The 461,373-nt window shown below is 66.2% G+C and carries 393 protein-coding genes, 5 tRNA genes, 11 pseudogenes, 3 riboswitches and 1 other annotated feature (1 of these 413 only partly in view); of the genes and pseudogenes, 192 read left to right on the plus strand and 217 right to left on the minus strand.

What is annotated here, in order from left to right:
• Positions 1 to 335: 335 nt before the first annotated feature.
• The 5 genes and pseudogenes from ASE79_RS08130 to ASE79_RS22045 form a co-directional block, all read right to left on the minus strand.
• Positions 336 to 782, minus strand: a complete 447-nt coding sequence (locus tag ASE79_RS08130) for a ferritin-like domain-containing protein (RefSeq protein WP_056414512.1) — start codon at positions 780 to 782, stop codon at positions 336 to 338.
• Positions 783 to 1,064: 282 nt separating this feature from the next.
• Positions 1,065 to 2,636 carry an alkaline phosphatase D family protein gene (locus tag ASE79_RS08135; RefSeq protein ID WP_082445181.1) on the minus strand — a complete coding sequence of 524 codons (1,572 nt, stop codon included), beginning with the start codon at positions 2,634 to 2,636 and terminating at the stop codon, positions 1,065 to 1,067.
• Positions 2,637 to 2,646: 10 nt separating this feature from the next.
• Positions 2,647 to 3,435: an acid phosphatase gene (locus ASE79_RS08140; protein ID WP_056414518.1), complete on the minus strand. Its 789-nt coding sequence runs from the start codon at positions 3,433 to 3,435 to the stop codon at positions 2,647 to 2,649.
• 84 nt (positions 3,436 to 3,519) lie between these two features.
• Complete coding sequence (locus ASE79_RS08145) at positions 3,520 to 4,161, minus strand: DUF1826 domain-containing protein (RefSeq protein ID WP_056414521.1); 642 nt, start codon at positions 4,159 to 4,161, stop codon at positions 3,520 to 3,522.
• Between the two features lie 102 nt (positions 4,162 to 4,263).
• Positions 4,264 to 4,446: pseudogene (locus ASE79_RS22045) on the minus strand (GTP-binding protein); the annotation flags it as partial.
• An 86-nt stretch (positions 4,447 to 4,532) separates the two neighbouring features.
• On the opposite strand from ASE79_RS22045, the gene ASE79_RS08150 reads away from it, so the two are divergent.
• Positions 4,533 to 4,901, plus strand: coding sequence for a MerC domain-containing protein (locus ASE79_RS08150; RefSeq protein WP_056414523.1), 369 nt, complete (start codon positions 4,533 to 4,535; stop codon positions 4,899 to 4,901).
• Between the two features lie 535 nt (positions 4,902 to 5,436).
• Here the strand turns inward: ASE79_RS08150 and ASE79_RS08155 are convergent.
• Both ASE79_RS08155 and ASE79_RS08160 read right to left on the minus strand, forming a co-directional pair.
• On the minus strand, positions 5,437 to 7,320 hold the full coding sequence (locus tag ASE79_RS08155) for a putative bifunctional diguanylate cyclase/phosphodiesterase (RefSeq protein ID WP_082445185.1): 1,884 nt from the start codon (positions 7,318 to 7,320) through the stop codon (positions 5,437 to 5,439).
• Positions 7,320 to 8,591, minus strand: a complete 1,272-nt coding sequence (locus tag ASE79_RS08160; protein ID WP_156359605.1) for an FIST signal transduction protein — start codon at positions 8,589 to 8,591, stop codon at positions 7,320 to 7,322. Before ASE79_RS08160 ends, ASE79_RS08155 begins: the two co-directional genes overlap by 1 nt.
• 146 nt (positions 8,592 to 8,737) lie before the next feature.
• Here ASE79_RS08160 and ASE79_RS20330 point away from each other — a divergent pair.
• The 6 genes and pseudogenes from ASE79_RS20330 to ASE79_RS08190 all read left to right on the plus strand — a co-directional run.
• A pseudogene (locus ASE79_RS20330) lies at positions 8,738 to 8,928 on the plus strand (hypothetical protein); the annotation flags it as partial.
• A 352-nt stretch (positions 8,929 to 9,280) separates the two neighbouring features.
• The gene (locus ASE79_RS08170) at positions 9,281 to 10,096 is read left to right on the plus strand and encodes a universal stress protein (RefSeq protein ID WP_235516814.1); all 816 of its coding nucleotides are present in this window, start codon (positions 9,281 to 9,283) and stop codon (positions 10,094 to 10,096) included.
• Between the two features lie 83 nt (positions 10,097 to 10,179).
• Positions 10,180 to 10,830, plus strand: coding sequence for a LysE family translocator (locus tag ASE79_RS08175; protein WP_056414535.1), 651 nt, complete (start codon positions 10,180 to 10,182; stop codon positions 10,828 to 10,830).
• A gap of 122 nt (positions 10,831 to 10,952) precedes the next feature.
• On the plus strand, positions 10,953 to 11,618 hold the full coding sequence (locus ASE79_RS08180; protein ID WP_056414539.1) for an NAD(P)H-dependent oxidoreductase: 666 nt from the start codon (positions 10,953 to 10,955) through the stop codon (positions 11,616 to 11,618).
• 395 nt (positions 11,619 to 12,013) lie between these two features.
• Positions 12,014 to 12,826, plus strand: coding sequence for a universal stress protein (locus tag ASE79_RS08185; RefSeq protein ID WP_056414542.1), 813 nt, complete (start codon positions 12,014 to 12,016; stop codon positions 12,824 to 12,826).
• Between the two features lie 60 nt (positions 12,827 to 12,886).
• Entirely contained in the window at positions 12,887 to 13,330 is a 444-nt protein-coding gene (locus ASE79_RS08190) for a potassium channel family protein (RefSeq protein WP_056415739.1), read from the plus strand.
• A 143-nt stretch (positions 13,331 to 13,473) separates the two neighbouring features.
• Here ASE79_RS08190 and ASE79_RS20335 read toward each other — a convergent pair.
• Positions 13,474 to 13,620 (minus strand): annotated as a pseudogene (locus tag ASE79_RS20335) (transposase); the annotation flags it as partial.
• A 485-nt stretch (positions 13,621 to 14,105) separates the two neighbouring features.
• On the opposite strand from ASE79_RS20335, the pseudogene ASE79_RS21640 reads away from it, so the two are divergent.
• Positions 14,106 to 14,249 (plus strand): annotated as a pseudogene (locus ASE79_RS21640) (integrase); the annotation flags it as partial.
• Here the strand turns inward: ASE79_RS21640 and ASE79_RS21645 are convergent.
• Both ASE79_RS21645 and ASE79_RS22050 read right to left on the minus strand, forming a co-directional pair.
• Positions 14,196 to 14,351 carry a hypothetical protein gene (locus tag ASE79_RS21645; protein WP_235516815.1) on the minus strand — a complete coding sequence of 52 codons (156 nt, stop codon included), beginning with the start codon at positions 14,349 to 14,351 and terminating at the stop codon, positions 14,196 to 14,198. The pseudogene ASE79_RS21640 and the gene ASE79_RS21645 sit on opposite strands and share 54 nt — an antisense overlap.
• Positions 14,352 to 14,398: 47 nt before the next feature.
• A pseudogene (locus ASE79_RS22050) lies at positions 14,399 to 14,656 on the minus strand (PAS domain S-box protein); the annotation flags it as partial.
• Positions 14,657 to 14,947: 291 nt separating this feature from the next.
• Here ASE79_RS22050 and ASE79_RS20350 point away from each other — a divergent pair.
• The 3 genes from ASE79_RS20350 (at position 14,948) to ASE79_RS21260 (ending at position 16,821) form a co-directional block, all read left to right on the plus strand.
• Positions 14,948 to 15,672, plus strand: a protein-coding gene (locus tag ASE79_RS20350) for an IS5 family transposase (RefSeq protein WP_235516863.1) whose coding sequence is annotated in 2 segments (ribosomal slippage) — positions 14,948 to 15,232 and positions 15,235 to 15,672 — 723 coding nt in all. Because the reading frame shifts where the segments join, the coding sequence is not laid out codon by codon here.
• Between the two features lie 237 nt (positions 15,673 to 15,909).
• Positions 15,910 to 16,284, plus strand: a complete 375-nt coding sequence (locus tag ASE79_RS21255; protein ID WP_162237024.1) for a hypothetical protein — start codon at positions 15,910 to 15,912, stop codon at positions 16,282 to 16,284.
• A 186-nt stretch (positions 16,285 to 16,470) separates the two neighbouring features.
• A complete protein-coding gene (locus ASE79_RS21260; protein ID WP_162237025.1) occupies positions 16,471 to 16,821 on the plus strand; it encodes a hypothetical protein in 351 nt (116 codons plus the stop codon).
• A 390-nt stretch (positions 16,822 to 17,211) separates the two neighbouring features.
• Here ASE79_RS21260 and ASE79_RS21650 read toward each other — a convergent pair whose 3' ends face one another.
• From ASE79_RS21650 to ASE79_RS08215, 3 genes and pseudogenes are all read right to left on the minus strand, one after another.
• Positions 17,212 to 17,382: a hypothetical protein gene (locus ASE79_RS21650; protein WP_235516816.1), complete on the minus strand. Its 171-nt coding sequence runs from the start codon at positions 17,380 to 17,382 to the stop codon at positions 17,212 to 17,214.
• Positions 17,383 to 17,391: 9 nt separating this feature from the next.
• Positions 17,392 to 17,598 (minus strand): annotated as a pseudogene (locus tag ASE79_RS21655) (NADPH-dependent FMN reductase); the annotation flags it as partial.
• A 118-nt stretch (positions 17,599 to 17,716) separates the two neighbouring features.
• Complete coding sequence (locus tag ASE79_RS08215) at positions 17,717 to 18,544, minus strand: alpha/beta fold hydrolase (protein WP_056414550.1); 828 nt, start codon at positions 18,542 to 18,544, stop codon at positions 17,717 to 17,719.
• Positions 18,545 to 19,040: 496 nt separating this feature from the next.
• Here ASE79_RS08215 and ASE79_RS20355 point away from each other — a divergent pair.
• Together ASE79_RS20355 and ASE79_RS21875 are read left to right on the plus strand one after the other, a co-directional pair.
• A pseudogene (locus tag ASE79_RS20355) lies at positions 19,041 to 19,925 on the plus strand (metallophosphoesterase family protein).
• Positions 19,910 to 20,257, plus strand: coding sequence for a helix-turn-helix transcriptional regulator (locus tag ASE79_RS21875; protein WP_267904503.1), 348 nt, complete (start codon positions 19,910 to 19,912; stop codon positions 20,255 to 20,257). The pseudogene ASE79_RS20355 and the gene ASE79_RS21875 overlap by 16 nt, the downstream one beginning before the upstream one ends.
• A gap of 164 nt (positions 20,258 to 20,421) precedes the next feature.
• Here ASE79_RS21875 and ASE79_RS08225 read toward each other — a convergent pair whose 3' ends face one another.
• A complete protein-coding gene (locus ASE79_RS08225) occupies positions 20,422 to 21,981 on the minus strand; it encodes a serine hydrolase domain-containing protein (protein ID WP_056414557.1) in 1,560 nt (519 codons plus the stop codon).
• Positions 21,982 to 22,528: 547 nt separating this feature from the next.
• Here ASE79_RS08225 and ASE79_RS08230 point away from each other — a divergent pair.
• From ASE79_RS08230 to ASE79_RS08245, 4 genes and pseudogenes are all read left to right on the plus strand, one after another.
• A complete protein-coding gene (locus tag ASE79_RS08230) occupies positions 22,529 to 23,650 on the plus strand; it encodes a catalase family protein (protein WP_056415742.1) in 1,122 nt (373 codons plus the stop codon).
• Position 23,651: 1 nt separating this feature from the next.
• The gene (locus ASE79_RS08235; RefSeq protein WP_056414559.1) at positions 23,652 to 24,221 is read left to right on the plus strand and encodes a type 1 glutamine amidotransferase domain-containing protein; all 570 of its coding nucleotides are present in this window, start codon (positions 23,652 to 23,654) and stop codon (positions 24,219 to 24,221) included.
• The gene (locus ASE79_RS08240) at positions 24,221 to 24,982 is read left to right on the plus strand and encodes an SDR family NAD(P)-dependent oxidoreductase (RefSeq protein ID WP_056414562.1); all 762 of its coding nucleotides are present in this window, start codon (positions 24,221 to 24,223) and stop codon (positions 24,980 to 24,982) included. The genes ASE79_RS08235 and ASE79_RS08240 overlap by 1 nt, the downstream gene beginning before the upstream one ends.
• A gap of 98 nt (positions 24,983 to 25,080) precedes the next feature.
• Positions 25,081 to 25,803 (plus strand): annotated as a pseudogene (locus ASE79_RS08245) (SDR family NAD(P)-dependent oxidoreductase).
• A gap of 104 nt (positions 25,804 to 25,907) precedes the next feature.
• On the opposite strand, the gene ASE79_RS08250 reads toward ASE79_RS08245, so the two are convergent.
• The 6 genes from ASE79_RS08250 to ASE79_RS08280 form a co-directional block, all read right to left on the minus strand.
• Positions 25,908 to 27,998 carry an alpha/beta fold hydrolase gene (locus ASE79_RS08250; protein ID WP_056414563.1) on the minus strand — a complete coding sequence of 697 codons (2,091 nt, stop codon included), beginning with the start codon at positions 27,996 to 27,998 and terminating at the stop codon, positions 25,908 to 25,910.
• Positions 27,999 to 28,207: 209 nt separating this feature from the next.
• Complete coding sequence (locus ASE79_RS08255; RefSeq protein ID WP_056414566.1) at positions 28,208 to 28,768, minus strand: DUF1993 domain-containing protein; 561 nt, start codon at positions 28,766 to 28,768, stop codon at positions 28,208 to 28,210.
• A gap of 81 nt (positions 28,769 to 28,849) precedes the next feature.
• On the minus strand, positions 28,850 to 29,044 hold the full coding sequence (locus ASE79_RS22055; protein ID WP_056414569.1) for an aldo/keto reductase: 195 nt from the start codon (positions 29,042 to 29,044) through the stop codon (positions 28,850 to 28,852).
• A 62-nt stretch (positions 29,045 to 29,106) separates the two neighbouring features.
• On the minus strand, positions 29,107 to 30,657 hold the full coding sequence (locus tag ASE79_RS08265) for a L,D-transpeptidase family protein (protein WP_235516818.1): 1,551 nt from the start codon (positions 30,655 to 30,657) through the stop codon (positions 29,107 to 29,109).
• A 1,295-nt stretch (positions 30,658 to 31,952) separates the two neighbouring features.
• A tRNA-Glu gene (locus ASE79_RS08275) sits at positions 31,953 to 32,027 on the minus strand.
• Between the two features lie 83 nt (positions 32,028 to 32,110).
• On the minus strand, positions 32,111 to 33,484 hold the full coding sequence (locus ASE79_RS08280) for a class II 3-deoxy-7-phosphoheptulonate synthase (protein ID WP_056414574.1): 1,374 nt from the start codon (positions 33,482 to 33,484) through the stop codon (positions 32,111 to 32,113).
• A 214-nt stretch (positions 33,485 to 33,698) separates the two neighbouring features.
• Between ASE79_RS08280 and ASE79_RS08285 the strand changes: the two genes are divergently transcribed.
• Positions 33,699 to 33,884: a hypothetical protein gene (locus ASE79_RS08285; RefSeq protein ID WP_056414578.1), complete on the plus strand. Its 186-nt coding sequence runs from the start codon at positions 33,699 to 33,701 to the stop codon at positions 33,882 to 33,884.
• Here the strand turns inward: ASE79_RS08285 and ASE79_RS08290 are convergent.
• From ASE79_RS08290 to ASE79_RS08300, 3 genes are all read right to left on the minus strand, one after another.
• Positions 33,878 to 34,816: a D-2-hydroxyacid dehydrogenase gene (locus ASE79_RS08290; protein WP_056414581.1), complete on the minus strand. Its 939-nt coding sequence runs from the start codon at positions 34,814 to 34,816 to the stop codon at positions 33,878 to 33,880. The genes ASE79_RS08285 and ASE79_RS08290 overlap by 7 nt on opposite strands.
• A gap of 94 nt (positions 34,817 to 34,910) precedes the next feature.
• On the minus strand, positions 34,911 to 38,501 hold the full coding sequence (locus ASE79_RS08295) for an ABC transporter permease/M1 family aminopeptidase (protein ID WP_056414584.1): 3,591 nt from the start codon (positions 38,499 to 38,501) through the stop codon (positions 34,911 to 34,913).
• Positions 38,501 to 39,409, minus strand: coding sequence for an ABC transporter ATP-binding protein (locus ASE79_RS08300; protein ID WP_056414587.1), 909 nt, complete (start codon positions 39,407 to 39,409; stop codon positions 38,501 to 38,503). Before ASE79_RS08300 ends, ASE79_RS08295 begins: the two co-directional genes overlap by 1 nt.
• Before the next feature lie 297 nt (positions 39,410 to 39,706).
• On the opposite strand from ASE79_RS08300, the gene ASE79_RS08305 reads away from it, so the two are divergent.
• Complete coding sequence (locus ASE79_RS08305) at positions 39,707 to 41,920, plus strand: ATP-binding protein (protein WP_082445188.1); 2,214 nt, start codon at positions 39,707 to 39,709, stop codon at positions 41,918 to 41,920.
• On the opposite strand, the gene ASE79_RS08310 is transcribed toward ASE79_RS08305, so the two are convergent.
• The 3 genes from ASE79_RS08310 to ASE79_RS08320 all read right to left on the minus strand — a co-directional run bounded on the left by ASE79_RS08310 (position 41,917) and on the right by ASE79_RS08320 (position 48,137).
• Positions 41,917 to 43,257: an ABC1 kinase family protein gene (locus ASE79_RS08310; RefSeq protein WP_056415749.1), complete on the minus strand. Its 1,341-nt coding sequence runs from the start codon at positions 43,255 to 43,257 to the stop codon at positions 41,917 to 41,919. The genes ASE79_RS08305 and ASE79_RS08310 overlap by 4 nt on opposite strands.
• Positions 43,258 to 43,339: 82 nt before the next feature.
• Positions 43,340 to 46,459 (minus strand): PAS domain-containing protein, encoded by a 3,120-nt coding sequence (locus tag ASE79_RS08315; RefSeq protein WP_082445189.1) that lies wholly within the window; start codon positions 46,457 to 46,459, stop codon positions 43,340 to 43,342.
• A 124-nt stretch (positions 46,460 to 46,583) separates the two neighbouring features.
• The gene (locus tag ASE79_RS08320; RefSeq protein ID WP_056414592.1) at positions 46,584 to 48,137 is read right to left on the minus strand and encodes an aldehyde dehydrogenase (NADP(+)); all 1,554 of its coding nucleotides are present in this window, start codon (positions 48,135 to 48,137) and stop codon (positions 46,584 to 46,586) included.
• A 173-nt stretch (positions 48,138 to 48,310) separates the two neighbouring features.
• Between ASE79_RS08320 and ASE79_RS08325 the strand changes: the two genes are divergently transcribed.
• On the plus strand, positions 48,311 to 49,111 hold the full coding sequence (locus ASE79_RS08325; protein WP_056414594.1) for a transglutaminase-like domain-containing protein: 801 nt from the start codon (positions 48,311 to 48,313) through the stop codon (positions 49,109 to 49,111).
• 25 nt (positions 49,112 to 49,136) lie between these two features.
• Here the strand turns inward: ASE79_RS08325 and ASE79_RS08330 are convergent, their stop codons facing one another.
• The 3 genes from ASE79_RS08330 to ASE79_RS08340 all read right to left on the minus strand — a co-directional run bounded on the left by ASE79_RS08330 (position 49,137) and on the right by ASE79_RS08340 (position 50,594).
• On the minus strand, positions 49,137 to 49,358 hold the full coding sequence (locus ASE79_RS08330; RefSeq protein WP_130325346.1) for a hypothetical protein: 222 nt from the start codon (positions 49,356 to 49,358) through the stop codon (positions 49,137 to 49,139).
• A 98-nt stretch (positions 49,359 to 49,456) separates the two neighbouring features.
• Positions 49,457 to 49,939: a peptide-methionine (S)-S-oxide reductase gene (locus ASE79_RS08335; RefSeq protein WP_200910343.1), complete on the minus strand. Its 483-nt coding sequence runs from the start codon at positions 49,937 to 49,939 to the stop codon at positions 49,457 to 49,459.
• A gap of 91 nt (positions 49,940 to 50,030) precedes the next feature.
• Positions 50,031 to 50,594 carry a GNAT family N-acetyltransferase gene (locus ASE79_RS08340; protein ID WP_235516819.1) on the minus strand — a complete coding sequence of 188 codons (564 nt, stop codon included), beginning with the start codon at positions 50,592 to 50,594 and terminating at the stop codon, positions 50,031 to 50,033.
• 171 nt (positions 50,595 to 50,765) lie between these two features.
• Between ASE79_RS08340 and ASE79_RS08345 the strand changes: the two genes are divergently transcribed.
• Positions 50,766 to 51,524, plus strand: coding sequence for a FadR/GntR family transcriptional regulator (locus ASE79_RS08345; RefSeq protein WP_056414604.1), 759 nt, complete (start codon positions 50,766 to 50,768; stop codon positions 51,522 to 51,524).
• A gap of 9 nt (positions 51,525 to 51,533) precedes the next feature.
• On the opposite strand, the gene ASE79_RS08350 is transcribed toward ASE79_RS08345, so the two are convergent.
• The 5 genes from ASE79_RS08350 to ASE79_RS08370 all read right to left on the minus strand — a co-directional run bounded on the left by ASE79_RS08350 (position 51,534) and on the right by ASE79_RS08370 (position 59,028).
• Positions 51,534 to 53,087, minus strand: a complete 1,554-nt coding sequence (locus ASE79_RS08350) for an alpha-L-fucosidase (RefSeq protein WP_082445236.1) — start codon at positions 53,085 to 53,087, stop codon at positions 51,534 to 51,536.
• A gap of 80 nt (positions 53,088 to 53,167) precedes the next feature.
• On the minus strand, positions 53,168 to 53,968 hold the full coding sequence (locus ASE79_RS08355) for an SGNH/GDSL hydrolase family protein (RefSeq protein WP_056414610.1): 801 nt from the start codon (positions 53,966 to 53,968) through the stop codon (positions 53,168 to 53,170).
• Entirely contained in the window at positions 53,965 to 56,364 is a 2,400-nt protein-coding gene (locus ASE79_RS08360; RefSeq protein ID WP_082445190.1) for a TIM-barrel domain-containing protein, read from the minus strand. The genes ASE79_RS08355 and ASE79_RS08360 overlap by 4 nt, the downstream gene beginning before the upstream one ends.
• Positions 56,365 to 56,578: 214 nt before the next feature.
• Complete coding sequence (locus ASE79_RS08365) at positions 56,579 to 57,415, minus strand: beta-galactosidase (protein WP_235516820.1); 837 nt, start codon at positions 57,413 to 57,415, stop codon at positions 56,579 to 56,581.
• A gap of 56 nt (positions 57,416 to 57,471) precedes the next feature.
• Positions 57,472 to 59,028: an alpha-L-fucosidase gene (locus tag ASE79_RS08370; RefSeq protein ID WP_235516821.1), complete on the minus strand. Its 1,557-nt coding sequence runs from the start codon at positions 59,026 to 59,028 to the stop codon at positions 57,472 to 57,474.
• 393 nt (positions 59,029 to 59,421) lie between these two features.
• Here ASE79_RS08370 and ASE79_RS08375 point away from each other — a divergent pair, with 393 nt between their 5' ends.
• From ASE79_RS08375 to mqo, 4 genes are all read left to right on the plus strand, one after another.
• Complete coding sequence (locus ASE79_RS08375; RefSeq protein WP_056414616.1) at positions 59,422 to 62,244, plus strand: TonB-dependent receptor; 2,823 nt, start codon at positions 59,422 to 59,424, stop codon at positions 62,242 to 62,244.
• Between the two features lie 123 nt (positions 62,245 to 62,367).
• A complete protein-coding gene (galA, locus tag ASE79_RS08380) occupies positions 62,368 to 65,295 on the plus strand; it encodes a beta-galactosidase GalA (RefSeq protein ID WP_156359608.1) in 2,928 nt (975 codons plus the stop codon).
• 86 nt (positions 65,296 to 65,381) lie between these two features.
• Positions 65,382 to 67,019 (plus strand): DUF5597 domain-containing protein, encoded by a 1,638-nt coding sequence (locus ASE79_RS08385; RefSeq protein ID WP_056414619.1) that lies wholly within the window; start codon positions 65,382 to 65,384, stop codon positions 67,017 to 67,019.
• A gap of 376 nt (positions 67,020 to 67,395) precedes the next feature.
• Positions 67,396 to 69,123: a malate dehydrogenase (quinone) gene (mqo, locus tag ASE79_RS08390; RefSeq protein WP_082445237.1), complete on the plus strand. Its 1,728-nt coding sequence runs from the start codon at positions 67,396 to 67,398 to the stop codon at positions 69,121 to 69,123.
• Positions 69,124 to 69,261: 138 nt separating this feature from the next.
• Here the strand turns inward: mqo and ASE79_RS08395 are convergent, their stop codons facing one another.
• From ASE79_RS08395 to ASE79_RS08415, 6 genes are all read right to left on the minus strand, one after another.
• The gene (locus tag ASE79_RS08395) at positions 69,262 to 70,140 is read right to left on the minus strand and encodes a hypothetical protein (protein WP_056414621.1); all 879 of its coding nucleotides are present in this window, start codon (positions 70,138 to 70,140) and stop codon (positions 69,262 to 69,264) included.
• A gap of 37 nt (positions 70,141 to 70,177) precedes the next feature.
• On the minus strand, positions 70,178 to 70,402 hold the full coding sequence (locus tag ASE79_RS21415) for a hypothetical protein (RefSeq protein ID WP_056414623.1): 225 nt from the start codon (positions 70,400 to 70,402) through the stop codon (positions 70,178 to 70,180).
• A complete protein-coding gene (locus ASE79_RS08405) occupies positions 70,399 to 71,871 on the minus strand; it encodes a PAS domain S-box protein (protein ID WP_056414628.1) in 1,473 nt (490 codons plus the stop codon). Before ASE79_RS08405 ends, ASE79_RS21415 begins: the two co-directional genes overlap by 4 nt.
• A 52-nt stretch (positions 71,872 to 71,923) precedes the next feature.
• Positions 71,924 to 72,289, minus strand: a complete 366-nt coding sequence (locus ASE79_RS08410; protein ID WP_056414630.1) for a CsbD family protein — start codon at positions 72,287 to 72,289, stop codon at positions 71,924 to 71,926.
• A gap of 164 nt (positions 72,290 to 72,453) precedes the next feature.
• Positions 72,454 to 72,624 carry a hypothetical protein gene (locus tag ASE79_RS20920; protein ID WP_156359610.1) on the minus strand — a complete coding sequence of 57 codons (171 nt, stop codon included), beginning with the start codon at positions 72,622 to 72,624 and terminating at the stop codon, positions 72,454 to 72,456.
• A gap of 129 nt (positions 72,625 to 72,753) precedes the next feature.
• A tRNA-Arg gene (locus ASE79_RS08415) sits at positions 72,754 to 72,830 on the minus strand.
• 60 nt (positions 72,831 to 72,890) lie between these two features.
• Between ASE79_RS08415 and ASE79_RS08420 the strand changes: the two genes are divergently transcribed.
• Positions 72,891 to 73,646, plus strand: a complete 756-nt coding sequence (locus tag ASE79_RS08420) for a queuosine precursor transporter (RefSeq protein ID WP_082445193.1) — start codon at positions 72,891 to 72,893, stop codon at positions 73,644 to 73,646.
• A 90-nt stretch (positions 73,647 to 73,736) separates the two neighbouring features.
• Here ASE79_RS08420 and purQ read toward each other — a convergent pair whose 3' ends face one another.
• Genes purQ through purC form a run of 3 tightly spaced genes read right to left on the minus strand, consistent with a single transcriptional unit; the run spans position 73,737 to position 75,429 of the window.
• Positions 73,737 to 74,405, minus strand: a complete 669-nt coding sequence (gene purQ / locus ASE79_RS08425) for a phosphoribosylformylglycinamidine synthase subunit PurQ (RefSeq protein WP_056414633.1) — start codon at positions 74,403 to 74,405, stop codon at positions 73,737 to 73,739.
• A gap of 13 nt (positions 74,406 to 74,418) precedes the next feature.
• Entirely contained in the window at positions 74,419 to 74,649 is a 231-nt protein-coding gene (gene purS, locus ASE79_RS08430) for a phosphoribosylformylglycinamidine synthase subunit PurS (RefSeq protein ID WP_031439802.1), read from the minus strand.
• Positions 74,650 to 75,429, minus strand: coding sequence for a phosphoribosylaminoimidazolesuccinocarboxamide synthase (purC, locus tag ASE79_RS08435; RefSeq protein WP_055876188.1), 780 nt, complete (start codon positions 75,427 to 75,429; stop codon positions 74,650 to 74,652).
• A 244-nt stretch (positions 75,430 to 75,673) separates the two neighbouring features.
• On the opposite strand from purC, the gene ASE79_RS08440 reads away from it, so the two are divergent.
• The 9 genes from ASE79_RS08440 to ASE79_RS08480 all read left to right on the plus strand — a co-directional run bounded on the left by ASE79_RS08440 (position 75,674) and on the right by ASE79_RS08480 (position 89,276).
• The gene (locus ASE79_RS08440; RefSeq protein WP_056414635.1) at positions 75,674 to 77,080 is read left to right on the plus strand and encodes an L-serine ammonia-lyase; all 1,407 of its coding nucleotides are present in this window, start codon (positions 75,674 to 75,676) and stop codon (positions 77,078 to 77,080) included.
• 11 nt (positions 77,081 to 77,091) lie between these two features.
• The gene (locus tag ASE79_RS08445; RefSeq protein ID WP_056415763.1) at positions 77,092 to 79,113 is read left to right on the plus strand and encodes a M3 family metallopeptidase; all 2,022 of its coding nucleotides are present in this window, start codon (positions 77,092 to 77,094) and stop codon (positions 79,111 to 79,113) included.
• Positions 79,113 to 80,174, plus strand: a complete 1,062-nt coding sequence (locus ASE79_RS08450) for a PLP-dependent cysteine synthase family protein (protein ID WP_056414638.1) — start codon at positions 79,113 to 79,115, stop codon at positions 80,172 to 80,174. Before ASE79_RS08445 ends, ASE79_RS08450 begins: the two co-directional genes overlap by 1 nt.
• A 7-nt stretch (positions 80,175 to 80,181) precedes the next feature.
• Positions 80,182 to 83,724, plus strand: a complete 3,543-nt coding sequence (locus tag ASE79_RS08455; RefSeq protein ID WP_056414640.1) for a hydantoinase B/oxoprolinase family protein — start codon at positions 80,182 to 80,184, stop codon at positions 83,722 to 83,724.
• Positions 83,721 to 84,704, plus strand: coding sequence for a DUF2891 domain-containing protein (locus ASE79_RS08460; RefSeq protein WP_056414642.1), 984 nt, complete (start codon positions 83,721 to 83,723; stop codon positions 84,702 to 84,704). Before ASE79_RS08455 ends, ASE79_RS08460 begins: the two co-directional genes overlap by 4 nt.
• Before the next feature lie 283 nt (positions 84,705 to 84,987).
• On the plus strand, positions 84,988 to 85,443 hold the full coding sequence (locus tag ASE79_RS08465; protein WP_200910344.1) for a DUF4126 family protein: 456 nt from the start codon (positions 84,988 to 84,990) through the stop codon (positions 85,441 to 85,443).
• The gene (locus tag ASE79_RS08470) at positions 85,440 to 86,822 is read left to right on the plus strand and encodes an FAD-containing oxidoreductase (RefSeq protein WP_056414645.1); all 1,383 of its coding nucleotides are present in this window, start codon (positions 85,440 to 85,442) and stop codon (positions 86,820 to 86,822) included. Before ASE79_RS08465 ends, ASE79_RS08470 begins: the two co-directional genes overlap by 4 nt.
• A complete protein-coding gene (locus tag ASE79_RS08475) occupies positions 86,819 to 88,477 on the plus strand; it encodes an FAD-dependent oxidoreductase (protein WP_056414649.1) in 1,659 nt (552 codons plus the stop codon). Before ASE79_RS08470 ends, ASE79_RS08475 begins: the two co-directional genes overlap by 4 nt.
• Positions 88,478 to 88,625: 148 nt before the next feature.
• Entirely contained in the window at positions 88,626 to 89,276 is a 651-nt protein-coding gene (locus ASE79_RS08480; protein ID WP_235516864.1) for a peptidylprolyl isomerase, read from the plus strand.
• Between the two features lie 24 nt (positions 89,277 to 89,300).
• Here ASE79_RS08480 and ASE79_RS08485 read toward each other — a convergent pair whose 3' ends face one another.
• Complete coding sequence (locus ASE79_RS08485) at positions 89,301 to 90,917, minus strand: NAD(P)/FAD-dependent oxidoreductase (protein ID WP_056414655.1); 1,617 nt, start codon at positions 90,915 to 90,917, stop codon at positions 89,301 to 89,303.
• Positions 90,918 to 90,971: 54 nt separating this feature from the next.
• Between ASE79_RS08485 and cobO the strand changes: the two genes are divergently transcribed.
• The 5 genes from cobO to cobS all read left to right on the plus strand — a co-directional run bounded on the left by cobO (position 90,972) and on the right by cobS (position 94,827).
• Positions 90,972 to 91,577, plus strand: coding sequence for a cob(I)yrinic acid a,c-diamide adenosyltransferase (cobO, locus tag ASE79_RS08490; protein ID WP_056414657.1), 606 nt, complete (start codon positions 90,972 to 90,974; stop codon positions 91,575 to 91,577).
• A 179-nt stretch (positions 91,578 to 91,756) separates the two neighbouring features.
• A riboswitch (cobalamin riboswitch) is annotated at positions 91,757 to 91,951 on the plus strand.
• 176 nt (positions 91,952 to 92,127) lie between these two features.
• Positions 92,128 to 92,535: a DUF1636 domain-containing protein gene (locus ASE79_RS08495; protein ID WP_056414660.1), complete on the plus strand. Its 408-nt coding sequence runs from the start codon at positions 92,128 to 92,130 to the stop codon at positions 92,533 to 92,535.
• Positions 92,532 to 93,545 (plus strand): nicotinate-nucleotide--dimethylbenzimidazole phosphoribosyltransferase, encoded by a 1,014-nt coding sequence (gene cobT, locus ASE79_RS08500; protein WP_056414663.1) that lies wholly within the window; start codon positions 92,532 to 92,534, stop codon positions 93,543 to 93,545. Before ASE79_RS08495 ends, cobT begins: the two co-directional genes overlap by 4 nt.
• Positions 93,542 to 94,111 (plus strand): histidine phosphatase family protein, encoded by a 570-nt coding sequence (locus ASE79_RS08505; RefSeq protein ID WP_056414666.1) that lies wholly within the window; start codon positions 93,542 to 93,544, stop codon positions 94,109 to 94,111. The genes cobT and ASE79_RS08505 overlap by 4 nt, the downstream gene beginning before the upstream one ends.
• Positions 94,108 to 94,827 carry an adenosylcobinamide-GDP ribazoletransferase gene (gene cobS, locus ASE79_RS08510; protein ID WP_056414669.1) on the plus strand — a complete coding sequence of 240 codons (720 nt, stop codon included), beginning with the start codon at positions 94,108 to 94,110 and terminating at the stop codon, positions 94,825 to 94,827. Before ASE79_RS08505 ends, cobS begins: the two co-directional genes overlap by 4 nt.
• Here the strand turns inward: cobS and ASE79_RS08515 are convergent.
• The 3 genes from ASE79_RS08515 to ASE79_RS08525 are packed head-to-tail and all read right to left on the minus strand — an operon-like array spanning position 94,792 to position 98,151.
• Entirely contained in the window at positions 94,792 to 96,261 is a 1,470-nt protein-coding gene (locus ASE79_RS08515; RefSeq protein WP_056414672.1) for a cobyric acid synthase, read from the minus strand. The two genes, cobS and ASE79_RS08515, sit on opposite strands and share 36 nt — an antisense overlap.
• Entirely contained in the window at positions 96,249 to 97,184 is a 936-nt protein-coding gene (gene cbiB / locus ASE79_RS08520; RefSeq protein ID WP_056414675.1) for an adenosylcobinamide-phosphate synthase CbiB, read from the minus strand. Before cbiB ends, ASE79_RS08515 begins: the two co-directional genes overlap by 13 nt.
• Positions 97,177 to 98,151: an aminotransferase class I/II-fold pyridoxal phosphate-dependent enzyme gene (locus tag ASE79_RS08525; protein WP_056414678.1), complete on the minus strand. Its 975-nt coding sequence runs from the start codon at positions 98,149 to 98,151 to the stop codon at positions 97,177 to 97,179. The genes cbiB and ASE79_RS08525 overlap by 8 nt, the downstream gene beginning before the upstream one ends.
• A 72-nt stretch (positions 98,152 to 98,223) precedes the next feature.
• Here ASE79_RS08525 and cobU point away from each other — a divergent pair, with 72 nt between their 5' ends.
• The 3 genes from cobU (at position 98,224) to ASE79_RS08535 (ending at position 100,131) form a co-directional block, all read left to right on the plus strand.
• Positions 98,224 to 98,781, plus strand: coding sequence for a bifunctional adenosylcobinamide kinase/adenosylcobinamide-phosphate guanylyltransferase (cobU, locus tag ASE79_RS08530; protein WP_056414681.1), 558 nt, complete (start codon positions 98,224 to 98,226; stop codon positions 98,779 to 98,781).
• 136 nt (positions 98,782 to 98,917) lie between these two features.
• Positions 98,918 to 99,103, plus strand: a complete 186-nt coding sequence (locus ASE79_RS20925) for a hypothetical protein (protein ID WP_156359611.1) — start codon at positions 98,918 to 98,920, stop codon at positions 99,101 to 99,103.
• Positions 99,104 to 99,480: 377 nt separating this feature from the next.
• The gene (locus tag ASE79_RS08535; RefSeq protein WP_235516822.1) at positions 99,481 to 100,131 is read left to right on the plus strand and encodes a Crp/Fnr family transcriptional regulator; all 651 of its coding nucleotides are present in this window, start codon (positions 99,481 to 99,483) and stop codon (positions 100,129 to 100,131) included.
• Positions 100,132 to 100,135: 4 nt separating this feature from the next.
• Here ASE79_RS08535 and ASE79_RS08540 read toward each other — a convergent pair whose 3' ends face one another.
• Positions 100,136 to 100,354, minus strand: coding sequence for a hypothetical protein (locus ASE79_RS08540; RefSeq protein WP_056414686.1), 219 nt, complete (start codon positions 100,352 to 100,354; stop codon positions 100,136 to 100,138).
• 281 nt (positions 100,355 to 100,635) lie between these two features.
• Here ASE79_RS08540 and ASE79_RS08545 point away from each other — a divergent pair, with 281 nt between their 5' ends.
• Complete coding sequence (locus ASE79_RS08545) at positions 100,636 to 101,709, plus strand: hypothetical protein (protein WP_056414690.1); 1,074 nt, start codon at positions 100,636 to 100,638, stop codon at positions 101,707 to 101,709.
• Positions 101,710 to 101,984: 275 nt separating this feature from the next.
• On the plus strand, positions 101,985 to 102,857 hold the full coding sequence (locus tag ASE79_RS08550; RefSeq protein ID WP_156359613.1) for a hypothetical protein: 873 nt from the start codon (positions 101,985 to 101,987) through the stop codon (positions 102,855 to 102,857).
• 404 nt (positions 102,858 to 103,261) lie between these two features.
• On the opposite strand, the gene ASE79_RS08555 is transcribed toward ASE79_RS08550, so the two are convergent.
• Positions 103,262 to 103,744 (minus strand): DUF4142 domain-containing protein, encoded by a 483-nt coding sequence (locus ASE79_RS08555; RefSeq protein WP_056415769.1) that lies wholly within the window; start codon positions 103,742 to 103,744, stop codon positions 103,262 to 103,264.
• 1,361 nt (positions 103,745 to 105,105) lie between these two features.
• Here ASE79_RS08555 and ASE79_RS08560 point away from each other — a divergent pair.
• Positions 105,106 to 105,999 (plus strand): flagellin, encoded by an 894-nt coding sequence (locus ASE79_RS08560; protein ID WP_056414696.1) that lies wholly within the window; start codon positions 105,106 to 105,108, stop codon positions 105,997 to 105,999.
• Positions 106,000 to 106,967: 968 nt separating this feature from the next.
• Here ASE79_RS08560 and ASE79_RS20930 read toward each other — a convergent pair.
• Both ASE79_RS20930 and ASE79_RS08565 read right to left on the minus strand, forming a co-directional pair.
• Complete coding sequence (locus tag ASE79_RS20930) at positions 106,968 to 107,129, minus strand: hypothetical protein (RefSeq protein WP_156359614.1); 162 nt, start codon at positions 107,127 to 107,129, stop codon at positions 106,968 to 106,970.
• A 120-nt stretch (positions 107,130 to 107,249) separates the two neighbouring features.
• Complete coding sequence (locus ASE79_RS08565; protein ID WP_162237026.1) at positions 107,250 to 107,609, minus strand: HIRAN domain-containing protein; 360 nt, start codon at positions 107,607 to 107,609, stop codon at positions 107,250 to 107,252.
• Positions 107,610 to 107,852: 243 nt separating this feature from the next.
• Between ASE79_RS08565 and ASE79_RS08570 the strand changes: the two genes are divergently transcribed.
• Together ASE79_RS08570 and ASE79_RS20935 are read left to right on the plus strand one after the other, a co-directional pair.
• The gene (locus tag ASE79_RS08570) at positions 107,853 to 108,278 is read left to right on the plus strand and encodes a hypothetical protein (RefSeq protein WP_156359615.1); all 426 of its coding nucleotides are present in this window, start codon (positions 107,853 to 107,855) and stop codon (positions 108,276 to 108,278) included.
• 111 nt (positions 108,279 to 108,389) lie between these two features.
• Positions 108,390 to 108,560, plus strand: a complete 171-nt coding sequence (locus tag ASE79_RS20935) for a hypothetical protein (RefSeq protein WP_156359616.1) — start codon at positions 108,390 to 108,392, stop codon at positions 108,558 to 108,560.
• A 587-nt stretch (positions 108,561 to 109,147) separates the two neighbouring features.
• Here the strand turns inward: ASE79_RS20935 and ASE79_RS22060 are convergent.
• Complete coding sequence (locus ASE79_RS22060) at positions 109,148 to 110,005, minus strand: HNH endonuclease (RefSeq protein ID WP_056414707.1); 858 nt, start codon at positions 110,003 to 110,005, stop codon at positions 109,148 to 109,150.
• On the opposite strand from ASE79_RS22060, the gene ASE79_RS21660 reads away from it, so the two are divergent.
• Positions 109,982 to 110,878, plus strand: a complete 897-nt coding sequence (locus ASE79_RS21660; protein ID WP_235516878.1) for a hypothetical protein — start codon at positions 109,982 to 109,984, stop codon at positions 110,876 to 110,878. The two genes, ASE79_RS22060 and ASE79_RS21660, sit on opposite strands and share 24 nt — an antisense overlap.
• A 73-nt stretch (positions 110,879 to 110,951) precedes the next feature.
• On the opposite strand, the pseudogene ASE79_RS21935 reads toward ASE79_RS21660, so the two are convergent.
• A pseudogene (locus ASE79_RS21935) lies at positions 110,952 to 111,188 on the minus strand (HIRAN domain-containing protein); the annotation flags it as partial.
• A gap of 279 nt (positions 111,189 to 111,467) precedes the next feature.
• Between ASE79_RS21935 and ASE79_RS20940 the strand changes: the two are divergent.
• The 3 genes from ASE79_RS20940 to ASE79_RS08590 all read left to right on the plus strand — a co-directional run bounded on the left by ASE79_RS20940 (position 111,468) and on the right by ASE79_RS08590 (position 112,119).
• Positions 111,468 to 111,617 (plus strand): hypothetical protein, encoded by a 150-nt coding sequence (locus tag ASE79_RS20940; RefSeq protein ID WP_156359617.1) that lies wholly within the window; start codon positions 111,468 to 111,470, stop codon positions 111,615 to 111,617.
• Positions 111,617 to 111,811 (plus strand): hypothetical protein, encoded by a 195-nt coding sequence (locus ASE79_RS08585; protein WP_056414711.1) that lies wholly within the window; start codon positions 111,617 to 111,619, stop codon positions 111,809 to 111,811. The genes ASE79_RS20940 and ASE79_RS08585 overlap by 1 nt, the downstream gene beginning before the upstream one ends.
• Positions 111,812 to 111,882: 71 nt before the next feature.
• A complete protein-coding gene (locus ASE79_RS08590; RefSeq protein WP_056414715.1) occupies positions 111,883 to 112,119 on the plus strand; it encodes a helix-turn-helix domain-containing protein in 237 nt (78 codons plus the stop codon).
• Here ASE79_RS08590 and ASE79_RS08595 read toward each other — a convergent pair.
• The 26 genes from ASE79_RS08595 to ASE79_RS08720 all read right to left on the minus strand — a co-directional run bounded on the left by ASE79_RS08595 (position 112,116) and on the right by ASE79_RS08720 (position 138,040).
• Positions 112,116 to 112,727: a hypothetical protein gene (locus tag ASE79_RS08595; RefSeq protein ID WP_082445194.1), complete on the minus strand. Its 612-nt coding sequence runs from the start codon at positions 112,725 to 112,727 to the stop codon at positions 112,116 to 112,118. The two genes, ASE79_RS08590 and ASE79_RS08595, sit on opposite strands and share 4 nt — an antisense overlap.
• A 419-nt stretch (positions 112,728 to 113,146) precedes the next feature.
• Positions 113,147 to 113,443 (minus strand): hypothetical protein, encoded by a 297-nt coding sequence (locus ASE79_RS08600; RefSeq protein WP_156359618.1) that lies wholly within the window; start codon positions 113,441 to 113,443, stop codon positions 113,147 to 113,149.
• Between the two features lie 113 nt (positions 113,444 to 113,556).
• Entirely contained in the window at positions 113,557 to 114,096 is a 540-nt protein-coding gene (locus ASE79_RS08605; protein WP_056414720.1) for a hypothetical protein, read from the minus strand.
• 90 nt (positions 114,097 to 114,186) lie between these two features.
• Positions 114,187 to 114,414 carry a hypothetical protein gene (locus ASE79_RS08610; RefSeq protein ID WP_056414722.1) on the minus strand — a complete coding sequence of 76 codons (228 nt, stop codon included), beginning with the start codon at positions 114,412 to 114,414 and terminating at the stop codon, positions 114,187 to 114,189.
• Complete coding sequence (locus ASE79_RS08615; RefSeq protein WP_056414725.1) at positions 114,411 to 118,646, minus strand: right-handed parallel beta-helix repeat-containing protein; 4,236 nt, start codon at positions 118,644 to 118,646, stop codon at positions 114,411 to 114,413. The genes ASE79_RS08610 and ASE79_RS08615 overlap by 4 nt, the downstream gene beginning before the upstream one ends.
• Before the next feature lie 16 nt (positions 118,647 to 118,662).
• Positions 118,663 to 120,678 (minus strand): hypothetical protein, encoded by a 2,016-nt coding sequence (locus ASE79_RS08620; protein WP_156359619.1) that lies wholly within the window; start codon positions 120,676 to 120,678, stop codon positions 118,663 to 118,665.
• Entirely contained in the window at positions 120,675 to 121,103 is a 429-nt protein-coding gene (locus ASE79_RS08625) for a DUF6950 family protein (protein ID WP_056414729.1), read from the minus strand. Before ASE79_RS08625 ends, ASE79_RS08620 begins: the two co-directional genes overlap by 4 nt.
• Positions 121,100 to 121,684, minus strand: a complete 585-nt coding sequence (locus ASE79_RS08630) for a hypothetical protein (protein WP_235516823.1) — start codon at positions 121,682 to 121,684, stop codon at positions 121,100 to 121,102. Before ASE79_RS08630 ends, ASE79_RS08625 begins: the two co-directional genes overlap by 4 nt.
• Before the next feature lie 20 nt (positions 121,685 to 121,704).
• A complete protein-coding gene (locus ASE79_RS08635; protein WP_056414736.1) occupies positions 121,705 to 122,307 on the minus strand; it encodes a hypothetical protein in 603 nt (200 codons plus the stop codon).
• Positions 122,307 to 126,368, minus strand: a complete 4,062-nt coding sequence (locus ASE79_RS08640) for a phage tail length tape measure family protein (RefSeq protein WP_056414739.1) — start codon at positions 126,366 to 126,368, stop codon at positions 122,307 to 122,309. The genes ASE79_RS08635 and ASE79_RS08640 overlap by 1 nt, the downstream gene beginning before the upstream one ends.
• A complete protein-coding gene (locus ASE79_RS08645) occupies positions 126,355 to 126,549 on the minus strand; it encodes a hypothetical protein (protein ID WP_056414742.1) in 195 nt (64 codons plus the stop codon). The genes ASE79_RS08640 and ASE79_RS08645 overlap by 14 nt, the downstream gene beginning before the upstream one ends.
• Positions 126,550 to 126,575: 26 nt before the next feature.
• A complete protein-coding gene (locus tag ASE79_RS08650; RefSeq protein WP_056414745.1) occupies positions 126,576 to 127,169 on the minus strand; it encodes a hypothetical protein in 594 nt (197 codons plus the stop codon).
• A complete protein-coding gene (locus tag ASE79_RS08655; protein ID WP_056414748.1) occupies positions 127,169 to 127,600 on the minus strand; it encodes a hypothetical protein in 432 nt (143 codons plus the stop codon). Before ASE79_RS08655 ends, ASE79_RS08650 begins: the two co-directional genes overlap by 1 nt.
• A gap of 22 nt (positions 127,601 to 127,622) precedes the next feature.
• Positions 127,623 to 128,564: a phage tail tube protein gene (locus tag ASE79_RS08660; RefSeq protein WP_056414751.1), complete on the minus strand. Its 942-nt coding sequence runs from the start codon at positions 128,562 to 128,564 to the stop codon at positions 127,623 to 127,625.
• Between the two features lie 29 nt (positions 128,565 to 128,593).
• The gene (locus tag ASE79_RS08665) at positions 128,594 to 129,034 is read right to left on the minus strand and encodes a hypothetical protein (RefSeq protein WP_056414754.1); all 441 of its coding nucleotides are present in this window, start codon (positions 129,032 to 129,034) and stop codon (positions 128,594 to 128,596) included.
• Positions 129,035 to 129,037: 3 nt separating this feature from the next.
• Positions 129,038 to 129,745, minus strand: a complete 708-nt coding sequence (locus tag ASE79_RS08670; protein ID WP_056414757.1) for a DUF6441 family protein — start codon at positions 129,743 to 129,745, stop codon at positions 129,038 to 129,040.
• Between the two features lie 6 nt (positions 129,746 to 129,751).
• Complete coding sequence (locus ASE79_RS08675) at positions 129,752 to 130,054, minus strand: head-tail joining protein (RefSeq protein ID WP_156359621.1); 303 nt, start codon at positions 130,052 to 130,054, stop codon at positions 129,752 to 129,754.
• A 4-nt stretch (positions 130,055 to 130,058) separates the two neighbouring features.
• Positions 130,059 to 130,286: a hypothetical protein gene (locus ASE79_RS08680; RefSeq protein WP_056414762.1), complete on the minus strand. Its 228-nt coding sequence runs from the start codon at positions 130,284 to 130,286 to the stop codon at positions 130,059 to 130,061.
• A gap of 78 nt (positions 130,287 to 130,364) precedes the next feature.
• Positions 130,365 to 131,402, minus strand: a complete 1,038-nt coding sequence (locus ASE79_RS08685) for a major capsid protein (protein ID WP_056414767.1) — start codon at positions 131,400 to 131,402, stop codon at positions 130,365 to 130,367.
• 70 nt (positions 131,403 to 131,472) lie between these two features.
• Positions 131,473 to 131,835, minus strand: a complete 363-nt coding sequence (locus tag ASE79_RS08690; RefSeq protein ID WP_056414771.1) for a head decoration protein — start codon at positions 131,833 to 131,835, stop codon at positions 131,473 to 131,475.
• 56 nt (positions 131,836 to 131,891) lie between these two features.
• A complete protein-coding gene (locus tag ASE79_RS08695) occupies positions 131,892 to 132,383 on the minus strand; it encodes a hypothetical protein (RefSeq protein ID WP_162237027.1) in 492 nt (163 codons plus the stop codon).
• Between the two features lie 109 nt (positions 132,384 to 132,492).
• Complete coding sequence (locus tag ASE79_RS08700; protein WP_056414778.1) at positions 132,493 to 133,359, minus strand: S49 family peptidase; 867 nt, start codon at positions 133,357 to 133,359, stop codon at positions 132,493 to 132,495.
• Positions 133,352 to 135,088 carry a phage portal protein gene (locus tag ASE79_RS08705; protein ID WP_162237028.1) on the minus strand — a complete coding sequence of 579 codons (1,737 nt, stop codon included), beginning with the start codon at positions 135,086 to 135,088 and terminating at the stop codon, positions 133,352 to 133,354. Before ASE79_RS08705 ends, ASE79_RS08700 begins: the two co-directional genes overlap by 8 nt.
• Positions 135,051 to 135,296, minus strand: a complete 246-nt coding sequence (locus ASE79_RS08710; RefSeq protein ID WP_056414785.1) for a DUF6148 family protein — start codon at positions 135,294 to 135,296, stop codon at positions 135,051 to 135,053. The genes ASE79_RS08705 and ASE79_RS08710 overlap by 38 nt, the downstream gene beginning before the upstream one ends.
• 10 nt (positions 135,297 to 135,306) lie before the next feature.
• Positions 135,307 to 137,469, minus strand: coding sequence for a terminase gpA endonuclease subunit (locus ASE79_RS08715; RefSeq protein ID WP_082445195.1), 2,163 nt, complete (start codon positions 137,467 to 137,469; stop codon positions 135,307 to 135,309).
• Positions 137,438 to 138,040 carry a hypothetical protein gene (locus ASE79_RS08720; protein WP_156359623.1) on the minus strand — a complete coding sequence of 201 codons (603 nt, stop codon included), beginning with the start codon at positions 138,038 to 138,040 and terminating at the stop codon, positions 137,438 to 137,440. Before ASE79_RS08720 ends, ASE79_RS08715 begins: the two co-directional genes overlap by 32 nt.
• Positions 138,041 to 138,581: 541 nt before the next feature.
• Here ASE79_RS08720 and ASE79_RS08725 point away from each other — a divergent pair.
• Positions 138,582 to 139,181, plus strand: coding sequence for a hypothetical protein (locus tag ASE79_RS08725; RefSeq protein WP_056414794.1), 600 nt, complete (start codon positions 138,582 to 138,584; stop codon positions 139,179 to 139,181).
• Positions 139,182 to 139,227: 46 nt separating this feature from the next.
• On the opposite strand, the gene ASE79_RS08730 is transcribed toward ASE79_RS08725, so the two are convergent.
• Entirely contained in the window at positions 139,228 to 139,800 is a 573-nt protein-coding gene (locus ASE79_RS08730) for a hypothetical protein (protein WP_056414797.1), read from the minus strand.
• Between the two features lie 103 nt (positions 139,801 to 139,903).
• Between ASE79_RS08730 and ASE79_RS08735 the strand changes: the two genes are divergently transcribed.
• A complete protein-coding gene (locus tag ASE79_RS08735) occupies positions 139,904 to 140,245 on the plus strand; it encodes a hypothetical protein (protein ID WP_056414800.1) in 342 nt (113 codons plus the stop codon).
• Positions 140,246 to 140,283: 38 nt separating this feature from the next.
• Here the strand turns inward: ASE79_RS08735 and ASE79_RS08740 are convergent, their stop codons facing one another.
• Positions 140,284 to 140,898 carry a hypothetical protein gene (locus tag ASE79_RS08740; RefSeq protein WP_056414803.1) on the minus strand — a complete coding sequence of 205 codons (615 nt, stop codon included), beginning with the start codon at positions 140,896 to 140,898 and terminating at the stop codon, positions 140,284 to 140,286.
• Between the two features lie 457 nt (positions 140,899 to 141,355).
• Positions 141,356 to 141,541, minus strand: a pseudogene (locus tag ASE79_RS22065) (helix-turn-helix domain-containing protein); the annotation flags it as partial.
• Between the two features lie 38 nt (positions 141,542 to 141,579).
• Here ASE79_RS22065 and ASE79_RS08745 point away from each other — a divergent pair.
• Positions 141,580 to 142,377: a hypothetical protein gene (locus ASE79_RS08745; RefSeq protein ID WP_056414806.1), complete on the plus strand. Its 798-nt coding sequence runs from the start codon at positions 141,580 to 141,582 to the stop codon at positions 142,375 to 142,377.
• Here ASE79_RS08745 and ASE79_RS08750 read toward each other — a convergent pair.
• From ASE79_RS08750 to ASE79_RS21270, 5 genes are all read right to left on the minus strand, one after another.
• Positions 142,374 to 142,784, minus strand: a complete 411-nt coding sequence (locus tag ASE79_RS08750; protein WP_056414808.1) for a hypothetical protein — start codon at positions 142,782 to 142,784, stop codon at positions 142,374 to 142,376. The two genes, ASE79_RS08745 and ASE79_RS08750, sit on opposite strands and share 4 nt — an antisense overlap.
• Before the next feature lie 148 nt (positions 142,785 to 142,932).
• Positions 142,933 to 143,409: a hypothetical protein gene (locus tag ASE79_RS08755; RefSeq protein WP_056414811.1), complete on the minus strand. Its 477-nt coding sequence runs from the start codon at positions 143,407 to 143,409 to the stop codon at positions 142,933 to 142,935.
• Positions 143,409 to 143,684: a hypothetical protein gene (locus tag ASE79_RS21265; protein WP_162237029.1), complete on the minus strand. Its 276-nt coding sequence runs from the start codon at positions 143,682 to 143,684 to the stop codon at positions 143,409 to 143,411. The genes ASE79_RS08755 and ASE79_RS21265 overlap by 1 nt, the downstream gene beginning before the upstream one ends.
• Positions 143,685 to 143,788: 104 nt before the next feature.
• A complete protein-coding gene (locus ASE79_RS08760; protein ID WP_056414814.1) occupies positions 143,789 to 144,016 on the minus strand; it encodes a hypothetical protein in 228 nt (75 codons plus the stop codon).
• Complete coding sequence (locus ASE79_RS21270) at positions 144,017 to 144,253, minus strand: hypothetical protein (protein ID WP_056414817.1); 237 nt, start codon at positions 144,251 to 144,253, stop codon at positions 144,017 to 144,019. It abuts the gene before it with no gap.
• Between the two features lie 97 nt (positions 144,254 to 144,350).
• Here ASE79_RS21270 and ASE79_RS08770 point away from each other — a divergent pair, with 97 nt between their 5' ends.
• Complete coding sequence (locus ASE79_RS08770; protein ID WP_056414820.1) at positions 144,351 to 145,088, plus strand: S24 family peptidase; 738 nt, start codon at positions 144,351 to 144,353, stop codon at positions 145,086 to 145,088.
• On the opposite strand, the gene ASE79_RS21420 is transcribed toward ASE79_RS08770, so the two are convergent.
• Positions 145,089 to 145,892 (minus strand): SHOCT domain-containing protein, encoded by an 804-nt coding sequence (locus ASE79_RS21420; protein ID WP_082445198.1) that lies wholly within the window; start codon positions 145,890 to 145,892, stop codon positions 145,089 to 145,091.
• A 500-nt stretch (positions 145,893 to 146,392) separates the two neighbouring features.
• On the opposite strand from ASE79_RS21420, the gene ASE79_RS21275 reads away from it, so the two are divergent.
• The 11 genes from ASE79_RS21275 to ASE79_RS08825 all read left to right on the plus strand — a co-directional run bounded on the left by ASE79_RS21275 (position 146,393) and on the right by ASE79_RS08825 (position 151,026).
• Positions 146,393 to 146,620, plus strand: coding sequence for a DUF1364 domain-containing protein (locus tag ASE79_RS21275; RefSeq protein WP_162237030.1), 228 nt, complete (start codon positions 146,393 to 146,395; stop codon positions 146,618 to 146,620).
• Positions 146,617 to 147,072 (plus strand): hypothetical protein, encoded by a 456-nt coding sequence (locus ASE79_RS08785; protein WP_056414826.1) that lies wholly within the window; start codon positions 146,617 to 146,619, stop codon positions 147,070 to 147,072. Before ASE79_RS21275 ends, ASE79_RS08785 begins: the two co-directional genes overlap by 4 nt.
• A 20-nt stretch (positions 147,073 to 147,092) precedes the next feature.
• Positions 147,093 to 147,503, plus strand: a complete 411-nt coding sequence (locus ASE79_RS08790; RefSeq protein ID WP_056414829.1) for a hypothetical protein — start codon at positions 147,093 to 147,095, stop codon at positions 147,501 to 147,503.
• Between the two features lie 115 nt (positions 147,504 to 147,618).
• On the plus strand, positions 147,619 to 147,873 hold the full coding sequence (locus tag ASE79_RS08795) for a hypothetical protein (protein WP_056414832.1): 255 nt from the start codon (positions 147,619 to 147,621) through the stop codon (positions 147,871 to 147,873).
• Positions 147,867 to 148,319 (plus strand): hypothetical protein, encoded by a 453-nt coding sequence (locus ASE79_RS08800; RefSeq protein ID WP_235516824.1) that lies wholly within the window; start codon positions 147,867 to 147,869, stop codon positions 148,317 to 148,319. The genes ASE79_RS08795 and ASE79_RS08800 overlap by 7 nt, the downstream gene beginning before the upstream one ends.
• The gene (locus ASE79_RS08805) at positions 148,319 to 148,510 is read left to right on the plus strand and encodes a hypothetical protein (RefSeq protein ID WP_056414838.1); all 192 of its coding nucleotides are present in this window, start codon (positions 148,319 to 148,321) and stop codon (positions 148,508 to 148,510) included. The genes ASE79_RS08800 and ASE79_RS08805 overlap by 1 nt, the downstream gene beginning before the upstream one ends.
• On the plus strand, positions 148,503 to 149,333 hold the full coding sequence (locus tag ASE79_RS08810; protein ID WP_156359626.1) for a MazG-like family protein: 831 nt from the start codon (positions 148,503 to 148,505) through the stop codon (positions 149,331 to 149,333). Before ASE79_RS08805 ends, ASE79_RS08810 begins: the two co-directional genes overlap by 8 nt.
• On the plus strand, positions 149,330 to 149,518 hold the full coding sequence (locus ASE79_RS08815; RefSeq protein ID WP_056414844.1) for a hypothetical protein: 189 nt from the start codon (positions 149,330 to 149,332) through the stop codon (positions 149,516 to 149,518). The genes ASE79_RS08810 and ASE79_RS08815 overlap by 4 nt, the downstream gene beginning before the upstream one ends.
• Entirely contained in the window at positions 149,515 to 149,799 is a 285-nt protein-coding gene (locus ASE79_RS20950) for a hypothetical protein (protein WP_156359627.1), read from the plus strand. Before ASE79_RS08815 ends, ASE79_RS20950 begins: the two co-directional genes overlap by 4 nt.
• Complete coding sequence (locus ASE79_RS08820) at positions 149,796 to 150,032, plus strand: hypothetical protein (RefSeq protein WP_156359628.1); 237 nt, start codon at positions 149,796 to 149,798, stop codon at positions 150,030 to 150,032. The genes ASE79_RS20950 and ASE79_RS08820 overlap by 4 nt, the downstream gene beginning before the upstream one ends.
• Positions 150,022 to 151,026: a site-specific integrase gene (locus ASE79_RS08825; protein ID WP_056414851.1), complete on the plus strand. Its 1,005-nt coding sequence runs from the start codon at positions 150,022 to 150,024 to the stop codon at positions 151,024 to 151,026. Before ASE79_RS08820 ends, ASE79_RS08825 begins: the two co-directional genes overlap by 11 nt.
• Positions 151,027 to 151,544: 518 nt before the next feature.
• Here ASE79_RS08825 and ASE79_RS21880 read toward each other — a convergent pair.
• The 7 genes from ASE79_RS21880 to ASE79_RS08855 form a co-directional block, all read right to left on the minus strand.
• Positions 151,545 to 151,673, minus strand: a complete 129-nt coding sequence (locus ASE79_RS21880) for a hypothetical protein (RefSeq protein WP_268796157.1) — start codon at positions 151,671 to 151,673, stop codon at positions 151,545 to 151,547.
• Positions 151,674 to 151,827: 154 nt separating this feature from the next.
• Positions 151,828 to 152,082: a hypothetical protein gene (locus ASE79_RS08830; RefSeq protein WP_056414854.1), complete on the minus strand. Its 255-nt coding sequence runs from the start codon at positions 152,080 to 152,082 to the stop codon at positions 151,828 to 151,830.
• Positions 152,083 to 152,242: 160 nt separating this feature from the next.
• Positions 152,243 to 153,490, minus strand: coding sequence for an N-succinylarginine dihydrolase (locus ASE79_RS08835; RefSeq protein WP_056414855.1), 1,248 nt, complete (start codon positions 153,488 to 153,490; stop codon positions 152,243 to 152,245).
• A gap of 2 nt (positions 153,491 to 153,492) precedes the next feature.
• Entirely contained in the window at positions 153,493 to 154,515 is a 1,023-nt protein-coding gene (locus tag ASE79_RS08840; protein ID WP_056414858.1) for an arginine N-succinyltransferase, read from the minus strand.
• On the minus strand, positions 154,512 to 155,717 hold the full coding sequence (locus tag ASE79_RS08845; protein WP_056414861.1) for a hydrolase: 1,206 nt from the start codon (positions 155,715 to 155,717) through the stop codon (positions 154,512 to 154,514). The genes ASE79_RS08840 and ASE79_RS08845 overlap by 4 nt, the downstream gene beginning before the upstream one ends.
• 40 nt (positions 155,718 to 155,757) lie before the next feature.
• Entirely contained in the window at positions 155,758 to 156,672 is a 915-nt protein-coding gene (locus ASE79_RS08850) for a DUF481 domain-containing protein (protein ID WP_056414864.1), read from the minus strand.
• A gap of 39 nt (positions 156,673 to 156,711) precedes the next feature.
• On the minus strand, positions 156,712 to 157,206 hold the full coding sequence (locus ASE79_RS08855; RefSeq protein WP_056414867.1) for an RNA pyrophosphohydrolase: 495 nt from the start codon (positions 157,204 to 157,206) through the stop codon (positions 156,712 to 156,714).
• A 58-nt stretch (positions 157,207 to 157,264) separates the two neighbouring features.
• Here ASE79_RS08855 and ASE79_RS08860 point away from each other — a divergent pair, with 58 nt between their 5' ends.
• The 3 genes from ASE79_RS08860 to ASE79_RS08870 all read left to right on the plus strand — a co-directional run bounded on the left by ASE79_RS08860 (position 157,265) and on the right by ASE79_RS08870 (position 161,004).
• Positions 157,265 to 158,206, plus strand: a complete 942-nt coding sequence (locus ASE79_RS08860; protein ID WP_056414870.1) for a histone deacetylase — start codon at positions 157,265 to 157,267, stop codon at positions 158,204 to 158,206.
• A complete protein-coding gene (locus ASE79_RS08865) occupies positions 158,203 to 159,564 on the plus strand; it encodes a cryptochrome/photolyase family protein (protein ID WP_056414873.1) in 1,362 nt (453 codons plus the stop codon). Before ASE79_RS08860 ends, ASE79_RS08865 begins: the two co-directional genes overlap by 4 nt.
• 195 nt (positions 159,565 to 159,759) lie before the next feature.
• Positions 159,760 to 161,004, plus strand: a complete 1,245-nt coding sequence (locus tag ASE79_RS08870; protein WP_056414876.1) for an SAM-dependent methyltransferase — start codon at positions 159,760 to 159,762, stop codon at positions 161,002 to 161,004.
• 123 nt (positions 161,005 to 161,127) lie between these two features.
• Here the strand turns inward: ASE79_RS08870 and ASE79_RS08875 are convergent, their stop codons facing one another.
• Entirely contained in the window at positions 161,128 to 161,838 is a 711-nt protein-coding gene (locus ASE79_RS08875; protein WP_056414877.1) for an SDR family NAD(P)-dependent oxidoreductase, read from the minus strand.
• A 16-nt stretch (positions 161,839 to 161,854) separates the two neighbouring features.
• On the minus strand, positions 161,855 to 163,312 hold the full coding sequence (gene purF / locus ASE79_RS08880) for an amidophosphoribosyltransferase (protein ID WP_055876120.1): 1,458 nt from the start codon (positions 163,310 to 163,312) through the stop codon (positions 161,855 to 161,857).
• A gap of 133 nt (positions 163,313 to 163,445) precedes the next feature.
• On the opposite strand from purF, the gene hisI reads away from it, so the two are divergent.
• Genes hisI through ASE79_RS08900 form a run of 4 tightly spaced genes read left to right on the plus strand, consistent with a single transcriptional unit; the run spans position 163,446 to position 166,581 of the window.
• Positions 163,446 to 163,808, plus strand: a complete 363-nt coding sequence (gene hisI, locus ASE79_RS08885) for a phosphoribosyl-AMP cyclohydrolase (protein ID WP_056414880.1) — start codon at positions 163,446 to 163,448, stop codon at positions 163,806 to 163,808.
• On the plus strand, positions 163,805 to 164,290 hold the full coding sequence (locus tag ASE79_RS08890; protein WP_056414883.1) for a hypothetical protein: 486 nt from the start codon (positions 163,805 to 163,807) through the stop codon (positions 164,288 to 164,290). Before hisI ends, ASE79_RS08890 begins: the two co-directional genes overlap by 4 nt.
• Positions 164,291 to 164,322: 32 nt before the next feature.
• Complete coding sequence (locus ASE79_RS08895) at positions 164,323 to 164,775, plus strand: MerR family transcriptional regulator (protein WP_056414887.1); 453 nt, start codon at positions 164,323 to 164,325, stop codon at positions 164,773 to 164,775.
• A gap of 3 nt (positions 164,776 to 164,778) precedes the next feature.
• Entirely contained in the window at positions 164,779 to 166,581 is a 1,803-nt protein-coding gene (locus ASE79_RS08900; RefSeq protein ID WP_056414890.1) for an acyl-CoA dehydrogenase C-terminal domain-containing protein, read from the plus strand.
• A 77-nt stretch (positions 166,582 to 166,658) separates the two neighbouring features.
• Here ASE79_RS08900 and ASE79_RS08905 read toward each other — a convergent pair whose 3' ends face one another.
• From ASE79_RS08905 to ASE79_RS08915, 3 genes are read right to left on the minus strand one after another with little or no spacing between them, the layout of a single operon-like run.
• Positions 166,659 to 167,975: a cell wall hydrolase gene (locus ASE79_RS08905; RefSeq protein WP_056414892.1), complete on the minus strand. Its 1,317-nt coding sequence runs from the start codon at positions 167,973 to 167,975 to the stop codon at positions 166,659 to 166,661.
• Positions 167,972 to 168,892, minus strand: a complete 921-nt coding sequence (gene cysK, locus ASE79_RS08910; protein ID WP_056414896.1) for a cysteine synthase A — start codon at positions 168,890 to 168,892, stop codon at positions 167,972 to 167,974. Before cysK ends, ASE79_RS08905 begins: the two co-directional genes overlap by 4 nt.
• Positions 168,889 to 170,241, minus strand: a complete 1,353-nt coding sequence (locus ASE79_RS08915; RefSeq protein ID WP_056414898.1) for an MFS transporter — start codon at positions 170,239 to 170,241, stop codon at positions 168,889 to 168,891. Before ASE79_RS08915 ends, cysK begins: the two co-directional genes overlap by 4 nt.
• Before the next feature lie 267 nt (positions 170,242 to 170,508).
• Between ASE79_RS08915 and pdhA the strand changes: the two genes are divergently transcribed.
• Both pdhA and ASE79_RS08925 read left to right on the plus strand, forming a co-directional pair.
• Positions 170,509 to 171,561: a pyruvate dehydrogenase (acetyl-transferring) E1 component subunit alpha gene (gene pdhA, locus ASE79_RS08920; RefSeq protein ID WP_056414900.1), complete on the plus strand. Its 1,053-nt coding sequence runs from the start codon at positions 170,509 to 170,511 to the stop codon at positions 171,559 to 171,561.
• On the plus strand, positions 171,561 to 172,991 hold the full coding sequence (locus ASE79_RS08925; RefSeq protein ID WP_056414903.1) for a pyruvate dehydrogenase complex E1 component subunit beta: 1,431 nt from the start codon (positions 171,561 to 171,563) through the stop codon (positions 172,989 to 172,991). Before pdhA ends, ASE79_RS08925 begins: the two co-directional genes overlap by 1 nt.
• Before the next feature lie 37 nt (positions 172,992 to 173,028).
• Here the strand turns inward: ASE79_RS08925 and ASE79_RS08930 are convergent, their stop codons facing one another.
• The 3 genes from ASE79_RS08930 to ASE79_RS08940 form a co-directional block, all read right to left on the minus strand.
• Positions 173,029 to 173,676 (minus strand): TadE/TadG family type IV pilus assembly protein, encoded by a 648-nt coding sequence (locus ASE79_RS08930; protein ID WP_156359655.1) that lies wholly within the window; start codon positions 173,674 to 173,676, stop codon positions 173,029 to 173,031.
• A gap of 101 nt (positions 173,677 to 173,777) precedes the next feature.
• On the minus strand, positions 173,778 to 174,386 hold the full coding sequence (locus tag ASE79_RS08935) for a TadE/TadG family type IV pilus assembly protein (RefSeq protein WP_056414911.1): 609 nt from the start codon (positions 174,384 to 174,386) through the stop codon (positions 173,778 to 173,780).
• Positions 174,383 to 176,389 carry a TadE/TadG family type IV pilus assembly protein gene (locus tag ASE79_RS08940; RefSeq protein WP_082445199.1) on the minus strand — a complete coding sequence of 669 codons (2,007 nt, stop codon included), beginning with the start codon at positions 176,387 to 176,389 and terminating at the stop codon, positions 174,383 to 174,385. The genes ASE79_RS08935 and ASE79_RS08940 overlap by 4 nt, the downstream gene beginning before the upstream one ends.
• A 154-nt stretch (positions 176,390 to 176,543) precedes the next feature.
• Between ASE79_RS08940 and ASE79_RS08945 the strand changes: the two genes are divergently transcribed.
• Together ASE79_RS08945 and ASE79_RS08950 are read left to right on the plus strand one after the other, a co-directional pair.
• Entirely contained in the window at positions 176,544 to 177,197 is a 654-nt protein-coding gene (locus tag ASE79_RS08945) for a squalene/phytoene synthase family protein (protein WP_056414917.1), read from the plus strand.
• 78 nt (positions 177,198 to 177,275) lie between these two features.
• Positions 177,276 to 177,746: an EF-hand domain-containing protein gene (locus ASE79_RS08950; protein WP_056414920.1), complete on the plus strand. Its 471-nt coding sequence runs from the start codon at positions 177,276 to 177,278 to the stop codon at positions 177,744 to 177,746.
• On the opposite strand, the gene trmFO is transcribed toward ASE79_RS08950, so the two are convergent.
• Positions 177,682 to 179,049 carry a methylenetetrahydrofolate--tRNA-(uracil(54)-C(5))-methyltransferase (FADH(2)-oxidizing) TrmFO gene (trmFO, locus tag ASE79_RS08955; protein WP_056414922.1) on the minus strand — a complete coding sequence of 456 codons (1,368 nt, stop codon included), beginning with the start codon at positions 179,047 to 179,049 and terminating at the stop codon, positions 177,682 to 177,684. The two genes, ASE79_RS08950 and trmFO, sit on opposite strands and share 65 nt — an antisense overlap.
• A 118-nt stretch (positions 179,050 to 179,167) precedes the next feature.
• Between trmFO and ASE79_RS08960 the strand changes: the two genes are divergently transcribed.
• From ASE79_RS08960 to ASE79_RS08980, 5 genes are all read left to right on the plus strand, one after another.
• On the plus strand, positions 179,168 to 179,599 hold the full coding sequence (locus tag ASE79_RS08960) for a DUF488 family protein (protein ID WP_056415771.1): 432 nt from the start codon (positions 179,168 to 179,170) through the stop codon (positions 179,597 to 179,599).
• A 295-nt stretch (positions 179,600 to 179,894) separates the two neighbouring features.
• Positions 179,895 to 179,950, plus strand: a sequence feature (sul1 is cis-regulatory element that is thought to sense ions involved in sulfur or methionine metabolism; They are found in Alphaproteobacteria).
• A 68-nt stretch (positions 179,951 to 180,018) separates the two neighbouring features.
• On the plus strand, positions 180,019 to 181,497 hold the full coding sequence (locus ASE79_RS08965; RefSeq protein WP_056414925.1) for a SulP family inorganic anion transporter: 1,479 nt from the start codon (positions 180,019 to 180,021) through the stop codon (positions 181,495 to 181,497).
• Positions 181,498 to 181,567: 70 nt separating this feature from the next.
• Entirely contained in the window at positions 181,568 to 182,494 is a 927-nt protein-coding gene (cysD, locus tag ASE79_RS08970) for a sulfate adenylyltransferase subunit CysD (RefSeq protein ID WP_056414927.1), read from the plus strand.
• Positions 182,494 to 184,407, plus strand: a complete 1,914-nt coding sequence (cysN, locus tag ASE79_RS08975) for a sulfate adenylyltransferase subunit CysN (protein WP_056414931.1) — start codon at positions 182,494 to 182,496, stop codon at positions 184,405 to 184,407. Before cysD ends, cysN begins: the two co-directional genes overlap by 1 nt.
• Positions 184,408 to 184,412: 5 nt before the next feature.
• Positions 184,413 to 185,138, plus strand: a complete 726-nt coding sequence (locus ASE79_RS08980; protein WP_056415774.1) for a 3'(2'),5'-bisphosphate nucleotidase CysQ — start codon at positions 184,413 to 184,415, stop codon at positions 185,136 to 185,138.
• Between the two features lie 137 nt (positions 185,139 to 185,275).
• On the opposite strand, the gene ASE79_RS08985 is transcribed toward ASE79_RS08980, so the two are convergent.
• The 9 genes from ASE79_RS08985 to ASE79_RS09025 all read right to left on the minus strand — a co-directional run bounded on the left by ASE79_RS08985 (position 185,276) and on the right by ASE79_RS09025 (position 192,439).
• A complete protein-coding gene (locus ASE79_RS08985; protein WP_056414933.1) occupies positions 185,276 to 185,611 on the minus strand; it encodes a hypothetical protein in 336 nt (111 codons plus the stop codon).
• Between the two features lie 11 nt (positions 185,612 to 185,622).
• Positions 185,623 to 187,077 carry a L,D-transpeptidase family protein gene (locus ASE79_RS08990; protein ID WP_056415776.1) on the minus strand — a complete coding sequence of 485 codons (1,455 nt, stop codon included), beginning with the start codon at positions 187,075 to 187,077 and terminating at the stop codon, positions 185,623 to 185,625.
• Positions 187,078 to 187,221: 144 nt separating this feature from the next.
• Positions 187,222 to 188,037 carry a TrmH family RNA methyltransferase gene (locus ASE79_RS08995; protein ID WP_056414935.1) on the minus strand — a complete coding sequence of 272 codons (816 nt, stop codon included), beginning with the start codon at positions 188,035 to 188,037 and terminating at the stop codon, positions 187,222 to 187,224.
• 95 nt (positions 188,038 to 188,132) lie between these two features.
• Positions 188,133 to 188,408 carry an HPr family phosphocarrier protein gene (locus ASE79_RS09000; RefSeq protein ID WP_056414938.1) on the minus strand — a complete coding sequence of 92 codons (276 nt, stop codon included), beginning with the start codon at positions 188,406 to 188,408 and terminating at the stop codon, positions 188,133 to 188,135.
• Entirely contained in the window at positions 188,405 to 188,812 is a 408-nt protein-coding gene (locus ASE79_RS09005) for a PTS sugar transporter subunit IIA (protein WP_056414941.1), read from the minus strand. The genes ASE79_RS09000 and ASE79_RS09005 overlap by 4 nt, the downstream gene beginning before the upstream one ends.
• A gap of 15 nt (positions 188,813 to 188,827) precedes the next feature.
• The gene (gene rapZ, locus ASE79_RS09010; RefSeq protein WP_056414943.1) at positions 188,828 to 189,742 is read right to left on the minus strand and encodes an RNase adapter RapZ; all 915 of its coding nucleotides are present in this window, start codon (positions 189,740 to 189,742) and stop codon (positions 188,828 to 188,830) included.
• Positions 189,739 to 190,170, minus strand: coding sequence for an HPr kinase/phosphorylase (locus tag ASE79_RS09015; protein ID WP_056414946.1), 432 nt, complete (start codon positions 190,168 to 190,170; stop codon positions 189,739 to 189,741). Before ASE79_RS09015 ends, rapZ begins: the two co-directional genes overlap by 4 nt.
• Positions 190,171 to 190,179: 9 nt before the next feature.
• The gene (locus tag ASE79_RS09020) at positions 190,180 to 191,763 is read right to left on the minus strand and encodes a sensor histidine kinase (RefSeq protein WP_056414949.1); all 1,584 of its coding nucleotides are present in this window, start codon (positions 191,761 to 191,763) and stop codon (positions 190,180 to 190,182) included.
• The gene (locus tag ASE79_RS09025) at positions 191,732 to 192,439 is read right to left on the minus strand and encodes a response regulator transcription factor (protein WP_056414953.1); all 708 of its coding nucleotides are present in this window, start codon (positions 192,437 to 192,439) and stop codon (positions 191,732 to 191,734) included. The genes ASE79_RS09020 and ASE79_RS09025 overlap by 32 nt, the downstream gene beginning before the upstream one ends.
• Before the next feature lie 192 nt (positions 192,440 to 192,631).
• On the opposite strand from ASE79_RS09025, the gene ASE79_RS09030 reads away from it, so the two are divergent.
• Complete coding sequence (locus tag ASE79_RS09030; RefSeq protein WP_235516827.1) at positions 192,632 to 194,257, plus strand: phosphoenolpyruvate carboxykinase; 1,626 nt, start codon at positions 192,632 to 192,634, stop codon at positions 194,255 to 194,257.
• Positions 194,258 to 194,389: 132 nt separating this feature from the next.
• Here the strand turns inward: ASE79_RS09030 and ASE79_RS09035 are convergent, their stop codons facing one another.
• Both ASE79_RS09035 and ASE79_RS09040 read right to left on the minus strand, forming a co-directional pair.
• Positions 194,390 to 194,827: an NfeD family protein gene (locus tag ASE79_RS09035; RefSeq protein WP_056414959.1), complete on the minus strand. Its 438-nt coding sequence runs from the start codon at positions 194,825 to 194,827 to the stop codon at positions 194,390 to 194,392.
• Positions 194,827 to 195,816: an SPFH domain-containing protein gene (locus ASE79_RS09040; protein ID WP_056414961.1), complete on the minus strand. Its 990-nt coding sequence runs from the start codon at positions 195,814 to 195,816 to the stop codon at positions 194,827 to 194,829. The genes ASE79_RS09035 and ASE79_RS09040 overlap by 1 nt, the downstream gene beginning before the upstream one ends.
• 119 nt (positions 195,817 to 195,935) lie before the next feature.
• On the opposite strand from ASE79_RS09040, the gene guaB reads away from it, so the two are divergent.
• The 3 genes from guaB (at position 195,936) to ASE79_RS09055 (ending at position 199,423) form a co-directional block, all read left to right on the plus strand.
• Positions 195,936 to 197,396: an IMP dehydrogenase gene (gene guaB, locus ASE79_RS09045; RefSeq protein WP_056414963.1), complete on the plus strand. Its 1,461-nt coding sequence runs from the start codon at positions 195,936 to 195,938 to the stop codon at positions 197,394 to 197,396.
• A 306-nt stretch (positions 197,397 to 197,702) separates the two neighbouring features.
• Positions 197,703 to 198,890, plus strand: a complete 1,188-nt coding sequence (locus tag ASE79_RS09050; protein WP_056414965.1) for an RsmB/NOP family class I SAM-dependent RNA methyltransferase — start codon at positions 197,703 to 197,705, stop codon at positions 198,888 to 198,890.
• Between the two features lie 32 nt (positions 198,891 to 198,922).
• On the plus strand, positions 198,923 to 199,423 hold the full coding sequence (locus ASE79_RS09055; RefSeq protein ID WP_200910345.1) for a tetratricopeptide repeat protein: 501 nt from the start codon (positions 198,923 to 198,925) through the stop codon (positions 199,421 to 199,423).
• A 160-nt stretch (positions 199,424 to 199,583) separates the two neighbouring features.
• On the opposite strand, the gene rsmA is transcribed toward ASE79_RS09055, so the two are convergent.
• The 4 genes from rsmA to ASE79_RS09075 all read right to left on the minus strand — a co-directional run bounded on the left by rsmA (position 199,584) and on the right by ASE79_RS09075 (position 205,267).
• Positions 199,584 to 200,414, minus strand: coding sequence for a 16S rRNA (adenine(1518)-N(6)/adenine(1519)-N(6))-dimethyltransferase RsmA (gene rsmA / locus ASE79_RS09060; RefSeq protein ID WP_056415778.1), 831 nt, complete (start codon positions 200,412 to 200,414; stop codon positions 199,584 to 199,586).
• Between the two features lie 10 nt (positions 200,415 to 200,424).
• Positions 200,425 to 201,432, minus strand: a complete 1,008-nt coding sequence (gene pdxA / locus ASE79_RS09065) for a 4-hydroxythreonine-4-phosphate dehydrogenase PdxA (RefSeq protein ID WP_082445202.1) — start codon at positions 201,430 to 201,432, stop codon at positions 200,425 to 200,427.
• A gap of 7 nt (positions 201,433 to 201,439) precedes the next feature.
• Complete coding sequence (locus ASE79_RS09070; protein ID WP_056414971.1) at positions 201,440 to 202,858, minus strand: peptidylprolyl isomerase; 1,419 nt, start codon at positions 202,856 to 202,858, stop codon at positions 201,440 to 201,442.
• 96 nt (positions 202,859 to 202,954) lie between these two features.
• Complete coding sequence (locus ASE79_RS09075) at positions 202,955 to 205,267, minus strand: LPS-assembly protein LptD (RefSeq protein WP_234422646.1); 2,313 nt, start codon at positions 205,265 to 205,267, stop codon at positions 202,955 to 202,957.
• A 141-nt stretch (positions 205,268 to 205,408) separates the two neighbouring features.
• Between ASE79_RS09075 and ASE79_RS09080 the strand changes: the two genes are divergently transcribed.
• The 4 genes from ASE79_RS09080 to ASE79_RS09095 all read left to right on the plus strand — a co-directional run bounded on the left by ASE79_RS09080 (position 205,409) and on the right by ASE79_RS09095 (position 208,468).
• Positions 205,409 to 206,884, plus strand: a complete 1,476-nt coding sequence (locus tag ASE79_RS09080; RefSeq protein ID WP_056414975.1) for a leucyl aminopeptidase — start codon at positions 205,409 to 205,411, stop codon at positions 206,882 to 206,884.
• Positions 206,885 to 207,017: 133 nt separating this feature from the next.
• Positions 207,018 to 207,455: a DNA polymerase III subunit chi gene (locus ASE79_RS09085; RefSeq protein WP_056414978.1), complete on the plus strand. Its 438-nt coding sequence runs from the start codon at positions 207,018 to 207,020 to the stop codon at positions 207,453 to 207,455.
• A gap of 72 nt (positions 207,456 to 207,527) precedes the next feature.
• The gene (gene ndk, locus ASE79_RS09090) at positions 207,528 to 207,950 is read left to right on the plus strand and encodes a nucleoside-diphosphate kinase (protein ID WP_056058698.1); all 423 of its coding nucleotides are present in this window, start codon (positions 207,528 to 207,530) and stop codon (positions 207,948 to 207,950) included.
• Positions 207,950 to 208,468: a GNAT family N-acetyltransferase gene (locus ASE79_RS09095; protein WP_056414981.1), complete on the plus strand. Its 519-nt coding sequence runs from the start codon at positions 207,950 to 207,952 to the stop codon at positions 208,466 to 208,468. Before ndk ends, ASE79_RS09095 begins: the two co-directional genes overlap by 1 nt.
• A gap of 75 nt (positions 208,469 to 208,543) precedes the next feature.
• Here the strand turns inward: ASE79_RS09095 and ASE79_RS09100 are convergent, their stop codons facing one another.
• The 4 genes from ASE79_RS09100 to purM are packed head-to-tail and all read right to left on the minus strand — an operon-like array spanning position 208,544 to position 211,188.
• The gene (locus ASE79_RS09100; RefSeq protein WP_056414985.1) at positions 208,544 to 209,149 is read right to left on the minus strand and encodes a hypothetical protein; all 606 of its coding nucleotides are present in this window, start codon (positions 209,147 to 209,149) and stop codon (positions 208,544 to 208,546) included.
• Positions 209,146 to 209,511, minus strand: coding sequence for an MmcQ/YjbR family DNA-binding protein (locus ASE79_RS09105; RefSeq protein WP_056414988.1), 366 nt, complete (start codon positions 209,509 to 209,511; stop codon positions 209,146 to 209,148). The genes ASE79_RS09100 and ASE79_RS09105 overlap by 4 nt, the downstream gene beginning before the upstream one ends.
• Positions 209,508 to 210,080 carry a phosphoribosylglycinamide formyltransferase gene (gene purN / locus ASE79_RS09110; protein ID WP_056414991.1) on the minus strand — a complete coding sequence of 191 codons (573 nt, stop codon included), beginning with the start codon at positions 210,078 to 210,080 and terminating at the stop codon, positions 209,508 to 209,510. Before purN ends, ASE79_RS09105 begins: the two co-directional genes overlap by 4 nt.
• Entirely contained in the window at positions 210,073 to 211,188 is a 1,116-nt protein-coding gene (purM, locus tag ASE79_RS09115; RefSeq protein ID WP_056414993.1) for a phosphoribosylformylglycinamidine cyclo-ligase, read from the minus strand. Before purM ends, purN begins: the two co-directional genes overlap by 8 nt.
• 64 nt (positions 211,189 to 211,252) lie before the next feature.
• Here purM and ASE79_RS09120 point away from each other — a divergent pair, with 64 nt between their 5' ends.
• Genes ASE79_RS09120 through ASE79_RS09135 form a run of 4 tightly spaced genes read left to right on the plus strand, consistent with a single transcriptional unit; the run spans position 211,253 to position 216,843 of the window.
• Positions 211,253 to 212,497, plus strand: coding sequence for a hypothetical protein (locus ASE79_RS09120; RefSeq protein WP_056415786.1), 1,245 nt, complete (start codon positions 211,253 to 211,255; stop codon positions 212,495 to 212,497).
• A gap of 11 nt (positions 212,498 to 212,508) precedes the next feature.
• On the plus strand, positions 212,509 to 213,153 hold the full coding sequence (locus tag ASE79_RS09125; protein WP_056415790.1) for an HdaA/DnaA family protein: 645 nt from the start codon (positions 212,509 to 212,511) through the stop codon (positions 213,151 to 213,153).
• Positions 213,154 to 213,169: 16 nt separating this feature from the next.
• A complete protein-coding gene (locus ASE79_RS09130) occupies positions 213,170 to 215,335 on the plus strand; it encodes an RNA degradosome polyphosphate kinase (RefSeq protein ID WP_056414996.1) in 2,166 nt (721 codons plus the stop codon).
• Positions 215,332 to 216,843: a Ppx/GppA family phosphatase gene (locus tag ASE79_RS09135; protein WP_056414999.1), complete on the plus strand. Its 1,512-nt coding sequence runs from the start codon at positions 215,332 to 215,334 to the stop codon at positions 216,841 to 216,843. Before ASE79_RS09130 ends, ASE79_RS09135 begins: the two co-directional genes overlap by 4 nt.
• Positions 216,844 to 216,897: 54 nt before the next feature.
• On the opposite strand, the gene ASE79_RS09140 is transcribed toward ASE79_RS09135, so the two are convergent.
• Both ASE79_RS09140 and rnd read right to left on the minus strand, forming a co-directional pair.
• Positions 216,898 to 217,194, minus strand: coding sequence for an I78 family peptidase inhibitor (locus tag ASE79_RS09140; protein WP_056415003.1), 297 nt, complete (start codon positions 217,192 to 217,194; stop codon positions 216,898 to 216,900).
• Positions 217,191 to 218,366 carry a ribonuclease D gene (rnd, locus tag ASE79_RS09145; protein ID WP_056415007.1) on the minus strand — a complete coding sequence of 392 codons (1,176 nt, stop codon included), beginning with the start codon at positions 218,364 to 218,366 and terminating at the stop codon, positions 217,191 to 217,193. Before rnd ends, ASE79_RS09140 begins: the two co-directional genes overlap by 4 nt.
• Positions 218,367 to 218,457: 91 nt before the next feature.
• On the opposite strand from rnd, the gene aspS reads away from it, so the two are divergent.
• Entirely contained in the window at positions 218,458 to 220,281 is a 1,824-nt protein-coding gene (gene aspS / locus ASE79_RS09150) for an aspartate--tRNA ligase (protein ID WP_199860893.1), read from the plus strand.
• Between the two features lie 26 nt (positions 220,282 to 220,307).
• A complete protein-coding gene (locus ASE79_RS09155; protein WP_056415010.1) occupies positions 220,308 to 221,084 on the plus strand; it encodes a polyphosphate kinase 2 family protein in 777 nt (258 codons plus the stop codon).
• A gap of 4 nt (positions 221,085 to 221,088) precedes the next feature.
• Here the strand turns inward: ASE79_RS09155 and ASE79_RS09160 are convergent, their stop codons facing one another.
• Complete coding sequence (locus ASE79_RS09160) at positions 221,089 to 221,730, minus strand: carbonic anhydrase (RefSeq protein ID WP_234422885.1); 642 nt, start codon at positions 221,728 to 221,730, stop codon at positions 221,089 to 221,091.
• 179 nt (positions 221,731 to 221,909) lie between these two features.
• Between ASE79_RS09160 and lipA the strand changes: the two genes are divergently transcribed.
• The gene (gene lipA / locus ASE79_RS09165; RefSeq protein WP_056415016.1) at positions 221,910 to 222,836 is read left to right on the plus strand and encodes a lipoyl synthase; all 927 of its coding nucleotides are present in this window, start codon (positions 221,910 to 221,912) and stop codon (positions 222,834 to 222,836) included.
• Complete coding sequence (locus ASE79_RS09170; RefSeq protein WP_056415018.1) at positions 222,836 to 223,309, plus strand: type II toxin-antitoxin system RatA family toxin; 474 nt, start codon at positions 222,836 to 222,838, stop codon at positions 223,307 to 223,309. Before lipA ends, ASE79_RS09170 begins: the two co-directional genes overlap by 1 nt.
• Here the strand turns inward: ASE79_RS09170 and ASE79_RS09175 are convergent.
• From ASE79_RS09175 to ASE79_RS09185, 3 genes are read right to left on the minus strand one after another with little or no spacing between them, the layout of a single operon-like run.
• Positions 223,255 to 223,770 carry a CinA family protein gene (locus ASE79_RS09175; RefSeq protein WP_056415021.1) on the minus strand — a complete coding sequence of 172 codons (516 nt, stop codon included), beginning with the start codon at positions 223,768 to 223,770 and terminating at the stop codon, positions 223,255 to 223,257. The two genes, ASE79_RS09170 and ASE79_RS09175, sit on opposite strands and share 55 nt — an antisense overlap.
• Positions 223,770 to 224,294, minus strand: a complete 525-nt coding sequence (locus ASE79_RS09180) for a hypothetical protein (RefSeq protein ID WP_056415024.1) — start codon at positions 224,292 to 224,294, stop codon at positions 223,770 to 223,772. Before ASE79_RS09180 ends, ASE79_RS09175 begins: the two co-directional genes overlap by 1 nt.
• A complete protein-coding gene (locus tag ASE79_RS09185; RefSeq protein WP_056415027.1) occupies positions 224,291 to 225,454 on the minus strand; it encodes a bifunctional 2-C-methyl-D-erythritol 4-phosphate cytidylyltransferase/2-C-methyl-D-erythritol 2,4-cyclodiphosphate synthase in 1,164 nt (387 codons plus the stop codon). Before ASE79_RS09185 ends, ASE79_RS09180 begins: the two co-directional genes overlap by 4 nt.
• Positions 225,455 to 225,545: 91 nt before the next feature.
• Here ASE79_RS09185 and dusB point away from each other — a divergent pair, with 91 nt between their 5' ends.
• From dusB to hflX, 7 genes are all read left to right on the plus strand, one after another.
• Complete coding sequence (gene dusB / locus ASE79_RS09190) at positions 225,546 to 226,544, plus strand: tRNA dihydrouridine synthase DusB (protein WP_056415030.1); 999 nt, start codon at positions 225,546 to 225,548, stop codon at positions 226,542 to 226,544.
• Positions 226,531 to 227,595, plus strand: coding sequence for a two-component system sensor histidine kinase NtrB (locus ASE79_RS09195; RefSeq protein WP_235516828.1), 1,065 nt, complete (start codon positions 226,531 to 226,533; stop codon positions 227,593 to 227,595). The genes dusB and ASE79_RS09195 overlap by 14 nt, the downstream gene beginning before the upstream one ends.
• Positions 227,592 to 229,046 (plus strand): nitrogen regulation protein NR(I), encoded by a 1,455-nt coding sequence (ntrC, locus tag ASE79_RS09200; protein ID WP_056415036.1) that lies wholly within the window; start codon positions 227,592 to 227,594, stop codon positions 229,044 to 229,046. Before ASE79_RS09195 ends, ntrC begins: the two co-directional genes overlap by 4 nt.
• A gap of 52 nt (positions 229,047 to 229,098) precedes the next feature.
• Entirely contained in the window at positions 229,099 to 231,369 is a 2,271-nt protein-coding gene (locus tag ASE79_RS09205; protein ID WP_156359629.1) for an ATP-binding protein, read from the plus strand.
• A gap of 4 nt (positions 231,370 to 231,373) precedes the next feature.
• The gene (locus ASE79_RS09210; protein WP_056415042.1) at positions 231,374 to 232,750 is read left to right on the plus strand and encodes a sigma-54-dependent transcriptional regulator; all 1,377 of its coding nucleotides are present in this window, start codon (positions 231,374 to 231,376) and stop codon (positions 232,748 to 232,750) included.
• Positions 232,751 to 232,838: 88 nt separating this feature from the next.
• Complete coding sequence (gene hfq, locus ASE79_RS09215; protein WP_082445203.1) at positions 232,839 to 233,405, plus strand: RNA chaperone Hfq; 567 nt, start codon at positions 232,839 to 232,841, stop codon at positions 233,403 to 233,405.
• Positions 233,402 to 234,694: a GTPase HflX gene (hflX, locus tag ASE79_RS09220; RefSeq protein WP_056415048.1), complete on the plus strand. Its 1,293-nt coding sequence runs from the start codon at positions 233,402 to 233,404 to the stop codon at positions 234,692 to 234,694. Before hfq ends, hflX begins: the two co-directional genes overlap by 4 nt.
• On the opposite strand, the gene mazG is transcribed toward hflX, so the two are convergent.
• On the minus strand, positions 234,675 to 235,409 hold the full coding sequence (gene mazG, locus ASE79_RS09225; RefSeq protein WP_056415052.1) for a nucleoside triphosphate pyrophosphohydrolase: 735 nt from the start codon (positions 235,407 to 235,409) through the stop codon (positions 234,675 to 234,677). The two genes, hflX and mazG, sit on opposite strands and share 20 nt — an antisense overlap.
• 256 nt (positions 235,410 to 235,665) lie before the next feature.
• Here mazG and ASE79_RS09230 point away from each other — a divergent pair, with 256 nt between their 5' ends.
• From ASE79_RS09230 to ASE79_RS09240, 3 genes are read left to right on the plus strand one after another with little or no spacing between them, the layout of a single operon-like run.
• Positions 235,666 to 236,343, plus strand: a complete 678-nt coding sequence (locus ASE79_RS09230; RefSeq protein WP_056415054.1) for an ABC transporter ATP-binding protein — start codon at positions 235,666 to 235,668, stop codon at positions 236,341 to 236,343.
• Complete coding sequence (locus ASE79_RS09235) at positions 236,340 to 238,835, plus strand: FtsX-like permease family protein (RefSeq protein ID WP_056415056.1); 2,496 nt, start codon at positions 236,340 to 236,342, stop codon at positions 238,833 to 238,835. Before ASE79_RS09230 ends, ASE79_RS09235 begins: the two co-directional genes overlap by 4 nt.
• Positions 238,835 to 239,932, plus strand: coding sequence for a lipocalin-like domain-containing protein (locus ASE79_RS09240; RefSeq protein WP_082445204.1), 1,098 nt, complete (start codon positions 238,835 to 238,837; stop codon positions 239,930 to 239,932). Before ASE79_RS09235 ends, ASE79_RS09240 begins: the two co-directional genes overlap by 1 nt.
• Here ASE79_RS09240 and ASE79_RS09245 read toward each other — a convergent pair.
• Positions 239,908 to 241,113 (minus strand): MFS transporter, encoded by a 1,206-nt coding sequence (locus tag ASE79_RS09245; protein ID WP_056415059.1) that lies wholly within the window; start codon positions 241,111 to 241,113, stop codon positions 239,908 to 239,910. The genes ASE79_RS09240 and ASE79_RS09245 overlap by 25 nt on opposite strands.
• 82 nt (positions 241,114 to 241,195) lie before the next feature.
• Between ASE79_RS09245 and ASE79_RS09250 the strand changes: the two genes are divergently transcribed.
• On the plus strand, positions 241,196 to 242,866 hold the full coding sequence (locus ASE79_RS09250) for a formate--tetrahydrofolate ligase (protein ID WP_056415062.1): 1,671 nt from the start codon (positions 241,196 to 241,198) through the stop codon (positions 242,864 to 242,866).
• Between the two features lie 115 nt (positions 242,867 to 242,981).
• Here ASE79_RS09250 and ASE79_RS09255 read toward each other — a convergent pair whose 3' ends face one another.
• The 3 genes from ASE79_RS09255 to thiS all read right to left on the minus strand — a co-directional run bounded on the left by ASE79_RS09255 (position 242,982) and on the right by thiS (position 245,175).
• Positions 242,982 to 243,635 carry an HAD-IA family hydrolase gene (locus tag ASE79_RS09255; RefSeq protein WP_056415064.1) on the minus strand — a complete coding sequence of 218 codons (654 nt, stop codon included), beginning with the start codon at positions 243,633 to 243,635 and terminating at the stop codon, positions 242,982 to 242,984.
• Between the two features lie 242 nt (positions 243,636 to 243,877).
• Positions 243,878 to 244,060 carry a CsbD family protein gene (locus ASE79_RS09260; RefSeq protein ID WP_055875955.1) on the minus strand — a complete coding sequence of 61 codons (183 nt, stop codon included), beginning with the start codon at positions 244,058 to 244,060 and terminating at the stop codon, positions 243,878 to 243,880.
• Between the two features lie 122 nt (positions 244,061 to 244,182).
• Positions 244,183 to 245,175, minus strand: a complete 993-nt coding sequence (gene thiS, locus ASE79_RS09265) for a sulfur carrier protein ThiS (RefSeq protein WP_056415067.1) — start codon at positions 245,173 to 245,175, stop codon at positions 244,183 to 244,185.
• A gap of 121 nt (positions 245,176 to 245,296) precedes the next feature.
• Here thiS and aroQ point away from each other — a divergent pair, with 121 nt between their 5' ends.
• The 12 genes from aroQ to ASE79_RS09325 all read left to right on the plus strand — a co-directional run bounded on the left by aroQ (position 245,297) and on the right by ASE79_RS09325 (position 257,773).
• Positions 245,297 to 245,731 carry a type II 3-dehydroquinate dehydratase gene (gene aroQ, locus ASE79_RS09270; RefSeq protein WP_056415071.1) on the plus strand — a complete coding sequence of 145 codons (435 nt, stop codon included), beginning with the start codon at positions 245,297 to 245,299 and terminating at the stop codon, positions 245,729 to 245,731.
• A 14-nt stretch (positions 245,732 to 245,745) separates the two neighbouring features.
• Positions 245,746 to 246,234 (plus strand): acetyl-CoA carboxylase biotin carboxyl carrier protein, encoded by a 489-nt coding sequence (gene accB / locus ASE79_RS09275; protein WP_056415076.1) that lies wholly within the window; start codon positions 245,746 to 245,748, stop codon positions 246,232 to 246,234.
• The gene (gene accC / locus ASE79_RS09280) at positions 246,234 to 247,586 is read left to right on the plus strand and encodes an acetyl-CoA carboxylase biotin carboxylase subunit (RefSeq protein ID WP_056415079.1); all 1,353 of its coding nucleotides are present in this window, start codon (positions 246,234 to 246,236) and stop codon (positions 247,584 to 247,586) included. Before accB ends, accC begins: the two co-directional genes overlap by 1 nt.
• A gap of 139 nt (positions 247,587 to 247,725) precedes the next feature.
• A complete protein-coding gene (locus ASE79_RS09285) occupies positions 247,726 to 248,061 on the plus strand; it encodes an arsenate reductase family protein (RefSeq protein ID WP_056415801.1) in 336 nt (111 codons plus the stop codon).
• A 184-nt stretch (positions 248,062 to 248,245) separates the two neighbouring features.
• Complete coding sequence (locus ASE79_RS09290) at positions 248,246 to 248,584, plus strand: P-II family nitrogen regulator (protein ID WP_056415082.1); 339 nt, start codon at positions 248,246 to 248,248, stop codon at positions 248,582 to 248,584.
• 143 nt (positions 248,585 to 248,727) lie between these two features.
• Positions 248,728 to 250,140: a type I glutamate--ammonia ligase gene (gene glnA, locus ASE79_RS09295; protein ID WP_056415084.1), complete on the plus strand. Its 1,413-nt coding sequence runs from the start codon at positions 248,728 to 248,730 to the stop codon at positions 250,138 to 250,140.
• Positions 250,141 to 250,440: 300 nt separating this feature from the next.
• Positions 250,441 to 252,036 (plus strand): isocitrate lyase, encoded by a 1,596-nt coding sequence (locus tag ASE79_RS09300; RefSeq protein ID WP_056415087.1) that lies wholly within the window; start codon positions 250,441 to 250,443, stop codon positions 252,034 to 252,036.
• 194 nt (positions 252,037 to 252,230) lie between these two features.
• On the plus strand, positions 252,231 to 253,190 hold the full coding sequence (gene coxB / locus ASE79_RS09305) for a cytochrome c oxidase subunit II (RefSeq protein ID WP_416354507.1): 960 nt from the start codon (positions 252,231 to 252,233) through the stop codon (positions 253,188 to 253,190).
• Positions 253,187 to 255,733, plus strand: coding sequence for a cytochrome c oxidase subunit I (gene ctaD, locus ASE79_RS09310; RefSeq protein WP_056415092.1), 2,547 nt, complete (start codon positions 253,187 to 253,189; stop codon positions 255,731 to 255,733). Before coxB ends, ctaD begins: the two co-directional genes overlap by 4 nt.
• Entirely contained in the window at positions 255,730 to 256,131 is a 402-nt protein-coding gene (locus ASE79_RS09315) for a hypothetical protein (RefSeq protein WP_056415095.1), read from the plus strand. The genes ctaD and ASE79_RS09315 overlap by 4 nt, the downstream gene beginning before the upstream one ends.
• Positions 256,128 to 256,748 (plus strand): cytochrome c oxidase assembly protein, encoded by a 621-nt coding sequence (locus ASE79_RS09320; protein ID WP_056415098.1) that lies wholly within the window; start codon positions 256,128 to 256,130, stop codon positions 256,746 to 256,748. Before ASE79_RS09315 ends, ASE79_RS09320 begins: the two co-directional genes overlap by 4 nt.
• Entirely contained in the window at positions 256,745 to 257,773 is a 1,029-nt protein-coding gene (locus ASE79_RS09325; RefSeq protein WP_056415101.1) for a c-type cytochrome, read from the plus strand. Before ASE79_RS09320 ends, ASE79_RS09325 begins: the two co-directional genes overlap by 4 nt.
• A 4-nt stretch (positions 257,774 to 257,777) precedes the next feature.
• Here ASE79_RS09325 and treY read toward each other — a convergent pair whose 3' ends face one another.
• Genes treY through glgX form a run of 4 tightly spaced genes read right to left on the minus strand, consistent with a single transcriptional unit; the run spans position 257,778 to position 265,979 of the window.
• A complete protein-coding gene (gene treY, locus ASE79_RS09330; RefSeq protein ID WP_056415104.1) occupies positions 257,778 to 260,204 on the minus strand; it encodes a malto-oligosyltrehalose synthase in 2,427 nt (808 codons plus the stop codon).
• Positions 260,201 to 262,174 (minus strand): 4-alpha-glucanotransferase, encoded by a 1,974-nt coding sequence (gene malQ / locus ASE79_RS09335; protein WP_056415106.1) that lies wholly within the window; start codon positions 262,172 to 262,174, stop codon positions 260,201 to 260,203. The genes treY and malQ overlap by 4 nt, the downstream gene beginning before the upstream one ends.
• Positions 262,171 to 263,880 carry a malto-oligosyltrehalose trehalohydrolase gene (gene treZ / locus ASE79_RS09340; RefSeq protein WP_156359630.1) on the minus strand — a complete coding sequence of 570 codons (1,710 nt, stop codon included), beginning with the start codon at positions 263,878 to 263,880 and terminating at the stop codon, positions 262,171 to 262,173. The genes malQ and treZ overlap by 4 nt, the downstream gene beginning before the upstream one ends.
• Positions 263,877 to 265,979, minus strand: a complete 2,103-nt coding sequence (glgX, locus tag ASE79_RS09345; RefSeq protein WP_235516829.1) for a glycogen debranching protein GlgX — start codon at positions 265,977 to 265,979, stop codon at positions 263,877 to 263,879. Before glgX ends, treZ begins: the two co-directional genes overlap by 4 nt.
• Positions 265,980 to 266,154: 175 nt before the next feature.
• On the opposite strand from glgX, the gene ASE79_RS09350 reads away from it, so the two are divergent.
• On the plus strand, positions 266,155 to 267,258 hold the full coding sequence (locus ASE79_RS09350; protein ID WP_056415119.1) for an NADH:flavin oxidoreductase/NADH oxidase: 1,104 nt from the start codon (positions 266,155 to 266,157) through the stop codon (positions 267,256 to 267,258).
• 113 nt (positions 267,259 to 267,371) lie between these two features.
• Here the strand turns inward: ASE79_RS09350 and ASE79_RS09355 are convergent, their stop codons facing one another.
• From ASE79_RS09355 to ASE79_RS09365, 3 genes are read right to left on the minus strand one after another with little or no spacing between them, the layout of a single operon-like run.
• The gene (locus ASE79_RS09355) at positions 267,372 to 268,175 is read right to left on the minus strand and encodes an SDR family NAD(P)-dependent oxidoreductase (protein WP_056415121.1); all 804 of its coding nucleotides are present in this window, start codon (positions 268,173 to 268,175) and stop codon (positions 267,372 to 267,374) included.
• A gap of 28 nt (positions 268,176 to 268,203) precedes the next feature.
• Complete coding sequence (locus ASE79_RS09360) at positions 268,204 to 270,027, minus strand: glycoside hydrolase family 15 protein (RefSeq protein ID WP_056415124.1); 1,824 nt, start codon at positions 270,025 to 270,027, stop codon at positions 268,204 to 268,206.
• Positions 270,020 to 270,811, minus strand: a complete 792-nt coding sequence (locus ASE79_RS09365) for a glucose 1-dehydrogenase (protein ID WP_056415126.1) — start codon at positions 270,809 to 270,811, stop codon at positions 270,020 to 270,022. The genes ASE79_RS09360 and ASE79_RS09365 overlap by 8 nt, the downstream gene beginning before the upstream one ends.
• Positions 270,812 to 270,991: 180 nt before the next feature.
• Between ASE79_RS09365 and ASE79_RS20955 the strand changes: the two genes are divergently transcribed.
• Entirely contained in the window at positions 270,992 to 271,144 is a 153-nt protein-coding gene (locus ASE79_RS20955) for a hypothetical protein (protein WP_156359631.1), read from the plus strand.
• A gap of 22 nt (positions 271,145 to 271,166) precedes the next feature.
• Here the strand turns inward: ASE79_RS20955 and ASE79_RS09370 are convergent, their stop codons facing one another.
• The gene (locus ASE79_RS09370; protein WP_056415130.1) at positions 271,167 to 271,433 is read right to left on the minus strand and encodes a hypothetical protein; all 267 of its coding nucleotides are present in this window, start codon (positions 271,431 to 271,433) and stop codon (positions 271,167 to 271,169) included.
• Positions 271,434 to 271,539: 106 nt separating this feature from the next.
• On the opposite strand from ASE79_RS09370, the gene ASE79_RS09375 reads away from it, so the two are divergent.
• A tRNA-Ser gene (locus ASE79_RS09375) sits at positions 271,540 to 271,629 on the plus strand.
• 2 nt (positions 271,630 to 271,631) lie between these two features.
• On the opposite strand, the gene ASE79_RS09380 is transcribed toward ASE79_RS09375, so the two are convergent.
• A complete protein-coding gene (locus ASE79_RS09380; protein WP_056415807.1) occupies positions 271,632 to 272,276 on the minus strand; it encodes a glutathione S-transferase in 645 nt (214 codons plus the stop codon).
• A 138-nt stretch (positions 272,277 to 272,414) separates the two neighbouring features.
• Here ASE79_RS09380 and ASE79_RS21675 point away from each other — a divergent pair, with 138 nt between their 5' ends.
• Positions 272,415 to 272,618 carry a DUF5818 domain-containing protein gene (locus tag ASE79_RS21675; protein ID WP_056415133.1) on the plus strand — a complete coding sequence of 68 codons (204 nt, stop codon included), beginning with the start codon at positions 272,415 to 272,417 and terminating at the stop codon, positions 272,616 to 272,618.
• A gap of 139 nt (positions 272,619 to 272,757) precedes the next feature.
• Positions 272,758 to 273,273 (plus strand): MucR family transcriptional regulator, encoded by a 516-nt coding sequence (locus tag ASE79_RS09390; RefSeq protein ID WP_082445205.1) that lies wholly within the window; start codon positions 272,758 to 272,760, stop codon positions 273,271 to 273,273.
• Between the two features lie 52 nt (positions 273,274 to 273,325).
• Here the strand turns inward: ASE79_RS09390 and poxB are convergent, their stop codons facing one another.
• Entirely contained in the window at positions 273,326 to 275,065 is a 1,740-nt protein-coding gene (gene poxB, locus ASE79_RS09395; protein WP_056415137.1) for a ubiquinone-dependent pyruvate dehydrogenase, read from the minus strand.
• 326 nt (positions 275,066 to 275,391) lie between these two features.
• On the opposite strand from poxB, the gene ASE79_RS09400 reads away from it, so the two are divergent.
• The gene (locus tag ASE79_RS09400; protein WP_200910346.1) at positions 275,392 to 277,776 is read left to right on the plus strand and encodes a TonB-dependent receptor; all 2,385 of its coding nucleotides are present in this window, start codon (positions 275,392 to 275,394) and stop codon (positions 277,774 to 277,776) included.
• 20 nt (positions 277,777 to 277,796) lie between these two features.
• On the opposite strand, the gene ASE79_RS09405 is transcribed toward ASE79_RS09400, so the two are convergent.
• The 6 genes from ASE79_RS09405 to ASE79_RS09430 form a co-directional block, all read right to left on the minus strand.
• The gene (locus ASE79_RS09405; protein ID WP_056415139.1) at positions 277,797 to 278,561 is read right to left on the minus strand and encodes an MBL fold metallo-hydrolase; all 765 of its coding nucleotides are present in this window, start codon (positions 278,559 to 278,561) and stop codon (positions 277,797 to 277,799) included.
• Positions 278,558 to 279,349 carry a TatD family hydrolase gene (locus ASE79_RS09410; RefSeq protein WP_056415142.1) on the minus strand — a complete coding sequence of 264 codons (792 nt, stop codon included), beginning with the start codon at positions 279,347 to 279,349 and terminating at the stop codon, positions 278,558 to 278,560. Before ASE79_RS09410 ends, ASE79_RS09405 begins: the two co-directional genes overlap by 4 nt.
• Positions 279,349 to 280,896 carry a methionine--tRNA ligase gene (gene metG / locus ASE79_RS09415; protein ID WP_056415144.1) on the minus strand — a complete coding sequence of 516 codons (1,548 nt, stop codon included), beginning with the start codon at positions 280,894 to 280,896 and terminating at the stop codon, positions 279,349 to 279,351. Before metG ends, ASE79_RS09410 begins: the two co-directional genes overlap by 1 nt.
• 49 nt (positions 280,897 to 280,945) lie before the next feature.
• Entirely contained in the window at positions 280,946 to 281,923 is a 978-nt protein-coding gene (locus tag ASE79_RS09420) for an AAA family ATPase (protein ID WP_056415146.1), read from the minus strand.
• Positions 281,924 to 281,951: 28 nt separating this feature from the next.
• Positions 281,952 to 283,115, minus strand: a complete 1,164-nt coding sequence (locus ASE79_RS09425; protein ID WP_056415151.1) for a D-alanyl-D-alanine carboxypeptidase family protein — start codon at positions 283,113 to 283,115, stop codon at positions 281,952 to 281,954.
• Positions 283,116 to 283,221: 106 nt separating this feature from the next.
• Positions 283,222 to 284,268, minus strand: a complete 1,047-nt coding sequence (locus ASE79_RS09430) for a lytic murein transglycosylase (protein WP_056415154.1) — start codon at positions 284,266 to 284,268, stop codon at positions 283,222 to 283,224.
• Positions 284,269 to 284,456: 188 nt separating this feature from the next.
• Here ASE79_RS09430 and ASE79_RS09435 point away from each other — a divergent pair.
• Positions 284,457 to 284,533 (plus strand) — tRNA-Pro (locus ASE79_RS09435).
• 600 nt (positions 284,534 to 285,133) lie between these two features.
• Here ASE79_RS09435 and ASE79_RS09440 read toward each other — a convergent pair.
• The 13 genes from ASE79_RS09440 to ASE79_RS09500 all read right to left on the minus strand — a co-directional run bounded on the left by ASE79_RS09440 (position 285,134) and on the right by ASE79_RS09500 (position 299,726).
• The gene (locus ASE79_RS09440; RefSeq protein ID WP_235516830.1) at positions 285,134 to 286,954 is read right to left on the minus strand and encodes a hypothetical protein; all 1,821 of its coding nucleotides are present in this window, start codon (positions 286,952 to 286,954) and stop codon (positions 285,134 to 285,136) included.
• A complete protein-coding gene (locus ASE79_RS09445) occupies positions 286,954 to 288,042 on the minus strand; it encodes a protein-glutamate methylesterase/protein-glutamine glutaminase (protein ID WP_056415157.1) in 1,089 nt (362 codons plus the stop codon). Before ASE79_RS09445 ends, ASE79_RS09440 begins: the two co-directional genes overlap by 1 nt.
• A 3-nt stretch (positions 288,043 to 288,045) precedes the next feature.
• Positions 288,046 to 288,855 carry a CheR family methyltransferase gene (locus tag ASE79_RS09450; RefSeq protein ID WP_056415819.1) on the minus strand — a complete coding sequence of 270 codons (810 nt, stop codon included), beginning with the start codon at positions 288,853 to 288,855 and terminating at the stop codon, positions 288,046 to 288,048.
• A gap of 126 nt (positions 288,856 to 288,981) precedes the next feature.
• Positions 288,982 to 289,467 (minus strand): chemotaxis protein CheW, encoded by a 486-nt coding sequence (locus tag ASE79_RS09455; protein WP_056415160.1) that lies wholly within the window; start codon positions 289,465 to 289,467, stop codon positions 288,982 to 288,984.
• Positions 289,464 to 291,275, minus strand: a complete 1,812-nt coding sequence (locus tag ASE79_RS09460) for a methyl-accepting chemotaxis protein (RefSeq protein ID WP_056415163.1) — start codon at positions 291,273 to 291,275, stop codon at positions 289,464 to 289,466. The genes ASE79_RS09455 and ASE79_RS09460 overlap by 4 nt, the downstream gene beginning before the upstream one ends.
• Positions 291,276 to 291,330: 55 nt before the next feature.
• Positions 291,331 to 293,019 carry a methyl-accepting chemotaxis protein gene (locus tag ASE79_RS09465; RefSeq protein WP_056415166.1) on the minus strand — a complete coding sequence of 563 codons (1,689 nt, stop codon included), beginning with the start codon at positions 293,017 to 293,019 and terminating at the stop codon, positions 291,331 to 291,333.
• A 54-nt stretch (positions 293,020 to 293,073) separates the two neighbouring features.
• Positions 293,074 to 293,580: a chemotaxis protein CheW gene (locus ASE79_RS09470; protein ID WP_056415169.1), complete on the minus strand. Its 507-nt coding sequence runs from the start codon at positions 293,578 to 293,580 to the stop codon at positions 293,074 to 293,076.
• A gap of 4 nt (positions 293,581 to 293,584) precedes the next feature.
• On the minus strand, positions 293,585 to 295,597 hold the full coding sequence (locus ASE79_RS09475; protein ID WP_056415171.1) for a chemotaxis protein CheA: 2,013 nt from the start codon (positions 295,595 to 295,597) through the stop codon (positions 293,585 to 293,587).
• The gene (locus ASE79_RS09480) at positions 295,594 to 295,962 is read right to left on the minus strand and encodes a response regulator (protein WP_056415174.1); all 369 of its coding nucleotides are present in this window, start codon (positions 295,960 to 295,962) and stop codon (positions 295,594 to 295,596) included. The genes ASE79_RS09475 and ASE79_RS09480 overlap by 4 nt, the downstream gene beginning before the upstream one ends.
• Positions 295,959 to 296,270 carry an STAS domain-containing protein gene (locus ASE79_RS09485; protein ID WP_082445206.1) on the minus strand — a complete coding sequence of 104 codons (312 nt, stop codon included), beginning with the start codon at positions 296,268 to 296,270 and terminating at the stop codon, positions 295,959 to 295,961. Before ASE79_RS09485 ends, ASE79_RS09480 begins: the two co-directional genes overlap by 4 nt.
• A 249-nt stretch (positions 296,271 to 296,519) precedes the next feature.
• On the minus strand, positions 296,520 to 298,085 hold the full coding sequence (locus tag ASE79_RS09490; protein ID WP_235516832.1) for an alkaline phosphatase D family protein: 1,566 nt from the start codon (positions 298,083 to 298,085) through the stop codon (positions 296,520 to 296,522).
• Positions 298,086 to 298,215: 130 nt separating this feature from the next.
• The gene (locus ASE79_RS09495) at positions 298,216 to 299,190 is read right to left on the minus strand and encodes a FecR family protein (protein ID WP_056415177.1); all 975 of its coding nucleotides are present in this window, start codon (positions 299,188 to 299,190) and stop codon (positions 298,216 to 298,218) included.
• Positions 299,187 to 299,726 (minus strand): RNA polymerase sigma factor, encoded by a 540-nt coding sequence (locus ASE79_RS09500; protein ID WP_056415180.1) that lies wholly within the window; start codon positions 299,724 to 299,726, stop codon positions 299,187 to 299,189. The genes ASE79_RS09495 and ASE79_RS09500 overlap by 4 nt, the downstream gene beginning before the upstream one ends.
• Positions 299,727 to 299,984: 258 nt before the next feature.
• Here ASE79_RS09500 and ASE79_RS09505 point away from each other — a divergent pair, with 258 nt between their 5' ends.
• Positions 299,985 to 302,987: a TonB-dependent receptor gene (locus ASE79_RS09505; RefSeq protein ID WP_082445207.1), complete on the plus strand. Its 3,003-nt coding sequence runs from the start codon at positions 299,985 to 299,987 to the stop codon at positions 302,985 to 302,987.
• 125 nt (positions 302,988 to 303,112) lie between these two features.
• On the opposite strand, the gene ASE79_RS09510 is transcribed toward ASE79_RS09505, so the two are convergent.
• The 9 genes from ASE79_RS09510 to ASE79_RS09550 form a co-directional block, all read right to left on the minus strand.
• The gene (locus ASE79_RS09510; RefSeq protein ID WP_056415186.1) at positions 303,113 to 304,120 is read right to left on the minus strand and encodes a zinc-dependent alcohol dehydrogenase family protein; all 1,008 of its coding nucleotides are present in this window, start codon (positions 304,118 to 304,120) and stop codon (positions 303,113 to 303,115) included.
• A 58-nt stretch (positions 304,121 to 304,178) separates the two neighbouring features.
• A complete protein-coding gene (locus ASE79_RS09515) occupies positions 304,179 to 306,080 on the minus strand; it encodes a S9 family peptidase (protein WP_056415827.1) in 1,902 nt (633 codons plus the stop codon).
• Positions 306,080 to 308,203, minus strand: coding sequence for a M3 family metallopeptidase (locus tag ASE79_RS09520; RefSeq protein WP_082445208.1), 2,124 nt, complete (start codon positions 308,201 to 308,203; stop codon positions 306,080 to 306,082). The genes ASE79_RS09515 and ASE79_RS09520 overlap by 1 nt, the downstream gene beginning before the upstream one ends.
• 101 nt (positions 308,204 to 308,304) lie before the next feature.
• Entirely contained in the window at positions 308,305 to 309,387 is a 1,083-nt protein-coding gene (locus ASE79_RS09525; protein ID WP_235516833.1) for a metallophosphoesterase, read from the minus strand.
• Positions 309,388 to 309,524: 137 nt separating this feature from the next.
• Positions 309,525 to 310,418, minus strand: coding sequence for a glycosidase (locus tag ASE79_RS09530; protein WP_056415830.1), 894 nt, complete (start codon positions 310,416 to 310,418; stop codon positions 309,525 to 309,527).
• Between the two features lie 4 nt (positions 310,419 to 310,422).
• Positions 310,423 to 311,190 carry an SDR family NAD(P)-dependent oxidoreductase gene (locus tag ASE79_RS09535; RefSeq protein ID WP_056415192.1) on the minus strand — a complete coding sequence of 256 codons (768 nt, stop codon included), beginning with the start codon at positions 311,188 to 311,190 and terminating at the stop codon, positions 310,423 to 310,425.
• 236 nt (positions 311,191 to 311,426) lie between these two features.
• Entirely contained in the window at positions 311,427 to 312,659 is a 1,233-nt protein-coding gene (locus ASE79_RS09540; RefSeq protein ID WP_235516834.1) for an ROK family transcriptional regulator, read from the minus strand.
• A gap of 263 nt (positions 312,660 to 312,922) precedes the next feature.
• Complete coding sequence (locus ASE79_RS09545; protein WP_056415197.1) at positions 312,923 to 314,749, minus strand: DUF885 domain-containing protein; 1,827 nt, start codon at positions 314,747 to 314,749, stop codon at positions 312,923 to 312,925.
• A 76-nt stretch (positions 314,750 to 314,825) separates the two neighbouring features.
• Entirely contained in the window at positions 314,826 to 315,632 is an 807-nt protein-coding gene (locus ASE79_RS09550; RefSeq protein WP_056415199.1) for a class I SAM-dependent methyltransferase, read from the minus strand.
• A gap of 166 nt (positions 315,633 to 315,798) precedes the next feature.
• Here ASE79_RS09550 and ASE79_RS09555 point away from each other — a divergent pair, with 166 nt between their 5' ends.
• Both ASE79_RS09555 and ASE79_RS09560 read left to right on the plus strand, forming a co-directional pair.
• The gene (locus ASE79_RS09555; RefSeq protein WP_056415835.1) at positions 315,799 to 316,059 is read left to right on the plus strand and encodes a DksA/TraR family C4-type zinc finger protein; all 261 of its coding nucleotides are present in this window, start codon (positions 315,799 to 315,801) and stop codon (positions 316,057 to 316,059) included.
• A 55-nt stretch (positions 316,060 to 316,114) separates the two neighbouring features.
• Complete coding sequence (locus ASE79_RS09560; RefSeq protein WP_156359633.1) at positions 316,115 to 316,975, plus strand: exonuclease domain-containing protein; 861 nt, start codon at positions 316,115 to 316,117, stop codon at positions 316,973 to 316,975.
• Here ASE79_RS09560 and ASE79_RS09565 read toward each other — a convergent pair.
• Both ASE79_RS09565 and putA read right to left on the minus strand, forming a co-directional pair.
• Positions 316,972 to 318,585 carry a M28 family peptidase gene (locus tag ASE79_RS09565; RefSeq protein WP_056415202.1) on the minus strand — a complete coding sequence of 538 codons (1,614 nt, stop codon included), beginning with the start codon at positions 318,583 to 318,585 and terminating at the stop codon, positions 316,972 to 316,974. The two genes, ASE79_RS09560 and ASE79_RS09565, sit on opposite strands and share 4 nt — an antisense overlap.
• A 63-nt stretch (positions 318,586 to 318,648) precedes the next feature.
• Positions 318,649 to 322,260, minus strand: coding sequence for a trifunctional transcriptional regulator/proline dehydrogenase/L-glutamate gamma-semialdehyde dehydrogenase (gene putA / locus ASE79_RS09570; protein ID WP_056415205.1), 3,612 nt, complete (start codon positions 322,258 to 322,260; stop codon positions 318,649 to 318,651).
• A 116-nt stretch (positions 322,261 to 322,376) separates the two neighbouring features.
• Here putA and ASE79_RS09575 point away from each other — a divergent pair, with 116 nt between their 5' ends.
• A complete protein-coding gene (locus tag ASE79_RS09575; protein WP_056415208.1) occupies positions 322,377 to 322,850 on the plus strand; it encodes an Lrp/AsnC family transcriptional regulator in 474 nt (157 codons plus the stop codon).
• A 12-nt stretch (positions 322,851 to 322,862) separates the two neighbouring features.
• Here the strand turns inward: ASE79_RS09575 and ASE79_RS09580 are convergent, their stop codons facing one another.
• The 4 genes from ASE79_RS09580 to ASE79_RS21680 form a co-directional block, all read right to left on the minus strand.
• Positions 322,863 to 323,663: a formate/nitrite transporter family protein gene (locus ASE79_RS09580; protein ID WP_056415211.1), complete on the minus strand. Its 801-nt coding sequence runs from the start codon at positions 323,661 to 323,663 to the stop codon at positions 322,863 to 322,865.
• Positions 323,660 to 326,032, minus strand: coding sequence for an FdhF/YdeP family oxidoreductase (locus ASE79_RS09585; RefSeq protein ID WP_056415212.1), 2,373 nt, complete (start codon positions 326,030 to 326,032; stop codon positions 323,660 to 323,662). Before ASE79_RS09585 ends, ASE79_RS09580 begins: the two co-directional genes overlap by 4 nt.
• Positions 326,033 to 326,166: 134 nt before the next feature.
• Positions 326,167 to 327,210: a rod shape-determining protein gene (locus ASE79_RS09590; protein WP_156359634.1), complete on the minus strand. Its 1,044-nt coding sequence runs from the start codon at positions 327,208 to 327,210 to the stop codon at positions 326,167 to 326,169.
• 176 nt (positions 327,211 to 327,386) lie between these two features.
• Positions 327,387 to 327,860 (minus strand): hypothetical protein, encoded by a 474-nt coding sequence (locus ASE79_RS21680; protein ID WP_056415218.1) that lies wholly within the window; start codon positions 327,858 to 327,860, stop codon positions 327,387 to 327,389.
• Positions 327,861 to 327,878: 18 nt separating this feature from the next.
• Between ASE79_RS21680 and ASE79_RS09600 the strand changes: the two genes are divergently transcribed.
• Positions 327,879 to 328,958 (plus strand): non-ribosomal peptide synthetase, encoded by a 1,080-nt coding sequence (locus ASE79_RS09600; protein WP_056415221.1) that lies wholly within the window; start codon positions 327,879 to 327,881, stop codon positions 328,956 to 328,958.
• 47 nt (positions 328,959 to 329,005) lie between these two features.
• Positions 329,006 to 330,043, plus strand: a complete 1,038-nt coding sequence (locus ASE79_RS09605) for a glycosyltransferase family 2 protein (protein ID WP_082445242.1) — start codon at positions 329,006 to 329,008, stop codon at positions 330,041 to 330,043.
• 31 nt (positions 330,044 to 330,074) lie between these two features.
• On the opposite strand, the gene ASE79_RS09610 is transcribed toward ASE79_RS09605, so the two are convergent.
• Positions 330,075 to 331,460: an exopolysaccharide biosynthesis polyprenyl glycosylphosphotransferase gene (locus ASE79_RS09610; protein ID WP_056415224.1), complete on the minus strand. Its 1,386-nt coding sequence runs from the start codon at positions 331,458 to 331,460 to the stop codon at positions 330,075 to 330,077.
• A 263-nt stretch (positions 331,461 to 331,723) separates the two neighbouring features.
• On the opposite strand from ASE79_RS09610, the gene ASE79_RS20370 reads away from it, so the two are divergent.
• Together ASE79_RS20370 and ASE79_RS20375 are read left to right on the plus strand one after the other, a co-directional pair.
• Positions 331,724 to 331,942, plus strand: a complete 219-nt coding sequence (locus ASE79_RS20370) for a response regulator transcription factor (RefSeq protein ID WP_082445211.1) — start codon at positions 331,724 to 331,726, stop codon at positions 331,940 to 331,942.
• A gap of 244 nt (positions 331,943 to 332,186) precedes the next feature.
• The gene (locus ASE79_RS20375; RefSeq protein ID WP_082445212.1) at positions 332,187 to 332,444 is read left to right on the plus strand and encodes a response regulator transcription factor; all 258 of its coding nucleotides are present in this window, start codon (positions 332,187 to 332,189) and stop codon (positions 332,442 to 332,444) included.
• A gap of 268 nt (positions 332,445 to 332,712) precedes the next feature.
• On the opposite strand, the gene ASE79_RS09615 is transcribed toward ASE79_RS20375, so the two are convergent.
• Positions 332,713 to 333,597, minus strand: a complete 885-nt coding sequence (locus tag ASE79_RS09615; RefSeq protein ID WP_200910347.1) for a hypothetical protein — start codon at positions 333,595 to 333,597, stop codon at positions 332,713 to 332,715.
• A 27-nt stretch (positions 333,598 to 333,624) separates the two neighbouring features.
• Between ASE79_RS09615 and ASE79_RS21280 the strand changes: the two genes are divergently transcribed.
• The 3 genes from ASE79_RS21280 (at position 333,625) to ASE79_RS09625 (ending at position 338,240) form a co-directional block, all read left to right on the plus strand.
• Entirely contained in the window at positions 333,625 to 333,795 is a 171-nt protein-coding gene (locus ASE79_RS21280; RefSeq protein ID WP_162237032.1) for a hypothetical protein, read from the plus strand.
• A gap of 99 nt (positions 333,796 to 333,894) precedes the next feature.
• Positions 333,895 to 336,423 (plus strand): glycoside hydrolase family 3 protein, encoded by a 2,529-nt coding sequence (locus ASE79_RS09620; RefSeq protein ID WP_056415230.1) that lies wholly within the window; start codon positions 333,895 to 333,897, stop codon positions 336,421 to 336,423.
• Positions 336,411 to 338,240, plus strand: coding sequence for a glycoside hydrolase family 9 protein (locus ASE79_RS09625; protein ID WP_235516835.1), 1,830 nt, complete (start codon positions 336,411 to 336,413; stop codon positions 338,238 to 338,240). The genes ASE79_RS09620 and ASE79_RS09625 overlap by 13 nt, the downstream gene beginning before the upstream one ends.
• Here ASE79_RS09625 and ASE79_RS09630 read toward each other — a convergent pair.
• Both ASE79_RS09630 and ASE79_RS09635 read right to left on the minus strand, forming a co-directional pair.
• Positions 338,237 to 339,253 (minus strand): cupin-like domain-containing protein, encoded by a 1,017-nt coding sequence (locus tag ASE79_RS09630; protein ID WP_056415233.1) that lies wholly within the window; start codon positions 339,251 to 339,253, stop codon positions 338,237 to 338,239. The genes ASE79_RS09625 and ASE79_RS09630 overlap by 4 nt on opposite strands.
• A 39-nt stretch (positions 339,254 to 339,292) precedes the next feature.
• On the minus strand, positions 339,293 to 342,676 hold the full coding sequence (locus ASE79_RS09635) for a TonB-dependent receptor (RefSeq protein ID WP_056415236.1): 3,384 nt from the start codon (positions 342,674 to 342,676) through the stop codon (positions 339,293 to 339,295).
• A gap of 262 nt (positions 342,677 to 342,938) precedes the next feature.
• Between ASE79_RS09635 and ASE79_RS09640 the strand changes: the two genes are divergently transcribed.
• The 14 genes and pseudogenes from ASE79_RS09640 (at position 342,939) to ASE79_RS09705 (ending at position 362,877) form a co-directional block, all read left to right on the plus strand.
• Positions 342,939 to 344,459 (plus strand): tryptophan halogenase family protein, encoded by a 1,521-nt coding sequence (locus ASE79_RS09640; RefSeq protein WP_056415239.1) that lies wholly within the window; start codon positions 342,939 to 342,941, stop codon positions 344,457 to 344,459.
• On the plus strand, positions 344,456 to 345,928 hold the full coding sequence (locus tag ASE79_RS09645; protein ID WP_056415241.1) for a tryptophan 7-halogenase: 1,473 nt from the start codon (positions 344,456 to 344,458) through the stop codon (positions 345,926 to 345,928). The genes ASE79_RS09640 and ASE79_RS09645 overlap by 4 nt, the downstream gene beginning before the upstream one ends.
• Entirely contained in the window at positions 345,925 to 347,451 is a 1,527-nt protein-coding gene (locus tag ASE79_RS09650) for a tryptophan halogenase family protein (RefSeq protein WP_056415244.1), read from the plus strand. Before ASE79_RS09645 ends, ASE79_RS09650 begins: the two co-directional genes overlap by 4 nt.
• A gap of 85 nt (positions 347,452 to 347,536) precedes the next feature.
• Positions 347,537 to 350,479 (plus strand): glycoside hydrolase family 2 protein, encoded by a 2,943-nt coding sequence (locus ASE79_RS09655; protein ID WP_082445214.1) that lies wholly within the window; start codon positions 347,537 to 347,539, stop codon positions 350,477 to 350,479.
• 4 nt (positions 350,480 to 350,483) lie between these two features.
• Positions 350,484 to 352,451 (plus strand): glycoside hydrolase family 97 protein, encoded by a 1,968-nt coding sequence (locus ASE79_RS09660; RefSeq protein ID WP_056415247.1) that lies wholly within the window; start codon positions 350,484 to 350,486, stop codon positions 352,449 to 352,451.
• A 10-nt stretch (positions 352,452 to 352,461) separates the two neighbouring features.
• The gene (locus ASE79_RS09665; RefSeq protein WP_235516836.1) at positions 352,462 to 353,235 is read left to right on the plus strand and encodes a GDSL-type esterase/lipase family protein; all 774 of its coding nucleotides are present in this window, start codon (positions 352,462 to 352,464) and stop codon (positions 353,233 to 353,235) included.
• Entirely contained in the window at positions 353,232 to 354,692 is a 1,461-nt protein-coding gene (locus tag ASE79_RS09670) for a carboxylesterase/lipase family protein (RefSeq protein WP_056415252.1), read from the plus strand. Before ASE79_RS09665 ends, ASE79_RS09670 begins: the two co-directional genes overlap by 4 nt.
• A gap of 312 nt (positions 354,693 to 355,004) precedes the next feature.
• A complete protein-coding gene (locus ASE79_RS09675; protein WP_156359637.1) occupies positions 355,005 to 356,942 on the plus strand; it encodes an energy transducer TonB in 1,938 nt (645 codons plus the stop codon).
• Positions 356,943 to 357,215: 273 nt separating this feature from the next.
• Positions 357,216 to 357,847: pseudogene (locus tag ASE79_RS09680) on the plus strand (tyrosine-type recombinase/integrase).
• Between the two features lie 420 nt (positions 357,848 to 358,267).
• Positions 358,268 to 359,080 carry a hypothetical protein gene (locus tag ASE79_RS09685; protein WP_056415261.1) on the plus strand — a complete coding sequence of 271 codons (813 nt, stop codon included), beginning with the start codon at positions 358,268 to 358,270 and terminating at the stop codon, positions 359,078 to 359,080.
• A 146-nt stretch (positions 359,081 to 359,226) separates the two neighbouring features.
• On the plus strand, positions 359,227 to 360,429 hold the full coding sequence (locus ASE79_RS09690; RefSeq protein ID WP_200910348.1) for a glycoside hydrolase 5 family protein: 1,203 nt from the start codon (positions 359,227 to 359,229) through the stop codon (positions 360,427 to 360,429).
• A complete protein-coding gene (locus tag ASE79_RS09695) occupies positions 360,429 to 361,436 on the plus strand; it encodes a glycosyl hydrolase (protein ID WP_235516837.1) in 1,008 nt (335 codons plus the stop codon). Before ASE79_RS09690 ends, ASE79_RS09695 begins: the two co-directional genes overlap by 1 nt.
• Before the next feature lie 44 nt (positions 361,437 to 361,480).
• A complete protein-coding gene (locus tag ASE79_RS09700; RefSeq protein WP_235516838.1) occupies positions 361,481 to 362,527 on the plus strand; it encodes an SGNH/GDSL hydrolase family protein in 1,047 nt (348 codons plus the stop codon).
• A gap of 134 nt (positions 362,528 to 362,661) precedes the next feature.
• A complete protein-coding gene (locus ASE79_RS09705) occupies positions 362,662 to 362,877 on the plus strand; it encodes a hypothetical protein (protein ID WP_056415265.1) in 216 nt (71 codons plus the stop codon).
• A gap of 246 nt (positions 362,878 to 363,123) precedes the next feature.
• On the opposite strand, the gene ASE79_RS09710 is transcribed toward ASE79_RS09705, so the two are convergent.
• Positions 363,124 to 364,791 carry an MFS transporter gene (locus tag ASE79_RS09710; RefSeq protein ID WP_056415270.1) on the minus strand — a complete coding sequence of 556 codons (1,668 nt, stop codon included), beginning with the start codon at positions 364,789 to 364,791 and terminating at the stop codon, positions 363,124 to 363,126.
• Between the two features lie 224 nt (positions 364,792 to 365,015).
• Positions 365,016 to 366,464, minus strand: a complete 1,449-nt coding sequence (locus ASE79_RS09715) for a DcaP family trimeric outer membrane transporter (RefSeq protein WP_235516839.1) — start codon at positions 366,462 to 366,464, stop codon at positions 365,016 to 365,018.
• A gap of 155 nt (positions 366,465 to 366,619) precedes the next feature.
• On the opposite strand from ASE79_RS09715, the gene acs reads away from it, so the two are divergent.
• Entirely contained in the window at positions 366,620 to 368,575 is a 1,956-nt protein-coding gene (acs, locus tag ASE79_RS09720; protein ID WP_056415857.1) for an acetate--CoA ligase, read from the plus strand.
• Positions 368,572 to 369,195, plus strand: a complete 624-nt coding sequence (locus ASE79_RS09725; protein WP_056415273.1) for a response regulator — start codon at positions 368,572 to 368,574, stop codon at positions 369,193 to 369,195. Before acs ends, ASE79_RS09725 begins: the two co-directional genes overlap by 4 nt.
• A gap of 150 nt (positions 369,196 to 369,345) precedes the next feature.
• On the opposite strand, the gene ASE79_RS09730 is transcribed toward ASE79_RS09725, so the two are convergent.
• Positions 369,346 to 372,663, minus strand: a complete 3,318-nt coding sequence (locus ASE79_RS09730; RefSeq protein WP_056415276.1) for a PAS-domain containing protein — start codon at positions 372,661 to 372,663, stop codon at positions 369,346 to 369,348.
• Between the two features lie 198 nt (positions 372,664 to 372,861).
• Complete coding sequence (locus ASE79_RS09735) at positions 372,862 to 374,928, minus strand: catalase (RefSeq protein WP_056415278.1); 2,067 nt, start codon at positions 374,926 to 374,928, stop codon at positions 372,862 to 372,864.
• A gap of 153 nt (positions 374,929 to 375,081) precedes the next feature.
• Here ASE79_RS09735 and ASE79_RS09740 point away from each other — a divergent pair, with 153 nt between their 5' ends.
• The 10 genes from ASE79_RS09740 to cobJ all read left to right on the plus strand — a co-directional run bounded on the left by ASE79_RS09740 (position 375,082) and on the right by cobJ (position 388,286).
• Positions 375,082 to 375,522 carry a hypothetical protein gene (locus tag ASE79_RS09740; RefSeq protein ID WP_162237033.1) on the plus strand — a complete coding sequence of 147 codons (441 nt, stop codon included), beginning with the start codon at positions 375,082 to 375,084 and terminating at the stop codon, positions 375,520 to 375,522.
• Between the two features lie 87 nt (positions 375,523 to 375,609).
• A complete protein-coding gene (locus ASE79_RS09745) occupies positions 375,610 to 377,643 on the plus strand; it encodes a TonB-dependent receptor (RefSeq protein WP_056415281.1) in 2,034 nt (677 codons plus the stop codon).
• A complete protein-coding gene (locus ASE79_RS09750) occupies positions 377,643 to 378,788 on the plus strand; it encodes a PepSY-associated TM helix domain-containing protein (RefSeq protein WP_056415284.1) in 1,146 nt (381 codons plus the stop codon). Before ASE79_RS09745 ends, ASE79_RS09750 begins: the two co-directional genes overlap by 1 nt.
• A 30-nt stretch (positions 378,789 to 378,818) precedes the next feature.
• A riboswitch (cobalamin riboswitch) is annotated at positions 378,819 to 379,038 on the plus strand.
• A 250-nt stretch (positions 379,039 to 379,288) separates the two neighbouring features.
• Positions 379,289 to 380,278 (plus strand): HoxN/HupN/NixA family nickel/cobalt transporter, encoded by a 990-nt coding sequence (locus ASE79_RS09755; RefSeq protein WP_082445243.1) that lies wholly within the window; start codon positions 379,289 to 379,291, stop codon positions 380,276 to 380,278.
• 157 nt (positions 380,279 to 380,435) lie between these two features.
• Positions 380,436 to 380,653: riboswitch (cobalamin riboswitch) on the plus strand.
• Positions 380,654 to 380,756: 103 nt separating this feature from the next.
• Positions 380,757 to 381,806: a cobalamin biosynthesis protein CobW gene (gene cobW, locus ASE79_RS09760; protein WP_056415288.1), complete on the plus strand. Its 1,050-nt coding sequence runs from the start codon at positions 380,757 to 380,759 to the stop codon at positions 381,804 to 381,806.
• A 9-nt stretch (positions 381,807 to 381,815) separates the two neighbouring features.
• The gene (cobN, locus tag ASE79_RS09765; protein ID WP_056415291.1) at positions 381,816 to 385,046 is read left to right on the plus strand and encodes a cobaltochelatase subunit CobN; all 3,231 of its coding nucleotides are present in this window, start codon (positions 381,816 to 381,818) and stop codon (positions 385,044 to 385,046) included.
• Complete coding sequence (locus tag ASE79_RS09770) at positions 385,043 to 386,176, plus strand: cobalamin biosynthesis protein CobG (protein ID WP_056415295.1); 1,134 nt, start codon at positions 385,043 to 385,045, stop codon at positions 386,174 to 386,176. The genes cobN and ASE79_RS09770 overlap by 4 nt, the downstream gene beginning before the upstream one ends.
• The gene (locus tag ASE79_RS09775; protein WP_056415297.1) at positions 386,177 to 386,806 is read left to right on the plus strand and encodes a precorrin-8X methylmutase; all 630 of its coding nucleotides are present in this window, start codon (positions 386,177 to 386,179) and stop codon (positions 386,804 to 386,806) included.
• Complete coding sequence (gene cobI, locus ASE79_RS09780) at positions 386,803 to 387,540, plus strand: precorrin-2 C(20)-methyltransferase (protein ID WP_056415300.1); 738 nt, start codon at positions 386,803 to 386,805, stop codon at positions 387,538 to 387,540. Before ASE79_RS09775 ends, cobI begins: the two co-directional genes overlap by 4 nt.
• Entirely contained in the window at positions 387,537 to 388,286 is a 750-nt protein-coding gene (gene cobJ / locus ASE79_RS09785) for a precorrin-3B C(17)-methyltransferase (RefSeq protein ID WP_056415304.1), read from the plus strand. The genes cobI and cobJ overlap by 4 nt, the downstream gene beginning before the upstream one ends.
• Here cobJ and ASE79_RS09790 read toward each other — a convergent pair.
• Positions 388,262 to 389,011 carry a cobalt-precorrin-6A reductase gene (locus ASE79_RS09790; RefSeq protein WP_056415866.1) on the minus strand — a complete coding sequence of 250 codons (750 nt, stop codon included), beginning with the start codon at positions 389,009 to 389,011 and terminating at the stop codon, positions 388,262 to 388,264. The two genes, cobJ and ASE79_RS09790, sit on opposite strands and share 25 nt — an antisense overlap.
• Here ASE79_RS09790 and ASE79_RS09795 point away from each other — a divergent pair.
• From ASE79_RS09795 to bluB, 7 genes are read left to right on the plus strand one after another with little or no spacing between them, the layout of a single operon-like run.
• A complete protein-coding gene (locus ASE79_RS09795; RefSeq protein WP_056415307.1) occupies positions 389,001 to 390,209 on the plus strand; it encodes a bifunctional cobalt-precorrin-7 (C(5))-methyltransferase/cobalt-precorrin-6B (C(15))-methyltransferase in 1,209 nt (402 codons plus the stop codon). The two genes, ASE79_RS09790 and ASE79_RS09795, sit on opposite strands and share 11 nt — an antisense overlap.
• A complete protein-coding gene (locus tag ASE79_RS09800) occupies positions 390,191 to 390,571 on the plus strand; it encodes a cobalamin biosynthesis protein (protein WP_235516840.1) in 381 nt (126 codons plus the stop codon). Before ASE79_RS09795 ends, ASE79_RS09800 begins: the two co-directional genes overlap by 19 nt.
• On the plus strand, positions 390,568 to 391,353 hold the full coding sequence (cobM, locus tag ASE79_RS09805; protein WP_056415313.1) for a precorrin-4 C(11)-methyltransferase: 786 nt from the start codon (positions 390,568 to 390,570) through the stop codon (positions 391,351 to 391,353). The genes ASE79_RS09800 and cobM overlap by 4 nt, the downstream gene beginning before the upstream one ends.
• On the plus strand, positions 391,350 to 392,657 hold the full coding sequence (locus ASE79_RS09810; protein ID WP_056415316.1) for a cobyrinate a,c-diamide synthase: 1,308 nt from the start codon (positions 391,350 to 391,352) through the stop codon (positions 392,655 to 392,657). Before cobM ends, ASE79_RS09810 begins: the two co-directional genes overlap by 4 nt.
• Positions 392,654 to 393,373, plus strand: a complete 720-nt coding sequence (gene cobA, locus ASE79_RS09815; protein WP_056415319.1) for a uroporphyrinogen-III C-methyltransferase — start codon at positions 392,654 to 392,656, stop codon at positions 393,371 to 393,373. Before ASE79_RS09810 ends, cobA begins: the two co-directional genes overlap by 4 nt.
• Positions 393,370 to 394,131 carry a precorrin-6A synthase (deacetylating) gene (cobF, locus tag ASE79_RS09820; RefSeq protein ID WP_056415321.1) on the plus strand — a complete coding sequence of 254 codons (762 nt, stop codon included), beginning with the start codon at positions 393,370 to 393,372 and terminating at the stop codon, positions 394,129 to 394,131. Before cobA ends, cobF begins: the two co-directional genes overlap by 4 nt.
• Entirely contained in the window at positions 394,128 to 394,778 is a 651-nt protein-coding gene (gene bluB / locus ASE79_RS09825) for a 5,6-dimethylbenzimidazole synthase (protein WP_056415324.1), read from the plus strand. Before cobF ends, bluB begins: the two co-directional genes overlap by 4 nt.
• 2 nt (positions 394,779 to 394,780) lie before the next feature.
• Here bluB and ASE79_RS09830 read toward each other — a convergent pair whose 3' ends face one another.
• Positions 394,781 to 397,063, minus strand: a complete 2,283-nt coding sequence (locus tag ASE79_RS09830) for a TonB-dependent receptor (RefSeq protein WP_235516841.1) — start codon at positions 397,061 to 397,063, stop codon at positions 394,781 to 394,783.
• A 166-nt stretch (positions 397,064 to 397,229) separates the two neighbouring features.
• Entirely contained in the window at positions 397,230 to 398,360 is a 1,131-nt protein-coding gene (locus ASE79_RS09835; RefSeq protein WP_056415326.1) for a nucleoside hydrolase, read from the minus strand.
• Between the two features lie 167 nt (positions 398,361 to 398,527).
• Here ASE79_RS09835 and htpG point away from each other — a divergent pair, with 167 nt between their 5' ends.
• Positions 398,528 to 400,450 carry a molecular chaperone HtpG gene (gene htpG, locus ASE79_RS09840; protein WP_056415329.1) on the plus strand — a complete coding sequence of 641 codons (1,923 nt, stop codon included), beginning with the start codon at positions 398,528 to 398,530 and terminating at the stop codon, positions 400,448 to 400,450.
• Between the two features lie 47 nt (positions 400,451 to 400,497).
• Here htpG and ASE79_RS09845 read toward each other — a convergent pair whose 3' ends face one another.
• From ASE79_RS09845 to ASE79_RS09865, 5 genes are all read right to left on the minus strand, one after another.
• Positions 400,498 to 401,097 carry an ATP-binding cassette domain-containing protein gene (locus ASE79_RS09845; protein ID WP_056415873.1) on the minus strand — a complete coding sequence of 200 codons (600 nt, stop codon included), beginning with the start codon at positions 401,095 to 401,097 and terminating at the stop codon, positions 400,498 to 400,500.
• Positions 401,087 to 401,776: a molybdate ABC transporter permease subunit gene (modB, locus tag ASE79_RS09850; RefSeq protein ID WP_056415332.1), complete on the minus strand. Its 690-nt coding sequence runs from the start codon at positions 401,774 to 401,776 to the stop codon at positions 401,087 to 401,089. The genes ASE79_RS09845 and modB overlap by 11 nt, the downstream gene beginning before the upstream one ends.
• Entirely contained in the window at positions 401,777 to 402,535 is a 759-nt protein-coding gene (gene modA / locus ASE79_RS09855; RefSeq protein WP_056415335.1) for a molybdate ABC transporter substrate-binding protein, read from the minus strand.
• A gap of 79 nt (positions 402,536 to 402,614) precedes the next feature.
• Positions 402,615 to 405,983: a polysaccharide deacetylase family protein gene (locus ASE79_RS09860; RefSeq protein ID WP_056415338.1), complete on the minus strand. Its 3,369-nt coding sequence runs from the start codon at positions 405,981 to 405,983 to the stop codon at positions 402,615 to 402,617.
• A 158-nt stretch (positions 405,984 to 406,141) separates the two neighbouring features.
• Positions 406,142 to 408,448, minus strand: coding sequence for a TonB-dependent receptor (locus ASE79_RS09865; protein WP_082445244.1), 2,307 nt, complete (start codon positions 408,446 to 408,448; stop codon positions 406,142 to 406,144).
• 294 nt (positions 408,449 to 408,742) lie between these two features.
• Between ASE79_RS09865 and ASE79_RS09870 the strand changes: the two genes are divergently transcribed.
• A complete protein-coding gene (locus tag ASE79_RS09870) occupies positions 408,743 to 408,973 on the plus strand; it encodes a hypothetical protein (protein WP_056415341.1) in 231 nt (76 codons plus the stop codon).
• 155 nt (positions 408,974 to 409,128) lie between these two features.
• On the opposite strand, the gene lepA is transcribed toward ASE79_RS09870, so the two are convergent.
• Positions 409,129 to 410,949, minus strand: coding sequence for a translation elongation factor 4 (lepA, locus tag ASE79_RS09875; RefSeq protein ID WP_055877500.1), 1,821 nt, complete (start codon positions 410,947 to 410,949; stop codon positions 409,129 to 409,131).
• A 108-nt stretch (positions 410,950 to 411,057) separates the two neighbouring features.
• Here lepA and ASE79_RS09880 point away from each other — a divergent pair.
• Positions 411,058 to 411,134 (plus strand) — tRNA-Pro (locus ASE79_RS09880).
• 123 nt (positions 411,135 to 411,257) lie between these two features.
• Here the strand turns inward: ASE79_RS09880 and ASE79_RS09885 are convergent.
• Positions 411,258 to 412,937, minus strand: coding sequence for an alkaline phosphatase D family protein (locus ASE79_RS09885; protein WP_056415343.1), 1,680 nt, complete (start codon positions 412,935 to 412,937; stop codon positions 411,258 to 411,260).
• Positions 412,938 to 413,107: 170 nt separating this feature from the next.
• Between ASE79_RS09885 and ASE79_RS09890 the strand changes: the two genes are divergently transcribed.
• Together ASE79_RS09890 and ASE79_RS09895 are read left to right on the plus strand one after the other, a co-directional pair.
• Complete coding sequence (locus ASE79_RS09890) at positions 413,108 to 415,492, plus strand: TonB-dependent receptor (protein ID WP_056415349.1); 2,385 nt, start codon at positions 413,108 to 413,110, stop codon at positions 415,490 to 415,492.
• A 50-nt stretch (positions 415,493 to 415,542) separates the two neighbouring features.
• Positions 415,543 to 418,014 (plus strand): PhoX family protein, encoded by a 2,472-nt coding sequence (locus ASE79_RS09895; protein WP_056415354.1) that lies wholly within the window; start codon positions 415,543 to 415,545, stop codon positions 418,012 to 418,014.
• A gap of 347 nt (positions 418,015 to 418,361) precedes the next feature.
• Here ASE79_RS09895 and ASE79_RS09900 read toward each other — a convergent pair whose 3' ends face one another.
• Together ASE79_RS09900 and ASE79_RS09905 are read right to left on the minus strand one after the other, a co-directional pair.
• Positions 418,362 to 418,754, minus strand: a complete 393-nt coding sequence (locus tag ASE79_RS09900; protein ID WP_056415358.1) for a MerR family transcriptional regulator — start codon at positions 418,752 to 418,754, stop codon at positions 418,362 to 418,364.
• On the minus strand, positions 418,751 to 420,433 hold the full coding sequence (locus tag ASE79_RS09905) for a long-chain-fatty-acid--CoA ligase (protein WP_056415361.1): 1,683 nt from the start codon (positions 420,431 to 420,433) through the stop codon (positions 418,751 to 418,753). The genes ASE79_RS09900 and ASE79_RS09905 overlap by 4 nt, the downstream gene beginning before the upstream one ends.
• A 131-nt stretch (positions 420,434 to 420,564) precedes the next feature.
• On the opposite strand from ASE79_RS09905, the gene ASE79_RS09910 reads away from it, so the two are divergent.
• The 5 genes from ASE79_RS09910 (at position 420,565) to ASE79_RS09930 (ending at position 426,711) form a co-directional block, all read left to right on the plus strand.
• Complete coding sequence (locus ASE79_RS09910) at positions 420,565 to 421,701, plus strand: thiolase family protein (protein ID WP_056415364.1); 1,137 nt, start codon at positions 420,565 to 420,567, stop codon at positions 421,699 to 421,701.
• Positions 421,701 to 424,019: a 3-hydroxyacyl-CoA dehydrogenase/enoyl-CoA hydratase family protein gene (locus ASE79_RS09915; RefSeq protein WP_056415878.1), complete on the plus strand. Its 2,319-nt coding sequence runs from the start codon at positions 421,701 to 421,703 to the stop codon at positions 424,017 to 424,019. Before ASE79_RS09910 ends, ASE79_RS09915 begins: the two co-directional genes overlap by 1 nt.
• A 288-nt stretch (positions 424,020 to 424,307) precedes the next feature.
• Positions 424,308 to 424,718 carry a DUF2147 domain-containing protein gene (locus ASE79_RS09920; RefSeq protein ID WP_056415369.1) on the plus strand — a complete coding sequence of 137 codons (411 nt, stop codon included), beginning with the start codon at positions 424,308 to 424,310 and terminating at the stop codon, positions 424,716 to 424,718.
• Between the two features lie 53 nt (positions 424,719 to 424,771).
• Positions 424,772 to 426,076 (plus strand): OmpP1/FadL family transporter, encoded by a 1,305-nt coding sequence (locus tag ASE79_RS09925; protein ID WP_056415370.1) that lies wholly within the window; start codon positions 424,772 to 424,774, stop codon positions 426,074 to 426,076.
• A 137-nt stretch (positions 426,077 to 426,213) separates the two neighbouring features.
• Complete coding sequence (locus ASE79_RS09930; RefSeq protein ID WP_056415371.1) at positions 426,214 to 426,711, plus strand: DUF2141 domain-containing protein; 498 nt, start codon at positions 426,214 to 426,216, stop codon at positions 426,709 to 426,711.
• 3 nt (positions 426,712 to 426,714) lie between these two features.
• Here ASE79_RS09930 and ASE79_RS09935 read toward each other — a convergent pair whose 3' ends face one another.
• From ASE79_RS09935 to ASE79_RS09950, 4 genes are read right to left on the minus strand one after another with little or no spacing between them, the layout of a single operon-like run.
• Positions 426,715 to 429,138, minus strand: coding sequence for a TonB-dependent receptor domain-containing protein (locus ASE79_RS09935; RefSeq protein WP_056415372.1), 2,424 nt, complete (start codon positions 429,136 to 429,138; stop codon positions 426,715 to 426,717).
• Positions 429,098 to 430,072 carry a FecR family protein gene (locus ASE79_RS09940; RefSeq protein WP_056415378.1) on the minus strand — a complete coding sequence of 325 codons (975 nt, stop codon included), beginning with the start codon at positions 430,070 to 430,072 and terminating at the stop codon, positions 429,098 to 429,100. The genes ASE79_RS09935 and ASE79_RS09940 overlap by 41 nt, the downstream gene beginning before the upstream one ends.
• Positions 430,062 to 430,619: an RNA polymerase sigma factor gene (locus ASE79_RS09945; protein WP_056415380.1), complete on the minus strand. Its 558-nt coding sequence runs from the start codon at positions 430,617 to 430,619 to the stop codon at positions 430,062 to 430,064. The genes ASE79_RS09940 and ASE79_RS09945 overlap by 11 nt, the downstream gene beginning before the upstream one ends.
• On the minus strand, positions 430,616 to 431,917 hold the full coding sequence (locus ASE79_RS09950) for a lipopolysaccharide biosynthesis protein (protein ID WP_156359641.1): 1,302 nt from the start codon (positions 431,915 to 431,917) through the stop codon (positions 430,616 to 430,618). The genes ASE79_RS09945 and ASE79_RS09950 overlap by 4 nt, the downstream gene beginning before the upstream one ends.
• Positions 431,918 to 432,073: 156 nt before the next feature.
• Between ASE79_RS09950 and ASE79_RS09955 the strand changes: the two genes are divergently transcribed.
• Together ASE79_RS09955 and ASE79_RS09960 are read left to right on the plus strand one after the other, a co-directional pair.
• The gene (locus ASE79_RS09955) at positions 432,074 to 433,297 is read left to right on the plus strand and encodes a hypothetical protein (protein WP_056415385.1); all 1,224 of its coding nucleotides are present in this window, start codon (positions 432,074 to 432,076) and stop codon (positions 433,295 to 433,297) included.
• Between the two features lie 67 nt (positions 433,298 to 433,364).
• Complete coding sequence (locus tag ASE79_RS09960; protein ID WP_056415386.1) at positions 433,365 to 434,291, plus strand: hypothetical protein; 927 nt, start codon at positions 433,365 to 433,367, stop codon at positions 434,289 to 434,291.
• Here ASE79_RS09960 and ASE79_RS09965 read toward each other — a convergent pair.
• Positions 434,242 to 435,345 (minus strand): glycosyltransferase family 4 protein, encoded by a 1,104-nt coding sequence (locus ASE79_RS09965; RefSeq protein ID WP_235516842.1) that lies wholly within the window; start codon positions 435,343 to 435,345, stop codon positions 434,242 to 434,244. The genes ASE79_RS09960 and ASE79_RS09965 overlap by 50 nt on opposite strands.
• Positions 435,342 to 436,424: a glycosyltransferase gene (locus tag ASE79_RS09970; protein WP_056415388.1), complete on the minus strand. Its 1,083-nt coding sequence runs from the start codon at positions 436,422 to 436,424 to the stop codon at positions 435,342 to 435,344. The genes ASE79_RS09965 and ASE79_RS09970 overlap by 4 nt, the downstream gene beginning before the upstream one ends.
• 196 nt (positions 436,425 to 436,620) lie before the next feature.
• On the opposite strand from ASE79_RS09970, the gene ASE79_RS09975 reads away from it, so the two are divergent.
• From ASE79_RS09975 to ASE79_RS09995, 5 genes are all read left to right on the plus strand, one after another.
• Positions 436,621 to 440,646, plus strand: a complete 4,026-nt coding sequence (locus ASE79_RS09975) for a Pls/PosA family non-ribosomal peptide synthetase (protein ID WP_056415392.1) — start codon at positions 436,621 to 436,623, stop codon at positions 440,644 to 440,646.
• Complete coding sequence (locus ASE79_RS09980) at positions 440,643 to 441,239, plus strand: 4'-phosphopantetheinyl transferase family protein (protein WP_056415395.1); 597 nt, start codon at positions 440,643 to 440,645, stop codon at positions 441,237 to 441,239. The genes ASE79_RS09975 and ASE79_RS09980 overlap by 4 nt, the downstream gene beginning before the upstream one ends.
• A gap of 6 nt (positions 441,240 to 441,245) precedes the next feature.
• Entirely contained in the window at positions 441,246 to 441,779 is a 534-nt protein-coding gene (locus ASE79_RS09985) for a GNAT family N-acetyltransferase (RefSeq protein ID WP_082445247.1), read from the plus strand.
• The gene (locus ASE79_RS09990) at positions 441,776 to 443,257 is read left to right on the plus strand and encodes a deoxyribodipyrimidine photo-lyase (protein ID WP_056415401.1); all 1,482 of its coding nucleotides are present in this window, start codon (positions 441,776 to 441,778) and stop codon (positions 443,255 to 443,257) included. The genes ASE79_RS09985 and ASE79_RS09990 overlap by 4 nt, the downstream gene beginning before the upstream one ends.
• 150 nt (positions 443,258 to 443,407) lie before the next feature.
• Positions 443,408 to 444,289, plus strand: a complete 882-nt coding sequence (locus tag ASE79_RS09995; protein WP_056415404.1) for a polysaccharide deacetylase family protein — start codon at positions 443,408 to 443,410, stop codon at positions 444,287 to 444,289.
• A 12-nt stretch (positions 444,290 to 444,301) separates the two neighbouring features.
• On the opposite strand, the gene ASE79_RS10000 is transcribed toward ASE79_RS09995, so the two are convergent.
• Together ASE79_RS10000 and ASE79_RS10005 are read right to left on the minus strand one after the other, a co-directional pair.
• Positions 444,302 to 446,113 carry a DUF885 domain-containing protein gene (locus tag ASE79_RS10000; protein WP_056415407.1) on the minus strand — a complete coding sequence of 604 codons (1,812 nt, stop codon included), beginning with the start codon at positions 446,111 to 446,113 and terminating at the stop codon, positions 444,302 to 444,304.
• A 123-nt stretch (positions 446,114 to 446,236) separates the two neighbouring features.
• Positions 446,237 to 446,506: a GlsB/YeaQ/YmgE family stress response membrane protein gene (locus ASE79_RS10005; RefSeq protein ID WP_056415410.1), complete on the minus strand. Its 270-nt coding sequence runs from the start codon at positions 446,504 to 446,506 to the stop codon at positions 446,237 to 446,239.
• Positions 446,507 to 446,679: 173 nt separating this feature from the next.
• On the opposite strand from ASE79_RS10005, the gene ASE79_RS10010 reads away from it, so the two are divergent.
• Entirely contained in the window at positions 446,680 to 448,152 is a 1,473-nt protein-coding gene (locus ASE79_RS10010) for a helix-turn-helix transcriptional regulator (RefSeq protein ID WP_056415413.1), read from the plus strand.
• A gap of 20 nt (positions 448,153 to 448,172) precedes the next feature.
• On the opposite strand, the gene ASE79_RS10015 is transcribed toward ASE79_RS10010, so the two are convergent.
• Together ASE79_RS10015 and ASE79_RS10020 are read right to left on the minus strand one after the other, a co-directional pair.
• A complete protein-coding gene (locus tag ASE79_RS10015; RefSeq protein ID WP_056415416.1) occupies positions 448,173 to 449,441 on the minus strand; it encodes an aminotransferase class V-fold PLP-dependent enzyme in 1,269 nt (422 codons plus the stop codon).
• On the minus strand, positions 449,441 to 451,813 hold the full coding sequence (locus tag ASE79_RS10020) for a TonB-dependent receptor plug domain-containing protein (RefSeq protein ID WP_056415420.1): 2,373 nt from the start codon (positions 451,811 to 451,813) through the stop codon (positions 449,441 to 449,443). Before ASE79_RS10020 ends, ASE79_RS10015 begins: the two co-directional genes overlap by 1 nt.
• A gap of 179 nt (positions 451,814 to 451,992) precedes the next feature.
• Here ASE79_RS10020 and ASE79_RS10025 point away from each other — a divergent pair, with 179 nt between their 5' ends.
• Positions 451,993 to 453,015, plus strand: coding sequence for a YncE family protein (locus ASE79_RS10025; protein ID WP_056415422.1), 1,023 nt, complete (start codon positions 451,993 to 451,995; stop codon positions 453,013 to 453,015).
• Positions 453,016 to 453,050: 35 nt separating this feature from the next.
• Here the strand turns inward: ASE79_RS10025 and ASE79_RS10030 are convergent, their stop codons facing one another.
• The 9 genes in view from ASE79_RS10030 to ASE79_RS10070 are tightly spaced (at most 38 nt apart) and all read right to left on the minus strand, a layout consistent with a single transcriptional unit that may run on beyond the window.
• The gene (locus tag ASE79_RS10030; RefSeq protein ID WP_056415425.1) at positions 453,051 to 454,727 is read right to left on the minus strand and encodes a GMC family oxidoreductase; all 1,677 of its coding nucleotides are present in this window, start codon (positions 454,725 to 454,727) and stop codon (positions 453,051 to 453,053) included.
• Positions 454,728 to 454,765: 38 nt separating this feature from the next.
• On the minus strand, positions 454,766 to 455,599 hold the full coding sequence (locus ASE79_RS10035; RefSeq protein ID WP_056415428.1) for a sugar phosphate isomerase/epimerase family protein: 834 nt from the start codon (positions 455,597 to 455,599) through the stop codon (positions 454,766 to 454,768).
• Positions 455,596 to 456,177: a gluconate 2-dehydrogenase subunit 3 family protein gene (locus tag ASE79_RS10040; RefSeq protein ID WP_056415431.1), complete on the minus strand. Its 582-nt coding sequence runs from the start codon at positions 456,175 to 456,177 to the stop codon at positions 455,596 to 455,598. Before ASE79_RS10040 ends, ASE79_RS10035 begins: the two co-directional genes overlap by 4 nt.
• On the minus strand, positions 456,174 to 457,004 hold the full coding sequence (locus ASE79_RS10045; protein WP_082445218.1) for a 3-keto-disaccharide hydrolase: 831 nt from the start codon (positions 457,002 to 457,004) through the stop codon (positions 456,174 to 456,176). Before ASE79_RS10045 ends, ASE79_RS10040 begins: the two co-directional genes overlap by 4 nt.
• A gap of 11 nt (positions 457,005 to 457,015) precedes the next feature.
• Complete coding sequence (locus tag ASE79_RS10050; RefSeq protein WP_056415438.1) at positions 457,016 to 457,927, minus strand: hydroxypyruvate isomerase family protein; 912 nt, start codon at positions 457,925 to 457,927, stop codon at positions 457,016 to 457,018.
• A 13-nt stretch (positions 457,928 to 457,940) separates the two neighbouring features.
• Positions 457,941 to 458,327, minus strand: coding sequence for a c-type cytochrome (locus ASE79_RS10055; RefSeq protein ID WP_082445219.1), 387 nt, complete (start codon positions 458,325 to 458,327; stop codon positions 457,941 to 457,943).
• Positions 458,324 to 459,445, minus strand: a complete 1,122-nt coding sequence (locus ASE79_RS10060) for a Gfo/Idh/MocA family protein (protein WP_056415887.1) — start codon at positions 459,443 to 459,445, stop codon at positions 458,324 to 458,326. The genes ASE79_RS10055 and ASE79_RS10060 overlap by 4 nt, the downstream gene beginning before the upstream one ends.
• 17 nt (positions 459,446 to 459,462) lie before the next feature.
• The gene (locus ASE79_RS10065) at positions 459,463 to 460,527 is read right to left on the minus strand and encodes a sugar phosphate isomerase/epimerase family protein (RefSeq protein ID WP_056415441.1); all 1,065 of its coding nucleotides are present in this window, start codon (positions 460,525 to 460,527) and stop codon (positions 459,463 to 459,465) included.
• Positions 460,524 to 461,373 carry the 3' portion of an MFS transporter gene (locus ASE79_RS10070; protein ID WP_235516843.1) on the minus strand. It continues 359 nt past the right edge of the window, so only the last 850 of its 1,209 coding nucleotides appear in the window; the start codon falls outside the window, past its right edge; its stop codon occupies positions 460,524 to 460,526. Before ASE79_RS10070 ends, ASE79_RS10065 begins: the two co-directional genes overlap by 4 nt.

Consider the following 461,373-nt stretch of genomic DNA (forward strand, 5'->3'; position numbering starts at 1 on the left):
AATGGTGGATAGCAGCCTGGCCGCTTTCGTGCATCGATCGGCGCAGGCGGACGTTTTTCAGACGCGCCCCAAGACTACCTGAGCGCTAGCGGCGGAATTAGGCCTGAGTGTTTTCTGAACGACCTGCAACTTAGATAGCTTAAGCAACGTCTTTTTATGCCGAAGCCGAACTTCGCAGTTTGCAAGGGTGTATTGTAACTGAACGGAGCCCCGAACGAACGTCCGCTTTCGACGTGCTAGCACTCGGTAACGAGGTCTGGGTGCGGATCGGTACGTAGACAGTGTCGCAGAGGAAGCGAGCAGGGCGGTGGACGCGTTCCACCGCCCTGTGATCATTATCCAACGCTGTGCTTCAGCGCGCTCATCTTGTCGTGACCTTCTCGGACCGACGCAAAGGCAGTATTGATAGCTTCGCGTGTTGTAGGCGCAAGGTCGCCGTCTTCCATTGCGTCCTCGAATTTTGCCTTGATATGGTCCTCGCCGCGCTCGACCTCCTGGATGATCGCCTTGTCGTCCTTGCCGGTGATTGCCTGCTTCAGGTCCATGAACGTGCGGTGCGCGGCAGCTAGCATGCTAGAGTCGAGTTCCGGTTCACCGCCGAGCGCGCGGACCTGGTTCTGCAGGTCGGTTGCGACCTTTGCCCGATCCCGGGCGAAGTCTGCGAACATGGTCGCATATTGGGTGCTTTCTGCATCCTTGGCGGCGTCCTCGTAGCCCTTCATGCTGTCGAGTGTGGTCTTGATAAGGCCGTTCAGTACGGAAGTGTCGTTGTTATCGCTCATGAAAGCCTCCGGTTTGGGAGCTTGCACAACGATCCCTTGGCCAAAAAGACTCACGGCAAATATTGGGATGATGCGAGTTGCGGTGTGTCGATCACCGAGAAGATTTAGCAGGCGCTGGGGAGGGAGGAGATGCGCGAGGATGGGTTCGGTTTGCCATGCCCAGGCACCTATCGCCGCGGCGGTTTGCCGTTCAAAGTGCACACTCAGGGTATCCGATGCTTATACGCGCCGCTTGCCCGCAGCGGCCCAGATCGAGGTATCGAATACCCTGTTAAGGTGACGTCAGGTTACCGTCACGGCGGCACGGCCATGCTCGACGATCGCCGTACCGGACGTCTTGATCATGCCATCGGGGCGGGTGACGGTATCGACGGTGCGGAACTCGGTCTTCCACTGGTCCGCATCCACATCACACAGCAGGTAACCGCGCCGGTCGTTGGTCCAGGCGAGGAACGGGTTGCGCGCGCGGAGGCGGTCTTCGCCGACCCGCCGGTCCGCGCCATCGCCGCCCGAGGTGATCGACGTGCCGACGAACTCGACCGCGACGGCATCCCCCTGGCCGCCTTGTGTGCGCAGGACGCCCGCATAATTCTGATGCTCGTCGCCGGTCAGCACGACCATGTTGCCGAGGCCTTGGACCATCTTCAGCACGCGCTCGCGTGGCGCATCGTAGCCGCCCCAGCTATCCATGTTGCGGATCGGCGCAAGTTCGTCACCCGTCCGCCGGTCGAGCGGCATCATCATCACCTGTTGCGCCAGTGCGTTCCAGCGCGCGCTCTTCTGCTTCAGCGCCGTGGACAGCCATGCCTCCTGGTTTCGTCCCATTACTTGTGCGGCAGGATCGGCCCACCCCGCACAGCGAGGCTTGAAGCCGTCGTCGCAGGGCTGGTCGGTCCGGAACTGCCGGGTGTCTAGCAAATGCAGGTCGAGCAAAGTGCCGATCGTCGCGCGCCGATAGATCTGCATACCCGCTGGTCCTGGAAACGCCGAGCGGCGCAGCGGCATATGCTCGTAATAGGCCTGGAACGCCGCCGCCCGGCGTAGCGCAAACACCTCGGGCGGATCCTTCTCCTGGTCGATCTCGCCGACCCAGTTGTTCTCGACCTCGTGATCGTCGAAGGTCACGAACCACGCTGCCGCGGCGTGTGCTGCCTGAAGATCCGGGTCGCTCTTGTACTGGGCGTAGCGGCGGCGATAATCGGCGAGGTCGAACAGCTTCTGCCCGGCATGCTCGCGGACGAAGCGGCGTGGCTTGCCGTCATAGCCGACCGGCATCGGCGCGCTCCGGCCTTCGTAGATATAGTCGCCATAATGGAAGACGAAGGCGGGATCGTCCGCCGCGAGGTGGCGATAGGCGGTGTAGAGCCCGTCCTCGTAATTCTGGCAGCCGGCGACCGCGAAGCGCAGCCGCTCGAGCGATGCGCCCGCAACGGGTAGCGTGCGCGCACATCCCGCGGTCGAGCGTTCGCTGCCGACCGTGAAACGGTACCAATAGGGGCGGTCTGGCAACAGCCCGGCGACCTCGACATGGACCGAATGCGCGAGTTCGGGACGCGCGAGCGCCTTGCCGCCGGCTACCGGCGTCGCAAAGCGCGGATCGGTCGCGACCTGCCACTCGACCTCGACCGGCTGCATCGGCATGCCGCCATGCTCGGCCAGCGGGTCGGGAGCGAGCCGGGTCCAGATCACGAACCCGTCCGCGGCCGGATCCCCCGCCGCGATGCCGAGGCGAAACGGGTAGGCGGCGAAGAGTTGCTGCGCGCGCAGGATCGCGGGTGCGCCAACCAGCGCCGCGGCGGCACCGATCATGGTGCGGCGATTGAGGATTAGGCCTGAGCCGGTCGTATTGGTCATCACTGTCTCGTCAGTAGAGGGGCTGGGCGACGAGTGCCGCCTCGCGTGTGCAGAGTGCCGTGTCGAGCGTCGCCGCGCTTGCGGTCTGCCGGAGCGTCGCGATTTCCTGCTTGGCCGCGGCGAGATCGGCCGTGAACGCCGGGTCCCCCTGCAGCGCGGTCAGCGTCGACGACGCCGACAGCCGCCCCGCCTCTACCGCGCTGGCATTGTGGACGCCGCACACGATCCGGCTTTCGCCATACGCCCGACCGCGCGCGAGCAGCGGCGTTGCGCGATCGGGCGCGATCTGTGCCAGCAAAGTCGCCATCGTCCAGCCCGCGGTCGTATGGCCCGACGGATAATCATAGCTGTCCGCGACCTCCGCCGCGGGCTGGCAGATCGGCCCCCGGTCGACCAGGAACGGTCGCTGCCGCTTGTAGACTGTCTTGGCGATCCCGGTCTGGCGTGCCGTGTCGACCATCGCACGCCGAAGTAGTGCGGCGGTCCGTGGCGCGTTTTCAGGCGTCATTGCGATCCCCATGGCGCAACTGAAATTACGGAACAGATCGGCGGGTGCCAGCTTCACGTCGTTGGTCGCCATCGCCCAGCGCGGACTCCCCTGTAAAGCGCGCGTCGCCGTGAAGATCGCGCGGTCGGCGAACCCGCGCGGGTCGGTCGGCTTCGGCGCGCGCGGCAGGACGGCCAGCACGTCGAGCGCACCCGGCTTGAGATACCCCGCCGGCCCGAGCGCCTGCTGCGCACCGGCAACGGCGCCAAGGCTCGCCAGCGTGACGGCGATGAGAAGCGGCAAGCGAGTCATGAAGTCTGGATCCTGATGGCTTGGATCATGGGAAGAGCGAGACGGCGCTCGCCGATCGCGTGACGACGATGCGCCGCGAATATGTCAGCCACGTTGCATCGCCTGCTCCCACAGCGCGGCGGTTTCCGCCGGGGGTGGACTATCGATCACCAGCAGCAACCGCGCCTCGCCGGTACCCGCGATCGGCGGCGAGCGGTGGACGATCGCCTGCTCGCCGGCGAGGATGCGCCCCTTGAACAGGCCGACCGCGCCGGGCGTGAGCGATCGCGGCCTCTCGACTGGCGATCCACCGGCGCGGTCGATCGACCGCTCGATCCACTGCGTGCCCGATCCGCAATAGGTGCTGATCAGCCGAACGGGCACGTAATCCGCATGCCAGCGTTTGCAGGCGTCGCCGATCACCCGCTCGAGCCGGATCACGACGTGCGACAGCGCCATGATCGCCGCAAAGGACGCTGTGAGCGCAGCGACATCCGCGGCGATATCGGCATGCCAGGCGGCCGGGGGCTGCCGCGCGAGCGCATCGGTCAGCGCGGCGTGCGCGTGATCGACCGATATCGTCATCTGGATGGTGGCGAAGCCGTCCAGCGATCCGACCGGCACGAGGGCGGGTCGCTCCCAGATCGCAAGATTTACATGCGGGTCGAGGATCGCCGCGAGAGCATCGACGGTCTGCGTGCGATGGACGTGGGAGCGGGGCGGGGCAAGGATCGACGCACCGTTCATCACGCCGTCTCCCGCACGCCCCAGGCGGGGAACGGATGGGGCAGATGCTCCCACAACCGGGGCGTAAACGCGGTCGCCGGCACGAGGCAGGCATCCAGGCGGCGCGGTATCACCGCTCCGTACCAGGTTGGCGTTGATGTTCACCTCGGACATGTCGTTGACGATCACCGCCACGCGCCGGTCTTCGTAGTCGGCGAGGATGTGATTGAGGGGCGTCGTCTTCCCGGCCCCCAGGAACCCTGAAAGGACCGTGACGGGTAACAGCGGCGTCTCATCTCGTAGCATCGACCAACCTCATATTGTATGATACAATGTATCATTACGTTGATAAAATTGGTTGTGGCAAGATGAGAACGACAGGGGCGTGCGGAATGGATTGGCTCGACCGAGCAGCCATGGCGGGCTCGGCAGCCTGCATGGTCCACTGCCTCGCGTTGCCGCTCCTCCTGGCGGCTGTGCCGGCGGCGGCCGCGATCATCGTCATACCCGAAAGCTTTCATCGTTGGGTGCTGCTGTTGGCGGTGCCGCTCGCGGCGATCGCGCTACTCGGCGGACGTGCCCGTCACGCGGCTTTGTGGCCACTGTGCCTTGGAGCCGCCGGACTGAGCCTGCTGATGATAGGTGCCTTCGCCCTGTCGGAAGGCGGCATCGAGCGCGCGGTCACGGTAACTGGCGGCATATTGGTGGCGCTTGCACACGCTGCCAACCTGCGTTTGCGGCATGGCTGCGGGGCCCCATGATGTTCTCTGCGCGAAATACTCAGGTGGAGATGAAAGAGTACGGATACGGCCCGAAGCTTAGAAAAGGCGCAGCGAAGCATGATGTCGACGCCCGGCGCTTCGTCCCCGCCTCTACAGAGGTGCTGCACGGTAGGCCCATCTGCGCTGATGCTGACGCCGCACACCGCGAGCAACATCAAAGCCGCGCCCACCCTTCTCGAACGCGCTGGGCGGCTGCGGTACCTGCTTGGCGATAAAGGCTACGATGCTCACAGTATTCGCCGTTAGACTCGTAAAGTAGGCGCTATCCCGGTGATCCCCCGGAGGGCGCAAACCGAAGCGAACAGTTCGCACCACAACCAGCGGTACCGCGGTCGCCATCTCGTCGAAAACGCTTATCGTTGCCGGAAAGACTTCCGCCGTGTCGCCACCCGGTACGACAAGCTCGCCGCTGACTTCCTGTCAGCTGCCGCGCTAGCTACAGCTATCGTCTTCTGGCTGTGAATGAGTCTGAGCCCTGGCGCTGGACCACGCTGCAACATCGCAGCACATACGTTCACGCAGCCCTTCTCCTGATCGAAATTTGCTTGGGCGGGTCCGTATTAAATTCGGATATGATCTTCATAGTCTCCGACATTGTGACCGGCTCACTGAACAGATACCCCTGGACACTCCGACACTGCTCATGTTGGAGAACGTCCAGCTGCTTGTGAGTCTCGACGCCCTCAGCAGTAGATTGGATACCTAGATTCTCGCACAGCCCGACGACGGCTCGCACGATAGCCAAGCTCTCTGCATCAGCGCCGAGTTCGCGTACGAAGGATTGGTCAATCTTTATTCGATCAAACGGAAAGATTCTTATATGGCTCAAAGATGAGTATCCAGTTCCAAAATCGTCGAGTGAAACTCTAATGCCGAGTTTTCTTATCTCGCTTAACTGGGAGATGATACCGGATGAGCGATCAAAAATTGCGCTTTCGGTAATCTCAAGTTCCAGGCGGCTTCCAGGAAATCCGATCTTTTCGAGGACGTCCTTGACGATAGTTGGAAGATTTCCCGATTTGAACTGCACCGGGGAAAGGTTGACAGAAACCGTTACGCACGCCGGCCAGGCCATCGCATCCTTGCACGCAACTTCCAGAATTTGCGCGCCAAGCTCCTCGATCAGCCCATTTTCTTCGCACATAGGGATGAACTCCGTAGGCGAGATCATGCCTCGGCCGCTATGCCGCCATCGCGCCAGAGCCTCGAACCCTGAGACAGTTCCAGCCTCAAGGTCTATTTGAGGCTGGTAGAATACCTCGAACTGCTTGAAAAGGACGGCATTCGACAAGTCCACCTCAAGCTGCCGCCGAGCTGTAACCGCGGCGTGCATGGCCGGGTCGTAAAGTCTGGCCGTGTTTTTACCATCCGCCTTTGCTTGATAAAGCGCGATATCGGCATTTCGAAGTATCTGATCTGCATCCATCTCCGAAGCGTCTATGATGTCGACTCCTACGCTGGCCCCGACGTGTATCTTGTAACCCTCTATAGTAAAGGGTCTATTCAGCAGATTAATGACTCTTCGCGCAAAGCGTTGCGGACTCGACCGTGATCGAATGTGCTGCATGACGATTGCGAATTCATCGCCACCGAGGCGTGCTACGACGTCCATCTCCCTAACTATGGATAGTAGGCGTCGGCTTACCTCTACGAGGAGCAGGTCACCAATGGCGTGTCCGAGCGTGTCATTCACCGCCTTGAAGCCGTCAAGGTCAAGAAAAAGGATGGCGCACTTCTGCTGTCGCCGCCTGTTCCTATATATCTCGAGGAGTCGTTCGCGCAGAAGGACTCGATTGGGAAGGTCGGTGAGGTGATCGTGCCGTGCCAAATGGGCAATCTTGTCGGATGCTTGGTGGGCACCCGTAATATCGACGATCGTGTCTAGGAAGCCGCCATCAGCGACGCTGGTGCGCGTCAATTCCACCCAGCGTCCATCGGGCCATTGTTGCTCGATCGGGGTCCGATCCAGCCGGTCCAGGCAGATATGCTCTCTTATGATAAGCCTCTTGTCGAGATCGTTCGCGCGAGACAGTGCATTGCAGCGGCCTAGGATCTCTGGAAGCTCAAGGCCGATCGGTGAAGTCTCGCCATCGATGCCATAGATCTCCAGGAAGCGGGAGTTGCAAACGACTAATCGCCCCTGCTCGTCGAACAGGGAGAGGCCATGATACATATTGTCCATCGCAGCCCTGAACCGCATGTTCTGCAGCGCAAGCTCGGACAGTGTGACATTGAGTTCATCTGCCATTACACGATTGGCATGGTCTGCACGTTTTCGATCGATGTCCTTTTCTTGGTAGGCTGTTGAAACGAGCGACAGGAGTGTCGGTACGTCGATGGATTCGTCGTCACATTTCGCTTTTAACAACTGACGATTTAACAGTGGGTGGTAAGACATTACGCGACCTCGGAGATCATCGTCAACGTGATCGTCTGGTTATGGAGGCCGGAAGGCCCGGTCTTGCTGTTCGCTAAAATCTCACCGTATGAATAGAAACCGACTATCGGGAAAGATCCACCGATAGACGAGTAAACCACGTCAATTTCCTCTTCTGTTTGTTGTCCCATGAGCAGGCGGCGTCCGACACAACTGACGATTAGGCATAGGCCGTCATAACTGCTTTGGTTTTCCATTTGTGATTTGGCGCAATCCGCTGCCTCGGCAGCACTGTCGATCAGGCGCTCGAACGAGCCGCGCATCAGGCGGGCTTTCCAGCCCTGGGGAATGTCGCCCGCGAACTTCATCGAGCGACGCGCATGATCGACGCTTAGGACAGTACGAACGACTTCATCGTCTGGGGAGGCAGGGTCCCAGATTTTAAGAGGATAGAGCAGGGCAGAGGCTGGCAGAGCGGCGGCTTCGTTGCCGAGGTAGGTTTCGTAGAGGTCGAGTGCCGGCTTGCCGTCCAGTTCGTAAAGGATGGAATCGTCCGATCGCGTAATTATGCGCACGGGCCCAAACTCATCCCATCCGCCGGCGGCTTCATGCGTCATGCGCAGCGACGGTCCGTACAATCCCACTGCTGCAATAAGCCCCGATTCTGCAAGATCGCCGACCGTTACCAACGTATCGGCGAATTGTGCGCCATCCCCGGCCAGCCCCCCGCTGATTTTGACATGCTCTGGCAGGGTATTCTTCAGGCCGTTGACAAGCGCGCTGCCGTTGACGGCAAGTCCATCCGATAGAACAAGCACGCCTACGAGCTGTTCGCCACCTAGCTCGAGGCCAATCGCTTGGCCGGCTCGATAGGAGTCCGACATGTCGGCAATGCGTTCGGTGGCGACCCGTGCCCAGGATGTCTCGAATCCAATCGCGACAGCGACGGTGTTGGTGTCCGATAGGGAGCGGCCTTCGACGGTTGTTCCGGTGCTGCAGCCAAATAGAATCGCTTCTGGAAAACTCGTTCTCAGCAAGCGCGTGATTTCACCTGATCGAAGGGACTGCGTGGGTCCGAACGTCATGACAAGTTGCGCCGGGCTGGTGCGTGACCTCGAAACCGAGGCAGATTCCGCTATGTCCGACAGATTGACGCGTTCGACCCACAAAGGACATTCTCCAACTTCATAGCGCTCGTCGCCAATAATGAAGCGCCCAATTTCGTTATAGGCGAAGCGGCTCGCCCGGGGCGGGATCGCCGCCGATCTCCGGACCGACGGGTCGCTTCTCACCCGGGGAATCGCTGCCCGTGGGCAAAGCCCGGCCCTTGGTCTATCCGAGCTAACTCATCACGTGCGACAGCGGGCTTGCGCGCGTTCTCACGACCGGGCCCCGTACCGAGGTGGGCCGAATCGGACAGTCGCCGGCGACGCTGGAGCATATCGGCGTGGCGAAGGGCAAGCGCGGGACCGATGTCGCGCGCGAAGCCGCCGCGATCATGCTGATCGACGATGATTTCGGCGCGATCGTCGATCCGTGCGGCTGGGACGGCGGATCTACGACAATCTCCGCAAGGCCATGGCGTTCATCTTCGCGGTGCACGTGCCGATCGCCGGGCTCGCGCTGCTCGAAACGTGCAAGCCGCTGGTCCGCAAGGCAATCGCGCGCAGGGGGGGGGGGATTCCCCCAGCCGAATACTCGCCCTCCATCCCGTGACGCTTGCCGACCAGGCCCAAAGCCGGCCGCCGGTCCCGGCTCGCCGCGCTGCGCGACAAACCCTGTCGCAGTAGGACGCTAGCCTGCGTCCTCTGGGATGGCCTCCTCGTGCTGGTAGCGACGTATCGCCCGCACCGGCTGGCCGTTGGCCGGCTGCGTCATCATCTTTCACGATCGACGGCATCAATTTCGGGGGACCTACGGGAAACTACGGAAGGCCAGCGGCGCATTTGGCTGTCATTGCTCGTTCCAAGGAGAAGCGATCATGCTCAAGAGCGTTCTGGCCGTCGTCGACAATGGCGATGCCGCGGCCCCATTCCTCCGGGCTGTCGCCGGATTTGCGGAAGCGAGAGGCGCCCATCTGGAGGTCGCCGTTCTTACCCCAGCACCGATGACGTCTCCGGCTCTGGCCCCCTTTGGCGCGGTGTACGTGCCCGAGGTCGTCCTGATGGGCGACGATGCCGCCAACGTCGCGCAGGTAAAGGACGCATTGAAGGACTGCGATAGCCCCAGGGATGTCTTTGGCTTTCACGACGATGTGGCATGGCTCGCCGGGGATCTGCGTCGGAGCCGGCAGGTGGCGGATATCATCGTCATGGGCGCGCTCGAGACATGGGCGACACCATGGCTGCGACGGCGCGTCGCGCAGACGCTGATCCGGGCGAGCGGTACGCCGCTACTGATCCTGCCCTACGACGCCGACATCACCTGGGTTCATCGGGCGATACTCGGCTGGACGCCGTCGCCCGAAGCCACGCGCGCCCTGCACACCCTGATACAACTGGCGGAGCCGGGCGCTGCCATCGACATCGTGACGGTCGGCGACACGCTCCATCAATGCGGGCGCGAGAAGGATGCTCATGCCGAGGTGAAACGACATCTCTCCCGGCACGGCTTCGCGGCGGAGGGGCACTGGATCGTCAACGCGGTGAAACCCCCCGCCGAAACGCTGACGCTCTATGCAAAGGAGCAGAAAGCCGATCTTCTCGTGATCGGCGGGTTTGCGCATTCGCGAGTCCGCGACATCGTGCTGGGGGGGGGACCCGCGACTTCGTCGAGGCCAGCACGGTGCCCATCCTGATCGTGGGCTAGGCGAACACTCTTGCCTCGCCAAGGCCCAAGCGTCGGGGACGAACACGTGCGATGCGCAGTGGACGGTAGATCATGAATGACATGTCGCTGACGCTAGGCCCGATAGCGCTCCCGACGCTGCTGCGATTCACCGCCACGGCGCTGCTGATCGAACTGACGCCTGGACCGAATATGGGCTATCTCGCCATCGTCGCCGCCCAGCGGGGACGATCCGCGGGACTGACCGTGATCGCCGGCGTCACGCTTGGCTTAACGCTCTACCTCGCGGCAACCGTTGCCGGAGTCGCGCAGGGCTTCCTCGACAACAGGTATGTCTACGAGACGCTGCGCTGGTCCGGCGTCGTCTACATGGTCTGGCTGGCAAAGGATGCGTGGCATCCAGAACCGATGACGAATGCGCATGAGTTGCCGTTGCAAAGAACGCGGCTTTTCGCGCGCGGGCTGCTTGCCAACCTGCTCAACGTGAAGGCCGCGATTCTCTATGCGGTCCTTTTGCCGGCGTTCCTCGACGGCAAACGTGGCAGCTTGCCGCTTCAGGCGTTGACCCTGGGATCGGTGCACCTCGTCATTGCCACCACGGTCCATTGCAGCATCGTGATGCTTGCCGCGCGGTCGCGGATCTTGGTTACGAACCACACGTCGGAATGGCTCGGCCGGACCTATGCTGTTGCGCTCCTGGCCGTGGCAGGCTGGCTTGCATGGAGCACGCGCGTGTCTGCCTGATCGCCAAGGCTGTCCCGTACTTCTGTGCGGGTCCTCAGTATAACTACGCATATCTCGCGCCTGCATCCCGGTCGATGATGCGGCCGGCTCACTCATGATGGGGCGTGACGATGACTCCGACCATGAACACCAATATTTCCAAAACGCAGACCGCGCGTTCGACGCACTTGGTCATCTGCGCCAATCCGTCGCCCGCGAGTTTCGATACCGCGATCGTCGATGCCTATTCGGCGGAAGTCCGCGACCACGGTCACAAGGCGGTCGTTCGCAACCTTTATGCGCTGGGATTCGATCCGGTGCTCAAGGAAGACGAGCGCCCCGGCCAGTCCCAATGGGCGCCGCGCGCCGATGTCGCTGAGGAACTGGATCATGTCCGCGACGCCGACGTCATCGTTCTCGTATACCCGATCTGGTACGGCATGCCGCCGGCGATCCTGAAAGGGTATATCGATCGCGTCCTCGGCGCGAATTACTCGTTTCGTGCCGTCCACGATCAGCGCGGGCAAACAGCGCTGGCAGGCAAGCCGCTCCTGTCGTTCAGCACGTCCGGTCTGCCGCTCGACTGGCTGAGCGAGCGCGGGCAAGTGCTGTCCTTGCGTGAAATCCTCGATGTCTATCTGTGGCGCGGCTTCGGCATGAAGCAAAGCGAGCACGTCATGATCGAGTCGGTCGTGCCAAACATGAGTACGGCGTACGCAACCACACAACTCGATCGCGTCCGCCATACCGCTGCGCGCACATGCGCGATGTTGGAGAATACCCTTCTTGTGGAGGTGTATGAATCATGATCGTCGATCCACCGCCGGGAGGGCGGCCCCCCGCCGATCCGAACCCGGCCGAGCGGGCCTATTTAAGACGGCGCGCCTGGGATGAAATTGGACGGGCCGGAGCGGCCGAGGATTCGGTCGCACGCTTGCCCCATGCGGCGATGGCAAGGGCGTATTGCGCGAAGTGCCGCGCCATTGCCGATCCAAGGGAGTGTGCGGACTGCACCTTGCGGCCGCTATGCCAGACGCTTGCTGCGTCGTGTCGGGCGGGAGCGCTGTTCGGCCAGGCATCCTACAACGCGATCGCACCAGAACCGTCAGTGCCGGCGCCGACCCGGATACCTGGGAAACCGTGCCTATCGACCCTGGTTCGCGCCTCGTAACCGTTCCCGGCAACCCACGAAAGGAGACGATTGATGAAGAGCATTCTTCTGCTGATCCACGACGATGAGGGCCAGGAGGCGCGCTATCAGGCCGCGCTTGATGTCGCCCGTACGGTGGAAGGCCATCTTGCATGCCTCGATCTGACGATCGTTCCCGAATATATCGGTGATTATTCTGTGCCAATGACAGCGGGGGGATTGCTCCTTGCCGAAGAGAACGCGATCGAGGCGGCGCATGCCAGTCGCATGCGTACCAGGATCGAGCGCGAGGATGTACCGTTCGACTGGACCAGCACGACCGGATTCCTGTCGCAGACGCTGGAAGCGCGCTCCGCGCTGATCGACCTCATCGTCGTCAGCACCGATGATGCCGACGCGTTTTTCCCGCACATGACGCACGTCATCGGCGATCTGCTCGTCCATACCGGCAAGCCGGTCCTGGCCGTGCCACCCGCGTGTCGCGGCATCACTGTCCATGGACGCGCGCTGGTGGCGTGGGACGGCTCGCAGGATGCCGAGGCCGCGCTGTGTTCGGCGCTGCCGCTGCTTCAGGTCGCCAAGTCGGTCACTCTGTTCCATGTCGACAACGGCGCGACGGCGACCGGCGTGGGAGAGGCCGCGCGCTATCTGGCGCGGCACGGAATCACGAGCACGATCAAGAACGAACCGGTCGGCTTCGAGCGCGTGGGCGAGGCACTGCTGCGTGAGGTGGCGATGGCGCGTCACGACTTCGTCGTCATGGGCGGCTTCGGTCACGCCCGGACGATCGAGGCGATCTTTGGCGGTTCGACACGGACCATGCTCAGGGAATGCGACGTGCCGATGCTGCTTGTCCACCGGCGCTAGCCCGGTGGCTACGGGATTCCACGGATGGCGCGAACGATGCCGTTCGTGGACGCTCCGGTCATGCACCTGATCGTCCAACTCTTTGCCGCGACCGCTCTGGTTGCCGTGACGTGCGCGATGCACCTTTTCGGCATCGGTGGTCTGATGCTTTTACTGCGGCGACATCGCAAGGGCGCCGGTGAGGCCGAACTGATACGCCAAGCCCTCACGATCGGTGCGGCTGCGACGGGCCTATTACTGCTCCATGCCAAGGAAATCTGGCTGTATGCCGGTTTCTATATTGTCGTGCACGCCCTGCCCGGGCTGGAGACAGCACTGTATTTCTCCACCGCATCCTACACAACGGTGGGCTATGGCGATGTTGTGCTGGGTCCCGGCTGGCGGGTCGTCGGCGCGATAGAGAGCGCGAACGGCATCATCCTGTTGGGCTGGTCTACGGCCTTCTTCGTTGCCATCGTCGGACGCATCCGCTGGCTTGAGGCCGAAATAGAGGCTGCCCGATGATAGGCGTTGTTACCGCACCCTCGCCAGCACCACGAGCTGATATCGTGATGTTCGTCGCAAGTGTTACTGATCGGGGGCTTGTGCTGGGTTGGACGGTGTCATTTCCTACTGGAAGTCCAAGCCCTAGGGTCAGGACTCGTTGATCACAGCCAGAAGATGACGGTGGCAGCGACGGCAACCGCAGAGAAGAAGGCTGTCGGGCAACGGTCGTAGCGGGTTGCCACGCGGCGCCAATCCTTGAGGCGGCCGAACAAGATCTCGATGCGGCTGCGGCGCCGATAGCGCCGCTTCCAGTTCGAATCCTTCGAGGAGAATCAACACCACTCCATCCTGAACTATCCGCGCAGTCTCCGGCGCCCTCAGGTTATACGTTCGCTCGATGTGCCCGAGGTATTGGAACAAGATAGTGTTGCGGGTTAGCTCCTATCGTCTTGATCACGGCACATGTCTGTTTTCTGCTGTTCAAGCCAACCTCCCGGCAGGATCATGTAGCTACGCCTGAGCGTCTAGCCATCTGACATCTGTGGACCCTACGCTTTAAGAGAAGGGCTCCCTGGTGATGACCCACTTCCGGCCGCACAGAGACCGCCAGGCGCCGCCCGAAACCGACAACTCGTTCAGCATCATTGACGGCTGATCAACCACATTTTGAAACCGGCGGTTTACTGCGCATGCGTATACTCGATTGACCGATTAGGGCCGATGGAGATGATCGATGGGTCACTCGTCAATGGACCCCGCCTTTCACGAACATTGGGCTTGAAACGAAGGCCGGCTGATCGGTGCTAAGCGAGCGCTGAAAAAGCAACAGGTCTGGGCAATTCGCTGCTGGCTCGACCAAAAGAGGCGACTGCGCGACCGAGCGCTATTCGACTTCGCGATCGACAGCAAGCTCCGCAGCTGTGATGTGGTCAGGGTGCACCAAGCGAAGCTCCAACCGCTGCTGCGTGGTGAGATCGCGAATAAAGCCGGTGAAGATGCGCTCGGCAGCGCGTTCCGCCTCGCCAACCGACAGTTCCATCGGGGAGCCGGTCCCATCTGTGCGTTGGCAAACAAGACGCGGCCGATGCCGATAATCGGGCGCTCGCTAGTCGTCAGATACCGCTCGACATAGCTATCATGCCGGCTTCGGTGATCCGCGGATGTGAGCAGTCTTACGTTGCGGCTGACTACCTCATGTTCCGAATAGCCGAATACCCGCTCCACTGCCGCACTGGACGAGTGAATTATGCACCCTTCGGCGATTATGATCTCGCGTCCGGCACCGTGGTTAAGGCCGAACGTATAGGCGCCGCGCGGTCCATGACCATGCACTCGGGGGCGCACCTCGTGGTCACATCGACGATCGACAGAGCATGTCCGCGCACCTCCCCCGTTGCGACCTTGATCGGGGCAATGGTGCCATCTTCCATGAACTCGGCCCCGTCTCCTCGGCAGCGCCAATCTTCGAGACGACGGGTCACAGTATCATGCGGCTTAAAGAACAGATGCTAACCTGCCCAAAACTTGGCCATCTTGCATCTAGGGTCAGGACCCATTGATGTGATGGCCGCGATCTGATTCAGGTTGCGTAAGGAGACTGGCATGAGCGACCTGTTTTGGTTGACGTAAGAGCAGATAGAACGGCTGCGACCGTTCTTTCCGAGAAGCCACGGCAAGCCGCGCGTCGATGACCGACGGGTGTTGAGCGGCATCGTATTCGTCAACCGGAACGGGCTGCGCTGGCGAGACGCGCCGAGCGCCTACGGCCCGCACGAGACGCTCTACAACCGATGGAAACGCTGGGGTGAAGCAGGCGTGTTCGCGCGGATGATGGAGGGGCTGGCTGCGATTGGCGCCGACCCGACAACGGTCATGATAGACGCCACCTACCTGAAGGCGCACCGCACGGCGTCCAGCCTGCGGGTAAAAAAGGGGATCTCGGTCGCCTGATCGGTCGCACCAAGGGCGGCATGAACATCAAGCTCCATGCCGTTGCTGACGCGAACGGGCTCCCCTTGAGCTTCTTCATGATCGCAGGGCAGGTCGGCGATTACACTGGTGCCGCAGCGTTGCTGGACGATTTGCCCAAGGCGCAGTGGCTACTCGGCGACCGCGGCTACGACGCCGACTGGTTCAGAGACGCCTTGCAGGCCAAGGGCATCCAACCTTGCATCCCAGGTCGACGATCGCGCAACGAGCCGGTCAGATACGACAAGCGGCGCTATCGGCGCCGCAGCCGCATCGAGATCATGTTCGGCCGCCTCAAGGATTGGCGCCGCGTGGCAACCCGCTACGACCGTTGCCCAACAGCCTTCTTCTCTGCGGTTGCCCTCGCTGCCACCGTCATCTTCTGGCTGTGATCAACGAGTTTTGACCCTAATCCTGATGCCCCGGCAGCCTTATGACGTTTCCATGAATCAAACGCTTCTAGTCGGGCGTACCGTCGTCACGCCCCCCTTTCCTCACATGGCGACGTTCGCGATCGGCAAAGCGGAGCCTAAAAGGCCGCCTTTCCGCTGTCGCCCAATGACAGACGTTTGAAGGGAAATATGCTGCTTCCTATTGCGGACGATCATTCATTCGGTATCGTCGCTAAGATGACCCGTAAAGCAGACATCGCGGCTCGGATCGTGGTGATCTGCTATACGCTCGTCATCGTCGCAATGGCATGGTTTACGTTTGCGTTCTGTGGATTTGGACTTGGAGGTGACGTGGGCGGGTCGATCGTGTTCGCGCTGATCGCGCTATTTCCGATCCCCGTCTGCATTCTCTGCTTCCGAAGAGAAGAGGTTAGTAGCCCGACCGCTTTCCTCTCCATTCCGGACATTCCGATTACGCCCAATTGCGGACGTTCAAAGCTCCGAAGAAACCTGATGGCGCGCGACGGTCCGCATCAAATTTCCCATGTTCTCGTGGCTGGTCAGTCGGTCGGAGATCACGAGTGCGCAACCATCGCTGATCATGATGAATAGCCGTGAACCGACCTTCCTGACTGCACCGATCGTGTTCCATTTATAGGTGGTCCGCACATTGGCGGTCTCTGCGACAAGCCCTTCCGCACTACTCTCTAGATAGATGTCTTTGCCCCCTTTACGGGAACGGAGCGCTGGCGCGATGACGAATATGATAAGTATGAACAGCATGCCAAAACCAGCGGTTTGTGGCTCGTCAACGACCGAGCCACCGATGATTATGAGCAATCCCATCAGCAGGAACAGCGCAGCTTTCAATCGAGTGGCTTTGCTTCCAGTGACAAACGATATGACGACCGAAGCAGCGATCAGATCGCCGCGCGTCAGTTCGTAAGGCCCAATCCTATTGAAGCTCATGCCGGCGATGCCCCCTATTGCACGATCAAGTATGGCCGCATTTGCGGTTTAATGTCCAACGGCAGAATGTCCGCTTTCTACCAAGATCAGACATTCGAGACCGATCCGGCGCGAACGTCCGATAACGCCCATAACCGGCCGTTCAGGCCCGAATTTTTCTTTCCCGAAACCGGCCGTTGACGGCGGAGAAGCTACGGTTACCATCCGCGACAATGAGAGCAGCATCATTCGCAGCGTTGATGATTTGCTCAGGGTGTTCGAACGCCTGCCAGAACACCGTCGTCTCGCGAAGCCCTTCGCCTGATGGCACGCGTGTCGCGTTGCTATTCCAGCGGGACTGCGGAGCAACCACGGGCTTCTCCACCCAAATTTCGATATTGGACGCGAACGATAAGCCATCGGGAGGGGGCAACGCCTTCGTTGCAGATGACGATCACGGCGCCGCTAGGGTGGGTGACTGGGAAGGGTCATGGGCTGAAATGAAGTGGCTATCGCCGGAACGCCTACGTATCCGATACGCCACAAAGTCTAGGGTATTCAAACAGAAGGGGCGTGTCTCCGGAGTGAGTATCAGCTATCAGATCGTCGGCAGCTAATGCCCATCTCGGACAGGATACCGTGCCGCACGAGGCCGGCGCGCGCACCGGCGAAGCGTTCCGCCGAATAGCTGACGATCGCCGCCGGCCCCCAATACCATTCCTCCAGGAAATGGTCGGTAAAATTTTTTAGCCCGGGCTGCACGCCCGAGTTCTATTCGCCGGTCACGAAGACGAAGGCATCGGCCGTCCTGATCTTTTCGGCGAGTGCCTCCAGTCTCAGCGGCGCCTCGCCGCTCGGATGGTTCTTATACATGCGGTTGACCATGGGAAGGTCGACCGCCTTGGCGTCGATGAGCTCGGCCGATGCACCGCGCACGGCGAAGGCGCGGACGAGCCACTCGCCGAGGCGAATGCTCTGCCGATCGGAACGATAGAAGCCCTAGAAGATCAGAACCCGCCCGTGCATCGCGGCAACTTCTTGTGAGGCGTTTCGTGCAAAGGCACGGAGCGCCCCAGCGCCCCGTGCCCTGCATGGATCAGCCTTCGATGAAGGCGAGCAGATCGGCGTTGATCCGATCGGCATTGGTAACCGGCATGCCGTGAGGAAAGCCGGGGTAGGAGATGAGCTTGGCGCCCTTCACGATCCCGGCTGACATCTTGCCAGTGGTGGCGAACGGAACCACTTGGTCGTCCTCGCCGTGCAGGACCAGCGTCGGCACGTCGATCGCCTCGAGGTCGTCGGTAAAATCGGTCTCGGAAAAGGCCTTGATGCCGAGCGTATGGGCGAGCGCAGAGCCCATCATGCCCTGGCGCCACCAGTTGAGCCGCACCGCGTCCTTTACCTCTGCGCCGTCGCGGTTGTAGCCGAAGAAGGGCAACGTGAAGTCGTAGTAGAATTGCGAACGGTTCGTGGCAGTCTGCTCACGCACCATGTCGAATACGTCCATCGGGACGCCGTCCGGGTTGGCCTCGGTCTTGACCATGATGGGTGCGACCGCACTGACCAGCACGGCCTTTTTGACCCGACCAGGCTTGGCGCGCGCGACATAACGGGCGACCTCGCCACCACCGGTCGAGTGGCCGACATGAACGGCATCGCGCAGATCAAGCGCGTCAGTCAGCGCGATGACATCGGCGACATAGGTGTCCATGTCGTGACCGCCCGCCAATTGCGTCGAACGGCCATGGCCGCGGCGATCATGCGCGATGACGCGATAGCCTTTCTGGACGAAGAACATCATTTGCGCGTCCCAGTCATCCGAGCTGAGCGGCCAGCCGTGGTGGAACATGACGGCGAGCGCGTCGGTGTTGCCCCAGTCCTTGTAGAAGATTTCGGTCTCGTCGGCGGTGGTGATGAACGGCATGCGAGGTCTCCTCGGGCTCGGTTGGGTACGCGGCACGCTACAGGAAAATTCACATGGGGCGGCGGATAGGTAAGGAGGTAGAATAGCAAATATCGCCGTTAGAATGGCGGCACTTAAGACCAGAACATAGTCCCCGATCAGGATTAACGAACGGCGTAAGTCGGCAAGCCAGACAGATATCGCAAACGGCCGTAAATGATTCGATGAGGTGTAACGGAGGAACGTTCGCCCGAGATCCGACGCACTGGTGGTAAATTCGAATCTATGAACTCAGTCATCTGTTTGATAGGGTAATTTCCAGATCTCACTTCTAATAGGAGTTTCGGGATAGGACAATCGCGAACAGACTTCATGGAGCAGACAAACCTGCAGGTTATCGGTGCCGCCCGGGGCGGCGCTTTTCTGCTGATGGTTTCTGGTTGGGAGGCTGACCTCGGGTTTGTAGGTGTCAAAGAGCGGGGGTTCCGATTGCAAGGCTGCTTGTTACAGGTCCGCAATGAAGATTGCGGTAATTTCTGACATTCACGGGAATGTCGCTGCTCTTGATGCAGTTCTCGCCGACGTCGCCCCCCGGCAAGTGGACCAGATTGTGAACCTCGGGGACATCTGCCCAGGAGGGCTATTCCCGCGTGAAACAGTTGATCGACTGATGCCTCTGTGAATGCCGACGATACGGGGCAATCACGAACGTCAGATATCGGATCAGCCTCGCGAGCGTATGGGGTTGTCCGATCGCCATGCCTCCGACCACCCGAGCGCTGAGCAGCTTGCCTGGCTAGCAGCATTGCCCACTACCATGCGGCCGTCCAAAGATGTGCTGCTCGTTCATGGCACGCCAGACAACGACCTGGCCTACTTTCTCGAGACCGTGACGGAGGAGGGGCTTCGTGAGGCCACTCGCGAGGAAGTCGAGCACCGGGCGGGAACTATCGATGCGGCTTTGATCCTCTGCGGCCATACGCATCTCCAACGGGTGATGACGCTTGACGACGGGCGCATGATCATAAACCCTGGAAGCGTTGGTCTTCCGGCATATGACGGTGATCGACCCCACGCCCACCGAGTTGAAAGCGGATCGCCGCATGCACGTTACGCAGTCTTGTCCAACGAAGTTGGTGGCTGGGCGGTAGAGCTTCTGTTCGTCGTTTATGACTGGGAACAAGCCGTCCGAGACGCCGAGGCTCATGCCCGTACCGATTGGTCCAGAGCTTTGCGGACTGGTCGGGTCGAGCATGGGAGTATTGCTCTATCGAAGCGAAACGCTTTTTGGGAAGCAGTGTCCATTCTAAAAATGCGAACCGATTTGAGAAATGTGACGTGCCGTCGCGCAGGGAAGAATTCTTGGGGCATGAGCCCCGCCTCAACATGGATGAAAAACTGAACGTGCGGCAAGGAATCACCCTGCGAATATCCGCTTCTGGGCACGCCACCGTGCCATGGTTGGTCGCCGTTCCTGTCGTTTGGACGAGACCGCCGCTCGCCTATGTCCGCAAGTGGCGTCTTACTCTTGCCCGCGCAGCGCTGATGCGCGGCGATGCGGCCGTGGCCAGCATAGCGAACAGGGTCGGCTACACCTCACAGAGCGCGTTCGGGCACGCGTTCCGGCGCGCCTTTGGGACTTCTCCGAAAGCAAATTTTCGATCGGAAGACCAGCAGCTGTCCAGGCAAGGCAATCGAGCACCCGGCATACCGGTGCCTACCAATTCTCGATGATCAGCTGCTAGGTGGTTGCCCGAGATTCGCTGTGAAGTCTCGATGCAGAAGTGCCTCAAATTGGGAAGTCGAAAGCGGTCAGCGAATGGCCGAGATTGGGTTTATGTGCCGGCCTATTGTTCGCACATGCAGCTTGGCTATCTGCGAGCCCGGACGACGGTCAGTTAGCGAGACGTGGTGTTTGAGGACACCAATTCCAAAAAAACGATCAGCGCGGCATATTCCGCCCGGAGCGCGGCGGCGCGGGTCTTCATTACCGCCGAAGCTTCAAGCCTTGCGCCGTACAGGATTTCGACGAGAAGGCGGCGCGTCTGGTCGAGCAGCGACGTGCCGAGTTCGGCGTTGGTCAGCAGGACAATGCCGATACCGGCGTCGGGCAGAACGATCCAGTCGGTCTTGTAACCCGGCATGGCCCCGCCATGGTACACCATGGCGACGCCCCACCGGCGAGAGGTCTGCAGGCCCATGCCGTAGGTTGCTGCTTCTCCAATCTCCATGCCTAGGTTGCGCCGCGCGAGCAGCGCTTCTCGGCTGACCAGCCGCCCGCCCGACGGCAACACGCCCTCGCGAAGCTCATTGAGCGCGTAGCGCGCCAGATCATGGGCGCTCGACCATGCGCCGCCGGCGGGCCGGGCGAAATAGATGCTGTCGCTCTTGTCGATCGTGCCTAGCGCAACCGTGCCGTCCATGCCGATGTCGCGCGGATCGGCATGGTTACCCGCGACTGCAACTGCCTTCGAGAAGGTCGTGTCCTTCATGCCGAGAGGATCTAAAATTTCAATCTGCATCGCGCGATCATACACGTGGCCGATGTCCATGCGGGGATAGTCCACATGACCCGCGATATACCCCGCTGCCGAGGCAAGCGGGTTGCTGTACTGGAACATCTCGCCAAACTTGGTGGTCGGTTTCATCCCCGCGAGCAGCGAGAGAACCTTGTTGGCGGGTGTATCGAGGCCGCCGGTCATGATCCATTCCATGTCCTGGCGCGGCATGCCGGTGCAGGCGCAGATCAAATGGCGAATCTGGACCTCGCGCTGGACGGAGGCATCGCCAAGCCGGAACGCCGGATCGGCCTCGACGACTGGTTCGTCCCAACCGAGCTTACCGCGATCGACCAGCTTGGCGAGCAGGAGCGTCGTCATACCCTTGGTGTTCGACGCAATCATGAATCGCGTGTGTGCGTCGACTGGATCGGCCTTGCCGATGGTTTTCACGCCGATGCCGCCTTCCTCGACGACGCCGCCCCGATCGATGAAGGCGTATCCGATGCCGGGAACGCCATAAGCGGCCATCGCGTCGCGCCAGAACGCCTTGAGCTGCTCGCGCCGTGCGGCATCGACGGGGAGGGCCGTGTTTCCGACAAAGTCTTCGGGTTTCAGTCCTGCAGGACGGAGCGACTCGCCTATCTTGCGGATCGCACCGGCGCGCTTTTCAAAGGTCGCTTCGGAACCCCTGGCGAGTACTACCGTCCAACCGTCACCGTGGCGCATCGCGCGCGCAAAAAGGACGAGCTTCTCGTTGGGCGAGGTTTCATAGTCGACCGTCCAGGCCTCGTTCCAACCCTCGGTTGCCGCTGCCTTGGTGACGAGCCGGATCCTGCGTGCAAGGCCAGGATCGAAGCGCTTCCACGCGGCCGCGACAACCTCTTTCGGGTCGCCGGAAGCACCGCCATCGACGATCGCAACGAAGGTGTCCCCCTCGGGTGCTTTTAACGTCAGCATCTGGGGAGCTGGGGTCTGCGTCCATCCGTCCGGGGGTACAAGACTCGCGGAGGCGGTAGTAACGACAGGCTGCGATGTCTGGGCTGTCGACGACGTAGCAATGCCGAGTGCAGCGCACATCAACACCCACCGGTTCATGATCAGGTCCCTATCACGTTCCGCGACAGACTAGCGATACGGATTTGGTATTCAATGGTCAGGACTGAACAATTTGCTGCTACCATACGCCGAACTTGCCAGTTCGGGAGCAGGATGCTGGAAATGCTCAAGCGTTCACTGCCGCTGAAAGGTGATCTTCGCGGTCCAGGCTGCGAACGAGAGTTCCGCCTCAACTTTCGCCATTTCAGAAGGGTTGCTAATCGAACGCACATCGATGGATGGCTGTCGGAACCGGGCGAGGATCCAAGGCCTCCGCAGCCGGCTGAACAAGTGCCCGATGCACGAGCCGCAGTCGCTTCTGCGCTCGACGGATCGGGTCTGCACGGAACCGTACCGAAACGTCGCAGGGCATTCGGGTGTTTACCTCCTGATCCAACAGGAGCTTCCCGTGGCCTATCTACTCTATCGCGACGACATCGAGACAGCCGAGGCTGGCGAACAGGAGAGTATCGACGGCATCATCAAGGGGATGACGCAGGAGAGCCAGACCGTCGAAAAGCGCGACGGCCATGCGGTGCGCGCCAGTCACGCAAAGAGCACCGCCTGCGTCGTCGGCACGATGGTCGTCGCTGCCGATCTGCCGCCGGAGCTGGCGCAGGGGCTGTTCGCCAATCCGGGGACGTACGACGTCGCGGTCCGCTTTGCGCAGGGGCCGGGCGAGAAGCTTGGCGATCGGGTCTCGACGCATCGTGGCATGGCGATCAAGGTCTTTGGGGTCGATGGCGCCAAGCTGGCCGGTCACGATGCGCCGACGCAGGACTTCGTGTTCGCGAGCGGCACGACGTTCCCGGCCGGTACCGCCGGGGGATTTCTCGCGCAGGCGAAGAAGATCGGCATGACCGTGCCGATGCCCGAAGGCGTGAAGAGCGTGGCCGCGTCGATCGCGCGCAACATCAACAAGGCGCTCAACGCTGTCGGTGTCGAACCGAGCCCGACGCTGGATTTTTACGGCCATCCGTTCAGCCACCCGCTTGTCGAGACCTATTTCAGCCAATGCCCGATCCGATACGGCGATCATGTCGCGAAACTCGGCGCGTTCCCGGTGGCCGCCAAGCAGCGCGCGCTGAGCGAGTGGCAGCTCGATCCGCATCAGGATGAGGATGGCTTTCGTCATGCGGCGATCGAGTATTTCGACGGCAATGACGCGGTGTTCGAACTGCGCGCGCAGCTATGGGCCGATGCCGAAACGCAGCCGATCGAGGATACGTCGGTCGACTGGCCGACGCGGGTCAGCGAATACCGCACGATAGCGACGATCCGTCTGCCGCGGCAGGCGGCCTATGGTTCGGATCGCGTGCGTTATTTCGACGAGGTCATGACGTTCCGGCCGGCACACGCGCTGGAGGCGCATCGCCCGCTGGGCGGCGTGATGCGCGCGCGCATGCAGGTGTACCGCGCGCTCAGCGATTTCCGACACCGCGAGAACGGCACCGCCGCCGCCAACACAGCGGCCATCACCGATATCCCGGCCTGGCGCCGCCACACCAATTCCGATTGTCGAAAGGACTGACATGACGCTTCAAGGCAAGAAAATCGCGATCCTGATCGCACCCCGCGGCACCGAGGAACCCGAGTTCGCACAGCCAAAGGCGGCGGTCGAGCAGGCCGGCGGGGACGTGACGGTCATCAGCCTCGAAACGGGCGACGCGGAGACGTTCAATAACGATCTCGATCCGGGCAAGACGTTCGCGGTCGACAAGGCGATCGGCGGCGTGTCGGCCGCCGAGTTTGACGGCCTGATCATCCCAGGCGGGTGCGTCGGTGCCGACACGCTGCGGTCGTCGGACAAGGTCGTGGCGTTCGTCCGCGACTTCTTCGCCGCCGGCAAGCCCGTCGCCGCGATCTGCCATGCGCCGTGGACGTTGATTGAGGCCGATCAGGTGCGCGGCCGTACGCTCACTTCGTTCCCGACGCTGGCCACCGACATTCGCAACGCGGGCGGGACGTGGGTCGATCAGGAGGTGGTCGTCGATCAGGGCCTTGTCACCAGCCGTACCCCCGATGACCTGCCGGCGTTCTGCGCGAAGCTCGTCGAGGAGTTCGGAGAGGGCAAGCATGTCGCGCAGGCGGAGAACGCATGATGGCGCGGTTCTCCGACAAGGTCGTCGTGATCACCGGTGCCGCCTCGGGTGTCGGTGAAGGCGCTGCGCGCCGCTTCGCCGAGGAAGGCGCGACGCTGGTGTTGGGCGACATCGACACCGGCGCGCTCGACAAGTTGGCGGGCGAACTGGGCGGCATCGTCGAGACGCGGGAAACCGATGTCACCGACCGTGCGGCCTGCGAGGCGCTGGTCGAGGCGGCGATCGACCGGTTCGGTCGGATCGACGTGCTCGTCAACGACGCCGGTGTCGATCATCTGGGGAAGCTGGACGAAGGCGACTTCTCCGAATTCACCAAGGTGATCGAGACGGACTTGTACGGCGTCGTCCATATGAGCCGCGCGGCGATCGCGCACCTGCGCGCGTCGAAGGGCTGCATCATCAACGTGTCGTCGGTGTCGGGGCTGGGCGGCGACTGGAACCACAGCTTCTACTGCGCAGCCAAGGGCGCGGTGAGCAACTTCACCCGGGCGCTTGCGATGGACGAGGCCAAGAACGGCGTGCGCGTCAACGCCGTCAATCCGTCGCTGACCTATACGGCGTTGACCGCGGGGATGAAGGAACAGCCCGACCTGATAGCCAAGTTCGAGGAGCGTATTCCGATCGGGCGTGGCGCCGAGTCCGCCGACATCGCCGGCGCGATCGCGTTCCTGGCCAGCGACGACGCGCGCTTCGTGACGGGCGTCAACCTGCCCGTCGATGGCGGGCTGACCGCGTCCAACGGCCAGCCACCGCTGTCCTGACATAACGGGAGCGCGTGAATGCGCTCCCGGTCTATTTTTTGGAGTCCTTTCGGCAATGACCAATCCTATTACCCTCTGCCAGCAGATCGGCGCTGTCGATGTCTGACGCTTCGAACGTCGCGCCCAAGGTCGCTATCATCACCGGTGCGTCGCAAGGCCTGGGTGAGGGGATTGCCGACGCGTATCGCGCTCGCGGTTGGCGCATCGTCGGCGTGTCGCGATCGATTGCAGCGTCGCAATCGGACGACTGGATCACCGTCGCTGGCGACGTCGCCGATCCCGAAACCGCGAAGCGCGCGGTCATGGCCGCGCGCGACCGGTTCGGGCGTGTCGATACGCTCGTGAACAATGCCGGCCTATTCATTGGCGAGCACTTCACCGATTACACGGCCTAGCAGTACCGCCAGATCACGCAGACCAATCTCGATGGCTTCTTTCACATGACGCAGGCAGCACTGCCGCTGATGGTCGCACAGGGCAGTGGTCATATCGTACAGATCGTCACCACGCTCGCCGAGCATGCCAATGCCGAATTCCCCTCGGTGCTGGCTTCCATGACGAAGGGTGGGCTCGCCGCGGCGACACGCAGCCTGGCAATCGAATATGCCGCCCGCGGCGTGCGCGCCAATGCGGTGTCGCCGGGCATCACCGAAACGCCGATGCATCCCCCCGAGACGCGCGCCGGCCTCGGACGGTTTCACCCGCTCGGACGGATGGGCACGGTCGCGGATGTCGTCGGCGGGGTGCTGTATCTCGAGGACGCCACGTTCGTGACCGGCGAAATACTTCATGTCGACGGTGGGCAGGTGGCCGGACACTGAAGGGGTGAGGTACGCACCCGCTTTTCCTCTCCGATGGGCTTGGGACGGCATGCGCTCGGTGCCGAAGCGCTGACCGTTGCCGCCGTCCCTGACCGCCCTTGGTGCTACTGCAAGATACGTTCGGCGCAGTTGCGGACGAACGCGGCGCTCGCCTGCGGATGCCCGACCGGGAGCATATGGCCTCCGTCGGTCATCTCCAGCGTCGCGCCTGGAATTGCGGCGACTGCCCGCTCGCCGTCGATCGCAGGAGCTAACACTCGGTCGTCGCGGCCGTATAGCAGTGCGACCGGAATCGACAGCTCGGCATAGCGTCTGACGATTGCGTTCAGGTCGATCTCGGCGCTGGCCAGTTCGACCAGTGCGGCGTTGACCGAAACCGGACGACCGCCGAGCCCACCGCCGCCGCGCGTAGCGAAATCGGCCGGGACTGCATCGGGCGCGAAGATCTTGCCCCAGCGCATGCCATACGCCGCACGGCTGATCGGTGTGCCCAGCAGATTGGCGAAGATCGCGCGTGCGCCGGGGTTGCTTTCGATCGCGTTTGCCACCGAGGCAGGTATCGATCCAGGCGGCTGCGTCATCGGCGCCAGCAGCGCCAGGCCGGCGACTGCACCGGGGTGGTGCGTCGCCACGCCGAGGGCGACCGCACCGCCCAATGAATGACCGACGAGCAGCGGCGGACGATCGAGCGCGAGCTTGTCGATAAGGCTTGCAATAATCGCCGACTGGCCAAGGATACCGGACTGTTCGCCGGTAGGTACCGAATAGCCCGAGCCGGGTCGGTCGACCAGGATGACGCGATACGTGTCGGCCAGCGCATCGGCGACGCCGTAGGAGAAGTTGCGCAGTTGCGCGCCCAGCCCGTGGATCAGGACGATGGGCGGCCCGGCACCGCGATCGACATAGTGGATCCGCGCGCCCGCGACGTCGATGAAACGGCCGTCCGCGGGCACGTCCTGCTCGGTCCGCCTGGTCGTCGCACGCGTGTAAACCGCAGCTGCTGCCAGCGTCGCAGCGATGATCCCGGCCGAGCGAAGTACGATCGAGCGTTTCGGGGCGTCATCGGAAACCGATCTGGAAGCGAAAAAGCGACGCATGTCGGCGAGCAGCAGATCGGGCTGCTCCAGCGCGGCGAAATGGCCGCCTGCGGGCATCTCGGTCCACTGGACGATGTCATAGGTCTTCTCCGCCTGCGAGCGCGGCGGCGGCGGGAAGACCGGGTCGGGGAATGCCGCGATCCCGGTCGGTACGGCGATACGCGTTCCCGCGGGAAAGTTGCCCGATCCCTCCAGCACGCGGCCACGGTACATCCAGGTCGACGTCACGAACGAACCCTCGACCAGATACAGCATGATGTTGGTCAGGAGCAGATCCTCGTCGAACGCTTGCCACAGGTCGGGGCGGCCTTGCGCATCGCGAGGCACGTCGGCCCATGCGCCGAACTTCTCCAGAATCCACGCCGCGACGCCGACCGGGCTGTCCGACATCGCGACGCCGAGCGTCTGCGGGCGCGTGCCCTGTTCCTGCGAATAGCCGGTTTCTTCCTTGGCGAGCTCGGCGCGCTTCGCAGCCCAGGCGACCTCGTCGGGCTTTTTCGGCGCCACATCCTTGGCCTGGAGCAGCACCATGTTCAGATGGAGTCCGGCGATCGCATCGGGATGCGCGTGCGCCATCCAGCCGCCGATCGCTGCACCCCAGTCACCGCCCTGCACGAGATAGCGTCGCGTGCCGAACAGCTCGACCATCAGGCCGTGCATGAGCTCTGCGGTCTGCTTCGGTCCGATCGGGGACACGGGGCGGCCCGAAAACGCGTAGCCGGGCAACGACGGAACGACGACGTCGTGACCGTCGGCGACGAGCGGCGCGATCAGCGCCTCGAACTCGAGGAACGACCCCGGCCAGCCGTGCAGCAGCAGCAGCGGGGGGCGTGATCCATCGCCGCGCACATGGATGAAATGGAGGCGCTGTCCCTGCACTTCGGCCGCGAATTGCGGCAGTAGGTTCAACCGACGCTCCTGCGCGCGCCAGTCGTAGCGCGTCAGCCAATAGTCGACGAGCAGCTTGAGATCGGCGAGGCCGACGCCTGACCGCCAGTCCTCCGCGTCCGGCATAATGCTCCAGTCGAACGCCTCAACCTTGGCATGGATGACGGCAAGTCGGTCTTCGGGTATCGCGATGAGGAAGGGTTCTGCCATGTGTACATCCTGCCGAAGGGACTAGATCTTACGTCCCCGATTGAACTCATAACGTCGAACGCGCGAAGGTCGCCGAAAGGGGCTTCGAAGCGAGATGAACGAACGGCTGCTTTTGGGACGCGCGTACGGCGGTTCGAACGTCCGGAAGTGGATCTTCCTGATGCCCGACCCATCGCGCGCCGAGGCGATCGTGCCCCCTGATGCGCGCGTCAGGACAGCGCGTTCTGCCGAAGGCAGGCGAAGATGTGCGACGCATAGTCTGCCTTTCCCAGCTCGATCCCCTGTGCTCGGATGATCGAGTATGCGGTCACCACGTGGAAATAGAACTGCGGCAGCGCCCAGTCACGCGCATATTGCTCCGCCGTTAGGTCGAGGATCATTCCGTTTGGCAGCGCGTGGGCGATCGGTGCGGCAGGGTCGATCGTGATGCCCGCGGCTGCGGCGGCCTCGACCACTGCGATCGTCTCGACGATCCGGGCTTGGGCATCCGCGAGCGTACCGGGCCGCTCGCCAGCGTTTCGACCCTCGTCGAGCAGGGTCTCCGGCGCGGGCGGAAACGCCTGATCGAGCAACCGGAACACGCCTTCCTGCGCCTGTCGGCACGCAAACCGGACTTGTGTCGCCAAGGGGAACATGTCCGGCGCGAGCCGCGCCGCCAGCAGCGTGTCCACGCTCCCGTCTGGCCGCTGCGTCTCTGCCTTGGAGAGCCACTGCGACAACGCTCCCAGCATCTGGACGTAGGTGGGGACGACAAAATCTGAGAGCGTCATGAAGCTTCGCTTTTCTAGCGGGTCGGCAGGTCGATCCCGCTCCCGGTCTACACAGGCCAGCCACGCGGAGCCAAGCGTTCGTCAGCCAATGCCGTCGAGCGCGGCCATCTCCCGGTCGGGAAGCGCCAGCGCCGCCACGGCGAGATTTTCGCGAAGGTGCGCCACGGACGGCGTGCCGGGGATCGGCAGGATGTCAGGCGACCGCCGCAGCAGACACGCCGGGGCCACCTGCATCGGCGTCGCGTTGCGCGAAATTATCGATCGCCATCGGTTCATCGTGGCCGGTCGGTCGACTGTCCCACGATGGGTTCGTTCGTGGGGAAGGGATGGGGTTGTGACTAAGGGCCGATGTCGATCGCCTGCGCTTCCGCCCGGCGCGCCGACGACTTGGCAAAACCGAGTTGCTCGGCGATCGGATCGTTCCATCCGTATGGGTCGGTGCGGAAGGCGATCGCTCCGTCGGCACCGACATAGACATTGTGATAGAGCAGCCGGACCGGAATACGACGCGGCAACGGCACGAAGGTCATCTCGCCCGTCGCCTGCGCAGCCTGCCACGCGTCCGCGACGCCCTCGTCCTCGGCGAGCATCTGCGCGAAACCGAGCGCGTCCTCGACGCGGACGCAGCCATGGCTGAGATGGCGCTGGCTGCGCTCGAACAGCGCCGGCGCCGAGGTGTCGTGCAGGTAGATCGCTTGGTTGTTGGCCATGTCGAACTTGACGAGGCCGAGCGCATTGTCGGGCCCCGGTTGCTGGACGATCCAGCCGTCACGCAGCACCATGTTGTGCGCCTGCAGATATGCGTCGTCGACGTTCGCCATTTCGCCGTTCTGGATCGATTTCGGCACGGTCCAGGTCGGGTTGGCGACCAGCCTGAAGATCGGCGATGCGAGCGCCGGGGTCTCGTGCCCGGGTTCTCCGACGACGACCTTTCGCTCGTCCACCACCGTGCCGTCGCGGTAGTACCGCAACTGTGACGCTGCGGTGTTGACGTCGATCCGCGTGGCAGGTGGCGTGCGTTCGAGCCAGCGCCGGCGTTCGAGCGCAACGCCCAACGCCCGGGCGCGATCGCCGGCGCCCAGGTTGAGCACCCTCAGCGTCTCGGGACCGACGACGCCGTCGGCGGCAATCCCGTAATCGGTTTGCAATCGTTTCAGCGCGTCCGCCAGCGCCTGCGTGTAGAGCGCCGACGTGGGGGAAGGCGTGAGCAGCGACGGCTCGGCCGCTGAACCGTAAGGCGCCATGTAGCCGCTCTGCGTCAACTGATCGGCAATGGCCGCCACCCGCGGGTCTCGAGTGCCGACACGGATCACGCCACCGGCGATCGGCTGGGTCGGCCCGGCTGCAGCTGCGGCCTGGCTAAAGCGGAGATAAGCGTCGGACAAAGACCGGTACTCGGCGTCCTGCGGTGCCAGCGACTCCAGCCACTCGGTGAGTTTACCGGTCGCAAGGGCAACGCCGAGACCGTCTGTAACGTCGGTTTTCGGGCGGGGCAGGGTATAGACTTCGTGCAACGAGGCAGGATCGATGCGTCCTCCTGCCAAAGCTTCGGCATAGGAGACGGCGGCGCGCGACCGCGCTACGTCGGCGACGGCGGGGCTTGCATCCGTTGCGTCCGCGCCGGCGAAGGCCAGATGGTCGAGACCGTGCCGGCCGCGGTCGGCGAGCGCGGACTCGAATGCAGCGATGCTCTGCTTGGACCACAAAGCCCGCCATTTCGACTTGGCGTACAACGTCCGAAGCTTGGGGTCCGTCACGTCGCCCTTGTCGATCGCCATCGCGATGGGGTCCGGACGGGCTACGGCATCGATCGGAAAGACCTGAGCGTGCGCCGCTCCGTGGGTCAGCAGGATCAGGAGCGGGACCGTGGATTGGTACAATGTCTTCAAGCGCATGCCGGTCTAACGAGCCAGTCGGCAATGTGGACCAGGACGACGGTCGGTCGTTGCAGAAATCTGCCGTTCGGCGTGCTGTCGCCGGCCTAAAGTCGATCGCCGTCGCGCGCCGCGTCGTCGTTTACCTGACGGTGTGCAATCGCGCTGAATATAGCGAGTGTACACATCGCCAGGCTTTCGAAGGTCGGCCCAATTCTCCCCGTCAACGCGGCTCCGTCGTCAACGGTTTAAGCGGGCGAAGTTGGGAACTACAGGCCGACCCCCAGTGTCGGACTATGGGTCCCGCTGGGCCCAACCGACCGGGCCATCAACGCCCAATTACCGACGTTCGCGGCTGGATGGTCCAACGGAAACTAAGGTAGCAGGTAGGCGTAAGCCACGAAGAACGAGATCGTCATAGTGACAAGCAGGATGCCTATCCCGAGCCAGCCATTGAGAGGGGGCTTCTTGGACTTGCTGGCTTCGCGAGATGATTTTGTCATGCCGCGACTATAGGCTCGAGCGGTTTCCGGCGAAACCCAAACCGGCTTTCAAGGCCTGGTCCATGCTATCGGGAAAGCTTCACCTACTCGTCGGCGCTACGCGTTTCGTCCACGATGTCCAGAAGCGCCTTGACGACCTCGTTGTCAGAGGAGTGCGTTGTACCCAGTTCGAATGTCCGTAGCCTAGCGGCATGACCGGTGAGGCGGGGACGCCACAGCGGTTCGTCGGGATGCTACCTTAGTCTCATCCAGTTCGTGCCGGTCCGCTTGACGTCGCCCCCCGTAGGAGTCGGCCATCAACCTCTCGAAACGCGCCTTGTCCCCGCAAAGCCGATGCCGGTCGGTGTTGGACGGCGGACCCATGATCGCGGGCGGGAACGGGTCATCCACGCCGATCGACGTGCGCGAGCCCGCTGCAGCATCGAATTCCATGAAGAATACGGTGAGCCACGGCGGAGCGGAGAGGCCGGTTCCCGCCGCCAGGGCGTCGCACCGGCGGCGCACCAAGGCGCTGGGCGTTGGGACCAATGTCTCTTCCGCGCACCGGTGGCGTGCCATCGGCGAGTTCAGCTCGAATTTGGCATTCTCGCGCGCAAAGCCGATCTTGGCCTAGACGGTGTCCTTTGTCCACAACAAGACCTTCGCCACAGCCTTGCCCTTGAGGGCCGCCCGGCGCGCTCGTTTCCAGTAGACTTGGCATGCTCGGTGATCGCAGAAAGGGCACGCCATGCGGGTCCGCTTCGATCCATCTGTCCCGATGTCGAGCAAAAGGGGCGTAACCCGCACATTTCCGAGTTTAGTCGAGAATGGTGACCCCTACGAGAATCGAACTCGTGCTTACGCCGTGAGAGGGCGTCGTCCTAACCGCTAGACGAAGGGGCCGTTAGCAGATGCGGGCGTCTACGGAACGTGGCGGCGGTCGTCAACCCGGTTGCCGCATATTCCTTCGACGCCCGTCATTTTTCTCAGGCGGCGACCTTCTTGCGCTCGGCCATTTCCTCGTTGAGCATCTCGGCCAGCAGGAAGGCGAGCTCGAGGCTCTGGCTGGCGTTGAGGCGCGGGTCGCAGTGCGTGTGGTAACGATCGGCCAAGCTCTGCTCGGTCACGTCGACCGCGCCGCCGGTGCACTCCGTCACGTTCTGCCCGGTCATTTCGGCATGGATGCCGCCGGCGTGCGTGCCTTCCGCGCGGTGAACCGCGAAGAAGCCGCGCACCTCGGCGAGGATCCGGTCGAAGGGCCGCGTCTTGTAGCCGTTGGCGGCCTTGACGACGTTGCCGTGCATCGGATCGCAGCTCCAGACCACCGGATGGCCCTCGCGCGTCACGGCGCGGACCAGGCGGGGCAAATTCGCCTCGATCTTGTCATAGCCATAGCGCGTGATCAGCGTCATGCGGCCGGGGATGCGCGCAGGGTTGAGCGTGTCGAGCATCCGCAGCAACGCGTCGGGCTCGAGGCTCGGGCCGCACTTGATGCCGATCGGGTTGCCGATGCCGCGTAAATACTCGACATGCGCCGAGCCTTCGAAGCGCGTGCGATCGCCGATCCACAGGAAATGCGCGCTGGTGTCGTACCAGTCGCCGGTCAGCGAATCCTGCCGGGTCAGCGCCTGCTCATACTGGAGCAGCAACGCCTCGTGGCTGGTGTAGAAATGCGTCTGCGCGAGCTGCGGCACGGTCTCGGGATCGATACCGCACGCGGCCATGAACTCGAGTGCCTCGCCGATCCGGTCCGCGGTCTCGGCATATTTCTTCGACCAGGGGCTGCGGCCCATGAAGTCGTGAGTCCAGCGATGAACCTGGTGCAGGTTCGCATAGCCACCCTGCGCGAACGCGCGCAGCAGGTTGAGCGTGGCGGCCGACTGCGAGTAGGCGCGGATCATGCGCTGCGGATCTGGCGCACGCGAGGCGGCGGTGAACGCGATGTCGTTGACGTTGTCGCCACGGTACGACGGCAGCTCGACGCCGCCGATCGTCTCGGTATCGGTCGAGCGCGGCTTGGCGAACTGGCCCGCCATGCGACCGAGCTTCACGACCGGCAGCTTCGACGCATAGGTGAGCACGACCGCCATCTGCAGGATGACGCGGAACGTGTCGCGGATGTTGTTCGCGCTATGCTCGGCAAAGCTCTCGGCGCAGTCGCCGCCCTGGAGCAGGAATGCCTTGCCTGCTGCGACCTCGGCGAGGCTCGCGGTCAGGTTGCGCGCTTCGCCGGCGAAGACGAGCGGTGGAAAGCTGGCAAGCTGGTCGGTCGCTGCGGTCAGCGAGGCGGCGTCGGTATAGGTCGGGAGCTGTCGTGCTTCGTGTCGTGTCCAGCTGTCAGGGGCCCAGTTCGCGGCCATATCATGTCGTCCGATTGGTGAATTGTGCGGCTATCCATGCTCGGAAATGCGTTTTCGCGCAATGAAGTAAAGCTTGCAGGGTGCAAGTCATTGATGGCGTGGGGGGTGCTCGGCCAGCGCATCTAACCGAAGAAACCGAACCGACCGCCGATTTCTGCCCCGTCCGGTAACGATTGTTATGGCATACAGACTGCCTCTTTGCCATGAGCCGACGATGGATATTCCCTTGCGTCTGATCATTGCATTTTCAATTATCGCTGCCGGTGTCGTAATCGCCATACCCGTTCTGATCGTGTTCACGCGGCGCCGCCGGGCCGACCGGCTGCGGCGCCGTGGCGTCAAGAGCTACAACCGCACGGCCGGTACCGCGCCGGCCGCCGCGCCGTCGAACCGTCAATAGCCTTCACGCAGGTCCGCCACGTTCTTCATCGGCGCACCCGCGAGGAACGCGTCGAGATTCTCGAGGAACAGCGCAGCGCCGCGTTCGAACATCGTCGTTTGGCTTCGGCCCGACATGTGCATCGTCACGATCGCATTGGGCGCGGTCCACAGCGGGTGACTGGCGGGCAGGGGTTCGGGATGCGTGGGGTCGAGGAACGCGCCGGCGATCGATCGGTCCGCCAGCGCCGCGCATAACGCGTCGTCGTCGATCATGTCCCCGCGCGCGATATTGATCAGCCAGGCCGATGGCTTCATCCGCGCGAGTTCGGAGGATCCGATCATCGCCGCCGTCGCGCCGGTCGACGGCGCGGCAAGGATCACCCAGTCGAACGTGCCGAGCCAGTCGCGCCACGCGTCCGCGGGGATCGTGCCGTCGCGACCGGTCCGCGTCACCCCCGTGACGTCGACGCCGAACGCCGCAAGCCGATCCCCGATCATCCGGCCGATCGTGCCATAGCCGATGACCAGCGCCTTCGTCCCGTCGAGTTCGATCTTGCCGGGGGCATCCTTCAGCCACGCCTGCCGGTCATAGGCGCGCAGCACCGTATCGAACCGCTTGGCGGCGACCAGCACGCCCATCACCGCATATTCCGCCACCGTGATTGCGTTGATCCCCGCGCCATTGGTCAGCGTGACGCCCTTGGCGCTCAGCAAGTCGAGCGGAAATGCGTCGAGCCCTGCATAGATAGTCGAGACCCAGGCCAGTCGCGGGCCCGCCGCGCGGAGCGCCTCGGCGACGAGCTCGGTCGGCTGCATGTCGACCCAGGCGATGTCCGCATCGGCGATCATCGCCTTGGCATCGGCGGGCGTCGCGAACCACGCGGTTTCGAGCGTATCGGGCAGATGCGGTTCAAGGAGCGGGCGGGCGGCAAGTGGCAGGACGGCTTTCATCCGCCCAGCATCGCGACCGCGCGGGGACTGTCAAGCGCAACGCCTTCGCCCCGTACGCCCACAACCCGCCACACACCGCCGCCGATCGCCGGCGTCATTGGCCGCTGACCGCAACGACATTGTCGTCGCCGTTCCTGTCGACATACAGGTTATACGGATCGATGCCGGCAAAGGCGGGCTTCCGGCGAGAGACGATCCGGATCGTCTGTTCGCCCGACCGGATCGCCCGCCGATCCTTCGAAATGACGTCCTTCGCGGCAAAGCTGCCGAGCCCTGGCCGCTGGTCGAACAGGCCGACGTCGATCGTATCGGCGAGCGCGGCCTTCGTCTCGGCCCCCGCGCCGTTAGCATAGGCCTTCGCGGCCTGGATCGTCACCACGGTCTCGTAGCTGCCATCCGGGCGCCTGTCCGTCACGGCGGCGATCGCCTTGAGATCATAGACGGTGATCCGGTCGAGCAGGTCGACGACCAGCTGCCGTTCCGCTGGCGTGCGTGCCAGCGACAGGAAGCCGTCGACCAGATCGAGCGAGCGCGGATAGGGTTTGCCCTTGAACCGATAGCGCGCGAGCAGCCCGCGCAGCATCGCGTTGACGCGCGCCTCGCCCAGCCGATCCTGGAGCAGGTACATCACCAGCGACCCCTTGCGATAATGGATATAGCCCTGGCTCTCCACACGATCGAGCGGGACTTCCTCGACGACCTCGCCGCCGCGCGATCGCAAATAGCTGTCGAGTTCGTACTTCAGGAAACGGCGGATCTTGTCGTCGCCATATTGGTGCTTCATCACCATCAGCGCCGAATATTGCGCCATCGTCTCGATCAGCATCGATCCGCCCTGCATGTCGGCAGAGACGAGCTGATGCCCCCAATATTGATGGCCCAGTTCGTGCGCGGTGACGTAGCTGAGATAGTCGATCTTGGCGGTGTCGCGGTTGTCGGCGATGAACCCGATGCGTTCGGAATAGGGGATCGTGCCCGCGAACGCCTGCGCGTAGCTCGCATAGCCGGGATATTCGAGGATCCGGGCATAATCGAATTGATAGGGCCCGAAATTGGCGCGGTAATAGCGCAGCGACCGCTGCATGGCGTCGAGCATCCGATCGACGTTGAACGCGTGCTGCGGGTCGTAGAACACGCGTAGCGCGGTGCCGTCGACGCGCCGGCCTTTCTGCGCATAAGACGCGGACTGCACCGAGAAGAAGGCGAGGATCGGTGCGGTCGAGACGTACCGGGCGGTACGGCGACCACCCGCGACGCTGTCCGACACCAGCCGGCCGGGCGCTACCGGGACCTGGCTCGCAACCGTCGAGACGGTGATGTCCGAGCGGACCCATGGCGTATTGAACAGCAGGTTGCGGTCCTGCGCGGTGCGGTCTTCGAGCTTGGCGGGGCGCAGCTCAGGCACCAGACCGTATTTGCGCCGCTTGGAACGGTCCTGCAGCAGGCCGTCCTTGCTCATCCCGATCTGCGGCGAGAACTCGCGATTCTCCAGGAAGGTGCCGTTGCCGACGACGCGCGTGTCGTCGCCATTGGCGACGAGGCCGCGCTGCCAGCGGGTGGCGTGGAACGTCAGCGTGCCGCGTGCCCCAGGCGGCAGCGGGGTCGCGAACCGGTAGATGCGGTATTGAAGGTCGGCGTCTTTCATCACCAGCGTGGCACCGGGAATGGCGACCGCGCCCAGCCGGGTCTTGTCGTCGGGCAGGCGCACGTGGAGATCGCGCACCGGCGCGCCGGTATCGTTGACGAACGCATACACGCCGTCCGCCTCGAGCCGACGCTGATCGGGATAGAGCGCGACGGCGAGCCGGATGTTGGTGACCGAAGGCTGCTTCACGCCGACATACCGCAGATACTTCTTCTCATAGGCGGCCAGGCGGGCCTCACCGTCCTGCTTGGTGCGATAGACGTTGAGGATGTCCATCTGGTGATACAGGAAACCGCCGGTCGCGACGGCCACCAGCAGCGCTGCCGCGAACACCAGGCCGGGCGCACCGAGAAGGCGGCCGGGCACCTGCGCAACGCGTACGCGCAGCCGCGTCTCGGTGCCGCGCCGCCAGAGCAGATGCGCCAGCACGCACAGCCCCAGCGCGATCGCACCCCAATAGAGCCGCAACCACCAGCCCCGCGCGCCACCGATCTGCGCGCCGTTCATGTCAGACAGCGTCACCGTCCCGGCGCTGCCATATTGGTAGAGCGGGTGTTCGAAGCCGATAGAGGTCAGCGTGATCGTGCTGACGAGGTAGACGACCATGATCGCCCAACCGACATATTTGTTCGGGCTCAGCGCCTGGACGAAGACCGCCAGCACCGCGAGGATCACCGCATCGACGGTCATCGGCAGCACCCACCACAGTGCATAATGCCCGAGCGCAAGATCGGTCTGGCCGCGCGCGAGCTGCACCGCGCACGCCGTGACCACCGCCACCACCGAGGTCGCGAACAGGACGCCGGTGATCGCAAGTACCTTCGGCGCGAGATACGCCCAGTTGGGCAGCGGGGTCGCATCGACGATCTCGTGCATCCCGCGCTCGCGATCGCGCCAGACGAGTTCGCCCGCATAATAGATCGCGATGATCACCGGAATGATCCCGAACGCGCCCTCCAGCGTGCCGATCAGCGCGAAGGTCAGCGGGCGGATCGCAGTGCCGTACATCTCGTTGGTGGCGAGCAGGCCGGCGAGCGTGTTGAAGACGCCGATCAGCATCAGCACGAGGAACGCCGGGCTACGGAACACCAGCGTCATCTCGAACCGGCAACGTTCGCGAAGCCGTGTCCAGGCGGCCGCGGCGGGGCGGGCGGCGGGCAGGCGGTCGACCAGCACCGGCGCGGTGGCCGCGAGCTTCTCGGTAGTCCGGCGTTGCTTGCGCAGCGCGCGTTTCGAGACCCGGCGCTCCGCGAACGAGAAGCGCGCATAGGCGATGCCGATCGCGACGAAGCCGATCGCGATCGCGAACAGCCGGTTCCAGACGAGGACGCCTGCGAAGCGCGGCAGTCCGGCATTGGCCTCGCTCGCGGTGAAGTAACGAGTCGTGGTGCCGAACGCGCCGAGCCCGAACGGCTCGAAATAGCTGCCGACCGCGCGCCATTCGGGCTTCGCCCGCAGCGCCATGTTCATCGTTAGATAGAGCGCGAGGAAGACGATGACGCCGAGATAGCTGTACATCATCGACCGCGTCATCGTAGCCACCGCGAAGAAGATCGCCGAGGTCATGAACACGCTCGGCATCGCCAGCAGGAAATAGGCATAGGCATAGTCGCCAAGCCGGTTCGGCCCGAGCTTCTCGGCATCGACCCACGGCATCAGCGATCCCAGCCAGATCGCCAGCGGGATGGCGGCGAAGGCGAGCGCGGCCGCCCCGAACGCGCCGAGGAACCGCGCGGTCAGGTAATCGAACTTGCTGACCCGGGTCGAGCGCACCATCGGCCCGAACCCGCTATCGTCGTCGCGGACGATCACGTTGGCGACGAACGCGGTCGTCACGAACATGAAGAACAGCGACATGATCAGATGGACCTGCGCGATCGCGACCGGCGCGTTCTTGTGGATGTTCGCGCCGCTGCCGATCTGGATCTGCTCGATCGTCATCGATCCGAAGCTGAGCAGGAAGAACAGGATCGCGACGGTCCAGAAGACCGGGTTGCGCAACTGATAGCGCAGCTCGAAGCGAGCGATCTGACCGAACATCAGGCGGCTGCGAACTGGCTGGCTGTCGCTGCCGGTACGCGTCGCGACCGCGACAGCGTCGAGAAATACACGTCCTCCAGCCCGCCATGCGCGGCGGTGAAGCCGTCGCCGGGGTCCTCGGGCGACAGGATGTGGATGATCGTCCGGCCCGCGAATAGCCGCGTCGAGATCACCTCATAGTGGAGCTTTGCCGCGTCGAGTTCGTCGCGGCCAATCGTCTTGGCCCACACATGGCCGCGGGTCCGCTGGATCAGGTCGAGCGGCGCGCCCTCGAGCTGGATCCGTCCCGCCGCCAGCACCGCCATCCGCGGGCACAGATCGGCGACGTCCTCGACGATATGCGTCGACAGGATCACCACGACGTTTTCGCCGATCTCGGCCAGCAGGTTGAGGAAGCGGTTGCGCTCCTCGGGATCCAGCCCGGCCGTCGGCTCGTCGACAATGATCAGCCCGGGGTTGCCGATCAGCGCCTGCGCGATCCCGAACCGCTGGCGCATGCCGCCTGAAAAGCCGGCGATCGCCTTTTTGCGGACGGTCCACAGGTTGGTCTGGTTGAGCAAGGTCTCGACCGTCTCCTTGCGTTCGCGCGCGGAGGCGATGCCCTTCAACACCGCCATATGATCGAGCATGTCGTAGGCGGAGACGCGCGGATACACGCCGAAATCCTGCGGGAGATAGCCGAGCGTCTCGCGCAGCGCCTCCGGGTTGGCGATCACGTCGATGTCGCCGAACCGGATCGTGCCCGAGGTCGGGGTCTGCAGTGTCGCCACCGTCCGCATCAGCGTCGACTTGCCCGCGCCATTGGGCCCGAGCAGCCCGAACATGCCGGTAGGGATGCTCAGCGTCACGTCGTCCAGCGCTCGCGTGCCATTGGCATAGACGTGCGTGACATTCACCAGATCGAGCATGCAGGAACCCCCGTTCGTTTCGAAGCTGCAACGTACCGAGTGTATTGCCGATGTAAAGCACGCAGTTCAGTGCCCGCTGGATCCCAGTCTGCCGCCCGCGAGGCGCAGAATGGCCGAAACGTCAGCATGACAGGGTCGACTACGTATCTTGTTGAAATGCCACGGGCTTGTAATGTGCCGATCGTATCGCGTTGGTGCGGCGTTCGTTCGCGACTATGATGCAGCCAGTCGCGCGCCTCGGCCTTGGGCGAGGTCGGGTCTTCTGGTTATCGCGACGATATAGGAAAAGGTAGGACGGTGGCGGGGGCGTTTGCATTCTTGGGGAGCGGCGGCGGCCTTGCGGCACTGATCGGCGCAACCGACTGGTCCTCGACCGCACTTGGTCCGGTCGAGGCGTGGCCGCACCCGCTCAAGACCGCGACCGCGATCATCCTGCGCGCGCCGGTGCCGATGGCGCTGCTCTGGGGCACCGATGGCGTGATGCTCTACAACGACGCGTTCGCGGCGGTGATCGGCGCGCGGCATCCCGGCTCGCTCGGCGCGAAGGTCGCGGATGCGTGGCCCGAGGCCCGCGCGTTCAACGAGCATGTCCTGCGGGTGTGTCTTGCAGGCGAGACGCTGTCGTTTGCGCGGCAGGACATGACGGAGTATTTCCCGAAACGGGACGAGCCAGTCTTTCTCGACCTGAACTATTCGCCGGTGCTCGACGAGCGCGGCGTCGCGGGCGGCGTGCTGGCGGTCATCGTCGAGACGACCGACGCGGTCCTCGCCGAGCGCGGCCTGAGAGGCGAAACGCACACGCTCGAGACGCTCAACCTCACGGGCGCGGCACTGGCCGCGGAGCTCGAGCTCGAACCGTTGATCCAGATGGTGACCGACGCGGGCGTAAAGCTGACCGGTGCGCAGTTCGGTGCATATTTCCACAATTTGATGGATGAGACAGGCGAGAAGCTCCATCTGTTCACGCTGACGGGTGCAGAGCGCGCGGCGTTCGAGAAGCTCGGCCGGCCGCGCGCGACCGCGGTGTTCGGCCCGACCTTCCGTAACGAGGGCGTGATCCGCTCCGACGACATCCTCGCCGACCCGCGCTACGGGCGCAGCGCGCCGCATTACGGCATGCCGAAGGGCCATCTCCCGGTCCGCAGCTATCTGTCGGTACCGGTGACGTCGCGGTCGGGCACGGTGCTGGGTGGGTTGCTGTTCGGCCATTCGGACGTCGCCCGGTTCACCGAACGGCATGAGCGGTTGCTGGTCGGAGTCGCGGCGCAGGCGGCGATCGCGATCGACAATGCGCGGCTGTTCAAGGCGGTCCAGGACGTCAACGACACGCTCGAACAGCGCGTCGCCGAGCGCACGCTCGAGCTGACCGAGGCGCATGACGCGCTGCGCCAGGCGCAGAAGATGGAGACGCTAGGCCAGCTCACCGGCGGCATCGCGCATGACTTCAACAACCTGCTGACGGTGATCCGCGGCTCGACGGATCTGCTCAAGCGACCGGGGCTGAGCGAGGATCGGCGAACGCGCTACATCACCGCGATCGCGGATACCGCAGACCGCGCGACGAAGCTGACGAACCAGTTGCTGGCGTTTGCCCGGCGGTCGTCGCTGACGCCGACCGTGCTCGATGCGCGGACGATCGTGCGCGGGATGACCGACATGATCGTGACGCTGTCGGGGGCGTTTATCGATGTGTCGATGCGGCTGCCCGACGAGGCGTGCCTGGTGAACGCCGATGCCAGCCAGCTCGAGACCGCGATCGTCAACTTGGCGGTCAATGCGCGCGATGCGATGCGCCAGCGGGGAAGCCTGACGATCGACGTCGACACCGCGCAGCGGATCCCGGCGGTACGCGGTCACGCGGCGCGGACCGGCGATTTCGTCAGGATCGCGATCCGCGATACCGGCACCGGGATCGATCCTGCGCATATCGAGCATATCTTCGAACCGTTCTTCACGTCGAAGGCGGTCGGCCACGGTACCGGGCTGGGGCTGTCGCAGGTGTTCGGCTTCGTCAAGCAATCGGGTGGCGAGGTGATCGTCGACAGCGTCCCCGGCGAGGGCGCGGTGTTCGCGCTGTATCTGCCGCGCGAACGCGATGCCGGCGCGATGACGCTCGATCCGGTGCTGGCCGCCTGTCCCGACCAGGGGCCGCTGCATATCCTGGTGGTCGAGGACAATCCCGATGTCGGCGCGTTCGCGATCTCCGCGCTCGCTGATCTGGGGCACGCGATCGTGTTCGCGCGCGATGCCGAGGAGGCGCTCGATCTGCTCGAGGCGCACGCGGTGGGCTTCGACGTGGTCTTTTCGGACGTGATGATGCCGGGCATGACCGGGATCGAGCTCGGGCGCGAAATCCGCCGGCGCTATCCCGGGACCGCGATCCTGCTGACCAGCGGCTATAGCGAGGTCATCTCGCGCGAAGGAGCGCACGGGTTCGACCTGTTGCGGAAACCCTATTCGATGGGCGAACTCGCCGCCGCGCTCCGCACCGCAACCGCGACTTCCAGCTAGGCCGGCTCCGCGCAATAGGCGGCGACCATCGACCGGATGTCGACACGGGCCTTCAGCCGCGCGGCCAGCAGCGCGGTGCCGCTGATCTTGCGCTGGACGAACAGCGTGTCGATCGGCGGAAGGTGCCACGTCTCGCGGTCGCGCGCGATCTCGGTGCCCTGTTCGCGCAGCACGCCGACGAACGCACGATCGCCGAAATCGAACGGGCCAGGCTTGGCGAGTTCCCCCAGGATCACATCGATCATCCGGTCGACCAGCGCCCGATGCCGCTCGACCGCCGCCTCGCCGAGGAAGCCGGCGGCGACCGCAGCCTCGCGCACCGCATCGCGGTCCCCCGCGAGCGCCGCGGCAAGCAGGCGGCGATAGCCTTCGCCGGTTTCGGCGGGGAGGGGGCGGGCCGCGCCGAAATCGAGCAGGACGAGGCGTTGCGTGTCGGGCTGCCAGCGGTAATTGGCGAAGTTCGGGTCGGTCTGCATCAGCTGCCATTCAAACAACTCGCGCAAAACCAGCGACACGAGATCGTGCATGACGCGGTCGCGCGACTCTTGCGGCGCGGTTTCGAGCGATTCGACGGGAACGCCGGTGACGAAGCTCATCGCGAGGACGCGCGGTGTCGTCAGCTCGGACACGAACGAAGGCACGACGAACGCACTCTCGCCCTCCAGCAATGCGCCATAGCGTTCAAGCATCGTCGCTTCGCGCAGATAGTCCGCCTCCTCGTGCAGCTGGCGCTTCGCCTCGCCCAGCAACGGCGCGATATCGAGCGACTTGGGCATCAACCCGGACACGCGCAGCAACGTCGCGACATTGTCGACATCGGCGTCGATGCTGTCCTTCACGCCGGGATACTGGACCTTGATCGCCAGCTCGGCGCCGTCGGGAAGGCGTGCACGGTGGACCTGTCCGATCGAGGCGGCGGCAACCGGATGCGCCTGGAAATGCGCGAACCGGCGGCGCCAGTCCTTGCCCCATTCGGCGGCGAGCACGCGATCGAGCTGCTGCGGCGGCATGTGGTGCGCATTGTTGCGCAGCTTGGCGAGGATCGTCGCGAGCTCGGGCGGGAGCATGTCGCCCGCGTCCATCGAGATCATCTGGCCCAGCTTCATTGCCGCGCCGCGCAGGTGCGAGAGCTGGTCGGCGACGCGGGTGGCGTTGGCGGGGGTCAGCAGCAGGTCGCCCATGCTCGGCCGTTCACCGCTGGCGAGCCGCCGCGCACCCTCAGCGACGACACCGCCCGCAACCCCGCCCGCAAGCCGCCCGAAGACGCCCAGTCGCGCGAGGCGCCCACTGGGGATGGCACGCCCTGCACTGGCCTTGGCACCGCGGTCTTCGGTCACGTCGCATCCTTCATCGGCCGCGAAGCGCAACCCTGATGCGGGATATGGGGCGCTGTCTCAGGCGATCAATCAGCGCCAATCGTCAATCTACTTGGGTGACCCGGTTTGCGGTGTCCGCAACGAGCGGATCCGCGAGCATGGTCTCGCCCAGCGACGCCAGCACCGCTGCCGCCAGCGCGTCGAGGCCATAAGGCTTTTCGAGCATGATCGCATCGGTCTCGTCCGCGACCGAAGCCGTATCGCCCGTGGCGAAGACGATGCCGACCCCCGGGCGAAGCGCGCGCGCCGTCCGTGCAAAGTCCGGACCGGACACGCCCGGCAGGTTCACGTCGGTCACCAGCGCGTCGATGGGGACCGTCTGCAGCGCGGTCATCGCGTCCTCGGCACTCGCCGCGTCGACCACGACGAACCCGCTGCCCTGGAGCATCTCGGCGGTGTTGGCACGGATCATCGCGTCGTCCTCGACCAGCAACACCGTGCGGCGGGCAGGGGTGTCGAGCCGGCGGTCGGCGTCGATCCGGGCGTCGCGCGCTGCCTTGGCGGCGGGATTGCCCGAACGCTGGCGGTTGGCGAGCACCTGGCGGAACTTCCGCGCCAATGCTTCGCGCGTGTACGGCTTCGACAACAGGTCGAGCCCGGCATCGAGCTTGCCGCCATGCACGATAGAGTTCTCGGTATAGCCGGAGGTGAACAGCACCGCGAGGTCGGGCAGGCGTTCCTTGGCCTTGCGCGCGAGCTCGGGGCTTTTCAGCGTGCCGGGCATCACGACGTCGGTAAACAGCAGGTCGATCGGCACGCCGCTTTCGATGACGTTGAGCGCGCTCGCGGCGTCGACTGCCTTGAGCACGCTGTAGCCGAGATCGGTGAGCAGTTCGACGACCGTGCTGCGCACCTCGTCATCATCCTCGACCACCAGCACGGTCTCGGTCCCGCCGGAGATCGGGCTGGCATCCGCGACGACCTCGACGTCCTCGGTCTCCATCGCGCGCGGCAGGTACAGCTTGATCGTCGTGCCTTCGCCGACCTCGGAATAGATCTTCACATGCCCGCCGGACTGTTTGACGAAGCCATAGACCATCGACAGGCCCAGTCCCGAGCCCTTGCCCTCGCTCTTGGTCGAGAAGAACGGTTCGAAGACCTTCTCGATGATCTCGGGGCTCATGCCGGTGCCGGTGTCGGACACCGCCAGCATCACATATTGGCCGGGCTCGACCTCGTCATGCGTACGTGCATAGGTGTCGTCGAGATGCGCGTTGCCGAGCTCGATCGTCAGCTTGCCCTGGCCGTCCATCGCGTCGCGCGCGTTGATCGCCAGGTTGAGCAGCGCGTTCTCGATCTGCGCGGGGTCGATGAAGGTGTTCCACAGCCCGCCGCCGACCATCGTCTCGATCTCGACGCCTTCGCCGATCGCGCGACGCAGCATGTCGTCCATCCCGCGGACGAACCGCGTGACGTTGACGACCTTCGGCTCGAGCGCCTGGCGGCGCCCGAAGGCGAGCAGCTGGGCGGCGAGCTTCGATCCGCGGGTGACGCCTGCCATCGCGTTGGCGACCCAGCGTTCGGCGCGCTCGTTACCCGCGAGGTTCTTGCCGAGGAGCTGCAGATTGCCCGACACGACCTGGAGCAGGTTGTTGAAATCATGCGCCACGCCGCCGGTCAGCTTGCCGACCGTCTCCATCTTCTGCGACTGGGCGAGCTTGGCCTCCGCCTGGCGACGCTCGTCGATCTCGCGGATGACCCGCGCCTCGAGCGTCTCGTTGAGCTGGCGCAGCTGGTCCTCGGCGCGTTCGCGGTGGCGGACCTGGCGCGCGAGCGCCTCGGCCTGGTCGCGCAGCGCGGCTTCGGCGGCGCGCTGGTGCGTGATGTCGGTGTGGACGCCGACCCACTCGATCACCTCGCCCGCCGCGTCGAGCATCGGCAGCCCGCGCACCGCGAACGTGCGCCACGTGCCGCAATGGCGGCGGACGCGGTGTTCGAACACGAACATCGACTTGGCGAGCACCGCGCTGGTCCACGCCTTGATCGTCGCCGCGACGTCGTCGGGGTGGATCGCGTCGGCCCAGCCGAAATTCTGATACGCGTCGATCGACTGCCCCGTGAGCGCCGCCCAGCCGGGCTGCTCGCCGATCATCCGGCCGTCGGGACTGTTGGTCCAGAGCACGCCGTGGACCGCGTCCATCGCGGTGCGGAACCGGCCGTTGCTGATGCCGAGCTCGGCCTCGCGCTGGGCCCGGTCCTCGACATCGATGCCGAGCACGTAGAGGCCCGGGATCGATCCATCGGCGGCGACATGCGGCACATAGCGGAACTCGGCGCGCCGCGGGCGGCCGTCGCGGTGCGGGAACACGGTCTGCGCGACGAAGCTCTCGCCCGCCAAAGCCCGATCGAACGATGCGCGGCGATCCTCGTAGACGGCCTCGCCAAGCACATCGCGGACGGGCTTGCCGATCATCGCGTCGGCCGCAACGCCCAGCCAGTTCTCATATTGCGCGTTGGCGAGCCGGTAGACATGGTCGGAATCGATGTACGAGATGAGCATCGGCACCGCGTCGGTGACCCGACGCAGTTCGGCCGAGCTGGCGGCAAGGCGGTGCTCGGCCTCGACCCGGCCGCTATTGTCGACCATCGTGCACAGCACCCCGCCGACGCTCCCGCCCGCACAGTAGATGGGGGTGTAGAACAGGTCGAGCGTGAGCGTCTCGGGGCCGTCAGGCCGCTGGAACAGGATCGGCTGGTCGCGATAGGCCACGGTCTCGCCGCGCTGGCTCGCGTCGAGGACGGCGCGGTTCCAGTCCCACACTTCGGGGAATGCGGTCGCGACCGGACTGCCCAGCGCGGCGGGGTGACGGTCGCCGGCCACCGCGCGATAGCTGTCATTGTACAGCATGACGTGATCGGGGCCCCACATCACGACCTTGGCCACCGGCGAATTGATGATGTTGGCGAGCGTGACGCGGAGCTCGGCGGGCCATGTCTCGATCGCGCCGAGCGAGGTCGCGCTCCAGTCGCGCTGGCGGACCAGCATGCCGCATTCGCCGCCGCCGATCAGCGCCTCGACGGGCGTGCGCGGCGCACGCATCTGGTCGAGCGCGGTGCGGATGATCGCGGTCACATCGCCATGGCCCTGCGCGGCGAGATCGTCGATCTGGCGGCCAAGATCGGCTGGCAGGGAAATGATGCGCGACGAGGCGGGTGTTGTCATGTTCGACTAGTGGGTTTGCCGCGCACGCGTGTCAATGAATACGAACGGTGGAATACGAACGGTGGAATACGAACGGTGGCGGGAGGCGGTCACTCGACCGCTCCCGCCACCGCGCGCCGCGCGATCACCCCTCGGTGCGCGGCAGGCCGAGCGGGTTGCCGTGCTTGACCGCCTTGGGCAGCAGCGCGTCGGGCAGGTCCTGGTAGCAGACCGGGCGCAGGAACCGCTCGATCGCCGCGGTTCCGACCGAGGTCGTGCGCGGATCCGAGGTGGCGGGGAAGGGGCCGCCATGCACCATCGCCGGTGCGACCTCGACACCCGTCGGCCAGCCGTTCGCGAGAATGCGGCCCGCCTTGCGCTCGAGTACCGGCAGCAGCGCCGCCGCGTCGGCATGGTCGCCCTCGTCGATCTGCAGCGTGATCGTCAGCTGGCCCTCGATCGTCTCGAGCACGCGGCGAACCTCGGCGAGGTCGGCGCAGCGGATGATGATCGACGCCGCGCCGAAGACTTCGTGCGACAGCGCCGGGTCGGCGACGAACGCCTTGCCGGTCGTCGAGAACAGCGCCGCACGGCCGCGGTTCGCGCCCTCGGCGTCGGTGCCACGCGCGAGCGTCTCGACCGAGTCATGGCCGGCGAGCGCTGCGACGCCCTGCTCGTAGCTGGCATGGATGCCGGGGGTTAGCATAACCTGCGGTGCGGCCTCGCCCAGCGCAGCGGCCGCCGCTTCGACGAAGGTGTCGAGGTCGGGGCCGTCGACCGCAACGACGATGCCGGGGTTGGTGCAGAACTGCCCCGATCCCATCGTCAGCGATCCGACATACGCCTTGCCGAGCGCTTCGCCACGCGCAGCCAGCGCGGCGGGGAACAGGATGACCGGGTTGATGCTGCTCATCTCGGCATAGACCGGGATCGGCTCGGACCGTGCCGCGGCGAGCGCGACCAGCGCCAGGCCACCGCTGCGCGATCCGGTGAAGCCGACCGCCTTGATCCGCGGATCGTTGACGAGCGCGGCACCGAGTTCGTTGGCGGGGCCCTGGACGAGCGAGAAGACGCCTTCGGGCAGGCCGCACTTCGCGACGGCGGCCTGGATCGCCTTGCCGACCATCACCGACGTGCCGGGATGGGCGGGGTGGCCCTTGACGACAACCGGGCAGCCGGCGGCCAGTGCGGAGGCGGTGTCGCCGCCTGCGACCGAGAAAGCGAGCGGGAAGTTCGACGCACCGAACACCGCGACCGGACCGACCGCGATTCGACGCTGGCGCAGGTCGGAGCGCGGCGCAGGCTTGCGATCGGGCTGCGCGTGATCGATCACGACCGACGCCCATGTCCCCTGGCGCAGATGCTTGGCGAACAGGCGGAGCTGGCCGGTGGTACGACCGCGCTCACCCTCAAGCCGTGGCTGCGGCAGGCCGCTCTCCTGCATCGCCCGCGCGACGAGCGGCGCGTGGATCGCCTCGATCTCGTCGGCGATCGTCTCGAGGAACACCGCGCGCGCCTCGGGGTCGGTCTCGCGGAAGGTGTCGAACGCGGCGTCGGCGAGCGAGCATGCGTCGGCGATGTCGTCCTGGCTCGATACCGCGAAGGCGGGCTCGATCTTCGCGTCGGTCGACGGGTCGATCGCCAGGAAGGTGACGTCGCTGCTTACGGCGCGTGCGCCGATCGGGAAGGTGCCGTCCATGTCAGTTCTCCAGGTCAAACGATGCAGGCCGTATCGTCGCGACTGCGTCGGCCAGCGTTGCGCATGCACTATTGGTGGGAGCGGTAACACGCAAGCGCAAGGTCGGGATGTTTCGCTTGCAGCGGCCTCCCCGAAGGCGTTGCGGAAGATCGCGGCGCTCCCATCTTGGCGGGATGCACGATGATCTCATCCACCTTGGCCTAATCGACGACGCCGACGTCGTTCTCGACGAGGCGGCACTCGCCTTGGCGCTGCCCGATCACCCTCGCGCCAGTCGCGAGGCGTTCCAGGGCGTCTTCCAGGCGATCGCCGACCGGCTGGAAGCGGCCGGCAGCGAGGGTCTCGACGCGCGGTCGCAGGCCGAATTGCTCGCGATCGTCATCGGCGACGAGTTCGGCTTCGTCGGCGACTCCGCGACCTATGACGATCCCGCCAACACCGACATGATCCGCGTCATCGAGCGTCGCCGCGGCCTGCCCGTCAGCCTGTCGATCCTGTATGTCGCGGCGGCGCGGCGGCTGGGCTGGACGGCGAACATCCTCGACGTGCCGGGGCATGTGCTCGTGCTGGTCGGCGAAGAGGCGGTTCCGGTGATGATCGACCCGTTTCGCGGCGGTGAGCCGGTCGATCGCGACCAGCTCGTCGCGCTGCTCCACGCGGTGGATCCTGGTCGGGTCGCGGCGGCAAACCATGTCGCGACGATGCCGAACCGCGCGATCCTTCTGCGCCTGCTGATGAATGCGGCGACACGTGCCGAAGCGGCCGGGGACGGCCGACGCGCGCTCATTCTCTATCACCGCATGACGCTCGTCGCACCCGACTCGGGCCATGCCTGGTGGGAACGCGCGCGTCTCGAACTGACCAGCGGCGAGATCGGCGCGGCGCGCGGGAGCCTCAGCGCGATGCTGGAGATTACGCGCGAGCCCGAGCTTCGCGCGAAGGTCTCCGGCATATTGGCGTCGTTGCACGCGTAAGCCGGGGACGGCCCCGGCCTGACCTTCAGCCGGGAATACCCCAGTTCGCCTCCTCGCCGGCGGCCTTGGCGGTGCGCACCAGATGCTCGACATAATTCTGGAAGACCGGCACCGTGAAGGTGACGAGCGTCGGTTCGCCGTTGGGTTCCTTGAAGGTCAGCACGACGAACCGGCCGCCTTCCTCGTCGAGGACGAGGCCGGCTTCCATTGCGCCCGGCCCGCTGGGGGTGATGATCGTTGCGGTCATTGTTCGTCTCTTGCGTTGCCGGTGTGTCGTGGCGGCTATGCCGTACATCGGCGATCGGCGTCTACGGCCTCGCGCTTGAGCCCCGGACGGCATGACAGTCAGGGCAGCGCGAGGTCGGCGAAGTGCTGCCGGATATATGCCAGCTTGGGGTCGATATAGCGGCGGCAGAACGGCCGGCTGGGATCGGTCTGGTAGTAATTGCGGTAGCGTTCCTCGGACCCGCGGAACCCGACGAACGCGAGCACCGCGGTCCGGGCTGGCTCGCCCGTGTCGCTGGCGAACTGCGCGATCGTGCGCGCGGCTTCGTCGTGCTGCTGATCGTCGAAGACGTACACCGCGCTGCGATACCGCCCTTCCGGCGAGTAGGTACCGCTCGCCGAATGCGTCCGGAGGTGGACCTCCGCCAAAATGCCGAGCTGTATGATCGCGGGATCGAAGGTCACGATCACACCTTCCGCCCACGCGTCCCAGGGCGGCTCGGACTGGAGGAACCCCTGATCCACCTGAACGACGCCGCGCAACGCCTGGAAGACCCCTTCGGTGCACCAGTGGCAGCCGCCGCCAAAGCCGATCTTCTCCACTGTCACCTCTCCGCGCGGGTCCCGTCGCGTCGGGTCGTAGTGACGCCACCGCAGGGCGCAACCGTCGATGAAGCAGCGGTCAGCGGGGCCGTTACGTCGACAGCGTCATCCGCAGGATCATCGACGACGGATCGCCGGGGCATGGCGCGGCGATCCAGCCGCGTTCGCGTTCCAGTTCGATCGCCTGGTGGTTGTCGCGGCTCTCGATCGATTCGAGCGTCGTGATCCCCCTGGCACGCGCGAACGCGGCGACATGGTCGAGCATGCTCCAGCTGATGCCGCGACGCTTGAAATCGCTGCGGATCGCCAGCGCGACTTCGGCGCGCGCGAGGCTTTCATCCGCCGCCAGCATCGCGGTCGCGACGATCGCGTTGGTCGTTGGATCGAAGGCGAGGAAATTCTCGGTGCGCTGGTGATCGACCGTGACGAGCGCGCGGAGCTGGTTATGGCCGACTGTGTGAATCGCGCTGAGGAAGCGAAACCGCAGATCCTCGACGTCGACATGCTCGAAGAACGCCCCGAGCGCAGGCTCGTCGGCGGGGCAGGCGGGGCGAACATGGAAGACATAGCCCGTCCGCGTCGCGATATCCGCGCTCCACGACACGACCGGGAGTGTTGCTCCGGCGTCTGCGCGCTCGCTGACGAGTTCGACCATTGTGATGTCCTTTGCGATTGGCCACCGCGATCGGCGACGCACGCCGTACCTAGCCGCAAGGCGACCGCCGCCGCAGCGTCGGGAAACACGTAGCGTCCCCCGCGCCTGCTTCGCCCCTACGATATGGAAAGGACCACTTGTCGCCACCCCGATTTTGGGCGACCAAGCCGCATGATCGAACCCAAGCCTACCAAGGTCCGCACGGCTTTGGGCCGCAACCTCACCTACGGAATGCTCGATACGGTGGGCCGTGCGATCGTCACCGGCCATTATGACGGAAAACGCTTTCCGACAGAGGCTGAACTGGCGACCGAGCACGGCGTCAGCCGGTCGGTGACGCGCGAGGCCGTCAAGATGCTGACCGCGAAGGGCCTGCTGTCCGCGCGTCCACGGCAGGGCACGATCATCCAGCCGAACACCGCGTGGAACCTGTTCGACACCGACGTGCTGCGCTGGCTGCTCGAACGCCAGTTCACGCTGCCGCTCTTGCGCAGCTTCAACGAGCTTCGCCTCGCGGTCGAGCCGATGGCGGCGCAGCTTGCAGCGATGCACGCGACGTCGGCGGGCGTCGCGATGATCGCGGCAGGCTATGCGCGGATGGAGGCGGCCGAGCGCGGCGATGACGATGCGCTCGATGCCGATATTGCGTTCCACGTCGCGATCCTGCGCGCGTGCGACAATCCTTTCTTCGCGCAGTTCGAGGATCTCGTGTCGACTGCTTTGCGCACCTCGATCCGCTTCACCAACCGCTTCAAGGGCCGCAGCGCCAGCCTGCCCGCGCACAAGGCCGTGCTCGAGGCGATCGCCGCGCGCGACGCAGGCTCCGCCAGCGCGACGATCCGGTCGATCATCGAGGACGTCATGATCCTCATCCGCCAGGCCGAGAGCGAAGGCGCGGTGGTCGATCGCGGGGCAGCCGTGCTCGGCTGACGCGAACGCTTATACCAGCCCGCGCCCTTCGATTTTGAGGACGGGGACGAACCCGCCGCCAGGGTTCGCGGGCATCGTCAGGTGCAACCCGCGCGCATCCCGGCGGTGCGCGATCGTCGCACCGCCGAGCAATGTCACGCGCTCGACGGCGCCCTCGGCAAAGCGGTGGCGCCCCAGCGCCTCGATCGTGACCTCGCCCCGCGGCCAGCCAAGAAACAGCGCGTAGAGCGCCCCCTTGTTGGTGGTGAACCTCACGTCGCGCGGCGTGAACACCCCCGACGATTGCTCGTTCTGCATGCCCGCCTGAAGCTTGGTCGGGCCCTCGCCATAGATCCGCCACGGCCGCGAGCCGAAGATCGCCGCGTCGTTGACCGCGATCCAGCGGCTCATGCCATCGAGGATCTTCTCCTCCTCGCCGTCGATCGAGCCGTCGCCCGGTTGCGGGATCGACAGGAGCAAATTGCCGTTCTTCGACACGACGTCGGCGAGCCGCTGGATCACCTGTTCGGCAGTCTTGTAGCTTTTGTCGGTCAGGCGCGCGACATTGTAGAACCAGTCGCCGATGCACGTGTCGGTCTGCCACGGCTCGTCCCACAGATGGTCGGTGAAGCCGCGCTCGACGTCCTGCACCAGCCCGAAGCGCGCATAGGGCTTCAGTTGCTTGGCAGTCAGCACGACATCGATCGTGCCGTGCCACGCGATCGAGCGGTTGTAATAGTCCGCCGCCGCCTGCAGCCCGATCGGACCGAACGGCAGTTCGTAGTCGTCGAAATAGCAGAAGTCGGGCTTGTATGTGTCGATCAGGTCGGTCTGGCGGAGCAGCCATTTGGCGGCATAGCCCGGATCGTTCGGTGGCGGCGTTTCGATCCACTGGCCGTCGTTCGCCTCATGCCAGGCGGCCATCGCCGCGATCGTGTCGATCCCGTTCGGCAGAACCGCGTGCGCGCCGGTATAGAGCTGTTGGGGGTCGAGCCCGTCCCACCATTTTCCGCGGCCGTCGGCGGCGCGCAGCGTGAAGGCGTCATAGCGTTGCCCCTTCAGCGGCCCGGTCGGGTCATAGCCGTAAGCGGTTTGGTACCAGTGCCAACTATGCGCGGCATGGTTCGACACGCCGAACTTCAGCCCGGCCCGCCGCGCCGCCTTCGCCCATGTTCCCACGACGTCGCGCTTCGGCCCGACGCGCAGTGAGTTCCACGCGTGATAGCGACTGTCGTAGCAGTCGAGATTGTCGTGATGGTTGGCGAGCGAGACGAAATATTTCGCGCCCGCCTTGGCATAGCGCGCGATCAGCGCATCGGGATCCCAGCGTTCTGCGGTCCAGCGGTTCATCACCTCCATCATCCCCGACCGGGTCGGATGGCCATAGGTCTTGAGGTGGTGGTCGTACGCGGGGTGCCCCTGCAGATACATCAGGCGGCCGTACCAGTCGCCCTGCTCGGGCACCGATTGCGGCCCCCAATGCGACCACAGCCCGAGCTTCGCATCGCGAAACCAGTCGGGGTAGCGATAGTGATCGACCAGCGACTGCCAGGTCGGTTGCACCGGACCACGCGCCAACCCCATTGGGCTCTGCGCCAGCGCGTGCGTCGCGGGACCGAGTGCTGCTATCCCTGCTAGCACCGACCGGCGGCTGAGATCGACGCTCACTTGGCCCCGGATACCCGGCGGATCGCGGCAAGCGCAAGCGGTCGCATCACCGCATAGCCGGCGGGCGTCGGGTGGACGCCGTCACTCGCCAGGCCCGGCTTCATCGCGCCCTCGGGCGTGGCGAGCGCGGTGTAATAGTCGACATAGGTGAAGCCGTTCTTCGCCGCATAGCTTTTCAACCAGCCGTTCAGCGCGCGGATCTGCGGCACCGGCTGCTTGTCCTTGCTCCACGGGAAGGCGGCGGCTGGCGGGATCGAGGCGATGATCACCTTGATACCGTTTGCGCGCGCGAGGTCGGCCATGCTGGCGATGTTGCCCTGGACGATCTCCATCGTCGAGGCGCCGGTGTTGCCCGCAATGTCGTTGGTGCCCGCCATGATCTGCACCGCGCGCGGCTTGAGCGCGATCACGTCCTCGCGGAACCGCACCAGCATCTGCGGCGTGGTCTGGCCGCTGATCCCGCGATCGACGACGCCGTCGGTGAACAGCGCGGCATCTGCGCCGATCCAGTTGTCGGTGATCGAATCCCCCATGAAGATCACGCGGACGGGCGTGCGCGACGCCTTTAGCTGGTCGTTCTGCGCGCGGTACCGGCACAGCTGACCATAGTCGCGCATCATCATGTGCCGCTTCCACGCCTCCCACCCTGCGCCGTCGGTCGGCGCGGGGTGCGCGGGGCAGGGGTCCGCGACGATCCCGACCGGATCGCCGGCATAGGGATCGCCGGGCAACACGGTCTGCGCCGTCGCGGGCACCGCGGAGAGCGACAGTGCGACGATGAACAGCCCGCGCCTCACTTGGCACCCACGATCTGGACCAGCGATGCGGCATTCTGCCCGGTCGGCAGCTTGCCCGACGCGGTCAGCTTTGCGGTCTTGTCGTCCCAGCGCAGCATGGCCTTGCGACCACCCTTGGTCTGGTACGCGTTGGTCACGCCGTCATCGTCGTACAGCGCGAAGCTGGCATCGGCGCCGGGATAGACGCGGATGCTCTCCAGCGCCTGCGCCGTCGCGGTGCTCAGCACCTGGACGCCCATCGGGATGATCGACCCGGCGCGCACGAACAGCGGGATCTTGTCGATCGGCGCGTTCGCGGTGACGGTCTGGCCGCCGGTGAACCGCTGGTTGGTCCAGTAGTCATACCAGTCGGCACCCGCGGGCAGATAGACCTGGCGGCTGGTCCTGCCCTGTTCGGTGACGGGCGCGACCAGGAAGGCGGGGCCGAACATATATTCGTCGCCCATGTCGGCGACCGCGGGATCGTTCGGGAAATCCATGAACAGCGCGCGCATCATCGGCGCGTTGCTCTCGTAGGTCTGGCGCCCGAGCGAATAGATGTAGGGCATCAGCGTGTAGCGGAGCTTGAGGAAGTTCGCGAGGATCGGCTCGGCGGCTGCGCCATATTCCCAGATCGCGGTGGCAGGGCGCTGGCCGTGGATCCGCAACGTCGGCGTGAACACGCTATAGGCGAACCAGCGCGTGAACAGCTCGGGGTAATCCGCATAGTCGGGTGCCATCGCCTTTGCGCCTGCCGGATCGACCAGCACGGGACGGGTCGCCTTCGGCCCGCTCGGCCATTGCCAGCCGCCGATGTCGCTGCCCCAATAGGCCATGCCGCTCGCGGTGAAGCCCAGCCCGGCGGGCACCTGGCGATGCAGCGCCTCCCAGGTCGACTTGATGTCCGACGACCAGAACAGTCCGCCATTGCGCTGTGCGCCAAGATAGGCGGCGCGCGACAGGATCAGGTTGCGCATCGTGGGGCGGTCCTTCGCCGACCCCTCCGCCACGCCCGTCGTGTGGAGCAGCGGGAAGACGTTGTGATAGCGGTCGCCCGAGCCGATCGAATAGAAGCTGCCGTCGGGCACCAGGTCGGGCTCGGTCTCGTCGAGCCAGAACCAGTCGAAGCCCTGGCTGGCGATGTTGTCGCGGATCCGCTCCCAGAACCAGTGGCGTGCATCGGGATTGGTGCTGTCGATCAACGCGCCGGCGCGGTCGGAGCGGATCGGCAGCCCGTCGACGACGTTGCCGTCCTTGTCCTTCAGGAACCAGCCCTTCGTCGACAGCAGGTCGAAATAGCGCGATTCCTTCTCGAAGCGCGGCCAGACGCTGATGATCGAATGCATCCCCATCGACTTGAGCGTGTCGTTCATGCCCTTGGGATCAGGGAAATAGGTACGGTCGATGTCGAGCTGACCCATGCGCGACCAGTAGAACCAGTCGAGCACCATGATGTCGAGCGGCAGGCCGCGGCTGCGATAGCCGTCGGCGATGCCGAGCAGTTCCTTCTGCGTCTCGTACCGCGCCTTGCTCTGGATAAGCCCGAATGCGGCTTTTGGCGGCAGCGGCGTCGTCCCGGTCAGCGTGGCATAGCCGGCATAGATCTCGTCGGTGGTGGCGCCCGTGATGACGAAGAACGACACCCGCTCGCCGACTTCCGACTGCCAGTGCGTCGAACTGTGCAAACCGGGGGAGACGATCGTCGCGGACGGATTGTCCCAGACGATGCCATAGCCCTTGTTGGTGACCATGAACGGTACGCAGACCGTCTCGCCCGCGGGCGCATCGTAATTGTGGCGGCAGTCGATCGTGCGGCCGCGCAGATCGAGCTTGCCCTCCTGATTCTGGCCCAGCCCGTAATAATGCTCGTCGGCGGGTGAGGCGAAGCTTGCGCCGACCCGGAACGTCTTCTCGCCGTTGACGGTGTGCGGGGCCATTTCCCAGCCGGTCATCTGCGTCAGCATCGTGCCGTCGGGCTTGCGGATCGTTACCGAGACCGGCGGCAGCGACGGCGCGAAATAGCGCTCCATCTGCGACGGCGCCTTGGGCCACGGCTTCGCATCGACCGACAGCGACAGCGCGGCGGAGGCGAACACGTCGGCGCTATTTGTGGTCTGATGCGTCCAGCCAGCAGCGTTGGGCTTGGCGTTGGGACCATCGCCGGGGGGCGCGTCGACCTGACCGCGATCGGTCGCGATCGTCACGCGGACGATGTTGGGCGCATAGGCCTCGACCGAGACCAGGCTGCCGTTGCGATCGACCGTCGCGATCGGCGCGGCGTTCGCGGCCGTCCCCAGCGTCGCGAGCGAGGCCCCGATCGCGAGGCGTGCCACCAGTCGCGACGACCATCCCACGCGCGTCGTGTGGAGAGATGGCTCGGACGATGGCGTGAGCGCACGCGCTGGGGAAATGTACATCGAAATCCTCTCCATGGGCCTGTGCCCTTTGGGTAGCGCTATCATAGCACGAATGAAATTTTGTCGGATAATTGCAGAAACGGGATGCAGATCAACCAGATTTCTCGCCGATGGCCGGATGCCTGCGATCAGGAGTTCCGACTCTGACCGGCCAGCCATCGAAGATCCCGGACGACGGGGGCTGCGTGTGCCGGGCAGGGGCGGTCGACCGGCCTTACCGCAGGAGCGCCACCCCGTAGGGCGCTAGATCGAGCGAGCCGGTGTACGTCTTGCCCGTCAGCGTATCGTGCTTCTGGCCGGCGAGCGCGACGCGCACGGGCGCGTTGCTGGTGTTGACGTACAATGTGCGCCCCTCGACGACCCGGGCGACCACGCCCGGCGGCGTGACGGGGCCGCGCTCGATCCCGAGTTCGGCATAAAGCGACCGGACCAGCGGATCGAGAAAGGCGGGCTGCGCGGCAGTGGCGAGATAGATCGCCCGACCCTTGCCGAAGCGGTTGACGGTGATCGCAGGGCTTGGCCGGGGGGTGTTGGTAAACATCGCCAACGGTTTGGCCGTGCTGGGTTCGAGCACTTCGTAATAGGGATCGCTGCCGGTTTGCTCCTTGCCCTCGAACGTCACCTTCAGCGGCTGTTCGGCACGGTAGAACTCGTTCGTCCGCACGCCGAACACATCGGTCAGTCGGCCGGGCAGCGGCGTCTCGAACCACTTGCCCGTCTCGTCCACCTTGGCGGAATAGCCGGTCATGATGACCGTACCGCCGTTAGAGACATAGCGCCGCACCGCGTCCGCGGTTTCCTTGTCGATCATGTACGCGCTGGGCAGGATCACGAGCTTGTAGCGATCGATCGGGTCGTGGCCGATGTCGATCACGGCGGTATCGATGTTGTCGACGAACAGCGGTTCGAGCGCGGCCTTGGCCTGGTCGGGATAGCTGGTCTTGAAATATTCCTGCATCGTGTTGGGCCCGGGCGGGGGCGAGGTCAGCCAGTTGGTCTGGAACGAATAGGCGATCGCGACCTCGGGCTTGCGGTAACGGGGGAAGGGCAAACCGCAGGCCGCGGATAATCGGATGTGTCAAAAAGCCTCTCCAAGCCTATACTATTTCAGGCGAACGCGATCGCGAACGCGCTTGCGTGACGCGTCGGCAGGACCGCCGGCAGATCGATGACCAGCGCCTGTCCGGTCTGACGAAACGCGATCCCGCCGGGCCGGCCGAGCAAGCGGACCGAACGGACGCGGCGGCGTTCGTGCGGATTGGGCTGGGCCAGCGACGTGATCACCGTCTGCCCCTGCGGCGTGCCGAGCGTGATCGCATACAGCGTGTCGCCCTTGGTCGTGAACCGGATGTCGCGCGGCGTGTAGCTGGTCTTTTCCGCAAACGCGCCCGCGGCGGCGGTGGTGGGCCCCTCGCCATAGATGGTCCAGGGGCGGGTACCGTGGATCGCCTCGCCGTTGGCGGCCATCCATGGCGCGAGATCGCTCAGCAACCGGTCGGACTCCGCCGGCAGGCTGCCATCGGCGTGCATTACGACGTTCAGCAACAGGTTGCCGTTCTTGCTGACCACATCGGCCAGCATCGCGACCACCTCGTCGGTGGTCTTGTACGTGCCGTTCCGGTCGAAGAACCAGTCTCCGTTCGAGGTGTCGGTCTGCCAGGGATGCGGATTGATCCCCTTGAGCACCCCGCGCTCGACGTCCTGCACCGCCCAGTCCGTGCTGAACGCGCCCGAGCCCGTATCCTTGCAGTTGTAGACCGCCTCCAGCGTGCCGTTGCGCGCCATGCTGCTGTTGTAGAAATGCGCGAGGAGCGAGCGGCCGACCGCGCCGAACGGCAGGCCGCCGTCCGAATAGAGCAGGTCGGGCTGGTAACTGTCGATCAGGTCGCGAATCCGGTCGAACCACAGCGCGTGATAGTCCGGGTTGGTCGTGTACCAGCTGGCCGGCGTGTTGAGGAACGGCTCGTCGCGGTTGCTGTGGTAGAGATCGGCATAGCGCAGATCGGCGCCGTCATATGCGACTCCCAGCTTGGGCCAGAACTGATCGTAGAGATGGTTGGGATACCACCAGGAATAGCTCGCGCCGAGATGTTCGGACACGCCGAAGCGAAGCCCGCGGCGGACCGCCGCCGCCTTCCACGCGCCGACGATGTCGCGCTTCGGCCCCATCGCGACGGCGTTCCAGCGCTGATGCTTCGACTGCCAAAGGTCGAAATTATCGTGATGGACGCCCATCGACACGAGGTAGCGTGCGCCCGCGGCGGCATAGCGCGCGGCGAGCGCATCAGGATCGAAGTTTTCCGCGCGCCATAGCGGGATGATGTCCTTGTACCCCGATGTCGACGGGTGGCCGTAGGTCTTGACGTGATGATCGTAATGCGGGTGGCCGGGCACGTACATGAAGCGCGCATACCAGTCGCCCTGGCCCGGAACCGCCTGCGGTCCCCAATGCGCCCAGATCCCGAACTTGGCGTCGCGAAACCAGTCCGGCGCGCGGTAGCCGGCAAGCGACTGCGCGGTGGACTCGAACCGACCCGGCATGATCGCCGGGGTCGGGCGCGCCGACGCGCGTCCCGGAGGCGACGCGACGGCACGCGAGACGCCACCCAGGCCGACTGCGGCCGCGAGCGGTGCGCCTAACACCTCGCGTTTGCTGAACGTCACCAAGATCCTCTCCCCAGATGCGTTGGACCGCTCGGTAGGAGCGTTGCGTGCAAACGACCCGATGTCGGACGGATTGTCAATTAAGTCTTACAATTAGACTTTTTATGTCTGACTTGGCGCCGCGCGGCCGGATCGGGCGAATGCTGCCTGCGAGCGGCTCGAGCCTGGCAACTATCGGAAACACCAGCGCCGACATACCCGTCAGGCGCTGCCGCAGTGTGCTATTTATGCCATAACCTTTGACATTTGTCGGCGTAATTCGAATTAGCATATAAATGATCTAATTCCTTCGCTAGGGGCGGCGGACGATCCGGCAGCGGCGCCGCCGCGCACGGTATCCAAAAGTGAACTGCAGGCGGTCCGCAAGGATCAGACCCGCTGGAGGAGAGTGTGATGAAGCGTTCAAAGATTCGCATTGGCAGCATCCAGGGCCTCAGCACGACCGTGTCGCTGCTGGCGCTGATGATGGTAGGCTCGGTAGCCCAGGCGCAGACCGCGGCGCCGCAGGAGGAAACCCCCGCCACCACCGCCCCCGCGACCTCAAACGCGCAGCAGGCCAGTGGCACCGTCGCACCGAGCGCCGATCCGGGCCAGGTCGCCGATGTCGCACCCGCTGCCGACGCAGCCGCACCCGGCGATATCGTCGTCACCGGCGTCCGCGCGAGCCTTCAGTCCGCGCAGAACATCAAGCGCAATTCGGTGCAGATCGTCGACTCGATCGTCGCCGAGGACATCGGCAAGCTGCCCGACCGCAACATCGCCGAGGCTCTGCAGCGGATCTCGGGCATCCAGATCCAGCGGAACTTCGGCGAAGGCAGTTCGGTCGCGATCCGCGGGCTGACGCAGGTCCGGACCGAATTGAACGGGCGCGACATCTTCACCGCCAACAATTCGAGCAACGCGCTGAGCCTGGAGGACGTACCCTCCGAGCTGCTCGCCGGCATCGACGTCTACAAGAACCCGTCGGCCGACCTGATCGAGGGGCAGCTCAGCGGCACGATCAACTTCCGCACGCGCAAGCCGTTCGACTTTGACGGCTTCAAGATTTCGGGCGCGGCGACGAACACCTATTACGACCTCGTCGAGAAGAGCAAGCCATCGGCGTCGTTGCTGGTCAGCGATCGCTGGGACACCGGCATCGGCGAGATCGGCATCCTCGCAAGCGCTTCGTATCAGAAGACCAGTTTCCGTCAGGACACGATCTCGACCGAGCCGTTCTATACGCTAGACCCGAGCAACGCCAACGACGCCGCGACGTTGGCGTCGCTCGGGCGGACCGGCCAGACCACCACGCTGCCGCACGGCACCGGCATCGGCGAAGTGTTCGGCGACCGTCGTCGTCTCGGCATCGACGTGTCGCTCCAGTGGCGGCCAACCGACACGCTGGAATTCACCGGCGAGGTGTTCCGCAACGACTATAAGCTGCGATCCTATGGCTACAGCTATTTCGCGTACACGAGCGGCGCGTCGATCACGCCGCAGCCGGGGGCGGTGTTCACCTATGCGCCGAACGGCGATTTCCAGAGCGGGACGTTCACCGACGTTCCGATCGGCAACAACACCTCGATCGGATCGCGCCATTCGGTCACGACCGATTACTCGCTCAACGGCAAATGGAAGCCGACCGCGAACCTGACGATCACCGGCGATCTCCAATATGTCGATTCCAAGACCGACAACCTGAATTCTATCGTCGGCTTGAGCGGCGTCGCCACCACGCTGACCCAGGATATCTCGGGTGAAGTGCCCGCGTTCCAGATCACGTCCGCCAACGGCCTGGCGAACCCGGCGACGTACAGCAAGGGCTTCTACCTCGATAACCTCAACAACTCGAAGGGCACCGACAAGGTCGGCCGCCTCGACGGCGAATATCGGTTCGACGGGGGGATCCTCAGCTCGATCAAGGCCGGGTTCCGGTTTGCCGATCGTCGCAACCGGACCAGCGATACCGGCTATCGCTATACCGGGCTGACAGGGGCAGCGACCAACCTGCGCTATGTCGATCTCAGCGGCTTCTTCCGCGGGCAGGCGGATCTGTTCGGCGACATCCAGGCGTTCTCGCTGCCGACGGTCCTCAGCTACGACGACACGCGCCAGTCGCTCGGCATCACCTCGACGCCCGGCTATGTGCCGAGCGGCACCAACACGCAGGCGCAGAAGACCTATACCGGCTATGCCGCGGCCTTCTTCAAGGCGGACGACCTGCCGGTGCCGATCGACGGCAACCTCGGCGTGCGCGTGGTCCAGAGCAAGGTCGCGGTATCGGGCTTCTATCAGCAGGTGGACCTGATCACCGCGCCCGACGGGACGCAGTCGACCGCGGCGCCCACCTTTACCGAGGTGAACGAGGCGAACACCTACACGTCGGTGCTGCCGAGCCTCAACGTGCGCGGCCGCCTGACCGACCGGCTCCAGCTGCGGTTCGCCGCGTCGAAGAACATCTCGCGGCCGGACTTCAATCAGCTCAACCCGAGCCTCACGATCACCGAGCCGGGCACCGCGCAGATCGACCAGCAGCATGTCACGTCGACCGGCAATCCGTATCTGAAGCCGATGAAGTCGACCAATTTCGACGCCTCGCTCGAATGGTATTTCGCCAAGAGCGGATCGCTGACGGTCGCCGGATTCTACAAGGATATCTCCAATTATATCCAGACGGTCATCACGCCGCGTAACGTGACCTTCACCGACGGCGTGACCGCGACCTACGACGTCACCACCTACAACAACGCCAGCAAGGCGAAGGTGAAGGGCGCGGAAGTCGCGTATCAGCAGTTCTTCGATTTCCTCCCCGGTGCGCTGAGTGGGCTGGGGGTCCAGGCAAACTTCACCTATGTCGACTCGCAGGCGCCAAGCCCGGCGAGCGACGGTCCCGTGACGCAATTGTCGCTGGAGGGGCTCTCCAAGTACAACTACAATTTGATCGGCATCTACGAGCGCGGCCTGATCTCGGCCCGCGTGGCGTATAACTGGCGCAGCGAGTTCCTGGTGACGACCTCGGCAAACGGCACAGGCAACCTGCCGCAGTTCCAGAAGGCGTCGGGGCAGCTCGATGCGTCGATCACCGCGAACATCACGCCGCATCTCTCGCTGACGCTGAACGGGACCAATCTCACCAACACGGTGCGGTCGACCTATTACGGCATCACCAGCCGCCCACGCGATCTGATCATGAGCGATCGTCAGATCAGTGGGGTTGCTCGCATCACCTTCTGATCCGACACAAGCAGCTGCGGGCCGGATCTTCGGCTCTAGCCCGCCGCGGGACGACAGCGGCACCGGTTTGTCATAGTCGAGGACAGAACAGGACGCGCAAAGCGCGCTTCGGGAGGGGGGACGATGACGCAGGACCAGCGCAGGACTCGGATCAGCCGCAGGCGGTTTCTCGCAAATGGCGCCGCGCTCGGCGCAGCGCTCTCGCCGGCACAGGTCGCGCGGGCAGCGGTATCGGGCCCCGAGGGAGCTGCCGCGGGAATGCTGCCGATGCCCGCGATGCGCGATGCCTTGCCGCCACGTCCTTCGATCGAGGATCCCGGCCGGTCGTTGATGGACAGCGGCTGGCGCTTCCATCTCGGCGACATACCGATGCCCGAGATCCGCGGGCATGGCTGGTCGTACAACAGCGCGAAGGCCGGGCAGGCGCAGGGCGCGGCGGCGATGCAGTACGACGATTCGGATTGGCCAGAGGTCGAATTGCCGCACGACTGGGCCATGGCGATGCCGATCGAGGAAACCGCGAACGTCTCGCAGGGCTATCGCCGCCGCGGTTTCGGGTGGTACCGGCGCGCATTGCGGCTCGATCCCCAAGACCGCGGGCGGTATCTCGAAATCCAGTTCGGCGGAATCGCCACGAACGCGACGATCTGGTTCAACGGCTCGGTCGTCGCGCATAACTGGAGCGGCTACACCTCGGTCTATGTCGATATCACCGATCTCGCGCGGTACGGCGACGATCTGAACACGATCGTCGTGCGCGTCGACGCGCAGTCGATGGAAGGCTGGTGGTACGAGGGCGCAGGCCTGTACCGCCATGTCTGGCTGGTAAAGCGCGATGCCACCTATATCGCGACCGACGGGATCCATGCCGATCCGCGCCGCGGCCCAGGCGGCGCGTGGACGGTCCCGGTGACCGCGACGCTCGGCAATATCGGCAAGCGGTCCGCCGCCGTCACGATCGAGGCGACGTTGATCGATCCCGATGGCCGGATGGTCGCGACGCACACCGCCGCCGGGACGGTGCCGTCGCTGGAGCCGATGGATGTGGCGCTCACGCTCCCGGTCGCGACCCCCGGACTATGGTCGGTCGACAGACCGACGCTCTACACGCTGCGGACGAGGCTGATCCGCGCAGGCCGGACGGTCGACGAGCGGACGCTCAGGATCGGTTTCCGGACGGTGCGGTTCGATGCAGCCACCGGATTCCATCTCAATGACCAGCCGCTCAAGATCAAGGGGACGTGCAACCACCAGGACCATGCCGGGGTGGGCGTCGCGGTACCCGACGCGTTGTGGGAATGGCGGCTCCGGCGGCTGAAGGATCTGGGCTGCAACGCGATCCGGTTCTCGCACAACGCGATCGCGACCGAGGTGCTCGACGCATGCGATCGCATGGGCTTTCTGGTGATGAGCGAGAACCGCAACTTCAACACCAGCCCCGACTATATCGCGCAACTGCAATGGCTGGTGCGGCGCGACCGCAACCGGCCGAGCGTGATCCTGTGGTCGGTCTTCAACGAAGAGCCGATGCAGGGAACGCCGGCGGGCTATGAGATGGTCCGGCGCATGTCGCGGGTGGTCAAGGCGCTCGACGAGAGTCGGCCGGTGACGGCGGCGATGAACAGCGGGATGTTCGCGCCCGTCAACGTCAGCCAGGCGGTCGATCTGGTCGGCTTCAACTATCAACGCGACCAATATGACCGCTTCCACGCGGCCAATCCGACGCTGCCGATGATCAGTTCGGAGGATACGTCGAGCTTCATGACCCGCGGTGCGTGGCAGACCGACCGCGCCGCACACGTCATGGCGTCCTATGACGAGGAGCCCGCCGACTGGGGCAGCACGCACCGCGCCAGCTGGAAGTCGATCGCCGAGCGGCCCTTCGTCGGCGGCAGCTTCGTGTGGACCGGGTTCGACTATCACGGCGAGCCGTCGCCGTTCGAATGGCCGTCGGTGAGCAGCTATTTTGGGATCATGGATCTGTGCGGCTTCCCGAAGATGGCCTATTATCTTCACCGCGCACAATGGATCGACGACACCCCGCTGCTCGACCTGATGCCGCACTGGAACTGGCCGGGGCGCGAGGGGCAACCCGTCAAGGTGATCGCACTGACCAATGTCGACACGGTGCGGCTCCTGCTGAACGGGACGGTAATCGGCGAACAGGCGGTCGATCGCTACACGATGCCGCACTGGCAGGTTCCCTATGCGCCCGGGCGGCTCGAGGCGATCGGCTATCGCGGTGGCCGCGAAGTGGCGCGCAGCGCGGTCGAGACGACCGGCCCGGCGGTCGCGCTGCGGATCACGCCCGATCGCCGCGCGATGGCCGCCGATGGCGAGGACGTCCAGCCGTTCACGATCGACGCGATCGACGCGCAAGGACGCCATGTCCCCACCGCCAACCTCCCGGTCGCGTTCGCCGCGACCGGGGGCACGATCATCGGGCTCGGCAACGGCGATCCGACCAGCCACGAAGCCGAGCAGGGCGACAGGCGTGATCTGTTCAACGGCCTGGCGCAGGTCATCGTTCGTGCCGGGCGCGACGCGCGCCCACTGTCGCTGACGGTAACGTCGGCCGGTCTGCGCAGGGCGACGACAACGGTTCGCCTGCTCGCAACGCCGCCCCGGCCGAGCGTGCCGAGCACCGCGGCGACGCTCATGCTGCAGGATTGGCGGCAATCGCCGGCGTTCGCGGCCAAGCCGTCGCCCGACATCGTGCTCGCGGACAATGACATGAACAGCTGGCTGTTCGTCCGGGCGGGCGAGATCCAGCCGGCGCAGGGTGCCGGACCGTGGAGCGTGCTGCGCGCCAAGGTCACGCCGCGTCGGCCGGTGCGTGAACGTGGCGGGAAACTTGTCCTTCAAGGTGTCGTCGGTCGGGGCGAGGTCTGGATCGACGGCAAGCGCGTGGGGACGAAGGCCGGGTTCGCACCGGGGACCGTCGTCGTGCCGATGCCTGCGGGCGAAGGTGAGCGCGTCGTATCGGTTCTGCTCGAAGGCAACGGCACGCAAGCGTCGGGGCTGGGGGGCATCGTATTCGTAGAGGAATGACGCGTCGCGCAAGCATTTCGAGGTCGATCGACAGGGGATTTCCGGTCGGCGCCGCGTCGACAGAAAAGGATTCAGTGATGGTTCGTATGAAGAAAATGGTCGCGGGTCTGGCCCTGTCCGTGTCGCTGATCGCCGGGATTGCATCGGCACAGACGACGACCGAGGTTCCGCGGATCGTCTCCAAGGGCGGCCGGCATGCGCTGATGGTCGATGGTTCGCCGTTTTTGATGCTTGGGGCGCAGGTGAACAACAGCAGCAACTATCCGTCCGCATTGGCGCAGGTTTGGCCGGTGCTGGACCGGATCCATGCGAATACGGTCGAGATTCCGATCGCGTGGCAGCAGGTCGAGCCGGTCGAGGGGCGGTTCGACTTGACGTTCCTCCAGACGCTGCTCGAGCAGGCGCGGGTGCATGACAAGCGGGTCGTGCTGCTGTGGTTCGGGACGTGGAAGAACACCGCGCCGAGCTATACCCCTGACTGGTTCAAGGCCGACAATCGCCGCTTCCCGCGGATGAAGCTGAAGGACGGCACCGACCATTACGTCCATTCGCCGATGTTCCGCGCGACGCTGGAGGCGGACAAGCGCGCGTTCGTCGAGGTCATGAAATACCTCAAGGCGCATGATCCGCAGAACACGGTGATCATGGTGCAGCCCGAGAACGAGGTCGGCAGCTATCGCTCGCCGCGCGACTATGGCGCGCAGGCCGAGGCGGTGTTTGCCAAGCCCGTGCCCGCCGAGCTTGCCCGCGCGCTGAAGAAGCCGGGCGGAAGCTGGACGCAGATGTTCGGGAAGCAGGCCGATCGTGCGTTCAATACGTGGCACACTGCGCGCTTCGTCGACGAGATCGCCGCGGCCGGCAAGGCGATCAAGCCCCTGCCGATGTACGTCAACGCATCGCTCGCGGGGCCGTCGAACGTGCCCGATCCAACCGGGGTCGCAAGCGGCGGGCCGCAGCAGGACGTGCTCGATATCTGGAAGGCGGCCGCGCCCGCGCTCGATTTCCAGGCACCCGACATCTACGACCGCGATGCGGGCCATGTCGCGCTGTACCTGGATGCGTATGCGCGGCCCGACAACGCGCTGATGGTGCCCGAGATCGGCAACGCGAAGGAGTTTGCGCGGTTCTTCTACGCAGCGATCGGGCGCGGCGCGATCGGCTATGCGCCGTTCGGCATGGATGACACGGGATATTTCAACTACCCGCTCGGGGCGAAGGCGCTGGACGACGAGACGCTTGATTCGATCGGGCTGAAATATGCGGCGCTGTCGACGATGGCGCGCGACTGGGCGAAGATCGCGTACGAGCATCCGACCTGGGGCGCGGTCAAGCCGGACGACGTCGCGGGGCAGGGGGCGCCCGCCCAGTCGACCACGATGGGCAACTGGACGATCGCCACGAGCTATGGCGAATGGCAGTTCGGGCAGAAGGACTGGACGTGGATCAAGTCCGAGCCGCCCGTCTGGGCGAAGGAGCCGGTCGGCGGCGTCGCGGTCGCGCATCTATCGCCGAACGAATTCCTGCTGGTCGGCGATCATGTCCGGCTGACCTTCGGGACGGCGAAGGATGGCCCGAAGAACGGCTCGGTCTTCCGCGTCGAGGAGGGGCGGATGGCCGACGGACGCTGGGTGATGAGCCGCGTCTGGAATGGCGACCAGACCGATTACGGGATCACGCTGGTCAAGCCGACCGTCCTGAAGGTGACCATGGGCACGTATAAATAACGGCGTCAAATAGCGGCGCAGCCGGGCGATCGGGGGGCGACCTTTACTCGGGCGGGGCGGTCGCCAACCGCCCCCGGATGACCTGCGACGATCGCCGTCGCGGGGCGCAAACTTGCGCGACGCGGTCAGGGATGCCATATCCGGCACGGATAGTCGCCGCTTATCCAAGACATGGCGACACCCAAAAATCCCGAACGACGGATTAGGCGAGGACTCGGAGCAGCAATCGTGCTCGGCCGACAGCATCCTGGTGTCGGGTCCGTTCGCCTGCGCTCCTGACGATAATCCGGTGATGGATCATCGCCTTTCCGCCGCTCGCCGGCGGACTGTTTGCGAGGCCAGACCGCAACGAGAAGGTAGGACGGTGGCGCGCGACATGAACGACAGTAAGATTGGTGCCGAGACGGGCATGACCTCCACGGCCGCGGCAAAGGCCGGTGGCGTGACCCGGCGGAACCTGCTCGGCTCCGCGATCGGCGCAGGCGTGGTGGGTGGCGCATCGATGCTGCCGATGGCGCAGGCCGATGCCGCGACGACCGAGCGCAACGTCGACGTGCTGCTGGTCGGCGGCGGGATCATGAGCGCGACGCTCGCGGTGCTGCTGCACCAGCTCGAGCCGAGCTGGACGATCGAACTGGTCGAGCGGCTCGACAAGGTCGCCGAGGAAAGCTCGAACGGCTGGAACAACGCCGGCACCGGTCATTCGGCGCTGTGCGAACTCAACTATACGCCGGTGAACAGCGCCGACGGGCTGGTCGAGATCAAGAAGGCGATCGAGATCAACGAGCAGTTCCAGGTCACGCGCCAGTTCCTGAGCCATCAGGTCAAGGCGGGGATGCTCGCCAACCCGCGGTCGTTCATCAATTCGACGCCGCATATGAACCTGGTCTGGGGGGACGAAAACGTCGCGTTCCTGCGCAAGCGTCATGCCGCGTTGCAGGCGAGCCCGTTGTTCTCGGGCATGGAATTCTCGACCGACCCGGCGCAGATCACGCAGTGGGTTCCGCTGATGATGCAGGGCCGCGACCCGAAGATGAAGCTTGCCGCGACGCGCTCGCCGCTGGGCACCGACTGCAACTGGGGTGAAGTCACCCGCCAGTATATCGCGACGATGGCCAAGCAGCCCGGTTTCAAACTGACGACGGGGCACGAGGTGCGGTCGCTGGAGCGGAGCCCCGACAAGCGCTGGCGGGTCACCGCGCGCGACATGAAGAGCGACGAGAAGCAGATCATCAACGCGCGCTTCGTGTTCGCCGGCGCAGGCGGCGGCGCGTTGCCGATCCTGCAGAAGTCGGGGATCCCCGAAGCCGATGATTATGCGGGCTTCCCGGTCGGCGGTTCGTTCCTGGTCACCGACAAGCCCTCGGTCGCCACGGCGCATCTCGCCAAGGTTTACGGCAAGGCGGCGGTCGGATCGCCGCCGATGTCGGTGCCGCATCTCGACACGCGCTATCTGGACGGCAAGCAGGCGCTGCTGTTCGGGCCGTTCGCGACCTTCTCGACCAAGTTCCTGAAGGAAGGCTCGTATTTCGATCTGCCGGCGTCGGTGACGCTCGACAATTTCCGGCCGATGATCGCGGTCGGCTGGGACGATTTCGATCTGGTCGAATATCTGGCCGGGCAGCTGATCATGTCCGACGCGGACCGGATGACGGCGCTGCGCGAGTATTTCCCGGGTGCCAAGGATGGCGACTGGCGGTTGTGGCAGGCTGGCCAGCGCGTGCAGATCATCAAGCGCGATCCGAAGAAGGGTGGCGTGCTGAAGCTGGGGACCGAGATCGTCGCGTCGAAGGACGGCTCGATCGCCGCGCTGCTCGGCGCGTCGCCGGGCGCATCGACCGCGCCGTCGATCATGCTCGACCTGCTGAAGAAGGTGTTCGCCAACCATCTGGCGACGCCGGCGTGGCAGGCGAAGATCCGCGAGATCGTGCCGAGCTATGGCACGTTGCTCAACGACAATCCGGAGGCGATCGCGCAGACCTGGGCATCGACCGCCGAGACGTTGCAACTGACGGTGCCGTCGCCTGCGGTGCAGGTGTCGACGCAGCCGAAGCCGGCGGCGACGCGGGTCAAGGTGGATCGCAGCCCCGACCTGGCGCTGTAGGCCGCGTCGAACTTCCGCCGTGCGGTAACGGTACGGTGCAAGGCCTGGATGTCGACGTAAAAAAGGGCGCTGCCGGTCGAACCGGCAGCGCCCTTTTTCGTGACGGTCGCGGCTGTCGGACAGCCGCGACGCGTTGTCTTAGACGCGGCGGCGCGTTGCTGCGCTTGCGCCGAAGGCTGCGGCGGCGGCGCCGATGATCAGTGCGATCACGAGCGTGAACGACGTACCGGCAGCGGCACCAGCGGCCTTGTCGGTGGCGGTCTTCGCGGTCGCCACGGCGTTGTTCTTCGTCTGGACGAAGCGGGCCTTGGCGCGCGTCACCTGGGCCTGCGCCTCCGGACGGCTGATCTGGCGCTGTGCGGCGACGATGTCGACGATGCGGCTCTCAGCCTGTGCGCCGTCCTGGCCGCCCTTGGCGAGCGCGGGCAGTTCCTGGGCGATTTCCTTCTGCGCCTGCTCGGGCGTCATCTGCGCCGGATTGGACGGTGCGGTCGCCAGATACTGGGCAGCCTCGTCGCGCACGTCCGTCACGTCGACACCAGCGACGTCGGCAACCTTGGGGGCTGCGGCACCGATGCCGGTCCCTGCGGCGGATGCGACCGAACCAACGGTACGGAAGGCGCCGCCGATGATGCCGCCGACCGCCGAGGTCAGAAGATAGAGCGTCAGGATCAGCGTCACGCCCCACACGACGAGCCCGTGGACGAGACCATCGAAGCGGTCATGCACGCCCGCCACGCGGGCAGCGGCATAGCCGCCGGCGCCGAGTGCGATGACCGTGGTGATCAGCCAGTAGATGCCTGCGCCGATACCGAAGCCAGTTGCGCCGGGCGTGGTACCCTCGACCGGGTCGACGAGGCTGAGGCCGATGCCGGTGCCCAGGATGCCGAGCACGAGCTGGACAGCGATCGCGATCACGACGCCGGCAAAGATCGCGCCCCACGAGACGCGAGTGACGGTCTTTGCAAAGCGCGCGTCGTCGGCCGGCACGTAGCCGGGGGTTACGTTGGTGGTCATAGTTCCTCCTGTTGGTACGGTAGGTAGTCGAACGGCGTCAGTCTGCGCCGTCCTTGCGCCCGACATCGTCCGCGGCCGGACCCGGTTCCGGGGCGCGTGCGGGGTCGGAATTCGTGTTGGCGGCGGCGGCGGAGTCGCGCGCGCCGGCCTTGCTCTCGCTTGCGCCACGCTGCTCGACGAGCACGTCGCCGATCAGCTTGCCGATCGCTTCCTGCACGGAGCCCTTCGCTTCGCGAGCGCGGCCGTCGGTCTTGCGGGTCATGCGGCGATCTCCCTGTTCGGCGTGCCGATAACGACCGAGTCGCCATCGAAGCCGCGCGCGCGCGCCCAGGCCGCAGCGGCGTTGCGACGATTGACGCCGATCTTCGAATAGATCCGAGCGACATGGTTGCGCACCGTGTTGGCGGATACGTCGAGCGTCCGCGCGATCGACTTGTCGTCGAGACCACGGCAGATCAGCGCGAGCACCTCGCGTTCGCGTTGGGTGAGTTCGCCGAGTCCGACGCCGGTCGGTTCGGACTGCGGCGTGCGGATCCGCGCGAGCTTTTCCATGATCGACCGGCTGAGCCAGCTCGTGTCCTGCATCACCGCCTCGATCGCGTTGACGAGTTCGCGCTCGGACGTCTTGCGCGTCGTGATGTCGCGCATCGCCCAAAGGACGCAGGCATCGTTGCCGAGAGTGATCGGTTCGGTCGACACGATGCAGTCGAGCACGCCCCCGTCCTTCAGCCTGATCCTGACCTCGCGGTCGCGGATCGGGTGGCCGGCCTCGATCTCGCCCTCGAGATCGTGACGCAGGGCAGCGGTCTCCCACAGGTCGATGTCGCCCAGTGGCCGGTCGGTGATTTCCGCCGCGGCATAGCCGGTGAGATCGGTGAACGCCTCGTTGACGTCGCACAGCCGGTGGCCGTCGAGCGTGCCGATCGCGAGTGCGACGGGCGCCAGCGAGAAGGTGCGCATGAAGCGTTCCTCGCTATGTCGCAGCGCAGTCTCGGCCTTGCGACGCGGTTCGAGGTCGGCAAAGGTGAACAACATGCACGGCTGCTCGCCCATGTCGATCGGCTGGCCAGCAAGGATGACGAGCTTGGTCGTGCCGTCGGGCAGCGCAAGCTCGGCCTCCATTTGCGGGATCGTCTTACCCTCGGCGAGGCGATCCTTGGCGAGCTTGCGCTGTTCCGCGTGGTCGAGCACGTCGATATCGTACAGAGTTCGTGCAAGGACCGCGTCGCGATCGTGGCCGGTCATGTCGACGAAGCCCTGGTTGACCTTCACGAAGCGCAAGTCGCACAGGCGGCAGATGACGGCGGGCGCGGGGTTGGCGTTGAACGACTGTTCAAACCGATCCTCCGCCTCGAACTGCGCGGAGACGTCCTGGATGATCATCACCAGGCATTCGGGCTCGTCCTTGTCGTCGGTGAGGACGAGGCTGCGGACCTGGTGGACCCAGCGCGGCTGGTCCTCGCCCTTGACCGCGACCTCGACGACGACCTCGGAGAAGGCCTCGCCGGTCATGACTCGCTCGATCGGATAATCGGCGGAGTCGAGCCGGTGGTTGTTGCGGTATCGCAACTGGAACCGGTCGCGATACTCGTCGACCGTCTCGCCGAGATCCTCGATCAAATCGACGCCGTGCATCCCCAGGGCGGCCTTGTTCGCCCACAGGATGCTCTGATCGGGGTCGATCAGGATGACGCCTTCATCGAGCCCGGCGATGATCTGACGCAGGTGCATCAGATCAGCCGAGTCCCGTAGCGACTTGAGGGCGGTCCGCGTCGCCAAGGGATTAGTCGCGCGACCCGTGGACGAGCCAGGCCAGGCCGTAGCCGATCGCGGCGGCACCGAGTGCCCAGAGCAGGGGGGCATCCTTGGCGGAGTCCTGCGCGGTCTTCGCGCCGCGGCGTGCCGCATCGGCGGTGCGCTCGGCAACGTCACGTGCGTCCTGGCTGACCTTGTCGGCGAGTTCGGGGGCGCCGTCGACGAGATCCTCGACCGCCGACTTGGCGCGACCATAGAGGTTCTGCGCGCCGCCTGCGACCTGATCGACGACGCCATCGACCTGCCAGTCGCGGCTGCCGACGACATCGCCCGCGCCCTTTTCGATCTTGCCGCCGACGTAGCGTGCGCCGCCCTGGAATTCGTCCTTGTTCATGGTCGTTACCTTCGCTGGAGTTCTCGCATCGGAGAGCGGTTGAGGGTTGGTGGACCCGTCAGAACGCCCGCATGCCTATGTCCGATCTGGACGCATAAACCCCATCAAGGCTGCTAGGTTCCTGGTATTTAAAACGAAATTCCTGAGCGGAATGTACCAGAACGCTACTGTGCGCGCGTATGGTACATTCTGGCGAAGCGCAGATGCAGCGTCCTGGTGCTCGAATCGATGGCCACCTCGGCGCGATCCTCGTGCCAGCGTGCGCGGGTCGCGAAATAGCGCTTGTCCTCGTCCCGCTCGGAAGCCTGTGGCCAGGCCGTTTCTGCGTTCGTCATGCATCGCCCTCTGGTTAATGGCGCTGTGCATAAGACGGACGCGGGGGGCGCGCGTGATCGAGAAAGACCAGCTGGCGCGGTAGAATCTGCAGCGGCGGGGTGGGGCGAGCAGCGGCGGGGTGCGGCGATTGGCGCGCCCGGAGGGGTTCGAACCCCCGACCGAGGAGGTAGAAGCTCCTTGCTCTATCCAGCTGAGCTACGGGCGCGCGCTGCGGCGAGGACTAGCGCGGATTGTGCGGGCTTGGAACCTCGATCATAACGCGCGGATGAAAATCGGAACGGATCAGCGGCAGGGGCTCGAACCGGTCACCGCGAGTGCGGTGCGCGCAGAGCAGTTTCGCTATTTCGACTTCGTGATGGCGGCGTTCGTCACGATCCTGTTGCTGTCGAACGTGATCGGCGCGGGCAAGCGCGCGGTGATCGACCTGCCGTTCATCGGCGTCTGGCCGTTCGGTGCGGGGATCCTGTTCTTTCCGGTCAGCTATGTGATCGGCGACATCCTGACCGAGGTATATGGCTATGCACGCGCGCGGCGCTGCATCTGGGCGGGGTTCGGCGCGATGCTGTTCATGGTGTTCATGTCCGCGGTCGTCGTCGCGTTGCCGCCCGACCAGGGCTGGACGGGGCAGGCGGCATACGAGTCCGTGTTCGGGCAGGTGCCGCGGATCGTGCTCGCGTCGATCTGCGCGTTCTGGGTTGGGGAGTTCGCCAACAGCTTCGTGCTGGCGCGGATGAAGGTCTGGACCAAGGGCCGCATGCTGTGGACGCGAACGATCGGCAGCACGGTGGTGGGGCAGGCGTTCGACAGCCTGATCTTCTATCCGCTCGCCTTTTACGGCGCGCCCGACTGGCCGGTCGAGGCGATGCTGATGGTGATGGTCAGCCAGTTCCTGCTGAAGGTGTCGTGGGAGGTGCTGCTGACGCCGCTGACCTATCTCGTCGTGGGGTGGCTCAAGCGCGCCGAGGGCGTCGACGTGTATGACGAGGGGACGGACTTCTCTCCGTTCCGGACGCGGGTTTGAGCCCCCGTCATCCCAGCGTAGGCTGGGATCCAGAGCCAAAGACGAGCGCGGTCTTGGCTCTGGATCCTGGATCGAGCCCAGGATGACGGTTTAGGCGCTGACGGCTTCCATCAGGCCTTCGAACAGGCGGCGACCATCCGTGCCGCCGTGCGCGGCTTCGATGCGGCGTTCGGGATGCGGCATCATGCCGAGTACGTTGCCCTTGTCGTTGAGCAGGCCGGCGATGTTGCGCGCGGAACCGTTGACGCTCTCGGCATAGCGGAACGCGACGCGGCCTTCGCCTTCGAGGCGGTCGAGCGTCTCGGTGTCGGCGAAGTAATTGCCGTCGTGATGCGCGACCGGGAAGGATACGCGCTCGCCGGCCTTGTAGCCCGAGGTAAAGGTCGAGCTCGACGTCTCGACTGTCAGCGCGACGTCGCGGCAGACGAAGTTGAGACCCTCGTTGCGCATCAGCGCGCCGGGGAGAAGCCCCGCTTCGGTCAGGACCTGGAACCCGTTGCAGATGCCGAGCACGGGCAGGCCCTTGCCCGCCTGCTCGACGACCGCGCGCATGATCGGCGAGCGTGCGGCGATCGCGCCCGAGCGCAGGTAATCGCCATAGGAGAAGCCACCGGGCACCGCGACCAGCCCAACATCCGCGGGCAGATCCGCGTCGCCGTGCCAGACCATGCGCGGCTTGACGCCGGTCACCGCCTCCAGCGCGACGGCGATGTCGCGGTCGCAGTTGGAGCCGGGGAACACGATGACCGCAGTCTTCATGACAATACCACCTTCATGCCTTTTCGACCCGGTAATTCTCGATCACCGTGTTGGCGAGGAGCTTGCGGCACATGCCGTCGATCGTCGCGTCGTCGGTATCGTCGGCGACCTCCAGCTCGATCAGCTTGCCCTGGCGGACGTCCTGCACGCCGTCGAAGCCGAGGCTGCCGAGTGCATGATGGATCGCCCGGCCCTGCGGATCGAGCACGCCGGGCTTGAGTGTCACGAAAACCTTCAGTTTCATTTACTTGCCCCGGTTCTTGCGATGCTTTTCGAGGTCGAGGACCGAATTGTCGCCACCTTCGGGCAGCAGGCCAAGACGGCGTGCAACCTCCTGATAGGCCTCGACTTCGCCGCCGAGATCGCGACGGAAGCGGTCCTTGTCCATCTTCTCGTTGGTTTCCATGTCCCACAGACGGCAGCCATCTGGGCTGATCTCGTCGGCGAGGATGATGCGGCCAAAGTCGTTGTCGAAGATGCGGCCGAATTCGAGCTTGAAGTCGACGAGGCGGATGCCGACGCCGGCGAACAGCCCGCACAGGAAATCGTTCACGCGGATCGCGAGGTCGGCGATGTCGTGCATCTCCTCCTGGCTCGCCCAGCCGAACGCGGCGATGTGTTCGTCGGAGATCATCGGATCGCCGAGCGCATCGTCCTTGTAGTAATATTCGATGATCGTGCGGGGCAGCTTGGTGCCCTCCTCGATCCCGAGGCGCGTCGAGATCGAGCCCGCGGCGACGTTGCGCACGACGACTTCGATCGGGACGATCTCGACCTGGCGGATCAGCTGCTCGCGCATGTTGAGCCGGCGGATGAAGTGCGTCGGCACGCCGATATGATCGAGCAGCGTGAAGATGTGCTCGGAAATCCGGTTGTTGAGCACGCCCTTGCCGTTGATCGTGCCCTTCTTCTGGGCATTGAACGCGGTCGCGTCATCCTTGAAATACTGGATCAGCGTGCCGGGCTCGGGACCCTCGTAGAGGATCTTGGCCTTGCCTTCGTAGATCTGGCGGCGGCGAGCCATGCGCGGTCCCCTGAAAATCAAGCGGTGAAAATCGAGCGGCCCCAGCCTACGCGACATGCGTCGCGAAGCCGAGGCCGGAATAGGCCGCGCCTATAGGCGAAGGGTGCGGGGGGTGCAATCGGATCGGTGCGGTCCGTGAAACGCGCGCGCTACCCCGCGTGGTGCAGCGCCGGACAGGGCCGCACGTCGATGCGGTCGACGTCCGTGCTTTCCACCGTCCGGTCAAGGCGATAGGGGCCGGTGCATGGAGCCACTCATCCGCGATCGCCAAGACGAGCAGACCCGCGCACGCCCGGATTGCCACCAGGCGATCTCGATCCTCGATCTCTTCACGATCGGGATCGGGCCGTCGAGTTCGCATACGGTCGGGCCGATGCGCGCGGCGTGGCTGTTCGCCGACCTGGTCGCGGACGAGAAGCCCGTCGCGGTGCGAGTCGACCTGTATGGGTCGCTGGCGCTGACCGGGCGGGGGCATGCGACCGACAGCGCGGTGATGCTGGGGCTCAGCGGCGCGCAGCCCGAGACGATCGACCCCGACCTGATCCCGGTCCGCCTCGCCGCGATCCGCTCGAGCGGGCGGCTGATGCTCGCCGAGCGGGTCGAGATCGGCTTTGAGGAAAGCCAGCATCTGCTGTTTCACGCGCAGACGTTTCTGCCGGGACATCCCAACGCGGTGACCTTCACCGCGACGTTCGGCGACGGGCGCAGCGTCGAGCGGACCTATTTCTCGATCGGCGGCGGCGCGATCGTCGAGGCGGGGTCGGGGCCGGTCAAGGCTAACATCCTGTTGCCGCGGCCCTTCTCGTCGGGTGCCGAACTGCTCGCGACGGGTGACGCCACGGGGATGACGATCGCCGAGATCGTCCGCGAGAACGAGATCGCGTGGCGGCCGGACAGCGAGACCGATGCGTTCCTCGATGCGGTGCGGAGCGCGATGTTCGCGTCGATCGATCGCGGGTGTCGGCAGGGGGGCATATTGCCCGGCGGCCTCAAGGTGCCGCGCCGCGCGCGCGCGCTGTTCGAGGGGTTGCAGGCGCGCGACACCGCGGCGGATCCGTCCGCGGTGTTCGAATGGGTGAGCCTGTACGCGCTGGCGGTGAACGAGGAGAATGCCGCAGGCGGCCGCGTCGTGACCGCGCCGACCAATGGCGCGGCGGGCGTGCTGCCCGCGGTGCTGCGCTTCTATGAGACGTTCACCAAGGACCCGACGCCTAAGGGCGCGCATGATTTCCTGCTGACTGCCGCGGCGATCGGCTTCCTCTACAAGAAGCGCGCGTCGATCTCGGCGGCCGAGATGGGCTGCCAGGGCGAGGTCGGCGTCGCGTGCTCGATGGCGGCGGGCGCGCTGGTCGCGGCGCTCGGCGGCACCAATGCGCAGATCGAGAACGCCGCCGAGATCGGCATGGAGCATAATCTCGGCCTCACCTGCGATCCGATCGGCGGGCTGGTCCAAATCCCGTGCATCGAGCGCAACACGATGGGGGCTATCAAGGCGATCAACGCGGCGTATCTGGCGCTGCGGGGGGACGGTCGCCATATCGTCAGCCTCGATGCGGTGATCGAGACGATGCGCCAGACCGGTGAGGACATGCGCTCGCAATATAAGGAGACGTCGCTTGGTGGCCTGGCCGTCAACGTCGTCGAATGCTGAAGGAAATTCCGATGAACCCGCTTCTCGATACGCTGTCGCTGCCCCGCTTCGCCGACCTCGCCCCCGACCAGATCGCCCCCGCGCTCGACGAGGCGATCGCGCGGCACGAGGCGATGGTCGAGGCGCTGACGACTGCGCGGCCGACCGATTTCGCGGGCGCGTGGCTGCCTTATGAGCGCGCGAATACCGAGATCGGAGCGATCTGGTCGGCGGTGTCGCATCTGCACGGCGTGGCGGACACGCCCGAACTGCGCGCGGCCTATTCGGAGGGGCAGAAGCGGCTCGTCGAGAACGACATGAAGGTCGGGCAGAACCGTGACCTGTACGAGGTGTTCGTCGCGCTCAGCGTCTCGCCCGCGTTCGCGGACTTGCCCGATGCCGACCGGGTCGCGGTCGAGCATGCGATCCGCGATTTCACGCTGTCGGGCGTCGCGCTCGAGCCCGAGGCGCGTGACCGGTTCAGCGCGATTTCGGTCGAGCTGTCGGGCCTGTCGAACGAGTTCGGCAGCGCGGTGCTCGACGCGACCGACGCCTGGTCCGAACTGGTGACCGACGAGGCGGATCTTGCCGGGATCTCGGGCGCGGACAAGGCGATGTTCGCGGATGCCGCCAAGGCGAAGGGGCAGGCGGGCTGGCTCGTCACGCTGCAACAGCCGAGCGTCAACGCGGTACTCACCTTCGCCGAGGATCGCGAGCTGCGCGCGCGGATGTACCGTGCGTTCGCGACGCGTGCGTCGGACCAGGGGCCGAACGCGGGCGAATTCGATAACAGCGCCCGGATCGCGCGCATCCTCGAACTGCGGCATGAGGGTGCCAAGCTGCTCGGGTTCGCGGACCCGGTCGCGTGGTCGCTCGAAACAAAGATGGCCCCCAACGGCGCCGAGGTGATCGCGTTCCTGCGTGATCTCGCGCGGCGCGCGAAGCCCGCGGCGGAGCGCGATCTTGCCGAACTCAAGATGTTCGCTGCCGAGCAGCTCGGCATCGCCGATTTCGAGCCTTGGGATGCGGGGTTCGTGTCGAACCGGCTGCGGCAGGATCGCTATGCGGTTGATGCGCAGGTGGTGAAGGCGTATTTCCCCGTCGAACGCGTGATGGAGGGCTGGCAGACGCTGATGGAGCGGCTGTTCGGGATCAAGTTGGTCGAGCGCGACGACGTGTCGCTGTACCATGACGATGCGCGGTTCTTCGACGTGGTGGACGAGAGCGGGGCGGTGTTCGCCGGGCTGTATCTCGATCTCCACGCGCGGACCGGCAAGCGTGGTGGCGCGTGGATGGCGCAGGCGCGGCCGCGGTTGCAGGACGGCAACACGATCGCGGTGCCGGTCGCGTATCTCGTCTGCAACTTCGCGCCGGATGGTGGCGAGACGCCGTCTTTGCTGAGCCATAACGACGTCACGACGCTGCTCCACGAGACCGGCCACTGCATCCATTTGCTCTTCACCAAGGTGAACCGGCCGAGCATCGCGGGCACCAACGGCTTCGAATGGGATGCGATCGAGCTGCCGAGCCAGCTGATGGAGGATTTCGCCTGGGACAAGGATGTGCTGACCGGCATGTCGGGGCATTACAAGACGGGCGAGACGCTCCCCGCCGACCTGTTCGAGCGGATGGTGAAGGCGCGGCATTTCCAGGCGGGGATGTTCATCCTGCGCCAGGTCGAATTCGCGCTGTTCGACCTGTTGCTGCATCTGGGCACGATGGGCAGCGATCCGATCGAGGTGATCGAGGCGGTGCGCGACGAGGTCGCGGTGATCCGCCCGCCCGCCTGGCACCGCTTCCCGCATGCGTTCAGCCATATCTTCGCCGGCGGCTACGCCTCGGGCTATTACAGCTATCTCTATGCGGAATTGCTGGCGGCCGATGGCTTCGAGGCGTTCGCGGAAGCCGGACTCGTCGATCGCAAGACCGGAGACCGGTTCCGCGAGGAGGTGCTCGCGCGCGGCGCGACGCGGCCCGCGGCGGACAGCTTCCGCGCGTTCCGCGGGCGCGACCCCGAGCCGACCGCGATGCTGATCCGCCACGGGCTCCAGTAATGCCCAAGCGCGTCGACCGACGCTGGTTGTCGGACGCGGTGCGGCGGATCGAGGCGGACTATAACCGGTCCGCCGACACGCATCTGATCCGCGTCGACCTGCCGCGCTATCCCGGCATCGTGCTGTATCTGAAGGACGAGAGTTCGCACCCGACCGGCAGCCTCAAGCACCGGCTCGCGCGGTCGCTGTTCCTGTACGCGCTGTGCAACGAATGGATCGGTCCCGAGACGACGGTGATCGAATCGTCCTCGGGGTCGACCGCGGTGTCGGAGGCGTATTTCGCCAGGATGCTGGGGCTGCGCTTCATTGCTGTCGTGCCCGCGACGACCGCGGCGCCGAAGCTCGACGCGATCCGCTTCCACGGCGGCGAGATCCACATGGTCGACGATCCGCGCACCGTCTACGCGGTCTCGCACCGCCTCGCCGGGGAGACCGGCGGGCATTATCTCGACCAGTTCACCTATGCCGAGCGCGCGACCGACTGGCGCGGCAACAACAACATCGCCGAGAGCATCTTCGCGCAGATGGGCGAGGAGGAGCATCCGTGCCCGTCCTGGATCGTGTGCGGCGCCGGCACCGGGGGCACGTCGGCGACGATCGGGCGCTTCATCCGCTATTGCCGGCACGACACGAAATTGTGCGTCGCCGACCCGGTGCATTCGGTGTTCCACAAGCATTTCGCAGATCGCTCGGTCACCGCGCTGCCCGAAGGGTGCGCGTCGCGGATCGAGGGGATCGGCCGGCCGCGCGTCGAGCCGAGCTTCGTACCGTCGGTGATCGACCGGATGATCGCGGTCGAGGATGCCGACAGCATCGGCGCGATGCGCGCGCTGTCGGACCGGCTCGGGCGGCGGGTCGGTGGTTCGACCGGCACCAACCTGTGGGCCTGTGCGCAGCTGATCGCGGAAATGGCCGCGGCGGGCGAGACGGGGAGCATCGTCACGTTGCTGTGCGACGGCGGCGACCGTTATGGCTGCACCTATTACGACGATGCGTGGCTCGACGACCGCCAGGTGGCGTGGACCGATGCCGCCGCACGGATGACCGCTTTTCTGGGCTGATTGACCGATGACCGCATGGCAGTTCTGGATCGATCGCGGCGGCACGTTCACCGACGTCGTCGCGCGGCAACCCGATGGGCGGATTGTCACCGCCAAGCTGTTGTCGGAGGATCCCGAACGCTACGCCGACGCAGCGGTGGAGGCGATCCGGCGGCTGACGGACGGGGCGGACGTGCCCCTCGAACTGCGGATCGGGACGACCGTCGCGACCAACGCGCTGCTCGAGCGCAAGGGCGAGCCGACCGCCCTCGCGATCACGCGCGGCTTCGGCGACGCGCTGGTGATCGGGCACCAGGAACGGTCCGATATCTTCGCGCGCGACGTGAACCGCCCGCCGCCGCTGTTCGCGCACGTCGTCGAGATCGAAGAGCGGGTCGGCGCGGAGGGGGATTTGCTCCGTCCGCTCGACGTCGATGCGGCCCGGGCAGGGTTGCAGGCGGCATTCGATAGCGGGCTTCGTGCCGTCGCAATTGTTCTTGTGCACGGCTATCGCTTCACCGCGCACGAGGAGGCGCTGGCGGACACCGCCGCCGAGATCGGCTTCACGCAAATTTCGGTCAGCCACCGGGTCGCGCCTTTGATCAAGCTGATCGGGCGCGGCGATACGACCGTCGTCGACGCGTATCTGTCGCCGGTCGTCGATCGCTATGTCGCGGGGTTGAGCGCGGCGCTGGGGCAGGGCGCGCTGTTCATGCAGTCGTCGGGCGGGTTGGTCGATGGCGCGGGCTTTCGCGGGAAGGACGCGATCCTGTCGGGGCCCGCGGGCGGCATCGTCGGCATGGCCGCGACCGCGCGCGAGGCCGGGTTCGAACACGTCATCGGCTTCGACATGGGCGGCACCTCGACCGACGTGTCGCACTATGCCGGCACCTATGAGCGCGATACCGAGACGCTGATCGCCGGCGCCCGCATCCGCGCGCCGATGCTGCGGATCCACACGGTGGCGGCAGGCGGCGGATCGATCTGCCGGTTCGACGGGGAACGGCTGATCGTCGGCCCGGAGAGCGCGGGCGCGGTGCCGGGGCCTGCCTGCTACCGCCGCGGCGGGCCGCTGACCGTCACCGACTGCAACGTGATGCTCGGCAAAGTGCGCCCCGAATTCTTCCCCGCGCTGTTCGGACCGACTGGCGATGCGCCGCTCGATGCCGAGGCGGTCGCCGCGCGGTTTGCGGAATTGCCGCTTGATCCGCAGGCGGCGGCGGAAGGGTTCGTCGCGGTCGCGGTCGCCAACATGGCGAATGCGATCCGGACGATCTCGGTCGCGCGTGGGCATGACGTGACGCGCTACACGCTGGCCTGCTTCGGCGGGGCCGGGGGGCAGCATGCCTGCCTGGTCGCCGATGCGCTGGCGATGGACCGGGTGATGATCCACCCGCTGGCCGGCGTGCTGTCGGCGTATGGCATGGGGCTCGCCGATCGCCGTGTGCTCCGCGAGGCGACGTCGGGCGCGGCGTTTGCGGACTATGCCGCGATCACGCAGGCGTTGGACGTGTTGGCGGAGGCTGCCCGCGACGCGCTCGTGGCGCAGGGCGTTGCGGCGGACACCGTGCGGATCGAACGACGCGTCCATCTGCGCCGAGGCCAGACCGATCACACGATCGAGCTTGATCTCGACCAATCGGTAGCGATGATCGCCGCGTTCGATGCCGCGCACATCGCGCAGTTCGGGTTCGCGAGCGACGCGCCGCTGATCGCCGACCGGATCGTCGCCGAAGCGATCGCCGAGAGCCCACCGATCGACGCCGCGCTGGTCACATTCCCGGACGCACCCGCGGCCCCCCTCGCGACCCCGCCCGTCTACATGGCAGGCGCGTGGCACGACACGCCGGTCTTGGCGCGCGAAGGCCTCCCCGTCGGGCACGGCGTCGACGGCCCCGCGCTGATCCTCGACAGCGTCTCGACCACGATCGTGGAGCCCGGCTGGCGCGCGCGCGTCGACACGGTTGGCAACCTGATCCTCGACCGGATCGCACCGCGCGTCGGCGCGAGCATCGGCACCGAGTCCGATCCGGTGCGGCTGGCGATCTTCGCGGGGTTGTTCATGAGCATCGCCGAGGAGATGGGCGCAGCGCTCCAGCGCTCCGCGGCCTCGGTCAACATCCGCGAGCGGCTCGACTTCAGCTGCGCGCTGTTCGACGCGCAGGGCAACCTCGTCGCCAACGCGCCGCACATCCCGGTCCATCTGGGCTCGATGGGCGAGAGCATCCGCACGATCATCGACGCGCGCGGCGGCGGCGCAGACGGTCGCGGCATCCGTCGCGGTGACGCCTATGCGCTCAACGCGCCGTATCGCGGTGGCACGCACCTTCCCGACATTACCGTCATCATGCCGGTGTTCGCGGACGACGGCGACGCGCCCGCGTTCTTCGTGGCGGCGCGCGGCCATCACGCAGACGTCGGCGGCATAACCCCCGGATCGATGCCGCCCGAAAGCCGCTCGGTCGAGGAGGAGGGCGTGCTGCTCGACGACGTGCTGGTGGTCGACGAAGGGCGCTTCCTCGAAAGCGAACTGCGCGCCGTGTTCGCGTCCGGCGCGTATCCGGCCCGTAACATCGACCAGAACATCGCCGACCTGTCCGCGCAGCTCGCCGCCTGCACCCGCGGCGCGACGGGGCTGACTCGGCTTGCCGACGAATACGGCACCGACGTCGTTGCGGCGTATATGGAGCACGTCCAGGCCAATGCCGACGCCGCCGTTCGCCGCCTGATCGCGACGCTCGACGATGGCGCTTTCGCCTATGAAATGGATGACGGCGCGGTCGTTCGTGTGGCTGTCCGTATCGATCGCGCGGCCGCGACGCTGGAGGTCGACTTCGCCGGCACCAGCGAGCAGCGCCCGACCAATTTCAACGCGCCCGTCTCGATCGTCCGCGCGGCGGTGCTCTACGTCGTGCGTGCACTGATCGACGAGGCCGTGCCGCTTAACGACGGCTGCCTGCGCGGGGTTACGATCCGCGTCCCCGAGGGCTCGATGCTCAACCCGCGCTATCCGGCCGCGGTCGTCGCCGGGAATGTCGAGACGAGCCAGGTCGTCACCGACGCGCTCTTTGGCGCACTCGGCGCGATGGCGGCGAGCCAGGGGACGATGAACAACTTCACCTTCGGCAACGACACGCACCAATATTACGAGACGATCGCCGGCGGTGCGGGCGCGGGCCCCGGCTTCGAGGGCGCGGCGGTGATCCAGACGCACATGACCAACAGCCGGCTGACCGATCCCGAGATTTTCGAGACGCGGTTTCCCGTGCTGCTCGAGGAATTCTCGATCCGGCGGGGTTCGGGCGGGGCGGGCGCGCATCGTGGCGGCGACGGCGGCACGCGCCGCGTGCGGTTTCTCGGAGACATGACCGCGTGCATCCTCGCCAACCGCCGCCGCGTGGCCCCGTTCGGGATGGCGGGCGGCGACAGCGGCGGGCTGGGCTCGGCGAGCGTCGAGCGGGCGGATGGCAGCGTGGAGCCGCTCGGCTCGACCGCGCGCGTCGACATGCACGTGGGCGACGTGTTCGTGATCGAGACGCCCGGCGGCGGTGGGTTTGGGAGAGTCGAATGACGCACGCACTGGACCAGGCGACCGCTGGGCGGTTCGCCGCGCTGACGTTGGGGCATCTGACGCGCGAGTGGCCGTACAAGCTCGACCAGACGCTGGGCGGGCCGGGTGATCTTGCGCTGCCCAAGACGCTGCATCCGATCTTTCACGGCAGCTATGACTGGCATAGCTGCGTGCATGGCTGGTGGCAGGTGATGCGGCTGGCCCGGCTGTTTCCCGCGATGCCCGAGGCGGCTGCGGTCGAGGCGTTGGCGGACCGGATGCTGGTGGCGGAGCGCGCGGCGGGCGAACTCGCCTATCTGGCGCGGCCGACGACGGGGAGCTTCGAGCGGCCTTATGGGTGGGGCTGGCTGCTGGCGCTGCATGACGAACTGGCGTTGCGGCCCGATCGCGGCTGGGCGGCGGCGATCGAGCCGCTCGCGCGCGCATTCGCGGCGCGGTTCGCGGACTATCTGCCCAAGCTCGTCTATCCGGTCCGGAGCGGCAAGCATGACTGTACCGCGTTCGCGCTGGTCCATGCGTTGCGCTGGGCGCGGACGCACGACACCGCGCTGGCGACGCTGATCGAGGCGCGCGCGCGCGACTGGTTTGGGACCGATCGCGATTGCCGGCCATGGGAGCCGAGCGGCGAGGATTTCCTGTCGGCGACCTTGTGCGAGGCGGTGCTGATGCGCGTCGTGCTGGGGGCATCGTTCGAGGGGTGGCTGGGCGACTTCCTGCCGGACCCGTTCGGGGCGGCGACGACGTGCCTGCAAGCGCCCGCGCTCGTCAGCGATCGGTCGGACGGCCGGCTTGCGCATCTCGACGGGGTGAACCTGTCGCGCGCCTGGGGGTGGCGATCGATTGCCGAGGCTTTGCCCGACCCGACGCGGGCGCGCGGCATCGCCGACGCGCACCTCGCCGAGGCGCTGCCGCATCTTGCCGATGATTATATGGGCGAACACTGGCTGGCGACGTTCGCCCTCCTCGCGTTGGACGCCTGACATCGTCGTGATCGGCGGTACGTGATTCGGTCAGCGTCGCGATAAGTCATTACGTGCCCGAAATGGATCGATCATCTGTGCGGACGTTGCCGGCTGTTCCGCGGTAGTGGCTACCGGGCTGAAAATCAGGTTTGTCCTGCCGTCGCAACCACTTCGGTAAGCGGGTCTCCTGCCTCTCCCTTCGGCACGGTCGGGGACGACGCTGATGCTGGACCGGATCGCCGATTGACCGGCTGGAGCGGGCGTGAAAGCGTCCGTTGGTGCGAAATTGCAGGAGACGCCCGTGCTGGTTCTCGCTCTGATCATCGGCTTCGTCGCCGGATTGCGGGCGATGATGGCCCCGGCGGCGATCGCCTGGGCCGCATCGACCGGCCTGCTACAGTTGCAGGGGTCGGGGCTGGCCGTTCTCGGGGCGCGCTTCACGCCTTGGGTGTTCACGATCCTGGCGGCCGGCGAACTCGTCGGCGACCAGCTGCCCTCGACGCCGAGCCGTATGACCCCCGCACCGTTCATCGCGCGGATCGTCACGGGTGGCGTGTCGGGCGCGGCGATCGGCTATGCGACGGGCGCGCCGATCCTCGGGCTGGTGCTGGGTGTGATCGGTGCGGTCCTCGGGACGGTGGGCGGTGCGCGACTGAGAGCCTTGCTCACGGCGACGTTCGGCCGCGATCGGCCTGCCGCGCTGGTCGAGGATGCGCTGGCGATCGGGCTCAGCGTGATCGTGGTCGCATCGCTATGACACGGCGGTTCGATGCGATCATCGTCGGCGCCGGGCAGGCGGGGCCACCGCTCGCCGGGCGCCTGACCGCGGCGGGGATGACGGTCGCGCTGATCGAGCGCAAGTTGGTCGGCGGGACCTGCGTCAATACGGGGTGCATGCCGACCAAGACGCTCGTCGCCAGCGCCTATGCCGCGCACCTCGCCCGGCGCGCGGCGGAGTTCGGCGTGCGGACCGGGGATGTCGGGATCGACATGCCGGCGGTGGCGGCACGCGCGCGCAAGGTCGTGACCGACGCGCGTGAGGGAAACGAGGCATGGCTGGCAGGCATGGCCGGGCTGACGATGCTGCGCGGCCATGCGCGCTTCACGGGGCCGACGACGATCGCGGTCGATAACGAGATCCTGACCGCGCCGCGCATCTTCCTCAACGTCGGCGGGCGCGCGAGCGTGCCCGACATGCCGGGCGTCGGCGACGTGCCGCATCTCGACAATACCGACATGGTGGCGCTCGAGGCGGTGCCCGCGCATCTCGTCGTGGTCGGCGGAAGCTATGTGGGGCTCGAGTTCGCGCAGATGTATCGCCGGTTCGGCGCGGCGGTGACGGTCGTCGAACGCGGCGAACGGCTGATCGCGCACGAGGACGCGGACGTGTCGGACGCGGTGCGCGACATCCTTGAAGACGAGGGCATCGCGATACGGACGGGGGCGAACTGCATCGCCTTCGCGCGGCACGAGGACGGCGTCGCGGTGTCGGTCGATTGCGATGCGGGCGAGCCGGTGGTGGTCGGCAGCCATGTGCTGCTCGCGGTCGGTCGGCGGCCGAATACGGACGATCTCGGACTGGAACATGCGGGGATCGCGACCGATGCGAAGGGCTATGTGATCGTCGACGATCTGTTGCAGACCAACGTCCCGGGGATCTGGGCGCTTGGCGATTGCAACGGGCGCGGCGCGTTCACGCATACCGCGTATAACGACTTTGAGATCGTCGCGGCGAACCTGCTCGATGGCGACGACCGGACGCTGAGCCAGCGGCTGGTCGGCTATGCGCTGTATACCGATCCACCGCTGGGCCGGATCGGGATGACGCAGACGCAGGCCGAGGCGTCCGGGCGACCGATCCTGGTCTCGTCGAGGCCGATGACGCGGGTCGGTCGGGCGGTGGAAAAGGGCGAGACCAAGGGGTTAATCAAGATCGTCGCGGATGCCGAGACGCAGCGGATCCTGGGTGCGGCGATCCTCGGCGTGGGGGGCGACGAGGCGATCCACGGGATCCTCGACATGATGAACGCCGACCAGAGCGTGGCGGCGCTGCGCTGGGCGGTGCCGATCCACCCGACGGTTTCCGAACTGATCCCGACCGTCTTGCTCGGGCTCGAGCCGGTGGTGCGGACATGAGCCCCGCCGGATCGCGCGACCACCAGATGTTCCCGGTCCTCGACCCCGATCAGCGCGAGACCGCAAAACGGTTCGCGAGCGGCCCGGCACGGACGTTTGCGCCTGGCGAGCCGGTCTATGCGATCGGCGAGCAGGGCGCGCCCGCGTGGCTGGTGCTGGCGGGGTCGATCAAGGTCAGACGCCGCGATGGCCTGAACCATGACGCGCCGATCACCGCGCACGGGGTCGGCCAGTTCACCGGGGAGGTGAACCAGCTCGCGGGTCGGCCATCGATCGCGGCGGGCAGGGCGGGGCCCGACGGGTGCACCGCGTTGCCGTTCGACCCTGCGCATCTGCGGGCGCTGATGGTGGGATCGGCCGATGTCGGCGAAATCGTCATGCGCGCGCTGATCCTGCGCCGCGTGGGGCTGATCGAGGATGGCGGCGCCGGGACGGTGATCGTCGGCGTGCCGGGCAGCCCCGATATCGTCCGGTTGCAGGGGTTCCTGACCCGGTCGGGCTATCCCAATATCGTTCTCGACGGCGCGTCGGACGACGAGGGTCGGGCGCTGATCGAGCGGATCGGTGTGCTGCGCAGCGACCTGCCGGTCGTGGTCTGTCCGAATGGGACGATCCTGAAACGGCCCTCCGATGTCGAGGTCGCGGCCTGTCTCGGCATCACGCCCGACCTTGATCCGGCGGTGGTGTACGACGTCGCGATCGTGGGTGCGGGGCCGGCGGGACTGGCGGCGGCGGTGTATGCGGCATCGGAAGGGCTGTCGGCGATCGTGCTCGACGAACGCGCGATCGGCGGCCAGGCGGGCGCATCGGCGCGGATCGAGAATTACCTGGGCTTCCCGACCGGGATATCGGGGCAGGCGCTGGCGGGGCGCGCGTTCAACCAGGCGCTGAAGTTCGGGGCGGAGATCGCGGTGCCGCTGGAAGTGGCGCGGTTGGTCTGCGACGAAGAGGTCGTCGACGACGAGCCGCTCGTGCTTGCGCTGCCGGGGGATCGACAGGTGCGATCGCGGACCGTGATCGTCGCCTCGGGCGCGCGCTATCGTCGGCCCGATATTCCCGATCTCGAGCGGTTCGAAGGGGCGGGCGTTTCCTATTGGGCATCGCCGATCGAAGCGCGGCTGTGCGAGGGCGAGGAGGTCGCGCTGGTCGGCGGCGGCAATTCGGCGGGACAGGCGGTGGCGTTCCTGGCGCCGCGCGTGAGGCATCTGCACCTCGTCGTCCGGCGCGACCTTGCCGCGACGATGTCCAGATACCTGATCGACCGGATTGCCGCGCTGCCCAACGTGACGCTGCATGTCGGGGTTGAAATCGTCGGGCTGGAAGGTGACCGCGCGACCGGACTGACCGCGGCGATATTCCGCAACCACCGCGACGGGGGCACGCTGCGCCGCGCGATCCGGCACCTGTTCCTGTTCATCGGCGCCGATCCCAATGCGGGCTGGCTGCACGGCTGTGTCGAGACCGACGAGAAGGGGTTCATCGTCACCGGCAAGGCGGCGCTGACGCTGCAAACGAGCCGCGCGCGCGTCTTCGCGATCGGCGATGTGCGGGCGGGCTCGACCAAGCGCGTCGCCGCGGCGGTGGGCGAGGGTGCCGCGGTGGTCGCGCAAATCCATGTCGCGCTCGCCGACGCGGCCGAACGCTCGGCGTCCTGAATAGGATAGCGGGAAGCAGCGTTCGGGCGACCCAAACTCGCGCATACCGACCGCCTGCGCGATCACGCTCGCTTGCGTCGCCGTACCCCGACCGCTAGCCGAGCCCGATCGGTAAAAGCGTGAGTATTCGACGATGCGGCATGTGATGATGGGGCTGTTGGCCGTTACGATGCTCGCCACGGCGGGGTCGGCGCAGCGGGCCAACCGCGCAGGGCCGGGCCTGGTTCGAGTCCGCTTCGTCACGTCGGAGGGCCCGATCGTGCTGGCGCTCGATGCACGCCGCGCGCCCAAGACGACCGAGAACTTCCTCGAATATGTCGATGACGGACGGTTCGACGGGACCGACTTCTATCGTGCGAGCCGGCAGAAATCGGCGCCGAAGCTCGGGTTCGTCCAGGGCGGCATTCGCACCGACGCGCGGCGGATCCTGCCGCCGTTTCCGCTTGAGACGACTGCGAAGACCGGGATCAAGCATCTCGACGGGACGATATCGATGGCGCGCGGCATGACGCCGGCGTCGGCGGGCGGTAATTTCTTCATTACCGTGGGCCCCGCGCCGGCGATGGACGCGCGGCCGGGCTATCCCGGCTATGCGGCCTTCGGGCACGTCGTGGCGGGTATGGACGTGATCAAGCGTATCCTCGCCAAGCCGACCGGTGGCGGGATGGATGCGTTCAAGGATCAGATGATCCTCAAGCGCGTGGCGCTGGTCAGCGCGCGGCGGCTCGACGGCGTGGCCAAGCCGACCGGACTGCCGCGCGCCTGGCTGATCAAGACGGGTCCCGATCGGAGGAAGTGAAGTCCGAGGGCCTGCTCGAGGCGATCAGGCGGTCAGGCTGAGCGCGACGGCCTCCGCGACCTTGATTCCGTCGACCGCGGCCGAGAGGATGCCGCCTGCATAGCCGGCACCTTCGCCCGCCGGGAACAGCCCGGCGGTGTTGAGGCTGACGAAATCGTCGCCGCGCGTGATCCGGACGGGTGACGAGGTGCGCGTCTCGACTCCCGTCAGCACCGCGTCGGGATGATCATAGCCGGGGATCTCGCGGCCGAACGCGGGCAACGCCTCGCGCAACGCGGTGATCGCGAAGTCGGGCAGGCATTCCGACAGATCGGTCATGTGGACGCCTGGCTTGTACGACGGGATCACCGCGCCGAGCGCGGTCGAGGCGCGGCCTGCGAGCAGATCGCCGATGCGTTGCGCGGGCGCCTTGTAGTTCGAGCCGCCCGCGACATAGGCGCGCGATTCCCAGTGGCGCTGCAGTGCGATCCCGGCAAGCGGGTGACCGGGATAGTCGCGCGCGGGATCGATGCCGATCACGATGCCGGAGTTCGCATTGCGTTCGTTGCGCGAATATTGGCTCATGCCGTTGGTGGCGACGCGGCCCTCCTCGGAGGTCGCGGCGACGACGGTGCCGCCCGGGCACATGCAGAAGCTGTAGACGGTGCGGTCGTTCTTGCAGTGATGCGACAGGCTGTACGCCGCCGCGCCGAGATCGGGATGGCCGGCGCAGGGGCCGAAGCGGGCTTCGTCGATCCACGATTGCGGATGCTCGATGCGGACGCCGATCGAGAACGGCTTGGCCTCGACATGGACGCCCGTGGCGTGGAGCATCTCGAACGTGTCGCGCGCGCTGTGGCCGACCGCGAAGACGACATGGTTGGCTTCGAGATAGTCGCCGGTGCTGAGATGAAGTCCGCGGAGCTGGCGGGTGCCGACCTCTTCGACGACATCGAGGCCGTCGACGCGGGTCGAGAAACGATATTCGCCGCCGAGCGCCTCGATCGTCTCGCGCATGCTCTCGACCATCGTGACGAGGCGGAACGTGCCGATATGCGGGTGCGCTTCGGTCAGGATTTCGGGCGGCGCGCCGGCCTTGACGAACTCGGTCAGGACCTTGCGGCCGAGATGGCGCGGGTCCTTGATCTGGCTCCAGAGCTTGCCGTCGGAGAAGGTGCCCGCGCCGCCTTCGCCGAACTGGACGTTGGATTCGGGGTTGAGCACGCTCTTGCGCCAGAGGCCCCAGGTGTCCTTGGTGCGCTCGCGGACGAGCTTGCCACGGTCGAGGATGATCGGGCGGAACCCCATTTGCGCGAGGATCAGGCCTGCGAAGAGACCGCAGGGGCCTGCGCCGACGACGACCGGGCGCGCGCCGGCATAGCTCGGGCCGCTTTTGGTGACGAAGCGATAGCCGGTGTCGGGGGTGCGCTGGACGTGGCGATCCTTGCGGAAGCGGGTGAGGACGGTGTCCTCGTTCTTCAGCGTGACGTCGACCGAATAGACGAGCTGGATGTCCATCTTGTCGCGCGCATCGTGCGCCCGCCTGGCGATCGTGTAGCGGATCAGGTCGCGCGGCGTCACGCGCAGGCGATCGCGGATCGCGGCGGGGAGCGCCTCGTCGGCGTGGTTGAGCGGGAGCTTGAGGTCGGTGATACGGAGCATGAGGCAGGCTCTAGCGCCGCGCGGCGCGATCCGCCATCGGGAGCGCGAGAGGACATGATCATGCGGACCGATGACGAGCAGAATGCCAAGAGCGCAAAACGCAAGGAGGTCCATGACCGGATCGTCGCGACCAAGTCGATCGAGAAGGGGCTGATCATCGTCCACACCGGCAAGGGCAAGGGCAAGTCGACCGCCGCGTTCGGCATGGCGGTGCGGATGATCGGGCATGGCCGGAAAGTCGGCGTCGTCCAGTTCGTCAAGGGCGCGATGGCGACCGGCGAGAAGGCGGTCTTCGACGCGTTCCCCGCGCTGTGCGAGTTCAAGCCGATGGGCGAGGGGTTCACCTGGGACACGCAGGACCGTGCGCGCGACATCGCGGTCGCACGCGCGGCGTGGGACGAGGTCAAGCGGATGATCGCCGATCCGTCCTATGCGATGGTGGTCGCCGACGAACTCAACATCGTCCTGCGCTACGACTATCTGCCGGTCGACGAGGTTCTCGCGGCGTTGGCGGCGAAGCCTGAGATGACGCATGTCGTTATCACCGGGCGGAACGCGCCCGAGGCGTTGATCGAGGTCGCGGACCTGGTGACCGACATGACTCAGGTGAAGCATCCGTTCCGATCAGGCGTGAAGGCGCAGCTGGGCGTGGAGTTCTAGGGGGGCGCGTCATACCCCGCGCCCGGCCGTCATCCTGACGAAAGTCAGGACCCAGGGTAACGAGCGCTACCCTTCTTGGCTCTGGGTCCTGACTTTCGTCAGGATGACGGGAGGGGTGGGGCTGCTGGCGCGGGTCCGACGGATGCTGCGCTGTCTTGCGTCACCCTTGTCGCGCGCGTATCGCTCGACCCGCGACAGGTTCCCCCGACGTTCGCGCCGAGGGGGATGAAAATGGGAACGGGAAACACCCGGCTGCCCCTGCAACTGTACGCGGCGAGCCACCGTGCCTCATGCCATTGGGATCATCCCGAGAAGGCGGCGCGGACGGCGTTGACCCGCGAGCCAGGAGACCTGCCCGTCGCGGTCGTCTTTCGTCCGGCCAGGGTGCGCCGAACGGACGGGTAACACCCCGAGCGACGACATCGCTTCGCGTCGCGCGGAGGCCGGAGGCGTGCGCCCTCGGCCCTCGCGCGGGGCGGGATCGACTGTCCGAAGGGGTAACCATGCCTGCATTTTATCGTTTTTCGTATCCGCACGCCCGAGCCTCCGCATGTTGAAGCAGGTCGAAGACGGCGTCGCGGTCGTCGCGTGCACCACCTGCCGCCACTCCGCCGACGCCCGCGACGACGCCGACGGCCAGCGCGGCGGGGCACGGCTCGCCAGCGCGCTGAAGGCGTTGCAGGCGAGCGATCCCGCTTATGCCGACGTCGCGGTGCAGGAGATGCCGTGTCTGTTCGCGTGCCAGGATTTCTGCACGATCCATCTGCGCGCGCCCGCCAAGGTCGGTTATGTGCTCGGCCGGTTCGAGCCCAACGAGGACGCCGCGCGCGCGATCCTCGATTACGCGAAGCTCTATGGCGAGAGCGCGTTCGGGCAGGTGCCGTTCAAGCAATGGCCGCAGGGCGTGAAGGGGCATTTCATCACGCGCACCCCGCCCGCCGGGTTCGTCGTCGAATGACGGCGTTCGCGACGCCTGCCGCATTTCTGGCGGCCTTGCGCGGGTTGCCGCAGCCCGACGCCGCGGCGCGATCCGCAGCGGTCGCGCGGCAAGCCGAGTTGACCAAGCCACCGGGGTCGCTCGGGCGGCTGGAGGACATCGCGGTGTTCATGGCGGGCTGGCAGGGCAACCCGCTGCCCCGGCTCGATCGCGGCTGTGCGGTCGTGTTCGCGGGCAATCACGGCATCGTCGCGCGCGGCGTGAGCGCGTTTCCTGCCTCGGTCACCGCCCAGATGGTCGCCAATTTCGAGGCCGGCGGCGCGGCGATAAACGCGTTGTCGCGTGCTGCAGGGCTCGACCTCAAGATCGTTTCGCTCGATCTCGACCGGCCGACCGCGGATTTCACGCAGGCACCGGCGATGACGGAGGACGAATGCCTCGCCGCGATTAACGCGGGTGCGGCGGCGGTCGTGGATGCGCCGAACCTGATCGTGCTGGGCGAGATGGGGATCGGCAATACGACGAGCGCGGCGGCGTTGTGTTTGGCGAGCTTCGGCGGGTCGGCACGCGACTGGGTTGGGCCGGGCACCGGGGTCGATAGCGACGGCATCGCGCGCAAGATCGCGGTCGTCGAGGCCGGGTTCGCGCTGCACCGCGACTCGCTGATCACGCCGTTCGATATCCTGCGGCGGCTTGGCGGACGCGAATTGGCGGCGATCGCGGGCGCGGTGGTTGGCGCGCGGCTGGCGGGCGTGCCGGTGATGCTCGACGGGTACATCTGTTGCGCGGCGGTCGCGCCGCTGGCGGCCGCGTGCCCCGACATCGTCGCGCACTGCCTCGCGGGGCATGTCTCGGCCGAGCCGGGCCACACCACGTTGCTGGCGCGGATCGAACTCGAGCCGTTGCTCTCGATGGGGATGCGGCTTGGCGAGGCGAGCGGTGCGGCGACCGCGACGTTGCTCGTCCGGGCGGCGCTGGCTGCGCATGCCGAGATGGCGACGTTCGCCGAGGCGGGTGTCTCGGCGGCGTGAGCGCGTCCATGCTGTACCTGATGCGGCATGGTGCGCCCGCGGTGACGGGGCGATTGCTCGGGCGGACCGACGATCCGGCAACCGAAGCGGGGATCGCCGCCTGCGCCGCGCGCGCCGCCGGGCTCGACGTCGCGCGGATCGAGGCGTCCGACCTGATCCGGGCGCGGGCGTGTGCGGAGGCGATCGGTCGTCCGCGCGGTTTGCCGGTTGTGGTGGAACCACGCTGGCGCGAGCTCGATTTCGGCGCGTGGGACGGGTTGGCCCCGGCGGCGATCGATCCCGCCGCGCTGGGCGCCTTTTATGACGATCCGGACGCTGCGCCGCCGCCGGGGGGCGAACGCTGGTCCGCGTTGCACGATCGTGTCGCGTGCGCGCTGGAGGCGATGCCGACCGTCTCGACTCTGGTCGTGACGCATGGCGGTGCGATCCGCGCGGCGCTTGCGGCCTTGTGCGGGTTCGATCGGCAGCAGATCTGGGCGTTCGACCTGCCTTATGCCGCGCTGGTGTCGCTGCGGGTCTGGCCGGGACCGACGCGAACCGTGCAGATCGTCGGGCTGGCGACATGACGCGGCTGATCGTCGCGTTCGGTTTCCTGACGCGGCTGCCGATGCCGCGCGTTGCAGCGGAGGCGGACGATTTCGCCGCGGCGATCCGGGTCTACCCGCTGGTCGGGCTCGCGATCGGCGTGTTTGTCGCGCTGGCAGGCTGGCTCGGCGCGCAGGTTGACCCGTGGACCGGTGCGTGTGCCGCGCTGCTGGCATGGATCGCGGTGACGGGGGCGCTGCATCTCGACGGGCTGGCCGACCTGGCGGACGGGCTGGGCGCAGCGCATGGCGATCGGACACGGCTGCTCGCGGTCATGGCCGATCCGCATATCGGCAGCTTCGGGGTCGTCGCGATCGCCGGCCAGATGATCGCCAAGCTCGTGTTGCTGCACGCCGCGGGGCGGGCGGGCTGGTGGGCGCTAATCCTCGTACCGTTTGCGGCACGGATGGGGCCGCTCGTCTGGGCGAGGCTGTTGCCGCCCTTGCGTCCCGGTGGCCTCGGCGCGGCGGTGGCCGGCGCGGTGCGCACTCGCGACCTGCTGGGCTGGGCGCTGGTTCTTGCGCTTGCAGCGGTGGCGGTGCCCGCGCTCGTCGTGCTGCCGGTGCTCGTTCTCGGCGTCGCGGCATGGGTGCGGCGGACGCTGGGCGGCGTGACCGGTGACGCGCATGGGGCCGGGATCGAGATCGTCGAGACGGGGCTGTTAGCCGCGATCGTGGTGGCCGGCGCGCTCGCTTAGCGCAAGCAGCGCATCGAGATCGACGTGGCGTTCGAGCGTGGCTGCGATCGCATCAAGCGCGGCGTCGATCGACGCGCCATGATCGGGCCCGCTTGCCGCGACGCCGAGCCGGGCCAGCCACGCGGCGCGTTGCTCGGCGAGCGCAAGGAGGCCGTGGACATAGCTGCCCGACACGAGCCCGTCCGCACTCGTCGCGCCCTCCGCGCTGCCGTCGGCGCGGTGGCCGACGGGGCGGGCGGTCGCCGACCCGGTCGTCACGCCCATGTGCATCTCATACCCGTCAAAGGCTGCGCCCTGGGCTTGGCCGAAGACCCGGTCTAGCGTCTTGCGTCCGGCGAGGACCGTATCGACGTCGAGCAGGCCGAGCCCCTCGACTTGGCACGCGGGGCCTTCGATCCCATCGGGGTCGGCGATGCTGCGGCCGAGCATCTGATAGCCGCCGCAGAGCCCGAGCACCGGCTTGCCGCGGCGATGATGCGCACGGATGTCGATGTCCCATCCCTGCGCGCGGACGAAGGCGAGATCCGGAATCGTCGCCTTCGATCCGGCGAGCACGATCATGTCGGCGTCGGGGATCGGCGTGCCGGGCGGCACCATCACCAGCGCGACGCCGGGTTCCAGCCGGAGCGGGTCGAGGTCGTCGAAATTGGCGATCCGCGGCGTGATCGGGCAGGCGATCGTGACCTGGCGGTGCGCACTGGCGGCGGGGCGTTCGAGGATCACCGCATCCTCGCTGGGGAGCCGCACCGCGTCGGCCAGCCACGGCACGACGCCGTAGCCGCGCCATCCGCTGCGCGCCTCGATCGCGCGGTAGCCGTCGTCGAACAGCGCGGGGTCGCCGCGGAATTTGTTGATCAGGAAGCCGTGGATCATCGCCGCGTCGGCGGGGTCGATCACCGCGCGCGTGCCGACGACCGCCGCGATCAAGCCGCCACGGTCGATATCGCCGACGAGGATCACGGGGACGTTGGCGGCGCGCGCGAAGCCCATATTGGCGATGTCGCCCGCGCGCAGGTTGATTTCCGCCGGACTGCCCGCGCCTTCGACGACGACGAGGTCACAGCCGGCCGACAGCCGTTCGAAACTGTCGAGCACGTCGACCAGCAACCCGTCGCGACCCTCGCGCCAGCGCGCGGCGGCGAGCGTGCCGCGGACCTGGCCGCGGACGATGAGTTGCGACGTACGATCGCCCTGCGGCTTGAGCAGGACCGGGTTCATGTCGACGCTGGGCGCGACGCGGCAGGCGATCGCCTGGGTCGCCTGCGCGCGGCCGATCTCGCCACCATCGGCGGTGACGGCGGCGTTGTTCGACATGTTCTGCGGCTTGAACGGGCGGACCGACAGACCGCGATTGGCGAACGCGCGGCACAGGCCCGCGACGAGCACCGACTTGCCGACGTCCGAGCCGGTCCCCTGGAGCATCAGAGCGCGCATGCGAGTCCTCCGGCAATGACGAGCAGCAACACGCACGCGCGTCGATAGACGACCAGCGCCGCGCGAAGATCGGCTGCGGTGGCGTCGGTGCGGCCATCGCCGATATAGGGCTTGGCGATGCTGATCCCGTCATAGGTTATCGGTCCCGCGAGCTTCAGGCCAAGCGCGCCGGCCATCGCCGCCTCGGGCCAGCCGGCGTTGGGCGAGGCGTGGTTGCCCGCGTCGCGCAGCATCGTCCGCCAGCCGCCACCGACGAGGCAGAGCAGCACGCCGCTCAGCCGCGCGGGGAGGAGATTGGCGATGTCGTCGGTCCGCGCCGCCGCCCAGCCGAACGCGCGCCAGCGGTCCTCGCGGTGACCGATCAGGCTGTCCGCGGTGTTGATCGCCTTGTACGCCCACAGCCCGGGCAGCCCGGCGACGAGCAGCCAGAACAGCGGCGCGACGACGCCGTCGCATACGCTCTCGGCAAGGCTTTCGATCGCCGCGCGCGCGACGCCGGACTCGTCGAGCTGCGCGACGTCCCGCCCGACGATCATCCCCACTTGCGTCCGTGCGAGTGCGAGATCCCCCGCATCGAGCGCGTCCGCGACGGGCGTGACATGATCGTGCAGGCTGCGCAGGGCGAGGCCGGGCGCAGCGAATAGGCCGATCGCGATCCAGGCGACTGATCCGAACAGGCTGCGAAGAACCGCGTCGAGCATGAGCGCGACGCCGACCGCGATACCGACGAGCAGCAGCATCGTCAGCACTCCCATCGCCCGGCGCGCAGCGAATGACCGCCGCGGATCGTTCCAGCGCGTGTCGGCGGCGTCGATCAGTCGCGCGAACCCACCGACCGGGTGCCCGATCCGGGCATAGATCGCGGCAGGCCAGCCGATCGCGGCGTCGATCAGCAGCGCGACCACCGCGACCGGCTCAGCCATGCGCGAGCGCCCGGTCTAGCCGCTCGAACGCGGTGTCGTCGCGCGGCAGACCGATGCGCATCCAGCGTGGCGCATGATCGAACGTGCGCGTCAGGATCCCGGCATGCGCCAGCCGGTCGAACAGCGCGGTCGCATCGTCGGTCTCGACCAGCCGGAACAGCGGGCAGGCGCCACGCGCGTGGAGTCCGTGCCGTGCCAGCATCGCATCGAGCCGCGCTGCCCGGTCGGTGCTGGCGAGGCGGGTCGCCGCGATCCAGCGCGTATCGCGGTACGCCGCCAATCCATAGGCTACCGCGCAGGCCGAGACTGGCCAGCTTCCCAACCGCTCGCGGACAGCGGCCGCCTGCGCCGGCGGGGCGATCATGAAACCGAGCCGGACGCCGGGCAGGCCGAACGTCTTGCCGAACGAGCGGAAGACGATGACGCGGTCGGATGCTTGGAGATGCGGGACGACACTGTGCGCGGGATGCAGATCGACAAAGGCCTCGTCGACGACCAGCCACGCACCTGCGCATGCGATCGCGATCAGCCGCTCGGGTGGGTCGAGCAGCCCGTCCGGATTGTTCGGGTTGGCGAGCAACAGCGTGCCGTCCTCGATCGTGTCGATCGCCGACCGGGGGACCGTGATGGTGTCGGCGAAGACGGCCGCGTGCGTCGCATAGCTCGGCGTCACGACACGCCGGGGGTGCGGCAGATCGAGACTGGCCAGCAGGCGGAGTCCAATCTCGCTGCCTGGCAACGCGACGACCCGCGCGGCGTCGGTTCCGAAGACCGCCGCTGCCGCGGCTTCGAGCGTGGCGATCGCGGCGGGCGAGGGCAGCGATGTGAGATCGACGGACGGCAACGGATCGGACCGCCACGCGACGGGATTGATCCCGGTCGACAGGTCGAGCCATGGGGTGGGCGCATCCGGGTACAGGGTGGCGGCGAGATCGATCCTCCCGCCATGCACGCGCAACCCCGTCATTTCACCCTTTCGCTTGATCTTGCGCCGCTCATCGTCATTCCGGGGGCGCGCTGCAAGTGCGAAGGAGAGACCATGCCGCCAGTGGAAACCAGCCCGTCGTTCGGGAAGAGCCTGTTCGTGCTCGGCGGCGCGCGCTCGGGCAAGAGCCGTCATGCGCAGGCGATCGCTGAAGCCGCCGCCGCGACCTCTGCGGGGCCGCTGGTCTATATCGCCACCGCGCAGGCGTTCGACGAGGAGATGCGCGACCGGATCGCGCGGCACCAAGGCGATCGCGACACGCGGTGGCAGACCGTCGAGGCACCCATCGATCTCGCCGCCGCGTTGCGCGCCGTGGACGGCGCGGACACGGTCGTCCTCGTCGACTGCCTCACCTTGTGGCTTTCCAACCTGATCCTCGGCGAGGTTAATATCGAGCGGGAAGTCGACGGCTTGCTGGCGGCGCTCGCCGGCCTCGAGGCACGGATTATTCTCGTCTCGAACGAGGTCGGCCTCGGCATCGTTCCCGACAACGCGCTCGCGCGCCGGTTTCGCGACGCCGCAGGGCGGCTGCATCAACGGCTCGCCGCGCAGGTCGATTCGGTCGATGGGGTGATGGCAGGCCTCGTCCAGCACTGGAAGCGGCCGGCTTGAGCGGAACCGCGCGCGTCGACGACGTGGCGCGGTCCGGTCCTATTTGCCACCTTGCCTGCGGCCATCGGGACTGATTAACCGCAGTCGAGCGCATCGATCCGGTCAAGTTGACGACGGTGCGTCAAGGGAGGTTAGAATGCAAAGCGGACCGCAGGCGATCGCTCGTCTGAAATCCATGGTCTTCCTCATCGAGGAGGCCTTGCGTATCGCAGATGAGGGCGACAATCCGCTGTTCGGCGCCAAGCTGAGCGACTGTATCGATTGTCTTCAGACCGCGCTCGATGACATTATCGGCGTGTCGTCGGTCAAGCCGCAACATTGACACTGCGGGAGGAAGATTGCTCTCGTTTCAGACACAATTGCTGCGACGGTCGATCTTGATTTACCCTACGGCAATGCCAGGAATAAATTAGGTCGGTCTCGCTATTCTCGATATTAACCTAAGTATATATCATCAGCAGATCAAATGTTACGGTCGACGTTCCGGGAATATGTTATCGCGACCTGCCGCCAGCCGATCAATGGGCGCTGACGGCTGGGAGAGATAGGTGATTTCGCTCAGGCTTCTCCGGGGAAACGCGTTTGAACGTTAGTCTGACGGACCACGCTGCCGTGGTTTCCCCTTTGGCCCCCCTTGCTTTGATGGTGCGGAAACTCGAAACGCATGCGGCCCTCAGCGAGGATGATCGCCGTGCATTGATGTCGTTGCCGTATACATTGCGCGTCTACGAACCGTCATCCTACCTTGTGCGCGAGGGCGACGCGCCCGAGCAATGCGCCGTGCTGCTGTCGGGCTTCGCGTATCGCCAGAAACAGACTGGGTCGGGGATGCGGCAGATCGTGTCGTTGCACATCCCCGGTGAGCCGCTCGACTTCCAGCACCTGTTCCTGGATGTCGCGGACCATAATGTGCAGACGCTGACTCGCGCCGAAGTCGCGACGATCTCACGCGTGGCGCTGCGCGAGCTGGCGCGGTCTCGTGCCTCGATCGGCCATGCGATCTTCGTCAACACGCTGGTCGAGGCATCGATCTTCCGTGAGTGGATCCTGAATATCGGGCGGCGCGATGCGCGGTCGCGGCTGGCGCATTTCCTGTGCGAATTCGCGATCCGGCTCGACATGCAGGGGGTGGTCGACGCCAGCGGGTATGAGTTGCCGATGAGCCAGGAACAGCTGGGCGATGCGCTGGGACTCACGGCGGTGCATGTCAACCGGACGATCAAGTCGCTCGAAGCGGATGGTCTGATCTCACGCAACCGCCGCCGGATCAGCTTTCCTCGTTGGGAGGCGCTTCGCGAGCTGGCCGATTTTTCGAGCCGCTATCTGCATCTGACGCAACAAGCATCGTGACGGGTTACCGATTGCGGGCGTGATCCACCGAATCGATGATGCGCCCGCCCGCCATGAAGACCGCGATCGGGCAGGCGGCAAACAGCATCCAGCCCCCATAACCGGGATATTGCTGGAGATAGTGCATGCCGCGTTCCACCGCGCCAAGGCCGAGACCGTAGATGACGAGGAAGGCCTCGAACTTGGTCTTGATGATGAAGAGGCGGCTGAAGCGGGTCCACATGATCGCGCCGGAGCAAGAAGGGTGCCAGTGGCTGGAATCGGCCGTTTCCCCGCTGCGCAACATGGTTAAGTGTCAATTAACCCGACAGGGCAGAACTCTGCGTTTCTGACGCGAGAATACCGGAAAACCTCCGCTGTTTCCACCGAGACAAAGGGTGCGAAATGGAAAACCGTCAGAGCCTAATTCCAGTTAATTCGTGGCCCGCGCCGGATCCAGCGAGCCCGTACTTCTGCCACGGCCCGACGCTAGTAAGCTTCAGCGGCGGTCGGACATCGGCCTATATGCTGTGGCTGATCCTCTGCGCCCACGGAGGGCAGCTCCCCGACTACGTGTATGTCGCGTTCGCCAACACCGGCCGCGAACATCCTAAAACTCTTCGTTTCGTGCACGAGGTTGGAACTCGGTGGGGCGTAAGGATCATCTGGGTGGAATGGCGCCCGCCGGGCGAGATCGCGGCCAACATCGTATATCCGCCGGAACTGCGCCTCGTGCGTGGCCTTGATAAGGAGGAACGCGCTCGACGTGTCTCTGCCCGCAAAAGCCATCGCGACTTAGCTATGGCTGCCACCCGGTTCGAGATTGTCGGGCTCAACAGCGCCGACACAGAAGGCAAGTGGTTTGCCGAACTGATCCGTCGCAAGCAGTTCCTGCCGAACGCCGATATGAGGTACTGCACGGAGAAGCTGAAGGTCGAGACCATGAAGTGGTTCATGGTCTCCCAAGGATACACCACATGGTTCAATATGGTTGGGCTGCGGGCCGACGAGCCGAGCCGGGTCCTCAAGCAGGTCCTGCGTAACCAGTCTGGTCTAGAGCGTTGGGTGTCGGGCGCCCCGCTGTTCGTCGGCGGGGTCGTCGAGCGGATCGTTTTGCGGTTCTGGCTCGGGCGCAACGTCGACCCGGAGCGCTTGACCCATCCTTTGCCCCAAGGGTTCGATCTCGGCATTCGTTCCTATCGCGGCAACTGTGTCGACTGCTTCCTGAAGGGCCGGGGAAAGCGCGCCCGAATCTATCGGGAAGACCCGTCGGTTGCGCACTGGTCTCTGGAACAGGAGAGGCTGGCGGTTGACCGCCGCGACATCCGCACGTCGTACATGAAGCGCTTCGACAAGGACGAAAGCGTCGCTGAGCTTCTGCATGCGGTTCAGCATTCGCCGGAACTTATCCCGTTCGAAGAGGGAGCCGACAAAGAGATCGATTGCACCGGGAGCATTTGCGCCGGTGACGAGGCCGGGGAGGCGTTTGACGATAGCGCGGTCATCTGGCTCCGCGATCGTACGAACCAAACGCTTGCGATGCCGCGGCCAGTGGCAACTAGCGCTGTCCTCCGCGATCTATTCTCGGAGGCAGCATGACACGGATTGTCCGAAGCTGCAGCTGCTGCGGCGAGCCTGCTGCTCACGTCCGGCGCGGCTCGCTCTTCTGCTCAGCCTGCATTCTCTACGGCGAAGACCAGCCGCCCGAGCCAGAGCCTCGCCGCATGATCATCGACACCCGCTATCCCAACCTCAGGAGCGCGAGAGCATGATTTTGGAATCAGCAGCAGCGGGCTGCGCGGGGACTACGATTGAAAGGATCACTTGCTGTTAATCCAAGCATGCGACACGCTTCGCGAAACGCGGGGTGTATAATGGCTGACGACAAGAAAACTGCCGAACCAAAGGCAGACGGAGCTGTAGCTGAAAAGCTAGTATGCGGGATTATTATGCCGATTGCTGGGGACGGTGATTACACCTCGGAGCACTGGCGCCGGGTTCAGCGAATAATCGTGCGGTCGATCGAGAAGGCGGGGATGACGGTCCGCCTAGTCTGGGAAAGCCCCGAAGTCGACGTGATTCACGCGCGTATCCTGCAAGGTATCTATGAGTCGGACGTAGTCGTTTGCGACGTGAGTGGCCTCAATCCCAACGTTATGCTGGAACTGGGGTTACGCCTCAGCACGAAGCGTCCCACCGTTGTTATAACAGATAGCGTTAAAAAGCCTCCGTTCGATATTGGCGTGTTTCAATACCACTCCTATCAGCGCGACTTAGAATATAATGCCGTCGACAGTTTCATAGATGAGATTAGTAAGAAGATTACCCAGGTTGCGGAAGCGTTCGAACAAAAACGATATAAATCGTTCGTGGAAAACTTTACGTTTGAAGTGGTCGAGCCAACGGAGGTGTCAGTACCGGCTGACGTCGCGATTCGTGAGCGCATGGAATCCTTCTCACGACAGCTATCGAGAATAGAAAAGTTAATCGGGGCCGAGCAGAGGATCGAGGCTCGATCTGAGGCGGTGACGATGACGTGGGAATCCTACTGCACTGAGGAAAGTGCGAAACAGATTGTGTCCACACTTACGCGTGATCGGCGCGTGCTTGGCGTTGCGCATAATCAAATCGGTCATAAGGCCTCTTTCACAGTCGCGATCAGTTCAACGATAACGCCCGTCGAGTTGGCCGCATTGCGAAAATGGATTCAGGATACAATTGACCATCTTGAAGATATCCCTTTTTAAGCTGCCTTACGAGCCGAACTCCGGCCATTCCTCATCAGTAGGTGCCGGGTCACGCTATTTGGACGGCGGGGGTGCGGGAGTGGGAGTCACCGGTTTCATCCAAGGACTGACCCATTCAGGGCAGGCGGGGTTTTCCTCGGGGTGTTCGTACCCATCGCAATTAGGTGCGGGCATGCCGGGCGTCACGTAGCCTGGGCCGCGAGACGCACAGGCCGCGAGTGAGAGTAGCACTATCAGTGGCGCGTGACCGCCATTCGCATCCGTGTTTTCACGTCAGCTCCCCTCTTAAGCGCCCGATTCTGGCCCTTCCTCATCAGGATAGAACGCGCGGGAGTTAGACGGCTTCGAATTGCGTCTGCCATTCGGAAGAGCCCGGTCGGCCGCGGCCGACCGGGCTCCTTAGGTCACATCGACGAAAGGGTCTGAATGTGATGCTGGACAACAGGAGCGATCTTCGCTGCTGTCTGCTTCAACGCTGGTGCGGTTCCGGTCTGAGCGTAACCCTGATGAAGTTCGAGGGCGGTCTGGTGCGCTGCTTTCTGCTGCTTGACGTACAGGGTGTCGCGCGCACTACCGGTGGTGGCCTTCAGCGCCGCGATATTCCGCGAGCCCATTGCGTCAAGCATCGGAGGCTTCGGCTTGAGGTTTGACTGCATCGCGGCGGCTTTAACTTCGGCGGTGCTCTTCGTATGATCCGCCACCATCATGTTTGCGAACTGCTTCATTGCCGGATTTTTTGTCGTTGCCAGAACCAGTTTGCTCGACTGGATTTCGTACTGGTCACCCGCACCGGCCTTCATCACGTAGGTCGCAGGCGAAGGCGTTGCTTGTGCCATTGCAACAGTGGGAAGGCCAAGCAGCGCTACGGTGAGCATTACTTTTTTCATTTCGGTTCTCCTGAACGTCGCGTCGACGTATCGGGCCAACCGCCACGCCGCTGGGGGGTTCCAGGGCATAAAGTGCAATCGTACTGAGCCAAAGCAGTAGGCCGGGGGATCCTGTTCAACGAGCGTTGTTACAGGATCGGAAAATACCATTGGCTGAGACACTACGACCGGGCGCGTTCGAGATCACGGCTTCCGAGGGGAGGGTGCTGGTCGAGGCACCCGGTGTCGTTGCAACGCTCGACGTCGAGGCCGTATCAACTCTATCCGATCAGCTGCTCGCCGCGTGCGGATCGGCTAGGCTCCAGCAGCATCGCGCGGTTGGTCAAGCGCCGAACTCGGAGCCCTCTTCGTCTGGATAGAACGCGTGGGGATCGTACACCGGTCGCTGCGCAACCCGTACCCGAGGGGTAAGGGTCTCATACTGATGAAACCGTTCGGAGATTAGCTCGCAAGGCGCATCTTTGGCACCCGGCTTGGCTGCGACCCTCGATGTCGAGACGGCGTCGCTGCTATCTGCCAAGCAGCGTGCGGATCGGCTCGGTTGCAGCAGCATGCCGTGATCGGCCAGCCTCGGAACTCGAGTTTAACTAACCGCGATAGAATCGCCGCAAAAGGAATTGTTATTTAACCTAAGAAGCTGAGCTTCTCAAAAGAGAAGCTCAGGCTCGGAAGATTAATACGCCGCCTGGCAGCGTACGCGTTGGCACAGCGTTTCTAGGTTCCCAGTCGGGAGTTCAGTGAAAGGATTGTCACCGTTATTGGTGCACTCACTGAAAGCACGCTCATAATACGAATCGTATGGCCCGCCATAGGATCCGCCATTCTGAGCGAGCGCTATGCGTTCTGCCGCAGCACGACATGGGAGCGTGGCCTGAGCCTTCGCTTCACCGCCGCCAAAAGTGACGACTGAGGTGCTCGCAGCAAATAGGGCAGCAAGCGCAATGATAATTTTCACGATGTCATCTCCCAGAGCCGGAACGACCCGGTATGAGAAGATCATACGTTTTGAAACTGGTCAATAAACCTGCCGCAATATGTTTAGTTCACGCCCCCAAATTCGGGGCCCTCATTATTGGGGTTAAAGGCGTGCGGATCGTACACCGGTCGCTGCGCCGGCCGCATCTGGCGGGGGAGGGGCGGGCTTCGGAACATCAGGGACCGGTTCGGGCAGGGTAGGCAACCCGCCTGCGAACCGGATCCGGATATCTGCCCTGTACTCAGGCGCAGCCTAGCGCGAACGACGGTCACAGAAAATCTTATCGCCGCCGCTTAAAGGTTTCGTTCGGCTGCCGTTACTCCCTCTGACAAATCGGCATTCCGCCACGGGGGCGGCGCGGATTGTTGTAGAACAGGAGTCACGCATGACCGTCATTGGCACCAACATTTCGGCACTTCGCGCTACGAACGCGTCGACCAAAGCATCGGGCTTGCTTGCGACATCCATGGAGCGACTGTCGACCGGCAAGCGTATCAATTCCGCCAAGGACGATGCTGCTGGCCTCGCCATCTCGTCGTCAATGACGTCGCAGATCAAGGGCATGAACCAAGGCGTCCGCAATGCGAACGACGGCATCTCGATGGCGCAGACCGCCGAGGGCGCACTCGACGAGGTCAGCAATAACCTGCAGCGGATGCGTGAGCTCGAAGTTCAAAAGTCCAACGGTACGTATTCGACGAGTGACATCGCTAACATCAAAACCGAGCAGGACGCGCTTGCTAAGCAGATTTCGAACGTCCTCACGAACACGAGCTTTAACGGCGTCAAACTGTTCGATGGCACGGCCGCTGTAGCTCCTGCCACGACCACCACGGCGAAGACGATCAAGGTGCAGGCTGGTGCAAACGCAAGCGACTCTATCGATCTGAACCTCGGGAGCAGCCTGAGCGAGGCCGCGACCGGTTCCGGCTCCACGTTGACCGGCGGCGGCGTCGGCACGGTGGTCGTTGCTACGACCACGAATGGCACGACGACCGTCGCGGCGGGGGGCACGCTGCAGAACTACGACGATGCTATTTCCCTCGTGTCCAATCGTCGAGCGTCGCTTGGCGCTGCTCAGAACCAGCTTCAGTCGGCGGTTAACAACCTGACCTCGAACGCGACCAATCTGTCAGATGCCAAGAGCCGTATCGAAGATACCGACTTCTCGGCAGAAACGACTGCTCTCGCCAAAGCGCAGATCCTGAGCCAGGCATCGACCGCGATGCTCAGCCAGGCTAACCAGAGCCAGCAGAGCGTGCTGAAGCTTCTCGGCTAAGTTTACGCGACCGTTGCCCCCAACTTAACGGTCGCGTATTTCCGCTGTTCGTGTGATCCGGATGGCGAGCCCCGGCAGTCTAGGCTGCCGGGGTTTTCGTGTTTTCCTTACCGGCAGTGAGGGCAACGGACAATACCTTCATCTATAGCCCGTCAAACGAGCACTCGCGTCGTCAGAGGTCATTTTGGCCTGTCGCATCACGTATCTTAATGCGGGTGCCATCTAAGCCCCGAACTCCGACCCGCCCTCATCAAAATTGAGTGCGGGTGAGGTGATACCTCAAGTCATTTCCGACCAACTTCCGTCGGTGGTGGGCCCGTAAAGGCGCGCGTCGCGTTCGAGCCTTGATTGGAACCGATTATGGCTTGTGAACCCGAGCGCTTGCCTACGAACGTCGAAGCTGAAGACGGATTTGTTTTTCTCAACGATGTATCAGGACCGTTGGCGATGACACCGGAAGACGCCTTGGCTTTGGCGGACGGTTTAACAGACGCGGCCGCTACAGCTGTTGGGCAGCAAGCTATCGCTAAGCTCCAGCGTGGCGAGGAATGGATATAACTACGCCGGCATTTAAAGAACGGCTACGATCAGCCGGGATATTGCGGTAGCGCTCGTGGCGCTTTATTCGAGCTCCCATGGGGATACGAGATACCCTGCGCGATGCGTTCGTGCAGGCGGGGCAACGAGGCGAGCACACCATCAGTTGGCGGCTTCGCATTGGATCGATACAGCAACTAGCTGATGATACCGAACGCGTCCTTGGGTATAAACCTAAGGCGCTAAACTCGTTCCTTGGTTTGCCTATAGACGTCTGCCCAATTGGCGCACCGAATGAGCTCGTAACCTCGATAGGGGCTGTAACGCTAGATATGAGGCCTGATTCGACAACTGTGCGCCGCTGACGCGCTACGGTCTTGCGTTCATCGGTATCGAAGCTGGCCCCCCGGACGGCACAGGGAACTTGTGCCTCAGGACGGATGCGATTGTTCGGCCTCAAGTGTGTCCGCTGATCGATCAAGCGCTTCTGCGACCTGCTCAATTGCGTCGCTGAGCACGGTTCCTGCCATGCTCGCGTGAAGGTCTCGATATTCCTGCGCCTGCTCGCGCAATTCTTTGGGCGTCTTAGTCATGTGACATAGGTAGCGGCATCAACCTTTACGTGGCATGACGCATTTTTACTACGCTGCCTTGCTAAAAGTACCAATCTGCTTGTCAGGATGGCAGTATCGCACCGTTGCGCGGGCTCCCGATCATGCACCGAACTCCGGGCCCTCGTCATCAGGGTAGAACGCGTGGGGATCGTACACCGGTCGCTGCGCTGGCCGCATCTGGCGGGGTGGCGGACGTTTCTCGCCGTCGGGGACGGGCGGGGGCAGGGTAGGCAACTCACCTCCGAACCGGATCCGGATATAGGCCCCGTTCCCGTGCATCGCCTGGAAGACCGCGGTCGCGTCGTCTTCCTTCATCCGCTTGCCGATCAGCGGCGCGCGCTCGGCGCTGACGTAGCCCAGCTGCGTGCCGCGATCGCTGAAGATAGCGACGGCATTCGCGTCGAACGGGTTGGTCGGCTCAAGCCGCAGTTCGATCAGGTCGCCCGGGGCGCACATCATGCACCAGTTCCTCTTACTCGCGTCCTCGTTCGGGAGGTCTATGCCGACGATGGATGTGGTAAGTTCGTCCATACGGACCGTTTTTCTCCATTCGCGCGGCCGGAAATAGGCTTTTGGTTAAGGACGGAGTAAGTTCTTTAATTAATGAAAATTCGACACAAATCTTAGAATCGAGCAGCCTAACTGCTTTGCGCAATTGGACATGCACAGATAAGCCATTGCAAAAGGCGAAGCGAGGCGGGAATGGATCTTTACGATAGTTCAGGTAACCGGGTTGGTTCGTTAGGTGGCGGGCTCGATTTTAGCGGATGTCTCACGACAGTGGTCGGCCTATTTATCATATCGACCGTCATTAAAGCGCTTACGCCTTTTTGGGCGATACTGCGCGGCCATGGCATACACCCAGTGTTTATCATTGCTCTTTTTGCTGCTATTGCAATTGCTATCCTATTCGTCATTGGATGGCTCTTTCGATTTGCGCTTGTGCGCGCGACTTTGGCGGGGTGTGTAGTCGCTGCGGGCGGATACGGGATATTTTACTGGATCATGGGTATGTCGGACTGGATTTGGGCCAGCGCCGGTTTGGTGATCTTTGGCGTCTTTGCATTCAGGTTCGTGAAGTGGGCGTACAGTCTCGAGGGTGACTTGGCAGAAGTCTTTTTCCTTTAGCTCTGGCCTCACCTCTACCAGATGGTCGGGGAGGAGACTGTCGGAGCTGGCTCGCACCAGCCCCGCGGGGTGGTATATCTGATGTCATCTACCAGCTTCTAGGAACTGACGATGGACACGCCCAAGAGGATCATTCGCCTTGCTCGCCAAGAGACGCGAGCGGGGACTTTCGACCAGGCCAATAGCATGACGCAGCACGAGCGGCGCGCTAGGTTTGCGATGGCAATCCATCACCGCTGGCTGCGCGTCATGAACAATGGCTCGATCACGACGCTGATATAAGCTCCGAACTCCGGCCCTCCCTAATCAGTAAGTGTCGGGTCACGCTATTTGGACGGCGGGGGTGCGGGAGTGGGAGGCACCGGTTTCATCCAAGGGCTGACCCATTCAGGGCAGGCGGGGTTTTCCTCAGGGTGTTCGTACCCATCACAATTAGGTGCGGGCATGCCGGGCGTTACGTAGCCCGGGCCGCGAGACGCGCATGCCGCGAGTGAGAGTAGCACTATCAATGACGCGCTGACCGCCAGTCGTATCCGTATCTCCACGTCAGTTCCCCTAATACCCCGATGCGGGCGTCTACTCATCACGATAGAACATAGTTGCAGAGCAGCCGCCTATGGGACCATCGTTCGTGATGGGCGTTACGGTCAACGGCACGGATGTCGTCAAATTGGACGATGCAGCGATCATTCGCCTTGTTGCGGAGGCTATCCGGCAGACGCGACCGCCTTGGTACGAGCGTCCCCGTTTTCGTTCATGCTGGGCGGAGCGGGCGCGGTGATCACCGGAGCGGCCGGCGCCGGCATCGCCCACGCCTTGGGCTGGTCGTCGCTCACCTACGTCGCGACCCGAACTCCGCTACTTCCTCATCAGGATGGAACGCGCAGTGATCTCGTTGCGCTGACTTCCTGGTCCGCTTCTGCAGCGTCGACGCTCAACTGTAGAGCGGCGTTAAATGCGCTGCGATCGGCCCCGTAATGAGCTCGACGGTGACAGTTTGGACAGATCCCGCCAACATGTCGGGGGTCGTCAGGTCCGCCATCGCTCAAACGCCGAATGTGATGCGCCTCTAGGTATGGTCGGCCCGACGCCGTCGTAAATGGGGCCGCGTCGCCACAAGCCTCGCAAACCCCGTCGGCGCGAGCGAGCACGTAGTCTCGCACGTCGCGGCTTCGAACAAAGACCGTTGCCGCGGGCGAGGCCTGCTTGCCGGTTGCCGGAGCTGCCGCTGCCAGCGCCCGCTTACGTAGTTCGGGCAGGCTGATGGCGGGCGCCGGCGCAACGGCGACGTCACCTGCTTCAATCTCAAGCTCGCGAAGCGGAACGAGATGAAACACTATCGCGTCACGCTCGACTCCATCGAGACCGTTCTGTCGCTCCATCTCCCAACCAGCGCACGAGAATAGGCCTTCGAACCGTACTAGGCCGCCGCGCTTCTGTTGCGAGAATATCAAAAGGTCCTTCCCGTCAGCGGCGTGATCACGGATGGCCGAGTTGCCGGAGACCATTCGCATATCGCCGACCTGGCCTTGCCCGGTGTACCGGAACGAGCCGTCGCTCTCGTATCGGTCCTTGTACCCGATGATACCGGCTCCATGGCCGGTAAATATGAAAATGCCCGGTGCCGCACGCGGCGTTGATATGCCTCCCTGCTGCTGCCCACCGAATGGCGTGTGGAGGTCCGCTCGACGGACGTAGTTTTGATGGATGACGAAGGGCCAATGCATTCGAGCAGGAACCGGGCGGCGGGAGAAAACGCAACTGATTCGTATTGCTGGGACGAAGGACTGGCTCGCCGCATTATTATCGAGACCCTCTGCCAAGGTGGTCGGCTTTCACGAAGCGCTGGTTTAGCGCATGATGTTGCGATGCCAGACGACACTCATTTGCAGAACCCTAGTATTCCCGACGCCGAACTTCGGGACCTGATGAAGCAGTCCCTTTTCGTGCTCGATAGCAAGAAAGACAGCGCTGTTGGGTGGTTAGGAGCCGCCTTCGCAGCATTCAATGCGGCCGCCCTTGCGACGGCGCTAACTTTCGCCGAAAAGATGGACCACCCCGTCGTCGTATGCGCGCTCTTCCTGACTTCCCTGCTGCTGATCTTCGCGACTGGCGTTGCGTATGCGTACGCTTTGTCAGAGATCACGGATGCAGTTAGTGAGAATACCCAGATTTTTAACGTCAGTCGTCCCAACATCGACGATGAAAATTATGCCGAGAAACTCGGCATGTTGGACAAGCTTGGTGAAAATTTGCATCCGACGATCATCATCGCGTTATTAGCCGGTGTTTTTACTTTGGCAGGTGTTGTGACCTTCTCGTCAGGTATCGAAATGACGAACCCGGCGAATGATAGGCGTTGCTTAGCTATTCAGCACGATATGTTGTCCGCGAGTCCCCGTCGCAGCGACAGCGCGGACCTCTTTCAAGCTCTCGGATGCCGGCCACAAGGGGAAGGTAGCGTATTTGCTAAGCCCCGAACTCCGGCCCTTCTTCATCAGGATAGAACGCGTGAGGATCGTACACCGGTCGCTGCGCCGGCCGCGCCTGACGCGGGGGAGGGCGTTTCGGGATATCAGGGACCGGGTCGGGCAGGGTAGGTAACCCGCCTCCGAACCGGATCCGGATATAGGCCCCGTTCCCGTGCATCGCCTGGAATACCGCGGTCGCTTCGTCCTCGCGCATCCGCTTGCCGATCAGCGGCGCGCGCTCGGCGCTGACGTAGCCCAGTTGCGTACCGCGATCACTGAAGATCGCAACGGCGTTCGCGTCGAACGGGTTGGTCGGCTCGAGCCGTAGTTCGACCAGGTCACCCGGGGCGCACATCATACACTCCATGCGCCTGTTGCTCTTGCTCGCGTCCTCGTTCGGAAAGTCTATGCCAACAATAGAAGTGGTCAATTCATCCATGATGGGTTCTATTCATTAGGTTTGGGTTGGCGATTCTATGGGGGGGTACTTGAACCGGAATCGCCATCGCCATCGCCATCGCCATCGCCCGCTCAGCAGTGGTCGGAGCCTGCGCAAATTCTTTCTTGGGCTTTTCATCCTTGGGTTAATTGCCCTCACGCTGATAATCTTTGAAGATGATATATAACTCTGCGGTTTGCGTCCTGCACCGTTCATCCCGGTCATTGTATATGTTCGAACCGTTTGCCCGAATCGGTCGTTCACGCATAGGCTAGCGCCATGAGCGAAAAGCCCCTGCATCCCGACGTCATCGAGTTCCTCGACGATCAAAGCCTGCTTGAGGCATATCAGCAGACCAACGGATCACCAGAGAGCGTCGAGGCCAACGCCCTGCTCGCTGAGATTGAGCGGCGTAACCTCGACATCTGATGGCGCGCGCCGGGCCGATGAATGAGCGTGAGGTCTGGATACAGGCCGGGGCAATCCTTGCTGCGCACGGCAAATTGACCGCGGAATATATCATCGACCAGCTGAGCGACGCGCTCGGCGATCGTATAGCGGTCGAGGACTGGCGCCGGGTCGCTGCAGCGGTCGACGCCATCACCGACGCCAAGCCTCAGTAGCGAACCAGACTCGCGTTTTCGCGTGCGTCCAGATAAGGAACGCAACGAGAACAGGTTTGCACGGATTCGTTATGATCACCCCCGCACCGTCCGCCTCACGGATCAAGCGCTATGCCGCAGAAGCCGCTGCCGCCCACGACGTCGAACCAGCGGACGTCATGGGAACGGCTCGTACCGTCGCGCTTGTTCAGGCTAGGTGGGCGATGTGGAAGCGCCTATCTGATGAGGGCTTCAGCATCGCCTCGATCGCGCGAGCCTTTGGGCGCCACCATACTACGGTGCTGTACGCATTGAGGAAGGTCGGCTAGGCCCAACCCCCAGCGACCAACGCAGCCTGGAACGACTTAGCGTAACCGGCGACCTTCTCGGCGCGGTCGATCCCGTTGATAATGCGCCGCGCGGAGGTGAACTGGACGAGGGTGGCCGGCCCCTTCGCGGGCAGGTAGGTGCTGAACTTCCGTGCTGTGAACCAGCCCTCAGTCATGCCGAGCACCATGATCTTCGCCGAAATCTCGGTCTCGAGCGCGCGATCGTAGTTCGACGTTAGCGCGCCCTTCAGCCCGAGCTCGTTGTCTGCCCGCTCGTAGTTATAGTCCCACGTCAGCTGGACATCGCCACGGCCGTAGGCGATCTGCCCGCTATGCTTACCCGGCTTGCCATATGGATAGTTTCGGCCGCGGCCGATCTCTGGAACTGGCTGCATCTTGGCGCCCGTTTCGTGGAACGAGGTAGCGAGCCCGTACGCGACATACGCCAGGGGCGAGGCCTGCGAGGCGAACGCGGCAAGCTTCGCCTGGATGCCCTCGACCTGCGCCTGCGTCATCGTCCCAAACAGCGGGCGAATCGACGCGAAGAATTTGTCCGGAGACGCCAGCCCGTGCGCAGGGGCGGTCGCCGGCGTTGATGCCGTCGTCATATCTATTCTCCAGTTGATGTGGCAGAGGAAACTTGAGCAGATTAAGCTCCCCGCGCTCTGCTCGGCGCGCCGATGGCCCCACGCCATCGGCGTGCCTCTCGGGAACTGATTTCTGTCGATGCGTTATCTACGCGCCGGGAAACCCTTCCAACGCATCCCGGCCGGTCCGCCTTGGTCTCATGACAGTAACTGAGGCGGGCCGTTACCCCGCAACCAGATCCACGATGCTGCGTTCTGCCGCGGCTAGCCTACTTCCGGAAAGAGTGACTGGCCGGCCTGCTCACTGGTGCACCGTGAGCGGGCCGTTATTCTGATTTTAATTTTAGGCGATCAGGCAGATTTTGAGGTGTCGCCCTCACGCCGGACGCTCTCACGCTCGCCTTGATGTCTCCGCAAAAGACGAGGCGGGAGCGTCCTTTTCACCCGTGTTTATCAATCTCGCGAAGCGTAGCCGTCATCTCGGGTGGCACTGTCGATTTGCCGGGTAGCGCGGCGTCCAATGCGTCGATCGCGCTCTGACCGCGTCGCTTGAAGAATGTGATGACGCCCGCGCCTACCGCTCCGGTCATGCCTCCGGTCCCGAGCGCGGCGAACAAATCGACCTGATGCTCAACGATCCAGACCGCCGTGATCACCATGGAAAGACCGGTGACGATCCCGTCGAGAAGCCAGCGCTTCGGACCGGTTGCGTCCAGGGTGATGAACAGGCGAACCATGAAGCATGTGAAGAGGCCCACGCACATCGAGCCAGCCGGGAAGCTATACCCCAGCACCGACCAGATGACGGGGATGGTGGCAACGGGAGCGGACGATGCGACCGCCTCCTTAATCACCGCAGACCAACGGCCGCTGCCGCCATCAAGAGGCTGACGACGAGCACCGCAGCCGGACGCCGTAGCTCGGGCCACCTCGACCACATATCGACGGGCAGGGGGGCCTTGCGCAGCTGGTGCTCAATCATTGGCTCGGCGAGCATGTGCAATGCCATCCAGGTGAACCCGCAGGCGATCGACAGTGGATCGAGCCAGCGCTTCAGTTCCGCGATGCGCTCGATCGTGACAGCATCGCCCGAGCTCCACGACCACAGGCTGACCGCCTCCGCGCCGCCCCGGCTGGCGATCGCGCATCCAGCAAGGAAGATGATAGTCCGGTATACGGATACAGGGTCCAGCGGGTGATCGATGTTCCTCGCCGCCCATAGGCGGCGTCCCTGCCGACCTGCCATCATCAAGCCGAGGCAGAACGCCGCGGTCATGACGAACAGGTTCCAGGCGAGCAGGCCGGGATTGTCCGCAAGGGAGGGAGGGGCAAGCGCCGCGGTCGTTCGCATCGCCTCCCCGATGTAGTTACTAGTGGCTGTCGCAGTCATGCGTCATCCTTTCCCGCGGCCGAGTTGGCAGCGATCGCCTTGTTGATCATCGTATTCCTATCGAAGAATTTGGTGTGTGAGCGGTCGGCTCTAGTCGGGCTGTAGTGGCACTCGCTCCAGCTTGTTCCACCCGGCGACGTTCTCGGCATCGGTCCGATCACCGCGCGCCGACCAAAAACCGCAGTCGAGGCACAGAGGGCCACGAACGGTGCTGGTCGCGCCGGCGATCAATTCGCCTTCCGGAATTTCAATGGTGATCGAGTGACCAGCAGGATCGACATTCGCCGACCCGCACCCGGGGCACGACTTCAAGGTCATACCAGTTCCTCCCAAAAGACATAAAAGAAGATCGTGCCGATCGACGTCTGCGATTTGATATGCAGCCCGAGCGCCTGGAAATTGGCGGCGCGGCCCGGCACGACGAAGCTGTACGAGCGGAAGGTCTTGGTGATCGGCTTGGTCTCGAACCCGGTGCCGAACCCATTGCCGGACGCATCCAGTCCCGCCTGCTGCAACGAGATCGTGTCTCCGGCCTCGGTCGAACGCGCGACTACCGTCACCTTGAAGTTCGCCGCCTCGCCGAAATAGTTATTCGAGCCGTAGCCCGGGAAGATCGGGATCGGCTGGTCGGGCATTCCGGGCGGGATGATGAGAAAATCCCCCTGGTGCCGCACGAAGGCGGTTCGCCCGGTGACGATCGTGCTGGCGGGCAAGGCGCCCTTGTTGCGAGCCGTGACGGTGAAACGTCCGCCCTGAAGCGACACCTCCGGCTCGTCACGATGCCCGTGCCACATCGGCCCGAACGTCGTCTCGAACACTTCCATCTGACGCTGACGGACCCCGACATGGATCGGGATGGTGTCAGTCCGCGTGCCCGCCGCATTGATGAACAGCGATGGCGCATTGGATCCATCGGAGGTCTGCCGGCCGCGCACGACGATCGTCCGCGCCTCGGCCGGATCGATCCGATGGACGTACGAGCCGAGGCCCTGGCTATCGACCCGGTTCGCGTCGATCCAGATCGAGAGCGTCGCACCAGGCGAATTGCCGCCATAGCTCGGGATCCCGAGCGGCGAGATGTCGATGAAGCCCGCGCCGGCCGCCATCCCGCCCTGGGGCTCGAAGTAGTTGTTGAACAGGCTGATATGCCGGCCCGTCGATTTGTACGAAGCGCCGTTCGCCACCTTGGGCGACCCGAGGATATCGTTCTCGCGGATCGTGTTCTGCGATCCGAACGTCAGGGCCGACGTTTCGAGGATGCCGTACCGCTCCCAATTGTAGATCCGGTTGCCCGCCACGACGCAGATGTCGGACCCGTTCAGGAGCACGCCAATTCGGTAACCCAGCACCTCGGACAGGGTGAGCTGGCTGTTGAACCCCTTGGTGATCGACACGCCGACCGAGTTGTCGTTGCGCGCGCCGCCCCCGACCGAGTCGATGACATTCAGCCGTTCCATGTTGGTGTAATGGAAGACCGTCTGCCCCCCGGCTTCGGTGACCGGCGACGACCGATCGCCGATCGCGATGCCCTGCAGATTGTACACGGTGAAGTTCGTCAGCAGCGGGCCGTTGCGGTCATCGCCGCCACCCATTGCGGACCACATCAGGGCGGGTGCATCGCCGGCGCCTTCGAATGACGCCGCACCGCGCGAGCCGCGCGTACCTTGAATCGTCGCGCCGTCGCTGAAGTTCGCGGTGCCGCCCAGCGCGTAGCCCCTAGGCTGCAACACGACGCCGCCGGTGACCGCCGCGGCGGTGACGAGCGAGAACGCCGTGCCCGTGCTGGGGCGAGCGGCCGCCTCGATCTGGCGGACCCACGCGCCGACCGTCAGAGCCACCGTGCCGGCGATGATGTTGACGTCGTCGGCCTTGCCGGTGAAGTCGCCGGTCTTCCAGTTGAACCGGCCGTCGAGGATGTTCGGCACGCCGACGAGGCCCGCGGTCTGGCGGCCGATGTCCGAAGCCTTAAACGCCGCCAGGCTGGTATAGCTGTTCGCGCTCAGCGCCTGGTCGACGACGGGCTTGCCGACATAGCGCGCCCCCTCAACCGGAACCATGCCCGCCACGGTCAGCACGTTGTAACGATTGAGCGTACTGCCGGGGATGCTGACGACGCCATCGACCGCGATCAGGTTCAGATCCTGCGTCGATCCATCGTCGAAGGTGACACGGTAGAGTCCGCTGCCCCCTTGTAACGTCAACGTCTCGAGGGGGCGCGTCGCCGCGGCCGTCGTCGTCGGGATATACGTTGTCGCACGTAACCCCGCTTCGAGCTGCACATACGAGAACTCGGCCGTTGCGGTCGACGTCGTAGATGCTTGATCAATGCGGCCAAAATAATAGCCGTATTGATTGGCTTTTACGCCGGCCAGGGAGAGCCGCGACGTTCCGCGAGGAGCGATCGCAACAGTGCCGACCGCGCCATTCGTAGAGGTAAGCGCCCCAGTTGCGGTGTTCAAAATAACCGATCGTGCCGCGGTGACTTCGAAAAGTGAGATGGTTGCAGCGTCAAAGTTTTTGACGAAAGCGCTGAACGTCCGGGGTACGTTGTTCCCCGAGCCATAGTCGCTCGGATACTGATCGAATGCCGCGCCGTCCGTACGGGAGGAACTACGGCCGAAGCGGTTGGACGCCAGGCCGTCTGGACCGGGAGAGCCCGACGACCGCGTGCCATAGATGCGGAAGTTTGGCGTATTGATTACACCGGAACCGACCTGAAGGTTGGTGCTCGCAGGCTCGATCAGCACGCCGCGCGATGCGCCGGTCGCAGGATCATAGTCGAACCGCGGCGTGTCGGCCGCAGTACCGAATTCCATGATGCTGCTCGGCAAGCTCGCTACTCGCAGCGTCTGAACAACGCCGGGCCGCTGCGAATCAGGAACCGATACCGTCATCACGCCGCTGACAACTCGACCCAGACTTACGTCTGAAGCCGTGCCGCCATACGATCCCGGAGCGTAAAACAAACTGCAAACATAGGACCCGTCAGCCATTCCAGGGACGGCAATGCTGATCGTTTCCGCAGGCCTGGTAGCGGCCGTCGTCGTCGTCGGAATGTACGACGATGCCGTCGCACCAAGCTCCATCTGGATGCCCGATGCCTCAACCGTCCTGGCAGTGAGCGAGCCGCCCGTGCCCGTACCAACACCACCGGTGCCGAACGAGATATACGTCCCGGTGTCTGCGGTAGCCGGCGTGTTGGTATAGGTCAGGCGAGACCATGCCACGTCGACGGCGGCAACTACGCCCTTATTATTGCCGGCAGCAGTGAGACCGTTGGTGCCGAAGTTGATCGTCGTCGCAGCATCAGCCACCGAATAGATCGATGCCGTCCACGCCTGGCCGGCGGTGATCACCGTGTTGGCCAGCGGAGCGATCACGGCATTGTCGCCGAACGCAATGCGCGCAGCCTGCGCACCGGTCGGCGAGGTTCGACCGGCCGAATAGGTAATCGTGCCGCTACTGGCGCGACCGGTCAGCGTGTCCGAGTTTTGAAAATAGTTCGTGCGAGCCGGCTCGAGCATGAGTCCGCGGCAAACAGCCGCAGCCCCGTTCACCGGCGGATCGTAGTCGAAGCGCGGGACGTTCGCCGCGGTGCCCAGTTCCAGCGCGCCGGTCTGCGATCGCCGAGACCAGGGCCCCGCCGCGCGCTGCACTGTCACACCGGCGGGCAAAACACCTGCGGTGAAATCGAAGTCGGTATATTCGAGCCGCTTGTACCGGGAGTAAGAACCCGCGGCGCGCTTGACGGAAGCGCCAGCCGGCGTGGCGCCGTTGCGGAAGTCGAAGACGGTCGTCTTCACCGAATAGAGGATCGCGTAGGTGTTGGGCCCGTCGCCCATGACGCTGAAGGGCTTGCCGTCGAGGTTCGCGGCCGCGCCCGCCTCGACCGTCATGTACATCAGCCCACCGACAGCGGCGAGCGCCGTGCTGGCGAACAGCGCGGCCTTGCCAGCATCGACGCCGGTTGCAGCTGCGTTGACCTGCGATCGATCCGCCGAGTCCTTCGAAAGGCTGGCGGCACGCTCGACCAGGTCCGCACCGTCGATCGCGAGCTGCACGACATTGTTGGCGGCGATCGTCAGGGTGGCGCCGTCGATCGGCGCGGAGAGAGCCTCGCTCTGGCGGGCAAAGCTGTAGGGCGCGTCGAAGATCTCCGGCGCGTTGTCGCTGTCCATCACATGGGGCGGCAGGATGACGCGGCCCTGGATACGCGTGATGCCGGCGATCTTCAGCCCCCAGCGCAACGTCTGCGACGCCCCGGGCACGCCGGCGTAGCCGAGACCCTGCCGGGTGGCCTTGTTGATCTGGATACGCAGGTCATTCTGCCAGACGCCGTCGACCGAGGTGACCGACGCAAGGCGGATGCCCTCCCCGGCCGTGACCAGCTCGAGCGAGACGAGCGCCGGTCCGGGCTCGTCGCCGGCGCGGCGGATCTGTGCGCGGATCGGGACGCCAGTCAGGTTCGGACCGATGACGCGGAGCGGCAGCTCGTACACGTCGTCGTTGCGCCAGATCGGAAGATCCAGCGTGGCGGTGGTGGTGACCATGCGATTGGACTCCGATTTACTGCTGGTTGACGTTGGCGGGTTGGCGGACGTTGTTGCCGCCGCCACCGCCGGGGGGCGTGCCGCCACCGCCGCCGGTTTGCCCGCCGCCGGTGACGGGGGTCACGATCGAGCCGACGTAGTGCCGGCCCGGCTGACCGACCGAGTTGAAGGCGCTTGGATAATCTGTGGTCGCGGCGATCGCGACGTTGCCACCGGCGCGGGCGGCGTCGTCGTAATAGAGGTAGTAGGACGTGTTGCTCAGCAACCCGCTCAGCGCCTTCGCCGCGACGGCGACGTCCTTGTCGGTATATCGGCGGGTATGGGCGCTGATTGCGATCGAGGCGGATCCGGCCGCGTCGCTCGAAGTGATCGAGATGTTGACCGGATAGCTGTTGGCGATGATCTGCTGCGACAGCATCGCCTCCACCGCCGCCAGGCCGGGCGTGCCGAACTCCCAGGCGTTCGAGGGAAGCCCGGGCGACGTCGGTGGCACCGCCGTCTGCCCGAGTGCGAAGGCATGCTTGCCGGCGTTCTCCGATCGGGCAGTGATCGTGACGATGCCGCTGCCCGCATCGAGCGAGCGGGTCAGGATCATCACCGACTGCCCGTACAAGCCGGCCTCGGGCAGATCGAGCGTGACCACGTCGCCGGGTTTGTAGCCCAGCCAGCGGATCTTCAGGGGCAGCGTGATCGGGCCGAACTCGCGGGCATTCTCGATATCGTAGCGAGCGAGGGTCGCAACCTGGTGGGGCTGCTCACCGGCGAAGCACTGCACGAGCGGATACGATGATTCCTTGCGGACCTGGCGGCGATCGGCCGCGACGTACGCGTCGACGATGATCGGCTCGGCCGCCACCTCCGCCCAGGTGGTGGTGGTCGTGCCGGTGGCCGCGTCGGTGCTCAGCTCCTCGGACCAGTAGCGCGGGACCAGCGCGTTGATCCGATCGCGGCGCGCCTGCATCGCGACGACGCTGATATCGCCTTGTGCCAACGCATTGCGGTCGATCGTGGCAAGGCTGACACGCGGGGTGGAGACGATGCAGCCAAGCATCGCGCCGAGCCGAAGCGGCTCGCCGGCGCCCGCCTGCAGGATGTCCTTCAGCACGTCCCACTTGTCGTCGGTCGTCGACTTGACCCCGCCGACGCGCCAGCCGTTGATGTCGGCGACGTTTGCCCCCTCGACGAACTGGGCGAGGATCAGGCCGGAGGCGGGAAGCCCGACGCCGGCGACGAGCTTTCCGTTCTGCCGCCAGCCGAGGCACCAGGTGATGCCGACGACATAGGGGTTGTTGCTCCATGCCCAGGTCGTCTGATCGTCCGCGCGCTGCGCGCCGTTGCCGCCCGGGTAGGTGCTATCCTTGCGGGGATCGTAACAGAGCACGCCCTTCCCGCGCCAACCGCATGTCGGCATCGAGGTGAAGGTGTTCTTGCCGTCCGCGTCATATTCGAACGTCGCGATCGTCGCTGCTTTGCCCGACAGCTTGTGCTGCGGGGTCCAGCCGAAGGGCCGGCCGGTGCTCAGCGTCAGCGCCGCGGGCTCCGGGCAACGGCCGAGCTGCCGCGCTTCGTGCATATAGGCGCGGGCACCGACGGTGACGGTATCGCCAATGACAGCGCGGGCGATCTGGTCGACGTAGAGCGTGTCGATCGACTGCACCGGGCCGATCGACCACTCGGTGACGATCGACTGGTACTTGTTCTTCGAGCCGTACGCCTGGCGGTAGATGATGTGCCCGCCGCTATAGGCTTCGCCGAGGACGATATCGATGCCGGCGTTGGGATCCGCCTTCCACTGGTCGGGAGATCCGCCGCCGGATGTCTTTGCCGCGGTCAGCGAACTCGTCGCCATAAGGGCGGCCGCAGCAAAGCCGGCGACTTTTGCAACGGTGGCGGCGGTCGCAACGAAACTGGCCGTGGCGCTAGCGGCAGCATATTGCCCCAGCAAACCCACCGTCGCAGCGGCGCCGACGCCGGTAGCGATCAGCGCGACACCGCCCACCACCATTGCGGCTGTTGCGAGATACTTGCTCATTGCGGGGTGACCCGCCAAGCGATTTGCAGGCTGACCTCTTGGAGCACGGCCGCGCCCGCTGCGTGCTCATGGTAGCCGAGCAGGCGACCGTTGCTCAGCTTGACGCCGAGCGCGCCGAACGCGTCGCCGGACTCGCCCTGGACGATGTCGCCGGCGACTGCCTCGGCCGGTGCGATGCGCTTCAGCCCGACCGCGTCGATCGCGGCCGCCATGCTGTCGAAGCCGCGAGCTCGAAGCATCTTCAGCGCCGATCGCGGGCTCGCATAGCTGCCCTTCGACGGAACCCGGACCTTGTAACCCATGCGGCGCAGGTGCGCGGCTACGAGGCGCGCGCAGTCATTGTGTCCCCAGCGGAAAGGTTTGCCGACGAACTCGTCAAGCGTCGCCTGCGCGGCCGCCACGCGGCGCACCATGATGTCGCTCATCGCCTGACTCCGTCCGGGCTCGAGGTGCCCCAATAGATTTGCTGCGCGACGTAGGTGACGAAGGCGCACCCGAGTTCGTCCGGCCAGAGGTACTGGTGGAACGTGTCCGACAGGCGGGCCCCGTCGTCGGAAAGGAAGAAGTCTTCGAAGATCGAGGTGATCTCGTAATCCACCGTGCGGCCGGTTGAGCTGACCTTCAGCGATGCGACGTCGAGCAGGCCGTTGAACAGCAGAAGCGGGTCGCCGATGACCAGGCCGGACATCGGATCGATCGCGCCAAGCCAGAGCCGCACCGGCGATCCCTGCATGGCGACCGACGCGAGCTGCGCGGCCGCGGCATCCTTGGCCGGGATGAAGGTCAGCGATAGCGCTGGTGCCTCGTCGCCCATGCCATCGGTCAGCGTGTCGATCGCGGAGAACACGCCGACGACGTCGTCACTGCCGGTGAACGTCTCGACCGTGCCATCCACCGAGAACCTGACGAAGCCGGAGCCGACCAGGAGCCGGACCGTGCGGCCGGGCAGGTCCATTCGGATCGCGCCGAAGATCATCGCGCGATCGGCGCCGAGCGCGGCCTCCATGGCCGGCGACATCTGGGACATCAGGCGATCTCGCTGATCGTGAAGCTGAGGCCCCGCACCCGCGCCGGGATCATCGTCCAGCCGTCGGCGTCGCCCGACAATTTGCCCTCGATGATTGGCACACCGAACTCGCAGACATCGCCGTCCGAGACCTGGACGCGAAGCATCGAGCCGAGCGGCACCGCCGCGCGGCCGTCGGCGCCGGCGCGAACCGCCTGGCGGACATAGTGGAGGTAGCGCCGCCCGCCGTGCCGGAGCGAGAAGAACTGCCGCCGGTTGAAGACGTAGCGCGGCGTCGCGCCGCGCACGTTGAGCACCATGCCGGACTGCCCGACGCCATCGACCACGATACGGCCGGGCGAGCCGACGTCGAACCCGGGTTGCGGGAACGGGCATGCCACCGTCTCACCGGTCATCCAGGCATCGAGCAGCGCCGCGGTCCACAACCGACCGTCCGGCTCGGGCTGCAGGTTCGGCGTCTCGATCGCCATCGACAGGCGCGACCCCATGAAGCCGAGCCACTGCTCGACGCCGCCCGTCGGCGGGGTCTGCCAACCGCCGAAGATGATCGGTGCTGGCGAGGCGGACTTGGGCAGCGGGGTCGCCGGCAGATAGATCGTCATCAGCGCCTCCCGAGCTGGCGGCGCCGCGCCTTGGTCATTTCCATCTTGCCGAGCTGCGCACCGCCCGCGGCAATGCCAGGCGCTGCGGCACCGATGCGCTGGTCGGCCGCGCTCGACACTGTCGCGGTGAACAGGTCGGTGTTGAGATCGATCGCCACCCGCATGCCACCGCCGCCGGTATCGTTGGCGGCCTGCATCATCCGACGGCTTTCCGCGGCCGGGTAGATCCGCGTGCCGGTCGGCAGATCCATGATCTCGCCGCCATTCTCGTGCACGTAGGTCAGGCCGCCCGAGAATGACTCGGTACCCGTGGCATTTCCCGGCGGGCCGATGGTGGAGGCGCTGACGGTGGCACCCTTTCCACCGAATAGCCCGGCGATGTTGCCGAGCGCACTGGTCAGGGTCGGGAGGTTGCTGTTGCCGTTGATCAGGTTCTTCAGCGGATTGAGCAGCGCGAGTTTGATGAATTCGCTTTTCAGGCTGTTGAGCATGGTCTTGCCGGCGTTGCCCCAGCTCGACCAGGTGTCCTCGCTCAGCACCTCATCGACGAACTCGTTGCCATAGCCCCGGACCTCGCCGAGCGCGGCCGCGGTGACTTTCAGCTTTTCGTTGACCGCCTGCTGCGCGTCGACGCCCGACATGATCTGCGCGACGTCCGCGGCCGCCATGTCCGGGAACTGGCGGCGGATCTGCAACGCCAGACGCAGCTTCTCGAGTTCGGTGTCGCGCGTGCTGTCACTGGCACCGGCCAGCTGCAGCTCACGCTCCGACAGCGCAAGCGAGTCCTGCTGACCGCGCAGAGCGTCGAGAATGTACGAAGCCTGCGACTGCGCATAGGCGGCGCGCGCCTCGTCCACCTTGGTATCGACGAACGTATTACGATCATCGCCGACATAGCGCTTGGTGTCGGCCTCCTGCTCCGCCGCGCGCCGCGCGGCCGCGATCGACTGCTCGAGCGGCGTACCGCTCATGCCGAGGATCGATGCGCGCAGCTCGGCAACGGTGCGACGCGACGCGCTGATCGCCTCGCCTGCACCGCTGCGCGCCTCCTCGGCATGGGCATCGGCAAGCGCACTGCGGTAGGCGGCGACCGCGCGCATGATGCCGTCATACGCGGCCGTCATGCCCTGCCCCTGCGCGATCGTCGCGGCCGCGAGCAACGGACGAAGAGCGGTCTCGTCCGACAGCGCCTGGTTCATCTGCTCGACGGTCAGCGTGCCGGCAGCGACGTTATCGTTCGCCGCCTTGCGTGCAGCCGTCTCGTCCCGAAGACCGGCGATCGTCTTCGTCGCGCTCGCCACGCCGTCGGAGATCGAAAGATTGAGCTGACGGCGCATCTGCGCGTCGACGTCGATGCCTTTACGGGTGGCATCGGTCGATGCCTTCCGCCGCGCCTCGGCTACCATGCCGGCCGCGCTGCTCTTCAGATAGGCGTCGGCGACGTCGAGCGCGGCTGCCGCGCTGACTTCCATCGATGCCGCTTGCCGGGCGAGCGACTCGGCATGCTTGTTGCCGGATCCGGTGGCCTGCGCGCGAGCGCGATCGCCGCGCGACAGCGCCATGGTCTCGGCCGACGATCTGTCGATGACCTGGCCGGACATCTCAAGCCGTGCGCGCTCGGTCGCCAGCGCCGCCTTGGCCGATGGCGATTTGGTTGCAGCGATCCGCGCATCGAGGGCCGCGAGCTGGTTGGCCTTCTCCTGGCGGGGGATGAAGGTGTCGATCGCGTGCGTATATGCGCTCCGCGTCTCCGTAAGGGCCTTGCGATCCTCGGGCGGCATGTCGGTCTTGAGCGCCGCCCGGAGCTTGCCTGCCGCGGACTGATAGCCGCCCAGTTGATCCGCACCAGTGTAGCGATCGACGACCTGCTGCCCCGCCGCCCGGGTTGCGTTTGCCTTTGCCCGATCGGCCCGCGCTACGTCCTGCTGGGCCTCGAAACGAAGAGCGCTGATCTGCTTGTCGATGCCCGCACGATATTCATCGCGGCTCGTCCCCATGAGCATCTGGCCGACGGTCGGCCCGCGATCGCGCTGCTGCTCGAGGTCCCGGATCTTGTCCTGGATCGCGCCGCCCGTCGCCATGCGGTCGAGCGCCTTGCCCATCCATTCCCAGGCGCCGGACGCGGCATTCTTGATGTTGTCCCAGCCCTGGGCGAGCACGTTGGCGTGATCGGCCGCACCGTCGAATGCCGGCTGCAACGATTCCAGCAACACGCGCTGCGCGCCGACCATGTCGCCCTGCTCGACAAGCTTCGCGATATAGTCGGCCGTGGCGAGGCTCACGGCGCCATATTTGACGGCAAGCTCTTCGGCGCCATTGATCGGATCGGCAAAGGCGGCGCCAAGGGTTGCAGCCGCGGCCTTGGCGTCGGTACCGGTGGCGGCCGCGAAGTCCTCCGTCATCGCCGTCAGGCCGACCAGCACCCCGCTGGTGATCTTGCCGGTGCTGACATAGGCAAGCTCGATCTCACGCGCGGCAGCGACCGACATATCGCCGGCCTTCGCGGCCGACGCGGCATTTGCCTCGAGCTGGCTGCCGTTCAACCCGAGGACACGGCCCGACCCTTGCGCGACGGCGTTGAATTTCTCGATGCTGTTCGAATAGTCGAGCCAGGCTTTGGCCGCGATCACCGCGGCGATCGCGGTGGCACCCATCGCCAGGCGCGCGGGCGTCAGCAGGCCGGTGACCTTCTTCGTCGCGCCGGCAACACCATGCTCCTCGGCAAGCGACGATGCCGCGTCCTTGGCCTTGTCCTTCAGCCCGTCCAGGGCGCCGCCGGTGTCGCGCGAACCGTCGCCGACATCGCGAGCCGATTCGCGCGCTGCGTCGCCGATCGCATCGAAGCCATCCGCGATCGTCTCTCCGCCGAACAACAGCGTCCGAATCTTGGCGAGGCCGCCTTCCTCAGCAGCAAACGACTGAAGGACCTGAGGACCCTGCTGCATCAGCAGCTGCTGCGGATTGATGCCGTTCGCCGACGATCCGACAATATCGGACAGCGTGTAGATTAGCGTCTGCTTCTGATTCTTCGACAGCGCGGCGCTCTCGCCGTTCTGGCGCTTGATCGCAGCCGTCGTGTCGTCGAACCGTTTGCGCGCATCGTCCTGCGCGGTGGCCAGCTGCCGAGCGGTCAGGATACCGGCCTTCTCGGCAAGGTTTACCTCGCCAAGCTCAGCCGCCAGGCGCTGCTCGGCCGCCCAAAGCGGATCGATCGCGGCGCGCAGTTTCGTCGCGGCCGCGGTCGCCGCCTCCTCCGCGCGGAACTGCTCTTCGAACGCCTCGGCCGACTTGCGGGCGGCGCCGGTCGACCGATCGAGGTCGACCGTCGCATATTGCGATCCGGATCCGCGGTTGGCGAGCGCGGTATCGAAGTCGCCCTGGCGGGTTTCCGCAGCTGCGGCGAGCTTGGCCTCGTTCGCCATCCCCTGCCAGCGTGCCAGTGCCGATGCGTTGGCATCGAGCGACAGCCGGGTTTCATCGAAACGGGCACGCGCACGCGCCTGCGCCTCGGCAAGCTGGTCGGTCGACAGGACGCCGGATTGTTGCGCGACTGCGACGTCCGCCATTTCGGCCGCGAGGCGCTGCTCGGCCGCCCAGAGCGGATCGATCGCGGCACGCAGCTTCGCGACCGTCGCCGCACGCTCGTCGGCCGCGCGGCTGGCGACGCGCTCCGCCTCGGCGACCCTCGCCGCCGCGTCCGCTTCGTCCCGGGCCGCGGCCTCGAACACATCGGCGGAACGGCGCGCCGCACCGGTCGAGCGGTCGGTGTTGACGGTCGCAAACTGCTGCGACGTCGGCGTTGCCAAGGCCGCGTTGAACGCGTCCTGGTTGGCAGCGCCGGCCGCCGCCAGCTTGGCCGCGGCCGCCTGGCGGCGATAGCTGGCGATCTGGCGATCGGTGAGATCGTCGACCGCCTTGCCGGCCTTCGTCGCCGATGCCTCCGCGGCGAGGCCGATCGCCGTCACCGAAGCAACGCCGTCAGCCTTCACCTCGGCAAAGTCGTTCCGAACCTGCGCCTTGCCCGCGGTTACGAGCTGGAAGCCGACACTACGCATCGCCATCGTCGTCTCCCCCTTCATCGAAACCGTCGGACGGGTTGACCACCGACCCCTCGATCAGGGGCAGGACGGCAGCGAGCATCGGCATGTCGACGCCGGCAGCGGCACCGGTGAGCATGACGGCGGTGAAGTCGAGCCCGACGGGTCGGGTCGTGAAGCCTTCAGGGGTGGGCACGACGATCATACGGACCTGCGACCCGATCCCGCTGATCAGGTCCCAGAGTTCTTCGCCGTCGTCCGTTTGCGGCTCGTGCTTTTCGTACGGGCACGTGGGCGCGCCGGTTTCTTCATCCCGGCATCGTCCGTTTTTGCCGCTTTCGCAGGAGAGCAGGCAGTACCGGGCTCCGGCGTCGCCCCCGCTGAAGTGCCACTTCGCGAGAGCGCATAGCCGTTTTTTTCCGCGTCCCGCCGGGCCCAGGGCAGGACATATTCGCGGTCGGCCGCCTCGACCAGGCGTGGCTCGGCAAGGAACGCCGAGACGGTGCCGGGCGTGACGCCGATAACATTGCCCTCGCCGTCGAAGATATCGACATCGGGCGTCGGCTGGATCGGATTCCGATCGTCATCACCAATGCCTTCCCACTCGAGCATGCCGGCGCGCAGCATGGCCTCGGTGAAGGCATCGCCTGCCGTCTCGTTGGCGTCGGCAACGCCGGACCGCAGCACCTCAGCGACAGCGCGCCGCGCGAGGCGCAGCGCCTTGGCGCCGACTGGTGCGAACAGCACGCGCACAGCCGGCGTGTCGCCATTGGCCGGGATGAGGGTCTTCCATTCCGGCTCGGGCTTCTTGCTCAGCGCGTACATCAGGCGTTTGCCCCCGCGTCGTCATCGAGGTCCGCGTCGTCCGACGTCGCGGCGGGCGCGTCGGCCCGACCCGCTGCCGGATCGAACTCGACCGGCTGCGCGACGACAGGCGGCGTGCTCACCTCGACCGCGCCGACCGGCGCCGGTTCGTCCACGGCAGGGACATCGACCCCGGCCGGCGCGAGGATCCACTGGATCTCGATCGCGCGGTCGACGACGAGGATCTGATACTTGTCGTTCTCGCGGACCAGGTTGCCGTCTTCGTCGACGGCGTAGCTCGACACGGTGCCGGCCTCGACGTCGGCGCTGATGACGCGCGGGATCGTCTCGCCGGTCGCGACGTCGACGACGCGCACGTTGCGCGCGATATCGTCGCCCGTCGTGTGATCGATGATGGACGGTGCGGGCACCGGGCTGGTGATGATCGTCATGGGATGCTCCTCGAGACGTGGATCAGGCGTAGCTGGCAACGTCGTTGACCAGGACGGCGGTCAGCTGCGCGGCCGCGACACCCGACGCCTGCCAGTTGAAGACGGCCTGGATGCCCTTGGGGCCCGAGACCGAGCGCTTCGGCTTCGGCAGGAACACGCGTGGCAGGGTGAAGACCAGGCTGGCGATATCGGTTGCCCAGCCGAAGCTGAGCGCGACCGGCAACTTGCTGCGCGCCTTGTTGTAGAGCGCGAGCGTCGCAAAGCGCGTCGTGATCGTGCCGCTCGCCCGGCAGACGCCGGGATCGAAGCCGCCGATGCGACCGTCTGCCCGGATGACCTCGAGCTTTTCGAGGTTGTTGGTGTAGCCGAGATCCGCCGACAGGATGTCGGCCGCGGTAACACCGTCGACAGTCACCGAGCCGGTCGCCTGCGCGAACCGCGGGCCGGTCAGCGCGGTCGGCGATCCGGCGATGCTGATCGTGCCGGGATCCGACTCGCCCTGGGCGATCACCGACAGCGACGCGTTCAACATGCCGGAACGCGCCATGCCGATCTTGAGCTGATTCACGGCCGCACCGTAGTTGGTGCTGAAGACCGGGCCATCCGGGTTGCCATACTCGATCGACAGCGACGGGATCATGCCGCCACCCGATTTGAACGTATGGGTGTACTTGCCGCTGACCGGCCCGGTCGTGACCGGCGGACCGAAGGTCGCGCGAAGCCAGAAGCCGATGGCCTTGGTATCGACCGGCACGACGACGTCGCCGTCGTTGGTGATGACGTCGTAGGTCGGGTCGAGGCCTTCCCGACCAAAGCCGAGCTGGTCGTCCTCGAGGAGCGGCTGCTCCTCGCCCAGACCATGGCTGACCATCGGCAGCTTGAAGAAACCGGTGGCCGGGGTGGCACCGTACGACGTTTCGAACGCGGCGTTCTGCACCGTGTTGATACCAAGGGGACGGCCCATGGCGCTCTCCTGTTGTGAAAGGTGAAGGATCAGCCCAGCGCGCTGCTGGTCGAGTAGAAGGCGATGATCGCAAAGTCGGCCCAGCCGACGGCGCCAGCGCCGCGGACCTCGACTTCGCCGTCGCTGGGCGCGTCGGCGTCGAGGTAATTGCAAAGTCCGCCGAGCGTCGGATCCGCGCGGATTTCGCGGTCGAACCCCATCAGCATGTCGTCGAGGACCTGCTGGCTGCTCTTCGTGCCGGCGCCGTACCCGGCGAGCTCGATCGGGATACGATGTTCCCACCAGTAGGTCGGCGGTGAGAGATCAATTTCGGGATCGCCGGGATCGCCTGAGCGGACGATGACCATGCCGAGCGGATCGACGGTGGTCGGCTTGGCTTCCTCGGCGGTCATGCCGCGCACGACCGAATGCGGCGCGGCGCGCCTGGCCAATTCCTTGACCGCGGTGAGGACGTCGAGACGCTTGGACAAAGGCTATCTCCAGCGCGCGTTGAGGTTCGTCTCGAACCGGGTGTTGGCGACTTCGGCGGGTACCGACAGGTCGATCGACTTCGGCTTCTTCACCGCGCGAACGAGGGTGAACATGATCACCGACTGGACAGGGCGCGGGTTGCGCGTCTTGCCACCGCGTTCGCGGTCGGTGGCATTGCGCCACCGGCCGGTTGCCTTGCGGATGACGAGTCCCTTCAGCACCAGATATCCGACGCCGGCGTGGCGCTGGCTCGGCGTCTTGAAACCCTTGTCGCCCGAGCTGATGAACTGCAGCTTCCGGCCGTACCGGGCTTCGACCTCGTCCGGGGACAACGTATCGCCGGACCGCTTCATCGGCACGTCATCGGTCGGGATCGCGAGGAAGCGCTTGCCGGCGCGCGCAACGATGCTGGCGCCGGTGGAATAGCTCTCGATGATGGCGGCCGCGCCGCGCCCGTCCTTTGATGGCTGCGCATAGACCCAGCCGCTCGGGTCGAGGCTGACGCGGCCTGAGCGGTTCGGGTAGGTGACGCCGCGTACCGCGTTGGCAAGACGCTCGCCGAGGCCAGCTGCGCGCACCTGCGCACGGAAGACCTCTTTTACGTCGTTGGTCGTGTCGGCCATTGCCGCGGTCATGAAACCTGCCACGTCCTGTTCGGCGCCGGTGAAGAGCTTGTCGAAGTCCGGCCCGGTGATCGAGGTGCGCAGCATCGAGCCTTACGAGACCTCGCAGGTCCAGACAGTGCCGTCGTCGTTCAAGCGCGGTTCGCCATTAATCTCGAAATTCTCGTCGAGGCGCACGACGTTGATGATGTCACCAACGACCGGCTGCGCGATCTGGGTAATCGGCAGCATGAAGGTGTTGGTCGCGACGACGAAGCTGCCCCCGTTCACCTCCAGATCGCCAGTCGGGCGGTTCCAAATTGCCGAGAACCCGCCGACGCCGTTGTAACGGATCGCCTCGCCATGCTCTTCCGGATCGAAGAACACGTCGAGGTCGTCGGCAAAGTTCATTGGCATCAGGTCAGGCCTTGTGAACGTCGACCAGTTCGACCGCGCCGGTAGCGACGAGAGCGGCGATCGCCTTGCTGTCGAGCTTGTGTTCCTTGGCTAGGTCGTCCGTCAGGAACGTCTCCGGATCGATCTTCTGACCTTTCGAGCCGGTAGTCAGCTCGTGCACGGTACGAGGAATTTCGACGATCGTCGGGGTCGTGGACGCCTTCGCGGCGGCGGGAGGTGTTTCATCGGCCATTGCGGCCTCCTTTTCTGGGGTGAACTGCACGCGTCATCGCGGCAGGTTGCCGACGGTCTGGAGCCGCCGGCGACAGGCTCAGCGGACGGTGATGCAGGCGCTGGCATTCGGACGCTTCGGCACGAAGAGAGGCGCCGACTGCGTCATCAGATATTCGCCTGCCGGGTTTTCCTCGATCCAGTTCTTCGAGAATAGGCGGGCGGCGCCGTAGTTGTTGCGCGGGTCGAGGATGGCACCGTAGCAGGGCGTACCTTCATAGGTGCCGGGCGCACCGATGATCACGGTGTACTGCGGCAGCAGCTTCTTGATCGTTCCGTCGACGTCTTCGTACGTGTCGTTGTACACGTACAATTCGACGGTGCCGATCCGGCCCATGAACACCGGCGAGCCTGGCACACCGGGCTTAAAGCCGAGATCCACGGCGCTGGTATTGCCCTGGTAGGTGGTGTCGAGCTTTTCCTTGAGCTTCGCATCGGCCTTCAGCAGCGCCCAGGCGTCCTTTTCGAAGACGACATGGCTTGGAGCCGCACCGCATTCTTCCGCGACCTCCTGGATCCAGCCCTCAAGGTTATCGACGGGCGATACGCCCGCTTCACCCCACCGCGCACCGCCGATTAGCGTCTTGCTGAGCGAAGCCTTGCGACCGAAACTCACCACCGCGCGCGGATATTCGATGCCCTCGATGATCACGCCGCCGGTGCGGAGAATCTCGGAGGCCATCTGTTCTTCGCGGCGTTCGATCTTCTTCTTGTGCGCCGCCAGATAGTCGACGAACGCGAGGTCGCGCCGCTGCTGCAGAGTGAATTCGCCGCCGAGCGGCTCGCCCGGACGCCGACGCGCGAGCTTGTGGCCGTGGATCGTGTCCATCGGCTTGACGTATCCGGGTGCGAACCGGTCCGTCTGGAACGGACGGTCCTGGCCCGGCGTGCCCTTCGAGTAGGGGCTCACCCAAGGAGCAATGCGCTTGTCGTCGAACACGCGGTCGAAAAGGACTTCCGGTTCGTCGAACTCGATCGGCGTTGCGCCGAAGAAGAGGGAGCGCAGGAAGTTGCCCTGTACCGCGAGCGGCGTAATGATGCCGATCAGTGCAGTGGTCGAATAGAGAAGTGGGTCCATGGTCGGGCCTTTCCAGTCAGGGGAGGGGCGGCCCGACCACTATCGGACCGCCAAGGTGGGTGAGGGGGCGTCAGCCTTCGAAGGTGATGCCCTTGTCGCGGAATCCCGCACGGATGCTGGCAAGCGTGTGACCAGCGCCAAGCACGAGTTGCGAACCGATCAGATCGCCGGTTTCGATCGCCATGGCCTCGACGTCGCCGCCGGTCGCGTCGACCGTGTAGGAGAGCACGTACTGCGGGGTCTGGCTGCCGTCGTTGGCGGCGGCGGCCGAGATATTCGCCTTCTTGGTGGCATCGACGATGCCGAGCACGGCCCCGATGGGATAGATCGCGCCAGCGAGCAGCGTGACCTTCTTGGTGTTGGGGGCGCCCGACCGGATCAACGTGACGAACGGCGTCGACGAGGTCGTGGCGTAACTTGCGCGAGAGTACATAGCGCGGATCCTTGTCTTGGGCGGCCGTCAGGCCGCGGGCTGGCGGAGGGCTGGGATCAGCTGGCGGGCTTGAGATGACGCGCGGCGGCGACGCCAACGGAGGCCGCGAAGCCGAGGATGCCCGCGGCCTGTTCTGCGCCGGTCTTCGCCTTGCCCTTCGGAGCGCCTTTGCCAGCGGTGGGCAGCTGCTCTTCCTGCACGGCGCCATCGCGCAGGTCCTCGATCGAGGCACCACGCTTCTTCGATGCGGTCGCGAGACCGATGGCGAACGCTCCCGCGTCCTGGCCGCTCTCGATGGCGTTGCGCAGCGGGGTCGCGAGGATGCTCGACGGGCAGAGGTCCGCGAGTGCGAGGATACGCCCGCGCTCGGCGGTGACAGCGGCGGCGACCGGATCGGCCTTGCCGTCTTCGACCGTGCCTTCGGCTTCGGCCGCCGTGATTTTGTCCTTCAGGTCGGCGAGTTCCTTCTCGTCGGCCGTGTTCGCCGCCTCTTCCTCGGCGGATAGGTCACGGTTCGCGCTGAGCGCGGTGTTGATGCGGGCTTCCATGCGCGATGCGACCGCACGCGCCTGAGCACGAAGTGCTTCCAGGTCCATATTATGCTCCATTGGTGCGGGCGCTCACGGCCCAAGGTTCACGCCCGGGGTGGGCGGAAAGTCAGATGGCGTCGGCCATCGCGGCGGCGCGCTTGCGCATCAGCGCCAGACGCGCGCGGCTCGAACTTAGTTTGCCTACGACATCGCGCAGCGTCATCACGCCGTCGGTCACGCCGAGCGTTGCGGCGCGCGCAGCTGGGAAGGTGCGGCCGGAGCCGTGAATCCCCGGAACAGCCGACGCATCGATGCCGCGCCCGCGCGCGATCGCCGCGATAAAAGCCTCGTTCATTTCGTCGATCTCTGCCTGCATCTCGGCGCGATCTTCGTCCGTGAGCGGCGCATAAGGATGTCCGGCGATCTTTTCGGGGTCGGACGCGATCAGCGTGGTCTTCATGCCGATCTTGTCCTCGAAACCGGACATGTCGACATGGCCGCCACGAACGCCGACTGACCCGACGCCGCCGCTGGTCGAGGCGTAATAGGCGGTGCCCTGCGTGCAGATCCAATGCGACGCGGAATAGGAATACGGGCTAGCGACCGCGATCACCGGCTTGCTCTGGCGAACCTCGTAAACCGCATCGCCGGCTTCGGCGGTGCCGTAGACGAGGCCGCCAGGGCTCATGGCCGCGATGACGATCGCGCCGACCGACGTATCTGCGCCGAGCTCGCGCATTTGGTTGGCGAACCGCTCCGTCGACGTGCCGCCGTAACTGCCCTTCGGCGACAGCGGACCGTTGAGAGGGATGATGACGGTGGCGCCGTCGCGTACTGGGTCTGCCGGCTTCGCTGCCACCGCGCCGCCGCCGAACGCAGCCAGCGCCTTCAGCGCGTCGGGTAACATCGCGTCGATCGACCCGCGCTTCAGCAGGTCGCCGAGCGCGTCGGGGTGCATGGCCCACAGAGTGCGGGCGCCGAAGGTCTCAAGCATCCTTGACGTCCTCTTTCTTCTTAGGGGGCTCGACGTCGTTGCCGTCATCGACGTTGCCCGCAGGCGTGCCGGGCGAGACCGCCACGGGGAGACCCTCGGCCTTCCAGGCGCGATGCTCACGGCCGCGGCGGCGGACGTTCTGGCGGTAGCTGCCGCCGGTCAGCTCGGCGGTGATCTCTTCGCCGGTCTGCCAGCCATTGTCCTGGCGGATTTTGTAACCGTTGGCCTCCTGCGCCATGTTCAGCGCGATCTTGCCATCACCGCGCCAGTCGACGCCGGTCCAAGCGGCGCGGATCGCGAGGTCGCGGAAGAAGCCGGGCATGGCGTAGTCGCCGCGCGCTACCTTCTCGGCGATGAAGCAGATGTACGTCGGCACGCACCAGTCGCCGCCGAACCACGCGCGCTCGGCGCGGATGTCGAGGTACATCGCCTCTAGCTCCGCCTTGCTGGCGGTGTAGCTGGAGTTAAACATCAGCATCAGGATGCCGGAAGGCACGCCGATCGCCGCACCGATCTGCCGCACGATCGCTTCGAAGAACGGGTTGAACGCGGAGTTTGGCCGGCCTGGTGACTTGATTTCGACCTCGGCCTCGCTGTCGATCTCCATGACCGAGCCAGACTCGAACTTGTACTGGGGCGCCGAGGGCGGAATGTCGTATGCTGGGCCGGTGGCGCCTTCGCCTGGCTCTACGCCGTCGCCCTCGTCACCGTAATCCGGCTCGGGCATTGGCGTCGCGCCAGGCGATTTATAGACGACGGCAATCATCGCCGACATCACCGACGCGAACAACTCGGCGTCAGACAGATCCGACACCATCTTAAGCGGCTCGAGGACCGTGGCGAGCATGCCGACGCCGCGGACCTGTTCGGCGCGTTCCTTCTTGTAGACGTGCACGACACGCGGAAGGTTTAGATCAGTATCCCATGCCTCGATCCGCTCCGGCACCTGAGCGGCAGCGCTGATCAACTGCAGATCACCGGGGTGCTGCTTGAGGATATGATAAGCGACCGGGTTCCAGTGCTGATCGACCTCCACGCCACCAGCGATGACATTGCCAGTGCGCGGATCGACCGCGCCGTCTGCGACGGTGGGCGGGTTGCGCAACCGATCGGCTTCGACCAGCTGCCACGCGGTCAACGTCACCCGGCCGGGCTGGTTGTCGGGCATCACGCGCAACGCGAGCATGTCGCCGGACGTCACCGTGCCGCGTTCAACGATCGCTTGGACACCGTAGCCGGTTGCCTGGCGCGACGCGTCGACGTCCTTCGACGACATATACGCATCGTAATCCGTCGCGATGCGCTGTTCCCACGCTTCCTGCTCATCCGCTGACAGGCCCAGCACGGTACCGTTGATGGCGGGAATCGCCATCAACCCGGTGCCGATAGTGAACGTGACCTTCCGGTGGATCGCCGCGGTGGCGATTGGCTGGTTCATCGCGGCGTCGCGCTGCTCGGCGCGCAGTCGCTCCGAACCCGGTAGGTTGTCCGCGTTGGCTGATCGCGCCCGGGCAAACCAGCCGCGGCGCTTGCCGCGGTCTGGTTGCGCACCGCGGTACCCGCCGGCGCCTCCGAAGACAGATGCGCTCGCCGCCATACGCGTGCGGGCGTTGATACGCGCCTCGGCCGCCGCCGGGTTCACTACGGCGATCGCGCGATCGATCAGATTAGGCTGAACGCGGAATTTCACGTCAGCGCATCCGATAGGAGCCGCCGCGGACGCGGCCAACGGCGCGCGCGGGGGGCGGGTTCGGGTTCAGGCGATCGACGTGACGCTGCCAGTAAACGAGACCCTCGCGGATTTCCTTCAGATCGGCGCGCGTCAGCTTGCGGTCGCCCATCTCATAGGACTGGCTCCCCAGCACCTTTGCCTCGGCGGCAAGATACTGTTCGAGGCGCGCGACCGCGACCGCCAAGGTAATGCCCAACGCTGCCATGAGAATTCCTTCAGTGCGAGCGGACGGTGCGGACGGATCGGCGCGGCTTGGGCCGCGTGGGCCCAGTCGGCTTGGCCTGGACGACCCTCGGGCCGGCTGGGGTCGGCGTCGGCGGCTGCGGGGTGGCATCCGGGTCGTTTGTTGGCTCTGCGATGCGCGCGGCGCCCTTGGGACGAGGCGGTCGTGCCCATTGGGGCACGTTGGTCAGGTTCTGATCGAGCCCGATCATGCGGAGCATGACGACGAGCGCGTACACGAACAGATCCCAGCTCTCGTTCCTGACGCCCTCCGGCTTCTCCCAAAGCCCCTCGACCTTTTCCTCGGCGCGCAGTTCGGCGATCGCCTTGGCGGGGAAGTCGGTTGGTATGTCCATGTACGCCGGCCCCGGAGCGGGGCGGCGCATACGGTAATCCGCAATGTCCTTCATGCGGTTGACGTTCGGGATCCAGAGTTCGCACTCGGGCAGGCCCTTGACCTGCCGCTTGGCGTCAACGGTTGGGGCCGGCAGCAAGCGGCTACCCGGCTTATTGCCGCCTTTCAGGAGCATGATGGCGGTTGCAGGCAGAGCCGCGCGGCGCGCCTTACGGCTGCCGGTGACCATGTCTGACCACCACGCATAGGCGTTGTCAGTTGCATCGTCGGTACCGCCGGTGTCGATGCCGGTGCAGAACACTTTCATGCGCAGCGAGGGATCACGCTGCAGCGGATAGGTGCGGCTCAGCACCTTCTCATAAAGAACTGACCAGTGCTCGCGACGACGGAACGGCTCGAGCTTGGTGATGCCGTCGGAGAGCGTCAGGATATCGAAGCGATCGATGATCCAGGTGCGGTTGCCGACCCCATGGCCGACCGCCATCACCGAGAACCGATCGATGCCAAGATCGACCGTCATGGTTATCGCCACAATGCCGTCGGGCACGACGCCCATCTTATAGCCCGATGCTTCGGCGCGCTCGGTCAGCGCGTCCGCGGTCACCGGCGCGTCTGCGCTCGACCGGCTGACATAGTTGCGGCCCACCTTCGTCTGGAAGAAGGACTTGAGCGGACCTTCGTCCTGATGCTCTTCAAACCGCAGTTCGGCGGTACGATACTGCCGTGCGAGCGTGGACCAGGGCGCAAGCCCGAACGTGCCGTCGAACCAGTAGCTATCGGTCGCGTTCGGCTCGATCACGCCGGTCTTTCCGCCAGTCACCGCCCGCTCACCGCGCCCGATCCACCGGCCGGTCTTCATCAGCAGCGGCTTGTCCTTCTGCCCGTGGACGCCTCCGCACGTCGGGCAGCCGAGATAGACGGTTGAAGCTGCCTCAAGGGCAGTGCCGTCGCGCTGAAAGTCGAGGCGTTCCCACGCCATCTCGAACGGATCGCCGCAAGAGAGGCAGTCGACCCACCACCGCTTGCTCGTGCCGGCGGCGACCAAGGGTTCGATGCCCCGTTTCGCGCCCAGCTTCGGTGACGAGTTGACGTATAGCTTCCAGCCGTAGCCCTGGAACGACGTGGTGCGGCCTTCGAACAGCGAGACAGCATCACCCTGGTCGCCGATGTCCTGATCGAAATCGTCGTAATCGTCGAGACGACCGCGCGAGAACGGGCGTGCGCGAAAGTTCGGACCGGTCGGCCAGAGGAAGTGCCAGTCGCAGCCGCGGAACTGCTTGAGGTAGATATTGTCCGCGCTGGCGCTGTCGAGCTGGCGCGCGGCGACGTCGGGGCATTCCTCGAGCAGCTTGTTGATCTGGGTCGTGACGTACGACGCGGTCAGTTCCCGGGTCGGGGAATAGAACGCCATGTCCGCCGGGTCGTAGATGACCGAGTGGACCTGCCAGTTGTTGCCGATCTCAGACTTGCCCATCTGGCTGGGCCCGATCACCGCGATAATCGCGTACGTGCTCGTCATTGCCAGGGAGTTGGTCGGGTCTTCGAGATGCTGCGAAGGCTCGGGGCTGTCCTTCCACGGCCCACTATATGCACCGGGATTGCGCAGGAACCGGTGCCGGTTGGCAGCCTCCGACGGCGCGATCTTCTCGGGAAACGCTACGTCGCGAAACGCGCGCCTGATCGCCTCCCGCGCATTGCCGAATTTAGGCGGCTCGCGCGTCTGCTGCATGAGCAGCGAGAGAGCACCGAGGCGGGCATGGGTCGGCGCGCTAGCCGGTGTCGTCAGAGTCGACGTCGACATCGAGCTTATCCACGAACTGCTTCAGCTTCTCCGCGATCAGATCGTCGATCGCGGTCTCGACCTCGCGATCGAGCGCGAAGCGACGCCGGATGGTGGGGCCGATCGCCTGCAGCTGGCGCCGGAGCTCGATTACGGCGTTGACCGTCTCGCCTTCGATATCGGCGACGCGACACAATTCGCCGATCGATTGGCGGTAGACCAGCTCAGCCTCGCCCGCCTTGAACTCCTCGTAACGCTGCTTCCCGGTCAGCAGCAGGCCGTCGTCATCGCCAGCGTCGCCAAGCATTTGCAGCCGGAGTTCGGCGAGCGCTTGCTGGCGGGCGTTGTCGATGCCGTCGCCGGCGCCGCGGGTTCGGTACCAGGCGAGCGCCGCCTCAGCCGCGATCTTGTATCCGACGCCCCGGCGTCCGCGAGCGAGCAACCAGTCGGCTTCCGCCGGCGCCTGCTTCAGATGGTTCCGCATCGTCTCCGGCGTGACGCCGCAAAGCGATGCAAATTCATCCAGGCTGACGATCAGCTCGTTAGATTTGCGCTTTCGCGGCGCCTGTCGAGGCGTTGCTGCTCTCGCCATCCGACCTCCCGCGTGCCTTCAGCAGCCGGCCGGCAAATCCAAAAGCGTAATAATAAGGCGTAACGTTTTTCGAACACGGGAAACGCGCGCGCGTCGCGCTGTCGCCCCCCCCATGCTCACGACCTTGCTGGGAGGACCCAACGGGGGGGGGCAGGGCAGCCTACCGACCTCGGACTGCCGCCCTTAGATCGATTGCAGCTTGTTCCGCCTCAGCGATAAGTCGCTCACTTCGCCCGTGGTGGCGCGACCCACTAGCCATGTCCTCGGCGATACGCAGCATGCGCATGCCAATAGCTTCGACATTGTCAGCGGTGGTGAGCCGCAATTGCGGTGCAGCCATCCAGACCTCCCGACACAAAAAAAGCCGCAACCCGTTCGGGCGCGGCTCTAACAACTGATTAGCTGGATAGCTTGCGGGGGTGATGGCGTCAACCTCTTACAAAGATGCATTATGAATGTTCTATCCGATTGACCTACCACGTGAATCTTCACAGTCTCCGAGCACAAGGCCTGGGGAGGCCTGCTTAAGAGGGGATAAATAATGAAGATCGCTATCGGTGCGCTTGCTTGCGCGCTCGCTTTCGCTGCGCCTACCGTTCAGGCTCAGGTTGCGCCAACTACTGCCACAGCCACGACCATGGGCACACTGCGAGCCGGCACGTCGGTCCCGCTCAAGATGTCCGAAGTGCTTTCGACAAAAGGCAAAAAGCTAAAGGTCGGCCAGCGTTTCCAGCTTGAAACGGCGGAGAACGTCACGGTTGATGGAAACGTAGTTATCCCTGCGGGAAGCCCTGCGGTCGGGGAAATTACCGAGGTTCGCAATAAAGGGATGTGGGGCAAGTCGGGGCGCATTAACGCACGAGTTCTCTACGTCCGTGCCAACGGTCGACAGATCCGCATGACGGGTTCGCTGGATGATAAGGGCACCACGGGAACCGCTGGCGTCGTCGGCGCCGTCGCCCTGCTCCCAATCGCTGGTTTCTTCATGACCGGCACTAGCGCTGAGATCCCGCTCGGTGCACCAGTGCATGCGTTCGTTGACGAGGACATCTCCGTTGCTGTCGTCCCGGCCTCCGCACCAATGATAGTTGCGCCGGCCGCGCCCGTCGCAGTGAACGTTGGCGTCCCAGCAAAGAAGTAGTCGGTTCGCCCTCTCGGCGGGCTTCCGGCGAGAGGGCCTTCAATCATTAGGACAACCGCTCCTTCATCGCGATAATGTCAGCCACGAACTGCACGGTTGTCCGAGCAGCGCTCACCTGGTCATTCCGGCAAGTTGTGAGGTCGGATCCGGCAAAGCCTGCGGCCATGTCGAAGCGGCACACGTTCTCGAAAAGGTTCCAGTACTTTGCCGGCACGTAGCCCTTGATCCGCCTAAGATCGTCGAGGGCTTCTTGCTCCGCCCACCCGTTACCCTGACCGGCGCCGGGGATGCGCGCCAAATCCATAACCAAGCCTTTGCCACCGAGCCGCGACCATAGTGTCTCGCAGTGGTCGATCGCGGCGACTTGGCTATCTGACAGCAGCTTGGCAGCCTTCCAGCGCGCGATGGGCGTACCACCCCGGTTGATCAGTGTGTGTTCGGTCACCACGCGACCGGCGTCGCGCAGAGGCACGTCCACAATCGCATGCATGCCCCGCGCGACCTGAATCGCCGGGGCACCGATAGCCTCTCCCTTCGACTTTATCGCCTCAACCATGCGCTGCGCCGGTGTCTTCGACTGCCGCTTGATCTTCGTGCTGGTCTTCGCTGCCCGCCCCATCGTCTCAACCCTCGCCTAGTTCAAATATGTATCGGGCGTTGCCGCCCGAGTGATAGATTTTGGATCGTCGCGCGTTGGTTGCGTTCCAAACACGGAGATCATCATGACCGACAACAAAGCGCCCGAGCCTGTCGACAACGTCAGCCTCAAATCGAGCGACGCTGATCGAACGGCGGACGGCTTTGGCAGAGGCACGGGCTATTCCGGCGACGAATACGATAGCGCCAACCACGCAGCGGAGCGCCACCTGCAGAACCGTGACGGTGCCAAAAATGCGGGTGCTGACGAAGCGGCCGCCGGTCGTGACATTCCGCCGGAAGCTGGCAAACGTGCCTACATCGACAACAAAACCGGGGAGGTCCACGGTAGCGGATCCGGTGCTGGTGGTGGCAATCCCGGCGAAGATATCGACCTTGACACCTCTGGAAGCGCTTCGAAGGTTTGACAGACAGAACTCGGCTAGAGATCGGCGCCGATAGCCGGTCATGCTGCCATCTGTCTGTCGTAGGCATCGCCGGGATCGACACCGAATAGGCGTATATAGTCGGCCCGGGTCGGCCGGCTGCCGGGCGTCTCTGTCGCGCCAGGCACCGGCGCCAGCCGTGAAGGGTCACGAACGGCCCCGGCGGTACGCCCGATCTTAAAGCTAGCGATGATCTCGGCAGCCTCGGCGGGCGTGCAACGGTCGGGCTCTGGCAGGGCATTGGACCGAGCAGCGGCAACCGGCGCGGCAAGGCGCTTACGTCGGGCCCACGCCTCGCTGATCTCTGCCATGATGGCCGGAACAACCTTCGACGGGTGGTCAGCTTTCTGCATGGCTGCTTCTGCGCCGCGCTGGAGCAACCCGATCGGGATGCCATCAAGCGCGATACGGGCGGCTTCGAACCAAGTGTCTTGGCTGTCCTCGTCCATTCCGACGGGTGCGACCAGCTGGAGGCACGGCAGCAGCGTGGTAATGAACTGATCATCCGACGCCGGCTTTAGGTCCCGATAGTCCGCGGCGAGCTTTGAATCGCTCGGCAGCATCGACCGTGCGACCGTGACCGCTCCTCGACTGCCCGTTTCCGCCCACACGTCCGTTCCCTGATCGCTGTCCATCTCGTTTGTCCTGTTCGATAATCCATTTGGACAGCGCCTGCTGCCAGTCGAGTTTGCGGCCGATCCCGTCCTTATCTTCGGCATTTGCTGCCCACAGCCGGAAGGTTTCGACGGCTGACCGCGACCATTCCGCACCGCGCCTATCAGCCACCTCCCGTGCCAGGGTGCCGTCAGCGAACCGGGTTGGCCTCCAGTCGGCAGGCAACCGGAAGGGCTTCAGCCGTGGTTCGGTCGAGCGTGCACGCTTCGAAGAAGGCGAAGCCTTCGGAGAAGTGATGTGTCCTGACGTATTGTCCGCAGCGGCTGCGGGGGTGGGCGTCGCTGGCTGCGGGGGTGCAATCGCTGCGGGGGTGCGACGCTTGCGGGGCGCAACATCTGCGGGGGTGCAATCGCTGCGGGGGTGCAAGGTATACGTGCAGCCTTTACCCGGACGCTCATGGCGCGTCAGGTGGCCGGCGGCGGCCATCGACTTGATGGCGCCCTGAATCGTGCGCTCACTTTTTCGCGTCTTGTTCACAAGCTGCGCGATCGAAGGCCAGCATCCGCCCTCGTCGTTCGACCAATCTGCGAGCGCGAGCAGGATAAGCATCTCACTATCGGGTAGGTCTAGGCCCCAGACCTGCGTCATTATCCGAATGCTCATGACTTGATCTCGCTACGCGTAGCTCTAGGCTGTGACGAATGGCGCAAGAACTTATCGTCCCCGGACCTGTCGCGGTCATCGAGTACAAGAACAAAAAGCCAGTCGACCTTCTTGAGCTCACCGTTTCGCTGCGTGCGATTGGGCAGGCATATCGCCGCTATGCGGCGCAAGAGCTTCCAGAGGGCTCCCGAGCAAGGCTCGCAATCGGTACGCTCGAAACCGGAAGCATTATCGCGAAACTTGTGCCGATGCTGGAGGCGGCTGACTGGCTGATAGGGCACCGCGATATAGTCGGACCCTTCGTGGCTCAATTTGGCGAGATTATGGAGACCATCAGATCGTTTCCGCCAAAAGCACGAGCACTGCCGAAGGAAGATGTGCGTGCTGCCAAGGATGTCACTAAGCCGCTCAACGGCGATAAGGACGCCCAGTTTAATATCTATGCCGCCGAGGGCGCACATATAGTGACGAACGTATACAACTTTGGCCCGAACGGAATGAGCGATATTCGCAAGCATGCAGACATCATACTCGGCGGCTTTCCCGGCGAATACGCAATCGAAAACCAGCCCATGGTACTGTTTCAACTTCGCGACGGACCGGCAGGCCCGACTGGTGACTATGGTTTCATCGACCGGTTCTCGGACCAGCCCGTGCGAATACGTTGGCTCAGCGCAGAAGCGAAAGATGCGGTAATTGGACGGCGCGAGAATGTGTTCGACTTTGTATACTTCGTCAGCGGCACTGCGCGGACGGCCGGCGGCGCCATCGCGACTTATGATATACGTCGCGTCGAGGACGTCGCGTTGAAGCCTCCAGGTGCAAGGCACGCCTAACTGCACGGCTCACCTGCCTCAGCGCGCAACTTTTCGGCATGCTCGATCATCGCCGCCGCGCGGTCGTCGAGCGCATCAGCCGCCGCCCGCAGATCATCGCATGACACGCCGCGTTCAGCCGCCGTCTTGGCGCGCAGGCTGCGAGGCTCAATGCCCATGGCCTCGGCGAGCGCAGCGGCGCTGCCAAGCAAGGCGCCTGCCTTCATCAGCCCAGCCATCCGAGGAACGGACAACAGGTGTGTTGTGTGAGCCGCTTTGGCGGTTCGCTTAGACGCCTGTCGCCTGGCCTCGTCGTCCGCCTCCCGTTTCCGCCGCGCATCGCCACGCGCGCGCATCGCCACGTCGAGGTCGGCCATGTTGGAAAGGTGAGCCGGTTTAGCGGCGCACGTGGGGGTATCGGTCTGCATGTCAGGTCATCTCCGAGGGGCAGAGGCGGTTGATGCTGTTGCACCAAGGCGCGAAAGGCTGCCCGCAGCACCGGGCTCAACTGGTGCTGCGCTATTGAGCGCGTCCATAGTCATCTCCGTTGCGGGGTTATCCGCGTGATTTCGTGGTTTAGGCTTTCGGTCGACCGGCCGACGACATCGGCAACACCGTCGCGATGATCATGTCGGCGGCTTCTTGGCAGCCCGGTTGTTCGGTGTGATCGATGCGCCCGTCGGCTGCTGCCGTGGCGATCGTGGACAGGTGAGCCATCGCGGTTGCTGCGATCAGCATAGGCTGCATCGCGTCCGGATCATCTAGGCGGCGGCCAGCGTAGCCCATGAGCGCCAGCAGCGCATTGACGGCGCGATCGCCAAGGACCGAGGCGATCGAGAACGCATCCTCCATCGTCACCCGACGTTGCTTGGCCGGGTCTCGGGACATGATGGCGTCCAGCGTATAGACGTTCACCCCGGCCTCGCTGGCGAGAGACGCTCGCGTGAAGCTGCGGTCAATCGTGTATGCCCGGTCGATCTGACGGCGTAGGGTGTCCCTGATACGTTCGTCCGACACTATGGGGCCGGATTGGGCGGCGTTACCGTCCTGCATCAGATATCTCCCTGTGAATGAAGACCGGAGACCCGACCACCGCGACGAACGCGATCAAGGCGTCCATCGACAACTTGATACCCAGCGCGCTGGATATCACCGCCAAAGCCGTCCCGCTCGTCTTCGACGAAGTCTGTGTGCTCGCCGGTGGCTGGCATCAGGGAGTGAATGAACGCGCTTCGCGCACGCTCAGCAAACAGGCGGCCAGCCACGTAGCCTGCGGCAACAAGAGCGATTTTCGAAACAAAAGGGCCGCGAGCGACCGGACTGATCAACTCGCGGCTAGGTTTAGCCCGAGCACGGGGGTTAACCGACTCAGACCTCAAAATTATTCCGGCAACCGTGGAACGAGTCCATCTGTAGAAATATACAAATCTGGTCATGCCGCTTTCCGATCACGGGAGGGGCAAACAGGCTTTTGGCAGGTGCGGATCTGGTCCGACGCCTTGCAGCCGCACGAGACGCAGTGGCTGAATTCCAACACCGGGATTTCCGGGTTCGGGTCGCTGACGGTGAAGCCGTCGTGGCGCTTGCCGTTGATCATGATCGCGACCACCGGAGCCGCCGCGACGCGCGCGCTCATCTCGAAGGGGAGGGTGAGAAGCATCTATGCTGCTTCCTTCTGTTCTGCGGGGGTGGCCGCCGCCTCCGCGTCGCGCTTAGCCATGAAGCGCGTGATGCGTCCGGCAGTGTCTAGGCTCGGCGAACGCCCGTTGCGTAGGCTATCGATTAGCTGCGGTTCGCCTGTAGCGTCACGGCCGAAGCGTGTTGGCCGCATACTATGACGGTCGAGGAATGCGTCGATCGAAGCGACGAGCTCTTTGGTGGTCGGCAGCGTGATCATGCAGCCTAGTATGTCAGCGATATCTCACAATGCAAGCGGATTGTGTGAGCAATCGCTTTCATCGCGAAATTTGCGCAAGTTAGCTATTGCTTACAATATGACGACGCCAGATCCTATTTCTCTATTCGACCGCCTGATGGCCGTAAAGCCGACGGGGCTCTCCCCGAATGCATGGACAGGGCGCGCCGGCGTGAACCGGAGCGTTTTCAACGATATCCGGAAGCGCGATTCAGCCAACGTCACGACCCTTGAAAAGCTGCTTTCCGCTATCGGGGTGACGCTGGCTGACTTTGAGGCTGGTGTACGCGCTGTGGACAAATATGCGCCCGCTCTGTCCGATCCGCTGAAAGCGCCAGTTCAGGCTTTCCGCGGAGACGATCGTCCGCGTGATGTGCCGATTGTCGGCTCGGCGGAATGCGGTGAGGTCGAGTTCGCATCAGATGGCGGCGTATCTATGATCGAGGCCATGGAGCTCGACTTCGACAACGTTGTCGATCACGTTCGTCGACCGGTAACCCTCGATAACAAGCGTGAGGTGTACGCGATCTACTATACCGGCCATTCGATGGCTCCACGGTATGAAACGGGCGAGCTTGGGTATGTTGACCCAGGCCGCCCGCCGAAGGTGCGGGATTACGTCATCGTGCAGTTGCGCCGGCCCGACCACCATGACGGAGAACGCGTTTGCCGCGTTCTAGCCAAAAGGCTGGTCCGAATGTCGGCTAGTTATATCGAGCTCGAGCAGTTCAACCCGCCTGCGATATTTCGAGTAGACCGGAAAGAGGTCAAACATATTCACAGGATAATTCCGTGGGACGAACTGGTATCATTCTAGCTACTTGCTGAGCAATGTGGCTTTCTGAGATTGAAATTCGGATTCAGTGAGGATGCCGCGATCCCGCAGCGCAGCTAGCTTGGTGAGTTCGTCGGCAATGCTCGACCTGCCTTGAGCCGATGCAGGCATAGACGTATCTTCGAGCATTCCGGGCTGCGGCTCGGGCAGCGATGCCGAGAACTTCTCGCAACCTGCCGCTACCAGCCCATAACGGTTCGTTCCGCTATCCATGTCGGTGAACGTCGTGCGGCCATCGTTTATCACGACGACGAAGGTGGTTGACCCCGTGAATCCACCCATGCGGTTCTTCGCGTTGACTTGTCCGCATGTCACCCAGCCCGTAATTCGCTTTTGCAACAGCGGCTTCCAGTAGCCGTTCACAAAGCCGAAGGGCCACGTGAATTGGGCGCTGGACGGATCGATTAGCCTTTGTCGCAGTGCCGTTTCAGCGTTGTGGCGCCATTCACCAAAATTCGGTGCTGGTGCGATCGGCGCGGGCCTCCCGCCCTCCCCGGGGAAGGTCTCAGCACTGTTCCCAGCGTCGACCCATCTCCAACGAAAGTAATCGTCTGAGGCGGTCTTCCAGTCGGTAATCCCGGACGATGTATGCGTGGCGATCTTTGCCGCCATCATCCGCCGCTGCGTATCTGTAGTCTGCGGCGCGGACCAAGCTCCCTGGAGCCGAAGTGCTGCTGAACCTTCGCTCAGGCAGTTTGAGGTGGAGCACGGCGCGCCCGGTACCTGCGCGGTCGCCGCGGAAGGCAGCGCTAGGCAAGCTAAAGCCAAGCTCATACGTTTGTTCATCAATCCCACCCCTGTTGCCGAAGCAATAGCATCGAAGGGGCATGTGAGAAAATGTAAGCGTTCGCTGAAATAGGGTTTGACTGTAAGCGAACGCTGAATGTAAGCGTATGCCAACAGGCCATACCGGCTTGTCGGGAGACGATCGTGGCCGAGCAGGCTTCTTCAGATTGGATCGAGCATGATGGCGCAGGGTGCCCTGTCTCGGATTTGGCTCGGGTCCAGGTGTGGTTCCGGTTCGACCGCGATGCGCGTGCCGCTGAGCGTTCCAACCACGTAGACGGCGTTTCGGCGTACGGTCTCCGAGATTGCTGGACGCATCAGGACGCTGCTTCCGACATCATCAAATACCGGGTGGTCGCATGATGCGCGTCGACACCCGCCCGCGCCACCGCAATAGCGGCAAGGCTGACCTCCAGCGCCGATTCCCGACGCACCTTTCCTGGCTGCGCAAGCGCCCATGCCTGATCGAGGGCCGGGCCGGGCACGTCTGCTCGGGCCGCATGGAGGCATCACACTCCGACGCCGACGGATCGAAGGGAATGGGGCTCAAGAGCCACGACTTCACCGCCGTACCGCTCTGCTCCGCGGCACACGCCGAGAAGGATAGCATCGGCCTTGAGACGTGGCAGGCCAAGTACAAGGTCAACCACGCCGAGGCGGGCCGCGCGTACGGCGCGCAGTCCCCGCATAAGGCGCGCTGGGCCGATGTCGCTGGGGCTCCGCGATGACCGGCCGCACCATCAAGTCGCACGACCCGGATCTCGACCAGTCGATTCTCGATATCTCGGGCGCCGTGCTGCGGCTTTCCAACGCCGAGACCGCGCTGATCCTGGCTTACGAGGAAGAGCAGAAGAAGGGATCGATGGGGCGCGTCGCCTATGCGGTCGCTAGCAAGCGGGCGATCGAGTCCACGATCAGCGGGCACGCAAGCCGTCTGCAGATTCCGCCCATCGCCCTTCGGGTGATCATCTCACAGCACGACCGGCTTCGGGAGAAGATGGGTCGCCGGCCGAACATGGACCAGCTGGTCGCCGCGGTCGAAGCTGCCGAGGCGGGCTTTCACGAGCGCGCCCAGACCGACCGCGCCGCGATGATCGAGGCGAGATACCACGCCAAGCGGTCGCACAAGTATGCCGAGGATAGCACGGCTGCCTCGAAGTACCTGAGGGCCTGCGCATGACGGCCCCTCGCGAGCGCCTCATGGGCGAGATCATCGGCCGGCAGCCCGCAACCTATCTGATCACGCCGTCGAAGCCCCGGCCAGCCTGGTACGGGACCATCGAAGGCGGAGAGAAGACCGGCTTCGGGGGGCACAGCATCACCGGAGGCAAGCGGTTCACGAACGAGCAGGCCCGGGAATGCATCAGCCGTGGTCTCGATGTGCTGACGGCGCCGGCGATCACCGTTAAGCGCAACTCGAGCATCGACGAGATCTGGTCCGGCGCGCACGGGCCTCGCCCGGTCTACCAGTTCGAGTGCCCTATCATCCGGAGGATGGCTGACGGCCGGGTCCGCGTGATCGCGCCCAGTGGCGTCGAGAAGATCGTCGAGGCTGACGGCTGGACCTCGCCCGATCGGAAGCAGTCATCGCGTCGGAGCATGGCTGCATGACCCGCCAGCTGCCCGACCCGGCCACCTTCACCTGCGCCGATCCCCGCGCGCTAACCGAACTCATCTTCCGCACCGCGCAGCGTGGGAACGCGCGCCAACCGATCGGACCCCGCTCATGAACTGGACACCCTTCATGCATGGCCTCGGTATCGGCTGCCTGATCTGCATTGCGTCGATCGCGGTCGCCATCATCGTCGACTCGCTCGTCCCCAACTGGCGCCGCATCTGGGACACCGCCTGCGGGCGACCTTGGCCGATCGCGCGCCACCCCGTTTCCCCGACTGCCTCGGTCCTGCCCCTCAGGACGTCTGTTCCAAAGTTGCGCGCTGTCGAGGCCGACGCGCAGCCAACCCATAAGGTCGCTTGCTGATGTTCGTCGTGTTCGATCTCGACGGTACGATCGCGAACTGCGACCACCGTCTCCACCATATCCAGCTTCCAGCCGCGCACGATGCCGAATGGCCGGAGCAGAACTGGGATGCGTTCTACGCCGCATGCAATGGCGATACCCCGATCTGGCCTATCCAGGCGGTCGCAGCCGCGATGATCGATCAGGGGCACCGTGTCGAGTTCTGGACCGGGCGTTCAGACCAGTGCCGGCCGCAGACCGAGCAGTGGCTCTACGACAACGGTTTCGACGGCGTACCCGTCCGGATGCGTGTGGGCGGCGATCGCACCGCTGACCATCGCCTGAAGGCAGCATGGCTGGCCGAGCACGGCCGCCCTGACCTCATCTTCGAAAATCGCGCTGCAGTCGTCGCCATGTGGCGCTCACATGGCATCGTGTGCTGCCAAGTCGCGCCGGGGGACTTCTGATGGCTGATGTAGCCGACATGGCGAACGACGTCGCCCAGGCAGCGCTCGATCGAAGCATCCGCGCCGCGCGCGCGCCGATGCCGATCGGCGTCCCCGGCGAGTGCACCGAATGCGGCGACTATAGCCCGCGCCTCGTCATCGGCCGCTGCGCTCCCTGCCGTGAACCTAAGAAGGGATATGCCCGTGGTTGATCAATTATCCGCCGTCACGCGCGAGGACGCTCTGGCGTTCGCCGACGAGGCCTTCCGCAATCGTGACATCACCTTCAGCCACCGCGATGTAGTCGACATGGTCGGCGCGCTCGGCACGTTCCTGAGCCGCCACCGCCTCGCCTCTGTATCATCCGCGAGTGCAGAGCCTTTCTTGGCCCAGTTGCGGCGCGTCAATCTGGCGCGGTACGAGGCATGGGTCGAAGGTGCCGACGCGGGCATAATGTTCGATGCGCTCGAATTGGGCGGCGAGGTCGGCGAACTGCTGAACGTCGTCAAGAAGCTGGAACGCGAGGAGCGCGGCTGGCGTGGGTCGCGGGAAGCGCCGAAGGATTTCGCAGACGAGTGTGCCGACGTGTTGATCTGCCTCGACAAGCTCGCCCGCCGTCGCAACGTCGATCTAACCGCCGTCACGATTTCGAAGTTCAACGCCACCAGCGAGAAGGTTGGACTGTCGCACCGCCTGGAAGCGTCGGTCGGTAGCGGCGCCCCAGCCGAACAAGAGGTTTCGGTCTCGGTCGCTGAGTGCGTCGAGCCCCGCCCAGTCGGTGATTCCAAGATCGTACAGGTCGAAGATTGTACGGGTCCGCAACGGGGAGCCGAAGGTGTTCCGCGGGATCATGCCGGCGCGCATACCAAAGGCGCTCAGACCCGGGAAGCTTTCCTGGCTCAGGCGGTCACCAATATTCTGCCGATCGGTGACAGTCGTGCGCCCGGCGATCGGGTCATTCCGATCTATGTCCGCATGGATGAACTTCGCGCCCTTCGTGAGCTCGCTGCCGTGTCCGTCGGAGCGGCAAAATGAGCGGCGCACAAGCGACGGGCCAGACCGTGATCTTCTTCCGAGCGGAATGCTTCTACCCCCTCATCCTGTCGGAAAAAGTTCCTACCGCAAAGGAATTTGCAGATCATGCTGCGCTCAACCCCGGCACCATGCGGATAGAGGACATGAGCGGCAATGTGATCTGGCCGGAAGGAACGCGGCAATGACCCCGACCACCAACACCGAGGGGGCTGTCACAGACGTGGCGGCGATTGCGAGGCGTCGAATTGCGCAGATTCTTGTCCGGTCGAGAGGCGCACCTGTCACGGCTTCGGATGATGTTTGGCCGGGAGCAGTCGCGCATTACGAAGAGATGTGCGCGCAATGGCCCGAGTTCCGCGACGAACGCGCCCTCGTCAACGATGCTTTCCGAGCTGCTGACAATCTGATTTCGGCCTTCCCGACTATCGCATCCCACCTCACAGAACAGGGGGTAACAGCATCATGAGCGCTGCACCGTATTGGCCGCGCATGCTCAAGCGATCGACGGCCGCCCAGTATTGCGAGCTCACACCGCAGCAGTTCGATGCCGAGGTCTATGCTGGCCGCCTGCCGATGTCGGTAGCGATGGCCGGCGGGCCGCGGTGGGACCGCGCAGCCTTGGACACCAGCCTCGACGAGATGTCGGGCGAGGGCAACGACTGGCGCAAGGATCAACCGGGGCTGCGAAGTGCCGCATGATCTCCCCAAATATGTGAAGCGGGTTCGGTCCAAGGGCCGAGAGTACCTGTACTTCGACACCGGTAAGGTGATCGACGGCAAGCGCCTCATGACGCGGCTGCCGCCACTTCGGTCAATGGAGTTTGGAGGCAGCTATGCCGCACTGATGGGCCACCGGAATCGGAAGGCGAAGTCGGTGCTGATGACCGTCCCCATCCTGGTCGACCTGTATCAGCGCGGCGCCGCCTACGGTGCGCTGGCTCCATCTTCGCGGAAACTCTACGACATCTACCTGCGCCGCTTGGAGAAGGATCTGCCGACCGCGCCAGTCACCGGCATTACGAAGGGCGATATCCGAACGCTGCTCGACAAGATGGCAGCCACGCCGGGCGCAGCGAACGCGTTCCTTCGGACCGCCGGTGCCCTGTTCTCATGGGCCGCCGACCGCGACCACATCGCTAAGAATCCGTGCGACGGTATAGCCATGATGGAGGGGGGTGAGCATGAGCCGTGGCCGCAGCCAGTGTTGCGCGCAGCGCTGGCATCTGACGATGCTACGGTACGGCTGCTTGTCCACCTGCTCTATTACACCGCACAGCGTCTCGGCGACGTTCTCAAGATGACCTGGTCGGACATCGTCGACGATCGCGTCGCGGTCTATCAGGACAAGACGAAGAAGAAGCTGAGCATTCCGCTCCACAGCGCGCTCAGCGGTGAGCTTGCCAAGCAGGTCCGCACCGAAGGCCCGATCTGTCGGACGCCCCGCGGCGCGCCGCTCCGTGACGACAACGCGCGGAAGGTTCTCAAGGCGTTCTCTGCCGCCGCCGGCGCGCCCAGCGTGCCGCACGGCCTGCGCAAGAACGCCGTCATCGCTTTGCTCGAGGCGGGATGCTCGACCGCGGAAACCGCTTCGGTCAGCGGGCAATCGCTTCAGATGGTCGAGCTATATGCTCGGCAGCGTAACCAATCGACGCTCGCCGACTCCGCGCTCGCGCGGTGGGAGAGCAAATCGTGAACTTACAAACAGTGGAAAACTCCGCTCGCGACTCACGCAATTCCGCCATCTCGGGTTATGTGTCAATTAACCCGACATTGCTGGCGACCGCGCGCCTGACGAGCGAAGCGGTAATAGTACAGAAACGGGACGCCGTTGTGAGTTTGTGATCTAGTTAGAGCCAAAATGGATGTTATTTATCCGGGACGAGTCGGACGTACCGGAGGGATGATGAGCGGGTTGGTTGTCATGGTTGCGGCCGGAGCGGCAAGCGTGGGGGTTGCTGGATTTCTTGCAAACCGATCAATTCAGCAAAAGCGGCGGCGTGCACGACGGCTCGAACGGCGGCGGCAGAGAGAGCAGGCTTGGGAAGCGCTTCAGCAACGCAACGCTGGCCCCACCATTAGCTGAAACTCGATGCTGAGGGTCGCTAGCGAGACCCTACGCTAAAATGGACGCTTCCGGGCGGCTGCGTCCCATCGCCGCAAAGCTCGAGATGTCAGCGCCCGCAACGCGAACCTGTCAGCCGCAATCGCCGATCAGGCGGCGATTGTCACGGCGCGGTTCGAGGCACCATCATTAGCTGAACCGGCCGACTGCGCGGCCAAAGCAGCGGGCGCGATCTGCGTCTTGCGATATTCCAAGTAGAGAGCGATCAGAGAAAACATTTCAGCCTCGGGTTAGATGCTGCTGCGGTGCAGCATCGGACCAGGGCCTGGCTGACCGGCACACGCCGCGCAACTGCGTTTTGCCCAACCGCGATTGTGCAAAACGAAGGTGCTCGCGTGTTCGCGCGAGTGTGGTCGAACCGGGTAAGAGCCGTCAGGGCGTCTTTGTCATGAACTGATCCCGCCGCAGGTCGCGGATCTCCTGTGATGTTATCGGCCGATCGCGGCCCGCACATTTAATCAACGCCGCTTCCGCCTCTTCGTCGTCGAGCTTGCCGAATGCCTCGATCATCTGTTCGAGCGAACCGGCAGCGAGCTTTTCATCAACCGGCGCCACGTCGTCGTCGGTTCCGCCGGTCCGCAGCAGCTCTGCGGGCATATTCCACATGGTTTTCAGCACGATCTTCAACTCCGGCCCCCCGGTATGGGGCCGCCGTGCAGGACGCGATCGTCGCCGTCTAGGCGACTGTGCGCCACAATGCGTTGGCCTCACGCAGAGACGCGGCCAACTGCATTTCCTCGCGGGTGACTGCTATGCGACAGGCATAGCTACAGAAGGCCCGCGATCGTCATGTCGTAATGAGTTCGGCAAGATCGACCTCTGTGAGGAGCGTGGCGCGGGCGGTTTCGATCCGGGCGATCAGGGCGGGATCGCCGATCGACGCGGGGTCGATCGTTTGCGGCCAGCATGCCTCGACGATCGACGCGATCCGGTCGAGCCGGGCGTGGTCGACGAGAAAGCGGGGATCGACCGTCACGGGATCCGCGACGACGCGCAGGCGGAGGCAGGCGGGGCCGCCACCATTGCTCATCGATTCGCGGACATCGACGACGTGCAGGTGCCGGATCGGCCCGTTGCCCGCGACATGGTCCTGCAGCCAAGACCAGACCGCAACGTTGGCGCGCGCTTCCTCGGGAAGCACCAGCGCCATCCCGTCGTCGAGCGACACGAGTTGCGCGTTGAACAGATAGGAGGCGATCGCGTCGGCCACGCTGACGCGGGCGGCCGGGACCTCGACGATCTCGACCTCGGGCATCAGGCGGCGGAGATCCGCGTAGACGCGGTCCTTGTCGGCAAAGGCGAGTTCGTGCGCGAACAGGACGCGTTCGTTGGCGACCGCGACGACGTCGTTATGGAACGCCCCCGCGGCGATGGCGGCGGCCGACTGCTGGACGAACAGAGTCCGTGCGGGGTCAAGCCCATGCGCGCGCGCGATCGCCTCGCTGGCGTCGCGGTGCTGGCGGGCCGGAAACGGGCCGCCGGGCAGACCGTAGACGAAGATCTCGATGCCGGGCGAATGATGGTTCGCGCACAGGCGCATATGGTTTGCCGCGCCCTCGTCGCCGAACGGTGCGGGGATGGGCGGATGGACGGCAAAGGCGGGGTGCGCGAACGCGGTTTGCAGCTGCGCTAGAGTGCCGTGCGGTTCGTGGCTGCGATGCGGCATCGTCACGAGGTTGGCGACTGTCAGGTGGCAGCGGCCATCGCGCGTGTCGGGGGCAGGGGACACGGTCGCCGCGTTCGCCGCCCACATCGCCGATGCCGAGAGCGCGCGCGCCTTCAGATGCGGATCGGCTCCGTCGTAGGTAGTCGACAGCGTTTCAAGCCAGCGATGATCGGGCCGCGCGAGTGGGTAGAAGATGCCTTGGGTCAGGCCCAAGTCGAGGTTCGCGCGCATCTTGGCTATGCCCTGGAGGGCGGCGGCGCGCGGGCGCGCGACCTGCCCGGCGTGCTGGGTCGCTGCAAGATTGCCGGGGCTGAGACCGGCGAAGTTATGGCTTGGACCGATCAGTCCGTCGAAGTTGATCTCGACCATCGTTATACCCGTGCCACGTGCGTCACATGGTCTTCGCTGGCAACGCCGAGCGCCTGGGCGGCGTCCCGCGACAATGCGACACCGTCGTCCAGCGCGCGGATCCGGCCAAACGTCGCGCGGAACGCGGCTAGCGTCCCGGTCGCGACAAGCGCGTCCTTGCCACCGTCGCCGTCTGCGTCGATCTCAACGATACGGTCGTTGCGTGCCTCGGCGATCGAGCGGACCTGGTCGGTCCGCGCGGTCATCGTCGGGCCGCCGTCGAAGATGTCGACGTAATTCTCGAACGCAAAGCCCTCGTTTTCGAGCATCCGCATCGCTGCCCGCCCCGAGGGATGCGGGAGGCCGATCGCGGCGCGCGCGGTTTCGGTCAGCATCGCGGTATAGATCGGATGCTTGGGCATCAGATCGGCGATGAACTGGTGGCCGTTGATCGCGTTGAACTGATCCGCGTCCTGGAAATTCATCCCGAAGAAGCGTCCGGCGAGACCGTCCCAGAAGGGCGATCCTCCCGCTTCGTCGATCACGCCGCGCAGTTCGGCGAGGATGCGGTCGGCGAAGCGCGCGCGGTGCATCTTGATGAACAGATAGCGGCTGCGTGCGAGCAGCAGGCCTAGGCCGCCGGCGCGCTCACCGGGGTGGAGGAACAGCCCGCCGACCTCGCTCGCGCCCTCCAAGTCCGTTGCGAGCGAGAGCATGTCCGCGCGGAAGGTGCGGTTCAGTTCGCGGCTGTGCTGGGTCAGCTGGCCGATCCGGTAGCTGTAGAACGGATAGCTCTGGCCGACCTGCGTAAAGATCTGGCAGGTGCCACGGACCTCCTGCGTCTCGACGTTTTCGAGGATCAGCACGAACAGCTCGTCCTGGACCGGGCCGTCGGTGCGCGCGAAGGCGGCGTGGCTGCGCTCGAGCTTGGCGGTCAGCGCACGGCGATCGGGCGGCAGGTTGGTGAAGCCACCGCCGGTGAGCTTGGCCATTTCGTAGAGGTGCTGGAGATCGGCGTCGACCGCGGCCCGGATCCTGAAGCTCACAAGCGGCCCTCCGCGATACGCAATATGGTGACGGCCGACAGCGCGGCGCGCTCTGGCAGGCTGTCGGGGATCATGAATTCGTCGGTCGAATGGATCGCGCCGCCACGGACCCCCATCGTGTCGACGACGGGCACGCCGGCCGCGGCGATGTTGTTGCCGTCGCAGACGCCGCCGGTCGCCTTCCAGGCGATGTCGAGGCCGAGATCGCCGCCGGACGCCTTCACCAGAGCGAACAGGCGCGCTGCGCCCGCGTCGATCGGCTTGGGCGGGCGGTTGAAGCGGCCATGGACCTCGATCCGGACGTCATGCGCCGCGGCGACCGCGGCGACGACGGAATCGATATGCGATTGCGCGCGCGCGATCTCGTCGAGATTGGCGGGGCGAAAATTGATGCGGAGGATGGCAAGATCTGGAACGACGTTGTTGGGACCGCCCCCTTCGATCCGCGCGGGGTTCACGGCGAGCGTCGGGCCGCGGACCTTCGACAGCTGGACCGCGATATCGGCAGCGGCGACGATCGCGTTGCGGCCGTCGTCGGGATTGCGGCCGGCATGCGCGCTTCGGCCGTGGACGATGATCGAAAAATTGCCGGTCCCGCCGCGCGCGCCGGCGAGCGTGCCATCCGCGAGCGCGGGTTCGTAGGTGAGCGCCGCAACCTTGCCCTGCGCCGCACGGGCGAGCAGCGGTGCGGAGGAGAAGGAGCCGGTTTCCTCGTCTGAATTGATCACGACGTCATAGCCGATCCGCGCCGCGAGCGGGCCTGCCTCGACCGCACGCAGCGCTGCGAGCATCACCGACAGGCCGCCCTTCATGTCGGCGACGCCGGGGCCGTTGAGGCTGCCGTCGTCTTGCCAGCGGAGTGACTGGAACATGTGGTCGACCGGATACACCGTATCCATGTGCCCGGTGAACAGCATCCGTACCGGCGCGTCCGGGCGAACGACGAGATGGAGATGCTTGCCGTGCTCGATCGGGGATACGACGCCGTCGGATCCGACGCTGTCCACCGGCTCGGGATCGACCAGCGTGATCTTGCCCGGCAGGCTTGCGAACGCATCGCCGAGTAGCCCGGCCATCGTCGCGAGCCCGGCCAGGTTGCGCGTGCCGCTGTTGACCGCGGCCCAGGCCTCGACCTCGGCCAGCATCGGTGCCGCGTGCGCCTTGTCGACGGCATCGCGTTCGATCGTGGATAGTCCCCTCATCGCGCAACCCTAGCGAGGATGCGCGCGCTAGGGAACCGGGTCAGAAGCTGTAGACGAGCGACGCGCGGCTGGTGGTGTCGGTCGAGACCGACCCGACCGGCGGTTCGCTTTCATACTGGACGCTGTACGACAACGCGGCGGAGAGCGGCCCGATCAGCTTGGCGTTGAGCGAGGTCGTTCCGCTGAGGGTGCTGTTGTAGCGCTGGACATAGGCGGACGCGACCTGGCTGACCGACAGCCCGCTGAGGATGCGAACGCTGAAGTTCGCGGTCCCGCGCGCGGCGAGGCTGCTCTGCACGGTGTCGTCGGTGAATTCGGTGTGGCGATAGGCCGGCCCGAGCTCGAGATCGAGCTTGGTGCCGGCGGTCTTCAGCACGCTGTAGCCCGCCCCGATGGAGGTCGAGTAGCGGTTGTAATAGCCGAGGAACCGGTCGCTTTCATATTGCGCGACGCCGTAGACATAGGCGCGGTCGTCGATCTTGTAATTGGGTTCGTACGAGGCGAGGTAATGCTCGCGCGTCGTGACGTTGAGGTTCGACTGGTAGTCCGCCTGCGCATGGAATTTCTGGCGCCAGCGAAGACCTTCGCGGTTGAGATCGAGCACCGCGGTGCCGCCGGCGGTGTCGGAATTGCCGGTCGTCATATAGCCGCCGATCTCCGCCTTGCCGCTCCACAGGTCGAGAAAGCTGGCCTGGCGGATGACCTGCGTACGCTGTTCGGCGCGGTCGGCCTTCCACTTCTCCGCGATCGCGAGCACCGCGTCGCCGCTCAGAGGATCGGCGGCGCGTGCGTATTTCGCGATCGTGTTGACGTCAGCCTCGTTCCCCGCCTCCAACGCGGCGTCGAGCATCGCCCGGATCGTCTCGGGGATCATTACCGATTGCGGATCAGGCGCATTCGCCAGCAACAGCGGGGCCGCGACCAGCAGGGGGAGGAGAAGCGATAGGCGGCGCACGAGGGTTCCGTAACGGCAGCGTTGCGGCTTGGGAACTGCTCAACGGTGCGGGGTTGCGCCGAGATGTGGCGCGAAGGCGGTGAGTACCTGTTCGTAGAGCGCCTTCTTGAACGGCACGATCAGCCGGGGAAGGTCGGCCGGGTCGCTCCAGCGCCACGCGCGGAACTCCTCGTGCTCGGTGGCGATGTCGATATCGGCGTCGGTGCCGAGGAACCGGTACAGGAACCAGCGCTGCGTCTGCCCGCGCCATTTGCCCTTCCAGACCTTGCCGAGCAGTTCGGGGGGGAGATCATAGACGAACGCGCCGGGAGCCTCCGCGATCAGCTCGACCTTGTCGGGCATCACGCCGGTTTCCTCGCCGAGTTCGCGGAGCGCGGCGGCTTCGGCGTCCTCGCCCGGATCGATCCCGCCCTGCGGCATCTGCCACGCCTCAAGCGGCGAATCGTTGCGCTGGCCGACAAAGACCTTGCCCTCGGCGTTGACCAGCATGATGCCGGCGCAGGGACGATAGGGAAGGGTCTTTGGGTCGGACACGAAACTCTCCGGAACACAGGTGCTTGGGCTGCGGGCAGCGGTCTCCTACCTACGGAGCATGATCCATGTCGTCCACCATCCCGACTATGTCACCCCGGCCCCTGCGCGGTCGACCTATCGCTGGAACAAGAACGGGCTGATCCGGGACCTGCTGCTCGATCGCGGCGAGGCCGTGACGTGGCACCGCGCCGAACAGACGCCGACCGCGTGGCTGGAGGCGGTGCATGACGAGGATTATGTCGCCGAGGTGCTCGAGGCGCGCGTGCCCAAGGAGAAGGAGCGGCGGATCGGGTTTCCGGTGACGGCGGCGGTCGCATCGCGCGCGGCGATCGTGCCGCAGGGCACGTGGCTAGCGGCTTGCCTCGCGCTGGAGCACGGGTTTGCGGCGAATACCGCGGGCGGGAGCCATCACGCGCTGGCGAATACGGGGGCGGGGTTCTGCGTGTTCAATGATCTCGCAGTCGCGGCGGCGCGCTTGATCGACGAGCGCCGCGTGGCGCGCGTGCTGATCGTCGATTGCGACGTGCATCAGGGCGACGGGACCGCGGCGCTGCTGGCGGGGCGGCCCGAGATCGCGACCTATTCGATCCATGCGGAGAAGAATTTCCCGGTCCGCAAGGCGCGCTCGACGGTGGATGTCCCGTTGGCGGATGGGATCGACGATGCCGCGTATCTGGCGACGCTCGAGGTGACGTTGGTGCCGTTGCTCGACGAGTTTCAGCCGGAGTTGATCCTCTATCAGGCGGGAGTCGATCCGTTTGCCGGCGATCGGCTGGGGCGGCTGTCGCTGACGCTGGACGGGTTGATGCGCCGGGAGCGGCTCGTCGCCGGGCTGGCGATCGCGCGCGGCGTGCCGATCGCGAGCACGGTCGGCGGCGGCTATGGCGAGGATGCGCTCGCGATCGCCGAGCGCCACGTCGCGGCCATTGTGACGCTCGGTGAAACTTTCGCAGCGGCGGGTGACGCTGGATCGCGGATTGCTGCGTTGGGCGCAGGATGACGACACCTTCCCTCCTCTGGCTGCGCCAGGACCTCCGCCTTCACGACCAACCCGCGTTAATTGCCGCCGCCCATGCGGGGCCGGTGATCCCGGTCTATGTGCTCGACGACGATGCACCGGGGGACTGGGCGATCGGTGGGGCACAGCGCTGGTGGCTGCATCACACGCTGGCGTCGCTTGGCGAGTCGCTGGAGAAGAAGCACTCGAAGCTAATCGTGCGACGCGGCGACGCGGTTGAGGTGCTGACGGCGCTGATGGAGGAAACCGGCGCGGACCAGATCCATGCGATCCGGCATTATGAGCCCTGGTGGCGCAAGGCCGAGGCCGCGCTCGGCGATCGGTTGTGCTTGCACGATGGCAACCACCTTGCGCGGGTCGAGGATGTGAAGACGGGCTCGGGGGGGCAGTTCAAGGTGTATTCGTCGTTCTGGAAGGCGCTCAACCAGATGATGCCGCCCGGTGACCCCGAACCCGTGCCGCGGACGATCCCGGCGCCAGCGCACTGGCCGAAGAGCGAAACGCTTGCCGATTGGGACCTGTTGCCGACCAAGCCCGATTGGTCCGCCGGGTTCGACGACTGGACGCCGGGCGAGGCGCAGGCGCTCAAGAATGCGAAGGCGATGGCGCCGATCGTCGAAGCCTATGACATAGATCGCAACATGCCGTCGATCGAGGGGACCTCGCGCCTGTCGCCGCATCTGCATTTTGGCGAGGTGTCCGCGCGTACGGTGTGGCATACGGTCGACGGGCATGGCGATGCGACGACCTTCCGCAAGGAACTGGCGTGGCGAGACTTCACCGATGGCGTCGTGCTGACGATGCCCGATTACGGCAAGGCCAATGGGCGGCCGAAATTCGATGCCTTGCCGTGGCGGACGGGGAAGGGGGCTGAGGCCGATCTCAAGGCGTGGCAGACGGGCAAGACGGGCTATCCGATCGTTGACGCCGGGATGCGTCAACTTTGGGCGACCGGGTGGATGCATAATCGCGTTCGGATGATCACGGCGAGCTTCCTCGTGAAGCATCTGCTGATCGACTGGCGCGAGGGCGAGCGCTGGTTCTGGGATTGCCTGGTCGATGCGGATTACGGGAATAATGCGGTGAACTGGCAATGGGTCGCCGGGACCGGGGTGGATTCGAACATGTTCGGGCGGATCATGGCGCCATTGTCGCAGTCGGAGAAATTCGATGCGGGGGACTATATCCGGCAATGGGTGCCCGAACTGGCGAAAGTCTCGGGCGAGGCGATCCATGATCCGGATGAGTCCGGCTGTCGACCGCGCGACTATCCGGCGAAGATCGTCGGGCACCGCGAAGGACGCGAACGCGCGCTGGAGGCCGGGCGGCACGCGCGGTGATCGACTGCTAAACGCCCGTCCGTCATCCTGACGAAAGTCAGGACCCAGAGCCAAGGACGTCAGCCCCTGTTACCCTGGGTCCTGACTTTCGTCAGGATGACGATAGGGGGGGGCGGTCGTCGCTCCACCGTCATGATCGGCTGTTCGACGCGTGCCTCTTTCCTCGCTCGCGCCCGTGTTGCATGGAGCGCCGCGATGACTGCCGTTCCCGCTTTCGACGATCGTCCTGCCGCGCAGGTGTCCCCGGTGGCGCGCCTCGTCGCGCCGGTCTTCCACCGGTTGCTCGACCGGATCGACGCGGGGCTGGCGAGTGGCGGGATCGACGCGCGACTGCCCGATGGCACGCGGCGGCTGATCGGCGGCCGCGCGCCCGGGCCGCTGCCGGTGGTCATCGTGCACCGGTGGCGCGCGCTGGTGCGACTGGCGACGGCGGGGTCGGTCGGCTGGTACGAGGGCTGGGCCGCCGGCGACTGGTCGAGCCCCGATCCGGTGCCGCTGTTCGACCTGTTCATGCGCAACCGCCATACGCTCGGCAGCGCGGCGCGGTCGGGCGGCGTGGTGCGGCTGGSGGCGCGCGCCTGGCACCGGATGCGGCGCAACGATCCGACCGGCTCGCGCCGGAACATCGCGGCGCATTACGACCTCGGCAACGACTTTTACGAGACGTGGCTCGATCCCAGCCTGACCTATTCGAGCGCGATCTTCGCCGAACCGATCGACGACGCCGAGCCGCATGAGGCGGCGCAGGCGACCAAGCTGCGCGCGATCCTCAACCGGACCGGCGCACGGGCCGGCGATACGATCCTGGAGATCGGCTGCGGCTGGGGATCGTTCGCGGAAATGGCGGCACGCGCGGGCGTTGGCGTGCATGCGTTGACGCTGTCGACCGAGCAAAAGCGGCAGGTCGACGACCGGATCGCGGCGGCGGGGCTCGATGGCGTTCGCGTGGCGCTGACCGACTATCGCCACGTCACCGGGACGTATGACGCGGTCGCGAGCATCGAGATGGTCGAGGCGGTTGGCGAGGAATATTGGCCGGTCTATCTCGACGCGATCGCGCGTGCGTTGAAGCCGGGGGGGCGCGCCGCGCTGCAATATATCTCGATCGACGATGCGATCTTCGACTCCTATTCGCGCAGTGTCGACTTTATCCAGCGCTATGTGTTTCCGGGCGGGATGCTGCTGTCCGAGCCGCGGTTTCGCGCGCTGGCGGAGGCGCGGGGGTTGGTATGGGAGGACTGGCGCGGGTTCGGGCTGCATTATGCCGAGACGCTGCGGCGGTGGCGGGTGGCGTTCGACGCCGCGGTTGCCGAGGGACGGTTGCCGGCGCGGTTCGATGCGCGGTTCGTGGCGTTGTGGCGCTACTATCTGATGTATTGCGAGGGCGGGTTCCTCGGTGGCGGGATCGATGTGGCGCAGGTTACGCTGGTGAAGCAGTAAAGCTTGCCACGCGCACGCCGTCATCCCCGCGAAGGCGGGGATCCGGATTGGCGAACCTTGGTGATTGAACGGAGACGCTAGCCAGTATGGGTTCCCGCCTCCGCGGGAATGACAGAGGGGGGCTTAGGCGACCCGCTCGAAGTGGCCGGGCTCGAAGCCTTCGATTGCCAGCGCGACGATCCGGTCTGCAACGACGGTCGGTTCCTTGACCGAGTTGGGATCCTCGCCCGGATAGGCGCGGGCGCGCATCTTGGTGCGCGTGGCGCCCGGGTCGACGATCGCAGTGCGGATCGCGCTGATCTCGGCCATCTCGTCGCCATAGGCGCCAAGCAGGGTCTCGAACGCCGCCTTCGATGCGCCGTAGAGGCCCCAATAGGCGCGGGGCTTGCGGCCGACGCTCGACGTGACGCCAATCACGCGGGCGGACTTGGCCTTTTTCAGCATCGAATCGAACGCTGCGATCAGTGCAGCCTGCGCGCTGACGTTGAGCGTCAGGACCTGCGCCATTTCCTTGGGATCGATCGCCGGGACCGACGACAGCGAGCCAAGCATGCCCGCATTGAGCACGAGGATGTCGAGCGCATCCCATCTGTCGCCGATTGCGGTCGCGAGGCGGGCGATCGCTTCGCTTTCCGCCAGATCGAGCGGGGCGATCGTCGCCGAGCCGCCGGCCGCGTGGATCGTCGCCTCGACCTCTTCGAGACCGCCGGGCGTGCGCGCGGTCAGGACGACGTGCGCGCCCTTGGCCGCGAGTGCGATCGCGGTGGCGGCACCGATGCCGCGGCTGGCACCGGTGACCAGCGCCAGCCGGCCTTCGAGAGGCTTGTCCGTCATTATCACTCCGGCAGTATCAGATGACGCGTTCGGCGAGCATCGCGAACTGGTCGACTTCGGCGCCCTCGTCATGGTCGGTCAGCGTGGTCGGGTAATCGCCGGTGAAGCACGCATCGCAATATTTCGGGCGGACATCCGCGCGCTTCGCCTCGCCCAGCGCCTTGTAGAGGCCGTCGATCGAGATGAAGTTGAGGCTGTCGGCGTGGATGAAGCCGGTCATGCCGCCAAGATCGAGCTTGGCCGCGAGCAGCTTCTCGCGCTCGGGCGTGTCGACGCCGTAGAAGCACGAGTGCCGTGTCGGTGGGCTGGCGATCCGCATATGGACTTCGGCGGCACCCGCCTCGCGCATCATCTCGACGATCTTGAGCGAGGTCGTGCCGCGGACGATCGAGTCGTCGACGAGGATGACGCGCTTGCCCTTGATCAGCGCGCGGTTGGCGTTGTGCTTGAGCTTAACGCCGAGATGGCGGACCTTGTCACCCGGCGAAATGAAGGTGCGGCCGACATAATGCGAGCGGATGATGCCGAGCTCGAATGGGATGCCCGATTGCTGCGCATAGCCGATCGCCGCAGGCGTGCCCGAATCGGGGACGGGGATGACTAGATCCGCCTCGACCGGCGATTCGATCGCGAGCTGCGCCCCGATCGCCTTGCGCACCGAATAGATCGAATGATCGCCTACGATCGAGTCTGGGCGTGAGAAATACACCCATTCGAAGATGCACGGCCGTGCCGCCATCGGCGCGAACGGGCGGATCGAACGGATCTCCGCACCCTGGACGATGACCAGCTCGCCCGGCTCGATCGCACGGACGAAGGTGGCACCCACGACGTCGAGCGCGACCGTCTCGGACGCGAAGATCACCGCGTCGCCGAGCTTGCCCATGACGAGGGGTCGGATGCCGAGCGGATCGCGGCAGGCGATCATGCCTTCCGGCGTCATCACGATCAGCGAATAGGCGCCCTCGATCTGCTTGAGCGCATCGATGAAGCGATCGAGCAGCGTGCGATAGTTCGACGTCGCGACGAGATGGATGATCGTCTCGGTATCGCTGGTCGACTGGAAGATCGAGCCGCGCCGGACGAGCTCGCGCCGCAGCCGCATCGCGTTGGAAATGTTGCCGTTATGCGCGATCGCGAAACCGCCGGTCGACAGCTCGGCATAGAGTGGCTGGACGTTGCGCAGCGCGGTCTCGCCGGTCGTCGAATAGCGGACATGGCCGCAGGCGACAGTGCCGGGGAGCGCGCGGATCACGTCGTCGCGGTCGAAATTACCTGCGACATGCCCCATCGCGCGGTGCGTGTGGAAATTGGCCCCGTCGAAGGTGGTGATGCCGGCAGCTTCCTGCCCGCGGTGTTGCAAAGCGTGCAGGCCGAGCGCGACGAGCGCGGCCGCGCCCTCGGTGGCCGAGACGCCAAACACCCCGCACTCTTCGCGAAGTTTGTCGTCGTCATAAGGGTTTGTCGTCAGCATGCCGGATCTCACGTCGTGCGGAGGCTGCCCTATACGAGCGCTTCCCGCGTTTGTCGCCTGTTTGTAATAAGCGTGCGCGGATCGTTTCGCGCGGAACGGTCGCATCGGCGCCGGTTTCGGGTATATTCGCGCCATGACACACAGCCGCGACACGGGCCTCACGCTCGATCCCAAATTCGATTCCGCCGGGCTTTTGACCGCGGTCGTCACCGATCGCGTATCGGGCGACGTGCTCATGGTCGCGCATATGAATGCCGAGGCACTGGCGGAGACGCAGGCGACCGGCGAGGCGCATTTCTGGTCGCGGAGCCGGGAAACGCTGTGGAAGAAGGGCGAGACGTCCGGAAACGTGTTGCGCGTCGCCGAGCTGCGGATCGATTGTGACCAGGACGCGGTGTGGGTGATCGCGGATGCGGCGGGTCCGGCCTGCCATACCGGCGAGCGGACGTGCTTCTTCCGGCGGATCGAGGGCGACAGGCTGGTGCCCGCCGAATGAGGCGTGCGCTGCTGCTCGCCCTCATCCTGGGCGGCTGTGGGACGGAGCCGTCGAACGCGGTCGCGGACAGTCCGGGTGCGCGGCTCGAGGCGGCGGCACAGACGGCGGGAATCGTGTCCGATCCCAACGCGCCGCTACAGGGATCCTGGGCGCGTGATACCGACCGCGTCTGTGTCGTCGGTACCGGCAAGATGAGCCGGGTGGGCGTCAGCGTCGACTACGGCGAGGACCAGACCTGCGCGGCGTCGGGGACCGTCTCGCGGTCGGGCGATGTGCTCAAGCTCGCCTTTGGCGCGTGCACGTTCGACGCGCGGTTCGACGGCGATCGGATCGTGTTTCCCGCCGACGTGCCCGCGGCGTGCGAGTCGCTGTGCACCGGACGTGCCTCGCTGGCGGCGGTGACCGTCGACCGCCTGAGCGAATCGCGATCGGAGGCTGCGACGCTACGGTCATCGGGCGGAAAGTTGCTTTGCGGCAATTGACGTTGACGTAAACGAGAGTTACGTGTTCGGGGATGGCGACACGAGCATCTCTTCACTCCCGGGTCTCTCCTGAATCCTACGCGGTGATCGAGCCGCGGCACGATCGTGAGAGCTTCACGATATCCGACCTGTCGGCCGAGTTCGACGTGACCGCGCGCGCGCTGCGGTTCTACGAGGACGAGGGGCTGATCGGTCCCGAGCGGCGCGGTACGCAGCGCATCTATTCGCATCGTGACCGCGCGCGGCTCGCCTGGATCCTGCGCGGCAAGCGGGTCGGGTTCAGCCTCGGCGAGATCCGCGAGATGATCGATCTCTACGATCTCGGCGACGGCCGGCGTGCGCAGCGCCAGGTCGTGATCGAGCGCAGCCAGGCCCGGATCGCGCTGCTGACCGCGCAGAAGCGCGACATCGATCTCGCCATCGACGAACTCACCAGTTTCGTGGCCCTTCTCGAAGTGAGCCGCGCCCAGGACAACCAAGGATAAACCATGCCCCAATATACGCCTCCCGTCCGTGACACGCGTTTCGTCCTCGAGCATGTCGTCGGCCTGCCACGCTATGCCAATCTGCCCGGCTTCGATGCGGCCTCGCCCGACGTCGTCGACGCAGTGCTGGAGGAGGGCGGCAAGTTCGTCGCCGAAGTGCTGTTCCCGCTGAACCTGTCGGGCGACCAGCAGGGGTGCACGCGGCACGAGGACGGTTCGGTCACGACGCCCGACGGCTTCAAGGAGGCGTATAAGCAGTATGTCGAGAGCGGCTGGGCGACGCTGGGCAATCAGCCCGAATATGGCGGGCAGGGGATGCCGCACGTCGTGTCGACGGCATTCCAGGAGTATATGATCTCGTCGAACATGGCGTTCGCGATGTATCCCGGCCTGACGCACGGTGCGATCGCCGCGCTGATCGCCAAGGGATCGGACGCGCAGAAGGCGATGTACGTGCCCAAGATGGTGTCGGGCGAATGGGGCGGCACGATGAACCTGACCGAGCCGCAGTGCGGCACCGATCTCGGGCTGATCCGCACCAAGGCCGAGCCGCAGGCGGATGGCTCCTATGCGATCACCGGCACGAAGATCTTCATCTCGTCGGGCGAGCACGACCTGACCGAGAACATCATCCACCTCGTACTGGCAAAGACCCCCGGCGCGCCGGACAGCTCGAAGGGCATTTCGCTGTTCGTGGTGCCGAAGATGCTGGTGAACGAGGATGGCTCGCTCGGCGCGCGCAACGGCGTTACTTGCGGCTCGATCGAGCACAAGATGGGGATCCACGCGAACTCGACCTGCGTGATGAACTATGATTCGGCGACCGGCTGGCTGGTCGGCGAGGAGATGAAGGGTCTCGCCGCGATGTTCATCATGATGAACGCCGCGCGCCTCGGCGTCGGGCTCCAGGGTCTTGGGGTGGCCGAGGTCGCGTACCAGAACGCCGTGCAATACGCGCAGGATCGTCGCCAGGGCCGCGCGCTGACCGGCGCCAAGGAGCCGCAGGAGAAGGCGGACACGCTGTTCGTCCATCCCGACATCCGCCGCATGCTGATGGAGGGCAAGTCGCTGACCGAGGGCCTGCGCGCGCTGATCCTGTGGACCGCGCTCCAGGCCGATCTCGAGCATAGCGCCGAGACCGAGGAAGAGCGCCAGCTGGCCGGTGACATCATCAGCCTGCTGACCCCGGTCATCAAGGGCTATGGCACCGACATGGGCTATGCGATCGCGACGAACGCGCAGCAGGTCTATGGCGGCCATGGCTACATCGCCGAATGGGGCATGGAGCAGTATGTCCGCGATGCGCGGATCGCGATGATCTACGAGGGCACCAACGGCGTGCAGGCGATGGACCTGGTCGGCCGCAAGCTGGCGCAAAATGGCGGACGCGGGATCCAGGCATTCTTCAAGCTGGTCGCGGACGATGTCGCAGCGGCAAAGGCGGATCCGGCAACCGCCGCGTTCGCCGAAGCGCTGGAGAAGGCGAACGGCCAGCTTCAGGCGGCGACGATGTGGTTCATGGCGAACGGCATGAAGAACCCCGAGAATGTCGGCGCGGGCGCGGTCAGCTACATGCACCTGATGGGCATCGTCGCGGTCGGCGTGATGTGGCTGCGGATGGCGGTCGCTGCGACCACGTTGAAGGCAGCGGGCGAGGGCGAGGCCGCGTTCCTCGACGCCAAGCTGGTGACCGCGCGCTTCTATGCCGAGCGGATCCTGCCGGATGCGGGCGCGCTGCGTCGCAAGATCGAGGGTGGTGCCGAGTCGCTGATGGCGCTGCCGCCCGAAATGTTCATGGCAGCCTGAGGAGACGGGGCGGATTGCTGACGCGATCCGCCCCGACTGTTTTCGCCCCTTCCTCTCCGGTCGGGGGCAGAGATACTTTACTTCGCGACCGCCGCGGCGGGGACGGGCTGGGTCGTCGGTAAAGGCGCTGCTGTAGCCGACTTCCGCCGGACCCCGTTGAGGTCGGCCGTCGCGGCAGGTGCAGCCGGCGCGACAGCGACCGGTGACGGCACGGCGGTCATCGTCGCGCGCGTCGCCATGCACTGGGCCGTATCCGCGCGTTTGAACTGGCGGCAGTTCCAGAGCGGACGTTCATAGTCGCTCGCCCGGTCGCGCATGTAGCTGAAGCTCAGCGCCGCCATCTGCGCGAGATCGAGCGGGATCGCGGTCGCCGCCTTGGTCCCGTCGGTCCACGCCATGTAACGGCAGAACTGCTTGTCGCCGCACGCCTGCGCCGCCATCGCGGGCAAGCCGTCGGCGGTCTGGCCGCGCGGGAGCGTCACGAGGATCGTATCGCCCTCGATCGGCGCGGTTGGCGCTGCGGTGGACTCGGCGGCCGCAGCGAACCCCATTGCAGCCGATGCCTCGGCCAGCGCGGCGTCCACCTCGGCCAGCGCGGCGCCGGTCTTGTGCGCGTCGGAGATGCCGGCGAGCTGCGTGATGACCGGTTCGACGGTTTCGGGGTGACGGCCAAAGGCCGGGGGCGTGCCCCACCAGCCGGACCAGCGGAAGAACAGATGCGTGTTCACCGCGGTGATCTTGTCGAGGCTCGACTGCCAATAGGGCACGACCCAGTCGGTATGGTAGTGCGTGGCATAGCCGACCTGCTTGAACACCGCACCGCTAAGCGCGGCTGCGGCGACCTCACGCGCGCGGCGCCACGCATCGGCGGTCGGGTGCCAGCGGGTGATCGCGCCATCGCAGCTGAAGCTGAACTGGCACCCGGTCGAACGATCCTGCCCTTCGAACACCACGCCGCACACCGTCTTCGGGAATGCCGGGTGGTGCAGCCGGTTGAGCACGACCTGCGCGACCGCACGTTCGCCGAGCGTATCGTCGCCGGCCTCGTACAGGATACCGGCCGCCATGCAGTCGGTCGCGCGCGCCAGATCCTCCGGACCGCCGGCAAAGCGGAACGGTCGTGCGGCCGGGTTGGGATCGGTCGAGAACGGCACGGTCGCGTTGAAGGCGCGCGCGTCGTCGGGGGTAAGATCGACGAACTTGACGGGCTCGACCTCGGGTACTTCGGCTTGTGGCACGACCCGGCCTGGCGGGAGTTTCACCCGCTTGGGGGCCTGAACGATGACAGGCGCGTTGGCGACGACGAGCGCGGGCCCGACGATAGCCAGACCGGAAATGCCGATGAGGCTGGCGCGCAGCACCCAGGTGCTGCGCGCGGACAGAGCGGTCGTCACTGTTCGGGCAGGAAGTCCGGCACCGACAGATAACGCTCGCCGGTGTCGTAGTTGAAGCCGAGGACGCGGACGTCGTCGGGCAGGTCGGGCAGCTTCTGCAGGATCGCGGCCAGCGTCGCACCCGAGCTGATGCCCACCAGCATGCCCTCTTCGGTGGCCGAACGACGGGCCATGTCCTTGGCCACCGCGGCGTCGACTTCGATTACGCCGTCGAGCGCCTGGGTGTGCAGGTTCACCGGGATGAAGCCCGCGCCGATGCCTTGGATCGGGTGCGGGCCGGGCTGGCCGCCGGCGATGACCGGCGAGGCGGCGGGCTCGACCGCATAGACCTTGAGCGACGGCCATTCCGCCTTCAGCGCCTCGGCGACGCCGGTGATGTGGCCACCGGTGCCGACACCGGTGATGATCACGTCGATCGGCGTGTCACGGAAGTCAGCAAGAATTTCCTGTGCCGTCGTAGCGACATGCACGGCGATGTTCGCAGGGTTTTCGAACTGCTGCGGCATCCAGGAACCGGGCGTCTGCTCGACGAGTTCCTTGGCGCGCTCGATCGCGCCCTTCATGCCCTTCTCGCGCGGGGTCAGGTCGAACGTCGCGCCGTAGGCCAGCATCAGCCGGCGACGCTCGATCGACATGCTCTCGGGCATGACGAGGACGATCTTGTAGCCCTTCACCGCGGCGACGAGCGCGAGGCCGATGCCGGTGTTGCCGCTGGTCGGCTCGATGATCGTGCCGCCGGGCTTGAGGTGGCCGTCCTTCTCCGCGGCCTCGATCATGGCGAGCGCGATGCGGTCCTTGATCGAACCGCCGGGGTTCGAGCGCTCGGACTTCACCCAGACTTCGGAGTCGGGGAACAGCTTCGACAGGCGGACGTGCGGCGTGTTGCCGATCGTGTCGAGGATCGAGTTGACCTTCATGGCTTGGCTTCTCCGTGCTGAGGTTCGGTCTCTAGTATCTCTGGCGGGTCAAAGGTTTTCGCGCGCCCTAGTTCCGGGAACAGGCGCGCCCAGCCGATCGTGATCGCAATAGCACCGACGCCGCCGAACACCACCGCACCGACCGGCCCGAGCAGCGATGCCATGACGCCACTCTCGAATTCGCCGAGCTCGTTCGAGGCGGAGATGGTGAGCTGCGACACCGCGCTGACCCGGCCGCGCATCGCGTCGGGGGTGTGGAGCTGGATCAGCGACTGGCGGACATAGACCGAGATCATGTCCGCGCCACCGGCGACGATCAGCGCGACGAGGCTGAGGACGAAGGCGGGCTGGACCGGGATGCCGGCGATCGTGCCGGGTGTCAGGCCGAGCAGATTGACGATCGGGGTCGCGACGCCGAAGGTGAGGATCGCGAGGCCGAAGACGACGACCGCGATCAGCATCTTCACGCCGACATTGGTGCTCATCGGGCGGACCGAGAACCACACGGCCGTGACGGCGGCACCGATGCCCATGCCCGCCGCCAGCACGCCGAGCCCTTGCGAGCCGACATGCAGGATGTCGCGCGAATAGACCGGTAGCAGTGAGGTCGCGCCGGCTAGCAACACCGCGAACAGGTCGAGCGTGATCGTCGCGAGCACGAGGCGGTTGCGACGGACATAGGTGAAGCCCTCGATGATGCGGGCGAGCGGGCGGTGATCGGTCTGCGCGGCGGGCTGCGGCACCGGGCCGATGAGGAACATGAAGACGAGCGCGACGAGGAAGAGGATCGTCGCGACCCCGTAGGCGACCTCGGGGTGGATCGCGTAGAGGAGCCCGCCGACGCTGGGGCCGGCGATCGTGCCGACCTGCCACGCGATCGAGCTTATCGCGATCGCGGTCGGCAGGACGGCGCGGGGGACGAGGTTTGGGGCGAGCGCGGAGTAGGCGGGCCCGGAGAAGGCGCGCGCGACGCCGAACGCGACCGCGGCCACGAACAGCACACCGAGCGTGAGGTGACCGGTCCAGGTCAACAACCACAGCGTCGCCGCGGTGAGTACCAGCAGCATGGTCGTACCCCGCACGATCCAGCGCCGGTCGAAGCTGTCCGCGACGAGCCCGGTGATCGGGGTCAGCAGGAACAACGGCACGAACTGCGCGAACCCGATCATGCCAAGCATGAAGGCCGCCTCGCGGATGTCCATCGTCTCGCGGGCGATGTTGTAGACCTGCCACCCGATCACGATCGACATCGCGCTGACCGCGATCGTGCCGGTGAAGCGGGAGAGCCAATAGGCGCGAAAATTGGCGATCCGTAAGGGATGCTGGTGCGGGTCTGTCGTGGGAGCCATCCCCTGCGGCTTTAGGCTGCGGCGAACGGGGAGGGCAACCGGAGCTTTGCTTGGGGTGGGGATAGTGGCGCGGACACCCTTCCCGTCATCCTGACGAAAGGCAGGATCCAGAGCCACGGAGGATCGCATTCCGCTACTCTGGATCCTGACTTTCGTCAGGATGACGGGGCTTAGGTCGAGCATACCCCAGACGGGAATTGATGTTCCGCCCCGTCCGCGCCTATAGGCTCCCTCAACTCCCCTACGGAAAACGAGGTTTCCCACATCGTGGCCAAGACCCCCCCACCAGTACGCGCCATCGCCGAACCGCCGATCACCAACCGTGAACGGCCGGCAGAACCCAAGCCGTACGAGCCGTCGAAGGACGAATTGCTCGAAATGTATCGGCAAATGCTGCTGATCCGTCGTTTCGAGGAAAAAGCCGGCCAGCTCTATGGCTTGGGCCTGATCGGCGGCTTCTGCCATCTGTATATCGGCCAGGAAGCCGTGGCCGTCGGCCTGCAGTCCGCGCTCGACGGCGAGACCGATTCGGTCATCACCGGCTATCGCGACCACGGCCACATGCTCGCCTACGGTATCGACCCGAAGGTGATCATGGCCGAGCTGACCGGGCGCGGCTCGGGCATCTCGAAGGGCAAGGGCGGGTCGATGCACATGTTCTCGACCGAGCATAAATTCTACGGCGGCCACGGCATCGTCGGCGCGCAGGTGTCGCTGGGCACCGGCCTCGCGTTCAAGCACAAATATTCGAACGATGGCGGCATCTGCATGGCCTATTTCGGCGACGGCGCCGCGAACCAGGGCCAGGTGTATGAGAGCTTCAATATGGCCGAGCTGTGGAAGCTCCCGATCATCTTCGTGATCGAGAACAACCAGTACGCCATGGGCACGAGCGTCAATCGCGCCTCGGCCGAGGACCAGCTCTATCGCCGCGGCGAGAGCTTCCGCATCCCCGGCATCCAGGTCGACGGCATGGACGTGCTGGCGTGCCGCGGCGCTGCCGAAGAGGCGATCGCCTGGGTCCGCGCAGGCAAGGGTCCGGTCATCCTCGAGATGAAGACCTATCGCTATCGTGGCCACTCGATGTCGGATCCGGCGAAGTATCGCACGCGTGACGAAGTCCAGGCGGTGCGCGACAAGTCCGACCCGATCGACCACGTCAAGAAGCTGCTCGATGCGCAGGGCGTGACCGAGGCGGACCTCAAGACCCTCGAACAGGACATCAGGAAAATCGTGAACGAAGCCGCCGATTTCGCCGAACAGACGCCCGAGCCGGATGCCGCCGATCTCTATACCGACGTCCTGGTGGAGTCCTACTGATGGCGATCGAGATCAAGATGCCCGCGCTCTCCCCGACGATGGAAGAGGGCACGCTGGCCAAGTGGCTGGTCAAGGAAGGCGATAGCGTCAAGTCGGGCGACATCCTCGCCGAGATCGAGACCGACAAGGCGACGATGGAATTCGAGGCGATCGACGAAGGTACGATCGGCTCGATCAGCGTTGCCGAGGGTACCGACAACGTGAAGGTCGGCACCGTCATCGCGACGATCCTCGAGGACGGCGAAAGCGCGAGCGACGCCAAGCCTACGGAAGCACGCGCGGGCGATGCGGCCAACGCCGCGCCGAAGGAGACGCCGTCGGACGACAAGGCGCCACCGGTGCCCGAAGGCGCGTCGCCTGCCAAGGCGGAGAGCGGCACGCAGCAGCTCGTCGCGTCGGCGGAGAAGGTCGGCAAGGCGGATCCGGCGATCCCCGAGGGCACCGAGATGGTCAAGACGACCGTCCGCGAGGCGCTGCGCGATGCGATGGCCGAGGAAATGCGCGAGGACGACCGCGTCTTCGTGATGGGTGAGGAAGTCGCGCAGTATCAGGGCGCCTACAAGGTGACGCAGGGGCTGCTCGAGGAGTTTGGCGAGCGTCGCGTGATCGACACGCCGATCACCGAATACGGCTTTGCCGGCATCGGTGCGGGCGCGGCGATGGGCGGCCTTCGCCCGATCGTCGAGTTCATGACCTTCAACTTCGCGTTGCAGGCGATCGATCACATCATCAACTCGGCGGCCAAGACCAACTACATGTCGGGCGGCCAGATGCGCTGCCCGATCGTGTTCCGCGGTCCCAACGGCGCGGCGTCGCGCGTCGGTGCGCAGCACTCGCACAACTTCGCGGCCTGGTATGCGAGCGTCCCGGGCCTGATCGTGATCGCGCCCTATGACGCGGCGGATGCCAAGGGTCTGCTCAAGGCGGCGATCCGTACCGAGGACCCCGTCGTGTTCCTCGAGAACGAGCTGATGTACGGTCGGAGCTTCGACGTGCCCAAGCTCGACGACCACGTCCTGCCGATCGGCAAGGCGCGGATCATGCGCGAGGGCAAGGACGTGACGATCGTGAGCTACTCGATCGGCGTGGGCATCAGCCTCGAAGCCGCCGAGACACTGGCAGCCGAGGGCATCGATGCCGAGGTGATCGACCTGCGCACGCTGCGCCCGCTCGACACCGAGACGGTGCTGAAGAGCCTCGCCAAGACCAACCGCATGATCGTCGTCGAAGAGAATTGGGCGACCTGCTCGATCGCGTCGGAGATCGTCTCGGTGGTGATGGAGCACGGCTTCGACGACCTCGACGCGCCGGTACTGCGCGTCGCCAACGAAGACGTGCCGATGCCCTATGCGGCCAACCTCGAGAAGCTGATGCTGGTGAACGCCGCAAAGGTCGTCGAGGCGGCGAAGAAGGTTACGTACAAGAACTAAGGCGCCAAGGGGGCTCGGCGACGGTGCCGGGCCCCCGTCAGGCCGTATATTTGTCGCACGTCGACCGGGTTGCGTTCCCCGGATTCCAGATCTGCGTAAAATCCCGGCTGTCGCGGACGATGAACGACGCGATGTAATGCAGACGCTTCGGCCCGGTGAGCCAGTTCGGCGCGATCGGCTGGTACTGATAGTTCACCTCGACGAACATCACGCCGGAATTGAGCGGCGACGTCACTTTCGCGCCGGTGTCGCCCATTCCGGCATCCGCACCCTTGCCCGTGCTGACATCGGTGCCCTGGTTCGCGGGAAGAGCGTCGGTGCCGTCCGTTGCCTTCGTGGTGCCGTAACTCGAATCATAGCCGACGCCCTTCATCAGACCAAAGCAGCGCTGCCAGTGGATGCGCTGCGTGCCCGACGCGTTCTCAAGGCTAGAAACGATGACGCGGCCATATTTTGACAGATTGATTCTGTTGCCCTGCAACCGCGAGGCCTGCAGCACGTCGTTCATGTCGACCTCGCGCAATTGCATGGTGCTCAGCGTCGACGCGATCCCGACGCGCGATGCGTTGTCGGCAAGGTTGAGCGCGATCTGGCTGACACGCAGGTTCGCCAGCGCAAGGTTGCCGGTCTCCACGCCGAACAGGCCGAGCGACAGCACGAGCGGGAGCCCGAGTGCGAACTCCATCAGGGCCAGTCCGCTGCGGTCGGACCGCAATCGACGCGTCGTACGCGACACGGCGCGCGAGACACAGGAGGCGGCCGCGATCGGGAAGGGGGCCTTCGTCATCACTTGCAACTTCCGTTCGTGCTTACCTGAACCTTTTGCGAGTCATAGGGCTGGTTTTTCAGCAACGTGGTCGACGCGATGCTCATCGTCGAAGGCCATCCCATCAGCCTGGCGACCGGGAACAGTCGGGGATAGGTGACCGTCATCGTATATTGCGTCACATCCTCCGCGCCGCCTTGGCCTGTCACGCCGGGATCGAGATCCCATGTGCCATTGCCGTTGATGTCGGTAAAATTCTCGCCGTTGTTACAGATATTGTCCGCGTTCTTGTCGACGAACTCTTCGGGCTTTATCGATTGAAAGGTAGAGTAGCTCTTGCGGCTGGCCTGGTAGGTGGCGTCCGGTGCGACGATCTTGACCATCGCCCAGACCTGCTGATCGAACGTCGCGGCGTTCGCGGCGCCACCCTCGATGGCGGAATCACGGGCGGCCTTCTGCAACGCGCCATCGAGGATCGATTGCGCGTAGATCTGGTGCAGCAGGTCGAACGCGCCCATCAGCAGGACCATCAGGACGGGCACGACGATCGCGAATTCGATGATCGTCGCCCCGCGCCGATCGCCGCGAATCCGGGCAAACGCACTCCGGCGATGGCGGGGGCGGGTCATTTCGACAGACGCAATCGGGCAACCTGCTGCGCAATCCGGACGAACGCCGCAGACAGATCGTCGCCATTGGTGGTGGCCAGCGCCTGATCCGAGGTCGTCGCGCATTGCTTCATTTCCGCGGTTGCCGCGGGGGCGATCGAGACCGTCCAGACGTCGATCTGCATATCCTGTGCCTTCGCGCATTCCGCAAGGAGGCGGGCATTATGATATGCCTTCTGATTGCTGAGATCGCCGCCGGTGACCCGATTGTCGTAATATTCCATTGCATACATGCCGTAGGAATTGGGCGACGGCGACATGTCACCATCGGTGAGGAACACGAGCACCTTGTTCGTCGCGCCGCGTCCCGGCCATGGCGCATTATCTGAAGCGAAAACTCCCTTCGTCGAAAGCATCCGCGTTCCCCAGATCATCCCGGCATCGTGGTAGGTGCCGCCGAGTGGAACGAAATCCGCTGCGTTGACATAGCCTTGGACTTGGGACTTGGTCATCGTCGTCAGTCGCTGGACGGGTTTGCCGCAGGCAACCCACCCCCCTTTCTGCTTAGCCTGCGAGTTCATCTTTTCCCAAAGACCAGTGTCACCACCATTGTCGTTCACCGTGATCGAATTGGTGGTGTAATTGTAATAGGTCGTGTTCCAGTACTTGTAGCTCGAGAAGCGTTCATACTCGACATCCGGCCAGAGCGGACGCCAGCGCGTATCGTCGTTGCTGGGAACGAGATCCGGATCGAGATCGGCGGGCAGGCTGCTGGTGTTGAACGTCATCGTCTTCGGGGTCGTGACGCGTTCTTCGATGCATCCCAGCCACGCGGTGGTCGAACCGTTGATCTCGGTAGGATCCGTGACCGTGCCGCCGGCAACATAGCCGGTGACATCCATCGGATAGGCCTGATAGGTCCAGACCGCACTGACCGACTGGGTCGACGTCGTGCATTTCGACGTGCCGGAATTCCAGTATCGCGTCGCCACCGACGCGCGACGCGTGCCGGGATCATAGGCGTAGGGCTGGCTCGTCGTACCCGCCGGGGTGCGCGTGACCGTCGGGTTCGCGGCCGTTGGACAGTTTTTCGCGTTCGTGTTGTCCGTCGTCACGACCGCGGGGTTCTCGTTCTTGTCGCCGGTCACCTTGCGGGACTGATACGTCCAGACGGACGCAGCCCCAGGCCCGCCGAGCATATAGCTGGGCGATTTGGCCTGCACGGCTGCGCCGGCGTTGACGCTGGAGCTGTAGGTTACGAAGCCGTAGCGGACATGCGTGGTCGACTGGATGTTCGACGCCATGGTGTCGTAGAAGTCGACGACAGCCTTGCGCAGCGCTGCGATGCGTGAGTCGTTTTTCTCGGGTACCGAATAGCCCGTTGTGCCGGCATAGCCGTTGGTCTGATCGAGCCCTGCATAATCTCCCGTGGATCCGGTCGCAGCGGGTCGCTTGTAGCTGACTATGCCGTTGTTGTTGACCAGATTGTTGACATAGGCGGTGCAGTCGGGCTCGCTGTCGGACGGTTGGCAGGCCATCGACCCTGTCGTATCGAGCACGAACAGCACATCGGTGTCCGCGACGTCGTAGCGCGCCTCGCAAGCGACATTGAGCGTGACGTTCGGCGCGGCAAAGATCTTCATGATCGTCATCGGCACGACGACGACGGCGGTGCCTGCGACCCGGTTCTCGGTCGTCTTCACTGGCGTAAAGTTCGCACTGACCGTCCCCATCCACCCAGTGCGGAGGTTGTTCGCAAAGAAAACCTTGGCTTGGGTGGTGGCGTTCGCATCAAGTGTGGTGTTCGTGCTGTCGGTCATGAACTTGCGACCGGCAAGCACGCCCGCGTCGCACGCCTGCTGCATGCGGCTCTTGACCACGTACAATCGCGCCATGTCGATCGCGGAACCGGCGATCGCGCAGAGAGGGATCATCGCCGCGGCCATGATCGCGAGCGTGTTCCCCTTCGTGTCGCGACGCAGGCGCCCCAATAGTCCGCCTGCGGTCGCCAAACTACTTCGCATCCTGGGTTCCCGTATCGACTATGTGACGATCCACCGCGTGGCCATGGACGATGACCCCGTAAGTCTGGATCAAGAAAGATGGTTACGTGCCTGGTAACACTTGCGGCCGAGGATACGGGTTATCCTCGACGCCAGGCTCGGCTATCCGCAGGTGATGACCCGCGACCCTGCCGACTTTGCCCTCGCCATCACCTATGCGCCGCCTGCGGTTCGCCCCGCGCTCAAGGCGCTGTTCGCGCTCGACGAGACGCTGGGGAAGATCCTGCGCACGACGCGCGAGCCGTTGGTCGGGCAGATGCGGCTGACATGGTGGTACGAGGCGCTGGGGCGGCTCGATGGCACGCCGGCACCTGCCGAGCCGGTGTTGACCGCGTTGCAAGCCCTCGTGCTGCCGGCGGGCGTATCGGGGGCGATGCTCGCCGCGTTGACCGATGGCTGGGACGCTCTGCTGGAGCCGGCGCTCGACGCTGCGGCCATGGACCGGTTTGCGCGTGACAGGGGGCGCCGGTTGTTCGAGTTGGCCGGCACGCTTCTATCGGTGCAAGACGCGCGGATCGGGCTGGCGGGCGAGGGATGGGCGCTGGCCGATCTGTCGCAGAGGTTGAGCGACGCGCCTGGCCGCTCGCTGGCGCGCACGCGGGCGGTCGAGGCGCTCGATGTGGCGGTGCGCGGTCGGTGGCCGAGCGGCGCTCGGGCGCTGGGGGCGTTGGCGCTGTCGGCGCGGTTCGACCTGTCGGCCTCACCAACGCTGCCGGGCAGCCCGAAGCGGGTCGGGCGGTTGGCATGGCACAGATTGACCGGATACTGACCAATCGGATGGGGATCGTCGCGTCGGAGGTCTAGCGTGCGAGCTTGGCAGGCGGGCTTGGCAGGCGGGGGGGCTTCGATGTGGCGATATCTGGCGGGCGGCACGGCGGTGATCGCATTGATCGTCGCGGGGTTCATGATCTTCAGCGGGAAGGCCCGGCCGAGGCCGTTGCTGCCGGCGCAACCCGTGGCGCAGATCGGGGGCGCGGCGATTGCCAGCGACCCGCTGCCCGATACAGCCCCCGAAGCGACCGACAAGACCCGCGAGCAGAAGCGCTTCGACCGCTACGACAAGGACCGTGATGCCAAGATCACGCGCGAGGAATATCTCGTCCAGCGGCGCAAGGCCTATGCCCGGCTCGACGTGAATGGCGACGGGACGCTGTCGTTCGACGAATGGGCGGTGAAGGCGACGACCAAGTTCGCCGAGGCGGATCGCGACAAATCCGGGGCGATGACCGCCCCGGAATTTGCCACGACAGCGGTCAAGCGGAAGGGGCCGTTTCGGGCGAAATGTCCGCCGATTCAGGCTGTGGCGGAGGAGAGTTGAGCCACTGTGCGAGCGCCGCGCGACCGCGATCGGTGTACATCTTCTTCCGGTCGGTCTTCTTGGTCCGGCCGGGGATCGGCGGGAACAGCCCGAAATTGACGTTCATCGGCTGATACGTCTCGGCCTCCGCCCCGCCGGTGATGTGCCCCAGCAACGCGCCGAGCGCGGTCGCATAGGGTGGCGGCGTCAGCGTCTTGCCGGTCAGTTCAGCTGCGGCGAACAACCCTGCGAGCATGCCGATCCCGCAGCTCTCGATATAGCCCTCGCAGCCGGTGATCTGCCCGGCGAAGCGGATGTTCGGGCGCGACTTCAGTCGCAGCGTCGCGTCGAGCAGTTCGGGCGAGCGGATGAACGTGTTGCGATGCAGCCCGCCCAGCCGCGCGAACTCGGCATTCTCGAGGCCAGGGATGGTGCGGAACAGGCGGACCTGATCCGCGTGCTTCAGCTTGGTCTGGAAGCCGACGATGTTCCAGAGCGTCCCCTGCGCATTGTCCTGCCGAAGCTGGACGACCGCATGCGGCCAGCGCCCGGTCTTGGGGTTGTCGAGCCCGACCGGCTTCATGGGGCCATAGCGCAGCGTATCGACGCCGCGTTCGGCCATCACCTCGATCGGCATGCAGCCGTCGAAATAGGGCGTGTCCTTCTCCCAGTCCTTGAACGGCGTCTTTTCGCCATCGACCAAGCCCTGGTGAAAGGCGAGATACTGGTCCTTGTCCATCGGGCAGTTGATGTAGTCCTTGCCCTCTCCCTTGTCCCAGCGCGAGGCGAACCAGGCGGTGTCCATGTCGATCGAGTCGCGATGGACGATCGGCGCGAGCGCGTCGAAAAAGGCGAGCGCCTCGCGCCCGGTCTCCGCGCCGATCCCGGCGGCGAGCGAGGCGGCGGTGAGCGGGCCGGTGGCGACGATCGTCGGCCCGTCCGGGAGCGCGTCGACGCGTTCGCGGACCAGCATGATGTTCGGGTGCCGGTCGATCGCCTCGGTCACGCTGTTCGAGAAATTGTCGCGATCGACCGCGAGCGCGGAGCCGGCGGGGACGCGGTGGATGTCCGCCTGGCGCATGATGAGCGAGCCGAGCGTGCGCAGTTCCTGGTGGAGCAGGCCGACCGCGTTGCTCTCGGCATCGTCCGAGCGGAAGCTGTTCGAGCAGACGAGTTCGGCAAGGCCGTCGGTCTGGTGCGCGGGCGTGGCTTCGCCGCTGCCGCGCATTTCGGACAGGCGCACCTTGAGGCCGGCCTCGGCAAGCTGCCAGGCGGCTTCGGAACCGGCGAGGCCGCCGCCGATAACATGGATATCGTGGGTCATTCCGGTCAGATAGCGCGGGACGCCTGTCGTGTCAGCGCCTGTCGTGTCAGCGGTTGTCGAGTGGGCGGTTGCGGTGTCGGCGGTTGTCGTGTCGGCGGGGCAGTACCACTTCGTCCCGATGAAGATCTTCACGATCGGCTATGAAGCCACCACGATGACGGACTTTCTCGTGGCGTTGACACGGGCCGGGGTGGAGCGCGTGATCGACGTCCGCGCGCTCCCCCTGTCGCGGCGACCGGGGTTCTCGAAGACCTCGCTCGCGGCATCGCTGCGGGAGGCGGGGATCGATTACGCGCATCTGAAGGCGCTGGGCACACCGAAGCGCGGGCGCGATGCGGCGAAGAAGGGCGACGTCGCGACGCTGACCGCGGTATACGACGAACAGCTCGAACTCCCCGAGGCACAGGCGCAGGCGGCGATCATGCTGGGGCTCGCCGCGGAGAAGCCGAGCGCGTTGCTCTGCTACGAGCGCGATCCGTGTCATTGCCACCGGACGTTGCTGTTGCAGGCGGTGGGCGCGGGGGCCGAGGTCGTGGATTTGTTCACTTGAGCCGTACCCACCGTCCGTCATCCTGACGAACGTCAGGATCCCGAGCCGGGAGCGACGCATCCCGTAACTCTGGATCCTGACTTTCGTCAGGATGACGGACGGTTGGACGAGGCTTCCCCGACGATGAAGCGACGTCGCTGATTCAGGTGGTGGGTGAGGGCGCCAAGGTGGTGGATAGGTTCAACGTGTCGCTCCCCTCCCGTCATCCTGACTTGCGTCAGGATGACGGAAGGTTGGACGGAGCTTCCAGCGATGTTGCAATGCAGCACTACCGGCGCTAAGTAGTAGTCACTCGCTTGGACCCGGTGCAATTCCGGGTGGCTATTCCGGCCGCCGATCCGCCGGACAACGCACCGACGCCTTTGAAATGAACCGCCCGCGCATTCGCCGCGGTTCTCGCGTCCTTTGCGGATACACATATGACATCACTTTCTCGTTACCGGGCCGAATGGTTCAGCGGCCCGACGGCTGCGCGCCGTGACGTTCTCGCCGGCATGGTGGGCACGTTCGCGCTGATTCCCGAAGTTATCGCCTTCTCCTTCGTCGCCGGAATCGATCCCGAGGTCGGCCTATTCGCCTCCTTCGTGATCGGCATCGTTATCGCCTTTGCCGGCGGACGCCCGGCCATGATCTCCGGCGCGGCAGGCTCCGTCGCGCTCGTCGCCGCCGCGCTCGTCCACGCGCACGGCCTGCAATATCTGCTCGTCGCGACGATGCTCGCGGGCACGCTCCAGATCGCGTTCGGGCTCGCCAAGCTCGACGTGCTGATGCGGTTCGTCTCGAAGTCGGTCCATGCCGGCTTCGTCAACGCGCTCGCGATCCTGATCTTCTCGGCGCAGGTGCCGCAGATGGTCGGCGTCAGCTGGCAGGCCTATGCGATGATCGCCGGCGGCCTTGCGATCATCTACCTCATGCCGCGCATCTCCAGCGCGATCCCGTCGCCGCTGATCTGCATCGTCGTGCTGACCGCGATCGCGATGTGGTTCCCGATGCCGCTCAAGACCGTCGGCGATCTCGGCCGCCTGCCGGATTCGCTGCCGTCGTTCGGCCTGCCGGACGTCCCGCTGTCGTGGGAGACGCTGCGGATCGTCGCCCCCTATGCCTTCGCGATGGCGGCGGTCGGGCTGCTCGAATCGATGATGACCGCAAGCGTGGTCGACGAACTGACCGAGACGACCAGCTCGAAGGCGCGCGAATGCACCGGACTCGGCCTTGCCAACATCGCGGCGGGCGCGTTCGGCGGGATCGCCGGGTGCGGGATGATCGGCCAGACGGTCGGCAACGTCCGCTATGGCGGCACCGGGCGGATCTCGACGATGGTCGCGGGCGTGTTCCTGCTCGTCGTCATGGTGCCGCTGCGGCCGTGGGTCGCACAGGTGCCGGTCGCGGCGCTGGTCGCGATCATGATCATGGTGTCGATCAGCACCTTCTCCTGGGGCTCGCTGCGCGATCTCGCGCGGCACCCGAAGATGTCAAGCGTGGTGATGGTCGCCACCGTCGTCGTCACCGTCGCGACGCACGATCTGTCGCTAGGCGTCGGTGTCGGCGTCCTGCTCAGCGGCGTGTTCTTCGCGTGGAAGGTTACACGGTTGATGGACGTCGAGATCGATCACGACGTGGCAAGCGACACGCGTATCTACCGGGTAAGCGGCCAGATCTTTTTCGCCAGCGCCGATATCTTCGCCGACCGGTTCGACCTGCGCGAGACTACGCGCGCCGTCCGGATCGACCTGACCGCCGCGCATCTCTGGGACGTCACCGCGGTGGCGGCGTTGCAGGACGTGGTCGCCAAGCTGCGCCGCCACGGCCGCGAGGTCGAGGTGATCGGCCTCAATGCCGCCAGCACGACGCTGGTCGATCGGCACGCCCCGCTGATGATGGATCCGGCGGGGGGCTGATGCCCGATCTTGGGGGCGGGCGAGAAATACGATGCTGTACGCGCCGCCCCGACCCCCTACGTTCGAGGGGATGACGAATTCTTCACAAACGCCGCCCGTGTCGCTCACGCATCTCCAGCGGCTCGAGGCGGAGAGCATCCATATCCTGCGCGAGGTGGTCGCCGAGTGCGAGCGCCCGGTGATGCTGTACAGCGTCGGCAAGGATTCCGCGGTCATGCTGCATCTCGCGCGCAAAGCCTTCTACCCGTCGCCGCCGCCATTCCCGCTGCTCCACGTCGATACGACGTGGAAGTTCAAGGCGATGTACGACCTGCGCGACCGGATGGCGGCGGAGAGCGGCATGGAGCTGCTCGTCTACAAGAACCCCGAGGCCGAGGCGCGCGGGATCAACCCGTTCGATCACGGCGCGCTGCACACCGATATGTGGAAGACCGAGGGGCTGAAGCAGGCGCTCGACCTGCACGGCTTCGATGCGGCGTTCGGCGGTGCACGCCGCGACGAGGAGAAGAGCCGCGCGAAGGAGCGCGTGTTCTCGTTCCGCGCGGCGCATCACCGCTGGGATCCGAAGCAGCAGCGCCCGGAATTGTGGAACCTCTACAATGCGCGCAAGGCGAAGGGTGAGAGCATCCGCGTGTTCCCGATCTCGAACTGGACCGAGCTCGATGTCTGGCAATATATCCAGCTCGAGGACATCCCGATCGTCCCGCTCTATTTCGCGGCGCCGCGCCCGACCGTCGAGCGCGACGGGATGCTGCTGATGGTCGACGACGATCGCTTCCGGCTTGAGCCGGGCGAAGTGCCGGTCGAACGCTCGATCCGCTTCCGCACGCTCGGCTGCTACCCGTTGACGGGCGCGGTCGAGAGCGAGGCAGCAAGCTTGTCGTCGGTGATTCAGGAGATGCTGCTGACCACCACCAGCGAACGCCAGGGCCGCGCGATCGACCGCGACGCGGGCTCGGCGAGTATGGAGAAAAAGAAGCAGGAGGGCTATTTCTGATGGCAACGCGCGTGCACGAGTCCGCCTATCAGGTGCAGGACATCATCGCCGAGGACATCGACGCCTATCTGCTCCAGCATCAGCACAAGAGCCTGTTGCGCTTCATCACCTGCGGGTCGGTGGATGACGGAAAGTCCACGCTTATCGGGCGGTTGCTGTACGATTCTAAGATGATCTTCGAGGATCAGCTCGCCGCGTTGGAGAGCGATTCCAAGAAGGTCGGCACGCAAGGCGGCGAGATCGACTTCGCGCTGCTGGTCGACGGACTTGCCGCCGAGCGTGAGCAGGGCATCACGATCGACGTCGCCTATCGATATTTCTCGACCGAGAAGCGCAAGTTTATCGTCGCCGATACGCCGGGGCATGAGCAGTATACGCGCAACATGATCACCGGCGCGTCGACCGCGGATCTCGCGGTGATCCTGGTCGATGCGCGCAAGGGCATCCTGACGCAGACGAAGCGGCACAGCTATCTCGCGCATCTGATCGGCATCCGGCATTTGGTGCTCGCGGTGAACAAGATGGACCTTATCGGCTACGACCAGGCGACCTACGACCGGATCGTCGCGGACTATGCGGCGTTTGCGGACTCGATCGGGATCGCGGCGTTCACGCCGATGCCGATCTCGGGGTTCAAGGGCGACAACATCACGACGTCGAGCGCGCAGACGCCCTGGTATGACGGGCCGACGTTGATCGACCATCTCGACACGGTGACGCTCGACGTCAGCGAGGATCAGGCGGGCGCGTTCCGGATGCCCGTCCAGTGGGTGAACCGCCCCGATCTCGACTTCCGCGGATTCTCGGGGCTCGTCGCGAGCGGGTCGATCGCGCCGGGCGATGCGGTGCGCGTGCTGCCGGGCGGCCGGACGTCGACGATCGCGCGCGTCGTCGCGTTCGGTGGAGACCTGCCGCGCGCGGTGGCGGGGCAGTCCGTCACGCTGACGCTGGCGGACGAGATCGATTGCTCGCGCGGCGACGTTATCGTCGCCGCGGAGTCGCGGCCCGAGGCGGCCGATCAGTTCGAGGCGACGATCGTCTGGATGGCCGATGACGCCATGCTGCCAGGGCGTCCCTATTGGCTGAAGCTTGCGACGCAGACCGTGACGGCGACCGTTCAGCAGCCGAAATACCAGATTAATGTCAACACGATGGAGCGGCTTGCTGCCAAGACGCTCGAACTGAACGCGATCGGCGTGGGCAATATCTCGACCGACCGGCCGCTGGTGTTCGAGCCCTATGCCGACAACCGGCAACTCGGTGGCTTCATCCTCGTCGACAAGATCACCAATGCGACGGTCGCGGCGGGGATGCTGCACTTCTCGCTCCGGCGCGCGCAGAACGTCCATTGGCAGGCGACCGACATCGGCCGCGAGGCGCATGCCAGCCTGAAGAACCAGAAGGCGGCGGTGCTGTGGTTCACCGGGCTTTCCGGGGCCGGCAAGTCGACGATCGCCAACAGGGTCGAGATGAAGCTCGCGCGGATGAACCGGCATACGTTCCTGCTCGACGGCGATAATGTCCGCCACGGGCTGAACCGCGACCTGGGCTTTACCGATGCCGACCGCGTGGAGAATATCCGCCGCGTGGGCGAGGTCGCCAAGCTGATGACCGATGCCGGGCTGATCGTGATCACCGCGTTCATCTCGCCGTTCCGCGCCGAACGCGAGATGGTGCGGCAGATGATGGCCCCCGGCGAGTTCATCGAGGTCCATATCGACACGCCGCTGGCCGAGGCCGAGCGACGCGACGTGAAGGGGCTGTATGCCAAGGCGCGTGCGGGCAAGCTGGCGAACTTCACCGGGATCGACTCCCCCTATGAGGCGCCAGCGAACCCGGAGATTCGGATCGATACGACGGGCATGACGCCTGACGAGGCGGCCGATGCGATCGTCGCGATGCTGATCCCATGAGCGCGATGACGGACGGCGAACTCGCCGCGCATCTGGCCGAGACGGCGGGGCGCTTGCTGCTAGAAGTGCGACGGTCTGGCGTGTTCTCGCCCGGCGCGCTGGGCAAGGCGGGCGACGAGACGGCCAACGCGTTCCTCGTCCATGCGCTGCAGAATGCGCGGCCGGCAGATGGGCTGCTCTCCGAGGAGCGTCGGTGCGATGGGACGCGGACCGAGATGTCGCGCGTGTGGATCGTCGATCCGGTCGACGGCACGCGCGAATATGGCGAGGCACGCGACGACTGGGCGGTGCATGTCGCGCTTGCGATCGACGGTGTCGCGACGGTCGGTGCGGTCGCATTGCCGGGGTTGGGGTTAGTGCTGCGTTCCGACCAGCCCGCACCAGTGCCACCACCCGGCGATCCGTTGCGGATGGTCGTCAGCCGTACGCGGCCAGCGCCCGAGGCGGTGAAGGTCGCCGGAGCACTGGGGGCGACGCTGATCCCGATGGGGTCAGCGGGTGCGAAGGCGATGGCGGTGGTCCGCGGCGAGGCGGACATCTACCTCCACTCGGGCGGGCAATATGAGTGGGACTCGGCCGCCCCGGTCGCGGTCGCCGCGGCGTACGGGCTGCATTGCAGCCGGATCGACGGGTCGCCGCTCGTGTATAATTGTCGGGATGTCTACATGCCCGACCTGCTGATCTGCCCGGTTGCGTTGCGCGACCGGGTGATGGCGGCGATGGCCGCGTAAACCGCCAATCCTCCCCCGCTAGGGGGAGGTGTCACCGGAGGTGACGGAGGGGGAGGACACGGAACGCAGGTTTCCCGTACCGCCCCCTCCGACGCTCCGCAGCACCTCCCCCTGGCGGGGGAGGATAGTAAGTTCTTTTACTGCTGCGGTTCGGCCTCGTTCTCGGCCGGTGCCTCGTCCCGCGTTACACGCGCGGTCATGCCCGTCGCATCGGCATCGTCGAGCATCTGCTCGTCGGGCGCGACCGGCTTTTCACGCGGCGGCTCGACCACGGCGGGCGCAGGCGGCGCGGCTTCGACCGGCGCTGCCTCGACCGGGGCAGGGGCTGCCTCGGTCTCGGTCACGCCGGTATCCTCGACCATGTTGACGTCCGTTGGCGGCTGTTCGGGCTCCGAGCGCGAACAGCCGGCCAGCGCCATTGCGGCGAGCAGGCCACCGGCGATGGCAGTACGGGTACGGGTGGAAATCGTCATGTCGGATCCTCTTAACGAGCAGCGAGCGTCTGGCGTGCGGTGCGCGCCTCGATCTTGGACGCGAGGATGCCGTCCCAATCATAGGGATCGGCGCGGAAGTTCATCTGGCCGTTGCCGCTGGCGAACGCGGTCCAGTAGAGCAGGTAGACCGACACCGGCTTGGTCAGGCGGGCACGGACCGTGTCGCCCTTGGCGACCGCGGCGTCGACCAGCTCGGGTGTCCAGGCGGGATCGCCCTTGAGCAGCAGGTCGGCAAGTTCGCCCGGCTTTTCAAGGCGTACGCAGCCATGGCTCGAAAGCCGGCTGAAGCTGGCGAACTTGGCGCGGCTCGGCGTATCGTGGAGATACACCGAATAATCGTTGGCGAAATCGAACTTGAAGCGGCCGAGCGCGCTCTGGTCGCCGGCTTGTTGCTGGAGCCGAGTCCCGTCGATCACCTTGAAGCCGTTGCGCTTCAGATAGCCGGGGTTCGCCTTCTCCTTGGGCCACAATTCCTTGGTCGCGATCGAGGTTGGCACGTTCCAGGGCGGGTTGATGACGATGCTGTGGATCGTCGACGACAGCATCGGCGTCTCGTCGCCGGGCCGCCCGGTGACTGCGCGCATCGACTGCACGGGTGTATCGCCGTCGAACACGGTGAGCACTGCCGCGGCGATGTTCACCTGGATACGGTCGCGCGGCAGGTCCTGCGGCAGCCAGCGCCAGCGCTCCATGTTCGCCATGATCTGCCGCACGCGATCGGTCGCCGAGACGTTGAGCGCGGCGAGCGTCTGCGTCGAGACGATGCCGCTCGGGTTGAGCCCGTAGCGGCGCTGGGCACGACGGACCGCGTCGAGCAGTGCGGTGTCGAACGTGTCGCCGCTGGTCGAGACGTCCTTGTCCTCGGCCGAGAGCCGCTTGCGCAGTGCGAGCACACGCGCGCCGCTTGCGCCGATCGTGTAATCGGGACCCGAGGCGAGTGGCGACCAGCCCCCCGCGGCCGCGATCGAGCGGTAGGTCTGCAAACCCTTTCGCAGGCCATCATAGCCCGCGTAGGGGGGCGGCAACGAGGCGAACCACGCCGCGATGCGATCGAGGCGGACTGCATCGGCGAACGCCGGGGTCGGATCGTAGGTCGGCGGGCGCAGGCCCCAATCCTTCTGGAAATCACCCTCGCTGAGACGACCCGCATGGACGGCGCGCGCATGATCGAGCGCGGCGCGAACGAGTTCCTGCTTGGTCGGCGCGGTGGTCGACGCGGTCGCGGCGGACTTGAGGCCCTGCGCGACGATGTCGCCGTTGAGCAGCTTGTCGAGCAGCGTCGCCTGTGCATCGCTCAGCGGCGGCACGGTGATGACCGGCGGCGCCAGCGTCGGCACGGCCATGGGCACGGTCGGCGTCACCACCGGCGGGGTGACCTGTTGTGCGAACAGCGGCGTCGCCATCAGCAACGGCGTCGCGGCAACCGCGATCGCCGACCGGATCATGCCGGTCTTCACTCGTCCATCGTCCAAACCGCGCGCCATACTCATCCTGTCTAACCGTAACTCGCCGACGCTCTTGCACGTCGTAGCTCTCCCTTAGCTGAACCGGAGTCGCTAAGCATCGCCAATCGGGCCCATTTCGTTGGTTCAGGCCGACGCGGTGGATTTTTCCTGCCGGGCCAGCACTTCATAGGCCATCACCGCCGTCGCGACCGCGGCGTTCAGGCTGTCCGCCTTGCCGAGCATCGGGATCTTGACGAGCACGTCGCACGCCTCGGCCATCTCGGGCGGCATACCCTGTGCTTCGTTGCCGGTGAGCAGGAAGGTCGGGCCGGTATAGGTGGCGGCGCGGTAATCGGTATCGGTATCGAGGCTGAGGCCGACCAGCTGGCCGGGGCCGGCGCGCAGCCAGGTCTCGAACGGTTCCCACTCGGTCTTCACGACGGGGATCGTGAACAGCGCGCCCATGCTCGCGCGGACCGCCTCGACCGAGAAGGGATCGACCGACTCGCCGATCAGGATCAGGCCGCCTGCGCCGACCGCATCGCCGGTGCGCAGGATCGTGCCAAGATTGCCGGGATCGCGAAGCCGTTCGGCGACCAGCCAGATGCCCGCGCTGGTACGATCGAGATCGTCGAGCGTCGCGTCGAACTCGTCGAACACGCCGACCACCGCCTGCGGGTTATCCTTGCCCGACAGTTTCGAGAGGATGTCGGGCGTGGTCTGGATCGACTCGCCGCCGGCGTCCTCGACGTCCATCGACAGCGCGTGGACGAGCGGGTGGTTCGCGCTGGCCGCGGCGTAGAACAGCGTGCGGGGCAGGCGGCCCGTCTCGCGCGCTTCGGTCAGGATCCGCAGGCCCTCGGCAAGGAACTGCCTGGCGGCGCGCCGATGCCGCTTGTCGCGCAGGTCGCGGACATATTTGATCAGCGGGTTCGAAAAGGCGGTTATCTCGCGCGGCATCTAGGCCTGCGCCCGCGTGGCATATGGATTTGTAAGCACGCGGTTGCTCATGCCCTTACGCGCTCCCGCCCGCAAGCGGCAGCGGCGCAGGACGGTCAATCCTCGCCGAACTTCGCCTCGACCAGTTCGGCAAGGGCGGTGACCGTATGCTCGGCCCCTTCGCCGTTCGCGCTGATCGTGATCGCGTCGCCCATCGCCGCGCCGAGCATCATCAGCCCCATGATCGACGTGCCGGTCACATGGTCCGACCCGTCCTTCGTCACGCGGACCTCGACCGGATGCGACGATGCAAGCGTGACGAACTTGGCGCTGGCACGGGCATGGAGCCCGCGGCGGTTGGTGATCTGGACGGTGCGCGTTACCTCGCTCATGCCGCCGCCTCGCCAAGAACCTCGGACGCCACCGAAATATATTTGCGACCCGCCTCGCGCGCCGCCGCGACGGCTGCAACGACGGTCATGGACTTGCGCGCCGAGCCGAGGCGGATCAGCATGGGAAGGTTCATGCCCGCGATCACTTCGATCCGGCCGCGCTCCATCAGCGAAATCGCGAGGTTGGAGGGGGTGCCGCCGAACAGGTCGGTCAGCACGATCACGCCGTTCCCGACATCGACATCCTTGATCGCGGCCGCGATATCCGCGCGGCGCTCCTCCATGTCGTCATCAGGACCGATCGCGATCGGGGCCACGCGTTCCTGCGGGCCGACGACGTGGATCATCGCGCGAACAAACTCTTCGGCCAATCGACCGTGCGTTACCAGAACAAGGCCGATCATGTCAGCGTTTCATACTCATAAGACGACCGGTGACCCTTCGAGAGCATCTTGCGGAGCGGCCCCCAGGTCGCGGTGTGCAATAGTGGGGGAAAATCCCGCGTCGTGCAACCGCCGCGCCACCCGTTCGGCGACGTGGACCGACCGGTGTCTCCCTCCGGTACACCCGAACGCCACCGTCACATACGACTTGCCTTCCGCACGATAGCGCGGGAGCAGCAGCATCAGCAGCTCCTCGATCCGGCTGACCGCCGCCTCATAGGCCGGGTCGTCCATGATATACGCCGACACATCGGCATCGAGCCCGGTGCCAGGGCGCAGCGCCGCGTCCCAGTGCGGGTTGCGCAGGAACCGCATGTCGAACACCAGGTCTGCGTTGCGCGGCAGGCCGCGCGCGAAACCGAACGAGCGGATCGACAAGGTCGGTTCGCCCAGCTCGCCACCGGCAAAGCTCGCGCGGATCTGTTGCGCCAGCTCGTTCGCCGCCATGTCGGTGGTGTCGATCAAGCGGTTCGCCCAATCCCGAAGCGGGGCGAGCAGTTCGCGTTCACGGCCGATGCCGTCGTTTGCCGGACGATCGAGCGCGAGCGGATGGCGTCGGCGCGTTTCGGAATAGCGCCGTTCGAGTTCGGCGCCCGAGCAATCGAGGAACAGCATCCCGATCTCGAGCCCGTGGCGGTCACGCAGATCGCGGATGCGGCGGACGATGCGCTCCGGGTCGAAGTCGCGGGTCCGCGCGCCGATGCCGATCGCCAGAGGCTGCGAATCACCTGTCGATCCTTCCGGCAGCGGTGCATCGAGCAGCCGGTCGAGCAGCAGCAGCGGCAGGTTGTCGACAACCTCCCAGCCGAGATCCTCGAGCGTCTTCAACACAGTCGACTTGCCGGCACCCGACATGCCGGTGACGAGCAAGATGTCCTTGGGACGGGTCATTCGAGTGGCTCCGGATTGCGCAATGCGAGTTCGACCTTGATCGGTGCGGAGGCTTCGAACGGGTCGACCGCGAACTGGCGGACGTCGATCCCGGCGATTTTGCGCGCGCGGCGTTCGGGCATCCGCTCCACCGCGCCGTCGACGCAGACTAGCAGGGCGACCGGCACGTCGTCGACATGCGCAAAGCCGAGGAGGCCGATCCCGCGCACCTCGAGCCGCCCCGCGATCGTCGCCGGCGCCCGCGCGCGCAGCGTCTTGCCCGCGCGCATCACCAGCGTCTGATCGTCGCTGACGAGCGTGGCACCGCGATCGATGAGGCGCAGCGCGAGGTCGGACTTGCCTGAGCCCGAGCGGCCCTCGATCAACACGGCGAGCCCGTCGATCGCGACCGTGGTGGCGTGGAGCCTATCGGAGGAGGGGATAGCCACGCGCGGTCCTTACAACGGGAGATCGGCGAGCGGTAGTCGGACGACGAAGCGCGCGCCGTCGATCCGGTCCTCGCGCGATTCGACGAAGATCGCGCCCTGGTGTCCGTCGACGATCGTCCGCGCGATTGCGAGGCCCAGCCCCGAATGCTGACCGAACGTCTCGCTGTCCGGGCGGACCGAGTGGAACCGCTTGAACACGTCTTCGCGCGCGTCCTCGGGAACGCCGGGGCCTTCGTCCTCGACGCGGATGACGAGGTCATCGCCCTGGCTGTTCGCGGAGATCGCGATCACGCCCGATTCGGGGGAGAAGGACAGCGCGTTGTCGATCAGGTTCTCGAACACGCGTTCGAGGCGTGCGCCTTCGCCGAGCACGATCATGCGGTCGTCGGGGTTGCGATCGAACCGCAGCCGGATTCCGCGCTCGACTCCGCGCGCGTCGCGCTGCGCGACCAGCCCTTGGAGCATTGCCGCGATATCGACGGGCTCGAACTTGGCGCGGCTGAGCTGAGCGTCGAGCCGCGAGGCTTCGGAGATGTCGGAGAGCAGGCGATCGAGCCGGTGGACATCGTCGCGGACGATCGCGAGCAGTTGCGCCTGGAGCGCCGGGTCCTGCACGCGCGACAACCCCTCGACCGCCGACCGGAGCGAGGCGAGGGGGTTCTTCATCTCGTGCGTGACGTCGGCGGCAAAGGCCTCGGTCGCGTCGATCCGCGCCCTGAGCGCCAGGCTCATGTCGGAGAGCGCGCGTGCGAGCATGCCGAGCTCATCGCGGCGCGAGGGCAGCCGTGGCACCACGACCTCGCGCGCGCGTCCCAGGCGGACGCGGACCGCGGCGCGCGCCAAGCGGCGGAGTGGGCGTACGATCGTCCGTGCCAAAAACAGCGAAAGCAGGATCGAGACGATCGACACGCCGAGCAGCACCATGCTGAGCCGGAACCGCTCGATCCGCACCGTCTTGGTGATGTCACGCGCGTTGACCGTCGTCATCACCACGCCGCCCGCGCGGAGCGGCGCGGCGGCGGTGATCACCGGCGTCCGATCGGGCGCGCGCCACACCGTGGTCGCGACGACGCCCTGCGCACGCGCGGCCGCAACGTCGGGCCATTGCTGGCCGTCGGTGCGCTCGCGGTAGAGCGGTGGGCGCGGCGCCATCACGACGACGTCGATCGCCGCGTCGAGGAAGCGCGCGATCACCTGGTCACGGTCCTCCTTGTCGGGATCCTGCAGAACGAAATTGCGCAGGCCGAGCGCGCGGCTGTCGACCATCGTGCCGCCGCGCGCGTCGAACAACCGGATCCGCGACCCGGTGTCCGACGCGAGCCGGACCACGAGCGGGTTGCGCAGCGCCGGGTCGACCGCTGCGATTGCCTCGCCTATCAGCCGCGCTTCGCGTGCGGTCTGCGCGACCCGGCTGTCGACGATCCGGCTGCGATAGGAATCGAGGTAGAAGAACCCGCCCGCGAGCAGCAGCAACGCGAAGATGTTGACCGCCAGGATGCGCCGCGTGAGCGAGATCTGTCCCGACCAGCGCAGCGTGAGATCGCGACCATCGTCGCCGAGCTCATTCCTCAGAAAATCGATACCCGGCACCATATAAAGTCTCGATAGCGTCGAACGCGGGATCGACCTGCCTGAATTTGCGGCGCAGTCGTTTTATGTGGCTGTCGATGGTCCGGTCGTCGACATAGATATCGTCCTGATACGCAGCGTCCATCAGCTGGTTGCGCGTCTTGACGATACCCGGCCGCTGCGCGAGCGTCTCCAGGATCATGAATTCGGTGACCGTCAGCGTGACCGGCTCGCCGCCCCACAATGTGCGATGCCGCGCGGGGTCCATGCTCAGCCGGCCGCGATCGAGCGGTCCTGCGGCTTCCGCCTCGGTCTCGGTGCCCGGCGAGTGCGCGAGCTCGGTCCGGCGCAGGATCGCGCGGATGCGGGCGATCAGCAGCCGCTGCGAGAACGGCTTGGCGATGTAGTCGTCGGCGCCCATCGCAAGGCCCAGCGCCTCGTCGAGCTCGTCGTCCTTGCTGGTCAGGAAGATCACCGGGATCTGGCTCTTCTCGCGCAGGCGGCGGAGCAGTTCGAGGCCGTCCATCCGCGGCATCTTGATGTCGAAGATCGCGAGATCGGGCGGGTTGTCGGTCAGCGCCTTGAGCGCGGTCTCGCCATCTGAATAGACCCGCGTGACGAAGCCTTCGGTCTGGAGCGCGATCGACACGGAGGTAAGGATGTTGCGGTCGTCGTCGACCAGCGCGATCGTTGCCGTCATGTTCGGGCCGTCATTCTCTGGGTCGCCTGCCTCGATCGTTGGTGGGACGGGGTAGGGCAAACCGCGGCGGTACTCAACTGGGGCCGCATCGGGACAGCGTTCCAGCGGTGCATTTGACCCGTGCTGGGCCGCCGCCTACATCCCCGATCAACGACATACATACGTATGCGAAAAATCATCTGGAGAGATGCCGTGCCCAACACCCCCGTATCCAACGCCCGTATTCCGTCTGGTGGCCTTGCCGCGCAGGGAATCGAAACCGGTGCCGCGCTCCACTGGAACCTGGTCACCGCGCAGCTCGTCGAGGCGGCACTCGAACGCGGCGAGGGCAGCCTGTCCGCGGACGGCCCGCTGGTCGTCGAGACGGGCGCGCATACCGGGCGATCCGCGCAGGACAAGTTCATCGTCCGCGACCCCGAGACCGAGGCGACGGTGTGGTGGGGCAAAAGCAACAAGGCGATGGAGCCGGCGCATTTTGCCGCGCTGAAGGAAGATTTCTTCGCCGCGCTGGCCGCAAAGGACGAGCTGTTCGTGCAGGACCTGTACGGCGGATCGCAGGCCGATCACCGCGTCACTGTCCGCGTCGTCACCGAACTGGCGTGGCACAATCTGTTCATCCGGACGATGCTGGTGCGGCCCGAAGAGGCTGCGCTGAAAGACTTCGTCGCGGACTATACGATCGTCGACCTGCCGAGCTTCCGCGCCGATCCCGCGCGCCATGGCTGCCGTAGCGAGACGGTGATCGCGGTAAACTTTACCGACAAGCTCATCCTGATCGGCGGCACGAAATATGCCGGCGAGATGAAGAAATCCGTGTTCGGGCTGCTGAACTATCTGCTGCCGCCGACCGGGGTGATGCCGATGCACTGCTCGGCGAACATGGGTGCGAACGGCGATACCGCGGTGTTCTTCGGGCTGTCCGGCACGGGCAAGACGACGCTGTCGGCCGATGCGAGCCGGACTCTGATCGGTGATGACGAGCATGGCTGGTCCGACACAGCGGTCTTCAATTTCGAGGGCGGCTGCTATGCCAAGATGATCCGGCTGTCCGAGGATGCCGAGCCCGAGATTTTCGCCACGACCAAGCGGTTCGGGACGGTGCTCGAGAACGTCGTGATGCATCCGGAGACGCGGCGGCTCGATCTTAACGACCACAGTCTCGCCGAGAACAGCCGCGGCGCGTATCCGATCGACTTCATCCCCAATGCCTCGGCCGAGAATATGGGGCCGGTGCCGCGCAACATCGTGATGCTGACCGCGGACGCGTACGGCGTACTGCCGCCGATCGCCAAGCTGACGCCCGACCAGGCGATGTATCACTTCCTGTCGGGCTATACCGCGCGCGTCGCGGGCACCGAGATCGGCGTGACCGAGCCCGATGCGACCTTCTCGACCTGTTTTGGCGCGCCGTTCATGCCGCGTCATCCGTCGGTCTATGGCAATTTGCTCAAGGAGCGGATCGCCAAGGGCGGGGTGGATTGCTGGCTGGTCAATACCGGCTGGACCGGCGGCAAATACGGGGTCGGCAACCGCATGCCGATCAAGGCAACGCGCGCGCTGCTGAATGCGGCGCTCGATGGGAGCCTGAACGATGCCGAGTTCCGGACGGACCCGAATTTCGGGTTCCAGGTGCCGGTCAGCGTGCCGGGCGTCGACAGCGCGATCCTCGACCCACGGGCGACCTGGTCGGATACGGACGCGTATGATGCGACGGCGGCGAAGCTGGTCGACCTGTTCGTGGAGAATTTCGCGCAGTTTGCCGAGCATGTCGACGAGGGCGTCCGGCAGGCTGCGCCGAAGGTTGGCGAGCCGGCATAAACTCCTCTCCCCTTGGGGGAGAGGAAGGGGCCCGCACGGCGCAGCCTGCTGGGAGGGTGAGGGCACGGTCCTGCTTGGCGTGCCCTCACCCTCGCCGCTGCGCGGCTTTCCCTCTCCCGGAGGGAGAGGGTTTTAGACGGGCTCGACCACAACTGCGCCATTGACCACGGCGGTAATCCTAACGCGCTTGCCGACCGCCGCATCATCGCCGCGCGCAGGCCAACTGCCGTCGCCGACCAGTACGCGGCCGTGCCCGCCGATTAGGGCCGTCTCGACCAACACCACCTGACCTACCAGCCGCGCCGAGCGATCGTTCAGCATTGGGTCGCCGCCTTCGACCGGGTAATCGCGGTACCAGCGCTTGCCGATCAGCACCGTTACGGCGCTCCACACCGCGAACGCCCCGAGTTGCGCGGCCACTGGCAGGTCCGGCAAGACGAACACCGCCGCACCGGTCACCGCGGCGGCGATGGCGAGGAATACGAGGAACACCCCCGGGACTGCGAGTTCGGCAATTCCCAGCACCAGCGCGGCGATTAGCCACGCACCGGCCGCGCTGATCACGTCCATCAGCTTTTCGGAACCTCGGTCGACTTCGACAACTCGAACGGCCCGCGCGGTGTCGGCTTTGGGGAAGGCGGTGACGCGGTTGCATCCCGCAAGGCATCCTTCGCAAGCTCGCCGATCCCGCCGAGCGTGCCCATCAGCTGCGTGGCCTCGACCGGGAACAGGATCGTCTTCGCATTGGGCGAGGTCGCGAACTTGCCGATCGCCTCGACATATTTTTGCGCGATGAAGTAGTTGATCGCCTGCGCGCCACCCTCCTCGATCGCCTGAGACACCGCCCGCGTCGCCGACGCTTCTGCCACGGCAGCACGCTCGCGCGCCTCGGCATCGCGGAACGCCGATTCCTTGCGCCCCTCCGATTCGAGGATGCGCGCCTGCTTCTGCCCTTCGGCGCGCAGGATCTCCGACGCGCGCGACCCTTCCGCATCGAGGATGTTCGCGCGCTTCTCGCGTTCGGCCTTCATCTGCCGGCCCATCGCATTGACGATATCGGCGGGCGGGCGGATGTCCTTGATCTCCACGCGCGTGATCTTCACCCCCCACGGCGTCGTGGCATGATCGACGACGTTGAGCAGCCGCGCGTTGATCTCGTCGCGCTTCGACAGCGTCTCGTCGAGATCCATCGATCCCATGACGGTACGCAGGTTGGTGGTCGTGAGCTGCAACAGCGCCTGGTACAGGTCCGACACTTCGTACGCAGCCTTGGCCGAATCGAGCACCTGGAAGAACACGACCCCGTCGGTCGAGATCATCGCATTGTCCTTGGTGATGATCTCCTGACCCGGAATGTCGATCACCTGCTCCATCATGTTCACCTTCCGCCCGACGCGGTAGAAGAAGGCGGGGTAGAAATTGAAGCCGGGGCGGGCGACCGTCGTGAAGCGACCGAAATGCTCGATCGTGTATTGGTAGCCCTGGTGGACGATCTTGATGCTGGTGAAGAGATACAGCAGCACCAGCGCCAGTGCGAGCGCGGCAACGATCAGGCCCATACGTCCATCCCCCATTGTGTATCGCCGGGCTATAGCACGCCGTGCGCGACAGGGCCTAGCCGGACGCGCCCGCTTTGGTTACATGGCGCGCCACCCCACACCCAGGAACGGCAGCTCTCATGGATATCCGCCTCGGCCTCACCTTCGACGACGTCCTCCTGTATCCAGGGGAATCGGACGTGCTGCCAAGCCAGGCCGATACCCGGACGCAGGTGACGCGCGGCATCGCGCTCAACATCCCGATCCTCTCCTCGGCGATGGACACCGTCACCGAAGCCGACATGGCGATCGTCATGGCGCAGCTCGGCGGCATCGGCGTGCTCCACCGCAACCTCACGATCGAGGAGCAGGTGGTCGCGGTGCGCCAGGTCAAGCGCTTCGAATCGGGGATGGTGGTCAACCCCATCACGATCAAGCCGACCGCGACTCTCGGCGAGGCGCAGGCGCTGATGTCGGGGCACCGGATCAGCGGCATCCCCGTCGTGGAAGCCGACGGCAAGCTCGTCGGCATCCTGACCAACCGCGACGTGCGGTTCGCCGGCAACCCGCAGCAGCCGGTCAGCGAGCTGATGACGCACGAGAACCTCGCCACCGTCTCGACCGAGGTCGGCAAGGAAGAGGCGCGCCGCCTGCTCCACGCGCGACGCATCGAGAAGCTGCTCGTGGTCGACGCGCAGTATCGCTGCGTCGGGCTGATCACCGTCAAGGACATCGAGAAGGCGGTGATGTTCCCTGATGCGACCAAGGACGAGGCTGGCCGCCTGCGCGTGGCGGCGGCGACCACGGTCGGCGACAAGGGTTTCGACCGGACCGAACAGCTGGTCGATGCCGGCTGCGACCTGATCGTGATCGACACCGCGCACGGCCACAACCGCGACGTCGGCCGCGCGGTCGAGCGCGTGAAGAAGCTGTCGAACTCGGTGCAGGTCGTCGCAGGGAACGTCGCCACCGGCGAGGCGACCCGCGCATTGATCGGTGCGGGCGCCGACGGGATCAAGGTCGGCATCGGGCCGGGCTCGATCTGCACGACCCGCGTCGTTGCCGGCGTCGGCGTGCCGCAGCTGACCGCGGTGATGGATTGCGCGGAGGCCGGCCAAAAGGCGGGCGTACCCGTGATCGCCGACGGCGGCATCCGCACCTCGGGCGACATGGCCAAGGCGCTCGCGGCGGGCGCGTCGACCGTGATGATCGGCTCGCTGCTCGCCGGTACCGACGAGGCGCCGGGCGAGACGTTCCTGTACCAGGGGCGTGCGTACAAGTCGTACCGTGGCATGGGCTCGGTCGGCGCGATGGGCCGCGGCTCGGCGGATCGGTATTTCCAGGGCGACATCAAGGATCAGCTGAAGCTCGTGCCCGAGGGTATCGAGGGGCAGGTCGCGTATAAGGGCCCGGCGAAGGACGTGATTCATCAGCTCGTCGGCGGGATCAAGGCGGCGATGGGCTATACCGGCTCGGCGACGATCCCGGATCTTCAGAAGCGGGCGGAGTTCGTGCAGATCACCGGCGCGGGGCTGATGGAGAGCCATGTCCATGACGTGACGATTACGCGGGAAGCGCCGAACTACCCGACGCGGGGGTGACGCCAGGGGGCAGGCGGGACGGACCCACTCTCCCTCCGTCCTTCTGGCACGCCCCCTCCGTCATCCCGGCGAACGCCGGGACCCATGGGCACGTCGGACCCGGCGATAGCGTTCAATCATCACCCGGATCGCAACCATGGGTCCCGGCGTCCGCCGGGATGACGGGGCAGGGGGGTAGCATCGCGATCCCGGCCTTCCCCCGAAATTATTCCCCGCCTGTGCGCTGGAGACGCTAGGGGAGGGCATGATGACGCATTCCCCGTACCACGCCTTTCCCGAAACCTCCCCAACCGCGGGAGGCCGCAAGTGACTCCTCCCGCCCGCACGCAGGCCGCGATCGAGCTGCTCGATCAGATCATCGCCGCTGCGCGCGAGTCCGGCGCTGCCGCTGATACGTTGATCGCACGCTATTTCCAGACGCGGCGTTATGCCGGCTCCAAGGATCGCCGGGCGGTGCGCGAGCTCGTCTACGCCGCGATCCGGAAGGCGGGTGACCGGCCTGAGACCGGACGCGCCGCGATGTTGCTCGTTGCCGATGCCGACGCCGACGTCGCCGCAACCTTCGACGGATCGACGCATGCCCCGGCTCCGATCGGCAAGGACGAGCCGCGCGCGCGCGCCGGTGTCGCGCCGCAGTGGCTCAGCAAGGCTCTGCGCGCGTCGGGGCTCGACGGGGCGGCGCTGACCGATCTTGCTGGCCGGGCGACGCTCGACCTTCGCGTCAACACGCTGACATCCGACCGTGCGACTGTTCTTGCCGCGCTGCCCGAGGCCGAAGCGACGCCGCATGCGCCCGATGGCATCCGCCTGCCGACCGGCACCAATGTCGAGGCACTGCCGCTCTTCAACGAGGGCGCACTGGAAGTGCAGGACGAGGGGAGCCAGATCGTCGGCCTCGCGATGCAGGCGAAGCCCGGCGAGCGGATCGTCGATCTCTGCGCGGGCGCGGGCGGCAAGACGCTGGCGCTTGCCGCGACGATGGAGAATCAGGGCGTGATCCTGGCCTGCGACACCGATCGCAACCGACTGTCGCGTCTCGCGCCGCGCGCGACACGCGCCGGCGCGACGATCGTCGAGAGCCGCCTGCTCAACCCGACTCGCGAGATCGAGGCGCTGAGCGAATGGGCGGGACGCGCCGATGGCGTGCTGGTCGATGCGCCCTGCTCGGGCACGGGTACTTGGCGGCGCAATCCCGAGGCGCGGTGGCGTCTCACCCCCGACCGTGTCTCGCGCCTGCAATCGACGCAGCAACAGGTGCTGTCGGTCGCGGCGACTTTGGTCAAGCCCGGCGGTGCGCTCGTTTATATCGTCTGCTCGCTGCTCGACGCCGAGGGGACCGATCAGGTCAGCTGGTTCCTGAACGCGCATCCCGGCTGGACCATCGAGTCCTTGTCGCTGCCCGCTGGCGCCAAGCACGGCCACGGCGTACGCCTGGAGCCAGGTCGCGACGGCACCGACGGCTTTTTTGTCGCGCGCCTTCGGGCTGCGTGCTAGCCAGCCGACTAATGACCCGCCTGGAGACGATCATGCGTTTTTCGTCCGTTGCCGTTGCCGCCGCGCTGACCGTCGTGTGCGTATCGACCTCGCTCAGCGGGCAGCGCCCCGACAGCCAGATCGACGCGCGCTCGATGCAGCTTTTGGCGCAAGGGCGGTCGCTGGTCGCGGCGGGCAATCTCGACGGCGCGACCGACGCGCTGGAGACCTCGGTCGCGGTCGATCCGCGCAATCGGGGTGCGTTCCTGCTGCTCGCGCAGGTGGCGGAGTCGCGCGACCTGCCCGGCAAGGCGATCCGGCTGTACCGCGAGGCGCTGCTGCTCGAGCCGAACGATGTCGCGGCATTGAAGGGGCAGGGCGAGGCGCTCGTGGCCAAGGGGGCGGTGGTTCGCGCGAAGGACAATCTCGTCAAGATTCGGACGCTCTGCAAGGGCGCGTGCCCCGAGGCGACCCAGCTGGCGGCGGTGATCGCCAAGGGGCCGCCGGTCACGACGGCGCAGGTCGAGAAGACGCCGGTTGCGGCCAAGGACTGAGGTTCGAAACCCCGTCCTTATCCTACCACCCCGGCGGAGGGCAGGGTTCAATTGGGGGACGGAGCGAACTGTGGTCGGCGCCAGATCACGGCGACCTTGCCAACTGGGCCCCGGCCTTCGCCGGGGTGGACCGCTCTAAAGTATTAGAGTCGGGTCCCGGTTAGGACGTAGCGGTCGAACCGACTGCCTTTGCCAGCGCCGTGAAATCCGCCACGGACAGCGTCTCCGCGCGGCGCGTGGCCTCGACGCCGATCCGCTCCAGCGCGTCGAGGGCGCCGGGCACGCCCTTCAGGCTCTGTCGCAGCATCTTGCGCCGCTGGCCGAACGCCGCACCCGTCAAGCGCTCCAGCACCGCGAAGTTCACCCCCTCGGGCGCCTCAACCGGCGTCAGGTGGACGACCGCGGACATCACCTTGGGGGGCGGCGTGAAGGCAGAGCGGTGCACCGGCATCGCGATGCGCGCGGTAGAGCGCCACTGAGCGAGGACCGCCAGCCGGCCGTAATGATCGTCGTTGGTCCTGGCGACGATCCGCTCGGCGACTTCCTTCTGGAACATCAGCGTGCACGACTGCCACCAGGGCAGCCACGACGTCGACAGCCAGCCGACCAGCAACGCCGTGCCGATATTATACGGCAGGTTCGATACGATGTGCGGCTTGCCCTCGAACAGCGTGCGCGCGTCGATCTCCATCGCGTCGCCCTCGATGACGCGCAGCTGTCCCGGATAGGCCTCGCCTAGTTCGGCCAGTGCCGGGATACAGCGACGGTCGCGTTCGATCGCGGTGACGCGCGCGCCGGCAGCGAGCAGCGCGCGTGTCAGGCCACCGGGGCCGGGGCCCACTTCGAGCACTTCGGCATCCTTGAGATCGCCCGGGACCGCGGCGATGCGCTTGAGCAGCTGCCCGTCGAAGAGGAAGTTCTGCCCGAGCGCCTTGCTCGCGTTCAGGCCATAGCGCGCGATCACCTCGCGCAGCGGGGGAAGGTCCGTCATGCTTGTCCTGTCACGCCTGCGCGGCGGCCAGCGCACGCCGCTCGGCGGCTTCGCCCGCCATCGCGATCGCCGCGATCATCGCGCCGGGCTCGGCGAGGTTCTTGCCCGCGATCGCGAATGCGGTGCCGTGATCGGGCGAGGTCCGCACGATCGGCAGCCCGAGCGTCATGTTGACGCCCTCGTCGAAATGGATCGTCTTGAGCGGCACCAGCGCCTGATCGTGATAGCAGCACATGACGACGTCATAGGTGGCGCGCGCGCGGGGGTGGAACATCGTGTCGGCCGCGAACGGACCGGTCGCGTCGATACCCTCGTCGCGCAGGATCGCGATTGCGGGCGCGATGATGTCGATCTCTTCGCGGCCGAGCGCGCCTTGCTCGCCCGCATGCGGATTGAACCCCGCAAAGGCGAGCCGCGGCTTCTCGATCCCGAAGTTCCGGAGCAGCCCCCGCGCGGTTGCACGGGCCTTGGCGACGATCAGATCGACCGTCAGCAGCGCGGAGACGTCCTTCAAAGGCACGTGCGTCGTGATCGGCACGACCTTCAACGACGGCCCGGCCAGCATCATCACCGCATTGTCGCCGGCGACGCCGTAACGTTCGGCGACGAATTCGGTCTGGCCGGGGTGGGTGAAGCCGATCGCGTACAGCTGCGACTTCGAGACGGGGCCGGTCACCAGCGCGCGCGCGGCACCGGTGCGGACCAGGCCGACCGCCAGTTCCAGCGCGTGCAGTGCACAGCGTGCGCCATCCGAGTCGGGCGACCCGGGGACGATCGCCCCGGCATCGCCGACCGTCAGCACCGGCAGCGCAGTGGCGAACGCATCGGCCGCCGCGCTCATGTCCGCAACCCGTGCGATCGGTCCCTGCCAGACGCGTTCGATCGCGCGGGCATCGCCGATCGCGACGAACGGCGGCAGGCGATGCGTGACGCGCGCATCCCACGCCTTGGCGATGATCTCGGGCCCGATCCCCGCAGGGTCGCCCATCGATACCGCCAGCGGCTGTGCGCGCGTCATGATCGGATCACCGATATTCGACGACGGCGTCGCGCCGCAGATCGCGCAGCTTCTGCTGGGCGCGCAGGTTGACGCGCTGCTGTTCGAGCTGACCCTGGATCTGCTCCGAATTCGGGAGCGAGCCGCCAGCGGCTTCGTCGCGACCGCACAGCACCAGCGCACGGACGCCCTGCTCGGCGGAGCCGAACGGCGGGCTGGATTCGCCGACCTGGAGCTTCAGCATGACTTCCTGGAGCTGCGGCGGCAGATCGCGGATCCGGACCGTGTCGTTGTCGACCACGTCCGCGCCGATCCCGGCGGCGACCTTCTCGACCGTGCCGCAGCCGCGCAGCTCCTGCGTGGCCTTGGCGAACGCCTGGGCGCGCGCCGAGGCCTGCGCCTGGTTGGTGTTGGGCGGGAAGCGGAGCGTCAGCTGCTTGAGGCTGAGCTTGGCGTCGCGCGGATCCGCGGTGAGCACCTGGCGCTTGTCGGTAAGATACAGGATCGAATAGCCACCCGCGACTTCGATCGGGCCGGCGACCTGGCCGACCTGCATCGTCGTCGCAGCCTCGGACAGCGGGCCCGGCAGCGTGGCGGCGCGGATCCAGCCGAGATCGCCGCCGACGGCGCGCGTCGACGCTTCGGAGAACTGGCGCGCATAATATTCGAACGGCTGCGCGCCCTTCTGGATCTCCTGCAGGATCTGCTTGGCGTTGGTATAGACCTGCTGGCTGTTCGCCGGCGTCGCCGCGAGGTAGATTTCCTTGAGGTTGAACTCGTCGGTGCCCTTGGCGGCCTGGAGACGGTCGATGATCGACTTGACCTCCTCGTCGCCGACATTGACGAACGGCTCGACGCGGCGACGCAGATAGCGCTGCCAGGCGAGTTCGCCCTCGATCTGGCGCTTGAGCGACCGCTCGGACGAGCCCGACTCGCGCAGATAGGTGCGCATCGCGACAGGCGTGCGGTTGAAGCGCTTCGACACGGCGTCGTAGCTCTGCGTGAGCTCGGCGGGCGTGATCGTGATGTCGGCGGTCTTGGCCTCCTGGATCTGGAGAGTCTCGTCGATGAGCTGGCGCAGTACCTGCAGCTTGAGCCGCTCGCGGTCCTCGGCCGACAGCTTGGCCTCGTTCGCCATCGCCACCAGCGCCACGCGCTGGTCGACGTCGGTGCCGGTGATCACCGTATCGTTGACGATCGCGGTCGGCTTGCGGACGTTGGGGTCGAGCTTGCCGAAGATCTGGAGATTGGTCGGGATATCGAGGCCGGTATTGTCGGGCAGGCTCTGATCCTGGACGGTCTGCCCGCCTCCGGCCTGACCACCTTGCGGGGCGGGGCTCTGCGGCGGGGGGGCGGACTGGGCGATTGCACTTGCCGTCAGCGCGGCCAGAACAACCGCCCCGATCACACGGCCGCCACGCGCCGCCAGTCGAACATCATGCTTCAAGTGTCGGTATCCCATCATCACACGCCAGATCGGTGCCGTCGTTGCTGCGACCGCACCTATCCCGCGTGGGTTGCCCCAGAGTAGCTGAACGCGGGCTTAGCGGCCGAGATTGGTGAAGGCCAGCGTCAACAGGAAGCTGTTGCCCTTCCGCGCGTCGCCGGTGTCGTTGTAGGTGCGCCGCCACGTTCCGCCGAGCCGCAGGCAATCATCCTCATACTGGATGCCAAGGCGGTGGCGGATCGGCGTGAAGCCGTCGCTGCGCGAGAGCGGATCCTCTGCCGTATTGGTCAGATCGACCACGCCCGAGCCGAACGCCGACCAGAATCGCGCAAACTGTACGCGGCCCGCGAGGCGGACCTCCTCGCGGTCGCGCAGATCCTCGATCGACGCGTCGATGTTGCGGTTGAGCTTGAGATAGCCGACCAGCACATAGGTCGCGCGCGAGCCGATCGTCGCGTCGAGTTCGTTGCGGCGGATCGCAAAGCCATCCTTGTCGAGCCGGTACCGGTGGACGATCGAGACGAAGTCGCGGAAGCGCAGTTCGCTGCGGCCGACGATGTCGGAGAACCGGTCGCTGAGGCCGGTGCCGTCGGGCAGGATCGTCGGCCGCTTGTCGACACGGTAGCTCTGTCCGACATTGGTCGTGAAGGCGATGCCCGGCAGGTCGAGCGCCCATTCGCCGCCATAGGTGACGCGCGACGAATCCTCGAACCGGTCATAGCCGGCGAACCGGTTGAGCGAGAACAGGTTGGTGTCGTCGAGATCGACCGCGCGTGAATCCTCGTTGGGCAGCGAGAGGTTGGCGACCTTCGGCGCTGCGACGAACTGGACGCGCGGCGTGAAGCGCTGCGTGCCGCCGAGGAACGTGCCGATGAACGGCCATTTCACGTCGACCGCAGCTGCACCGATGACGCGCTGGTGGAAGCCCTCAAGCCCGCGATAGCTGATGTTGGTCGTCGCGAGCGTATCGTTGGTGTTGTACAGGTCGCCGCGCGCAAACGCAGTGAAGGTGACTTCCTGGCCCCAGTTGGTGAAGCGCCGCAGGTCCCATTGCAGGCTGGCGAACGCGCGCTGCGTATCCTGCCCGTCGGTCCGCGTGAGCGCGAGCGTGTTGAGCTGAAGCTGGAACCGGCCCCCGACGAGGCCGTCGTCGAACCGCTTGCGGTAATCGATCTCGGGCAGCGCGATCGGCTGCTGGCCCTGGCTGTCGTTGACGCGCAACGTCTGCGCATACCAGCCGCTGATCGACAGATAGCTGGTGTCGTCGATCCGCTCGAGGCTGGCGGTGGTGCGCAGCCGGTCGTCGCGCGATATGTCGTAGCGGCGCAGGAAGGTGCGGTCGGTCGTCAGGCGGAGCGAACCGCTCGCGCTCCAGTTGGGCGACAACTGGTAGCGCGCCATCCCGTCGATATAGCCGCGGAACGCCATGCTCGTATCGGTCGATACCGCGGTGGTCAGGTCGTCGCTGCGGCGGCTTTCGGTGGCATAGGCACGAACGCTGAACGCGCCCTTCGAGTTGAGCGCGGAATAATCCACCTGCGCCATCGGCAGCACGCTGCTGTAGATGTGCGGCGTGATGACCAGCCCCTGGTTGGGGGCGAGCTTCCAGTAATAGGGGACGCTGACTTCGAGGCCGTTGACCCGGCTATAGCCACCGTTCGGCGAGAGCAGGCCGCTGTCGCTGCCGCCGCCGACGGGATTGGAGAATTTGGGCAGCGGCAGGCTGGGCAGCCCGAACAGGTGCAGCCGCGCGCCCGAATAATAGATGCGCTTGCGTTCGGGGCGGTAGGTGACGCGAACCGCGGTGATCTTCCACGTCGGCTCCTTGGGGCAGCCCGCCGAATTCGTGACGCCGCACGGGGTGTAGGCCGCGCTCTTGAGGTTCACCGTGCCGTCGGCCTCACGCGTGCCCTGCTTGGCCGCCAGCCGGCCGCCCTGCTCGAGCACGACGAGCATGTTGTCGACCACGCCGTCCTTTAACGAATCGGTCAGGTTGATCTCGTCGCCATAGGCGATGTCGCCCTGCGGGTTCGTGACCGCGATGTTGCCGGTCGCGAGCACCTTGCCGGTCTTGCGGTTCCACACGACCTTGTCGGCGCGCAGGCGATCGCCTTCGCGGAACATCCGGACTTCGCCGGTGGCGGTCACGACCTCGGTATTGGTGTCGTATTCGAGGCCATTGGCGCTGAACTGCACCTGATCCTCGGCAGGAGCCGCGGTCGGCGCGTTGGCGACGGGCGCGTCGGGTACCGGTGGCGCGACCGGACGGTTCTGGAAATCCTGGGCCTGAGCGGGGGTCGCAGCCAGTCCGGTCGCCAGCGCGAGCGAAAAGGCGCAACCCGTCAAAAGGTCGATACGCAACACGATCCGAACCAACCCCTTTGGCATCGAGCGGCCGTTTGCCGCCATAGTGGCCGCCTATCGCATCACCGGGGCTTCGCTGCAATCACCGTGCGTTGACCGACCGTGTACCGGCCCCACCTTGCTTTGCCGGCCCTGCGTCATCAACTTAAGGGCTGTATCCGTTCAAACGCTTCCCGAGGGTTCTTCATGCAGATCGTCTTCGCCTCCACCGTCCCCGCCAATGCACCGATCCTCGCCATACTGGTCGCGAAGGACGGCGTGTCGCAGGTGACGTGGACTGCGATCGGTGGCGACGTCGAGGCGATCGCGACGAGGGCGGCCGGCGCGGCGCGCTTCGCCGGCGAGGCGGGCTCGGTCGTCGAGCTGTTCGTGCCCGTCGAGGGCGCAGTCCGCCAGGTGCTGCTGGTCGGCGTCGGCACGGGAGAGAATGCCGACTGGGAGAAGGCCGGGGGTGCGATCACCGCACGCCTGCTGACCTCGGGCGCGACCGCCGTCACGGTGGACCTGTCTGCCGGCGCTACGCCGACCGCCGAAGTCGCCGCGCGCCTCGCTGCCGCCGCCGCGCAGCGCGCGTGGCGGTACGACACGTACCGCACGAAGCTCGCCGACAAGTCGAAGCCGACGCTGACCGAGATCACCATCGCGGGCGCACCCGAGGGCATCGCTGCCGCCTGGGCCGAGCAGGCCGCGGTTACCGGCGGTCTTGATCTGACGCGCTGGCTGGTCACGTCGCCGCCGAACGTCGTCTATCCCGAAAGCTTCGTCGAGAAGGTGACGAAGGAGGTCGAGGGTCTCGGGCTCGAGATCACCGTGCTCGACGAGGCGCAGATGACCGAGCTCGGCATGGGCTCGCTGCTCGGCGTCAGCCAGGGTTCGCGGCGGGAAGCACGCATTCTCGCGCTCAAGTGGAACGGGGCAGGGGCCGATGCGCCGACGCTCGCATTCGTCGGCAAGGGCGTGACGTTCGATTCGGGCGGCATCTCGATCAAGCCCGGCGCGGGCATGGAAGACATGAAGTGGGACATGGGCGGCGCCGGCGCGGTCGCGGGCGCGATGAAGGCGATTGCCTCGCGCAAGGCCAAGGCGAACGTGGTCGGCGTGATGGGCCTGGTCGAGAATATGCCCGACGGTGCCGCGCTGCGTCCGAGCGACGTCATCACGTCGATGTCGGGACAGACGATCGAGGTGCTCAACACCGACGCCGAGGGGCGGCTGGTGTTGTGCGATTGCGTCACCTGGGTCCAGCAAGCGCACAAGCCGACGACGATCGTCGATCTCGCCACCCTGACCGGCGCGATGATCGTTGCGCTTGGCACCGAGAATGGCGGCATCTTTGCCAATGACAATGCGCTCGCCGACCAGTTGATCGCGGCGGGCAAGGCCACGGGCGACACGCTGTGGCGTTTCCCGCTGTCGCCAGCCTATGACAAGCTGATCGACTCGCCGATCGCCGACATGAAGAATGTCGGGCCGCGTGGCGCGGGATCGATTACCGCGGCCCAGTTCATCAAGCGCTTCGTCGACGAGGGCGTGAAGTGGGCGCATCTCGACATCGCCGGGATGGTCTGGTCCGACAAGCCGGGTACGAACCACGACAAGGGTGCGACCGGTTACGGCGTGCGTTTGCTCGACCAGTTCGTCGCGGATAATTTTGAGGGCTGAGGCTAGGACGGGGGACTCAATTCCCCCGTCATCCTGACGAAAGCCAGGATCCAGAGTAGCAAGCGATGCGCCCCGTGGCCCTGGATCCTGACTTTCGCCAGGATGACGGAGAACGGCAGGATCAGTGAAAAGCATGCAGGTCGATTTCTACCACCTCACCAGCCCGCTCGACCGAGTCCTCCCGCGGATCGCCGAGCGAGTCGTCACGACCGGTGGTCGGCTGCTGATCGTCGCCGAGCCCGAAGTCCAGCGCACCACGCTCGATCGGCTGCTCTGGTCCTACGCGCCCGAAAGCTTCCTGCCCCATGCGCAGGCCGGCGCGGGCGACGACTCCGTCCAGCCGATCCTCATCGCCGCCGACATCACGCCTGCCAACGCAGCGCGCAACGTCGCGATCGTCGACGGACAATGGCGCGACGATGCGCTAACCTTCGACCGCGCATTCCACTTCTTCGACGACGAGGCGATCCGCGAGGCCCGCCTCGCCTGGAAAGCGCTCGCCGACCGCGAGGGAGTCGAACGCCGCTACTGGAAGCAGTCCGAGTCCGGGAAGTGGGAACAGGCCGCATAGGTTGCTTTAGGACCGATCCGCGCCTAAGCGCCGCGCATCCTATTACCGTCAACACAGGAGCCCGTGACCATCATGGCCGCGAACCGTACCTTTTCGATCATCAAGCCCGACGCAACCCGCCGCAACCTGACCGGTGCGGTCACCAAGATGCTCGAGGAAGCCGGCCTGCGCGTCGTCGCTTCGAAGCGCATCCAGATGACCCGCGAGCAGGCCGAAGGCTTCTACGCGGTCCACAAGGAGCGTCCGTTCTTCGGCGAGCTCGTCTCGTTCATGATCTCGGGCCCCGTCGTCGTCCAGGTTCTCGAAGGCGAGAACGCGATGCAGCGTAACCGCGACATCATGGGCGCCACCAACCCCGCCAACGCAGACGCCGGCACGATCCGCAAGGAACTGGCCGAGTCGATCGAGGCGAACTCGGTACATGGATCGGATTCGGACGAGAATGCCGAAATCGAGATCGCGTACTTCTTCAAGCCCGAAGAGATCGTCGGCTGATGACCTGGCGGATGCGGCGGGCGGGGCCGGGCGATACGCCCGCGCTGTCGCTCGTCGCATCCGCCACGTTTCTCCATACCTATGCGTCCGTGCTGACCGGGGCAGATATCGTCGCCCACTGCACGACGAAGAACAGCATCGCCACGTTCGCAGCGTGGCTCGATGATCCCGCGACGATCGTCACTATCGCGGAGTATGAGCCCGGCCATGCGCCGATCGGCTACACTGTGCTGACCGCGCCGGACTTTCCGATTCCGATCGGCCCCACCGATATCGAACTCCGCCGCATCTATCTGATGTCGCAGTCGCAGGGCACGGGGCTTGGCGCCGCGCTGATGACGCGGGCGCTGGAGGATGCCGCCGCCGCTGGCCGCAACCGAGTCCTGCTCGGCGTATGGGAGGGAAATATGCGCGCTCGTGCTTTTTACGAGCGTCATGGGTTCGCGGTGATCGGCGCTCGGCAGTTCATGGTCGGCACCACGCTCCACGAAGACCCGGTCTACGCGCGATCCGTCTGAATAAGACGAGGACCCATCCAATGGAACCACCCCGGCCTCCGCCGGGGAGGCGCGACGGGGAGGAGAGGCGGCGGCTTAGGCCGCCGGCTTCTCTCGCGCCCAGATCGCATCAAGCTTCGCCTGGTCGCCCCCACGCTGGCGAACGCGCAAGCCTTCGAGCTTCAGCGCGCGGCCGCGCAGCATCCGGCCCTCGGTCTTCCAGATCACGTCGTAGATCCCGCTCGCCGACCGGGTCGTGTCCCCATCGAAATAGTGCACACTGACGAGCACGGGCAGACGCCCCGCACGATCGTCCGAACCGCCATCCGTCACCTTGAGCAACGGTGCCGAGACCCACGACGCGTCGATGACCGGTTCAGCCGGCGGCCGCTGTGGCGAGACGCCGAGCGCACGCGGGAAGGTGATCGTCACATCCTGAAGATCGTGCCGCGCATCCTTGAGCAACAGCGTGTCGCCGCCATCCTGTACAATCGCCGACAAATCGATCCGCGAACGTTCGCGCGCCGCGCTCGACTGTGCGGCGATCTTGTCAGCCTCGTCGGCGCGGTGTTCGGACCAGTTCGTCCACAGCGTCAGCGCGGCGATCAGAACGCCCGCCACTGCCACGACCTCGGCCAGCGTCACCCACCGGCGGCGCGTAGCGGCGGCTTCGCGGCGTTCGGTCGGAGTCTCGCTGCTCATCGTCCGCCGGCTTCCAGTAGGCGGGCAGGGGCGGCGAGTTCCCAGCTGCGCGCGATCCGATCCTCGACCAGCGCCCAGTCGGGATCGCCGGCGAGCGTCATGCCGACCCACCCGGACGCGCCGAGATAGGCGGGGCGCGAATAGACGGCGGGGTTCGCCTCGATCAGCATCGCCTGTTCGTCGCTGCCACCGGTCTTCACGCACACCATAGTCAGTCCGTCGCCGTGATGGTCGGCGCGAAACTGCGCGAACTGCTTGCCCGCTACGAAGAAGGTCGGCTGGCCGTGCGAGAAGGTTTCCTCGGTCTCGGGCAGCGCGAGCGCAGCCGCGCGAACGCGGTCGAGGGGGGACATATTGGTCATCGCGTCACGAACTCCGCCAAGGTCTTCGGGTACAACGCATGTTCGGCCGCCAGTACGCGCTCCGCAAGCGAGTCCCCATCGTCGCCGGGAAGGATCGGGACCTCGGCCTGGCCCAGCACGACTCCGCCATCCAGTTCCTCGGTCACGACATGCACCGAGCAGCCGCCGACCGCATCGCCCGCCGCGATCGCCCGCGCGTGCGTATCGAGCCCCTTGTACTTGGGCAGGAGCGAGGGATGGATGTTGACGATCTGGTCCCGCCACGCCGCGACCAAGCCGTCGGACAACAACCGCATATAGCCCGCCAGCGCGACCACCTCGACGCCCGCCTCGCGGAGCGCCGCATCGATCGCCGCCTCATAAGCAGGTTTGCCGAGCCCCTTGGGGGACAGCGCAAACGTCTCCAGTCCCTGCGACTGCGCCCAGGCGAGCCCGGCCGCCTCGGGCTTGTCCGAGGCGACGAGCGCGATCGCATAGGGGCAGTCGGCCGCGCGCGACGCTTCGACGAGCGCCATCATGTTCGATCCGCGCCCGGAAATGAGCACGCCGACGCGCGTCTTGTCAGCCATGCGTTGCGGTCCAGTCGGCGCGCGCGCTCCAGGTGCCGGCCGAGCCGCGCACGGTGCACCCATGCGCGCCGGCTTCGATCGAGCCGATCGTGAACACGGTCTCGTTCGCGGCTTCGAGCGCGGCGGTCACCGCCTCGGCCTCGTCGGCGCTGACGATCACGACCATGCCGATCCCGCAGTTGAACGTGCGCGCCATTTCCTCCGGCTCGATAGCGCCCTGCGCCTGCAGGAACGCCATCAGCCGCGACTGCTCCCACGCATCCGCATCGACCACGGCATGCACGCCCTCGGGCAGCACGCGCGGGATGTTCTCGAGCAGGCCGCCGCCGGTGATGTGCGCCAGCCCCTTGATCCGCCGCTCGCGCAGCAACGGCAACAGGCTCGCGACATAGATGCGAGTCGGCGCCATCAGATGATCGATCAGCAGGCGTTCCTGGTCGAACAACGCCGGACGATCGAGCTTCCACGCGCGATCCGTCGCCAGCCGGCGGACCAGCGAGAAGCCGTTCGAATGCACCCCCGACGAGGCAAGCCCGAGCATGACGTCGCCCGCCGCGATCTCACGCCCGGTCAGGACGTTGGTCCGCTCGACCGCACCGACGCAGAAGCCCGCCAGATCGTAATCGCCGTCCGCATACATGCCCGGCATCTCGGCGGTCTCGCCGCCGATCAGCGCGCAGCCGGCGGTCTTGCAGCCTTCCGCGATCGACGACACGACCCGCTCGGCGACCGCCGCATCGAGCTTGCCGCTGGCATAATAATCGAGAAAAAACAGGGGTTCCGCGCCTTGCACGATCAGGTCGTTGACGCACATCGCGACCAGGTCGACGCCGACGCCCTCATGCCGGTCCCATTCGATCGCCAGCTTCAGCTTGGTGCCGACACCGTCGTTCGCCGCGACCAGCAGCGGATCGACGAACCCAGCCGCCTTCAGGTCGAACATGCCGCCGAACCCGCCGAGATCGGCGTCCGCCCCGGGCCGCCGCGTCGACCGCGCGAGCGGCGCGATCGCGCGCACGAGCGCGTTGCCCGCGGCGATCGAAACGCCTGCCTGGGCGTAGGTGTAGGGGCCCGAAGCGGGGGTGGCGGAGTCTGGCGTATCGGTCATGATCGGTGCTGCTAGCCACATCGCGCTTGGATTTCCACGTCTGCTTCGCCAAAAGGCCCGCGTGATCCGTTTTCGTGCCCTTCCCACAGCGCTCGCTGGCGCCGCCCTCTTGCTGAGCGGTGGAGCCGTGCTTGCGCAGATCGAGGGCGGCAGCCGCGGCGCCGCGCCGGTCGACAGCGGCAGCGCCTATGAGGTGAGCGGCGTCACGGTCGACGTCGCCGGCAAGACCGCCGACGCCGCGCGTTATGCCGGATGGCGGCTCGCTCAGCGCAAGGCATGGGTGCAATTGTCGAACCGGTTGGGTGGCGGTGGTGGCCTCGTCTCAGACGGCACGCTCGATTCGCTCGTGTCCGGGATCGTCGTCGAGAACGAACAGATCGGCCCGGACCGTTATATCGCCAAGCTCGGCGTGCTGTTCGACCGCACCCGCGCCGGATCGGTCCTCGGCATATCGACCTATGCCGATCGCTCGCAGCCGATGCTGGTCATCCCGATCCAATGGTCGGGCGGCGTCGGCCAGGCGTTCGAGCAGAGCACGCCGTGGCAGCAGGCCTGGGCGCGCTATCGCACCGGCAACAGCAGCATCGATTATGTCCGTCCGTCGGGCTCCGGTCCCGACGCGCTCCTGCTCAACGTCGGCCAGACGCAGCGCCCCGGGCGCGGCTGGTGGCGGACGATCCTCGACCAATATGGCGCGAGCGACGTGCTGATGCCCGTCGTGAAGCTCTATCGCCAATGGCCCGGCGGTCCGGTGATCGGCGTGTTCGAAGCGCGCCACGGCCCCGACAACGACCTGATCGGCAGCTTCACGCTGCGGGTCGGCACGTCGGATGGCATCGCGCAACTGCTCGATACCGGCGTGAAGCGGATCGACGACCTGTACCAGCAGGCGCGGCGCAACGGGTCGCTGCGTGTCGACTATAGCCTGTCGCCACCACCGGCCCCCGAAGCGGCGGTGATCGAGGACCTGCCGACCGACGAGACCGCAGACGCCAACACTGCGGTACTGACCGGCGGTGAGGGCATTTCGGTCATCGTCCAGTTCGACACGCCGGCCGCAACCGCGGTGTCCTCGACCGAGGCAGCCCTCCGCGCAATCCCCGGCGTCCGCTCGGCCGCGACGACGAGCCTCGCGCTCGGTGGCGTGTCGTTGATGCGCGTCGCCTATGACGGCGATCCGGCCGCGCTGAAGACCGCACTCGAAGTGCGCGGCTATCAGGTCTTCGGCTCCGGCCAGACGATCCGGATCCGCCGGGTTTCCCAACTTCTTCCGCCGGATCTTCCCGCGGATACCGTGACGACAGGGTGAGCGCGACCAAGATGACTCAAATCGCGCTGCCACTCGGTTGGCCGGCGGACCCTCGCGACGACGCCTTCCTGGTTACCCCCTCCAACTCGCGGGCCGTCCACACGCTGGAGCATACCGCGACATGGCCCGTCATGACCGCCATCCTCACTGGCCCGCGCAAATCGGGCCGCAGCCTGCTCGCGCGCATCTTCGCGGCGAAGAGCGGCGGCACGATCATCGACGATGCCGAGCGCGTCCCCGAGACCCAGCTGTTCCACGCCTGGAACCGCGCGCAGGAGGAGCACCGACCGCTCCTCATCGTCGCCGATGCGGCACCGCCCGAATGGAAGGTGAAGCTCCCTGATCTGCGCTCGCGTCTCGCCGCCAGCCCGATCGCGGCGATCGGCGCGCCCGACGACGAACTCATGCGGCTGCTGCTCGCGCATCTGTTCGAGCGGCGGAGCCTCGATGCGCGGCCCGATCTGGTCGACTGGCTCGCCACCCGAATTGAGCGTAGTCATATTACCGTAACGCGAACCGTCGATGCGCTCGATCAGGAGGCGATGGAACGTCGCAAGCGCTTGTCCATTCCTCTTGCACGAACGACACTCACCGAGGCCGGGCTGATCCTGCGGCCACAGCTTGCCCTGGATCTGCCGCTCTTTACGTCACCATAAGACCCCAAGAGGACCGATGAACCGTCCAGCGCATATCGTCCGCCAAGTGGAAGACGACGACGATCCCATCGGCGCAGAGCCGAACGACCGGTTCTTCAACCGCGAGCTCTCCTGGCTCGCGTTCAACCGCCGCGTGCTGGAGGAAGCATGCAACCCGGCGCACCCGCTGCTCGAGCGGCTCCGCTTCCTGTCGATCTCGGGGTCGAACCTCGACGAGTTCTTCATGGTCCGCGTGGCCGGGCTGAAGGGCCAGCAGACGCAGGACGTCGATCGGCGGTCTGCGGACGGCCTCACCGCAGGCCAGCAGCTGACCGCGATCGTCCGCGAGGCCGATGCATTGATGGCAAGCCAGCAGGCGGTGTGGGGCGACCTGCGCGTGCTGCTCGACGAGGCGGGGCTGTTCGTCCTGCGCCGCGAGGCAATCGAAGGCGAAGCCGACGAGTGGCTTGAAACGCACTTCCGCGATCAGATCTTCCCGATCCTGACCCCGCAGGCGCTCGACCCCGCGCATCCCTTCCCGTTCATCCCGAACCGCGGGCTTTCGGTGATCTTCGACCTCGTCCGGATCTCGGATAACGAGCCGGTGCGCGAGCTGGTGATGCTCCCGCACACGATGACGCGCTTCGTCCGCCTGCCCGGCGAACCCGCGCGCTACATCGCGATCGAGACGTTGCTCAAGCGCTTCGCCCCGGTCTTGTTCCCTGGCTACGACGTGCTCGCCGCGGCCAGCTTCCGCGTGCTGCGCGACAGCGACATGGAGATCGAGGAGGAGGCAGAAGACCTCGTCCGCTACTTCGCCAACGCGATCAAACGCCGCCGCCGTGGCCGCGTGATCCGCCTGGAACTCGAGACCGGAATTCCCGACGTGCTCGCCGCCGTCCTGAAAGACGAACTCGGCGGCGCGGATGCGATCATCACCGAGAGCGGCAACCTGCTCGGCATCGTCGATCTCGACGGTCTGGTCGACGAGGATCGTCCCGACCTCAAATTCCCCCCCTTCACCCCGCGCTTCCCCGAGCGGATCCGCGAATTCGGTGGCGATTGCTTTGCCGCGATCAAGGCCAAGGACATCGTCGTCCACCATCCGTACGAGACGTTCGAGGTGGTGCTCGCCTTCCTGAAACAAGCAGCGAACGACCCCGACGTCGTCGCGATCAAGCAGACGCTCTACCGCGCCGGCAAGCAGCCCGCGGTCATCAACGCGCTCATCACCGCGGCCGAAGCCGGCAAGTCGGTGACTGCGGTCGTCGAGCTGAAGGCGCGCTTCGACGAGGAGCAGAACATGGTCTGGGCCTCCGCGCTGGAGCGTGCGGGCGTGCAGGTGGTGTACGGCTTCATCGACTGGAAGACGCATGCGAAGGTGTCGCTGGTCGTCCGCCGCGAGGGCTCCGCGTTTCGCACCTACTGCCATTTCGGCACGGGCAATTATCACCCGGTCACGGCCAAGATCTATACCGACCTCAGCTTCTTCACCGCGGACGCGGCGGTGGGGCGTGATGCGGCGCAGATGTTCAACTACATCACGGGGTATGTCGAACCGACCGACATGGCGCGTGTCAGCCTCTCGCCGCGCGACCTGCGCCAGAACCTGATGAACCTGATCGACGTCGAGATCGCCAATGCGCGCGCGGGGAAACCTGCGGGCGTCTGGGCGAAGATGAACTCGCTGGTCGACCCCGCGGTGATCGAGAAGCTGTACGAGGCGAGCGGGGCCGGGGTCGAGATCGACCTCATCATCCGCGGCATCTGTTGCCTGCGCCCCGGCGTGCCCGGGCTTTCCGAGACGATCCGCGTCAAGTCGGTGATCGGGCGCTTTCTAGAGCACAGCCGGATCTGGGCATTCGGTAACGGCAAGGCACTGCCCAACGACGGCGCCAAGCTGTTCATCTCGTCGGCCGACTGGATGCCGCGCAACTTCGATCGTCGAGTCGAATATATGCTGCCGATCCTCAACCCGACCGTCCACGACCAGATCCTCGACCAGGTGATGGTCGCGAACCTGATCGACAACGAGCAGAGCTGGGAACTGCAACCCGATGGCGAGTATAATCGCGTCGATTCCGGCGACCGCCCCTTCAACCTGCATCGGTATTTCATGACCAATCCGTCGCTTTCCGGCCGTGGTGCCTCGCTTGCGACCAGCAATGCCGTGCCGACCCTGTCGCTCCGTCGAAAACGATGAGCGTCGCACACCGCTTGTTCGGCAACGCGCCGCCCAAGGCCGAAACCGATGATCACCCGCGTACGGGGATCATCGACATCGGCTCGAACTCGATCCGCCTGGTCGTGTATCAGGGCCCGCCGCGGCTCCCTGCGATCCGGTTCAACGAAAAGGTACTGGCCGGGCTCGGTCGGGGGCTAGCTGCGACCGGATCGATCGAGAAGTCCGCGCTGAAGACCGCGCGGACTGCGCTGGCGCGGTTTGCGGCCGTCGCGCGCGAGATGGAATGCTCGACGCTCCGCACGGTCGCGACGGCGGCGGTACGCGATGCGAAGAATGGCGGTGAACTCATTGCAACGGCCGAACATCTTGGCCTCAAGGTCGAGACGTTGTCGGGCGAGCAGGAGGCCAGTGCGGCGGGCTATGGCGTGCTGTCCGCGATCCCCGATGCCGACGGCATCGTCGGCGATCTCGGCGGCGGCAGTCTCGAACTTGTCCGCGTCCGGCAGGGGAAGATCGAGGATCGCGTCTCGTTTCCGCTCGGCGTGCTGCGCATAGGTCCGATCCGCGCCAAACGCGGCAAGGTCCTTGAACGGCTCGTCGCCCGCCTCATTCGCGAGGCGGGCTGGACTGCGCGCGGGCAGGGGCTTCCGCTATATCTCGTCGGCGGATCGTGGCGTGCGCTGGCGCGTCTCGACATGGAGCTGTCGGACTATCCGCTGCCGATCATCCATCAATATTCGATGACCGCTGCGACGATCACGCGTCTCAGCCGCACGATCCCGCAGCTCTCCAAGCCGCGGCTGAAGGCTATTCCGGGTTTGTCGTCGGGCCGTTCGGCAACGCTTGCCGACGCTGCGGCACTGCTGGGCGTGCTCATGCGGCAACTCGGCAGCCGGACGACGGTCGTCTCCGCATACGGGCTGCGTGAAGGCCTGCTCTACGAGGATCTGAAGCGCGCGGACCGCACGCTCGATCCGCTGATCGTTGCCGCACGCGAGGAAGGGCGGCTGCTTGGACGTTTTCCCGAGCATGGCGATCTGCTCGATCGCTGGATCGCACCGCTGTTCGTCGGCGAACCGGCGGCGATGGCGCGGATACGGCACACCGCCTGTCTGCTCGCCGATGTCGGCTGGCGCGCCAATCCGGAGTTCCGCGCGGAACGCGGGGTCGAGGTCGCGCTGCACGGCAACTGGGTCGCGATCGACGCGCCCGGCCGGGGTATGCTGGCACAGGCACTCTATGCGAGCCTCGGCGGCGATCTTGCGGCGGCCGACCCGGTCGGTCGGCTGGCATCACCCGCGGCGATAAAAAGCGCGACCGCGTGGGGGCTTGCAATGCGACTTGGCCAGCGGATGAGCGGTGGCCTCGCCGGCCCACTCCAGCGATCGCGGCTGACCGATGACGGCCTCACGCTCACGCTGACGCTGCGTCCCGAGGACAAGGGGCTGTATGGCGAAGCGGTCGAACGGCGGCATAACGCGCTGGCCACCGCGCTTGGCCGCAAGGCGCTGCTGACGATCGCGTAAGCGTCGTGCCCTAGTAATCCTCCCCCTGCCGGGGGAGGATCTAGGAGCGCGCCCTCAGGCGCAGGTGAAGCGTTCGATCCGGCCCTTGGCATCGACATAGACATTCAACCGGTCGACGCGGAAATCTTTCGTCGTCGCGGTATTCGGCGCAATCCAGCGCAGCGTCCGTGCACCCGACCGCGTCTGCATCACGTCCGCCCGCGCATCGCTCGCGCGCTTGCCGACCAGATCGCCGAGCGAGTCCGCATTGCACGCGGCTTCGGTGGGGGCCGCAGCGGGAGCCTCGCCACGCATCTCGACCGGCGTGCACGCCGCGGACGCCAGCAGGGCGGCAACCAGAACGATCTTCATGCGGCATCCTCCGTACGCGTCATCTTGAGCTTTCCGCCGATCACCGCAAACGCCAGTCGGCCCTCGACCAGATCGAGCGCGTCGCGGCCGAACTGGTCGAACCGCCAGCCTTCGAGCATCGGCAACCCGACCCGAACGCCGGCGGCAAGCGCCTCCAGCTCATCGGTCCGCGCGAGCAATTTCGACGCGACGTCAATGTCTCGCGAGCGGATCTTCAGCAGCAGCTTGAGAAGGTCCGCGACGAGCGACCCCTCCTTGCCGAGCCCGGGCTTGCGATCGTCGCGCGGCGGCAGTTCGTCTTCGCCGAGCGGTTGCGCACCCTCGATCGCCGCCATCAGCCGGCCGCCAATGTCGTTCCCCGCCCAGCTCGCCGACAAGCCGCGCACGCGGGCGAGATCGGCCTGCTTCTTGGGCGGATGGCCCGCCATGTCGCCGAGGGTCTCGTCCTTGACGATCCGCCCGCGCGGCAGGTCCTTCGCCTGCGCCTCCAGTTCGCGCCACCGCGCCAGCGCCTTCAGGCGGCCCAGCACCTCGGGCTTGCGGCCCGAAATTCGCACGCGCTTCCACGCCAGATCGGGATCGTTCGCATAATTGGCGATGTCGCCAAGCCGCTCCATCTCCTGGTCGAGCCACACGCCGCGGCCGGTCTTGCGCAGCCTCTCGAGCATCTTGGGGAAGATCTTCGACAGATGCGTCACGTCGCCGATCGCATATTCGATCTGCCGCGCGTCGAGCGGGCGGCGCGCCCAGTCGGTGAAGCGCGCGCCCTTGTCGACCGCGATGCCCAGCCAGCTGTCGACGAGGTTGGAATAACCGATCTGCTCGCCCTGGCCGAGCGCCATCGCCGCGACCTGCGTGTCGAACAGCGGGAAGGGCGTCTTGCCCGTGAGGTTGTAGACGATCTCGATATCCTGCCCGCCGGCATGGACCACCTTCAGCACGTCGTGATTCTCGACGAGCAGATCGAGCAGCGGCTTGAGGTCGATGCCGGGGGCCATCGGGTCGATCGCCGCGGCTTCCTTGTCGTCGGCGATCTGGATCAGGCAGAGCTCCGGGTAATAGGTGCTCTCGCGCATGAATTCGGTGTCGACGCACACATAGTCGGCGTCGGCCATGCGCGCGCACAGATTGGCGAGCGTGGCACTGTCGGAGATAAGCGGGTGGATATGCATGGCGTTTCCATAGCGAGGGTCGTCCGGGTTGACAAAGGCGGGTGAGGAAGGGAAGCGCGAGACACCTGTTTATCGTCCGAGAAGACCCATCATGCACGCCTATCGCACCCATAACTGCGCCGCCCTCCGCCCCGAACAGGTCGGCGAGGAGGTCCGCGTGTCGGGCTGGGTCCACAAGAAGCGCGATCACGGCGACCTCGTCTTCATCGATCTGCGCGATCACTACGGCATCACGCAGATCGTCACCGACGTGTCCGGCCCCGTCTTCAAGGTCATCGAGGGCCTGAAGAGCGAGAGCGTCGTTACGATCACCGGCAAGGTGACTGCACGAGCACCCGAGGCGGTGAACCCGAACCTGCCGACCGGCGGGATCGAGATCCGCGCGACCGCCGCGACCGTCCAGTCAATGGCCGGCGAACTGCCGATGCCGGTCGCAGGCGAGGCCGAATATCCCGAGGATATCCGCCTGCGCTATCGCTACCTCGACCTGCGTCGCGAGCGTCTCCACGCGAACATCATGCTGCGCTCGAAGGTCATCACCTCGCTGCGCAACCGCATGAACGATCAGGGCTTCACCGAATTCCAGACGCCGATCCTGACCGCGTCGTCGCCGGAGGGCGCGCGCGACTATCTGGTGCCGAGCCGCGTGCATCCGGGCAAGTTCTACGCGCTCCCGCAAGCGCCGCAGATGTTCAAGCAGCTGCTGATGGTGGCGGGATTCGACCGCTATTTCCAGATCGCGCCCTGCTTCCGCGACGAGGACGCGCGCGCCGATCGTTCGCCGGGTGAGTTCTACCAGCTCGATTTCGAGATGAGCTTCGTCACGCAGGACGACGTGTTCAACGCGATCGAGCCCGTCCTGCACGGCGTGTTCGAGGAGTTTGCCGATTGGCAGGGCAAGGGACGTCAGGTCTCGGCATTGCCGTTCAAGCGCATTCCCTACCGCGAATCGATGCTGAAGTACGGCAGCGACAAGCCCGATCTGCGCAACCCGATCCTGATCCACGATGTCGGCCACCACTTCGTCGATTCGGGCTTCGGCCTGTTCGCGGGCATCGTCGCCGGCGGTGACGTGGTCCGCGCGATCCCCGCGCCGAACACCGCCGAGAAGAGCCGCAAGTTCTTTACCGACATGAACGACTGGGCGCGCGCCGAGGGTCATGCCGGCCTCGGCTACATCACGCAGAAGAACGGTGAGCTCGGCGGTCCGATCGCCAAGAACCACGGCGAGGAAGCCACGCGCAAGCTGATCGCCGAGATGGGCCTCGGCCCCAACGACGGCATCTTCTTCGCCGCCGGCAAGGAACTCCCCGCCGCCAAGCTCGCCGGCGCCGCCCGCGCGCGGATCGGGGCGGATCTTGGCCTGATCGACGAGAACCGGTTCGAATTCTGCTGGATCGTCGACTTCCCGATGTTCGAATATGACGAGGACGCCAAGAAGGTCGACTTCAGCCACAACCCGTTCTCGATGCCGCAGGGCGAGATGGACGCGCTGGAGAACAAGGATCCGCTCGATATCCTGGCGTACCAGTACGACATCGTCTGCAACGGCGTCGAACTGTCGTCGGGTGCGATCCGGAACCATCGTCCGGAGATCATGTACAAGGCGTTCGAGATCGCGGGCTACACGCAGGCCGATGTCGACACGAACTTCGCGGGCATGATCAACGCGTTCAAGGTCGGCGCACCGCCGCATGGCGGCTCGGCACCGGGCATCGACCGGATGGTCATGCTGCTCGCGGGCGAGCCGAACATTCGCGAGGTCGTGCTGTTCCCGATGAACCAGAAGGCCGAGGATCTGATGATGGGCGCGCCGAGCCCGGTCAGCGCCAAGCAGCTGAAGGAACTCAACATCCGCCTGACCGTCGATGGTCCGAAGGATGCGACCAAGACGGTCGCACCCAACGCAGGATAATCGAAGCGAGTGACGGAGCGCAGCGCATGACGATACATCTCGACGACTACGAAGCCGGCGACTCGTATGACGGCAAGTACAAGCATGACCTTGCTGCGCTCCAGAAGCGGCTGGAGCATATCCAGGTCGCGCATATCGTCGGCGGCACGCGCGCGATCGTGATGTTCGAGGGTTGGGACGCGGCGGGCAAGGGCGGTATCATTCAGCGCCTGTCCGCCGAATGGGACCCCCGCAACTACAAGGTGTGGCCGATCTCGGCGCCCACCGCGGACGAGAAGGCGCATCATTTCCTGTGGCGCTTCTGGAACCGTCTGCCGGCGGACGGCCATATCGCTGTGTTCGATCGCAGCTGGTATGGTCGTGTGCTGGTGGAGCGCGTCGAAGGGTTTGCGAGCGAGGCCGAATGGCGCCACGGCTATGACGAGATCAACGCGTTCGAAGCGCAGCAGGTCGAGAGCGGCACGACGCTGATCAAGCTGTTCGTCCACACGACGCGGAAGGAACAGGACCGGCGCCTCAAGGCGCGGCTCGACGATCCGTGGAAGCACTGGAAGACCGGGCTCGACGATTATCACAACCGATCGCGCCGGAAGGACTATCTGGAGGCGATGGCGGAGATGTTCGCGCGCACCGATACCGCGACCGCGCCGTGGACCGTCATCGACGGCAACGACAAGAAGGCGGCCCGGATCGCAGCACTGACGCTGATCGCGGACCGCCTCGAAGCCGGCGTATCGATGGTGCCGCCACCGCTCGACCCGAAGGTCAAGCGCGTGGCGGAGAAGGCGTTAGGGCTTCGCTGACCCGTTAGGCTTTCGCGGATTTGGCCTCTGGCGCATCGGCCTGGATGAACTCGTCATCCGCGTTGAGCAGCAGCATCTGGCCCTTGTCGATGCCGAAATACGCGCCGCGGAGCGCCAGCGTACCGGCAGCCTCGGCCCTTCTGACGAACGGGAAGGTGCGGAGATTGGCGATCGAGGTGCGGACGGACTCGAGTTCCATCTCGCGACCGGCTTGGTCGCTGTCGCCATACTTGGCGATGACCTTCTCGCGCGCTCCGTCGAGCAGGCTGACCCAGTCGGACACGAAACCGCCGGCACCATGGTCCGCGTCGGCAAAGGCCTGCGTCAGCGCGGCCTTGCAGCCACCGCACTTCTCATGGCCCATCACGACGATCTCTTCGACCTTCAGCTGCGTGACGGCGAACTCGATCGCCGCCGACACGCCGTGATGGCCGCCACCGGTCTCGTAGGGCGGCACCAAGTTGGCGACGTTGCGGACGACGAACACTTCGCCGGGCAGCGTATCGAAGATCTGCGCCGGTTCGACGCGGCTGTCCGAGCAGGCGATGATCATCACCTTGGGGCTCTGGCCGTCCTGCAGCTCCTTCCAGCGCTCGCGCTGCTGCTCCCAGGGGCCGTCCTTGAAGCGGTGATAGCCTTCGATCATTTCCGGAAAGTGAGTGGGCACGGTTAGCCTTTCATGGACGATTGCATTGCAACATGACAAACTTGTCATGTTGCAACTGGTTCCCGGAGAAGTTTTTATCCTCGGCGAACGGTGATTCCAAGCCGACGACGCGATCGGCTGCCATTGTCTCAAGGGCAGGGCGGGGCTATCTGGCGTCCATGAACGACATGACCCCGATGGCTGCGCCGGTTCGTGCGCGCAAGCCCGACTGGATCCGCGTCAAGGCGCCGACCTCCGCTGGCTTTGCAAAGACCCGCGAGCTGATGCGATCCAAAAGCCTCACGACGGTGTGCGAAGAGGCGGCATGCCCTAACATCGGTGAATGCTGGTCGAAGAAGCATGCGACGGTCATGATCCTCGGCGATACCTGCACGCGGGCGTGCGCATTCTGCAACGTGAAGACGGGCATGCCGCGCGCGGTCGACCGGATGGAGCCGCAGAACGTTGCCGATGCGGCCGCGCAGATGGGGCTCAACCACATCGTCATCACCTCGGTCGATCGCGACGATCTTCCCGATGGCGGTGCATCGCAGTTCGTCAAGGTCATCCAGGCGATCCGCGCGTCGAACCCCACGACGACGATCGAGATCCTGACGCCCGACTTCCGCAACAAGGCGCAGGCCGCGATCGAGTCGATCGTCGAGGCGCGCCCGGACGTCTACAACCACAACCTAGAGACGGTGCCGCGGCTCTATCCGACGATACGCCCGGGCGCGCGCTATTATGCGTCGCTGCGGCTGCTCGAGAGCGTGAAGCGTCACGACCCGTCGATCTTCACCAAGTCGGGCGTGATGCTCGGGCTCGGCGAGGAGCGTCTGGAGATCCATCAGGTGATGGACGACATGCGCTGCGCCGACATCGATTTCCTGACGATGGGCCAGTATCTCCAGCCGACCCCGCGTCATGCGAAGGTCGCCGAGTTCGTGCCGCCCAAGGCGTTCGACGCCTATGCCTCGATCGCGCGCGCGAAGGGCTTCCTGCTGGTTGCCTCGTCGCCGCTGACCCGGTCGAGCTATCACGCTGGCGACGATTTCGAGCAGTTGCGTGCCAATCGCGACGCGAAGCTGGGCGTCGTGCGCATCTGATGCCGAAGCATTCGGAAACGCGTCATTTGCCGTATACGCCCGAGCAGATGTTCGACCTGGTGGCCGATGTCGGCCGCTACGCCGAATTCCTGCCTTGGGTCAGCGCCATGCGGGTGCGCTCGAACAGCGAAACCGAGACGCTCGCCGACATGATCGTCGGCTTCAAGGGCCTGCGCGAGACGTTCACGTCGCGCGTCCAGAAGGTCCGGCCGAGCGAACTCACCGTCGACTATGTCGATGGTCCGCTCAAATATCTGCGCAACGAATGGCATTTCCGGCCCGAGCCGCAGGGCTGCGCGGTCGATTTCACCGTCGACTTCGCGTTCAAGAACCGGATGTTCGAGATGATCGCCGGGCAGGTGTTCGGCGCGGCGCTGCGCAAGATGATCGGCGCGTTCGAGACGCGCGCCGCCGAACTTTACGGCGTCGACGCGTCGGGCAGCAAGAGTTCGAGCGCACACAGCGCGGCCTGAAGGCGGATTCCGCCACGGCCAAGGTCACCGAAATCCTTGCGATCGGCGTGGACGTCGGACGGATCGCCGCCCTTTTCTGCGCGGCCGAACACGACCGTGCCGACCGGTTTCTTGAGCGATCCGCCACCGGGGCCGGCGACGCCGGTGATCGCGACGGCGATATCTGCGCCGGACTGTTTGAGCGCGGCCTGCGCCATGCTCCAGGCGACCGCGATCGACACCGCGCCGAACGTGTCGAGCACGTCCGAGCTGATCTTTAGCATGCCGAGCTTGGCGTCGTTCGAATAGGTGACGAAGCCGACTTCGAACACGTCCGACGATCCGGGGATCTCGGTGAGCGCCGCGGCGACCAGCCCGCCGGTGCAGCTCTCGGCGACCGCGACGCGGCGCCCGATCGCGCGGTTCCGGTCGATGACCTTGCGCGCGGCGTCGACCAGTTCGGCGGGAAGGATGGTATCCATCAGCGAGTCTCCACCGGGCACAAGGGCAGTGAGGCGACCGAAATAGCACCCCCGCGCGCCTTTTGCGATTTGAGGTAGCGTAGCGTCTCGACGACGATCCCGGCCGTGTTGCGCGGGGGCAGCGGTTCGAGCAGCGTGACGAGCCGGTCGATCGTCGCGCAATCGCGCAGCGCGATCCGGCCGACGATCTGCGGCACGAGCAACGTCGTCAGTAGCGGGCGCGCGAAGTCCGAATCGAGCAGCGCATCGACAGCAGGGTCGCTGAGCTTGACGATCGCTGCGCGCGCCGCCGGCCATGCGCGCTCGGCTTCGGTCTCGTACCGCCCGATCAGCGCGCTCGATTGGCGCCGGATCAGGCTGGCCGAGGGGAGCTGCGCGGCACAGACGCGGCCCGTCTCGCGGATGATGTCGGGCATCGCGACCAAGGTCAGCGATTCGGCCTCGGGGCCGGTGATGCAGCGTGGTTGCGCCACTGCGGGACTGGCGAGGAGGGCGATCGCGACGAACGCGGCGGTGATCTTCATGCCGGAGCACCGGGGACGCGGACGGTCGCGACCGCCTGCGCGGCGATTCCCTCGCCGCGTCCGGTGAAGCCGAGTCGCTCGGTCGTGGTCGCCTTGACGCTGACTCGGTCGAGCGTGAGCCCGAGCAAATCGGCGATCCGTGCGGTCATCGCCGCGCGGTGCGGGCCGATCTTGGGCGCCTCGCACATGATCGTGAGGTCGACGAACTCGATCCGGCCGCGCTTCTCGGCGATCAGCTTGGCCGCGTGCTGGAGGAACTGGCCCGAGTCGGCGCCCTTCCACTGCGGATCGCTAGGCGGGAAATGCGTGCCGATATCGCCCGCCGCGATCGTGCCGAGCAGCGCGTCGGTCAGCGCATGGAGCGCGACGTCGGCGTCGCTATGCCCCGACAGGCCCTTGTCATGCGGGATCAGGATGCCGCCGAGCCAGAGCTCTTCGCCGGTTTCGAGCCGGTGGACGTCGAAGCCCATCGCAGTGCGGGTCTCGTACGAGCTATTGGCGGCGACACGCGCTTCGGCGGCCGCGAAATCTTCGGGGTGGGTGACTTTCTCGAGCATCGCCGAGCCCTGCACCAACGCGACGCCGACGCCAAGCCGTCGCACCATCTGCGCGTCGTCGGTCGCCTCTTCGTCCGCGGGCCAGACCGCATGGGCGGCGCGCAAGGCTTCGACGGCAAACGCCTGGGGAGTCTGCACGCGGTTGAGGTCCGCGCGCGGCACGATGTCGCCGAGCAGGACGCTGCCGCGCGCGAGCGTGTCGGTCACCGGGAGGACGGGAATGGCCGCATCCCTGGTCTTCAGGGCGGCGACGAGCGAATCGATGACGGCGGCAGAGAGGAAGGGGCGGGCCGCGTCGTGGACCAGCACGTGAGTCGCCTCGCCGACCGCTGCGACGCCGTTCGCGACCGACTCGCGGCGTGTGGCACCGCCGACGACGATCGTCGCGTCGCAGTCGAGTGCTTCGATCGCCATCCTCTGCTGTCCGGCAGCCACCACGACGATCGTCTCGGCGATCGCCGGGTGCGCGGCGAACGCGTCATGGGAATAGGCGATCATCGGTCGTCCGCCGATGCGTGCATATTGCTTGGGAACCGCGCCCCCGGCGCGCACGCCGGTTCCGGCGGCGACGATGATCGCGACGATACGCTGTCCGTGTGCCATCCCCGCGACCTAGCGGTTCATCCCGGCACTCGCCAGTCTTGCGGCACACCGCAGGGTGGGGTAGGGGGATGCCTCTTTTTCAGGCACATTCATGCGTAACTTGACCCCCATCCAGATCGGTCCCGTCCGGATCGAAAGCCCCGTCGTGCTCGCGCCGATGACTGGCGTCACCGACATGCCGTTCCGCACGCTGGTGCGGCGTTATGGCTCGGGCCTCAACGTGACCGAAATGGTCGCGAGCCAAGCGGCGATCCGCGAGACGCGCCAGTCGCTGCAGAAGGCGGCGTGGGACCGGCTCGAGGAACCGGTGTCGATGCAGCTCATCGGCTGCACGCCGTACGAGATGGGCGAGGCGGCCAAGCTCAGCCAGGATCGCGGCGCGGCGATCATCGACATCAATATGGGCTGTCCGGTACGCAAGGTCGTCAACGGCGATGCGGGGTCTGCGCTGATGCGCGACACCAAGCTCGCCAGCGCGATCATTGAGGCGACCGTGAAGGCGGTCGACGTCCCCGTGACTCTGAAAATGCGGATGGGCTGGTGCCACGACAGCCTCAACGCGCCCGATCTCGCGCGGATCGCCGAGGACCTCGGCATCAAGTTGATCACTGTTCATGGCCGCACGCGCAACCAGATGTACAAGGGCAGTGCGGACTGGGGCTTTGTCCGCAAGGTCAAGGACGCGGTGAGCGTTCCGGTGATCGTAAACGGCGACATCTGCACGATCGAGGACGCCGAGGCGGCGATGGACCAGTCGGGCGCGGACGGGCTGATGATCGGTCGCGGCGCCTATGGCCGGCCCTGGGTGCTGGGACAGGTGATGGAGTGGTTCGCCACCGGCCGCCGCATCGAGGATCCGTCGATCACCGAGCAATATGATGCGATCGCCGGCCATTACGAGGCGATGCTTGAGCATTACGGGACCGAGACCGGGGTCAACATGGCGCGCAAGCATATCGGCTGGTACACCAAGGGGCTCCCCGGTTCGGCCGAGTTCCGCAACAAGGTGAACCAGATCCCCGATCCCAAGCAGGTCAAGGCGATGCTGGCCGAGTTCTACGCTCCCTGGCGCGATCTTGCTGCCGCCTGACGCGCGTTCTCGTCTGCGGCCTGGCTTTGCGGAACTGTTCTCCGCTCTGCCGGTCGCGGTCGTCGTCGTCGATCCCGACCACCGCGTTGCGCATGCCAATGCGCTCGCCGAGCAACTGCTGAACCTCTCCGAGCGGCTCATGATCGGCCAGCCGCTCGACGCGATCATCCCGTCGCCCGACGATCCCCGCAACCGCGACGGTCACGGCCTGGCGGTCTACGACACCGAGATGTCCACCGCGCGCGGCGTGAAGATCCGCGTCGACTTCGCCGAGACGCAGATCGCTGATTATCCGGGCTGGCGGGCGATCACGCTGCACGCCGCCGCAACCTCGCGCCGTCTCGGCCACTCCGCGGACCGCGCAGCCGGAGCGAGGGCGGCCGTCGGGGCCGCGGCCATGCTCGCGCACGAAATCAAGAACCCGCTGTCGGGCATACGGGGTGCGGCGCAGTTGCTGGGCGCCGGCGAACTCACGACGCTGATCGTGACCGAGGTCGACCGGATCGCCGCGCTGATCGACCGGATGCAGGATTTCAGCGATACCCGTCCGCTGCCGCTCGCCAGCGAGAATATCTATCCGCTGCTCGGCCATGCGCGCCGGCTTGCGCTTGCCGGGTTCGCGCGCGGCATTTCGATCGAGGAGCGCTTCGATCCGTCGCTGCCGCCCGCGCAGATCAACCGCGATGCGCTGCTGCAGATCGTCATAAACCTGCTCAAGAACGCGCGCGAAGCCGTTCGAAACGAACGCGAACCGCGCATCGTCCTCACCACCGCCTACCGTCACGGCATCACCGTCAGCGCGGGGCCCGGCAAACCCCGTCTGCCGCTGCCGATCGAGATCTGCATCTTCGACAACGGTCCGGGTGCACCTGCCGACATCGCCGATCACCTGTTCGATCCGTTCGTCTCCGGCCGTCGCGAAGGGCAGGGGCTGGGCCTCGCGCTCGTCGACAAGCTGACCCGCGACATGGGCGGAATCGTCCAATACGCCAGAGAAGGTACGCCCGAAATGACCGCCCTGCGCCTGCTGCTCCCGCGAGCCGCGTCATGAGCACGGTCCTGGTCGTCGACGACGATGCCGCGATTCGCACCGTCGTCGCGCAGGCGTTGCGCCGTGCCGGGCATGACGTCACCTCGGCGGACAGCATCGCGCAACTCGAACGCGCCTTGGCCGTCTCGCTCCCCGATGTGATCGTGACCGACGTCGTGCTGCCCGATGGCGACGGGATCGATCACGTCCGCAGCGTGGCCGCGCGCTTTCCCCTGCTGCCGATCATCGTCCTGTCTGCGCAGAACACGCTGACCACCGCGGTCCGCGCGGCCGAGGTCGGCGCGTATGAATATTTGCCCAAGCCGTTCGACCTCGACGTGCTGACGCGCGCGGTCGCCGGTGCGCTCGCGCGCGGCGGGATGGTCGGCGAGGATGCGCTCGCCGACGAGGATCGTGCGCTGCCGCTGATCGGCCGGTCGGCGGCGATGCAGGACGTGTACCGGATCATCGCGCGCGTGGTTTCGAACGACCTGACCGTGCTGATCTCGGGCGAATCGGGCACCGGCAAGGAACTCGTCGCGCGCGCGATCCACGATCTCGGGCCGCGCAACGCCGCGCCGTTCGTCGCGATCAACATGGCCGCGATCCCGCGCGAACTGATCGAGGCCGAGCTGTTCGGGCACGAGCGCGGTGCGTTTACCGGCGCCGCGACGCGTAACGCCGGCCGCTTCGAACAGGCGGCGGGCGGCACGTTGTTTCTCGACGAGATCGGCGACATGCCGATGGAGGCGCAGACCCGGCTCCTCCGCGTGCTCCAGTCGGGCGAATTCACCAGCGTGGGTGGTGCGCGGACGATCCGCGTCGACGTCCGCATCGTCGCCGCGACCAATCGCGATCTGAACGCGCAGGTCGCGGCGGGGCAGTTTCGCGAAGACTTGTTCTACCGTCTCAACGTCGTGCCAATCGCGCTGCCGGCGTTGCGTGAGCGGCGTCAGGACATTGCGCTGCTCGCACGGCATTTCCTCGACCATGCCGCGATCCAGGGGCTGCCACGTCGGCAACTCGGCAGCGACGCACTCACCGAACTCGGCGCGCATGACTGGCCAGGCAACGTCCGCGAACTCGAGAATCTAATGCGACGGCTGGCGGTGCTCGCGCGCGACGAGGTGATCGGCGCGGACGCGATCCGGGCGATGATCGGGACGCAGGCGATCATCGGCGAACCGGTCGATATCGAGATCGGCCATGCGGTCCGCGCGATGATCGAACGGATCGCGCGCGACAATCCCGCCGCGCTCGACGACGGCACGCTGTACGACCGCGTCATCGGCGAGGTCGAACGCCCGCTGATCGAGGCGATGTTGGCGCGCCACGGCCAGAACCAGCTCCGCGCCGCGCGCGCGATGGGGATCAACCGCAACACGCTGCGCAAACGACTGGATACGCTGGGCATCGATATCGGCGGCACCGCGCTAGACGGTGATCGCGCGGAAGAACGAGAACGACGCTAATTCTGTCATTATGTGGTTTCCCGGCAACGGTTGACGTTGTATCGGGGCAACGATGATCGCTTCCGCGACGCTACCGATGGATGATGACGGGCCCGCGCACCGGTTCGCGGTGACGCCTGCGGTCGAGGGACTGGTGCTTGCGATCGCCGTGGCGATCGGCGTTACGAGCTATTTCATCATCACCGGCACCGATGCACCGCAACGGCTGCTCGCCCCGCCGCTGGTTGCGCTGCTGCTGGTGGCCAATCTCGTTCCCGGCATCGCGCTGCTGATGCTGCTCGGCCGGCGCGTTGCGATGCGGCGCGCGGCGCGGTCGCCGGTCGGCGGCGGCGGGCGGCTCCACGTCAGGCTCGTCGCGCTCTTTTCGATCGTCGCCGCGGTGCCGATGCTGCTCGTGACGATCTTCGCGTCGCTGCTGTTCCAATATGGCGTCCAGTTCTGGTATTCCGACCAGGCACGTGGGATGCTCGAGAACGCCACCGCGCTCGCACAATCCTCCTATGCGCGCCAGCTCAGCCGGTGGGAGGAGGCGACCGTGACGATGGCCGCCGACATGTCGGGCTATCTGCGCGAGAAGTCGCTCGAGAGCCCCGATTTCTCCGGCTATTTCCTCCAGCAGGTCTATTATCGCAGCCTGTCCGAGGCGGCGTTGTTCAAGGTCACGCCGCAGAACGAGATCCAGACCTTCGCGGTGGTCGACCCCTACAAGATCGATTTCGCACGCCAGGTCACCCCCCAGTCGATCGCCCAGCTGCGCGCAGGCAAGTCGGCGGTGGTCGCGGTCACCGGCGACCGGATCCAGACCATCACGTTGCTCCCCGGCTCGGACGAGCTGTTCCTCTATGCCGGCCGCGTCGAGGACACGAAGCTGCTGTCCGGCCAGACGATCCGCGCGAACGAGGTGCTGACGAGCTACCGCTCGCTGCTCGCGCGATCGCGGAGCTTGCAGCTGCGGTTCAATGCCGCGTTGCTGGTGATCTCGTTGCTGATCGTCGGCGTGGCGGTGTGGATCGCGCTCGCGGTGGCCGATCGGCTCGTCCGGCCCGTCGGCGAACTCGTCGATGCCGCACGGCGTGTCGCCGGGGGCGACCTGACCGCGCGCGTTCCCGATCCGCGCAGCCGCGACGAGGTCGGCACGCTCGCCAACGCGTTCAACCAGATGACCGGCCAGCTCGAGGCGCAGAACACCGATCTCGTCACTGCGAACGGCCAGCTCGAGAATCGTCGCGCGCTGATCGAGGCGGTGATGGCGGGCGTTTCGGCGGGCGTCGTGGCGACGGGGCGCGAGCGGCGGATCACGATCGCCAACGAGTCCGCGGTGGCGTTGCTCGGTACCGATGCCGGCGGGCTGGTCGGGCGCAAGCTGGTCGATGTGGCGCCCGAGCTCGATGCGATGCTCGACGGCGGTGACCGCGAGGCGATCGTCGAGGTCGGGCAGGGCGGTGACGTCCGCACGCTGGCAGTGCGTATCGCGCGTCCCGCGACCGGACCGATCCTCACCTTCGACGACATCACGCAGCAATTGCTCGATCAGCGGCGCGCTGCCTGGTCCGACGTAGCCCGGCGGATCGCGCACGAGATCAAGAACCCGCTGACGCCGATCCAGCTCGCCGCCGAGCGCCTGCAACGCCGCTATGGCGCTAAGGCCGAGATGCAGGATGGGACGTTCTCGCGGCTGACCGACACGATCATCCGCCAGGTTGGCGACTTGCGCCGGATGGTCGACGAATTTTCCTCGTTCGCGCGGATGCCCAAGCCCGTCTTCCGCGAGGAATCGCTCGTCGACGCCGCCCGTCAGGCGCTTTTCCTGCACGAGGTGGCGCATCCCGCGATCGGCTTCCATCTCGCCAATGATGACCCCGCGCTGGCGCTGGTCTGCGACCGCCGACAGATCGGCCAAGCGTTGACGAACATCGTGAAGAACGCGGTCGAAGCTATTGATACGAAGGGCGAACCTGGTGGTTCGGTAACGATGACGCTCAGCCAGGAGCCGGGCCGCAGCGTGACGATCGCGGTGGCGGATACGGGCGTCGGCCTGCCCGCCGATCGCGATCGGATCATGGAGCCCTATGTCACGACGCGGGCGCGCGGGACTGGCCTCGGGCTTGCCATCGTCAAGAAGATCATTGAGGAACATTGCGGCACGATCGGGTTCTCCGATCGGCCGGGTGGCGGCACGATCGTCACGATGATCTTCGATACCAGGGCCTTGGCCGCACTCGACCAAGGCGGACTGGACCAGGGGGGGCTCGACTCACGAGGGGCGCTCGCCGAGGGGGCAGGGGACGGCCAACTCGCCACCATGACTCGCAACCGGACATGATTTGATGGCGCTCGATATTCTCGTCGTGGACGACGAACGTGACATTCGCGAACTGGTCGCCGGCGTCCTTGAGGACGAAGGCTATGCCACGCGCGACGCTGGCGACAGCGATTCCGCGCTCGAGGCGATCGCCGCCCGGCGTCCATCGCTCGTGCTGCTCGACGTCTGGCTGCAGGGCTCGCGGCTCGACGGGCTCGAACTGCTCGACGAGATCAAGCGACGCGATCCCTCGATCCCGGTGCTGGTCATCTCGGGCCACGGCAATCTCGACACCGCGGTCGCCGCGATCCGGCGCGGTGCGTCCGATTTCATCGAAAAGCCGTTTGAGGCCGAGCGACTGCTGCTGATGGTGGCGCGCGCGACCGAGACTGAACGGCTGCGGCGCGAGGTCGCGACCCTGCGGGCGACGGTCGGTCGCGAAACCGACCTGACCGGCAGCTCGGGCGCGATCAACGGCGTCCGCGCGACGCTCAAGCGTGTCGCGGCGACCGGCAGCCGCGTGCTCGTCATGGGCGGTGCCGGGGTCGGCAAGGAGGTCGCCGCGCGGCTGCTCCATGGCTGGAGCCTACGGACCGACGCGCCGTTCATCGTGGTCAGCGCCGCGCGGATGACGCCAGAACGTGTCGATGAAGAGCTGTTCGGGGTCGAGGAGGCGGGCGATCTCGTCCGTCCCGGCCTGTTCGAGCAGGCGCATGGCGGCACGCTGTTCCTCGACGAGATCGCCGACATGCCGATCACGACGCAGGCGCGAATCCTGCGTGCGCTGACCGACCAGAGCTTTACGCGCGTCGGGGGCACGCGCGTCGTTAAGGTCGACGTGCGAGTCGTCTCGGCGACCGCGCGCGACCTGGTGTTCGAGATTTCCGAGGGGCGGTTCCGCGAGGATCTCTATTATCGGCTCAACGTCGTCCCAGTGACGATCCCGCCGCTCTCCGACCGCCGCGAGGATATCCCCGCGCTGGTCCAGCATTTCATCGCGCACTACGCGTCCGAACGCCGCGTGCCGACGCCGGAGATCGCGCCCGATGCGATGGTCGCGCTGCAATCCTATGACTGGCCCGGCAACGTCCGCCAGCTTCGCAACGTGGTGGAGCGGACGATCATTCTCGCGCCGGGGGACCGGATCGGCCGAATCGATATCGACCTGTTGCCCGCCGAGGTGCTCGGCGATCAGGGTGATATGGGGGCCGCGGGCGGCACCGCGATCATGGGCTCGCCGTTGCGCGAGGCGCGCGAGACGTTCGAGCGCGAATATCTCCGCGTCCAGATCCGCCGTTTCTCGGGCAATATCTCGCGGACGGCGAGCTTCATCGGCATGGAGCGCTCGGCACTGCACCGTAAGCTGAAGCTGCTCGGGATCACCGAAACACGCGACGAATAACACGCCGCAATTTCGCCGCCCTCTGGAACTATGAGGGCGGCGATCATAGATCATACGCTGCGCCCGGTAATCGGGTGCATCTCCGACGCTGGGAAACAGCGCCTCGCGGGCAAAGTCCCGCCAAAAACAAAGGGTTATCCCATTGGCCGATAAACCAGGCTCGCTGCAGGATCTGTTCCTGAACGCACTCCGGCGCTCGAAGACGCCGGTCACCATGTTTCTCGTCAAGGGCGTCAAGCTCCAGGGCATCGTCACATGGTTCGATAATTTTTCGGTTCTGCTCCGTCGCGACGGCCAGTCGCAGCTGATCTACAAGCATGCGATCTCGACGATCATGCCGGCGGGGCCGATGGACGTGTCGGCGATCGTCGATGCGGTCGGAGAGAACCAGAAAAAGCACCCGTTGTTGCAGGATATTTTCCTGAATGCGGTGCGGAAGTCCGAAGACAGCGTGACGATGTTCCTGATCAACGGAGTCATGCTCCAGGGTCAGATCGCCGGGTTCGACCTGTTCTGCATGCTGCTCCAGCGCGAGGGCATGGCGCAGCTCGTCTACAAGCACGCCGTCTCGACGATCCAGCCGGCGCGGCCGCTGAACCTCGCCGAGGAACCCACCGATACGGATGACGCGGATGATTCGGACAATGACGATTGAGTAGCGGTTTCGAACGCGATCGGGACGAGTTCACCCGTGGCACGCGTGCGATCGTCGTGCTGCCCGACCAGGGCGACGCGTCACGGGACGTCGATGCGCGCCTGGAGGAGACCGCCGGGCTCGCCGCGGCGATCGGCGTCGAGGTCGTCGAGCGGATCGCTTACCGAGTCCGCCAGCCAAAACCGGCGACGCTGATCGGGAGCGGGCAGGTCGAACTGCTCGCGACGCAGGTGCGGATGGAGGAGGCGGGGCTCGTCGTGTTCGACGCGAGCCTCAGCCCGGTCCAGCAGCGCAACCTCGAAAAGGCGCTGGAAACCAAGGTGATCGACCGCACCGGGTTGATCCTCGAAATCTTCGGCGAGCGCGCGGCGACGGCCGAGGGCCGGTTGCAGGTCGAGCTCGCGCATCTCGATTACCAGGCCGGCCGGCTCGTCCGAAGCTGGACGCATCTCGAGCGCCAGCGCGGTGGCTTCGGCTTTCTTGGCGGTCCGGGCGAGACGCAGATCGAGGCAGATCGCCGTTTGATCCGCGACCGGATGGCCCGGCTCAAACGCGAGCTGGAGCAGGTCAGCCGCACGCGTGGTCTGCACCGCGAGCGTCGCCAACGCGCGCCGTGGCCGGTGATCGCGCTGGTTGGCTATACCAACGCCGGAAAGTCGACGCTGTTCAACCGGTTGACCGGCGCCGACGTCATGGCGGAGGATCTGCTGTTCGCCACGCTCGATCCGACGTTGCGACAGATCCAGCTTCCCGGCATCGACAAGGCGATCCTGTCCGACACGGTCGGTTTCGTCTCGGACCTGCCGACCCAGCTGGTGGCGGCGTTCAAGGCGACGCTGGAGGAAGTCGTATCGGCCGACTTGCTCGTCCATATTCGCGATATCGCGCATCCCGACAGCGAGGCGCAGCGCGCCGACGTCGAGACCGTGCTGGCCGAGATCGGCGTCGACGAGAATACGCCGCGCTTCGAGGTCTGGAACAAGCTCGATCTGCTCGATGCCGACACGCATGAGGGGATCGCGGCGGAGGCCGCACGGCGCGACGACGTCGTGGCGATCTCTGCGTTGAGCGGGGAAGGGGTCGACACGCTGATCCAGCAGGTCGCTGCCAAGCTGACCGGCGCGCATCGGCGCTACAGCATCACGCTCGATGCGACCGATGGCGCGGGGGCGGCATGGCTGCATGCGCATGGCGAAGTGCTCGGCACCGCGGATGACGCGCTGGCGACGACCTATGACGTGCGGCTATCCGAGAGCGACTATGACCGGTTCATCCGCCGCGACGCTTGACCGCCTGCCATAGGGCTTCCTTCTGATCGAGTGTCATGGCGGCGAAGGCGTCGCCGCCATCGGCCTCGATCGCCCGGAAGCGTGTCTCGAACTTGGCATTGCCCGCGCGCAAGGCCGCTTCGGGATCGACGCCGAGATGCCGCGCCCAGTTCGTCACCGCAAACAGCAGGTCGCCGATCTCTTCTGCCACGGTGTCTGAGCCAGCCTCGCGAACCTCTTCGATTTCCTCGACTACCTTCGCGAGTGGGCCGGTGGCATCGGGCCAGTCGAAGCCGACGCGCGCGGCACGCTTCTGCAGCTTTTCCGCGCGCGCCAAGGCGGGCAGGCCGATCGCGACCCCGGCCAGCGCGCTGGGATCGGACTTCTCCGCGCGCTCGCTGGCCTTGATCGTTTCCCAGCCGGGCGAGGTCGCGGCATCGCCGAAGATATGCGGGTGGCGGCGTTCCATCTTGTCGCTGATCGCGGCGACGACGTCGGCCAGGGTGAAGGCGCCGGACTCCTCGGCGATACGGCTGTGAAAGACGACCTGGAGCAGGAGGTCGCCGAGTTCGTCCTTGAGATCGGCAGCATCGTCGCGCGCGATCGCATCGGCGACCTCATAGGCTTCCTCGATCGTGTACGGGGCAATCGTCGACCAGGTCTGGACGCGATCCCATTCGCAACCCGCGACCGGATCGCGCAATCGCGCCATGATGGAAGTCAGCCGTTCAATCATAGAAAGCCCTCGAAAAACGACCCCGGGATACAGTGCGTACAGAGATCGATAATATGTATTATGTAAAATCTGGATAGTATCTTGTGGACTGACCCTTACGATGAGCCGCCGACCTGTCAAACATACGGCGTGTTGAACGCGCCGACCCTGCGCGACCTGAGCGCGCATGCTCGGTACCGATCAGACTGACTCGAAAGCAATCTGAGGCAATGCCCCGCGGCTGTCATGCCACGGCCATGCGTGGCATGGTCCGGCGATGCACGATGATGCCCTGCTTCGCGTTTCCGGCCTTGCAAAGTCGGTCCCCGGTGGTCGCGAACTCTTCCGCGGCCTCGACCTGATCGCAAGGCCCGGCCAGCTCATCGCAATCGTCGGAGAGAGCGGCGTCGGCAAATCGACGCTGCTCAACATTCTTGCAGGGCTAGACCGGCCCGATGCCGGCCAAGTCGCGATCGAAGGCGTTGGTCTGGAGACACTCGACGAAGCGGCGTTGACCCGGCTCCGTGCGACGCGGGTCGGGTTCGTCTTTCAGGCGTTCCATGTCCTGCCGTATCTTACCTTGCGCCAGAACATCGCACTGCCGCTCGCGCTGGTCTCTGCGGACCGTCGGTCGATCGCTGCGCGGGCGGACACGATGCTCGAGCGCGTCGGCCTGAATACCCGCGGTGGCGGCTATGCGCGCGATCTGTCCGGCGGCGAGTTGCAACGCGTCGCCATCGCGCGCGCGCTCGTCCACCGCCCGGCGATCATCCTCGCCGACGAGCCCACCGGCAATCTCGATCCCGAGACTGCGGCTAAGATTCTTGCTTTGTTCTCAAGCGCGGTCCGGGAGAACGGCGTTGCCGCGATCATCGTCACGCATTCCGAAGCCGCCGCGGCGATCGCCGATATCGTCCTGACTCTGACGGCTACCGGCCTGGAACGCCGAGCATGAACCTCCTATCGGCGCGACTTGCGCTGGGGTGGCTGATCGGCGGAGAGTGGCGCGCGCACCCTGCCCGGCTCGCCTTGACCGCGGTGGCGATCGCGATCGGCGTCGCGCTCGGGTTCGCGGTCCATCTGGTCAACGGCTCGGCGCTGTCTTCATTCGAGGGTGCGTTGCGCAGTGTAAATGGGCGAGCGGACGTGCAGGTCAACGCCACCACCCCGTTTGGTTTCGACGAGGCGCTGTATGCGCGGGTTGCGACCGCGACCGGCGTCGCCGATGCGAGCCCGGTGGTCGTTCTGCGCGCGACCGCGGGCACGGCGCGCTTCACGCTGCTGGGTCTCGACGTCATCCGTGCAGCGCAGGTGACGCCGTCGCTGATCGGCATCGCCCCCGCCGGCGTCGATCGTCGCACCGATGCCGCGTTCGACGGGCAGGCGCTGTTCCTGTCGTCGTCGGCCTTGCGTATCCTTCGGGTCAGGCCCGGTGACACGCTGACCGTGGCGGCCAACGGCAAGGCCACGCAGCTCCGCGTCGCGGGCGCGCTACCCGGCGTCGCGGTGGGACAGGCGATCGGCGTCGTCGATATCGCCACCGCGCAGTGGCGGTTCGGCAGGCTGGGCCGGCTCGACCGGATCGACGTCAAACGAGCCGATGGCGCCTCGACCGCGGCGTTGACCGCGATCCTGCCGCGCGATGTGACGATCGGGACCAGCGCCAGCGATGCCACGCGGAGCGACGCGCTGTCCCGCGCGTATCGCGTCAATCTCGACATGCTTGCGCTGGTCGCGCTGCTGACCGGCGGCTTCCTGGTGTTCTCCGCCCAGTCCTTGTCGGTCGCGCGCAGGCTTCGCGCGTTCGCACTGATCCGGACGCTTGGCTTGCCGCGCAACGGCATCATCGCCACGGTCGCGCTCGAAGGCCTCGCGATCGGCCTGATCGGATCGAGCCTGGGCCTGCTGCTCGGCTATGCGGTGGCCTATGCCGCGCTTACCAGGTTCGGCGGCGATCTCGGCGCGGGCTATTTCGCCGATGGCAGCGTCCGGTTGGCGTTCGCCCCCGCCGCAGCAGTAGGCTTCTTCCTGCTCGGCGTGTTTGCAGCGGTTGCAGGGAGCGTCCTGCCCGCACGCATCGCCGCGCGTGTCGCGCCGGCAGCGGCGCTCCGCAACGCCGGCGACATGATCGATCCGCGCACGCCCGTTCCGTGGATCCCCGCAGCGGCGCTGATCGCGGTCGGCGGTGTCGCGGCGCTGCTTCCCGCGATCGGCGGACTTCCCATATTCGGGTTTGCGAGCATGGCGCTGATCCTGGCGGGCGGGATCGCCGGGATGCCATGGCTCGCGCGGACGGTATTGGCGCCCCTCGCTCGCCGCTCGGGTCGCAGCGTCGCCAGCGATCTTGCGATCCAGCACCTCCATGGCGCGCCCGGGCAGGCTGCCACCGCCCTGTGCGGGATCGTCGCGAGCACCGCGCTGATGATCGCGATGGCGGTGATGGTGACCAGCTTCCGCGGCGCGGTGGACGAATGGCTCGGTCAGATCCTGTCGGACGACCTGTATTTGCGCGTTGAGGGCAGCTCAGGCTTCGATCCCGCCGCGCAGGCGGTGCTGCGCGCGACTCCCGGCGTGGCGGGTATCGCGTTCAGCCGGCAGGTTCCGCTGACGCTCGCCGCGGATCGCCCGCCGGTGACGCTGATCGCGCGCCCGGTCGATGCGCGGTTCGTGCTGCTCGACAAGGCCGATCGCCTGCCCGCCGGGACGATCCCGATCTGGCTCTCCGAACCCGCCGCGCGGCTCTATAACTGGAAGGTCGGCGCGACCGTCACGCTGCCGCTGGCGGGGCGCTATGCCGTCGCCGGCATCTGGCGCGACTACGCCCGCCAGCAGGGCGCGATCGTGATGCGCGAGACCGATTATAGCAAGGCGACCGGCGACCGCACCCGAACCGAGGCGGCGATCACGCTGCGGCCCAGTGCGGACCCGGCGCGCGTAGAGCGGGCGCTAACGACCCGGACGCCCCGCGCGCTTGCCAGCTTCGTCTCGATCGCACGACCCGCGACGCTGCGCCGCTACGCGCTCGAGCTGTTCGATCGCAGCTTTGCCGTGACCTATCTCTTGGAAGGCGTCGCGGTGCTGGTCGGGCTCGCGGGTGTCGCCGCGACGATGTCCGCGCAGACGATCGCCCGGACCCGCGAGTTCGGGATGCTGCGGCACATCGGCGTCTCCAAACGCCAGATCGTCGCAATGCTGGCGAGCGAAGGCGCGCTGCTCGGCCTGGTCGGCGGCATTGCCGGGATCGCGCTGGGCGGGATCATGGCGCAGGTGCTGGTCCACGTGATTAACCCGCAATCGTTCAACTGGACGATGGCAACGCGCGTTCCCTGGGGAATCGTGGCCAGTGTCGCGGGGGCGCTGGTGATCGCCGCCGCCGGCACCGCGACGCTGGCCGGCCGCCGCGCGATCGCCGCCGATGCGGTCCGCATGGTCAGGGAGGATTGGTGATGCCCTACCCGTTCACGCGCCGTTTCAAACGCCTGTCCACAGGCCTGCTCGCGGCCGCCGCGGTGACGCTGACGGCCGCGACGCCTGCTGCAACCGACTATCCGACTGTCCGCCCCGGCGCGCGGTTCGTCTTCCCGCGCGAGCATGGTGCGCATCCGGCGTTCCGCACCGAATGGTGGTACGTCACCGGCCGGCTGGAGACGCGCGAGAAGCGCGACCTAGGCTTTCAGATCACGTTTTTCCGGACCACGCCCCAGACGGATCCCGCCAACCCGAGCAAGTTCGCGCCCAAGCAGATCCTGTTCGCGCATGCCGCGCTCTCCGATCCTAGCGTTGGCTACCTCCTCCACGGCGAGCGCGCCGCGCGGGCGGGTTTCGGGCTCGCCCAGGCGCGGATCGGTGACACCGACGTCAGCTTGCGCGACTGGCGTATCTGCCGCCTCGCCGACGGACGCTTCGTCGCCACCGTCAAGACGCCCGAGTTCGCGCTGGCGTTGACGCTGACGCCGCGCCAGCCGCCGCTGCTCGAGGGCAAGGACGGGTATAGCCAGAAGGGGCCCCTACCCGACCAGGCGAGCTATTATTATTCGGTGCCGCATCTGGCAGTTTCGGGCAGCCTGACCCGCAAGGGCAGCGCGCAGCCGGTCACGGGCCAGGCGTGGCTGGACCGCGAATGGTCGTCGGATTATCTCGGCGGTGGTGCGGTCGGCTGGGACTGGACCGGGCTCAACCTCGACGATGGCGGCGCGCTGATGGCGTTCCGGATCCGCGGTCCGGGCGGCCGGCAGATCTGGGCGGGTGGATCGTTCCGACGCGCCGACGGCCGGGTCGTCCGGTTCGCGCCCGGCGACGTACGCTTCGCGGCGCTGAAGCGATGGCGATCGCCGAGGACCGGCGCTGTGTACCCGGTCGCGCAACGTCTCAGCATCCGCCTGCCCGAGGGGGTTCGCCGGCTGGACCTCAACCCGCTGTTCGCCGACCAGGAGCTCGATGCAAGGCGCAGTGGAATGCCGGTCTATTGGGAGGGGGCGGTCCGCACGCCCGGTGGCAGCGGGTATCTCGAGCTGACGGGTTATGCGGATCCGCTGAGGATGTGATCGCCGCGCGGCTCGGTCAGGAACAGTGCGAACGCCGCCACCGCAAGGCCGGCTCCCACCGCCATCGTCGCGGTCCAGCCGCCATGGTAGAGGCTGAACGAGGCCAGCATCGACCCTGCCGCGCCGCCCAGGAACACGACGGTCATGTAGATCGCGTTGATTCGCCCGCGGGCGTCGGCGGCGATCGAGTAGATCACGCGCTGGCCGAGCACCTGGTTCAGCTGTGTCGCCGCATCGAGCAGGATCGCTGCGATCGCCAGCACGATCAGCATATGCGCGGCACCCGCCCAGCCCGCGACGACACAGGCCAGGATCGCGCTGCCCAGGGCAATGCCCGTTCCGATTCGAATATAGCCGCGATCGCCGAGCCGTCCGGCGATCGGTGCCGTCAGCGCACCGCCCGCCCCTGCCAGGGCGAACAGAGCGATGCCGCCCTGCCCGAGACCGAACCGGGTCGCCAGCACCAGCGGGACCGCGGTCCAGAACAGGTTGAAGATCGCGAACATCGTCGTCTGGTACGCGGTGCGCCGACGGATCGCAGGCGTCCGCACGAGCAGCTTGAAACTGGACGCGAGGATCTGCGCATAGCCAAGACCGGGGCTTGGCCGCCGTTCGGGCAGCATCTTAGCGAGCAAAAGCGCGAGCGCGACCATCGCCACCGCCGACACCGCGAAGATCGCACGCCAGCCGGCGATCGACGCCAACCCGCTCGCCAGCGGCCGCGCGAGCATGATCCCGGTGATCAGCCCCGCCATGATGTTGCCGATCACCTGCCCGCGCTTCGCATCGGGGGCGAGATGCGCGGCGAGCGGCACCATGATCTGCGCGCCGACCGAACAGAATCCGGTGACGAACGAAAAGACGAGGAAGCTCAGGGCACCGGTCGAGAACACCACGCCGATCAGCCCGATCGTCGTGCCCGCGACCATCGTCAGGATCAGCCGGCGGTTCTCGACCAGATCGGCGAGCGACACGATCAGCAACAGGCCCGCGCCGTAACCGAGCTGCGTCAGCGTGACGATCAGCCCCGCGGTGCTGCCGTGAAGCCCGAGCGCCGGGGCGATCTCGCCGATCAGCGCCTGCGCATAATAGAGGTTGGCGACCATCATCCCGCATGCGACCGCAAAGACGGTCGTGAGCGCGGGTGTCATGGCGGGCATAGTGCGATGGGTGTCGGTCATTGACGTGGCGTCTAGGGTGATGTGACGACGCTTGCCAGCTTAGCGTCTGGAATCCCGAGCACAGCCTCGCTAGGCAGGCGGCATGGACACCGATATCGCCATCGCCCGCAGCGTCGCCCTGCGCCCCATCGCCACCGTCGCGGACGATCTCGGCATCCCCGACGCGGCGATCGAGCCTTATGGTCGCTACAAGGCGAAGATCGCGCTCGACTGGCTCCAGACGCGCAAGGGCGGTGCGCAAGGGCGGCTGATCCTCGTCACCGCGATCAACCCGACGCCTGCGGGCGAAGGCAAGACGACGACCTCGATCGGCCTTGCCGATGCGCTGCGCCATACCGGCCGCAAGGCCGTGCTGGCACTGCGCGAGCCCTCGCTGGGCCCGTGCTTCGGCACCAAGGGCGGCGCGACCGGCGGCGGTCGCGCGCAGGTCGCGCCGATGGAGGACATCAACCTCCACTTCACGGGCGATTTCCACGCGATCACGGCGGCGCATAATCTGCTCACGGCGATGATCGACAACCATATCCACTGGGGCAACGCGCTCCAGATCGACGTCCGCCGCGTGGTGTGGCGCCGCGTGCTCGACATGAACGACCGCGCGTTGCGCGATATTGTCCAGTCGATCGGCGGAGTCGCCAACGGTTACCCGCGCGAATCCGGGTTCGACATCACCGTCGCGTCCGAAGTGATGGCGATCCTGTGCCTCGCGAACGACCTGGCCGACATGGAGCGCCGGCTGGGCGATATCGTCGTCGCCTATACGCGCGACCGCCAGCCGGTGACCGCGCGCGACCTGAAGGCGGACGGCGCGATGGCGGTGCTGCTGGCAGAGGCGATCAAGCCCAACCTCGTCCAGTCGCTCGAGGGCACGCCGGCCTTCCTGCACGGCGGCCCGTTCGCCAACATCGCGCATGGCTGCAACTCGGTGATCGCGACGCGCGCGGCGCTGTCGCTCGGCGAGTATGTCGTGACCGAGGCCGGGTTCGGCGCGGATCTGGGCGCGGAAAAGTTCTTCGACATCAAGTGCCGGCAGGCGGGGCTCGCGCCCGACGCGGTCGTGATCGTCGCCACCGCGCGCGCGCTGAAAATGAACGGCGGAGTCGCCAAGGCCGATCTCGCGCACGAAAATGTCGACGCGGTGCGCAAGGGCGCGGTCAACCTCGTCCGCCATATCGAGAATATCCGCCAGTTCGGCGTCCCCGCAATCGTCGCGATCAACCATTTCTATACCGACAGCGATGCGGAGATCGCCGCGATCGTCGAGGCGGCCGCGCAGCACGGCTCACGCGCGATCCTGTGCCGGCATTGGGCCGAGGGTGGCGCGGGCGCGGTCGAACTGGCGGATGCTGTCGCGGAGATCTGCGAGACGCATGGCGGCGGGTTCGCGCCGATCTATGGCGACGAGCTATCGCTGTTCGACAAAATCGATACGGTCGCGCGGCGGATCTATCGCGCGGAACATGCGGTCGCCGATCCGAGCGTGATCGCGCAACTCAAGCGGTGGGAGGAGGCGGGCTATGGCCATCTGCCCGTCTGCCTTGCCAAGACGCAGTACAGCTTCTCGACCGACCCGGCGCTGCTCGGCGCGCCGACGGGACACATCGTGCCGGTCCGCGAGGTGCGGCTTTCTGCTGGCGCCGGCTTCGTGGTGGCGATCTGCGGCGAGATCATGACCATGCCAGGCCTGCCGCGCGTCCCCGCGGCAGAAGCGATCCACCTGAATGATGAGGGGCTGATCGAAGGGCTGTTTTAAGACCCCGGATGCCTCTTGCTCCGGCATCCTGACGAAAGTCAGGATCCAGAGCCACGAGCGGCGCGGACTGTTACTCTGGATCCTGACTTTTGTCAGGATGACGAAGGGGGGGAGGTCAGTCCTGCGTGACGACTAGGCCATCCTCGCGGACGGTTACCGACAATCGGACATAATCGACGACGGTCGGATGCGCCATCTCGACCCCGTGCGAATGCGTCGCGGTGATCACGAGCACATCCGCCCCCGCGGCCTCCCCCGCGGTGATCCCCGCTGCGGCGTCTTCGAACACCAGGCAATCGCCCGCCGCGACGCCGAGCCGCTCGGCGGCAACCAGGAAACAGTCCGGCGCAGGCTTGCCGTTCGGAATGTCGTCGGCGGCGATCATCGTCGCGGGGACCGGCAGCCCTGCAGCCTTCAGGCGCACTTCGGCGAGCGCGCGCGGCGCCGAGGTGACGATCGTCCAGCGCTCCGCCGGCAGGCTGGCGAGGAACGCCGCGGCGCCTGCGATCGGCGCGATGTCGCCCACATCCTCCATCTCCGCCGCGGTGATCGCTGCGGCTTCGGCGACCGGATCGACACCGGGAAGGCCAAGCCGCCTTACCGTCTCGACCGATTGCACCCCGTGGATCGTCGGCACGAACGTCGCGGCGTCGAGGCCGTGCGCGATTGCCCATTTGGTCCAGATGCGCTCGGCCGACGCGATCGAAGTGAGAATCGTCCCGTCCATGTCGAACAGGAACGCGGCGTAAGTGCGGGTGGGGAAGGTCATAGGGTGCTCGTGATCGAGGTTGGCGGGTGAGGCAAGGCCGTTTGGTCCGCACTTTTAGACCACCCCGGCGGAGGCCGGCACCCGATTGGCATGTCCGAGGTGACAACGGGCAGCCCATCATCAAAATTGCTGCCCAGTTGGGCCCCGGCCTTCGCCGGGGTGGCGGCGGCGGGAAGCGTTACACAAAGAAAAGGCCGCCCCGGTCTCCCGAAGCGGCCAATATTCCTGCATCAAGCCAAAGCTTAGATGTCGTCGCCGAGTGCGCCCTTGACGCTGCCCTTGACGTTCTGCGCAGTGCCCTTGGCCTGCTGCGCTTCGCCTTCGGCTACCAGACGGTCGTTATCGGTTGCCTTGCCTACGGCTTCCTTGACGTTGCCTGCAACCTTGTTGCCTGCCGCTGCGACCTTGTCGGTGAACTCGCCCATCAGAGCCTCCACTTGTTGTGCGAGCCCGCCAACCGGGCCGCTTGAACTTGCTGAGGTATAACGGCCGTCTTTCCCGTGGGTTCCGTGACGTTTGCGTCATGACCCGGTTTGCTAGGGCGCGATCAGATGAGCCCGGCCAGTGGGCTCGACGGATCGGCATAGCGCCGCTGCCCCATTCGACCGGCTCGATAGGCCAGTCGCCCCGATTCGACCGCGGCCTTCATCGCCGCCGCCATCATCAGCGGATCCTTCGCCTCGGCGATCGCGGTGTTCATCAGCACGCCGTCGCATCCCAGCTCCATCGCGACCGCCGCATCGGACGCGGTGCCGACGCCCGCATCGACCAGCACGGGCACCCCGGCCCCCTCGACGATCAGCCGGATCGTCACGCGGTTCTGGATGCCCAGCCCCGAGCCGATCGGCGCCCCCAGCGGCATGATCGCAACCGCGCCCGCATTCTCCAGACGCTTCGTCGCGATCGGATCGTCGACGCAATAGACCATCGGCTTGAAGCCCTCGTTCGCCAGGATCTCGGTCGCGCGCAGCGTCTCGACCATGTCGGGATAGAGCGTCTTTGCCTCGCCGAGCACTTCGAGCTTCACCAGCTCCCAACCGCCCGCCTCGCGCGCCAGCCGCAGCGTGCGAATCGCCGATTCGGCATCGAAGCAGCCCGCGGTGTTGGGCAGGTAAGTGACCTTCCTGGGGTCGATGAAGTCGGTCAGCATCGGCGCGTTGCGGTCCGATACGTTGACGCGGCGCACGGCGACGGTGACGATCTCCGCGCCCGATGCCTCGACGGCGGCGGCGTTCTGCGCGAAATCCTTGTACTTGCCGGTCCCGACGATCAGCCGCGAATTGAACGTCTGCCCCGCGACGGTCCAGCTGTCCGCATGGTCACCGCCGCCCACGAAATGCACGATCTCCAGGTCGTCGCCGTCCTCGACCATCACGTCCGCCAGCGTCGAGCGCGGCACCACTTCCATGTTGCGCTCGACCGCGATCTTCTCGGGAACGAGGCCGAGTTCGGTCGCGAGCCCCGCCAGCGAGAGCCCGGCAGTGACGCGCTTGTGCTCGCCGTTGACGGTGATCGAAACGGTGCCATCGGAATGGGGCATAGATATGTGATCCACTATACAGCGAAGGCGCCGCTCGACTTGTCGCGAGACGGGCCTGTAAGGAATGGCGTGACGCGCATATAGAGACCGCTCCACAGCGCCCGCAACCGAAAGGCCGACCTTGCCCGATACGATCTTCGTCCTGAACGGCCCCAACCTCAATTTGCTGGGGACGCGCGAGCCGGAAATTTATGGCGACGAGACGCTAGACGATATCGCCGGGATGCTTGAGGACCGCGCGCGCGAGCTCGACCTGACGATCGACATGCGCCAGTCGAATCACGAGGGCCACCTCGTCGACTGGATCCACGAGGCGCAGGCGCGTGGTGCCAAGGCGGTGATTCTCAACGCCGCCGCGTTCACGCATACCTCGGTCGCGGTCCATGACGCGATCAAGGGCGTGAAGACGCCGGTGATCGAAGTGCATCTTTCCAATCCCCACACCCGCGAATCGTTCAGGCATGTGAGCCTGGTCGGACAGGCGTCAAAGGGTACGATCGCGGGTTTCGGCGCGCTTTCGTATCTGCTTGCGCTTGAAGCCGTCGCACGGTTCTGACAGGAGGCCCCGCCATGACCGATACACCAGAAACCACAGGCGCAATGCAGGTCGACGTGACCCTGGTGCGCCAGCTCGCCGAACTGCTCGACACCACGCAGCTGACCGAGATCGAAGTCGAGGACGGCGCGCGCCGGATCCGCGTCGCGCGCAAGGCCGCGCAGGCGGCGCCCGTCGCGCATTACGCGCCCGCCCCCGCGGCGGCCCCCGTCTCCGCCCCGCTCGCGATCCCGCAGGCCGAGGTCGGCGCGTCGGCCCCAGCGACCAGCGCGAACGCGGTCAAGTCGCCGATGGTCGGCACCGTCTATCTCGCCGCCAACCCTGAGGCCAAGCCGTTCTCGACCATCGGCCAGAAGGTCAATGCGGGCGACACGCTGCTGATCATCGAGGCGATGAAGGTGATGAACACGATCGTCGCGCCGTCGGCCGGCACCGTCACCGCGATTCTCGTCGAGAACGGCCAGCCGGTCGAATTCGATCAGCCGCTGGTCGTGGTGGAATAATGCCGCAAATCAAGAAGCTGCTCATTGCGAACCGCGGCGAGATCGCGCTGCGGATCCACCGTGCCTGCCATGAGATGGGCATCAAGACGGTGGCGGTCCATTCGACCGCCGATGCCGATGCGATGCACGTCCGGCTCGCGGACGAGGCGATCTGCATCGGACCGCCGTCGGCGACCGACAGCTATCTGAACATCCCCAACATCATCTCGGCAGCCGAGATCAGCGGCGCGGATGCGATCCATCCGGGCTATGGCTTTCTCAGCGAGAACGCACAGTTCGCCGAGATCGTCGAGCTGCACAACATCCTGTTCGTCGGGCCCAAGCCCGAGCATATCCGCACCATGGGCGACAAGGTCCAGGCCAAGCGCACCGCGGGCGCGCTCGGCCTGCCGCTCGTCCCCGGCTCGGACGGCGCGATCAGCGACATTGCGGAAGCCAAGGCGATCGCCGAATCGATCGGCTATCCGGTGATCATCAAGGCCGCGTCCGGCGGTGGTGGTCGCGGCATGAAGGTCGTCGCCGACGCCGAAGACCTCGAAACGCAGATGCAGCAGGCCGGCAGCGAGGCGAAGGCCGCGTTCGGCGATGCCACCGTCTACATGGAAAAATACCTCGGCAATCCGCGGCATATCGAATTCCAGATCTTCGGCGACGGCAACGGCAACGCGATCCACTTGGGCGAGCGCGACTGCTCGCTCCAGCGCCGCCACCAGAAGGTGCTCGAGGAAGCCCCCTCGCCGATCATCACCGCCGAAGAGCGCGAGCGGATGGGCGGGATCGTCGCCAAGGCGATGGCCGACATGGGCTATCGCGGCGCGGGGACGATCGAGTTCCTGTGGGAAGCGGGCGAATTCTACTTCATCGAGATGAACACCCGGCTCCAGGTCGAGCATCCGGTGACCGAGATGATCACGGGGCTCGATCTGGTGCGCGAACAGATCCGCGTCGCCGAGGGGCATCCGCTGACGCTGCGCCAGGAAGACGTGCAGTTCCGCGGCCATGCGATCGAATGCCGCATAAACGCCGAGGATCCGCGCACCTTCGCGCCGTCGCCGGGGCTGGTGAAGGTCTATCACGCGCCGGGCGGGATGCATGTCCGCGTCGATAGCGGGCTGTATGCCGGCTACCGCGTGCCGCCCTACTACGACTCGATGATCGCCAAGCTGATCGTCTACGGCACGACCCGCCAGGGCGCGCTGCGGCGGTTGCGGCGCGCGCTCGAGGAGATGGTGATCGAGGGGGTCACGACGACGATTCCCCTGCACCGCGCGCTGCTCGACGATCCCGAGTTCCAGGAAGGCGCGTACACGATCAAGTGGCTGGAAGAGTGGCTCGCCAAGCAGGGAGCGTGACGGCCCAGCCGCCCTGCACCCACCTACCCGTCATCCCAGCGAAAGCTGGGATATCCCGCTTGGTTTGCGATGCGACCCGAACGGTGAGATCCCAGCTTTCGCTGGGATGACGGGCGCAAACGACGATAACGGAGCATGCGTGAAGGCGACGATCTACCACAACCCACGCTGCTCCAAGTCGCGCGAGGCGCTCGCGTTGCTCCAAGACGCGGGTGCCGACGTCACGATCGTCGAATATCTCAAGACGCCGCCCTCCCGCGCGGAGCTCGTCCGCCTCTACGACCGCGCGGGCATGACGCCGCGGCAGGGTCTCCGCATGGCCGAGGACGGCGCCAAGGCGGTCAAGCACGGCGACGCCGAGGCGATCCTCGATGCGATGATGATCGATCCGTTGCTGATCGAGCGCCCGCTGGTCGAGACCGACAAGGGTGTACGCCTCGGCCGCCCGATCGCACGACTGCACGAGATCCTGTGATCGATACCCCTGCCCTCACATTGCGCACGCTCCCAGCAGATGCCGCAATTTCGGGCAGTGAAATCAACGATATTCCGCGGTTGCCCGAGGGCGCCGCGGCTGGCACGTTTGGTGCAAGGCGCCCGCAAGGGCGAACGGCTCACCCGCAAGGGCGAGGCTTTCAACGACAACCGGGGGCGTACCTGTGAAAAAGATCGAAGCCATCATCAAGCCGTTCAAGCTCGATGAGGTGAAGGAAGCGCTGCACGAGATCGGGGTGAGTGGCATCACCGTGACCGAGGCCAAGGGCTTCGGCCGGCAGAAGGGCCATACCGAACTGTACCGCGGCGCGGAATATGTCGTCGACTTCCTGCCGAAGGTGAAGCTCGAGGTGGTCGTCGAGGACGGCCTGGCGCAGCGCGTCGTCGAGGCGATCGCCGCGGCCGCGCAGACCGGCCGGATCGGCGATGGCAAGATCTTCGTCATGCCGGTCGAGAGCGCGCTGCGCATCCGCACGGGCGAGCGCGACGACGACGCCATCTAGTTCGAATCCACGCATACGGCGTTGACGCCGAGTGACGACATCGTCATTTGACGCGGCGCAACATTGTGTGGAAATCACGTTCCATACCGCAATTAGATTCCCCGCATGACGCGGTGGAAGTCTCAAAACGAAGGGCAAGCATCATGGCGAATTCGGCCTCCGACGTTCTCAATATGATCAAGGACCAGGAGCTCGAGTGGGTCGATCTGCGGTTCACCGATCCCAAGGGCAAGTGGCAGCACCTGACGATGGTCGCCAGCCTGATCGGCGAAGACGAGCTGACCGACGGCCTGATGTTCGACGGCTCGTCGATCGAGGGCTGGAAGGCGATCAACGAGAGCGACATGACGCTCAAGCCCGATCTCGATGCGGTCTATGTCGATCCGTTCTCGGCGACGCCGATGATGATCCTGATCTGCGACATCGCCGATCCGTCGACCGGCGAGCTGTACGCGCGCGATCCGCGCTCGACCGCCAAACGCGCCGAGGCGTATCTGCTGACCACTGGCGTCGGCGACACCGTCTATGTCGGCCCCGAAGCCGAATTCTTCATGTTCGACGACGTCCGCTTCGAGAACAGCTATTCGACCAGCTATTACAAGATCGACGACATCGAGTTGCCGGGCAATTCGGGTCGCGAATATGAGGGCGGCAATCTCGGCCACCGTCCGCGCGCCAAGGGCGGCTATTTCCCCGTCGCGCCGGTCGACAGCGCGGTCGACATCCGCGGCGAGATGGTCTCGACGATGATCGAGATGGGCCTGCCGTGCGACAAGCATCATCACGAGGTCGCGGCCGCGCAGCATGAGCTGGGCCTGACCTTCGGCACGCTGACGCAGACTGCGGATCGCATGCAGATCTACAAGTATGTCGTCCATCAGGTCGCGCATGCGTACGGCAAGACGGCGACATTCATGCCCAAGCCGATCAAGGAAGATAACGGCTCGGGGATGCACACGCACTTCTCGATCTGGGAGGGCAAGACCCCGCTGTTCGCCGGCAACGGCTATGCGGGCCTGTCCGACATGTGCCTGTATTTCATCGGCGGCATCATCAAGCACGCCAAGGCGGTCAACGCGTTCACCAACCCGACGACCAACAGCTACAAGCGCCTCGTCCCCGGCTACGAAGCGCCCGTGTTGCTCGCCTATTCGGCACGCAACCGCTCGGCATCGTGCCGCATTCCGTACGGCACCGGCCCCAAGGCGAAGCGCGTCGAAGTGCGTTTCCCGGACGCACTGGCGAACCCCTACCTCGCCTACGCGGCGCTGATGATGGCCGGCATGGACGGCATCCTGAACAAGATCCATCCGGGTGAAGCGATGGACAAGAACCTGTACGACCTGCCGCCGGCAGAACTCGCCCAGGTCCCGACCGTCGCGGGTTCGCTCCGCGAGGCGCTCGACTGCCTGCTCGCCGATCACGACTTCCTGCTGAAGGGCGACGTGTTCTCGAAGGACCAGATCGAGAGCTATGTCGAGATCAAGCGCGCCGAAGTCGCCCGCTGGGAAATGACGCCGAGTCCGGTCGAGTATGACATGTACTACAGCGGCTGAGCTGCCGTGCCGGCAGCGGTGCGCAAAAGCGCACAGCCGCTGTCGGCCGGGGTCGCAAGTAGCGACGACCGACGGCGTGGCTTCGCCACGTCGCTGCCTGGAAGAGAAGGCGTCCGGAGCGATCCGGGCGCCCTTCTTCGTTGTACCGCCTCCAACTACCGCGCTCTGTAATCTTCTTTACACTACGACAGCAGCAAAACCGTTCGGGTGACATCAACACCTCGTGGCGGAACGGATTCCCCACCAGGGCCCGTGTCAACAACCCTACACGACGATCAACGCAGCAGCGAAGGATCGCCCATGACCTACCAGACGCATATCGCCCAGATGACCACGCTCATCGCCGACCAGAACGGCACCTGGGACGCGATTTCGCCCGAATCGGTCGCGCGGATGCGGCTCCAGAACCGCTTCGCCACCGGCCTCGACATCGCGCGCTACACCGCCGCGATCATGCGCAAGGACATGGCCGCCTATGATGCGGATCCGGCGAACTACACCCAGTCGCTCGGCTGCTGGCACGGGTTCATCGCGCAGCAGAAGATGATCAGCATCAAGAAGCATTTCGGCACCACCGACCGCCGCTATCTCTACCTCTCGGGCTGGATGGTCGCCGCAATGCGCAGCGAGTTCGGCCCCCTGCCCGACCAGTCGATGCACGAGAAGACAAGCGTCCCGGCGCTGATCGAGGAGCTCTATACCTTCCTGCGCCAGGCCGATGCGCGCGAGCTCGGCATGATGTTCCGCGACGTCGACACCGCGCGCGCCGCAGGGAATGCGATCGAGGAGCAGCGCCTGCTCAACGCGATCGAGAACCACCAGACTCACGTCGTGCCGATCATCGCCGACATCGACGCGGGCTTCGGAAACGCGGAGGCTACCTACCTGCTCGCGCGGAAAATGATCGAGGCGGGTGCCTGCGCGCTGCAGATCGAGAACCAGGTGAGCGATGAGAAGCAGTGCGGCCATCAGGACGGCAAGGTCACCGTCCCGCATGAGGACTTCCTCGCGAAGGTCCGCGCGTGCCGCTACGCGTTCCTCGAGCTGGGCGTCGAGGACGGGATCATCGTCACGCGCACCGACTCGCTCGGCGCAGGGCTCACCAAGCAGATCGCGGTCAGCAAGACGGCGGGCGACCTGGGCGACCAGTATAATTCGTATCTCGATTGCGAGGAGATCGACCCCGCCACCGCGCAGAATGGCGACGTCATCCTCAACCGCGACGGCAAGCTGCTGCGGCCGAAACGCCTGCCCTCCAACCTCTTCCAGTTCCGCGCGGGCACGGGCGAGGATCGCTGCGTGATGGACTGCATCGCAAGCCTAAAGAACGGCGCCGACCTGCTCTGGATCGAGACCGAGAAGCCGCACATCGAACAGATCGCCGGCATGGTCGACCGCATCCGCGCGGTGATCCCGAACGCAAAGCTCGTCTACAACAACTCGCCGAGCTTCAACTGGACGCTGAACTTCCGCCAGCAAGTCTTTGACGCGTGGCGTGAATCGGGTCGCGACGTGTCGGCGTATGACCGCGCGCGCCTGATGAGCGTCGACTATGACGGCACGCCGCTGGGCGACGAGGCGGACGAGCGCATCCGCACCTTCCAGGCGGATTCGGCCAAGCGTGCCGGCATCTTCCATCACCTGATCACACTGCCGACCTATCACACCGCGGCACTCTCGACCGACAATCTCGCCAAGGAGTATTTCGGCGACGCCGGGATGCTCGGCTATGTGAAGGGCGTCCAGCGCAAGGAAATCCGCGAGGGCATCGCCTGCGTCAAGCATCAGAACATGTCGGGCTCCGACCTCGGCGACGATCACAAGGAGTATTTCGCGGGGGAGGCCGCGCTGAAGGCCGGCGGCGTGCACAATACGATGAACCAGTTCGCCGCCTGATCTACGGACCGGAGCGCAAGCTCCGGCCCTGACCTCGCAGCGGCGCACTGGTCGTCGACCGACTGTGCCGCTGCCGGGATATACGACAGCGCTTCGTACCGAACATGAACAAAATGTCATTTTCGGGGTTCCGCCACCCAAGTCGGCCGTTTAGGAGACGCGCTTCAAAGGGTGGCAAGGTGATGATGCGGAAGGTGAAATTTCTTCCCGTGGCGATGTGCCTGCCGATATTGGCCGCGTGCAACCGTCACCAATCGACGCTCGCGCCGTTCGGCGAGGAGGCGGACAAGGTTCGCTCGATCGCGATCGTGCTGGTCGTCGGTTCGGTTATCCTTGCCGCCGGTCTCGCGCTGCTCATGCGCCACGCGATGCGCGCGCCCGAAGGCCGGCTCACGCACAAGGGCGGGATGAAGCTGGTGCTGTGGCTCGGCGGGATCGGCCCGTCGATCCTGCTGCTCGGCTTGCTGCTTTATGCGCTCCCCGCGATGCGACCGATCCCGGTCGCGAATGCCGATCTTCGCATCAGCATCGAGGGCGAACAATTCTGGTGGCGGGTCCGCTATGCGCCGCCCGGCGGATCGCTGGTCGAGGCCGCGAACGAGCTGCGCCTGCCGGTCGGCCGCACCGTCGAACTGTCGCTGCGCAGCACCGACGTCATCCACAGCTTCTGGGTGCCGGGGCTCGCGGGCAAGATGGACATGATCCCCGGCCGCACCAACCGCCTCGTCGTCCGCGCGACCAAGGCGGGGACGTATCGCGGCGTGTGCGCCGAATTCTGCGGGCTCGGCCATGCGCTGATGGCGTTCGACGTCGTCGCGATGGAGCCCGCCGCGTTCGAGCGCTGGCTCGCCGCACAGGCCCGTCCCGCGACGCCGACCGCATCGCCCGGCGCGCGCCTGTTCGCCAGCTATGGGTGCAGCGGTTGCCACAGCGTCCGCGGGATCGGCCCGGTCGCCAAGATCGGCCCCGACCTGACGCATGTCGGATCGCGCGCGACGCTTGCCGCGGGCGTGTTGCCGATGACCCACGCCAATATCGCCGGTTTCGTCCGCGATCCCGGCAAGACCAAGCCCGGCGTGCGCATGCCCGCCTTCCCGCAAATGTCGGCCGCCGAGGCCGACCAGATCGCCAGCTATCTCCAGGGGCTCAAATGACCACCGAGAGCACCCCGTACGTCGCGCCCGACCAGAACGATCCCGCGGTTCGCAAAGGCCAGGAGGATCGCCTGCGCGAGGTGTGGAAGCCGCCCTCGGGCTGGTTCTTCCGCTGGACCGACGTCAACAACAACCGGATCGGCGTGTGGTACACGCTGACCGCGTTCGGCTTCATGCTGTTCGCGGGCGTGCTCGCGCTGATCATGCGCACGCAGCTGGCGGTGCCGAACAACGATCTGGTCACGGCGAACACGTTCAACCAGCTGTTCACGCTGCACGGCTCGATGATGATGTTCCTGTTCGCGGTGCCGATGTTCGAGGCGGTCTCGATCATCCTGCTGCCGCAGCTGCTCGGTGCGCGCGACCTGCCGTTCCCGCGACTGTCGGGCTTTGGCTATTGGAGCTTCCTAATCGGCGGCGTGTTCGTTTCCGGATCGATCTTCTTCGACGCCGCGCCCGATGGCGGCTGGTTCATGTATCCCCCGCTGACGACGCGGACCGATCTGAGCGGGCTCGGCGCGGACATCTGGATGCTGGGCCTCAGCTTCATCGAGGTGTCGTCGGTCGCAGCCGCGGTCGAGCTGATCGTCGGCGTGCTCAAATGCCGTCCGCCTGGCATGCGGCTCAACCTCATGCCGCTCTACGCCTGGTACATCCTGGTCGTCGCGGTGATGATCCTGTTCGCCTTCCCGCCGCTGATCGCAGGCGACGTGCTGTTCGAGATGGAGCGGCTGCTCAACTGGCCGTTCTTCAACGCGGAGAAGGGCGGCGACCCGCTGCTGTGGCAGCACCTGTTCTGGATCTTCGGCCACCCCGAAGTCTATATCGTCTTCCTGCCGTCGATCGCGCTGTTCGCGATGCTGATCCCGACCTTCGCGCAGCGGCACCTGCTGGGCTATCCGTGGATCGTGCTGGCCGCGGTCGGCACCGCGTTCCTGAGCTTCGGGCTGTGGGTCCACCACATGTTCACGACCGGGTTGCCCAAGATCAGCCTAGCTTTCTTCGCGGCCGCCTCCGAAGCGGTGGCGATCCCGACCGGCGTGCAGATCTTCGTCTTCATCGCGACCCTGTGGGCGGGCAACGTCAAGAAATCGACGCCGTTGCTCTATGCGAGCGGCAGCCTAGCCGTGTTCGTGATCGGCGGGCTGACGGGCGTTATGGTAGCGGTCGCGCCGTTCGACTGGCAGGCGCACGACACCTATTTCATCGTCGCGCATCTCCATTACGTGCTGATCGGCGGCACGCTGCTGCCGCTGTTCGCCGGGCTCTATTATTACTGGCCGCTGATCACCGGCAAGAAGCTGAGCGACAAGCTCGGGCGGATCGCGTTCTGGATCATGTTCGTCGGCATGAACCTGACGTTCTTCCCGATGCATCTGTCGGGGCTGCTCGGCATGCCGCGCCGCGTGTTCACGTACCCTGAGGAACTGGGGATCGGCGGGCTCAACCTCGCCTCGACCGCGGGCTCGTACCTGTTCGCGCTCGGCGTGCTGATCGTCTGCATCGATCTCGCACTGTCGCCGCGCCGCCCCAAGGCGCCGCGCAATCCGTGGAACGCGGGGACGCTCGAATGGCTCGCACTGCCCGACGACGAGGATTGGGGCATCCGATCGGTTCCGCTGATCGAGAGCCGCTACCCGATCTGGGACCAGAAGAACTTCGTCCAGAAGGTCGACGAGGGGCGCTTCTTCCTGCCCGACGCGGAGGAGATGCGCCGCGAATCGATCATCACCACCGTGCTCGATGCGCGGCCGTTGCAGGTGATCCGCCTCGGCACGCCGAGCGTGAAGCCGATGATGACCGCGGTCGCGCTGGCGGGCGTGTTCATCCTGACGACGTACCATCTGTACCTCCTGTCCGCGCTCAGCGGCATCGCGACGCTGGCCTGCGTGCTGTGGTGGCTGTGGACCGGCACCGCCGAGATCCCCGAAAAGCCGACCAAGCATATCGGCCACGGCATCGAGGTACCGCTCTACACCTCGGGACCGTCGGCGCCGGGCTGGTGGGCGATGTTCATCACGATGATGGCGGACGCGACCGCGTTTTCGGGGCTCGTCTTCGGCTATTTCTTCTTCTGGACGATCCACACCAATTTCCCGCCGACGGGCGCGGGGCTGGACGGACCGGGCGTGTTCTGGCCGATGGTCGCGCTGGCGGCGACGCTGGCCGGCTGGGCGGCCACGGTCGGCGCACGCGAAGTGCATCGCCGCGGCAACGTCGCCGCGGGCCGCCTGCTGCTCGTCCTTGGCATCGTCGCGACGCTGTCGAGCCTGTTCGCCGGGCTCGCCGGGCCGTGGTATTCGGGAATGGATCCTGAGCTGCACGTCTATCCGGCGATCGTCTGGACGCTGGCGATCTGGACCGCGGTGCACGCCGCGATCGGGGTGATCATGCAGGCCTATACGCTGGCGCGCAGCCTCGCAGGCAAGATGACGCCAGTCTATGACGCCGACCTGCGCAACATCACCGTATACCACCATTTCCTCGCACTGACGGGTATCGTGACGTTCTGCACGATCGGCCTGTTCCCGGGGGTCGCATGACAACGCCCAAGGACAACCGCAAGCACTGGGCACGCGACCTCAAGGTCACGTTGTGGACGCTGATCCTCCCGCCGACGATCTGGGCGGTGCATTTCATGTTCTGCTATCTGTGGGTTGCGGTCACTTGCGCGAAATCGCCGACGCCGGGGACGGCGCTGAACGGCTTTCCGCTGGCCACGCTGATCGCGACGATCGTCGCGCTGCTGGGGATCGTCGCGGCGGGCTATATCGCGCGAGTCCAGTCGCAGACGCCAGGCGACCCTGCGCCGCATGATGAGGGCACCGCGATCGACCGTCTGCGCTTCCTCGCGCTGTCGACCCGACTGCTCGCAGGCCTGAGCTTCGTCGCGGTCATTTTCACCGCACTGCCGGTCATCGTGTTCGGCGATTGCCGATGAGACGCGCGAGCCTGGTGCTCGGCGCGGTGCTGGTCCCGCTCGGCTGGGCGTTTGCCGCAGCGCCGCTCGGTATGGTCGGGCACATGGCGGGTCACATGATCGCAGTTGCGGTCGCGGCGCCGTTCCTCGCTTACGGCATCGCGGGTAGCCGCTTCGATCCGGCCGAGCGGTGGCCTGCGGTGGTAACGCCGCTGGTGATGTCGCTGGTCGAACTCGTCGTGGTGTGGCTATGGCACCTGCCCGCGTTGCGGCTGCGCGTCGACATGCAGCCGCTGGCGTTGCTGATCGAGCAGGCGAGTTTCCTCGGCGCCGGCCTGCTGCTGTGGAGCGCGGTGCTCGGCACGCAAACCGGCGGGGCGACCGACCGGCGCGTGTCGGGCGTCGCGGCAATGCTGCTGACGTCGATGCACATGACTCTGCTCGGTGCGCTGATCGGCCTGGCGCCGCGGCCGCTCTACGCCATGATGGCAATGCATCCGGCCGCGCACGGTCTCGATCCGCTCGAGGACCAGCAGCTTGGCGGCGTCGTCATGCTGATGATCGGTGCGGCAAGCTATTTTCTCGGCGGGCTCGCGATGCTCGGCGGTGTGTTGAAGACACGGAGCGCAACGGCATGACGATCCGGATCACCTGGGCGCGCACGGTCGCCGCCATCGTCGCGCTGATCGTGGCGGGGCTGCTATTTTCCTGGTCGGGGGTGTTCAACGTCGCCGCCTCGTCGGGGCATTGGAAGATCACCGACTGGTTCCTCCACTGGACGATGCGCAACTCGGTGCGCACGCATGCCGCCTTGACCGTGCCCGACGATCCCAAGGCGCGCGACGGGGTCGTCAGCGCGGCAGGCCTGTTCAAGGCGAGCTGTGCCGCCTGCCACGGCGCCCCCGGCGTCCGCCCGCTGCCGGTGATGCAGGCGGCGACGCCCCCTGCCCCCGATCTTTCGATCAACGCGCGCGAATGGACCGACAAGCAGCTCTTCTGGATCCTCAAGCAGGGCGTGAAATTCAGCGGCATGCCCGGCTGGGCGGCGAAAGACCGCGATGACGAGGTCCGCCACATGGTCGCGTTCGTCCGGCTGCTGCCCGAAATGTCGGCAGCGACCTACCGCGCGCTGACCGAAGTACCGGGGCCGACCAACGCAAGGATGGCGACGTGCGCTGGCTGTCACGGCGCCGACGGCCGTGGCCGCGGCCAGCCCGACATCCCCGTGCTCGGCGGCCAGAGCCCTGCCTATCTGCGCGCAGCACTTGAGGCCTATGCGACCGGCAAGCGACAGAGCGCGGTAATGGCGAACGCGGCCGCGACGCTGACTCCAGCCGAGATGACGCGCCTGGCGGATCATTTCGCGGCGATGCCCGGCATCGGCACGACCAAGCCCGCGGGCAGCGTCGAGGCTGCAAGGATCGACCGCGAAGGCCTGCCAAAGGTCCAGTTGCCCGCCTGCGCAAGCTGCCACGCGCCCGGCAAGCCCTATCCCGTGCTCGCCGGCCAGCGCGCGAGCTACATCGCGCAACGCCTGCGGAACTGGCGCGGCGACGAGACGGTCGTCGATGCACGCAAGTCGCAGTCGACGATGCCCGTCATCGCTCGGCGGATACCCGAGGACATGATCGACCCGCTTGCCCGCTATCTAGCCGGTCGCTGAGCGCTCAGCCGGTAGCGGGCAACAGCTCGATCGAGACCGAACGGTCGCCGAACAGATCGGCGAGCCGTTCGCCGGAGGCTAGTGCCGTATCGCCCCACCAGTCGCGCACGCCGATCCCGTCGAGGTGACGCTCGGCAGACCGTAGCGGCACGACACACCGCAAGACCGCCCTGTCGCCTACCCGTCGAAACGCGATGACCTGATCCGCACGAGGGCCGGTGACGGCAATGGGCTCATATCTGCCCGTTGCGAACAATGCCGGATGATCGCGCCGCAGCGTCAGAAGCCGCTGGATAAGTGCCATCTTCGCCGGCGGCTCGCCGTCCAGGGTCGCCTGCAAGCGCGCATAGTCCACCGGGCGGCGGTTGTCGGGATCGACCAGGCTCAGGTCGGTAGCCTCGGTCCCCTGATACAGATCGGGCACGCCGGGCACTGTGTAACGCAACGCGACTTGGGCGAGGCTGTTCGCTTCGGCTGCGGGGGCCAACTTCGCGACGAGGGCGGTCAGGTCTTCCAGAAGCGCCTGCGATCGCGTGGGATCGAGAAGCGCTCGCGCCAGATCGTGGCAGCGCGTTTCATAGTCCGAGTCCGGTGACTCCCAAGACGAGCGCAACTTGGCCTCGCGCAAGGCCTTTTCCTGCCACGCCACGATCCGCTCCGCATAGTCGGACAGCCTTCCGCCGTCCGCCGCGGAGAGGCCCTCCGGCCAGGCGCCGAACAGTGTCTGAAGCAGCATATAGCTGTCATCCGGCGCCACCCCGTCGGCGAAGGGCAGCGCGAGGTCCAGCCATCGTTCGACATGCGTGCGCCACAGATCAGGCACTTCGCTCAGCACGGCGAGCCGCGCGCGCACGTCTTCGCCGCGTTTGTGGTCATGTGTCGCGGTGGCGAGCATCGCCGCAGGCCAGTCGCGTGCGCGATCGATCAGCGCAGCATGAAAGTCTTCGATATCCAGCGACATGCGGCTTGCGTCGAAGCCGACGTCGTTGCGCGAGAGCAAGCGGCCATATCGGTAGAAGGCGGTATCCTCCACAGCCTTGGCGGCGATCGGCGCGGAGAGCTGCTGGAATTTGCGGACCGCCTCCGCCGCCAGCCCGGCGTCCCCGGGGCCCTCGCCTGCCAACCATGCCAGGATCCGGTCGACGACCGCGTCCTCGCCTGGCGGCACGAACTCGGCGACACGCTCGCGGACCGTTTCGCGGATTGCAGCGTCGGCTGCGGGGGCGGCATCGCCGGTCCCATAGGTGCGGTAGATCGGGAAGACCCACAACAGGCGCTCGACCGCCCGGTCGAGCATGCCGCGCGTGAGGCCGTCGCACTCCGGCGTCGAACGCGCCAAGGCCACGAACGCCTCGACGCACCCGCGGCGCTGGCCATCGAACTGCCAGGCAAGCAATTCCTGCCGCGCGCGCAGTTCCTCGGGTGCAAAGGCAGCGGATCGTCCGCTTATGTCCGCCCACAGAGTAGCGAGCGGTTCTGCGCCGCTGCCCGCGTGGAGTAGCGCCGCGACCTGCTCCATGAAATCATAGCCGCTGGTGCCGTCGACGCGCCAGTCCGTCGCGAGCGGCTCGCCATCCGCCAGGATCTTCTCGATGACGATGTACGCCGGGCCGGGCGGTGCGTCGGCCGGCCGTGCAATCGCGTCGAGCCGCGTGCGGAGCTGGCGGCAATAGCCCGCGGGATCGGTAAGTCCGTCGACGTGGTCGACGCGGACGCCGTCGATCAGGCCCTCGCCGTAGAGGCGGAAATACAGCGCATGCGTCGCGTCGAAGACGACCGGGTCCTCGACCCGCAGGCCGGCAAGGTCGTTGATCGTGAAGAACCGCCGCCAGTTGAGCTCGTCATTGGCAACACGCCACGAGGCCAGACGGTAATGCTGCCGGTCGGCCAGCGCGGCAATATCCGCGGTGGCCGCGGTCGCTTGGTCCTCATCGCGGAGCGGCAGACGGTGCTCGCCATAGGCTTCGAGGACGTAACGGCCGTCGACCTGCTCGACCGTCAGCCCGCCGCTCGCGATCGTTTCGGCCAGCGGATCGCCGAGGATCGGCAGGACGAGCTTTTCCCGCCAGTCGATGTCGAAATAGCGGGCGAACGGACTGGCTTCCCCGCGCGCGAGGACGTCGTTCCACCACTCATTCTCACCGCCAGCCACGCCCATATGATTGGGGACGATATCGATGATGATGCCCATATCGCGCGCACGGAGCGCCGCGACCAGGCTCCGGAACGCATCCTCGCCGCCGAGTTCGGGATTGATGCTGGTCGGATCGGCAACGTCATAGCCGTGCGTCGACCCGCGCCGCGCCCGCGTGATCGGCGAGGCATAGGCATGGCTGATCCCGAGCGTGTCGAGATACGGCACCAGCGCCTTGGCATCGGCGAAGGTGAAATCCTTGTGGAACTGGAACCGGTAGGTCGCGCGGGGGGTCATGCGGGTCTCGTGGCGTTGAGGGCGTCGATACGGGCGGTGACGTCGGCGCAGTCGAGCAGCGCCTCGGTCGTGTCGGGCAGACGGCGGCGCCAGTTGGGATGCTCGTCGATCGTGCCCGGCAGGTTGGGCTGCTCGACCAGTCCGGCGAGATCCTCGACGGGCACGATGGCGAGCGCGCAGGGGGTGCTCGCGACATGCGCGATCGCCGCATCGACGACCGGGTCGGTGTCGTCCTCCGCAGGTTGATCGCGGCCCGTGTCGAACGCGGCCCACAGCGCGGCCCGATGCTCGGCGCGTGCGGCACGGTCTGCGGCTTCGTCGAGCGCCTCGGACGTGCGGCCCAGCGCCCAGGTCCAGCCGATATCACGCCCGCTCCACCAGCCGGCGACGGTCGCCAGATCATGCGTGCCGGTCATCGCCACCGCGTCGGGCGACCATTTCACGGGAGGGACGAAGCCATCGGCATCACGCTCGAACCACAAGACGCGCATGCCGAGCATCGCACGCGCATCCATCGCCTCGCGGAACCCATCGGGGACGGTGCCGAGATCCTCGCCGATGACGATCGCCTTGGCGCGGTGCGACTCCATCGCGACGATCCGCATCAGGTCGTCGAACGGCATGTCGAGATACGCGCCGTCCGCGGCCGATGCGCCCTCGGGTACGACCCACAGGCGGCGCAGGCCGAAGGCGTGGTCGATACGGATGCCGCCGGCATGCGCGAGGGCTGCGCGGATCGTCGCGATAAACGCGGCGAATCCGGTATCGCGAAGCGCTTGCGGATCGAACCCGGTAATGCCCCAGCTTTGACCATCAGGGCCCAACGGATCCGGCGGCGCGCCGATGGACAGCCCGGTGAGCAGATCGCCGCGCCGGCTCCAGCCGTGGCTGCCGCCTGGGTCCATCCCGACGGCAAGGTCGGCGATGAGGCCGATCGCCATGCCCGCATCCTTGGCGGCCGCCTGCGCGGCGTCCAGATCACGGCGCGCGCGCCACTGGAGGAACGCGTAGAAGGCGACGTCCTCGGCATGATCCTCGACGAAGCGGCGGACGGCAGCGCTGGCCGGGTCATGATAGTCGGCCGGCCATTGCTGCCAGCCGCGTGCACCCGTCCGTGCGAAGAAGTGCGCGTGGAGGGCGTCGAATTCGGCGTGGCGTTCGAGGTCCTCCCCGCCGTCTCGTCGGAACGCGTCGAGACTTTCGCCAATCTCGGCAACCTCTTCTGCGTAGGTCTTGCGAAGCTGTGCGAGCTTCGCAGGTATCGCGTTCTGCCAATCGATCAGATCAGCGGAGACGTCAGCCAAAGCGTCCGCGTCGACGGACGGCGTCCCATAGAGGCCGTTGAGAAACTGGCGGCTCGATGGCGCATAGGGGCTGTAGCGGCTGGCATCGGCGGGAAACAGCGCGTGCGTGGGGCTGATCGCGAGCGCATCGGCGCCCCGGGCGCCAAAGGCACGCGCAGCATCGACCAGCGTTCCGAAGTCGCCGAAAGCCTTGCGAGTGTCGCCGCAAAGGCTGGGGATCTGAACCGCGGGCGCCCAGCATTTGCGTCCGGGGACCGCGTCCGCGATCGTAAAGCAGCGGCGTGGAGCGACGAGCAGATCGATCTGAGTGCCGTCGATCGCGAGACGGTGATACCCGACCTGCTCGATCGGCTTCAACGCGCCGTTTTCCACCGGCAGCGAGATCCTCGTGCCGTCTTCGAGTGTCAGTTCGGAACTGCTCGAAGCCGTCGCGGGAAGCACAATCGGGTCTCCGCAATCGACGGACAGGAACCGGGGCGCATGGGCCGTCCTGCGCTCGATCGCAGCGAGGCTGTCGGCGATCTGCGTGTCGCTGCCGGATGCATGGCCGAGGCGAGCGAGGATCGTCCGCAAGGCATCGTCGGATACCGTCTGGCGACGCCCGGCAGCGTCCTGCCAGTCGCGCTGCAGCCCGGCGGCCGTCGCGAGCATGTGCAGGTCGCTCATCGCGCCAACCAGACCGCGATGCTGCCGGGCAGGCCGGGGTCGCCATCCTCGAAGATCGGCGCAGCCTCGATGACAGGAAAGGCTACCGCCTCGTCCCCCAGGTTCAGCGCGATCGTGAGAACCGCGTCGTCCTCCATCCGCCAGCGCGCGACGACAGCCCCCTCCCCGTTCGCTTCCGCACCGATCGCAGTCGTGCCACGTAACCGAGGGATGATCGCCTCGTGGCGAATCTTGAGCAGCGTGGCGTACAGCGCTTGCCACGTCGCAGCATCCGGGCCGGGATGCGCGCGCGACTGGTCGAACGTCTCGAGCGCGTTGGGATCGGGGATGGCCTTGCGCGCTTCGGGATGGGCGAACGCGGCGAACTTGGCGAATTCCTTGCGCCGCCCTTCGCGCACCGCATCGGCGAGCTCGTCGTGGAAGTCGGTGAAGAACAGGAACGGGCTCTCGCTGCCCTGCTCGTCCCCCATGAACAGCAGCGGGATCTGCGGCCCCAGCAGGAGCAACGCGGTCGCGGCCCGAAGCTTTTGCCGGTCGGTAAGCAGCGTCAGGCGCTCGCCCATCGCGCGGTTGCCGATCTGGTCATGGTTCTGGAGGAACGCGACGAACGCGGTTGGCGACAGGTGCGCGCTGGGCTTGCCACGCGGCTTGCCGTCATGGTTCGGCGAGCCCTCGCCCTGATAGATAAAGCCCTCGCCCAAGCAGCGCGCGAGGCGTTCGGCGGGCCGGTCCGCAAAGTCGCTATAATAGGCGCTGGTCTCGCCGGTCAGCAGGACGTGCAGCACGTTGTGGAAATCGTCGTTCCACTGCGCATCGAACGCCGCGGGGTGGAGGCGATCGGCGTCGTTGCCTTCGTTCTCGAGGACGAGATGAACGTGGCGGCCCGCGGTCTTCTTGCGGAGTTCGGCCGCCATCGCGTCGAGGAAGTCGTCATTCTCGATCGCGTGGACCGCATCGAAGCGGAGACCATCAAACTTATAGTCGTTCAACCACATCAGCGCATTGTCGACGAAATAGCGGTGGACCGGCGCCTGATCGACCGCGACCGCGCCGCCCCAAGGGGTATCGACTTCGGGGTGAAAGAACCCCTTCGCATAGGCGCCGAGGTAGTTCCCGTCGGGCCCGAAGTGATTGTAGACGACGTCGAGGAACACCGCGAGACCGAGTTCGTGGGCGCGATCGACCAGCGCCCTCAGGTCGTCGGGCGTGCCGTAGCTCTCGGCAGGAGCATAAGGCAGAACGCCGTCATAGCCCCAGTTGCGCATGCCGCCGAACGCATTGACCGGCATGAGTTCGATCGCCGTCACGCCAAGCTCGGCGATCTCTGGAAGCCGGTCCGCGACACCCGAAAAACCGCCCAGCGCGCCGACATGGACCTCCTGGATGACCATCTCTTCCCAAGCGCGCCCGCGCCAGTCCGTCGTGCGCCATTCATAAGCGGCGTGGTCGACGACGACGCTCCAGCCATGGACCCCGCCCGACTGCGCGCGCGACGCCGGGTCCGGGACCGTAAGGTCGTCCGCCAGCCGGAACCGGTAGCGCGCGCCTGCGCCGACCGGCGCCTTTGCGCTGAACCACCCGTCAGGCCCGCTGGTCATGGCGACCGCATCGCCGCCGGCTATCTCGAGCGTCACCCGATCGCGGTCGGGTGCCCAGAGGCGGAAGGTCGTCCCATCGGCCTCGAGCGTCGGTCCCCAGCCGATCATGCCGCCGCAATCGTCCATGTCAGCAGCGCCGCACCCTGCGGGGGAAGCTCATAGCTGTCCTTGATCGGCGTGGCGGGCTGATCCGGCTTGCTGCTGTCGATGAGGACAACGCGTTCGGCATCCTCGGGCGGCGGCATGTGGAAGGTCAGCGGGCCTTCCGAGGCGTTGAGCAGGAGCGAGATCACCTGCACCTCGCCCGACTCGCGCTCGCATGCCCGACGCATGACCAGTGCGCGACCGTTGGTGTTCTCCCAATCCTCGGAGGTGAGCTGCTGGCCGCGCTCGTCCCACCATTCGATGTCCTTGAGGCCCTCGGCGGGCGTATCCTCGCCGTACAGGAAGTTCCCAGCGCGGAGCATCGGATAGTCGCGACGCAGCGCAATCAGCCGCGCTGTGAAGTCGATCAGCGCGTCACCCTCGGGCGACTTCGCCTTCTCCCAGTCGAGCCAGCTGATCTCGTTATCCTGACAATAGGCGTTGTTGTTGCCATTCTGCGTCCGCCCGAACTCGTCCCCGGCAACCAGCATCGGCGTGCCGAGCGAGGCGAACAACGTCGTCAGCATCGAGCGCATTACGCGCTGGCGGGTCTCGAGGATCGCCGGATCCTCGGTCGGCCCTTCGACGCCCCAGTTGCGCGAGCAGTTGTTCGAATGGCCGTCGCGATTGTCCTCGCCATTCGCGTCGTTGTGCCGCTCCTCATAGGCGACCGTATCCGCCAGCGTGTAGCCGTCATGCGCGCCGAGCAGGTTGACGCTCGCCCATGGCCGCCGCGCGCGGCGGTCGAACAGATCGGCCGACCCGGTGAGGCGGGCGGCGAGATCGGCGCGCTGCGCGTGATCGCCGCGCCAGAATTTGCGCACCGTATCGCGGTATTTGTCGTTCCATTCCGCGAAGCCGGGGGGGAAGTTGCCGAGCTGATAGCCGCCGGGGCCGATGTCCCAAGGCTCGGTGATCAGCTTCAGCTTGCCGAGCACCGGATCCTGCCGCAGCACGTCGAAGAACCCCGCGCCCGGATCGAAGCCCGTATCCGTCCGCCCCAGCGTCAGCCCGAGATCGAAGCGGAAGCCGTCGATGCCGAAGCTCGTCGCCCAGTAGCGCAGCGAATCCGCGACCATCTGGATGACGCGCGCCTTGGTCAGGTTCAGCGTGTTGCCGGTGCCGGTGTCGTTGATCGAGAAGCGCGGATCGTCCTTGACCAGCCGGTAATAGCTCGCATTGTCGAGCCCGCGCCACGAAAGCGTCGGCCCCTGTTCCGAGCCCTCGCAGGTGTGGTTGTAGACCACGTCGAGGATCACCTCGATCCCGGCCGCATGCAGCCGTCGGATCGAACGGCGCAGTTCGTTGTGGCTGTCGGTCGCGAAGAACGAGCGCTCGGGCGTGAAGAAATTGAGGGTGTTGTACCCCCAATAGTTTCGCAGCCCCTTCTCCTGCAGGAAGCGATCCTGGATGTAGGTGTGGATCGGCAGCAGCTCGATCGCGGTCACGCCGAGCCGCTTGAGGTGATCGATGACCTTGGGATTGCCGAGCGCCGCGAAGGTGCCGCGTTCGGAGGGCTGGACCTCGTCGAACAGCTTGGTGAGGCCCTTGGTATGCGCCTCGTAGATCACCGTCTCGGACCACGGCGTGTTGGGCCGCACATCGCGCGACCAGTCGAAATGGCTGTCGGTCACGACTCCCTTGGGCATCGTCAGCGCGCTGTCGCGCTTGTCGAAGCTCAGGTCCGCGCGTGGCGACTTGACCTGATAGCCGTACATCGCGTCGGTCCAGCGGAGTTCGCCGATCATCTGCTTGGCATAGGGATCGAGCAGCAGCTTGTTCGGGTTGAACCGGTGGCCTTCCTCGGGTGCGTACCGCCCATGCGCGCGGTAGCCATAGACGAGGCCGGGCTGCGCGTCGGGGAGGTAGCCGTGCCAGACCTCGTCGGTCCATTCGGGGAGCGCATAGCGTTTCAGCTCACGGCGGCCGGTCTCGTCATAGACGCAGAGCTCGATCTTCTCGGCGTTGGCGGAATAGACCGCGAAATTGACGCCAAGGCCGTCGAACGTAGCGCCCAACGGATAGGCGGAACCGGCGTCGAGCGTGTCGGGCAGTAGATGCAAGGCGAAGACCCTTTTCGTGGCGCCGACCGCAGCTTTATCGCGGTGCAGCATTGCTTGGCGTGAAACCCGTCCGCCGCTTCCTATGTTCCCAGTTCCGCAGCGAGTTTTCGCCGCGCGATTCTTATCAGCAAGGGACGACTATGCGCACTTCTCTCACCGTCGGATCGACCATCGCATGAGCGGGCCGAAACTGTTCGCGCCGCTGACGATCGGCAACCTGACGCTCGCCAATCGTATCGTCATCGCGCCGATGTGCCAATATTCGGCCACCAATGGCTGCATGAACGACTGGCACCAGATCCACCTCGGACAACTCGCGCTGTCGGGTGCCGCGCTGCTGACGATCGAGGCAAGCGCGGTGCTGCCCGAGGGGCGGATCACGTACGGCGATGTCGGGCTGTACGACGATGCGACCGAGGCCGCGATGGCGGGCGTGATCGAGAGCATCCGGCGCTGGTCCGACATGCCGATCGCGATCCAGTTGTCGCACGCGGGCCGGAAGGCATCGTGCGAAGTGCCGTGGAAGGGCGGGCTCCAGATCGCGCCGGGCGAACCCAATGGCTGGCAGTCCGAGGGGCCCTCGACCGTACCGTTCCTCCCCGAGGAGAATGCGCCGGTCGCGCTCGGCCGCGAGGGACTGGCACGGGTCCGCGATGCGTTCGTGGCCGCGACGGTGCGCGCCGCGCGGCTCGGGATCGACGCCGTCCAGCTGCACGCCGCGCACGGCTATCTGCTGCACGAATTCCTGTCGCCGCTGTCGAACCGTCGCGAGGACGAGTATGGTGGCAGCCTTGAAAACCGGATGCGGTTCCCGCTCGAGGTGTTCGATGCGGTTCGCGCGGCATTCCCGACCGAGCGCGCGGTGACGATGCGCGTGTCGGGCACCGACTGGGCCGAGGGCGGCTGGGACTCCGATCAGACGGTGGCGTTTGCCAAGGCGCTCGAGGCGCGCGGCTGCAGCGCGATCCACGTCTCGAGCGGCGGCACGACGCCCGCGCAGCAGATCCCCGTCGGGCCGAGCTACCAAGTACCGCTCGCACGGGCCGTGAAGCAGGCGGTGTCGATCCCGGTCGTCGCGGTCGGGCTGATCACCGACTATGAGCAGGCCGAGGCCATCGTGGGTACGGGCGATGCCGATATGATCGCGCTCGCCCGCACGATCCTCTACGATCCGCGCTGGCCTTGGCATGCCGCGGCGCATCTGGGCGGGAAGGTCAAGGCGCCGAACCAGTATCTACGGTCGCAGCCGCGGCAATTTAAGGATCTGTTCGAGGGGTGAGGGCTGCATCTAAAGCTGTTCCCCCGCGGAGGCGGGGGTCCAAGGTTACACACGACATCGTCTGAGAGTCTGGCCCCCCGCCTCCGCGGGGGAACAGATTTTTCAGCGGCAGCTCAGCCCGCGACGGTCATGACCGAGCCGGAATCGACCCGGATATCCGCGCCGTTGATGAAGCTCGCCCGCTCGGAGCACAGGAACACGATCGCTGACGCGACCTCTTCCGCGGTGCCACGGCGCTTCAGCGTCATGCCGGGGCGCTCCTCCTCGAGAAACGTCTCGATCGCCTCGTCGAAGCTCGTGCCCTTCTCGTCGGCGCGCTTCTGCATCATCTTGTCGGTCATCGGCGTCGCGATGAACGCGGGCGATACCGTGTTCACCAGCACGTTGTCGCAGCCATAGGCCTTCGAGAGCCCCTTTGACAGGCTGGAGATGCCCGCCTTCGATGCGCAATAAGCGAGTTCGTCGACATAGGGCTGCACCGCATCCTCCGAGCTCATCAGCACGATGCGGCCCCATTTGCTCGCGCGCATCGCCGGGATCGCCTCGCGGCAGACGCGCACCGCACCCATCAGGTTGATGTCGATCGTCGACTGCCAGCCTGCATCGTCGACATCGAGGAAATCGCCCGTCGCGCCCGTCACCCCTGCGCAGTTGACCAGGATGTCGGGCTCGCCGAGCTTCGCGCGGACCTTCTCGAACAGAGCCGTGACGTCGTCGAGCTTGGTGAGGTCCGCCTCGACCGCGATGATCTCGCCATGCGCCTTCAGGTCCTCGACGCTGGAGTCCAGGTCGCCGCCCGGCTGGTCGGAGATTGCGACCCGTACGCCTTCCTGCAGGAGCATCCGGGCGGTTTCCTTGCCCATGCCGCTGTCCGCGCCGGTCACGAGCGCGATTTTGCCTGCGATATCGAGGTTCATGCTGTCGTCCTTGTGGTGGTGATGAAAATCATGCCCATTCCCGCGGACCGTCGCTGTCGAGCGCGCGGTCGAGGTAGAAGGCGGCACTGATCAGCGCGAGATGGCTAAAGCCTTGCGGGAAATTGCCGAGGAAGCTGCCATCCTGCGCGATCTCTTCGGCGAACAGCCCGACATGGTTGGCGTGCGCGAGCAGCTTTTCGAAGTTCAGCCGCGCCTCGTCGAGCCGCCCTGCCCGCGCGAGGCATTCGACATACCAGAATGAGCAGGCGACGAACGTCCCTTCCTGCCCCGGCAGGCCATCGTCGATCCGGTAGCGATAGACCTGCCCGTCATCGGACAGGTCTTCGCCGATCGCCTTTAGCGTCGCGAGCCACTTCGGATCGGTCGCGCCGATAAACCGGACCAGCGGCATCATCAGCAACGCGCCATCGACCGCCTTGTCCTCGGGCGCGTCGCCGATCGCACGGACGAAGCGGCCGAGATCGTCGTCCCAGAACTGCGCCCAGATATCATCATGGATCGCCGTCCGCGTTTCCGACCAGCGCACCAGCGGCGCCGGGAGCGAGCGCTTCTGCGCAAGCCGCACCGCGCGATCGATCGCGACCCAACTCATCAGCCGCGAGTGCAGATAATGCTTCTTCGGCCCGCGGACTTCCCAGATCCCCGAATCCGGCGTCGCCCAGGTATCGCAGACCTGATCGACGATCCGGCCGATCGCTACCCAGGAATCATGCGCGATCGCCTCGCCATATTTGCTGCCGAGATAGGTCGCGTCGAGCAGCGCGCCGTAAATGTCATGCTGTGTCTGGTCCTTGGCCTCGTTGCCGACGACGATCGGCGCGGCACCGCCAAAGCCGCGCAGGTCCAGCTTGCGCTCGTCGGCGATCTCGCCGCCGTCGAGTGCGTACATCACGCCGAGATGCCCCTTCGAACACGCCTGTGCCCGATCCATCGCCCAGTGGAGGAAGCCGACCGCCTCCTCCTGATAGCCCAAGCGAATCAGCGCATAGACGGTGAACGAAGAGTCGCGGATCCACGTCGCGCGGTAGTCCCAGTTGCGCACCCCGCCCGGCGCTTCGGGCAGGCCGAAGGTCGCTGCGGCGGCGATCGATCCGTGCTTGCGCGAGGTAAGCAGTTTCAGCGCCATCGCCGACCGCTCGACCGTCTCGCGCCAGCGACCGCGATAGCGCGAGGTGCGGCTCCAGCTCCGCCAATACGCGATGTCGCGTTCGACGATCGCATCGAGCGCATCGGTGTCGAGCGAGACGTCGTCCGGGTTGCTCAGGATCAGCGAGACGGAGTCGCCTTCACCAAGATGGATCTCGGCGGTCAGGTCGCACCCGTCGGCAACCAGCGACCCTGCGCCATGCAGCGCGAGCGCAAGCCCGCTCTCATGATCGAACCGCCCGCGCGAGACGTCTGTGCCGTCCGTCGCCACCGAGGCCTTGCGCCCCACGACGCCATAGTCGAACCGCGGCGCGCACCGCACCCGCACCGTCGCCGATCCCCGCGTGCAGGTCAGTCGCCGGACCAGCCGCGATGGCGCATCGTCCGCGTCATTGCCCACCGGCATGAGGTCGATCAGATCGACGCTCGCCGCGTCCGCCATCCAGCGGGTGAGCAGGATGTTGGTTTCGGGCAGATACATCTGGACGATGTTGGCCCCCGGCAGATCGGGCTCGGCGGCGAAATACCCGCCCGTTTCGGTGTCGAGCAATCGCGCGAATACCGATGCGCTATCGAGGCAAGGCCAGCAGAGATAGTCGATCGTCCCCGCCGTATCGACCAGCGCGACGGTTTCCAGATTGCCGATCGCGCCGTGATCCGCGATCGATATGGCCGCCTTATCCATTGTCGCGGAAGCCCGGATACAGGCTCATGCCGCCGTCGATCGTCAGCGTCGATCCGACGATATAGTCCGCTGCATCCGAGGCGAGGAACAGTGCCGCCCGCGCCACGTCGTCGGGATCGCCGATCCGGGCATAGGGAATGAGTTCGAGCAGCTTGTTCTGGTCGGCGGTGGCATCCGCGTTGATCTCGGTCGCGATCGCGCCGGGGGCGATGCCGTTCACGCGGATCCGGTCGCCCGCAACCTCCTGCGCCAGCGTCCGCATCAGCATCCCGCTGCCACCCTTCGACGCGGCGTAATTGGCGTGCCCGGCCCAGGGGATGACCTCGTGTACCGAACTCATGAACAGGATCTTGCCGATCGCGCGGCTGACGCCGCGATCGCCCTGCGTGCGAAACCGCCGCACCGCCTCGCGCGAGACGAGGAACTGCCCGGTCAAATTCACGTCGATGACCCGCTTCCAGTCCTCGAGCGACAGCTCGGCATAGGGCGCATCCTTCTGCATGCCCGCATTGGCGAACACGATGTCGACGCCGCCGAACCGCGCGACCGTTTCGTCGAACAACTTCAGCACCGCCGCCTCGTCCGACGTGTCCGCTTCGCACGCAAAGGCCTCGCCGCCGGCCTGCACGATGTCCTCGACGACCGCGCGCGCCTTGTCCGCGCTGCTGTTGTAGTTCACCGCGACCTTCGCGCCCGCCTTCGCAAACGCGATCGCGGACGCACGGCCAAGCCCGGAACTCGCGCCGGTGACGATCGCCACCTGGCCTGTCAGGTCGATATGCATGGCTAGTCTTTCGCTGGGGATTATCGCCGCTCAACGCGCCCCGGCGAAAGTTTATCCCTGCGCACGCTCGACATCGCCCGCAGACGGCGGGGCTAAGCCCTTGACGGTGCACAGCGTTGCATCGCCAACCTTTGGTTAACGGTTGGCGGGCATGATGGTGCGATCGAAAGGATCGCCCCCATGGCACGCCACCAGGACATCTTCACGCTCGTCGGCAATCGCATGCGCGCACCGCTGCACCGCGACGACTGCGCCTCCGCCTTTGAGCGGCCCCCGATCGCCGACCTGATCCGCCGGATCGACCAGGCGCTGCAGATCCGCCGCGCCGCCTGACGCCGGCAGGCCGCTCCGCGGTTCAGTCCTCGGAGGTCTCGGACTGTCTCAGGACACTCGCATAGAGTTCTGCCGCGCGCTGCTCGCGCGGGTCCTTGAACGCGAGGTGTGGCGCGGGCGCCTCGCCCGTCGCCCGAAGCACCGCCCATAACGCAAAGCGCCGGCCCGGCTCCCGCTCGGTGCCGAACGCGAGCGAGAGCCGGTCCCGCCCCGCCGCCAGCGCGGTGGGGTCGAGCGTATCGATGTCGGCCGTCCCGAAAAAATGGTGCGAGATCGCGTCAAGGTCCATCGCGCTCCCATGCGGTCAGCGGCGTCGCCGCGCAACCCGCAGGCTATGCTCCGGCGAGTGTTGCGAACACCGCGTGCATTGCCTAGATGCGCTCACCGACTGGCCTGGAAGAGTGTCCGAGTGGTTTAAGGAACTGGTCTTGAAAACCAGCGATGGGGTAACCCATCCGTGGGTTCGAATCCCACCTCTTCCGCCAGGTCAGCAGCGTTCGGACATATCCGCAGGGAAGACGACCGGCGCGTCCCCGTCCTGCCACGGCGCGAACCTGGTCATCGCGCGGCCGAACAGCGGCGATCCGAGGAACGTCGCCAGCCAGCGCTGAAGGGCGGGAAGCGGCAACGCGTCGAAATAGCCGCGATCGGTTTCGGCAAACTGGCGGACGAACGGCAGGATCGCGATGTCGGTCATCGATAGCCGGTCCCCACCCAGCATCAGGCGAGTATCGAGGCGATCGTCCAGCCTCTGCAGGAACCGCGTTGCCTCGGCCCGGTGATCGACGGCATCCGCGGGATAGCGATCGGCATATTTGTAGCGGTCAAGGTGATGCTTGAACGCGCCGTCAGTGTCGGCGACCAGCATCGCGTCGTCCGGCGACATCCAGTCGGCTGCTCCGCTCTCCGCCGTGGCCCACCGCATGATGTCGAGACTTTCGTCGAGCACCCGCTGGTCCGGCAGGACGAGCACCGGCACCGTCGCCTTTGGCGAAACCTCCAGCATCGCCGCGGGTTTGGCACGCAACACGACTTCGCGCAGTTCGACCGCCACGCCGCGCATGAGCAACGACAGGCGCGCACGCATCGCATAGGGGCAGCGGCGGAAGCTGTAGAGGATCGGTAGCGTCATCGGACCGGGCTTACCCGATCCCGTCGAGCCGATCACGGGCACAGTTGGCCCCGATCCGTTGGCAGCGATCGCCGTACCCCGTTATGCGCCATGCAGATCGTATAGTGATCCGCATGCGGATTCGTGCGTTGTCCGCGAATGACGAACACAGGCACACCGATAGACGAAACAGGCACGCTGATCCGCGAGGGTGGAGCATTCCTATTGCAACGCGATTCAGGCGGTCGTTACACGCTGCAACTTGGCCGAATGCCGGTTGATCATGTGCAGAAGCGCGTACGTATAATCGGCGTCGCAATCGCACCGGATCTGATCAGCGTCGATGGGGTATCGAGTGCGTGATTGTGCGTGATCGAAAGAATTTCGCTGACCCGCGCAATTTCGAATAGTGTCTAATATTTCATAACTTCGTGGCTTTTCATTCTGTTGCACACGTTGTAGTCCGCCTTCCGCCGGGGGGCAGTAGAAACAAGGACTGAGTGTGACCGATACAATCAACCCCGTGGAGCTTGCTGCGGAACTGACTGCAGCTTGGCTGGCCAATCCGAACACGCGCACGTCGGCGGATGATGTTCCCGCGTTCCTCGTGTCGATGCATGCCGCCGTCATCAAGCTCACCGACGGCAGCGATGCCGAAGCCGCCGCTGCGCCTTCGCAGAGCCATGAGCCTGCGGTCACCGCGCGCAAGTCGCTCGCGTCGCCCGATCACATCATCTCGATGCTCGACGGCAAGAAGTACAAGACGTTGCGTCGCCACCTGACGACCAACGGCCTGACGCCTGAACAGTATCGCGAGCGCTTCAACCTGAAGGCCGACTATCCGATGGTCGCTGCGAACTATTCCGAAGCACGCCGCGCAATGGCAAAGTCGATCGGTCTCGGTCGCAAGGCCGGCAGCACGGTCGAAAAGGCTGTGGACTCGGCGGGCAAGACGGTTCGCAAGAGCGGCAAGGCCGCACTCGACGCCGCCAAGAAGACGCTCGGCAACGAAGAGTAATAACGATGCGGGGAAGGTCTATGGACCTTCCCCGTCTCGCATGCGGCCCGGCTCAGAGGCCAGGCAGAGCCATCCGCAAATTCGTCTTGGCCAGTTCGATCACTTCATCGCCGCGACCGTTGAGGATCGCCTTGGCCATGTAGAGGCTGAACCCCTTCGCCTGTTCGGCCTTGATCGACGGCGGCATCAGCAATTCATACGACGCCGTCTTCACCGAAACGAGTGCCGGACCGTCATGCGCAAACGCACGGCGCAACGACTCCTTCAGGTCGGCAGACTCGGTCACGGTGATGCCGAGCATCCCCGACGCCTGCGCGATCATCGCGAAATCCGGATTCTCCAGCTTGACGTTGACGTCGAGGAACCCACCCGCCTTTTGCTCCAGCGCGACGAAACCCAGTTCGCCATTGTCGACGATCACGATCTTTACCGGCAGGTCGAGCTGTTTGAGCGTCAACAGATCGCCCATCGACATCGCGAACCCGCCATCCCCCGACAGCGAGATGACCTGACGCCCGGGACAGGCCGCCTGCGCGCCGATCGCCTGCGCGAGCGCGTTCGCCATCGATCCATGGTTTGCCGAGAACAGCAAGCGCCTGCGGCCGTTCACGGTGATGTAGCGGCACGCCCAGGCAGTCGGCGTGCCGACGTCCGCGGAGATGACCGCATCGTCCGCTGCCAGATCGCTCAGCACCTTCGCCAGATATTGCGGATGGATCGGGCGGCCGGGTTTGGACGGCGTGGCCAGATCGTCCAGCCCCTTGCGCGCGCTCGCATAATGTTTGCGTGCGGCATCGATGAACGTGCGATCGGCGCGCCGCTCCAGACGCGGCAGCAGCGCGGCGATCGTCTCGCCCACGTCGCCGACGATCCCGAGCTCGAGCGGCGCGCGCTTGCCGAGCTGCGACGGATCGCGATCGACTTGAACGATCTTCGCGTCCTTGGGATAGAAGTTGCGATACGGAAAATCGCTGCCGAGCATCAACAGCAGATCGCAATTCTCCATCGCCTGATAGCCCGACGAGAAACCGATCAGCCCGGTCATCCCGACATCGAACGGATTGTCCCATTCGACATGCTCCTTGCCGCGCAGCGCATGGACCACCGGCGCGCCGAGCGTATCGGCCAGCGCCACGACCGCATCATGCTGTCCCGCGCACCCCGCCCCGCAGAGCAAAGTCACCGCCTTCGCGTCATCGAGCAGCGTGACGAGCGTATCGATATCGGCAGCGTTGGGCACGATCCGCGGCGCGTTCAGCGCGGGGAACGTCCCCGTCGCGCCCTTGGGCGCGTCGAGCAAGGCCACGTCGCCGGGCACGACGATCACCGCGACGCCACGCTTGCCGATCGCCGCGCGCATTGCCCGGTGCATCACCTCGGGCATCTGCGCCGGGTTGGTAACGAGCTCGACGAAGTGGCTGCATTCGCGGAACAACTCTTGCGGATGCGTCTCCTGGAAATAACCCAGCCCGATCTCGGACGACGGAATATGCGCGGCGATCGCGAGCACCGGCACATGGTTGCGGTGACAGTCGAACAGCCCGTTGATCAGGTGCAGATTGCCCGGCCCGCAACTCCCCGCGCAGACCGCGAGCTCGCCCGTCATCGCCGCCTCCGCCCCGGCCGCGAACGCCGCGACCTCTTCGTGGCGGGTCATCATCCAGTCGATCCGCCCCAGCTTGCGGAGCGTCTCGTTTAGGCCGTTGAGGCTGTCGCCGGTCACGCCCCAGATGCGCTTGACGCCGGCGTCCGCGAGCGTGAGCGCCATGATATCCGCGATTGTATGAGCCATTGCGCGTGCTTTTCCCATGTGATGACCCGCAACGTCTTCCGCGACCGGTCGTCGTCGGGCGCATGCGGTTCACCCGAATCAAAGCGTCGCCGGCGCGATCGGTTCCGCACGCACGGATCTAATCTGCCGCAAGTTTCTCCAGGCAGCGGCGATCGTGCCCGGTGTTGCGGATCGGTCACGCTGGCCCCGCGAAATTTCGGCCGTGCAAACGAGCGTCGCAGAAATACGTACCGGACATCGAAACGTCATCGAAACGTCGTCGCCCGGTAACGCGCCACGCCGATGGGCGCGGTGGACGCTGCGCCATGGCAGCGAAGGGGACCATCATGAACCGTCTTTCCGGCCTTTTCGCCAGCGTCGCCGTGCTGGCGATCGCTGCACCCGCCGTCGCGCAAAACGCCCCTTCCCCGGCGCTGGCGCCAGCGGACCAGCCGCTCCCGGCCGACGGCGTAGCCACCGATGCAGCTCAGGGCACTGGCGAAGACATCGTCGTGCTCGGCTTCGGCCAGAGCCGCCAGATCCAGAGCATCACCGCAGCCGATCTCAACCGCCTCACGCCCGGCTCGAGCCCGTTAAAGGCGATCGAGAAGCTGCCGGGGGTCAATTTCCAGGCGGCCGACCCGTTCGGCGCCTATGAATGGGCGGTGCGGATCTCGCTGCGCGGGTTCAACCAGAACCAGCTCGGCTTCACGCTCGACGGCGTACCGCTCGGCGACATGAGCTATGGCAACGTCAACGGCCTGCACATCAGCCGCGCGATCATTTCCGAGAACGTCGCCCGCACCGACGTGGCGCAGGGCGCAGGCGCGCTCGGCACCGCCTCGACGAGCAACCTCGGCGGCACGATCGAGTTCTTCAGCGACGCACCGCGCGATACGGTCAACGTCACCGGCGGCGGGACCTACGGATCGGACAACACCTATCGCGCGTTCACCCGCATCGACAGCGGCGATCTCGGCGGCGGGCTCAAGGGCTATCTGAGCTATGGCTATCTCTCGACCGACAAGTGGAAGGGCGACGGCGTCCAGCGCCAGCACCAGGCCAACGGCAAGATCGTCAAGGATTTAGGCACACTCGGCAGCCTGTCGGCGTTCCTGAACTTCTCGGATCGTCGCGAGCAGGACTATCAGGATCTCAGCCTCGACATCATCAACCGGCGTGGGCTGCGCAACGACAACATCGCCGACAATTACCCGCTGGCGCTGCAGATCGCCAAGGTCGCGCAGAACCAGGCCGCGGTTGCCGCTGGCACCGCGCAGCCCTGGACGGGCGCCGGCACGACGTTTCCGTCAGGGTTCGGCACGGTCGACGACGCCTATTACGATGCGGGCGGCCTGCGTCGCGACTATCTGGGCGGGGTCACGTTCGACGCGCATCTGACGCCCGAATTGTCGCTGACCACGACCGGCTATTATCATGACAACAAGGGCCAGGGATCGTGGATCACGCCCTATTCGCCGACCCCGGCCGGCGCCGCAAACGCCGATGGCACACCGATCGCCGCGGCAAGCCCGCTCGGCTTCCGCACGACCGAATATGCGATGAAGCGCGGCGGCGCGCTGAGCAATCTGGTGTATGAGACGTCGGCGAACACGCTGGAGGTCGGCGGCTGGCTCGAGAGCAACACGTTCACGCAGGCGCGCCGCTTCTACGGCATGACCGACAGCGCGACGCCCAACCGTGACACGCTGGAATTCCAGAAGAACCCGTACCGGACGCAGTGGGATGGGAAGTACAGCACCGACACGATGCAATATCATGTCGGCGACACGATCCGGCTCGCCGACGACCGGCTGACGCTGAACGCCGGGTGGAAGGGCTTCTACGTCGTCAACCGCGCGGTGATGCTGCCCGCGACGACCTCGCCGCTCGCGATCGGACGGATCACTGCGAAGGACTGGTTCCAGCCCCAGGCGGGCATCCTGTTCAAGCTCGCGCCGTCGACCGAACTCTTTGCCGACTATAAGGAAAACGTTCGCGCCTATGTCTCGTCGGCGACGACCGGCCCGTTCTCGACCACGCAGGCAGGGTTCGACGCAATCCGCGGCCGCTTGAAGCCCGAACGCTCCAAGACCGCGGAGGGCGGCCTGCGCTTCCGGACCGGACCGTTCCAGGCGTCGGCGGTCGGCTATTACATCGATTTCGCCAACCGCCTGCTCGGCTTTGCCAACGGCGCCGGGATCATCGGCAACCCCGCGACGCTCAATAACGTCGGCAGCGTCCATACCTACGGCGCAGAGGTTGCGGTGAATTACCGCGTGTTCCGGCCCCTGTCGCTGTTCGCCAGCTATTCGTACAACAAATCGAAATATGCCGATAACGTCCTGTCCGCGACCGGCGCAGTGCTCGTGGCAACCGATGGCAAGATGGCCGTCGACAGCCCCGAGCACATGCTCAAGGGCGAGGTCGTCCTGGAACAGTCGGGCTTCACCGCACGCGTCGGTGCCGATTACATGAGCAAGCGCTACTTCACCTATCTCAACGACCAGTCGGTGCCCGGGCGCGTGCTCGTCGATGCGAGCATCGGCTATCGCTTCGAGGGCGACGGCGCGTTGCACGGCGTCTCGATCCTGGGCAGCGTCACCAACCTGACCGACAAGAAGTACATCGCGACGATCGGCTCGAACGGCTTCACCGCCAGCGGCGACAACCAGACGCTGCTGGCCGGCACCCCGCGCCAGTTCTTCGTCTCGCTGAAAAAGGGGTTCTGAGCCTCGGGCTCGTGCGGCCGTCAGGCGGTTAGCACGAGCCCGTCATAACCAGGTTCGACACCGGCTGGCAGCTCGTCGCACAACGTCGCATAGTCCATCGTATTGTCCATATGGATCAACGCAGTCTGCCTGGGCGTCAGGCGTTCGACCCATCCGAGTATGGCGGGCAACGCCATGTGCGTCGGATGCGGACGCCTTCGCAGAACGTCGACGACCCAGACGTCCAGGTCCTGATACAGCGTGGCCATATCATCGGTCATCACGTTGAAATCGGTCGCATATCCGATCGACACGCCCGCCGCCCCGAACCGCAGGCCAGCGGCGTGGATGCTGCCGTGTGGCTGGTCGGTCACACGGATATCGATACCGCCGATCGTCAGCCGGTCGGGCAACACCTCGGCCGCGATCGTCGGCGGGTAACCGGGGCGACCATGAAACGCATAGGTGAAGCGCGCATCGAGCGCCGCGAGCGTGAAGGGCCGCGCATAGCCGCGAACGGGCGTACCGCTTGCGTGGAACAGCTGCCGCAGATCGTCGATCCCGTGGCAGTGATCCGCGTGATCGTGCGTCCAGATCACCGCATCGACCCGGTCGATATCCGCCGCGAGCAGCTGTTCGCGCATGTCGGGGCTCGTATCGATCAGGATCCGCGTACCGTCATGCTCGACCAGCGCGGACGCGCGCGTGCGGCGATTGCGCGGCTCGGTCGGGTCGCAGTCGCCCCAGTCATTGCCGATCCTCGGCACGCCGGAGGACGTGCCCGAACCGAGGATCGTGATCTTCATGCGATCGCCCCGGACACCCGCGTCTTGGCGAACAGCGCGTGGAAATTCTCGGCGGTACGTCGCGACAAGTCCTCGACAGTTTCGCCGCGCAGGTCGGCGAGAAACTTGGCGGTGTCGGCGACGAAACCGGGCTCGCCAGTCTTGCCCCGATGCGGCACGGGCGCGAGGAACGGCGCGTCGGTCTCGATCAGCAGTCGCTCGATCGGCAACCGCGCGGCGGTCTCCTGCAGGTCGCACGCGTTCTTGAACGTCACGATTCCCGAGATCGAGATATACAGCCCCATGTCCAGCGCCTTGTCGGCAAAGGCGCCGCTCGCGGTGAAGCAGTGGATGACGCCCGGATAGGCCCCCTTCGCCATCTCTTCCGCCATGATCGCCGCGGTATCGTCCTCGGCATCGCGGGTGTGGACGACGATCGGCAGGCCGGTCTCGCGCGACGCCGCGATGTGCGCGCGAAAGCTCGCCTGCTGGCGTGCGCGGTCCGACGTATCGCGGAAATAGTCCAGACCGCTTTCGCCGAGCCCGACGACGCGCGGATGCTGCGCGCGCGCGACGAGCTTGGCGGCATCGACGTCGGGATAAGTATCCGCCTCGTTCGGGTGGATCCCGATCGTCGCCCAGACATCGGGCTCGCGCTCGGCGGTAGCGACGATATCGTCCCACTCGCTCTCGCGCGTCGAGATGTTGAGCATCGCTATCACGCCGCGCGCACGGGCGCGCTCGAGTACCGCCTGCTGGTCCTCGACGAGGCCCTTATAGTTCAGATGGCAATGGCTGTCGGCGAGCATCAGGCCTCCGCAGGCAGTTCGAGACGGGGGAACACCGGCGCAGGCGGCGCGATGCGGAAGTCGGAGGCGGCGACGCGGTCGTACCAGCCATCGTCGTCGATCGCGGCATGATCGCGCTCGGTCGCGCCGATCTGGTCGAGCACCTTGCCCGCCGAGTCCGGCACGACCGGCAGGATCGCGATCGCGAGCATGCGGATCGCGCGGACCAGCGTGCCGAGCACCGCGTTCATCCGCTCGGGATCGGTCTTGCGCAACGCCCAGGGTGCCTGCGCGTCGATATACTGGTTGCACGCGAACACGCCGCGCATCCACGCCTCGATCCCCTGGGACAATGCGAGGTCCGCGAACCCCGACTTGAACCCGGAACAGGCGACGACGACCTCCTCGATCAGCATCGCATCGGCCTCCAGGACCGTACCCGCCGTGGGAAATTCGCCGCCCAAGTTCTTGGCAATGAACGACAAGGTCCGCTGCGCAAGGTTGCCAAAACTGTTCGCCAGCTCGGCATTGACGCGCGTGACGATCGCCTCGGGCGAGTAGCTGCCATCCTGGCCGAAGCTGACGTCGCGCAGGAAGAAATAGCGCAGCGCATCGACGCCGAACGCATCCGCCAGCGCCATCGGATCGACGACGTTGCCGACCGACTTCGACATCTTCTCGCCACGCGTGAGCAGGAAGCCGTGCCCGAACACGCTCTTGGGCAGCGGAACCCCCGCCGAGAGCAGGAACGCCGGCCAGTACACCGCGTGGAAACGAACGATATCCTTGCCGATCAGATGGATATCCGCCGGCCAGTATTTCGCCTTGTCGCCGGTCATGTCGGGATAGCCGATACCGGTCAGATAGTTGGTGAGCGCGTCGACCCACACATACATGACATGGCCGGGGCTGCCGGGGACGGGCACGCCCCAGTCGAAGCTGGTGCGCGAGACCGACAGATCCTTCAGCCCGCCCTCGACGAAGCGCATCACCTCGTTGCGGCGGCTCTCGGGGCGGATGAAGTCGGGGTTGGCGGCAAAGAGATCGAGCAGCGGCTGCTGATATTTCGACAGGCGGAAGAACCAGGTTTCCTCGGCGGTCCATTCGACCGGCGTACCTTGCGGCGAGCGGCGATCGTCGCCCTCCCCGGTCAGCTCGGACTCGTCGTAGAACGCCTCGTCACGGACCGAATACCAGCCCTCGTACCGATCGAGATACAGGTCGCCCGCATCCGCCATCGCCTGCCAGATTGCCGCGCTCGCCGCGTAGTGATCCTCGTCGACAGTGCGGATGAACCGGTCGTACGAGATGCCAAGACGATCCGCCATCTCATGGAAATACGACGACATTTCATTGGCTAGGTCGCGCACCGGGATATCGCGCTCGCGTGCGGTCTGGACCATCTTGAGGCCATGCTCGTCGGTGCCGGTCTGGAACAGCACGTCGCGCCCGGCCTGACGCTGGAAGCGGGCGATCGCATCGGCGGCGATCATCTCGTACGCATGGCCGATATGCGGACGGCCATTGGGATAGTGGATTGCGGTGGTGATATAAAAGGGGTCGGCCATGCCGCGCTCCTAGAGCATCGCCCCGATCAGGTGAAGCCTGTGCAGGCGATCACTGGCGTAATGTCGCGACGATCCCCGCCATCTCGAACACCGTCGCCTGCGCATCGAGCGACAGGCCAATCGCGGCCCCCGCCAGGTCGCGTGCCGCGGCATGCGCGTCGAGCGCGGACCGCAGCGCCGGCCCCGACCGGATCCGTGCGGCGTCGGCGATGAACGCGGGCGCGCGATCGAGAAACGCCTCATAGCGCGGTTGCGCCGTCTTCAACGCCAGCGCCTTGGCCAGTTTCAGCCTAAGCCCGTTGTCACGGTCACCGCCCTGCGCAATCGCCGCGATGGCGTCGTCGATCGCCGCGATGTCGAGCCCGGCATAGCGCAGCGCGCGTCCGGGTGCACCGTCGCTCGCACGAACCAGTGCAGCCACCTCGTCCTCGTCCGCCTCGGGGCGCAGCGTCCGGATCGCGGTCGCGACCTCGCCGCTGTCGAGCGCCTCGAACCGCAACAGGCGACAGCGCGAACGGATCGTCGGCAGCAACCGTCCCGGCGCGTGGCTGACGAGCAGGAAGATCGTCCCCGCCGGCGGCTCCTCAAGGTTCTTGAGCAGGGCATTCGCCCCGCCCCGCTCCAGATCGTCGATCGCATCGATAATGATCACGCGGCGCGGGCTCATCGACGGAGTCGTCGCGAACAGAGGCTGCAACGTCCGGACCTGCGCGATCGTGATGCTGCGCGCGAGATCCTGGTCGGGCTTTTCGGGATCCTTGGGCAACCGGGCAAGCACGCGGAAGTCAGGGTGCGACCCGGCCTCCATCAGCGACCGCGTCCGATTTCCTTCCGGAACCTCCCACCCGGCCGACCCGCCATCGGGATCGGCCGCATCCGCCAGCATCCGCATCGCCGCGGCGCGCGCGAAGCTGGCCTTGCCGACCCCCTGCGGGCCGGTGATCAGCCAGGCATGATGCAACGCGCCACCGCGCATCGCGGCCAGAAAGGCAGCCTGCGCGGCGGTGTTGCCGATGATCGGCGTCATGCCTGCACCGCCATCGGCGCGGGCATCATCAGCCGAAAAAGCCGGTCAGTCCTGCCCAGGCGCGACCGAAGAAGCCGGCCTCGGCGACGTCCTTCTCAGCGACCAGCGGCATCGTCTGCTGCAGGCCGTCGGATGTCGTGACGACGAGATCCGCGACATGCTGCCCCGCCTTGATCGGCGCCTTGATCGGGCCATCATAAACGACCTTGGCGGTCATCGTCGGCGAGGTGCCCGCGGGCAACGTCACGGTCAGCGCCTTGGGCGCGATAAGCCCGACCGACGACGCGTCGCCAAGCTGAACCGCGGCGGTCTCGACCTTCTTGCCCTTGGCGACGATCGGCTTGGACTGCCACGCGCGGAAGCCCCATTCCATGAAGCGGACCGATTCCTCGGCGCGCTGGCCCGAGCTCGTCAGACCGGCGACGACCATCACGAGGCGACGGCCGTTCTGCACCGCCGAGCCGGTGAAGCCATAGCCGGCCTCCTCGGTATGACCGGTCTTGAGACCATCGGCGCCCGCGACGCGACCGAGGATCGGATCGCGGTTCGCCTGGGTGATCGCGCTGCCACCCATCGTCTTGCCCCAGGTGAAGTCGCGCTTCGAATAGAATTGCTTGTACAGATCGGGATAGTTGGTGATCGTCGCCGCGGCGAGCTTGGCGAGATCATGCGCCGTGACATAGGTCACGCCGTTGTCGGGCCAGCCGTTCGCAGTGCCGAAATGGCTGTCCTTGAGACCCAGTTCGGCCGCCTTGCGGTTCATCCGCTCGGTGAACGCCTGCTCCGAGCCCGAAATCCCCTCGGCGAGCACGATGCACGCGTCGTTGCCCGACAGCGTGACGATCCCGTACAGCAGATTGGCGACGCTGACATTCTCACCCGACGAGAGGAACATCGTCGAACCCGCTGACGGGCCATGCCATTTCGCCCAGGTCTCGGGGCGCACGGGCATCATCTGGTCGAGCTTCAGTTCGCCCTTCTTGACCATGTCGAACGCGACATACACCGTCATCATCTTGGCGAGCGAGGCCGGTGGCATCCGGCGGTCGGCATCGCGCGCGAACAGCACTGCGCCCGACGACAGGTCCTCCATATAGGCGATCGGTGCTGCGGTCTGGAACTGGGGCGCAGCGGCGATGGACGGGTGCGCCAGCGCGAGGGCGACGAGCGGTGCGACGATCAGCTTCTTCATGGGGTATTCCGTGAGCAAAAGGGAACTCGATCCGTGGGCAGGATGTGATGCAGGTCATAGCCGCGCCCGGCGACCGCGTCACGCCCGCGTTGCGCGTAAATTCGGCCTAGCGCTCGACCGCATCGGCGAGCAGCCCGACCGACAGCGCATAGAAGTTCGAACAATTGTAATCGAGGATCACGCGGTAGTTGCTCGTCAGCAGATACGCGGTCGCCCCCTGCCCGTCCGGCTCGAGCAACGTCGCCATCACGCTGTCCGCGGGCAGGCTACGCGCCTGCGAAGCGATGCCGAGCGCGCGCCATTCGGCGATCGTCCGCCAGCCGCTATGCCGCTCGAAGACGCGCGGGCAGCGTGGCGAGACGAGACGGTTGCGGATCTGCGACCGATCGAACCCCGCGGGCACGCTGACCGCGACGCCCCAGGGCTGGCCTGCGCGCCACCCGGCATCGACGAAGTAATTGCCGATCGACGCCAGCGTATCCGCCGGGCTGTTCCAGATATCCGCGCGCCCGTCGCCATCGCCGTCGCGCGCGAGGCGCAGATAGATCGACGGCAGGAACTGCGGATTGCCCGTCGCGCCCGCCCAGCTTCCCTTCAGCTGCTCGCGCGTCACGCCGCGATCGAGCATCTTGAGCCCGGCGATGAACTCGCCCGCGAACAGCGATCGCCGCCGCCCCTCATAGGCAAGGCTGGCGAGCGACCGAAGCAGATCGAAATTGCCGGTATAGCTGCCGTAATTCGTCTCATGCCCCCAGATCGCGACCATGATCGATTCGGGGACGCCGGTGGTCTGCTCGATCCGCTGCAACCGCGAGCGTTGCGCCAGATAGGTCTGGCGCCCGCGCGCGATCCGCGCCGCGTCGACATGCTGCGCGCGGTACGGCGCGAACGCCGGGACCGCGCTGCTGCTGGTTGCGCCCGGCTGCTGCCGATCGAGATCGATCACCCGCTGGTTGAGCGTCAGCGTCGGAAACACCGCGTCCGCCGTGCGCGTGCTGACACCGTCCGCCAGCGCCTGCTGCCGCAGCGCGACGAGATACGCCTGAAACCCCGCATCGTCCTGCGCCAGCGCCGGGCTGCTCCCGGCCAGCGCGGCAACCAAGCCTATAACGATCCTGCGCAGTCGCGCCGTTGCTGTCGATGTCCCACCCATGAGCGGGCTCTGCCACAGACCCGCCGCGATCGGAACCTCGCATCGTCCCGCCCGACGCACGTGCGGCCGTACGCCCCTCGCGGCGTAACGGCTGCCGCGCGCCACACGGCCTGACGGGCGTCTTTCGCCGCGCGAAACACGATGCCACTTGCCATCCGGCGAAAGCAGCGGCTAAGGGCCGTCGCAGTCGGGGAGTGGCGCAGGCTGGTAGCGCACCTGGTTTGGGACCAGGGGGTCGCAGGTTCGAATCCTGTCTCCCCGACCATCATGAGATACTTGAATCATCACTCGTCGCCAACATGGCGATCGGGCATGGTCGTACCCACGACTTTACCCTTCGCTGTACCCATTGGGGGCGATGGATGGGGCTTATCGAACCTACAGTCGCGCCGTAGCTATCACCGGCGGGAAGATGACCGTGGTCGACGGGGCTGCCCCCCCCGATCAGCTAAAACAGGTACTCAGCGATGCATCACGCTGGCAGTCGAAGCGCATCAAGCTTGATCGGCCCGGCAGCCCAGCCCGGAGGGGGAACACCCCACGATCGATACCGTCTACGCCGAAGCGTAGGCTTTCCTTGCCTGCAAGGGCCTCAACGGCTGACGACATTGGACGAGCATGACCACTTGATCGATGCCAGCTCGAGCAAGGAGCGCGCGAGGGCGGTGGCGGATGTGGTGTGCGATCTTCACAACGCCGATCCGGTTTGGAAGGCTCGGCAGCGCGCGGGCGCGATCGCCGCGATCTTCTCCGGCCTGACGGTGGCGGCGGTCGGCGGGGTGCCGCCTTTGCCGGGATCGCCGGAGTCGGTGCCGTGGCGATGGTTGCGCTACGCTTTGCCCTGCCTTCCTACCAGCGGCGCCGGTCAGAACAGGCCGTCGTCGTCGTCGTCCTCTTCGGCGTCCGATGCCGCGGGGGCGGCAGTGGCCTCGTCCGGCCGCAGCGCGAACTGGCGGTGGATCTCGCGTTCGCGCGCCATCGTGTAGAGGCTCCGGATGGCGTCGAGCAGGTCGGCCAGCGCGGGCTTTGCCGCGTCGGGGCAATCGTCTCCGGTCGCGCCGAAGCCGGCGAGGTGCGTCGCGTGATCGGCCAGCGTGCCACCCACTGCATGGCAATCGACGCTGTCGGTCGTCGTGCGCAACATGTCCGAAATCGCGGTCGCATCGTCGCCCAGCCCGGCCAGCCCCTCGCGCATCCGCATGCTCCCCTCGCGGATCCGGTCGAGCGACTCCGCCAGCGGCTGCGTGACCTCGCCGTCTCCCTCGGGGCGGCCGATCGCGCCTGCCGCGCTCGCCAGCCGTTCGAACAATGCGCCGATCCGGCCCGACATAGCCTCGAGCGCGATGGCAAAGCCGCGGATCTCGGACGCCACCACCGCGAGGCCATGGCCCGCTTCCCCCATCCGGTAACTGCGCAGATCGGTGTTCCAGGCCATGTGCTGGACGTCGTCCTTCACGCGGTGGACGTTGCGCAACCGCGCGGCCAGTTGCGCCGCCATCGCAGAGGTTGCCTCGCCCAGCCGTTGCGACTGGGCATCCGCCTCGCGCAGCCGACCGGTGACGCTCTCCGCCTCGGCGACGCTGCGTTCGAGCCCGGACAGGAACGTCGTCTCACTCTGGCCGCCCCCACTGTCTCCGCCCCTGTCGCCGCTATTGTCGCCGCTTTGCCGAAACGTCAGCAACGCGGCGGCGCGCGGCGCGATGCCATGGAGGTTCTGCATCAACACATGCGTCTCGCGCTGGAAATCCCGCGCGGTATCGGCCGCCTGTGCCGCCAGCATCGCGATCCCATAGCCACGCACGGCAGCCGCGCCGTCGGCGTCCAGCGCGGGATCCGCATCGACGGCATCGTGGATCATGCCGAGCCCGGTCACCACATGCTCGATCCGCTGCCGTGCGATGTCGCCGATCTGCAAGGCACCCAGCGCGGTCGCCAGCTTGGACCGGACATCGCGCGCGACCTCGGCGATCTCCGCCGCGCGAGCCGCCAGCACCGTCTGATGTGCCTGCAGCGCGCCGGCATCCTCGGCCAGGCTGGCGGGAACACGCGGGATGACCGCCGCGCATTCGGCGGTAAGCTGCTGCTCGACGCGGAACACGCTTGGCACCAAGTCCACCAGCACCTCGACCTCGACCCCGATCCGCGCCATCTCGGCCTCGGCGACATCCAGCTTCACGAACATGTCGTCGGCGAAATCGGAGAACTCGGCCATCCCGGCCGACGCGACCTTGATGTTGAGCCCGCAGATGCGAAGGAAGCTGAGTGTCCGGTTGACCCGGCTGATCTCGCCGCGCAGCGCCACGCCGATCTGCTGGACGTCGCGCAGGGCAGTCGCGCGCGCTGCTTGCGTCTCGGGAAGCCGGATCAGCCGGTCCGCCGTCGCGCGCATGTTGGCCACCGCAGCCGCCGCGCCGTCGGCATCCATCGCGCCCGTCACGCGCTCCAGCGCGGCGATGAGGCGTTCGACGATTTCATAAGTCTGCGAGAGCGCCGCGCCGGCAGCGACGAAGCGCGAATCGAGCCCCAGCGCAAGGTCGGCGAGCGCCGTCCGCAGCACCTCCAGCGACTGCGGCATCGCCCCGCCGCCTGCGCGCGAGTCCTCGACGGACCCGGCGACAGGCGCGTCCGTCAGCCTCTCGGGCGACGCGGCGACCTCCTCCGCCCCGGGCGATACGACGATCTCCATCAGCGGTTCGCCGCGCCCAGCATCTGTCGCGCGATCTGCCCGAGCGGGATCACGTGATCCGCCGCGCCGCGCGCGATCGCTTCCTTGGGCATGCCGAACACGATCGAGGTCGCCTCGTCCTGCGCGAAGGTGATCGCGCCCGCCTGCTTCATCTCGAGCAGGCCGCGCGCGCCGTCGTCCCCCATGCCCGTCATGATCACGCCGACCGCATTCGACCCCGCGGACCGTGCGGCCGAGCGGAACAGCACGTCGACCGACGGGCGATGCCGCGACACCAGCGGGCCCTCGCGCACGCTGACATGATAGCGCGCGCCCTGCCGCTCGAGCATCGTGTGCTTGCCGCCACCCGGAGCGATCAGCACCTGGCCGCGCAGCACGGCGTCGCCGTCGCTCGCTTCCTTGACGTCGACCTCGCACAGCCCGTCGAGCCGGCGGGCGAAGGCGCGCGTAAAGTTTTCGGGCATGTGCTGGACCACGACGATCCCCGGCGCGTTCGCGGGCAGCGCGCGCAGCACCTGGCTCAGCGCCTCGGTGCCGCCGGTCGAGGCACCCAGGCACAGCACCATTTCGGTCGTGCGGCTCATCGCGCGGCTGCTTGGCGGCGGCAGCATCGCGTCGGCGGTGAGCTTCTTCTCAGGGGTGTGCGGGCGGACAGCATGGCCCGCCGGACGACCGCGGACGCGCGCGCGGGCGGCCGCCTTCACCACGTCGCGGATCTGCATATTATGCTCCGCCAGATGATCCGCGACGCCCATCTTGGGTTTCAGGATCACGTCGACCGCGCCCGCCTCCATCGCCTGTAACAGCGTTTCGGAGCCGTCCTCAGTCAGCGACGAGCACATCACCACCGGCACCGGGCATTGCCCCATCAGTTTGCGCAGGAAGGTGATGCCGTCCATCCGCGGCATTTCCACGTCGAGCGTGATGACGTCGGGGACTTCCGCCTGGATCGCACGCGCCGCGCTGAACGGATCGGCGGCGGCGGCCATCACCTCGATATCGGGGTCCTCCTGCAGCACCGCGGTCATCATGTGGCGCACGCTCGCCGAATCATCGACGACGAGGACGCGGATCTTGCCATTCTTCATTGCTCAGCTCCGCTTGAAGATGGTGTTGGCGACCTGCACCAACGGCAGATCGTGCCCGGCGACCGACTCGGCATGGCCGAGAAACAGGTGCCCGCCGGGGACGAGGCAGTCGATCAGCCGCGACACCACTTTGCGCTGCGTCGGCCTGTCGAAATAGATCAGGACGTTGCGACAGAAGATGAGGTGCATCGGATCCCCAACCGGATACCGCTCGTCCATCAGGTTCATCCGCGCGAAGCCGATCGCGCTGCGCAGCGCGGGCACGATCCGGACCTCGCTGCGCCGCGAATCGCGCGACGTCGCGATATAGCGGCGCAGCGCATGCGGCACCGGCTCGACCGCTTCGGCAGAGTAGATCCCGGTCCGCGCCGCTTCGAGCACGTCGGTATCGAGATCGGTCGCGAGGATGCCGTAAGCCGGGCCACCGCGGTTGGTCGCCCAATCGTCGAGCACCATCGCCAGCGTATAGGGCTCCGGCCCGGTCGAGCAGGCGGCGCTCCACGCGCGGATCCGGTCGACCCGGCGGTCGATCAGGTCGGGCAGGATCGTCGATTCGAGATAGTCGAAATGCTGGGGTTCGCGGAAGAAGTCGGTCTTGTTCGTGGTCACCGCATTGAGCAGGTGCAGCGCCTCGGCATCGAGCCCGCCCGTGACGAACACATGGTCGCAATAGGCATCCAGCGACGGCAACGACAACGCCCGCATCCGGCGTCGCAACCGCCCCTCGAGCATCGTCTTCTTGCTGTCGGGCATCTTGATGCCCGCGGTGGCGTAGATGTAGGTCGCGATCTTGACGAAGTTGCGGTGGCTGATCTGGTCGTTGCCTGACCCGGCCGGACCGATCGGTGCGGGGGCAGTGGCGGCGGTGGCGGCGGCTCTGGGCACGTCGATGCTCCGGGTAGAGGGCTCCAGGGACAGTCGCCCCGGGAGCGCAAGGGTTCAGGCGGCGTGCGCGATCGACCCGCTCAGCAACGGGACGTCGGACGACGAAAAGACGCGCGCGATATCGACCAGCACGACGAAGCCATCGGGCCGTTTCACCACGCCGCCGATATAATCGGACGGCCAGCGCACGCCGATATCGGGGGCCGCGTCGATCTGGTCGCCGCGGAAGGTGCTGACCTCGAGCACGCGGTCCACCACCAGCCCCAGCATCAGCGCGCGGTCCGCGAGCGGCACGTCGACCACCAGGATCCGCGTGCTCGGGGTCGGGTCCGCGTGCGGCAGCCCGAGGCGAAGGCGGAAGTCGATCGTGGTCACCCCCTGCCCGCGCATGTCGGTCAAGCCGAGCAGATATTCCGGCCCGTTGGGAATATGGAAGGTCTCGCGATAATCGAGGATCTCGCGGACGAGCGTCACCGGGACGGCGAACACCTCCGCCCCCAGCCCGAAGGTGACGACCTGGATTTCATGCGTATCGCTCATGCTGCCTGTGCGCCGAAATCGGCGTCCTCTGCGTCTGGGCCACCCCGGGCGAGATCGAGCGCGAAGCCCTGCGCGCGCGCCTGCTGGTCGGCCACTGAGTTGGGGCGGGGCTTGGCCGGGCTGCGTACCGGTGCCTTGCGGATCGGCATGCTGGTCTTGGCGACCGAGGGCTTGGCGACCTTCACCGGCCGCGTGCCATGCGTGTCGAGCCGGAAATAGGCGATGCTTGCCTGGAGTTCCTCGGCCTGTGCGGCGAGTTCCTCCGATGTGCTGGCGACCTGTTCCGACGCGCTCGAATTCTGCTGCGTGACCTGGTCGAGCTGCTGGATCGCCTGGTTGATCTGATTGGCACCGATGTCCTGCTCGCGGCAGGCGGCGCTGATCTCGGCGACGAGTTCGGCGGTGCGGCGAATGTCGGGCACCAGCTTCGTCAGCATGTCGCCCGCTTCGCTCGCGGCACGCAGCGTATCGCTCGACACCGCGCCGATCTCGGCGGCGGCACCCTGGCTGCGTTCGGCGAGCTTGCGCACTTCGGACGCGACCACCGCGAAGCCACGGCCATGTTCGCCCGCGCGCGCGGCCTCGACCGCGGCGTTGAGCGCGAGCAGATCGGTCTGGCGCGCGATCTCCTGGACGATGCCGATCTTCTCGGCGATCGTCCGCATCGCGCCCACCGCACGGTCGACCACGATCCCGCTCGCCTCGGCGTCCTTGGACGACTGGCGCGCGATCTTCTCGGTCTGCGCGGCATTGTCGGCGGTCTGCTTGATGTTGGCCGACATCTCTTCCATCGCCGCGGACGCCTGTTCGGTCGCCGAGGCCTGTTCGGTCGCGCCCTGCGACATCTGTTCGGAGCTGGACGACAGTTCCTGGCTGCCCGACGACACGTTGTTCGCCGCGCTCGAGGCATCGCCCACCACGCCGCGCAACCGCTCGATCATCCGCGCGAGCGCGAGACCCAGCGTGTCCTTGTCGGACAGCGGGTGATGATCGACCGTCAGGTCGCCGCCGGCAATCTGGTCGGCGAGCTGCGAGGTCTGACGCAGATTGGCGGTCATGCGGTTGACGGTATCGACGAGGTCCTTGATCTCGTCGTTGCTGGTGACCGCGACATCCTGGTCGAGATCCCCGATCGCCACCGCATCGATCGCCGTGGCGACCTTGCGCAACCCCAGCGTCACGGTGCGCGAGATCCACAGCGCGGCGATGATGCCGATCGCCAGCGCCGCCACGACCAGGCCGATGAACAGCGAGCGCGCCGCATCATAGACGTCGTCGCCGGTCTTGCTCGCCGCCGCGCCGCCATCGACGTTCAGCTTGACCAGTTTGAGCAAATCCCCCGAAAAGTCGTCGAACAGCGTCTTGCTCTGTTCGATCCGTCGCGCCGCCTCGGCATTCTGGTTCTGGCGCGAAAGCGTGAGGATCTGGTTGCCCTCGCGAACGTAGCGATCGAACTTCTCCGAGAATTGCGCGTAGGACGCGCGTTCCTGGTCCGACGAGATCAGCTTCTCGTAGCGCGCGCGCTGCTGCTTGAGCGTGGCGAGCGTGGCGTTGATCTCGGTCTCGACCTCCGTCATCTTGGCCGGATCGGTCGACGCGACGTGATAATATTGGCCGACGCGCAGGTCGGACGTCGCGGTGTTGATCCGGTGGAGCGCATCGATGCTGGGCATCCAGTTATCGGTGATCTCGGTCGACTGGGCGTTGATAGCGTTCATCTTCAGGATGCCGACCACGCCGAGCGCGGCGCAGATCAGCAGGACGGCGGCAAACGCGCCGGCCAGTTTCAACTTGATCGTCGGACGCATGGTCAGATTTCCTTCCTGACGCGGGTGTGATGATCGACGGCGCGCAAACCCTGGGTCATGCCGCCGCCTCGAAAGCGCGGTCGTGGTCGTCGGCGCCACCCTGTTGCAGGTCGAGCGCGAAGCCGTTCAGGCGGGCCTTCTGGTCTCCGATCGATCCCGGCCGATGCCTGGCGACGCGCGGTGCGGGCGTAGGCTTGCGGACGGGCGCAACGGGCGCGCGGGTCGGTTTCGCGACACGCACCGGCCGTTCGACCCCGGCATCGCGGAAGAAGGCGATCGTCGCCTGCAGCTCCTGCGCCTGCGCGGCGAGTTCCTCCGACGTGCCGGCAATCTGTTCGGATGCGCTCGAATTCTGCTGCGTGATTTGGTCGAGCTGCTGGATCGCCTGATTGATCTGGTTGGCACCGATGTCCTGCTCGCGGCACGCGGCGCTGATCTCGGCGACCAGTTCGGCGGTGCGGCGGATGTCGGGGACCAGCTTGGTCAGCATGTCGCCCGCCTCGCTCGCGGCACGCAGCGTATCGCTCGACACCGCGCCGATCTCGGCGGCGGCCCCCTGGCTGCGTTCGGCGAGCTTGCGCACTTCGGACGCGACCACCGCGAAGCCACGGCCATGCTCGCCCGCGCGTGCCGCCTCGACCGCGGCGTTGAGCGCGAGCAGGTCGGTCTGGCGTGCGATTTCCTGGACGATGCCGATCTTCTCGGCGATCGTCCGCATCGCGCCGACCGCACGATCGACCACGATCCCGCTCGCCTCGGCGTCCTTCGACGACTGGCGCGCGATCTTCTCGGTCTGCGCGGCGTTGTCGGCGGTCTGCTTGATGTTGGCGGACATCTCTTCCATCGCCGACGACGCCTGTTCGGTCGACGACGCCTGTTCGGTCGCGCCCTGCGACATCTGTTCGGCGCTGGCCGACAGTTCCTGGCTGCCCGACGAGACGTTGTTCGCCGCCGCGGCCGCATTGCCGATCACCCCGCGCAGCGTCTGGGTCATGTGGTTGACGGTATCGACCACGTCGCGGATCTCGTCGTTTGAGGTAACCACGACCTCATGGCCGAGGTCGCCGCTGGCGACCGAGTCGACGGCTTCCGCGATCTTGCCGAGCCCGCGCGACACCAGCCGCGAAATCCAGAGCGCGGCGGCGATGCCGATGACGATGACCGCGACGAGCAGCGCGATGAACAGCGACCGCGCCGCGGCATAGACCTCGTCCCCGGTCCGGCTCGCCGCAGCGCCGCCATCGACGTTCAGCTTGACCAGCTTGGTGAGATCCGCCGAAAAGTCGTCGTACAGCCCCTTGCTCGCCTCGATCCGACGCGCCGCCTCGGCATTCTGGTTGGCGCGCGACAGAAGCAGGATCCTGCGCTGTTCCTGGACGTAACGGCCGAACTTCTCGGCGAACTGCGCATAGATCGCGCGCTCGTCGTCTGAGGAGATCAGCTTTTCATACCGCGCCCGCTGCCGTACAAGCGTCGCCAGGGTGGCGTTCATCTCGGCCTCGACCGCCGACATCTTGGCATCGTCCGTCGAGGCGACATGGTAATATTGCGCGACACGCAGATTGGCGGCCGACGTGTTGATCGCATGGATCGCGTCGATGCTCGGCATCCAGTTCTCGGCCATATCGGTCGACTGAGCGTTGATGACGTTCATCTTGTAGATGCCGACGACGCCCATCCCGGCTGAGATGAGCAGAACCACGGCGAAAACCGCCGCTAGTTTCATCCGTATCGTGGCGCGCATGATGTCGTGTCTCCTGGCAGGCTTTGGCCTGAGATCGGGATCGGGGAAAGGCGGTCAGTGGACCGACGCGCGCCCAGCGGCGTCGTCGCCGCCGGTGAGCGGATTGAAGATCGCGGCGAGATCGGGGAGGACGATCACGCCCTCTTCGCGGCGCACCAGCTCGCGGACATAGTCGCGGCGCCAGCGCATCCCGACCGCGGGCGGCGCTTCGGCGTCGGCCTCGCGCAGGGTAGCGACTTCGTGGACCTTGTCGGTGCGGATGCCGAGCTGGATCGGCTCGCCATGCGCATCCATCTCGATCACCACGATCCGGCTGTCGACCGTGGCCTCCGCCGCGGGCATGCCGAAGGCGAGCCGCAGGTCGGCGATCGGGATGATCTTGCCGCGGAAGTTGACGACGCTGCCGACCAGCGCGAGCGCGCCCGGCACCGCGGTTTCGGGCAGCAGGTCGAGGATCTCGCGCACCAGCACCGCTTCCAGCGCGAAGGTTTCGCTGCCGAGATCGAACGTCAGCACTTCGAGGCCGCCCGTCGCGTCCCAGTGAGCCATGCTCTTTTCCATTGGCTTATCCAGCGGCGCGCAGCCGCTCCTCCTGATGCTGGCCCAAGGCGACGAGTTGCGAGACGTCGAGGATCAGCGCGACCCCGCCGTCGCCGAGGATCGTCGCGCCGGCGAAGGTGGTGACCGCCTGATGCAGCAGCGACATCGACTTGATGACGGTCTGGTGGCTGCCGATGATCTGGTCGACGACCAGCCCGACGCGCTCGGTCCCGGTGGCGATGACGACGATCTTCTGGTGCGGATCGGGCCGCGTGCCGGTGTCGAACATCTCGCGCAGCCGCAGGAACGGTACCAGCCGTTCGCGCAGCGTGATGAAGCTGCGCCCGCGCGACCGCAGATCGTCCTCGAGGCTCAGCTCGATACATTCCTCGACCGCGGCGAGCGGGATGACATAGCGCCCGTCGCCGACCCGGACGAGCAACCCGTCGATGATCGCCAGCGTCAGCGGTATGCGCAGCACGACGGTCGATCCCTCGCCCGGCTTGCTCGTGATGTCGATCGCGCCGCGCAGCGTCTCGATCGTGCGCTTGACCACGTCCATGCCGACGCCGCGGCCCGACAGGTTGGTCACCGTCGCGGCGGTTGAGAAGCCGGGGTGGAAGATCATGTGCAGGATCTCGGAATCGCTCAGCACCTGACCCGGCTGGATCAACCCCTGCGATTCGGCCTTGGCGCGCACGCGCTCGCGATCGATCCCGCGGCCATCGTCGCGGATCGTGATCATCACCTCGCCGCCCGCTTGGCTGGCGGAGAGCCGCACCTTGCCGACCGGCGACTTGCCCGCGGCGATACGTTCCTCGGCGGTTTCCAGCCCGTGGTCGCACGCGTTGCGGATCAGGTGGACCATCGGATCGGCGAGCCGCTCCATCACGGTCTTGTCGACTTCGGTCGCCTCGCCCTCGGTCTCGAGCTCGATCGTCTTGCCGGTTTCGCGCGACAGGTCGTGGATCAGGCGGCGGAACCGGCTGAACAGCGACGCGACCGGCACCATCCGCAGCACCATCATCGTCTCGCGCAGTTCGCTCGCGAGCCGTTCGATTTCCTCGGAGATCGAACGCAGCACCATTTCCATGCCGATCACGCTGCCATGCGCGAGCTGTGACAGGCGGCTCTGGACGATCACCAGTTCGCCGACCCGGTCCATCAGCTCGTCGAGCCGCTCGGCCGGAACGCGCACGCTTTCGCCCGCTTTGGCGGGCTGGCGGCTGTTCGCCGGGGCGGCGGCATCCGGCGCCGCGGCGGGCGTGGTGGCGGCGGGCGCGGGGATGGCGGGAACGGACGCGTCGGCCACGGCATGCGCGACGGCCACCTCGACCGCCGGTGCGGCGTCGGGCCCGAGCGGCTCGATCGACAGCTCCATGTCGTCCATCACGAAGATGAACACGTCCTCGATATCGCCGCGCGAAATGTCGCCGTGCAGCTCGAGATCCCAGCCGATATGGCATTCGACCGGCACCAGATCGGGCAGCGTCGGCACGCGGTCGACGCGGGCGATCACCCGGCATTCGCCAAGCTCGCGCAGTTCGTCGAGCAGCATCAACGGATTGGTCCCGTTCGCCATCGCTTCGGGGGGCAAGCGGAACGACAGCCGCCAGCCGGCCTTGGCAGGCTGGGCCACCACTGCCGGTTCCCCGACGGCACCCGCGCCTTCGATCGCGGCCTGCAACGCCTGCAGGATCGCGTCACCGGCGGCCTCCTGGCCCGTGCCGTCGCCGTCGATCAGCGCGCGCATATGGTCCTTGGCGGACAGGATCACCGCGACCAGCGCCTGCGTCGCCGGGACCAGCCCCTTGCGGACGCGATCGAACGCGCTCTCGCAGTGGTGCGTGAAGGTCGCCAGCGCATCGAACCCGAACATCGCGCCCGAGCCCTTGAGCGTGTGCAAGCCCCGGAACACCGCATCGACCAGATCGCGGTCGTCGAGCCGGTGGCCAAGGTCGAGCAGCGCCTCCTCGATCTGGTCGAGCAGGTCGGCGGCTTCGATGCGGAACGCCGCGACGGGATCCTGGCCGCTCATCGTCCGAGCACCTTGCGCGAGACCTTGATGAGCTGTTCGGGGACGAACGGCTTGACCAGCCAGCCGGTCGCACCGGCCGCCTTGGCTTGCTGTTTTATCGAGTCATTCGATTCCGTGGTCAGGAAGATGATCGGCGTGCCGCACTGGTCGGGCGACTTGCGCAGTTCGCGGATCATCGTCAGCCCGTCCATGTTGGGCATGTTGAGATCGGTGATGATCAGGTCGAACCGGTTGGCGGTGGCGGCCTTGAGGCCTTCGACCCCATCCTCCGCTTCGGTAACGGCATAGCCCGCCCCGCTCAGCGCGATCCGGATCGCCATCCGCAGGCTGGGGGAATCATCGACAGTGAGAATGGACGCACTCATTGCGGCAGGTCTCCGTGAAACCAGAATTGCAGATCGGCGGGATCCGCGTCGGTGGTGAAGCCGCCGCGCGCGAGCAGGGCGGCGAGCGGGCCGTGCGCGGGCGAAGCGAGGCGGATCGTCTTGTCCAGCCGCTCGGCATGGTCGCGCGCGGCGTAAACCGTCTGCACGAAGCTCAGATCGACGTCGGCGACCGCGGCGGCATCGAGTATGACCTCGTCATTGTCTGCAAAAGCCGCCAGCAGCTGGCCCTGGAACGCCGCGCCGGTACGGACCGTCATGGCTGCGGGCAGCTCGATGATCGCCTGCATCCTATCCCTCGTGACTGGACGGTTGCGCGGGGACCATCCCCGGCAAACCGATCATGGTCATTATAGAGGGGACGGTGGGCGGGCCTGTCGGTCGGGACGAGAATTCGGTTCCGCGCACGCGCCGGGATCATGCCGGGATCATGCAGGGATCATGATCATCGCCGGTTGACCGGGCGAAGGCAGGCGCCCGTCAAGGCGCTGCGCCGCCCTGAACGCGAAGCAGCGGTCAGCGTGAACATCGCGGCTGCGTCAGCCGGATTGCGGTCCAGGCTGGTTGGGGTCGACGACAAACCTCGCAATCGTGGAGATCTGCCCGCCGGGCCGGTCGACCTGATCCATGACCTTCACCTCGGCGCGCCAGGCGTCCGGCGTGACCGTGAACAGCTGGTAGCCCCGCTGATTGTTGAGCAGTGCGACGTTCGGGTTGTTGGGCAGCGTCCCGGTTTCCCCGGGATAGTGCGCCCCGCCCGTCCCCCCCGACGAGATCGAGGTCGCGAGGAACTCGGTCGCGATCGCCGCGCCGCCGACGTCATCGGCGTCGCGCGGCACGGACCCGACGACATGCTGGTGCAGGTCGCCACTGCCGATCACGACGTTCTTCAGCCCGAGTCGCGCGATGCTGTCGACGAGCCGCTGGCGCGACAGCGGATAGCCGTTCCAATTGTCCTTGCCGACGACGGGTGCGGTCGCGCCGTCCTTGCGCGCGTCATAGGGCATGAGGAGCACCTGTTGCGCGACGAAGTTCCAGCGGGCGTCGTTGCCGAGCCCGCGATCGAGCCAGGCCTCCTGCGCCGCGCCCAGCATCGTCCGGTCCGGCCGGTCGACAGGACGGCAAGCATCGAGTTCGACGCGCCCGATGCCGGGACGCTCGCAGAGCTGATCGCTGCGGAACGAGCGGGTGTCGAGCACGTGCATCCGCGCGAGCGTGCCGTAATCGAGCCGGCGATACGCGCGCGCATGCGCGGCACCCGGTCGCTGCGCGAGGCGTACGGGAACATGCTCATACCAAGCCTGCAGCGCTGCCGCCTTGCGCAGCGCGAAGATCTCGGGCCGGTTGCCATCCTTGTCGAATTTGCCCGCCCAATTGTCGTCGATCTCATGGTCGTCGAACGACATGATGAACGCGACCGCGGCGTGCGCGGCCTGAAGATCGGGATCCGACTTATATTGCGCGTAACGGCGGCGATAGGCGTCCAGCGTGTACGTCTCGGCTCCCAGATGCTTGCGCGGGCTGGGCTCGGTCCGCGCCGCCATCTCGTAGATATAGTCGCCATAGTGAAAGACCGCGTCGAGGTCGGGCTCGCGCGCGACATGCGCATAGGCGGTGAAGAACCCCGTCTCGAAATCCTGGCATCCCAGCATCGCCAGACGCAGCCGCTCGGGCGACGTGCCTGCCGCCGGTGCGGTACGCGCAGTGCCGACCGGGCTCGATCCGGCACCAGCGACGAGGAAGCGATACCAATAGGGCCGCCGCGATTGCAGGCCGTCGACTTCGACATGCACCGAATGCGCAAGGTCGGCCTTCGCCACTGCCACGCCGGTCCGCACGACCGTCCGGAAACCGGGGTCTTCGGCCACCTCCCAGCGCACCGGAACATCGTGCGGCGGCATGCCGCCACCGGGCGTCTGCGGCTCGGGCGCAAGCCGGGTCCAGATGACGAACCCGTCGGGCCACGGCTCACCCGACGCGATGCCGAGCGTGAACGGATCGCGCGTGAAATTGGCGCGCGCGAGCAGCCGCGGCGCGCCGACTCCGCCCAACAGCGCGAGCGAAAGGCCGGCCTTGACCATGTTACGGCGATCGAACTGAGGCACGGCGGTACTCCCTGACGGCATCGCGCGGACCACGCGCCGGACCGGAACCGGCATCGCGTCGCGACGGACTATGACGGGAAGACGCAGCCGCCGGGCAAAACCCGACACCGATAAACCGACCGCGTCGCCGCTATCGATCGTCCGCCTCGCCCGCGGGACGGATCGCGATCGTCTTCGGACCGTAGGCGATATCGACGTGATAGGCCGCCTGCACGGCCTGCAGCGCGCGTTCGGTATCGGATACATGAAAGCGTCCGCTGATCGGCAGCGCCTGCAACGCGCGATCGTGCAACAGGATCGGCCGCGCCGAATAGCGCTGGACCTTGTCGATCAGCACGCCCAGCGGAACGTCGGACGCCTCGAACCACCCCGATTTCCAGTCGGGCACGCCGCCTGCGATCCGCCGCTGCGCGCTGACATGGCCGTCGACGACGCGCGCGCCATACCCCGTGTTCAGGACGAGCTCGGTCTCGCCGGCGACACCGACCTCGACGGCACCGCGATACACGACGACAGCGGTCCGCGTCGGGCTCTGGCGATCGACGTTGAACGCGGTGCCCAGCACCCGCACCGAGGTGGTGCCGCTGGCCACGCGGAATATCCGGACGCGCTCATGCCGGACGTCGAAGAACGCCTCGCCGCGCACCAGTTCGGCGCTGCGTTTCCACGGCAATATCTGGACGCGAAGCTCGGTATCCCCGCTCATGTCGACGCGCGATCCGTCGCCCAGCACGACCGACCGGCCTCTGCCCGCATTGGTGCGATAGGTGCTCGTCAACAGCGCCGGCACGATCAGCATGACCGCGACCAGCATCGCGCACGCCGCGGCGGCGAACCGCGGCGCGGCACGGCGCAGGCGACCGGAGCGATCGGTGATTACAGAGGGCGCAGTGGCGACGCCCGGCGCGAGGCGGGACTGACCGAGTGCCTCGACCAGCGCCTCCGACTGCCAGAGCGCCTGAAGCTCGGCAATGACCTCGCGGTGCCGCGGCGCCGCCGCCATCCAGGCGTCGAAGGCCGGCCCCACCGCGGCGTCGACCACCGGCCGGTTGAGCCGGTCGATCCAAGCCGCGGCCTCCTCGACGATCTGCGCGTCGCGCGTCATCGCACCGCCTCGCGCGCGGCCGTATCGCCCGGCATCGCCTTGTGCAGGTCGGCGAGGCCGCGGGTGATGTGCTTTTCAACGGCCTTCGCGCTCAACCCCAGCTCCTTCGCTATCGCCGCACAGCTTTGCCCGTGCAGTCGGCGGCGAACCAGTACGTCCCGACGCAGCGGCGGCATCGCCGCCAGCGCCTCCTTCAGGATCGCAACTTCCTGCCGCCCCGCCAGCACCCGATGCGGCGACGGCGCAAGGCTGGCAGTCTCCTCCCCGCTCTCGGCGACATAGCGGCTGTCGCGACGATGATGGTCGATCAGCAGGTTTGCGGCGATCCGGAACCCCAGCGCATAGACGCTGAGCAGTTTCTGCACGCGGCCCTGATGCACCAGCCGCGACAGCGTCTCCTGCACGACGTCCTCGACCACGTCCGCGCGGCTCGTGCGTGCCCGGACGTAGCGGCGCAGCGTCGCGGCGATCGCGCGCCAATCCTCGGCAGGGGCATCACCCGCGCGGTTCTCGATCTGGTGCAGCACCGCTGGCATCGGACATCCGGATTGTTGATCCAGGCGCCCTAGACAGCATTTGTGACAATCTCGGACAGAATACCGCGAGATGAGGGAGATATTATCGGGCCATGCCGACAAGTTCCGCCTTGTGCGTATCAAATAACATCCGTCAACTACTCCCGGTCTGGCAAATCTAGATCGATGAAAACATTATGTCTTATATGTGAAACCAAATAGTTTGTCGGGTTCTCGGCGGCGCGCCCGTCTTGCTCTCGAACCATATTGGGGGAAGACATGTTGCGTAAAATTCGTCTGCATCTTTTGCTAAGCTCGGTCTCGCTCGCCGGGTTCGCCGGCACGCCCGCCCCCGCGCAGGCAGCGCCGTCCGCCTCGCGGACCTTCGCGTTCGATCTGCCGGCACAAGCGCTCGGCGATGCGCTGCTCGCCTTCTCGCGGCTGACGCGGCTGCAGCTGGCATCGTCGCCGGCGGTGTTGAACGGCGCGCGCAGCCCACGCTTGCAGGGGCGGATGACCGCCGCGGACGCGCTCGCGCGGCTTACCGCGGATAGCGACCTGGATGGCAGGATCGTCGACGGCACGGTGACGATCGCGCGCCACAAGCGCTTCGCCACGGCGGCAGCCTCTGCCGCTGCCGTGGCAGGCGATGGCGCAAGTGTTCAGGTGTCGGAATCGGCGGTCGAGCCACAGGTCGTCGGAGGCGGCGACATCGTCGTGACGGGCTATCGCGAGAGCGTCGCCAAGGCGCAGCAGATCAAGAAGAACGCGACCGGATCGCAGGACGTGATCCTGGCGCAGGACATCGCCGCGTTTCCCGATCAGAACCTTGCGGAAGCGCTCCAGCGCATTCCCGGCGTCGCGATCACGCGCGACAGCGGCGAAGGGCGGCAGATCTCGCTACGCGGCCTCGGCGCGGATTTCACGCGCACGCAGCTCAACAGCATGGAGGTGCTGACCAACACGTCGTCGGGACTGGACAGCCGGTCGTCGGTCAGCCGCTCGCGCGCGTTCGACTATAGCATCTTCGCCTCCGAACTCTTCAACAAGGTCGTCGTCGAGAAGTCCTACGCGGCCGAGCAGGACGAGGGCGGGATCGGCGGGACGGTCGGGCTCCACACCGCCAAGCCGTTCGATTTCAACCGGCTCACCGTGGTCGCATCCGCCAAGGGGCAGATGAACCAATATACCAAGACGGTCACGCCGCGGCTCGTCGGGCTGATCTCCGAACGCTGGGGCGATTTCGGGGTCCTCGCGTCGGTCGCGTACAGCACCGCAGACACGGTCGAATTCGGCTATCGCAACTGGAACTGGTCGCAGATCAATTTCGGTGCCGCCAATGTCGGCCCGGCCATCTCGGCGGCGGACCGCGCGTTGCTGGTCAATGCGACCGGGGGCAGCCGGATCTGGAACAGCCGCGCGCAGACCTATGCGACCTTCTTCAACAAGCGCGAGCGGCTCGGGCTCACCACTGCGCTGCAATATCATCCCGACGATCGCACCGACCTGACGCTGGACGTGCTGTACGGCAAGCTCAACAACGATCGCACATCCGGCGTGATCGGGGCGGCGGGCACCAACGGCATCGCCGCCAACAACGTCACCGGTACGCAGCTGCTGACCGGCGTGAGCTTCGACGACTTCAACGATATCGTCGGCGCGTCGTTCGACCATGTCGACATGCGCACTGAATCCAAGGTCACGCATGACCAGACGACCTTCTGGCAGGCGGCGCTGAACGGCCACACCGATCTCAGCAGCAACCTGACGGTCAATTTTCTCGGCGGCTGGTCGCGATCGACGTTCGATTCCCGCTATGCCGAGGTCTATCTCGAGGCGGTCGGCAAGAGCTATGCCTTTACGGGCCTGAACACCGGGTCCCCGCGGACCAGCTACGGGTTCGACACGACCGACGCGTCGCAATGGGATCTCCAGGGTCTGGAAACGCGCGCGGACCGGATCAAGAGCGAGTTCTACAACACCAAGGCGGAGCTTGCCTGGACCATCGGCTCAGGCTCGACGATCAAGGCCGGGGCCGGGTTCAAGCGCTTCACCAACAGCGGCTGGCAACGCAAGGTCGCGCCCAGCTATGAGGGCAAGCCGGGCATCCCCGACGTGCCGACGACGACGCTGTCTAACAGCACGCTTGCGCCGTACACGATCGGCGACGTCGCAGGGACCTATGCGCTGCTCGGCCAGCCCATGACGTTGACCGCGGGCAACACCGTCGCTGGCACCGCCTACGACCTGCTCGAGAACACCTATGGCGCCTATCTGCAATATGACCTGGCGACTGAACTCGGCACGATCGGGCTGCGCGCCAATTTCGGCGTGCGCTATTACCATACCGACCTCGGGTCATCGGGCACCGCGCTGGTCGGCAGCGCGCTGGTGCCGGTCAACGTGACCAACAGCTATCACGGCTTTCTTCCGGCCGCGAACCTAGCGTTCGACCTCAGCCGGTCGGTCGTGTTTCGCCTCAGCGGCAACCGCAACCTGAGCCGCCCCGCCCTCAGCGACATGCGCGCCGCCGGGACGCTCAACCTCGCCTCGTTCGGCGGCACCATCGCCGCCGGCAACCCCAATCTCGCGCCGTTCAAGGCCGATTCCGTCGAAGCCTCTCTGGAATATTATGACGGCAAGCGCGGTTCGCTCGCGATCGGTGCGTTCTACAAGCACATGGATTCGTACATTACGTCGGAGACCCGGCTGGTCGCGTACGATACGACGGGCTATCCGGCGTCGCTGCTGCCCGTCGGCGTCGACCCTTCGGTGCTGGTGAACTACACGCGTCCCATCAACGGCCCCGGCGCGTCGATCAAGGGCATCGAACTTGCCGCAAAACGCGACTTTGACTTTCTCCCCGCCCCCTTCGACAAGCTGGGCGTCCTCGGCAACGTCACCATCGCCGAGGGATCGACCGACACCTTCTATGCGGGAGTCCCGGTGCGCCTGCCCTTGCCGACGCTGTCGAAATTTTCGTCCAATGCGACGCTCTACTACGATACCGATCGCTGGGGCGTGCGCGGCTCGGTCGCGACACGCTCGCGCTATCGCTGGGGCGATGGCGGCAACGGCAATATCGGCGAGTACATCAAGGGCACGACGAACCTCGATGCGTTCGCCTATGTCAATCTGACGCGCCAGTTCAAGCTGTCGCTCGACGTGATCAACATCACCGACGAGCCGATCGTCCAATATGCCGACGGCACCGCCAAGCGCGTGATGACCAACACGGTGAGCGGACGGACGGTCGCGTTTGGCGGGACCATGCGGTTCTAGCCGAAGCGCACCGGTCCGACGATCGTCGACGCCTGAAACGCCAAGCTGCATAACGGCGGCTATCTACGGAGGTATGGGGTGGCGCAGCCGTCGCGCCACCCCAATCCCTCACCTGACGGAAGGCGTTACCATTCGATCCCGATCTTCCCGAAATGCTCGCCGCTCATCTCGAACGCGAACGCGTCTGCGAGGCGATCGAGCGGGAAGCGGCGGTCGATCACCGGGCGGATCCCGGTCGCATCGAGCGCGCGGACGAACGCCTGCTGGTCGCGGCGGCTGGCTACGATCAGGCCCTGCAGCCGGGCCTGCTTGGCCATCAACGCCGCGGTCGGCACCTCGCCGCCGCGCCCGGTCAGCACGCCGATCAGCGAGATATGCCCGCCGATCCGCACCGCGTCGATCGACTGGCCAAGCGTGCCGGGGCCGCCGACCTCGACCACGTGATCGACCCCGCGGCCGCCGGTCCAGTCGGCGATCCTGCGGCCCCAGTCCGGATGCGTGCGGTAGTTCAGCGTGAAGTCCGCGCCGAGCCTCTTGGCGCGGTCGAGCTTCGCGTCCGACGACGAGGTGATCGCGACGATCGCTCCCATCGCCTTGGCGATCTGCAACGCCCAGATCGATACGCCTCCCGTTCCCAGCAACAATACCGTGTCGCCCGCCTTCAGCCCGCCATCGACGACCAATGCGCGCCATGCGGTCAGCCCTGCGGTCGTGATCGTCGCCGCCTCGACGGAATCGTAGAGCTTGGGGGCGTGCGTGAACGCGGTCGCGGGCAGTACGACATGGGCTTGCGCGAACCCGTCGATCCCGTCGCCCGGCGTGCGACTGAAGTCGCCGATGACCGGTGGTCCGTCCTGCCAATCGGGGAAGAAGCACGACACGACGTGATCGCCCGCCGCGAACTCGGTCACGCCCTCGCCGACCGCCTCGACGATCCCGGCGCCATCGGACAGCGGCACGCGACCATCCGCGCTCGGCATCTTGCCCGTCACGACACCAAGGTCGTGGAAATTCAGCGAACTGCCGTGCAGCGCGACGCGGATCGTGCCGGGCGTGGGATCGCCCGGATCGGCGCGCTCTTCGATGCGCAGGGTATCGAGTCCAGCGGGGGACCGCAGCGTCATGACCTTCATCGCAAACTCCTTGTCTGCGGGTCCTAACGCGCGGTCCCCTCGAACTCTCCCCGTGCGCTTACCGCTGCGTCAGATAGCGGTCGAACCAGGCGACCGATCGCTTGCGGACATCCGCCGCATTGCCCGGCGCCCGGATGGCATGGCCCTCGTCGGGATAGATGACGAGGCTGGTCGGGACGCCCAGCTCCTTCAACGCGTGCCAATATTCGATCGACTGCGTCGGCGGCACCTCGATGTCGCGTTCGCCGACATAGATGAACGTCGGCGTCTTGGCGCGCTTGATGACGCTGATCGCGGAGACCGCGCGATAGGCCTCGGGGTCGTCATAGGCGGATTTGCCGAAGAACGGGATCATCCACTGGTCGATGCCGTTGGTGCCGTAATAGCTGATCCAGTTCGACAGCCCGGCACCGGCCACGATCGCCTTGAACCGGTTGGTCTGCGTGTTCGCCCACATCGCCATGAAGCCGCCATAGCTGCCCCCGGTCAGCCCGAGCCGCGCATCGTCGACGGGCTCGATCTTCTCGACGGCATCGATCCCCGCAAGGATATCGCGCAGATCGCCACCGCCGAAATCGCGACGGTTGGCGGCGGTAAACGCCTCGCCCTGCCCAAAACTGCCGCGCGGGTTGGGCATGAACACGTAATAGCCAGCCTCTAGCAGCGCCGCCGGCCCCGACCCGATGGTGATATAGCTCGGCGTGTTCGCCGACGACGGACCGCCATGGACGATCGTCACCATCGCCGCCTTGCGCGCGGGGTCGGCGGTCTTGGGCGCCAGCAGCCAGCCCTGCACGTCGAGCCCGTCATTCTTCCACGTTACACTGCGCGCCGTGGCGACGGCTGCAAGCGCATCATTATCATGCGTGATCTGGCGCGGCGCGCCGATCGGGCCTGCGAAGATCGCCGGGCCGTGCGTGAAATCCTGCACCGCGGCCGCCATGATGCTGCCGTCCGCGCTATACGCCACGCGGCCATCGCCCGCAGCAAAGCTCGCCGGGCGGCTCCAGCTGACCGTCGTCTTGCCGGCCGGATCGAGCGTCGCGATCTCGGCCGCCTCCGCATGGAGGCGAACCGCGCGCAGCCCGCCCTGCGTCCAGTCGAGCGAGGTGACCGTCGCCTTGGCGCCCGCGGTCCGATTGACGGGTACGCCCCCGGCGACCGGCACGGTCCAGACATCGCCGCCGATCGCGCCGAAATCGCTCATCAGCCCGCCGATATACGCGACCGTCCGGCCATCGGGCGACACGCGCGGCATGTTGAGCTGCGTCTTCGGCTTGGCGATCGTGCGGACCGCCCCGGTCTGCGCGTCGACCGCATCGAGCGTCGCCACCCACCAGTTGTTGTCGCCATTGCCGAGCGCACTCGTCACCACGAAACCGCGACCGTCCGGGGTCCAGTCATATTCGTAGATATAGCGTTCGGCGGGCGACATCGGCTTGACCGTGCCCGCGGCGATGTCGACGATCGCCAAGCGCTGTTCGTCGGTGGTCTCGCCGATCTCGCCGACCTGCCGGACGCCCGCCTGCGTCGCCCCCGCTTCCTTCGCGGCGCCGAACGTGGCGAGCAGCGCCAGCCGCTTGCCATCGGGCGAGAACCGCGGCGTCGACGCGATGCCGTCGATCGCCGCGACCTGCCGTGCGCCGCGCATATCCGCCAGCATCACCAGCGCACGCGCCTCGCCCGGTTTGCGCGCGACGAACGCGATCCGGCCATCGGCCGCAAAGGTCGGTGCGCCATAGCTGCAGGTCGCGCACGGATCGATCGTCTGCGCGATGCCACCATCCGCCACGCGCCGCACGACGATCGCCGCATGCGTCGGCGACGCGGATTCGATGCTGGCGAGACGATCGCCCTTGGGTGCGATCGCCACCGCGCCATATTGATGCACCGGCGCCTGCTGCGCGACCGCGGCAGTCGAAGCGGTGACGAGCAGCGCCGCCATCAGCACTGGCCGCATCACTTGGCGGCCGCCTTCAGGCCCCGGTCTTCCAGCATCGGGCCGATATCGGGATCCTTGCCATAGAACGCCTTGAACATCGGGGCGTAGTCCTGCGTGTGTCCCTTCGACAGGATCATGTCGCGGAATCGCTGGCCGTTCGCGCGCGTGAGGCCCCCATGCGCCATGAACCACGCATAGGCGTCGTTATCGAGCATCTGCGTCCACAGATACGCGTAATAGCCCGCGGCATAACCGCCCGCCCAGATGTGCGCAAAATAGCTGGTACGATAGCGCGGCGGCACGTCCTTCGTGTCGAGCCCCATCGTGTTGAGCGCCTTGGTCTCGAACGCATCGACGTCCTGCGGCCCGGCGGAAGCGGGCAGCGAATGCCAGTCCTGGTCGAGCGTGGCAGCGGCCACCAGTTCGCCGAGCTCATACCCCTGGTTGAACTTGGCCGCGTTCTTGATCTTCGTGACCAGCGCTTGCGGCATTACCGCGCCGGTGCGGTAATCCTTGGCGTAGTTCGCGAACACCTTGGGATCGAGCGCCCAATGCTCGTTGAACTGCGACGGGAATTCGACCCAGTCGCGCGCGGTGTTGGTGCCCGAGACCAGCGGATAGGTCTGGTTCGCGAACAGCCCGTGCAGCGCATGGCCGAACTCGTGGAACATCGTCGTGACGTCGTCAAACGTGATCAGCGCGGGCTGGCCCGGCGCGGGCTTGGTGAAGTTGCCGACGTTATAGACGACCGGCTTGGTTTTCAGCAGCTTCGACTGGCCGACGAAGTTCGACATCCACGCGCCACCCGACTTGTTATCGCGCTTCCAGTAATCGAAATACATCAGTCCGAGCTCGGAGCCGTCCTTGTCGTAGACGGTGAACACGCGAATGTCCGGCTGATAGGTCGGTATGTCGCGGCGTTCCTTGAAGGCGACGCCGTAAAGCTGGTTGGCAGCGAAGAACACGCCGTCCTGCAACACACGGCCGATCTCGAAATACGGCTTCAGCTCGTTCTGGTCGAGGTCGTACTTTGCCTTGCGTACCTTGTCCGAATAGAAATCCCAGTCCGACGGCGCGAGCGGGAACGCGGCGCCGGTCGCGTCGATCGTCTTCTGCAATTCGGCCGCCTCACGACGCTGCTCGGCGGCCGTCGCGGGCACGAGCTGCGTCATGAAGCCCTTCGCCGCCGCCGGCGTCTTCGCCATCTGGTCGTACAGCGAATAGGCGGCATAGTTCGGATAGCCGAGCAGCTGCGCCTTCTGCGCGCGCAACTGCGCGATCGTCTTGATCAGCGCGCGGGTATCGTTCGCGTCGCCCTTTTGCGAGCGGGTCCAGCTCTGGTCGAACAGCGCGGCGCGGGTCGCACGGTCGGTCAGCGAGGCGAGCGCGGGCTGCTGCGTCGTGTTCTGGAGCGACAGGACATATTTGCCCGGCATCCCGCGCTCCTTCGCGCCCTCCGCCGCCGCGGCGATCTCGGCATCGCTCAAGCCGGCGAGCTTGGCCTTGTCGTCGACCACTAGCGCGCCCGCCTTCGTGCCCGCGAGCAGCTTCTGCTGGAAATCGGTCGTCGCGGTCGAAATCTGCGTGTTAAGCAACCGTAGCTTGGCCTTGTCGGCATCGTTCAGCTGCGCGCCGGCGTGAAGGAAGTCGCTGTGATAGATTTCCAGCACCTGGCGCTGCTCGGCATCGAGCCCCAGCGACTCCTTTTTCGCATACAGCGCCTGCACGCGCGCGAAGAGCTTGGGATCGAGATAGATCGCATCGCTATGCTGCGCGAGCTTGGGCGCCTCGATGCTACGGACCTTGTCGAGCACGTCGTTGGTGTTCGCCTGAGACACGCCAAAGAACGCCTGGCTCGCGCGGTCGAGCGTCCGGCCGGAGCGTTCCATTGCCTCGATCGTGTTGGCAAAGGTCGGTGCCGCGGGATTGTTGGCGATCGCCTTCATCTCGGCGATCTGCTCGGCCATCCCCTGTTCGAGCGCGGGCTGGTAATCGGCGTCGGTGATCTGGTCGAACCGCGGCGCCTGGAACGGCAGCGTGCTGGGCACGGTCAGCGGATTGACGCGCGCCGCCTGGACCGTGGTGGCACCGGCAAGGCAGCACAGAAGCGCGGCGGAACGAAGCAGGGTGGAACGCAGCATCGATGGTTCTCTATGGCAGGAGTGATGACGCGCTTCTTGCATGGACCGCCGACCCGCCACAATGTCTGATTACCGCGTCCGGCGGGCTATCGCAGGCCAGCCTAGGCGCGATTCGACCGCAGCGTGATCCGCGTCATTTCCGCCCATCGACCGAGCCGCAGCGCGAAGCCTGGCCACAGCCCGGTCCCGTTGCTGACGTACAGCGTCATCCCGTCGACGTCGTAGCGTCCCGAGACGAAGCCGCCATTGGCCAGCGCAAAGATCCGGTCGAATCCCAGGATCATGCCCCCATGCGTATGGCCCGACAGCTGCAGCGCGACCCCGCGCGCCGCCGACTGTTGCGCCGCCTTGGGCTGGTGGTCGAGCAACAGGATCGGCACCCCAGCCGGCGCACCGGCGAGCGCCACCGCAAGATCCGGCCCCGCCTGTCCAACTACGGGCGCGGAGAGATCGGTCACACCCGCGAGAACCAGCCGAGCATCGCCGCGCTGGAGCAGCGTATGCGCGTTGGGCAGCATGCGGATTCCCAGCCCCTGAAGATGCCGCATCCACGCCGCATAATTGAAGAAATACTCATGGTTGCCGGGAATCGCATAGACGCCGTCCGGCGCGCGCAGGTCGTGCAGCGGGGCGACGTCAGCCTGCCGCATCGCCACCGACCCGTCGATAAAGTCCCCGGTCACCACGATCACGTCCGCGCCCGACGCATTGGCGCGCGTCACCACCGCATGCGCCCAGTTCGCAGGAAACAGCCGGCTGATATGCAGGTCGGTCAGCTGCAGCACGCGGTATCCGTCGAACTGCGGTGGCAGGTCGCGGATCGTGATCTCGACATCCTTGACGACCGGCACGCGGATCGCGTTGGCGACGCCGATCGCCGCCAGCACCGCGGCAAGCCCCGCGGTCGCATAGCGCACCGCGTCGGGCACCACAGCACCGCGTCGCACCAGCATCGTCGCCAGCGTCGCGAGATCGACCAGCATCTGCAGGATGGCGAGCAGCAGGATCGCGCCGAACGCCCAGTTGAACGCGATCACGACGGCGCGGGGAAATTCGGGCGCGAACACCGACCCCGACGAGAGCCGGCTCCACGAATGATATTGCGACGCCAGCAGCAGCAGCACCGCGACGATCAGCTTGACCGGCACCGTCAGCGACAGCGGCCACAGCCAGCGCCCGATCACGTACAGGCACGGCAGCGAAAAGATCAGCTGGAAGATCGTCTCTATCCTTTGGCGATGCCCCCGGGAACGTTGGGGCCAGCCCCGATACCGCCGCGCCTGCCCGCGTGGCGCAATTTATTTCCGCCGCACCGAATTCCTCAGTGGGAATAGACGCCGATCAGCGCACGCCGCAGCATCCGGTCCTCGAGCGAATAATAGAGCGCGATCCTGTCGCCCTCGATCACGGTCGATGCGGCGAACGCGATATCCGTTGCCTCGCGGCTCACCGCGGGGGGCGGCACCAGCATCGGCTCGATCCCCCGACCGGTCACCCGCTTGAAATCGGCATCGAAGCTGATCCAGCCGATCCGCCACCGCGCGTCGTGCGTCGCGCCATTGTAGAACATCACCGGGTCCTGCCCCGCGATCCGGATGATCGGCCCGGTCGACAGATGCCAATTGTCCCAGCTGTCCTCGCGGATCCCGAACGGATCGGGCATCACCGTCCACGGTCCCTTCGCGGTCGGTCCGCGCGCCATGCCGATCCGCGACGCCTCGTGCGCGGCATATTCGTAGAACAGCCGCCAATCCCCCGCAGCGGTCTGCGCGAGCGTCGCCTCCTTGATGTTGCCCTCGCCCGGCGGCGCCTTCAGAACCAGGTCCTGCTTGACCAGCGTGCTCAGCTCGCGCCCCGCCGCCAGGATCATCGATCCTTGCGCGCGCGCCGCGTCGACCCCGGTGTAATAGACCAGATACTCGTGGTCGGTCACCAGCACGGTCGGATCCTCGCACCCGCCAAGGTCGGCAGGCCCCGGCCCCGGCACGATCGCCAGCCCCGCATCCATCTGGAAGTGCAGCCCGTCCGTACTCGCTCCGCCTGCGATGATCCCGGTCGGATCATGCGGCCCGAGCGGGTGCGGCACGCCGCGGATCATCACGCGGTACAGCGCGCCTTCCTTCCAGACGAATGGGCTCATCAGGTCCATCCCGTCGATCGGCGACGCCGCCGAGAGCGTGACCGTATCGAGTTGCTCGACGACATAGCTGAGCATCGGTTCAGGCCCCTTGCGCAACGGTCAGCGACAGCGCGCCGTCGATCGTCACGGTCGTCCCCGTGATATAATCGGCCGCCGGCGACAGCAGGAACAGGACGAGCGCGGCCACCTCGTCGGGCCGCCCCGCGCGCTTCCACGGGATCGCCGCCTCCTTCGCCGCGAGTTCGGTCGGATGATCGAGCGCGGACTGGTTCATCGGCGTCAGGATCATCCCCGGCGCGACGCCATTGACCGCGATCCCCTTCGGCGCGAGCTCGAGCGCGAGCGTCGCGGTCAGCTGCGACAATCCACCCTTGGCCGAATCATAATCCACCCCGCCGGGCCGCGGCGCGCGTTCGTGGATCGACGAGATATTGACGATCCGCCCGCGAGCATCCTTGGCCTCCAGCGCGCGCACCAGTCGCCGGCAGGTCAGGAAGGGGCCGTAGAGATCGGACCGGATCACGCGATCGAACTGCGCGAGCGGCATGTCGACCAGCTTGACCCCGGTCATGTTCAGCCCCGCCGAATTGACCAGCAGGCTGACCGTCCCAAACGCCTTCTCGGCCGCCGAGAACAGCCGCTCGACCGCGTCCTCGTCGCCAACATTGGTCTGCACCGCCAGCGCGCGATCCGGGCCGCCGATCGCCGCACACACCGCGTTCGCCGCCGCGACGTCCTCGAAATAGGTGATGACCACCCGCGCACCGGCCTCACCCAGCGCCTTGGCGCAGGCAGCACCGATCCCCGATTCTCCCCCCGTGACGATCGCGACCTGATCCTCGAACATGACTACTCCTGACGCCGGTTTCTGCCCCCGTCGCAAGCGCGCATCGCGGGCGCGGTGCAAATGAATTCCGTGTCAGGTCAACGACAAGACCGTCGCGACCAACTCGTTATCCACCGAGGCGCGGTCGTCCGACACTCCTCGCTCGGGATGGATGTAGGAGTGTCAAAGATGCCGCGACCGGGCGAGTTTCGGACGCACGATCGGCTGTTTGCGCGGCGCCCCGATCGCTTTCGAACTCAGGACTTGATCAGGATCGCGTCGGACGGCAGCATGCGGTCGAGGAACGGCAGGATCGCCGCGCCGACCGCGGGGGCATCGCGCGACAACGTCGCGCGGCGGATCGGTGCGGAGGCGGGGATGGTCGCCGCCGCCGCGGTCATCTTGCGATGCGTCTCGTCGGCCAGCCGGTCCAGCACCTCGTCGGGAAGCCGTCCGCCAAGCAGGATCGCCGCCGGGTTCAGCAGGCAGTTGACCGCGGTCACCGCGGGCACCAGCGCGCTCGAGGCCTCGTTCAGCCACCCCGAGAGTGACGACGCGCACGCCGCGGGAAACGGCTCGGTCGGATCCAGTCCGGCGACCGGCATCCCCGCCGCCTCCAGCCGCTGGGTCAGCGCAGACAGCGACACCACGTCCTGCAACACGCGCCCGGGATCGCCCGCAAGCGGCAGGAACCCGATCTCGCCACTGCGACCGGTCGCGCCGCGATAATAGGTGCCGTCGGTCACGATCCCGCCGCCCAGCCCTGCGCTGACTAGGATGTAGAAGAAGCTCGCATGATCGAGGCCGCCGCCGAACTGCGCCTCGCCGATCGCCGCCGCCGCCGCGTCATTGTCGATATGGATCGACCACGGCACCACATCGGCCAACAGCGCCTGCAGGTCGACGTCCCCCCAGCGGTCATAGCCCACCGGCCGGTGCGGCAGTACGACACGGCCCAGATCGTCGGGCAACGCCACCCCGACGCCCAGCACGCGGTCGGTACGGATCACATTGGTCTTGTAGATCTCGGCGATCCCCGCGCGCACGGTCTCGACGACATCCTCGGGCATCGCGAACGCGATCTGGCGCGTGAAGCGCGATCGCACCGTCCCCGCGAGATCGAGCGAGACGAGCGTGACATGATCGCGATCGATGTTCAGCCCGATCGCAAAACAACCGTCCGGGTTGATCCGCAGCCGCACCGCAGGCTGGCCCCGCGCGCCCGTCCGGCGCCCCGCGTCGACGATCAGCTCGGAATCGAACAATCGCGCGGTAATATTGGCGATTGTCGGTGATGTCAGATTGGTCATCGTCGCGATCTCGCTGCGCGTGATGTCCGGATTGCGGCGGATCACCTGCAGCACGACGCGCTGGTTATAGTCGCCCGCGCGTTCCAGATTGGTCCCGGACAAGCTTGGTCCCAGTCGCACCGCGCGTTCGTCCGCGGTCACGCCGCCTTGGATCGCGGGATCGAAATCGGAAAAGTTCAAGCGGCCGTCCAATCCGGGACGCGGTCCGGGGTCGGGATGCAGGTATGGCCAGCACCGCCACCGGCCCGCCCATGGTTGATGACGCGCATACCCGTCTTACCGAGCACCGCCACCGCTAAACCATGCTGTTTCAATCGTCCCCCTTCCCCGCCGTGATCGCGAAAGATCATCTTTTGGTATTGTCGAAGGTCTCGTACCTGCACGGGCAAGTCAACACCGACATTGATCCAAATCGCGATCGCCTTGCGTCATCGGTGCGGCGCTCACTCGGCCTTGCCCCCACCCGCGATCCAGCGGTCGATCTTCTTTTCGAGCACCGGCATCGGCAGCGCACCGGTATCGAGCACCTGCGCATGGAACCCGCGCGGATCGAACTTCGCGCCCAGCGCCGCCTTCGCCTTTGCCTTGGTCCGCGCGATCGTCAGCTGGCCGATCTTGTACGCCAGCGCCTGTCCCGGGATCGCGATATAGCGCTCGACCTCGGCGGTCGCATCGGTCCGCGCCATCGGCGAGTTGGCGAGCATGTACGCGATCGCCTGGTCGCGCGTCCAACCCTTCGCGTGGATGCCGCTGTCGACCACTAGCCGCATCGCGCGCAGCATCTCGTCGTTCAGCCCGCCCATCCGCTGATACGGATCGGTCTCGACGCCGAGCTCCTTCCACAGACTCTCCGAATAGAGCGCCCAGCCTTCGACATAGGCAGTGTTCCCGCCGAACCGCATGAACGCGGGCAGCGCGGTGTTTTCCTGCGCGAGGCTGATCTGGAAATGATGCCCCGGCACGCCCTCATGCAGGAACAACGTCTCCATCTCCCAGGTGTAGCGCGACGGCAGGTCGTAGGTGTTGTAGTAGAACACGCCGGGTCGCGTCCCGTCGGGCGTACCGCCCTGGTACGAACCACCCGCCTCGGTCTTCTCCTTGAACGCGGGCACCGCGCGGATCTCGAGCTTGGTCTTGGGCACCAGCGAGAACTGCTCGGGGATGCGCGTGTAGATCCGCGCCTCGATCGCCTGATACCCCTCGCGCAGTTTTTCCGCGGAGACGGGGGCGAACTTCGGATCGGTCCGCAGATAGGTGAAGAACGCTGGCAGATCGCCCTTGAAGCCGACCGCATCCTTTTGCACGCGCATGTCCTTCAACAGCCGCGCGACCTCCGACAGCCCGAGCGTGTGCACCGCGTCGGCGGTCAGCGGCAGCGTCGTGTTCTGCTCGATCAGATAGGCGTACAGCTTGGCGCCGCCCGGCATCGCCGATACGCCTACGCTCTCGCGAGCCTTGGCGCGGTATTCGTTGGCGAGAAAATCGCGCACCCGCTGTTCGGCGGGCAGGATCACGTCGCGGATCTGCGTGGCATAGGCCGTGCGCAACCGCGCCTGATCCGCCGCGGACATGCTCGCGGGAAACGTCTTGAGCGGTCCGGCGAAGGTCGAGCCTTCGACGCCTTCCTTGATGAGGTTGTCGAACTGGCCGATCATGTTGTCGACCACCAGCCGTGGCTGGACGATCCCGTCCTTCATGCCCTCGCGGAACAGCCCGATCGCGCGGTCGAGCACGGCGGCATATTCTGCGTTGCGCTTCAGGTTGTTCTCATAGTCGAGCAGCGTCTTGAACGGCGCGGCGCCCTGCCCCGACGCGAAATCGGGATAGAAGGTCTGGAAGCCCGAGAAATGATCCATCGGCAGGTCGCGCTGGATCTTGAGCAGGTCGGGCGCATAGCCGCGCAGCGTGATCCGCGTATTCGTCTCGAACACGTCGTACGCGATCTGGTCGACCGCGGTCAGTTTCGCGCGGTCGATCCGTCCGAGCGCGGCGAGATCGGCCTCCGCCGCGGCGCGTTCGGCCGCGGTAAATGCATCGGTCAGGTACGCGCCGAGATGATCGGCGTAGCGCAGGTCGCCGCGGAAGATCGCCGATACCGGGTTCCGCTTCAGGCTGGCCTCGTCGCTCGCATAGAACAACGCCTTGAGCTTGGTATCCTCGACGCTGTCGCCGGCCTGCGCGGTGGGTGGCGGCAACGCCTGACCGACCGCGGCGGTGGAACCGGTAGTTGCTAGACACGCAGCAAGCAGCAGTTTGATCGACACCGGCATATTCCCCACCGTAAGAATGTTACGGCAAGGACTAGGCCGGGCGTTCGACCGCCGCAAGCAACGCCTGAGCAGATCCCTATCGCGGCTTGACGAACTTTAGCGTCATCCGGTCGCTCTCGCCGATCGCGGCATATTTCGCGCGGTCGACGTCCTTCAGCGCATAGTTCGGCGGCAGCGTCCAGACGCCGTTCGGCCAATCCGCGCTGTCCTTCGGATTGGCGTTGATCTCCGACGCGCCCGCCGGCTTGAACCCCGCCGCGGTCGCAAAGCCGATGACCGAGCTCGTCTTCATATAACCGCTCTTCTCCTCCGCCGCGATGTCGCGCGCCTCGGGCAGCCGGTGCTCGACCACGCCCAGCGTGCCGCCCGGCTTGAGCATCTTGAACATCGCCGCGAACATGGCGCGCGCGCGATCCGCGCCGCCGAACCGCCAATTATGGACGTTGCGGAACGTCAGCACGACATCGGCGCTGCCGTCGGGCACGCCCGGCTGCCCGGCTTCTGCCGGAAACGCCGCCAGCCGAACCTTGCCGTATGCCGCCGGGGTCTTCGCCTGCATCGCGCGCACGCCGTTCAGCCCCTTCTCCCACGGCCCCGCCGCGTAATAGACTCCACCGCGCGCGGTCATCGGCGCGAGGATCTCGGTATACCAGCCGCCCGACGGCCAGATCTCGACCACCGTGTCGGTCGGCTTCACCCCGAAGAACGCCAGCGTCTGGGCCGGATGGCGATACCGGTCGCGCGCGACATTGGCGGGCGTACGAGTCGGTGCGGCCACCGCGGCGGCGATCGGCGCAGGCACACGCTGCGCGCTGGCGGCTGTCATCCCCCCCAGGACTAGAACGGGGGCGGCACAGAGCAGGATGCGGGCGTAGCGGTTCATCGTCGACCTCTCGGGATTGCAGCCCGCAGGATGGCCCCGCCGGGCGCGTTCGACAAGCCCGCAATGCCCCCGAAATGCCGTCCAATGAGACGTCCACGCACCGCGACTGGAAACGACAGCAACATTGCCCATATCATCGATACACGCGAAACAAAGGATGCGAATGATGGCGGGCGGTTGGACACGCGACGGCGCGGTGCAGGACCAGATCGACGATACGGTGATGGACGCCGTGCTGGCCGCTCGCGCGCGGATGCCGACCGGCGACAGCGAGCCCTATTGCGCGCAGTGCGGCGACGACATTCCCGAGGGACGCCGGCTCGCGATCCCGGGCGTGCGGACCTGCGTCGCTTGCCAGAGCGGCCGCGACCGCCCTGCCTCCGCGCTGTTCAATCGTCGCGGCAGCAAGGACAGCCAGCTTCGGTAAACGATCGGATGCACGTCGCTTTACTTGGTCTTCTCGGCCCGTCAGGGATCGGCGGATGATCGACTCCATGACCAACCGCGATACCGAGGCCACGACACCCGATTTCGTCGTGATCGACGTCGAGACCGCGTGTTCGCGCGTCAGCAGCATCTGCCAGGTCGGCATCGTCGGTTTCAAGGACGGGCGCGAGATATTCGACTATGAGACGCTGCTCGATCCGCGCGACGAGTTCAACGTCTTCAACACGCGGATTCATGGCATCGCTGCGCACCATGTCGTCGGCAAACCGAGCTTCAGCGACATCCACGCCGTCGTCCACGGCCATTTGTCGGGCCGCACCACCGTGGCGCATTCCTATTTCGACAAGGGCGCGCTGGCGGCCGCATGTCGCATCCACGACCGTGCGATGATCGAGACGACGTGGCTCGACAGCGTCCGCGTTGCCAAGCGCGCCTGGCCCGATCTCGAAAGCCACCGCCTCGGCGTCCTCGCGCGCTATCTCGGGATCGAACATCGGCACCACGATGCGCTCAGCGACGCGCGCGCGGCGGGCTGGGTGATCGTCAAGGCGATCGACCATACCGGGCTGTCGCTCGCCGACTGGCTCGCCCCGCCGCGCGTCGCCGGCCCCGCCCCGCGCGCCGCTGCCGACGGACCACTGCGCGGCGAACGCGTCGCAATCCTCGGCGAGCCGCGCGACGGCAAGCTGGCGCACCTCGCCGCAAGCCTCGGTGCGCGCGTGATGACCGGCGTCGGCAGCTCGACGACGATGCTGGTCGTCGCCGGCCGTGAACCCTTTGGCCGCGCCACCCGCGCCAGCGCCGCGTTCCTCAAGGCGGAGGAACTCCGCCGCGAAGGCACGCCGCTGCGAATCCTCCCCAGCGATGCGTTACGGACGATCGCGGCGCGCGCTTAGCGGCGTGCCGCGTTGGTCTTCGCGCGCTCGATGGCAAACGGCTCGCTCGCGTTCCAACCGGGCCAACCCGCGCCCTGCGCTACCTCGCGCCCCAGCGCATAGGCGACGCTACCCTCCTGCGCCGCGCCGGTCATGTCCCAGCGCCCATCGAACTCGTCGCAGGTCTGGTGATAGCAGCGCGCATTGAACGCATCGCGCTTCGCCTCGCCCGCCGCCGCGCCGCCCATGACCAGATCGCGACCCGCACGGAAATACACGCCCGGCACACCCTTCTGCGCCAGCGCATAGTGATCCGAGCGGTAATACCACCCCGCCTCGGTATTTTCCTCGGGCACGATCCGCAGCCCCTGCGCGCCGGCGACGCGCTTCAGATCGGCCTCCAGTGGAGTCCGGCCGACGCCGATCAGCTCCAGATCGCGCGTGCGCCCCAGCACGACATGCGGATCCAGATTGAACTGCGCCGCGGTCGTCGCAAGCGGCAGGACGGGATGATCCGCATACCAGCTCGCCCCCAGTAGCCCCTTCTCCTCCGCGGTCCACAGCGCGAACACGACCGAGCGACGCGGCCGTGTTCCCTTCGCGAACGCGCGCGCGATCTCGAGCAGCGTCGCGGTCCCCGTCCCATTGTCGATCGCACCATTGCGGATCCGGTCCGCCGGCGGATCGAACGCGTTCTCGCCATAAGCGTCCCAGTGCGCGCCATACAGGATGCTGCCTGCAGCCGGATCGGTACCCGGCAGGATACCGACGATATTATGGCTCTCGACATGGTCGAGCCGGGTATCCACGCGCGCATCGAACGTCGCGCCCTTCAGCTCGACCGCCTTGAAATCCGCGCGTTGCGCCGCGAGTTTCGCCGCCTTGTAGTCGAGCCCACCCTGCCGGAGCAGGCGTATGCCGATGTCGTTGCGCACATTGCCGCGCACGCCGAACGCCGCCGGAATTTCGCCCGTGTCCAACGCATAGCCCGGCACCGCGTCGCCATTGGCGATCTGCAACCAGGGATAGCTGGCGGGGAAGGTCTCGTGGATCGTCAGGAAGCCCGCGGCGCCGCGCTTCTGCGCCTCGGTCAGCTTGGTCCGCGCCGCCGGGCTCGACACGCGGCCGCCAAAGCCGAGATCGCGCCCCGCCTCGACATCGGGATCGCCCGCCAGCGCCACGACGATCTTGCCGCGCACGTCGACGCCGCGATACGGATCATAGCCAAGCGACGGCTCGACCACGCCATAGCCCACGAACACGATCGGCACGCGGTCGAGCGCGGTGGCACCCACGATCCGCGACGACGCCGCGATCTCGACGCCCGGCCGCAGCGGCACTGACGTCGCACCAAGCCGGAGCGTGAACTGCGCCGAATTACGCGTCCAGCGCAGCAGCGGCACGCGCTGGCGATACCCCCCGTCGGTCAGCGGCTGCAGCTTGAGATCGGCAAACCGTCGGCTGAGGAAATCGAGTGTGATCGGTTCGCCGACCTGCGTCGGGCCGCGTCCGTGGAAATCGTCGGCGCTGAGCGTCCGGACGTCCGCCTTGATGCGGTCGGGCGACAGCAGAGGCGCGGCGGGTTCGGTCGCCGCGGTCAGCAGCATGAGCAAGGGCAGGATACGGTTCATGCCGGCAGGGTGAACGGAAAACCCTGCCGGAACAACCCGTTGTTTCGACCTAACGCCGATCGATCACGCCATCGCCATCAGGCTGGCATTGCCGCCCGCAGCGGTCGTGTTGATCGAGGTCGATACTTCCTCGACCAGCCAGTCGAGCCGGTACCCGGCAGCCCCCGCCTGCGTCAGCACGATCGGCCCCGGCAGCGCGGCGATCGCCTGGTTCGCCGCAGCGACGCGCGCGGCATCGCCCTCGATCAGCGCACCGGAATAAGGACCGGCAGCGGCCCAATCCTCGACCCAGCGCACGCGGTCCGCGACCGCCTCGGGAAGGTCGATCGTCAACGCCGCCGCCGCGCCGACGACGATGGCATTGCCGGTCGACAGCGCCGCCGCCAGCTGCGTGATCAGGCCGTCGCGCGTTTGCGGCAGCAGCAACACCGTGCCGCGCGGATGAATCGCATAGACGTTGGTCTCGCCGACCGGACCCGCCAGCTCGGTCACGCCGCCCAGCGGCGACGCCGCGGCACAGGTTTGCACGGTCTGCGCCGCCACCGTCTCGCCGTGCGCCTCGAGCCACGACGCGAACGCCTGCGCCGCCGGATCGCCCGAACCGGGCGTCGCGATATCGACGCCGGTGACCAGCCGGCCGAGATACAGCGGTCCGCCCGCCTTCGGCCCCGTCCCCGACAGCCCTCGTCCACCAAACGGCTGGACGCCGACGACCGCGCCGATGACGTTGCGGTTGATGTACAGGTTACCCGCCTGCACGCGCCCGGTGACGAACGCGATCGTCTCGTCCAGCCGCGTGTGCAGCCCGAACGTCAGGCCATAGCCGGTCGCGTTGATCCGATCGATCAGCGTCCCCAGCTCGGGGCGGCGGAAGCGGACGACGTGCAGCACCGGCCCGAACACCTCGCGCTCCAGATCCGCGAAATCGTCGAGCTCGATGATCGTCGGCGAGACGAACGTCCCGTGCGTCGTGTCCCCCGCCGGCGCGATCTGCTCGACCGGCCGGCCAAGGCCGCGCATCCGCTCGATATGCCCCTCGATCGTCGTCTTCGCCTCGGCGGAGATCACCGGGCCTATATCGGTCGCCAGCGTATCGGTACGCCCGATCCGCAATTCCTGCAGCGCGCCCTTCAGCATCGCCAACGTCCGATCCGCGACGTCCTCCTGCAGGCACAGGATCCGCAGCGCCGAACACCGCTGCCCCGCGCTGTCGAACGCGGAGGCGACCACGTCGGCGACGACCTGCTCGGCCAGCGCGGAGGAATCGACGATCATCGCGTTCTGGCCGCCCGTCTCCGCGACCAGCGGGATCGGCGCGCCAGCAGCTGAGACGCGCTTGGCCAGCTCCGCCTGGATTAGCCGGGCGACCTCGGTCGATCCGGTGAACATGACGCCCATCGTCGCGGGCGACGCGACCAGTGCCGCGCCGATCGCACCGTCCCCCGGCACCAGGTGGAGCACGTCTTCGGGAACGCCTGCCTCATGCAGGATCGCGATCCCCTGCGCGGCTATTAGCGGCGTTTCCTCGGCGGGCTTCGCCAGCACCGCATTGCCCACCACCAGCGCCGCGGCGACCTGCCCGGCGAAGATCGCGAGCGGGAAATTCCACGGGCTGATGCACGTCATCACGCCCAGCGGGGCCTGCCCCGCCGGCATCGCCCGCGCCTGCTGCGCATAATAGCGCAGGAAGTCGATCGCCTCGCGCACCTCCGCGACCGCGTTGGCGAGCGACTTGCCCGCCTCGCGCATGATCAGCGGCAGCAACACCGGCATCCGCGCCTGCATCAGGTCCGCCGCGCGATCGAGACACGCCGCGCGCTCCGTCACCGATACCGCGGCCCATCGCGGCGCGGCCTCGGTCGCCGTCTGCGCCAGCGACAGCGCGGCCTCGACCGACAGCTCGTACACCGTACCCACCTGGTCGCGGTGGTCCGCCGGATTGCACACGGCGCGCGCAGTCCCGTCACCGGTCCCCGCCCGCACCGGCTCCAGCACCCCGCGGAACGTCTCGCTAACCGCCGCCAGCACGCCCTCGTCACTGGCATCCAGCCCGTCGGAGTTGCGCCGCGTGCCGTACAAGTCGCGTGGCAGCGGGATCGCCGGATGCGGCGCCCCCGGTACCGGCATCGCGCGCACCGTCGCGACCGGGTCGGCGACCAGCTCGGCGACCTGCACCGCCGGGTCCGCGATCCGGTTGACGAACGACGAATTCGCGCCGTTCTCCAGCAACCGGCGGACGAGATAGGCGAGCAGGGTCTCATGCGTCCCGACCGGCGCATAGATCCGGCACGGACGGTTCAGCCGGTTGCCGCCGACCACTTCCTCGTACAGCGCCTCGCCCATGCCGTAGAGGCACTGGAACTCATAATCGCCGATCACGAAATCGGGCCCCGCGACGGTGTGGATGGTCGCCAACGTCTGCGCATTGTGCGTCGCGAACTGCGGGAACACCGCATCGCTCGCCGCCAGCAGCTTTCGCGCGCAGGCGATATAGGCGACGTCGGTATGGACCTTGCGCGTATAGACGGGGAAATCGCTCAGCCCGTCGACCTGCGCGCGCTTGATCTCCGCATCCCAATAGGCGCCCTTGACCAGCCGGACCATGATCCGCCGGTCCGCGCGGCGTGCCAGGTCGATGATCCAGTCGAGCACGAACGGGCAGCGCTTGCCGTACGCCTGCACCACGAACCCCAGCCCGTTCCAGCCGCTCAGGTCGGGATCGGTCGCCAGCGTCTCGAGCAGGTCGAGCGACAGTTCGAGGCGATCGGCCTCCTCCGCATCGATGTTGAGGCCGATGTCATAGCTTTTGGCCAGCAGCGCGAGCGTCTTCACGTCGGGCAACAGCTCGGCCATCACCCGGTCGGCCTGCGAGCGGGCATAGCGTGGATGCAGCGCCGACAGCTTGATCGAGATTCCGGGGCCGCCATAGATCCCGCGTCCCGCCGATGCCTTGCCGATCGCATGGATCGCGGTGACATAGTCGGCATGATAGCGACGCGCGTCCTCCGCGGTCGTCGCCGCCTCGCCGAGCATGTCGTAGCTATACTGGAAGCCCTGCTTCTCCGGGGCCACGGCGTGCTTGAGCGCTTCGGTGATCGTCTGGCCGGCGACGAACTGCTCGCCCATCATCCGCATCGCCATCGCCACGCCGCCGCGGATCACGGGCTCGCCCGCGCGCGCGATCAGCCGGGTCAGCGCCGCACCCAGTCCGGTGTCGTCGACGCTGCCCGTCAGCTTGCCCGTCAGCGCGAGGCCCCAGGTGGCGGCATTGACGAACAGCGAACGTCCCTCGGCCAGATGCGACGTCCAGTCGCCACCCGCGATCTTGTCACGGATCAACGCATCCCTGGTCGCCGCATCCGGAATCCGCAGCATCGCCTCGGCCAGGCACATCAGCGCGACGCCCTCCTGGCTCGACAGCGCATATTCCTGGACGATCCCCTCGATCCCGCCACTCTTGCGCTTGGCGCGCAGCGCAGTGATCAGCGCGGTGGCAGTCCGCGTGGCATCGGCCGCGGTCGAGTCGTCGAGCGTCGCCTGGTCGAGCAGCGGTGCCAGGCACTCCGCCTCGGGCCGACGATAGGCTGCGGTGATCGCCCGGCGCAGCGCGCTCTGCTCGCGGACCGGGGGGGCAAAATCGGCAAACAACGGGGTAGGCGAAGATGGATGCGGCATGGCGGGCCTCGTCAGAAATCTGGCCACTTCCGTAGCATGGACGCGCCCGTCGATCCGACTTATCAATACGCCTTCAGAAGACGAACCGGCCAATTAATAGCGGTAGAAAAGGTCAGATGCCCGATAACCCCAAGCTAGCTAGCCCGATCGACCAGTTCGACCGCCGGATCATCGACCTGTTGCGCGACGACGGCAGGATGTCGGTGGCCGAGCTCGCGCGGCGCGTCGGCTTGTCGAAGACGCCGTGCCAGGTCCGACTGAAACGCCTGCTCGACGATGGCTATATTCGGGGTTTCCGCGCGGTGCTCGATCCGGTGATGCTCGGGCTCGACCACATCGCGTTCACCGAGGTGAAGCTGTCCGACACGCGCGAGGCTGCGCTCGACGCGTTCCGCCGCGCGGTGCTGGCGATCCGCGAGGTCGAGGAGTGCCACATGATCGCCAGCAGCTTCGATTATCTGCTCAAGGTGCGTACGCCCGATATCCGCCGCTACCGCGAGGTGCTGGGCGAGCGGATATCGAGCCTGCCGCACGTCGCGAGCACCTCCACCTTCGTTGCGATGGAGACGATCCGCGACGCGGCGATGTAACGGCGGGCGGCGTCAGCGGCGCGTGTTGGCCTTCGCCGGTACGACGTCGGTCTTCGCCGCGGCAAGGTAGCCGCCAACGACGAACACCAGCCCGCCAATGATGTTGCCAAGGCTGACGATCGCCAGGTTGCGGACCATGCCCGCAACGTCGATCGACGGGTTGGGCACCAGCAGGCCAAGCGTCAGCGCCGTCATGTTGGCGACCGAATGCTCGAACCCGGCCGCGACGAAGGCGAGCAGGATCCAGGCCATCGCGATGCACTTGGCCGCGTCGCCCGTCATGCGGGCGGCGATCCAGATCGCCAGGCACACCAGCCAGTTGCACAGGATGGCGCGTGCCATCAGCGCGACCGCGCTCGCCTCCACCTTGTGCTGCACATAGGCGTGGAACATCGTGTCCGCATTCGCGAACACCGCCCCGCCGCCGCCCGCCGCGAACACCGCCGACAGGACGAGCCCACCGATCAGGTTGCCGATCCAGACGACGACGATCATCTTCACCGCGTCCGAGACGCCGATCGTCCGCTTCGCCAGGCCAAAGCCCAGATACATGACATAGCCGGTGAACAGCTCGGCACCCGCGAACACCGTCAGGATCAGCCCGAGCCCGAAGGTCGCGCCCATCACCAGCGGCCGCACGCCCGGCGCAAGACCCGACCCGGTGCTGATCGCCAGGATCATGGCGATGCCGATATAGGTTCCGGCGAGGATAGCCCCGGCTAAAAATCCCGCCGGTGACCGGCGGAGTGCGGCGGCCTTGACGGCCGCCAGGTTTGCATAGGTGTCGATCGTCGACGTGTAACCGGTGCTCATGCGTCTTGTTTGCTCTTCTGGCCGACGATCCCGGCACGCACCACGCCGCGATCCGAACCCATGTCGGCGGCGGCGGGACGGACGGTCACCGGAATGGACTTGTACGAGGGGGTGAAGCTCTGCGGATCATGATCCTCGAGCGCGATCAGCGGCTGCGTCTCGGGATAATAGGAGGCGCAACATCCATCGGGCAGCGCATACCGGACGATCATCAGCTTCTGCACGACGCGGTCGGGACGCGCGAACTGGAGCGCGGTTGCGATATCGACGACGTCGCCTTCCTCAAAGCCCAGACTCGCCATGTCGCGCGCGTTCATGAACAGGATGTCGCGGCGGCCGAACACGCCGCGATAGCGGTCGTCGAGGCTGTAGACGGTGGTGTTATACTGGTCGTGCGCACGCAGCGTCGTCAGCCGCAGCACGTTTGGATCGCCCGCGCCCTCATCCTCCGCGACGCCCTTTGTCACCAGGAAGTTGGCCCGGCCGCTGTCCGTCTTCCACTGCCGCATCGCCGCCGAGTTGGGCAGATGGAAGCCCCCAGGCTTGCGGATACGAGCATTGTAATCGGCAAAGGCGGGGAACACCGCTTCGATCTTGTCGCGGATCAGGCTGTAGTCGCCGACATACGCGTCCCAGTCGATCTCGACCGGCGAATGGCCCTTGGCCGCAAACGTCGCCTTGGCGATCTCGCCGACGATCCAGATCTCCGACTTCACATTCTCGCCCGGCGGCATCAGGAAGCCGCGCGAGGCATGGACCATCGACATCGAATCCTCGACCGTCACCGCTTGCTGGCCGGTCGCCTGCATGTCGAGTTCGGTCCGGCCGAGGCACGGCAGGATATAGGTCGACTTCGCCATCAACAGCATCGTGCGGTTGAGCTTGGTCGTGATGTGGACCGCCAGATCGAGGTTGCGGAAGCCTTCCGCACAGGCCTGCGGATCGGACGAGGCGATGGCGAGGTTGCCACCGAGGCAGACGATCGCCTTGGCATGGCCGTCGCGCATCGCGGCGATGCTCTCGACGACGGAATGGCCATGATCGCGCGGCGGCTCGAAGCCGAACACGTCGCGCATGTTGTCGAGCAGCATCGTCATCGGCCGCTCGGTGATCCCGACGGTGCGATCGCCCTGCACGTTGCTGTGCCCGCGTAAGGGGCAGATGCCCGCCCCCGGCTTGCCCATGTTGCCGCGCAACAGGAGCAGGTTGGCGATCTGCTGAACGTTGGTCGTGCCCGTGCGATGCTGCGTGACGCCCATGCCGTAGCAGCAGATCGTCGACTTCGACTTCGAATAGGCGAGCGCCACCTCTTCCAGGTCGCTCCGCGAAAGCCCGCTGGAGCGCTCGATGTCGGCCCATTCGGTCGTCGCCAGATCGGCGATATACTCGTCCAGCCCGGCGGTATGCTCGGCGATGAAGGCATGATCGAGCGCGGGTTCGCCACCCGAGACCTTGGCGGCCTCATCGAGCGCGACCAGCGCCTTGGCGATGCCCTTCAGCGCCGCCGCGTCGCCGCCGACCTTCACCTGGTAATAGCTGCTGGCGATCGGCGTCGCCGACATCGTCGCCATCTCGACCACCGACTGCGGCGACTCGAAGCGCTCGAGCGAGCGTTCCTTGAGCGGGTTGAAGACGATGATCTTGCCGCCGCGCTTCGACACTTCGCGGAGAGTCGCCATCATCCGCGGATGGTTGGTGCCGGGGTTGTGACCGATCGACAGGATCAAGTCGGCGTGATCGAAATCCTCGAGGCTGACGGTGCCCTTGCCGATCCCGATCGACTTCGGAAGGCCGACCGAAGTCGCCTCGTGGCACATGTTCGAGCAGTCGGGAAAGTTGTTGGTGCCATACATCCGCACGAACAGCTGGAACAGGAACGCCGCCTCGTTCGAGCAGCGCCCGGACGTGTAGAACTCGGCCTGGTTCGGATCGGGCACGGCGGCTAGGCCTGCGCCGATCCCGCGCATCGCCTCCGCCCAGCTCACGACCTCATAGTGATCGGTCGCGGCATTGTAGCGGAGCGGCTCGGTCACCCGGCCCTGGTCCTCGATCCAGTGATCGCTCTGCTGCCAGATGTCCGACACGCTGTGCTTGGCGAAGAACTCGGCGCCGATCGTCTTCGCGGTCGATTCCCATGCGACCGCCTTGGCGCCGTTCTCGCAGAATTCGAACGACGAGGTATGCTTGGGGTCAGGCCAGGCGCAGCTCGGGCAATCGAAGCCGTCGGGCTGGTTCGACTTGAGCAAAGTCTGCCCGCCACGCACCACGATCTGCTGCGCCTTGAGAGAAACCGCGACCGCCTTAAGCGCGCCCCAGCCACCCGCGGGTCCGGTGTAATCGGTAATTCCGTCCGGCCGTTTATCGGGCATGCACGCTCTCCTCGATCGTTCGGGATCGCATACGGTCTCGCAACCTGATGACTAAAGCGGAAATTCTTCAGTCGGTGATCAAGTTAATTCGTCAAGGCTGCTGCCCTTTCGCGCGACGCGCCGCGCGCGCCCGCTCAAACCTCGGTCATCACACCCTGATAGATCGGCTCTTCCATCGCCCGCCCCGCGCCGATCGCAACGCAGGTCAGCGCGTTGTCCGCCACCGTCACCGGCAGTCCGGTAGCGTCTGAAAGCACCTCGTCCAGCCGCGCGAGCAACGATCCCCCGCCCGTCATCACGATCCCCTGGTCGCAGATGTCCGCGGCCAGTTCGGGCTCGGTCTTCTCGAGCGCGGTCAGCACGGTCTCGACGATCTGGCCGATCAGGTCGCCGAGCGAGCTCGCGATATCCGCCTGTGTCACCTCGATCTCGCGGGGAACGCCGGCGCGGAGGTCGCGGCCCTTGACCCGCATCGTGTCGCCGATCCCGTCCTCGGGAACGCGCGCCATACCGACTGCCAGCTTGACCCGCTCGGCGGTCGCCTCGCCGATCATCAGATTATGCTTGCGGCGGATCATCGACGCGATCGCCTCGTCCATCTTGTCGCCCCCCACGCGGGCCGAGGTGCTGTAGGCGAGCCCGCGCAGCGACAACACCGCGACTTCGGTCGTCCCGCCACCGATATCGACCACCATCGCGCCGACCGGCTCGGTCACGGGCAACCCCGCGCCGATCGCGGCCGCCATCGGCTCCTCGATCAGATAGACTTTCCGCGCGCCCGCATTGAACGCGGCCTGGCGGATCGCGCGGCGTTCGACCAGCGTCGCGCCCGAGGGGATGCAGATCGCGATCTCGGGATAGCGCGGCATCCGGCTATGCCCGCCATGCGCCTTGTCGATGAAGAACTTGATCATCTGCTCGGCGACGTCGAGATCTGCGATCACGCCGTCGCGCATCGGCCGGATGGTCTCGATCCCGTCGGGCGTCTTGCCCATCATCAGCTTGGCCTCGGCACCGACCGCGCGGACCTGCTGCACGCCGTCGCGAGTCTCGATCGCGACCACCGACGGCTCGTTGAGCACGATGCCCTGCCCGCGCAGGTAGACGACGGTGTTCACCGTGCCGAGATCGATCGCCATATCGCTGGACGCACGGCTGAAGAGACGAGGAAGGCGCATCGGTCTGACAATCTGCAACAGGGGCATGCGCGATCAGCCGCGGTCGCCATCTGCCGTCGTGCTGCGGCGGTCGCACGATCCGCGTCAATCCGTCTGCGTCCGACCGGGCGATCCGAACGACGATTATTCGACCGGACAGCGGCACCCGTCGATCGAACCCCGCCAAGACGGTCGACTCATCCCAATGCCGAACCGGTCGATCCCCGCATACCCGACGGCCGCGCCGTGCGTTCGAACGCCGGATCGGCGTGTCGCGATCGTTGGACCATCGCCCAGACCGCCATCCCCGCAAAACCGGCAATGTAGGGCGTCACAGGAAAGTGATAGCGATCCTGCGAGACGATCACCGCGTGAACGCCTGCGAAATACAGCCATGTGATCGCCCCAGGATGGCTCACCGCGCGCCACACCCCGAGCGACGCGACGAGCAGCACGAACCCCGCGAGTCCGAGCGCCAGCACCGCCAGCCAATAGGCTTGCGACACCAGCTTGAGCCACACCAGCACGCGCGGTCCGAACGCGCGGACGAGCCCGGGCTCGTTCCAGGCGATACCGATCGTCTCCCGCCCGAACGTATCCTGCAGCCTCCGCAGCGAATTCCAGACGAACTGCGCCGGGTGCGCCCTGATATACGCCTTGGCGATACCCATCTCCAATGCACGCCGTCGATGGCGCGGATGATGCTCGACAGCGGAGTCGCGGCGGCAGCGTTTGCCGGCTTGCGCCACGTGATGATCGGCGGGGAAGCGTTCGCTCCGACGCTGGCGCGCGATCTGGGCGCGGTGACGACTGCGCGGATCACCAACATGTATGGCCCGACGGAAACCACGATCTGGTCCGCGACCGATGGCGTCATTCCCGGCAACGAAGACGCATTGCGACTTGGCCGGCCACTCGCCAATCAGGAGATATACATTCTCGATTCACGCGGTGCACCGGTGCCGCCGGGGATGCCGGGGGAGATCGTCATCGCCGGCCGTGGCGTCGCGCGCGGCTATCTTCACCGCCCCGAACTGACCGCCGAACGGTTCGTCCCCCACCCCTTGTGCAAGTGCGAGCGCGCCTATCGTACCGGCGATCTCGGCCGCCACGAGCCGGACGGCCGGATCGCGTTCCTCGGGAGGCTCGATCACCAGGTCAAGGTGCGCGGCCATCGGATCGAACTGGGCGAGATCGAGAGCGCCCTCGCCGAACAGGGCGAGGTCGCCCAGGCGCTCGTCGTGGCGCGCGAGGACGATCCGGGCGACGTACGGCTCTGTGCGTATATCCTGCCGCGGCCCGGGCAGACGGCAGACGTGGCCGCGCTGCGTGAACGCCTCCGCGCGCGACTGCCGGATTTCATGGTGCCTTCGCACATCACCCTGCTCGACAGCTTTCCACAAACGCCCAATGGCAAGGTCGATCTCAAGGCACTGCCGGCGCCGGCTAGCGTGAACGACGACGTGCCCACGCCGACGGCGGCGCCGTTCGCGGCCCCCGCGGACGGAAGCGAAGCCCGGGTGGCGGCGATCTGGCGCGACATCCTCAGGCTGCCACGAGTAGGGGCAAGCGACAATTTCTTCGATCTGGGCGGCCATGTCAGCGCGCTGCAGGAACCCAACGTCGCCACGCTGGCGGAGGCGATCCGCGAAGGACTCTATACCGGCCTGTCACGCGGGCGGTCGCATTCGATCGCCGCGCCTTCCCCCGCGGTCGCCGAGAGTGACGACCGCCCCTCCCGCGCATTGGCGGAAATGGTGGAATCGTGAAGGCGGAGGTCGGCGGACTGGCGTCTCAGGCGGCCGATCTCGTGGTCGTGATCGTGAATTATCGCACCGGCAAGCTGGTCATCGACTGCCTGGCCAGTCTCGCACCGGAGATCGCCGCGCACCCGGGCGTGCGCGTGCTGATCGTCGACAATGCGTCGAACGACGGCTCCGACCTGCTGCTGCAAGACGCGCTACGGGACAGAGGCTGGAACGGCTGGGCACGCCTTCACCGATCGGACCTGAACGGCGGTTTTGCCTATGCCAACAACATCGCCATCGCGCAGAGCCTCGCGTCATGCAGCTCCGCACTATCACGAAGTCGCGCGCTGATATGGATGCTCAATCCCGACACGCTCGTACGCCCCGGCGCGGTCGGGCACATCCTGCGCTTCATGCAGGCCCATCCCCATGCCGGCGCGATCGGGACCGCTATCGAGGACGCATCGGGAGACTTGTGGCCCTATGCCTTCCGCTTCCATTCGCTCGCCGGCGAACTCGAAAACGCGCTGCGCAGCGGTATTGCGACCCGTCTGCTGCGGGATCGGTCGCTTGCGCAGAAAATGGCCAAGCATGCGACGCCGGTCGATTGGGTATCGGGCGCGAGCATGGTGCTGCGCGGTGCGGTGTTCGAAACCACCGGCATGTTCGACGAGGACTATTTCCTCTATTTCGAGGAAACCGATTTCTTCCACAGGGTTGCCCGCGCGGGTTGGGAGCGCTGGTATGTGCCGCAGGCGCGCGTGCAGCATATTTCAGGACAGAGTACCGGACTGACCGCGCACGACGCCGCACGACGGCGTGTTCCGGCCTATTGGCACCATTCCCGACGCCGGTATCTGGTCAAGAATCACGGGCGCGCCTATGCGGTCGTCACGGACCTCATCACGCTCCTCGGCATCGCGATATGGCGCCTGCGCTGCGTGATACGACGCCGCCCGCACGGTGCGTCCCCCCATTTCGTCCGGGACTTTCTGCGCTACTCCGCGATGGCGCATCTCGACATTCGCGCGAACGCCGCCTTGGCCTCCGCGACGACCACCGGTCCGTGTCCGCTGGCCGCAAATCCCGTCGCCCGCTCGATCTGATCCAACACGGGGCAGCGGTGTCGCGAAGCCGCTAGACTCCACGCTGGAACGGCACGGTCACGATCGTGAGGAACAGGATCCGTACGTCGAAGCCAAGCGACCAGCGTTCGCAGTAATAAAGGTCATGCTCCAACCGCCGGATCAACTTCTCGCACGTGTCCGTCTCCCCACGCAGCCCGCAGACTTGCGCCCAACCGGTGATGCCCGGCTTGACCCGGTGCCGGGCATGATAGTCGTGCGTCACCTCGCCAAAGCGCACCCCGCCCGCCCGTGTCGAGGCGGCATGCGGGCGCGGACCGACGATCGACATTTCGCCGAGCACGACGTTGACGAGTTGGGGCAGCTCATCGAGGCTCCATCGCCGCAGAAACGCGCCGACACGGGTAACGCGCGGATCGCCGCGCCGCGCCTGTTCGAGCGTCGCGTGGTTGCACGCCCGGACGTGCATGCTGCGGAATTTCCAGATGCGGAAGCTCCTGCAATTATACCCCTCACGGTCCTGCCGGAAAAAGACGGGCCCGCGCGTCTCGATCCAGATCGCGGCCGCGATGCCGAGCAACAACGGCGCGAGGATCACCAGCAGACCCGTGGCAACCACGCGATCCGCCACGCTTTTGGTCGCCGCGGCCAGTCCGGTCAGCGGCGGGTCCGCCACCGTTTCCAACGGCAGATTGCCGAGAAACACGGTCCGGCTGCGCGGCGCAGGATCAAGCCTGGAGACGAGGCGGACGCGCACGGGGGTCTGCGCCAGCAGGTCGAGGACGGTCGCGATCCGTTCAGGCGCAACCTCGGACAGGATCACGATTACCTGGTCGAGCTGGCCGCGCCTGATCGCGGCGATCAGCTCGGACATTCCCCCCGCACCGGCGTGATCATCCGCGCCGCCGCGCGTCGTCTCCAGATCGGCATATTGCCCGCAGATCGAAACTGTCAGCCATGGATGTTTTTCCAGATGCTCGGTTATTCGCCGGGTACTGGCGGTCGTGCCGACGACCGCGCTGCGCAGATCGAACGCACCTTGACCCCGCGTCCACCGCGCGAGCGCAACGCCGGCGAACCGCATCACCGGGACGGCGATTCCCCCCAGCATCGCGAACTGCATCGCCCAGCGCGACGGGACGTCGATCGACGCCCGCACAAGGAAGCCGATGATCGCAACGAACATGATGACCGACGACCAGATGATCGCCGACCGGATTGCGGCCGTGTAAGAAAAGCGATCCTCGGGCCCGAGGCCGCCCAAGCCATGGACCACGACGACATGGAGCATGGTGATGACCAGCGTGGACCGGATAAGGGCCTCTGCCAGGGGAGGCGCGATTGCCCCGTACAGCGAAATCGCCGCCCACCACGCGGCGGCGAGAAGCCCCAGGACTTCGAACCCGGTCGCGACGATATCGGCGACCGCGCCGGGCACCCTTCTGGACAGCGCCCATCGCGGTCGCGATCGCCTCGCGGCCGTAGTGCGGCCGGTCGGCCAGACGCCCTGCACGTCCCCGAGGCTGGGCTGCCGAAGCGCGGTGTTCGGGAAAAAATGTCGCATCTGCCGAATGATGCCAGCGATCCGGGCAAACGATTATCGCCCCAAATCAGCGCGGGAACACCGTACTGCAAAATACGGATATCCAATATGAACCCACATTGACATATAATCCGAGGCCAATACGAGGGGGGTAGATTATGGATCCAGTTGATCCCGAGGGGGTCAGTTCCTTGACCGCTCGAGAACTTCATATCCTTCGCCTTACCGCTGCGGGTTTTTCGGCCAAGGAGATCGCCAAGCAGTTGCGAATAGCACCGCGGACCGTCGAGCGACATATCGATCACGTCCGTCTCAAGACCCGGACCCGCAACCGTTCGCACATGGTTGCCTTCGCAGTGCGAAACGGATGCGTCTAGCACTGTCGGGGTCGCGGACTACACAGCGGACTTGTACGTTACGCACAGCCCGTTCAGCGAATTAACGATACATTAATTAAATAAATCAAGGTATGGTTTTAGCAATAGGGGTATGTGACTGATTATACTTATTAAATCATGATCAATTATTGCTGATTCTTGACCTAAAGGCGTATCCAAACACGCCACGGCGGGGGGTCCCGCAATTTTTCAGTTACACCGTAGCGATAAATTGGGGGACGATATGCAATATGCATCAGCAATTTCACACCTGACCGCGCGTGAAGCGGAAGTGCTCCGCCTCGTCGCTTTGGGCCGCTCCGCCAAGGAGGTCGCCGTCGAGCTCAGTATCGCGCCATGCACCGTAGAGCGGCATATAGAAAACGTCCGGCTCAAGACGCGGCCCCGGAACAGGGCCCATATGATCGCAGTCGTGATGCGCGATGGCTGGCTGGACGGCGTGCTGAGCTACAGCGCACCGGTCAAGACGGCGGTCATGTAAGCCGACGCCAGCCCCGGCGGTTCACCATCAGCAACGACGAACCGTCGCCGCACCGTTCCGGCCAACGATGAATGCGGCTGCGCCACGGAAGCTTGAACGGCGTAGCCGGCATGATGAAGCGTCCGTAACAAGGATTGCGACCGGGCTCACGGGTGGGCTTTCGCCGCGCGGGTCACCTGCATCGAGGGAGAAGCGACAGCACTAAACGAAGCTCGCATACTGACAGTTGCTCCCGACCGCCGTGCACGACGTCCCGATCCGCTCGGCCTCAGTGCATCGTCGCCATGAACGGATACCAGTCGCGCCAATGTTCCTCAAGCGCATCCCCCTCGATCCTCTTGAACTCGATCCGGTAGTAATGAACTGGCGCGATGCCCGTGTTGCGAAAGGCCAGCACTGCCCCGGCATCGAGCGTGATGCAGCGCGGCATCGATAATCCGGTCGGCGGCTGCGAACGGCCCGCATCGCCTCCCACCGCAGCATCGAGCGCATCGAAAGCCCGCGTCGTGTCGACCGCGAGTATCGCTGGAAAGCGGGTAGCCCTCGCAGAACCGCTGCGACCGGCCGGTACCGTTACTTCGGACAGACGGATTGCCGCGTCTTCATACAGCGTCCGGTCCCGTGCTACGCCACGACCGGACCACCCCACGCTCGGCGAGTCCTCGTCGATCCGCTTGAACTCAATCCGAAAAAAATGTTGCGGCGTGGTGCCGTGATTGACTGGCCGGTGCGGCGCTTGCGGATCCGCCGCGGTGCATTCGAGCGCCGGCGTGCCTTTCGGCGGCGGCGCGCTGTGCCAATGTTCGCCGTTCCGGCCACCCCCCGGTTCGAGATACTGCTCGCGCGGCCCGAGTCCTCCGAGGCTGGTCCGTCCAGACGATCGCGCGAAAACCGACGGGTACGGGTGGCCGTGCATCTGCATCGGGTAGCCCGGCGGATTTGCGACCTCCAGCAGCATGATGTGATCATCCGCATACCGCACGCGATGGACCATGGGGGCCGCGATTTCGGCGTCGTAGCGGAACGGAAACTCATAGCTTGCGCGATTGGACGGAGCGCGCTGTGCGGCGCCCCCGCTTGTCGCAACGACCAAGAGCCACACTATGCGCGCAAGCCTCATGCCACGTCCCCAGCGTTGCGGCAGCCATACCATGTTTCAGGCCATCGCGCTCGACTGAAAATGGCCGCATCCACTGCGGCACGGCAGACCCGTGCGTATCCGCAGACCGAACTCAACCATTTCGCTTCAGGCCTGATTCTCACGGATGGCCAGACGCATCCCCCAACCGCGGGCGATGCCCGGATCGCCGATCGGTTATCCACCGATATCAACGCGTATCCGAAAATGTAGGTGATCAAATAAGCAATTGAATTGCGCATTGTTGCCCGAAGCCGGTAGCAAGGCCGCAAAGGTACGGATCATGATCGCGTACCATCCGGGGAGAGTAAGATGTCGGCAGGGTTTTCCACGTTAACGATCGCGCTGCTGCTGCAGTCGGCGGCGACGCCGGTAGCCCCGCCCACCGCCCCCGTGTCGGCGGTCGCGCATCCCGAAATCTGGCCGACCGCCAACGCCCGCCCCTTGCGCGATCCGAAGGTCGAGGCGCGGATCGAGGCGATCCTGAAACGCATGTCGGTCACAGACAAGATCGGCCAGCTGATCCAGGTCGATATAGCCAGCATCGAGCCGTCCGACCTGCGCACCTACAAGCTCGGCTCGATCCTTAATGGCGGCAATGCCGGCCCTGGCGGCAACGATCTTGCTCCGCCAATCGAGTGGCTCAAACTCGCCGATGCCTTTTACGACGCGTCGATTGCACGCAGCGACGGCCGCCCGGCGATCCCGGTGATCTGGGGCACCGACGCGGTCCACGGCAACAACAACATCCCCGGTGCGACTCTCTTCCCGCACAATATCGGCCTCGGCGCCGCGCGCGATCGCGACCTGATGCGCGAGATCGGCCACGTCACCGCGATCGAGACCGCCGCCGCCGGTATCGACTGGACCTTCGCGCCGACGCTCGCGGTCGTCCGCGACGATCGCTGGGGCCGCACCTATGAGAGCTATTCGGAGGAGCCGCAGATCCAGGCCGATTACGCGGGCGCAGTCATCGAAGGCGTCCAGGGCAAGGTCGGCACCAAGGACTTCCTCGCCCCCGACCACGTGATCGCAACGACCAAGCACTTCCTCGGCGATGGCGGTACCGGCGGCCGCGACCAGGGCGACGCGCGCATTCCCGAAACGACGCTGCGCGACATCCATCTCGGCGGCTATCCCGCGGCGATCGAGGCCGGCACGCAGTCGGTGATGGCCAGCTTCTCCAGCTGGAACGGCGCGAAGATGCACGGCAACAAGAGCCTGCTGACCGGCGTGCTCAAGGACCGCCTCCACTTCGACGGCTTCGTCGTCGGCGACTGGAACGGCCATGGTCAGGTCGACGGCTGCTCGAACGAAAGCTGCGCGGCAGCGATCAACGCCGGGCTCGACATGTTCATGTATTCGGGCAGCGGCTGGAAGACGCTCTACGCCAACACGCTGAAACAGGCGCAGTCGGGCGAGATCCCCGCCGCGCGCCTCGACGACGCGGTCCGCCGCATCCTGCGCGTCAAGATCCGCGCAGGCACGTTCGATCGCGGCCGCCCGTCGTCGCGCGCGCTCGCCGGCAAGATGACCCTGATCGGTGCGGCGGACCACCGCGCGATCGCCCGGCGCGCGGCGCGCGAGTCGATGGTCCTGCTCAAGAACGAGGGCGGGCTGCTCCCGCTGAAACCCTCGGCCAACATCCTCGTCGCGGGTGGCGGCGCGGACAATATCCCGCAACAGGCCGGCGGCTGGTCGCTGACGTGGCAGGGCGGCGGCACCACCAATGCCGACTTCCCCAACGCGCAGTCGATCTGGTCGGGGATCAGCACCGCGGTCAAAGACGCCGGCGGCAGCGCGACGTTGTCGGCGGACGGCCGCTATGCGAAAAAGCCCGACGCGGCGATCGTCGTGTTCGGCGAACAGCCCTATGCCGAGTTCAAGGGCGACCGTCCGAACCTCGAATACAGCCCCGACGACAAGTCTGACCTCGACCTGTTGCGCAAGCTGAAGGCAGCGGGCGTTCCCGTCGTCGCGGTATTCCTGTCCGGCCGCCCGCTCTGGGTGAACGCCGAACTCAACGCCTCCGATGCGTTCGTCGCGGCGTTCCTGCCCGGCAGCGAAGGCGGCGGCGTGGCCGATGTCCTGTTCCGCAAGAAAGACGGCAGCGTCGCCAACGACTTCCGCGGCAAGCTGAGCTTCTCCTGGCCGAAGCGCCCCAACCAGTACACGCTCAACCGCTCCGACCCCGGCTACGACCCGCTGTTCGCGTTCGGCTATGGCCTCAGCTACGCCAAGCCGGGCACGGTCCCCAAGCTCGACGAAGCACGCCCCGCCGGCATCGCCGCGTCGTTCAACGGAACGGTCTTCGGCAAGGGCCGCGTTCCCGAGGGTTGGTCGCTGACCCTGGTCGAGCAGGGCCAGTCGAAGGTTCGCCTGCTCGGCGTGAACGCGACGACCGCGACCAGGCGCCTCACCGCCTCCGCCGTCGATCGTCGCCGCCAGGAGGACGCACGCGCGTTCGTCTGGGCGGGCGGTCCTGCGGACACGCGGATCGAGGCGTCCGGCCCGCTCGACCTGACTCGCGAGAGCAACGGCGAACTGAGCCTGGTCATCGACGTCCGCGTCGACCGTCCCGCCAGCGCGCCGGTCGCGCTCGGCATGGTCAGCACCAACGGCACGACGGTGACGGTCCCGATCACCAAAACGCTTGCTACGGCCAAGGTCGGCGACTGGCAGCAGGTGATCGTCCCGCTGCAATGCTTTGCCAAGCGCGGCATCGACATGGCGCAGGTCACTGCGCCGTTCGTGATCGCCACAGACGGCAAGCTCGGCCTGTCAATCTCCGACGTGAAGATCGATTCCGCACCCGTACCGATGACCAAATGCGGCGACTGACCCCGCGGCTGCTAGGTATGGCGGCGGTCGCGCTGACGACCTCCGCCACGCAAGCCCCGCCCGCCCCGATCCGCATCGACCAGGTCGGGTTCGAGACGCGCGGTCCCAAGATCGCGGTCCTGCCATCCATGCAGGCGAGCCCGCTTGCGTGGACGCTCACCGATGCGCGCGGCGCCGTCGTCGCGTCGGGCCGGACGATCCCGGCAGGACCGGACTCCGCCTCAGGCGAAAGCGTCCACCGGATCGACTTCGGCGCATTCCGGACGCCCGGTACCGGCTATCACCTCCATGTCGGAGCGACGGCCAGCCACGCCTTCGCGATCGCCGACCGACCGTTCGCGCCGCTCGCGACCGCGGCGATGGCCTTCTTCTATCAACAGCGCAGCGGCGTACCGATCCTCCCCGCCTTCCTCGAACGCGAGGACCTTGCGCGCCCCGCCGGCCACGCCCCCGACATCGCCACCTGTTTCGCCGGGCGCGATCAGAAGGGCGTCCAGTGGCCCGGATGCCCGTACCGGATCGACGCGACCGGCGGCTGGTACGACGCGGGCGACCACGGCAAATACGTCGTCAACGGTGGCGTCTCGACTTGGACCCTGCTCGATCTCCACGAACGGCTTGCCGCGCTCGGTGACGCAAACGCGTTCGCCGACGGCCGCCTCGCGCTGCCCGAACACGCCAACCATGTCGACGACCTGCTCGACGAAGCGCGCATCGAAGTCGCGTTCCTCCTGTCGATGCAGATCCCCGAGGGCACGCGGCTCGCTGTCGCGCCCGATGCCGGCGTCGCAGGCAAGGCGATCACGCGGTTCGAGACGATCGACGCAAGCGGCCTCGTCCATACCAAGATCGCGGACGAGCACTGGACGACGATTCCGACTGCGCCCGCCGACGATCGCCAGACCCGATACCTTTACCCGCCGTCGACTGCGGCGACGCTTAACATGGCCGGCGTCGCCGCGCAGTGCGCGCGGATCTGGCGGACGATCGACCCCGCCTTCGCCACCCGCTGCCTCACCGCGGCACGGCGCGGGTGGGCCGCTGCGCTCCGGTACCCCGCGCTGCTCACCAGTTCGGATTTCACCGGCAGCGGCGGCTATGGCGACCCGGACGTCCGCGACGAATTCACCTTCGCGGCGGCCCAGCTCTACGCCACCACGCGCGAGCCATCGTTCCTCGATCGCCTGCGCGACGACCGCCTTTTCACCGATCCAGGCACGGAGATGAGCTGGGGCTCGTTAAGGCTGGCCGGCGCGCTGACGCTGGCGACGCTGCCGGGCGGCATGCTGCCTGCCGACGATCGCGCCATGCTGCGCACCCGCATCGCTGCGCTCGCTGACGGCTTCGTCGCGGAGGGCAAACGCAGCGGCTACGGTATTCCGTTCGCCGGGACGAACTATCCCTGGGGCTCGAGCAGTTCGATCCTCAACCGGGCGATCGTACTCGGCGTCGCGTGGCAGATCGACCGCAAACCCGCCTATCGTGACGCCGTGGTGGCCAGCGTCGACTATATCGTCGGCCGCAACCCGCTCGACCGGTCCTACGTCACCGGCATCGGTACGCGTCCGATGCAGTACCCACACCACCGTTTCTGGGCTGCCGCGGCGGACCCGCGCTATCCCGCACCGCCGACCGGCGTCCTGTCTGGCGGCCCCAACTCCGCCGCCGCGCGCGAACTTGGGCCGATGAAGGGGTGTGCGCCGCAAACCTGCTGGATCGACGACTACCGCGCCTTCACGGTCAACGAGGTCGCGATCAACTGGAACGCCCCCCTGGTCTGGACGGCCGCGTTCCTAGACGCGACCCGCGCGCGCTAGAGCCGCTCCAGGGTCCGCGCGAGATACCCGCGGATCGAGTCGGTTCGTTCCGGCGACGGTTCGCCGAGCACGCCGCGCATCGCCTCCGGCAGATGCGCGGCAGCAGCCTTGGCCTCGTCACCGAAGACATATTGATCGAACCACCCCCGCACCGCCGCGCGCTCGCCCTCAGGCAAATCGCGGATCGCCAGGATCGCGTGGATCAGCGCGGGGAATGGCGACGCCGCACCTCCCTGCCCCCACCAGTAATTGACCAGCACGTTGAACCGCCCGAGCGCCTTGACGTCATGCCACCACATCGACGGGATGAAGATCGCGTCGCCCGGCTCCAGCACGGTCACCTGCATCTGCGCGCGCGCGTCCGCAAACCGGGGGTAGCGATCGAGATCGGGTGCTTCGAGATCGACGAGGCTGACCGGCTGGCCGGCGATCGTCACATCGAGCGGACCGACATAGAGATTGGGCCCCTGCTCAGGTGGAAACAGGCAGAACCGCCGCCGCCCCGCGACTACGACCGCGACGTTGCTCGACACGTCGTAATGCGTCGAGACGCGGCTCTCGTTGCCAAGCCATACGCGCGGCACCGCTTCGGGCGTAGGTAGCGGCAGGACGTTGGTCTCGGCCCACCCCGGCAGGAATTCACCCGCCGCGGCCGCCCCGGCATAGATCGCAGGCGCACCCGGCACACCCTGCAACGCGATCAACTGGTCGACCAACGTCGGGATCGGGGCCTTGGCGCGCTCGAAATTGAAGCCGCTCAGATCGTCATTGTAGAAGAAACGGCCGCCAACGTCGCGCTGTGCGACCATCACGTCAGCGGAGCGCCCGCCGTCGAACGACACGATATGCTCGCCGATCGCGCGGTCGGAACTTTGCGCGGCACGCACCGCGGGCCAGTGCGCGGCCAATCCGCGCATGACCACGGGCCGGTAACCATGCGCGATTTCGGCTTCGAACCGCGCCGCATCGATCGCGCCGGTCTCCGCGACGGCAAGGCCGGGGATGTCACTCATACCGTGCGTGTAATCCCCGGCCTTCGGCCCTGCCAGACCTTAGAAGGTCATGCGTGCCGACAGCGTGTACGATCGGTCGTTCTTGAAGAAGCTGCGCGGCGCTTCGAGCCCCGCGCCGTTCAGCAGGAAGTTGGTCTTGGTCGTCTCGTCCAGGAGGTTCGATGCGGTCACGCCGAGCTTGAAATGCTCGTTCACCGTCACGAACGCCGAGGCGTCGAGCTGGCCGGTTGGCAGTGCATAGACCGGCAGGAACGGGAAGCAGCAATCGCGGTTCGTCAGCAGGAATTTCGAGCGCCAGCTATACGCGACACGTGCATAGAACGGACCCTTGTCGTAGAAACCGGCGACGTTAACCGTATGCTTCGACAGCCCCTGCAACGGCAAGTTGTCATAGAGACCGGCGACATCCTGCGGTGGGCGGCTACCGTCCGCGGCGCCATTGGCAGGCACCGGGTTGGGGATCTTGCCGGCTTTCACATAGGTGTAGTTCGCCTGCAGCCCTAGGCCACCGAGTGCGCCGGGCAGGAAGTCGAAAGTCTGCTGGTACGCGATTTCCGCACCCTTGATCCGCGACTTGCCGTTGACATTGGCGGGGCCGCTGACCTGCACGTCGAACGTCTGGCCATTGTTGGTCAGCGTGCGCGTGTAGCCGAGATTGTCGACGATGATGTTCGACAGCGTCTTGTGGAACAGAGTCGCGGTCAGCGAGCCAACCTTCGAGAAATACCACTCGCTGGTAAGGTCGAACTGGAGTGCCTCGACGGGACGCAGGAATGGGTTCCGGGACTGCGCGGCGAACTGGAAGTTGCCGGCCGTGTTGCCACCCGACGTGCCGACGCCGACATAGTTGCGCAGATCGCCGAAGTTCGGTCGCGAGATCGCCTTCGATCCGGCCGCACGGAACAGCAAGGTCGGGGTGACCTGAAGCTTCACGTTCGCGCTCGGCAACCAGAAGTTGAACTTCTGCTTTGCGATGTCTGGTGTCGACGATCCATTGGCATAAGCGAGGATCGCGGCTTGCTGGGCAGCCGGCACGGTGCAGATCGCGTTGATCGAACCCGATGTCGGCGGCACGTCGCGCTGCGATTGACAGAACCCGGCCAGCGTCGCCGGATAGGCGCCGCCATTGGGATTGGCGGGCAGATTGTTCGGATCGAAGATCGTGTTCTGCTGCGGGAAGGTGATCGCACCGTCCGAGCTGTCCTTGGTCCGTACGAAGCGCACGCCGATATTGCCGGTCAGGCTCATGCCGTTGCCGAAATCCTCGACGCCGAAATCGGCCCGGGCATAGGCCGCCATGGTTTGCTCGCGGTTACGATACAACTCGCTCGGCAGGTATGCGCCGTCGATCAACGCGCTGCCGTCCGACGTCTTGCGGTCCTCGGCTGGCGTATAGGTACCGCCCCCAAGCGTCGTGATCTTGCGCAACAAATCGGTGAACGCATCATGATCGCGCAGGATGTCGTCGGCGACGAACGTCGCGCTCGGCGGCGTGTTGGTCTTCCCGCGGAAGAAGTTGGTGAAATTATGCAAGCTTTGCTCGTCCTGAGCGAGCGCCGCATAGGTCACTGGGCCCTTGGCCGACCACGTCTCGGACAGATAGCCCCAGTTGTTGTAGTCGACCGACTTCACCAGCTGCTTGCGATCGGCATAGCGACCACCAACCCGCACGTTGCGCAGGAACGCGGTGTCGCTGACATCGAACTGCGCGTCGCCGCGGAACGCCCACTCGTGACCCTTGTTGTCCTGACGGCCATTGAACGCGTCGCGGAAATAGATCGAGTTCGGGTTGGCGAAATAGCTTGTGGTTTCGAACCCAGGCGTGATCGACGTGATCTGCGGAACGCTGCCGCGCAGATCGATCGCGGTCTGGCTGAACGTCGCGGTATCGAGAATGTCGTCGCGAACCTTCACCTTCGACGTGGCGTATTGCCCGTCAAAGTTCAGGTGGAGGCGATCGATCGGCTCGAACTTGATGTTGAGCGACTGATCCTGCGAGATCGACTTCGAGAGGAAGTGCCGGTTGGATTCGGTCGTAAACACACCGTTTGGCGAAAACTGCGACAGCACGCCATAGCCGTTCGGGCCGTTGCCCTGCACCGCGCCGCTGCGTTTGCCCAGAGTCCCACTCGTGAAGACGCCGTTGTCGTCGTACGTAAAGTCCGATCCGCCGACCGGGAACACCGTGTTGGCATCGCCGTAATAGACGTTCGGCTCGACGGTGTGCTCAAGCCAGTCGTCGGTCGACTCGGCGCGAACGAACTGCGCAGTGATGAGCAGGTTGCCCGACGCGGTCTCGTACTGCGCGGCGCCCGAATAGCCGATGCGCGTGCGATCGAAATCCTGCGTCCGCGAGCCTGCGCCCAGCGGTGCGTACACCACGTTGCGACCCGCGGGCAGCGGGAAGGTATCGAACAGCGTCGACTGATACGGCGTACCCGCGTTCAGCACGCGACCTTCGCCGGCATCCTGCACGCCGTTGCCGTTCTTGTCGTCGTTGTAGCGCGGCAGCATCGACGAGATGAACACCGAGTCAGACCGGCTGTACAGCTTCTGATAGGTGCCGCTCGCCAGAATACCGAACCGGCCTGCGCTGCCGAGATCGAACTGCTTGGAGACGAGCCCGACGAACTGCGGCGCGCCGCGCTTCTCTAGATCGCCGAGGTTCATGCCCGCCGAGAGGAACAACAAGTCCTTCTTTGAATCGAATGGCTTGCGCGTGTTGATGTTGACGGTGCCGGCGATACCGCCCTCGACCAGATCTGCGGTGAGGTTCTTGAAGACCTCGACCGAGCCGACGATCTCCGCCGGAATGTCGTTGAAGCCGATCTCGCGGCCGCCGCCAGCGGCAAACGCGTCGCGGCCATTGAACTCGCCACGGACATAGCTGAGGCCGCGGATCACGACGCCTGAGCCCTGCGCCGAGTAATGCGCGGAGTCGCTTGGGGCGGCGAAGCGGCTGATCGACACGCCCGGCACGCGCTGCAGCGCTTCGTTGACCGAGCGGTCGGGCAGCGCGCCGATGTCTTCGGCCGTGATCGCGTCGACGACGGTATCGGAGTTACGCTTGATGTTCTGCGCGTTGGCGAGGCTCTGACGGATGCCCGTAACGACGATCTCGCCGCGCTCGGTGTCCGGGGTGGGGTTGCCGGCATCCTGCGCCGCGCCCGACGTGCCGGTCGTGTTGCTCGCTGAACCGGGCGCCGTGCCCGCGGTCGCCGAGTCCAGGCTGGCAGAGCCAGACGTCGTGCTGGCGACGCCAGAGCCTGCCGGAGCCGGAACGGCCTGTGGATCGGACGGGGCAGAAGCGGCGACCTGCGCGAAGGCGGACGGCGCCATCACGGCGATCGCGATTATCGAAACGCTCGCGCCAAACAGACGCGTCGCGCGGGCGATCGCCCGCGATGATGCAACACCAGCCATGATACTTCCCCAAACATCCTCAGCACGATCGCCGCTGCTCATCGAGCAGACGGTCTTGTCGCGCTTCCCCAGATCGACGAACGTCCATCGCCCGTCTTGCCAAGATGTTAGGCAGCAATATTTCGGATCACAAGTTGAATAAGACAATTTGAAATACAGATATGTCGGACACATCCGATGTGTTGCCAAAGTGTAACAGGTTCGGAACGGCCCTAACGATAAGGGGCTGTGCAAAGCGGTGTGGCGCGAGGATGGAGGGCCAATGGATATGCGCAAAACGCGGGTCGTAGTGGTGGGCGGCGGGACGGCTGGGTGGATGACGGCCGCGGCGCTTGTGCGGCTGTTGCCGGTCGCGTGCTCGGTCCATCTGGTCGAGTCGGCGGATATCGGGATCGTCGGGGTCGGTGAGGCAACGCTGCCGCACATCCGTGCCTTCGTCGAACGCCTGGGCCTGGACGAGGCCGATTTCATGCGCGCCACGCATGCGACCTTCAAGCTCGGGATCGACTTCCGCGATTTCGGCGCGATCGGCGACAGCTACATTCACCCGTTCGGCAGTTTCGGCCGACCGCTCGACGATATCGGCTTCCACCATTACTGGCTCCGCCTTGCCGCGGCAGGCCGCGCCGGGCCGATCGGCGACTATTCGGTCGCGGTCGCCGCCGCCAAGCGCCACCGCTTCGCCATCCCGGATGGCGCGCCCGACGATCTGGCCGCGAGCTTCGGTTATGCCTATCAGTTCGATGCGACGTTGTTCGGCCCCTATCTCCGCCATTTTGCCGAAGCCCACGGCGCGCGCCGGACCGAAGCCCGCATCGTGTCGGTCGACCGGGATCCGCTGAACGGCGACGTCCGCGCGCTCCGCCTGGACTCGGGCGAAGCGGTCGAGGGCGACCTGTTCGTCGATTGTTCGGGGTTCCGCAGCCTGCTGCTCGGCGACGCGATGACCGAACCCTGGGAAGACTGGTCGCGCTGGCTGCCCTGCGACCGCGCCGTCGCGATGCCCTGCACCTCGCCGGACGGGCCGATCGAGCCTTATACGCGCGCGACCGCGAAACCAGCCGGGTGGCAGTGGCGCATCCCGCTCCAGCACCGCGTTGGCAACGGCTATGTCTATTCGAGCGCGCATCTCTCGGACCAGGCCGCCGCCGATGCACTGGTCACCTCGGTCGAGGGCGCGCCGCTCGCCGATCCGCGAGTTCTCAAGTTCCGCGCCGGTCGCCGCCGCAGCAGCTGGGTCGGCAACGTCGTCGCGATCGGCCTTGCGTCGGGGTTCCTCGAGCCGCTCGAATCGACGAGCATCTATCTCGCGCAGATGGCGATCACGCAGCTGATCGAGCTGTTCCCGCAGAATATGCGCGCTGACGGTATCGCCGCGGCGGACCGGATCGAATTCAACCGCATGGTCGACATGGAATATGACCGCATCCGCGATTTCCTGATCCTGCATTATCACGCGACGACCCGCGACGATTCGGACTTCTGGAACCATGTCCGGACGATGGAGGTCCCGGCCACCCTCGCCGACAAGATCGACCTTTTCCGCCGCGCTGGACGCGTGACGCAGTATAGTGAGGGGCTGTTCCTCGAACCGAGCTGGATCGCGGTCTATCTCGGACAGGGCATCGTGCCGCAAGCCTGGGACCAGCGTGCCGACCGTCCGGGCCTAGATGGTCTCGACCGCGCGATCGCCAGCCTGCGCGATCGCGTCGCCGCCACGGCAACCGCGATGCCCGACCATGGCACGTTCATCGCACGCCGCAACGCAACGATCGCCGCATGACCGCCCGCCCGCCTATCCGCAGCATCACGGTGCTCGGTGCCGGGATCGTTGGCCTATCGGCGGCGATCGCGTTCGCGCGCGTGCTGCCCGGGCTCGCGGTGACAGTCATCGAGACCCCGGACGATCCGGCCGCACTGACCGACCATCTGGCAGGCACACTGCCTTCGATCGCCGAATTTCATGACCGGATCGGCCTGCGCGAACGCGATCTGCTGGCGGCGGGGACGACACACCGGCTAGGCACGCGGCTGTCGGACTGGCGTGCCGACGGGGTGCCGTTGGTGCTGGCGCATGGCGAGCGCGGCGGTGCGATCGCGCCGGGTACGTTTCACCAGCATTGGCTGAACGCGCGCCGTGCCGGGAAGACCGCGGCGTTCGATGCGTTTTCGGTACCTGCGACGCTCGCGGCCGCGGACCGGTTCGTCCATCCGTCGGACGATCCGCGCTCGCCAATCTCGGGGTTTGGCTATGCGTGGCGGCTCGACCCGCCGCGCTACCGCGACCTCTTGCGAGCACTTGCCCGGCATATCGGGATCATCCCCGTTCCCGGCGTCTATGCCGGAGTGGAGCGCGGCAGCGACGGGCACGTTGCGACGCTCCTGCTCGCCGACGGTCGGTGCGTCGCAGCCGATCTGTACCTCGACTGTTCGGGCCCCGCCGCACCGTTGCGATCGGCGCTGGATACGCAGTGGGACGATTGGCGGCGCTGGCTGCCGGTCGATCGCCTGCTGCTCGGGGCCGCGCCGGCACGGGTCGCGACGCCAACTGATGACCGAATCGCGGTACCCGCAGGCTGGCGGTTCGTGCAACCGCTGCGCGACCGGACTCTCGTCGGGCTTGGCTACGCGGCCGATCAGACGTCCGATTCCAGCGCCCGCCGCGTATTGCCGGCCGGCGACACGGTCGTTCCGCTTGCACTGGGTGTCCGAGCCGAACCGTGGCGGCACAATGTCCTGGCACTGGGCGATGCCGCGGTCGTGCTCGATCCGCTGGCAGACGCCAATCTCCACCTCGCGCAGAGTGCCATCCTGCGCGCGATCGACCTGCTGCCGGGGCGGGACTGCGCGCCGACCGAACTTGCCGAATATAACCAGCGCAGCCACCGCCAGGCGGCGCGTGTCCGGGATTTCCAGGCGGCGCATTATCTCCCGACCGGACGAACGCGCGGGCCGTTCTGGAAAAGCATCGCGCGCCTGCAGCGGCCCGACAGCCTGGCGCATACGCTCGAGCAATTCGCGCATCGCGGGCGCCTACCATTCTACGAGGACGAGAGTTTCGACAAGGACGACTGGCACGGGCTGTTGCTGGGGCTCGGCATGATCCCCCGGATCGCCGATCCGATCGCGTCCGCCAGCCCGCCTGAGCTGATCGCAGCGACGCTCAAGCAGCTTGCCGACGCGACCGCGGCGCTGCCTGCGCGCCTGCCCCCCTACCCCGCCTATCTCGCGCAACTGGAGCGTGGCCGATGACCGATGCGAACCCAGGCCCGATCCGCAAGGTCGTCATCGTCGGCGGCGGTACCGCGGGCTGGATGGCCGCGGCCGCCGCCGCGCGCTATCTCGACGACGGCCAGCGCCAGATCGTCCTGATCGAGTCCGATGCGATCGGCACGGTCGGCGTCGGCGAGGCGACGATCCCGCCAATCCTGGGGTTCAACGCGCTGATCGGCGTCGACGAACGCGAGTTCCTCCGCGCGACCGGCGCCACGTTCAAGCTCGGAATAGAATTCGTCGGGTGGGACACCGGCGATGACCGGTACATGCACGCGTTTGGCGGGCATGGCCGCGATATCCAGGGCCTCGCCTTCCATCAGCTCTGGCTCAAGCTGCGCGATCGTCCGGGTATCGGCGGGATCGACGCCTATGCCCCCTCCGCCGTTGCCGCCTATCTGAACCGGTTCGGCCTGCCCACCGGGCCGCAGACCGCGCCGCTCGCCTACGCCTATCATTTCGACGCGGGGCTCTACGCCGCGTTCCTGCGCCGTCGCGCCGAGGCCGGCGGTGTCACCCGGATCGAAGGACGGATCACCCGCGTCGATCGCGATCCCGACACCGGCCATGTCCGCGCGGTGCGCCTCGACGACGGGAGATCGGTCGACGGCGACCTTTTCATCGACTGTTCGGGATTTCGCAGCCTGCTGCTCGGCGAGACGATGGGCGTACCGTTCGAGGACTGGTCGCACTGGCTGCCCTGCGACCGCGCAGTCGCGGTGCCGACCGAGCCAAGCGCGCCGTTGCTCCCCTATACACGCGCGACGGCGCGGACCGCCGGCTGGCAGTGGCGGATTCCGCTTCAGCATCGCACCGGCAACGGCCATGTCTATTCCAGCGCGCACATTTCGGACGACGAAGCGACCGCCGTGCTGCTGGCGAATCTCGATTCCAGGCCAACCGCCGAGCCGCGTCAGCTCCGCTTCAAGGCGGGGCGCCGGACCAGCATGTGGCAGGGCAACGTCGTCGCTCTCGGGCTTGCCGGCGGTTTCCTCGAGCCGCTCGAATCGACCAGCATCCATCTGATCCAGACCGGCATCTCGAAACTGTTCGCGCTGTTCCCCGACCGCGGTTTCTCCGCTGTCGAGCGCGACGAATATAACCGGCTGATGGGCGACGCCTATACCTCGGTGCGCGACTTCATCATCCTGCACTATCATGCCACCCGCCGCGACGATTCCGCCTTCTGGCGGCATGTCCGGACGATGCCGATCCCCGACAGCCTGACGCGCAAGCTAGCGCTTTTTCGCGAAAAGGGGCGAGTGTTCCGCTACGACGACGAATTGTTCGGGATATCGAGCTGGGTGCAGGTGCTGCTCGGCCAGAACGTCATCCCGGTCGGCCATGATCCGATCGTCGATGCACTCGATGCGGACCGCGTCGCGGACGCGATCCGCCAGATCCGCGCCGCTACAATACGCGGCGCGCAGTCATTGCCCAACCATGCCGACTTGGTCGCACACCACGGCCCGTTCGATCGTAAGAACGAATTTGCCAAATAATTTGGCTTTTTGGTTTTCTCGTGCTTTTTTAGAGCTTGATCGTGCAGCCCGGCCAGAGATCCGGCTGCCGAAAAGGGGATGACTGATGACCGACTGTTCGATCCGCATCTACGGCGCCGCTGCGCTCGCGTCGCTGCTCGCGTCAACGGCAGTCGCCCAGACAGCACCGCCCGCCCCCCTTCCCGCCGGGTATGCCGGACGCGACCCCGTTCGGTCCGAATGGCCGGTGCAGGTCCGCCAGTCGCTCGGCCAGGTCGCTCCGCAGGATCCGGCCACGCTTCCCCGCAGTCGCGCGCCCTTGTCGAAGCCGGTTGCGAAACCGGCGCCGGGAGGCCCGGCGCTGACGCAGCGGTCACCCGGGCTATGGACCGTCGCCGGCTGGCGGCTCGCCGAAGCCCCCGATGTGAAGGCGGACGGCGCGACGGTATCGCGCGCCGGCTATGACGCGAAGTCATGGTACGTGGCCACCGTGCCGGGCACCGTGCTGACGACACTGGTCGATCGCGGCGTGTATCCCGACCCTGCGTTCGGGCTGAACAACATGGCGATTCCCGAGCGGCTTGCGCGACAGGATTACTGGTATCGCACCGAGATCGACGTTCCGGCCGGCACGCTCGGCAAGCATCTCGAACTGAATTTCAAGGGCGTGAACTACGCCGCCGAGATTTGGCTCAACGGCGCTCGGCTCGGCACGATGAAGGGCGCGTTCATCCGCGGACGGTTCGACGTTACCGGCAAGCTTGCACCGGGGCGCAACGTCATTGCCGTCAAGGTCTCGCCGCCACCGCATCCCGGCATAGCGCACGAGGAGTCGATGACGGCGGGCGTCGGCGAGAATGGTGGCATGCAGATGCTCGACGGGCCGACATTCGTCGCAACCGAGGGCTGGGACTGGATCCCCTCGATCCGCGACCGCAACACCGGGCTGTGGCAGGGCGTCGATCTGATCGCGACCGGACCGGCGGCGCTGGGGGATACACAGGTCGTGACGACCTTGCCGAACGCCGACAACAGCGTGGCCAATGTCGAGATCACCGTTCCGGTCCGTAACCTGACCGACCAGCGGACGACCGCGACTGTCACTGCGACCTTCGATGACGTCACCGTGGCCAAGACGGTCGCGCTAGCCGCCTATGCGAGCGCCGACGTGACGATGGCCCCCACCGAGTTTCCGACGCTGGCGGTGCGCAATCCCAAGCTGTGGTGGCCGAACGGATACGGCGCCCCCGCGTTGCATGACCTGACTCTGACCAGCGTGGTCGGCGGTGCGGTTTCGGACACCAAGACGCTGCGCTTTGGAATGCGGCAGGTGACGTACGAGATCTCGCTGATGGACAAGACCGATACGCTGCGCCGCGTCGGCATCGACCTGTCCAAGGCGCGCGCGCTACATACGCAGATCGTCGACGGCACGCACCAGGGCATCCGCCAGACCGAGAATGGCTGGGCAGCCTCGCTCGTCCCCGGCGCGGAGACGTCGCCCGCGGTGACGCCGGTCGCGGGTGATGCGGGTCTCGCGCCGTATCTGCTTATCAAGGTCAACGGCGTGCGGATCGCCGCGCGTGGCGGCAATATCGGCATGGACGACTTCATGAAGCGGACCGAGCGCGCGCGCCTGCTCCCGTTCTTCCGGCTGCATCAGGATGCCAACCTCAACATCATCCGCAACTGGGTCGGCCAGAATACCGAAGAGACGTTCTACGATCTCGCCGACGAGCACGGGCTGATGATCCTCAACGACTTCTGGGAATCGACGCAGGACTACAACATCGAGGCACAGGACGTGCCGCTGTTCACCGCCAACGCCGAGGACGTGGTGAAGCGCTTCCGCAACCATCCCTCAATCGTCGTCTGGTTCGGCCGCAACGAGGGGGTGCCGCAGCCGATCCTGAACGAGTCGTTGCAGCGGATCATCAACCGCGAGGACGGTACGCGGCTGTACATGGGCTCGTCGAACCGCGTGAACCTGCAAAACAGCGGGCCGTATAACTGGCGGCCGGAGTCGACCTATTTCACCGATCACGCCAAGGGCTTTTCGGTCGAGCTTGGCACGCCCAGTTTCCCGACCCTGGAGGCCTGGACGCGCGCAATCCCAAAGGCTGACCTGTGGCCGATCGGCGATACATGGGCGTATCACGACTGGCACCAGACCGGGAACGGCGCGGTCAAGACGTACATGGATACGCTGGCGACGCGCTATGGCGCGGGGACCAGCCTGCCCGACTTCGAACGCAAGGCGCAGATGATGGAGTACGACTCCTATCGCGCGATCTTCGAGGGCTTCAACGCCGGGCTGTGGACCACCAACTCCGCAAGGATGCTGTGGATGACGCAGCCGGCTTGGCCGTCGTCAGCGTGGCAGATCTTCTCGTCCGACTATGACACGCATGCTGCGTTCTACGGAACGAAGAAGGCCTCGGAGCCGGTCCACGTCCAGATGAACCTGCCCGACCACAAGATCGTCCTGGTCAACAACGGTCCGGCGCTGACGGCAGCTGTCGTCCACGCCAGAGTGACGTCGCTCGACAACCGCGTGCTGGCGGACCAGCGCGCGACCGTCAGCGCCGGCGCCGGGCTGGTCGCGGATGCCTTCACGCTCGATCTCGCGCCGCTACTGGTGCAGGGCATGGTGCTGGTTTCGCTCGACGTGACCGACGTCGGAGGCAAGACCGTCTCGCAGAACGTCTATTGGCAAGGGGCGGACGATACCGCTTATCGCGGCATGACGCAGATGGCGAAGGTCCGCCTCACATCGACCGCGACCAGCCACCGCGACGGCGACGAGATCGCCACCACGCTCGATCTGTCCAATCCGGGCAGCGTCGCCGCGCTGGCGACCAAGTTGACGGTGATGAACGCCGACGGGACGCAGGTCCTGCCGGCGTATTTTACCGATAACTACGTCTCGCTGCTGCCGGGCGCCAAACGCCGAATAGAGATCCGCTACCCGGCCTCCGCGACGAAGGGCAAGACGACGGTGGCGTTGCGCGGCTGGAACGTGACGCCGGCCGCCGTCAAGGTCCGCTGAGCCGATGAAGATCCTCGCCGCCCTGACCTTGCTCGCAGCACCCGCGGTTGCCGCGGCGCAGGATCGCCATCTCCAGTCCCCGAACGGCGCGATCGATGTCACGATCGGCCAGGATTCGGCAACCAGAGGGCCAACCTACGCGATCGCGGTCCACGGCCGTCCGGTGATCGACATGTCCCCGCTCGGCCTCGCGTTCGAGGCGTACAAGAAACTGGGTCCCGATACCAATGTCACCGGCGCTGTGCGGACCAGCGTCGACACCCGCTATCGGCTGATCGCAGGAAAGACCTCCACCGCGCGCGATCATTATAACGAACTCACGCTGAACCTGATTGAGACCGGCGGCGCGCGGCGGCGGCTCGATATCGTCTTTCGCGTCTATGACGACGGCGTCGCGTTCCGCTACCGATTGCCCGTCCAGCCCGGCTTCACCGACCTCAGGCTTTCGGGTGAACTGACCGAATTCGCCTTCCCTGCGGACTATCGCTGCTGGGGTCTCAACCTCGGACGATTCGACACCAGCCACGAGGGCGAATACGACCCGGTTCAGGCGTCGCAGGTCCGTCCGCACAACCTATTCGAGATGCCGGTCACCTGTCGCACCGGTGCGGGCGATACGAGCTTCGCAATCACCGACGCCGATCTGCACGACTATGCAGGCGCGTACTTGACCGGGCGCGAGACCGGGGCGCTCGGCTTCGCCACACGCCTGACGCCGCGGCTCGATGATGCCGGGATCGCTGTTAAGGCCAATGTCCGGACTACCGGCCTAGTTACGCCATGGCGCGTCGTCATGCTCGCCGACACGCCCGGCAAACTGATCGAGTCGACGATCCTGACCAGCCTTAACCCGGCCCCGAAGGGCGACTTCGCATGGGTGAAGCCGGGCAAAACTGCGTGGGACTGGTGGAACGGTCCGACGTTGAGGGCGCTCCCCGGCGGCGCGGGCATGAACGACGCGACGATCAAGGCGTATATCGATTTTGCCGCGGCCAACAGCCTGCCCTACATGCTGATCGACGAGGGCTGGTACATCAACAGCGGCGGCGGGCCTGTGGTCTATCCAGGCGCCGACATCATGACGGTCGTCCCCACGATCGATCTGCCCAGCCTCGTTCGCTATGCCGCAGACCGAAAGGTCGGGCTGTGGCTTTGGGCGAACTGGCGCGTGCTCGATGCGAAGATGGATGCAGCGTTCGCGCACTATGCCGCGATGGGGATCAAGGGCGTGAAGGTCGACTTCATGGACCGCAGCGACCAACAGATCGTCGACTTCTACCAGCGCATATTCAAGGCGAGTGCCGCGCATCACCTGATGCTGGACCTGCACGGTGCGTATCATCCGACCGGCGCGACGCGGACCTGGCCGCAGTTCCTGACGCAGGAGGGCGTGCTCGGCGCCGAATACAACAAGTGGACGCGGCGGATCACTGCGCGACACAATGTCACGCTGCCATTTACGCGTGGGCTGGCCGGGCCGTACGACTATACGCCGGGCGGCTTTCGCAACGCGACGCCCGCGACGTTCCGGATCGAGCCGCAGACGCCGATGGTGCAAACGACGCGCGGCCAGGCGCTGGCGATGTACGTCGTCTTTGACAGCCCGTTCATGGGTGTCTCCGACAGCCCCGACAACTACGCGGGCGCGGTGGGGTTCGACTTCGTGCGTGCGGTGCCTGCGAGCTGGGGCGAGACGCGTGTCGTGTCGGGAGCGATCGGCGAGCAGATTGTGACTGCGCGCCGATCGGGCAAGGATTGGTTCGTCGGCGCGATGACCGACGAGACGCCGCGCGTCCTCGACGTGCCGCTCGACTTTCTCGGAAGCGGACGCTTCACCGCCACGATCTGGCAGGACGGCGCGAGCCCGACCGATGTCGTCGCCACCAGTCGTATCGTCACTGCACGCGATACGGTGACGTTGAAGCTTGCAGGATCGGGCGGCGGCGCAATCCGCCTCGTGCCGATCCGATAGAGGAAACATGATGAAACCGACCCGTCTGTTGCTTGCCGCGCTTCCCATTGCCGTGGGATGCCCCGCCCTCGCCGCCGACCCCACGCCCGAGCAGAAGGCGCAATGGGCGAAGGAGGCCGAGGAGCGGCTGCATACCGACTGGGCCTATCTCGGCCGATACCGTGAAGCGAATGCGGCGCTGCGTGCGCCCGTCAAAGGCCAACCGCGGATCGTGCTGATCGGCGATTCGATCACGCAAGGCTGGTTCGATCAGGTGCCGGCATTCTTCAAGGGCGGCCGGATCGGTCGCGGGATCGGCGGTCAGACCACGCCCCAGATGCTCGTGCGCTTCCCCGCCGACGTTGTCGCGCTCAAGCCCGCAGTCGTGCAGATCATGGCCGGGACCAACGACATCGCGTTCAACACCGGACCGATGACACCGGACGAGAGCAAGGCCAATATCCGCGCGATGACAGAATTGGCGCAGGCCAACGGCATCCGCGTCATCCTCGCCTCGATTCCGCCAGCCGATCAGTATCCGTGGCGTCCGGGTCTCGACACGGGCAGCAAGATCGCGGCGATGAATGCGTGGCTCAAGGGCTATGCGGCGGCGACGGGCTCGACCTATGCCGATTACTGGTCCGCGTTGGTCGCGCCCGGTACGCTGGGCATGCGTGAAGGCCTATCGTCGGATCACGTCCACCCGACGCCGGCGGGCTATGCAGTCATGGCGCCGGTCGCGGAGCGCGCGTTCAAGGCGGCATTGTCGCGTCCAGCGCCGACACGCGTGGTCATCGCCAAGTGATCCTGCTCGCCGCGCTGTTCGCCGCCACCACAGTCGTTCCGACGCAGCAGGGCACCGTGCGCGGCGAAGTCACCGAGGACGGCCGCAACTTGTTCCGCGGCATCCCCTATGCCGCACCGCCCATCGGCCCTCTCCGCTGGAAACCACCACAGCCGATGCGGCGCTGGACGCACGCGCGCGACGCGACCAAATCGGCGGCGTCGTGCCCGCAGGTCGATCGCGGCTGGAACACGCAGGCGGCAAGCTTCGCCAGCGAGGACTGCCTGTTCCTCGAAGTCGCGACGCCGGATCTCAAGCCAGGCAAGCCGCTGCCGGTGATGGTCTGGATCCATGGCGGCTCCAACTATGCGGGGGGCGGTTCAGGAACGATCCAGTCCGGGATGGTACGCAAGGGCGTGGTGCTCGTCAGCATCCAGTACCGGCTTGGCGCACTCGGCTTTCTCTCGCACCCGGCACTGACCCGCGAAAGCGGCGGCGCATCAGGCAATTACGGACTGATGGACCAGCAGGCGGCGTTGCGCTGGGTGCGCGCCAACATCGCGGCCTTTGGCGGCGATCCCGCCAACGTCACGCTTTTCGGGGAGAGCGCTGGCGCGATGGATGTCGGCCTGCACCTGCTCAGCCTCGGATCGCGCGGGCTGTTCGCCAAGGCAATCGAGGAGAGCGGCACGCCCGGCTTCGGCACGCCACCCCGCAGCCTCGCCGAGAACGAACGCCTTGGCATGGCGATCGCGGCCAAGGCAGGCATCGCGCAGACGGCTGCGGCGCTGCGCGCACTCCCCGTCGCCACGCTGATCGCCGCGAGCGAGGCGATCGACGTACCTGGTCTCGCCGACAAGAGCTTCATCTGGCTTCAGGCGATCGTCGACGGCCGCTTTCTCACCGAAACCCCCGCGACTATTTTGGCAGAAGGCGGCAACCCCGCCCCGCTGATCATCGGCAGCAACGCGAGAGAACTGACGCTCCACGGCGGCATATCGCGTGCCGACGAAGCAATCGCGGACGCGTTCGGTAGCAACGCTGCGCTCGCGCGGAAAGCGTACGGGGTGAATGCGACTCCGGCGGCCGATCCGCGACTGGGCGATCTCGGCCTGATTTTGTCGAACGACATAAACTTCCGCTGCCCGGTGACGGTAGTTTCCGCTGCTCGGGCACGCGCCGGCCAGCCAGTGTGGCAATATCAGTTCGACTATACCGCCCCCGACGCCAAGCCCGTGACCCACGGCAGCGAGATCCGCTACGTGATGCAAAGCGCTCAGGATCTTGAAGCCGGCGCGCCGCCGATGCAGGCTTATTGGCTGGCCTTCGCGCGCACCGGCGCACCCAGCGCAGCAGGCCTTCCAAACTGGAAGCGCTACGACCTGGCGACGAAAACCTATCTCGGTTTCGTGAACGGATGTCCGCAACCCGGCAACAACCTGCGGGCGGAAGTGTGCAATTTACGGAGCGCGCCTTAGCCGCCTGATCATGCGATGTTGGCTGATCCGCCCCATGTTTTTGTTACGAAGGCGGGTGCAGTCGCTGCGAAACAAGACTTCACGCCTTTTACCGACCGACACGGAGCATGCGCATGCCTCGCTACCGGTACGAGATTGGCGGGGGCGACGTGGCAGACCCATTCGCGGTCATTCAGAACCACCTCACCGCTTCCCCAGAGCGGCAGTCCTTTCACGTAGATCGGCTACCGCTCTGACGGTTAGCAAGCCGTCATCGTATTGCTTGACGCTCACTTCCCCGTCGGGAATGCTTCAGCAAACGGGGGGACGGCATTGAAACGCTTGAACGTGATTTGCGCAGGATTGCTGTCCGTTGGGGTGGGCTCGGCGGCACTGGCCGCTTTTTCGAGCCCGCAGCCGGACGGCGCCGTCGTGCAACGGGCGCTCGATGCCCATGATTATCGACGAGCCGGCATCGAGCTCAACAAGCTGATTACCGAACGTTTGCCAGGGTCAGACAAGGGCGGACCCGATCCCGTTCTCGACCGGCTGTTTGCGGAGCTGATCTCGGCGAACGGGACGCCCGCGAGCGCGACAACGTTGCTCTTGCGGCTGAACGCGCAGCCAGGCTTGAAGAACCGCGGGCACTATCAGCTCCTGTTGGCAACGGCGCGGGAAGAGAGCGGCCAGTTCACCAACGCCGAGCGGCTGTACCAGTCGGTGAGTGCTGATCGGCAGGCGTCTGCGGAAGATCGCACCAGCAGCGTCATCGGTTATGCACGGTTGCGGATGATAACCAGCCCAGACGACGCGATTTCTGCCCTACAATCAGCGCAGCCGTTACCGGCTCAGGCATGGGAAGTGGATCTGCAACGGGCACGAGCCGAGGCGCTCGCGGGCCGCGACGATGCCGCGCAGGCCGCCATGCAGCGGGCATGGTCGGAAGCTCCCATGGCTGGGGCAGAACAAGGTGCCGCAGCCCGTGTCGCTTCAGACATGATGGTGACGGCCGGCAGGAAAGGAGATCGGGGACGGCTGATCGCGATGCTTGCGGTTGATCGGCTGAATCGCGGCACCAACACGGGTCAAGAGGTGCTCGGTGCCGACGTGCCGATCTGCGGGTCCGCCGGCATTACTCCGAACGACAGCGTTGCCGTCGAGTTCTCGCGGCAAGCTCCTCCCGGACGACCGCGCTTCTCGTTGGTTTGGGCAAGCCGGGCAGGCATTGCCGCGGCGTTTCTCGATGGCGTTGCACGGAACCCTGGGTTCCAAGTTCAGGACGGTCAAGCGACCACCGTTGTCCTGAAGTGTCGCCTGGGTCCAGCGGCCGATTATCAGGTAAGAGCGGACCTCGACGACCAAATCCTTAGCTGGAGTACAAGCCGCGGGGCGTATCCGTTGCTGGACACCGGGGATGAGAGCGACACGCCATCGCTGGCAAGCCTGCTTGCCGAGCGTGAGCGGCGTTACGGATCGACCTCGGTCATGTTGCTGCCCGTTCTGGTCCAGATACTGGGCCCAACGGTAGCGAGTGGCATGGACAATCAAGAGGCACGAGCTCGCGCTGCCGCGCTGTCCCACCGGATCGCCGACATCATCGCGGCCAACGGCGCCCCGGCAGACATGGTTCTGTTCAGTGCGCTCTCCACAACCGGACTGGACGTCGCGGCGCAAAGCAAGTCCGTTACTGCCGCGCAGGCCGAGTTCCAGTCGTTGTTGGGTCAGGCAGCACGTAATTCAGCGGTATCGCTCGATAACCTGTTCACGGTGGTGAGCAACGCGACAGCCTATACCCAAGCCCCCACCGCTCTACGAGTGCAGTTGCTGGAGCAGACCATTGCCGTGCTACGCGCGCACGTGCCTGCCACTGACCCGCGACTGATGGCACTGGGGCTTCGACTGCTGAGCGTCAGACGCGAGCAAGGCGACAGTGCGGCGGTTGCCGCTCTGATTGAGCAGTTCGACTTCGCACCCGACCTTTGCAACGTCGCCGCTCCGCCCGTGCGATTTACCTCGTCCAACATCACCGCCGATGATTACCCGCCGGACCTCGTGCAGGCGATGCTGCAGGGACGCACGATGCTCGAATTCAGCATCAGCCCCACAGGCACGGCGACAGCCGCGCGCGTTCTCGTTTCTGATCCGCCCTTTGCCTTTGACGCGGTTGCGCTCGCCAAGAGCTTGACCCTCACCTACGAGCCGGCGAAGACGGCCGGGGTGCCCCGGTCATGCCGAGCGCAGGTACAGCCAATCCGATGGCAGCTGCCTTAATAAGTTAGCCGCCCCAATCCTTCCGACTCAGGCGGGAACCTCCGTCAAAGCGGCTCAGCGCGGCGGCAATAAACTCGGCCGGGGTCAGAGTTTAAATCCGAGTACCGAACCTCCGATATTTGTTCACACTAACGCCGGAGAAGACGCGCTAGGCTTCGAACCACCGTTGCTGTTCCGACTGCTAGTTTGTGGCACGGACACTTCATTCGAACACCGATGATTAACTCTGATGCGCCACTTCGGAAGAACAACCCTGCTCCTTGGATGTGAGCTATGGGGCACTCGCGGTTTGATCCTGCAGTTGCAGAACGTCGTCCTTGGAATGAGGGACACCTGCGTGGTGCGAAGCGCGCGCTGAAACAGCAACAGGTCTGGGCGAGAGCTTCTGGTTGGACCAGCATCGCCGATTAGGCGACACGGCGCTGTTCGACTTCGCGATCGGCAGCAAGTTACGCGGCTGCGACGTCGTCAAAGTTCGCATGGGCGATGTGGGGTCAGGCGGACGCGTCCGCGATCGAGCCATTGTCGTGCAGCAGAAGACCAATCGGCCGGTGCAGTTCGAGCTGATGGAGACGGCCCGGAAGACAATGCGTGCGTGGCTGGAGCGACGCGGTGGCACGCTGGGCGACTATGTCTTCCCCAGTCGAAACGACTACATGAACCACATGAGCACGCGCCAGTATGCCCGCCTCGTTCACGAATGGGGCGCTGGCATCGGCCTCCAGCCCGACGATTACGGGACCCACTCACTCCGGCGAACCAAGGCGTCGATCATTTACAAGGCGACGGGCAATCTCAGGGCCGTCCAGATCCTGCTCGGTCACGCTAAAAATGACAGCACGGTGCGCTACCTCGGGGTCGGTGTGGAGGATGCCCTCGAATTGGCGGAACGAACCGAGGTCTGAGCAAACCCAATTGCAGACGTTCGCGCCCCCTCCCCCGGTTCATAATTTCCGCCGTTCGTTCATGTGATCGGACGGCAGCTGGCGGGTGGCCGATCGGCAGCCTGTAGGGCGCAAAATGAGAAGAGAGCCCCCGTTAGCTCAGTCGCTCGAAGCGTTCGAGAACACGGTCATCAGAATGGCGTCGGTGACTTCAGGCCCGTACCACGCACAGCATCAGCCTCGAGCTTTTGGCCCTGAGAAGTCTATGTAAAGACTGAGGTCAGGTAGCCGGTCGTTCATCTGCGTCCGCGGAGATGCCAAGGCTCCGTTCGATATCTCGTTCCACGATCAAACTCACGTAAGCTCGGGCATCTAGCGTTGTCGTTGGCGTTCGCAGACCCGAATGCCAAACGGCGTGACGTAGGACACAAAGAAATTCGAATGCGCGCCGGTGCCTGCCTGATTGCCCTGCTCCTGATCACCACGGTTAACGCTCAAACGCCCAGCGGCAGCGCCTATCATCGCGCACCCGATGTGATCGCCAAGGCACTGGAAACGCCGCCTATCCCCGGCGTCGCGGTCGGCCCCGATCACCGCACGCTGACGATTTTGGGGCGCGAGAATTTGCCGTCGATCGCCAATCTGTCAAAACCGATCTCGCGGCTGGGCGGCTACCGCATCGACCCCGCCGCCAATGGTCAGGCCGAGGTCCGCGTGCAATGGCTGAACGCACTGAGCTTCAAGGACGTCGGCTCGGGGAGGACCGTCGCGGTCAAGCTGCCCGCCGGCTTGCGCTTCGCCGCACCCAATTGGTCACCCGACGGCACCCGTCTTGCCTTCTGCGCGCACGAGGCCGACGGCCTGTCGCTATGGATCGCCGAGCGCAACGGCAGCGCCCGCATGGTCGCTCGGGGGCTGAACGGCACGTTCGGCACGCCCTTCGCAAGGATGCCGGACAGCAAGGCGCTAGTCAGCAATACCGTGCCCGCCAGTCGCGGAACGGCACCCGTTTCGAGCAGCACGCCCACCGGCCCGGTGATCCAGGAAAGCGCCGGTCGCACTTCGGCGGCGCGGACCTATCAAACACTGAGTTACGCCGGCCATTCGGAACCTCGCTTTGGCCGGCGGAATTCATCCGGTGAGGACATTCCGCGGTGGCGCCGAGCCAGGCGGAATCCTAAGGTCGTTCCAATACGGACCGACGTGATCGGTCGCGGAAAAACAGGCGTAACAGGGGGGATGGCATGGCGGTAATCGACAGGCGCGCAGCGTTGCTCGCGGGTGTGGCTCTCGTCGCTGCCTGCACGAATACGGCGCATCTTACGACCAACAGGCTCGGTAGCCGTCCGGAGGCTTTATCGTTCGTTACGGTCCACGGGCACCGTTTCGAACGCAACGGCATGCCGTATCGCTACGTTGGCGCGAATATCTGGTACGCTGCGTGGCTTGGCGCGGACACCGCCTATGGTGATCGTGCACGGCTTGGCCGCGAGCTGGACCGGTTGAAAGCGCTCGGCGTACGCAACCTGCGCATCCTGGGCTCGGCCGAAATCTCGCCGCTTAAGAACTCGATCACGCCGGGATTCCGCGACAGGACCGCGACCTACAACGAGGATCTGCTCAAGGGCCTCGACTGGACGCTCGCCGAGATGGCGAAGCGCGACATGACCGGGGTAATCTACCTGACCAACTTCTGGGAATGGTCGGGCGGGATGATGACGTATCTGTCGTGGGTCAATGGCGGCAGGTTCATCGACATGAACGACCCTGCACACCCCTGGCCCGAGTTCGCCGATTGGAACGCGGCGTTCTATACCAACGGCCAGGCGCAGGCGATGTACCGCGATTATATTCGCGCGGTCGTCACGCGCAAAAACAGCGTCACGGGCGTCGGCTATGTCGCCGATCCGACGATCATGGCGTGGCAGCTGGCAAATGAACCGCGTCCCGCGGGCGGTGACAAGGCCGCGATTCCCAATCTTCCGAACTTCTATCGCTGGATCGACGAGACCGCCCGCTACATCAAGACGCTCGATCCCAATCACCTCGTCTCGACTGGCTCGGAAGGGCTGAAGGGCTCGATCGAACGCGAAGACGTCGTACTCGCCGCGCATCGCTCGCCGTCGATCGACTACCTCACGACGCATATCTGGCCGAACAACTGGACCTGGATGGATTCGGGGAACCTCGCCGGCACCTATGACGCGGGCGCGACGAAGGTGGCGGACTATCTCGACACGCATATCCGGCTTGCGACGACGCTGGGCAAGCCGCTGGTGATCGAGGAGTTCGGCTATCCGCGCGACGGCAAGACCGCCTACGACCCGACCATCACCACCGTCTACAAGGACCGCTTCTACCGTCAGATATATGCGGCGATCGAAGCAAACGCGAAGGCCGGCGGACCGCTCGCGGGCTCGAACTTCTGGGCATGGAACGGCGAAGCGCGAACGCCGCATGTCGATTACCGCTTCCAGCGCGGCGACCTCGGCTACATGGGCGATCCGCCGCACGAACCGCAGGGCTGGTACGGCGTTTTCGACAGTGACACCGCCACGCAATCCGTGATTCGCGCGCACGCCGCCGTGATGGCAGGACTGTGATGCTCAACCGACGCGAGACGCTCGGTCTGACGGCGGCGCTCGGCCTGATGCAGGGCATACCGGCACTGGCAGCGGTACCGGACCGTACCCTGAGCAACGCGAATGCCACCCCGACTGCGCGAAAGCTCTATACGTATCTGTGGAGCCAGTATGGTCGCAAGACACTGACCGGCCAGCAGGAACAGGGATCCGCGCCGCCCAACCCGCGCGGTGAACTCGATTACCTCCAGCAGGTCACGGGCAAGCTCCCCGCTATTCTCGGGCTCGACTATATCGACCCGCGCGATAACGATGCGGTGAACGACCGGGCGACCGCTTGGGCGCGCTCGGGCGGCATCGTCACCTTGTGCTGGCATTGGGGCGCACCCGATATCGGCACAGGCTACGAAAATTCGAAGAAGGATTTCGACGTCGCGGCCGCACTTAAACCCGGTACGCCGCAGAACATTGCCATGATGCGCGACATGACGGAGGTCGCGCGGCTGCTTGCCGTTCTTAAGGACCGCGGCGTGGCGGTGTTATGGCGCCCGTTCCACGAGTTCAGCGGCGACTGGTTCTGGTGGGGCAAGCGCGGCCCCGATGCGTTCAAATCGCTCTGGGCGCTGATGTACGATCAGTTCACGCGCGTCCACCGCCTGGGCAACCTCATCTGGGTGCTCGGCTGGGCGGGCCAGAACGTCGACCCTGCCTGGTATCCCGGGGACGCAACGGTCGATGTCGCCGGCGCGGATATCTACGCGAACGATCATGGCAATCTCGCAGCCATGTTCGCGCAGGTGAAGGCCATCGTCGGCGACACGCTTCCAATCTGCCTGCACGAGAACGGCCCGGTCCCCGATCCTGCATTGCTCGGCCCCACCGCAGACTGGCTCTGGTTCATGACATGGCACACGCGCTGGCTGACCGGCACCGACCAGAACACGGCGGACCAGCTACACCGTGACTATGCATCGAAACGCTATGTCACCAAGGACGAACTGCCCGCATGGCTGAAGGTGAAGGCATGAAAGCGGTCCTCGGGCTGTTTGCCACGGCACTCCTGTCGACGTTGGTGATCGCCGCTTCGCCAACGTTGACGCCGACCACCACGAAAGCCGGTGCGGCCCTCCCGGTCCATATCGGCGGACGCGCCGAACGGGTCGCGGAAGGGTATAGGCGCCAATGGCCGGGCACGTATTTCGAGTCGGCGTTCCGCGGCCCGAGCGCGCTGCTGAAGATCGGCCAGGGTGACATCGTCCTGCATGTGTCCGTCGATGGCGCCCCAGTCGCCAAACTCGTCAAGCCGAAGCCGGGGCTCTATCGCGTCGCCGGTCTCGCCCACGGTCGCCACACGATCCGCGTTGACGTCGCCAGCGAAAGCCAGTCCACGCCCACCGTCTTCGGAGGATTCTACGCCGCGTCCGGAACACGCCCCCTCCCCGCGCCGAGCCGCGCCCGCCAAATCGAATTCATCGGCGACTCGCACACCGTCGGCTACGGCAATATCTCGACCCGGCGCGACTGTACGCAAGACGAAGTCTGGGCGACCACCGACACCGCCCAAGCCATGCCCGCGCTGACCGCCCGCCGCTATGCCGCGGACTATCAGGTCAACGCGATCTCCGGCCGCGGCATCGTCCGCAACTATGACGGCATGGCCGCCGATACCGTCCCGACCGCTTACCCGTTCACGCTGTTCGACAAGGCCGCGCGCTACGCCGACCCCGCCTGGCACCCTCACTTGTTCGTGATCGCGCTCGGGACCAACGACTTCACCACGCCTCTCCACCCCGGCGAGCCATGGAAAACGCGCGACGCACTGCACGCCGACTACGAGCAGCATTATGTCGATTTCGTCAAACGCCTACGCGCGCATGCCCCGAACGCGCACGTCATCCTGTGGGCCACCGATATGGCCAACGGCGAAATCGCATCCGAAGTCGGCAAGGTCGCTTCGCGCCTCAAAGCCGAAGGCGAGCGCGACATAGGCTTCATTCCGGTCACCGGCCTCGCCTTCACCGGATGTCACGCCCACCCGTCGACCTCGGACGACGCCCGGATTACCATGGCGCTATCAACCTATATCGACACGCACCCGGAGATATGGACACAGAAATAGCCAAACGATCTGGCCGTCGTAGCGCTAACCCGATAGCAGCGCTGCCAAGGCACGAATGATGCCTACCGCCCCGGGGGAGAGTACGTTGTAGGCCGCGTTTCCACGTTAACCTCGCGCTTCGGCCGTAGTCCGCGGTGACGCCGATAGCGCGTCCCACGGCGCCCGTGCCCGCGGTCGCGCATCTGAAGATCTGGCCAACCGCGAACGCTCGGATCGAGGCGCTGCTGAAACGCATGTCGGTCGCGGACAAGATCGACCAGCTGATCCAGGTCAACATCGCCAGCATCGAGCTCTCGGACCTGAGCTCCTACAAGCACGGCTCGATCCTCAACGGCAGAAATCCCGACTGAGCCTTGTCCTCGACGTCCGCGTCGACCGTCCCGCCACCGCGCCGGTCGGCTCGGCATGGTCAGCACCGACGGCAAGTCGGTCACCGTCCCAATCACCAGGACTCTCGCTACGGCCAAGGTCGGCGACTGAACCGGCGCCGGGTCGGCATGGTGGCGGTTGCGCGTCGAACCTGACGCGCAAAACACTTCGGGCCCGAGGCGCGCCGTAGCGCCTCGGGCCCGAGAGGTCGTCGGGAATGCCGTCGGTCAGCTATGCAGCGACCGGCGGAACGTCTCGGGCAGGAACACCAGCCCGACCAGCGCAGTCACCGCGCAGGCGACGATCGGGTACCACAGGCCGTAATAGATATCCCCGGTCGCCGCGACCATCGCGAACGCCGCGGTCGGCAGGAAGCCGCCGAACCAGCCATTGCCGATATGATAGGGCAGCGACATCGACGTGTAGCGGATCTTGGTCGGGAACAGCTCGACCAGCAGCGCGGCGATCGGCCCGTAGACCATCGTCACGTACAGCACGAGGATGACGAGGATCGCGACGACCAGCGGCTTGTTGATCTGCGCCGGATCGGCCTTTTCGGGGTAGCCGACCGCGGTCAGCGCGGTCTTCACCTCGGTACCGAACGCCTTGATCGCGGCTGCCTTGTCTGGCCCCGACACGACCGCGGGATTGACGACCGGGATGGTCGCGCCACCGATATGGATCTGCGCGACGGTGCCAGCAGGTGCGATCACGTTGGCATAGGAGATGCCCGCCTTCGCCAGATACGCCTTGGCGATGTCGCACGAGCTGCTGTCGAACTTGTTCTTGCCAACCGGATCGAACTGGACCGAGCACTCGTCGGGGTTGGCGACGACGCTCACCGGCGAATTGGCCTGCGCCGCGTAAAGCGCCGGGTTGGCGGCCTTCGACAGCGCATGGAACAGCGGCATGTAGGTCAGCGCGGCGAGCGCGCAGCCGGTCAGGATGATGTATTTCCGCCCGACCTTGTCCGACAGCCAGCCGAAGAAGATGAACGCCGGCGTCGCGATCAACAGCGCGATCGCGATCAGGATGTTGGTAGTCGGCCCGTCGACACGCAGGTTCTTCTCGAGGAAGAACAACGCGTAGAACTGGCTGGTGTAGAACACGACGCCTTGGCCGACGACCGCCCCGAACAGCGCGATCAGCACGATCTTCAGGTTGCTCCACTGCCCGAACGCCTCGGTCAGCGGGGCCTTCGACGTCTTGCCCTCGTCCTTCATCTTCTGGAACACCGGGCTCTCTTCGAGCTGCATGCGGATCCAGAGCGACACCGCGAGCAACGCGATCGAGACGATGAACGGGATGCGCCAGCCCCAGGCGGCAAACGCCTCTTCGCCGACCAGCGTGCGCACGCCGATGACGATCAGCAGCGCCGCGAACAACCCGAGCGACGCGGTGGTCTGGATGAAGCTGGTGAACAGCCCGCGCTTCTTGTCGGGCGCATGCTCGGCGACATAGGTCGCGGCACCACCATATTCGCCGCCGAGCGCGAGACCCTGCAACAGCCGCAGCACGACCAGCGCGATCGGCGCGGCGACGCCGACCGACGCGTAGCTCGGCAGCAGGCCGACGAGGAACGTCGACAGCCCCATGATCGCCATAGTGACGAGGAAGGTGTTCTTGCGGCCGACGACATCGCCGATCCGCCCGAACACCAGCGCACCGAACGGCCGCACCGCGAACCCGGCCGCGAACGCCGCGAGCGCGAAGATGAACCCGGTCGTCTCGTTGACGCCCGAGAAGAACTGCGCTGTGATGATCGTCGCGAGCAGGCCGTAGAGATAGAAATCATACCATTCGAACACCGCGCCGAGCGACGACGCGATGATGATCAAGGGTTGGCTCTGCTTCGCATGACCAAGGGGCGATGCGTCCCCGGTTGTCGTCGCCATGGCGATATCCTCTCAGATAAGGTGGATGGAACAGCCGATCGTCGCCGGCTCATGAACGCAAAGAAGTCGATCCGGCGCCGCTCTCACCCTCCCCCGCCAGGGGGAGGTGGCTGGCGCTTGCCAGACGGACGGGGCGGTAAACGATGACCATCGTTGTATGCCCTCCCCCTCCGTTACCTTCGGCGACACCTCCCCCTTGCGGGAGAGGATCGCGAAATCATGCCCTAGAACGAATAGCGTGCGGCAAGCTCGCCGCGGTCCATCTTGCCAACCTGGCCGTTGACTAGCTGGCGCTGCGCGTGGCGAAATTCGACGCCGAGATCGATGCTCTTGATCGGCGAGTAGAACAAATTGGCCGATGCGCTCCAGGCAGAGTCGGTCGCGCCGATCGGCTCGCCGCCGGTCGGGTAGTCGATCGACTGGACGCTGCCGATGAAGGTCGAGCGGAGCTTGTCGGTCCAGCCCAGCTTGAGCGCCGCGAACCCGGCGGTGAGGCTCGGCGTCTGCAATTCCGCCCCGGGCACGGCCGAGAAGACCGCATCGGGTGCGAGGTTCAGGCCGACATAGCGGCCGATCCCGTCGCCATGCGTGACCATGAAGCGGATGTCCGAATGGCCCGACGCATCGAGCGGCACCTTGCCCGCGAACGACACGCCCCAGCCTGTAGCACTCTCGTTCAGCGGTCCCGTGTCGATCGTCAGCTTCCGCGCCAGCCCCGCCAGCGAGAACTCGCCGAACGCGGTCTTGTAGTTCAGCCGCGCGGCAACGTCGGGAAGACGGTCATCCGCATTCTCGACCACTGCCGCGGACACCAGATTGGTCGATGCCGTCTCGGGGTTTTCCGCGGCGACCGACAGCGACAGCGTGTCGCTCAGCTTGCGCGTGTAGCGAACCTGCGCCTGACGGACGAACACGGTGCCTTCCGACGGCCCGATAAAGTCGGTCGTCTCGGGCAACGCGCCGATATACTGGAAGGTCGTCCATTCCTGCCCGAACAACCAGTTGTCGTAGGTGAAGAACGCGCGACGCAGGCCGGGGTTATAGCCGCTGACGACGCGCTGGTTCCCCTGCGTGCCGGGCACGACCTGGAAATCGAGTTCGAGCAGCCCCTTCAGGCTGTGCCCCGCGATCGGCGTATCCGTCGCGAGCACGATCCGGGTCTGCTTGGCATGAGATTCGAAGCTGTTGCCTTCGTTGCGTCCGCCGACCGGGGTCATGCTGGGGAAGTAGAAATCACGACCGACCGATTCCGGCGCGATATTGCCGCCACTGTAGCGGCTCACCGATGCCCAGGTCTTGAAGAAGCCGTTGAGCTTGACCGTGGTGCCCGCGACCTTGAACCCGTCGGTCGGCGCAGGCCCTGGTCCAGCGGGCTTTGCCTCCGCCAGCGCGGTCGGCGCAGTCGGGCCGCTCGGCCCGGTCGGATGCGGCGCAGTCGGCGACGATGCCATGGCGGTCGGTGGCGCGGTCGGCGACACAGCGGTTTGCGGCGCTGCGGCAGCAGTGGCGCGCGCGGCGGTCAGTTCCCCCCGCAGGTCCTGCACCGCGGCCTCGAGCGCCTTCAGTCGCGTCTCGAGCTCGGCCTCACGCGCCGTCTGCGCATACGCCGCAGCCGGTACCAGCGCAGTCCCTGCGAGCAGCGCCGTGAAGGCCAGCCGTGTCTTGAACACCATACATGTCATCCCCGTCTCCGCACTTTTCCACTGGTCTTACGCGTGGATATAAGCCTCGCCACCATGGCGGATTGCGAACGCCCGTCCATCCCTTACTTTGGTGCGGGATGATCGCGCGCGGCCGACCGCGTACAGCGCGGCAAAAGGAGAGCCAGATGACCGAGGCAAGCTATCCCGTCCCCGCGGAGTGGGCGAAGGACGCGCTGATCGACGCCGCCGCCTATGACCGGATGTATGCCGAGGCCGCGACCGATCCCGACGCCTTCTGGGCCAAGGAAGCCAAGCGTCTCGACTGGATCGTCGCCCCGACCAAGATCAAGGACACGTCGTTCGATGAGAGCGACTTCCGGATCCGCTGGTTCGAGGACGGTCAGCTCAACGTCGCCGCCAACTGCGTCGATCGCCACGCCGACGCCCGCCCCGACGCGATCGCGATCCTGTGGGAAGGCGACAACCCCGACGAATCCCGCAAGATCAGCTATGCCGAACTGCGCGACGAGGTCTCGAAGCTCGCCAACTGCCTGAAGTCGCGCGGCGTCACGAAGGGCGACCGAGTCACGATCTACCTGCCGATGATCCCCGAGGCGGCGTTCGCGATGCTCGCCTGCGCGCGGATCGGCGCGATCCACTCAGTCGTCTTCGGCGGCTTCTCGCCCGAGAGCCTGTGCAACCGCATCCACGACTGCGACAGCCGTATCGTCATCACCGCCGACGAAGGCCTGCGCGGTGGCAAGACCGTGCCCTTGAAAGCCAATGTCGATGCCGCGCTCGATCACGGCGATCTCGCGGTCGAGACCGTCATCGTCGTCCGCCGCACCGGTGGAAAGGTCACGATGACCGAGGGCCGCGACTGCTGGTATCATGAGTGCGTCGAAGGCCAATCGACCGACTGCGCCCCCGAGCCGATGAACGCCGAGGATCCGCTGTTCATCCTCTACACCAGCGGCTCCACCGGCCAGCCCAAGGGCGTGCTTCACACCAGCGGCGGCTATCTGGTCTGGGCGTCGATGACGCACGAATACGTCTTCAACTACCGCCAAGGCGAGATTTTCTGGTGCGCCGCCGATGTCGGCTGGGTGACCGGCCACACCTATTCGCTCTACGGCGCGCTCGCGAACGGCGCGACGACGGTGATGTTCGAGGGCGTGCCCAACTATCCCGACCACAGCCGCTTCTGGCAGATCGTCGACAAATACCAGGTCAACATTCTCTACACCGCGCCGACCGCACTGCGCTCGCTGATGCGCGAGGGCGACGACTGGGTGACGCGTACCAGCCGCAAGTCGCTCCGCCTGCTCGGCTCGGTCGGCGAGCCGATCAATCCGGAGGCGTGGAACTGGTATCACAACGTCGTCGGCGACGGCCGTTGCCCGATCGTCGATACCTGGTGGCAGACCGAGACGGGCGGCCACATGATCAGCCCGCTGCCCGGCGCGACCGCACTCAAGCCCGGCAGCGCCACCAAGCCGCTGTTCGGCGTCATCCCCGAACTGGTCGACGCGGAGGGCAAGGTCCTGGACGGCGCGGTCGAGGGCAACCTCGTCATCGCCGACAGCTGGCCCGGCCAGATGCGGACCGTGTGGAACGATCACGAGCGCTTCTTCCAGACCTATTTCTCGACCTATCCGGGCAAGTACTTCACCGGCGACGGCTGCCGCCGCGACGAGGACGGCTATTACTGGATCACTGGACGCGTCGACGACGTGATCAACGTCAGCGGCCACCGGATGGGCACCGCCGAGGTCGAGAGCGCGCTCGTCGCGCACGCCAAGGTCGCCGAGGCCGCGGTCGTCGGCATGCCGCACGATCTGAAGGGCCAGGGCATCTATGCCTATGTCACGCTCAACGCGAACGCCGAGCCGAGCGCGGATCTGCGCAAGGAACTCGTTCAGTGGGTCCGCCGCGAGATTGGCCCGATCGCGACCCCCGACATCCTCCAGTTCGCGCCCGCGCTCCCCAAGACGCGCTCGGGCAAGATCATGCGCCGCATTCTGCGCAAGATCGCGGAGAACCAGCTCGACCAGCTCGGCGACACCTCGACGCTCGCCGATCCCGCGGTGGTCGACGCCTTGATCGCCGGCCGCGAGGAGGCCACTTCAGTTCCGGCATGACTCGCACGATCCTCATCGCCGACGATCATCCGCTGTTCCGCCAGGCGCTCAAACTGGCGGTCAGCCGCGCCGCGCCCGACGCGGTGGTGATCGAGGCGGGGCAGCTCTGCGAGGCGGCCGATGCGGTACGCGCAGCGGATCGCCTCGACCTCATCCTGCTCGACCTGCGGATGCCGGGGTCGGAAGGCTTTGCCGGCGTCGCGCTGCTCCACGCCGAACGCCCCGGCACGCCGATCCTCGTGATCTCGTCGGCAGACGAGGCCGAAGCCGCACCGCGCGCAAGGGCGTATGGTGCGGTCGGCTTCGTCTCGAAGACGGCCGATCTTGCCGCGCTGGAGAAAGCCGTCGCGCGAGCCCTGGCCGGCGAACGCGACGCACCACCGGAAGACGCGCCCGTCGATGACATGGCTACGCGCGTCGCAAGCCTGACGCCGACTGAGCTAAAGGTCCTGCTCGGCGTGCTGGCGGGGCGCTTGAACAAGCAGGTGGCGTTCGACCTCGGCATCTCCGAGGGCACCGTAAAAGGCCACATGACCGCCATCCTGCGCAAACTCGGCGTGCAGAACCGGACGCAGGCGGTGCTGGCGGCAAGGGCGATGGACATCCACTTCGCCGATTGAGGCGGGCGACCCGCCCTCCCCCAACCCGTCATCCTGACGAAAGTCAGGACCCAGAGCCAAAATCGGTTTGGCCGATACCCTGGGTCCTGACTTTCGTCAGGATGACGAGGGGGCCGACAGGCTTTCGAATGCCCTCCCCAAAGACGCCATTCAACTCCCCCGCGCCGCTGCCGCCGCCGCGTCCTCGATGAACCGCCACAGGTCCGCCGGCACGACGGGCTTCGTCAGTACCACGAGCCCCGCGCATCGATCGTCCTCTGCAACCGTGCGGTCCGCGGTCACCAGCGCGATTGCCGGTGCCGGCGCCATCGCCCGCAACCGCGCGACGACGTCCAACCCGTCCTCCGCCTCGTCGAGATGATAATCGACCAGCGCAACATCCGGCTCCTCGTCCGCCGCCAGTTCGAGCGCCTCCGCGATCGTGCCCGCCAGCAGCGGCACGCACCGTCGCGCGCGCAACGCCGCGTCGAGCGCCGCCAGGATCGTCACGTCGTTGTCGAGGCACAGCACGCGCAGACCCGGCACCAGCGCACGCGTCGCCGACGGCGCCGGCAGCGGCACGTCCAGCCCGGAAGGCGCAATCGGCGCCCGTACCGCGAACGTCGTCCCCCGCCCCGGCGCCGACCGCAACTCCACCGCCGCCCCCAGCAACCGCGCGATCCGCCGGACGATCGCCAGCCCCAGACCGACGCCGCCACCCGCACTCCCCTTGCTTTCGAGCCGCTCGAACTCCTCGAAGATCCGCTCTCGGTCGGCCGCGGCGATGCCAGGTCCGTTGTCACGCACCTCGATCAGCACATCGTTCCCACGCCGCCGCGCGCCGATCCAGATCCGCCCGTCCGCCGAATAGCGCACCGCGTTCGACAGGAAATTCTGCAGGATCGACCGGAGCAGCGAGCGATCGGTCGCCACGCTGAACGCGCCGGCATGCGCCGCCAGCACCAGTCCCCGCTCGCCTGCAAGCGGCCGGAACTGTACCGCCAACTCCTCGATCAGCGCCCCCAACGCAAACCGCTCGACTTTCGGCACCACGCCCCCGGCATCGAGCCGCGACACGTCGAGCAGCGCGCGCAGCAACGTGTCCGCCGATCCGATCGCGCCATCGATCGCGCGCACCAGCTCCGCCTGATGCGGCGCCTTGCCCTCGTCGAGCGCCGCGCAGAACAGCCGCGCCGCGTGCAACGGCTGCAACAGATCGTGGCTCGCCGCCGCCAGGAACCGCGTCTTGTCGCGCGTCGCGGTCTCCGCCACCGCGCGCGCCTCGCCGAGCATCGCGTTCGACTGCGCCAGATCCTGGGTCCGCGCCGCCACCCGCGCCTCGAGATCGGCCTGCGCCTCCTTTTCCGAGGTGATGTCGGTGAAGCTCTGGACATAGCCCCCGCCCGGCATCGGCCGCCCGACCATCTTGATCCACCGCCCCGACGGCCGTTGCCGCTCGAAACTATGCGGGGTCCCGCGCGCGAGATGCCCCATCCGCCGACCGACATGCGCCGCGATGTCGTCGACGCTTCCCTCGCGCTCGGCATTGTAGCGGATCAGGTCGGCGATCGATCGGCCGACGACGACATAGCCCTCGGGATAGTCGAACATCTCGACATAACGCGGATTCCACGCGACCAGCCGCAGGTCCGCGTCGATCACGCTCACCCCCGGATCGATCGTCTCCAGCGTCGCCGACAGCAACGTGCGCGAAAACCTCAGCGACCGCCCGCGCTGATCGAGCAGGCGGACCACGTCGCTGACGTCCATCGCAGACCCGGCAATGCTCGACGCGACGATCTTGCGCGCCGACGGTGCGCCGATCACGCCAGCGATCAACCGCTCGGCGGTGCGCGCCGCAGGTCCGTCGATCGGGGCCCGCAGATCGGGGGACGCCACGCCGATCGCCTCGGCCTCGCCTTCGCCGACGAACCGCGCGACCAACATGCGCAGTTCGCCGAGCGTCGTGACATGGTCGAGCGCGCTGTTCCCGCGATGGCGCTCGATCGCATGCAGCCCGGCCATCAGCGCGACGTTGACGCCCAGGCTCCACACCGTGCCGTTGACCAAGGGCGAGCCGATCCGCCAGCCGAGCAACGCGTCGGGATCGAGCCAGCCGCGCGTGAAGTGCGCGAGCGCCGGTCCGATGCCCTCCCCGATCGACGGCAGCAACAGGCAGTAGATCCAGACGATCACGCCACCGATCAGCCCGGCGCGCGCCGCTGTGTGGTTGGCGAAGTTCCACCCGACCGTCGCGATCAGCGCAGGCGCGAACTGCGCGACGCCCGCAAAAGCGATCAGCCCGATCGACGCCAGCGGCAGGTCCGCGCCGAGGCTCCGCCCGTACACCAGCGCCACCGCAACGATCGCCGCGATGATCACCCGCCGCACGCGCAGCATCCGCCGGCCAAGCTCGCCCTCGCCCGCCTCGCCGTGCCGCCGGAGCAGCATCGGCGCGAGCAGGTCGTTGGTCGCCATCGTCGACAGCGCGATCGTCTCGACCACCACCATGGCCGTCGCCGCCGAAAACCCGCCAAGAAACGCGAGCAGCGCCACCAGATGCTCGCCGCGCTGCAACGGCACTGTCAGCACGTACAGGTCGGGCTCGGCATCGCCCGGCAGCAGCGTCATGCCCGCCAGCGCCAGTGGCAGCACCAGCAGCGAGATCACGACCATGTATGCGATGAACGGCCAGCGCGCGCGCGCCACCGCATCGGGCCCGCGCGCCTCGATCACGCCCACATAGAATTGCCGCGGCAGGCACAGGATCGCGAGCGCCGACAACAGCGTCCGCACCCAGAAATCGGACGTGAGCGCGCCCCAGGTAAAACCGGACCGCAGCCTGGCCAGCGGCGCCGCGAGCGTCGCGGCGGGCACGTCGACGAGCACTGCCAGCGTCACCACGCCGAGCACGACAAAGCAGAGCAGCTTGATCAGCGATTCCGCCGCGATCGCCGCCACCACGCCGGGGTTGCGCCCCGCCACCTCGTACCGTCGCGCACCGAACAGGATCGCGAACACCGCCAGCAGCAGCGCGACGAACGTGCCGACCTCCGCCGAACTCCCGACGCCCGCGATCGCGCCGAAGCTGAGCGTGACCGAGCGCAACTGAAGCGCGATATACGGCACCGACGCGAGCAGCGCCGTCCCCGCGACGATCGCCGCGGTCCCCCGGCTGCGCCCATAGCGTGCGGAGATGAAGTCCGAGATCGAACTCGATCCCTCCTCGCGCGCCAGCCGTACCAGCCGCGCGAGGAACTTTGGCGCCAGCAGGAACACCAGCGCCGGCCCGAGATAGATGGCGAGATAATCCCAGCCGCGCGTCGCCGCGGTGCCGACCCCGCCAAAGAACGTCCAGCTGCTGCAATAGACCGCCAGCGACAACGGGTACGCAATCTGCCCGAGCCGCCGCGACAAGCCCCGCCGGTCCACCACCCACGCAATCCCGAACAGCGTCGCGCCGTACCCCAGAATGGCGAGAATGATCATCGGACGGGTGATGAAGGCGCTCCGGTCTGGCGCCGCAGCGCAGGGTCACGGCGGGTTATAGCGCCGATCCGGACTGACGGCGACCATGCTAAGGAGCCGAAGAACCATCAGCCCCGTCGCCACGAGGACGCAAAAAAACCGGAGGCGCATGGACTGCGCCCCCGGTCATTTCTTGCCACGTCAGGTCAGATGTAGCGATCAGGCCAGCGTGCGCACGTTGGCTTCGCGGTCCCAATAGCGCTTGGTGCCCGCGGTCGCGATCTGGCCGAGATCGACCACACCCGCATCGGGCTCGACACCTGCCTTATCGAGCAACGGCTTGGCTGCCGCATTGGCTGCGACGGCCTTGAGGTGCCCGAACGCGTCCATGACCCACTGGACGGCTGCGCCTTCCTTGAGCAGCGCCTTGCAGCCCTCCTCCGAAAGCACCACCGCGACCGCGTCGAAGATCTGCGACGGGCTGCCCGCAAGCTGTCCGTGCGCCTTCTTCTTGCTGCCATCGGCAAGCTTGGCGCCACCGACCTTGGGCGCGACCAGAACGGCCTTGCCGCCGGCGGCCTCGACCGACTTCACGACAGCATCGATCTCGCCACCGTCGGACCCGTCCGCGATCAGGATGCCGACCTGGCGACCCTCGAGCGTCTCCTTCATCGACTTCTGGATCGACAGTGCGTCGCTCGCAGGCATGTCGATCGGCTCACGATAGGCGGGGTTCGCCGCTGGCAGCTCGATGCCGAGACCGTCGGCGACCCGCGTTGCCAGTTCCTCGTTCACATTGCGCAGGTTGGCGACGGTGCGCTCCTGGACATGCGCGAGGCCGACCTTTGACAGTTCGAACGTGAACGCCGAAGCGATATGCGCCTTCTCGTTGTCGGTCGCCGACACCCAGAACAGGCGTGCCTGGCTATAGTGATCGCCGAACAGTTCGGCGCGCATCCGCAGCTTCTCGCCCTGCTCGTCCGCACCGGTCGGGTTGGTCGTCGTCACGAAGCCGTTCGGCGATTCGCGCGGACCACCGTCCTCGCCAACGACCGACAGGCTGTTGGGCTCGTAATTCGCCCGGCCCTTCGGCACCTTGGTCTGCATCATCCCGTCGCGCTGGAAGTTCTGCGCGTTGTTGCGCGGCGCGTTGACCGGGATCTGGTGGAAGTTGGTCGTCCCAAGACGCGACTTCTGCGTGTCGAGATAGCTGAACAGGCGGCCCTGGAGCAGCGGATCGTTCGAGAAATCGATCCCCGGCACGATGTTGGTCGGCAGGAACGCGACCTGCTCGGTCTCGGCGAAGAAGTTGTCGACGTTGCGGTCGAGCACCATCCGGCCGATGATCCGGACGGGAACGTCCTCCTCGGGGATCAGCTTGGTCGAATCAAGCACGTCATAGGGCTGCGCTTCGGCGAACGCCTTGTCGAACACCTGGATGCCCAGCTCCCACTCGGGGAAGTCGCCGGTATCGATCGCTTCCCACAGGTCGCGACGATGATAGTCGTTGTCGGCGGCCTGGAGCTTCAACGTCTCGTCCCAGATCGTCGACTGAAGACCGAGCTTCGGCTTCCAGTGGAACTTCACGAAGCTCGACTTGCCCTCGTCGTTGACGAGCTGGAACGTATGGACGCCAAAGCCTTCCATCATGCGCAGCGAGCGGGGCAACGTGCGGTCCGACATCGCCCACATCTGCATGTGCGTCGATTCCGGCGTCAGCGAGGCCCAGTCCCAGAACGTGTCATGCGCCGAACCCGCCTGCGGATAGGCGCGATCGGCTTCCATCTTCACCGAATGGATCAGGTCGGGGAACTTGATCGCGTCCTGGATGAAGAACACCGGGATGTTGTTGCCTACAAGATCCCAGTTGCCCTCGGTCGTGTAGAACTTGACCGCAAACCCGCGAACGTCGCGCGGCGTGTCCACCGAACCGGCACCACCGGCCACGGTCGAAAAGCGCGTGAACAGCTCGGTCTTGGTGCCCTTCTTGAACACCGCCGCCTTGGTCAGGTCCGAAATGTCGTCGGTAGCCTCGAAATAGCCATGCGCGCCCGAACCGCGGGCGTGGACGATCCGCTCGGGGATCCGCTCATGGTCGAAGTGGAAGATCTTCTCGCGCAGCACGAAATCTTCGAGCAGCGTCGGACCGCGCACGCCCGATTTCAGGCTGTTCTGGTTGTCGGAGACGGGCACGCCGTGGTTGGTCGTGAGAACGGGCACATCGCCGCCGGCCTGCTGGTGCGTCTCGCCACCGTTGCCGGGATTGCGCTCTGCGGGGTCGCTCATAGCAAATCCTTGTTTGATAGTCATAGTTCTGGAGAGTGAACGATCCTCGTCCGCGGCCGGGTCCACGCTAATGAAAGAATTCGGGGGCCGCGCCCCGAGCGGTGGACAGGATGCCTCAGTGACAGCATCGGCGTTGCGGTCTACCCGTGCGCCGTGCTCGCCATACGCCGCCTCTTTTCGTCCTGCCCGCTGCTCGCGGGATGGCTGTGCGTAACGGCATTGGCGATGAAGCTGCTGGTGCCCACGGGGTACATGATCGCAAACCAGTCCGGGCACATCGCGATCACGCTATGCCCGGGTGCTGCTCCGATGACCGTAACGGCGATGGATATGGGCACACCCGATCACATCATGGCGGGCCATGCGATGCCGGAGCATGATCCGTCGACGAGCCACGGCAAGACGGAGCTGCCCTGCGCGTTCTCGGGGCTGTCGGCGCAGGCGCTGGCCAGTGTCGATGCGATCCTGCTGATCGCGGCGATCGCGTTCGTCGTGGCGATCGGCGTCCGCCCGATCCGTCCCCCCGTCCACGCCAGCGCGCCGCATCTGCGCCCGCCGCTGCGGGGCCCGCCGACTCTGCTTTCGACCGTCTGACCCGTACCGCGCGTCGCCCGACGCGCGGTTCGCCACCTCTGTCGACGCGCGTCCGTGTGGTCGCGCGCCTGTCGAAAGCCCTGGTTCATGTTCGATACTCCGTCTACTTTCGGGGCGGCGATGGCGATCGCCCTCGCCTCGCCCGCCACCGCGCAAACCCCGGCCCCCGCCCCCGCCCCAACCGAGTCCGATACGCGCTTCGTGATCGGCGAGGTCGTCGTGACCGCGCGCAGCATGGCGCGCTCGACCGAGACCATCCTGACCTCGGTCGACATGCTCGGCGGCGACATCGCGCAACGCCAGTCGGTCGACAATGCGTGGGAGCTGTTTGCCCGTCTGCCGGGCGTCGTGCTCACCGACTTCAACCAGGGCACCACGTCCGGCCGCTTCTCGATCCGCGGGTTCAACGGCGAAGGCGAGATCAACGCGGTCAAGCTGATGATCGACGGCATACCCAGCAACGACAATGCCGGCGGCATGACCGGTATCGACATGATCTCCCCGCTCGACGTCGCCGGGATCGAACTGGTCCGCGGCACGTCCGATCCGCGCTGGGGGCTGAACAATATCGCCGGCAACGCCAATATCCTGACGCGGATCGGCGGCAATTATCTCGACGCGCGCCTGATCGGCGGTGCGTTCGGGACGGTCGACGCACAGGCCTCGGCTGGACTGGAGCGCGGCGGGTTCAGCCAGAACTACCTGATCGGCTACCGGCGGACCGACGCGTATCGCGACCATGCCGACCTCGATCGCCTGAATCTCGCGGGCAAATGGTTCTATGATGTCGGATCCACCCGGATCGGCGCGATCGTCCGTCACTCGGCCGCGCACGCGCAGGAGCCGGGCTATCTGACCGATGCCGACGCCGATACCGACCGCACCCGATCCTATGCGGTGTCGGCTACCGATGGCGGCACGCGACGGATCGGCCAGTACAGCCTGCATCTCGACGCCGATCTCGCCGACCCGCTCGCGCTCAGCGTCAAGGGCTATGCCAACAGCCTGCACGACGACCGCTACGTCCGCTACTCCGCAGGCGTCCCGCAACAGCGGCGCCTGACCGAGGAATGGCAATATGGCGCGACCGCCGCGCTGCATTACCACCCCCGCGTCGAGTTTCTCCACGCGCTGATGATCGAGGCTGGCGGCGACGTGCAGGTGCAGGACAATAAGAGCCTGCGCTGGCTGACCGACCGACGCACGCCCACCAGCCAGACGCGCGACCAGGATTTCGGGCTGACCGTCTATGGCGGCTATCTCCAGGCGGTGATCGAGCCGACCGACTGGCTCAAGATCACCCCCGCCTGGCGGATCGACCGAGTCGCGGGCGATTTCACCAATCGCCTGGCGGGCACGACCGCGCCGATCAACGACTATGGCACGATCAGCCAGCCCAAGCTGAGCGTCGCGGTCACGCCCGTGACCGGCGTCACCGCCTATGCGAATTACGGACGCACCTTCCAGATCGGCGCTGGCTCGGCCTCGTATCTGGTGCCGCCACGAACGACCGATGTCGCACCCTCGATCAACGAAGGCTATGAAGCAGGCGTCAAGCTCACGCGCGGGCGCTTTCTCGAAGCGCGCGTCGCATTGTGGCAGCAGACCGCGAGCGGCGAGCTCAAGCGACGGCTGAACGATCCGTCCGGCGATGTCGACAATCTCGGCCAGACGCGGCGACGCGGGATCGATCTGCAGCTGGACCTGAAGCCGGTCCGCACCGTTGCGCTATGGGGCAGCTATTCGCACCAGACCGCGCGGATCGTCACGCCTGATCCCGCCACCCCGTCGCAGGCGGGCAACGCGATCGACCATGTCCCGCAGAACGTCTTCTCGGGCGGGCTCGACGTCACGCCCGATCCCAAGGTCCGGCTGTCCTTATGGGGTAACGGCCAGTCGAGCTACGAACTCGTCCCCGCCAACACGCAGGGCCGCTACGGCGAGTACGTCGTCCTCAATGCCGAGGTGGCGTACAAGCTGACGCCGAGGATCGAGATATCCGCGCAGCTGAAGAACCTCGCGAACGAGCGTTACGAGTATGTCTGGTACGACGGCACGCAGCGGCTCCACGCGCCCGCCGATCCGCGATCGCTGTTCGGTGCGGTCCGGTTGACGCTCTGATGACGCGCCGACCGCCGCTGCGCGCCATCGTGCGGCGCGTGCACCTCTGGCTGGGTCTGTCGATCGGCGCGCTGTTCGCGTTCGCCGGGCTGACTGGCAGCATACTCGTCTTCTATCCGGAGATCGACGCGGCACTGAACCCCGCGTTGCGCGCGGTGACCGACGACGCGCGTGCCCGCTCCTGGCAGGCGATCGTCGACACGCTCCACCGCGAGCATCCCACCCGCACCGGCGCATGGCGGATCGAGGTGACCGGGGACGGCGGCGCGATCCCGGTGCGCTATTACCAGCCAAGTGAAACCGCGGGCCACGATTTCGCGCCGTTCCTCGCCTGGGTCGATCCGGTCCGCCTGACGACGATCCGCACCGGCTTCTGGGGCGATACGGTCGTCACCTGGATCTACGATCTCCATTACCGGCTGCTGCTCGAAAAGCCCGGTGGGGTCGCCATGGGGATCGCGGGCATCGTCATGCTCGGGATGATCGCCAGCGGGATCTGGGCATGGTGGCCCCGCCCCGGCAGCTGGTGGCGCGCGCTCCGCTTCAAGCGCGACGCCGCGCCGCTCCGTTGTCTGTATGACTGGCACAAGCTGATCGGTCTGGGCGGCGCGATCCTCGTGCTCGTCGTCACCGCGACCGGGGTGATGCTCGATTTGCCCGACCAGACCCGGTTCGTGATCGCGCGCGCCTCGCCCCTCTACCGGACCCCGCCGCTGGCCGTGGTCGCGCGCGGCGCGCGCCTGCCGGTCGATCGATTGGTCGCCATTGCCGAACACGTCTTCCCCGGAGCCGCGCTCGCCTGGATCGAGACGCCCGCCTCGCCGACCGGCGCCATCCGGATCAATCTCGCGCAGGACGGCGAACCCAGCCGCCGTTTCCCACGCACCAACGTTTGGCTCGATCCCTATACCGGTGCCGTCCTCGCGACGCGCGACGGGCTTGCCGAGACGGGCGGCGACGTCGTGATGAACTGGCTCCACCCGCTGCACGGGGGAGAGGCGCTGGGGCTGACGGGGCGCATCCTGGCCTTCATCGCTGGCCTCGTGCCGATCGCGCTGTTCGTGACCGGCGTGATCCGGTGGCAGCGTCGTCGCGAGCGCCGCACGCCGCAAAGGACGATTGGCACTCGCGGCGAACCCGGCTAGCACGATGCGCGAGCAGCCGGTTCGACCGGAGGCTCGCTAGATCGCGTCGGTGCCCTTCGGGGCTTGAAGGGGAATGCGGTGCGGAGGGTTCGCCATCCAATGCCGCAGCTGTCCCTGCAACTGTAAGCGGCGAGCGAAACGCACACGCCCTTCGCGACGAGGGGCAGCCACTGGGTCAACGACCTGGGAAGGTGTGGCGTGGAGCCGTGACCCGCGAGCCAGGAGACCTGCCGGCGTCTGGTCGCTCTCGTCCCGGCCCAGGGGGTGGCCGAGGCACGGTGAACGCCGTCTGAGCGACGACCTTGTGGCGGGGGCCGCATCGACGACGCGCGTCGGCCGCTCATGGCGTCCGGTCTTCACGCGTCCCGGCCGCGTGCGGCAGGTCCCCGTCCTCGTCGGACGCCGGGGAGTTCTGCATGACGACGATGACGATCGATGAGCCCGCCAAGAAAACGCCCGGCGGGCCGGCACGGATGGCGACGCGCAAACGCATCGGCTGGATGTTCGCAAGCCTGGTCGCGGCCAATATCGCCGCCTGGGGCTGGGCCTTCTCACTGTTCCACGCGCAGCCGCTGATGCTCGGCACCGCGTTGCTCGCCTGGGGGCTGGGCCTGCGCCACGCAGTCGATGCGGATCATATCGCCGCGATCGACAATGTGACGCGCAAGCTGATGCAGGACGGCCAGCGCCCGATCGCGGTCGGCTTCTGGTTCGCGATCGGCCATTCGGGGATCGTGCTGATCGCCGCGGTCGCCATCGCGCTCACCGCCAGCGCGCTCGCGCAGTTCGAGGCGTTCAAACAGGTTGGCGGCGTGATCGCCACCGTCATCTCGGCAGTGTTCCTGTTCACGATCGCCGCGATGAACCTCGTCATCCTGCGCTCGGTCTGGCGGACGTTCGGCCATGTCCGCAGCGGCGGCGTCTATGTCGAGGAAGACCTTGATCTGCTGCTCGGCAACCGCGGGCTGCTCGCGCGTCTGTTCCGGCCGATGTTCCGGCTCGTCACGCGCAGCTGGCACATGGCGCCGCTCGGATTCCTGTTCGGGCTCGGCTTCGATACCGCAACCGAGGTCGCGATCCTCGGCCTGTCCGCGAGCCAGGCCGCGGACGGTCTGTCGATCGGCACCATCCTCGTCCTCCCGATCCTGTTCGCGACGGGCATGGCGCTGGTCGATACGGCGGACGGTGTCGTGATGCTCGGCGCGTATGAATGGGCGTTCGTGAAGCCGATCCGCAAGCTCTACTACAACATCACCATCACGCTGATCTCGGCAATCGTCGCGATCGCGATCGGCGGGATCGAGACGCTGGCGCTGCTGGGCGCCAAGCTCGGCCTGTCGGGGGGCGTCTGGGATCTGGCGGCCGCGCTGGGCGAGAATTTCAACGGCCTCGGCTTTGCGATCATCGGCCTGTTCGTGCTGTGCTGGGTGCTGAGCTTTGCGATCTATCGCTGGAAACGCTTCGACGAGATCGAGGTCGTGCACGGATGATACCCCTTCGTCATCCCGGGCTCGACCCGGGACCCAGAGCCAAACGCCGAGTCATGCGTGGCTCTGGATCCTGACTTTCGTCAGGATGACGGGCGCGAGCGAGTTGGCAGTCCCGTGATATTCCTCTAACCCCACGCCCGAGGCTCGGTTTTACCGAACTTCAACAGATCGCGCCGGTGCCCTTCGGGGCTTGAATGGGAATGCGGTGCGGGAGGATGTCCTTCCAATGCCGCGGCTGTCCCTGCAACTGTAAGCGGTGAGCGAGACGCACAGGCCCTTCGCGAGGGGGGCAGCCACTGGGTCGAAGACCTGGGAAGGCGTGTGTCGAGCTTTGACCCGTGAGCCAGGAGACCTGCCAGCGTAACGGTCGCTCTTGCCTTGATCCAGGGGATGGTCGCGGCACGGTACTCCGTCTGAGCGACGAACGCGTGCGGCCGAAAGGTCGTGCGTGCCTGCGTATGCTCGAAGGAGAACAAGAATGTCGGACCGCTCGCCCACCCTGGCAAAAGTCCCCGTCACCATCGTCACCGGCTTTCTTGGCGCGGGCAAGACGACGCTCATCAGCCACCTGATCCGCAACGCGGGCGGCCGCCGGCTGGCGGTCGTGGTGAACGAATTCGGCACGCTGGGCATCGATGGCGACATCCTCAAGGGTTGCGCGATCCCCGATTGCCCCGCGGAGAACGTCGTCGAACTGGCCAATGGCTGCATCTGCTGCACCGTCGCCGACGATTTCATCCCGACCGTCGAGACTTTGCTCGCGCTCGACCCGCGCCCCGATCACATCCTGATCGAGACGTCGGGTCTCGCGCTCCCCAAGCCGCTGCTGAAGGCGTTCGACTGGCCCGCGATCCGCTCGCGCATCACCGTCGACGGCGTCATCGCGCTCGCCGATGCGGAGGCGGTCGCCGCCGGCCGGTTCGCGCCCGACGTCGCCGCGCTCGATGCGCAGCGCGCCGCCGATCCGAGCGTCGATCACGAGACGCCGCTCTCGGAAGTGTTCGAGGACCAACTCGCCTGCGCCGATCTCGTCCTGCTCACCAAGGTCGATCTTGCCGGTCCCGAGGGCGTCGCCAAGGCGCGCGCGGTCATCGCCGCCGAGTCCGCCCGCCCGCTTCCGGTGATCGACCTGACCGACGGCATCATCGACCCGCGCGTGATCCTGGGCCTGAACGCCGCCGCCGAGGACGATATCGCCAGCCGCCCGTCGCATCACGACGGCGAGGACGATCACGAGCATGACGATTTCGACAGCGTCGTCGTCGCGCTCGGCGAGATCGCCGATCCGGCCGAGCTTGCCGCCAAAATCGAGGCGCTCGCCCGCAGCGCCGACATCCTGCGCGTAAAGGGCTATGCCGCGGTCACCGGCAAGCCGATGCGCATGCTCGTCCAGGCGGTCGGCGCACGAGTCCGCACGCAATATGACCGCCCCTGGCGCGCCGACGAACCCCGCCGCACGCAGCTGGTGGTCATCGCCGAGCATGATCGCATCGACGAGGCCCGCATCAAGGCCGCGCTGGACGCCTGAGGCGCCACGATGCACGTCGTCTTCCGCGAGACCCACGGGCTGGAGGAAAACGCGGTCCCGCAGGATCTCGCGCAATCCCCCGCGGACCTCGTCGTCCTGTCCTTTTCCGACGGCGACCTCGGCGCGTTCGCCGCGGGCTGGCGGCGTGCGGATGCCGCCGGGCGGCGCCTGCCGTCACTGCGCCTCGCGAACCTGGCGGTGCTCCAGCACCCGCTGTCGGTCGACACCTATGTCGAGCAGACGCTGGCGGGCGCGAAGGGGATCCTGATCCGGCTAATCGGCGGGCGGTCCTATTGGAGCTACGGCCTGCAACAGGTCGAACATCTCGCGCGGGAAAAGGGCATCGCGTTGGCGGTCCTCGCCGCAGACGGTCGGATCGATACGCGGCTCGATGCCGCCTCGACGATCCCGGTCTCGACGCTGCGCCAGCTCGCGACGCTGTGCGATACCGGCGGGGCGGTCGCGGCGCACGCGGCGCTGGCGCAGTTCGCGCTCGCCGCGGGCTGCTATGCCGGCCCGGTCGCCGGGGTCCGCGCGATCGCCGACGTGGGGGGATGGCAGCCGCAGGACGGCGTGACCTGCCCCGCCGCGTTCGCGCTGACGGCGAAGCGGCCACGCGTGCTGATCGTCTTCTACCGCTCGTATCTCACCGCGGCCGATCTCCACCCGATCGAAGCGCTCCACGGCGAATTGACCGGGCGCGGCTTCGACGTCATCGGGCTGTTCGCGCCCTCGCTGAAAGCGCCGGACGCAGCCGGCTGGCTGGCGCGCTGGGTGGGCGTGCTGGCGCCGGCTGCGATCGTCAACGCCACCGCCTTCTCCGCGCGCGGGGCGACCGACGCCACGCCGCTCGACGGTGCCGGAGTCCCGGTGTTCCAGATCGCGCTGTCGACCTCCGACCGCGCAGCCTGGGCGGGCGCAACGCGCGGCCTGTCGCCTGCCGACCTCGCCATGCACGTCGTCCTGCCCGAAGTGGACGGCCGCCTGTTTGCCGGCGTCGCCAGCTTCAAGGAAGCCGCAGCCCGGGACGGCGATCTAGAATATACCCGCCGCGAACACCGCGCCGACCCGGACCGCATCGCCGCCATCGCCGCGCGCATCGCAGCGTGGATCAGCCTCGCCAGCAAGCCCGTTGCCGATCACCGCATCGCGATCGTCCTGTCGACCTACCCCGGCAAGGCGTACCAGATGGCGCACGCCGTCGGGCTCGACGCGCTGGCGTCGACGCAGGCGATCCTCGCCAATCTCACCGCCGCCGGCTATGCGATCACGCCCGACGACCGCGACCTTGCGACGGCGCGGATATACTGGCCGCTCGCCGCGTATCGGACCGCGCTCGCAAAGCTACCCGCGGGTCTCCGCCAGGAGCTTCACGACGTCTGGGGCGAGCCTGGTGAAGACTTCGGCTTCACCGCGATCGACCAGGGCGGCGCGCTGATCGCGCTGCAACCCGAACGCGGCCGCAGCGAAGACCGCGCGGACGAGTATCACGATCTGTCCCGCTGTCCGTCGCACACCTATGTCGCCTTCTACCTCTGGCTGCACGCCCGCGGGATCGATGCGCTGGTCCATGTCGGCGCGCACGGCACGCTCGAATGGCTGCCCGGCAAGTCGGTCGCGCTGTCCGACGGGTGCTGGCCCGAGGCGCTGACCGCGGCGATGCCCGTCATCTACCCGTTCATCGTCAACGATCCCGGCGAAGCCGCGCAGGCCAAACGCCGCATCGGCGCGGTCACGCTCGGCCATGTCCCGCCGCCGCTCGAACGAACGCGCACCGGCGCCGGGCTTGGCCGCCTCGAAGCGCTGCTCGACGAATTCTCCAATGCCGACGGCCTTGATCCCGCGCGGCGTGATCGGTTGCAGCGCGACATTCGCGACGAAGCGACCGCCACCGGCCTCGCGGCGACGCTGGGGCTCGACGACGCGCAGTCGCCCGCGGACGCGATCACGCGCATCGACACGTTCGTGTGCGACGTGAAGGAGAGCCAATATGGCGACGGTCTCCACATCTATGGCCGTGGCGAGCACGGGGCGGCGGAACGCGTGGGATTGCTGTCGGCGCTCCAGGGGAAACGCGTCGCCTCGGGCCCGTCCGGCTCGCCGTGGCGCGGTCGATCCGACGTCCTCCCGACCGGCCGCAACCTGTACACCACCGATCCACGCGCCGTCCCGTCGCGCGCCGCGCATCGCCAGGGCGTGACGCTCGCCGACGAACTCGTCCGCCGCCATCTGCAGGACCATGGCGACTATCCCCGCACGCTCGTTATCGACCTCTGGGCGTCGGCGACGATGCGCACCGCGGGCGAGGAGTTCGCGATGGCACTCCATCTGCTCGGTGCGGAACCCGTCTGGGACATGCAGTCCGACCGCGTGACGGGCGTCGAGATCCTCCCGCTTCCCACGTTCGACCGGCCCCGCATCGACGTCACGCTGCGCATATCCGGGCTGTTCCGCGACGCCTTCCCGACGCTGTGCACGATGTTCGGCCAGGCGGTGCGCGCGCTCGGCGTGCGCGACGAACCCGCGGACTGGAACCCGTTCGTCGGCAGACCGTCGACGCCGCGCGTCTATGGTCCCGAACCGGGCCGCTACGGCCTGAGCATGGGCGACGCCGCGGAGACCTATACGCCCGACGCGCGCCTCGATGCCGGCAAGGCGTGGCTGTCGGCCTCCGCCCACGCGTTCGACGACGGCAACGACACCTTCGACCCTATCGGCATCCGCGACCGCGTCGCCGCCGCCGACGCCTTCGTCCACGTGCAGGACCTGCCCGAGACCGACCTGCTCCTCGCGGCAGACTATGCCGCGCACGAAGCGGGCTTCGCCGCCGCGCAAGCGATCGCGGGTGGAAACGCCACGCTCTACCATCTCGACGCGCGCGACCCGAGCCAGGCCAGGGCCCGCCCGCTGAAGGAAGAGATCGCCCGCGTCGTCCACGCCCGCGCGCATCCCGGCTGGGTGGATGGCATGATGCGCCACGGCTTTCGCGGCGGTGCGGAGATCGCCGCGACGCTCGACCATCTCGGCGCGTTCGCGCATCTTGCAGGCGTAGTCCGCCCCGAACTGATCGACCTCTATCACGATGCGACGCTCGGCCGGGACGACGTTCTGGCGTTCCTCGCCCAGGCCAACTCCGAAGCGCTCGCGGCGATGCAGGCGCGCTTCGCCGCGCTCCACGCCGCCGGTCTCTGGCCGACGCGCCGCAACTCGATCCTCGCGCAGCTCGACCTGCCGGCATGAGCGGGTTCGTCGTCAAGGGCTGGTGCCCCGATGCGTGGCGCCCGATGATGGCCGGCGACGGCCTGCTCGTCCGCATCCGCCCGCCGCTGGGCCGCCTGACCCGGGCGCAGACCATCGGCCTGTGCGCCGCTGCAGTTCGCCACGGCAGCGGCCAGATCGACGTCACCAGCCGCGCCAACCTCCAGATCCGGGGCGTTTCCGACGACGAGTGGCGCCCGTTGATCGACGCCATGCTCGAACTCGGCCTGATCGACCCCGATACGGCGCGTGAGGCCCGCGCCAACATCCTCGTCGCTCCCGATTGGCGCGAAGGCGACGACACGCACCGCATCGCTTCCGAATTGCACGCCCGACTGCACGAGCTGCCGGACCTTCCCGGCAAGGTCGGCTTCGCGATCGACGCGGGCGTCACGCCAATGCTCGCGGACGCATCCGCGGACTTCCGGATCGAACGCGCCGCGAGCGGCCACCTGATCCTCCGCGCCGACGGCCGGGATCACGGCAGGCCGCTGTCGCCCGGCACCGAAGTCGACCGACTGATCGCGCTCGCCCGCTGGTTCGTCGACAGTGGCGGCACCGCCAGCGGGCGCATGGCGCGTCATCACGCACCGCTGCCGGATTGGGCCGCCGCGACGATCGCCCCCGCCGGGTCCGCACCCCGGCTCGAACCCGGCCCGCACGCGCTCGGGCTGCCCTTCGGTCGCATCGAAGCGTCGGCGCTCACCCGCCTGCTCGAGGTCGAGCCCGCGATCCGCGCGATCCGCCTGACGCCTTGGCATATCGCGGTCCTGGAAACGGAGTCGCCGCTCGCGGCTACACCCGATCCCGCCGCCTTCATCACCACGCCGTCCACGGCGCTGCTCCGCACCGACGCCTGCGTCGGCGCCCCCGCCTGCCCGCAAGCCACGGTCGAGACCCGCACCCTCGCCCGCCGCCTCGCGCCGCACGTCGTCGGACGCCTCCACGTCTCCGGATGCGCCAAGGGGTGTGCGCGCGCTGGCCCGGCGGACGTCACGCTGACAGGTTGCGACGGCCGCTACGACCTCGCGTTCGATGCGCGCGCCGGTGCACCCCCTTCCCGCGCGGGACTCGATACCGCGCAGATCCTCGCCCAGTTCGGAGCCGCCTGAATGCCGTACGCCTATGAAACCGACGGCGGGGCGATCTATCGCCAGTCGTTCGCGATGATCCGCGCAGAAGCCGATCTCGCCCGGTTTTCACCCGAGGAAGAGCCGGTCGCCGTCCGCATGATCCACGCTGCCGGGCTGGTCGGCCTCGCGCAGCATATCCGCTTCTCGCCGAGCTTCGCGGTCGATGCGCGCCGCGCGCTCCATGCGGGTGCCCCGATCCTCTGCGATGCACGCATGGTCACCGAAGGCATCACGCGCGCCAGATTGCCCGCTGACAACCGCATCGTCTGCACGTTGCACGCCCCCGAGACGCCCGATCTCGCACGCGCGATGGGCAACACGCGATCGGCCGCCGCGCTCGAATTCTGGCGCCCGCATCTGGCCGGCGCGGTCGTCGCGATCGGCAACGCGCCGACCGCGCTGTTCCACCTGCTCAACATGCTTGAGGACCCGGATTGCCCGCGCCCTGCTGCGATCATCGGCTGCCCGGTCGGCTTTGTCGGCGCGGTCGAATCGAAGGCGGCGCTCTGGACCGACCAGCCCGTCCCCTGCGTCGTCGTCGAGGGCCGGATGGGCGGCAGCGCGATCACCGTGGCGGCGATCAACGCGCTGGCGAGCGGCACCGAATGACCGCGGTGCGACCGGGTGGCATGATCCACGGCGTCGGGCTGGGGCCGGGCGCGCAGGACCTGATGAGCGTCCGTTCGGATCGCCTCGTCCGGACTGCGCGCCACGTCGCCTATTTCCGCAAGGCCGGGCGTCCTGGGCAGGCGCGCAAGATCGTCGAAGGCATGCTCCGCGCGGATGTGGTCGAATTCCCGATGGAATATCCGGTGACCACCGAGATTCCCGTATCGGACCCGCGCTACAACGACTGCCTGTCGGCCTTCTACAGCCGCTGTATCGACCATCTCGCGTCCCTCGCACGCGCTGGCGAGGACGTCGTCGTGCTCTGCGAAGGCGATCCGTTCTTCTACGGCTCGTTCATGCACCTCTATACGCGCCTCCAGACGATCGCACCGGTCGCGGTCGTCCCCGGCATCACCGGGATGTCGGGCGCATGGACCGCGAGCGGCGCGCCGATCACCTGGGGCGACGATGTGCTCACGGTCCTGATGGGCACGCTGCCGGAGGCGGATCTGGTCCGCCGGATCCGCGACACCGACGCGCTGGTGGTGATGAAGATCGGCCGCCACCTCGACAAGCTCCGCCGCGCGGTCGCCGCCGCCGGGCGCGAGGACGAGGCATGGCTGGTCGAATACGCCGCGATGGCCGATCAGCGGGTCACCCGGCTGTGCGATGCCGACGCGATCACGCCCTATTTCTCGATCCTGCTGATCCACGGCCAGGGGCGGCGCCCATGACCGGCTCGCTCGCGATCGCCGGCCTCGGCCCCGGCGATACCGCACTCGTGACGCCGGAGGTCACCGCCGCGCTCGCCGATGCGACCGACGTCATCGGCTACATCCCCTATGTCGCGCGGGTCGCGCCGCGTGAAGGTCTCACGCTCCACCCGAGCGACAACCGCGTCGAACTCGACCGCGCCACGCACGCGCTCCAACTCGCGGCGGAGGGCCACCGCGTCGTCGTCGTATCGTCCGGCGATCCGGGCGTCTTCGCCATGGCCGCCGCGGTGTTCGAAGCACTCGAGGCCGGCCCGCCGCAGTGGTGCGACCTCGACATCCGCGTCCTCCCCGGCATCACCGCGATGCTTGCCGCGAGCGCGCGCGCGGGTGCGCCGCTCGGACATGATTTCTGCGCGATCAACCTGTCGGACAATCTCAAGCCCTGGCCGCTGATCGAGCGCCGCGTGCGCCTCGCTGCCGAAGCCGACTTCGCAATCGCCTTCTACAATCCTCGCTCGAAGGCGCGACCCGATGCGCTGATCCGTGTCTTCGAGATCCTCCGCGAGACCTGCCGGGACGATCGTCCGGTCCTGTTCGCCCGCGCCGTCTCCACCCCGGACGAAACTTTACGCATCGTCGCGTTGCCCGCAGCGCGCGCGGAGATGGCCGACATGCGGACGATGATCATCATCGGCTCCAGCCTCACACGAATCATCGAACGCCCCGCCGGCCCGATCCTTTACACGCCGCGGTCGGCACCATGATCGATCCAGCGCAGGACCGCCGCCGGCGCATGCACCTCCAGCCGCGCCGGCAGGACCGGCCGATCGATCATGATTACCCGCAGCCCGAGCGCGCGCGCGGCATGCAGCTTGGCGTCGGCACCGGTCCCACCCGCATTCTTGCAGACCACGACCTCGATCCCGTGCGCCTCCATCAGCCGCCGGTCCCCCTCGGCGTCGAACGGTCCCCGGTCGACCACAAGATGATGCCGCGGCAACCCCGGCGGATGGTCGGGCGTATCGACGAACCGCAGCAGATACGCGTGCTGCGGCTGCACCGCGAACGCATCGACATGAAGTCGTCCGAGCGCCAGCATCACGCGCTGCGGCGGCCCGGCGAGTGCGGCGACCGCCGCCTCGATATCGGCAACGCGAGTCCACCGATCGCCCGCCACCGGCACCCAGGCGGGCCGGGTCAGCGCGATGTGCGCGACCCCCGCGTGCGCAGCGGCGAGGACGGCATTCGCGCTCATCCGGGCGGCGAACGGATGCGTGGCGTCGACCAGATGCGTCACGCCGTGATCGCGGAGATAGGCGGCCAGCCCCTCGACACCGCCAAAGCCGCCAACCCGCGTCGGGATCGGCTGAACCTTCGGGCTTGCCACGCGCCCGGCATAGCTGAGCACCGCCGTATCGCCGCGCGCCGCCAGCATCGCAGCGAGTGCGCTGGCCTCCGTCGTGCCGCCCAGCACCAGGATGTTCGACATGACTGACATTCCCTGGCTGACGATCATCGGATTGAACGAAGACGGCGCGGACGGCCTGTCCGCATCGGCAAAAGCGGCGCTGGACGAGGCTGAGCTCGTCACCGGCGCGCCCCGCCATCTCGCGCTGCTGCCCAATCTTAGGAGCGCGGTCATGCCGTGGCCAGTCCCGTTCGACGCCGGAATCGCACGCCTGCTGAACCAACGCGGTCGCCGTGTCGCGATGCTCGTGTCGGGCGATCCGTTCTGGTTCGGCGCAGGCACTGCGGTAACCCGCCATCTCGCCCCGACGGAGTGGGTCGCGCATCCCGCACCCTCGACGTTCGGGCTTGCCGCCGCCCGTCTCGGCTGGCCGATCGACGATACGACATGCCTCGGTCTCCACGCTGCGCCGCTCGCACGCCTGCGCCCGCATATCGCACTGGGTCGCCGCGCGCTCGTCCTCGTCCGCGACGGCGAGGCGGTCGGGGCACTGGCACGCTATCTCGACGAACTCGGCTTCGGCGCCTCGGCGTGTCACGTTCTCGAAGCGCTTGGCGGACCGCGCGAGCGCATCCGCGAAACGACCGCCGCCGCCTATGACTACGACGACGTCGCGCACCCGGTCGCCGTTGGCATAGCGTTTGCTGGCGATGGCTCGGTGCTGCCATGCGTCTCCGGGCTGGCGGATAGCTGGTTCGAGCATGACGGCCAGATCACCAAATGCCCCGTCCGCGCGCTGACCTTGTCCGCGCTCGCGCCGAAGCCCGGCGAGACGCTGTGGGACATCGGCGCGGGGTCGGGTTCGATCGGTATCGAATGGCTGCGATCGCATCCGTCCACGCAGGCGACCGCATTCGAAGCCCACCCTCTCCGCGCCGACCGCGTCCGAAGCAACGCCGCCGCGCTCGGCGTCGATCGCCTCCGCGTCGTCGAAGGCCGCGCGCCCGACGCGCTCGACGGCCAGCCCGCGCCGGATGCCGTCTTCATCGGCGGTGGACTGTCGGACGCGGTGCTGAACGCGCTCTGGAGCATGCTCCCCACCAGCACGCGCCTCGTCGTCAACGCCGTCACGCTCGAATCCGAAGCGCTGCTTGCCGCCTGGCATGCGTCGAAAGGCGGCACGCTCCTGCGGATAGAGCTGTCCGAGGCCGCCCCGCTCGGCTCCCGCCGCGGCTGGCGGGCAAGCTATCCGGTCGTGCAGTGGAGCGTCGTTCTGTGATCGTCGCCGGGTTCGGATTTCGTCGCGACGCCACTCTCGACGCGCTGCGTACGGCGCTCCGCGAGGCTCAGGACGGGCACCCCGATGTGACGGCGGTCGCGGCACCGCACGACAAGCTGGCGCTGGTGTCCGCCCTCGCCGAAACGCTTGGCCTCCCCGTGATCGCGGTATCACCCGGCACGTTGCAGCGTACCGACACGCCAACACAGTCGGTCGCCAGCCTCGCGGCACGACGCGCGGGCAGCGTCGCCGAGGCGTCGGCGCTCGCCGCCGCCGGGCCCGGCGCGCGGTTGCTCGCCACCCGCCACATCTCGCCCGACCGAATGGCGACCTGCGCCATCGCCCAAGGACTCCCAGCATGACCGTCCACTTCATCGGTGCAGGCCCCGGCGCGCCCGATCTGCTCACGCTGCGCGGCCGCGACTTGATCGCAGCGTCGCCCGTCTGCCTCTACGCAGGCTCGTTGATCCCCGCGGCGATGCTCGATCATTGCCCGCCCGGCGCGCGCCGCATCAACACCGCACCACTCTCGCTCGACGACATCATTGCCGAGATCCAGGCCGCGCATGACGCCGGCCACGACGTCGCGCGCCTCCATTCCGGCGACCTGTCGATCTGGTCGGCGATGGGCGAGCAGCTCCGTCGGCTCCGCGCGCTCGGCATCCCGGTCACGATCACGCCCGGCGTGCCCGCCTTCGCCGCCGCCGCGGCCGCGCTGGAGATCGAACTGACGCTGCCCGGCGTCGCACAATCGGTGGTACTGACCCGCACCCCCGGCCGTGCGACCGCGATGCCCCCCGCCGAAACGCTGACCGCCTTCGCCGCCACCGGCGCGACGCTCGCGATCCATCTCTCGGTCCACAACCTCGCGCAGGTGATCGCGGACCTGACGCCGGCGTATGGCGCGCAGTGCCCGGTCGCGATCGTCTGGCGCGCCAGCTGGCCCGACCAGCAGATCGAACGCGCGACGCTCGCGACGATAGCGGCGACGATCGAGGGCAAGCCCGATCGCACGGCGCTGATCCTCGTCGGCCAGGCGATCTCGCCGCGCGATTTTGCCGACAGCAGCCTCTATGCGACAGGCTATGACCGTCGCTTCCGCCCGCAATCCGCGCAGTCCAAGTTCGCTGGAGACCTGACATGACCCCCGGCCTGCTCATCGCCGCGCCAGCCTCGGGCACCGGCAAGACGACCGTCATGCTCGGCCTCCTGCGCGCGCTGCGCGACGACGGGCTCTCGGTCCAGCCGTTCAAGAGCGGCCCGGACTATATCGATCCCGCCTTCCACCGCGCAGCGAGCGGTCGCGCGTCGTTCAACCTCGATAGCTGGTCGATGCCCGCGCCAATGCTCGACACGCTCGCCGCCAAGGCCGACGACGCCGATTTCGCGCTGGCGGAGGGCTCGATGGGGTTGTTCGACGGGGTCGCGACGCCGGGTGCGACCGGAAACGGCGCCAGTGCCGATATCGCGCGCCGAATGGGCTGGCCGGTCGTGCTGGTGATCGACGTCTCCGGCCAGGCACAGTCCGCCGCGGCGACTGCACTTGGGTTCAGCCGCTACGATCCCGACGTGCCGATCGCGGGCGTCATCCTCAACCGCGTCGCCAGCCCGCGCCACGACCGGCTTGCGCGCAGCGGCATGGCGGCGGTCGGCATTCCCGTCTTCGGCAGCCTGCCGAGACGCGGCGACCTGAAGCTGCCCGAGCGTCACCTCGGCCTCGTGCAGGCCGCCGAGCATCCCGACCTCGACGCCCGGATCGACGACTATGCGACCTTCCTGCGCGCGCATGTCGACATCCCAGCGCTCCGCGCCGCCGCGTCCGCCAGCGCCCGGCCGACAGCCGCGCAGAGCTGGATACGCCCGCCCGCCCAGCGCATCGCGCTCGCGCAGGACGCCGCCTTCTCGTTCACCTACGCGCATGTGCTCGAAGCCTGGCGGCGCGCCGGTGCGGAGATCCTGCCCTTCTCGCCGCTCGCCGACGAGGCGCCTGCCGCGGACGCCGATCTCGTCTGGCTCCCCGGCGGCTATCCCGAACTCCATGCCGGCACGCTCGCACAGGCAGGCAACTTCCACGCGGCGCTCGCGGTGCACGCGCACACGCGGCCGGTCCACGGCGAGTGTGGTGGCTATATGGCGCTCGGCGAGGCGCTCATCGATGCCGATGGCACGCGTCACCGGATGGCGGGGCTGCTCGGGCTCGTCACCAGCTACGCGCAGCGCAAGATGCATCTGGGCTATCGCCGCGCGACGCTCCATGCGCCGATGGGCGGCTTTTCGGCGGGGGCGGCGCTCACCGGGCACGAGTTCCATTATTCAACGATCCTCGACCAGCCCGACGCCCCGCTCGCGCACGTCACCGATGCGCAGGGCACCGCGGTCGCCGAGACCGGCTCGTATCGCTGTCACGTCTCGGGCAGCTTCTTCCACATGATCGCAGGCGAAGCATGACCGGTTTCGTCTCGTTCGTCGGGTCGGGCCCCGGCGATCCCGAACTGCTGACGCTGAAGGCGGTTGCCCGTCTGCAATCCGCCGACGCGGTGCTGTTCGACGACCTGTCCTCCGCCGTGCTCGGCCATGCGCGCACCGGTGCGGACCTAGTCGCGGTCGGCAAGCGCGCAGGTCGCCCGTCGCCGACCCAGGCGCACGTCTCGCAGCTGCTGGTCGAGTATGCGCAGGCAGGCATCCGCGTCGTCCGCCTCAAATCGGGCGACGCAGGCGTGTTCGGCCGCCTCGAAGAGGAGATCGTCGCGCTGAGGACAGCAGGGATCCCGTTCGAGATCATTCCCGGGGTCAGCGCCGCCAGCGCCGCCGCCGCCGCCGCGCAGATCCCGCTCACCCGCCGCCTCAGCGCACGCCGAGTCCAGTTCGTCACCGGCCACGACGTCACCGGCGACCTGCCCGAGCAGCGCAACATGGCCGCGCTCGCCGATCCCGATGCGACGACGGTCGTGTTCATGCCCAAGCGTACCTTTCCCGCGCTGGCGGCATCGCTGATCGCAAGCGGGCTCTCGCCCGACACGCCTGCGCTGATCGCCGAAAATGTCGGCCACCCCGATCAGTCGCTGACACGCTCGACGATCGCCGAGCTCGCCGCACGCCTGCAGGCGGGGTTCTCCGGCAAGCCCGCGCTCATCCTCTACGGCCCGCTGATGGACGCCGAATGATCGATCTCCACCTCATCGGCATCGGCACCGGCAACCCCGACCACCTCACGCGCGCCGCGATCGCCGCGATGAACGCCGCCGACCTGATCCTCTTGCCGCGCAAGGGCGATGCGAAGTCCGATCTGATCGACGTCCGCCGCGCCCTGTGCGCCGAGGTCCTGACGGAGCAGACGCAGGTGATCGCGTTCGACCTCCCCGACCGCGACCCCGATGCTCCCTATCGCGACGCCGTCGACCAGTGGCACGACGCGATCGCCGACGCCTGGGCCGCGCAGATTGCAGCGCATCTCCCGAACGGCGGACGCCTCGCGCTGCTCGTCTGGGGCGACCCGTCGCTCTACGACAGCACGCTGCGCATTGCCGATCGCCTGCGCGCTGGCGGGATGGCGATGACGGTCACCGTAGTTCCCGGGATCACCAGTCTCCAGGCGCTGACCGCCGCGCACGCGATCCCGCTCAACGACGTCGCCGCGCCCGTACTGATCACCACCGGCCGCCGGCTCCGCGAAACCGGCTGGCCGAGCGGCGTCGACACGCTCGCGGTGATGCTCGACGGCGGTTGCGCGTTCGACACGCTCGACCCTGCGGGTGTGACGATATGGTGGGGCGCTTATCTTGGCATGGCCTACGAAGAGCTTGCCAGCGGTCCACTCGCAACGGTCGGCCCGCGCATCGTCGCCGACCGCGCGGCGCTACGCGCGCGGCACGGCTGGATCATGGACATCTATCTCCTGCGGCGCACGCCGGCCGGCGCATGACGCCCGAGCCACCGCCGGTCTTCCCCGCCGCGTTCGCCGCGCAGTTCGATACGCTGCTGCGCTGGCGCCGCGACGTCCGCCATTTCCGCACGACGCCGATCGCCGAGGGCGATCTCCACGCGCTGCTCGAAACCGCCGCGCTTTCGCCGTCTGTCGGCAACGCCCAGCCGTGGCGGTTCGTCCGCCTCCGCTCGCCCAGTCTGCGCGCGCGCCTCGCCGATCACGTCGATGCCGCCAACCAGGACGCCGCCGACGCGCAGCCCGACCCCGATCGCCGCGCCCGCTACCGTTCGCTCAAGCTCCACGGCCTACGCGAAGCACCCGAGATCGTCGCCGTCTTCTCCGACGAGGCCCCGCGCGCCGGCCACGGTCTCGGCCGCACGACGATGGCCGAGACGCTCCGCTATTCGACGGTGATGGCGATCCACACGCTGTGGCTCGCGGCACGGCTGCGCGGGATCGGGCTTGGCTGGGTCTCGATCCTCGATCCGGCGACGGTCGCCGCAATGCTGCGCGTACCCGACGACTGGACGCTGATCGCGGTGCTGTGCCTCGGCTACCCCGAGGACCCGTCGGCGGTCCCCGAGCTCGAACGCCGCGACTGGCAGCACCGCGAACCTATCGCGGACCGGATCGTCGAACGCTGATCCTAGAAGGCGACCTTGAACTGGCCGCCGATGATCCGCGGCTCGTTGATCATGCCCGTCAGGTTGTTGAAATCGATCGCACTGATGCTGCGATACTGGTTCGTGATGTTGCGCACGAACGCGCCGACCTCATAGCCCTGCGGCAATTTATAGCCGATCTTCAGACCGCCCTCGAGCGACGACTTGCCCCTGAACTCGACCGCTTCGTACAGGAAGAAGTTGACGCGGCTGCGATACACCCAGTCGGTATAGGCATAGACTTCGCCGCCATTGGCCAGCGGGATCCCGTAGCGCGCGGTCCAGTTGGCGATCCAGCGCGGTGCCTGCGGCAGGTCGTTGCCGTCGATCATCGCAAACCCGTTCACGATCGGATCGAGCACGGTGCAGGTCGCGCAGACCCCCACGCCGATCGACCGATCGCGGATCTCGGTGAAGTTGTAGCTGCCGCTTGCCGTCAGCGACAATTCGGGCACCGGCCGCGCCTCGAACTCGCCCTCGACGCCATAGCCGATCGCCTTGTTCGCGCTGATCAGCCGTGCCGAATTGCTGTTACCGCCCACCGCGGTGATCTGCAGGTCCTTGGTGTCGTACCAATAGGCGTCGAGCGAGAAGTTCACCTTGCGGTCGAGCAGCGTGCCCTTGAACCCGCTCTCGCCCGAGAAGGTCGTCTGCTTGGGCGCGGTGCTCTGGACGCTGCCGAACGTCACGCGGTCCTGAATCGCCGGCCCCTGATAGCCGGTCGCGAGCCGCGAATAGACGTTGATCGTCGGGGTCAGCTCATAGGTCGCGCTCGCGTCCCAGGTCACGTTCGATCCGCGGACGACCGCGCGCGCCGGCAACGTGTCGCTGATCCCCGTGCCGGGGATCGGTGCGGTGACCAGGTCGTTGCGATAGTCGTGCGAGTAGCGGACGCCCGCGCGCAACGTCAGCAGCTCGGTCGGCTTGGCCTCGATCGACGCGAAGGCACCGTAATTCTCGTTGCGATTGTCGTGGAAGACGTCCTGCGTCAGGTCGGTCGCGCGCGATCCGGTGCCGCCGAACGCATAGTCATATTGATGATAGCGCAGCGTCTGGTGGAAATAATACAGCCCGCCCTGGAGGCGGATGCCGTTCATGTCCTCGCTGGCGTAGCGCAGCTCCTGGCTGAACTCCTTGGGCTTGGTGAGGCCGCCGGTGTTCGACGGGAACAGCCCCACGCCGATCGCGCCGATCGTGCCGCCGGTGAACGGATAGCTGTTGCCGCCGTCGACGTCGCCGGTGCTCTCGACCTTGGCCTGCTCATAGCCGGTGACCGAGTAGAAAGTGCCGATGCCGTCGAGATGATAGTCGAGCCGCAGGTTGGTGCCCCATTGCGTCAGGCTCTGGCTGGTATAGCCGTCGAGCGTGGCGTGTTTGGGGTCGAAGCCGGTGTTGAAGTCGTTGGTGCCCGGCTTGAACAGCCCGGCGCGGAAGATACGCGGCGAGCCCGTCAGGTCACGGACGTGCACGTTCAGCAACGCGTTGAAGTCGCTGCTCGTATAGCCGAGCTGGAAGCGGCCGGCGACATCGCGATAGCCTTCGAGCTTGCGGTCAGCATTGCCCGTCGTGGAATCGTTGGTGACCCAGTCGTCGCGCGACTGGATCAGGCCCGATGCGCGGAACGCGAAGCCGTTGCCGATCGGCAGGTTGATCGCTGCCTCGCCGTTGATCGTGTTGTACGTCGCCCAGGATCCGGTCGCATAGCCCGAGACCTTGTCCGGGTTCGGCTTGGCGGAATCGATCTTCACGACGCCCGCCGGCGTGTTGCGCCCGAACAGCGTCCCCTGCGGGCCGCGGAGCACTTCGACGCTCTGCAGATCGAACACCGGGAACGACTTCAGCATCGGATTTTCGAGCGCGACATCGTCATACACCACCGACACCGGCTGCGCGGCGTTCGGATCGAAATCGGTGTTGCCGAGGCCGCGGATGTAGAAGCGCGGGAAGGTGCGGCCGAACGACGATTCGACCTGGAGGCTCGGCGTCCGGCCGGCGAGGAACCGGATGTCGAGACCGCTCGAGTTCAGAACGTCGAGCTTCTCGCCGCTGATCGCGGTGACCGCGAGTGGCACGTCCTTCGACGATTCCTGCCGGCGGGTCGCTGTGACGACGATCTCGCCCACGCCCTGGTCGGCGGCGGGATCGGCGACGGCCTGGCCAGCCGCCACTTGATCCTGGGCGGCGGCAGGCGCGGCGAAGACGAGCAGCGGCGCGCTCGCGGCGAGCAGGCGGGCGATAACAGACGTACGAACGGGCAAGCGAATCATGGATGGTCCCCCCTTGGGTTTCGAACATCCTCCGGCGTCGATCCGTGTGCCCCGGATCTGTCGTGGATCGGTAACACCGCTGTAACGCGCTGCAATAGGCGGGATCAGGCTGGATGCGCTTTTACCCGCCACCGCGACATCTTTGCCCCACGCCGCGCCGGTCGGCTCAGCGCCTGACGCGCCGCATGTAAAGCGCGCGCATCGCCGTCTCCATCTTCGCCCGGTCGACGCGCAACACGACGGTCTGCGCGCGTTCGCCCAGATGCGGGCGGTCCGCCGCCTGCCACGACAGCGTGTCGCCATATCCCGCGGTCTGGCTGGTGTCGAAATCGATGTAGAGCGTCTCGGCGCGCGTCACGATTCCGGGCTCGAGCCAGACCATCGCCGCGATCTCGTCCCACATCGGAAACCCCGGTTCGAGCCCGGTCTGGAGCGCATCGGTGAGCGTGGTGTGCGCAGGCTTCAGGCTTTCGAGGAAAGCCCGGGTCCACTGCGTCCCGGTCGACGGATCGATCGGCACCATCGTGACCTTGGGCCAGGCGCCATGCGCCATGATCCGCGCCGCCTCGGGATCCCAGCGTATGTTGAACTCGCGCCGCGGCGTATCGAGAAAACCACGCGCGAACGCAGCGGCCGCCGGCGTGTCGAGCGTCTGCCGTGGGCTCAGACTGCCCCCCATATAGACCAGCTCCTTCACGTTCGCGGCAAAGCTCGGGTCGAGGCTCTGCGCGATCGCGATGTTGGTCATCGGCCCAGTCGCGAACAGCGTGATCTGGTGCGGGTGCGCCCGCACCATCCGGACGAGGAACGCCGCGGCGATCTCGCTGCTGGGTTTGGTGACGGGATTGCCGATCGACAGGCTCGGGACGACCGCGGGCGACGGCGTCCCCGCTTCCGACCCGCTCGCACCCCCCGGTGCTGGCGCAGTCCACGGCCCCTTGAACTCGAGCCGGCCATAAAGCGCCTCCCACCGCGCGGTCGCGGCTTCATTGTTGAGCAGAGGGTAGGTCGCACCCGGCACGACCGGCACATCGGTACGCCCGACGATCTCGACCGTGCGCAGCGCATAGGCGGTGGCGGTATCGCGCCACACCGAACCGCTGGTCGTCGTGATGCCCAGCACCTCGACATCAGGCGCCTGGAGCAACAGTGCAGGCGCACCGCTCAGCCCGACCACGTCATCGTCGATCAGCACGAGCCGCTTCGTCGGCGCATCGCGTCCCGAAGACGCCGCAACGGGCACGGCGAGAGCAAGGATCAGCGCCCAGCCGACGCCAAACCGGAAAACTCTTCGCATGGTCACGTCCCGCCCCTTCGCAGCGCGCGACCTTCTGCCACGCCAGCACCGCCACCTATGGCGCGTCCGTCGGTCCTCTGCCAGCGTACCCGCCGCCGCCTCTTGAATTCGTTACGGTCCCCGTCCAACTCTCGCCCATAGAATTCCAGCGAAAGTCATTCCGCATCATGACCACAGACACCGCATCCACCGAGCCCGAGACCCCGCAGACCACCGATACGCCCACCGCGACGCACGCGTTCGAGGCGGATGTCGCGCGGCTGCTGCACATGATGGTGCACTCGGTCTATTCGGATAAGACCGTCTTCCTGCGCGAACTGATCTCGAACGCCGCCGATGCTTGCGAAAAGCTCCGGTACGAGGCGCTGAGTGCCCCCGACCTGCTCGGTGACGAAGCGCGCACGCAGATCGCGATCACGCTCGATCCCGACGCGCGCACGCTGACGATCGAGGACAACGGCATCGGCATGACCGCCGACGACATGGCCGAGGCGCTCGGCACGATCGCCCGGTCCGGCACCAAGGCGTTCATGGACCGCATCGCCGCCTCCAGCGGCAGCGAAGGCGCGCAGTTGATCGGGCAGTTCGGCGTCGGCTTCTATTCGGCGTTCATGGTTGCCGCGAAGGTCGACGTCGTCTCGCGTCGCGCAGGCGCCGACACCGCATCGGTCTGGTCGTCGGACGGTCTGGGCACCTACACGATCGCACCCGTCGACGTCGCGCAGGCCCCCGCGCGCGGCACCCGCGTCGTGCTCCATCTGCTCGAAGACGCGACGTCGTTCACCGATCGCTACACCGTCGAGCGGCTGATCAAGGACCAGTCGGGCCATGTGCCCGTCCCCATCACGCTGCGCGAAAAGCCCGATGCCGAGCCGGTCGACATCGCCGACGGCGCAGCACTCTGGACCAAGCCCAAGTCGGACATCACCCCCGAAGACTATGCCGATTTCTATCGCAGCGTCTCGGGCCAGTTCGACGAGCCCGCGCTGACGCTCCACTACCGGGCGGAGGGGCTCCACGAATATTCGGTGCTCGCCTTCGTCCCCGGCGCCAAGCCGTTCGACCTGTTCGATCCCGATCGCAACGGCCGGATGAAGCTGTACGTGAAGCGCGTCTTCATCACCGACGATGCCGAGGTCCTGCCGCGCTACCTCCGCTTCATGCGCGGGCTGGTGGATTCGTCCGACCTGCCGCTGAACGTCTCGCGCGAGATGATCCAGGAGAGCCCGATGCTCGCCGCAATCCGCAAGGGCGTCACCGGCCGCGTGCTCGCCGAACTCGACAAGCTCGCGACGCGCGATCCCGAGGCATACGCCAAGATCTGGGAGAATTTCGGCGCGGTGCTGAAGGAGGGGCTGTACGAGGATTTCGAGCGCCGCGACGCGCTGCTCAAGCTCGCGCGGTTCAAGACCACCACGTCCGGCGGGGCATGGCGCTCGGTTGCCGACTATGTCGAGGCGATGAAGGACAACCAGACCGCGATCTATTACGCGGTCGGCACCGATCTCGATCGCCTCGAAGCCTCGCCGCAACTCGAAGGGTTCCGCGCGCGCGGGATCGAGGTGCTGCTGCTGCCGGACTCGGTCGACGGGTTCTGGGTGTCGGCAGGCATCGATTCCGACGGCAAGCCGTTCAAATCGGTCACGCAGGGCGCTGCCGATCTCGGCCTCATCCCGCTCCTCGACGGCGCCGAGCAGCCGACTGCCGAGACCACGCCCGACGTCGCGGCGTTCATCGCGTTCATGAAGACGACGCTCGCCGATACGGTGTCGGAGGTTCGCGCCTCCGAGCGCCTGACGGACAGCGCAGTCTGCCTCGTCGCCGCCGATAGCGGCATGGACCGCCAACTCGAACGGATCCTCGCGGCAAGCGGCCAAGCGATGCCCGCTGCCAAGCCGGTGCTCGAGATCAACCCGCGCTCGGACCTGATCGCCAGGCTCGCCGCGCTCGGCGAGGACGAGACCGCGCTGCGCGAGGACGCCGCGCATCTGCTGTTCGACGAGGCGCAGATCGCGGATGGCGAGCGCCCGCTCGACCCCCGCGCCTTCTCCGCCCGCCTCGCGCGGCTGTTCACGCGCGCGCTGAGCTAAGCCCCGCCGCGTGACCCCGCCCGCACCGGGCGGGGTCACGCGGCATGCTACATCCGCACGACGCGCGTGCCGATCCGCTCGGCTTCTTCCGGATCGTGCGTCACCATCAGGATCGGCAGCGCGAGCACGTCGCGGACATGCTCGATCGCCCGCATGATCTCGTCGCGCCGCGCACGATCGAGCGACGACAGCGGTTCGTCGAGCAACAGGAAGCGCGGCTTGCTGAGAAGCGCCCGCCCGATCGCGACGCGCTGCGCTTCGCCGCCCGACAGCGTGCGCGGCCAGCGATCGAGCAGATGGCCGATGCCGAGAAAGCCGATACTATCCTCGAACCGCTCCGCTTCGCCGCGGGCGCCGTACAGCAGGTTCGCACGCACGCGCATGTGCGGGAAAAGCCGCGCTTCCTGAAAGACATAGCCGGCACGTCGTCGTTCGGGTGGCAAGTCGATGCCATCGCCGAACAGCGTCTCGCCGTCGATCGCGATCCGCCCACGATCCGGACGGAGCAGGCCGGCGACCATGTTCAGAATACTCGACTTGCCGACCCCGGAGGGACCGAACAACACCGTCGCACCCTGCCCTGCGTCGAGCGTCAGCGCTATCCGCGCGTCGCCCAGCCGCTTCTCGATATCGATCTCAAAGGACATGCAGCCCCCGCCCCGCACGCCGCGTCAGGAGTTCGGATGCGATAAGAGCGACCAGCGACAAGGCCACGGAAACGCACGATAACCGCCATACGAGCGCATCCGCCCCGGGCTGTTGCAGCGCCGAGTAGATCGCCAGCGGCAGCGTCTGCGTCTCGCCGGGGACGTTGGAGACAAAGGTGATCGTCGCGCCGAATTCTCCGATCGACCGCGCAAAGCCTAGCACGGCCCCCGCCAGTACGCCGGGAATGCTGAGCGGCAGCGTCAGCGTCCAGAACACGCGCCACCGCCCTGCCCCCAACGTCCGCGCTGCATTCTCCAGCCGCCGGTCGACAGCCTCGATCGAGATCCGCATCGCGCGCACCATCAGCGGCAGCGCCATCACGCCCGCCGCGATCGCCGCCCCGGTCCAGCGGAACAGCACGGTCACCCCGAACCAGCCCTGCAACCAGCCGCCGATCGGGCCATTGGGGCCGAAGGCGAGCAGCAACATCCAGCCGGTCACGACCGGCGGCACGACCAACGGCAGATGGATCGCCGCATCGACGATCACCTTGCCGGGAAAGCGGACACGCGCGAGCAGCCACGCCAGCGCGAATGCGACCGGCAGCGTCACCAGCATCGCCACGCCGCCGACCTTCAGCGACAGCGCGACGATGCCCCATTCGGTCGCATCGAGCATCTAGCGCGCGGAGAAGCCGTAGCGCACGAAGATCGCCTTGCCCGCGCGCGAGACGAGGAAGCGGCGAAACGCCTCCGCCTCGGGATTGGTCGACGCGCTGAGCCGCGCGATCGGGTAGGTGATCGCCGGGTGCGTGCGCTCGGGAAAAACGCCTGCTATCCGTACCTTGGCAGACGCCTTTGCATCGGTCGCATAAACGATCCCAAGCGGCGCGGCACCGCGTTCGACCAGCGCCAGCGTCGCGCGGACATTCTCGGCGCGGACCACCTTCGGTGCCACCTGCGCCCATACCCCCAGCGCCTCGAGCGACGCCTGCCCGTATTTCCCCGCCGGCACCGCGGTATCCGCCATCGCGAGCGGCCCCGCTGTCAGGACGCGGACAAGCGCGGCGGGCGGACGCACCGGGATGCGCACGCTGCTACCCGCCGCCGCCGCGACGACCAGGCGGTTGCCAAGGAACGTGACCCGCGTCTTGGCGACGATCAGGTTCTTCTTGGCGAGCGCGTTCATCCAATCCTCGTCGGCGGAGACGAACAGATCGGCAGGTGCGCCAGCCTCGACCTGTCGCGCGAGCGCGGACGAGGCCGCGAACGAAATCGTCGGCTTGACGTGGCCTTGCTTGGCCCACGCATCGGCCGCTGCGGTCAGAGATTCCTGCAACGATGCGGCGGCAAGCACCAAGGGCGGGCGAGCCTGTGCGTATGCACTCGGCGCCGCAAAACAGACGATGATCCCCAGCGCCGACGTCAGATACCGCATGCCGCTTGTCCCTCGAACCCCGCGCATACCGATATATAGCGCGGGACCATAACGCCAGTCGGTGCGATATGTTGCGCGCTCAGTTCGCGGTCACGCGTCCCGTCCGCGCCAGCTTGCCCCAGCCGACCAGCGGCCCCCGCAACGCCTGCGCGATCGCCTTGAGGACGACGTAATACATCACTTGGCGATAGCCGATCCGTTGCGGGATCAGCAGCCACAGCAACCGCCAGCGTTCCTTGCGCTCCAAGGCAAATGCAATCGTCGCGGCGAGCAGGTCGATCGCGGTGAAGATCAGCCAATAGGCTAGCATCGTATAGACGTCGTGGCTCGTCTGCTCCCAGCCATGCGCCTGCACCGCGAGATAGGTCGACGCGAAGCTCACGAGCAGCGCGAGATCGATGATCGGTGAAATCGAGGCAAGGATGATCTGGAACACGATCGCCTGCGGCAACCCGACCCAGCCAAGCCCGCGCGGCTGCGAACGGCCGATCGCCGAGCGGTGTTTGTACAGGCACTGCAGCGTCCCGAACGCCCAGCGGAAGCGCTGCTTCGCCAGCGCGCGCATCGTCTCGGGCGCCTCGGTCCAGGCGATTGCGAACTGGTCATATTGCACCGTCCAGCCGTGGCGCTGGATCGCGATCGTCAGATCCTGGTCCTCCGCGAGCGTGTCGTCGGGATAGCCCCCGACGCTGCGGATCGCCTCCAGCCGCCACGCGCCGACCGCCCCCGGAACGACCGTCATCGCGTTGAGACGGGCAAGCGCGCGGCGTTCGAGATTCTGCGCGGTGATATATTCGAGCGCCTGCCATTTGGTGATCAGGTTGACGCGATTGCCGACCTTGGCATTGCCCGCGACTGCACCAAGCTTGGGATCAACGAACCACCGCGCCAGACGCGCGATCGTCATCGGTTCGAACTGCGTGTCGGCGTCGAGCGCGATCACGATCTCGCCGCGCGCGAGTTCGAGTCCGCGATTGAGCGCGCGCGCCTTGCCCCCGTTCTCGAGCGTCAGCAGGCGGACCCGGTCGTCGCCCGCGAACGCATCGGATACCACGCGGCTGGTGCCGTCGCTCGATCCGTCGTCGATCACGATCACCTCGATCGCAACGTCGGTCGACGCGAGCACGCCCTGCACCGCGCGGACGATCACGCGCTCCTCGTTGAATGCGGGGATCATCACGGTGACGAACCGCGACGGGTCGATCGCCGGGAACACCGTCTTCAACTCGCGCCGCGCCTGGATCAGCGCCAGCGCGGAGAGCGCTAGCGCGCGGATGATGCCGATCGTGATCGCGATCCCGAAGATCCAGCGCAGCGCGACGACGATACCGCCAAGCGTGCTGAACAGCGCGAGATCCGCGACCGCTGCGACGCGGTCACTCGACGAGATCACCGGCATCGACTGGTTGCGCGAGAGCCCCGCCAGCGTCGAGACGGGGACGAAGCTGTAGCCCATCGCGCGCAGCCGCTCGATGATCACAGGCAGCGCGGCGACGGTCTCGGCGCGATTGCCGCCGGCGTCGTGGAGCAGGATGACGTTGCCGCTACGCTCGGGGTTGCCCGCTTCGACGCCGGCGATCGTCCGGTCGATGATCGCCTGGACGCCCGGCCGCTTCCAGTCGTCGGGATCGACGTGGAGGCCGACCGAGATATAGCCGCGCTGCTGCGCTTCGAGCGCGGGCAGGATCTCGTCCGCGGTGCTCGGCTCGGCATCGCCGAAATAGGGCGCGCGGAACAGCCGCAGCGAGCGGCCGGTGAACGCCTGGAACAGCCGCTGCGTCGCGTTGAGCTCGTACTTCACCTGCCGTGTCGAGACGTTGGCGAGGTTGGGATGCGTGTAGGTGTGGCTGCCGATCTCGTGTCCCTCGGCGACCATCCGTTCGAGCAGCGGCCGCTCGGTCAGTGCATTCTCGCCGATCACGAAGAACGTCGCCGGCGCATGCTCGCGCTTGAGCACGTCGAGGATCTGCGGCGTCCATTCGGGATCGGGGCCGTCGTCGAACGTCAGCGCAAGCTGTTTGGGGCGATAGCCGGTCCGCACCACGACATAGGGCGACGGCATCCGCGTGAAGTTGACGTCGGCGATCGTGCCGTCCTTGGCGGGGACCGCGTCGCGGATGCCGGTGACAGGTTCGGCGGCGATCTTCAGGATCTCGCCGCTGCCCTCGATATCGACATTGGTGCCCGCGGGCATCGCGTCGATCGAATCGGGGATCGGCAGTTTGCGGTGATCGCGGCCCCAGATCGACCAGAGCCCGGGATCCTCCGAGCCGAGACGCCACAAGGCGACGCTGCCGAGGCCGGCCTTTTGCAGGAACGCGATCTGGTTGTACGCGGATGCCGCATCGAGCAGCCAGACCTGATGCTGCACGCCGCCTTCGGAATAGGCGAAGCTGCTGTTGCCGCTGGCCTTGTCGAAGGTCGGCATCGTGCCCGAATCGGCGGCGTTCTGCCACGCTTCCTCGACGTCGAGTGCGTCGCCACTGCCCGCATCGGCGCCGGCATGCCAGTCATAGGCGTAGGAGCCGATCGCGACGACCAGCTTCGACGGCGGGATCCCGCGCGCGGCATCGGCGACCATCCGCGCGAACCAGCGCTGCGACGCGATCGGACCGGGGGCGCCGCTCGTCTCGTGCTCGTCATACGCCATCAGGAAGATTTTGTCGGTGACCTTGGCGTAGGCCGGCAGGCTCCAGTCCGGATTGGCGACCGGCGCCGCGATCGCCACCACCCAGCCGCGCGGCGCGAACCGCGCCCGCGTCTCCGCCAGGAACGCCCGGTAGTTGGGCTGCGCACCGGCCGGCAGATCCTCGAAATCGTAGAACACGCCGCCGGCATGATTCGCGCTGAGGAACGGGACGAGCTTGTCGAGGAACGCCGACCGCGCCTTCGGGTCGGCGAACAGCGCCGCACTGCCCGCGCCGTCCCAGTTTCCATCGACCGCATTCTGCACCATCGGCAGGATCATCGGGCGGTGGACCGCCTTGTTGAGGATGTCGCGCCCCGCCTGGTCGCGGAACACGGTGATCCGGTGATCCTTGCCGGTGATCGAGACCCAGCCGGGAATCAGCCAGTCGAGCTGCTCGACATGCCGCGCGAGACTGGCGGTGCTCGCCTCGTCCCATGGCGCGTGGAAGGCGATCGCGAGCTGCGGGTTGGCGCCGTTGCCGACGCCGGGCTTGGCTGCGCTCGTGCCGAACAGCTGCTTGGCGTAATAATTCAGGTCGCGCCGCGTCTCGCGCAGGATGCCGCCGCGCGGTGCCGGCAGCTTGTGGAGCGCGGGGTGTTCCGGCTCGATCGGCAGCAGCGGCGCGGTCGGCACCGCACCGATCGACACCGCGAACACGGCGATCGACAGCAGAAGCAGCGCGACGAACGCGGCAACGCCAAAGGTGAACCGCCGGCGCCGACGGCCGCTAGCATCGTAGAAGACAGGATTGAGCGACATCGGGGGAGTATCAACCGGCGGAAGGAAAACGGCAAATCGCCATTTCAGATCGCTACGACACGGTTACAGGCCGCGCTCCTGAAAAATGCGTCACGCGGGTGTTAAGCACGCTTCCCCCTCCCGCGGTCGGGAGGGGGAAGCGCCGGTCGATCAGTCGATCAGCGGAACTTGCCGCTCAGCGACACGCCGATGATCCGCGGCTCGTTGAACACCGCGGCCATATAGTTCTCGATCACGCCCTTGAGGTTCTTCTCGTTCGTGATGTTGCGTGCGAACACCGACAGCTCATACGCATCGTCGGGCGCGGCATAGCCGATCTTGAGGCCGCCCTCGAAGTTGCCGTTCGCGGTGAACTCCTTGGTCTTGTACAGCACGAACTGCGTGTAGCCCTGGATGTTGAAGTCGCCCGCGATGAACGCGCGACCGCCATTGCCCAGCGGCTGGTCGTAGCGCGCGGTGAGGTCGACGTTATACTCCGGTGCGTTCGGCAACGGCTCGCCGTTGATCTTCACCAGATAGGTCGTCCCGAACGCGCCCGGGACTGGGCGAACCGCCGCCGAGGGGGTGCACACTACGGCGTTGTTGAGCGCGCAGATCTGCACCTCGGTCGTCTTGTCGCGGATCTCGCTGTGCAACAGGCTGAGCCCTGCGCCGAGCGTCAGGTTGGGCACCGGCTTCCAGTTGGCCTCGGCTTCCATGCCGTACGCGTCGGCCTTGTTGCCGTTGAACAGGATCCCGTTGCCGTTGACGTCATTGCCGTTGAGCTGGATGTCGTTGACGCGATAGGCGAACACCGTCGCGTTCAGCGTCAGCGTGTTGTCGAACAGCCGGCTCTTCACGCCCGCCTCGCCCGACAGGATCGTCTCGGACTTCGCGGTCGAGAAGTCGGAGTTGAACACCGCCGAACGCCCCTGGATCGTCGGTCCGCGGAAGCCCTGCGCAATGCGCGTGTACACACTGACGTCCGGGCTCGCCTGATACAGGAGGCTCGCATCCCAGCTCGGCTTGGTCGCCTTGAGCGTCACGTCGCGACGGAAATTCGCCGGATACTGGCTGACACCCGCGACATTCTGCACCGTCTTCAGCAGCTGCGTGCGCTTCTTGTCCTCGGTGATGCGGCCGCCGAGCGTCAGCGTCAGCTTGTCGACCAGTTCATAGCTGACCTGACCGAAGCCCGACCACGACGTGTTGACGTCGTGCAGGCGCACCCAGTTGTTCGGGTTGCGCGCGGCGGTCGTCAGGAAGAACGTCCGCTGATAGAAGTCGGTGATGTCGCGGTTGTCGAAATACAGGCCGCCGACCTGCCAGTTGAAGCGCCCGCCGGGCGTGCCCGCGACTCGCACTTCCTGCGACCACTGATCGAGATCGCGGATCTGGCCCTGCGACTGGCCAAAGCCGTTGGCGACCCCGCGCACAGGGAAGTTCGCCCCCGCCCCACCATCGGTATCGCCGCGGCTGAAGCCCGACGTCGTCTCATAGGCGGTGATCGAGGTCAGCGCGGCCGGACCGAAGTCGTAGGTCGCACGAACCGAGCCGCCGTAGGTGTTGTAGCTCTGCGGGTTGTCGTTGCCTTCGTCGAGCGACACGGTGTTGCGCGGCTCGGCCGAGACGTCGTTCGAGCCCTTCTTGAGCGCGCCGCGGTGGAACAGCGTCGAGGTGCCGTCATACCAGCGCGCATGGCCCGACAGGTCGAGCGAGAACGCGTTGCCCGGCGTCAGCGCGAGTTGGAGGCGGACGTTGCGATCGTCGAAGCCGCCCATCGCGTTCTTGCGCGGCGTGGCCGTGCTGTCCTGGCTGGTGCCCGCAAACGCGTTGTCGACATAGTTCTCGCGGTGCTGGATCAGCGTCGACAGGCGGATCGCCAGGAGGTCCTTGATCAGCGGGCCACCGACACCGGCGTCCAGGCTGACGCTGTTGTACGACCCGACCGAGGCCGAGGCGCGGCTCTCGAAGTCGTTGGTCGGCTTGTTCGTGTCGAACTTGATGATGCCGGCGGTGGTGTTGCGCCCGAACAGCGACCCCTGCGGACCGCGCAGCACTTCGACCTGGCGGACGTCGAACACCGGGTTCGACTTCAGCACGACGTGCTCGAGGATCACGTCGTCCTGGATGATCGTGACCGGCTGCGATGCGCCAAGGTAGAAATCGATGTTGCCCAGACCGCGGATGTAGAAGCGCGGAAAGATGCGGCCGGTCGTCGATTCGACGTACAGTCCGGGGACGCGACCCGACAGCGCGAGCAGCGTGTCGTCGCCGCCGGCGGTATAGGCGCGCAATGCGTCGCCCGATGCAACGCCGACCGACAGCGGCACCCTCTGCAGGTTCTCGGAGCGACGCTCGGCGGTCACGACGATGTCGCCGAGGCCTTCCTCGGGGGCTGCCTGCGTAGCCTGATCCTGGACTGGCGCGGCCTGCGCGAACGCGGCCGTGCCACCCACAACCGAACCAAACGCGACACCGAGCATCAGCGCCGACTTAACGACCGAAATCTTCAAGATGATATTCCCCAATCGTGCGGCGCCGTCCCTGACGAGCGGCCGCACATCCCAAAATACAACGTCGCGGCTTGCCCTCGCCCGCCCTCCCCGGACGACACGACGACGCCTCGCGACGCTCACTCCCCGGGCCGGCGGTTAGGCGGGGATTGTGTTGGTATGATGACAGTTGGTGACCGCGCGGCCAGGCAAACACAGCTTTGCAACACGGTGCGATATTTTTGCCGATGGCGACCGGCCGAGACGGCATGCTAGCCTCGCTGCATGGACCTGTTGATGCGATTTTGGCTGACCGTCCGCCACTCGGGTTGGTTCGAACCGAGTGCGACCGGCGGCATCTTCCCGTTCCCCTTCGCGTGGCAGGCATGGGCGATCACGGCCGGATGGATGGTGGCCATAGCGACCACCGTCGTTCTGCATGGCGAGATCGCCTGGCTGTCCCGAATCATCCTGTGCATCAGCTACATCGCGCTTGGCATGGCGACGTATGAATGACGGCACAGTGGTGGCAGGCGATCCAGCCACCCGCCCGTCGGGCCGGCGCGCGCTAACGACTCCCGGCTTCAGCTAGCCGCGCGCCCTCGGACGAAATTCGCGGCGGAACGGCACCGTCGCCCCGCCCCCCAACGCGGGAAAATTGGCGGTTTCGCCTACGCGTCGTCGCCCATGCGAAGCGCGGCGATGAACGCTTCCTGCGGGATGCTGACCGAGCCGTACTCGCGCATCTTCAGCTTCCCCTTCTTCTGCTTTTCGAGGAGCTTCTTCTTGCGGCTCGCGTCACCGCCATAGCATTTGGCGGTCACGTCCTTGCGCATCGCGCTGATTGTCTCGCGCGCGATCACCTTGCCGCCGATCGCCGCCTGGATCGGGATCTTGAACAGATGCCGCGGGATCAGGTCCTTCAGCCGTTCGACCATGCCGCGACCACGCACTTCGGCAGTGCCGCGGTGGACGATCATGCTCAGCGCGTCCACCGGCTCCTCGTTGACGAGGATACCCATCTTGACGAGGTCACCCTCGCGATAGCCGATCTGGTGATAATCGAAGCTGGCATAGCCCTTCGACATCGACTTCAGCCGATCGTAGAAATCGAACACCACTTCGTTGAGCGGCAGCTCGTAGGTCGCCTGCGCGCGACCGCCGACATAGGTAAGGTTCTTCTGGATGCCGCGGCGATCCTGGCACAGCTTGAGCACGCTGCCGAGATATTCGTCGGGGACGTAGATCGTCGCTTCGATCCACGGCTCGCTGATCGTCGCGATCTTGTTCGGCTCGGGCATGTCGGCGGGGTTGTGCAGCTCGATATGCGTCGTGCCCGCGGGATCGGGGTGGGTCAGCTCGATCTCGTACACCACCGACGGCGCAGTCGTGATCAGGTCTAGGTCATACTCGCGCGTCAAGCGCTCCTGGATGATCTCCAGATGCAGCAGCCCCAGGAACCCGCAGCGGAAACCGAAGCCCAGCGCCGCCGACGTCTCCATCTCGAACGAGAAACTCGCATCGTTCAGCCGCAGCTTGGAGATCGACTCGCGCAGCTTCTCGAACTCGGCGGCATCGACCGGGAACATCCCGCAAAACACCACCGGCTGGACTTCCTTGAAGCCCGCCAGTGCCTCGAGCGCAGGTCGCTTCGCATCGGTGATCGTATCGCCGACGCGAGTCTGCGCGACCTCTTTGATCTGCGCGGTGATGAAGCCCATCTCGCCCGTGCCGAGCTCGGTCAGCTGCTCGATCTTGGGGCGGAAACACCCGACCCGGTCAACCAGATGCATCGTGCCGGTCTGCATGAACTTGATCTGCTGGCCCTTTTTCAGGACCCCGTCGATCACGCGGACGAGGATGACTACGCCGAGATACGGATCATACCAGCTGTCGACGAGCATCGCCTTCAGCGGCGCCTCGGGGTCGCCCTTGGGCGGCGGGATCTTCGTGACGATCGCCTCGAGGATGTCCTCGATGCCGATCCCCGACTTGGCCGATGCGAGCACCGCGCCCGACGCGTCGATGCCGATCACGTCCTCGATTTCCTTGCGGACCTTCTCGGGTTCGGCGGCGGGAAGATCGATCTTGTTGATGACGGGGACGATCTCATGATCATGCTCGATCGACTGATAGACGTTGGCGAGCGTCTGCGCCTCGACGCCCTGCGCCGCATCGACCACGAGCAGCGCGCCCTCGCACGCGGCGAGGCTGCGGCTCACCTCATAGGCGAAGTCGACGTGGCCGGGCGTGTCCATCAGGTTCAGGACGTAATCGAGGCCGTCCTTGGCCTTGTACGCGAGACGCACGGTCTGCGCCTTGATCGTGATCCCGCGCTCCTTCTCGATGTCCATATTGTCGAGCACCTGCTCGGACATTTCGCGCGCGGTCAGGCCGCCGGTCTGCTGAATCAGCCGATCGGCAAGCGTCGACTTGCCATGGTCGATATGGGCGATGATGGAAAAATTGCGGATGCGGTCGAGCGGAGTCATGCCGCGCTCCTAGCAGCGACGTCGCGCGGGGGATAGATCATGGTGACAGTCCATAATTGTCTTGATCGCCACCCGCGTCGCGGCTAGGGGGCTCACCGGCAATGTTGTCGGGGCGTGGCGCAGTCTGGTAGCGCACTGGTCTCGGGGTCCAGGGGTCGTAGGTTCGAATCCTATCGCCCCGACCATTGCCGATTTTTCGGGGGGTTCCGAGCCCCCCGATCTTCCCCGAGCTTTAACATCACGCGGCGCCTATCGTGGGCCCGATTGGGCGCATTCCCGGCCAAGGCCGTCGACGCGCCCGGCAAGTCTCAGGCAATTTTTTCCAGCGGCTGATCGCGGCGATCGGCGTGCGTGCGGAAGCGCGCTGCGGTGGCCTGCGTGTAGGGCTTCGTCATCACCGTCGAGACGGTGATCGAATCGGCCGTCGCGTGCTCCGGTGTCAGCGTCAGCAGCGTGAACCCCTTGCCGTCCTGGTCGCAGAAGCGGACTTCGCCCGCATTGGCGTCGGCGATGAGCGTGCCGATACCGGGCAGCAGCGAGCCATAGGACGGGCTCGTGATCGCGGTGCAGCCAAACTCCGCGGCGACCAGCGTGCCGGATGCATCGTGCAGATCGTTCGCCCATGCCGCGTGGCTGTCGCCCGACAGGACGATCGGGCGCGATTTGGCGCGCTGGAACGCGGCGTAGAGCCGCTCGCGGGCGGGCGGATAGCCATCCCAGCTGTCGAAGCCGAACGGAAGCCCTGCGCGGTACGACGCGATGCTCGCGTTCAGCCGCTCGCGCCATATCGTCGGCAGCTTGGCCATCGTCTCGGCGAATTTCGCCGCGCCGAGCTGCCGCTCCATGTCGGGACCGGCGACCTTCGCCATCACCACCTGGTTGCCGAGCACCTGCCACGGCCTGCCCGCCGCAACCGAGCTCGCCATCGTCTTCTCGACCCAGGCGAGCTGCGCGGGACCGAGCAGTTCGCGGTCGTTGCGCGCGCGTTCCGCCATCATCGGTGCATATTCGGCGGGCGTGATCTCCTCGCCCTTCGACACGACCTGATGGCTGCGCGCGAGCAGCCGCGTTTCGACCATCACCAGCGTGGCAAGGTCGCCGAAATCGAAGCTGCGGTTGATCGCCGCCCAGGGCTGGCCGGGCTTGGGATCGCGGATCGGCATCCATTCGAAATAGGCTTGCATTGCGGCGGCCTTGCGCGCCTCCCAGTCGCCTTCGGTCTTGGGATCGTGGTTTTCGGCGCCGTGCATCCAGTCGTCATTGGCGACCTCGTGGTCGTCCCACACGCACATGAACGCGGCGCGGGCATGCGCGGCCTGCATATCGACGTCGCGCTTCACCTGCGCATGGCGCATCCGGTAGTCGGCGAGGCTGACGATCTCGTGGCGGGGCTCGACGAAGCGGCCAATCTTCTTGGCGATGTCCGCACCATAGCCGTCGACGCCATATTCATAGATATAGTCGCCGAGGTGAAGCACCGCGTCGAGCCGGTCGAGCTTGGCGATCGCGTCATAGGCGTTGAACAGCCCGCCCGCGTAGAGCTGGCACGAGACCACTGCCATCACGACGTCGGCAACCTTGCCCCTGGGCAGCGTCCGGAACCGGCCGACCGGCGAGCGCGTCCCGTCCGCAGCGTCGAACCAGTAGCGATACTCGCGGCCCGGCCGCAGCCCGGTCGCCTCGACTTTTGCCGTGAAGTCACGTGCGGCACGCGCCTTGACGCTGCCCGATCGAACCGGCTTGCCGCCTTCGGTCTCGGCGACGTGCCACGTCAACGCGATGTCGCCGGACTGCGCGAGGTCGGCGGGGGTCGCTCGCGTCCACAGGATCGCCCCGTCGACCGAGGGATCGCCACTCGCTACGCCGTGGTCGAAGCGGCTCCTGACCGCGTCCGCCGCCTGCGTCGCGACGGCGGGCAGCGCGAGCGTGGCACCCGATCCGGCCAGCTTCAGGGCATTCTTCAAGGCGTCGCGGCGGTTGATCGTCATCGGCTGAGGCTTTCTTGAGCGGTGTGAGCGCCTGCTAGCCGCGATCGAAGACAGCGCGGTGGCAGCGATGTGACAGCGTCGTTACGCAACCGTCATCTTGCTTTCATTATTACGCCATCGAAACGTCACGTCGGCCGCCTAGTGGCTCCCCAACGACACGGGGGGACTTCATGACACACATCTTCACGCGGCTGGCGCTGACGGCGCTCGCCACGACCTGCTCGACGGCGGCACTCGCGCAGGCCACCACGCAGGCCGAGCAGCAAGCCGGCACCGCGAGCGACGACATCATCGTCACCGCACAGAAGCGTGAGCAGCGGATCGCCGACGTACCCGTCACCGTCACCGCACTGACCGGCGCACGGATGGCCGCGATCGGCGTCTCCGAACTCGACGAGGTCGCCGCGTTCATCCCCGGCCTGCAGGTGCAGGAGCAGAGCGCAAACAATCCCGGCTTCGTGATCCGCGGCATCACCTCGGACAACGGCTCGTCGCAGCAGGGCGCGCGCGTCACCCTCTACTATAACGGCATCGACATCAGCCGGTCGCGCGGCGCGTGGCAGGATCTGTACGACCTCGAGCGGATCGAAGTCGTGAAGGGCCCGCAGGCGACGCTGTTCGGCACCGCCGCCGCGGTCGGCGCGGTCAGCTTCATCTCGAACAAGCCGCAGCCGGGATTTTCGGGCGCGCTCGATGCCTCTTATGGCAATTTCGACCGGACGCAGGTGTCGGGCTTCCTCAACGCGGGCAACGACATCCTCTCCGGGCGGCTCGCCTTCGCGTACAAGTATCGCAAGGGCTATGTCCGCAACATCGCGGGCGACGCCAACGTCCCGAACCAGAATCAGGGTGGCGTCGACCAGGACGATCTGAACGGGCAGGACCAGCGCGGCGTCCGCGGTTCGCTGCGCTTCACGCCCAGTGACAGCATCACCGCCGATCTCGTCCTCACCTATGACGGCCAGCGCAACCCCGGCACCGCGTTCAAGAGCCGTGCGCATGCCCCGACCGGTGGCCAGACCGGCGACTATGGCTATGCCGAGCTTTCGGGCTCGCCATATAGCGAGGCCGCGCTCGGCGCGCGCAAGCTCGGGCTCGACCGCAACGTCTATGACGCGAACCTGACGATCACCGCGGACCTGTCGCCGGGCATCACCTTCACCACGGTCAACGGCTATCGCCGGTTCGACGCGCTCGAGATCTTCGATGCGGATGGCGGCCCCGCGGCGTATCTCGAGTTCGCCGAAGACGCCAAGGGCGACCAGTGGAGCCATGAAAGCCGCTTCGCCTTCGAAGGCCCGAAATACCGCGCCTCGGTCGGCTGGAACGCGTTCTTCGAGAACGGCTTCCAGCGCGTACCGTTCGCGACCGAGGAAGGCACGTATCTCGCCTGCTCGGTTGCCGCTGCCTATGCCCCGATCCGCACGGCGCTCAACGGCGCCGGCATTCCGACCGGAACGGGCTGCGTCGCGGCCAACGGCACGATCCCCGCGACCCGTGCAACGGCCGTGCTGACGGGTGGGCGTGCAACGTCAATACCCTACACCTCGGAGTTCACGAACTACGGCAACAACGACGCCTATTCGGTCTTCGCCGACGCGACCTACATCCCGGTCCCGGCACTCGAACTGACCGCCGGCGCGCGCATCCTGATCGAGGATCGCCAGTCGGGCTATTCCTCGATCCAGCCGAACTCGGTGATCCTCGCATCGCTCGGCATCCGGACGAGCCTGCTCGGGACCGCCAACACCAACGGCAACAAGTTCGTCGCGAAAAGGAGCTTCACCGCGATCCTGCCGCGCTTCAACGCGCTCCTGAAAGTGAACGATGACGTCAACCTCTACGCGACCGTCAGCAAGGGCCGCCGGTCGCCCGTCGTCCAGCTGTCTGCGCAGACCACGGCGTTTGGCGTCGGCCCCAATCTGTCGATCATCGATCCGGAGAATGTCTGGAACTACGAGGGCGGCATTAAGGGCCGGGCCGGACCCTTTAGCGGTGCGGCTTCGGTGTTCTACCAGACATATGACAGCTTCCAGGTCACCACGCAGACCGTGCCCGCCGTCACGCTGAGCGCCGGATCCGCCAAGAATGTCGGTGTCGAACTCGAGGGCAATCTGAAGCTCGCACCCGTTTTGTCGCTGTTCGGCACGTTCAGCTATATCGACAGCAAGATCAGCGATACCGATACGAACGGCAATTATGGAGGCAGCCGCTTCCGCCTCCAGCCCAAGTTTACGGCATCCGCCGGGGCGTTGCTGCGCGTGCCGGTCGGTGGCGCGACCGTCTACGCCACGCCGACGGTGACCTATAAGTCGAAGGTCTTCTTCGAAATCCCGAACAGCGAGGCGATCAGCCAGCGCGGCTTCACGCTCTTCAACCTGCGCGCCGGGCTCGAATTCGCAGCCGGCAAGTACAGCGTCGGCGGCTTCGTCCGCAACGCGACCAACAAGCGCTACCTGATCGACGCGGGCAACACCGGCGGCAGCTTCGGCATCCCAACGTACATCGCCGGCGAGCCGCGCTTCTACGGCGTCGAGCTGGGCGCGAAATTCTGACTTCCAAGCAGTCGTTACATACCGCGCAACCATCCCCGGGGGGACCAAGCATGACGTTCGAGACCATCTATACCGACGGCGATATCGACGCCAATCCGACCAGCAACCCGCATCTGAACGACCTGATCGACGTCCGTTACTCGCGGCGCCAGACGCTGATGGGCGGCATGTCGGCCACCGCCGCGGCGGTGTTCGGCGGGATGCTGCTCACCGGGTGCGACGACGACAATGACGGCGGCTCGGATCCCGTGACCGCAACCGCGACCGCGGGCGGCAGCTCGTCCGCCGGTCGCGTCGCGACGCTGACCGGTGCGGCGATCGGCCAGGTCGACAGCGTGAACTGGACCCAGACCGCTGGACCGACGGTGACTCTCGCCGGTGCGAACACGTCGACGGCAACCTTCATCGTCCCGGGCGCGGCGGCCGGCACCGTGCTGAGCTTCCTGTTCACGGCGGTATCAGCCGGCGGTTCGGTGACCGCGACCACCAGCGTGACGGTCGGCGCGGCATCGCTCGGCTTCACGGCGGTTGCCAAGAGCCTCGCCGATGTCGTTGCGGTTCCTACCGGATATGCCGTCACCGTCCTGTACCGGCTTGGCGATCCGATCGGCAGCGGAGTCGGCGCCTATACCAATGATGGTACCGACACGACCTTCTCCAAGCGCGCCGGCGATCACCATGACGGCATGAGCTATTTCGGCCTGTCGGCATCGGGCACGCCCGACGCCAACGGCAACGCGCGCGGCCTGCTCGTCCTCAACCACGAGAACATCACGCAGGCCTATCTCCATCCGAACGGCGCCACCTCGACCGGCGGCGTGCGCCCCGAGGCCGAGGCGCTCAAGGAAATGGAATGCCACGGCGTGTCGGTCATCGAGGTCAACCGCTCCGCGAGCTGGGCCTATGCGCCGACCTCGTCGTTCAACCGCCGGATCACCCCGCTGACGCCAATGAGCTTCTCGGGCCCCGTCCGCGGTGCCGACAGCCTCAAGACGCGCTATTCGCCCGATGCGACCGCAGGGCGCGGCACGATCAACAATTGTGCAAACGGCACAATGCCTTGGAACACGTATCTGACGAACGAAGAGAACTGGGTCGGCTATTTCAAGCGCGAAGTCGGCGACGCGGCGCGGCGCGCGGCAACCGGCGCGGTCGGCGTGAAGGCCAACACGTCGCTGACGCGCTACGGCAAGACCGAGAGCAACACCGGCGGCAATTATGGCTGGTCGACGGTCACGCCGGCGGACACCACCAGCACGATCTATTCGCGCTGGAACATCACCGCACAGGCCGGCGCACCCGCCGATGGCACGGGCGACTTCCGCAACGAGATCTTCCAATATGGCTGGGTGGTCGAGATCGATCCGTTCGACGCCGCCTCGACGCCGCGCAAGCGGACCGCGTTGGGCCGCATGAACCATGAGGGGTGCCAGATCGGCCGGACGATCGCTGGCGTGAAGCCCGCTTTCTACATGGGCGACGATGCGCAGAACGAGTATATCTACAAGTTCGTGTCGGCGACGCCCTGGGCGACGGCGGATGCCACCGCGGCGAACCGTCTTGCGATCGGCGACAAGTATCTCGATACGGGAACGCTTTACGTCGCGAAGTTCGCAGCGGACGGTAGCGGCCAGTGGCTCCCGCTGGTGTTCGGCCAGGGCCCCCTCACCTCCGCCAATGCGGCCTATCCGTTCGCCAGCCAGGTCGACGTGCTGATCAACACGCGCCTTGCCGCGGATGCGCTGGGTGCGACGCGGATGGATCGGCCGGAGTGGACCGCGGTCAATCCCGCGACCGGCGAGATGTACTGCACGCTCACCAACAACTCGTCGCGCACGGTGGCGACCACGGACGCCTCCAACCCGCGCGCCTATGTCGATCCGAAGACCACCAGCGGGCAGACCACTGGCAACGCCAACGGGCACATCATCCGCCTGCGCGAAACTGGCGACACGTCCGAGGCAACGACCTTCGCCTGGGACATCTATGCGTTCGGCGCAGGGTCCGATCTGGATGCGACCAACATCAACCTGTCGGGTCTCGATGCGACCAACGACTTCTCGTCGCCCGACGGTCTGTGGTTCGGCCTGCCGAGCAACGCCTCGGGCACGATCGCGCCGGTGATGTGGATCGAGACCGACGACGGCGCTTATACCGACGTCACCAACTGCATGCTGCTCGCCTCGGTGCCGGGAAGCGTCAACGATGGCGGAACGCGGACGGTGACCAACACGATCGGCGCGGCGACCGGCTCGGTGACGACGCGGATCGGCAAGGCACCGGGGGCGACACTGCGCCGCTTCCTGGTCGGGCCGAAGGAGTGCGAGATCACCGGCATCCACACGACACCGGACGGGCGGTCGCTGTTCGTCAACATCCAGCATCCGGGCGAGAATGGCGGCCCGACCAACATCACCAGCAGCTGGCCGGCAAACCAGGCTGGCACGGTGACGGCGCCGTCGCGCCCTCGGTCGGCGACGATCGTAATCACGAAGAACGATGGCGGCGTGGTCGGGCTTTAAGCCTCGCCCCCAATCCTCCCCCGCCAGGGAGTGCGAGGTTGGATTGCCCCCGGCAATCCAAGATCATGCTGGGAGCATGATCGACCTCGCACTGTGGCGCCGTAGGCGACGGAGGGGGAGGACACGGAACGGCGGTCGTCGCTGGCCGCCCCCTCCGTCTGGCAAGAGCCAGCAACCTCCCCCTAGCGGGGGAGGATTGACGCTCTCTCACCCCTCACCACCCCGGCGAAGGCCGGGGTCCAGTTGGGGGACGTCGCCAACTGAGTGCAGCGCGGTGTTACTGCAACCTTTCCAACTGGGCCCCGGCCTCCGCCGGGGTGGTGCAACTCTCGGCGGGGTAGCGCTTCCTAGACCGCCCCGTCCGGAATCCGCGCCAGCGCTTCCTGCTCGATCTTCTCCAATTCGTCGCGCGTCTGGACGATCGCCTCGCGTTGCGCATCGAGCAGGTCGATCCGCTGGCGGCAGCGTTCCGCCAGCGCGCGCATCTGTTCGACATGCTGCGGATCGGCGTCGTACAGGTCGAGGAACTCCTCGATGTCGCGCAGCGTGAAGCCCAGCCTTTTCCCGCGCAGGATCAACTGCATGCGTGCCACCTCGCGCCGCGTGTAGACGCGTGTCGTGCCGATCCGGCACGGCTCGATCAGCCCCTTGTCTTCGTAGAATCTGAGCGTGCGCGCGCTCACGCCGAGCATGCGCGAAACCTCCTGTATGCCGGTAAGATCGTCCTGTCGGTCGTTCACGCGTCCACTCCCCTCGCCTCCGACGCTGCTGCCTTGGCGGCCTCTTCTGCGACAAGTTCCTTTTTGGATAGCTTGCCGATCAGCGTCTTGGGCAGAGTGTCGCGGATTTCCACCTCGCGGGGAAGCTCGATCTTGCTGATCTTGTCACGCAAAAAATCACGCAGTTCGAGCGGGGTAGCCACCGCTCCTTCGGCCAGCACGACAAAGGCTTTGGGTGCCTGCCCACGATATGTGTCGGGCACGCCGATGACCACCGCCTCGAGCACGGCAGGGTGTTCATACAGCGCCTCCTCGATCACGCGCGGATAGACGTTGTAGCCGCCGCACAGGATCAGGTCCTTGATCCGGTCGACGATGAACAGATAGCCGTCCGCGTCGAGATGGCCGACATCGCCGGTGCGCAGCGCGCCGTCGACGAACAGGTCGGCGGTCGCGGCGGGCTTGTGCCAATAACCTTGCGTGATCTGCGGCCCGCGCGCGCAGATCTCGCCATTCTCGCCGATCGGCAGCAGCCGGGTCGGATCCCCGCGGTCGCGGATCTCGATCGTCGTGCCCGGAAACGGCAGGCCCGCCGAGCCCGGCTTGTTGATTCCCCCGATCGGGTTGCAGGTTATGATCGGCGACGCCTCGGACAGCCCATAGCCCTCGACGAGCTTGGCGCCGGTCGCCGCCTCGAACGCGGTGCGGACCTCGGCGGGCAGCGGCGCGCCGCCCGAGATGCACGCGTGGATCGACGACAGGTCGATCGCCTGCGTATCCGCCGCGGTGGTGATCGCGGCATAGATTGTCGGCACCGCGGGGAAGTAGCTCGGCTTGGTCCGTGCGATCGTCTTGAGCAGCTGCTGCAATTCGAAGCGCGGCAGCAGGATCATTTCCGCGCCGGTCCGGATCGAATAGGTCAGCACCGTCGTCAGCGCGAAGACGTGGAACAGCGGCAGCGCCCCCAGCACGCGGTCCTGGTGCGGCTGCTCGCCGCCGACGAACACCACCATCGCATCGGCGTTCGCAACCAGGTTCGCATGGCTGAGCATCGCCGCCTTGGGCTCGCCGGTGGTGCCGCCGGTATATTGCAGCACAGCGACGTCGTTCGGCGAGACCGCGACCGGCACCGGCGCGCCCTTCGCCTTCAACAGCGAGTCGAACGTGCAATGGCGCGCGTCGCCGGGGGCATGGGCGATCTCGGCGCGCTTGAAGATCCGGTAGGCGATCGACTTCAGCGTCGGCAGCGCGCCGGCGATCGGGCAGGTGATGACGTGCTTCACGCCCATCTGCCCGGCGACCTTGAGGACTCGCGCATGGATCTCGGTGATGTCGCAGGTGGCGATGATCGTCGCACCCGAATCCTCGAGCAGATGCGCCAGCTCGCGTTCGACATAGAGCGGGTTGACGTTGACGACGATCCCGCCGGCCTTGAGAATCGCGAAGAACAGGATCGGATAATAGGGCGTGTTGGGCAGGCAGAGCGCAACCCGCGTACCCTTGACGACGCCGAGATCCTGCAGGCCCCGCGCGGCGCGGTCGACCGACTGCCCGAGCTCGGCATAGGTCAGCGTCCGCCCCATGAAGTCGAGAACGTTGCGCGACCCGAACCGGCGGACCGAGCTGTCGAGCATGTCGCCCAGCAACCGCGGCTGGCCCGGCAACGCTATGCCGACTGCGGTACCTGAAGTGTCGTGCATCTCGCTCTCCCTTACTCGATGTGCGTAAGCCATATTGTCGGCCGCTTCACCTTGACGTAAAGGTGAGGTATCGCACCTTAAGGGTAACCCGCAAGCGTTAACCGGGTCGACCGCAATATGAGAGGATCATCGTGACCAACGTCGTCATCGCCGGGTACGCCCGTTCGCCGTTCCACCTCGCCGGCAAGGGCGATCTCGCCCGCGTCCGTCCGGACGACCTCGCCGCGCAGACGATTCGCGGCCTGCTCGACAAGACCGGCGTCGATCCCGCCGAGATCGAGGACATCATCCTCGGCTGCGCCTTCCCCGAGGGCGAGCAGGGCCTTAACGTCGCCAAGCTGATCGCGCAGATCGCCGACCTGCCGATCTCGGTCGGCGGGATGACGGTCAACCGGTTCTGCGGCTCGTCGATGAGCGCGATCCACATCGCCTATGGCCAGATCGCGGTCGGCGCGGGCGAGGCGTTCATCTGCGCCGGGCTCGAATCGATGAGCCGTGTGCCGATGGGCGGCTACAACCCCCTCCCCAACCCCGCGCTCGCGAAGAAGAGCGCCGGCGCCTATATGGGCATGGGTGAAACGGCCGAGAACGTCGCGCGCCAATACCAGATCACGCGCGCCGAGCAGGACGCATTCGCGGTGAAGAGCCAGGACAAGGCCGCGGCGGCGCGCACCGATGGCCGGCTGTCCGACGAGATCGTGACGATCCAGACCAAGGCCGGCCCCGTCAGCCAGGACGGCACGATCCGCGCCGGGACCACGACCGAAGCGCTCGCCGGCCTGAAGCCCGCGTTCAGCGCGGAAGGTTCGGTCACGGCCGGCACGTCGTCGCCGCTGACCGACGGCGCGTCCGCGGTGCTCGTCACCTCGGAAGAGTTCGCCAAGAAGCATGGCCTGACGATCCTCGCGCGGATCAAGTCGATCGGCGTGTCGGGTTGCGCGCCCGAGACGATGGGCCTCGGCCCGATCGGTGCGTCGAAGAAGGCGCTGGAGCGTGCCGGGATCACCGTCGCCGACCTCGACGTGGTCGAGATCAACGAGGCGTTCGCCAGCCAGGCAATCGCCTGCATCCGCGATCTCGGGCTGAATGACGAGACGATCAACCTCGATGGCGGCGCGATCGCGATCGGCCACCCGCTCGGCGCGACCGGCGCGCGGATCGTTGGCAAGGCCGCCGCGCTGCTGGCCCGCGAAGGCGGCCGCTATGCGCTCGCGACGCAGTGCATCGGCGGCGGTCAGGGCATCGCAACGGTGTTGGAGCGCGCATGATGGTCGATCAGGTGAAAAAGGTCTGCGTCATCGGCGCCGGCGTGATGGGCGCGGGTATTGCGGCACAGGTCGCCAATGCCGGCATTCCCGTGCTGCTGCTCGACATCGTTCCCCGCGAGGGTGACGACCGCGATGCGGTTGCCAAGGGCGCGGTTGCCAAGATGCTCAAGACCGACCCCGCGCCCTTCATGTCGAAGCGCGCGGCCAAGCTGGTCGAGACGGGCAATATCGACGATCATCTCGACCGGGTCGCCGAGTGCGACTGGATCGTCGAGGCGATCGTCGAACGGCTCGACATCAAGCAGGCGCTCTACGCCAAGCTCGAGGCGCTGAAGCGTCCGGGTACCGCGGTCTCGTCGAACACCTCGACGATTCCGCTCGGCAACCTCGTCGAGGGCCGCTCGGACCAGTTCAAGGCCGACTTCCTGATCACGCACTTCTTCAACCCGCCGCGCTACATGCGGCTGGTCGAGATCGTCCGCGGTGCGCACACCGACGTCGCGGTCGCCGAGAAGGTCGAGGATTTCGTCGATCGCTTCATGGGCAAGCGGATCGTCCGCGCGAAAGACACGCCGGGCTTCATCGCCAACCGCATCGGCACCTATTGGCTGGCGATCGCGATCAACGCGGCGATGGACCAGGGGCTGACCGTCGAGGAGGCCGACCAGATCGGCGGCCGCCCGATGGGCGTGCCCAAGACCGGCATCTTCGGCCTCGTCGATCTCGTCGGCGTCGACCTGATGCCGCTGCTGTCGAAGAGCCTCTCCTCCACGCTGCCCGCCGGCGATCCGTATTTCGATACGGTCCGCGACATGCCGCTGGTCGACAAGATGATCGCCGACGGGTTCACCGGCCGCAAGGGCAAGGGTGGTTTCTACCGCTTCGACAAGGCGACGCGCACCAAGCTGTCGCTCGACCTCGCGACCGGCGAGTATCGGCCCGAGGCCAAGCCCGCGGAACTGCCCGGCAAGACGGGCAAGGATCTCGCCGCGCTGATCGCCGAGCCGGGCAAGATCGGCACCTATGCCTGGACGATCCTCGGCAACACGCTGTCCTATGCGGCGATGCTCGTCGGCGAAGCCGCAGACGATATCGTCGCGATCGATGATGCGATGAAGCTCGGCTATAACTGGAAATACGGGCCGTTCGAGCTGATCGACCGGATGGGACCGGGCGTTCTCGCTGCGCGCCTCGCCGACGAGGGCCGCGACGTTCCCGCGATCCTGACGACCGCGGGCGATCGTCCGTTCTACCGCGTCGAGAATGGCCAGCGCCAGTATCTCACGACGGGCGGCGACTATGCCGACGTGCCGCGCGCGGACGGCGTCGAACTGCTCGAGGACATCAAGCTGCGGTCGCAGCCGATCCTCCAGAACCTGTCGGCATCGCTCTGGGATGTCGGTGACGGGGTCGCCGCGCTCGAATTCCACACCAAGATGAACGCGCTCGACGACCAAGTCGTAGCGCTCATCAACGAGGCGATCCCGGTCGTCCGCGAGCGCTTCAAGGCGCTGGTTGTGTATAACGAGGCGTCGAACTTCTCGGCGGGCGCAAATCTCGGCGCGGCGATGTTCGCGGTCGGGGCGGGCCTGTGGGACATGGTCGAGGCCAGCGTCAAAGGCGGGCAGCAGGCATACAAGGCGCTCAAATACGCGCCCTTCCCCGTCGTCAGCGCGCCCGCGGGCCTCGCGCTCGGCGGCGGGTGCGAGGTGCTGCTCCATTCGGACGCGGTGCAGGCGCATGCCGAGACCTATGCAGGGCTCGTCGAATGCGGCGTCGGGCTCGTCCCCGGCTGGGGCGGCAATGGCGAGATGCTCGATCGCTGGACCAAGTCGGGTACGCTGCCCAAGGGCCCGATGCCGGTGCTGACCAAGGTGTTCCAGGCGGTCTCCACCGCGCAGGTCGCCAAGTCGGCGGCGGAGGCGAAGGAGATGATGATCCTGCGCAAGGACGACGGCATCACGATGAACCGCGACCGGCTGCTCGCGGACGCCAAGGCCAAGGCGCTGTCGCTGGTCGAGGGCTATGTCGCACCAGAGGCGCCGACCTTCCGGCTGGCGGGCGAAAGCGGCCGTACGGGGCTGAGCATGGCGGTCGCGGACTTCCACAAGAAGGGCATGGCGACCGACTACGACCTCGTCGTCGCGGATCGTCTCGCCGAGGTGCTGACGGGCGGTGAGGCCGATCTGGTCGATACCGTCACCGAGGACCAGCTGCTCGACCTAGAGCGGGCGGCGTTCATGGCGAGCGTGAAGGACCCGCGCACCCAGGCGCGCGTCGTCCACATGCTGCAGACGGGCAAGCCATTGCGGAACTGACCGCCGTCATCCCCGCGCAGGCGGGAACCCATAGTGGCTGACTCGTGCGCATGGTCGCGACGTCTGCCACTACGGGTCCCCGTCTCCGCGGGACTGACCATTTGCTGTTCATGACCACGATTTCACACACTCAGATCAGTAAGAAGACTTGACTTGTCTTCCGACGAAACTAGGGCGGTTCAATAACTGCCGTATACGGCAACAAGGTCGCGCTAACGTCGCTGGCCTTACGAGAGATTAACGACCGTACATATACGGCGGACCGACAATTTTAGGAGAGGAGAGAAGATGTCCCTTTTGATCATCGCCGCCATGCTTGCCGGTGCGCCCGCTACGGCGGAGACCGTGATCGGTCGCTGGAAGACCGAAACCCACAACGCCATCGTCGAGATCGCCCGCTGCGGCCCGTCGATCTGCGGCAAGATCCTGACCTCCGACGCGCTGCGCGCCAATCCTTCGATGAAGGATGCGAACAACGCGAACACCGCGCTGCGCAATCGTCCGATCCAGGGCATGCAGATGCTGAGCGGCTTCAAGGCCGACAAGGACGGCGTCTGGAGCAGCGGCCAGGTCTACAATGCCGAGGACGGCAAGACCTATAGCGGCAAGATCACGCCCGTCGGCGCGAACCAGCTCAAGCTGCGCGGCTGCGTCTTCTTCCCGCTCTGCAAGACGCAGACCTGGACGCGCGTGCGCTGAGGCGCCGCCACCACACTGCCTGTTTCCCTGATCTCCAGTACAGAGTCTGCTTCATGTCCCTGCGTATCAAAGCACCGCTTCTCCTCGCCTCCGCGCTCGTCGGCACCGTCGGCTTCGCCAGCGCCGCCTATGCCGACGCCTTCTACCTCCAGGCGCAGTCGGCGCGCGGCGCAGGCCGTGCGTTCTCGGGCGAAGGTGCCGATACCGGCCCTGACTCGCTGTGGTGGAACCCGGCGGCGATCGCCGGTATCCGCGACGGCAGCGCGACGCTGAGCGCAACCGCGATCCTGCCCAAGGGCGACGTCGTCGACACCGGCACGCGGATCTGCCGCCCGGGCCAGGCCTGCACGGGCATCAGCGGCCAGTCGAACTCGCGCGATCCGATCAACAAGGGCGTCGTGCCGTCGGGTTCGATCGCCTATCCGCTGAACGACCGGATCGCGGTCGGCCTGGCGGTCACCTCGCCGTTCAGCTTCACGACCAACTATGACGGCGACAGCTGGGCACGCTACAGCGCGGACAAGACGCGGCTGCGCACGATCGACATCCAGCCTTCGGTTGGCGTCGTGGTCACCGACTGGCTCCGCGTCGGCGGTGCTCTCAACGTCGAATACACCGATGCGAGCCTCAGCAACGCGCTCCCCAATCTGTCCGCAGCGCTGCCGGATGGCATCCAGGAGTTGAAGGGCGATGGCTGGGATTTCGGCTGGACCGCGGGTGTGCAGCTGCACAACGATTTCGCGACCGTCGGCATCAGCTACAAGTCGAGCATCCGGCATAACCTGAAGGGTGACCTCACCGTCAGCGGCCTCGTCGGTCCGCTAGCATCGTCGAACATGACCGTGTCGGGTGCCAAGGCCGCGTTCAACACGCCGGGTCAGGTGATCGTCGCCGGTCGCTTCCGCGGCACTGACAAGCTGACGCTCAATGCGCAGGTCGTCGCGTATAACTGGAGCAAGTTCGACACGATCGATCTCGGCGCGCCGCTCAACACCGCGATCCCCGAAAACTACATGGACAGCTGGAGCCTCGCGGGCGGCCTCGACTATGACGTCACGCCGAAGCTCACCGTGCGTGGCGGCGTGCAGCGCACCAAGTCGCCGACGCAGGACGGCCAGCGCGACGCGCGTGTCCCCGACGCCGATCGCTGGACCTATGCCGCCGGTGGCTCGTACCAGCTGTCGTCGCACATCGCGTTGGACGCCGCTGCGCAATATGTCGACTTCGCGAACACGACGATCGACCGCATCACCGCGGCCTATGTCGGCACCGCGGCGCAAACCAATATCCTGACCTCGGGTGCGTTGCGCAACGCCTCGGCAGTCGTGCTGTCGCTGGGCGGCCGCGTCACCTTCTAAGCGACTCCAGGGTAACGAAAAGCGGGGTGTGTCGCCGGTTCCGGCGGCGCACCCCGATTGCGTAGGGCGCTTGTCCGCCGGGCCGATGTCCTTGCGCAAACCTTGCGCGGGGCGATCGACGCCCTACGTCCGTGACCATGATAAGCTTGTATCTGGCAGCCTTGCTGTCGGCGCCGACCGCGTCCGTCCATCCGATCGGCCCCGACGCGGCGAAGTGCGCCGCGGGGAGTTCCCATCCCGCGCTTCTGGTCGAGGTCACGGGCTTCAAGAACCGCGCCGGCACCGTCCGCGTGCGCGTCTTCGGCGGCGCGCCCTCGCGCTATTTCGATAAAAAGACTGCGCTGCTCCGGACCGAGATCGCAGTGCCGCGCGACGGCAGCGTCGCGGTCTGCATGCCCGTCGCGCAGCCCGGCGTGTACGCCGTCGACGTACGCCATGATTATAACGCGAACGGCAAGACCGATCGCAACGATGGCGGCGGCGCCTCGGGCAACCCGCACGTGACGCTGTTCGACATGCTGTTCTCGCGCAAGCCCGATCCGAAGACCGTCCAGGTCAGGGTCGGCAACGGTGCGACGGTCGTCCCGGTCACGCTCACCTATCTCCAGGGCGGGTCGATCAAGCCGATCCGCTAGCACTCACCACGCCACCGCCCCGCCGAGCCGGAGCGTACGCGGCCGCAGCGGCGTGTATTCGTTGCGTGCCGCCAGCGCGAAGGGGTTGCCGCCCGCAAAGCGATCGCCCCTGACGTCGAACACATTGTCGATCGTCCCGGTCAGCCTTACCCGCCCCTTCGACCATGTCGTCCCGAGCTGCGCGGCGCCGTAATCGCCCTGCGATACGTCGAGCGGCGCCTGCGTGCCGACCGTCGACCGGCCGACATAGCGCCACCCGCCATCGACGCTCATCCGCGCCTCGCCGCCCAGCGCCCACGCATAGCCGATGCTGCCCGAAGCCGCGAAGGGCGGCGTGTTGGGTAGTCGCGTTCCGACCTGACGGCGCAGCGCCGGATCAGGATCGGACACGCGCGTATCGTTGAGGAACATCGCCGCGTCGAGCCGCAAGCCCGGCAGCACCACCCAGTCGACGCTGGCCTCGACCCCGCGAATATGGCTGTTGCCGAGATTGGTGGTGAACGGGAAGCCGGTGCGATCGACCAGGTCGGCCTGGATGTGACGCCAGTCCGTCACCGACAGACCGACGGATCCGGCCAACCCGGTCGCCCCGCGACGCTCCTTGCGCAGGCCGATCTCGCCGACATGGATGCTGTCGGGGACGAGGTCGGCGACCCGCCCGACACCGGCCGCCACGGTGATCCCGCCGGTCCGGAACCCGGACTGGTAGCGTGCATAGGCAGCGAGCGACGGCGTGAGCAGCCACGACGCGCCAAGCGTCGGGTCGACGCGTGTCGAACTGCGGCCGCGGATGAAGTTGGTGGTCTTCAGGCTGGCGATCGGATCGCCATCGGTGCGCTGGTGCGTCAATCGTCCGCCCGCGGTGATCGTCAGCGCCGGCGTGACCGCCACGCTTGCCTCGCCGAACAGCGCGGCATCGAACGTACGGTTGGTGACGCCGACGATGTCGCGCAACCGGTTCGGTGCGCCGTACATCCGCGCATAGGCGTCGCGCGCATGGATCACCGCCATCCCGATCAGCCACCCGCCACCGTCCTTGCCAGTCCGCGACAGCCGTGTCTCGTGCGAGAACAGCCGGCTGCGCTCGTCCGTGTCGTACGCGATCGGGACATTCGGCCGACCGGGCCTGGTCGCATCGAACCGGCTGTCGGCATCGCGGTGGACCAAGCCGGTCGCGGACACCAAATGCAGCCCGTCCTCCCACCGCCGGTCGACGACGATGCGCCCGAGCAGATATTGCTGTTCGAACGGCTGCGCGAGCAACGACGCGCGCGCCAGCGACCCGGCGCCGCGTTCGGCATATTGGAGATCGGGTGCGGACACGTGCTGCGCGACGATCCCGGCATCGATCGTCCAGCCGTGCGCCGGCGCGACACGAACGTCGAACCGCCCGCCGGTCGTCGAGACCCGGTTCACGTTGCGCAGCTTGCGCAAGACGTCGTCGATATAGCCGCCCTCGACCAGGTTATACGCGACCAGGCGCACGCCGACCGCATCGCGCAGAAGCGGCAGGTTGATCATCCCGGCGATGTCGCCACCCGGCGCGCCCGACCGGGTCGTGCTGATCCCGCCCGAGACGGTGGCAGAGCGGTCGGTCAGGTCGACCGGGTGCGGGACCAGCCGGACGATGCCCCCGATCGCGCCCGCGCCATAGAGCGTCCCCTGCGGTCCCTCGAGTATCTCGACCTGCTCGACGTCGTACAGGTTCAGCCCTGGATCGGGGCCGTTATACGCGACCGGGACCTCGCCGAAATACACGTTGGCGGTCGACTGGGTCGGCCCCGTGAAGCTGCTGTCGGCGACCCCGCGGATGAACAGCTTGTTGCGGCCCGCACCAAGCGCGGTGCCCTGGAGGATCGGCGTCGCGGCGATCGCGCGGTCCATGCCGTTGGCCGCGTCGGCTCCCACCCGCGCGATGCCGTCTGCCCGAAAGATCGTCAGCGCCCCTGGAAAGCGAAGCTGCGAGGTCGCGCGCTTCGTCGCCGTCACGACGACGTCCGGCGCCGGCTCCGTGTCCGGCACGACCGGCGCCACCACCCGGACGACGGGGTTAGGCACAGGCCGGACGGGGCGCGGCGCGATGCGGCGGCGAACGATCCTGAAGCTGTCGGGGCCGAGGCGTTGCGCGGTATAGCCGGTCCCCGCGAGCAGCCGATCGAGCGCGTCGGATGCGGACAACACGCCTTTTACCCCGGCCGCCCTGGCCTGTCCGAGCCCGGGCTCCGCGCTGCCGATATCGACGCCAGCCTGTTGCGCGAGCACCGCGATCGCGCGGTCGAGCGGCCCCGGCGCAACCGCGATCGACCGCCGCACCGCTGCGTGGACGGTGGCGGACGGCAGCACGGCAAACGACGGCACGGCAAGCAGCGAAACGGCAAAGCGGAGGTTAAGGACCGGCATGGCCTCCCACCAGACGCCAGCGGCCATCGACCTGCTCCGCACGCGCGCCGATCAACGCGGCCGCGCGCGGGATCAGGCGATCGGCGCCCCCGGTGACGCCGATCGACCCGGTAAACGGAGTCTCGAGCAACCCCGGCGCGACCTGCACGACGACACCCGTGCTGCGTTCCAGCGCGGCGGCGACGAGACGGACCGGCGTCCGCTGGAACACGAGCCGCCCGTTGCGCCAGCCGCCGACATCACCGACCGCCACCCCCGACAGCCGCGGCGCCTCCCCGTCGAGATGCGACAGCGCGGCCCCCGCGGTCAGCATGATCCGCTCCTGCTCGGGCTGGAACATCACCGCGCCCTCCGCCACCTGCACGCCGAGATGCGGACCGACGCGCGCGACGTTGAAGACCGTGCCGACGTCCTCCAACCGCATCGTCCCAGACTGCACGACGAACGGATGAGCGGCGTCATGCGTCACGTGGAAGGTTGCCTCACCGCGCTCGAGCGTGACCAGGCGCGCGGCGCCGTCGTCGATCGCGAGCTTGGTGCCGCCATTCAGCTCGATCCGGCTGCCATCTGCCAGCACGACAGCGCGCCGCACGCCGCTGGGCGTCTCGACGATCCGCATCGCGCGATCAGTCTCCAGCGGCAGCATCACGACGCCAATTCCCGCGGCGGCAAGCCCCCCGAACGCCGCGAGCGCCCAGCGGCGGCGCGGTGCAGCACGATCGTCGTTGGCGGCGGTGAACGGCACCGTATCGGACCAGTCGGGCGGCGTCAGCGCATCGTCGAGTTCGGCATCGGCACGGGTCAGCGCGTCATAGGCGTCGCCATGCGCGGGATCCGCCTCGAGCCAGTCGGTGAACGCGTGCCACTCCTCCGCGCCCGCGCCCGGCAGGCGAAGATGCCACGCCACGGCCTCGTCCGCCGCGGCATCGACGTTGGTCTGGCCGGTCCACTCATCGACCATCGCGCTGGTCCTCCTCGTGTGGAAGACGTCCTGCCCGCGCGACATCCGCACCGGAATCAGGCCGTTGCACGTGAATTCTCAGATAGGCGCGATGCAGCAGCTTCTCGACGCCGCTGACGGTGATCCCCATCCGCTCGGCGATCGCCTTTTGCGGCAGGTCCTCGAACCGGTACAGGCGAAACGCCGTCGCGACGCGGTCGGGCAACCGGGCGAGCGTCGCCTCTACGCGCGCCAGCCGTTCGCGGGCGATCAGCGCGCGTTCCGCATCGGGCTGTTCGTCGGCCCCCGACTGCGTCTCCATCCAGCCGGTGTCGCGATCGACGCGGCGGACCGCACGACGGCGTCGGTCGACCGCGATGTTGTTCGCCATCCGGCAGATATAGCCGACCGGTTCGGCGATCGGTCCGCCGGTCACCGTCTCCAGCTTCAGCCAAAGGTCCTGCAACGCGTCCTCGGCCTCCTCCACGCTGCCGAGCCGGGCGACGAGCAGCCGCAACAGCATCGCCCGCTCGGCGAGGAACACCGCGCGAAGCCCGCCCAGCGTCATGCCGGCGCGCGCCGGGCATCGCTGCGGAACATCGCCGCCAGCGCTAGGATCGCGACGCCGTTCTGCAGCAGCGCGTGCCACCCGGCCCCGTCGGTGCCGAACGCCCACAGCATCAGCGGCAGCAGTGGATAAAGCGCAAGACTGGTGACCAGCCCGACCGTCATCGACCGTCCGGGAAGCCCCAGCGCAGTCAGCCCGGACGCGAGCGGCGCGCCTGCCAGCCCGGCCGCGCGTGCGCCCGCGATCAGGATCAACAGCGCGGTCCCACCGCCGAAGCTCGCCCCGCCGAGCAGCACGAGCAGCCGGTTACCCCCCAGCGCAAGGATCAGGACGATCGGCAGCGCGACCGCCAGTGCGATCCCGGCGCTGCGCCACACCGTGTGCCGCAACCCGGCGAGATCGCCGCGCGCGACCTGCGCGGCGAGAACGGCATAGCTCGCCTGGCTCAGCAACACGGTCGGTTGCGCCAGCAGCGCGGTCGCGCGCTGTGTCAGTGCCAGCAGCCCCGCCGCCGCCGGACCGAGCAGCCAGCCGACCGTCAGCGGCGCGAGGTTGGGCGCCAGTTCGCGCACCGTGATGTCGAAATTGGTGATCAGGATGAACCGGGTCAGCCCCGCGGTATCGCGCGCCGCACCGCGCCACGGCCCGCGCACCGGCGCGCCCTTGGCCAGCCGCCGCCATGCGACGAGCCCGAACCCCCACATCGCCAGCCCCTCCGCGACCGCGGCGACCAGCCAGACCGCGAGGAACCCGATCAGCCCGCCCCCCGCGAACCACACCCCCAGCGCACCGATCAGCCGGATCAGCGGCGACACCGCCTGGTGCAGCCCGATCAGATCGAACCGCCCGGCGATCTGGAGCAGCCCCTGCGGAGTCGCGCGCACCGTCGCGAGGACCGCAAGGCTGTAGGGGATGGCGATCGCGATCGTGTCCGGTGACCAGCCGAGCCGCGGGCCGATCAGCGACACCAGCAGCGCCGCGACGAGGATCGCGACGATCCCGCAGCCGAGTTCGATCACCGCCAGGAACCGGACGATCCGCGCGAACCCGGCGTGATCCCCGCGCTCCAGTGCGATCCCGCCATAGCGGACCACGCCGTGGAACCCCGAAAAGGCCAGCACGCTGCCGACCAGCACCGCATAGGCGTTGACCAGCACGAGTACGCCATAGTCCGCCGCGCCGAGCCGGTGCGTGACGAGGACGAGATAGATCAGGCTCATCACCCCGGCCGCGGCCTTGCCGCCGAGCAGGTGGCCAAGGTTGGCCAGCACCAGCATCACGCCCGAACGCGCCTGCACAGCGTCACCTTGCGCGGTGGGAAGAGGACGAAGCAACGATCGCATCGACGCCCCTTAGGCGCACCCCGATGCAGCGACGACTGGAAAGTTCCATCATTCGTACGCGATGACAAAATATTTAGTGAGGGCACCCCGGAGTCGTGACGTCTACCGGCCATGAAGATCGGCTTTCTGTTCAACCACGACCAGGTCCACCAGGTCGCGCACGCCCTCCCGACCGCGCTCGCGATGGCGCAGGGCTATCCGCATGCCGAGATCGTCGTGGCGACCACCAACGATCGCCTCACCGCAGAAGTCCGCAGGCTCTGCGATCGGCTCGGTGTCACGGTGACGCTGAAGCAGCTCGGCCTGCGCCGCACCTCGACGCGCGCACTGGCGAGCACGCTCGAATGGGCTGTGCCGGTCACCAAGATCGGCATCTACCGCGACAATCTCGATTTCTTCCGCTCGCTCGACGCGCTGGTCGTCGCCGAGAAGACGTCGCTGCTGCTCAAGACGCGCTACGGGCTCGACGATCTCAAGATCATCCATACCCGTCACGGCGCCGGGGACCGCGCGATCGGCTTCAACGCGCACAGTGCGACGTTCGATCACGTGCTGGTCTCGGGCACCAAGATCCGCCAGCGCCTCCACCGCGAGGCGGGCGTCCCGTTCAACAAGATGAGCCTGATCGGCTACCCCAAGTTCGATCTGATGCCGGAGCCCGCGCCGCGCCTGCCGTTCCAGGCCAACGGCAAGCCGACCGTGCTCTACAACCCGCACCCGTCGCCGCATCTGTCGTCTTGGTACGCGCAGGGCCGCGCGGTGCTCGAGCATTTCCTGCACGACGATCGCTACAATCTCATCTTCGCGCCGCACGTCATGCTGTTCCACCGCAAGTTCGTGCTGACGATCGACAAGTTCCGGATCGATCGCGCAGGCGTGATCGACCAGCGGTTCCTCGACGCGCCCAACATCCATGTCGATCTCGGCAGCGCGGCGTCGACCGACATGACCTACACCGCCGCCGCCGACATCTATCTCGGCGACGTCAGCAGCCAGGTCTACGAATTCCTCCACACGCCACGCCCCTGCCTGTTCCTCGACGCGCATGCGACACCGTGGGAGGGCGATGCGAACTATGCGCACTGGCAGGCGGGCGAGGTGCTGACCGGCAGCGACGGTCTCGGCGATGCGCTCGATCGCGCGGTGGCGCAGCATGATCGCTATCGCCCGGTCCAGCGCGCGCTGTTCCAGCGCAGCTTCGAACTGACCGCCGAACGCTCCGCGGTGCGCGCCGCACGCGCGGTCATGAGCGTGCTCGGCGATGCGACCCCGAGCGTGCTGCCCGAGCGCGAACCGGAGACGATCACCGGAACGCAGGGGTTGCGCGTGGCCTGAACCGCCGCGACAAGGCGGATCTTTCAGGCGCCACGCTCCGGCGCCGACCGAGGATCGACCGAACGCCGTGGCTCTACGCAAGGATATCTGGCGCCCCGCCATCGTGATGGCGACCGCGGAGGCGATCATCGCCAAGGGGTCGATCGCGGGCTTTCCGCTGATGTGGCTGCCACCGATGGGCAGCTTCCAGTTCCTCGCCGACCCGTTCGGGCTGTGGCGCGACGGGCGGCTCTACGTGTTCGTCGAGACCTATGACTATCGCGTGCGGATCGGTGCGATTGAGGTGCTCGTCTATGATGCGGACTTCCGCTTGGTCGACCGCCAGCCGGTGTTGGCCGAGCCGTGGCATCTGTCCTACCCGCTGGTCTTCGAAGCCGAGGGCGAGACGTGGATGTTGCCCGAGGCGCATCGCTCGAACCGGCTGACGCTGTACCGCGCGGTCGATTTCCCGACCCGGTGGGAACCCGCGCACATAATCGAGCTCGATCACGTCGCAGTCGACGCAACCCCGGTCTTCCACGACGGCAAATGGTGGCTATTCTACACATCAGCCGACCGAGAACCCGACAAGATGACCGCGCTCCACGTCGCGCATGCCGAGCGGCTGGCGGGGCCGTGGACGCCGCATCCGGCAAACCCGGTGCGCGTCGATGTCGCGAGCGCGCGACCCGGGGGGATGCCGCGCGTGATAGACGGGCGGATCGTTCTGCCGGTGCAGGATTGCAGCCACACCTATGGCGGCGCGATCCGGCCGCTGACGATGACCGTGCTGACGACCGAGGCGTTCTCGGCGGAGGTCGGCGACGCGCTGGTCGCGCCGGCATCGTGCGCGCCGTTCGTCGAAGGGCTGCACACGCTGGCCGCTGCGGGGCCGGTGACGCTGGTCGACATGAAGCGGACCGAATTGTCGCTCCACGGCCTCTCGATCGAAGCGGTGCGTGAGGTCAGGAAGCTCGGCCGCGCGATCCGAACGCGCGCATCCGCTCGAGGATAGCGCGCCCGGTCGCCGCGAACCGTTCGGGCCCGAACGTCGCCAACACCCGGGCGCGGCCGGCCTGCCCCATTGCGGCCAGGCGTGGCGGATCGGCCAACAATCTTGACAGTGCGTTTGCCAACGCGACCGGATCGCCGGGCGGAACGGTGAAGCCGGTCTCGCCCTCGACAATGCTGCCGGGGAGTTCACCGACCGCCGAGGCGACGACCGGCAACCCCGCCTGCATCGCCTCGTGCGCGGCGACGCACAGCCCTTCGGATCGCGACGGCTGCACATAGACGTGACAGTCCGCCAGGAACGCCGCCGGGTCCGCGGCATAGCCGGCGAACCGCAGCGTCGTCACGCCAAGCGCCTGCGCGCGGGCGCTCAGGGCGGCGCGCTCCGCACCGTCGCCGGCGATCACCACCTCGTAGCGCGTGCGAGTCTCGACCAGCGCCAGCGCCTCGATCAGCACGTCATAGCCCTTGACCCGGTGGAGCCGGCCCAGGCTGCCAATCCGGACCGTCTGGCCTTCCCGCCACGGCAGCGCCTGCCGAGCGGCGGGATCGGCGCGGAAGATCGACCAGAGGATGAGGCGGTCGGGCGGCACGTGCAACCGCTGCGCGGTGAGCGCGGTGACCGCGGCGGAGTCGCCGACCCACAGCCGCGAGAGACGCTGCATCGCGCGCAGCAGGATCCGGTTGGCGAGCTTGAGGAACGCGGCATGCTGCCAACTCACCACCGGCCAGCCGCGTCGCAGGCCGACGATCTGGCCGAGCAAAGTGGCGCGCGTTAGCGACGTCCACAGGTGCGTCGGCGCCCAGTGCCGCAAGCTCGCGTCGAGCCAGCGCAGCGCGGCGGCGTGATCGGTCTCGCCGCCGTCGCGAACATGCACGTCGAACCCCGCCGCGCGTATCGCCGTCTCGCCGCGTCGATCGCGCGCGGTCAGCGCGAACACCACGACCTCCGCGCCGCCGTCGCGCAACACGCCGAGCACCGCGGGCACCGGCGATGCCGCACCACCGCCTTCGACCGAATTGATCACATAGGCGATCCGTATCGGGGCCGAACTCACGCCCGCACCACCGCGAACAGGTCGAGATACGCTTCGGCGACCGCGCCGATCCGGTGGTGCGCGACCGACGCTGCGAGCTGCCCCGGATCGGGAGGCGATTGGTCCAACATTCGTGCGATCGCCTCCGCGAGCGCGGCGGTGTTGCCAAGCGCGACGACGCTGCCCGCTCCGGCCAAGTCGAGCAACCGCGTCGCCGGGGTGCAATCGGTCGCGACGACCGGCCGCCCCGCCGCCAGCGCCTCGACCAGCACCGCGGGATACCCCTCGAAATCGGATGCCAGCACGAACAGCCGCGCGGTATCGAGCCAAGGCCGGATATCGGCGACATAGCCCGCCAGCTCGACACGGTCGGCGATCCCCAGCGCGTCGGCCTGGCGCCGGAGCGCATCCGCCTCGGGGCCGTCACCGACGATCACCAGCCGCCCCGACCCGTCGGGCAGCGCGGCGAACGCTGCGATCAGGCGCGCAAACCCCTTTTCGGGGACCAGCCGACCCGCCGCCAGCACGACCGGTGGCCGGGTATTGGGGATCGGCGTCGGCGGCGGGTTGCCATCCGCCAGCGCGGGCAGCGCGATCGTGGTCGCGATAGCGTTGCGCAGGATCCTGTTGGCCTGATCGCGCGCGACATCGGACAGCGTCACGACCGCCTGCACGCGTCGCAGCAGATAGCGCATCCGATGCTCGAACGCCCATTGCCGCAGCCGTCCGCGTTGCGGCTTGTCGAGTGCGGCGCTCACCTGCGCGACGATCGGGATGCCCGAGCCGCCCAGCGCGGCAGCGACGGGCCAGTGAAAATTGCCGGGGATGAACACGCCGTCGAACGCACGCCACGCAACTAACGCGCGCGCCGCGCGGGCCAAGCGAGTCCGCGAACCCCGGCCGCGCGGTATCGGCGGTTCGGCGAGAATGATCTCGACCCGGTCGCCCGCCAAGGCGCGGAGCGGCCCCGTGTCCGCCCCAGCGAAGATCGTCACCGCCGCTCCACGCTCCGCCCACGCGGCGGCGAGACGGACCGCGACGCGCTCGGTGCCGCCCAGCGCGAAATCATGGAGGACGATGAGGATCGAGGGCGCAGCCATGACCGCGCGGTTAGCGCCGACCCCGCCCCGAAGCCAAGCTTAGTTACGTCGAACCCCCGGTCGAACGATACCCCGCCCGTCTGCGAACGCTATGCATGAGGCGACCCGCAGCCAACTATTGCACTCGATCCTGATAGGATCACTTGGGCATCAACACAGGTAGCAAATCCCGCGACAGTTCGGCTAAGGCCAGTTCATGCAGCAGGACACTTCGGTAAGCCCCTCGGATCATGCAACTTTGCCGCAGCGTGGCATTGCGTCGATCGCCCCCGCGCCGGCGCTGCGCGCCGCCGAACCCTATGCCCGCGACGAACTGCTGCACGAGATTTTCGACGCTACGCGCGCCGCGGATCCCGACGCCGTTGCGCTCCGGCTGATCGGCGCAGACGAGGAACACGACCGCAAGACGCGCTGGACCTACACTGATCTCGCGACGCGCAGCCTCGGGCTCGCGCATCGCCTGCGCGCGATGGGGATCGGCCGTGGCGACCGCGTCGTGCTGTGCCTGCCGCGCGGGCTCGACCAGTATATGGCGATCCTCGGCGTGCTGCGCGCCGGCGCCGCTTATGTACCTGTCGACTGGGGCTATCCGCAGGACCGCATCGACTTCATCGTCGAGGACAGCGAGGCCGCGCTCACGATCACCGTCGCCAGCCGCGTCGGCACTCTGAAGGGCGCCACGCTCGCGCTCGACGCGGCACTTGGCGACTTGGCAGCGGAACCCTCCGAACCGATCGGCCGCGACGTCACGCAGGCCACGCCGCAGGACCTTGCCTACATCATCTACACCTCGGGCACGACCGGCCGGCCCAAGGGCGTGATGATCACGCACGGCAATGCGTGCCACCTCGTCCGCTCCGAAAGCGCGATCCTCGATCTCACCCCTGCCGACATCGTGTTCGGCGGGTTCAGCCTCGCCTTCGACATGTCGGTCGAGACGATGTGGAGCGCGTTCTTCGTGGGCGCCGTCGTGCTGGTCGCGACCGAAGCGCTGGCGACCAGCGGCCCCGATGTCGCGATCGCGCTCGCCGAGGCGGGCACGACGATCTGGCACGTCGTCCCTTCCCTGATCGCGCTTGTTGAGCATCCGGTGCCGACGCTGCGGCTGCTCAACATGGGCGGCGAGGCGTGCCCCGCCGATCTGCCGCGCAGGCTCGCGCGCCCCGGCCTCCGCCTGCTCAACACCTATGGCCCGACTGAGACGTCGGTCACCGCGACCTGGACCGAGGTGTTTCCCGGCAAGCGAATCACGATCGGCAAACCGCTGCCCGGCTACACCGCCTGGGTGGTCGACGAGCACATGCAGCCGGTCGCCGATGGCCAGGAGGGCGAACTCGTCATCGGCGGCCCGGGCGTCGGCGTCGGCTACGTCAACCGCCCCGATCTGACTGCCGAGAAGTTCATCATGACTCCGTTCGACGGCCCCTCGGGCGCGCCGGCGCGGATCTACCGGTCGGGCGATCTGGTGAAGCTCGACGCGGCGGGCGACATCGATTTCGTCGGCCGGATCGACACCCAGGTGAAGATCCGCGGCTTCCGCGTCGAACTCGCCGAGATCGAGGCGGTGATCGGCGAATGGCCGGGCGTCGCACAGACCGTCGTCCAGCTCTTCACCGATGACGACGGCGCGGAGTTCCTCGCCGCCTTCCTGATCGCGCGCCCGGCCGAGGAGATCGACCTTGTCGGCCTCAAGGCGCGCGTCGCCGAGCGGCTCCCCAATTACATGCGCCCTGCGGGCTATCAGTTGCTGTCGCACCTGCCGACGCTCCCCGCCTCCGGTAAGGTCGACCGTAAGGCGCTGGTGAAACCCGAGATCACTGTGACCTCGGACCGCGAGATGGTGCCGCCCGCCACCCTGATCGAGCAAAGCCTGCACCGCGTCTGGAGCGAGGCGTTCGCGCCGCAGCCCGTCTCGGTGCTCGACGACCTGTTCGAGGATCTCGGCGGTCATTCGCTCAAGGCCGCGCGGCTCGTCTCGGCGGCACGCAAGGTCCGCGGGCTCGAAGGGCTCTCGCTCGAAGACGTTTACGCCGCGCCCACCATCCGCGCGCTGGCGCTCCGCATCGGCGGCACCACGCCGGTCGCGATCCTAGACGAGACCAGCTTCCACCACATCGCCCCGTGGAAGCGCCGGCTGTGCGTCGCCGCACAGACGCTCGCGCTGCTGCCGATCTACACGCTGGCGGGGCTCCAGTGGTTCTCGCCCTATCTCGCCTACACGCATCTTGCCGGCGACATGCCGCGGGTCGACGCGCTGATCCTCAGCGGGCTGTTCTTCACGGTCGTACCGATCGCGTCGATGATCCTGTCGATCGCGCTCAAATGGCTGATCGTCGGGCGGTTCAAGGCGGGCGATTACCCGCTCTGGGGCAGCTATTATTTCCGCTGGTGGCTGGTCCGCCGGATCATCGGCGTCACCGCGACGCCGTATCTCGCGGGCACGCCGATGATCCGCGGCTATTACCGGATGCTCGGCGCGACAATCGGCAAGCGCGTCCATATCGGCACCGGGATCATCGATACCGCCGACCTACTGCACGCCGACGACGATTCGATCATCAGCGACCAATCGGTGCTGTCGACCAGCTCGGTTGAGCGCGGGTTGCTCCGCCTCGGTACGGTCACGCTCGGCAAGGGCGCGTTCGTCGGGTCGATGGCGGTGGTCGGCCGCAACGCCGCGCTCGGGGACGATGCGATGCTCGACGACCTGTCCGCGCTGCCCGCCGATACCGTCATCCCGGCAGGCCAGCGCTGGGCCGGCTCGCTCGCCGCGCATGACGGCGATGCGCCACGCCGCCCGGCCAACCCCGCCCCGCGCCGCCTCGGCCCAGCAATAGGCCTGCTGCTCTGCGCGCTGATCCTGCCGCTCGTCGCGATCCTGCCGATCGCCCCCGGGCTGATCGCGCTGATGGAGCTCGACTGGGCGACCAGCGGCTATGCCTATGTCGCGGTCGCGCCGCTGCTCGCGGTCACCTATGTCGTGATGATGTGCGTGTTGACGGTGGCGGCCAAGCGGCTGATCCTCGGCCGAGTTGCACCTGCGACCTATGCGCTGAACAGCGGATTCTACGTCCGCTACTGGTTCGTGCAGCAGATCAACGACCTCGCCTTGCGGCTGCTCCACCCGATCTTCGCGACGCTGTACGTGGTGCCGTGGTACCGCGCGCTCGGCGTGAAGGTCGGCCGTCGCGCCGAGATCTCGACCGCCAGCGCGATCGTGCCCGACCTGGTCGAGATCGGCGAAGAGAGCTTCATCGCCGATTCGGTGATCTTCGGCGCGGCGCGGATTGGCCACGGCACGATCGAACTAGCGCATACCAAAATTGGCCGCCGCAGCTTCATTGGTAATTCCGCGCTGTTGCCCAGCGGCACGCAGATCGGCGACGAAGTGCTCGTCGGCGTCCTCTCGAAGCCGCCGAGCGACCCGTTGCTAGCGACCGAGGCGGGCAGCACCTGGTTCGGCTCGCCCGCGATCAAGCTGCCCGTGCGGCAGGTCAACACGATGTTCGACGAGGGCGCACGGTTCAATCCGTCGCGCGCGTTGATCGCCACGCGACTGTCGATCGAGGCGGTCCGCACCACCTTGTCGCTGACCGCGTTCCTTGTGTTCTTCAGCCTGTTGTTGTCGGTGGTCGGCGATCTCGACGATCTCGACAATGGCGGGCTGGTCATCGCGACGACCTTCCCGTTCCTCTATGTCGGCTTCTGCCTCGCCTGCGGGATCTTCGTGCTCGCGCTCAAATGGCTCGTCGTCGGCCGCTACGAGGTGACCACCGCGCCGCTGTGGAGTACCTTCGTCTGGCGCACCGAACTCGTTACCGCGACCTACGAGAATCTCGCGGTCGCCAACCTGCTCGAACCGTTGCGCGGGACGCCGTGGATCGGTCTGTACCTGCGACTGATGGGCGCGCGGATCGGCAAGCGCTGCTACATCGACACCACCGACCTGACCGAGCACGACCTGGTAGACATCGGCGACGACGTCGCGCTCAACGACTTTGCAGGGCTGCAGACGCATCTGTTCGAGGATCGCGTGATGAAGGTCGGCGCGATCCGCGTCGGCGACCGCGCGACGATCGGCTCGCTCGCGATCGTGCTGTACGATGCCGAGATCGGTGCGGATGCGCAGCTCGGCGATCTGTCGGTGGTGATGAAGGGCGAGACGCTGCCCGACGGCACCAGCTGGGACGGGAGCCCGGCACGGATATCGGTCGCGGCGTGAGCCCGATCTGGCACGACGGTCCGCTCGACACGCTCGCCTGGGACGGCCAGTCGGCAGTCGCATGGAGCGTCGCCGAGACGGGGCCGCTCGCCGCCGGCCAGCAAGGCGACGCACGCGCGATCCGGCACGGTCTGACCTGCGCGCTCCTCCGCAAACTGGCCGGCGGGGCCACCGCCGTTCGGCTGGCTCGCAGCACCGCCGGCGCACCGATCGTTGCCGCGCCCGAGGGCTGGCATCTGGGCCTCTCAAGCCGCGGCGCGCACTGTCTGATCGGCGTCGCACGCGCGCCGATCGCGGTCGACCGCGAAGTCGTCGACGATCACCCGCCGCTCTGGGACATGCTCACCCCCACCGAAGCCGACGCCCTCCGCCGCCTCCCCACGCCCGCCCAACCGCGCGCATGGCTCCGCCGCTGGACGATCAAGGAGGCGCATGCCAAGCTCGTCGGCGAGCCACGCCGCATCCGCCCCGAAGCGATCGAGACGATCGTGCGCGATCCGGTCAACGCCGTGGCGCATTTCGAAGGCACCTCGCGCTGCTGGAGCCGTTCGACCGGCGACGCGATCGAAACCGTCGCGCACTGGAACCGTTGAGTGACCATGATCCTGACCCGCCGCTACGAAACGAAGGACCGCGCCGCCGTCCTCGCCATCTTCGATTCCAACCTCCCCGACTATTTCGGCGCGGGCGACCGCGAATGGCTCGAGGAAACGCTCGACGATCCCGACGGCCCCGCCTTCGTGGTCGACGTCGATGGCATTCCCAGCGCATTCGGCGGCTACGAGATCTGGGAGCATTATGACAAGGCGCTGCTGTTCTGGGGCATGGTCGCACGCGCGCACCATGGCTCGGGGATAGGCAAGCTGCTGCTGTTCGAACGGCTGCTCCATGTCGCGACCAGCGCCGAGCCGGCCACGCGTTACGTCACTGTCGACACCTCGCCGCAGGTCTCGCCCTTCTTCCAGCATTGCGGCTTCGAGCTGACCAGCGTCTGGCCCGGCGGCTATCGCTCCGGCATGGACATGCACGAACTCCGCTTCGATCTCGCCGCGACATCGCCCGCCGACCTTATCGCAGCGCGCGATGCGGCGCTCGCCCGGTGTCTCGCCGGGTCGATGGCAGGGCGGCCATGAGCGCGCGTCTTCCCGATGCTTTGGCCTCGTGGGCGGAGGCCGCGCGCGTCCGATCGCTGAACGCACACGATGTCCGGCCGACGGCACGCTATGTCCTGTGCTGGCTTCAACAGGCATTGCGCGCACGCGACAACCCGGTGATCGACGCCGCGATCTGCCTCGGGAACGATCTGGGGCTCCCTGTGCTCGTCTATCACGGGCTGCGCGAGGATTACCCCTACGCGTCCGATCGCCTGCACCGGTTCATCCTGGGGGCAAGCCGCGATCTCGCGCGCGAATGCCGCCAGCGTGGGATAGCGAGCGTCACCCATGTCGACCGCGCGGAAATGCGCGAAAAGGGGCTCGTCTATCGTTTGGCCGCAGACAGCGCCGCGGTACTGGTCGAAGATCAGCCGACCTTTGTGGCGCGCTGGCAGTCGGAGCGGTTCGCCGCTCGAACCGATCGCGTGGTATTTGCCGTCAACGCCGCCTGCCTCGTGCCGCCTGCACTGTTGGGCGACGATATCGGCTCTACCAGCGCATTCCGACGCCGTCATGAGGCCGTCCGCGCGGACTGGCTGGTCGCGTCGGACGTCAGGCCGTCCGTCCCCGCCTATGACGGCCCTCTCCCGTTTACGCCCGATCGGCTGGCTACGGATGCCGAGATTGACTGTCTGGTCGCCGCGGCAGCGATCGACCATTCGCTGCCGCCCAGCGCGATGTTTCCGCTCGGACGCGACGGCGCGGTGGCGAAGCTCGAACGGCTGATGGACGCGGTGTTGCCGACCTACGCGGCCGTGCGCAACGATGCGACCAACCCGGCCGGCGCGAGCACGCTGTCGCCCTATCTCCATTTCGGCATCGTCGGCCCGCGCGAGATCATGGCGACGGTCGCGGCCGCGGACGCGCCCAAGGGCGCCAAGAAAAAATTCACCGACGAACTGCTCACATGGCGAGAATGGTTTCAGTACCAGGCGCGCGCGCTGGCCGCGCCCGAAGCCTATGACCGGATCCCGGCATGGGCACGCGACACGCTGGAGGCGCACGCCACCGACCCGCGGCCGGAGCTCGAGACGCTCGACGCGCTGCTGCACGGCGAGACTCGCGACGAAAGCTGGAACGCCTGCCAGCGCCAGTTCCTCGTCGATGGATGGATGCACAACAATCTGCGCATGTACTGGGGCAAGCGGATCATCGCGATGACGCCCGACCCGCAGACCGCCTGGGCGACCGCGTGCTATCTGAACGATAGGCTCAGCCTGGATGGCCGCGATCCCTCCACCTATGGCAATATCGCGTCGTCGTTCGGCGACGGGTCGCCCGGCAAGGACGGTCCTCCCATCTACGGCAAGGTGCCCACCCGGTCGGACGGATCGACCCGCCACCGCACCGGCGGTCCCGAATGGCTGCACGCCGCCGCCACGCGATCGCGACCCGAACTGACGGTTCCGGACGCCGTGCCGACCGACCTGTATCTAGCCGGAAAGCCCCAGCGCTAGCGACGCTTTACCCCGGGTCAGCCGGCTGCCCCCGTGCGCGACGCAACATGCGGACATCGCGGGATATCTTCTGCGTCGTGCGGTTTCCGTCCGAGAATAAAATCATCGCGGAATCGCGCATCTCATGGCGCGTCGGCACGTTACCACGACATGAGCCATACAGCGGATGTCCGATATCTCTACCGCCCGATCACCGATCGCCCCGACTATGACTGGCCCGAGGGCAAAAGGCTGGCAATTTACCTCGGCGTCAATCACGAGGTTTTCGACTTTGGCGGTGGCCTGGGGGCGGAGCTGGCGCCGTCGCAGACCGATCCGGACGTCATGAACTATGCGTGGCGCGATTATGGCAACCGGGTCGGCGCGTGGCGGTTGTTCGATCTGTTCGACAGGCTCGACCTGCGCACGACCGCGCTGCTGAACGCCGACATCCTCGATTGCTGTCCGGGGCTCGCCGAAGCCTGTCGCGATCGCGGCGACGAGATCGCGGCACATGGCCGCTCCAATGCCGTGGCGCAGGGCAAGATGTCCCGCTCGGACGAACGCAGCATGATCGCGGACGTCACGCAGCGCTTGGCTTCGCTCGGCGTCCGTCCGACGGGATGGCTTGGCCCCTGGATCTCGGAGAGCAACGACACCCCCGACCTGCTCGCCGAAGCCGGATATCGCTATGTGCTGGACTGGGCGCATGACGACCAGCCGACCCGCCTCGCGACCGCGGAGGGCAGCCTGTTGTCGATCCCTTATTCGCAAGAGATCAACGACTTGCCCGCCGTGATCCAGCGCCATCAGGAAGCCGAAGGCTTTGCCGGCATGATCCGCGCGGCGGTCACGCAACTGCTATCAGAAAGTGACCGCCGCCCCTCGGTCCTGGGGATCGCCTTGCATCCGTACATCATGGGTCAGGCGCACCGCGTCCCCGCGCTCGCCGGCATCTTGCAGGAACTGCGCGAGGTGAACGACCCGCGGATCTGGTGGACGACGGCAGGCGCGATCGCCGAGCATGTCGAGACGCACGACCTGGCGGTCTGACCGCCGCCAATCCTAGCGGCGACGGTCGGCGATGTACCGATTGACCTGCTCATCGAGCACATCCAACGGCAGCGCGCCTTGGCTCAGGATCGCCTCGTGGAAGTCGCGAATGTCGAAGCGGTCGCCGAGCTCGCGCTTTGCCCGATCGCGCAGCTCTGTGATCTTGAGCTGGCCGACCATGTAGCTGGTCGCCTGCCCCGGCCAGTTAAAATAGCGATCGACCTCGCGACCGATATCCGTCTCCGACACCGAGCTGTTCGCCTTGAAATACGCGATCGCCTGTTCGCGGGTCCACCGCTGCGAATGAATGCCGGTGTCGAGCACCAGCCGGATCGCGCGCCAGACCTGGAGCGACAGCATGCCGAACCGGTCATAGGGAGTCTTGTACACGCCCATCTCGTTGGCGAGCCGCTCCGAATACAGCCCCCACCCTTCGACATACGCGCCATAGCCGCCGAACTTGCGGAACTTCGGAATGCCGACGAGCTCCTGCTGGCGCGCGATCTGGAAGTGGTGGCCCGGCGCCCCCTCGTGCGCGGCGATGCCGGCAACCTGCACCTTCTGCGTCTGGTTCATGTCGACCAGATTGACATAATAGATGCCGGGGCGCGCGCCGTCGGCAGAGGGCGGATTGTAGAAGGCGGTCGACGCGGTCCCCTCGCGCCACTTCTCCACCGCGCGAACCTCGAGCGGTGCCTTGGGCAGCGTCCTGAAATAGCGCGGCGCGGCGGCCATGACCGAGGCGATCACGCCGCGCGCGTCGCCCAGATACTGTTCACGGCCCGCCGCGGTATTGGGATATTTGAACTTCGGATCGGTGCGGATCCGGTCGAAGAACGCCTCGAGCGTACCGGTAAACCCGACCTCGCGCTTGATCGCTTCCATCTCCTGACGGATCGCAGCGACCTGCTTGAGGCCCAGCGCGTGGATCTGGTCCGCAGTCAAATCGGTCGTGGTCGATGTCTTGAGCCGGTCGGCATAATAGGCCACGCCGTTCGGCAGGCTCCAGGCGCCAAAATTACCCTTCGACTGCGGCTCGTTCTCGTCGAGCGCGGCAAGCAGCACGCCGTAGCCGGTGCGGAACGGCCCCGTGAGTGCCGCGCGGCCGTCGGCCAGCAGCTTCGCCTTGACCGCGGCGGGTGCGGACAGTGCGCCGACCTTCTTGCGGAAGTCCGCCCAGACGCTCGAATCCGCGCCGGTATCGAACGGCGCGCCGGTCACGATCGCCTTGGCGTCAGCGCGCGCGGGGGCAAAATTGACCTTGTTCGGAATGATGCCCGCCGCCGCCTGCGTCCGCATCGTCGCGGCTACCTCGCGCATGACACGTTCGGTATCGCGAAGGCGCGCGACATAAGCCGTCGCATCGGCGACCGTATCGACCTTGTGGTTGTTGATGAGGAGGACGGGGATCTCGCCCGCCGGGCTGCCGTTGGTCGATACGGGAAACCGCAGCTTGCGGAACTGCAGCGACTGGCGGCCGCGCTCGACCTCATATTCGAACAGGCGGTAGCTTACGCGGGCGCTCTCGCCCAGGTCCGCCGGTTTGAACTGCGCGTGCATCGCCGCCAGTTGCCGCTCGGCGAGCGCCTCGGCGCGCAGCGATGCAGCGTCGGTATAGTCGTCGAGCCGGTCATAGTTGGTCTTGAGGCCGAGCTGCGTCTGCGATTCCGGGCTCAGCGCGAGTTGCTCGTCATATGCCCGATCGAGAAACGCGAGCAGCGCTGCGTCCTGCGTGACCGCTTGCGCTGGCGCTTGCGGCGCGGCGAGATTGGCCTGGAGCAGCGGGACGGCGGGAAGCAGGGCGAGGGCTAAAGCTAAACGCATGAAATCTCCGATCGACCCGCTTATCGCGCCGCGTCGGAGATAGTGCAATCGGCTCTGGCGCTCGTCCAGTCCGACCGCAAACAGGAAGTCGGGCGGCCGGTACTGAACCGGCCGCCCTTGGGATCAACGCGCCGTGCCGCGACGAACGATGTTGACGATCGCCAGCAGGATCACCGCGCCGACGAGCGAGATCAGGATCGACTGGATGTTGATCGCACCGTCCATGATCGACGCGCCACCGATCAGCGGCGTGATCAGTAAACCGGCGAGAAGCGCGCCGACGATGCCGACGACGATGTTGAGGAAGATGCCCTGTTGCGCGTCGGTCCGCATGATCATGCTGGCAACCCAGCCGATGAGGCCGCCGACGACGAGAAGGATGATGAGGTTCATTGAAAGCGCTCCTGGACGATGATGGTACGAATGCCTCAACCCCCACACCGCCCGATACGTTCACTTCGCGCGCACCAACCCGATTTTCAGATTGGTGCACCGATACCAGTGCCGTTGGTATATTTCTGCCACGACGTGTGGAACCGGAGTGCCCCGCGCGACGCTAAGCGAGCATGATCACGCCCTCCGCAAAGCCGCTGCACGCGCCAACGCTGCACCATCTCGAACAGCTGATGACCGGGTTGCTGGAGGGCGTGATCCTGATGGATCCGACCGGGGTGATCCTCAGCGCCAACCCAGCCGCGCTCGCCATGCACGGCGTGAAAGCGGTCGAGGATCTCGGTGACACAGCCGATGCCTATGCGTCGCGGTTCCGCCTGCGGTACCGCGATCGCCGCACGCTGCCGCGCCGCGACTATCCGTTGATGCGGCTGCTTAAGGGAGAGAGCTTCCCCGATCTCATCGTCGAGGTCACGCCGGTCGACGCGGATGAGCCGTGCTGGGTGCATCAGGTCCGCGACATCGTCATGGACGAGGATGGCGGCGAGCCGGACTGCCTGGGTCTGGTCATCAACGACGTGTCCGAACGGTTCGATGCGGAGGATCGGTTCGAGGCGATGTTCCACGCCAACCCGGCCCCCGCGTTGATCCTGCGCGTCGCCGACCAGCGCTATGTTCTCGTCAACCAGGGCTTTCTCGACCTGTCAGGCTATGGCCGCGACCAGATCGTCGGCAAGACGCTGTTCGACTTCGACTTCCTCGCCGATGTCGAACGCAAGCCGTTCGTGAAAACGCAGGTCGCAGCGGGCGAGACGATCCCGCAGCTCGAAGCGGAATTGCCGCGCGCCGGCGGCGAAACGACGCTCGTCATCCTCGCGGGCCAGCCGATCGAGGTCGCCAATCAGGACTGCCTGTTGTTCACCTTCGCGGATCTCGAACCGCGACGGCGTGCGGAACATGCGTTGAAGGCGAGCGAGCGCCACTTCGCGTCGGTCTTCGCGATGGCGCCGGTCGCGATGGTCGTGACCGAGGTGGAGGGGCAGATTTTCGAGATCAATGCCGCGTTCCGGACGCTGACCGGGTATGATGACGAGGCCGTGGCGGGGCGCGTCGCGGACGACCTGCAGCTGTGGAACGACGCCGCGCAGCGCCAGGAACTGGAGGCCGAAATCGCCGCGCGGAGCGGGTTTCGCAACCGCGACGTTCAGCTGCTGCACAAGACCGGCGCCACTATCGACTGCCTGGTGTCGGCCGAGCAAATTAGCGTCGACGGGACGCCCTGCGTGCTGTGGCTGTATCAGGACATATCTGCGCGCCGCCGCGGTGAACTCGCGCTGGTCGAGGCGATCGATGCAGTGATGAAGGATGCCAACTGGCTGAGCCGGTCGATCATGGACAAGCTGGCGACGCTGCGAAATCCGCGATCGCAGACGCAGGCCCCGGCCCCCGCGGTCGAGCTCAGCAAGCGCGAACGCGAGGTGCTCGACCTGATCTGCCAGGACATGGACGATGCAGCGATCGCGGAGCGGCTCGAGCTGTCGCGCAACACCGTGCGCAATCACGTCGCGCGCTTATACGCCAAGATCGGCGTGAACCGACGCAGCGCCGCGATCGTCTGGGCCCACGAGCGCGGCGTTGGCGCCTGAATGAAGCGCCAGTCCGCGCGTCAGACGAGGGCCCGTACCGCCCTCGCCAACGCGTCCATGTCGGCCATCGTGTTGAACAAGCCGGGCGTCACGCGCACGCACGCTCCGGAGGCCAAACCTTCGCGGTGGACCGTGAAGATGCCGAAGCGGTCGAGCAGCGTCCGCGCGAGCGCTACATTGTCGGCCGTGCTCGTCTTGCCGGCTAGACGGAACGAGGTGATGCCCCCGTGCAACGCCGGATCGGTGGGCGTCAGCACCTCGATCCCGGGGAGCGATGTCACCCGGTCCACCCAGCGATTGCGCAGCGCGGCCAGGCGATCCGCCCGCCGCTTGCGCCCGATACCCGCCTGGAACGCGAGCGCGGCAGGCACGCTCAACGGCGCGGCGAAATCTACAGTGCCGGTGTGGATACGCGCCTCGATCGTGTCGCGGTCCGAGGCGGAGTTTGCCGCGTCCCGATCGATCGCCGAAAGCGCCGCACGCCTGATGTGGATCGCGCCGACGCCGAGCGGTGCGCCAAGCCATTTGTGGCAGTTGATGCCGACATAGTCGCACTCGAGATCGGCGAGCGTCATGTCGAGCTGGCCCCAGCTATGCGCGGCATCGACGATCGTCGCGATACCGCGCGCGCGCGCCAGCGCGGCGATCTCTCGGACCGGCAGGACGAGTCCGGTGCGATGGCTGCACTGCGTCAGCAGGATGAGCTTGAGCCGCGGGTTCGCGGCCATCGCCTGCGCATAGGCCTCGATCAGCGACGCGCGCGTTGCCGGCTCGGGCAGCGCGATCCGCAGCACCGACACGCCGCGGCGCGCCTTCAGACTTTCCATGCATGCCTGCATGCTGTCGTAATCGAGATCGGCGTAGAGCACCGCATCGCCCGGCGTCAGCCGGTTATAGCCGAGAATGAGGGCCTTGAGCGCCTCGGTCGCGTTGCGCGTGAACGCTACCTCGTCGGGCGCGACGTGCAGTTCGGCGGCCAGCGCATCGCGCGCCGCGCGCCAGTCTGCGAGCATGCCGCGCCTCGTGTAATAGCTCGTGTCGCGGTTCACGCGTGCGACATTGTCCTGATAGGCTTCAAGAACGGGGCGGGCCATCATCCCCCAATTGCCGTTCTCGAGCTGGATGACCTTGCGGGTCACGTCATACTGCGACGCGACGTTCTTCCAGAAGAGTGCGTCCCCCGTCACCGCGCCCTGCGACGAAGGACCGGCCGGCGACGCACTGGCGCGCGCGATCGGCAACACCGCGGCACCGGTGAGAAACAGGCGGCGGTCGACGACATACCGCATCACAAGTTCATCCCCAAGCGAACGTAATATTGCCCACCATCGGTATCGTAGGGTGCGTTGCGCGAGTAGATCAAGCCACGAACCGCCTGGTTCGTCGCCTCCGCCGGATAGGTGTTGGCGACGTTCTCCGCCCCCACGCGCACGGTGAAATGCCCGCCGAACGGGTAGCTGGCGGAGACGTCGAACAACGCGATCGAACCGAACTGCTGAAACAGTTCGCCGGTCGCGTTGCCCGTGACGTCCGTCCACGCCCCGTAATAGCGGGCTCGGGCGAGGAACGAGACCGCGCCGATATCGTAGCCGAGCGTCGCAGTGCCGTTATGCCGGGGCAGCCGCTCCTCGAAGATGCGGCGTTGCGTCTCGTTCGGGATCGCGGCGCTGACGCCGCTGCCGACCTTGGTCTGGTTGTAATTGTAGGCGAGGCTGAGGCTGGCGCGACCCGGTCCGACGCGATGCGCGTAGGACAGCACGGCATCGATCCCGCGCGTGCGCGTGTCGAAATCGTTGGTGAAGTACGACACCGCCGTGAAGCGTTGCGGATTGGCGAACGTCGCCGGCACCGCGAAGGTCTGCGACTGGCTGAAGCGATTGTCGACATCGATCTGATACGCATCGACCGACCCGGTAAGCCCGAAGTGCGTCTGGAACGTCAGCCCCGCGGTACCGGTCTTCGACGTCTCGGGCGTCAGTGGCTTAGCCCCCAGGGCGATCGCCAGCGGATCGCTCGGCGACAGGCGGCCCTGATTGAAGACTTGCAAGGTCGTCGTGTCGAGTCCCTGCGTGGTCTGCGACGTGTTGAGCTGCGCCGGGGTCGGTGCGCGGAAGCCGGTCGAGTAGGTCCCGCGTGCCGCGATCCCCTTGATCGGTTCGAACCGGGCGGACAGCTTGTAGTTGAACGTGTCGCCGAATGCGGAGAAATCCTCGTACCGGCCGGCGGCGCCCAGCGTCACCGTCTCGACCGGCTGCCATTCGAGATCGAGATAGCCTGCATAGCTGGTCTGATCGAACACCCCCGCAAGGCTCGGGCTGAAGCCCGGAAAGCCGTTGGAATTGGGCGCGAGCCCCGTCGCCGCACCCGCACCGATCGCATAGGATGCGGGATCGCCCGCCGAGACTTCGTACGTCTCGCGACGCCGTTCCGCGCCGAATGCGACGTTGACCGGATGCGCGGTGCCGACCGGCAGGCGATAGACGAAATCGGCGTTCAGGTTGAACTCGCGCTGTTCGAGCTGGCCCAGATAGAAGCTGGTCGGGCTGGCGGGCCCGAGCGACGCGTTCAGGCTTTCTTTGAGCGTGTAGGCGATGCGGCTGCGACCGACCGCGGCGCTGAGATCATAGCTGAACCGATCGCTCAGCTCGCCCCGCAGCCCGCCATCGCCCTGATAATCGCTGAACGTCGTACCGAAGCGCGGGGTGAAGCCGACCGGATAGACGCTGCGGAACGAGAAGCCGGGAAACGCGCTGCTGGGATTGTACACCGTGCTGGTGCCGGCCGGGTTGCGCCAGTTGAAGTCGGTGACGCCCTCCCCCTGTTGCGCGGTGCCGAACAGATACAGCGTGGCGGCGTCGGCGAATGCATAATGCGCGTCGATCGCACCGCGGATCCGCTCTTCGTCGGGCTGGCCCCAGCGTTGCACGGGGTTGGGGACGACCAGGCCAGGATTGGCGGCCTGGAACGCGAGCGCGTCGGGCCGCTGGCGGGTGCGCGAGGTGGCCTCCGAATGATCATATTCGCCGGTGACGACGATCGCGCCGCGATCCCCCAGCGCGATACCGCCGCGCGCGCCGGTCTGATATTCGTTGCCGTCGCCTTTGTAATATTGCGAGACCTGGCCGAACGCCTCCATCCCCGCGGTATCGTCGAGGATGATGTTGACGACGCCAGCGATCGCATCCGAGCCATATTGGGCCGAGGCGCCGTCGCGCAGAACTTCGATACGCTTGATCGCCATAGAGGGAATTCCCGCAAGATCGGGGGCCTGTGCACCGCGCGTGCCGAGCAGTGCCGAGCGGTGATAGCGCTTGCCGTTGACGAGCACGAGCGTCTGGTCGGCGGACAGGCCGCGCAACGTGGCCGGGCGGACGAACGCCTGGCCATCGGCGGCGGGGAGCCGCTGGACGTTGAACGACGGCAGCAGCTGCGCCAGCGTGTCCGACAGGTCACCCGAGACGCTCGATCGCACCGCGTCGCGCGACAGCACGTCGACCGGGGCCAGCGTGTCGAACTGGGTCCGCGAGCGATCGCGCGTGCCGGTGACGACGATCAGGCTGTCCGCCGCGTTCGCATCGTCGCCGGGCTGCGGCACCGTCTGGGCAAAGGCGGACGAGCTGGCGATCAGCGCGACCAACGCGCTGCAGGTGATGAATTTCATGATGCCCCTGGGGTTGCCGGACTGGATCCGCCGGTTCGGGAGCGGGCTAGCCACGCCGCCTTTCACGATCGTGACGATACTGGTGCAGATTGATGACATGGGACGGGCCGAGCCACCGCGGGCACCGGCGGAACCCGAGCGTCGCTAAAGTCTTTGGGACGACAGCAAGGAGTTTTGCCATGTCGTTGATTACCCGCCGCCAAGGTCTCTGGACGCTCGCAGGGGGCGTCGTCGCTGCGACGGTGATCGGCACGCGCGCCATGGCGCAGGCCATGCCCAAACCCGCGGCGCAGACGTTGGCGCTGATCGAGAAGAACGAAGGCCGCGTCGCCTTCTACGCGGTGCCGAGCGGGAAGCGCGTCGGCGTCATCGCGCTGGGCACGCAGCCGCACGAGATCGTCGCCGATCCCGCCGGGCGATATGCGTTCGTCGGCGATTACGGCGTGGAAACCTGGAAGGCGCCGGGCGCGGGCGGCCACCGGATCTGGGTGATCGATCTCGAGAAGAAGACGCTGGTGCGGTCGATCGACCTCGCGCCCTATGGCCGGCTCCACGCCGTCAGGATGGACTCGCGGGGACGGCTATACGTGCTGTCGGAGAAGGACAGCGTGCTCGCGCGCTTCGATACGCCGGCGACAGACGAAGCGCCGTCGCGACTGGTACCCGTCACCGGCGTGCGAAGCCACTATCTGATTATCCGCCGCGACGGCACGCGCGCCTATGTCGCCGATACGCTGAGCGGCGGGGTGATCATGGTCGATCCGGACGACATGAGCGTGGCGCCGGTCCGCCGGCACATCGGCGTCGCGCCCGAGGCAATGACGCTGAGCCGCGACGAACGCACGCTGTTCGTGATCGACCGGCCAAGCGGCACGCTGCACGCGCTCGATGCGACGTCGCTGGCCCCGCGGATGCAGCGAACGATGCGCGGCGAAGCGGTCCGGATCGTAACGCAGACCGATGGCCGGCTGATCGTGTCGAACACGCAGGACAAGAGCCTGTCGCGGCTGAACCCGACGACCTTGGCGGAGGAGGACTATCTTTCGCTGCCAGCGGCGGCACCGGGCCTGACGATCGTCGGCGACACACTCTATGCCGCGTTGCAGACCGACCGGGTGGCGATCGTCGACCTGCGCGCTTGGCAGGTCGTCGGGGGTTTCGCGACCGGATCGGCACCGGACTCCGCGGTGCTGATCCGGTAAGGCCGCCGAGCCCCCGGATCAGCACCGCGAGCTGGTCAGGCCTTCCTCAACTGCTTGACCGCGTGATCCGCCGCACGCGCGGTCAGTGCCATGAAGGTCAGCGACGGGTTCACGCACGAGATCGACGCCATCTGTGAGCCGTCGGTAACGTACAGGTTGGACGCGGCATGTGCCTGGCTCCACTCGTTGACCACCGATTTGCGCGGATCGCGACCCATTCGTGCGCCACCCATTTCGTGGATCGCGTCGCCAGGGACGTGTTCGCGTTCGTTGCTCTTGACGTTGGTCAGGCCCGCGGCCTTGAGCATCGCCTCGCCCTGCGTCCGGGCATCCGCCATCATCTTCAGTTCATTGTCACGGAAGGTCACGTCGAAGCGGGCCAGCGGGACACCGAACCGGTCGACCTTCGATGCGTGCAGCGACACCTTGTTGTCGGCATAGGGCAGGCATTCGCCGAACGCGCCCATGCTGAACCGCCACGGCGCGTATTTGCGCATGCCCTGCTTCATCGATGCGCCGAACCCGACCGGCGCCGCAGGATTGCGGAAGGCGCTGCCCTGATAACCATAGCCGCGCTTGAAGCCGACATCCTCGGTGCCGCCGATATTGCGGAAGCGCGGGATATAGACGCCGCCCGGACGGCGGCCGAATTCGATGAATTCCTCCATCCCCGGAATGTCGCCCTCGACGCCGACGCGGAAGATGTGATCCATCACGTAGCGCCCGAGCGTCCCGCTATCGTCGAAATAGCTGCGGTCGCTGCCCGGCGCGCGCGAGTTGAGCAGGATCTGTGTCGAGGCGATCGTCGAGGCGCAGAGGAAGACGAGATCGGCCTGCACGGTTTCGGCCTGGCCGGTCTTCGCATCAATGTAGCGGACGCCGGTGACCTTCTTGCGCTTGGCGTCGTAGACCAGGTTGGTGACGACCGAGTCCGATTTCAGCGTCAGCCGGCCGGTCGCGCGTGCGGCGGGCAAGGTGACGGCCTGCGTCGAGAAATAGGCACCGAACGAACAGCCATTGCCGCACTGGTTGCGGAACTGGCACTTGGTGCGGTTCTGGTCGGGCTTGTCCTCGGTCATGTTGGACAGCCGCGTGTTGATCAGCTTCCGCCCGGGGAACTTGGTCTCGAGGCCCTGTTTCAGCCATTTCTCCGCGACGTTCATCGGCATCGGCGGCTGGAATTCGCTGTCGGGCAGATAGGCGAGGTTCTCGCGCGAGCCCGACACGCCGATATATTTCTCGACATAGCTGTACCAGGGCGCGACGTCGTCATAGCCGATCGGCCACTCGCCATCGATGCCGTCGCGCTTGTTCGCCTCGAAATCCGCCGGGCTCCAGCGGAAGCACCAGCGACCCCAGATCAGCGACTTGCCGCCGACCGCGCCGGAGCGGATCCAGTAGAACTTGCTGCCCTCGTCAAACGCATAGGGGTTCAGCCGGTCGTCATTGTGGAACTCGCGGTTGCTTGGCTGGACATAGCCGTTCTTGGCGATGAAATAGTCGCTGTCCATCAGCGGCTTGGGCATGATGTTGCGCGCGGGCACCTCATAGGCAGGCTTGCCGTCATAGGTGTAGCCCTCGCCATGCTCGACCATCTTGCCGCGGTCGAGCATCAGCACGCGCAGGCCCTTTTCGGTCAGTTCCTTCGCAGCGAAGCCGCCGCTGACGCCCGATCCAATGACGATCGCGTCGAACCTGTTGGTCTCGGCCATGATCTTCCTCTCCTAATAAGCTGTCAAAAACGCCCGGGTCAGAACCGAAGAGCGCGCAGTGTCCGGAAGCTCGTGGTGATGTCGGGCAGATAGGGCGCGGGGGCCTGGTCGTTCTCGACATAGAAATGCCGGACGCCGGCACTGGCCTTAAGCTTGAACAGCGCACCGAAATCGACCGTGCCCGCCCCGACCGCGGCCATGCTGCGGTCCGGGCGCATGTCCTTGACGTGATAGGCGTAGAGGCGCGGCGACAGGCGCTCGATCAGCGTCGTCAGGTTTTCACCAGCGTGCAGCGCCCAGTAAAGGTCGAGTTCGAGCTTCACGAGCGCGGGGTCGGTCTCCTTCAGCAGCCGCTCGTACAGGCTGACGCCGCCCGGCTTGGTGGTGAACTCGAAATCATGGTTGTGATAGGCGAAGCCCAGCCCGGCCTTTTTCAGGTCGGCCGCGAACCGGTTGAAGTTCGGCAGCGCCGCGGCCCAGCCCTGTTCGTTGCGATGCTCGTCGGTCATGTAGGGCAGCACGACCGTCGTCGCGCCAAGCGTCTTGGCCATCGTGACCGACTGGTCGAAGCGCTGGAGCAGCGCGTCATAGCCAATATGCACCGATGGCGCGGTCAGACCGAGCGTGTCCATCGTCCGGCGCAGCTTGGCATGGTCCATGCCCTCGAAGCCGCCACCGCCATATTCGACCTCGCGGTAGCCGATCTGCGCGACCTGCTTGAGCGTCCCGAACGGATCCTTCGAGAAGATGTCGCGGATCGTGTAGAGTTGCAGGCCGATCGCCTTCAACTGTGCGGCGGAGGCGGTGGGGACGAAGGCGAGCGCGGCCGCCGCGCCGGAGCCGGCGAGCAGGGTTCTACGGCTGAGGATCATGCGGAATACACCTTGTTGACCTGGGAATAGGGGAATGCGCCGTTATACTCGCCCGGCACCGGCAGATATTCGCGCTCCTGCGTCATGCCGATCTCAGACGTGTAATAGCCGGTGATCACGAGCTGTCGGAACGCCTCGAAGAACACGCCGCCCGACGGGATCTGGTCGTTCATCGCGAGCGTCAGCAGCGCATCGTGCTGCGCCGCGGTCGCGCGGGCGCCGGGCACCTTATAGTCCTTCGCACAGCGCGCCTCGATCGCGTCGAGCCCGGCGAGGATCGGCGCGCGGTCCGCGGGTGCGGCCCAGTCGGCGAGCAGCTTCTCGATATAGGCCGGCACGCCCGCCGCGATCGCGCCCGGCGTATCGGTGGTCGGGAGCACGCGTTCGCTGAGCGCGGTCATCAACGCGCGCTGCGGGGCCGTGAACACCGCGACGCTGGGTGGACCTTCGCTGATGACGGGGATGCCCGCCGCGGCGCCGGGCGCCTGCCCGACCCCGGCGGCGCGCGCGATCGGCGCGAATAGCGCGCTGCCGAATATGCCGACGACGCCGGCGAGTGCAGTTCTGCGGTCGATCATTTGCCGTCCTTTCCAAGATCCTGCGCGATCGCCGCCGCGGGCAGCGGACGGACCCAGATGTTGCGGAACGACACCGGGGAATCGTGATCCTGCAGCTGGATCGGCGCGGCATCCGCGTGCGCGGTATAGCTGGCGACCTTGCGCCAGATCGTCGTGCCGAGCATCGCCTGATGGTTCTGCACGAGCACGCCGTTCAGCAGCGCGGTGACATAGGCGGGCCGCACGAGGCTGCCGTCGGCGGCAAAGCGCGGGCGTTCGAACACGATGTCGTAGGTCTGCCACTCGCCCGGCTTGCGCGCGGCATTCACCAGCGGCGGCTTCCAGCCATAGACCGCGCCGACCGTCCCATCGGCATAGGTCGGGTTCTGCGAGCCATCGAGGATCTGCAGTTCGTAGCGCTGCATGAACCAGATCCCGCTGTTGCCGCGATCCTGCGAGCTCTTGGTCGGCGGGTTGGGCGAGCGGAATTCGAGGTGCATCTGCACGTCGCCGAAGCTCTGTTTCGAGACGAGGTTGTTCTCGCCGCCGCTTGCCGCGCGCGACGGGATCGTCAGCGCGCCGTTCGCGATCGGCCAGGCGATGCGATCGGGCTTCCACGCATCGAGCGAACGCCCGTCGAACAGCACGACCGCGTCGGCGGGTGCGCCGCCGGGGGTGGCGGCGGGCGCGACGACGATCGGCGCGGGGCGGTCGGCATCATGGACACGCCACTGGCCGCCGGGCAGCATCGGCGTGTCCTTGAACCCCGGCTTGTCCTGCGCCGCGACCGGCCCCGCCGTCGTCAGCGCCATCGCCGCGACGACGCCCGTCCTCACACACCTCTTCATGCTTTTCCCCCTCATGTCGCGTCGATCTCGCGATAGGCGGCGATCAGGCGATCCTCGCCCGCGCGGCCGGCGATCGAATTGCCGTGTTCCATGCCGATCACGCCGGTGTAGCGTTTCGCCTTCAGCCACTTCACGATCGACGCGAAGTTGATCTCGCCGGTCGATGGTTCGTTGCGGCCGGGATTGTCGCCGAACTGGATATAGCCGATCTCGCTCCAGCAGGTGTCGAGCGTCGGGATCAGGTTCCCCGACTGGATCTGCTCGTGATACAGGTCGGCGAGGACCTTGACCGCGGGGCTGTTGGCGCCGCGCGCGACCGCATAGCCCTGCGACACCGTCTGCATATAGACGCCGGGATGATTGGTGCGCGTGTTGAGCGGCTCCATCACCATCGCCGCCCCCGACGGCGCGACGATGTCGCCCGCGCGCCGCATCACGTCGATGACGCGTGCGGTCTGGATATCGACCGGCAGCTTCGGGTCCATGAAGCCGGTGACGACCGTCATCCGCGTCGCGTTGAGCCGCTTGGCGACGTCGAGCGAAGCGCGGATATCGGCGAGGAACGCCTCGCGCTCGGCGCCGTCATTGGCCCCCAACAACGGCCGCGACTGCGACCATTTGGGCATGCTGGCGACGAATACGCCCATCGTCATGCCGCGTTGCGCGAGCGCCCTGGCCATCTGCTCCTGCTCGGCCACCGACCGCGTCGCCGCCTCGTTATCCTCCCACGCGGTGAAGCCCTGATCCGCGGCATAGGCGATCTGTTCGATCCGCCCCCCGCGACTGGCGAAGCTGCCCTCGTGCGGTGCATAGGCCAGCGAGAAGCGCGCCGCGTTGCTGCTGCGGCGTTGCCCCGCGGCGATCCCCGGCACCAGCGGCGCGGCGGCGGCCGCGCCAAGCAGCGTTCTGCGCGAGAGCGTCATGCGACAATCACCGTCATTTCGAGCCCTCGGCCTTGAGATACGCGATGATCGCCGCGCGCTTGGCGGGATCGGGGGTGGCGATCGGCATCCGCGTGCCAGGCACCTTCTTCTGCGGCGCGGCGAGATAGTCGTTCAGCGTCTGCTCGTCCCAGCGCAGCTTCGACGCCTTCATCGCGGGCGAATAGTTGAAGCCGGGCACCGCTGCGGCGGCACGACCGACCACGCCGTAGAGATTGGGGCCGATGCCGTTGCGGCCGCCCTTCACGACGGTGTGGCAGGCGCGGCACGCGGCGAACGCGGGCGGCGAGGTCGCGGTCGACTGGGCGGTGGTCGGCGCGGACACCGTGACCGCCGCAACCGCCGCGACACTTCCCGCAACCAGAGCCATGAGCAGCTTCATTCATTCTCTCCCGGAGTCACTAAAGTCCATTTCTGGTCCGATCCCGCGTTGGCGATCACCGCCTCGATGAAGCGCATCGTGCGCAGGCCATCGGTCACGCCCGGATACCAGCGATCGTCATCGCCGCGGATCGCCGCGGCGAACGCGCGGTACAGGTTGGCGAACGCCTCGATATAGCCCTCGGGATGCCCCGCGGGGGTGCGTATCAACGCGGCCACGCCGTCGTGCAGTCCGGGGCCACCGGTCCGCACGATCTCGGCGGGACGATCGAGCCAGCGCAACGTCAGCGTATTTGGCTCCATCTGGGACCAGTCGAGCCCGCCGCGCTCGCCGTGGATGCGCAGCCGCAGCCCGTTCTCCTCGCCGGCAGCAACCTGGCTCGCCTTGAGCACGCCGCGTGCGCCGCCGTCGAACCGCAGCAGCGCGCTGACGTCGTCGTCGAGCCGGCGGCACGCGACATGCGTGGTCAGATCGGCGGACACCGAGTGCGCCGACAGCCCCGAGACATGCTCGGCAAGCTGGAATGCGTGCGTGCCGATGTCGCCGAGGCACCCGCCAAGCCCGGCGCGCGCCGGATCGGTGCGCCATTCGGCCTGCTTGTTGCCGTCGCTATCAATCGCTTGGCTGAGCCAGCCTTGCAGATATTCGACCTGGACGAGCCGGATCGCGCCGAAATCGCCGCGCTCGACCCGCGCGCGCGCCTCTTCGATCATCGGATAGCCGCTGTAGGTGAACGCCAGCGCGAACCGGCACCCACTCGCCTTGGCGGCGGCGGCGATCGCCTCGGCCTCGGCGACACTCATCGCCATCGGCTTTTCGCAGAAGACGTGGAAGCCGGCGTCGAGCGCCGCGATCGCCATCGGCGCGTGCAGATGGTTGGGCGTGACCACCGCGAGCGCGTCGATCCGCTGCTCCGCGGGCAATGCTTGTTCATGAGCGACCAGCGCGTCGAGCGACGGATAAACGCGCTGCGGCTCGAGCCCGAGCAGCTCCCCGGTCCGCGCGTTGCGCCCGCCATCGGTGCTGAACGCGCCCGCCACCACGTCCCAGTCGCCGTCGAGCGCGGCCGCCATGCGGTGGACCGCGCCGATGAACGCCCCCTCCCCGCCGCCGACCATGCCAAGCCGCAGCCGCCTCACGACCGGTCCCCCGACAGCCCGAGCAGCGCGCGGATCGCCTCGCGGTCGACGCCGCTGGCGGCGAAGTCGTCGAACGCGCGGTCACCCCGGCGGATCATGTGATCGCGGATGAACGGTGCGCCTTCTCGGGCGCCGTCTTCGGACCGTTTCAGCGCGCACTCCCATTCGAGCACCGCCCAGCCGTCATAGCCATAGTGCGCCATCTTGCTAAAGATCGCGGAGAAATCGACCTGCCCGTCGCCCAGCGAGCGGAACCGGCCCGCGCGGTCGACCCAGTTCTCGTACCCGCCATAGACGCCCGTTCGCCCGGTCGGGTTGAACTCGGCATCCTTGACGTGGAAGCACGAAATCCGTTCGTGATAGCGGTCGATGAAGTCGAGATAATCGAGCTGCTGCAACACGAAGTGCGACGGATCGAACAGCAGCCGCGCGCGCGGATGATTGTCGACCGCGGCGAGGAACCGCTCCCAGGTCGCGCCGTCATGGACGTCCTCGCCCGGATGCACTTCGAACGCGCAATCGACGCCCGCCTCCTCGAACACGTCGAGGATCGGGGTCCAGCGACGCGCGAGTTCGGCGAAGGCTTCCTCGATCAGCCCGGCGGGGCGTTGCGGCCAGGGATAGACATAGGGCCATGCCAGCGCGCCCGAGAAGGTCGCATGCGCGGACAGGCCGAGATTGGCGCTGGCGCGCGCGGCGAGCTTGACCTGCTCGACCGCCCATAGCTGCCGCTCGGCAGGCTTGCCGTGGACTTCGGGCGGCGCGAAACCGTCGAACAGCGTGTCATAGGCGGGGTGGACCGCGACCAGCTGGCCTTGCAGATGCGTCGACAATTCGGTGACTTCGATGCCGTATCTGGCCAGCCCGCCACGAAGCTCATCGCAATAGGTCACGCTTTCGGCGGCAAGTTTCAGGTCGATAAGCTGCGAATTGCACGGGATCTGCACGCCGACATAGCCGAGCCCGGCCGCCCATTTCGCCAGCCCGTCGAGCGTGTCGAACGGAGCCTCATCCCCAAGAAACTGGGCGAGGAATATCCCGGGGCCCTTCATGCCGGTCATGCTGCGATCTTCCTGGTGTCGTCGCGAAAGGTGAACTGGAACAGCAGTGCGATCACCGCGGCGGCGATCGCGGGATACCACCACATATGCTGCCAGTCGGCGATGGTAGGCGACGCGGGCAGCTGCGCGTAGAGCAGCGCACCGATCTGCGACCCGAGCAGCATCCCGACGCCGTAAGTGAACAGAGTCAGCATGCCCTGGGCTTGCGCGTTGACGCCCTTCGGGGTCGCGATCGTACCCGTGTAGATCGCGCCGGCGACGAAGAAGAAATCATAGCACACGCCGTGCAGCGCGACGCCGAGATACACCGCCCACAGCGACGCACCGCCGTCACCGATCGCGAACAAGGCGTAGCGCAATGCCCACGCCGCCATGCCGACCAGCAGCAGCGGCTTCACGCCGAAGCGGCGGTACAGCCACGGCATCGAGAACATGAAGACGAGTTCGGACATCTGCCCGATTGCGAGCGTGCCGCCGACATTGCTGATCCCGGTCGCGCCGACATAGGGCGAGGCATAGGCGTAATACATCGCCAACGGGATCGAGATGAGCGTCGCGCACGTCATGAAGATCAGGAACGAGCGCTGCTTGAGCAGTCCGAACGCCTCGACACAGAACACCTGGCGGAGCACGCTCTCGTCGCGCGGCGCGTCCGATGCGACGTTCGGCAGCGTGAAGCTATAGAGTCCCAGCGCGATCGAGACGACCGCCGCGACGCGGAAGATCTCCGGGCTCGCCGACAGGCCCGCCCAGCCAATGATGAGGCCGGCGGTGATCCAGCCGAGCGTCCCGAACGCGCGGACGAACGGAAACTTGTCAGTCCGCTCGCCGAAGCTTTTGAGCGCG

The sequence above is a fragment of the Sphingomonas sp. Leaf28 genome (assembly GCF_001421685.1).
Lineage (GTDB): Bacteria > Pseudomonadota > Alphaproteobacteria > Sphingomonadales > Sphingomonadaceae > Sphingomonas > Sphingomonas aurantiaca.

Bases quoted from the DNA above. Each gene is read 5' to 3' on its own strand.
- ASE79_RS08130 (WP_056414512.1), bottom strand. From the start codon at position 782: ATGAGCGATAACAACGACACTTCCGTACTGAACGGCCTTATCAAGACC.
- ASE79_RS08135 (WP_082445181.1), bottom strand. From the start codon at position 2,636: ATGACCAATACGACCGGCTCAGGCCTAATCCTCAATCGCCGCACCATG.
- ASE79_RS08140 (WP_056414518.1), bottom strand. From the start codon at position 3,435: ATGACTCGCTTGCCGCTTCTCATCGCCGTCACGCTGGCGAGCCTTGGC.
- ASE79_RS08145 (WP_056414521.1), bottom strand. From the start codon at position 4,161: ATGAACGGTGCGTCGATCCTTGCCCCGCCCCGCTCCCACGTCCATCGC.
- ASE79_RS08150 (WP_056414523.1), top strand. From the start codon at position 4,533: ATGGATTGGCTCGACCGAGCAGCCATGGCGGGCTCGGCAGCCTGCATG.
- ASE79_RS08155 (WP_082445185.1), bottom strand. From the start codon at position 7,320: ATGTCTTACCACCCACTGTTAAATCGTCAGTTGTTAAAAGCGAAATGT.
- ASE79_RS08170 (WP_235516814.1), top strand. From the start codon at position 9,281: ATGCTCAAGAGCGTTCTGGCCGTCGTCGACAATGGCGATGCCGCGGCC.
- ASE79_RS08175 (WP_056414535.1), top strand. From the start codon at position 10,180: ATGAATGACATGTCGCTGACGCTAGGCCCGATAGCGCTCCCGACGCTG.
- ASE79_RS08180 (WP_056414539.1), top strand. From the start codon at position 10,953: ATGAACACCAATATTTCCAAAACGCAGACCGCGCGTTCGACGCACTTG.
- ASE79_RS08185 (WP_056414542.1), top strand. From the start codon at position 12,014: ATGAAGAGCATTCTTCTGCTGATCCACGACGATGAGGGCCAGGAGGCG.
- ASE79_RS08190 (WP_056415739.1), top strand. From the start codon at position 12,887: ATGCACCTGATCGTCCAACTCTTTGCCGCGACCGCTCTGGTTGCCGTG.
- ASE79_RS21645 (WP_235516815.1), bottom strand. From the start codon at position 14,351: ATGGAACTGTCGGTTGGCGAGGCGGAACGCGCTGCCGAGCGCATCTTC.
- ASE79_RS21255 (WP_162237024.1), top strand. From the start codon at position 15,910: ATGACCCGTAAAGCAGACATCGCGGCTCGGATCGTGGTGATCTGCTAT.
- ASE79_RS08215 (WP_056414550.1), bottom strand. From the start codon at position 18,544: ATGCCGTTCATCACCACCGCCGACGAGACCGAAATCTTCTACAAGGAC.
- ASE79_RS21875 (WP_267904503.1), top strand. From the start codon at position 19,910: ATGGATGAAAAACTGAACGTGCGGCAAGGAATCACCCTGCGAATATCC.
- ASE79_RS08225 (WP_056414557.1), bottom strand. From the start codon at position 21,981: ATGCTGACGTTAAAAGCACCCGAGGGGGACACCTTCGTTGCGATCGTC.
- ASE79_RS08235 (WP_056414559.1), top strand. From the start codon at position 23,652: ATGACGCTTCAAGGCAAGAAAATCGCGATCCTGATCGCACCCCGCGGC.
- ASE79_RS08240 (WP_056414562.1), top strand. From the start codon at position 24,221: ATGGCGCGGTTCTCCGACAAGGTCGTCGTGATCACCGGTGCCGCCTCG.
- ASE79_RS08250 (WP_056414563.1), bottom strand. From the start codon at position 27,998: ATGGCAGAACCCTTCCTCATCGCGATACCCGAAGACCGACTTGCCGTC.
- ASE79_RS08255 (WP_056414566.1), bottom strand. From the start codon at position 28,768: ATGACGCTCTCAGATTTTGTCGTCCCCACCTACGTCCAGATGCTGGGA.
- ASE79_RS22055 (WP_056414569.1), bottom strand. From the start codon at position 29,044: ATGAACCGATGGCGATCGATAATTTCGCGCAACGCGACGCCGATGCAG.
- ASE79_RS08280 (WP_056414574.1), bottom strand. From the start codon at position 33,484: ATGGCCGCGAACTGGGCCCCTGACAGCTGGACACGACACGAAGCACGA.
- ASE79_RS08285 (WP_056414578.1), top strand. From the start codon at position 33,699: ATGGATATTCCCTTGCGTCTGATCATTGCATTTTCAATTATCGCTGCC.
- ASE79_RS08290 (WP_056414581.1), bottom strand. From the start codon at position 34,816: ATGAAAGCCGTCCTGCCACTTGCCGCCCGCCCGCTCCTTGAACCGCAT.
- ASE79_RS08295 (WP_056414584.1), bottom strand. From the start codon at position 38,501: ATGTTCGGTCAGATCGCTCGCTTCGAGCTGCGCTATCAGTTGCGCAAC.
- ASE79_RS08300 (WP_056414587.1), bottom strand. From the start codon at position 39,409: ATGCTCGATCTGGTGAATGTCACGCACGTCTATGCCAATGGCACGCGA.
- ASE79_RS08315 (WP_082445189.1), bottom strand. From the start codon at position 46,459: ATGACAACACCCGCCTCGTCGCGCATCATTTCCCTGCCAGCCGATCTT.
- ASE79_RS08320 (WP_056414592.1), bottom strand. From the start codon at position 48,137: ATGGACGGCACCTTCCCGATCGGCGCACGCGCCGTAAGCAGCGACGTC.
- ASE79_RS08325 (WP_056414594.1), top strand. From the start codon at position 48,311: ATGCACGATGATCTCATCCACCTTGGCCTAATCGACGACGCCGACGTC.
- ASE79_RS08330 (WP_130325346.1), bottom strand. From the start codon at position 49,358: ATGACCGCAACGATCATCACCCCCAGCGGGCCGGGCGCAATGGAAGCC.
- ASE79_RS08340 (WP_235516819.1), bottom strand. From the start codon at position 50,594: ATGGTCGAACTCGTCAGCGAGCGCGCAGACGCCGGAGCAACACTCCCG.
- ASE79_RS08345 (WP_056414604.1), top strand. From the start codon at position 50,766: ATGATCGAACCCAAGCCTACCAAGGTCCGCACGGCTTTGGGCCGCAAC.
- ASE79_RS08350 (WP_082445236.1), bottom strand. From the start codon at position 53,087: ATGGGGTTGGCGCGTGGTCCGGTGCAACCGACCTGGCAGTCGCTGGTC.
- ASE79_RS08360 (WP_082445190.1), bottom strand. From the start codon at position 56,364: ATGTACATTTCCCCAGCGCGTGCGCTCACGCCATCGTCCGAGCCATCT.
- ASE79_RS08375 (WP_056414616.1), top strand. From the start codon at position 59,422: ATGAAGCGTTCAAAGATTCGCATTGGCAGCATCCAGGGCCTCAGCACG.
- galA (WP_156359608.1), top strand. From the start codon at position 62,368: ATGACGCAGGACCAGCGCAGGACTCGGATCAGCCGCAGGCGGTTTCTC.
- ASE79_RS08385 (WP_056414619.1), top strand. From the start codon at position 65,382: ATGAAGAAAATGGTCGCGGGTCTGGCCCTGTCCGTGTCGCTGATCGCC.
- mqo (WP_082445237.1), top strand. From the start codon at position 67,396: ATGAACGACAGTAAGATTGGTGCCGAGACGGGCATGACCTCCACGGCC.
- ASE79_RS08395 (WP_056414621.1), bottom strand. From the start codon at position 70,140: ATGACCACCAACGTAACCCCCGGCTACGTGCCGGCCGACGACGCGCGC.
- ASE79_RS21415 (WP_056414623.1), bottom strand. From the start codon at position 70,402: ATGACCCGCAAGACCGACGGCCGCGCTCGCGAAGCGAAGGGCTCCGTG.
- ASE79_RS08405 (WP_056414628.1), bottom strand. From the start codon at position 71,871: ATGCACCTGCGTCAGATCATCGCCGGGCTCGATGAAGGCGTCATCCTG.
- ASE79_RS08410 (WP_056414630.1), bottom strand. From the start codon at position 72,289: ATGAACAAGGACGAATTCCAGGGCGGCGCACGCTACGTCGGCGGCAAG.
- ASE79_RS20920 (WP_156359610.1), bottom strand. From the start codon at position 72,624: ATGACGAACGCAGAAACGGCCTGGCCACAGGCTTCCGAGCGGGACGAG.
- ASE79_RS08420 (WP_082445193.1), top strand. From the start codon at position 72,891: ATGAAAATCGGAACGGATCAGCGGCAGGGGCTCGAACCGGTCACCGCG.
- purQ (WP_056414633.1), bottom strand. From the start codon at position 74,405: ATGAAGACTGCGGTCATCGTGTTCCCCGGCTCCAACTGCGACCGCGAC.
- purS (WP_031439802.1), bottom strand. From the start codon at position 74,649: ATGAAACTGAAGGTTTTCGTGACACTCAAGCCCGGCGTGCTCGATCCG.
- purC (WP_055876188.1), bottom strand. From the start codon at position 75,429: ATGGCTCGCCGCCGCCAGATCTACGAAGGCAAGGCCAAGATCCTCTAC.
- ASE79_RS08440 (WP_056414635.1), top strand. From the start codon at position 75,674: ATGGAGCCACTCATCCGCGATCGCCAAGACGAGCAGACCCGCGCACGC.
- ASE79_RS08445 (WP_056415763.1), top strand. From the start codon at position 77,092: ATGAACCCGCTTCTCGATACGCTGTCGCTGCCCCGCTTCGCCGACCTC.
- ASE79_RS08450 (WP_056414638.1), top strand. From the start codon at position 79,113: ATGCCCAAGCGCGTCGACCGACGCTGGTTGTCGGACGCGGTGCGGCGG.
- ASE79_RS08455 (WP_056414640.1), top strand. From the start codon at position 80,182: ATGACCGCATGGCAGTTCTGGATCGATCGCGGCGGCACGTTCACCGAC.
- ASE79_RS08460 (WP_056414642.1), top strand. From the start codon at position 83,721: ATGACGCACGCACTGGACCAGGCGACCGCTGGGCGGTTCGCCGCGCTG.
- ASE79_RS08470 (WP_056414645.1), top strand. From the start codon at position 85,440: ATGACACGGCGGTTCGATGCGATCATCGTCGGCGCCGGGCAGGCGGGG.
- ASE79_RS08475 (WP_056414649.1), top strand. From the start codon at position 86,819: ATGAGCCCCGCCGGATCGCGCGACCACCAGATGTTCCCGGTCCTCGAC.
- ASE79_RS08480 (WP_235516864.1), top strand. From the start codon at position 88,626: ATGGGGCTGTTGGCCGTTACGATGCTCGCCACGGCGGGGTCGGCGCAG.
- ASE79_RS08485 (WP_056414655.1), bottom strand. From the start codon at position 90,917: ATGCTCCGTATCACCGACCTCAAGCTCCCGCTCAACCACGCCGACGAG.
- cobO (WP_056414657.1), top strand. From the start codon at position 90,972: ATGATCATGCGGACCGATGACGAGCAGAATGCCAAGAGCGCAAAACGC.
- ASE79_RS08495 (WP_056414660.1), top strand. From the start codon at position 92,128: ATGTTGAAGCAGGTCGAAGACGGCGTCGCGGTCGTCGCGTGCACCACC.
- cobT (WP_056414663.1), top strand. From the start codon at position 92,532: ATGACGGCGTTCGCGACGCCTGCCGCATTTCTGGCGGCCTTGCGCGGG.
- cobS (WP_056414669.1), top strand. From the start codon at position 94,108: ATGACGCGGCTGATCGTCGCGTTCGGTTTCCTGACGCGGCTGCCGATG.
- ASE79_RS08515 (WP_056414672.1), bottom strand. From the start codon at position 96,261: ATGCGCGCTCTGATGCTCCAGGGGACCGGCTCGGACGTCGGCAAGTCG.
- cbiB (WP_056414675.1), bottom strand. From the start codon at position 97,184: ATGGCTGAGCCGGTCGCGGTGGTCGCGCTGCTGATCGACGCCGCGATC.
- ASE79_RS08525 (WP_056414678.1), bottom strand. From the start codon at position 98,151: ATGACGGGGTTGCGCGTGCATGGCGGGAGGATCGATCTCGCCGCCACC.
- cobU (WP_056414681.1), top strand. From the start codon at position 98,224: ATGCCGCCAGTGGAAACCAGCCCGTCGTTCGGGAAGAGCCTGTTCGTG.
- ASE79_RS20925 (WP_156359611.1), top strand. From the start codon at position 98,918: ATGCAAAGCGGACCGCAGGCGATCGCTCGTCTGAAATCCATGGTCTTC.
- ASE79_RS08535 (WP_235516822.1), top strand. From the start codon at position 99,481: ATGTCGTTGCCGTATACATTGCGCGTCTACGAACCGTCATCCTACCTT.
- ASE79_RS08540 (WP_056414686.1), bottom strand. From the start codon at position 100,354: ATGTGGACCCGCTTCAGCCGCCTCTTCATCATCAAGACCAAGTTCGAG.
- ASE79_RS08545 (WP_056414690.1), top strand. From the start codon at position 100,636: ATGCTGTGGCTGATCCTCTGCGCCCACGGAGGGCAGCTCCCCGACTAC.
- ASE79_RS08550 (WP_156359613.1), top strand. From the start codon at position 101,985: ATGGCTGACGACAAGAAAACTGCCGAACCAAAGGCAGACGGAGCTGTA.
- ASE79_RS08555 (WP_056415769.1), bottom strand. From the start codon at position 103,744: ATGAAAAAAGTAATGCTCACCGTAGCGCTGCTTGGCCTTCCCACTGTT.
- ASE79_RS08560 (WP_056414696.1), top strand. From the start codon at position 105,106: ATGACCGTCATTGGCACCAACATTTCGGCACTTCGCGCTACGAACGCG.
- ASE79_RS20930 (WP_156359614.1), bottom strand. From the start codon at position 107,129: ATGACTAAGACGCCCAAAGAATTGCGCGAGCAGGCGCAGGAATATCGA.
- ASE79_RS08565 (WP_162237026.1), bottom strand. From the start codon at position 107,609: ATGATGTGCGCCCCGGGCGACCTGATCGAACTGCGGCTTGAGCCGACC.
- ASE79_RS08570 (WP_156359615.1), top strand. From the start codon at position 107,853: ATGGATCTTTACGATAGTTCAGGTAACCGGGTTGGTTCGTTAGGTGGC.
- ASE79_RS20935 (WP_156359616.1), top strand. From the start codon at position 108,390: ATGGACACGCCCAAGAGGATCATTCGCCTTGCTCGCCAAGAGACGCGA.
- ASE79_RS21660 (WP_235516878.1), top strand. From the start codon at position 109,982: ATGGATGACGAAGGGCCAATGCATTCGAGCAGGAACCGGGCGGCGGGA.
- ASE79_RS22060 (WP_056414707.1), bottom strand. From the start codon at position 110,005: ATGCATTGGCCCTTCGTCATCCATCAAAACTACGTCCGTCGAGCGGAC.
- ASE79_RS20940 (WP_156359617.1), top strand. From the start codon at position 111,468: ATGAGCGAAAAGCCCCTGCATCCCGACGTCATCGAGTTCCTCGACGAT.
- ASE79_RS08585 (WP_056414711.1), top strand. From the start codon at position 111,617: ATGGCGCGCGCCGGGCCGATGAATGAGCGTGAGGTCTGGATACAGGCC.
- ASE79_RS08590 (WP_056414715.1), top strand. From the start codon at position 111,883: ATGATCACCCCCGCACCGTCCGCCTCACGGATCAAGCGCTATGCCGCA.
- ASE79_RS08595 (WP_082445194.1), bottom strand. From the start codon at position 112,727: ATGACGACGGCATCAACGCCGGCGACCGCCCCTGCGCACGGGCTGGCG.
- ASE79_RS08600 (WP_156359618.1), bottom strand. From the start codon at position 113,443: ATGGTTCGCCTGTTCATCACCCTGGACGCAACCGGTCCGAAGCGCTGG.
- ASE79_RS08605 (WP_056414720.1), bottom strand. From the start codon at position 114,096: ATGACTGCGACAGCCACTAGTAACTACATCGGGGAGGCGATGCGAACG.
- ASE79_RS08610 (WP_056414722.1), bottom strand. From the start codon at position 114,414: ATGACCTTGAAGTCGTGCCCCGGGTGCGGGTCGGCGAATGTCGATCCT.
- ASE79_RS08615 (WP_056414725.1), bottom strand. From the start codon at position 118,646: ATGGTCACCACCACCGCCACGCTGGATCTTCCGATCTGGCGCAACGAC.
- ASE79_RS08620 (WP_156359619.1), bottom strand. From the start codon at position 120,678: ATGAGCAAGTATCTCGCAACAGCCGCAATGGTGGTGGGCGGTGTCGCG.
- ASE79_RS08625 (WP_056414729.1), bottom strand. From the start codon at position 121,103: ATGAGCGACATCATGGTGCGCCGCGTGGCGGCCGCGCAGGCGACGCTT.
- ASE79_RS08630 (WP_235516823.1), bottom strand. From the start codon at position 121,684: ATGGAGGCCGCGCTCGGCGCCGATCGCGCGATGATCTTCGGCGCGATC.
- ASE79_RS08635 (WP_056414736.1), bottom strand. From the start codon at position 122,307: ATGACGATCTATCTGCCGGCGACCCCGCTGCCCAAGTCCGCCTCGCCA.
- ASE79_RS08640 (WP_056414739.1), bottom strand. From the start codon at position 126,368: ATGGCGATGCGTAGTGTCGGCTTCCAGCTCGTAACCGCGGGCAAGGCG.
- ASE79_RS08645 (WP_056414742.1), bottom strand. From the start codon at position 126,549: ATGATCGTCGTGCCCACCCCTGAAGGCTTCACGACCCGACCCGTCGGG.
- ASE79_RS08650 (WP_056414745.1), bottom strand. From the start codon at position 127,169: ATGTACGCGCTGAGCAAGAAGCCCGAGCCGGAATGGAAGACCCTCATC.
- ASE79_RS08655 (WP_056414748.1), bottom strand. From the start codon at position 127,600: ATGACGATCATCACCAGCCCGGTGCCCGCACCGTCCATCATCGATCAC.
- ASE79_RS08660 (WP_056414751.1), bottom strand. From the start codon at position 128,564: ATGGGCCGTCCCCTTGGTATCAACACGGTGCAGAACGCCGCGTTCGAA.
- ASE79_RS08670 (WP_056414757.1), bottom strand. From the start codon at position 129,745: ATGCTGCGCACCTCGATCACCGGGCCGGACTTCGACAAGCTCTTCACC.
- ASE79_RS08675 (WP_156359621.1), bottom strand. From the start codon at position 130,054: ATGCCAATGAACTTTGCCGACGACCTCGACGTGTTCTTCGATCCGGAA.
- ASE79_RS08680 (WP_056414762.1), bottom strand. From the start codon at position 130,286: ATGGCCGATGAAACACCTCCCGCCGCCGCGAAGGCGTCCACGACCCCG.
- ASE79_RS08685 (WP_056414767.1), bottom strand. From the start codon at position 131,402: ATGGACCCACTTCTCTATTCGACCACTGCACTGATCGGCATCATTACG.
- ASE79_RS08690 (WP_056414771.1), bottom strand. From the start codon at position 131,835: ATGTACTCTCGCGCAAGTTACGCCACGACCTCGTCGACGCCGTTCGTC.
- ASE79_RS08695 (WP_162237027.1), bottom strand. From the start codon at position 132,383: ATGGAAGCCCGCATCAACACCGCGCTCAGCGCGAACCGTGACCTATCC.
- ASE79_RS08700 (WP_056414778.1), bottom strand. From the start codon at position 133,359: ATGCTTGAGACCTTCGGCGCCCGCACTCTGTGGGCCATGCACCCCGAC.
- ASE79_RS08710 (WP_056414785.1), bottom strand. From the start codon at position 135,296: ATGGCAGCGTTGGGCATTACCTTGGCGGTCGCGGTCGCGCGCCTCGAA.
- ASE79_RS08715 (WP_082445195.1), bottom strand. From the start codon at position 137,469: ATGTCGACGTCGACTCTGACGACACCGGCTAGCGCGCCGACCCATGCC.
- ASE79_RS08720 (WP_156359623.1), bottom strand. From the start codon at position 138,040: ATGGCGAGAGCAGCAACGCCTCGACAGGCGCCGCGAAAGCGCAAATCT.
- ASE79_RS08725 (WP_056414794.1), top strand. From the start codon at position 138,582: ATGAAGATCGCTATCGGTGCGCTTGCTTGCGCGCTCGCTTTCGCTGCG.
- ASE79_RS08730 (WP_056414797.1), bottom strand. From the start codon at position 139,800: ATGGGGCGGGCAGCGAAGACCAGCACGAAGATCAAGCGGCAGTCGAAG.
- ASE79_RS08735 (WP_056414800.1), top strand. From the start codon at position 139,904: ATGACCGACAACAAAGCGCCCGAGCCTGTCGACAACGTCAGCCTCAAA.
- ASE79_RS08740 (WP_056414803.1), bottom strand. From the start codon at position 140,898: ATGGACAGCGATCAGGGAACGGACGTGTGGGCGGAAACGGGCAGTCGA.
- ASE79_RS08745 (WP_056414806.1), top strand. From the start codon at position 141,580: ATGGCGCAAGAACTTATCGTCCCCGGACCTGTCGCGGTCATCGAGTAC.
- ASE79_RS08750 (WP_056414808.1), bottom strand. From the start codon at position 142,784: ATGCAGACCGATACCCCCACGTGCGCCGCTAAACCGGCTCACCTTTCC.
- ASE79_RS08755 (WP_056414811.1), bottom strand. From the start codon at position 143,409: ATGCAGGACGGTAACGCCGCCCAATCCGGCCCCATAGTGTCGGACGAA.
- ASE79_RS08760 (WP_056414814.1), bottom strand. From the start codon at position 144,016: ATGCTTCTCACCCTCCCCTTCGAGATGAGCGCGCGCGTCGCGGCGGCT.
- ASE79_RS21270 (WP_056414817.1), bottom strand. From the start codon at position 144,253: ATGATCACGCTGCCGACCACCAAAGAGCTCGTCGCTTCGATCGACGCA.
- ASE79_RS08770 (WP_056414820.1), top strand. From the start codon at position 144,351: ATGACGACGCCAGATCCTATTTCTCTATTCGACCGCCTGATGGCCGTA.
- ASE79_RS21420 (WP_082445198.1), bottom strand. From the start codon at position 145,892: ATGAACAAACGTATGAGCTTGGCTTTAGCTTGCCTAGCGCTGCCTTCC.
- ASE79_RS21275 (WP_162237030.1), top strand. From the start codon at position 146,393: ATGGAGGCATCACACTCCGACGCCGACGGATCGAAGGGAATGGGGCTC.
- ASE79_RS08785 (WP_056414826.1), top strand. From the start codon at position 146,617: ATGACCGGCCGCACCATCAAGTCGCACGACCCGGATCTCGACCAGTCG.
- ASE79_RS08790 (WP_056414829.1), top strand. From the start codon at position 147,093: ATGGGCGAGATCATCGGCCGGCAGCCCGCAACCTATCTGATCACGCCG.
- ASE79_RS08795 (WP_056414832.1), top strand. From the start codon at position 147,619: ATGAACTGGACACCCTTCATGCATGGCCTCGGTATCGGCTGCCTGATC.
- ASE79_RS08805 (WP_056414838.1), top strand. From the start codon at position 148,319: ATGGCTGATGTAGCCGACATGGCGAACGACGTCGCCCAGGCAGCGCTC.
- ASE79_RS08815 (WP_056414844.1), top strand. From the start codon at position 149,330: ATGAGCGGCGCACAAGCGACGGGCCAGACCGTGATCTTCTTCCGAGCG.
- ASE79_RS20950 (WP_156359627.1), top strand. From the start codon at position 149,515: ATGACCCCGACCACCAACACCGAGGGGGCTGTCACAGACGTGGCGGCG.
- ASE79_RS08820 (WP_156359628.1), top strand. From the start codon at position 149,796: ATGAGCGCTGCACCGTATTGGCCGCGCATGCTCAAGCGATCGACGGCC.
- ASE79_RS21880 (WP_268796157.1), bottom strand. From the start codon at position 151,673: ATGTTTTCTCTGATCGCTCTCTACTTGGAATATCGCAAGACGCAGATC.
- ASE79_RS08835 (WP_056414855.1), bottom strand. From the start codon at position 153,490: ATGGTCGAGATCAACTTCGACGGACTGATCGGTCCAAGCCATAACTTC.
- ASE79_RS08845 (WP_056414861.1), bottom strand. From the start codon at position 155,717: ATGAGGGGACTATCCACGATCGAACGCGATGCCGTCGACAAGGCGCAC.
- ASE79_RS08860 (WP_056414870.1), top strand. From the start codon at position 157,265: ATGATCCATGTCGTCCACCATCCCGACTATGTCACCCCGGCCCCTGCG.
- ASE79_RS08865 (WP_056414873.1), top strand. From the start codon at position 158,203: ATGACGACACCTTCCCTCCTCTGGCTGCGCCAGGACCTCCGCCTTCAC.
- ASE79_RS08875 (WP_056414877.1), bottom strand. From the start codon at position 161,838: ATGACGGACAAGCCTCTCGAAGGCCGGCTGGCGCTGGTCACCGGTGCC.
- purF (WP_055876120.1), bottom strand. From the start codon at position 163,312: ATGCTGACGACAAACCCTTATGACGACGACAAACTTCGCGAAGAGTGC.
- hisI (WP_056414880.1), top strand. From the start codon at position 163,446: ATGACACACAGCCGCGACACGGGCCTCACGCTCGATCCCAAATTCGAT.
- ASE79_RS08890 (WP_056414883.1), top strand. From the start codon at position 163,805: ATGAGGCGTGCGCTGCTGCTCGCCCTCATCCTGGGCGGCTGTGGGACG.
- ASE79_RS08895 (WP_056414887.1), top strand. From the start codon at position 164,323: ATGGCGACACGAGCATCTCTTCACTCCCGGGTCTCTCCTGAATCCTAC.
- ASE79_RS08900 (WP_056414890.1), top strand. From the start codon at position 164,779: ATGCCCCAATATACGCCTCCCGTCCGTGACACGCGTTTCGTCCTCGAG.
- cysK (WP_056414896.1), bottom strand. From the start codon at position 168,892: ATGAAGGTCAACTCGATCCTCGACACGATCGGCAACACGCCGCACGTC.
- ASE79_RS08915 (WP_056414898.1), bottom strand. From the start codon at position 170,241: ATGGCTCCCACGACAGACCCGCACCAGCATCCCTTACGGATCGCCAAT.
- ASE79_RS08925 (WP_056414903.1), top strand. From the start codon at position 171,561: ATGGCGATCGAGATCAAGATGCCCGCGCTCTCCCCGACGATGGAAGAG.
- ASE79_RS08930 (WP_156359655.1), bottom strand. From the start codon at position 173,676: ATGGAGTTCGCACTCGGGCTCCCGCTCGTGCTGTCGCTCGGCCTGTTC.
- ASE79_RS08935 (WP_056414911.1), bottom strand. From the start codon at position 174,386: ATGACCCGCCCCCGCCATCGCCGGAGTGCGTTTGCCCGGATTCGCGGC.
- ASE79_RS08940 (WP_082445199.1), bottom strand. From the start codon at position 176,389: ATGCGAAGTAGTTTGGCGACCGCAGGCGGACTATTGGGGCGCCTGCGT.
- ASE79_RS08945 (WP_056414917.1), top strand. From the start codon at position 176,544: ATGACCCGCGACCCTGCCGACTTTGCCCTCGCCATCACCTATGCGCCG.
- ASE79_RS08950 (WP_056414920.1), top strand. From the start codon at position 177,276: ATGTGGCGATATCTGGCGGGCGGCACGGCGGTGATCGCATTGATCGTC.
- trmFO (WP_056414922.1), bottom strand. From the start codon at position 179,049: ATGACCCACGATATCCATGTTATCGGCGGCGGCCTCGCCGGTTCCGAA.
- ASE79_RS08960 (WP_056415771.1), top strand. From the start codon at position 179,168: ATGAAGATCTTCACGATCGGCTATGAAGCCACCACGATGACGGACTTT.
- ASE79_RS08965 (WP_056414925.1), top strand. From the start codon at position 180,019: ATGACATCACTTTCTCGTTACCGGGCCGAATGGTTCAGCGGCCCGACG.
- cysD (WP_056414927.1), top strand. From the start codon at position 181,568: ATGACGAATTCTTCACAAACGCCGCCCGTGTCGCTCACGCATCTCCAG.
- cysN (WP_056414931.1), top strand. From the start codon at position 182,494: ATGGCAACGCGCGTGCACGAGTCCGCCTATCAGGTGCAGGACATCATC.
- ASE79_RS08980 (WP_056415774.1), top strand. From the start codon at position 184,413: ATGACGGACGGCGAACTCGCCGCGCATCTGGCCGAGACGGCGGGGCGC.
- ASE79_RS08985 (WP_056414933.1), bottom strand. From the start codon at position 185,611: ATGACGATTTCCACCCGTACCCGTACTGCCATCGCCGGTGGCCTGCTC.
- ASE79_RS08990 (WP_056415776.1), bottom strand. From the start codon at position 187,077: ATGATCCGGTCGGCGATCGCGGTTGCCGCGACGCCGTTGCTGATGGCG.
- ASE79_RS08995 (WP_056414935.1), bottom strand. From the start codon at position 188,037: ATGCCGCGCGAGATAACCGCCTTTTCGAACCCGCTGATCAAATATGTC.
- ASE79_RS09000 (WP_056414938.1), bottom strand. From the start codon at position 188,408: ATGAGCGAGGTAACGCGCACCGTCCAGATCACCAACCGCCGCGGGCTC.
- ASE79_RS09005 (WP_056414941.1), bottom strand. From the start codon at position 188,812: ATGATCGGCCTTGTTCTGGTAACGCACGGTCGATTGGCCGAAGAGTTT.
- rapZ (WP_056414943.1), bottom strand. From the start codon at position 189,742: ATGACCCGTCCCAAGGACATCTTGCTCGTCACCGGCATGTCGGGTGCC.
- ASE79_RS09020 (WP_056414949.1), bottom strand. From the start codon at position 191,763: ATGGTGCCGGGTATCGATTTTCTGAGGAATGAGCTCGGCGACGATGGT.
- ASE79_RS09025 (WP_056414953.1), bottom strand. From the start codon at position 192,439: ATGACGGCAACGATCGCGCTGGTCGACGACGACCGCAACATCCTTACC.
- ASE79_RS09035 (WP_056414959.1), bottom strand. From the start codon at position 194,827: ATGGACGTGATCAGCGCGGCCGGTGCGTGGCTAATCGCCGCGCTGGTG.
- ASE79_RS09040 (WP_056414961.1), bottom strand. From the start codon at position 195,816: ATGGGCCTGATCGTTGCCGCGCTCGCACTGGCGCTGGTGCTGCTGTAT.
- guaB (WP_056414963.1), top strand. From the start codon at position 195,936: ATGGATATCCGCCTCGGCCTCACCTTCGACGACGTCCTCCTGTATCCA.
- ASE79_RS09055 (WP_200910345.1), top strand. From the start codon at position 198,923: ATGCGTTTTTCGTCCGTTGCCGTTGCCGCCGCGCTGACCGTCGTGTGC.
- rsmA (WP_056415778.1), bottom strand. From the start codon at position 200,414: ATGACGGACCTTCCCCCGCTGCGCGAGGTGATCGCGCGCTATGGCCTG.
- pdxA (WP_082445202.1), bottom strand. From the start codon at position 201,432: ATGACGCGCGCACAGCCGCTGGCGGTATCGATGGGCGACCCTGCGGGG.
- ASE79_RS09075 (WP_234422646.1), bottom strand. From the start codon at position 205,267: ATGGCGGCAAACGGCCGCTCGATGCCAAAGGGGTTGGTTCGGATCGTG.
- ASE79_RS09080 (WP_056414975.1), top strand. From the start codon at position 205,409: ATGCAGATCGTCTTCGCCTCCACCGTCCCCGCCAATGCACCGATCCTC.
- ASE79_RS09085 (WP_056414978.1), top strand. From the start codon at position 207,018: ATGCAGGTCGATTTCTACCACCTCACCAGCCCGCTCGACCGAGTCCTC.
- ndk (WP_056058698.1), top strand. From the start codon at position 207,528: ATGGCCGCGAACCGTACCTTTTCGATCATCAAGCCCGACGCAACCCGC.
- ASE79_RS09095 (WP_056414981.1), top strand. From the start codon at position 207,950: ATGACCTGGCGGATGCGGCGGGCGGGGCCGGGCGATACGCCCGCGCTG.
- ASE79_RS09100 (WP_056414985.1), bottom strand. From the start codon at position 209,149: ATGAGCAGCGAGACTCCGACCGAACGCCGCGAAGCCGCCGCTACGCGC.
- ASE79_RS09105 (WP_056414988.1), bottom strand. From the start codon at position 209,511: ATGACCAATATGTCCCCCCTCGACCGCGTTCGCGCGGCTGCGCTCGCG.
- purN (WP_056414991.1), bottom strand. From the start codon at position 210,080: ATGGCTGACAAGACGCGCGTCGGCGTGCTCATTTCCGGGCGCGGATCG.
- purM (WP_056414993.1), bottom strand. From the start codon at position 211,188: ATGACCGATACGCCAGACTCCGCCACCCCCGCTTCGGGCCCCTACACC.
- ASE79_RS09125 (WP_056415790.1), top strand. From the start codon at position 212,509: ATGACTCAAATCGCGCTGCCACTCGGTTGGCCGGCGGACCCTCGCGAC.
- ASE79_RS09130 (WP_056414996.1), top strand. From the start codon at position 213,170: ATGAACCGTCCAGCGCATATCGTCCGCCAAGTGGAAGACGACGACGAT.
- ASE79_RS09135 (WP_056414999.1), top strand. From the start codon at position 215,332: ATGAGCGTCGCACACCGCTTGTTCGGCAACGCGCCGCCCAAGGCCGAA.
- ASE79_RS09140 (WP_056415003.1), bottom strand. From the start codon at position 217,194: ATGAAGATCGTTCTGGTTGCCGCCCTGCTGGCGTCCGCGGCGTGCACG.
- rnd (WP_056415007.1), bottom strand. From the start codon at position 218,366: ATGCATATCCACCCGCTTATCTCCGACAGTGCCACGCTCGCCAATCTG.
- aspS (WP_199860893.1), top strand. From the start codon at position 218,458: ATGCACGCCTATCGCACCCATAACTGCGCCGCCCTCCGCCCCGAACAG.
- ASE79_RS09155 (WP_056415010.1), top strand. From the start codon at position 220,308: ATGACGATACATCTCGACGACTACGAAGCCGGCGACTCGTATGACGGC.
- ASE79_RS09160 (WP_234422885.1), bottom strand. From the start codon at position 221,730: ATGATCGAAGGCTATCACCGCTTCAAGGACGGCCCCTGGGAGCAGCAG.
- lipA (WP_056415016.1), top strand. From the start codon at position 221,910: ATGAACGACATGACCCCGATGGCTGCGCCGGTTCGTGCGCGCAAGCCC.
- ASE79_RS09170 (WP_056415018.1), top strand. From the start codon at position 222,836: ATGCCGAAGCATTCGGAAACGCGTCATTTGCCGTATACGCCCGAGCAG.
- ASE79_RS09175 (WP_056415021.1), bottom strand. From the start codon at position 223,770: ATGGATACCATCCTTCCCGCCGAACTGGTCGACGCCGCGCGCAAGGTC.
- ASE79_RS09180 (WP_056415024.1), bottom strand. From the start codon at position 224,294: ATGAAGATCACCGCCGCGTTCGTCGCGATCGCCCTCCTCGCCAGTCCC.
- ASE79_RS09185 (WP_056415027.1), bottom strand. From the start codon at position 225,454: ATGGCACACGGACAGCGTATCGTCGCGATCATCGTCGCCGCCGGAACC.
- dusB (WP_056415030.1), top strand. From the start codon at position 225,546: ATGCGTAACTTGACCCCCATCCAGATCGGTCCCGTCCGGATCGAAAGC.
- ntrC (WP_056415036.1), top strand. From the start codon at position 227,592: ATGAGCACGGTCCTGGTCGTCGACGACGATGCCGCGATTCGCACCGTC.
- ASE79_RS09205 (WP_156359629.1), top strand. From the start codon at position 229,099: ATGATCGCTTCCGCGACGCTACCGATGGATGATGACGGGCCCGCGCAC.
- ASE79_RS09210 (WP_056415042.1), top strand. From the start codon at position 231,374: ATGGCGCTCGATATTCTCGTCGTGGACGACGAACGTGACATTCGCGAA.
- mazG (WP_056415052.1), bottom strand. From the start codon at position 235,409: ATGATTGAACGGCTGACTTCCATCATGGCGCGATTGCGCGATCCGGTC.
- ASE79_RS09230 (WP_056415054.1), top strand. From the start codon at position 235,666: ATGCACGATGATGCCCTGCTTCGCGTTTCCGGCCTTGCAAAGTCGGTC.
- ASE79_RS09235 (WP_056415056.1), top strand. From the start codon at position 236,340: ATGAACCTCCTATCGGCGCGACTTGCGCTGGGGTGGCTGATCGGCGGA.
- ASE79_RS09240 (WP_082445204.1), top strand. From the start codon at position 238,835: ATGCCCTACCCGTTCACGCGCCGTTTCAAACGCCTGTCCACAGGCCTG.
- ASE79_RS09245 (WP_056415059.1), bottom strand. From the start codon at position 241,113: ATGACCGACACCCATCGCACTATGCCCGCCATGACACCCGCGCTCACG.
- ASE79_RS09250 (WP_056415062.1), top strand. From the start codon at position 241,196: ATGGACACCGATATCGCCATCGCCCGCAGCGTCGCCCTGCGCCCCATC.
- ASE79_RS09255 (WP_056415064.1), bottom strand. From the start codon at position 243,635: ATGACCTTCCCCACCCGCACTTACGCCGCGTTCCTGTTCGACATGGAC.
- ASE79_RS09260 (WP_055875955.1), bottom strand. From the start codon at position 244,060: ATGGGCGAGTTCACCGACAAGGTCGCAGCGGCAGGCAACAAGGTTGCA.
- thiS (WP_056415067.1), bottom strand. From the start codon at position 245,175: ATGCCCCATTCCGATGGCACCGTTTCGATCACCGTCAACGGCGAGCAC.
- accB (WP_056415076.1), top strand. From the start codon at position 245,746: ATGACCGATACACCAGAAACCACAGGCGCAATGCAGGTCGACGTGACC.
- accC (WP_056415079.1), top strand. From the start codon at position 246,234: ATGCCGCAAATCAAGAAGCTGCTCATTGCGAACCGCGGCGAGATCGCG.
- glnA (WP_056415084.1), top strand. From the start codon at position 248,728: ATGGCGAATTCGGCCTCCGACGTTCTCAATATGATCAAGGACCAGGAG.
- ASE79_RS09300 (WP_056415087.1), top strand. From the start codon at position 250,441: ATGACCTACCAGACGCATATCGCCCAGATGACCACGCTCATCGCCGAC.
- ctaD (WP_056415092.1), top strand. From the start codon at position 253,187: ATGACCACCGAGAGCACCCCGTACGTCGCGCCCGACCAGAACGATCCC.
- ASE79_RS09315 (WP_056415095.1), top strand. From the start codon at position 255,730: ATGACAACGCCCAAGGACAACCGCAAGCACTGGGCACGCGACCTCAAG.
- ASE79_RS09320 (WP_056415098.1), top strand. From the start codon at position 256,128: ATGAGACGCGCGAGCCTGGTGCTCGGCGCGGTGCTGGTCCCGCTCGGC.
- ASE79_RS09325 (WP_056415101.1), top strand. From the start codon at position 256,745: ATGACGATCCGGATCACCTGGGCGCGCACGGTCGCCGCCATCGTCGCG.
- treY (WP_056415104.1), bottom strand. From the start codon at position 260,204: ATGACCCCCCGCGCGACCTACCGGTTCCAGTTCCACAAGGATTTCACC.
- malQ (WP_056415106.1), bottom strand. From the start codon at position 262,174: ATGAGCGACCTGCACATGCTCGCGACGGCCGCCGGGCTGCAGCGCGAC.
- treZ (WP_156359630.1), bottom strand. From the start codon at position 263,880: ATGATCGGCTGGGGACCGACGCTCGAGGCCGATGGGACGACCTTCCGC.
- ASE79_RS09350 (WP_056415119.1), top strand. From the start codon at position 266,155: ATGAGCGGGCCGAAACTGTTCGCGCCGCTGACGATCGGCAACCTGACG.
- ASE79_RS09355 (WP_056415121.1), bottom strand. From the start codon at position 268,175: ATGAACCTCGATATCGCAGGCAAAATCGCGCTCGTGACCGGCGCGGAC.
- ASE79_RS09360 (WP_056415124.1), bottom strand. From the start codon at position 270,027: ATGGATAAGGCGGCCATATCGATCGCGGATCACGGCGCGATCGGCAAT.
- ASE79_RS09365 (WP_056415126.1), bottom strand. From the start codon at position 270,811: ATGCATATCGACCTGACAGGCCAGGTGGCGATCGTCACCGGCGCGAGT.
- ASE79_RS20955 (WP_156359631.1), top strand. From the start codon at position 270,992: ATGGCACGCCACCAGGACATCTTCACGCTCGTCGGCAATCGCATGCGC.
- ASE79_RS09370 (WP_056415130.1), bottom strand. From the start codon at position 271,433: ATGGACCTTGACGCGATCTCGCACCATTTTTTCGGGACGGCCGACATC.
- ASE79_RS09380 (WP_056415807.1), bottom strand. From the start codon at position 272,276: ATGACGCTACCGATCCTCTACAGCTTCCGCCGCTGCCCCTATGCGATG.
- ASE79_RS21675 (WP_056415133.1), top strand. From the start codon at position 272,415: ATGACGAACACAGGCACACCGATAGACGAAACAGGCACGCTGATCCGC.
- poxB (WP_056415137.1), bottom strand. From the start codon at position 275,065: ATGGCTCATACAATCGCGGATATCATGGCGCTCACGCTCGCGGACGCC.
- ASE79_RS09400 (WP_200910346.1), top strand. From the start codon at position 275,392: ATGAACCGTCTTTCCGGCCTTTTCGCCAGCGTCGCCGTGCTGGCGATC.
- ASE79_RS09405 (WP_056415139.1), bottom strand. From the start codon at position 278,561: ATGAAGATCACGATCCTCGGTTCGGGCACGTCCTCCGGCGTGCCGAGG.
- ASE79_RS09410 (WP_056415142.1), bottom strand. From the start codon at position 279,349: ATGCTCGCCGACAGCCATTGCCATCTGAACTATAAGGGCCTCGTCGAG.
- metG (WP_056415144.1), bottom strand. From the start codon at position 280,896: ATGGCCGACCCCTTTTATATCACCACCGCAATCCACTATCCCAATGGC.
- ASE79_RS09420 (WP_056415146.1), bottom strand. From the start codon at position 281,923: ATGACGCCGATCATCGGCAACACCGCCGCGCAGGCTGCCTTTCTGGCC.
- ASE79_RS09425 (WP_056415151.1), bottom strand. From the start codon at position 283,115: ATGAAGAAGCTGATCGTCGCACCGCTCGTCGCCCTCGCGCTGGCGCAC.
- ASE79_RS09430 (WP_056415154.1), bottom strand. From the start codon at position 284,268: ATGGGTGGGACATCGACAGCAACGGCGCGACTGCGCAGGATCGTTATA.
- ASE79_RS09440 (WP_235516830.1), bottom strand. From the start codon at position 286,954: ATGGAGATCGTCGTATCGCCCGGGGCGGAGGAGGTCGCCGCGTCGCCC.
- ASE79_RS09445 (WP_056415157.1), bottom strand. From the start codon at position 288,042: ATGAAGAATGGCAAGATCCGCGTCCTCGTCGTCGATGATTCGGCGAGC.
- ASE79_RS09455 (WP_056415160.1), bottom strand. From the start codon at position 289,467: ATGAGCGATACGCATGAAATCCAGGTCGTCACCTTCGGGCTGGGGGCG.
- ASE79_RS09460 (WP_056415163.1), bottom strand. From the start codon at position 291,275: ATGCGTCCGACGATCAAGTTGAAACTGGCCGGCGCGTTTGCCGCCGTC.
- ASE79_RS09465 (WP_056415166.1), bottom strand. From the start codon at position 293,019: ATGCGCGCCACGATACGGATGAAACTAGCGGCGGTTTTCGCCGTGGTT.
- ASE79_RS09470 (WP_056415169.1), bottom strand. From the start codon at position 293,580: ATGGAAAAGAGCATGGCTCACTGGGACGCGACGGGCGGCCTCGAAGTG.
- ASE79_RS09475 (WP_056415171.1), bottom strand. From the start codon at position 295,597: ATGAGCGGCCAGGATCCCGTCGCGGCGTTCCGCATCGAAGCCGCCGAC.
- ASE79_RS09480 (WP_056415174.1), bottom strand. From the start codon at position 295,962: ATGAGTGCGTCCATTCTCACTGTCGATGATTCCCCCAGCCTGCGGATG.
- ASE79_RS09485 (WP_082445206.1), bottom strand. From the start codon at position 296,270: ATGCAGGCGATCATCGAGCTGCCCGCAGCCATGACGGTCCGTACCGGC.
- ASE79_RS09495 (WP_056415177.1), bottom strand. From the start codon at position 299,190: ATGACGCGCGACGCGCAGATCGTCGAGGAGGCCGCGGCTTGGATCGAC.
- ASE79_RS09500 (WP_056415180.1), bottom strand. From the start codon at position 299,726: ATGCCAGCGGTGCTGCACCAGATCGAGAACCGCGCGGGTGATGCCCCT.
- ASE79_RS09505 (WP_082445207.1), top strand. From the start codon at position 299,985: ATGTTGCGTAAAATTCGTCTGCATCTTTTGCTAAGCTCGGTCTCGCTC.
- ASE79_RS09510 (WP_056415186.1), bottom strand. From the start codon at position 304,120: ATGAAGGTCATGACGCTGCGGTCCCCCGCTGGACTCGATACCCTGCGC.
- ASE79_RS09515 (WP_056415827.1), bottom strand. From the start codon at position 306,080: ATGCGGCCAGTGCTGATGGCGGCGCTGCTCGTCACCGCTTCGACTGCC.
- ASE79_RS09520 (WP_082445208.1), bottom strand. From the start codon at position 308,203: ATGCTGCGTTCCACCCTGCTTCGTTCCGCCGCGCTTCTGTGCTGCCTT.
- ASE79_RS09530 (WP_056415830.1), bottom strand. From the start codon at position 310,418: ATGCTCAGCTATGTCGTCGAGCAACTCGATACGGTCACGCTCTCGGCG.
- ASE79_RS09535 (WP_056415192.1), bottom strand. From the start codon at position 311,190: ATGTTCGAGGATCAGGTCGCGATCGTCACGGGGGGAGAATCGGGGATC.
- ASE79_RS09545 (WP_056415197.1), bottom strand. From the start codon at position 314,749: ATGCCGGTGTCGATCAAACTGCTGCTTGCTGCGTGTCTAGCAACTACC.
- ASE79_RS09550 (WP_056415199.1), bottom strand. From the start codon at position 315,632: ATGAACCGCTACGCCCGCATCCTGCTCTGTGCCGCCCCCGTTCTAGTC.
- ASE79_RS09555 (WP_056415835.1), top strand. From the start codon at position 315,799: ATGGCGGGCGGTTGGACACGCGACGGCGCGGTGCAGGACCAGATCGAC.
- ASE79_RS09560 (WP_156359633.1), top strand. From the start codon at position 316,115: ATGATCGACTCCATGACCAACCGCGATACCGAGGCCACGACACCCGAT.
- ASE79_RS09565 (WP_056415202.1), bottom strand. From the start codon at position 318,585: ATGAACCGTATCCTGCCCTTGCTCATGCTGCTGACCGCGGCGACCGAA.
- putA (WP_056415205.1), bottom strand. From the start codon at position 322,260: ATGCCGCATCCATCTTCGCCTACCCCGTTGTTTGCCGATTTTGCCCCC.
- ASE79_RS09575 (WP_056415208.1), top strand. From the start codon at position 322,377: ATGCCCGATAACCCCAAGCTAGCTAGCCCGATCGACCAGTTCGACCGC.
- ASE79_RS09580 (WP_056415211.1), bottom strand. From the start codon at position 323,663: ATGAGCACCGGTTACACGTCGACGATCGACACCTATGCAAACCTGGCG.
- ASE79_RS09585 (WP_056415212.1), bottom strand. From the start codon at position 326,032: ATGCCCGATAAACGGCCGGACGGAATTACCGATTACACCGGACCCGCG.
- ASE79_RS09590 (WP_156359634.1), bottom strand. From the start codon at position 327,210: ATGCGCCTTCCTCGTCTCTTCAGCCGTGCGTCCAGCGATATGGCGATC.
- ASE79_RS21680 (WP_056415218.1), bottom strand. From the start codon at position 327,860: ATGGGTATCGCCAAGGCGTATATCAGGGCGCACCCGGCGCAGTTCGTC.
- ASE79_RS09600 (WP_056415221.1), top strand. From the start codon at position 327,879: ATGGCGCGGATGATGCTCGACAGCGGAGTCGCGGCGGCAGCGTTTGCC.
- ASE79_RS20370 (WP_082445211.1), top strand. From the start codon at position 331,724: ATGGATCCAGTTGATCCCGAGGGGGTCAGTTCCTTGACCGCTCGAGAA.
- ASE79_RS20375 (WP_082445212.1), top strand. From the start codon at position 332,187: ATGCAATATGCATCAGCAATTTCACACCTGACCGCGCGTGAAGCGGAA.
- ASE79_RS09615 (WP_200910347.1), bottom strand. From the start codon at position 333,597: ATGGTATGGCTGCCGCAACGCTGGGGACGTGGCATGAGGCTTGCGCGC.
- ASE79_RS21280 (WP_162237032.1), top strand. From the start codon at position 333,625: ATGGCCGCATCCACTGCGGCACGGCAGACCCGTGCGTATCCGCAGACC.
- ASE79_RS09620 (WP_056415230.1), top strand. From the start codon at position 333,895: ATGTCGGCAGGGTTTTCCACGTTAACGATCGCGCTGCTGCTGCAGTCG.
- ASE79_RS09625 (WP_235516835.1), top strand. From the start codon at position 336,411: ATGCGGCGACTGACCCCGCGGCTGCTAGGTATGGCGGCGGTCGCGCTG.
- ASE79_RS09630 (WP_056415233.1), bottom strand. From the start codon at position 339,253: ATGAGTGACATCCCCGGCCTTGCCGTCGCGGAGACCGGCGCGATCGAT.
- ASE79_RS09635 (WP_056415236.1), bottom strand. From the start codon at position 342,676: ATGGCTGGTGTTGCATCATCGCGGGCGATCGCCCGCGCGACGCGTCTG.
- ASE79_RS09640 (WP_056415239.1), top strand. From the start codon at position 342,939: ATGGATATGCGCAAAACGCGGGTCGTAGTGGTGGGCGGCGGGACGGCT.
- ASE79_RS09645 (WP_056415241.1), top strand. From the start codon at position 344,456: ATGACCGCCCGCCCGCCTATCCGCAGCATCACGGTGCTCGGTGCCGGG.
- ASE79_RS09650 (WP_056415244.1), top strand. From the start codon at position 345,925: ATGACCGATGCGAACCCAGGCCCGATCCGCAAGGTCGTCATCGTCGGC.
- ASE79_RS09655 (WP_082445214.1), top strand. From the start codon at position 347,537: ATGACCGACTGTTCGATCCGCATCTACGGCGCCGCTGCGCTCGCGTCG.
- ASE79_RS09660 (WP_056415247.1), top strand. From the start codon at position 350,484: ATGAAGATCCTCGCCGCCCTGACCTTGCTCGCAGCACCCGCGGTTGCC.
- ASE79_RS09665 (WP_235516836.1), top strand. From the start codon at position 352,462: ATGAAACCGACCCGTCTGTTGCTTGCCGCGCTTCCCATTGCCGTGGGA.
- ASE79_RS09685 (WP_056415261.1), top strand. From the start codon at position 358,268: ATGCGCGCCGGTGCCTGCCTGATTGCCCTGCTCCTGATCACCACGGTT.
- ASE79_RS09690 (WP_200910348.1), top strand. From the start codon at position 359,227: ATGCCGTATCGCTACGTTGGCGCGAATATCTGGTACGCTGCGTGGCTT.
- ASE79_RS09695 (WP_235516837.1), top strand. From the start codon at position 360,429: ATGCTCAACCGACGCGAGACGCTCGGTCTGACGGCGGCGCTCGGCCTG.
- ASE79_RS09710 (WP_056415270.1), bottom strand. From the start codon at position 364,791: ATGGCGACGACAACCGGGGACGCATCGCCCCTTGGTCATGCGAAGCAG.
- ASE79_RS09715 (WP_235516839.1), bottom strand. From the start codon at position 366,464: ATGGTGTTCAAGACACGGCTGGCCTTCACGGCGCTGCTCGCAGGGACT.
- acs (WP_056415857.1), top strand. From the start codon at position 366,620: ATGACCGAGGCAAGCTATCCCGTCCCCGCGGAGTGGGCGAAGGACGCG.
- ASE79_RS09725 (WP_056415273.1), top strand. From the start codon at position 368,572: ATGACTCGCACGATCCTCATCGCCGACGATCATCCGCTGTTCCGCCAG.
- ASE79_RS09730 (WP_056415276.1), bottom strand. From the start codon at position 372,663: ATGATCATTCTCGCCATTCTGGGGTACGGCGCGACGCTGTTCGGGATT.
- ASE79_RS09735 (WP_056415278.1), bottom strand. From the start codon at position 374,928: ATGAGCGACCCCGCAGAGCGCAATCCCGGCAACGGTGGCGAGACGCAC.
- ASE79_RS09745 (WP_056415281.1), top strand. From the start codon at position 375,610: ATGTTCGATACTCCGTCTACTTTCGGGGCGGCGATGGCGATCGCCCTC.
- ASE79_RS09750 (WP_056415284.1), top strand. From the start codon at position 377,643: ATGACGCGCCGACCGCCGCTGCGCGCCATCGTGCGGCGCGTGCACCTC.
- ASE79_RS09755 (WP_082445243.1), top strand. From the start codon at position 379,289: ATGTTCGCAAGCCTGGTCGCGGCCAATATCGCCGCCTGGGGCTGGGCC.
- cobW (WP_056415288.1), top strand. From the start codon at position 380,757: ATGTCGGACCGCTCGCCCACCCTGGCAAAAGTCCCCGTCACCATCGTC.
- cobN (WP_056415291.1), top strand. From the start codon at position 381,816: ATGCACGTCGTCTTCCGCGAGACCCACGGGCTGGAGGAAAACGCGGTC.
- ASE79_RS09770 (WP_056415295.1), top strand. From the start codon at position 385,043: ATGAGCGGGTTCGTCGTCAAGGGCTGGTGCCCCGATGCGTGGCGCCCG.
- ASE79_RS09775 (WP_056415297.1), top strand. From the start codon at position 386,177: ATGCCGTACGCCTATGAAACCGACGGCGGGGCGATCTATCGCCAGTCG.
- cobI (WP_056415300.1), top strand. From the start codon at position 386,803: ATGACCGCGGTGCGACCGGGTGGCATGATCCACGGCGTCGGGCTGGGG.
- cobJ (WP_056415304.1), top strand. From the start codon at position 387,537: ATGACCGGCTCGCTCGCGATCGCCGGCCTCGGCCCCGGCGATACCGCA.
- ASE79_RS09795 (WP_056415307.1), top strand. From the start codon at position 389,001: ATGTTCGACATGACTGACATTCCCTGGCTGACGATCATCGGATTGAAC.
- ASE79_RS09790 (WP_056415866.1), bottom strand. From the start codon at position 389,011: ATGTCGAACATCCTGGTGCTGGGCGGCACGACGGAGGCCAGCGCACTC.
- cobM (WP_056415313.1), top strand. From the start codon at position 390,568: ATGACCGTCCACTTCATCGGTGCAGGCCCCGGCGCGCCCGATCTGCTC.
- ASE79_RS09810 (WP_056415316.1), top strand. From the start codon at position 391,350: ATGACCCCCGGCCTGCTCATCGCCGCGCCAGCCTCGGGCACCGGCAAG.
- cobA (WP_056415319.1), top strand. From the start codon at position 392,654: ATGACCGGTTTCGTCTCGTTCGTCGGGTCGGGCCCCGGCGATCCCGAA.
- cobF (WP_056415321.1), top strand. From the start codon at position 393,370: ATGATCGATCTCCACCTCATCGGCATCGGCACCGGCAACCCCGACCAC.
- bluB (WP_056415324.1), top strand. From the start codon at position 394,128: ATGACGCCCGAGCCACCGCCGGTCTTCCCCGCCGCGTTCGCCGCGCAG.
- ASE79_RS09830 (WP_235516841.1), bottom strand. From the start codon at position 397,063: ATGATTCGCTTGCCCGTTCGTACGTCTGTTATCGCCCGCCTGCTCGCC.
- ASE79_RS09835 (WP_056415326.1), bottom strand. From the start codon at position 398,360: ATGCGAAGAGTTTTCCGGTTTGGCGTCGGCTGGGCGCTGATCCTTGCT.
- htpG (WP_056415329.1), top strand. From the start codon at position 398,528: ATGACCACAGACACCGCATCCACCGAGCCCGAGACCCCGCAGACCACC.
- ASE79_RS09845 (WP_056415873.1), bottom strand. From the start codon at position 401,097: ATGTCCTTTGAGATCGATATCGAGAAGCGGCTGGGCGACGCGCGGATA.
- modB (WP_056415332.1), bottom strand. From the start codon at position 401,776: ATGCTCGATGCGACCGAATGGGGCATCGTCGCGCTGTCGCTGAAGGTC.
- modA (WP_056415335.1), bottom strand. From the start codon at position 402,535: ATGCGGTATCTGACGTCGGCGCTGGGGATCATCGTCTGTTTTGCGGCG.
- ASE79_RS09860 (WP_056415338.1), bottom strand. From the start codon at position 405,983: ATGTCGCTCAATCCTGTCTTCTACGATGCTAGCGGCCGTCGGCGCCGG.
- ASE79_RS09865 (WP_082445244.1), bottom strand. From the start codon at position 408,448: ATGCTCGGTGTCGCGTTTGGTTCGGTTGTGGGTGGCACGGCCGCGTTC.
- ASE79_RS09870 (WP_056415341.1), top strand. From the start codon at position 408,743: ATGGACCTGTTGATGCGATTTTGGCTGACCGTCCGCCACTCGGGTTGG.
- lepA (WP_055877500.1), bottom strand. From the start codon at position 410,949: ATGACTCCGCTCGACCGCATCCGCAATTTTTCCATCATCGCCCATATC.
- ASE79_RS09885 (WP_056415343.1), bottom strand. From the start codon at position 412,937: ATGACGATCAACCGCCGCGACGCCTTGAAGAATGCCCTGAAGCTGGCC.
- ASE79_RS09890 (WP_056415349.1), top strand. From the start codon at position 413,108: ATGACACACATCTTCACGCGGCTGGCGCTGACGGCGCTCGCCACGACC.
- ASE79_RS09895 (WP_056415354.1), top strand. From the start codon at position 415,543: ATGACGTTCGAGACCATCTATACCGACGGCGATATCGACGCCAATCCG.
- ASE79_RS09905 (WP_056415361.1), bottom strand. From the start codon at position 420,433: ATGCACGACACTTCAGGTACCGCAGTCGGCATAGCGTTGCCGGGCCAG.
- ASE79_RS09915 (WP_056415878.1), top strand. From the start codon at position 421,701: ATGGTCGATCAGGTGAAAAAGGTCTGCGTCATCGGCGCCGGCGTGATG.
- ASE79_RS09920 (WP_056415369.1), top strand. From the start codon at position 424,308: ATGTCCCTTTTGATCATCGCCGCCATGCTTGCCGGTGCGCCCGCTACG.
- ASE79_RS09925 (WP_056415370.1), top strand. From the start codon at position 424,772: ATGTCCCTGCGTATCAAAGCACCGCTTCTCCTCGCCTCCGCGCTCGTC.
- ASE79_RS09930 (WP_056415371.1), top strand. From the start codon at position 426,214: ATGATAAGCTTGTATCTGGCAGCCTTGCTGTCGGCGCCGACCGCGTCC.
- ASE79_RS09935 (WP_056415372.1), bottom strand. From the start codon at position 429,138: ATGGCCGCTGGCGTCTGGTGGGAGGCCATGCCGGTCCTTAACCTCCGC.
- ASE79_RS09940 (WP_056415378.1), bottom strand. From the start codon at position 430,072: ATGGTCGATGAGTGGACCGGCCAGACCAACGTCGATGCCGCGGCGGAC.
- ASE79_RS09945 (WP_056415380.1), bottom strand. From the start codon at position 430,619: ATGACGCTGGGCGGGCTTCGCGCGGTGTTCCTCGCCGAGCGGGCGATG.
- ASE79_RS09955 (WP_056415385.1), top strand. From the start codon at position 432,074: ATGAAGATCGGCTTTCTGTTCAACCACGACCAGGTCCACCAGGTCGCG.
- ASE79_RS09970 (WP_056415388.1), bottom strand. From the start codon at position 436,424: ATGGCTGCGCCCTCGATCCTCATCGTCCTCCATGATTTCGCGCTGGGC.
- ASE79_RS09975 (WP_056415392.1), top strand. From the start codon at position 436,621: ATGCAGCAGGACACTTCGGTAAGCCCCTCGGATCATGCAACTTTGCCG.
- ASE79_RS09985 (WP_082445247.1), top strand. From the start codon at position 441,246: ATGATCCTGACCCGCCGCTACGAAACGAAGGACCGCGCCGCCGTCCTC.
- ASE79_RS09990 (WP_056415401.1), top strand. From the start codon at position 441,776: ATGAGCGCGCGTCTTCCCGATGCTTTGGCCTCGTGGGCGGAGGCCGCG.
- ASE79_RS09995 (WP_056415404.1), top strand. From the start codon at position 443,408: ATGAGCCATACAGCGGATGTCCGATATCTCTACCGCCCGATCACCGAT.
- ASE79_RS10000 (WP_056415407.1), bottom strand. From the start codon at position 446,113: ATGCGTTTAGCTTTAGCCCTCGCCCTGCTTCCCGCCGTCCCGCTGCTC.
- ASE79_RS10005 (WP_056415410.1), bottom strand. From the start codon at position 446,506: ATGAACCTCATCATCCTTCTCGTCGTCGGCGGCCTCATCGGCTGGGTT.
- ASE79_RS10010 (WP_056415413.1), top strand. From the start codon at position 446,680: ATGATCACGCCCTCCGCAAAGCCGCTGCACGCGCCAACGCTGCACCAT.
- ASE79_RS10015 (WP_056415416.1), bottom strand. From the start codon at position 449,441: ATGCGGTATGTCGTCGACCGCCGCCTGTTTCTCACCGGTGCCGCGGTG.
- ASE79_RS10020 (WP_056415420.1), bottom strand. From the start codon at position 451,813: ATGAAATTCATCACCTGCAGCGCGTTGGTCGCGCTGATCGCCAGCTCG.
- ASE79_RS10025 (WP_056415422.1), top strand. From the start codon at position 451,993: ATGTCGTTGATTACCCGCCGCCAAGGTCTCTGGACGCTCGCAGGGGGC.
- ASE79_RS10030 (WP_056415425.1), bottom strand. From the start codon at position 454,727: ATGGCCGAGACCAACAGGTTCGACGCGATCGTCATTGGATCGGGCGTC.
- ASE79_RS10035 (WP_056415428.1), bottom strand. From the start codon at position 455,599: ATGATCCTCAGCCGTAGAACCCTGCTCGCCGGCTCCGGCGCGGCGGCC.
- ASE79_RS10040 (WP_056415431.1), bottom strand. From the start codon at position 456,177: ATGATCGACCGCAGAACTGCACTCGCCGGCGTCGTCGGCATATTCGGC.
- ASE79_RS10045 (WP_082445218.1), bottom strand. From the start codon at position 457,004: ATGAAGAGGTGTGTGAGGACGGGCGTCGTCGCGGCGATGGCGCTGACG.
- ASE79_RS10050 (WP_056415438.1), bottom strand. From the start codon at position 457,927: ATGACGCTCTCGCGCAGAACGCTGCTTGGCGCGGCCGCCGCCGCGCCG.
- ASE79_RS10055 (WP_082445219.1), bottom strand. From the start codon at position 458,327: ATGAAGCTGCTCATGGCTCTGGTTGCGGGAAGTGTCGCGGCGGTTGCG.
- ASE79_RS10060 (WP_056415887.1), bottom strand. From the start codon at position 459,445: ATGGTCGGCGGCGGGGAGGGGGCGTTCATCGGCGCGGTCCACCGCATG.
- ASE79_RS10065 (WP_056415441.1), bottom strand. From the start codon at position 460,527: ATGACCGGCATGAAGGGCCCCGGGATATTCCTCGCCCAGTTTCTTGGG.